Annotated in this window: 289 protein-coding genes, 2 tRNA genes and 1 other RNA gene; 139 read left to right on the top strand and 153 right to left on the bottom strand. The window is 30.2% G+C overall.

Features of this window, described 5'->3' with window-relative positions; genetic code table 11:
• Nucleotides 1-91: 91 nt before the first annotated feature.
• On the bottom strand, nt 92-1,597 hold the full coding sequence (hutH, locus tag CX675_RS07980; RefSeq protein ID WP_130734699.1) for a histidine ammonia-lyase: 1,506 nt from the start codon (nt 1,595-1,597) through the stop codon (nt 92-94).
• 386 nt (nt 1,598-1,983) lie between these two features.
• Here hutH and thrA point away from each other — a divergent pair, with 386 nt between their 5' ends.
• From thrA to CX675_RS07950, 6 genes are all read left to right on the top strand, one after another.
• Nucleotides 1,984-4,431, top strand: a complete 2,448-nt coding sequence (gene thrA, locus CX675_RS07975) for a bifunctional aspartate kinase/homoserine dehydrogenase I (protein WP_130734698.1) — start codon at nt 1,984-1,986, stop codon at nt 4,429-4,431.
• Between the two features lie 10 nt (nt 4,432-4,441).
• The gene (locus CX675_RS07970) at nt 4,442-5,359 is read left to right on the top strand and encodes a homoserine kinase (protein WP_130734697.1); all 918 of its coding nucleotides are present in this window, start codon (nt 4,442-4,444) and stop codon (nt 5,357-5,359) included.
• 25 nt (nt 5,360-5,384) lie between these two features.
• Nucleotides 5,385-6,671 (top strand): threonine synthase, encoded by a 1,287-nt coding sequence (gene thrC, locus CX675_RS07965; protein ID WP_130734696.1) that lies wholly within the window; start codon nt 5,385-5,387, stop codon nt 6,669-6,671.
• A 134-nt stretch (nt 6,672-6,805) separates the two neighbouring features.
• The gene (locus CX675_RS07960; protein WP_130734695.1) at nt 6,806-7,663 is read left to right on the top strand and encodes a L,D-transpeptidase; all 858 of its coding nucleotides are present in this window, start codon (nt 6,806-6,808) and stop codon (nt 7,661-7,663) included.
• Between the two features lie 123 nt (nt 7,664-7,786).
• Nucleotides 7,787-8,869 (top strand): glycine cleavage system aminomethyltransferase GcvT, encoded by a 1,083-nt coding sequence (gene gcvT / locus CX675_RS07955; RefSeq protein WP_130734709.1) that lies wholly within the window; start codon nt 7,787-7,789, stop codon nt 8,867-8,869.
• A 7-nt stretch (nt 8,870-8,876) separates the two neighbouring features.
• On the top strand, nt 8,877-10,928 hold the full coding sequence (locus CX675_RS07950; protein WP_130734694.1) for a S41 family peptidase: 2,052 nt from the start codon (nt 8,877-8,879) through the stop codon (nt 10,926-10,928).
• Between the two features lie 18 nt (nt 10,929-10,946).
• Here CX675_RS07950 and CX675_RS07945 read toward each other — a convergent pair whose 3' ends face one another.
• The gene (locus CX675_RS07945; RefSeq protein WP_130734693.1) at nt 10,947-11,339 is read right to left on the bottom strand and encodes a response regulator; all 393 of its coding nucleotides are present in this window, start codon (nt 11,337-11,339) and stop codon (nt 10,947-10,949) included.
• Entirely contained in the window at nt 11,336-14,176 is a 2,841-nt protein-coding gene (locus tag CX675_RS07940; protein WP_130734692.1) for a PAS domain S-box protein, read from the bottom strand. The genes CX675_RS07945 and CX675_RS07940 overlap by 4 nt, the downstream gene beginning before the upstream one ends.
• Before the next feature lie 200 nt (nt 14,177-14,376).
• On the opposite strand from CX675_RS07940, the gene CX675_RS07935 reads away from it, so the two are divergent.
• The 4 genes from CX675_RS07935 to CX675_RS07920 all read left to right on the top strand — a co-directional run bounded on the left by CX675_RS07935 (nt 14,377) and on the right by CX675_RS07920 (nt 17,554).
• Nucleotides 14,377-15,096, top strand: a complete 720-nt coding sequence (locus tag CX675_RS07935; protein WP_130734691.1) for a YebC/PmpR family DNA-binding transcriptional regulator — start codon at nt 14,377-14,379, stop codon at nt 15,094-15,096.
• A 135-nt stretch (nt 15,097-15,231) separates the two neighbouring features.
• Nucleotides 15,232-15,885, top strand: coding sequence for a TetR family transcriptional regulator C-terminal domain-containing protein (locus CX675_RS07930; protein WP_130734690.1), 654 nt, complete (start codon nt 15,232-15,234; stop codon nt 15,883-15,885).
• A gap of 42 nt (nt 15,886-15,927) precedes the next feature.
• A complete protein-coding gene (locus tag CX675_RS07925; RefSeq protein WP_130734689.1) occupies nt 15,928-17,238 on the top strand; it encodes an AarF/ABC1/UbiB kinase family protein in 1,311 nt (436 codons plus the stop codon).
• Between the two features lie 37 nt (nt 17,239-17,275).
• Nucleotides 17,276-17,554, top strand: a complete 279-nt coding sequence (locus CX675_RS07920; RefSeq protein WP_130734688.1) for a TIGR03643 family protein — start codon at nt 17,276-17,278, stop codon at nt 17,552-17,554.
• 9 nt (nt 17,555-17,563) lie between these two features.
• Here the strand turns inward: CX675_RS07920 and CX675_RS07915 are convergent, their stop codons facing one another.
• Nucleotides 17,564-18,136, bottom strand: coding sequence for a dual specificity protein phosphatase family protein (locus tag CX675_RS07915; RefSeq protein ID WP_130734687.1), 573 nt, complete (start codon nt 18,134-18,136; stop codon nt 17,564-17,566).
• A 24-nt stretch (nt 18,137-18,160) separates the two neighbouring features.
• Complete coding sequence (locus CX675_RS07910; protein WP_130734686.1) at nt 18,161-20,101, bottom strand: LTA synthase family protein; 1,941 nt, start codon at nt 20,099-20,101, stop codon at nt 18,161-18,163.
• 341 nt (nt 20,102-20,442) lie between these two features.
• Here CX675_RS07910 and CX675_RS07905 point away from each other — a divergent pair, with 341 nt between their 5' ends.
• The 7 genes from CX675_RS07905 to CX675_RS07875 all read left to right on the top strand — a co-directional run bounded on the left by CX675_RS07905 (nt 20,443) and on the right by CX675_RS07875 (nt 29,525).
• The gene (locus tag CX675_RS07905) at nt 20,443-22,218 is read left to right on the top strand and encodes a long-chain fatty acid--CoA ligase (RefSeq protein ID WP_130734685.1); all 1,776 of its coding nucleotides are present in this window, start codon (nt 20,443-20,445) and stop codon (nt 22,216-22,218) included.
• A 104-nt stretch (nt 22,219-22,322) separates the two neighbouring features.
• Nucleotides 22,323-23,090 carry a DUF4382 domain-containing protein gene (locus CX675_RS07900; RefSeq protein WP_130734684.1) on the top strand — a complete coding sequence of 256 codons (768 nt, stop codon included), beginning with the start codon at nt 22,323-22,325 and terminating at the stop codon, nt 23,088-23,090.
• 82 nt (nt 23,091-23,172) lie between these two features.
• Entirely contained in the window at nt 23,173-23,631 is a 459-nt protein-coding gene (locus CX675_RS07895; protein ID WP_130734683.1) for a MarR family winged helix-turn-helix transcriptional regulator, read from the top strand.
• Between the two features lie 8 nt (nt 23,632-23,639).
• Nucleotides 23,640-26,030 carry a 3-hydroxyacyl-CoA dehydrogenase/enoyl-CoA hydratase family protein gene (locus tag CX675_RS07890; RefSeq protein WP_130734682.1) on the top strand — a complete coding sequence of 797 codons (2,391 nt, stop codon included), beginning with the start codon at nt 23,640-23,642 and terminating at the stop codon, nt 26,028-26,030.
• 77 nt (nt 26,031-26,107) lie between these two features.
• Nucleotides 26,108-27,295, top strand: a complete 1,188-nt coding sequence (locus CX675_RS07885; RefSeq protein ID WP_130734681.1) for an acetyl-CoA C-acyltransferase — start codon at nt 26,108-26,110, stop codon at nt 27,293-27,295.
• A 42-nt stretch (nt 27,296-27,337) separates the two neighbouring features.
• The gene (locus CX675_RS07880) at nt 27,338-27,688 is read left to right on the top strand and encodes a four helix bundle protein (RefSeq protein WP_130734680.1); all 351 of its coding nucleotides are present in this window, start codon (nt 27,338-27,340) and stop codon (nt 27,686-27,688) included.
• Nucleotides 27,689-27,734: 46 nt separating this feature from the next.
• The gene (locus CX675_RS07875; RefSeq protein WP_130734679.1) at nt 27,735-29,525 is read left to right on the top strand and encodes an acyl-CoA dehydrogenase family protein; all 1,791 of its coding nucleotides are present in this window, start codon (nt 27,735-27,737) and stop codon (nt 29,523-29,525) included.
• Nucleotides 29,526-29,606: 81 nt separating this feature from the next.
• On the opposite strand, the gene CX675_RS07870 is transcribed toward CX675_RS07875, so the two are convergent.
• Nucleotides 29,607-30,836 carry a sodium:proton antiporter gene (locus CX675_RS07870; RefSeq protein ID WP_130734678.1) on the bottom strand — a complete coding sequence of 410 codons (1,230 nt, stop codon included), beginning with the start codon at nt 30,834-30,836 and terminating at the stop codon, nt 29,607-29,609.
• A gap of 91 nt (nt 30,837-30,927) precedes the next feature.
• Here CX675_RS07870 and CX675_RS07865 point away from each other — a divergent pair, with 91 nt between their 5' ends.
• Nucleotides 30,928-32,124: an LETM1-related biofilm-associated protein gene (locus tag CX675_RS07865; RefSeq protein WP_130734677.1), complete on the top strand. Its 1,197-nt coding sequence runs from the start codon at nt 30,928-30,930 to the stop codon at nt 32,122-32,124.
• A gap of 4 nt (nt 32,125-32,128) precedes the next feature.
• Here the strand turns inward: CX675_RS07865 and can are convergent, their stop codons facing one another.
• From can to CX675_RS07845, 4 genes are read right to left on the bottom strand one after another with little or no spacing between them, the layout of a single operon-like run.
• A complete protein-coding gene (gene can, locus CX675_RS07860) occupies nt 32,129-32,764 on the bottom strand; it encodes a carbonate dehydratase (protein ID WP_205728614.1) in 636 nt (211 codons plus the stop codon).
• Between the two features lie 18 nt (nt 32,765-32,782).
• Nucleotides 32,783-34,360, bottom strand: a complete 1,578-nt coding sequence (locus CX675_RS07855; RefSeq protein ID WP_130734675.1) for a SulP family inorganic anion transporter — start codon at nt 34,358-34,360, stop codon at nt 32,783-32,785.
• A gap of 32 nt (nt 34,361-34,392) precedes the next feature.
• Complete coding sequence (locus CX675_RS07850; protein ID WP_130734674.1) at nt 34,393-34,701, bottom strand: hypothetical protein; 309 nt, start codon at nt 34,699-34,701, stop codon at nt 34,393-34,395.
• A gap of 52 nt (nt 34,702-34,753) precedes the next feature.
• Nucleotides 34,754-35,227: a Dps family protein gene (locus CX675_RS07845; RefSeq protein ID WP_130734673.1), complete on the bottom strand. Its 474-nt coding sequence runs from the start codon at nt 35,225-35,227 to the stop codon at nt 34,754-34,756.
• 108 nt (nt 35,228-35,335) lie between these two features.
• On the opposite strand from CX675_RS07845, the gene CX675_RS07840 reads away from it, so the two are divergent.
• Entirely contained in the window at nt 35,336-36,277 is a 942-nt protein-coding gene (locus tag CX675_RS07840; protein ID WP_130734672.1) for a LysR substrate-binding domain-containing protein, read from the top strand.
• Between the two features lie 32 nt (nt 36,278-36,309).
• Here CX675_RS07840 and CX675_RS07835 read toward each other — a convergent pair whose 3' ends face one another.
• The 4 genes from CX675_RS07835 to CX675_RS07820 all read right to left on the bottom strand — a co-directional run bounded on the left by CX675_RS07835 (nt 36,310) and on the right by CX675_RS07820 (nt 38,311).
• Nucleotides 36,310-36,504 (bottom strand): hypothetical protein, encoded by a 195-nt coding sequence (locus CX675_RS07835; RefSeq protein WP_130734671.1) that lies wholly within the window; start codon nt 36,502-36,504, stop codon nt 36,310-36,312.
• A 158-nt stretch (nt 36,505-36,662) separates the two neighbouring features.
• Nucleotides 36,663-37,328, bottom strand: coding sequence for a tRNA (5-methylaminomethyl-2-thiouridine)(34)-methyltransferase MnmD (gene mnmD / locus CX675_RS07830; protein ID WP_130734670.1), 666 nt, complete (start codon nt 37,326-37,328; stop codon nt 36,663-36,665).
• Between the two features lie 51 nt (nt 37,329-37,379).
• Nucleotides 37,380-37,808: a hypothetical protein gene (locus tag CX675_RS07825; protein WP_130734669.1), complete on the bottom strand. Its 429-nt coding sequence runs from the start codon at nt 37,806-37,808 to the stop codon at nt 37,380-37,382.
• Nucleotides 37,808-38,311 carry a DUF4920 domain-containing protein gene (locus CX675_RS07820; protein ID WP_130734668.1) on the bottom strand — a complete coding sequence of 168 codons (504 nt, stop codon included), beginning with the start codon at nt 38,309-38,311 and terminating at the stop codon, nt 37,808-37,810. The genes CX675_RS07825 and CX675_RS07820 overlap by 1 nt, the downstream gene beginning before the upstream one ends.
• Before the next feature lie 193 nt (nt 38,312-38,504).
• Here CX675_RS07820 and CX675_RS07815 point away from each other — a divergent pair, with 193 nt between their 5' ends.
• The 22 genes from CX675_RS07815 (at nt 38,505) to CX675_RS07710 (ending at nt 59,907) form a co-directional block, all read left to right on the top strand.
• The gene (locus CX675_RS07815) at nt 38,505-39,572 is read left to right on the top strand and encodes a branched-chain amino acid aminotransferase (RefSeq protein ID WP_130734667.1); all 1,068 of its coding nucleotides are present in this window, start codon (nt 38,505-38,507) and stop codon (nt 39,570-39,572) included.
• Between the two features lie 830 nt (nt 39,573-40,402).
• Complete coding sequence (locus CX675_RS07810) at nt 40,403-41,683, top strand: AAA family ATPase (RefSeq protein ID WP_130734666.1); 1,281 nt, start codon at nt 40,403-40,405, stop codon at nt 41,681-41,683.
• Nucleotides 41,683-42,534: a DUF4435 domain-containing protein gene (locus CX675_RS07805; RefSeq protein WP_130734665.1), complete on the top strand. Its 852-nt coding sequence runs from the start codon at nt 41,683-41,685 to the stop codon at nt 42,532-42,534. Before CX675_RS07810 ends, CX675_RS07805 begins: the two co-directional genes overlap by 1 nt.
• A 68-nt stretch (nt 42,535-42,602) precedes the next feature.
• A complete protein-coding gene (locus CX675_RS07800; protein WP_130734664.1) occupies nt 42,603-44,303 on the top strand; it encodes a hypothetical protein in 1,701 nt (566 codons plus the stop codon).
• Nucleotides 44,304-44,547: 244 nt separating this feature from the next.
• Nucleotides 44,548-45,102, top strand: coding sequence for a DUF2199 domain-containing protein (locus tag CX675_RS07795; protein WP_130734663.1), 555 nt, complete (start codon nt 44,548-44,550; stop codon nt 45,100-45,102).
• Between the two features lie 13 nt (nt 45,103-45,115).
• Nucleotides 45,116-45,535, top strand: a complete 420-nt coding sequence (locus CX675_RS07790) for a cytochrome c (RefSeq protein WP_130734662.1) — start codon at nt 45,116-45,118, stop codon at nt 45,533-45,535.
• Nucleotides 45,536-45,788: 253 nt separating this feature from the next.
• Nucleotides 45,789-47,438 (top strand): DNA mismatch repair protein MutS, encoded by a 1,650-nt coding sequence (locus CX675_RS07785; protein WP_130734661.1) that lies wholly within the window; start codon nt 45,789-45,791, stop codon nt 47,436-47,438.
• A 118-nt stretch (nt 47,439-47,556) separates the two neighbouring features.
• A complete protein-coding gene (locus tag CX675_RS07780; protein ID WP_130734660.1) occupies nt 47,557-48,534 on the top strand; it encodes a hypothetical protein in 978 nt (325 codons plus the stop codon).
• A 209-nt stretch (nt 48,535-48,743) separates the two neighbouring features.
• Entirely contained in the window at nt 48,744-49,157 is a 414-nt protein-coding gene (locus CX675_RS07775; RefSeq protein WP_130734659.1) for a hypothetical protein, read from the top strand.
• A 67-nt stretch (nt 49,158-49,224) separates the two neighbouring features.
• Complete coding sequence (locus tag CX675_RS07770) at nt 49,225-49,782, top strand: HD domain-containing protein (RefSeq protein WP_130734658.1); 558 nt, start codon at nt 49,225-49,227, stop codon at nt 49,780-49,782.
• Between the two features lie 4 nt (nt 49,783-49,786).
• Nucleotides 49,787-50,530 carry a DUF2625 domain-containing protein gene (locus CX675_RS07765; RefSeq protein WP_130734657.1) on the top strand — a complete coding sequence of 248 codons (744 nt, stop codon included), beginning with the start codon at nt 49,787-49,789 and terminating at the stop codon, nt 50,528-50,530.
• Between the two features lie 40 nt (nt 50,531-50,570).
• Nucleotides 50,571-51,353, top strand: a complete 783-nt coding sequence (locus CX675_RS07760) for a hypothetical protein (RefSeq protein WP_130734656.1) — start codon at nt 50,571-50,573, stop codon at nt 51,351-51,353.
• Nucleotides 51,354-51,870: 517 nt separating this feature from the next.
• The gene (locus tag CX675_RS07755) at nt 51,871-52,275 is read left to right on the top strand and encodes a VOC family protein (RefSeq protein ID WP_130734655.1); all 405 of its coding nucleotides are present in this window, start codon (nt 51,871-51,873) and stop codon (nt 52,273-52,275) included.
• 140 nt (nt 52,276-52,415) lie between these two features.
• Nucleotides 52,416-53,456 carry an NAD(P)-dependent alcohol dehydrogenase gene (locus tag CX675_RS07750; RefSeq protein ID WP_130734654.1) on the top strand — a complete coding sequence of 347 codons (1,041 nt, stop codon included), beginning with the start codon at nt 52,416-52,418 and terminating at the stop codon, nt 53,454-53,456.
• A gap of 49 nt (nt 53,457-53,505) precedes the next feature.
• Nucleotides 53,506-54,411 (top strand): AraC family transcriptional regulator, encoded by a 906-nt coding sequence (locus CX675_RS07745; protein ID WP_130734653.1) that lies wholly within the window; start codon nt 53,506-53,508, stop codon nt 54,409-54,411.
• A 173-nt stretch (nt 54,412-54,584) separates the two neighbouring features.
• Nucleotides 54,585-55,835, top strand: coding sequence for a hypothetical protein (locus tag CX675_RS07740; RefSeq protein WP_130734652.1), 1,251 nt, complete (start codon nt 54,585-54,587; stop codon nt 55,833-55,835).
• Between the two features lie 26 nt (nt 55,836-55,861).
• Nucleotides 55,862-56,782 (top strand): hypothetical protein, encoded by a 921-nt coding sequence (locus CX675_RS07735; protein WP_130734651.1) that lies wholly within the window; start codon nt 55,862-55,864, stop codon nt 56,780-56,782.
• A 106-nt stretch (nt 56,783-56,888) separates the two neighbouring features.
• Nucleotides 56,889-57,956, top strand: coding sequence for a two-component regulator propeller domain-containing protein (locus CX675_RS07730; RefSeq protein ID WP_130734650.1), 1,068 nt, complete (start codon nt 56,889-56,891; stop codon nt 57,954-57,956).
• Nucleotides 57,943-58,191 (top strand): hypothetical protein, encoded by a 249-nt coding sequence (locus tag CX675_RS07725; RefSeq protein ID WP_130734649.1) that lies wholly within the window; start codon nt 57,943-57,945, stop codon nt 58,189-58,191. The genes CX675_RS07730 and CX675_RS07725 overlap by 14 nt, the downstream gene beginning before the upstream one ends.
• A gap of 22 nt (nt 58,192-58,213) precedes the next feature.
• Complete coding sequence (locus CX675_RS07720; RefSeq protein ID WP_130734648.1) at nt 58,214-58,510, top strand: hypothetical protein; 297 nt, start codon at nt 58,214-58,216, stop codon at nt 58,508-58,510.
• A complete protein-coding gene (locus CX675_RS07715; protein ID WP_130734647.1) occupies nt 58,507-59,067 on the top strand; it encodes a Crp/Fnr family transcriptional regulator in 561 nt (186 codons plus the stop codon). The genes CX675_RS07720 and CX675_RS07715 overlap by 4 nt, the downstream gene beginning before the upstream one ends.
• A gap of 78 nt (nt 59,068-59,145) precedes the next feature.
• The gene (locus CX675_RS07710) at nt 59,146-59,907 is read left to right on the top strand and encodes an SDR family oxidoreductase (RefSeq protein WP_130734646.1); all 762 of its coding nucleotides are present in this window, start codon (nt 59,146-59,148) and stop codon (nt 59,905-59,907) included.
• Between the two features lie 78 nt (nt 59,908-59,985).
• Here CX675_RS07710 and CX675_RS07705 read toward each other — a convergent pair whose 3' ends face one another.
• The gene (locus CX675_RS07705) at nt 59,986-60,369 is read right to left on the bottom strand and encodes a MazG nucleotide pyrophosphohydrolase domain-containing protein (protein WP_130734645.1); all 384 of its coding nucleotides are present in this window, start codon (nt 60,367-60,369) and stop codon (nt 59,986-59,988) included.
• A gap of 75 nt (nt 60,370-60,444) precedes the next feature.
• Between CX675_RS07705 and CX675_RS07700 the strand changes: the two genes are divergently transcribed.
• Both CX675_RS07700 and CX675_RS07695 read left to right on the top strand, forming a co-directional pair.
• Nucleotides 60,445-60,633, top strand: a complete 189-nt coding sequence (locus tag CX675_RS07700; protein WP_130734644.1) for a hypothetical protein — start codon at nt 60,445-60,447, stop codon at nt 60,631-60,633.
• A 37-nt stretch (nt 60,634-60,670) separates the two neighbouring features.
• A complete protein-coding gene (locus CX675_RS07695; RefSeq protein WP_130734643.1) occupies nt 60,671-61,753 on the top strand; it encodes a hypothetical protein in 1,083 nt (360 codons plus the stop codon).
• 195 nt (nt 61,754-61,948) lie between these two features.
• Here the strand turns inward: CX675_RS07695 and CX675_RS07690 are convergent, their stop codons facing one another.
• The 4 genes from CX675_RS07690 to CX675_RS07675 form a co-directional block, all read right to left on the bottom strand.
• Entirely contained in the window at nt 61,949-62,437 is a 489-nt protein-coding gene (locus CX675_RS07690) for a hypothetical protein (RefSeq protein ID WP_130734642.1), read from the bottom strand.
• 219 nt (nt 62,438-62,656) lie between these two features.
• Complete coding sequence (locus tag CX675_RS07685) at nt 62,657-63,283, bottom strand: response regulator transcription factor (RefSeq protein WP_130734641.1); 627 nt, start codon at nt 63,281-63,283, stop codon at nt 62,657-62,659.
• A gap of 15 nt (nt 63,284-63,298) precedes the next feature.
• Nucleotides 63,299-65,104 (bottom strand): 7TM diverse intracellular signaling domain-containing protein, encoded by a 1,806-nt coding sequence (locus CX675_RS07680; RefSeq protein ID WP_130734640.1) that lies wholly within the window; start codon nt 65,102-65,104, stop codon nt 63,299-63,301.
• An 8-nt stretch (nt 65,105-65,112) separates the two neighbouring features.
• Entirely contained in the window at nt 65,113-65,625 is a 513-nt protein-coding gene (locus tag CX675_RS07675; protein ID WP_130734639.1) for an NUDIX domain-containing protein, read from the bottom strand.
• Nucleotides 65,626-65,747: 122 nt separating this feature from the next.
• Here CX675_RS07675 and CX675_RS07670 point away from each other — a divergent pair, with 122 nt between their 5' ends.
• A complete protein-coding gene (locus CX675_RS07670; RefSeq protein ID WP_130734638.1) occupies nt 65,748-66,980 on the top strand; it encodes a glycosyltransferase in 1,233 nt (410 codons plus the stop codon).
• A gap of 74 nt (nt 66,981-67,054) precedes the next feature.
• Here the strand turns inward: CX675_RS07670 and CX675_RS07665 are convergent, their stop codons facing one another.
• Nucleotides 67,055-67,636 (bottom strand): tRNA-(ms[2]io[6]A)-hydroxylase, encoded by a 582-nt coding sequence (locus CX675_RS07665; protein ID WP_130734637.1) that lies wholly within the window; start codon nt 67,634-67,636, stop codon nt 67,055-67,057.
• Between the two features lie 179 nt (nt 67,637-67,815).
• Between CX675_RS07665 and CX675_RS07660 the strand changes: the two genes are divergently transcribed.
• Nucleotides 67,816-68,052, top strand: a complete 237-nt coding sequence (locus tag CX675_RS07660; protein WP_130734636.1) for a hypothetical protein — start codon at nt 67,816-67,818, stop codon at nt 68,050-68,052.
• Nucleotides 68,053-68,117: 65 nt separating this feature from the next.
• Here CX675_RS07660 and CX675_RS07655 read toward each other — a convergent pair whose 3' ends face one another.
• The 9 genes from CX675_RS07655 to CX675_RS07615 are packed head-to-tail and all read right to left on the bottom strand — an operon-like array spanning nt 68,118 to nt 76,447.
• Entirely contained in the window at nt 68,118-69,158 is a 1,041-nt protein-coding gene (locus CX675_RS07655; RefSeq protein WP_130734708.1) for an o-succinylbenzoate synthase, read from the bottom strand.
• A gap of 12 nt (nt 69,159-69,170) precedes the next feature.
• The gene (locus CX675_RS07650; protein ID WP_130734635.1) at nt 69,171-69,848 is read right to left on the bottom strand and encodes a metal-dependent hydrolase; all 678 of its coding nucleotides are present in this window, start codon (nt 69,846-69,848) and stop codon (nt 69,171-69,173) included.
• 28 nt (nt 69,849-69,876) lie between these two features.
• A complete protein-coding gene (locus CX675_RS07645; RefSeq protein ID WP_130734634.1) occupies nt 69,877-71,595 on the bottom strand; it encodes a T9SS type A sorting domain-containing protein in 1,719 nt (572 codons plus the stop codon).
• Nucleotides 71,596-71,619: 24 nt separating this feature from the next.
• Nucleotides 71,620-72,507: a 1,4-dihydroxy-2-naphthoate octaprenyltransferase gene (gene menA, locus CX675_RS07640; protein ID WP_370277629.1), complete on the bottom strand. Its 888-nt coding sequence runs from the start codon at nt 72,505-72,507 to the stop codon at nt 71,620-71,622.
• A gap of 8 nt (nt 72,508-72,515) precedes the next feature.
• Nucleotides 72,516-72,905, bottom strand: coding sequence for a hypothetical protein (locus CX675_RS07635; protein WP_130734632.1), 390 nt, complete (start codon nt 72,903-72,905; stop codon nt 72,516-72,518).
• A 13-nt stretch (nt 72,906-72,918) separates the two neighbouring features.
• A complete protein-coding gene (locus CX675_RS07630; RefSeq protein ID WP_130734631.1) occupies nt 72,919-74,421 on the bottom strand; it encodes a PH domain-containing protein in 1,503 nt (500 codons plus the stop codon).
• Nucleotides 74,408-75,040 carry a PH domain-containing protein gene (locus CX675_RS07625; protein ID WP_130734630.1) on the bottom strand — a complete coding sequence of 211 codons (633 nt, stop codon included), beginning with the start codon at nt 75,038-75,040 and terminating at the stop codon, nt 74,408-74,410. Before CX675_RS07625 ends, CX675_RS07630 begins: the two co-directional genes overlap by 14 nt.
• A gap of 3 nt (nt 75,041-75,043) precedes the next feature.
• Nucleotides 75,044-75,583 (bottom strand): murein L,D-transpeptidase family protein, encoded by a 540-nt coding sequence (locus CX675_RS07620; RefSeq protein WP_240723610.1) that lies wholly within the window; start codon nt 75,581-75,583, stop codon nt 75,044-75,046.
• Nucleotides 75,584-75,607: 24 nt separating this feature from the next.
• Nucleotides 75,608-76,447 (bottom strand): 1,4-dihydroxy-2-naphthoyl-CoA synthase, encoded by an 840-nt coding sequence (locus CX675_RS07615; protein WP_130734629.1) that lies wholly within the window; start codon nt 76,445-76,447, stop codon nt 75,608-75,610.
• Nucleotides 76,448-76,578: 131 nt separating this feature from the next.
• On the opposite strand from CX675_RS07615, the gene CX675_RS07610 reads away from it, so the two are divergent.
• Genes CX675_RS07610 through CX675_RS07595 form a run of 4 tightly spaced genes read left to right on the top strand, consistent with a single transcriptional unit; the run spans nt 76,579 to nt 79,748 of the window.
• Nucleotides 76,579-77,697 (top strand): C1 family peptidase, encoded by a 1,119-nt coding sequence (locus CX675_RS07610; protein ID WP_130734628.1) that lies wholly within the window; start codon nt 76,579-76,581, stop codon nt 77,695-77,697.
• 1 nt (nt 77,698) lies between these two features.
• On the top strand, nt 77,699-78,145 hold the full coding sequence (locus CX675_RS07605; protein ID WP_130734627.1) for a PH domain-containing protein: 447 nt from the start codon (nt 77,699-77,701) through the stop codon (nt 78,143-78,145).
• Nucleotides 78,135-79,304: a serine hydrolase gene (locus tag CX675_RS07600; protein ID WP_130734626.1), complete on the top strand. Its 1,170-nt coding sequence runs from the start codon at nt 78,135-78,137 to the stop codon at nt 79,302-79,304. The genes CX675_RS07605 and CX675_RS07600 overlap by 11 nt, the downstream gene beginning before the upstream one ends.
• Nucleotides 79,305-79,364: 60 nt before the next feature.
• Nucleotides 79,365-79,748 (top strand): VOC family protein, encoded by a 384-nt coding sequence (locus CX675_RS07595; protein ID WP_130734625.1) that lies wholly within the window; start codon nt 79,365-79,367, stop codon nt 79,746-79,748.
• A gap of 15 nt (nt 79,749-79,763) precedes the next feature.
• On the opposite strand, the gene ygiD is transcribed toward CX675_RS07595, so the two are convergent.
• From ygiD to CX675_RS07555, 8 genes are all read right to left on the bottom strand, one after another.
• Nucleotides 79,764-80,597 (bottom strand): 4,5-DOPA dioxygenase extradiol, encoded by an 834-nt coding sequence (gene ygiD / locus CX675_RS07590; RefSeq protein WP_130734706.1) that lies wholly within the window; start codon nt 80,595-80,597, stop codon nt 79,764-79,766.
• Between the two features lie 138 nt (nt 80,598-80,735).
• Nucleotides 80,736-82,172 carry a TolC family protein gene (locus CX675_RS07585; protein WP_130734624.1) on the bottom strand — a complete coding sequence of 479 codons (1,437 nt, stop codon included), beginning with the start codon at nt 82,170-82,172 and terminating at the stop codon, nt 80,736-80,738.
• Nucleotides 82,173-82,191: 19 nt separating this feature from the next.
• On the bottom strand, nt 82,192-85,392 hold the full coding sequence (locus CX675_RS07580) for an efflux RND transporter permease subunit (RefSeq protein WP_130734623.1): 3,201 nt from the start codon (nt 85,390-85,392) through the stop codon (nt 82,192-82,194).
• 25 nt (nt 85,393-85,417) lie between these two features.
• On the bottom strand, nt 85,418-86,500 hold the full coding sequence (locus tag CX675_RS07575) for an efflux RND transporter periplasmic adaptor subunit (RefSeq protein WP_130734622.1): 1,083 nt from the start codon (nt 86,498-86,500) through the stop codon (nt 85,418-85,420).
• A 151-nt stretch (nt 86,501-86,651) separates the two neighbouring features.
• Nucleotides 86,652-87,074, bottom strand: coding sequence for a hypothetical protein (locus CX675_RS07570; RefSeq protein WP_130734621.1), 423 nt, complete (start codon nt 87,072-87,074; stop codon nt 86,652-86,654).
• 71 nt (nt 87,075-87,145) lie between these two features.
• Entirely contained in the window at nt 87,146-88,114 is a 969-nt protein-coding gene (locus CX675_RS07565) for a YheT family hydrolase (RefSeq protein WP_130734620.1), read from the bottom strand.
• A 283-nt stretch (nt 88,115-88,397) separates the two neighbouring features.
• On the bottom strand, nt 88,398-89,234 hold the full coding sequence (locus CX675_RS07560) for a S1 RNA-binding domain-containing protein (RefSeq protein ID WP_130734619.1): 837 nt from the start codon (nt 89,232-89,234) through the stop codon (nt 88,398-88,400).
• Between the two features lie 48 nt (nt 89,235-89,282).
• Entirely contained in the window at nt 89,283-90,500 is a 1,218-nt protein-coding gene (locus CX675_RS07555) for a porin (RefSeq protein ID WP_130734618.1), read from the bottom strand.
• Between the two features lie 91 nt (nt 90,501-90,591).
• Between CX675_RS07555 and prmA the strand changes: the two genes are divergently transcribed.
• Both prmA and CX675_RS07545 read left to right on the top strand, forming a co-directional pair.
• Entirely contained in the window at nt 90,592-91,428 is an 837-nt protein-coding gene (gene prmA, locus CX675_RS07550; RefSeq protein WP_130734617.1) for a 50S ribosomal protein L11 methyltransferase, read from the top strand.
• Between the two features lie 31 nt (nt 91,429-91,459).
• A complete protein-coding gene (locus tag CX675_RS07545) occupies nt 91,460-91,735 on the top strand; it encodes an ATP-dependent Clp protease adaptor ClpS (protein WP_130734616.1) in 276 nt (91 codons plus the stop codon).
• Between the two features lie 52 nt (nt 91,736-91,787).
• Here CX675_RS07545 and CX675_RS07540 read toward each other — a convergent pair whose 3' ends face one another.
• The 3 genes from CX675_RS07540 to CX675_RS07530 all read right to left on the bottom strand — a co-directional run bounded on the left by CX675_RS07540 (nt 91,788) and on the right by CX675_RS07530 (nt 93,350).
• A complete protein-coding gene (locus CX675_RS07540; RefSeq protein ID WP_130734615.1) occupies nt 91,788-92,201 on the bottom strand; it encodes a lipocalin family protein in 414 nt (137 codons plus the stop codon).
• Between the two features lie 176 nt (nt 92,202-92,377).
• Nucleotides 92,378-92,791 carry a DUF6691 family protein gene (locus CX675_RS07535; protein WP_130734614.1) on the bottom strand — a complete coding sequence of 138 codons (414 nt, stop codon included), beginning with the start codon at nt 92,789-92,791 and terminating at the stop codon, nt 92,378-92,380.
• Between the two features lies 1 nt (nt 92,792).
• Nucleotides 92,793-93,350: a YeeE/YedE family protein gene (locus CX675_RS07530; RefSeq protein WP_130734613.1), complete on the bottom strand. Its 558-nt coding sequence runs from the start codon at nt 93,348-93,350 to the stop codon at nt 92,793-92,795.
• A gap of 90 nt (nt 93,351-93,440) precedes the next feature.
• Between CX675_RS07530 and CX675_RS07525 the strand changes: the two genes are divergently transcribed.
• The 4 genes from CX675_RS07525 to CX675_RS07510 all read left to right on the top strand — a co-directional run bounded on the left by CX675_RS07525 (nt 93,441) and on the right by CX675_RS07510 (nt 96,151).
• Nucleotides 93,441-93,923 carry a DUF4199 domain-containing protein gene (locus tag CX675_RS07525; protein ID WP_130734612.1) on the top strand — a complete coding sequence of 161 codons (483 nt, stop codon included), beginning with the start codon at nt 93,441-93,443 and terminating at the stop codon, nt 93,921-93,923.
• Between the two features lie 3 nt (nt 93,924-93,926).
• A complete protein-coding gene (locus CX675_RS07520) occupies nt 93,927-94,379 on the top strand; it encodes a 2-dehydro-3-deoxyphosphooctonate aldolase (protein WP_130734611.1) in 453 nt (150 codons plus the stop codon).
• A 92-nt stretch (nt 94,380-94,471) separates the two neighbouring features.
• Entirely contained in the window at nt 94,472-95,290 is an 819-nt protein-coding gene (gene kdsA / locus CX675_RS07515) for a 3-deoxy-8-phosphooctulonate synthase (RefSeq protein ID WP_130734610.1), read from the top strand.
• A 15-nt stretch (nt 95,291-95,305) separates the two neighbouring features.
• On the top strand, nt 95,306-96,151 hold the full coding sequence (locus tag CX675_RS07510) for a hypothetical protein (RefSeq protein WP_130734609.1): 846 nt from the start codon (nt 95,306-95,308) through the stop codon (nt 96,149-96,151).
• A gap of 45 nt (nt 96,152-96,196) precedes the next feature.
• On the opposite strand, the gene CX675_RS07505 is transcribed toward CX675_RS07510, so the two are convergent.
• Nucleotides 96,197-96,547 (bottom strand): DUF1801 domain-containing protein, encoded by a 351-nt coding sequence (locus tag CX675_RS07505; protein WP_130734608.1) that lies wholly within the window; start codon nt 96,545-96,547, stop codon nt 96,197-96,199.
• Nucleotides 96,547-97,923: a M20/M25/M40 family metallo-hydrolase gene (locus CX675_RS07500; RefSeq protein WP_130734607.1), complete on the bottom strand. Its 1,377-nt coding sequence runs from the start codon at nt 97,921-97,923 to the stop codon at nt 96,547-96,549. The genes CX675_RS07505 and CX675_RS07500 overlap by 1 nt, the downstream gene beginning before the upstream one ends.
• A 150-nt stretch (nt 97,924-98,073) precedes the next feature.
• Here CX675_RS07500 and CX675_RS07495 point away from each other — a divergent pair, with 150 nt between their 5' ends.
• The 8 genes from CX675_RS07495 to CX675_RS07460 are packed head-to-tail and all read left to right on the top strand — an operon-like array spanning nt 98,074 to nt 102,805.
• A complete protein-coding gene (locus CX675_RS07495) occupies nt 98,074-98,685 on the top strand; it encodes a hypothetical protein (protein WP_130734606.1) in 612 nt (203 codons plus the stop codon).
• Between the two features lie 11 nt (nt 98,686-98,696).
• Complete coding sequence (locus CX675_RS07490; protein ID WP_130734605.1) at nt 98,697-99,320, top strand: vancomycin high temperature exclusion protein; 624 nt, start codon at nt 98,697-98,699, stop codon at nt 99,318-99,320.
• 18 nt (nt 99,321-99,338) lie between these two features.
• Complete coding sequence (locus CX675_RS07485) at nt 99,339-99,635, top strand: transcriptional regulator (RefSeq protein WP_130734604.1); 297 nt, start codon at nt 99,339-99,341, stop codon at nt 99,633-99,635.
• 51 nt (nt 99,636-99,686) lie between these two features.
• Nucleotides 99,687-100,142 (top strand): hypothetical protein, encoded by a 456-nt coding sequence (locus CX675_RS07480; protein ID WP_130734603.1) that lies wholly within the window; start codon nt 99,687-99,689, stop codon nt 100,140-100,142.
• A gap of 1 nt (nt 100,143) precedes the next feature.
• On the top strand, nt 100,144-100,794 hold the full coding sequence (locus CX675_RS07475) for a DUF1361 domain-containing protein (protein WP_130734602.1): 651 nt from the start codon (nt 100,144-100,146) through the stop codon (nt 100,792-100,794).
• Nucleotides 100,784-101,083: a hypothetical protein gene (locus CX675_RS07470; RefSeq protein ID WP_130734601.1), complete on the top strand. Its 300-nt coding sequence runs from the start codon at nt 100,784-100,786 to the stop codon at nt 101,081-101,083. The genes CX675_RS07475 and CX675_RS07470 overlap by 11 nt, the downstream gene beginning before the upstream one ends.
• Before the next feature lie 33 nt (nt 101,084-101,116).
• Nucleotides 101,117-102,478 (top strand): cell envelope integrity protein CreD, encoded by a 1,362-nt coding sequence (gene creD / locus CX675_RS07465; protein ID WP_130734600.1) that lies wholly within the window; start codon nt 101,117-101,119, stop codon nt 102,476-102,478.
• A gap of 12 nt (nt 102,479-102,490) precedes the next feature.
• Entirely contained in the window at nt 102,491-102,805 is a 315-nt protein-coding gene (locus CX675_RS07460) for a hypothetical protein (RefSeq protein WP_130734599.1), read from the top strand.
• A gap of 59 nt (nt 102,806-102,864) precedes the next feature.
• On the opposite strand, the gene CX675_RS07455 is transcribed toward CX675_RS07460, so the two are convergent.
• Both CX675_RS07455 and CX675_RS07450 read right to left on the bottom strand, forming a co-directional pair.
• A complete protein-coding gene (locus CX675_RS07455) occupies nt 102,865-103,722 on the bottom strand; it encodes a neutral zinc metallopeptidase (RefSeq protein WP_130734598.1) in 858 nt (285 codons plus the stop codon).
• A 37-nt stretch (nt 103,723-103,759) separates the two neighbouring features.
• A complete protein-coding gene (locus CX675_RS07450; protein ID WP_130734597.1) occupies nt 103,760-104,557 on the bottom strand; it encodes a hypothetical protein in 798 nt (265 codons plus the stop codon).
• Nucleotides 104,558-104,706: 149 nt separating this feature from the next.
• Between CX675_RS07450 and CX675_RS07445 the strand changes: the two genes are divergently transcribed.
• The 3 genes from CX675_RS07445 to CX675_RS07435 all read left to right on the top strand — a co-directional run bounded on the left by CX675_RS07445 (nt 104,707) and on the right by CX675_RS07435 (nt 107,359).
• Entirely contained in the window at nt 104,707-105,222 is a 516-nt protein-coding gene (locus CX675_RS07445; RefSeq protein WP_240723609.1) for a hypothetical protein, read from the top strand.
• A 708-nt stretch (nt 105,223-105,930) separates the two neighbouring features.
• Nucleotides 105,931-106,737 carry a sensor histidine kinase gene (locus tag CX675_RS07440; RefSeq protein WP_130734596.1) on the top strand — a complete coding sequence of 269 codons (807 nt, stop codon included), beginning with the start codon at nt 105,931-105,933 and terminating at the stop codon, nt 106,735-106,737.
• Complete coding sequence (locus CX675_RS07435; RefSeq protein ID WP_130734595.1) at nt 106,706-107,359, top strand: response regulator transcription factor; 654 nt, start codon at nt 106,706-106,708, stop codon at nt 107,357-107,359. The genes CX675_RS07440 and CX675_RS07435 overlap by 32 nt, the downstream gene beginning before the upstream one ends.
• 5 nt (nt 107,360-107,364) lie before the next feature.
• On the opposite strand, the gene CX675_RS07430 is transcribed toward CX675_RS07435, so the two are convergent.
• The 10 genes from CX675_RS07430 to CX675_RS07385 form a co-directional block, all read right to left on the bottom strand.
• Nucleotides 107,365-107,823 carry a hypothetical protein gene (locus CX675_RS07430; protein ID WP_130734594.1) on the bottom strand — a complete coding sequence of 153 codons (459 nt, stop codon included), beginning with the start codon at nt 107,821-107,823 and terminating at the stop codon, nt 107,365-107,367.
• Between the two features lie 74 nt (nt 107,824-107,897).
• Nucleotides 107,898-110,873, bottom strand: a complete 2,976-nt coding sequence (secDF, locus tag CX675_RS07425) for a protein translocase subunit SecDF (RefSeq protein WP_130734593.1) — start codon at nt 110,871-110,873, stop codon at nt 107,898-107,900.
• 180 nt (nt 110,874-111,053) lie between these two features.
• Entirely contained in the window at nt 111,054-111,986 is a 933-nt protein-coding gene (gene mdh, locus CX675_RS07420) for a malate dehydrogenase (protein WP_130734592.1), read from the bottom strand.
• A gap of 25 nt (nt 111,987-112,011) precedes the next feature.
• Nucleotides 112,012-113,010 (bottom strand): DUF6588 family protein, encoded by a 999-nt coding sequence (locus tag CX675_RS07415; protein WP_130734591.1) that lies wholly within the window; start codon nt 113,008-113,010, stop codon nt 112,012-112,014.
• Complete coding sequence (gyrB, locus tag CX675_RS07410) at nt 113,011-114,951, bottom strand: DNA topoisomerase (ATP-hydrolyzing) subunit B (protein ID WP_130734590.1); 1,941 nt, start codon at nt 114,949-114,951, stop codon at nt 113,011-113,013.
• Nucleotides 114,952-115,241: 290 nt separating this feature from the next.
• Nucleotides 115,242-116,924: an asparagine synthase B gene (gene asnB / locus CX675_RS07405; protein WP_130734589.1), complete on the bottom strand. Its 1,683-nt coding sequence runs from the start codon at nt 116,922-116,924 to the stop codon at nt 115,242-115,244.
• A gap of 237 nt (nt 116,925-117,161) precedes the next feature.
• Nucleotides 117,162-117,611, bottom strand: coding sequence for a GreA/GreB family elongation factor (locus CX675_RS07400; RefSeq protein ID WP_130734588.1), 450 nt, complete (start codon nt 117,609-117,611; stop codon nt 117,162-117,164).
• A gap of 144 nt (nt 117,612-117,755) precedes the next feature.
• Nucleotides 117,756-118,577, bottom strand: a complete 822-nt coding sequence (locus CX675_RS07395) for a T9SS-dependent choice-of-anchor J family protein (RefSeq protein WP_130734587.1) — start codon at nt 118,575-118,577, stop codon at nt 117,756-117,758.
• Nucleotides 118,578-118,866: 289 nt separating this feature from the next.
• Complete coding sequence (locus tag CX675_RS07390) at nt 118,867-120,624, bottom strand: TonB-dependent receptor (protein ID WP_130734586.1); 1,758 nt, start codon at nt 120,622-120,624, stop codon at nt 118,867-118,869.
• Between the two features lie 61 nt (nt 120,625-120,685).
• Nucleotides 120,686-123,697: a tetratricopeptide repeat protein gene (locus CX675_RS07385; RefSeq protein WP_130734585.1), complete on the bottom strand. Its 3,012-nt coding sequence runs from the start codon at nt 123,695-123,697 to the stop codon at nt 120,686-120,688.
• A 189-nt stretch (nt 123,698-123,886) separates the two neighbouring features.
• Between CX675_RS07385 and CX675_RS07380 the strand changes: the two genes are divergently transcribed.
• Nucleotides 123,887-124,570 (top strand): cell division ATP-binding protein FtsE, encoded by a 684-nt coding sequence (locus CX675_RS07380; protein WP_130734584.1) that lies wholly within the window; start codon nt 123,887-123,889, stop codon nt 124,568-124,570.
• 2 nt (nt 124,571-124,572) lie between these two features.
• On the opposite strand, the gene CX675_RS07375 is transcribed toward CX675_RS07380, so the two are convergent.
• The gene (locus tag CX675_RS07375) at nt 124,573-125,388 is read right to left on the bottom strand and encodes a 2OG-Fe(II) oxygenase (RefSeq protein ID WP_130734583.1); all 816 of its coding nucleotides are present in this window, start codon (nt 125,386-125,388) and stop codon (nt 124,573-124,575) included.
• Between the two features lie 49 nt (nt 125,389-125,437).
• Between CX675_RS07375 and CX675_RS07370 the strand changes: the two genes are divergently transcribed.
• Nucleotides 125,438-126,316 carry a glycosyltransferase gene (locus CX675_RS07370; protein ID WP_130734582.1) on the top strand — a complete coding sequence of 293 codons (879 nt, stop codon included), beginning with the start codon at nt 125,438-125,440 and terminating at the stop codon, nt 126,314-126,316.
• Between the two features lie 5 nt (nt 126,317-126,321).
• The gene (locus tag CX675_RS07365) at nt 126,322-127,053 is read left to right on the top strand and encodes a bifunctional 2-polyprenyl-6-hydroxyphenol methylase/3-demethylubiquinol 3-O-methyltransferase UbiG (protein WP_130734581.1); all 732 of its coding nucleotides are present in this window, start codon (nt 126,322-126,324) and stop codon (nt 127,051-127,053) included.
• Here CX675_RS07365 and CX675_RS07360 read toward each other — a convergent pair.
• Both CX675_RS07360 and CX675_RS07355 read right to left on the bottom strand, forming a co-directional pair.
• Nucleotides 127,046-128,116: a glycosyltransferase gene (locus CX675_RS07360; protein WP_165395996.1), complete on the bottom strand. Its 1,071-nt coding sequence runs from the start codon at nt 128,114-128,116 to the stop codon at nt 127,046-127,048. The two genes, CX675_RS07365 and CX675_RS07360, sit on opposite strands and share 8 nt — an antisense overlap.
• A complete protein-coding gene (locus CX675_RS07355; RefSeq protein WP_130734579.1) occupies nt 128,113-129,207 on the bottom strand; it encodes a glycosyltransferase in 1,095 nt (364 codons plus the stop codon). Before CX675_RS07355 ends, CX675_RS07360 begins: the two co-directional genes overlap by 4 nt.
• Nucleotides 129,208-129,236: 29 nt before the next feature.
• On the opposite strand from CX675_RS07355, the gene CX675_RS07350 reads away from it, so the two are divergent.
• Complete coding sequence (locus tag CX675_RS07350; protein WP_130734578.1) at nt 129,237-130,130, top strand: glycosyltransferase family A protein; 894 nt, start codon at nt 129,237-129,239, stop codon at nt 130,128-130,130.
• Here CX675_RS07350 and CX675_RS07345 read toward each other — a convergent pair whose 3' ends face one another.
• The 5 genes from CX675_RS07345 to CX675_RS07325 form a co-directional block, all read right to left on the bottom strand.
• Complete coding sequence (locus tag CX675_RS07345) at nt 130,131-130,535, bottom strand: FdtA/QdtA family cupin domain-containing protein (protein WP_130734577.1); 405 nt, start codon at nt 130,533-130,535, stop codon at nt 130,131-130,133.
• A gap of 120 nt (nt 130,536-130,655) precedes the next feature.
• Nucleotides 130,656-131,378 (bottom strand): transferase, encoded by a 723-nt coding sequence (locus tag CX675_RS07340; RefSeq protein ID WP_130734576.1) that lies wholly within the window; start codon nt 131,376-131,378, stop codon nt 130,656-130,658.
• On the bottom strand, nt 131,375-132,823 hold the full coding sequence (locus CX675_RS07335; protein WP_130734575.1) for an oligosaccharide flippase family protein: 1,449 nt from the start codon (nt 132,821-132,823) through the stop codon (nt 131,375-131,377). The genes CX675_RS07340 and CX675_RS07335 overlap by 4 nt, the downstream gene beginning before the upstream one ends.
• 2 nt (nt 132,824-132,825) lie before the next feature.
• On the bottom strand, nt 132,826-133,929 hold the full coding sequence (locus CX675_RS07330; protein WP_130734574.1) for a DegT/DnrJ/EryC1/StrS aminotransferase family protein: 1,104 nt from the start codon (nt 133,927-133,929) through the stop codon (nt 132,826-132,828).
• Entirely contained in the window at nt 133,926-134,873 is a 948-nt protein-coding gene (locus tag CX675_RS07325) for a FemAB family protein (protein ID WP_130734573.1), read from the bottom strand. Before CX675_RS07325 ends, CX675_RS07330 begins: the two co-directional genes overlap by 4 nt.
• A 170-nt stretch (nt 134,874-135,043) precedes the next feature.
• Between CX675_RS07325 and CX675_RS07320 the strand changes: the two genes are divergently transcribed.
• Entirely contained in the window at nt 135,044-136,783 is a 1,740-nt protein-coding gene (locus CX675_RS07320; protein ID WP_240723608.1) for a gliding motility-associated C-terminal domain-containing protein, read from the top strand.
• On the opposite strand, the gene CX675_RS07315 is transcribed toward CX675_RS07320, so the two are convergent.
• The gene (locus tag CX675_RS07315) at nt 136,784-137,524 is read right to left on the bottom strand and encodes an RDD family protein (protein WP_130734572.1); all 741 of its coding nucleotides are present in this window, start codon (nt 137,522-137,524) and stop codon (nt 136,784-136,786) included.
• 20 nt (nt 137,525-137,544) lie between these two features.
• Here CX675_RS07315 and CX675_RS07310 point away from each other — a divergent pair, with 20 nt between their 5' ends.
• The 26 genes from CX675_RS07310 to CX675_RS07185 all read left to right on the top strand — a co-directional run bounded on the left by CX675_RS07310 (nt 137,545) and on the right by CX675_RS07185 (nt 169,419).
• Nucleotides 137,545-138,507: a stage II sporulation protein M gene (locus CX675_RS07310; protein WP_130734571.1), complete on the top strand. Its 963-nt coding sequence runs from the start codon at nt 137,545-137,547 to the stop codon at nt 138,505-138,507.
• 23 nt (nt 138,508-138,530) lie between these two features.
• Entirely contained in the window at nt 138,531-139,307 is a 777-nt protein-coding gene (locus CX675_RS07305) for a DUF4129 domain-containing protein (RefSeq protein ID WP_130734570.1), read from the top strand.
• The gene (locus CX675_RS07300) at nt 139,307-140,482 is read left to right on the top strand and encodes a DUF4350 domain-containing protein (protein ID WP_130734569.1); all 1,176 of its coding nucleotides are present in this window, start codon (nt 139,307-139,309) and stop codon (nt 140,480-140,482) included. Before CX675_RS07305 ends, CX675_RS07300 begins: the two co-directional genes overlap by 1 nt.
• A 137-nt stretch (nt 140,483-140,619) precedes the next feature.
• On the top strand, nt 140,620-141,648 hold the full coding sequence (locus CX675_RS07295) for an AAA family ATPase (protein ID WP_370277638.1): 1,029 nt from the start codon (nt 140,620-140,622) through the stop codon (nt 141,646-141,648).
• 39 nt (nt 141,649-141,687) lie between these two features.
• On the top strand, nt 141,688-143,022 hold the full coding sequence (locus CX675_RS07290) for a DUF58 domain-containing protein (protein ID WP_130734567.1): 1,335 nt from the start codon (nt 141,688-141,690) through the stop codon (nt 143,020-143,022).
• A gap of 275 nt (nt 143,023-143,297) precedes the next feature.
• Nucleotides 143,298-143,810 carry a hypothetical protein gene (locus CX675_RS07285; RefSeq protein WP_130734566.1) on the top strand — a complete coding sequence of 171 codons (513 nt, stop codon included), beginning with the start codon at nt 143,298-143,300 and terminating at the stop codon, nt 143,808-143,810.
• Nucleotides 143,811-144,362: 552 nt separating this feature from the next.
• Nucleotides 144,363-144,785: an RDD family protein gene (locus CX675_RS07280; protein ID WP_130734565.1), complete on the top strand. Its 423-nt coding sequence runs from the start codon at nt 144,363-144,365 to the stop codon at nt 144,783-144,785.
• A gap of 15 nt (nt 144,786-144,800) precedes the next feature.
• The gene (locus tag CX675_RS07275; RefSeq protein ID WP_130734564.1) at nt 144,801-145,301 is read left to right on the top strand and encodes a hypothetical protein; all 501 of its coding nucleotides are present in this window, start codon (nt 144,801-144,803) and stop codon (nt 145,299-145,301) included.
• 474 nt (nt 145,302-145,775) lie between these two features.
• Nucleotides 145,776-148,793: an amidohydrolase family protein gene (locus tag CX675_RS07270; protein WP_130734563.1), complete on the top strand. Its 3,018-nt coding sequence runs from the start codon at nt 145,776-145,778 to the stop codon at nt 148,791-148,793.
• 19 nt (nt 148,794-148,812) lie between these two features.
• Nucleotides 148,813-150,108, top strand: a complete 1,296-nt coding sequence (locus tag CX675_RS07265; RefSeq protein ID WP_130734562.1) for an amidohydrolase family protein — start codon at nt 148,813-148,815, stop codon at nt 150,106-150,108.
• 123 nt (nt 150,109-150,231) lie between these two features.
• Nucleotides 150,232-151,020 carry an RNA methyltransferase gene (locus tag CX675_RS07260; protein ID WP_130734561.1) on the top strand — a complete coding sequence of 263 codons (789 nt, stop codon included), beginning with the start codon at nt 150,232-150,234 and terminating at the stop codon, nt 151,018-151,020.
• A 141-nt stretch (nt 151,021-151,161) separates the two neighbouring features.
• Complete coding sequence (locus CX675_RS07255; RefSeq protein ID WP_130734560.1) at nt 151,162-153,381, top strand: bifunctional (p)ppGpp synthetase/guanosine-3',5'-bis(diphosphate) 3'-pyrophosphohydrolase; 2,220 nt, start codon at nt 151,162-151,164, stop codon at nt 153,379-153,381.
• Nucleotides 153,382-153,540: 159 nt separating this feature from the next.
• Nucleotides 153,541-153,987 (top strand): Fur family transcriptional regulator, encoded by a 447-nt coding sequence (locus CX675_RS07250; protein ID WP_130734559.1) that lies wholly within the window; start codon nt 153,541-153,543, stop codon nt 153,985-153,987.
• Nucleotides 153,988-154,032: 45 nt separating this feature from the next.
• Complete coding sequence (locus CX675_RS07245; RefSeq protein WP_130734558.1) at nt 154,033-155,304, top strand: adenylosuccinate synthase; 1,272 nt, start codon at nt 154,033-154,035, stop codon at nt 155,302-155,304.
• Nucleotides 155,305-155,494: 190 nt separating this feature from the next.
• On the top strand, nt 155,495-155,968 hold the full coding sequence (locus tag CX675_RS07240; protein ID WP_130734557.1) for a hypothetical protein: 474 nt from the start codon (nt 155,495-155,497) through the stop codon (nt 155,966-155,968).
• A gap of 72 nt (nt 155,969-156,040) precedes the next feature.
• Nucleotides 156,041-157,741 carry an OstA-like protein gene (locus tag CX675_RS07235; protein ID WP_130734556.1) on the top strand — a complete coding sequence of 567 codons (1,701 nt, stop codon included), beginning with the start codon at nt 156,041-156,043 and terminating at the stop codon, nt 157,739-157,741.
• Nucleotides 157,742-157,761: 20 nt separating this feature from the next.
• A complete protein-coding gene (locus CX675_RS07230) occupies nt 157,762-158,967 on the top strand; it encodes an aspartate aminotransferase family protein (RefSeq protein ID WP_130734555.1) in 1,206 nt (401 codons plus the stop codon).
• Between the two features lie 146 nt (nt 158,968-159,113).
• A complete protein-coding gene (locus tag CX675_RS07225) occupies nt 159,114-160,508 on the top strand; it encodes a tetratricopeptide repeat protein (protein WP_130734554.1) in 1,395 nt (464 codons plus the stop codon).
• Nucleotides 160,509-160,580: 72 nt separating this feature from the next.
• Nucleotides 160,581-161,549 carry a DUF368 domain-containing protein gene (locus tag CX675_RS07220; protein ID WP_130734553.1) on the top strand — a complete coding sequence of 323 codons (969 nt, stop codon included), beginning with the start codon at nt 160,581-160,583 and terminating at the stop codon, nt 161,547-161,549.
• 5 nt (nt 161,550-161,554) lie between these two features.
• The gene (locus CX675_RS07215) at nt 161,555-162,316 is read left to right on the top strand and encodes a shikimate dehydrogenase (RefSeq protein WP_130734552.1); all 762 of its coding nucleotides are present in this window, start codon (nt 161,555-161,557) and stop codon (nt 162,314-162,316) included.
• A 246-nt stretch (nt 162,317-162,562) separates the two neighbouring features.
• A complete protein-coding gene (locus CX675_RS07210; protein ID WP_130734703.1) occupies nt 162,563-164,452 on the top strand; it encodes a DUF349 domain-containing protein in 1,890 nt (629 codons plus the stop codon).
• A gap of 252 nt (nt 164,453-164,704) precedes the next feature.
• The gene (locus tag CX675_RS07205) at nt 164,705-165,085 is read left to right on the top strand and encodes a hypothetical protein (RefSeq protein ID WP_130734551.1); all 381 of its coding nucleotides are present in this window, start codon (nt 164,705-164,707) and stop codon (nt 165,083-165,085) included.
• Between the two features lie 221 nt (nt 165,086-165,306).
• Nucleotides 165,307-165,870, top strand: a complete 564-nt coding sequence (locus CX675_RS07200; RefSeq protein WP_130734550.1) for a GNAT family N-acetyltransferase — start codon at nt 165,307-165,309, stop codon at nt 165,868-165,870.
• A gap of 1 nt (nt 165,871) precedes the next feature.
• The gene (locus CX675_RS07195; RefSeq protein ID WP_130734549.1) at nt 165,872-167,014 is read left to right on the top strand and encodes an ATP-binding cassette domain-containing protein; all 1,143 of its coding nucleotides are present in this window, start codon (nt 165,872-165,874) and stop codon (nt 167,012-167,014) included.
• Nucleotides 167,015-167,027: 13 nt separating this feature from the next.
• Nucleotides 167,028-168,569 (top strand): hypothetical protein, encoded by a 1,542-nt coding sequence (locus CX675_RS07190; RefSeq protein WP_130734548.1) that lies wholly within the window; start codon nt 167,028-167,030, stop codon nt 168,567-168,569.
• Nucleotide 168,570: 1 nt separating this feature from the next.
• A complete protein-coding gene (locus CX675_RS07185; protein ID WP_130734547.1) occupies nt 168,571-169,419 on the top strand; it encodes an aldose 1-epimerase family protein in 849 nt (282 codons plus the stop codon).
• 40 nt (nt 169,420-169,459) lie between these two features.
• Here the strand turns inward: CX675_RS07185 and CX675_RS07180 are convergent, their stop codons facing one another.
• Nucleotides 169,460-169,741 carry a hypothetical protein gene (locus CX675_RS07180; protein WP_130734546.1) on the bottom strand — a complete coding sequence of 94 codons (282 nt, stop codon included), beginning with the start codon at nt 169,739-169,741 and terminating at the stop codon, nt 169,460-169,462.
• Between the two features lie 130 nt (nt 169,742-169,871).
• Nucleotides 169,872-171,392, bottom strand: coding sequence for a S8/S53 family peptidase (locus tag CX675_RS07175; RefSeq protein WP_130734545.1), 1,521 nt, complete (start codon nt 171,390-171,392; stop codon nt 169,872-169,874).
• Between the two features lie 169 nt (nt 171,393-171,561).
• Between CX675_RS07175 and smpB the strand changes: the two genes are divergently transcribed.
• Nucleotides 171,562-172,014, top strand: coding sequence for an SsrA-binding protein SmpB (smpB, locus tag CX675_RS07170; RefSeq protein WP_130734544.1), 453 nt, complete (start codon nt 171,562-171,564; stop codon nt 172,012-172,014).
• On the opposite strand, the gene CX675_RS07165 is transcribed toward smpB, so the two are convergent.
• Complete coding sequence (locus CX675_RS07165) at nt 172,011-172,652, bottom strand: protein-L-isoaspartate(D-aspartate) O-methyltransferase (RefSeq protein ID WP_130734543.1); 642 nt, start codon at nt 172,650-172,652, stop codon at nt 172,011-172,013. The two genes, smpB and CX675_RS07165, sit on opposite strands and share 4 nt — an antisense overlap.
• A gap of 132 nt (nt 172,653-172,784) precedes the next feature.
• On the opposite strand from CX675_RS07165, the gene CX675_RS07160 reads away from it, so the two are divergent.
• The 11 genes from CX675_RS07160 to CX675_RS07110 all read left to right on the top strand — a co-directional run bounded on the left by CX675_RS07160 (nt 172,785) and on the right by CX675_RS07110 (nt 182,374).
• Entirely contained in the window at nt 172,785-173,753 is a 969-nt protein-coding gene (locus CX675_RS07160) for a Gfo/Idh/MocA family protein (protein ID WP_130734542.1), read from the top strand.
• Between the two features lie 332 nt (nt 173,754-174,085).
• Complete coding sequence (locus tag CX675_RS07155; RefSeq protein WP_130734541.1) at nt 174,086-174,976, top strand: 3-hydroxyacyl-CoA dehydrogenase family protein; 891 nt, start codon at nt 174,086-174,088, stop codon at nt 174,974-174,976.
• A 64-nt stretch (nt 174,977-175,040) separates the two neighbouring features.
• A complete protein-coding gene (locus CX675_RS07150) occupies nt 175,041-176,267 on the top strand; it encodes a DUF1015 domain-containing protein (RefSeq protein WP_130734540.1) in 1,227 nt (408 codons plus the stop codon).
• A 72-nt stretch (nt 176,268-176,339) separates the two neighbouring features.
• Nucleotides 176,340-177,002 (top strand): YggS family pyridoxal phosphate-dependent enzyme, encoded by a 663-nt coding sequence (locus tag CX675_RS07145; protein WP_130734539.1) that lies wholly within the window; start codon nt 176,340-176,342, stop codon nt 177,000-177,002.
• Nucleotides 177,003-177,068: 66 nt separating this feature from the next.
• Nucleotides 177,069-177,437, top strand: a complete 369-nt coding sequence (locus CX675_RS07140) for a four helix bundle protein (protein WP_130734538.1) — start codon at nt 177,069-177,071, stop codon at nt 177,435-177,437.
• Nucleotides 177,438-177,534: 97 nt separating this feature from the next.
• Nucleotides 177,535-178,896 carry an exonuclease domain-containing protein gene (locus CX675_RS07135; protein ID WP_130734537.1) on the top strand — a complete coding sequence of 454 codons (1,362 nt, stop codon included), beginning with the start codon at nt 177,535-177,537 and terminating at the stop codon, nt 178,894-178,896.
• A 16-nt stretch (nt 178,897-178,912) separates the two neighbouring features.
• Nucleotides 178,913-179,749, top strand: a complete 837-nt coding sequence (locus tag CX675_RS07130; RefSeq protein ID WP_130734536.1) for an ion transporter — start codon at nt 178,913-178,915, stop codon at nt 179,747-179,749.
• A gap of 2 nt (nt 179,750-179,751) precedes the next feature.
• The gene (locus CX675_RS07125) at nt 179,752-180,213 is read left to right on the top strand and encodes an HAD family hydrolase (protein ID WP_130734535.1); all 462 of its coding nucleotides are present in this window, start codon (nt 179,752-179,754) and stop codon (nt 180,211-180,213) included.
• A gap of 4 nt (nt 180,214-180,217) precedes the next feature.
• A complete protein-coding gene (gene miaA / locus CX675_RS07120; protein ID WP_130734534.1) occupies nt 180,218-181,135 on the top strand; it encodes a tRNA (adenosine(37)-N6)-dimethylallyltransferase MiaA in 918 nt (305 codons plus the stop codon).
• A 1-nt stretch (nt 181,136) separates the two neighbouring features.
• On the top strand, nt 181,137-181,889 hold the full coding sequence (locus CX675_RS07115; RefSeq protein ID WP_130734533.1) for an acyl-[acyl-carrier-protein] thioesterase: 753 nt from the start codon (nt 181,137-181,139) through the stop codon (nt 181,887-181,889).
• Nucleotides 181,890-181,993: 104 nt separating this feature from the next.
• Complete coding sequence (locus CX675_RS07110; RefSeq protein WP_130734532.1) at nt 181,994-182,374, top strand: response regulator; 381 nt, start codon at nt 181,994-181,996, stop codon at nt 182,372-182,374.
• A gap of 71 nt (nt 182,375-182,445) precedes the next feature.
• Here the strand turns inward: CX675_RS07110 and CX675_RS07105 are convergent, their stop codons facing one another.
• The 5 genes from CX675_RS07105 to CX675_RS07085 all read right to left on the bottom strand — a co-directional run bounded on the left by CX675_RS07105 (nt 182,446) and on the right by CX675_RS07085 (nt 187,415).
• The gene (locus tag CX675_RS07105; RefSeq protein ID WP_130734531.1) at nt 182,446-183,144 is read right to left on the bottom strand and encodes a response regulator transcription factor; all 699 of its coding nucleotides are present in this window, start codon (nt 183,142-183,144) and stop codon (nt 182,446-182,448) included.
• 6 nt (nt 183,145-183,150) lie between these two features.
• Nucleotides 183,151-184,734, bottom strand: a complete 1,584-nt coding sequence (locus tag CX675_RS07100) for a sensor histidine kinase KdpD (protein ID WP_130734530.1) — start codon at nt 184,732-184,734, stop codon at nt 183,151-183,153.
• Between the two features lie 71 nt (nt 184,735-184,805).
• Nucleotides 184,806-185,393: a dephospho-CoA kinase gene (coaE, locus tag CX675_RS07095; protein WP_130734529.1), complete on the bottom strand. Its 588-nt coding sequence runs from the start codon at nt 185,391-185,393 to the stop codon at nt 184,806-184,808.
• Complete coding sequence (locus CX675_RS07090; protein ID WP_130734528.1) at nt 185,390-186,391, bottom strand: glycosyltransferase family 2 protein; 1,002 nt, start codon at nt 186,389-186,391, stop codon at nt 185,390-185,392. The genes coaE and CX675_RS07090 overlap by 4 nt, the downstream gene beginning before the upstream one ends.
• A 157-nt stretch (nt 186,392-186,548) precedes the next feature.
• Nucleotides 186,549-187,415, bottom strand: coding sequence for a T9SS type A sorting domain-containing protein (locus tag CX675_RS07085; protein WP_130734527.1), 867 nt, complete (start codon nt 187,413-187,415; stop codon nt 186,549-186,551).
• A gap of 219 nt (nt 187,416-187,634) precedes the next feature.
• On the opposite strand from CX675_RS07085, the gene CX675_RS07080 reads away from it, so the two are divergent.
• The 6 genes from CX675_RS07080 (at nt 187,635) to CX675_RS07055 (ending at nt 194,315) form a co-directional block, all read left to right on the top strand.
• A complete protein-coding gene (locus CX675_RS07080) occupies nt 187,635-188,033 on the top strand; it encodes a hypothetical protein (protein ID WP_130734526.1) in 399 nt (132 codons plus the stop codon).
• Between the two features lie 139 nt (nt 188,034-188,172).
• Complete coding sequence (locus CX675_RS07075; RefSeq protein ID WP_130734525.1) at nt 188,173-190,596, top strand: ATP-binding protein; 2,424 nt, start codon at nt 188,173-188,175, stop codon at nt 190,594-190,596.
• Nucleotides 190,577-190,939, top strand: a complete 363-nt coding sequence (locus CX675_RS07070) for a response regulator transcription factor (protein ID WP_130734524.1) — start codon at nt 190,577-190,579, stop codon at nt 190,937-190,939. Before CX675_RS07075 ends, CX675_RS07070 begins: the two co-directional genes overlap by 20 nt.
• 4 nt (nt 190,940-190,943) lie before the next feature.
• The gene (locus CX675_RS07065) at nt 190,944-192,158 is read left to right on the top strand and encodes a YaiO family outer membrane beta-barrel protein (protein ID WP_130734523.1); all 1,215 of its coding nucleotides are present in this window, start codon (nt 190,944-190,946) and stop codon (nt 192,156-192,158) included.
• Nucleotides 192,158-192,877, top strand: coding sequence for a hypothetical protein (locus CX675_RS07060; RefSeq protein WP_130734522.1), 720 nt, complete (start codon nt 192,158-192,160; stop codon nt 192,875-192,877). Before CX675_RS07065 ends, CX675_RS07060 begins: the two co-directional genes overlap by 1 nt.
• Before the next feature lie 7 nt (nt 192,878-192,884).
• Nucleotides 192,885-194,315, top strand: coding sequence for a glycosyltransferase (locus CX675_RS07055; protein WP_240723607.1), 1,431 nt, complete (start codon nt 192,885-192,887; stop codon nt 194,313-194,315).
• 27 nt (nt 194,316-194,342) lie between these two features.
• On the opposite strand, the gene glmM is transcribed toward CX675_RS07055, so the two are convergent.
• Nucleotides 194,343-195,743: a phosphoglucosamine mutase gene (gene glmM, locus CX675_RS07050; protein ID WP_130734521.1), complete on the bottom strand. Its 1,401-nt coding sequence runs from the start codon at nt 195,741-195,743 to the stop codon at nt 194,343-194,345.
• A gap of 124 nt (nt 195,744-195,867) precedes the next feature.
• Here glmM and CX675_RS07045 point away from each other — a divergent pair, with 124 nt between their 5' ends.
• Genes CX675_RS07045 through CX675_RS07035 form a run of 3 tightly spaced genes read left to right on the top strand, consistent with a single transcriptional unit; the run spans nt 195,868 to nt 199,372 of the window.
• Complete coding sequence (locus CX675_RS07045; protein ID WP_130734520.1) at nt 195,868-196,452, top strand: ACP phosphodiesterase; 585 nt, start codon at nt 195,868-195,870, stop codon at nt 196,450-196,452.
• Between the two features lie 48 nt (nt 196,453-196,500).
• Nucleotides 196,501-198,327: a chloride channel protein gene (locus CX675_RS07040; protein WP_130734519.1), complete on the top strand. Its 1,827-nt coding sequence runs from the start codon at nt 196,501-196,503 to the stop codon at nt 198,325-198,327.
• 52 nt (nt 198,328-198,379) lie between these two features.
• Nucleotides 198,380-199,372 carry a tetratricopeptide repeat protein gene (locus tag CX675_RS07035; protein WP_130734518.1) on the top strand — a complete coding sequence of 331 codons (993 nt, stop codon included), beginning with the start codon at nt 198,380-198,382 and terminating at the stop codon, nt 199,370-199,372.
• Nucleotides 199,373-199,422: 50 nt separating this feature from the next.
• Here CX675_RS07035 and CX675_RS07030 read toward each other — a convergent pair whose 3' ends face one another.
• The 6 genes from CX675_RS07030 to proS all read right to left on the bottom strand — a co-directional run bounded on the left by CX675_RS07030 (nt 199,423) and on the right by proS (nt 203,983).
• Nucleotides 199,423-199,854: a hypothetical protein gene (locus tag CX675_RS07030; RefSeq protein ID WP_130734517.1), complete on the bottom strand. Its 432-nt coding sequence runs from the start codon at nt 199,852-199,854 to the stop codon at nt 199,423-199,425.
• 53 nt (nt 199,855-199,907) lie between these two features.
• The gene (gene typA, locus CX675_RS07025) at nt 199,908-201,704 is read right to left on the bottom strand and encodes a translational GTPase TypA (RefSeq protein ID WP_130734516.1); all 1,797 of its coding nucleotides are present in this window, start codon (nt 201,702-201,704) and stop codon (nt 199,908-199,910) included.
• 151 nt (nt 201,705-201,855) lie between these two features.
• The gene (rpsT, locus tag CX675_RS07020; protein ID WP_130734515.1) at nt 201,856-202,107 is read right to left on the bottom strand and encodes a 30S ribosomal protein S20; all 252 of its coding nucleotides are present in this window, start codon (nt 202,105-202,107) and stop codon (nt 201,856-201,858) included.
• Between the two features lie 158 nt (nt 202,108-202,265).
• A tRNA-Glu gene (locus CX675_RS07015) sits at nt 202,266-202,337 on the bottom strand.
• A gap of 16 nt (nt 202,338-202,353) precedes the next feature.
• A tRNA-Glu gene (locus tag CX675_RS07010) sits at nt 202,354-202,425 on the bottom strand.
• A gap of 79 nt (nt 202,426-202,504) precedes the next feature.
• Nucleotides 202,505-203,983 (bottom strand): proline--tRNA ligase, encoded by a 1,479-nt coding sequence (gene proS, locus CX675_RS07005; RefSeq protein ID WP_130734514.1) that lies wholly within the window; start codon nt 203,981-203,983, stop codon nt 202,505-202,507.
• Nucleotides 203,984-204,081: 98 nt separating this feature from the next.
• On the opposite strand from proS, the gene CX675_RS07000 reads away from it, so the two are divergent.
• The 6 genes from CX675_RS07000 to CX675_RS06975 all read left to right on the top strand — a co-directional run bounded on the left by CX675_RS07000 (nt 204,082) and on the right by CX675_RS06975 (nt 210,044).
• Complete coding sequence (locus CX675_RS07000; protein ID WP_130734513.1) at nt 204,082-205,074, top strand: hypothetical protein; 993 nt, start codon at nt 204,082-204,084, stop codon at nt 205,072-205,074.
• Between the two features lie 157 nt (nt 205,075-205,231).
• Nucleotides 205,232-206,716: an OmpP1/FadL family transporter gene (locus CX675_RS06995; protein WP_130734512.1), complete on the top strand. Its 1,485-nt coding sequence runs from the start codon at nt 205,232-205,234 to the stop codon at nt 206,714-206,716.
• 241 nt (nt 206,717-206,957) lie between these two features.
• Nucleotides 206,958-208,268 carry a 30S ribosomal protein S12 methylthiotransferase RimO gene (gene rimO / locus CX675_RS06990; protein ID WP_130734511.1) on the top strand — a complete coding sequence of 437 codons (1,311 nt, stop codon included), beginning with the start codon at nt 206,958-206,960 and terminating at the stop codon, nt 208,266-208,268.
• A gap of 44 nt (nt 208,269-208,312) precedes the next feature.
• The gene (locus CX675_RS06985) at nt 208,313-208,546 is read left to right on the top strand and encodes a 4a-hydroxytetrahydrobiopterin dehydratase (RefSeq protein ID WP_130734510.1); all 234 of its coding nucleotides are present in this window, start codon (nt 208,313-208,315) and stop codon (nt 208,544-208,546) included.
• Between the two features lie 129 nt (nt 208,547-208,675).
• Nucleotides 208,676-209,665 carry a metal-dependent hydrolase gene (locus tag CX675_RS06980; RefSeq protein WP_130734509.1) on the top strand — a complete coding sequence of 330 codons (990 nt, stop codon included), beginning with the start codon at nt 208,676-208,678 and terminating at the stop codon, nt 209,663-209,665.
• 142 nt (nt 209,666-209,807) lie between these two features.
• Nucleotides 209,808-210,044 carry a YdcH family protein gene (locus tag CX675_RS06975; RefSeq protein WP_130734508.1) on the top strand — a complete coding sequence of 79 codons (237 nt, stop codon included), beginning with the start codon at nt 209,808-209,810 and terminating at the stop codon, nt 210,042-210,044.
• A 164-nt stretch (nt 210,045-210,208) separates the two neighbouring features.
• On the opposite strand, the gene CX675_RS06970 is transcribed toward CX675_RS06975, so the two are convergent.
• From CX675_RS06970 to CX675_RS06925, 10 genes are all read right to left on the bottom strand, one after another.
• Nucleotides 210,209-210,430: a PLD nuclease N-terminal domain-containing protein gene (locus CX675_RS06970; protein WP_130734507.1), complete on the bottom strand. Its 222-nt coding sequence runs from the start codon at nt 210,428-210,430 to the stop codon at nt 210,209-210,211.
• A gap of 526 nt (nt 210,431-210,956) precedes the next feature.
• The gene (locus CX675_RS06965) at nt 210,957-211,721 is read right to left on the bottom strand and encodes a hypothetical protein (RefSeq protein WP_130734506.1); all 765 of its coding nucleotides are present in this window, start codon (nt 211,719-211,721) and stop codon (nt 210,957-210,959) included.
• Nucleotides 211,722-211,838: 117 nt separating this feature from the next.
• Nucleotides 211,839-212,204 (bottom strand): DUF2200 domain-containing protein, encoded by a 366-nt coding sequence (locus CX675_RS06960; RefSeq protein WP_130734505.1) that lies wholly within the window; start codon nt 212,202-212,204, stop codon nt 211,839-211,841.
• Between the two features lie 107 nt (nt 212,205-212,311).
• Nucleotides 212,312-212,839 (bottom strand): redoxin domain-containing protein, encoded by a 528-nt coding sequence (locus CX675_RS06955; RefSeq protein WP_130734504.1) that lies wholly within the window; start codon nt 212,837-212,839, stop codon nt 212,312-212,314.
• A 3-nt stretch (nt 212,840-212,842) separates the two neighbouring features.
• A complete protein-coding gene (locus CX675_RS06950; RefSeq protein WP_130734503.1) occupies nt 212,843-213,325 on the bottom strand; it encodes a hypothetical protein in 483 nt (160 codons plus the stop codon).
• Between the two features lie 82 nt (nt 213,326-213,407).
• Nucleotides 213,408-214,262, bottom strand: a complete 855-nt coding sequence (locus tag CX675_RS06945; RefSeq protein ID WP_130734502.1) for a helix-turn-helix transcriptional regulator — start codon at nt 214,260-214,262, stop codon at nt 213,408-213,410.
• Between the two features lie 46 nt (nt 214,263-214,308).
• Complete coding sequence (locus CX675_RS06940) at nt 214,309-215,451, bottom strand: peptidoglycan endopeptidase (protein ID WP_130734501.1); 1,143 nt, start codon at nt 215,449-215,451, stop codon at nt 214,309-214,311.
• 57 nt (nt 215,452-215,508) lie between these two features.
• Entirely contained in the window at nt 215,509-216,465 is a 957-nt protein-coding gene (locus CX675_RS06935) for an aldo/keto reductase (RefSeq protein ID WP_130734500.1), read from the bottom strand.
• Nucleotides 216,466-216,527: 62 nt separating this feature from the next.
• The gene (locus CX675_RS06930; RefSeq protein ID WP_130734499.1) at nt 216,528-218,642 is read right to left on the bottom strand and encodes an ATP-binding protein; all 2,115 of its coding nucleotides are present in this window, start codon (nt 218,640-218,642) and stop codon (nt 216,528-216,530) included.
• A gap of 88 nt (nt 218,643-218,730) precedes the next feature.
• Nucleotides 218,731-220,965: a radical SAM protein gene (locus CX675_RS06925; RefSeq protein WP_130734498.1), complete on the bottom strand. Its 2,235-nt coding sequence runs from the start codon at nt 220,963-220,965 to the stop codon at nt 218,731-218,733.
• A 172-nt stretch (nt 220,966-221,137) separates the two neighbouring features.
• Here CX675_RS06925 and CX675_RS06920 point away from each other — a divergent pair, with 172 nt between their 5' ends.
• Nucleotides 221,138-225,247, top strand: a complete 4,110-nt coding sequence (locus CX675_RS06920) for a T9SS type B sorting domain-containing protein (protein WP_130734497.1) — start codon at nt 221,138-221,140, stop codon at nt 225,245-225,247.
• 37 nt (nt 225,248-225,284) lie between these two features.
• Here the strand turns inward: CX675_RS06920 and CX675_RS06915 are convergent, their stop codons facing one another.
• The 7 genes from CX675_RS06915 to CX675_RS06885 all read right to left on the bottom strand — a co-directional run bounded on the left by CX675_RS06915 (nt 225,285) and on the right by CX675_RS06885 (nt 231,249).
• A complete protein-coding gene (locus CX675_RS06915; RefSeq protein WP_165395995.1) occupies nt 225,285-225,671 on the bottom strand; it encodes a T9SS type A sorting domain-containing protein in 387 nt (128 codons plus the stop codon).
• 196 nt (nt 225,672-225,867) lie between these two features.
• A complete protein-coding gene (locus tag CX675_RS06910) occupies nt 225,868-226,770 on the bottom strand; it encodes a phytanoyl-CoA dioxygenase family protein (protein ID WP_130734495.1) in 903 nt (300 codons plus the stop codon).
• A gap of 62 nt (nt 226,771-226,832) precedes the next feature.
• On the bottom strand, nt 226,833-227,372 hold the full coding sequence (locus CX675_RS06905) for a lipopolysaccharide assembly protein LapB (protein WP_130734494.1): 540 nt from the start codon (nt 227,370-227,372) through the stop codon (nt 226,833-226,835).
• Between the two features lie 158 nt (nt 227,373-227,530).
• On the bottom strand, nt 227,531-228,265 hold the full coding sequence (prfH, locus tag CX675_RS06900) for a peptide chain release factor H (protein WP_130734493.1): 735 nt from the start codon (nt 228,263-228,265) through the stop codon (nt 227,531-227,533).
• Nucleotides 228,266-228,272: 7 nt separating this feature from the next.
• Nucleotides 228,273-228,818: a hypothetical protein gene (locus tag CX675_RS06895; protein WP_130734492.1), complete on the bottom strand. Its 546-nt coding sequence runs from the start codon at nt 228,816-228,818 to the stop codon at nt 228,273-228,275.
• 285 nt (nt 228,819-229,103) lie between these two features.
• Nucleotides 229,104-230,495 (bottom strand): RtcB family protein, encoded by a 1,392-nt coding sequence (locus CX675_RS06890; protein WP_130734491.1) that lies wholly within the window; start codon nt 230,493-230,495, stop codon nt 229,104-229,106.
• Entirely contained in the window at nt 230,485-231,249 is a 765-nt protein-coding gene (locus tag CX675_RS06885; protein WP_130734490.1) for a hypothetical protein, read from the bottom strand. The genes CX675_RS06890 and CX675_RS06885 overlap by 11 nt, the downstream gene beginning before the upstream one ends.
• 420 nt (nt 231,250-231,669) lie before the next feature.
• Here CX675_RS06885 and bshC point away from each other — a divergent pair, with 420 nt between their 5' ends.
• Nucleotides 231,670-233,259, top strand: a complete 1,590-nt coding sequence (gene bshC / locus CX675_RS06880; protein WP_130734489.1) for a bacillithiol biosynthesis cysteine-adding enzyme BshC — start codon at nt 231,670-231,672, stop codon at nt 233,257-233,259.
• A gap of 166 nt (nt 233,260-233,425) precedes the next feature.
• On the top strand, nt 233,426-234,277 hold the full coding sequence (locus CX675_RS06875; RefSeq protein ID WP_130734488.1) for a sulfurtransferase: 852 nt from the start codon (nt 233,426-233,428) through the stop codon (nt 234,275-234,277).
• A gap of 219 nt (nt 234,278-234,496) precedes the next feature.
• On the opposite strand, the gene CX675_RS06870 is transcribed toward CX675_RS06875, so the two are convergent.
• A complete protein-coding gene (locus tag CX675_RS06870; RefSeq protein ID WP_130734487.1) occupies nt 234,497-235,072 on the bottom strand; it encodes a DUF4494 domain-containing protein in 576 nt (191 codons plus the stop codon).
• Nucleotides 235,073-235,225: 153 nt separating this feature from the next.
• On the opposite strand from CX675_RS06870, the gene CX675_RS06865 reads away from it, so the two are divergent.
• The 3 genes from CX675_RS06865 (at nt 235,226) to CX675_RS06855 (ending at nt 236,897) form a co-directional block, all read left to right on the top strand.
• A complete protein-coding gene (locus CX675_RS06865) occupies nt 235,226-235,990 on the top strand; it encodes a hypothetical protein (RefSeq protein WP_165395994.1) in 765 nt (254 codons plus the stop codon).
• Between the two features lie 125 nt (nt 235,991-236,115).
• Nucleotides 236,116-236,415 (top strand): hypothetical protein, encoded by a 300-nt coding sequence (locus CX675_RS06860; RefSeq protein WP_130734485.1) that lies wholly within the window; start codon nt 236,116-236,118, stop codon nt 236,413-236,415.
• 62 nt (nt 236,416-236,477) lie between these two features.
• The gene (locus CX675_RS06855) at nt 236,478-236,897 is read left to right on the top strand and encodes a nucleoside-diphosphate kinase (protein WP_130734484.1); all 420 of its coding nucleotides are present in this window, start codon (nt 236,478-236,480) and stop codon (nt 236,895-236,897) included.
• Nucleotides 236,898-237,017: 120 nt separating this feature from the next.
• Here CX675_RS06855 and CX675_RS06850 read toward each other — a convergent pair whose 3' ends face one another.
• The 10 genes from CX675_RS06850 to CX675_RS06805 all read right to left on the bottom strand — a co-directional run bounded on the left by CX675_RS06850 (nt 237,018) and on the right by CX675_RS06805 (nt 253,841).
• Nucleotides 237,018-237,860, bottom strand: coding sequence for an endonuclease/exonuclease/phosphatase family protein (locus CX675_RS06850; protein WP_130734483.1), 843 nt, complete (start codon nt 237,858-237,860; stop codon nt 237,018-237,020).
• A complete protein-coding gene (locus CX675_RS06845; protein WP_130734482.1) occupies nt 237,861-239,684 on the bottom strand; it encodes a discoidin domain-containing protein in 1,824 nt (607 codons plus the stop codon). It abuts the gene before it with no gap.
• A 64-nt stretch (nt 239,685-239,748) separates the two neighbouring features.
• Entirely contained in the window at nt 239,749-242,055 is a 2,307-nt protein-coding gene (gene bglX / locus CX675_RS06840) for a beta-glucosidase BglX (RefSeq protein WP_130734481.1), read from the bottom strand.
• Between the two features lie 23 nt (nt 242,056-242,078).
• A complete protein-coding gene (locus CX675_RS06835; RefSeq protein WP_130734480.1) occupies nt 242,079-242,777 on the bottom strand; it encodes a dienelactone hydrolase family protein in 699 nt (232 codons plus the stop codon).
• Complete coding sequence (locus CX675_RS06830; protein WP_130734479.1) at nt 242,777-244,135, bottom strand: glucoamylase family protein; 1,359 nt, start codon at nt 244,133-244,135, stop codon at nt 242,777-242,779. Before CX675_RS06830 ends, CX675_RS06835 begins: the two co-directional genes overlap by 1 nt.
• A 50-nt stretch (nt 244,136-244,185) precedes the next feature.
• Nucleotides 244,186-245,010: a LamG domain-containing protein gene (locus CX675_RS06825; RefSeq protein ID WP_130734478.1), complete on the bottom strand. Its 825-nt coding sequence runs from the start codon at nt 245,008-245,010 to the stop codon at nt 244,186-244,188.
• Between the two features lie 35 nt (nt 245,011-245,045).
• The gene (locus CX675_RS06820; protein ID WP_130734477.1) at nt 245,046-246,527 is read right to left on the bottom strand and encodes a RagB/SusD family nutrient uptake outer membrane protein; all 1,482 of its coding nucleotides are present in this window, start codon (nt 246,525-246,527) and stop codon (nt 245,046-245,048) included.
• A gap of 10 nt (nt 246,528-246,537) precedes the next feature.
• The gene (locus tag CX675_RS06815; RefSeq protein ID WP_130734476.1) at nt 246,538-249,537 is read right to left on the bottom strand and encodes a TonB-dependent receptor; all 3,000 of its coding nucleotides are present in this window, start codon (nt 249,535-249,537) and stop codon (nt 246,538-246,540) included.
• 256 nt (nt 249,538-249,793) lie between these two features.
• The gene (locus tag CX675_RS06810; protein WP_130734475.1) at nt 249,794-252,541 is read right to left on the bottom strand and encodes a histidine kinase; all 2,748 of its coding nucleotides are present in this window, start codon (nt 252,539-252,541) and stop codon (nt 249,794-249,796) included.
• A 94-nt stretch (nt 252,542-252,635) separates the two neighbouring features.
• Nucleotides 252,636-253,841, bottom strand: a complete 1,206-nt coding sequence (locus tag CX675_RS06805; protein ID WP_130734474.1) for an NAD(P)-dependent oxidoreductase — start codon at nt 253,839-253,841, stop codon at nt 252,636-252,638.
• 183 nt (nt 253,842-254,024) lie between these two features.
• Between CX675_RS06805 and ssrA the strand changes: the two genes are divergently transcribed.
• Nucleotides 254,025-254,423, top strand: a transfer-messenger RNA (tmRNA) gene (gene ssrA, locus CX675_RS06800).
• A 62-nt stretch (nt 254,424-254,485) separates the two neighbouring features.
• On the opposite strand, the gene CX675_RS06795 is transcribed toward ssrA, so the two are convergent.
• The 19 genes from CX675_RS06795 to CX675_RS06705 all read right to left on the bottom strand — a co-directional run bounded on the left by CX675_RS06795 (nt 254,486) and on the right by CX675_RS06705 (nt 273,556).
• Entirely contained in the window at nt 254,486-257,572 is a 3,087-nt protein-coding gene (locus CX675_RS06795; RefSeq protein ID WP_130734473.1) for an SIR2 family protein, read from the bottom strand.
• A 20-nt stretch (nt 257,573-257,592) separates the two neighbouring features.
• Nucleotides 257,593-258,354 (bottom strand): hypothetical protein, encoded by a 762-nt coding sequence (locus CX675_RS06790; protein WP_130734472.1) that lies wholly within the window; start codon nt 258,352-258,354, stop codon nt 257,593-257,595.
• A 58-nt stretch (nt 258,355-258,412) separates the two neighbouring features.
• Nucleotides 258,413-259,474 (bottom strand): AAA family ATPase, encoded by a 1,062-nt coding sequence (locus CX675_RS06785; RefSeq protein ID WP_130734471.1) that lies wholly within the window; start codon nt 259,472-259,474, stop codon nt 258,413-258,415.
• Complete coding sequence (locus CX675_RS06780; protein WP_130734470.1) at nt 259,474-261,372, bottom strand: type IV secretory system conjugative DNA transfer family protein; 1,899 nt, start codon at nt 261,370-261,372, stop codon at nt 259,474-259,476. Before CX675_RS06780 ends, CX675_RS06785 begins: the two co-directional genes overlap by 1 nt.
• Nucleotide 261,373: 1 nt before the next feature.
• The gene (locus CX675_RS06775) at nt 261,374-261,691 is read right to left on the bottom strand and encodes a hypothetical protein (protein WP_165395992.1); all 318 of its coding nucleotides are present in this window, start codon (nt 261,689-261,691) and stop codon (nt 261,374-261,376) included.
• A complete protein-coding gene (locus CX675_RS06770; protein ID WP_130734469.1) occupies nt 261,688-262,719 on the bottom strand; it encodes a relaxase/mobilization nuclease domain-containing protein in 1,032 nt (343 codons plus the stop codon). The genes CX675_RS06775 and CX675_RS06770 overlap by 4 nt, the downstream gene beginning before the upstream one ends.
• Nucleotides 262,703-263,020 carry a hypothetical protein gene (locus CX675_RS06765; RefSeq protein ID WP_130734468.1) on the bottom strand — a complete coding sequence of 106 codons (318 nt, stop codon included), beginning with the start codon at nt 263,018-263,020 and terminating at the stop codon, nt 262,703-262,705. Before CX675_RS06765 ends, CX675_RS06770 begins: the two co-directional genes overlap by 17 nt.
• Before the next feature lie 113 nt (nt 263,021-263,133).
• Nucleotides 263,134-263,967, bottom strand: a complete 834-nt coding sequence (locus CX675_RS06760; RefSeq protein ID WP_130734467.1) for a toprim domain-containing protein — start codon at nt 263,965-263,967, stop codon at nt 263,134-263,136.
• A gap of 220 nt (nt 263,968-264,187) precedes the next feature.
• Nucleotides 264,188-265,378: a VapE domain-containing protein gene (locus tag CX675_RS06755; protein WP_130734466.1), complete on the bottom strand. Its 1,191-nt coding sequence runs from the start codon at nt 265,376-265,378 to the stop codon at nt 264,188-264,190.
• A gap of 106 nt (nt 265,379-265,484) precedes the next feature.
• A complete protein-coding gene (locus tag CX675_RS06750; RefSeq protein ID WP_130734465.1) occupies nt 265,485-265,673 on the bottom strand; it encodes a hypothetical protein in 189 nt (62 codons plus the stop codon).
• A gap of 36 nt (nt 265,674-265,709) precedes the next feature.
• The gene (locus tag CX675_RS06745; protein WP_130734464.1) at nt 265,710-265,982 is read right to left on the bottom strand and encodes a helix-turn-helix domain-containing protein; all 273 of its coding nucleotides are present in this window, start codon (nt 265,980-265,982) and stop codon (nt 265,710-265,712) included.
• Between the two features lie 98 nt (nt 265,983-266,080).
• Entirely contained in the window at nt 266,081-266,764 is a 684-nt protein-coding gene (locus CX675_RS06740) for a hypothetical protein (protein WP_165395991.1), read from the bottom strand.
• 4 nt (nt 266,765-266,768) lie between these two features.
• Nucleotides 266,769-268,022, bottom strand: coding sequence for a tyrosine-type recombinase/integrase (locus tag CX675_RS06735; protein ID WP_130734462.1), 1,254 nt, complete (start codon nt 268,020-268,022; stop codon nt 266,769-266,771).
• A gap of 304 nt (nt 268,023-268,326) precedes the next feature.
• The gene (locus CX675_RS06730; protein WP_130734461.1) at nt 268,327-270,087 is read right to left on the bottom strand and encodes a tetratricopeptide repeat protein; all 1,761 of its coding nucleotides are present in this window, start codon (nt 270,085-270,087) and stop codon (nt 268,327-268,329) included.
• A gap of 310 nt (nt 270,088-270,397) precedes the next feature.
• Complete coding sequence (locus CX675_RS06725) at nt 270,398-270,943, bottom strand: hypothetical protein (protein ID WP_130734460.1); 546 nt, start codon at nt 270,941-270,943, stop codon at nt 270,398-270,400.
• Nucleotides 270,944-270,974: 31 nt separating this feature from the next.
• Complete coding sequence (locus tag CX675_RS06720; protein ID WP_130734459.1) at nt 270,975-271,361, bottom strand: hypothetical protein; 387 nt, start codon at nt 271,359-271,361, stop codon at nt 270,975-270,977.
• Nucleotides 271,362-271,391: 30 nt separating this feature from the next.
• On the bottom strand, nt 271,392-271,994 hold the full coding sequence (locus tag CX675_RS06715) for a hypothetical protein (RefSeq protein WP_130734458.1): 603 nt from the start codon (nt 271,992-271,994) through the stop codon (nt 271,392-271,394).
• A 7-nt stretch (nt 271,995-272,001) separates the two neighbouring features.
• Nucleotides 272,002-272,685: a hypothetical protein gene (locus CX675_RS06710; protein WP_130734457.1), complete on the bottom strand. Its 684-nt coding sequence runs from the start codon at nt 272,683-272,685 to the stop codon at nt 272,002-272,004.
• 109 nt (nt 272,686-272,794) lie between these two features.
• Nucleotides 272,795-273,556, bottom strand: a complete 762-nt coding sequence (locus CX675_RS06705) for an N-acetylmuramoyl-L-alanine amidase (RefSeq protein ID WP_130734456.1) — start codon at nt 273,554-273,556, stop codon at nt 272,795-272,797.
• Nucleotides 273,557-274,201: 645 nt separating this feature from the next.
• Between CX675_RS06705 and CX675_RS06700 the strand changes: the two genes are divergently transcribed.
• Complete coding sequence (locus CX675_RS06700) at nt 274,202-274,948, top strand: DUF6261 family protein (protein WP_130734455.1); 747 nt, start codon at nt 274,202-274,204, stop codon at nt 274,946-274,948.
• A gap of 130 nt (nt 274,949-275,078) precedes the next feature.
• On the opposite strand, the gene CX675_RS06695 is transcribed toward CX675_RS06700, so the two are convergent.
• The 19 genes from CX675_RS06695 to CX675_RS06610 form a co-directional block, all read right to left on the bottom strand.
• On the bottom strand, nt 275,079-276,146 hold the full coding sequence (locus tag CX675_RS06695; RefSeq protein ID WP_130734454.1) for a DUF4157 domain-containing protein: 1,068 nt from the start codon (nt 276,144-276,146) through the stop codon (nt 275,079-275,081).
• 137 nt (nt 276,147-276,283) lie between these two features.
• Nucleotides 276,284-277,828: a DUF4157 domain-containing protein gene (locus CX675_RS19975; protein WP_205728613.1), complete on the bottom strand. Its 1,545-nt coding sequence runs from the start codon at nt 277,826-277,828 to the stop codon at nt 276,284-276,286.
• Between the two features lie 187 nt (nt 277,829-278,015).
• On the bottom strand, nt 278,016-279,437 hold the full coding sequence (locus tag CX675_RS06685) for an ATP-binding protein (RefSeq protein WP_130734453.1): 1,422 nt from the start codon (nt 279,435-279,437) through the stop codon (nt 278,016-278,018).
• A complete protein-coding gene (locus CX675_RS06680; protein WP_130734452.1) occupies nt 279,374-280,999 on the bottom strand; it encodes a contractile injection system tape measure protein in 1,626 nt (541 codons plus the stop codon). Before CX675_RS06680 ends, CX675_RS06685 begins: the two co-directional genes overlap by 64 nt.
• A gap of 6 nt (nt 281,000-281,005) precedes the next feature.
• The gene (locus CX675_RS06675) at nt 281,006-283,474 is read right to left on the bottom strand and encodes a hypothetical protein (protein ID WP_130734451.1); all 2,469 of its coding nucleotides are present in this window, start codon (nt 283,472-283,474) and stop codon (nt 281,006-281,008) included.
• A gap of 72 nt (nt 283,475-283,546) precedes the next feature.
• Nucleotides 283,547-284,611, bottom strand: a complete 1,065-nt coding sequence (locus CX675_RS06670; RefSeq protein ID WP_130734450.1) for a hypothetical protein — start codon at nt 284,609-284,611, stop codon at nt 283,547-283,549.
• 33 nt (nt 284,612-284,644) lie between these two features.
• Nucleotides 284,645-288,787: a baseplate J/gp47 family protein gene (locus CX675_RS06665; protein WP_130734449.1), complete on the bottom strand. Its 4,143-nt coding sequence runs from the start codon at nt 288,785-288,787 to the stop codon at nt 284,645-284,647.
• A 20-nt stretch (nt 288,788-288,807) separates the two neighbouring features.
• The gene (locus tag CX675_RS06660; RefSeq protein ID WP_130734448.1) at nt 288,808-289,230 is read right to left on the bottom strand and encodes a hypothetical protein; all 423 of its coding nucleotides are present in this window, start codon (nt 289,228-289,230) and stop codon (nt 288,808-288,810) included.
• Nucleotides 289,231-289,254: 24 nt separating this feature from the next.
• Complete coding sequence (locus CX675_RS06655; protein ID WP_130734447.1) at nt 289,255-289,671, bottom strand: GPW/gp25 family protein; 417 nt, start codon at nt 289,669-289,671, stop codon at nt 289,255-289,257.
• Between the two features lie 53 nt (nt 289,672-289,724).
• A complete protein-coding gene (vgrG, locus tag CX675_RS06650; RefSeq protein ID WP_130734446.1) occupies nt 289,725-291,398 on the bottom strand; it encodes a type VI secretion system tip protein VgrG in 1,674 nt (557 codons plus the stop codon).
• A 2-nt stretch (nt 291,399-291,400) separates the two neighbouring features.
• Entirely contained in the window at nt 291,401-292,123 is a 723-nt protein-coding gene (locus CX675_RS06645; RefSeq protein WP_130734445.1) for a hypothetical protein, read from the bottom strand.
• 1 nt (nt 292,124) lies between these two features.
• On the bottom strand, nt 292,125-292,292 hold the full coding sequence (locus tag CX675_RS19745; protein WP_165395990.1) for a DUF5908 family protein: 168 nt from the start codon (nt 292,290-292,292) through the stop codon (nt 292,125-292,127).
• Nucleotide 292,293: 1 nt separating this feature from the next.
• The gene (locus CX675_RS06640; RefSeq protein ID WP_130734444.1) at nt 292,294-292,782 is read right to left on the bottom strand and encodes a phage tail protein; all 489 of its coding nucleotides are present in this window, start codon (nt 292,780-292,782) and stop codon (nt 292,294-292,296) included.
• Between the two features lie 3 nt (nt 292,783-292,785).
• On the bottom strand, nt 292,786-293,235 hold the full coding sequence (locus tag CX675_RS06635; RefSeq protein WP_130734443.1) for a phage tail protein: 450 nt from the start codon (nt 293,233-293,235) through the stop codon (nt 292,786-292,788).
• Between the two features lie 56 nt (nt 293,236-293,291).
• Nucleotides 293,292-293,765 carry a phage tail protein gene (locus tag CX675_RS06630; protein ID WP_130734442.1) on the bottom strand — a complete coding sequence of 158 codons (474 nt, stop codon included), beginning with the start codon at nt 293,763-293,765 and terminating at the stop codon, nt 293,292-293,294.
• Nucleotides 293,766-293,807: 42 nt separating this feature from the next.
• On the bottom strand, nt 293,808-295,439 hold the full coding sequence (locus CX675_RS06625; RefSeq protein WP_130734441.1) for a phage tail sheath C-terminal domain-containing protein: 1,632 nt from the start codon (nt 295,437-295,439) through the stop codon (nt 293,808-293,810).
• An 86-nt stretch (nt 295,440-295,525) separates the two neighbouring features.
• Nucleotides 295,526-296,296, bottom strand: coding sequence for a hypothetical protein (locus CX675_RS06620; RefSeq protein WP_130734440.1), 771 nt, complete (start codon nt 296,294-296,296; stop codon nt 295,526-295,528).
• Entirely contained in the window at nt 296,293-296,877 is a 585-nt protein-coding gene (locus tag CX675_RS06615) for a DUF4255 domain-containing protein (RefSeq protein ID WP_130734439.1), read from the bottom strand. Before CX675_RS06615 ends, CX675_RS06620 begins: the two co-directional genes overlap by 4 nt.
• Nucleotides 296,878-296,985: 108 nt before the next feature.
• Nucleotides 296,986-298,686, bottom strand: coding sequence for an alpha/beta fold hydrolase (locus CX675_RS06610; RefSeq protein ID WP_165395989.1), 1,701 nt, complete (start codon nt 298,684-298,686; stop codon nt 296,986-296,988).
• Nucleotides 298,687-299,226: 540 nt separating this feature from the next.
• On the opposite strand from CX675_RS06610, the gene CX675_RS06605 reads away from it, so the two are divergent.
• Both CX675_RS06605 and CX675_RS06600 read left to right on the top strand, forming a co-directional pair.
• On the top strand, nt 299,227-301,083 hold the full coding sequence (locus tag CX675_RS06605) for a cytochrome-c peroxidase (RefSeq protein WP_130734437.1): 1,857 nt from the start codon (nt 299,227-299,229) through the stop codon (nt 301,081-301,083).
• A gap of 80 nt (nt 301,084-301,163) precedes the next feature.
• Nucleotides 301,164-303,077, top strand: coding sequence for a cytochrome-c peroxidase (locus CX675_RS06600; RefSeq protein WP_165395988.1), 1,914 nt, complete (start codon nt 301,164-301,166; stop codon nt 303,075-303,077).
• Between the two features lie 5 nt (nt 303,078-303,082).
• Here the strand turns inward: CX675_RS06600 and CX675_RS06595 are convergent, their stop codons facing one another.
• The 5 genes from CX675_RS06595 to CX675_RS06575 form a co-directional block, all read right to left on the bottom strand.
• Nucleotides 303,083-303,988 (bottom strand): leucine-rich repeat domain-containing protein, encoded by a 906-nt coding sequence (locus CX675_RS06595; protein ID WP_130734435.1) that lies wholly within the window; start codon nt 303,986-303,988, stop codon nt 303,083-303,085.
• Between the two features lie 129 nt (nt 303,989-304,117).
• Entirely contained in the window at nt 304,118-311,995 is a 7,878-nt protein-coding gene (locus CX675_RS06590) for a LamG-like jellyroll fold domain-containing protein (RefSeq protein ID WP_130734434.1), read from the bottom strand.
• 182 nt (nt 311,996-312,177) lie between these two features.
• Complete coding sequence (locus CX675_RS06585; RefSeq protein ID WP_130734433.1) at nt 312,178-313,632, bottom strand: hypothetical protein; 1,455 nt, start codon at nt 313,630-313,632, stop codon at nt 312,178-312,180.
• A gap of 247 nt (nt 313,633-313,879) precedes the next feature.
• The gene (locus CX675_RS06580; RefSeq protein WP_130734432.1) at nt 313,880-314,311 is read right to left on the bottom strand and encodes a DUF4252 domain-containing protein; all 432 of its coding nucleotides are present in this window, start codon (nt 314,309-314,311) and stop codon (nt 313,880-313,882) included.
• 118 nt (nt 314,312-314,429) lie between these two features.
• Nucleotides 314,430-316,415: an endonuclease gene (locus CX675_RS06575; RefSeq protein ID WP_130734431.1), complete on the bottom strand. Its 1,986-nt coding sequence runs from the start codon at nt 316,413-316,415 to the stop codon at nt 314,430-314,432.
• A gap of 291 nt (nt 316,416-316,706) precedes the next feature.
• Here CX675_RS06575 and CX675_RS06570 point away from each other — a divergent pair, with 291 nt between their 5' ends.
• Together CX675_RS06570 and CX675_RS06565 are read left to right on the top strand one after the other, a co-directional pair.
• Complete coding sequence (locus CX675_RS06570; protein ID WP_240723606.1) at nt 316,707-319,412, top strand: aminopeptidase; 2,706 nt, start codon at nt 316,707-316,709, stop codon at nt 319,410-319,412.
• Between the two features lie 177 nt (nt 319,413-319,589).
• Nucleotides 319,590-321,995, top strand: a complete 2,406-nt coding sequence (locus CX675_RS06565; protein WP_130734430.1) for a thiamine pyrophosphate-dependent enzyme — start codon at nt 319,590-319,592, stop codon at nt 321,993-321,995.
• A 52-nt stretch (nt 321,996-322,047) separates the two neighbouring features.
• Here the strand turns inward: CX675_RS06565 and CX675_RS06560 are convergent, their stop codons facing one another.
• On the bottom strand, nt 322,048-323,169 hold the full coding sequence (locus CX675_RS06560; protein ID WP_130734429.1) for a cysteine desulfurase family protein: 1,122 nt from the start codon (nt 323,167-323,169) through the stop codon (nt 322,048-322,050).
• Between the two features lie 344 nt (nt 323,170-323,513).
• Between CX675_RS06560 and CX675_RS06555 the strand changes: the two genes are divergently transcribed.
• Nucleotides 323,514-323,930 carry a hypothetical protein gene (locus CX675_RS06555; RefSeq protein ID WP_130734428.1) on the top strand — a complete coding sequence of 139 codons (417 nt, stop codon included), beginning with the start codon at nt 323,514-323,516 and terminating at the stop codon, nt 323,928-323,930.
• A gap of 310 nt (nt 323,931-324,240) precedes the next feature.
• Entirely contained in the window at nt 324,241-324,654 is a 414-nt protein-coding gene (locus tag CX675_RS06550) for a hypothetical protein (protein WP_130734427.1), read from the top strand.
• A 248-nt stretch (nt 324,655-324,902) separates the two neighbouring features.
• On the opposite strand, the gene CX675_RS06545 is transcribed toward CX675_RS06550, so the two are convergent.
• The gene (locus CX675_RS06545; RefSeq protein ID WP_130734700.1) at nt 324,903-326,165 is read right to left on the bottom strand and encodes a pyridoxal phosphate-dependent aminotransferase family protein; all 1,263 of its coding nucleotides are present in this window, start codon (nt 326,163-326,165) and stop codon (nt 324,903-324,905) included.
• Nucleotides 326,166-326,317: 152 nt separating this feature from the next.
• Between CX675_RS06545 and CX675_RS06540 the strand changes: the two genes are divergently transcribed.
• Nucleotides 326,318-327,421 (top strand): T9SS type A sorting domain-containing protein, encoded by a 1,104-nt coding sequence (locus CX675_RS06540; protein WP_130734426.1) that lies wholly within the window; start codon nt 326,318-326,320, stop codon nt 327,419-327,421.
• Nucleotides 327,422-327,483: 62 nt separating this feature from the next.
• On the opposite strand, the gene CX675_RS06535 is transcribed toward CX675_RS06540, so the two are convergent.
• Together CX675_RS06535 and CX675_RS06530 are read right to left on the bottom strand one after the other, a co-directional pair.
• Complete coding sequence (locus CX675_RS06535) at nt 327,484-328,971, bottom strand: aminotransferase class V-fold PLP-dependent enzyme (RefSeq protein WP_130734425.1); 1,488 nt, start codon at nt 328,969-328,971, stop codon at nt 327,484-327,486.
• A gap of 132 nt (nt 328,972-329,103) precedes the next feature.
• The coding region (locus CX675_RS06530; RefSeq protein WP_205728612.1) for a T9SS type A sorting domain-containing protein at nt 329,104-332,017 on the bottom strand (2,914 nt) is incomplete at its 5' end.

Raw genomic sequence — 332,017 nt, 5'->3', positions numbered from 1 at the left:
AAACCAGTGAAGCTAGCTTCACTGGTTTTAATTAATTTATTGTAAAACTTGTCAATCTATTTTAGGACGACTCATATTTATATTTTATGCTTTACATTACTTCCTCCTCTACCTGAAAACTTTGTAAAAAAGCAATAGTTTTTTCTATATCATAATGTAAAATTCTATCTTCACTTACAAAAGAAACTTCTTCTCTGTATGATTTTAAAAACATTTCTATAAAATTGCTTGATTTTAAAGGTCTTCTAAACTCTATTGCCTGAGATGCATTTAATAATTCAATTGCTAAAATACGCTCTAAATTTTCTAAAATACGTAATGTTTTTGTCGCTGCATTGGCTCCCATACTTACATGATCTTCCTGACCATTACTTGATACAATACTATCAATACTCGCTGGTGTTGCTAATTGTTTGTTTTGACTTACAATACTGGCTGCGGTGTATTGTGGAATCATAAACCCAGAATTTAAACCAGGATCACTTACTAAGAATGCTGGCAACTCTCTCAATCCAGAAATTAATTGATAGGTTCTTCTTTCTGATATGTTTCCAATTTCTGCCAAAGCAATTCCTAGAAAATCCAATGCTAGTGCTAAAGGTTGTCCATGAAAATTACCTCCTGAAATAATCATATCTTCACTCGCAAATATATTGGGATTATCAGTAACTGAATTAATTTCTGTACGAAAAACCCTTTTTACATAATCTAATGCATCTTTGCTCGCACCATGAACTTGAGGAATACACCTAAAAGAATAAGGATCTTGAACATGTTTCTTTTCTTGAGCAATAATTTCACTTCCATCTAATATTTCTCTAATACGTTCAGCTGTTTGCACTTGTCCTTTGTGTGGACGAACCAAATGAATTAAATCTGTAAAAGGCTCTATTCTACCATCAAAACCTTCCAAAGAAATAGCACCAATAAGATCGGCTAAATAAGACAACTTACACGATTTAATTAAAATATAAACCCCGTATGCACTCATAAATTGAGTTCCGTTTAACAAGGCTAACCCTTCTTTGGATTGCAATAATATTGAACTCCAATTCATTTTCTCCAAAACTTTATATGCTGGTTGTCTAAATCCATCATAATACACTTCTCCTTCGCCTATTAAAGGCAACGATAAATGAGCTAAAGGAGCTAAGTCTCCACTTGCTCCTAAAGAACCTTGGCTATAGATTACTGGTAATATATCGTGATTATAAAAATCTATTAAGCGTTCTACTGTTTCTAATTGCACTCCAGAATGACCATAACTTAAAGATTGTATTTTTAATAATAACATTATTTTTACAATCTCTTGAGGAACTTCTTCTCCTGTTCCACAAGCATGAGATTTTACTAAATTTTCTTGTAACTTAGATAAATTCTCATTTGAAATCTTAACATTACACAAAGAACCAAAACCAGTATTTATACCATAAATTGGATTTTCATTTGATTTTAATTTATCATCTAAATACATTCTGCATTTTACAATATTAGCTCTGGCTTCTTCAGACAATTCTAATTTCATGTCTTGTAAAACTATGTTTTCTATTTGATTAATTGAAAGTAAATCAGAACTTATATAATGTATTGTTTCCATTTTTCGATTTTAAAAGTTCAAAATTCTGCAAACAAATGTTAAAAAGCAACATTTTTAACTACTATTTTATTATCATATTGATAATCATTGGGTACCAAATTTATTAAAATCATTTTTTCAAGTTTTTTAAATAGACTAAAATAAAGTTTTCGCAAAAATGTGTCTTTCGTTTTTCAGCCCAAAAAATATATTCTATATTTGAACTATGTTACATAACAAAAACACATATTCAACTTCCTATTCAACTGGCATTTTTTCGGTTGGCATTTTTGTTATGACAACAATCATTACCCCGTTCGGGGTATAATCAATTACATATAATCCCATATTATATATTTTTCATTCGAAAAATAAAACTTTAAGTATTTCCATTTAAGTAAACAATCATGAATGTATTAAAATTTGGTGGTACATCTGTTGCCAATGACCAAAACATAAAAAAAGTAATTGAAATAATTTCTAAAAAAGCTCAAAAAGGCAAATTAGCAGTTGTAGTATCAGCATTTAGTGGCGTAACCGATCTATTACTTTTAGCTTCAAAAACAGCGGCTACAAAAGACCTTAATTATAAAAATATACAACAACAAATTCAAGAGAAACATTATGAAGTAGTTGAAAACCTCATCGAAGCAACTAAAAAACAAGAAGTAATTACATTGTTAAATACCGAATTTAATCAACTACAAACCTTATTAGATGGCTGTTTTTTATTAGGTGAATTAACTCCTAAAACATTAGACCGAATTTTAAGTTTTGGAGAATTATTATCTTCTCAAATTATTGCAGTTGCTGTTCAAAAGGAAATTCTTTTAACTGCATTTAAGGATAGCCGAGATATCATTAAAACAAATGCCAATTTTGGTAAAGCAACTGTAGATTTTAAAATTACAAATGAATTGATTTCAACTTTTTTTAAGTCTAAAGAAACAAATATTACTGTTTTTCCAGGATTTATTGCATCTTCAATTAATGGAAATACAACAACTCTAGGAAGAGGTGGTTCAGATTATACTGCAGCTTTACTAGCAGCAGCTTTACATGCCGCTACTTTAGAAATTTGGACTGATGTTAATGGAATGTATACCGCTAATCCAAAAATTGTAAAACAAGCACAACCTATAGCTACTATAACCTATCAGGAAGCTATGGAATTGTCTCATTTTGGAGCCAAAGTATTATATCCTCCAACTATCCAACCTGTTTTAGATTTAAACATTCCTATTTGGATTAAAAATACTTTTGAACCAGATGCTTTAGGTACCTATATTTCAAATCAATCCAAATCAAATGGAAATCCTATAAAAGGAATTTCCCATATAGAATCTATTGCGTTAATAACAGTAGAAGGGTCTGGCATGATAGGGGTTTCTGGCTCATCTAAACGCTTGTTTGAAACACTTTCTAATCATAATGTTAATGTTATTTTTATTACTCAAGCCTCTTCAGAACACTCCATTTGCATTGGTATACAAAATCAGGATGCACAATTAGCTAAACTAGCCATTGACACTACTTTTGAAATAGAAATTGCACAACATAAAATTGAGGCTTGTATCGTAGAAGAAGATTTATGTATTGTTGCTCTAGTAGGAGAAAACATGAAAAACCATCAAGGCTTAAGTGGTAAAATGTTTAGTACTTTAGGAAAAAACAATGTAAATATTCGCGCAATTGCACAAGGAGCTTCTGAAAGAAATATCTCAGTGGTTATCGCAAAAAAAGATGTTAGAAAAGCTTTAAACACCTTACACGAACGCTTCTTTGAAGACAATACGAAACAGTTGAATCTTTTCGTAATGGGTGTGGGTAATGTAGGTGAAAAATTTATCGATCAAATATACCAACAAAAGAAGTTTTTAAAAGAAAATTTAAAACTAAACGTTCGTGTTATCGCTTTGTCAAATTCTAGAAAGATGTATTTTGATTCGGAAGGAATTGCATTAAAAGAATGGAAAACGTGTTTAAATGAAGGTGAAAATGCTAACATTACTTCTTTTATTACTCAAGTAAAAGCACTAAATTATAGAAACAGTATTTTTGTTGATATTACGGCTAACAGTGAGGTAGCAACTATTTATGGCCAATTTTTGAAAGAAAATATTGCTGTGGTAACTTGTAATAAAATTGCCGCTTCCTCTGAATATGAAAATTATAAACTTTTAAAAAATTTATCGCGTAAATATAATGCTCCTTTTCTTTTTGAAACCAATGTAGGCGCAGGTTTACCAATAATTGACACCTTAAAACATCTCATTGCTTCTGGAGATAAAGTACATAAAATTCAAGCCGTTTTATCGGGAAGTTTAAACTTTATTTTTAATAATTTTAGTGAAAATTACTCCTTTCATGATGTAGTTAAAGAAGCTGGAGTACAAGGCTTTACAGAACCTGATCCTAAAATTGATTTAAGTGGAATTGACGTGGCTCGAAAAATCGTTATCTTGATTAGAGAAAGTGGATATAAAATGGAAATTGAGGATATTAAAAATAATTCTTTTCTTCCAGAAGAATGCATGAATACAACAACTAACGAGGCTTTCTTTGCTTCTTTAATTAAGTATAATGCTCATTTTGAAAATTTATTGGTACAAGCCAAAGAAAAAAACAGCCGACTTAAATTTGTCGCTTCATTTGAAAACGGAAAAGCTAGCGTAGGGTTAGAATTTATACCTGTTGAAAGCCCTTTTTATAATTTAGAAGGGAAAGATAATATTGTTCAATTTTATACCGATCGTTATGTAGACCAACCTCTTTTAATTAAGGGTGCTGGAGCTGGAGCAGCAGTAACCGCTTCTGGAATATTTGCAGATGTCATTCGAATTGGTAACGTTTAAAAATGGACTTATGGAAGTACGTATATTTTGCCCAGCAACTATAGCTAACTTAAATTGTGGGTTTGATGTAATGGGTTTGTGTTTGGAAAACATTGGTGATGAAATGATTTTTCGAAAAATTACTACAAAAGGGATACAAATTACGAATATAACAGGGGCTGATTTACCTTATGAAGTGTCTAAAAATGTTGCTGGTGTTGCAGCTTTAGCTGTAATTGAAAACAGAGATATTGATTTTGGTATAGCTATAGAAATTCACAAAAAAATAAAAGCAGGAAGCGGCATTGGAAGTTCGTCTGCCAGTGCAGCGGGAGCTGCTTTTGGTGTAAATGAATTAATTGGAAGACCTTTTTCTAAAAAAGAGTTGATACATTTTGCGATGAAAGGGGAAGCTTTAGCTAGTGGTAGCGAACATGCAGATAATGTAGCTCCTTGTTTACTAGGTGGTTTTACCCTTGTAAGAGGTTACAACCCTCTAGATGTAATTAAAATAACTAGTCCAGAGAAAATCTATGCGGTAGTTTTACATCCACACATAGAAGTAAAAACAGCTGATGCAAGAGCGGTTTTAGAGCCCACTATTCCGTTTCAAAAAGCAATTACACAATGGGGAAATTTAGGCGGTTTAATTGCGGGGTTATACACAGAAGATTATTCATTAATTGGACGTTCATTACAAGATGTAGTAGTCGAACCTTTTAGAAAACATTTAATTCCACATTTTGACAAAGTAAAAGAGATAGTTTTACAAGAAGGAGCTCTAGGTTGTGGTATTTCTGGTGCAGGCCCTTCTATTTTCGCAATATGTGAAGGCAAACAAATAGCCGAAACAGTCGCAGTTGCAATGAAAAACGAATACTCTAAAACGAAAATAACTTTTGATGTTTACCTCTCAAGAGTGAATGATAAAGGGGTTACACTATTATAAATCAAACAAGCAATATATATTTACCATGCAATACTATAGTCTAAATAATAAAAAACATTCTGTTTCATTTGAAGAAGCCGTAATTAACGGTTTAGCTCCTGACAGAGGTCTATATTTCCCTAATAACATTCCTAAATTAGACCCTTACTTTTTTGAAACCATTGAGAGTTTATCTAATGAAGAAATTGCTTTCCAAGTAATGCAACCTTACATTGGAAATGAAATTCCTGAAAATGAATTAAAAAAAATCATATCAGAAACCTTATTTTTTGATTTCCCATTAATAGAAGTAGAAAAAAACGTATTTTCCTTAGAATTATTTCATGGCCCCACCATGGCTTTTAAAGATGTAGGCGCCCGATTTATGTCACGTTGCTTAGGCTATTTCAATAAAGACAAGGATACTCAAAACACTGTTTTAGTAGCCACCTCTGGTGATACAGGAGGAGCCGTTGCGAGTGGTTTCTTAGGAGTAAAAGGAGTCAATGTAGTTATCCTCTACCCTTCCAAAAAAGTAAGCGATATTCAAGAAAGACAGCTTACTACATTAGGTCAAAATATAATAGCTTTAGAAGTTGATGGTGTTTTCGATGATTGTCAGGATATGGTAAAAAAGGCCTTTTTAGACAACGATTTAAAACATAAAAATTTAACCTCAGCTAATTCTATTAATATTGCACGTTGGTTACCCCAAATGTTTTACTTCTTTTTTGCTTATAAAGAATTAAAGAAATACAACAAACCTATTCTATCTTCTTGTCCAAGTGGCAATTTTGGAAATATTTGTGCAGGCATTTTAGCTAAAAAAATGGGATTACCTATTACTCATTTCATTGCCACAACGAATGCAAACGATACAGTTCCAAGATTCTTAGAAAATGGCATTTACGATCCCAAACCATCTGTTGCTACTATTTCAAATGCAATGGACGTGGGAAATCCTAGTAATTTTGTTAGAATCCAAGAAATGTATGCCAATGATCTAAAAGAATTTGAAAAAGATTTTTCATCCTATTCTTATTCAGATGAAGAAACAAAAAAAATAATGCAAACTATTTATTCTAGTTCAAATTATATAGCAGAACCACATGGAGCTGTAGGTTATTTAGGTTTAAAAAGAGAATTAGAGTTTCAGGAAGAAAGTGTTGGGTTCTTTTTAGAAACCGCACATCCAATCAAATTTTTAGACATTGTTGAGCCTGTTTTATCAATAAATTTAGAAGTACCTGAACAAATAAAAAGTGTATTAAACAAAGAAAAGCAAAGTACTAAAATTAAAACGTATCAAGAATTAAAAGACTATCTAATGTAATTTTTGAAATTCTGATAATTCTATAAATTTTACACAAAATAATATAAGAACCAAAGCCAGTATTTTTTTCAATTTTACAACATCAAAAAAAATTGCTTTCAAAACTATGAAAGTAAGTTGTAAACAAATAAATTATGAAACGAATTACTGGCTTAATACTACTAACATTCTTTTTATTATTATCCTGCAATAGAGAAAATAATGAACAACCCATGCTAAAAAGAGCATTACCAGAAAGAATTGAACCTAAAAATTTTACCTATTCTTATATTAGTTCAAAAGAAATACATTTTGACTCACTGTCTTCTAAAGAACAAGATATTATCTTAGCTGTAAATAGAATGGATAAAATACACCTTAAAAAAGCAGATTCGATTTTATTACCTACCGACTTATCTGGTGACTTGGAATTTTATATGCCTTATCCTTTCGAAGTAAAAGCTTTAGATTCCATAAAAAAAATCATCTTTTTTTCTTATCCAACAGAAACTTTTGCTACATATGAATATGGTATTTTAACCCATGTAGGGCCTACTAATATGGGTAAAGAAACAGCACTCACTCCTACTGGTTTATTTTTTACTAACTGGAAAGCAGAAGAAACTACTAGTACTGTAAATGACGAATGGTTATTAAAATGGAACTTCAATGTAGCAAATAATTTAGGTGTTGGTTTTCATCAATATGAATTACCAGGTTACCCAGCTTCTCATTCTTGCATGCGTTTGCTTGAAAAGGATGCCAAGATGCTTTATGATTTTGCAGACCAATGGGTTTTGGAAAATAACGATGTTGTAAAAATTAAAGGCACACCAGTTATCATATTTGGAAAGTATGATTTTAAAGCACAAAAACCTTGGTTAGCTTTGAAAAGTAATCCAAAATTACTTGCTTTCTCCGAAGAAGATATTGAAAAAGAAATTACACCCCATTTAAACGAAATTAAAAAAGAAGAAAAAATAAGAGATGAGTATAACGCCCAAAAAGGCTAAAAAGTTGCTAAAGAAAAAGAAAAATTAAGGTACTCATTTTTAAAATGTCTGATAAATAATATGTTTATCAGGCATTTTTATATCAAGTTATTTTAATTAATTTAGCACCACAAAATTTAAATGATGAAAAACACAGCTTTATCCCACATTCACGAAAATTTAGGAGCAAAAATGGTACCTTTTGCAGGATTTAATATGCCTGTACAATATGAAGGTGTAAATATTGAACACGAAACCGTTAGAAATGGTGTAGGCGTTTTTGATGTTTCTCACATGGGTGAATTCTTATTAACTGGTAAAAATGCACTAGCATTAATACAAAAAGTAACATCCAATGATGCATCAGTTCTAGAAATTGGAAGAGCACAATATTCTTGTTTACCAAATAATGAAGGTGGAATTGTAGATGATTTAATTGTATATAGAATCAAAGAAGAACAATACTTACTAGTAGTTAATGCATCAAATATAGAAAAAGATTGGGAATGGATTTCTGCTCATAATGATTTAGATGTAGAAATAAGAAATATTTCTGATGATTACTCTTTATTAGCAATTCAAGGTCCAAAAGCTGTTGAGGCAATGCAAGTATTAAGTTCAATTGATTTAGCTGCTATTAAATATTATCATTTTGAAGTAGCTGATTTTGCAGGTTTTGAACATGTTATCATTTCTGCAACAGGATATACAGGTTCTGGAGGTTTTGAAATTTATTGTAAAAACGACCAAGTGGAACAAATTTGGAACAAAGTATTTGAAGCAGGTGCATCCTTTGGTATAAAACCAATTGGTTTAGCCGCAAGAGATACCTTACGCTTAGAAATGGGATTCTGTTTATATGGTAACGACATCAATGATACCACTTCTCCATTAGAAGCTGGTTTAGGATGGATTACCAAATTTACTAAAGAGTTTACCAATTCCGAAAATCTAAAAAAACAAAAAGAAGAAGGCGTTACTCGCAAATTAGTTGCATTTGAAATGGTTGAAAGAGGTATTCCAAGACATGATTATGAAATTGCAGACGCTAGTGGAAATATTATAGGTGTTGTAACTTCTGGAACTCAGTCTCCATCTCTAGGTATCGCTATTGGTTTAGGTTATGTTCCTACAACTCTAACTACGGTTGACTCCGAAATTTTTATCCGTATTAGAAATAAAGATGTAAAAGCGAAAGTGGTAAAACTCCCTTTCTACAAGAAATAAATTATTGATGAAAATAACGTTATCTATTTTTCTGTTCTTTTTGAATTTTATTTTTTCTCAAAGTAGAACAGAAAATTGTGTAACAATTTTTAGAATTAATGCGCTCATACAAGACTATCATTATCAACCTAAACAGGTAAATGATAGTCTTTCTTTATATGTTTTTAATGCTATAATTGAAAAATTAGACAGAGAAAGAAATATTTTCTTGCAATCAGAATATGAAAGGTTATCAAAACACAAGTATAAAATTGATAATTATATTCTAAATCAAAACTGTTCCTTTCTAGGTGATTTTGAAACGTACTATAAAAAAGGATTAGAACGAAAACTAAAAGTGATTCAACTTTTAGAAAATGAAAATTTCTCTTTAAATACTAATGATACACTTTACTTTACTAAAAGCGAAAATAGTTTTTATAAAGATGAAAAAGGAATTAAACATATTTTAAAAAAACTCATTGTATATGAGAGTTTAAGAAATATAGCTTTAATTAGTAAAAATTCTGACTCTTTAAAAGATCATTTTAACGAACTTTCTGCTATTGAAAAAGCCAAAACTTTTGATACTTTTAAATGTAAAATTCAAAATCTTTTAAGAGATAAAACTTCTTTTCAAGAGGAAATAAAAAGTATCTTCTTTAGATCATTTTGTAATTATTTTGATCCCCATACAGATTACTTTTCTTACGATGACAAATCAAATTTTTTATCTAGTGTAAATGCAACAAATAGTTCTTTAGGCATCCTTTTCGATGCAAATGAGAATGATGAAGTTTTTGTTAGCGAAATTATTCCTGGAAGTGCTGCATCTGAAAATGAAAAAATTGAATCTGGTGACCAAGTCATTAAGATTAGGTATAAAGATGAAGAGCATACCGTGAGTTGTAGTTCAATAGAACAAATTTCAAACTTTATTGCATCTGATTACTACAATCAATTGGAAGTTACTTTTAGAAAAAAAAATGGAGAAATTTACAGTGCATTACTTGAGAAAAAAGTTATGAAATCATTAGAAAACACAACTTATAGCTATGTATTAAATACTGAAAACAACTATGGCTATATTAAAATACCAAGTTTTTACTCATCCGATTATGGTTCTAATAATTTATCTAATGACGTTGCTAAGGAAGTGATTAAATTAAAGCAAGATAACATTAAAGGACTTATTCTCGATTTACAATTTAATGGTGGTGGTAATGTAGATGAAGCTATAAAATTAGCGGGCATGTTTATCGACAGTGGTCCAATTGCTATAGCTGTTGACAATCAAAAAAATCAAACCGTTTTAAAAGATTATAATAGAGGCGTTCTTTTTAATGAGCCAATTATTATTTTAGTAAATGGTTTTTCGGCTTCAGCCAGCGAACTATTTGCTAATGCATTACAAGACTATAAGAGGGCTATTATACTGGGTAATTCTTCCTATGGCAAAGCTACTATGCAAAGTATTGTTCCTTTACAAGATTCAAACATAAATAAAGATTTTGTGAATCTAACCATTCAAAAATTTTATAGAATTACTGGAAAAAGCCATCAAGCAAAAGGTATAATTCCAGACATTGAAATTCCTAATTTATTTGAACAAATTGTTCCAAAAGAAAAAGAATTTAAAACGGTACTTCAAAATGATGAAATTGAAACCAAAGCTCGGTATAGACCCTATAATAACGATTTTAGTTTTGCTATACTTTCAAGTAAAAACAGAATAAAAAATAACACCTATTTTAATGAAATTATAGCTATAAATAAAGATATTGAAAACTATATCAATACCAAAAAAGAAAAAATAGTATTATTAAATTTTAATGGCGTAGTGAATGATGTGAACGAAACCAATTCTATTTTTAATAAAGTGAGCCTCTTATCAAAAGAGAAATTTAGTTTTTCTATCCATAAAAACAAGTATGATCTTGATAATTTTGTTGTGGATAGTTATTTTGATAAAATCTCAAAAAAACAAGAAGAAGAAATTCAATCTAGTGCTATTATAGCAGAAGCAATTACAATTTTAGATACCATAATTAAAGAAAAAAAATGGCAACAGAAGAAATAATAACTCTATTTTAAAAAGTTACATAGCAATCTGTAATAAATCTTCAAAAGTAATGGGTTTGGTTAAATATCCTTTTATATTCGGATTACTATCAAATTTCATTTTATCTTCATGAGCAATGGAAGAACTAGACATAAAAATCTTTATATTTTTTTCTTCTATTTTCTTTGTTAAAGTTTCTATTTCAGACATAAATTCCCAACCATCCATTAAAGGCATTTCTATATCTAAAAGAATAATATCTGGCAATCTGGTTTTTAAATCCAAATCATTTTTTAATGCAATAGAAGCTTCTTCCCCATTTGCAAAAGTTTTTACAGTATCAAATAAATTTGTTTTTGCTATTAACTTTTGAATGACAAACTTAAAAATAGAATCATCATCAATTATCCATATTGATTTTTTACTCATAAAATATAGACTTTAAATGTTGTTCCTACATTTGGTTCACTTTCAACTGTAATTTTTCCACCCATAGCTTCTACTTGATTTTTAGTAATAAATAGTCCTATACCTCTTGAATCACTGTTATTACTAAAAGTTTTGTACATCCCAAATATTTTATCTCTATTTTTTTCTAAATTGATACCCATACCATTATCAGAAATTTCTAGAACATGATATTCTTTCTCTTTATAATATTTTATAGTTATGATTGCTTTTCTTTCTTTATGACTATACCGTATTCCATTAGAAATTATATTATATAAAATACTCTCCATATACGCTGGATTGTAATCTATTTCAATTGCAGGAGATACTTCATTAATTATAGTTACTTCATTGTCTTTTATATTAGTTGATAATATCGTAAGCGTATCTTCTATGTAATTCACTAAATTAATTTTCTCAATAGATAAAGAAACATTAGTTTGAATGTTAACCACCTCATTCAAGTTTGTCATGGTTTCATTTAGAGAATCTGACACTGATTTTAACAATCCTAACATTTCTTCTCTTTCATTTTGATCGTTGGTAGTTTCTATCAAACCGATTAAAGAAGTTATATTACTCGCATGTGATCTTAAATTATGGGAAACAATATATGAAAAATTTAAAAGACGTTTATTTTGTTCTGAAACTAAATTAAAAGAATTATTTAAATCTTTCTCAATTTCTTTGGTTTTAGTGATATTAATCATAATTCCTCTTAAACTAACCGCCTTGTTTTTATGTGTTACCACATTAATAATATCTCTTAACCAAACTACAGAACCATCTTTAGTAATCATACGGTATTCAAAATCATGGTCTAAATTATTATTCGTTTTATCGGCACAAAGCGTAATTACATCTTCTCTATCTTCATGATAAATATGGTCTTTCCAGAAATTTTTGTCTGACAACCATTCTTCGGGTGTATATCCTAAGATGTTTTCAACTTTTTTACTGATAAAGGTAAATTCAAAAGTAGTTGCATCACATTCCCATACAATACCATCAATTGTATTTATTAAAGATTCTATGCGTTGCTGCGAACTTAAAATAATTTTTTCGTTTAACTTTCTGTCTGTAATATCTTCATTAGAAACTATTATTCTACTTAACGAGTCTTCGTAACCCCTAATTACATTCCATCTCAAATCAATATTTCGTAATTCTCCTTTGGCATTTTTAATTATAGTATCTAAAATGAATTGTCTCTTTCCTTGCGTTATAGCTATCAGTTGATTTTTAAAATCTTCAAATGCTCGCTTGTTAAACAAAGTAGTCTTGTTCTCCAAAAGTTCTTGCTTTGAATGGACTTTATATAAATTCAAACAGGCTTGGTTTACATTATTTAATCTAATAAAAGAATACGCTTCTTCTACTTTGTCTCTATTTTCTTCAAAAAAAGTATTTACATAATCATACTCTTTTCCAAGCAAATTAATTCTTTCGAGATAGAGTTTAACTTTTGAGAAATCTTCTTCTCTTAGTGGTAAAGGAGAATCGTCAAAAAGACTTTTAAAATGATTCTCACTCTTAGTTATCAATTCCTCCGTTTCTTTTTTTAATGTAATATCATCAACAATTGAAATTAAAGTAAACTCGTTGGAATTATTGCTTATCAATAAAGGAGCAACAGTTAGATTTACCCAAATGATTTTACCTTCTTTAGTATAATACCTTTTCTCCATGGAGTATTGTTGAATAACACCGCTTTTTATTTTCTTTAATAAACCTAAATCTCGATCTAAATCATCTGGATGTGTTATGGATTGAAAATTTCTAGTTTTCATTTCAGCTTCTGTATAGCCTAAAAGCCTACAAAATTCTTCATTAATTTCTATAAAATTACCTGTTGCTGTATCGATATTAGCAATTCCAATAGCCGCTTGTTCGAAAATGGTTTTAAACTTCATTTCGCTACTCACTAATTTATTAGCTTGTTCATGTACCAATTGTTGCAACTGTTCTGGTTTTTTTAGCAATAAAATAATAAAGAAGGTAAATGTTAAGGCTAATAGAAATCCTAAAAAAACATTAAATACGAATTTATTTAATAATGAACTTGCTTTTTTATCAATTACATATAAATTCCAATCGCCATCTGGTATAAAACTACTTACATAGTTGTCTTTTTTAAACTGTACCGTTTGAGGCAAAAAAAAGACTTCTTCAAAGGTAGTTGCATTTATTTTAGAAAGCTGAAAACTGAAATTTTTACTATTAATAGCATTGATACCTGAAGTTTCTAACAACCTATCCATTTTTATAATTACAGCTGAAAAACCCCAGAATTTATTCTTTAAATAAACAGGCAATCTCCCTACAATTCCTTGCCCACCTTGCTTCAACTCAAAGGGTCCAGCAAAATACATTTTTTGAGTTTGAATCGACTTTAATGCTTCTTCCTTTAACAATTTAGAATTCAAAATATCTAATCCAGTTGCTTCTTCATTTCCAGCTAAAGGATAAGTATATTTAATAACCCCATTGGGTACCATTTGAACGGCATTAATACTACTATTTGATTCTAGTAATTTTCTTCCAATAATATCAAAATCTTGAGGTATTCCTTCATTATCAATAGTTAATGCTAATGTAAGTGTTGTAGTATAACAATTTTTGAGCGTTTGATCAATATTTTGAGTAATCGCATTTAATGTAGTAGTCATTTCTACTCTCCTATTTTCTTTGTCTATTTTATATTGTTGAAAAGCAATATAAGTAAAGACTATAAACAGACTTATAAATACGATTAAACCAGAAGCTCTGGGCCTCTTAAAAAACCAATTGATTAAATTGTATATATTTTTTAGCATTCCATTTTGTTTTACATAGATTCTTCTAGTAATACCATAAAATTATTTAAAAAAAATGGATTATTTGCATTTTATCTTCCCTTTACCCCTTTTTAAAAAACTAAATTTATTTAATCATTTACAATTCAGCTTTATTCTTACACTAATTTTGATATTGATTGTAAAAAAATTATTTTTGTTGCGATTAAAACAATTTAGAAATGGGAAGAGCATTCGAATTTAGAAAAGCACGTAAAATGAAACGTTGGTCAGCAATGGCTAAAACGTTTACCAGAATTGGTAAAGATATTGTAATCGCAGTAAAAGAAGGTGGTCCAAATCCTGAATCTAACGCAAGATTAAGAGCCGTTATACAAAATGCTAAGGCTGCAAACATGCCAAAAGACAATGTAGAAAGGGCAATTAAAAAAGCATCTGATAAAGACACAGCAAATTATAAAGAAGTTTTGTTTGAAGGTTATGCTCCTCACGGTATAGCTATTCTTATTGAAACGGCTACAGATAACAATAACAGAACTGTAGCTAACATTAGAAGCTATTTTAATAAATGTAATGGAACAATGGGAACACAAGGTTCTGTAGAATTTATGTTTGATCATACTTGTAATTTTAGAATTCCAGCTGAAGGTCAAGATGTAGAAGAATTAGAATTAGAAATGATAGATTTTGGAGTAGAAGAAATCTTTGCAGATGAAGATGGTATTGTTATGTACGCTCCGTTTGAAAGTTTTGGTGCCATTCAAAAAGAATTAGAAAATAGAGGCTTAGAAATTTTATCTTCAGGGTTTGAACGTATTCCACAAGTTACAAAAGAACTGACACCAGAGCAAGTTGCTGATGTAGAAAAATTATTAGAAAAAATAGAAGAAGATGACGATGTAATGAATGTATATCACACCATGCAGGAAACAATGGAATAAAATATTTAAAAAAAATGACTCTGAGTTGAACTCAGAGTTTTTTTTATAATCGAGCTAAATTTTATACTTTGTTTAACTTAATTAAATCAATAATTAAACAAGAAATAAGTATCTTTGAAGTAAAATAATTTGGCTATGGCAAAGAAAACAAAACTCTCCTCAGATTATATCCTTACTGAATATTCTAACTATGTTGTAACGGAAGGCAAAAAACCTAACTCTATTTTTCATTTTTGCCAACATCTAAAAATTGAAGAAAAAGATTTTTATTCTTTTTTTACCAATTTTGAACAAATTGAAGCACATATTTTTACCTCACTTTTTGGAAATACTTTGCGTCTCTTGGAAAATAATGAAGACTATCAACATTATGATGCTAAAACAAAATTATTAAGTTTTTATTATACTTTTTTCGAACATTTAACCGCTAATAGAAGCTGTATCGTATATCTTTTACAAGAAGAAAAAAACCATTTAAAAAGCTTAAAGAAACTAAGTTTATTAAGAAGTGATTTTAAAAACTTTATTGCAACTTTGGGTATTGAACCTATAAAAATTCCACAAGAAACTATTGAAAAAATCCAACATAAAAGTATTGCTGAATTTGCTTGGGTACAATTCTTAATGACATTAAAGTTTTGGTTGGATGATAGCTCACCTACTTTTGAAAAAACAGATATTTTCATAGAAAAATCAGTACACGCGAGTTTCGATTTAATCGATTTAACTCCAGTAAAAAACATTATCGATTTCGGTAAATTTCTTTGGAAAGAAAAAATACAACTTTAAAATACTAAAAATGTAGGTGCAACCTAATTAAAACTTACCTATATGAAATCTCTAGATAGTATTCCTACTTCTAAAATACAACGCGCTTCTAAACTACTTCAAACGGGCGCTAAAGTAGGTGTAAATTATTTAAAATATTATGGTGATAAATTAACCAAAACAGAAGAAGAAGCTAAAGAAAACTTAAATCTTTCAAACGCTGAAGACATTTATGATGGATTAAAAGAAATGAAAGGAAGTGCTTTAAAAGTTGCCCAAATGTTGAGTATGGAAAAAAGCATTTTACCTAGTGCTTACGTTGAAAAATTTTCACTTTCACAATTCTCTGTTCCTCCTCTATCGGCACCACTAGTACTTAAAACATTCAAAAAATATTTTGGTAAAAACCCCAATGAAATTTTTGATTCTTTCAATTTAGAATCTATAAATGCCGCAAGTATTGGTCAGGTACATCAAGCCGAATTGAAAGGAAAAAAGTTAGCTGTAAAAATTCAATATCCTGGTATAGCATCTAGTATTTCTTCCGACTTAGCCTTGGTAAAACCCATAGCTATTAAAATGTTTAATATTAAGGGAAAAGATTCTGATAAATATTTTAAAGAAGTGGAACAAAAATTAATTGAAGAGACTGATTATATCAATGAAATAAAACAAAGTAAAGAAATTGCACAAGCTTGCCAGCATTTGCCCAATCTTTTATTTCCAGTATATTATGAAGACTATTCTTCTGAACGTATTATTACTATGGATTGGATGACCGGCAAACATTTATCTGAATTTACAGCCTCAAATACAAACCAAGAGGTCGCAAACAAAATAGGGCAATCATTGTGGGATTTTTATATGTACCAAATTCATGTTTTGAAAAAAGTACATGCTGATCCACATCCAGGAAATTTTTTAGTTTCTGAAAATGATAAGCTCATTGTGCTCGATTTTGGATGCATGAAAGAAATTCCTAATGATTTTTACATTCCCTATTTTGAATTAGCCAAAAAGAAAAACATTGATAATCCAATAATTTTTAAGGAAAAACTGTATGAGTTAGAAATTCTAAAGCCCGAAGATACCGCTTTTGAGATTGACTTTTTTACTAATTTATTTCACGAAATGTTAAGTTTATTTACGCAACCTTTTCACCAAAACACTTTTGATTTTTCTGACAAAACTTTTTTTGGAAAAATTGCCGATTTGGGAGAGCGATATTCTAAAAGTACCGAGCTAAGAAATATGAATGGCAACAGAGGCTCTAAACATTTTATATATATTAATAGAACCTTTTTTGGTTTATACCATTTAATGCATGATATTCAAGCCAATAATATTATTATTAACCATTTTAATACTTTTTAAAGGAAAACAAATCATAGTATAAGCAACAAATGATATTATGTCTATATCTCTTACCACAGAACAAATAGATCGCATAATTGAAATGGCTTGGGAAGATAGAACTCCTTTTGAAGCCATCCGTTTTCAGTTTGGTATCTCTGAAATGGAAACAAAAGAACTTATGCGAGACCAATTACAATATTCGAGTTATAAACTTTGGAGAAAAAGAGTGACAAACAGGAAAACCAAACATCAAAAATTACGCAATTTTTCTGAGGATCGTTTTAAATGTAAACAGCAAAGACAGATTAGTAATAATAAAATTTCTAAAAGATAAAAATGATATTTATTTCAAACTATCTTTTCTACTTATATAATTAAATAAATAGTCTCCTTTAGGTTTTCCTAAATCAAATGAACTAAATTTTGTTAGAAAACGAGTACTTTGTCTGGCTTCATTTGGATTCATTCCTTCATATTCTATTCTATAAATAGCAGAATACATTTCTGCTCTACCCACACCATGATAACAATGAATTAAAACTGGATAATTATCTGGGTTATCCATAATTTCAAAAAACATTTTTAAATTATGCTCTTTAGGAACTTGGTCTGAGCCATTGTTAAAATAATTGATCCCATCTAACTTAGCAATCGCTTCTTTTTCAGCAGTTAACTCTTCTGGAACTTCAGGATTATTAATATCGTCTCCTGTTCCTGGAAAACGTAAATCTACTACACTTTTAATATGGTATTTTTTAATATATTCTGGTAGTTCATCTGGTGGAATAACTCCACTTTTATATACTTTACCATCAGTAATTGTTTCAAAATTATGATTGATATTCATATCATAATAATATTTTCCACCAAAAATAGCGGCTACAACAATTACTACAATGATTATTTTCTTTTTCATATCTATTTTAGAAATCTATTTAAATTAAGGAATTGTGGTTAATTTTTTATCAATTATTTTATCAAAATAATCCTGAATAAAAGCTTTACATTGGATTTCCAAATTATTCATCTTTTCGTTTCTGTTTCCAATTAAGTTATGTTTTAACTTTCTATCTTCAATATCGTAAAAACCTATCGCTTTGGTTCCATCAAACAAACAAATATAATCATCTTTCATAAAATAATAATTGTTCGAATTATAATTAATCAGATAAGGTGCTATATCATTTTCTTTGGTTACCAAACTCCTACCCCAACTTCTAAATGGTTTATCGTATCCTATCATATCCATTACAGTTGGAAATATATCCATATGCTGCGCGATTTGATTGCTCTTTCCTACTAAATCGCTATTGGGCTTATAAATTAAAATAGGCACAGCTAATCGATTCATAATATCATCATAAAAATTTTCATAATAATGCACTTGATTACAATGGTCTGCGGTAATTATAAAAATAGTGTTGGCAAACCAAGGTTCTTTTTTAGCGGCTTCAAAAAATTGTTTAAATGCATAATCTGTATATCCTACACATTGATGCATTGGAATAGCTCCTTTTGGAAATTTTCCATCATACTTTTCAGGAATTACATAAGGTTCGTGAGAAGTAACCGTAAAAACCGTACTAAAAAAGGGAGTTTGTTTTTTACTAATAACTGTATTCATATATTGTAAAAAAGGTTCGTCCCAAATTCCCCAAGAACCATCAAAATCAGCATCATTATTATACTCTGTTTTACCATAATAATGGTCAAAACCTAAAATATTTCCATATCCTAAAAACCCCATAGAACCATTTGGTGCACCATGAAAAAAAGAAGTATCATATCCTTCATTTTTCAAACATGAAACCATAGATTCTATTTTCTGTCTTGCAAAAGCAGAAGAAGTAAAAGCATCTTTAAAAGAAGGTATACCAGAAATAATTGACGACATCCCATGTATCGATTTGTAACCATTCGCGTAGGCATTAGTATAAATCATACTGTGTTGTGCAAGGGAATCCAAAAAAGGAGTATAGCTTACATAATCTTTTATAGCAACTCCTTCGTTAAAAGCACCACAATACTCTCTTCCCATACTTTCTGTAATAATTAAAACAATATTTGGTTTTGAAGGAGCATTTGCAGAATAAAACTTAATGGGTTTAAAGTTCTTTTCTACTATTTCCTGTGGAATACTAAAGTTTTGTTTTTTAAATGACTTTACTCGTATTGTTCTTAAAAAAGTAAAAGGTGAATTAAGCACTAAATCAGCTTGTTGAATCTTATTTACATGTCTGTTTGCATCCACTAAATTTATAGGTCTTGTACTTTTTTTGAAATCTCCTCTAATACCACCAACACATAAAGTCGCCACTACTATAAGTCCAATTACAGATTTTATTATATACTGCAACCTAGAGCCTACTCTTTCAATATGATTAATTTTAACTTTTTTATATAGGAAAACCCAAAGAGCTGCCACAACTATAAAAAGTAAAAAAACATGCCAATACGTTATCAAGAATCTCAAAAACATACTTCCTTTTGATTCTTCATGTTTTATAATATCCCATGCTGCTAAAGTTAATCTAGAGAAGTTGTATTTATAATAAATAAAATCAATAAAATTTAAGGCATAAAAAGTTAAATTAGTAACAAAGTAAAACCAAAATAAAAATTTTTGATAACTCGCTCTCGTATTAATAAAAAGTGGTAAAATGGAAAGCAATATGAAAAGCCCATTAATATATAAAATGGCTGTGGTATCAAAAGCTATTCCATGGTAGGCTAATTTTAAAAATTCGAGAACACCATCTACTTCAACTACCTGAGCATTATAAAAATAAAACAAAACTCTAGCTATAAAATAAAAGAAATAAACGAGTAAAATGCGGTATAATAAGACTTTATATTCTCCTAATCTAAAAAATGATTTCATTAATTTCTGAATAATTTGGCTACAAAAATACAAATAACAATTAAGGAATACATCGATTTTAACGTTGCGTTAGATTTTACTTAAACTTTTTTAATATAAAATATCTATTATGTATTACTATTTAATCGTTTTTGATAAAAAAAAAGGATATAAAATTAAATTTTAGTCAGTTTTTAGATTTTTTTTCAATGAATTCTTTTTCTAAAAATGAATAAACAAATTACTATGCATGCATAATATATTAATTATCAAATAATTAATTAACATATTTAACATATTCATAAATAATTGGTTAATTAATAATAATTTTATAATTTGCATACTATTAAAAATGTAAATTTATGTCTACCGTTACCCGTTTGTTTGATTTTCCTTATCACCAATTGGAAAAATACAATTTATCTGATGCTTTAGTGACAAAATATGGAAATGACTGGATAAAAACCCCTACTAAAGAATACTTAGAAAAAGCAAATACAATTTCAAGAGCCTTACTGAGATTAGGGGTTCAAAAAAATGATAAAATTGCTATAATTTCTTCAAATAATAGAACCGAATGGCATATTTGTGATATAGGTGTTTTACAAATAGGTGCTCAAAATGTTCCTATTTACCCTACTATTTCATCAGAAGATTATGAATATATATTAAATCATTCTGGCTCTTCTTATTGTTTTGTTTCTGACCAAGAAGTTTTTGACAAATTAAATGCAATAAAAAACAATGTTCCTTCATTAAAAGAAATTTACGCTTTCAATGAGGTTTCTGGATGCAAAAATTGGACTGAATTATTAGATTTAGGAAAAGACGAATCAAATCAAGATGTAGTTGAAGATAGAAAAAACAGTGTCGTAACAACCGATTTGGCTACTATTATTTATACTTCTGGAACAACTGGTCGCCCAAAAGGTGTAATGCTTTCACATCAAAACATTGTGTCAGATGTTTTATTAAGTTCTCCTAGAGTACCACTAGATTCTGGAAATGTTGTTGCTTTAAGCTTCTTACCCATATGTCATATTTTTGAACGAATGCTTTTATATTTATATCAATATCATGGCATTTCAGTTTATTTTGCTGAAAGCATAGATAAAATGAGTGACAATTTAAAAGAAGTTAAACCGCATGTTATGACAGTTGTTCCTAGACTTCTTGAAAAAGTTTATGATAAAATTTATACAAAAGGTGCCGAACTAACTGGAATTAAAAAGAAATTATTTTTCTGGGCATTAGACTTAGGAATGGAATATCAACCTTATGGTCAAAATGGGTTTTGGTATGAATTCAAATTAAAAATAGCTCGAAAACTAATTTTTTCAAAATGGCAAGAAGGCTTAGGTGGTCGATTAGAATTATTAGTTTGTGGAAGTGCTGCGTTACAAACAAGACTATCAAAAGTTTTCTGTGCCGCAAATATACCAGTAATGGAAGGTTATGGATTAACAGAGACTTCTCCTGTAATTTCTGTAAATGACATGAGAAACCGAGGTTTTAAAATTGGAACAGTAGGTAAAGTTTTAGACGGTGTTGAAGTTAAAATAGCAGAAGACGGAGAAATTTTATGCAAAGGTCCAAATGTAATGATTGGCTATTATAAAGATAAAGAAAAAACAAAAGAAGTTTTAGAAAATGGCTATTTCCACACAGGAGATATCGGTGAAGTTGATCATGAAGGCTTCTTAAAAATTACTGATCGTAAAAAAGAAATGTTTAAAACTTCTGGTGGTAAATATGTAGCTCCTCAAATTTTAGAAAATGCCTTTAAACAATCTCGTTTTATTGAACAAATTATGGTTATTGGAGAAGGAGAAAAAATGCCGGCTGCTTTCATTCAACCTAATTTTGAATTTGTAAAAGATTGGGCAAACAGAAAAAACATCAACATTGGTTCGACTAATGAAGAAATAGTTACCAATGAAAATGTAATCCAACGATTCCAAGAAGAAATTGATCACGCTAATGAAAAATTTGGGAATTGGGAAAAAGTAAAACGTTTTGAATTAACTCCAGATGTATGGTCTACCGATAGCGGACACCTAACACCTACCATGAAGTTAAAAAGAAAGATTATCATTGAAAAATATAAAGATTTGTACCAAAAAATATATGGTAACTAAAAAACATAAGGTTACAATCATATAATTTTTTTAAAAAATAGTGTAAGAGCTAAATAAGTTGATTTACTGAACTTTGCCATATTAACACATAAAAACAATATGCAATGAAAAAGTTATTTCTATTATTAGCAACAACATCACTATTTTTAGTATCATGTAATGATGATGATTCAAACGCTGATGCACAATCTTACAGTTATAATGTAAGAATGACCGATGCACCAGCACCATATGATGCAGTTTATGTTGATGTTCAAGGTGTAGAAGTTATTGCTGCTGATGGAGCACGATTTACTCTAGATACAGAGTCACAAGTATACAACTTATTAGATTTATCTAATGGAGTAAATGTCGAAATTGCATCAGATGAAATTGAAACACCAAATGTAAGTCAGGTAAGATTGATTTTAGGTTCTGATAATTCAGTAGTGGTTGATGGACAAACCTATCCATTGAGTACACCAAGTGCACAACAATCTGGATTAAAAATTTTGGTTAACCAACAGTTGATAGCAAATGTTCAAAACACCTTATTAATCGATTTTGATGCGCATCAATCTATTGTGGAAGAAGGGAACGGAAGTTATTCTTTAAAACCAGTACTTAGAATGGTTGAATCAGATGTTCAAGGCATAATTACTGGTTCATTATCTATCACTGGATTGAATGCTACCATAACAGCAGAATCATCAACAGGAGTAGAATACACAACCGTTGCAAATGATAATGGTGCTTTTCAATTGTCAGGATTAAATGCCGGTACATATACCGTAACTATTACACCAGAATTACCTCTTTTGCCTGAAATAATTACCAATGTTCAAGTTGTAGCAGGAACTGAAACCGAACTAGGAGTAGTTACAATGGAATAGTTTAAAAAAATATATAAAAATAATTTAAAAAATACTATGCATGCATAGTATTTTTTTTTATATTTGCTAAAACGATTTCGGAATGCAAGATAAAACAATCGATTATATTCTAAGATATACATGGCAAGCAGTTGCAAGAATGTATAATGAAGAAGCATCAAAATACGGTGCCACAATGGCAACAGGATTTGCCTTGTTGAGCATCGATAAAGAAAAAGGAACACCATCAACTATGTTAGGTCCAAGAATGGGTATGGAAGCAACAAGCTTAACCCGTACTTTAAAATCAATGGAAGAAAAAGGACTTATAACCCGTAAAAAAAATCCAACTGATGGTAGAGGGGTTATTATAGAACTTACAAAAGAAGGTCAGGAAAAAAGAGAACTCTCCAAAAAAACCGTATTAAAATTTAACGAAACCATAAAAGAACATGTTTCTGAAGAGAAACTGATTCATTTTATGCAAGTGGCTGAAGTTATTAATGAATTAATAGCTGATAAAAAGATTTATTCAGAAGAAGAATTTGAAAACAAATTATAACCAAGTATATGAAACGTAATATTAAAAAAGTTGCTGTTATTGGTTCTGGTATTATGGGAAGCGGCATTGCTTGTCATTTTGCAAACATTGGTGTTGAAGTATTATTATTAGACATCGTTCCAAGAGAATTAACAGAAGCTGAACAGAAAAAAGGACTAACCTTAGAAAACAAAATTGTTAGAAATCGTTTAGTAAATGAACATCTAGCAAATGCTTTAAAATCGAAACCATCTCCTATTTATCATCCAAGTTTTGCCAATAGAATTACTACTGGTAACACCACAGATGATATGCCAAAAATAGCAGATGCTGACTGGGTAATTGAAGTTGTTGTTGAAAGACTAGACATTAAAAAATTAGTCTTTGAACAAGTAGAAAAATATAGAAAACCAGGTACCTTAATTACTTCAAACACTTCTGGTATTCCTATTCATTTTATGAGCGAAGGAAGAAGTGAAGATTTCCAAAAACACTTCTGTGGAACACACTTCTTTAACCCTGCACGTTACTTAAAATTATTCGAAATTATTCCTGGACCAAAAACATCACAAGAAGTATTGGATTTCTTAAATGGTTATGGTGAAAAATTCTTAGGAAAAACTTCAGTTGTTGCAAAGGACACTCCTGCTTTTATTGGTAACAGAATTGGAATTTTCGGAATCCAAAGTTTATTCCACCAAGTAAAAGAAATGGGATTAACTGTTGAAGAAGTAGATAAATTAACGGGACCTGTTATTGGTAGACCAAAATCTGCTACTTTCAGAACAGTAGATGTGGTTGGTTTAGATACTTTAGTACATGTCGCTAACGGTATTTATGAAAACTGTCCGAATGATGAATCTCATGAATTATTCAAACTACCGGCTTTCGTACAAACCATGATGGACAACAATTGGTTAGGAAGTAAAACAGGACAAGGTTTCTATAAAAAAGAAGGAAAAGACATTCTTACTTTAGATTTAGATACATTAGAATACAGACCTAATAAAAAAGCTTCTTTTGCTACTTTAGAATTAACTAAAACTATCGATAAACCAATTGATCGTTTTAAAGTATTAGTAAAAGGTAAAGATAAAGCGGGAGAATTTTACAGAAAGAATTTTTCAGCAATGTTCCAATATTGTTCTAACCGCGTTCCAGAAATTACAGAAGATTTCTACAAAATTGACGATGCCATGAAAGCAGGTTTTGGTTGGGAAAATGGTCCGTTTGAAATTTGGGATGCTATCGGTGTAGAAAAAGGTATCGAACTAATGAAAGCAGAAGGATATGAACCAGCAGCATGGGTTACCGAAATGATTGCTTCTGGAAACAATTCTTTTTATTCTGTAAAAGAAGGCGCTACTTATTACTATAATATTCAGTCTAAAAAAGTAGAAAAAATTCCTGGACAAGATGCTTTCATTATCTTAAATAACATTCGTGAAAGTAAAAAAATATGGAATAACAGCGACTCTATTATTACCGATTTAGGAGATGGAATTATCAACTTAGAATTTACTTCAAAGATGAATTCTATTGGTGCTGGTGTCCTTCAAGGAATTAATAAGGCGATTGATATTGCTGAAAAAGAATACAACGGATTAGTGATTGGTAACCAAGGAGCAAATTTCTCTGTTGGTGCAAATTTAGGAATGATTTTCATGATGGCTGTGGAGCAAGAATATGACGAATTGAATATGGCTATCAAAATGTTCCAAGACACCATGATGCGTTGTCGTTATTCTGCAATTCCTGTTATTGCTGCTCCTCATGGCATGACATTGGGTGGTGGTTGTGAATTAACCATGCACGCAGACCGCGCTGTTGCAGCTGCTGAAACGTATATTGGGTTAGTAGAATTTGGTGTAGGTGTCATCCCTGGTGGTGGTGGTTCTAAAGAAATGGCTTTAAGAGCTTCTGACTTATTCCGTAAAAATGATGTGGAATTAAACGTTTTACAAGAATATTTCTTAACTGTAGGTATGGCTAAAGTGGCTACTTCTGCTTATGAAGGATTTGACACAGGAGTTCTTCTTAAAGGAAGAGATATGGTTGTTGTAAACAAAGACCGCCAAATTGCTACTGCGAAACAAGTGGCTTTACAAATGGCAGAACAAGGGTATACTCAAGCACCTAGAAGAAAAGACATTAAAGTATTAGGGAAACAAGCTTTAGGTATGTTTTTAGTTGGTACAGACAGTATGGAAGCTGGAAAATATATCTCGGAACATGATAAAAAGATTGCCAATAAATTAGCTTACGTAATGGCTGGTGGTGATTTATCTGAACCAACTCTAGTAACGGAACAATATTTATTAGACCTAGAAAGAGAAGCTTTCCTATCCTTAACTGGTGAAAGAAAATCTTTAGAGAGAATTCAATACATGTTAACAAAAGGGAAACCTCTTAGAAATTAGAAACAAGAAAAAAGAAGCAAGAAAAAGAAACTCTCTTTTCTCTTTTCTTTTTCTTCTTTCCTCTAAAAATAAAAATTATGAAAACAGCATATATAGTAAAAGCATATAGAACTGCAGTAGGTAAAGCACCTAAAGGTGTTTTTCGTTTCAAAAGACCAGACGAACTGGCTGCTGAAACTATTGAACACATGATGAAAGAATTACCTAATTTCGACAAAACTCGTATCGACGATGTGATGGTAGGTAATGCTATGCCAGAAGCAGAACAAGGATTAAATGTAGGGCGCCTCATCTCTTTAATGGGATTAAAAGTAGAAGACGTTCCTGGTGTGACCGTAAATAGATATTGTGCCTCTGGAATTGAAACTATTGGTATGGCTACTGCCAAAATTCAAGCTGGAATGGCCGATTGTATTATTGCAGGTGGTGCAGAGAGTATGAGTTATATTCCAATGGGGGGTTATAAACCCACTCCAGATTATAAATTATCCAAAGAAGGTCATGAAGATTACTACTGGGGAATGGGATTAACCGCAGAAGCAGTGGCAAAACAATTTAATGTCTCTCGCGAAGATCAAGATGAATTTGCTTATCATTCTCATATGAAAGCTTTAAAAGCACAAGCAGAAGGACGATTTGATGACCAAATTGTTCCTATTACTGTAGAAGAAACTTTTGTAAATGAAAACGGAAAAAAAGAAACCCGCTCTTATGTAGTTACAAAAGACGAAGGACCTAGAGCAGGAACTTCAGTTGAAGCTTTAGCAAAATTAAGACCAGTATTTGCTGCAGACGGAAGTGTTACAGCAGGCAACTCATCTCAAATGAGTGATGGAGCAGCTTTTGTTTTAGTGATGAGCGAAGAAATGGTAAAAGAATTAAACTTAGAACCTATTGCTCGTTTAGTAAATTTTGCTTCCGCAGGTGTAGAACCAAGAATTATGGGTATCGGACCTGTAAAGGCAATTCCAAAAGCCTTAAAACAAGCAGGTTTAAAACAATCAGATATCGATTTAATTGAATTAAATGAAGCTTTCGCTTCACAATCTTTGGCAGTAATTCGCGAATTAGGTCTTAATCCAGATATTATTAATGTAAATGGTGGTGCCATTTCCTTAGGACATCCTCTAGGTTGTACAGGTGCGAAATTATCGGTTCAATTGTTTGACGAAATGCGCAAACGTGGTAATGCTAAATACGGAATGGTAACCATGTGTGTAGGAACCGGACAAGGTACTGCAGGAATTTATGAGTTTTTAAAATAATAGAACATAGAAAAAAGAGGCAAGAAGAAAGATAAAAAACTGATGAAGCATAACTTTAAAAATCTTAAAATATGGATTTTAGCAATGGACATTGCACATGATATTCATAATATAAGTTTAGATTTTCCAAATAATGAAGTTTATGGTTTAACCAGTCAAATGAAAAGGGCTTCGGTTTCAATACCGTCTAATATTGCTGAAGGATCAAATAGAGAAAATACTCATTTCAAACATTTCCTAAATATTAGTTTAGGCTCTTCTTTCGAATTACAAACTCAATTATTAATAGTATTACAAAACAATTATATAACTCAAGAAAAAACGACTGAAATAGAAAATAAGATTATTGAATTCCAAAAAATGACAACTGGTTTTATCAGTAAACTGGAATAATCTTTTTTCTTGTTTCTTTCTTCTTTTCTCTAAAAAAAATAAAAAAATGTCAGATATTATCAGAGGAGGTCAATTCCTAGTTAAAGAAACAAAATGTGAGGATATCTTCACACCTGAAGATTTTTCAGAAGAGCAAGTTATGATGCGTGATTCGGTTATCGAATTCGTAGACAAAGAACTTTGGCCAAATAAAGAGCGTTTTGAGAAAAAAGATTATGCACTTACTGAAGAAGTAATGCGTAAAGCGGGAGAATTAGGTTATTTAAGTGTTGCTGTTCCTGAAGCTTATGGAGGAATGGAAATGGGTTTTACCAATACCGTTTTAGTTTGTGACTATATCTCAGGTGCAACGGGATCTTTTTCAACTGCATTTGGTGCTCATACAGGAATTGGAACCATGCCAATTACCTTATATGGTACAGAAGAACAAAAATTAAAATATGTGCCAAAACTAGCTTCAGGAGAATGGTTTGGAGCTTACTGTTTAACGGAACCTGGTGCTGGTTCAGATGCAAACTCTGGAAAAACGAAAGCGGTTTTATCAGAAGACGGTACACATTATAAAATTACTGGTGGAAAAATGTGGATTTCAAATGCTGGTTTTTGTTCCGTATTTATCGTTTTTGCACGTATTGAAGATGATAAAAATATTACAGGTTTTATCGTTGAAAATGATCCTTCAAACGGAATCTCTTTAGGAGACGAAGAACACAAGTTAGGGATTCGCTCCTCTTCTACTCGTCAGGTTTTCTTTAACGAAACTAAAGTACCTGTAGAGAATATGTTAGCGGGTCGTGGTGAAGGTTTTAAAATTGCTATGAATGCATTAAACGTAGGACGTATTAAATTAGCCGCAGCTTGTTTAGAAGCACAAAGAAGAACTGTTTCTGGTGCTGTTAATTATGCTAATGAAAGAGTTCAGTTTAAAACGCCAATCGCTAGCTTTGGTGCTATCCAATCTAAATTAGCTGAAATGGCAACTAATGCATATGCTGGGGAAAGTGCTACATATAGAGCAGCTAACGATATTGAAAAAAGAATCAACATTAGAGTAAGTGAAGGAAATTCGCATCAAGAAGCCGAATTAAAAGGTGTGGAAGAATTTGCTATCGAATGCTCCATCTTAAAAGTAGCCGTTTCAGAAGATGTACAAAGCTGTACTGATGAAGGAATCCAAATTTTTGGAGGTATGGGATTCTCAGAAGATGCACCAATGGAAAGTGCCTGGAGAGACGCTCGTATTGCTCGTATCTATGAAGGTACTAATGAAATCAACAGAATGTTATCTGTAGGTATGCTTGTTAAGAAAGCAATGAAAGGTCATGTAGATTTATTAGGTCCTGCAATGGCTGTTGCTGAAGAATTAATGGGTATTCCATCTTTTGATGTACCTGATTATTCTGAATTATTTGCTGAAGAAAAAGAAATGATTGCTAAATTGAAAAAAGTATTCTTAATGGTAGCTGGTGCTGCTGTTCAAAAATACGGACCAGAATTAGAAACACACCAACAATTATTAATGGCAGCTTCAGATATTTTAATTGAAATCTATTTAGCCGAAAGTACTATCCTTAGAACTGAAAAATTAGCTAAAAAAGAAGGTGCCGACAAAGTACAAGAACAAATTGCAATGGCTCAATTATATTTATATCATGCAGTTGATATTGTTAACCAAAAAGGAAAAGAAGGTATTGTTTCTTTTGCTGAAGGTGACGAACAAAGAATGATGTTAATGGGGCTAAAGCGTTTTACAAAATATACCAACCTACCAAATGTAGTTGGTTTAAGAGAAAAAATTGCAGCAAAATTAATTAGCGAAAATAAATATTGCTACTAAAAACATCTGTAATTTTTTGGTTTAGTTTGTTTAAAAATCCACTTTTAAAAAGTGGATTTTTTTTATTTATGATTTTATTTTCTATAAAGGAACATCCATATCTTCAATGGTCAAATTTTCATCACCATTTTTATTTGATTTCTTGGTTTCTTCTTGCTTGTTAAATATCAACCCAAACATCATAATTAAAGCCGTTAATACAATCACTTGTATAATTAAAGCTTTATTAACTAAAGGTATCTTACTTTCGTCTGGAATACTAATAAATAATAGAATGGTAATTAATCCTCGAGGTGCAATATATAACAACGGCATAAACTTCACTTTAAATACTTTTAATTGTAAAGCTCTCACCAAATAGATTAATATAACAATCCCTATGGCTAATTCAAAAGTATGCGGATTTAAAATATCTTCGGTTTTCATCAAAAAGCCAAACAATAAAAAGAAAAGTGAACGCACTAAAAAAGCAGCTTCTATAATCAATTCTTTAAATTTTTTTACCTCTTTGTCTAAAGATCTTGGTTTTAAATATTGAATAGCTTTAAAACGCTCTAATTCATCAAAATTACCAATAAACAACCCAAATAACATGATAAAAATTAAAGCTGGTAAATGGTAAATTTCTGAAATAGCAAAAATTAAAATAATCAATAAAACGATAGGTGCAAATTTAATATGATGATCTATTCTACTTAATAAAAAAGCTAAAAATGCGGAAGCTATGAAAGAAATCAATAACATCAATAAGATTTGTAAGCCAAAATGACCTAATGTATCTAAATTAATAACCGAATTTAAAGCAATAAAATTAAAAAATAACACTCCTATAATATCGGAAAGACTACTTTCATAAATAGCAAACTCTTTATTGAAAGCATTTAAATGTCCTACACTAGAAATAGCAATAGCACTACTAATAATACATAATGGCGCAGCATTAATTAAGCCATCTTTATAACTTGAATCTAAGAAGTAATAAAAAAAATGTCCTATAACAAAGGCAGTAACAAATAAAGGAATAATAGCCGTGACCAAAGTTTTCCCCACAAAAGGAAGTTTCTTTTTATTTAATTCTAATTCTAATGAGCCTTCTAAAACTATCAATACTAATCCTAATGTTCCAAAAAATGGCAACAACGAATTTAAATCTGGAATTACAATATGAAAAACATCCGTTATTTGCTTCACAACCCACCCCAAAAGCAACAACAAAATAACCGAAGGTATTTTGGTTTTTGAAGAGCTAATTGTGAAAGCATAAGCTAATAGCAGTAAGACACAAATAGTAATAATTATAGCAAAATTCATACAAGAATATTTTTCTAGCAAGATATAAATACTTTGTAAATTTAACAGTATAGAAATAAGAAATTTTTAAATTTGTCTCAATATTTTTAAAATGATTAACCCTTCAATTAACGGTTGGATAGACAAGTTTTTTTTAGAAAATCAAAGTAATTTTAAGGATTACTCTGATTATGAATCTTTTTATACCGATTTAAGGAAATCGGGGTTCATTTATGGCCATCCCATAACTATCGTTTTAAAAAATTCTATTGACCTTTCTGGTCTTTCTTTGGATGAAATTACTAAAATAGCTTTTTTAAACACTTTATATACTGTCTTTTGTATAAAAACGAAAGAAACGGATACCCTTTTGTTTTTAAAAAGTGTAAATTCATTTTACAAATCCATTCAAAAAGAAAATTATAATTTCTTAACGAAATTGTTACCAAGTGCTAGCAAAAGTTCGCAATTAGAAAGCATTATTAATGATCGGATTCAAACCAATCAAAATGTGGTTACCAAAAGTTTTTCTCATATCGTAATCAATGCCATGCTTTTTCTAGATGTTTTAGGATACTATCAATATATTCATCAAGAAGATCATACGGAGAAATACTTGAAAGACTTTGAATCGAGTTGCATGAAAGTGGTTTCCTTAACATTCAAAATTAAAAACAACAAAACCAAGTACGATGAGTTGCTAATTAAGCTCTTTGAAAACTCGTTGCGTTATTCTAAATTACAAAACATTGATACCTTAACCATTGAAGAAATTAATTTTACTAAATTTCAAACACTAATCGAAAAATTATACATTTTAGATTTAGTAGAAATGGCTGTTTGGAGTGATACAAAATTAGACATAAAAGAGTTAAATTTTTTAGAAATAATCATAGAAAAACTTCAATTAAATATCCTTTTTTTAAATGAGAGTCTTTTTACTATTGAAGACTTTATAATGACGAATAAAGACGAAATATCATATTTTAATTTTTCTAACCCTGTGAAACATTTTTATGACCAAACTAACAAAACGGTCTCAAAACTCATAAATAGGAATAAAAAGAGATTAATTAAAGAAATTTCAGAAAGTAAAGAATTAATGGTACTTTTAGCCAAATCAACCACAAAAGAACTGGATAAAGATGAAAAAAAGAAAGTAAAAAAACAATTACTCGATATTTGTAAAACCATACCATCATTAACTATTTTTTTACTTCCTGGAGGTGGTATTTTATTACCTATCTTGGTAAAATACATCCCTCAATTATTGCCTTCTGCATTTAATGAAAATTTAGAAGAAGACTAAACGTTTAGAATTTCAATTGGTATACTTCATCTAAATCATCATTAGAGGTAATATTTACTCCTAAATCAGTAACATACCCAGAATTTAATCCATAAACCCATCCATGTAGAAATAATTTTTGACCGTTTCTCCAAGCTCCTTGTACAATAGATGTTTTTGCTAAGTCAAAAACTTGTTCTTTCACGTTTAATTCTACAAAACGATTAAATCTATCATTTTTATCTTCAATGCTGTCTAATTCTTGTTGATGAAAACGATACACGTCTTTGATGTGTCTAATCCAATTATCAATCACTCCTATTGAATCGTTGCCCATAGCCGCTTTTACACCTCCACAACCATAATGTCCACATACAATTACATGTTGCACTTTTAAAGCATTTACAGCATAATCCAAAACACTTAACATATTCATATCGCTATGTACTACCATATTAGCAATATTTCTGTGCACAAAAACTTCACCAGGTTCGGCTCCAATAATTTCATTGGCAGGCACACGACTATCTGAACAACCAATCCATAGTAAAGGTGGTTGTTGTCCTTCTGCTAAATTATTAAAAAAATCAGGGTTAATTTTTAATTTCTCTTCTACCCATTTTTTGTTGTTTTCGAGTATTTTTTTATAAAATTCTGCCATTTTTATTAAATTTATTTTTTATCTAGATTGTTTTTTTAATTTAAAAAATTCGATAAAACTACTTGGATTATCTACTATTCCCCGTTCAGATTTTAAATGTACAAAAATGTTTTTATTCTTGGCTTGCACCACAAAATCTTCCAAAATTTCTACAATATCATAATCCAAATAAGTGGTTTTTCGAATGTCTAATTCTAAGCGACAATTTTCAGGCAAATTAAATAATTCTCTTTGAATTGAAGCTTTATTTAAAAAAGTAATTTCTTCTGCGAAAGTCATTTCAATTACATTATCCGTTTCTGATTCCTTTTTGTTTAAAAACATAGAATTTTGATAACTCTTCACTAAAATAACGATCACCCCTATCATCAAACCCGTGAAAATACCAATTAATAAATTTGTAAAAACAATCATTACAACGGTGACGATAAAAGGAACAAACTGAGTCCAACCTAAATGAAACATTTTTTTAAATAAAGAAGGTTTTGCTAATTTAAAACCCACTAAAATTAAAACCGCTGCTAAAACCGACTTAGGAATGTGATTTAATAAATCTGGAATTGCCAAAACAGCTGCTAATAAAAGGATACCATGAAAGATTGCTGAAAATTTTGTCTTAGCATTCGACTGTACATTTGCCGAACTTCTAACAATTACTTGCGTAATAGGTAACCCTCCTATTAAACCAGAAATAATATTTCCAATACCTTGGGCAAACAGTTCTCTGTTTGGTGGAGTTATATTTTTTTCAGGATCTAATTTATCTGTGGCTTCAACACTTAATAACGTTTCTAAACTAGCTACTAAAGCTAGAGTAAAAGCAATGGTAAGAATATCTAATGTAAAAAACTGACTAAAATCTGGAAAGCGCAATATTGTATTAAATTCTGAAATGCTTTCTGGAACTGGAATTTGAACCAAATGTTTGCCTTGAATAGCAAAATTTTCTGTTTTACTGAATACTATTTGTAAAATAGTTCCAATTAAAACGGCTACTAAAGAACCTTGTATTATCTTAAAAAAAGTATGTTTTTTAGATAAAATAGTATCCCAAAATAAAATTAAAACTAGGCCTAACACGCCTATAATTAAAGAACCCAAGGTTATATTATCGATAACATGTACAATAGCTGAAAAAGTATTTTCGCCTGATTTTTCAATAAAACTATCAGCTCCTTCAGCTTCTGAATCGTACCCAAAAAAGTGAGGAATTTGTTTTAGAATAATAATGATACCAATACCTGTTAACATGCCTTTGATAACACTATTTGGAAAATAATAACCAATAACACCCATTTTTAAAAGTCCGAATAATAATTGAATTACTCCAGCTAAAACGACAGCAGACAAGAATAATTCAAAGTTCCCTAAAGAACCTATTGCACCAGCAACTATTGCTGCTAAACCGGCAGCAGGTCCACTCACTCCTATTCTGGAGCCACTAATAATTCCCACCACAATTCCTCCAATAATACCTGCAATTAAGCCTGATAAAGGAGGTGCATCACTAGCTAATGCGATACCTAAACATAAAGGTAAAGCCACAAAAAACACAACAATACTCGACGGAATATCGTTTTTTAAATATTTAAACATAGAATATAATTTTTAAAAAAATAGGATTATTACTAAACTTCTTTTTTTAAAAATAAATCGGGTGGTGGTATAAAAATAGAAGCGCTATAATTGCAAATTATAGCGTCATTCTGAAGTGTAAATTCTTGAAAAGTATATTCTAAATGAGGAAAAAAAAACTCGGATATGGTTTGACACACAATTTTTATTTCATCAAATTGAAAATCATAACCATTTTCTTCTTCTTCTGTCATATTATAAAACGAAGCTATATTAGCCTCTTTATTAAGCACACTAATAATTGTAGGTGCTGCTAAAAATGCTAAGAAAAATAATAAATTGATTTTACACAATAACTTCATATAACAAATATAAAGTGATTTTATGTATTCCAAACTATTTTTTTAACATTTCTTATTCTTCCATCCAAGCATGTAACATCCAAATTGTTTTTTCCTGTTCTTTAATGAAATCGCTCATCATCGCATTGGTTCCTTCATCATCGTTTTCTGATGCAAGATGTAAAATTACTCTTTCAATTTTCAGTAATTCTGTTAATCCGTCTATAATTAACTGAATGGCTTCTGTATCTTTTGAAATGTTCTTCCCTATTTTTAAACTGTTGTTTTCAAGATATTCAGCAAACGTATGCATTGGTCTACCTCCTAATGTTAATACGCGTTCAGCTAATAAATCTATCTTTAATTGGCTATCATTATACAATTCTTCAAACTTAACATGTAAATCGAAAAAACGTTTTCCTCTAATGTTCCAGTGTAATCCTCTTAAATTTTGATAATGAATTTGAAAATTGGATAAAAGGATATTTAATTTTTCAATGATGGCTTCCGATTCTACGATAGATAATCCTAATTTATTGATTTTCATGATACTATTTTTATTGTTATTTTCTACAACAAAATTATTTCAAAAAAAGATAGATTTAGTATAAATCAAATTGATAGTTTTTATATTTTTATCAAAAATATTTATATAATGACTATTACCCAACTATATTACGTTTTAGCCGTAGCCGAACATAAGAATTTTACTCTAGCAGCCGAAAAGTGTTATGTTACCCAACCTACCTTGAGCATGCAAATTCAAAAATTAGAAGACGAATTAGACGTTTTAATTTTTGATAGAAGTAAAAAACCAATACTGCTTACCGAAGTGGGCCAAAAAATTGTGAATCAGGCTAAAAATATAGTCAACGAAGCGGGACGAATTAAAGATATTGTAGACCAACAAAAAGGATATATTGGTGGCGAATTTAAAGTGGGTATTATTCCTACTATTATGCCTACACTCCTACCCATGTTTTTAACTAATTTTATTGCAAAATATCCTAAAGTGAATTTAGTTATTGAAGAAAACACCACAGAAGAAATTATCCAAAAACTTAAAAATGGACATTTAGACTGTGCTATAGCAGCAACACCTCTAGAAGAAGAAAACATTAAGGAAATTGTATTATACTACGAACCTTTTGTGGCTTATATTCCAGATACACATAAAAGTTTTGAGAAGAAAGAAATTGAAGTTAGTGATTTAGATTTAGACCGCATTCTTTTATTACAAGACGGACATTGTTTTAAAAACGGGATTTTAAACCTTTGTAAGAACAATTCGTTCTTAAGTGAAAACCATTTCCAAATTGAAAGTGGTAGTTTTGAAACCTTAATTAAATTAGCTGATGAAGGTCTTGGAACCACACTTTTACCTTATTTACATAGTTTGGATTTAAACGAAAAGAACAAGGTAAAGCTAAGACAGTTTAAAAATCCAAAACCTTCTAGAGAAGTAAGTTTAATTTATCCTAAAAACGAATTAAAAATACATATTATTAATGCTTTAAGAGATACAATATCTGGTGTCGTAAGAGGTGCTATCGCTTTTCATGATGTAGAAATTATCAGTCCGAAAGCACAGAAATAAAAAAAGGAGCTGTACAGCTCCTTTTTATTTTTTTAGTTTATATAGATTAAACATTGTTTTAATTCTGGTTTTTCTTCAGTAAACTTAAGTAACCAATCGCGAAGTTGATCAACTTCATAAGGCAATAAAATCTTAATTGCTTTTTCTAACTCTTTACAAAATAGTTTAGGATCAAAACTTACTCTTTCAAGTATAGCTTTAGAATAGGAAAACATTGATCTAGCCATTCTAATTCAAATTAATTTTTGTTAGACTTTAGTTTGTTTGTGAACGTAAGGTAAATATACTCTATTTTTTGAAATCATGGCGTTTCTAAGTGTAAAAATAATGCTAATATTATCCTAAAATTTTAAAAAAAGCAGATAAAACAGTAAAAATCAACAGCTTACACTTTAGTTGCACGAAGCATTTCTCTTTTACCTGGTGCACCAGGCAACTTTTCCTCTACAAAACCACACGCTTTCATGGCATTTTTAATACTGGTTCGGCAAGCATAAGTTACTAAAACACCTCCAGACTGTAAGGCATGATACATTTTTTGGAAGATGGCTTCAGACCATAATTCGGGTTGTACACGAAAACCAAAGGCATCAAAATAGATTAAATTGAACTTATTTTCATCCTCAATTTGATCAAAAAACTGTTCTCTTTTGGTAATCGAAAAATAATTGGATAACCTAATTTCTTGCTCCCATTCTGATTGATGCATGGTTAGAAACAATTCCTGCTTCTCTATAGCCTCTAATTGTTTGGTATAGTTTAGCTGTTCAATTTCGGATAAGGCTACTGGATAGGCTTCTATTCCTGTGTATTGAATGTGTTGTTGATATTGTTCGGCTTCGAGCAGGGTAATTAAAGCATTGAGACCTGTACCAAAACCAATCTCTAAAATAGCAACCTGTTTCTTATTTGAAAAAAGATCTAAACCCTGTTTTATAAAAACATGTTTGGCTTCCTGAATGGCTCCGTGTTTTGAATGATAACTTTCATTCCATTCGGGTAAGTGAATACTCGTTGAACCATCATTAGTAATAATAATTTCTCTTTTCATATAAGCGGTTTAAAAGAAAAGAGTTTAAGGTAGGCTTAAACTCTTTTCAATTTATTTAATATATAACTTTTTAATTCTAGGAATAGGTCCTAAACATTTTTGTTGATGACATGTGATACAGGCATCTACCGCAAGATTAAAATTATCTGCTCTATTCGACGCTGCATCTTCAAAGATTAATTTTTCAGCATCGATAAATTTTTGTGCTTGTTCATTAAAGAAATCATCTCTATCAGAAGCATCGGTTAATACTGCTGTGTGAATGTTTAAAAAATAATCTGGAAAAGGAGCAATGGAATCTCCTTTTATAATTTGTTGTTTCAATTTGTTGTTTTCTGCATAAAATTGTTCCATTAAACCGGCCATTTCTGAGAACTCATACATATCGAATTCTTCGCTACTTTCTTTATCAGGTGCCGTTTCTTTTTGGTTACAACTAAAAAATAAAGCGATTATTATAAGGAAATACCAGTTCTTCATTATTTAGCAATTAAAACACCATCGGCCATAAGCGAATAAGTAATTTTTGGCTCAGTAATACTATCGATAGCTTCTTGTGATTTCCCTGCATCTTTTGCATAATGCTGTAAATCTTCAACGCTTTCTACACTTACAAAAGCTTTTCCGTTTACTATTACCTCTTTATCTGTAGCGTTTTTTGGAACAAAGAAACCATAGTCTTTAAATTTTACAAAGGTTTCTTTATCATCAGCTAAACCTAAAGTCATCCAACATCCTTTTTTCTGACACACATTGTGAATGGTAGATTTGAATTTTACATCAATTGTATCTCCTTCTTTTAAGGCATCAAATTTTTGCATCATTTCATCAGATGTTAATGCTCCTTCTTCATTGATTGCCTCTCCAAAAGTAGCATATTTACTTTCAGTAGTGTTTTCAGCAACTGGAGTTTCTTCTTGTTTTTTATCTTGGCAACTTAGGAAAAAAGCTGAAATAACAGCCATTAGAATAATTTTTTTCATTGATCTCATGTTTTATTTAGTACAAAAATAAATTAATTGTTTAAAAATAATGCTTTTTTGTCGATAATCGCATTATTTATTTTCTTTACCAAGTTAAAAGAACAAATCTTTTTTTGTTAAATTTGCAATGAAAATCGGTGAGTGCATAAAACCATTGATTTTTTATTACTAAATCCGGATAAACAACTAAAAAATGGAAATTAAAACTTTAGCAGCTATCGATATACAATTAGCTTCTTCTTCTAAGATTAATGAAGTAGATTTTGAGAAATTAAGTTTTGGAAATGTTTTCACAGATCATATGTTGGTTTGTGATTATGAAAATGGAGAATGGAAGAAGCCTTCTATTGAGCCTTATGCTCCTTTTATGATAGATCCTTCTGCAAAAGTGTTCCATTATGGTCAGGCAATTTTTGAAGGGATGAAAGCTTATAAAGACGAGCAAGATGCGGTTTGGTTGTTTAGACCAGACCAAAACTATGAGCGTTTTAATAAAAGTGCGGTAAGAATGGCTATGCCAGAAGTACCAGAAGATGTTTTTATGGGCGGTTTAAAACAATTGCTAGAAATTGAAAAAGAATGGGTTAAGAAAGGCAAAGGTAATTCTTTATATATTAGACCTTTTATGATTGCTACAGGAAAAGGTGTGGTAGCAGCACCAGCTGTATACTATCGTTTTATGATTATTCTTTCTCCTGCAAAATCATATTATTCTGGTGAAGTAAAAGTATTAATTGCAGAGCATTTTAGTCGTGCTGCCAATGGTGGTATAGGTGCTGCAAAAGCAGCAGGAAACTATTCGGCACAGTTTTACCCAACGAAGTTAGCCAATGAAAAAGGATATCAGCAAATCATTTGGACAGATGATGCGACGCATACCAAATTAGAAGAAGCGGGAACGATGAATGTTTTCTTTAGAATTAACGATACCTTATATACTGCTCCAACGAGTGAGCGTATTTTAGATGGTGTAACGCGTAAGAGTTTGATTGATTTAGCGAAGCGAGAAAACATTGCTGTAGAAGTGCGACCAGTATTAGTAGATGAATTAGTAGCTGCGGCTAAGAATGGTACATTACAAGAAATTTTTGGTGCAGGAACGGCTGCAGTAGTCAACCCTATTGTAGGATTTGAATACCAAGGAACCTATTATGAGTTACCTAAAATAGAGCATTCTGTTGCTTTAGCATTGAAAGACAAATTGAATAACATTCAATATAAAATTGAAGAAGATACCTTTGGATGGACGGTTAAGATCTAAATAACCCATCCTTATTATACTCACAAACCCCGTGTATTCTAAAAGAAAAGAATGCGCGGGGTTTCTTATATGCGACTCCTACCCTGCTCTTTTAATAGTATGTTACCTGTAAAAAGGAATTTAAAACACTATCTGAGTAGTATAAAGTACTGTCTGAGTACTAAAAATGCAACCTGAGTAGTACACTAGACTGTCTGAGTACTAAAAAACACAATCTGAGTACTAAAAACACAACCTGAGTAGTACAAAATGCAATCTGAGTACTAAAAACACATCCTGAGTAGTACAAATTACAATCTGAGTAGTACAAAATGTAATCTGAGTACTAAAAACACATCCTGAGTAGTACAAATTATAATCTGAGTACCAAAAACACAATCTGAGTAGTACACTAGACTCTCTGAGTAGGTTATTAAACGATTTTTCGAGACGCTTATCGTTAGGGAATAGTGAACTGTTTTTTTAGGGTTTATTTTCTTATCTTGGTGTATCTTTTTGACTAAATAAGGGGTTGATTACGTATTTATACGTATGTTATGGAGTGAAAAATACGTATTTATACGTATTGTGAAACTGGATGGGATGGGTTAGATTTGAAGGGTTTAAAAAACTAATTAATTGACCTTACATTGGATTGAAATGGAAAAACTGAAAGAGAGTTTTGAAACTGAAATATCTAAATAAAATGTTTATTAGAATAACTAAAAACAATGAAAGTTGAAGTAATAAATTTAATTTTTGGATTTTTAATAGATTTTAATGTCCATAAGTAAAGTTTCGAATCATTGTGAGAAATCATAAATAAAGATAATTAAAAATTATAACAAAACATGAACTATATTGGTAAAGTCACAATTTTAAAATTTTGGGGAGAAAAAAAGGTTACAATTAAATTTCAACCCAAAGAAAACTTTTTGATTGGTGTAAATGGTTCAGGAAAAACAACTGTAATTAATTTGATTGCTGCAACAATTGAAGCAGACTTTACAACATTGGATAGAATCGATTTCGAGAAAATAAGCATAGATCTTATATCGACTGAAAATAAAAGGAATAAATCTAAAATTGTTGTACAAAAGCTAGAAAATGATAAAACACCATATCAAAATATTCTTTTTGAAATATATAAAGGAAAAGAAAAGTACTTTGAAATATATTTAGATGATCTAGAAGAAGATAGAATAATCAGAAAAAGAGCACAATATCAGAATTATTTCAAATTATATTCAAGTAATCCAAAAAAGGATTTACAACTTGAACTTAAAAAACTATTTAACACAAGTTGGTTATCTATACATCGTTATAGGCCAAATTTTAGACGTGCCGATGAAAAAAGTTTTGAATCATTGGTTGATCAAAAATTAGCTGAATTCTCTTCTAATTTATCTGGATATTTAAACGAGTTAAATAGAAAAGCTAAAGATGAAACGGATAGATTCCAAAAGTATATTTTTCTTTCTTTATTATCAGCAGAAAGTGAAAATCAATTAATTAACACCGTAAATAAAATAGACATTGATAAAGAAAAAAGATCTTTAGCAGCTGTATATTCATTATTTAAATTAGATCCATCTGAATATCAAGACAACCTTGAAAAATATGCCAATACATTTAAAATAGCATTAGATAATACAAAAAATGAAAAAATCAGTTTTACAGATGCAGAGTATTTAATTGGTATGAAACGTATTCATAATGTAATTCAAAAATGGCAAGAATTACTACATAAACAAGAAGTTATTTTCGAATCAAGGGATAATTTTATGACGGTAATTAATGACTTACTTCAAAGAAAGGAATTGTCTTTAAATATACGTAATGAATTACAAGTCGAAACACAAAGTGGTAAAATTTTTCCACTGTCAAACTTATCATCAGGTGAAAAACAATTACTGATAATTTTTGGAGAAACTTTATTACAAAAGTCAGAATCTCATATTTTTATTGCTGATGAGCCAGAACTTTCACTACATGTTGAATGGCAAGAAAAACTTGTTCAAGGTTTAAAAATTTTAAATCCTTATTCGCAAATGATTTTTGCAACTCATTCTCCTGATATTGTTGGAAAATATCAAAATTCAGTAATCAATATTGAAAATTGTATTTCTTAATGGCTTTTACAAGGACAGCTTCCGGTTTGAACAATCAACATTTATTTTATAATGTTGATTTTATAGTTTTTGTTGAAGGTGGTCAATCCTTTACAAAACAAGAAATAGACCAAGGACATTTCAATGAAATGTCTATTGATATTATTTTTTGGACAGCAATTTTTAATACCTATAAACCAGCAAAATATAAATTTAAAGCAGTAGGCTCAAAAAGTGCAGTTAAAAAAGTAGCCGAAGATATTATTAATAATAACCTAACAACTGTTTTTACCGCTATGGATCAAGAGTTTGATATGGTTTTAAGTAGTAATTTAATTCATCCAAACATTAAATATACTTATGGATATAGTTGGGAAAATGATATTTGGAATGAAGAAGTTATATGTGATATTATTTCTCGACTTTCAGCTATTAATACCCAAAAGGGAACCATTAGCCCTCATATAAATCGTTTCCTTAGAGATATAAAATTCTCTGTATATAGTGATGCTTATTTATTTTCTAAAGGATTATCATATTTTCCTAGGCCAGGACATATGAGACTTTTTTTAGTTAATCCTGCTCTTGCACCTGAGCTTAATAGATCTGAATTAACATTACTAAAAAACACATTACCTGTTTCAAAATCAACAATTTACTCATATGGATCAAAAAAATCTATTCAAGTTAGAAGAAATTGCTATGGACATTTGTTTGGGGATTACTGTAAGAACTTAGTCAAATTTCTGCTTAGGACTTTGTATAATTTAAATGGTATATCTGATGAAATAATTAGAAGGCTTGCACTAAGCAATTATATTGTTCATTTCAGTGATGAAATTAGAAATTATTATCAAACCTCTTTACAATAACATCTCACAAAAGAATGTTTGGAGCTCATTAGCCAAACCACAAACTGTTAGCTTTAATCTACCAAAAAATGACAAAATTAATACGACGACTAAATTATTCAACTTATTTCAATCAAAATGATACTATAGAAGATTTATTAGCACCGTTAGGAAAAATGGACTTATTGAGAGCTGTAAGTTATTTAATAAACAGAAATGAATCGGAAAAGAATGCGACTGAAACAATTAGTAATTGGTTTAATGATTTAACTCTTAAAACTCAATTAATACAAAAAACCAAGGATAACACTTCTATTCTTAATATATTTAGCAGTCTGAATTTATTAACCTACATTATAGAAAAAACAGATTCAAATCCAGAAAAAATAATTAGTCCAAATGATTTTGAAATAAGATTATTTAAAGCATATCTTTTATTAAATTCTGAACAAGATAAAATTGAAGAAGCAGGACAAAGAAACTTACCGATTGATGGTTCTGAAGAGAAATTAAGTGCTTCTTTACTAACACTTATGTATCACGATTATGATTTGCAAAATTATTCTCTTCAAGAAATTTTTTTAGTTCAACTTATAAAATCAATAGATTTTTTTCAATTTATTGAAAAAAATAATAAATTGAAAAATCATCTTTCTTTATTTCTTACAAACTATAATTGCAAAACTTGGAATGAATGGATAACTAATTTGTTAAATTTAATTATACCTATTCTCTCTCATAATAATGAAACCTATTCGGAATTTAAATTGGATAGAGATGAAGAGTTTAATATAAATACAACTTTTTTAAGTTTATTTACAATTCCTGTTGAATACAATGAATATCCTGATTTTATAAATTTAAGAAGTAATCCGATTTTAAAAATTAATGATGAAACTTTCATTATTGTAAATAAGTTATTTTTGGTAGAAAGGATTTTTAAAAGTTTAATTTTTGAATTTAGTTTAAAAATCAATAAACAAGTTAAAGAAGAATATCAATTAAAAGATTTTAGAGGAACCTACTGTGATTATTTTTCTGAACAAACCCTGCTATATAATGCCTTGTCTAATTGCTTTCCTAAAAATAATAAATGGATAAAAATTAAAGGAGAAGATTTCAAAAAAAATAAATATTCATCAGAACCTGATTACTATGTAAGATTCAAAAATAAATTACTAATTTTTGAAAGTAAGGATGTTATCTTAAAAGGAAATGAAAAACATTCTAGAGATTTTTCTATTCTCTCAAAATCTTTAAAAGAGAAATTTTTGAAAATTGAAAAAAACAATATTGTTAGTAATAAAGCAATCTTACAAATAATTGAAAATATTAAAAGATTTTTCGATAAATACTATAATAAAATTGATACTAGTTATAATAAAGATTTTTTAAATTTTTATCCCATATTAGTGGTATACGATAGGCAATTTGACACTCCAGAATTAAACAGATTAATTAATATATGGTTTAAAAATGAACTTGATAAAGTCTTTAATAAAAATGAACAATCTAAAATAAATGATTTAGCAATTATTAATATTGATACTCTAATTTTGTATCAAGAACATTTTAAAAAAAGAGGCGAATATGGATTAGAAATTATGATTAATAAATATTTCGAATTTATAAAACCAAGACTATGTAAAAATCAAGAAGAGTTAGAACAAAGATATTTACAAAGTTCTATTTCTTTTTCCATTTTTATTGCTAGAAAATTCAACAAAACAAATTTCAAAAAACCAGCTTCATTCGTTAATGATTATATAAAAAAACTAAATCTAAAATAAAGTCTATAGCAATTAGTAGTTAAATGGGATTTTATATTTGGTTCAATTTATACATGTTTTTGTATTTGGGAAATGGTATAATATATAATGGAAATGCTAGCTTCTTTAATTCCAAACTTTTACTTTTGATTTCTAAATATAAAACAGAACTAAGAAAAAACCTTTTATGGATTATTCTAAATTCAATTCGGTTTTTATACATTAGCGTTATGATCCTACTGGCAATAACTCAAACTATTTAATAATGTTCTGGAAAAGAAAGAAAAACAAGCCCTCTGATTTTATCTGTGTTACATGTGGAAAAATACATGCCGATTGGCCTGCTTTGACATTTACATCACCCGCAAATTATGATTGCCTTTCTGAGAGAGACAAATCTGAATTGGGAAAGTTAGAAACTGACTTTTGTGAGATACGTTATGAAAACCAAAAGGATCGTTTTATAAGAGTGACGCTGCATCAAAAAATTAAGGATGCTTGTGAGCATTTGCATTATGGTTTATGGGTTTCTTTAAGTGATAAAAATTACTTTGATTATCAAGAGAATTTTGAAAATGAAAAACATGAAACGGGATATTTTGGATGGTTGTGTAACAATATTCCTGAGTATGAGAACACGCAGTTAATTCCTTGTGATGTGTATACGAAATCGGGAAATAGAAGGCCTGAAATTTTTCCTCATCACGATTTTGACCATCCATTTGTTCGCGATTTTTACAATGGGATTTCAAAAAAAGACGCGGAAAAAAGAATATTTGATATGATGAAAAGGAGTGAAAATAATTGTAGTAATTACTAAACATCATTTTAAAATGAAAAAACCGATTTATACTATCCTCTTGTGTTCTCTTTTGTTATTGACTTTTTCGATTGCTTTATCTGGTTATGCTCTCTTTTTCCAAATTAAAAATGAAAATCCGAAATGTGGAACCGTTACTGTAGTACCTTTTTGTGGGACTCAAACAAAACCCTATACGGAGAATGCTGCAAAAGGAGAGGCTATTTTTTATTCAAATTGTGCTGCCTGTCATCATTTGCATAAAGCTATTACTGGTCCTGCTTTGCACCAAGTTGATTCTCTTACGCTTACAAAATGGTTGCTGTCTAAAAATAATAAGATAGATAGTACCAAAATTGCTTCTTGGGGAATGGAATATCATACTATTTTTTGGTCTAATCGTCTCAATTCTAACGATGTTAGTTGTCTCGCTGCTTATTTAAATTATAAATAATTAATCGTGAGATTCAATTAGGTTAGCCTTTTCAACCACACTTTATTAAAAAAGGAAAAGACATGGTGGCAGAAACTTTTTACATTTGGTTCGTCTGCTTAATAGTTTCTACTCTTAACACACTAATTACGGATCTTTTTTATCTTAGACGAGTGCAAGAATTGCAGTACACGTATTATGAATACTATTAAATTCATGAAACAAATAGAACTCATGTTGTAACATTTGGTTGTTATTTTACACTAATTCTTTGATGATAAAATACATACTATTTCAAATACAATACTTGTTTTCTCAAGTAAAATTCAATCGAAAAAGAGAAGCTACAAAAAGATTAAAAGAATCTTTTGGAAAAATAAAAGAAGATTCCTTTGATTTTGAAAACATTAAGAGCTACTTCCGAAAAAAAGAGAACACAAAAGCCTATCAAATCTTATCTGACAAGACATGTAATGATTTGGATTTTGATGAATTGTTTATGCTTCTAGACCGAACGAATTCAAAAGTTGGTCAACAATACCTTTACAATCACCTTAGAACGATACAGCTAGATGAAGAACAAACGAAACAAAACGAAGCGTTACTAACTGAATTTTCAGAAAATGAGGCATTCCGGATTTCAATTCAAAAAAAGATTGAAAAGCTAAAAAATAAAGATTCGTACTACATCTCTACGCTATTTCAAGAAGCACATATTCGTCCGCCAAAATGGTTCTTTATGGTAAAACTATTGTCGTTTACTAGTATTCTATCCTTACTTCTTTGCTTTTTTAATACCGCTTTTTTTCTCTTATTATTAGGTGTTTTCTGTGTTAATATTGTTATTCATTATTGGAACAAAAACAATTTAGTAGCCTATGTGAGTTCGATTCCACAACTTTTAAAAATGAATGCTGTTGCTTCTCATTTATTTGTTTATCCCTTATTAAAAAAGATAAATCCTGATTTACCGCAATCGATGAAAGTCATAAATGAGGTTAAAAACAGAATGTTCTTTTTTCAACTCGAAGCAAAACTTCAAGGAGAATTTGAAACCATCGCATGGTTTTTCTTTGAAATTTTTAAAACTCTTTTTTTACTGGAGCCTTTATTATTATTTGGTGTTTTAAAAAGATTAGATACTAAAAGAGAAGCTATAGAAAATGTTTTTCGATTTGTAGGACATATAGACATGTTGGTATCAATAGCTTCATTAAGAAAAGGACTGGATACCTACTGTTTACCCAATATTAGTAACGACAATACAATTGTTGCCAACGAAATACGTCATCCCTTACTTTTTGATTGTATTCCAAATGATATCACTATCACAGATAAGTCGATTCTTCTTACAGGTTCAAATATGTCTGGTAAAACAACATTCATTAGAACAGTGGGACTAAATATCATAACGGGGTTAACCATTAATACTTGTTTTGCAAAATCGATGCGTTTTCCTTTATTGAAGCTTTTTTCGGCTATTAGAATAAGTGATGATTTAATGAACGATAAAAGTTATTATTTTCAAGAAGTGTTAACTATTAAACAAATGCTTGATGAGAGTGTTAACGGAACTAAAAACTTATTTTTATTAGACGAACTATTTAAAGGAACTAATACAGTAGAACGCATTGCCGCTGGAAAATCTGTTTTATCGGCTTTGGCAAAAAACAATAATACTATTTTGGTTTCCACCCATGATATTGAATTAACCGATTTGCTGGTTAACGAATATGAATTGTATCATTTTAGTGAAACAGTAGAAGATAAAACGGTAGGTTTTGATTATAAGCTTAAGGAAGGTAAATTAAAAAACCGAAATGCAATTAAAATACTTGAAATTAATGAGTATCCAAAAGAAGTGGTACATGAAGCAATCCAAATTTCAAAAGAATGGGACCAAATCTATTTAAAAAACAAATAAATTAGCAACCACCTACTCCATTAATTATTTTTTTAATCATAGGTATCGCTTATCTTTGGAAGACATTATAAACCCTCTAAGATTAATTTAAAGAACAGAAAATTTGAACACTAAGAATATGAAAATCAAAATAACTTCTTTTTTATGCTTACTATTATCTCCGTTTGCATTTTGTCAAACCACCTTTATTGTTGCCGATTTCTCGGAAGATTATATGGGTAAAGTACACATTGCCGATACTTCAGAAGTGTTTAGTCCGGGTTGGGTGGCTATTATTGATAAACAAACCAAAAAAGAACTGATTAAAATAGATTCAGAAGAATTAACTTTCGATCTTGATAATGGTCTAGTAGAAGCGAATATAAAAGAACTACCTTATGGGAAACAAAGTTCTATTTTGTATGAAGATTATAATTTTGATGGCGTTAAAGATTTTGCTATTATGGACGGACAAAATAGTTGTTATCACGGACCTTCCTTCCAAATTTATTTAGCAACTGATAACGGATTTCTATTTAGTCCAGATTTTACACAACTTTCGCAGGAGTATTGTGGCATGTTTGCTATTGATCCTGCTACAAAAACAATTAGTACTATGACTAAAAGCGGTTGTTGTTGGCATCAGTTTTCTGAGTTTAAAGTAGCAAACAATGTTCCTTATCCTGTAAAAATAGTAGAAGAAGGTATGAGTGCTTCTGGAATGACTTGGGATTATATTGAGGAAAATTGGGTTGATGGAAAAATGGTTAAGTCTGAGTATCAAACTCTGGCTTTTGAAATCGAGGCAGATGATTTGATATTGGCTTTTGAATTTAAAAATAAAAAGAAAATGCAACTTTTTACAACAGAAGAACTCTTGTTTTATGTTTTTACAGACTCTGAAAAGGCTATAGAGTTATTTTATGAAGGCACTTTTAAGTATTCCAAAACTGAAAATAGTATTACTTTTTTTAACCATAATACAGAGTATGTTATTTATGATGATAAAATAATTGTAAAAACACCAAGCAAAACATTTGAAATGAAATCGGTAAGTAATACGAAAATAGGGTCATTATCAAAATTAAAAAAAATGTCACTTGAAAATGTGCATTAAAATATAGGTTCCAACCAACTGCTAAGTCTATCTTGTTTAGAACAATTAGGTTATTTCTAAAATAAATAACCTTGAAACAAAAAAGCTTTTAAATTGGTATTGAAATTTTATGCATAAGTAAATTTGCTGTATAAGATTGATTAACTCACAAAAAAATATATTATTTATTATTAAACCATACAAATAGATACCAAAAGAAAGAAAAAATAATGAATAGTTTTATTTTGAAAATAATGATTTGGTTCGTTTTCTTATTTAGTAAAGAAAAACTACCTACAAAATCTAAAATTAGTAATCCGAAAATGAGGTATGAAATTATGTCTGGAGCTTTTATTTGGGAAGATGAAGGATTATGGGAACTTAGAAATAGTAAATTAATACAGGCATTTAGATATGTTATTAATCATAGGATGAAGCTACTTGTGGGACCAGAAAATGACGTTGGATGTTTTCGCTCTTTAGATTTTGATAAACAAATTTATAAAATTGCGAAACGATTTTATCCCAATTGGATTGGCTTTGAAGAATCTAGATGCTCATTTAATCCTGAAATAGCCGATAAGATTATGAGAATTAAAAAAGTTGCTAAAGTAAAAATGGAAAGATTTTTTAATGAACATTAAAAGACTTTTTAATCTATTGCCTGTTATTAAAATAGTAATAAAACAGTAGCACCTCAACATAATAAATATGATAGAATTACAAACCCAATATCAAAAAGCGATGCGGTTTGCCGCTCAAAAACATGCAGACATAAACCAATTAGTTCCTGGTACAAACTTACCTTATGTGGTTCATTTGAGTAATGTGGCTATGGAAATTTTAATTACCGCTCAAAAGACAGCACATTTTGATTCTATATTTGCAGTTCAAGTGGCTTTACTTCATGATGTGTTAGAAGATACTGCAACAACATTTGATGAAATTGTTACAGAATTTGGAAAAGAAATAGCTGATGGCGTTTTAGCATTGACCAAAAACAAAACTATTCCAAAGGAAGAACAAATGGAAGATAGCCTCAATCGAATTAAAACATTACCAAAAGAAGTTTGGGCAGTGAAACTAGCAGACAGAATTACAAATTTACAAGTTCCTCCTAAACATTGGAGTCTTGAAAAAATTACAAACTATCAGAAACAAGCGGTTTTTATTCATGATTCTTTAAAAAGTGGCAATGCCTATTTGGAACACAGACTTTGGGAAAAAACAATAGCTTATTTAAAATATTGTACAAACGCTTCAGAATAAATTCATGAAAAGAATAATTGTACTACTATTAATTTTAATTATACAAAGCGTAATGGCACAACAAAATATGAAACCTGTATCTGAGTTACTAAACCTTACTGATTCAGGTTGGCCAATAGTTGAAGATTGGATTAACACAGCCAAAAATAAAGTTGAAATTCTAAATTTAGATTCAAATTCAGATAAGGATGCTTTATATCATACTCAAGTAACAACGCGTTCCCCTATGGGAGCTATAGTTTACAATTCTGGAGGATTAATTATAGACGATGGCTGGATTAGAATACTAGGTGCTGGAAATTCAAAATTAAATCGCTCTATCTCAAATTGGAATAAAGGTAAATCATTCTTAGAATATGGAGAACAGCCTTCTTTTCTTTTAATTGCAGATGATGCTATTGGTGGATTTTTTATTTTAAATGGCGGTGCCTTAGGAAACGACTTAGGGTATATTTATTATTTGGCTCCCGATAGTTTAGAGTATGAACCTTTAGAAATTACCTATTCAGAGTTTATTTTATTTTGTCTTAATAATGATTTAGACACATTTTACCAAGGATTTCGATGGAAAAATTGGAAAAATGAAGTTAAAAATCTAGGTTATGACAACATCTTTAGTTTTTTCCCTTATTTATGGACCCAAGAAGGAAAAGCAATTGAGAAAAGCACTAAAACAATACTTTTAATAGAAGAGCACTACTTATTGACTTTAGATTTGATTAAACAATTGAATAAAACAAACAAGTAATGCTATTTTTTGAAAGATTACTCAACATAAAAGTATACCAATGGAATTAGCTAAAGGAATCATTATACCAATTATTGCCGATTTTGTTTTAAGTCCAGACGTTTTATATAGTGATGCATTAACTGGCATTTATTTTCAAACTGAAGATGCGCAATACGGACGCATAACATTTGAAAAATTAGACGCCTTACAAATCTGTAGAGGTGAAATTTTGCCATATGCTGATAATTGGGAAACTGGACAAGAATATCCTTGGGTGTATCAAATTGAAAATTCAAAATGGCTAAAAGAACGTTTTAACTATGAACAAAAAAACTATGGTAATTCTTATGAATTTAATGGTAATGTAAATGAAATGCTAACCGATTTTTCTCATTATATTTTTAAATTTCATGATCAGTATGTAAGCGCTCTTGCAAAAGGATTTTGGTACGAAAAAGATAAAACAAGTCTATTTAAAAGAGAGTTTCAAATAGGACATCCTTTTTTAAACTTACCAAAAGAACCAATAGAAAGGTTTGTTTCGCACAATTTAACTTGCCAAGTACGAGTCAACCCAAAACCACAAGAACAGCTTATTTCTGATGCTAAATATTGCTCGCAAAAGTTGATTGAATTTGCATTAGAATTAGACGGAAGAGCATCAGTAAACCACACGTTAATTTTATTTTATAGAAATGGAAAACTGATTAGTAGTTTAAAAGGCTATTTTGGAGAAGAAATTGCAACATTTGATGGCATAGCAACATTGGAAGAAGCTAAACCATACCTAGAAAAATATATTGGAGAAGTCTATAACAGAAGAAAAGTAAAAGTAAAATAAATCTTCAAGAGCTTTTACTGGTTTTGATACTCAATAAAAAAAGTAAGGTTTGAAAGCAAAAGAAAATTTTATTTAATAAGGATATCTTCTAGGAAGGAGAAATAAATGTTATCTGTCCAAAATGTTTGGGAAAGGCAACATACTATGTTCAAAAAGTAATTAGAAATAGAAAATTGATCCAAATATTGAAAAAAAATTATTTGTAGCTTATATGGTATAAATAAAAAAATCTCTTTTTCACCTAAAGATTATTACTATTCAATTCCTGTGGGTAATAATTATCTTTATACTCAAACATTAGATAGTTTAAAAATGTTACTCTTCTATTATAAAGAAATTAAAAAGGTGTAAGGTTGATCCTGAGCAAGATTTTTCAAAAAAAATTATAAACATAGGCTAGAAATTGTAAAAAATAGAAAAAAGAATAGAATAAGAAGAAAAACAATACTTATACCTGACATACCGTTGTCACACTTCAATTTTACTTTTGTTTTATTATTAATTTAAAACAAAAGAAATGAGTACGTCAAATTTAGTATCCTTACGAATAATTACTGCCGACATGAAGCGCTTAGTCTCTTTTTTTGAAGAGATTACCGCAACAAAAGCAAACTGGGCAACAGAAGATTTTGCAGAAGTAAAATTAAAATCATTTACTCTGGCTATTGGCAGTTTACGAACATTAGCCTTTTTTGGAGAAGGTGTTGCTCAAGCGGCTACTAACAAAAGTTTGATTATAGAATTTCTTGTTGATAACGTAGATAAAGAATTTGAGAGAATTCAACAGCTAACTACCGAAATTGTTCAGCAACCTACCACTATGCCTTGGGGAAATCGTTCGTTATTGTTCCGTGATCCCGATGGAAATCTAATCAACTTTTTTACGCCTGTAAGTAAAGAAGCGCAAAAGAAATTTGCCTAAATTGTATTCCGAATCCTGCTAGATTAACCCCATCCAGATGCAATCTCTATTTTTTTTGGAAAAGAGAATCCGAGATTTGGAAAAATTTATTACCTCTTTCTTACTGAAATTTGTATCATAAACAATTTAAAATAAAAATTATGATTCCAGTAAAAGGATATGCAGCACAAAACGTAAATGAAAAACTAGCACCTTGGGATTTCGAAAGAAGGGAAGTTGGTAATCACGACGTACAAATTGAAATTTTATATTGTGGCGTTTGCCATACTGATATTCACAATCTTAAAAATGAATGGTTTCCTGGGATTTTCCCAATGGTACCTGGACATGAAATTGTTGGAAGAATTGTACAAATAGGTAACCATGCTAAAAAATTTAAGTTAGGCGATTGGGCTGGCGTTGGGACTTATATAGATTCTTGTAGAACCTGTGAAGAATGCAACAATGGACATGAAGTTTTTTGTACTGAAGGAGTACAAACTTATAACCACAAGGACAGAGAAGGCCAACCTACTTATGGTGGTTATTCCAATACTATTGTGGTAAATGAAGATTTTGTTTTTCATATTTCAGAAAAATTAGATTTACCTGCTGTTGCCCCATTACTTTGCGCAGGCGTTACAACATATTCACCATTGCGAAGATGGAAAGTGGGAAAAGGACATCGATTAGGAGTTATTGGTTTAGGAGGTTTAGGACATATGGCTGTTAAATTTGGTGTTGCATTAGGCGCTGAAGTAACTGTTTTTAGTACTTCACCAAACAAAGAAGAAGATGCAAAAAAATTAGGAGCACATCATTTTGTGGTTTCGAAAGAGGAAGCCCAAATGAAATCTGTTTTCCATTCTTTCGATTTTATCATAGATACGGTTTCCGCAAATCACGATATTAATCCTTATATTGGTATTTTAAGAACTAACGGAGTATATATTAATGTTGGGCTACCATCAAAACCTTGGGAAATTTCGTCCTTTTCAGTTGTTGTGGGTAATAAAGTGATTACTGGCTCTGGTCATGGTGGTTTAACCGAAGTTCAAGAAATGCTCGATTTTTGTGCGGAACATCAAATTGTTTCTGATATTGAGTTGATTGATATTAAAAACATCAATGAAGCGTTTGACCGATTAGAAAAAGGTGATGTTCGTTATCGTTTTGTAATTGACATGGCAACATTAAATTAAAAATCTGAAGAGAAGAGTTTTTACTTTTCTCTTTTCTAATTTTGTAATCATGAAAAAAGAGAATGATCCTATAAAAATAAAATCTATTTCTGATATGAATCTGATTTTGGGTTTACCCAAACCTAAACATCCTTTAATTACTGTTTTCCGGTTTGAAAATGCGCCCAAATATATCGGCAGTATGATAATTGGATTGTATTGTATTGCAATAAAAAAAGGAGTTGGAAAATTTAAATATGGGCAACGATATTACGACTACGATTCGGGAATTATGTCTTTTTTTTCACCAAATCAAGTTTTAACACATGAAGCAGGCGAAACCGATACCATTGATTGTGGTATAGCGCTCAATTTTCATCCTGATTTTTTGTCTGGTTATCCTTTAGCTAAAACTATCACAAAGTATGGTTTCTTTACCTATGAATTAAATGAAGCTTTGCACCTTTCAGAAGATGAAGAAAAGGTTATTGAACACATTTTACAAAATATTGAGCGTGAATATAAATCTAATATCGATCAATTTAGTCAGGATGTAATTATTGCCCAAATCGAATTACTTTTACAGTATAGTAACCGTTTTTATAATCGTCAATTTATCACACGAAAACCTGCCAATGACGATATTTTAATTCGTTTGGAGCATTTACTAACCGATTACTTTACTAATGAAGACCTCTCTGTTTTAGGAGTTCCTACAGTACAATTTGTTGCCCAACAATTACATGTTTCTTCAAATTATTTAAGTGATATGTTACGAAGCATTACGGGTCAAACAACACAACAACATATACATAATAAACTTATAGACAAAGCCAAAGAATTACTTAGTACTACAAATTTATCAGTCAGTGAAATTGCTTATCAATTAGGATTTGATTATCCTTCTTCCTTAACTAAATTATTCAAAAAGAAAACCGATATTTCTCCTTTGGAATTTAGACAATCATTTAATTGAAATGAAAAAATATTAATTTGTAAATCTAACCTACTTCTCTCCTCCTATATCGTGTAAAACCTAATAGACAATGTATTTCATTTCTCAAATTAAGGATTTACTTTTGTTTAAATACAAACAATGGTTTATATTTGAACTGTAGTCTGTGCCATGAATTACACGTTTAAAAAAACATGAAGAAAATACTTACCACCCTATTCACTCTAACCCTATTTATATTATTTGGACAATCTAAAAGCGACTATTTACAAAATCATCGTTTTGACTTACATGCAACGGAATTTGACTTTCCTGAAAAGAATTTCAAAATAGTAGGTTTTGGAGCCTATCACGGAAGTTCAAAAACCGAAAAAACAGAATATTTACTGCTAAAATCCTTAACAAGAAAAGGAATTATAAAATATTATTTGCCAGAAACAGATTTTAGTATTGCTCATTTTTTTAATCTCTATTTAAAAAAAGGAGATACATTGCTATTGAAAGATTTAGTAAAACATTACGGCATGCGAGTTCCGCAAGAAAAAAGCATTGAAACCTACCAAAAATGGAAAAACATTAAAAAACTAAACGATAATTTACCCAAAAACAAAAGATTTGCCGTTGTGGGCATTGATAAAATAGTGACCTATAAGTACACATCCAAGCATCTTTTAGAAAGTATTCAGTTTAAGGAAAACCAAGAAAAATCATTGCTAGACATTGTAGCAATGGTTCAAATAGACACCACAGACTTTTCTCCTGATTATGACAGTTATTCAAAAAGAATATTGAAAAGTTTTGTTTCTGATTATAAAAAAGATCCTTCAAAATTTGAAAATGATATCCATGATAAGTTTACTTTTGACCACATTATAACCAATCTAGAATTATCTTTTGATCCCTCTTCATATAGAGAAAAAATCATTTTTAACAATTACAACCATTTGGCTTCCTTCTACAAATTTAATAATAACCCTCAATTTTTAAGATTTGGTTTTGGTCATTTAGAAAAAAATCGGGAAGGTAATAATGTCTCCTTTTTTACGATGCTTATTGAAAATAAAATTTATAAAAAAGAACAAGTTCTTTCGGTTATTGGTTATTTAACTGAAAGTCGTGTACTCTGGGATTGTATTTACGATGACGACGGACATTATAAATCTTACACTACCGAAGGTGGGTTTGGAATTGGTGACTATGAAAAAGAATATTTTCGAGGAATAGATCATTTGAAAAAAAACAAAATATCCGATATTACACTATTCAAATTGAATGATAAAAACACCCCATTTAATGATGGTAATCCCGATTTAATTGAAATTATAATGACAGACGAAAAATCAAATGGAGATTTAGTGAAAGGAAAATCCACTACTGATTTTTTAGATTATTCGGTTTTGATTTCAAATTCTAAAGCCAATACACCTATTGAAGAAATGAAATGAGAAAGGGGTTTCAATAATAATACCAAATGAGAACATTACTATTCATTATAATCCATATACTAGTTTTTAGCTGTGCTGAGAAAACTAATTCTAATTTTTCTACCTATCAGCCAAAAATTAGTTCACCCAAAGATACTATAGAAAATAATATAAAACCAGATACACTTTTAGCTATTCTACAAGAAAATAGTCATTATATCGGCTATATAAAACCGTTTTATTTTTCTAATGAGCAGGAAGTTTATATTGAACTTTATTTTCTCAAAGACACTCTTAGCGTTGATGAATACGCAAAAATTGAAAAACTAGCAGATTCATTAATTTATGAAGATGATGATAATAGCAGACTAGGTTTCCCCAAAAAACTATCAAATTCTTATTTTGATCTTAGAGGACTTTCTAATCTTAAAGTATACGATGACAACCACCATTTTGTATGTAATGCAAATTTTATTCGAGTAGAGTATTTAAATCAAAATATTTCGCCTTGCTTTATTGCTGTTTATAAAACAGAAAAGAAAATAGATTCTGATCATTATTATTGCATCAGTAACATCAATACTACTTTTGAAAAGCTAAATTATGCTATTTTTAAAGATTCAGTCTTCACTCAAAAAATACGACAAGAACTTAGTTTAACTTTGCCTTATAATGCTTTTAATGAAGAAGGCACACACATTCGATTAAATAATAATACTACACTATCTATCGTAAATTCGAGTGATTATGCCTATATTGTCTTAAAGAAAGAGGGTACTTTTAAGGTACTTTACAAAAGTAAAGAAACAGAGAATATAACTGGTTTAACTATTTTACCTCTATCAAAAAATGAACTTCCTTATATCTTAGTTCGATGTATTGCACCAGAAAGCGATTTCATGTGGGAAGGATTGCTGTACTATGATGATAACAAATATACTTATGCCAACCGACAAAGAATGAAATAATTTGCTTAACTTGTATTCTTAATCTTCTTTATATTTGAATAGACTGGTGTAATTTCCTAGCACAGTTTTGCTAACCAAAAGATTACTATCTACTAAAAAAAAATAGATGAAAAAAATCTTCTTATTTGTACTCTTCCTCACTTTTCTTTTACAATCTTGTAACGGACAACATAAGAACGAAGCATTATCCAAAGAAATCTCAACAGAACCTACTCAAAAAGAAAATGGAATTACTCCAAATACTTCACCTTCCTTCTCTTTTATGGATAATAGTCCCATTAGCCAAGTAGTACGAACCCTTTTTCAAGATAGTCGAGGCAACCTTTGGTTTGGTACCGAAAATGGCGCTTTTTTATTGCGTAATAATGTTTTATTATCTATTACAGATATACAAAGTCGGTCTGGAAAAGGAGTAACCATTAAAGCAATTACAGAAACTAAAGATGGGACAATTTGGTTAGGGCATACAAATGGAATTAGTAGTGTAAAAGGAGAAACGGTAACTAATTATTATGAGTCGGATGGTTTACTAAGCAATGATGTTTGGTGTATTACCGCTGATCGTGAGGGCAAAATATGGATAGGCACAATTGCTGGTATATGTGTATTTGATGGAAAAAAATTTACCAATTTTGAATTACCCGAAGGAATAAAAGACACTACAGTAGGAATTTCTAGTACTAAAATGATTCACAAAATTATAGAAGATTATGAAGGTAAAATATGGATTGCCTCCAATGCTGGTCTTTTTTCTTATGCTAACAATCAATTCGTTCATGAATCTAAAAGATTAGGTATAACAACGCCTTTTGTTAATACACTTTTTGAAGATAGCAAGAAGAATTTATGGGTTTCAACCAAAGTAGGGTTATACTGTTTAAAAGAAGGCGTTGCCAAGTTAATTACTCATGAAAAAATTGAAATAAGAAAAGGTATAGGAAGTATAGCTGAAGACAAAGATGGATTGATTTGGATTGTCGTAAACCAACATTTTTTATATACTTATGATGGAAACGAACTAAAAGAATTTCAGCAAAAAGTAGAGCAGAAAAGACCAGTTCCTTTTGAAATTTACAAAGACCAAAAAGAAAGATTATGGTTGGTAGGATTTGGTGGTGCTTCTCGATTAGAAAATGGAGAATTTATTGATGTTACTAAAAATGGTCCTTGGTAAAAAACAACAATACAAAAAGAGTGCTTTAACCGATACATTTCATATTAAAGAATTATCCCAATCTGAAATTTTAAGAAACGATTCCATCATCAATACCATTACTTCTGAAAAAATTGCGGTTACCTTAATTAATGATTCGCTTTTTACGAATTATAGTTACAAAGACACTCTTTTTCATATAAATGAAAATCATATTTTAAGAAAAATGAATAGGGTATTATTTCTTAAATACTGAAACAAATGATAATACCTAGGCAGTGCAAAAACTATTCTTACAAAAAGGCCAGTTATATATCAATACCATCATTTCTGAAAGTGAAATAACACTATTGGAAACGTTAACCGAAAGTAAAAAAGATACTGTAAAACCATTTGTATTAAAACCAACCAAAAAGCAATTCAAAGAATTTGTAAAAAGAAATGGTTTTACTGAAGGAGACAGATGTGTATTTAAGAAAATAAACTTTATCTTTTACCAAAAAGAAGCCTGTAACGTTATTTTTTACCAAATGGTAAATGGCAACTCATACCAATTGTTAATTTTGCAAGAATGAAAGAATTAATAACTTATTTATTGCAGTTTGGAAATCTCAATCCACAACAAATTGAACTCATTTCAAGCAAGACAACGGAAATACAACTTCGTAAAGAAGAGTATCTCATAGAAGCAGGCAATGCCTTTAATGAGGTAGTTTACATTATTGAAGGTATTTTTCGTATTTATTATTACAACAAAAAGGGAGATGAAATTACGAAATATTTTATTGATGAAAATCATTTGTTTGCCAATCCTTATAAAAGCGAACCACTAACCGAATACATTCAAGCAATTACTGATTGCAAATTGCTTGTTTTTTCTCAAAAAGATTGGAACGAACTGTCAAATACCATTATAGGTTGGGACAAAATTGCGAATAAGATTTTTCAGAAAGGTTTAACCGAAAAATTAGACAGAAGGAGTTCGTTAGTTTCAGAAGATGCCACTACTCGTTATCTTACCTTTTTAGAGAAATTCCCAACTCTGGCAAATCGAGTGCCTCTTTCTCACATAGCTTCTTATTTAGGAATTACACAACAATCGTTAAGTAGAATACGAAAAAATATTCGATAAAATTGCTTTTTACCAAATGGTAAACTTTTTCATTTTTGGTTGATGCAACTTTGCAGTATCAATTTAAAATTATAAAAAATGAAAACAGCATTTATAACTGGAGCCAATAAAAGTATTGGTTTCGAAACAGCAAGACAGTTACTACAACTGGGGTATTATGTATATCTTGGAAGCAGAAATTTAGAAAACGGGCAACAAGCAGTAGCACAATTGCATGCAGAAGGATTAACTAATGTAACCCCTATTGCTATAGATGTAACAAATTATAATTCGGTACAAAACGCTCGAATGGCTATAGGGAAAAAAACAGCTGTTTTAGACGTGCTTATAAATAATGCAGGTATTAGCGGAGCTAAGTTTGATGTTGATGGAAATTTTATTCCTCAAACTGCCACAGATACTAGTGTAGCAGTATTTAAAGAAGTGTATGAAACCAATGTTTATGGTGTAATTAGAGTTACTCAAGCCTTCTTAGATCTTTTACAAAAGGCATCACAACCCCGAATTGTGATGGTTAGTTCCAGTCAAGGGTCTATTGCGCTACATAGTGATCCAACATATAAATATTACCACTTTAAAGGAGCCGTTTATTTATCTTCAAAATCGGCATTAAATATGTATACGGTTAATTTAGCTTATGAATTGCGTGATACTCATTTTAAAATAAATGCTGTAAGTCCTGGATTTACTAAAACAGATTTCAATAATCATCATGGCACAGGTACAGTAGAAGATGCTGGGAAACGCATTGTTAAATATGCAATTATAGATGATAAAGGGCCTACAGGTAAGTTTTTCTGTGAAGAGACCAATCCAGAAACGGGAGAAATTCCTTGGTAATAGAATGAAAATTTCAATACGTTTTAAAATGTAAAAAGCGGTTTCCAATGGAAACCGCTTTTTTATGTTTAAAAGGTTTTATTTTAAAATAGGCTCAAAATTAGGTTTAAAATAATTAGGTCCTTTCATTACTTTACCATCTTCACGATAAATTGGTTTGCCATCTTCCCCTAACTTACTCATATTGCTTCTTTGAATTTCATCAAAAACTTCTTCTATTTTATGTTGTAAGCCATGTTCTAAAATAGTTCCACATAAAATATACAACATATCTCCTAAAGCATCGGCTATTTCAACCATATCGTTATTTTGAACCGCTTCTAAATACTCTTCGTTTTCTTCTTTCATTAATTCAAATCGCAGTTGGTTTTTTTGTTCACCTAAATCTGCTTTCAATTCATTACTTACACCTAGACCGTATGTTTTATGAAATAAGGCTACTGCTTCTAATTGTTTTTTCATTATTCATGTATTTTATTCCTGTAAATGTATTCAAATGCCTATTTCATTTCATACTTTTGTAAAAAATTTATAATTATGTTTTCAACAGGTCAACAATATTTTGCCATATTCTTTGTTATTGCTTTTATTATAACTATGATTTATGTCTATCGAAAAGACTTAAAAGAGATGAAACAGCAATATAAAGGTACCTATTGGATTCTATTTGGTTTTCTGTTATTCATTGGCTTATTATTTTTTATAAAATTCTATTTAAAAGATTAATTTTATATATTTGGAGAACCACAAATTTTCCATAACAATGAGAATAGCAAAATATATTTTTCTCCTTTTATTATTACTTTTTATCGCTTTTATTGTTTTTGTTGCAACCCAACCAAATTCTTTTGATTATAAAAGTGAAAAAACAATAAACACTCCTAAAAATACGGTATTTCAATACATTAATAATTATAAAAATTGGAATAATTGGTATCCAGATCTAAATTCAAAAATAAAAATTTCTCTTTCTGAAATACCTTCGGGTGAAGGGGCTTTTATGCAATGGAACGAAACTAAAATCATGACGACCAATGTTTATCTTAATGACTCTATTTTTCAAGTAAAAGAAGAAGGAGATAAAAAATATGATTTATATTGGAAATTTGATGGTAATGGAGCTGAAACTAAAGTTACATGGGGTATTAAAGGAGATTTAAGCTTCAAAGAAAAATTAGTTGCCTTTTTTAGAGGTGGTAATGAATTTTTATATACTTCAAAATTAGAACAAGGGTTAGAAGATATTAATGATTATTTGGTTAACGAAATTACGAATTATAACATTCTTATTAATGGCGTAATAAACAATCATGCTAGTTATTATATTAAACAAAAAGATTCTAGTAGTACGGCTGATTTTCCTATTAAAACAAATAAAGCACTTCAGAATGTGCAAGACTTTGTAAAACAGAATGATATTGTAATTAATGGAGATGCTTTTATTCAATTTGCAGGTTGGAGCTTACAAGAACCACTTTATTTTGCTGCTTGTGTTCCTATTGAAGAAGAAATTTTAACAACACCTTTAAGTGATATTACGGGTCATTATCAAGAAGAATATAGTGCTTTAAAAATTACGCTAAAAGGAAGTTACTATCATAGAAAAGAGGCGTGGGAAAAAGGAATGAATTTTATAACTGAAAATGAAGAATATACGTTAGATAAAAATAATTTTATTTCAGAAATACGCAAAAAAGACCGTTCAAATACGACAAATCCATCAGAGTTTATCACCGAAATTTTAATTCCAGTGACCTATAAAAATGGTACTCCGAAAGCAGTTACAACAAAGCCTGTGGCAACACCTAAACCGATGATTGTTCCAAAAAAAGATACGGTTAATTAAAGATATTGTTACTGCAAATAAATCATGCCATTTGCTATTGCACAAATATTATAGTTGCACTATACTCTTTAAAAGAATTCCTAAATTCTACATAAAATGAAAAAGTAGTTAATCTATGTCTAGATTAACTACTTTTTTTACAACAAATTAAAAATTATATTAATTCTCTTTTGATGCTTTCATTTTTTTAATTTATCATCTTAGTTTTTCAATTTTAAACATACAATGTACATCGATACCTGTTTTAACTCTAGCTGCTTCAATAGTTTGCTTTCCTCTTTCTGTTTGTCGATCAATTCTACTAATCCATCTAAAATTATCAGCTTGTAGGGCAATAAAAAATTCCCCATTAGTATTAGAAAGTTGCATAACCTTAAATTGAGTAGTAATATCAGAAGAATCCATTTTGATGGCTTCAATTGGTTCTTCATCACTTCCTCTAGTTATCCTACTAAGCCAAGCTTTATTATCTGCCTTTAGAGAAATTTTTAAATCTTTATGGACGAGAACTTCAAATTTGCAATATATATCTACGCTATCTTTAGTAGCTTCAATCGCTTGTTTAACCCCTACATACTCCACTCTACTAAGATATTTACCATTGTCTGCTTTTAAAGTGATTATATCACCTGTTTCTAAGATGATGCTTTGATTATTTTCTGGAAGTTGAATAGAATTTTTCATGTTATAAATTATTTATTTGTTCTACCTACTCATATAGCTTTTCGGATTACGCTTCGTTTTTTTTGTAGTTTCTGAACTCTACTTTTTAATTCTTTAAGGAGTTAGATGGCCAAGCTAACCTTAGATTTAAAGACTTATTAATAAGAATTTGATACTTCAAAGAAATAAACTAAACAGCATAACTGAAATAGGTAGTCCTACTCATATTAATATACCAGCTTAAAGCAGGTGTTTATTGTTTATAGCAAATTTTAAAAGATTATTACTTCCTTTTAATCGCAATTTTTGAGAAATGTTATGGCGATGATTTTGAATTGTCTTTATACTTACAAAGAGATGAGTAGCTATTTCTTTGCTGGTTTTATTTTCTGAAATACCCTTTAAAACCAACAATTCTGTCTTAGTTAATGATTTTAATTCTTCCTTTTGATCTTCATTTTCATTGATGACTTCTAATTCAGAGATATATTTGTTTCCTTTTAATACCTCTTCTATAGCTATAACTAGTTCATCCACAACATCATCTTTTAATACATAGCCATCTATTCCATTTATTAATGCAGCACGCATAATATCTTGCTCTTTATGCATGGTTAAAAGTATGGTTAAAACCTTGGGGAACCATTTTTTTACTTCTGTAATTAAAGTAATTCCATTCATTTTTGGCATATCTAAATCTGAAATAACCAAATCAAATTTTTCTTTTATCGCCTTTGCAAGTGCTTCTTCAGGAAATGTAAATGAATGTATTATGAAATCTGGAAACGCATCCTGAATTACCTCAACTAAGCCTTTTAAAAAAATAGGATGATCATCTACTAATAGTACATTTAGTTTATCCATCATGGTTGTTATTTTGTTTTATTTATCTATTGGAATTAAAATAGTGACTTTTGTTCCTTTATTTTCTGAACTATCGATATTAAATTTCCCGTTGAGAATATTCGTTCGTTCTTTTATAGATGATAAACCATTCTTTGGATGCATATAATCTTTAAAATTAATATCAAATCCAATTCCATCATCTGCAACACTTATTAAAAGTATTTTATTTTCTTTACCAATGGTAATAGCTACATTTTGAGCTTTAGCATGTTTTATACTATTGTTCGTTAATTCTTGGAGTATTCTATAAATATTAATTTCTAACTCGTTTTGCACTAAATGATCAATCGGTTGAGGACAATCTAACTTAAAATTTATTTCTACCACTTCGTTTAACTTCCTAATCATACTTTCTATGGAAGCTGTTAACCCAATCGAATCGAGCATAGTAGGCCTTAAATTTTGTGAAATCGTTCTTATTTCATCTAACGTATCTGAAGTAATATGCATTAATTCTTTTAATTTTTCGCGATGCTTATCTTCAATATTATCTTTTCTCATTCGAATCATACTGTTTCTAATTACCAATAAATTTTGACCTATACTATCATGAAAATCTTTTGACAACCTTCTTCTTTCTTCTTCAATCGTATTTATTAAAGATTGAGAATACACTTGGGCGGATTCTTGAAGCGACTTACGCATGATTACTTGTTGTTTTATTAAAATTGAAAATCGCGTCCCTAAAGCAAAGGCTTGAATTAAAATTTGTGGTAAAATCACAAAATGTACCGAATGATTTGTCAGAAAATTAATGGATAGCAAACCCAAAAAAGTACATTGAGTAATTGTTCCAAATACATTGAGACTTATAACACTAACAAGCTGTATATAAAAATAATCTTTCTCTTTTTTTCTAATGCACAGAATGGAATAGAATAATAAAAGAACTTCAACAGTAGTTAGTACTAAATTGCTTTTTAAATACCAGTTGTATCCAATAGGATGCCAAAAAGACATTAATAATATGAACAAGAAAGCACAATTTATAAGTGCAAAATAAGTAGTAACTATTTTTTTATGTTGCCTTAAATTTAAAAATTCTACGATATAGTAGTTGGTAAAAATAAAACTTCCACAAAAAGCTATAGCTATTGATTGATTGTTCCAATACAATGAATTAGGAAAAAAATAGAGTTTAATGATGCCATCAAAATAAAAAAGTACTGCTAATGAAAACACATTAAAAAACATACTATAAATATAAATACGTTTCAAAGTGTTTAGAAACAAAACTAAATTTAACAAAAGAATTAAAAAAATTACACCATAAACGATACCGAGAATAATTAATTCATCTGGATTAGATTGTTCAGCCTCTTCAATTTTAGTAATTTGAAAAGGCAACATTAAAGGATGATCTCTCCCTATTATCTTAAAGTAAATAGTACAATTTTCATTTTCCGATAAAAAGAAATAAGTTGGATATCTATTTCTTGATTGAAAAGCTTCACCTAAGTAAGTTTTCTCAAAAGTATGTAATCCTTTTTTATAAACTTCAATAGAATCATTTATAATTGTATTGACTAAAATCTTATACCTAGCATACGGAATTACTTCTTTTAAATCTAATTTAATCCAATAATTAGACTTGGTAAACCCAAAATTTAACTTACTTTTATCTACTACAGAAATAAATTTTAAATGAATTATATCCTCAATAGCAAGAATATGCTTTGAATCCTCTAAATAAGAAACCTGAATTGATAAAGGTTCTTCTTTAGAAAAACCTAAAACTACAATAAATAATAAGCATATATAAGTAAGAGTAGTCTTCAACATTTAAGTAATCATTGACAATAAAATTCACCTATAACCTTACGAATTGACTTAAAACCAATTCTTTCTAAGTTAATCTCTTTTTTATTTAGCCAAATTAATTCCTGAATTTCATCTTTCGCTGTAACTGAAACTGTTTTTGAGACCAAAGGACATTCATAAAAAATATCCATCGTACGATAAGGCACATTTTTATATAAATAATCGTTTGGTGAAGTGGTAATATATCTTAAGTCTTGCGTTGAAACAGTTATTCCCAATTCTTCTTTAATTTCTCTACAAGCCGCTTCTTCAGCCGTTTCTTTAGGATCAATAAAACCTCCTGGTAAATCTAATTTTCCTTTATCTGGATCTACATTTCGAACCGTAAATAAAACCGCTTCTTCAAAAGTAAAAATAACTGCTACTGCAGCAGCAATATTATGATAATAAACAAAATCACAATCGTTACATTGAAATCTAAAATTGTTTTCAAAAGTAAAATGAGTGGATTTACAATTAGGGCAATACGTAAAAAATGACATGGAAATAAATTATAGTTTCAAAATTACGAATTATCAATTACGAATTACGGACCGCTAAATACAAATCACTAAAAAAAATCATTTCATTCTAAATTCTAAGTTCAAAATTTTAAATTTGCGTTATGCAAAAACACCTCGTTATCATAGGAACCGTTTGGCCTGAACCAAATTCAACCGCTGCTGGAAGTAGAATGCTGCAATTGATTGCTTTGTTTCAAAAAGAAGAATATCGAATTAGTTTTTTATCTTCTGCAAAACAATCTGAGTTTAGTTTTCCATTGGAATCACAACATATTGATACGCATTTTATTCAATTAAATCATGATAGTTTTGACAATTTAATTCAATCTCTTCAACCTTCCATCGTGCTTTTTGATCGTTTTATGATGGAAGAACAATATGGCTGGAGAGTAGCAGAACATTGCCCTAAAACAGTCCGAATTTTAGATACCGAAGATTTGCATTTTTTAAGAAAAGCAAGAGAAACTGCTTACAAACAAAATAGAGCATTAGTTTTTGATGATTATCTTTCGGATGTTTTTAAAAGAGAGTTAGCCTCCATATATCGTTGTGATTTGAGTTTGATTATTTCAGAATTCGAAATGGAATTACTAACTGAAACATTTCAAGTTAATACTTCTATTTTACATTACTTGCCTTTTTTGGTTAAACCAATTTCAGAAACATGGCTAAACCAATTGCCTAGTTTTTCAAATCGAAACCATTTTATAAGCATAGGCAACTTTTTACACGAACCAAATTGGCAAACAGTACTCCAACTAAAAAAATGCTGGAAATCGATTAAAAAAGCCCTTCCTGAAGCTGAATTACATATCTACGGTTCCTATATAACCGAAAAAGCAAAACAATTACATCAGGAGAAAGATGGTTTTTTAATAAAAGGGCGTGTCGATGAGGTGGCTACTGTTTTTAATCGTAGTAAAGTGCTATTAGCTCCTATACCTTATGGTGCTGGTTTAAAAGGAAAGTTATTAGAAAGTATGCAATGGGGTTTACCAAATGTTACTTCAAAAATAGGTGCTGAAGGTATGTCTGGCTCTCTGAATTGGAATGGATACATTACCTCTACAGAAGAGGAATTTGTTCAAAAAGCCATTACATTATACCAAAATGAAGAAGTTTGGCAACAAGCGCAATCAAACGGAATTACTATTATTAACACCCGTTTCGAAAAATCATTGTTTGAAACAGAATTTATAACCAAAATAAATGAGTTAATAGTCGATTTAAACAACCATAGGAATCAAAATTTTTTAGGTCAAGTCTTACAACATCAAAGCTTACAAAGCACAAAATATATGAGCAAGTGGATTGCGTTGAAGAATGGGAATTAGGAATTTGTTGTTGGTTGTTGGTTGTTGGTGAAAGCTAAGTTAAAAACTGTAAACTGAGAACCGTTAGCTGTAAACTACCCATGAATGGCTTCACCTGTTCCATAACTTGCTATTACTTTAGCTTCATGTTCTAACCATTCTTCCCAACGTTTTTTTACATCATATCCGTCTTCCGCTAAATCATTTGCAAATTGTAAAAAAGCAGTATAATGGTTGGCTTCGGATATCATCAATTCCCTATAAAAAGTAGCCAAATCTTGGTCTTTAATATTCTCAGACAACACTTTAAAACGCTCACAGCTTCTAGCTTCAATCATCGCCGCAAAGAGCATGCGTTCTACTATAATATGTTTCCGATTACCCGGTTTCATAAATTTAAACAAATCATTCACGTAGCTATCTTTTCTTTCACGACCTAAAACCCAGCCTCTTGCTTTAATAATTTCGTGTACTTGCTCAAAATGATCTAATTCTTCTTTAGCTATTTTAGTAAGTTCGGTAGTAATTTCAGTATATTCAGGAAGCATAGTAATTAACATAATTGCGTTGGATGCTGCTTTTTGTTCACACCAAGCATGATCAGTAAGAATTTCTTCTAAATTTCCTTCTGCAATATTAGCCCATCTTGGGTCTGTTGGTAATTTTAATCGAAACATGATATTCTATTTGGATTACAAAAATACATTATTCTAATTAATCTTTTAAATGAAATAAGACTACATAATTAAAACAAAATAAACAAAATGGAAATTATATAACAATCTAAAAAAATGCCATAAGAACTTTTTATAGAAACGCACTTAACTTGCACCTATGAATTTTAAAATAAATAATTATGAAAAAAGTAACAGTAATTATAGCTTCCTTAGTTATTTTAGCAAGTGTGAGTTGTAAAGAACAAAACGAAGAGCCACAAGTAGTGGAAAAGACCGAAACAGTTGTGATAGAAAAAGAAAAGCAACCCGAAGAAAATGACGGTACTTCATTAAGTATTAGTAGTGATGGTGTTGAATATTCTAATAAAGACGGAGAGAATAAAACAGAAGTTGATATCGACACTGAAAAAAAATAAATAAAATAGTATAAACTATTACAATGCGAAATAAATAAAAAGAGTTGGCAAATTGCCGACTCTTTTTATTTTAACCAAGGTACATCCCAAGATGTATTTATATTATAACTTATTTTTCCATTGTTAACCTCTAAAGGACAATCAAAATTATTCGTATATAAGCCTCCCGTTCCTAAACCTTGAGGCAATGAATTTTGCAATGTATAGGTAAATTGAGTAATTGCATTTAAACCAATATTACTTTCTAAAGCAGAAGTAATCCACCATTGTATCTTTAATTTTTCTGCAATATGAATCCATTCTAAAGTTCCTTTAAAACCACCTATTAAACTAGGTTTTAAAATGATGTATTGTGGTACAATTTTATGCAGTAATTTGAGTTTATTTTCTGCTCCAAAGACACCAATCAATTCTTCATCTAAAGCAATAGGCAAAGGGGTGTTTTTACATAGTTCTGCCATACTGTCAGTATTATTTTTTTTGATAGGTTGTTCAATGCTATGTAATTTATATTCAGAAAGTTGATTTAACTTACTTAAAGCTTCATTTAAAGTAAAAGCACCATTAGCATCTACTCTTATTTCTATGGTTTTTTCATCAAAATGTTGTCTAATAAACCCTAACAAACCCAATTCTTTTTGAAAATCTATAGCTCCAATTTTTAATTTGATACAACGAAAACCTTGTGCTAATTTTTCTTCAATTTGAGTTCTCATAAAACCCTCTTCCCCCATCCAAACCAAACCATTAATTTCTATACTTTGAGTACCTAAAGTAAATGCTGATGGAAACAAATCGAAAGGTGTTTTGGATGCTAAAGAAAGGAATGCCATTTCTACTCCAAATTGTATAGAAGGAAACTCAAGTAAAGCATCCCAAAGTTGCTCTTTGCCTAAGTGTATATTTTTACAAACCCATTGCAGTTTTTCTTCATAATCGGGTCTGTCATCTATTGAAAGTGTTCTGAGTATACCACACTCGCCTACTCCTATTTTATTGTTTTCCTTTAAAATAAGGAACCATGTCTCTTTTTCCGTTAAAACACCTCTAGACGTTCCGCTGGGTCTCTTAAAATTAAGAATATGCTTTTTATAAGAAGCTTGCATAGAATTAATCAATTATAGTTCTATTGATGCTCCAATTTCCAATAACATCAAATCTTTGTTTTTATCAAAAAACTTGCGTTTCGCTTCATCGTGGTTAATTTCGATATAACCAAAAGTATCAAAATGATAACCTAGTATTTTATCACATTGTACAAAATCGGAAGCTGTAATAGCATCATCAACATCCATGGTAAAATTACTTCCTATAGGTAAAATCGCTAAATCTAATGTCGTTCGTAAAGGAATTAATTTCATATCCATTGTTAATGCAGTATCTCCAGCAATGTAAATATTCTTTCTTTCTCCTTCAATTACAAATCCACCAGGTTGACCTCCATAAGTTCCATCAGGAAAAGAAGACGTGTGTATTGCGTTTACATATTTTACGGCACCAAATTCAAAATCCCAACTACCACCATGATTCATTGGGTGAAATGAATACCCTTTATTACCATAATATGAGGCAATTTCAAAATTAGAAACAATAACTGCATCTGTTCTTTTGGCTATTCTTTCTACATCGAGGGTATGATCTTGGTGCGCATGAGTAAGTAAAATATAATCTGCCTTAAGCGCATCGATATTAATGTGTGAAGCTTTTGGATTTCCTGAAATAAAAGGATCGATAAGTATTGAAACTTCGTTGACTTCAATTCCTAGACAAGCGTGACCATAAAATGTTATTTTCATTATTTATTTTTTAATCTTACAGCTTTATTTATTCTTTCAAAAATTTTGCTGTAATGCTATTATCATCTTTAAAGATAGTAATAAAATAAAATCCTGAAGACAACGAACTAATATTTATGTTTTTTTGCAACTCATTTTGCATCACTAATTGTCCGTTTATAGAAAAAATCTTATATTTTCCTTGTTCAAAAGTATCTGGAAAAGCAAGATGAATCGCATTGATTGATGGGTTAGGATAAATCATAAGTTCCGAATTAGATACTTCAAATTCTTCAGTACCTAATGTATTTTGATCAAATTTCATTACAAAACAATCTGTAATACCGTAAGAAGTTGTTGAGAAAGTATCTGTTGTTGTTCCAAAATCAAAAGAGCCTTGAAAAGAGCCAATTAAATGAACCGCTCCAGATGTATTATAATCTAAAGAAGTCATCTTAATATAGTCATTACCTCCAAAAGTTTTTAACCAATTTAAATCTCCATTTAAATCATATTTAGCTAGAAACACGTCTGAATTTGCTGTAGAATGAGAAGAAAACAAAGCCGTATTATTTCCACCACTAAAATCACAAGTACCCACAAATTTACCAGAAATTAAAATAGTATGATTCTCCGTTTCTATTATTTCCATACCTCTTCCAATAGCTTTCATTCCTTTAACCCAAACAAATTCTCCATTAGCATCTAATTTTAAAAGAAAAAATTCTCCTCCAAGTGTTGTTGTTAAAGTATTAACACCTGAACCTGAGTTAAAATCTGTTGTTCCCATAAAACCACCAGAGACATAAATTGCATTGCTAGTATCGACTAACAGGCTTGAAAATTCTAAATGACTTGTACTACCAAAGTTTTTTACCCAAACAAAATTACCATTAGAATCTAGTTTTAGAAGAAAACTAGCTATATAATTTGGTGTTTGCGGAGCAATAATAAATTCAGATAAACCAGGATCAAAATCGGTCGTATTTACAAAAATACCACCTGTATAAATATTTCCTTGTGCATCAATCTTTATTGCTGTAGGTCTTTGCGTGTAAGGTCCAGAACCAATTTGTTTGGCAAATAATAAGTTCCCTTCAGTATCATATTTTGCAATAAAAATGTCATAACTTTCACCAGTCCAAATAGGGTTTTGTGGGGTTAAAACTGTTCCGTCATGGAAAGTCATAGGATTATTAAAACAACCTGTAATATAACTATTACCCATAGCATCAACAGTAAATGCTTCTATTGTTTTTGTTCCTATTCCTTGTATTTGTCTTGCCCATAAAAATCCACCATCGGTATTTAACTTGGTTAAATAAATATTCATCTGAGCTGGTGGAGTTGTATTAGCACTCATATAATGTACGCCAGGGCCAAAGTCAAAATCTACAGTTCCAAAAAAACGTCCGGTAGCATAAAGATTGTTGTTATTATCAATTCCTAAACCAGTTGCATAACAATCTAAATAATTAGTGGTGTATTGTCCACTCCATACTATTTCTCCATCACCATCATATTTTACCATAAATGCTGAACGATGGGTATTACTCATAGTATGAACTCCTCCTCCAATATCAAAATTAGCCGTACCATAAAAGGCTCCTGTAAAATATACATTCCCTTCCGAATCACTCACTATTTCTGCCGAAACATCGGAATTTTGAGATCCAATATTACCTGCCCATTGCAATACAGGTTCAACTACTTGCCCAATGGACGATACTACAAAAAATAAAAATAGAAAAGTGTACTGTTTGGTCATAATTTTTTAATTAATTTAATTCCTTTAAAAATACATAATATTTAGTAAAAAAATTAAGCTAATTAGAAAAGTGCCCATGGCAACTATTTTTAGATGAGAATCAAGGAGAATTTGATTGGTTGTTCTTTTAACAAACAATAAATGTTTTATAAATAGTATACCACAAAACAATCCTGCTATTGGATAATCTTTTCTTACTACTTCAGAAACTGTAAACAATATCATTGGTAGAATAATCAAAAAATAGTGGTAGTATTTTGCTTTTTCAAAACCCATTTTAACTACTAAGGTTATTTTTCCTGCTCGTTTATCATTTTCAATATCTCTCATGTTATTTAGATTCAAAACTGCAACGCTTAGTAAGCCAATTGCAGTTGCTGGCAAAAATAATTGCCAATCTATTATTTTGGTAAACAAAAAATTAGAACCTATAACAGAAACTAATCCAAAAAAAATAAAAACAAATAAATCACCTAAGCCGTTATAGCCATAAGCATTACTCCCTATAGTATATTTTATAGCAGCAGTAATAGCAGCTATTCCTAATAGAATAAAAATCATACTTAGCACAAAGTTTTCTTTGCCAAAGGCTACATAAATAAGTAAAAGTGCTGCTATAAATGTTAGTATCGCTACAGTAATAACGGCTTTTTTCATTTGTTTCGCTGTAATAATTCCTGCAGCAACCATCCGTTTTTCACCAATTCTATTTTCATCAGTTCCTTTTACGCCATCTCCATAATCATTAGCATAATTAGATAATATTTGTAAACCTAACGTAGTTAAAAAAGCTAAAATTAGAATACTATAATTCATATATCCTTGATAATAAGCATAAGCACTACCTACAATTATACCTGAAAGAGATAAGGGTAATGTTCTTAAGCGAGCCGCTTGAATCCAATGTTTCATTTTTATGATTAGTTTTTAAATGCTATTAATAATATTATTGCTATTATAAGAGAGAAAGGAGCACCTATTTTTAAATATACTGGTCGTAATTTATGAGCGGCATTTCTCGAAAATTCATTATGCTTTTTTATGGGTACAAACATTAAAATTAATGCAGAAATTATTAAAAAATAGCCAACTATTTTAAACTGTATTGCATATTTAGTTAGTGTTGATGACAATACAAATGCCACTCCTACAAGTAATCTTATACTCAATTCTAAATAATTGATAAAATAAGTACTTCCCGCTTTGCTGATAATTTCTTTTGTTTTATATGGCTTAAAAAATAGCAAAAAACTTGCAAAAATTAGAAACAATGCAAAAAGAATGACAATATATTTTGAAAGTTGAATCATTATATTACTTTTATTACATCCAATTTTTAGTACTTACTTCCACTTGATATAACCACTTATTCACTTGCTCCTTTATTATGGTATAATTTGTAGTGGAAAACGAAATTCTACCTCCTGCAGTAAACAATACTACGGAACCAATATCAGTCCATTTTTGCCAAAAAAATTGATGGGTTTTAATTGCTTGAACCTTATATGGCATTATAATCTCCTGATCAATATCCCAAGCACCACTTTGTTTTATAATATAGTCATCTGATATAAATAAACGATAATTCTTAAAAGAAAAAAACAGTATAATTCCCATTAAAACAGTATAAATAACAGTTAAAACAAGGATTGTATTTATTGAGAATCTTTGGTTAAAAGAATTTATAAAAACACCTAAGCTTATTGGTATTATTATAAAAAACAATATGTTTATTAATAGTTTTCTGATATTTGGATACAAAACAATTTCATGATTAGGTAATTGATCTAATAAAAGTCTGATAATTTTTTCTTTTTCGTTTTTATTACAACCAGGAATTTTTGTTTTATCCTTAGCACTAGCTCTTTTTATATCGCTAGAAGCCTGAAAAATTTCAATTATATTTATGTTAAGTTTTTTCTGAAAAAAATTTTGGGTTAGTTTTATAATTTGAACTTTTTCCGGATTAATAATTGTATTCTTAATATTGAACAACCCATAAGTAAGTACAAAAGATTCTTGGTCTTTTTTAATTGTAAAATTGTAATATTTTACAACTGTTAATACAAGGTTTATTAGTAAAACCGCAGTAATAATAAAAATCAAAAATCCAAAAAACAAACTCATTACTGGAAGTTGTTCCAATTGATTCAAATTACTTTGCAGAACGTCTTCTCTTCCAATTTGTCTTAAATTCTCAGAAAGAGTTGAAAACAACAACACTAAATAAGCAAAACTTGCCAAATAATTAGCTGTAATACCTATTTTTAAAAGACTTGGTAAACCAATTGTGATAAAAGAAGGTGAAGTTTCAATATTGTTATTTCCAGACTTATCTTGAAAATTTTCTTTCGCACTAGTATCCAAAAGATTCTTCTTTAATTCAACAGCCATGTCATGAGAAATTGCTTTAATTGAAGCTTCTTTCTTATCGCTACCAGCTGTATCCAATTCTATTTTATGAACATTAAAAATTCTTTGAATGATACTTTGATCAATTGTAACTTTTTGAATTTTATGAAAAGGTATTGTGGTTTTCGTTTTATTAAAAATTCCATTTTCAATCACAAATTCTTTTAATTTATAATCTATGTAAAATTTAAAAAACCAATATCGTAAAAAAGCAATTACACTGATTAAGACAATAATTCCAAAAATACTGATATAAACTTGGAACGGTTCATAATTTTTATTCTTGAATAAGAAGACAATGATAATAGGCCAAAAAGCTCTTACCGATTTTTGTAAGGTATTAGCAAATAAAACAAATACACCAACTAGCGATTGTCTTTGAGGAACAGAAAAATCAAATTTAGTTAAAGACATCTGTATCACCGTTTAAATCAGATGAAACATCTGATTGATTTTCAATTTCTCTCAACTCATCGGCTGTAATTTCTTTTTGTTCTTCAGTAATTTCAATTATTTTTTCAGAAACACTTTCTTTTATTTTTTTAGCATCTTCTAATAAAAGCCCGTTAATTTTTAAATCACTCGAGCTTCCACCAGCTGTAAATAATTCGATAGATGCTAATCCAAACATTCTAGAAAGTAATCCTTGGTGTAAAGCCACATGTTGCACTCTATTATTTGTAACAATAACAGTAGTTTCACTAATTACTCCCGATTTAAAAATAACATCATGTTCGCGTAAAGCAAACCCTTTTTTACTAAAACTTATCCTTAAATATAGAAAACTTAGTAAAATAAAAAAACTCCATCCTATCATTACATAGCTTAACTTTCCTTCAAAAACACCACTATTAGAATTAAAAAAATACACCATCAATAAAGCACCTAATAATATGAGGAAGAATAAACTTCTTTGCAGTACCATTACAAAAAAATATTTTTTTTGTAAGGATTGTAATTCTGTGTCTTCAAATTTTAGTAAACTTGAAATAGTAATTGTTTTATTTGTAAAACCTTCCATTTTATTTTTCAATTTTTAAGGTAAAATTTCAATTTTTGTACCTATAGGAACATAATTATATAGTTCTTCAACTTCATCATTTGTAAGAGCAATACATCCTAATGTCCAATCAGTCCATCTGTGAAACTTTCCTATAAAACCCATTTTGTTTTTCAATCCGTGAATCTTTATATCACCTCCTACTGGTTTACCTATTTTTTTTGCTTTTTCAATATCCTTTTTATTAGGATATGAAATTCCTAAATTTTTATAATACCCACTATTAGGGTTTTTATCTTGTATAAAATAAATTCCTTCTGGAGTTTTTAAGTCACCTTCAAATTGTTTATCACCAATAGGATTTTTTCCCAAAGCAATAGAATAGGTTTTTACTATTTTTTCTTTAGAATATACGACTAACTTCCTTTTTGATTTATAAACAATTATCAAATCAATTTTTGCATTATCTGGCAATGCACTCCTAGGACAAAAGTAATAAAAAGACAAAACCAAAACAGCAACTAAAAAACTCCTTTTTAGCAACAGTGAAAAACCGCTTTTCTTTTTAACTTTCAAATCTTATCCTTTAAAAATTTTCTGTTATGGTAAGTATTTTTTTTCAAAATTTGGCTTACGCTTTTCCAAGAAAGCATCTCTTCCTTCTTTTGCTTCATCTGTCATATACGCTAATCGAGTAGCTTCGCCTGCAAAAACTTGTTGTCCTACCATGCCATCATCGGTTAAATTCATGGCAAATTTTAACATTTTAATAGATGTAGGTGATTTGGCTAATATTTCTTGAGCCCATTCATACGCTGTATCTTCTAATGCTTCATGAGGAATTACTGCATTTACCATTCCCATTTCAAAAGCTTCTTGAGCCGAATAATTTCTTCCTAAGAAAAAGATTTCTCTCGCTTTCTTCTGTCCGACCATTTTAGCTAAATAAGCCGAACCATAACCACCGTCGAAACTGGTTACATCTGCATCGGTTTGCTTAAAAATAGCATGCTCTTTACTCGCTAATGTTAAATCACACACAACATGTAAAGAATGTCCTCCACCAACAGCCCAACCAGGAACCACACAAATAACCGCTTTGGGCATAAAACGAATCATACGTTGTACTTCTAAAATATTCAATCGATGGTATCCATCTTCACCTACATAACCTTGATGACCGCGCGCTTTTTGGTCGCCACCACTACAAAATGACCAGATACCATCCTTTGAACTTGGTCCTTCAGCAGAAAGTAAAACCACTCCTATAGACGTATCTTCTTGAGCATCATAAAAAGCCTGAATTAATTCTTTTGTAGTTTTTGGACGAAAAGCATTACGCACATCTGGTCTATTAAACGCAATTCGAGCTACTCCATTACATTTTTTATAGGTAATATCTTCAAATTCTAAAGCAGTTTTCCAGTTTATTGTACTCATTGTTAATGTATTATTTTAATTATTATTTCAATTTTCAAGTTAAACTTTAATTTTTTGTCAAATTTTATATAATTTCAGGTAAAAATAATTCATTTTTTGCATTATATTGCACTAACTAAACAAATACTATAATGAAAAAACTATACTTAGGACTTCTGTTTGCTTCAGGAGTCTTATCGAGCGTTGCGCAAAATTATGAATTCCAAGAGGTTATCAATTTAGAATGCTTACCTGTTATTTCGCAAGATAAAACAGGAACTTGTTGGAGTTTTTCTACTTCTTCTTTTTTAGAATCTGAAATTATCCGATTAACGGGTAAAAAAATAGATTTATCAGAAATGTATCAAGTAAGGACTACCTATCCCAAAAAAGCATTTAACTACATAATGAGACAAGGTAAAGCGCAATTTAGCGAAGGCGGTTTAAGTCATGATGTTATCAATAGTATTGTGACCGACGGACTTGTTCCTGTGATGAGTTATAGTGGTTTATCGGAAGAAGAAAAAAATCATAACCATGCTGAATTAGTAGCTGTTTTGGAAGCTATGGCAAAAACATATGTAGAAAATCCGGGTAAACAATTATCATCAAAATGGAAAACAGCTATAAATGCTGTGCTTGATGTCTATTTAGGAACTATTCCTAATGAATTTACCTACGAAGGAAAGCAATATACTCCGCAAAGTTTTCTAGAAATGACAAAAATTAACCCTCACGATTATATTACTTTAACCTCTTTTACTCACGAAAAATACTATCTCCCATTTATTTTAAGTATTCCAGACAATTTTTCTAATGGTACTATGTATAATTTACCTTTAGAAGAATTTATTAATAGTATTGATTATGCTTTAGAAAAAGGATATACTTTAGCTTTAGATTGTGATGTTTCTGAAGCGACTTTCTCTGCTAAAAATGGTGTTGCTTTTATTCCAGAAAATAGTAACGACATGAAAAAAGGATTAACGGAAATAATTACTGAAAAGAAAATTACTCCAGAATATCGTCAGCAAGAATTTGAAAATTTTAATACCACTGACGATCATTTAATGCACATAGTAGGAAAAGTAAAAGATCAAAAAGGAACAATTTATTATAAAATTAAAAACTCTTGGGGAACCAATGAATCAAAAGTAGCTCATGGTGGTTTTGTATATATGAGTGCTTCTTATGTAAAGCTAAAAGCAATATCTGTATTACTACATAAAGACGGCATTGAAAAAAAGGTTAAAAAGAATTTAGGATTATAATATGATTTACAAATCATGCATTAGTAACGCTAATAAAGTTATCTTTGCTTTTGTATTTATAATCATCATTTTAGCTACAATTCCTATTTTTAACAGTAATGATTTAACATCGTTTATAATTGTAGTTTCTATAAATCTAGCTGCGTTATTCTTTTTAGCTTGGATTTTATTTGATACAGAATACAGAATAGACAAAACACATTTATATTGCAAATCTGGTCCGTTTCAGAAAAATATTGCCATTGAAAAAATTAATAAAATTGAATATCACAAAGGCATTATTGTTCCTGTAACTTTGAAACTAGCATTAAGCCATGAAGGATTAATAGTTACCTATAACTATTATGATGAAGTTTATATTTCTCCTGAAAGTGAAAATGAATTTATAGACATTTTATTACGCATCAATAGTAATATTAAAATAATCCCCAAAAAAGATGAATTATAGATTTCTTTTTTTTATTGTAATCGTTTTCTTTTCTTCCTGCAAAGAAAAGAACAAACTTATTATTGCAAAAAAAGACGACATACATAAAGATACATTATCTCTTCTCCATTTTAAGCCATTAGATCAAACATATGCTGAGCAAAAAACAAAAGAAATTGCCCATTTTTATAGCAGTAAAATTAATTTAGATGATTTTAGTGGTTCCTTTTTAGTGGCAAAAAATGGTCAAATCTTATTTGAGAAATATATAGGTTACTCTAATTATGAACAAAAAACAAAAATTACTGCTTCTTCTGCCATTCATTTAGCTTCCATAAGCAAAGTAATGACAGCCACACTTCTTTTAAGATTAATAGATGCCAAAAAAGTATCGTTAGAGACAAAAGTTTCTCATTTCTATCCTGAATTTCCTTATGATGAAATAACTCTTCAATCATTATTAACACATCGAAGCGGTCTACCCAATTATCTCTATTTTACAGATAATGATACTATTTGGGATAAAACCAAAACCATAAAGAATGAAGACATACTAAAAATAATTAATACTAAAAAAGTAGGGTTAGATTTTGAACCCAACTCAAAGTTTAGTTACAATAATACTAATTATGCTTTATTAGCTTTAATTATTGAAAAAGTTACCAAACTTTCATTTCCTAAAGCGATGAAAACATTACTTTTTGAGCCACTTGGTATGAAAGATACTTTTGTATTTGAAATTGAAAAACAGCAAGATACAGTCGGAAAGAATTATAAAAGTACTTGGGAAGCTATTCCTTTTAATTACCAAGATGGTGTATATGGAGACAAAAATATCTATTCTACACCTAGAGATATTTTAAAATTAGACTTAGCCACTTATTCTGATGATTTTTTAAGTAAAGACATTAAATTAAAAGCTTATAAAGGTTATAGTTACGAAAAAAAAGGGGTAAACAATTATGGTTTAGGTATACGTTTAAGAGAATGGGATGATGGTACCATTATGTTTTATCATAATGGATGGTGGCATGGAAATAAAACATCCTATATTACCTTAAAAAAAGACACAGTTACCATGATAGCTTTATCTAATAAATACACTAGTAAAGTATATCAAACCAAACGATTATCTAGCTTATTTGGTAACTATCCTTTTACCATAGAAGACGAGGAATAAGAAAAAATATTGCTTTTGTAATAAGAATCAGGTAGCTTTATAGGAACAAAATAAACAATTATGAATTCTTACAAACCAGAAAATTACAATTCCTTATCTCCATACATAATTGCAGATAATGCTCACCAACTTGTCGATTTATTACAGATCATTTTTAATGCCACTATTTTAAGACGTTTTGACAATGAAAATGGTACTATTGCACATATAGAATTACAAATTGATGATAGTATCCTAATGCTTAGTAACAGTACCGAAAATTATAAAGCAAACACCACTATGCTACATGTTTATGTTCCAAATGTGTTTGAAACCTTTCAGAAAGCAATTGAGAATGGTTGTCAAATTATTGAAACACCTAGTAATAAAGAAGGTGATCCAGACGTTAGAGGTTCATTTTATGATTTTGCGGGAAATTATTGGGCAATTGGTACTCAACAATAATTTTTTAAATATAATCTAACCAATTTTCACGGAAGTCATTGTTAAAGAACCACCTACCGCTTTATCGTTAAAAAAAGTAACATCGTCATTAGCTGTTTGTAACGCTAGAATATACAATAAAGGATAATAATGATCTGGTGTAGGTATAGCTAAATTAGCAGCTTTGTGCAATTTTTCATAAGCCACTAAATCCATATGATTTCCTGTACTAATTTTTTGTTTAAAAATGGTGTTCATTTCTAAAGCCCAATCATAACCATATTCTGGTTCATTTAATTTATTCCAAGCCACCATTCTTAGATTGTGCACCATATTACCACTACCTATAATCAATATTCCTTTTTTACGCAGCAACAATAATTGTTTTGCCAATTCGTAATGATATTTTGCTGGTTTATGATAATCGATGCTTAATTGTAAAACAGGGATGTCTGCATTTGGATACATATGCTTAACAACTGACCAAGTACCATGATCTAAACCCCATTCATGATCTAATGTTATCGCTGGATTTGTGACCAAATTTTGAATTTCATTGGCTAAACTTGGATCACCAGGTGCAGGATATTGTACATCAAATAACGCTTGTGGAAAACCTCCAAAATCATGAATCGTCTTAGGATTTAACATTGCTGTTACAGCAGTTCCTTTGGTTAACCAATGAGCCGAAACGACTACCACTGCTTTGGGTTTAGGTATTTCTTTTCCCATTTGTTGCCAACGTTTAGAAAATTCATTGTCTTCTATAGCATTCATAGGTGATCCATGACCTATAAATAAAATGGGCATTTTTTGATCCTCTTCCAATAAACCATTAGACCAATTATAAAACGAATTGATATTTGACATAATAAGACCTCCTGTAATTATTTTTATAAAATTAGCTCTTTTCACAATACAACATTTGTATATACAAATGTATGAAAATAAAAAATCCTGAACCATAATAGTTCAGGATTTAAAAAAAAATTAACATTTATTCTAAAACTAATTCCATCCTCCGCCTAATGCATGATAAATACTTACCATAGCGTTCATCTGTTGCATTTTAGCTTCTATTAAATCAAATTTAGATTCTAAGGCATCACGTTGTGTTAACAACACTTCCATATAATCTGCTCTTGCAGAACTGAACAAATCATTTGAAATAGTAACCGACTGATTTAAGGCGTCTACTTGTTTCGATTTCAATTCATAAATGCTCTTCATATTTTCAATTTTAGCTAATTGATTAGCTACTTCTACATAGGCATTTAAAATTGTTTTTTCATAATTATAAACCGCTTGAATTTGCTTTGCATTGGCCGTATTATAAGTAGCTCTAATGGCATTTCTATTAATTAAAGGAGCTACTAAATCTCCAGCAATAGAATACAGCATAGATTCTGGTGTGGTAAAAAGATACTTAGAATCAAAGGCTCTTAAACCTATTCCTGCTGAAATTCCTAAAGAAGGATAAAATCTCGCTTTCGCTACTTTAATATCGAGTTTAGCAGCTGCTAATTCAAGTTCTGCTTGTTTTACATCTGGTCTATTTTCTAACAATTGCGAAGGAATACCTGCATGTATTGTATTTGGCACAATATCAATAAAGGAATCGTTACTTCTTTCCACTTTTTGTGGAAAACGACCAACCAAAAAATTAATTCTATTTTCCGTTTCTATAATCTTTTGAGAAATTTCAAATTCCATTCCTTTCGTATCAAAAACTTGCGCTTCAAAACGTTTCACGGCTAATTCAGTAGCGCGAGCAGACTCTTTTTGTAATTTCACAATTTTAAGTGCATTTTCTTGAATTTGGATATTATTTTTTACTATAAGTAATTGGTTATCCAAAGCCAGCAATTCATAATATGAATTTGCAATTTCAGAAATTAAATTAGTTACCATAAAATTTTTACCTTCTACAGTAGCTAAGTAACTACTAATAGCCGATTTTTTTGCATTATGCAACTTATTCCAAATGTCAATTTCCCAAGTAGCATAAGCTCCTACCATATAGTCTTGCAAAGGTTCAGGAGTTTCTACACCAGGTTTAATCTCAGTATTTGCATCATTGGCACCCTGACTTGTATATCGACCTACTTTTTCAACACCTGCTCCACCTTTTAATCCGATAAAAGGAAGATATTCTCCTTTGCGTGCTCTAATTTCATTTTTGGAAATTTCGATTTCTTGCAAAGTAATATTCAGTTCCTGATTGTTTTCTAATGCGGTTTCAATCAAGCTATTTAAATGCGCATCTACAAAATAATCTTTCCATTTTACAGTAGCTGAATTTATAGTATCATGAGAACTAGTATAACCTTCAGGGAGATTAGTATTAGCCTCTTTCATTGCTAAATTAGTAGTATTACAACCTGCTAAACTTAGAACAATTAGAACTACAATTGTTGTGTATATATAAAACTTATTACGAAGCATATTTCTATTTTTTTTATTTTTATTCTTCTTCCTCTTCTTCTTCCTCTGGAAAACGATCTAACTGATGCACAAAATCTTCACTTAATGAGCTATCTTCTTCATCATCAATTAATTTTCTTCCACTTGCTAATGAGCCAAAAATAAAGTATAATCCTGGTACAATAATAACTCCGAAAATAGTCCCAAAAAGCATTCCTCCTAAGGCTGCAGAACCTAATGTTCTATTTCCAATTGCTCCAGCTCCAGAAGCTAACATTAATGGAATTAATCCTGCAATAAAAGCAAATGAGGTCATCAAGATTGGTCTAAAACGTACTTTCGCCCCTTCAATAGCTGCTTCTAATATAGTTAGTCCTTCATGATGTTTTTGTACTGCGAACTCAACGATTAACACGGCATTTTTACCCAGTAATCCAACAAGCATGATTAAACCAATTTGAGCATAAATATCGTTTTGAAGTCCCATTAGCTCTAATAAAAAGAAAGTACCAAAAACTCCCACAGGTAATGAGAATACAACCGATAATGGAATGATAAAACTTTCATATTGAGCAGATAATACAAAGTATACAAATACCAAAACAATCATAAAGATATATATTGATTCATTTCCTCTACTGGCTTCATCATAAGAAAGTCCTTCCCAAGCAATATCATAACCTTTTGGTAATGTTTCTTTAGCCACTTCTCTAACGGCATCAATGGCTTCTGCTGTTGTATATCCTTTAGCAGGTAACCCTTGAATTGCGGCTGAGTTATACATATTAAAACGTGTAATCTCATTTGGTCCTTGTGTCTTTTTCAATTTCATAAAAGCAGAATAAGGCACCATTTCACCATGATCATTTTTAATATATAAATTCAAGATATCCGATGGTAATCTTCTAAATTTAGGATCGGATTGAACATATACCTTAAAGAAACGTTCAAATCGGATAAACCCTTGTTCGTAAGTACTACCAATCAAAATATCTAAATTTTCCATTGCTTTACCAATTGAAACTCCTTTTTGCATGGCTAATTGGTTATCAATTTCTAATTCATATTGAGGATAGTTCGCCGCAAAGAATGAAAAAAGACCTGCTAACTCTTTACGCTTCTCTAAATTCTCCATGAATTTTTTATTAATTTCATCAAAATCTTTATAATCAACTGTTGTACTCTTATCTAGTAAACGCATTGAAAAACCTCCTGATGAACCAAATCCTGGAATTGCTGGTGGTTCAAAGAATTCAATTTTTGCTCCTAAGTTTTTTGATTTTTCTTCCAACTCTTCCATAATCTCAGTCACCTTATGCTCTCTTTCCGACCATGGTTTCAAGTTGATCAAACAAGTTCCTGCATTAGAACCACGACCTTCAGTCATAATTTCATAACCAGCTAATGAGGATACTGACTCTACTCCTTCTACATCTTCACATATTTTTTGAAGTCTTTGAGATACTTGGTTAGTAGTTTCTAACGTAGAACCAGGAGGTGTTTGAATAATGGCATAAATAGTTCCTTGATCTTCACTTGGAATAAATCCAGATGGAAGAATTTTATTAACAAAGAAAGTACCTGCACAAAATGCAATTAAAACAAAGAATGTTAACCATCTTCTACTAACAATCGATTTTAATAATCCAACATACTTACCAGTAAGTTTATCAAAAACACTATTAAATTTGTCTAATGATTTTGTTAGAATATTCTTTTTCTTTTCTTTACCATGATTATTTTTAAGCAACATCGCACACAAAACAGGTGTTAATGTTAATGCAATAATTGCAGAAATAACAATAGAACTGGCCATTGTGATTGAAAACTGACGATAGAACGTTCCAACTGGACCAGACATAAATGAAATAGGTACAAATACAGATACCATGACAGCTGTAATTGCAATAATAGCACCACTAATTTCACCTAATACTTTTTTAACTGCTAAATAAGGTGTTATATGGGGAAATTCTTCAAACTTAGCATGTACTGCCTCGACGACGACAATAGCATCATCCACCACAATACCAATGGCTAATACCAATGCAAAGAGTGTCACTAAATTTATGGTAATACCAAAAAACTGAATTACAAAAAAAGCACCAATCAAGGAAACTGGTACAGCTAAAATAGGAATTAAAGTAGAACGCCAATCGCCTAAGAAAATAAATACTACTAGTGCTACCAATATAAAAGCATCACGTAACGTATCAATTACTTGTTCGATAGAAGCATCTAAGAATTTAGATACGTCATAACTAATTTTATAATCAAGACCAGGAGGAAAAGTTTCTTTCATTTCCTCTAATTTTTCTTTTACTTGTTCTATTACATCATTCGCATTACTACCATAATTTTGTTTTAATACGATAGAAGCCGATGGATGACCATCTAAATTAGAATAAATATCGAAGAATTCACTTCCTAATTCTGCACGACCAATATCTTTAAGACGAATACTTTCTCCATCAGCATTCGCTCTAATAATAACGTTTTCATACTGTTCTGGTTCACTAAACCTTCCTTTATATGTTAACACATATTCTAATGATTGTGCCTGAATACCAGAACTTTGACCAATACGACCTGGACGACCTACGATACTTTGCTCAGCTAACGCATCCATTACTTCATCGGTAGAAACATTATACGCTCTCATACGATCTGGATTTAACCAAATACGCATAGCATAAGTTCTACTTCCTAAAATTTGTGATCTAGCAACTCCTTTAATTCTATTGATTTCAGGAAGCATTTTTACATTGGCATAATTGTACAGGAATTTTTCATCCATGTTTTTACCCGTTGCATATAAGTTAACATACATCAACATACTAGGCTGAATAGGTGTAATTACTACTCCTTCTCTTTGAACTAGTTCTGGCAATAATGGCATTACTTGATCGACCCTTGTTTTTACCCTAATTACGGCTTGGTTGGGATCGGTTCCTGGTTCGAAAATAATTCTTAAGGTAGCTTCACCAGCACTCGTTGCATCGGTAGCCATGTATCGCATTCCTTGAACTCCATTGATGGAGTTTTCCAGTGTAATTAATGTAGATTTTACTAATACATCTGCACTTGCTCCTGGATAAGCAATAAAAATATTTACAGTTGTAGGAGCAATATCGGGAAATTGCGAAGTAGGCAATTTTAAAATGGACAGTGACCCCATAAAAACAATAATAATCGAAATTACAATTGCAAAAACGGGTCTATGTATAAATTTACTAAACATGTTTTTCTCTTTTTAATTGATTCAATTATTCTGCATAAAGTTCTAAATGAGATAAAACAGTTTCAGGTTTTTCCAATTTGTATTCTATTTTTTCATTTTCTTTTACAAGACGTAATCCTTCTAAAAGGATTTTATCATCTTCCGTTAAGCCTTCTTTTACAATAAATAGATGTGGGATTTCTGCAGCTAATTTTATTTCTCTAGATTTAACCTCATTATTCTTATCAATCACATACACGTATTTTTTATCCAATACTTCAAAAGTTGCTTTTTGTGGAATCAACATAGCATCTTTGTAGGGTAAGGTAACATGAATATTTCCTGTTTCACCATGTCTTAAAAGACTTTTTGGATTTGGAAAAGTAGCTCTGAAAGAAATATTACCCGTTTCATTGTTAAAATCTGCTTCAATAGTTTCAACAACACCAGGATAATCAAAATATTTGTTATTAGCCATTAATAAATTAACCGTTGGCTTTACATCTCCTTTTTGTTCTGATTTAAAATCTAAATATTCCGCTTCAGGCACATTATAATAAACCCACATTTTACTGTTGTCAGATAGATTAGTTAATAAATCTCCTTCTTCTACTAAACTCCCTAAACGCACATGAAATTTATCTACGATACCATCAAATGGAGCTCTAATTTGTGTAAATTGTAAATGTACTTGAGCTAAAGCTAATTCAGCATTTGCTTTATCTAATTTGGCTTTAGCCATGGCTAATTCGTTTGGAGCTACAACATTACTATCTGCCAAACGTTTTGTGTTTTTGTATTCAATTTCAGCAAAACTTGCCTCAGCTCTTGCTTTTTCCATTTCTGCTTCATACAATTTTGGCATAATCTGAAACAATAACTGACCTTGTTTTACAAATTGACCTTCGTCAATAAAAATTTTCTGTAGGTATCCACGTTCTTGGGCTCTTAATTCAATGTGTCTACTAGATTGAATTTGAGACACATAATCTTTAGTAATTAATGTATCCTTTTTTATTGGGTTTGTAACCAAAAAATGGGTGTTTTCCTCTTTTTTTTCAACTTCTTTTTTGCAACTCGTGTTTAAAAACAAAGTGCAGATACTCATAAAAATGAGAACTTTTTTCATAATAATATATATTTAAATAAAATGAGTGTGATTAATGGAGCAGTATGAATAATAAAATAGTTTATTATTTTTTTAAAGTTCCTTTAAAATTATTAAGTGTAATAACTTAAAATGAGAAAAGCAGGATAAGAATTTCCCGCTGTTAGTTAAATCATATTCTAAAGACTCTGAATATGATAAATAATTTTTTTATTGAAATATGAGAAGTTACTTCTCTTGAAAAAAGTTTTTCCTTTTGTTCTATTAAAAGGATTTTTTGTTTTGATCTGTAAAGATATTTACTTAAAAAAGCAGTTGAATCTAATGTTTTCTTTGAAGATGATATTTCATCTTCTTCAATTTCAACATCAACTCCATGAATTTTATGAGCTTCAACATCTACTGTAGTATGAATATAATCGTAAAAAAATAGACTTTTAGTTAACTCATTTCCTGCTAATACTTCTTGAGAGTTAGTATTAGATATTAATGAAGATAAGGATTGGCAATCATTCGCGCTAGCAAATAATTGAACATAACCAACAAGTAAGGTTATTAAACTAAGCAAAAAATATTTCACCGTCTTTCTTATCATATAGGGGACAAATGTAAAGCATTTTTTGGTTTTAACAAATAATAGTATGTTTAATAATCTGTTAAAAAAAATTATTTTTGTGATAATTCTTCAATGAATACGAAAGCTCTTAATTCTGCATACGAATAAACTTCATTTTTAAAGGGAAAAGCACAATGTCCTCCATATTTTGGTGTTTCTAAATACACATAATTGCTCTTTTCAGCAAAGCTATTTGGGTAACAATCTTCTCCTAAAAAAGGGTCATCTAAAGCATTAATAATTAATACTGGTTTTTGAATATTAGTTAAACTACGTGCTGGTGAAACTTTAAAATAATAATCTTCTTTATCGATAAAGCCATGTAATGGAGCGGTAAAATGATCGTCTAGATAATCAAATCCATCGATATTTTTAATTTTGGACCAATCCATTAAATCGGGAAATTGTTTGGCTTTATACTTTAGTTTTTTGGTTAAATCAAACATAAAGTTTTTCATATAAACTTGATTGAATCCTTTTTTTAAAGATTCGGCACTTGATTTAATCTCAATTGGTACAGATACAGCAACACCTGCCATAACTCTATCACTAATATTTTTTACTCTTCCAAAATAATTTAGCGTTTGCGCTCCACCCATAGAATAACCTATTAAATATACTTTTTCAACTTTTGTTAAAGCAAATTGTATAACGGCATCTAGATCTTCTATTGTAGCATGATGATACAATCTTGGCAATCGATTCATACTACCACTACAACTTCTATTATTCCATGCAAAAACTGAAAATCCTTTGTTTAAAAAATAAGTAGCACAACTATTCATGTAAGTTCGTTGCGAATTTCCCTCTAATCCATGACATAAAATAATTGCCTTTGTATTGGTTTTTAAATGATAATCTACTGCCAAAAAATCGCCATCTTCTAACTCTAAAACTTCTCTTGTGTATTGAGGCGCTGGAAATTTTTTAAATTTTCCTGCATATATAGTAGCTATATGACTGTTTTTATACAAAAATGAAACATGATTATTATATGACGAAGTAGCTATTACTGGCATAATTAAAAGAAATCTATTTTATAATATTTCATGACAAAGGCAATTGACATGATGTTAAAATATAAGGATACCCAATAATATTTATTCCAATCATCTTTGTTCTTGATAACTTCTATGAGATTAAATATGGGCAACAGTAAAACCAAAAACCATAAAAAAACCCAAAAAGGCTCTATTACCGTATTGTAAACAATAACTGAACCGAAAGATTGTAACATGGCTAAAAGTACTCCAAAAAAAGTAAGTACACTAAGCAACAACAGTATTTTATTTTTCGTTGTCATTAAATTAAATAAATACCATCCTCTTTTATTTCTATTCTTTTTTGACGGTATAAATTACCTACTGCTTTCTTAAAAACTTTTTTACTCATTTTTAATACAGTACGAATATCTTCAGGGTTTGAATTATCATGTAAGCCTAAAAAACCTTTATTTGATTTTAATTCATCCAAAATAATTTGCGCAGAAGGCTCAATAGCTTCTACTCCTAACTTTCTTAAGGATACATCAATTTTTCCATCTGGTCTTACATTTTTAATGTATGCCTTCATTCTCATACCTGGTTTTACTTCTTCAAAAACTTCATTTTTGTAGGCCAACCCCCTATGCCTTTCATTTATAATTACATTAATACCTGCTTCCGTAATATGGGATACAATAACATCTACTTCTTCCCCATTTTCTAAGTTTACATCATCGTTATTTAGAAATTGTTGTGTTTTACTAGACCCCACTAACCTATTGGTTTTATCATCCATAAAACAATACACTAAATAACGTTTCCCCTCTTCCATGGGTCTGGCTTGCTCTTTAAAAGGTACAAACAAATCTTTTTCTAATCCCCAATTCATAAAAGCACCAAATTTATTGATGTAATTGACTTTTAAATGGGCAAATTCTTTCAATTTAATGTAAGGTTTCAAAGTAGTTGCTACCGGACGTTCTTCATGATCCAAATACACAAAAACAGTTAATTCATCACCTATATTAAATTCTCTCGGGACATATTTATTAGGTAATAAAACATCGTTTTGTTCATTTACACCATCTCCTAAAAAAAGACCAACTTTGGTACTTCTTAATATTTTTAAGGTATTGAATTGTCCTATCTGTAACATACGCTATCTAATTATCGTGCAAAGGTAGTTAAATGGAACGTAAAAAAATTAAATTCCTATTTCAATCTGAAAACGAGCATACCAATTTGATGTAGACGGTGCTAGATAATAGTCTAATTCACTATAGGTAAGTTCACCTTGTAATTTAAACGTATGCTCCCATAAATAGCGCGTTAAACCAATGCTATATTGTTTAGAATTTGGAGCCAAAGCTTGTATTTCATCGGCAACATGTTGCGTTGAAAATCTTCCTATTATTTCATAATTGGATGGAAAAACATAACTCATTTGGTAATCAAAACCTTCTCCTGCAAATACATAATTAAAATTGGTGACATCATCTGGGTCATAGGTAATCAAATCTTTTGCTTTTCGATTCATATAAGCACTCATAAAACTCCAGCCATTGTATTTTATTAAAGCATCAAAAAAAGTAGATTTTGTGGTTCTTGGTTGAAAAAGTTCTTTTCCTAATTGTCCTTGTGTTCTTACCGCTCTATTATTTTGTTGAAAAGCACCAGAAAGCATCACTTTTGGTTTTTCTTCCCGTAAAATATCTCCTTCAAAGTACATTCCATTCTTTTTAAACGTTCCAAAAGGAAAGAGCTCTACTTTACCAGTTAGTGCAACACCGTCATCAGAAGTTTTTGTCCAATTTCTTCCCTCTCCTGTCGATATTGCTGTCTTTATATTATATGAAAAAACGTCCTTATTTTCATTCAAATAATACGCTTGTACACCAAAATCTCTATCAATAGTAAACTTAGCATTATTAATTGTTCTGTCAGTTAGTTGTAACGCTCCAGAAGAGTTAACTCGTTGTCTATTTCCTGGTAATTTTGTCTGCCCAAATATGAAATTCCAATTTTTATTAGGTCTGTAAAAAACAGCAGCATCTCTAATAATATTAATATTTTCTCCATCTTCAATAACACCTACATCACCAGGGGCAAAAGAAAGCTGAATAACATATAAAAACTTTGGATCACCTACATATCCATCAAAACGCAAACGCAATCTTCTAATGTGCGCTTCATATCTGTTATCTTCATTTTCTTCATTAATATAAGTAACTCTATTTTGCATTCTAAAACGAATATTCAGCTGAAAAATACTATCGGGAGAAGTCACACCTAAGCCTTTTCCGTAACTATAATAAGGTAAGGCTGCTAATTTAATATCATTATTGTGAAGTGAATCTTTTTTAAATTGACCAAATGAATACTGGCAAATGGCAAGTACAAGTAGAATAATTATTTTTCTCATTAAATTGAAGTTGTGTTGTAATTGCCCGCAAAAATAAAATATTTTAAAGAAATTACACACCTAATATTTACCTTTGCAAAAAAAAAACACCATGTCAAACGTTTATATAGGATATCATTTTACTATTGAACCAAGAGAATTAGGTTCAGAAATTTTACTAGCAGAATTAGGAGAAACTGCATTTGAAAGTTTTGTTGAAACCGAAACTGGACTTTCAGCTTATGTTCAAAAAGACCTTTGGACAGAAAATATCCTTAATGATATTTATATTCTAGGAAATGATGAATTTAAAATAACCTATTCTTTTGAAGAAATTGAACAGGTGAACTGGAATGAAGAATGGGAAAAAAATTTTGAAGCTATAGATGTGGACGGTATTTGCCATGTAAGAGCACCTTTTCATGAGAAAACCAACGCAAAATACGATATCGTAATTGAGCCCAAAATGAGCTTTGGAACGGGTCACCATGAAACCACACACATGATGATTCAGCATCTATTAGAAACTGATCTTACAGATAAAAAAACATTGGATATGGGATGCGGAACAGCCATTTTAGCCATTTTAGCAGAAATTAAAGGTGCTACTCCTATTGATGCTATTGATATTGACAATTGGTGCTATTTAAATTCGATTGAAAATGCTGAAAGGAATCATTGCAAAAATATTACTGTTTATGAAGGAGATGCCACGCTTTTAGTAGGGAAAAAATATGATGTTATTATTGCCAATATTAATAGAAACATCTTATTAAATGATATGGAACAATATGTGGCTTGTTTAAACGAAAATGGGATTCTATTCTTAAGTGGTTTCTACACAGAAGATATTACTGTAATTGATACATCTTGTACAGAAAAAGGATTAACATATGTTAAAAAATTTGAAAGAAACAATTGGGTTGCTTTGAAATATGTAAAACAATAATTACTTTTACATTAAATTTAAAACACTAAAAATGAGTACGATAGAAAAAATTAAAGAAGAAGTTTTAGTTGAAGAATTAGTTAGTTTAAATAACGAAATAATATTATATAATGATGATGTAAACACGTTTGATCATGTTATTGAAACATTAATACGAGTTTGTAATCATGAAGCTTTACAAGCTGAACAATGTGCATTATTAGTACATTACAAAGGACAATGTGCTGTTAAAACTGGAAGTTTTGATGAATTAAAACCACAATGTTCTGCTCTTTTAGATGCTGGACTCAGTGCTGAAATACAATAAAAAAAATCCCGATTTACATCGGGATTTTTTATTTAAAATAATTAAGCTAAACTTATATTTTTTTATAAATATAAATTATTTCCTTTCCTTCCACAGTTGCTTTGATTTTAAGTGTTGTGGCATCTAAAAGTAGAATTTCTCCTTTTTCTTCACCTGCATATGGAAAATTAATAATTAGATTATTATCTACTTTCTTCCAAGTCCCACTATCTACAGACATTTCACAATTATCAGCCCCGTAATAAAACACATCATTTACTTTACCATCTTCGAAAAATTCAACATAATCATTACCACACTTTTCTAAATGTTCATAAGAGAAAAGTAATTCCGCCTTACTTACTTTCTTTCCTTCTTGATAATACTTCCATTTTCCAATAACGGTTACCTCTTTTGATGTAACCTCACTGAAAGATGCTAAACATAAACTTAATAGCAATACTGATGCAATAGTTAATTTTTTCATAATTAATAGTTTTATTTGTTAAGTTTATACTAAAGAAACAACAAAAAAACCAATTATAAAAATTTTATCATCAAAACAATTACGAATAATCATTTTGTTAAATGACTGTCTAAAAAATTAAATATTTCGTTTTTTTTAATAAAAAAAATAAAAATTCTATAATCTAAGATAGTTTACTAATGAGGTATTTTATCTTTAAAAATACCATAGATAAAGTTACCAATCAACGCGCCTAGTAAAACGATACCTATGGAAGCAACACCTGCTCCAATAAGCACAAAAATAGGACCCGGACAACAACCTACAATTCCCCATCCTACTCCAAACATAATTCCTCCAATAATATATCTAAACCTAGCTTTCTCCTTATCTAAAATTTCAATAGGTAATCCTTTGTAATCTTTAATTTCTTTCTTTTTAAAAAATCGTATTCCTACCACGCCTGTAACAATCGCTGTAAAAATGATACCATACATGTGAAAAGATTGAAATTGAAACATTTCATAAATTCGATACCAGGAAATGGCTTCAGATTTTGTTAAAACAATTCCGAAGATGAATCCAACTAATACAAATCGTAATAATTTCATTTTAAAAAATTAATGGTATTATAAAATAAGATGCTATTAAGCCTCCAATGAAAAAACCAATAACAGCAATTAAAGATGGTAACTGTAAATTACTTAATCCTGTAATGGCATGACCTGATGTACAACCTCCTGCATAAGGTGTTCCAAAACCAATTAAAAAACCACCTGCTAACAAAACTATAAATCCTTTAAATGAACACATTGTTTCTAAACTAAAAAGAGCATCAGGAACTATCTTACCATTAGGCAAATCGATATGTAATTGTTGTAATTGTGCTATTGTTTTTGGATTTAATTGTAAAATAGTAGCTCCATTTAAAAAATGGGTAGCAAAATAACCTCCTAAAATTGCCCCAAGAACAACCGCTAAATTCCACTTTTGGTCTCTCCAATCGAAGTTAAAATAATTGGATTTATCTTTTGCGCCTAAAATAGTACAGATTGTTCTAAGATTGGAAGACATTCCAAAAGTTTTCCCAAAGTATATCAATAACAACATGGTAATTCCAATTAAAAAACCAGAAATAGACCAATGCCAAGTACCATAAAGTAACTCCATATGACTAATTTTTTGCAAAGATAAAAAATAGCGTCATTTAATTCTAATTATAATATTTTATATTAATTTTGAATACAAATTAAACACAATATGTTACAAAATTTCAGAATTGAAATAAAATGGGCCGTAATTTACACCATTGCCTACACTTTATGGATGTACTTTGAAAAGAAAATGGGGTGGCACGACAGTAAAGTATTACTAGAGCCTTTATACAATTTATTATTCTTACCAATTAGTATTTTCCTTATTGGATTAGCGCTTTTTGATAAAAAAAGAAATCATTATAAAAACGAAATAGATTGGAAAAAAGGGTTTATTTCAGGAATAATTTTATCAGTTTTGATTACCGTTTTAAATCCTGTTGTTTTGTTTATTACCCATAATTATATTTCACCTGATTTTTTCACCAATGCTATTAATGCTTCCGTTGATGAAGGGCTACCATTAGAGAAAGCAACAGCGAGATACAATTTAAATACAGCTATTTCTAATAGCGTTTTTGATCGATTATCATTTGGAGTAGTAATTTCAGCTACTATTAGTTATTTTATAAGAACTAAAAACAATTAAAACATGAAATTAATAGTATCTATAATTCTTGTATTCCTTTTATTTTCTTGTACTAGTACAAAATCAACAATTAAAAATATAGACCCTACTGCAACAAGACCTAAAATTTTTAATAGTGCTTTCGTAATTACAGAATATGCCAAAGATACTCAGTATGGTTATGATCCTGATTATCCTATTAATTTAGGACCAATATCAGAAAATTTGGAAGAAGCCACTGTTAAACTATTTTTTAATGCATTGGAAGGTCCAAATCAAGAGAAGATATCCTATTTAAAAACAGATACCTGTTGTCCTTTTCCAACTGAAAATACAACTATGGGTGCAGGAACGCTCTCAATTTATGAAGTAACATTTGAAGGAAGTTCAAACAAAATATCATTGCACTTTAATATTTATGAAAAAGGACAAATTGTATGTCCTAAAGGGTTAAAAATAAAAAAGACAAAAGAATAATAAAAAAACTTAAGACTAACTTAACTAACCTTTTAAACTGTGATTTAAAAGGTTTTTATTTTTATCTTTGCACTCTTAAAAACAACTACATAATGAATTTAGATACTATTCCACAAATAAAAAACACAAATAGCGGTAATTTCTTCTTATTATCAGGACCTTGTGCCATTGAAGGTGAAGAAATGGCTATGAAAATTGCCGAAAAAATTGTAACAGTAACAGATGCTTTAAAAATTCCATACGTTTTTAAAGGTTCTTTTAAAAAAGCAAATCGTTCCAGAATTGATAGTTTTACAGGTATTGGTGACGAAAAAGCATTAAAAATACTAGCTAAAGTTTCAAAAGAATTTGGTATACCTACTATCACCGATATTCATACTAATGAAGATGCCACAATGGCTGCTGAATATGTTGATATTCTACAAATTCCTGCTTTTTTAGTCCGTCAAACCGATTTAGTAGTTGCTGCTGCAGAAACAGGAAAGACTGTTAACTTAAAAAAAGGGCAATTTATGAGTCCTGAAAGTATGAAACATGCGGTACAAAAGGTGTTGGATTGCCAAAATGAAAAAGTAATGGTAACCGACAGAGGTACTATGTTTGGTTATCAAGATATGATTGTAGATTTTAGAAGTATTCCAACAATGCAACAATATGCTACAACTGTACTAGATGTTACTCACTCTCTACAACAACCTAATCAAACTGTTGGGGTAACAGGAGGCCGCCCAGATATGATTGAAACCATTGCTAAAGCAGGAATTGCTGTAGGAGTAGATGGAATTTTTATAGAAACTCATTTTGATCCAGCAAATGCCAAAAGTGATGGCGCAAATATGCTTCATTTGGATTATTTTGAAGATTTAATGAAAAAATTAGTGGCTATCAGAAAAACTATAAATCAATTTTAATACTTATAAATCCAAATGAAACAATCATTTCTAATGGTTGTACTATCTTTTTGTGTTTTTTCACAGTACACCTTTTCGCAAGAAACAGTTGAAATGCCTGAAAAATACACCAGTCACAACAAAGGAAAATTCTTCATCTTTTGGGGTGGAAATAGAGAAAGCTTTTCGAAATCGGATATTCATTTTACTGGAAGTAATTACGACTTTACACTCTATGATGTAGAAGCACACGACAAGCCAAAAGGATGGCATGTTGATTATGTAAATCCTGGAAGAATGACTATTCCTCAAACTAATTTACGAATTGGTTATTTTATTAACGACCATTACAATATTTCAATTGGTGTTGATCATATGAAATATGTGATGGATCAAGACAAGAGAGTTCGTTATAGTGGTTATTATCCAAATCCTGGAAGCTATAATGAAAACCCAAATAACAATGAATTAACCTTAGACAGTAAATTTTTAGAATTTGAACATACCGATGGTTTAAATTACATACATACTGAATTTTCTAGAGTGGATGATCTTTCAAAGTATATTGGTATTACTAATACAGATAAATTTCAAATTAATGTTACAGAAGGTTTAGGTGCTGGTTTTTTATTTCCAAAAACAAATTCTACACTTTTAATGAAAGATAATAATGATGCATTTCACGTTGCTGGATACGGTATTTCAGCAAAAGCTGGATTGAATTTCACCTTTTTCAAACACTTTTTTATTCAAACTGAATTAAAAGGAGGTTTTATAAATATGAACGATATTAGAACCTCAAAAGATCCAGTAGATAAAGCATCTCAAAAATTCTGGTTCTTTCAACGTATTATTGCTCTTGGAGGTATCTTTAGAATATAGAATACAAATAAAAAATATAAAAAAAGCACTTTTCAAGTGCTTTTTTTATAGGTATAATGTTTTTGCTTCCTCTATTACAGCTTTTAAAACGGAATTATCAATGGTTTCTAAAGAAAAATACCGCAATGATTTTACCGTATTTCTTTTTTCATCAACTAAAAATTCCTGATTTAATTGCAACTGAAAACCTTTGGCAAACCCTACATCAACAAATTTTCTTTTATGATTGGGTGCCAAATAACAAAAAGGCTTCTTTTTATAATAAAAGTAAGGAATTCCCCATTTGAATAGTAATTCATAATCTGACAATTCTTGTTCCACTACTGCTATGATATGCAACAACATCTTCCGATAAGTTTCTGGTTGTCTAAAAATATATTCTTCAGCAGGTTTCATTATTCAATTCCGTATTGATCCATTAAATAAACTAAAGATGTCATTGCCGCAGCTCCAAGTTCCAATTCTCTTTTATTAACCGCATTAAAAGTATCATTAGCAGCATGATGATAATCAAAATAACGTTGGGAATCGGGTTGTAATCCTGCTTTAACGATATGTTTCGATTGTAAAGGTCCAATATCAACTCCGGTATGTCCTTCAACAAATAAATGAATTAAATACGGTTCAAATAGTGTTTTCCAACTTCTTATTTTAGCGAAATTAGTAGCATCAGCTTCAAGAGAAAATCCTCTTGGAGAAAAACCACCTGCATCGCTTTCTAAAGCAAAAATGTGATTTTCATTATTTTTTTTGGCTAATTCTGCATATTGCTTTCCTCCTCTATTCCCATTTTCTTCATTCATAAATAAAACCACTCTAATCGTATGTTTAGGTTTGTATTCTAATCTTTTAAAAATAGATAAAATTTCCATACTTTGTACCACTCCAGCACCATCATCATGAGAGCCATCACCAAGATCCCAAGAATCTAAATGACCACCTATTACCATAATTTCATCTGGATTTTCTGTTCCTTTAATTTCTCCAACTACATTATATGACAAGACATCTGGTAACATTTCACAAGATTGTTTAAAATAAAATTGAATGTCTGGATTCTTTTTTAGCGATTCACTTAATAAATTAGCACCATTTGTACTAATTGCTGCTGCTGGAATATACTTATCTTTAGGTAAATCTCCATAATTTGTATTACCTGTATGAGGAAAATCATCCAGTCTTAAATTCATTGATCGCACAATAACACCTACAGCACCTAATTTAGCCGCTTCACGAGCACCCGCAGAACGCTGATCTATACAACCTCCATAAGCTTGAAAAGTTTGAATATGAATGGGTGTCATTGGTCGATTAAAAAAAACAATTTTGCCTTTAACCTTTTCTGAACCTAAAGCAACCATTTCATCAATTCCCATAACTTCAATTATAGGTGCTTTTAATCCATTTTTCGGAGTAGCAATCGAACTTCCTAAAGCACAAATAGGAACTTCTACTTTTCTTCCTTTACTTTCAAAATAGGCTTTTTCCTTTTCACCTCTTATCCAATGCGGCACCATCACTTCTTGTAAAAAAACACGATCCAAACCTAATTGTTCTAATTCTGCTTTGGTATACAAAACGGCTTTTTCTGCTGAAGTAGAACCAGACAGTCGTGCCCCAATAGTATTGGATAAATATTCCAACCAATCATAACATTTTGATTTTGTTAAAGCTTCATCGTAAATAGTTCGTAACATTTTTTCATCATTAGATTGCGCATTTGAAGAACAAACCATAAAAAGACTAATGATAAAAACTAAAGAAAATCTCATTATAGAAATGAATTAAAATTTATAATGTATAAAAATATTACAATTATTTTACTTAACGGTTACTACTTTGCAAAATGAGATTTTTTTAACAAAAAAACTTTTGGTAAATACAAAATTATTATTTTACTTTGTATTTCAAAGTACTTTATAATGGAAGCAAGTAAATATTTAAAAGACATTCAAGATATTAAAGAAATAATGAGTAAATCTACTCAATTTATATCATTAAGTGGTTTATCTGGAATACTCGCAGGAATCTATGCTCTAGTTGGTGCAGCATATGTTAATTATTTAATCAATTCTCATTATGGGCGTTATATCACTTTGGAAAGTAAAACTTTTAAACTAATTCTTTTAACCGCTTTTATTGTACTCGTTCTTTCAGTTGGTACTGCTTATTTATTAACCGCTAAAAAAGCAAAAAAAGCTGGAGAAAAAATTTGGAATCCTACTTCGAGAAGAGTTTTAATTAATTTTTTAATTCCTTTAATCACAGGTGGAATTTTTGCTTTGCTTTTACTAAAAAACAAACATTATGGTTTAATTGCTCCTGTTACCTTATTATTTTATGGTTTAGCATGTTTAAATGCCAGTAAATATACTTTAAGAGATGTACGTTACTTAGGTATCACCCAGATTATTTTAGGATTAATTGCCGTTGAATTTTCAGGGTATGGTTTGTATTTTTGGGTAATTGGATTTGGTTTTTGTCATATTTTATATGGAAGTATGATGTATTATAAATATGATAGAAACATCTAATACAAAATAAAATGCGAAAGTTTTTATTTCCCATAAGCGTCTTCATTCTATTTTTTATTTGTGTTGCTCATACAAAAGTTAAAAATGAGGCAAAAAACAAAACATTTTCTGACGTAAATTTACTTCCGAATAATAAAGTTGGTGTAGTCTTAGGCACAGGGAAATATTTAAAAAATGGGACTTTGAATCATTATTTTAAGTACCGTATAGAAGCCACTGTAACTTTATATAAAGAATGCAAAATTGAATATATTTTAGTTAGCGGTGATAATAGCCGTTTTGATTATGATGAACCTACCGATTTTAAAAATGAATTGATTGCGCAAGGTATACCAGAAGATAGAATTGTTTTGGACTATGCCGGTTTTAGAACATTAGATTCCGTTATTAGAGCAAAAGAAGTTTTTGGATTAACCAATTTTACTCTAATTTCGCAAGAATTTCATAATGAACGAGCTTTATATATAGCCTCAAAAAACAACATGAATGTGATTGCATACAATGCAAAAGATGTCTCTAAAAAGTATGGTTTTAGAGTAAAAGCTAGAGAATACTTAGCGCGTACAAAAGTATTTATCGATATCCTTTTTAAAGTAAAACCAAAATTTTTAGGTCCAAAAATTGCAATCGAATAGTAATAAAAATCAATTATAGTGAAAAATATCATTCAAAATATTAACAAAGCCTTTGATCACCGAATTCGTTTGGGAATCATGTCGGTGTTAATGGTAAATGAAAATGCTGATTTTTCAACTTTAAAAGAATTATTAGGTGTTACCGATGGTAATTTAGCTAGTCATGCGAAAGCTTTGGAAAACGAAAACTATATCACTGTTGAAAAACACTTTATTGGCAGAAAACCCAATACAAAATATATCGCTACTAAAGAAGGTAAAAAAGCCTTTCAGGAGCACATTGAAGCATTAGAAAAATTAATCTCAAATAGTTAAACCTATTTTTTTATTTAACAACTTTGAAATTCAAAGTACTTTAAAAAATATATGAAAGATAAATTTATTGAAAAAATGTATGAACTTAGCAAAAAACCATATCAAAAATGGTTTAAAAAGAATCGTCCATGGAATACCACAAGTGACGAATTAATTGCTCATCCAAAAGCCTCATTAGGCTATGAATTAGGCAACTTCCTGTTGCGCTATAATTTTGAAATTCAAGAAAAACTAGAGGATCATGATGTAATTCATGTTTTAACAAACACAGGTGTTTCTGTGGTAGAAGAAATAGGTATGCAATATTTTCTGCTAGGTAATGGAAAAAAAAGCTTGTATCTATTTCTGGTAATCACTACCGGACTTCTCTTCTACCCGAAACAAATAAATTACTATTTGAATCAATACGAAAAAGGAAAGAAAGCCCATCGTTTTTATGATTTAGATTTTTATAAAATGCTTTCTATACCCGTTCACACCCTTCGAACCACTTTTAACATTAATTAATATGCAACTCCTAATTAAAATTTATCAAACGAATAAAAAAGCCAATAGTTTTCTACTTGCCTTATGTTGTTATTGTGCTTTTTTATTACTCTGTAGAGTGAAAGTAACTCAATCCGTTTTCTATTTTTTTCTAATTTGGAATGCTTTTTTAGCGGCTATTCCATATTTACTATTCTTATTTGTAAAACAAAGGATTGAACTTTTAGAAAATACAAAAACAAGAACTTTACTTTTTATAATTTGGCTCTTATTTTTACCCAATTCCTTTTATATCGTTACCGATTTTATCCATTTATCCAAAGGAAACCCTAATCTATTTTGGTTTGACCTAATTTTGCTATCATCATTTGCTGGTTTAGGTATTCTCTTTGGTTTAGCTGCTATAGAAGAATTTAAAACATGCTTTTCACTATTTTTTTCACAAAAAAAAATACAATATAGTATTCCAGTTATTTGTTTGTTGAGTGGTTTTGGCATCTACCTCGGACGGTTTTTACGATTTAATAGTTGGCACATACTTACCAATCCAATGCAACTATTTATTGATTCATGTACTTGTTTAATTTCCACACAAGCAGTCTTATTCTCTATGCTTTATGGTAGTTTCATTTATTTGATTTACATCCTTAAAAACAATTTTTATGGAAACTAATTTTCAATTTAGAGAATTACCTTTTTCAACACAATTGGCAATTCTATCATTTTCACTAGGAACCTTTATACTAATATTACATTGCGTTTTCCCAGAAGCGTTTGTAATTATGGTTATTGGCTTTGGCTATTTATTAATGGCAACACTAATCAATTTTATTACGCTATTACATGTTATTTATCTCTTCTCAAAAGAAAAAAACACGGAAGATCTTGTTATTAGAATCTTACTTCTTTTGTCAAATATCCCTATAGCTATTTTATACGCTTACATAGCCCTTCATAATTAAAAAAACTGTTTAAAATAATTAAAATTTCATCTTATGGAAAATCCAATCGAATTACACAAATCTAGCGTTACTCCTAAACCTTCATTTTTACAAAGCAATACCGCAAAAATGATAATGGTAGGCATGCTTACATTATTTCTATTAATTCCTCTTAATTTGGTACAAAATCTAATTACAGAACGTTCTGAACGTAAAAATGATGTGACTCAAGAAGTGACTGAAACATGGGGAGAAAATATTCATTTTTATGGGCCTATACTTAAAATTCCTTACAAAACCTATTCTGAAACAGCTATTGTTGACGAAAAAAGTAGGGAAACTATCATCCAAAAAAGAGCATCCATACAATATGCTTATTTCTTTCCGAACACTTTAGAAAATAAAACGGAAGTTACTAAAGTAGATGACATTAAAAGAGGAATTTACAATCCAATTGTTTTTAAAGCCAATATGCAGTTCAACGGAAATTTTGAAAATGCTGCTCTAGATAAATTAAGTATTAAAGCGGAAGATGTACTTTGGGATAAAGCATCTATACTAATCAAAACTACCAATTTGAAAAGCATAAAAAGTGATTTAAAAATTACCCTAAACAAAAAGAAGTTCAGTTTGGAATCTAAACCCGATGAAGACCACTACTTTGGCACATTGGAAACGGAAACTTTTACATATGTTCCCAATCAAATGATTACTTTTAATTTTGACATGAAATATAATGGTAGTGATAACATTCAATTTGTGCCTGTTGGAAAAACTACTACTACAAGCATTAATGCTAATTGGGATTCACCAAGTTTTATAGGTAGTTTTGCTGCGAATGATACTACAAAGCAAATTACTTCTAAAAACTTTCATGCTGATTGGAAAATATTACATATTAATCGTCCTTTTTCACAACAATATGATACTAAAATCCCAGAGTTAAACAATTATTCTTATGGTGTTAAATTGATTGAAACCGTTGATCAATACCAACAAAACGAACGTGCTTCAAAATATGGTTTCTTAGTTATTGGATTAACATTTTTAATATTTTTCCTAATACAAACCATTAGTAAAAAAAGTATTCATATTTTTCAATATACGATGATTGGATTAGCTTTAATTATGTTTTATACTTTATTAATATCGATAACTGAACACTCTAGTTTTACAATTGCCTATAGTATTGCTGCGAGTGCCGTTATCATCATGTTACTACTCTACTCTATTTCTGTTTTAAAAGAAAAGAAATTCCCATTGTTCATTGCAGCATCTTTAAGTGTTTTATATAGTTTTATTTTTGTGATAATACAATTAGAAAACTATGCCTTATTGGTAGGAAGTATTGGATTATTCTTAATTTTAGGAGCCGTAATGTATTTTTCTAGAAAGATTGATTGGCATAATAACTAAAAAGAAAATTCTATGCATACAATCTCCATTTCTAATGTGTTTAAATTTGCTATTGCAGGTGCAATAGTAGCCTTGATAATTATTTTACTATTAATCTTTAGTGTACCTAATCCAAACCCAACGTGGGGAAAAGTTTGGTTTGTCAGACCTTTAGTTGTTACTCCTTTTATAACTTCTATTGGAGGTGCTCTATTTTATTTAATCAATACAAAAAAGACAGCTTTCAAATTTATAAATCTAATGCTATTTCTTTTTAGCGTTTTTATCCTACTTTTCTTTCTTTGGATAGGTACAATATTAGGCTTAGACGGCACCTTGTGGAATTAAAAACAAAAACCCGAATTAGAATAAACTAGTTCGGGTTTTTATTTAATATCGATTTTATTTTACAACTCTTCTTCGAAAGTATTGTGTTGGCTAATATTACCAGAGTTATACCCTTTCATAAACCATTTCATTCGTTGTTCAGAAGTTCCGTGCGTAAAGGAATCGGGTACAACATGACCTTGCATCTTACTTTGAATAGCATCGTCTCCCACAGCATGTGCAGCACTTAATGCTTCTTCAATATCCCCTTCTTCTAAATACTTTTTATTATAATGTGCCCAAAGACCTGCATAAAAATCGGCTTGTAATTCTAAACAAACAGATAATTTATTGGCATCTGCTTTACTTTTTCCTTGTTGTGCTTGACGCACTTTTTGAGAAGTCCCTAACAAAGTTTGAACATGATGTCCTACTTCATGTGCTATAACATAGGCAATTGCAAAATCACCACCTTTTGCTCCAAAACGGGTACGCAATTCTTCAAAAAAACGAAGATCCATATACACTTTTTTATCTGCCGGACAATAAAAAGGTCCTGACGCAGCTGTAGCACCACCACAAGCCGTTTGAACGGCATCTGTAAATAAAACCATTTTAGGTTTTTCATAAATACCTAATTGATTATCATTAAAAATTTTTGTCCAAATATCTTCTGTATCAGCCAGCACAGTAGCTGCAAATTGTCCTAAAGCATCTTCTTCAGGAGTTAATTCTCTTTGAACTGTTTCTTGTTGTGAATTTGTTTGGTTCATTTGTTCCAAAACTGGAGCTAAGCTTTGCCCAGTTTCACCACCAAATAATTGCAATAAAAGAACAATAATACCTATTATTCCTCCTCCTGCAATAACTTTACCTCCAGAAGACATCCCCCTTCTGTCTTCCACATTATCACTTTGTCTTCTACCTTGCCATTTCATGTTGCTATACGTTTTATTTATTCAAAGTTAATAAAAATTATTCTTCGTTTCTACCTATCTCATCTAATACATTATACTCTTCAACTCCTACTATATTATCATAAATTGAAAAAATCATTGCTACATAAAGAGGCATCGTAAAAAAGACACCTATACAAAAACCAATTAACCCTAAAAAAGCTCCAATTACTGCAATAACTAATGCTAAGATAATATGAAAAGGTTTTTTAGCTGTTAATTTTATACTGTTTTGTATCGCATCTGTGTAATTTTGATTACCAAAAATAACTAAAGGAATAAATAAAATGGTAAATAAGGATACGAGTATTTGAATAAGAACACCTATTAAATTTAAAAAAATAGTAAAGCTAGAAAAAGGAAAAACTTTAATTGCCGAAATAAAGGTAGTAGATGTTAAGGCTATAATAACTGATCCAATAATTATATCTTTTAAATATTTACTCTTGTAATAATCAAAAACAACCCCTAATTTTAATTCTTGATTTCTTTTAGATAAAAAACATAATTTTAAAAAACCAGCATTTAAAGGCGCTATTAGGGCAGCAAAAAACACAGTCATAATTATATTTCCTATAATAAAACGGATTTCATGTTGCATAGCTTCCATCTTCATCGCCCATTCTGCAATATCACTAACTCCATATAACATGGCTACTAAAAATCCGTAAAATAAAATTCCAAAAATAGATACCAACAAAAAACCCAACCCACCAATAAGGAATATTTTCTTATAAATTTCAAAACAGTCTTCTATTAATTTACCCAAATCTAAGTTAAAACCATTCCTTATTTTTTCTCTAATAGTAGTATTCATATTACATTTTTTTGTAAAAATAATTGTTTTTATGAGAACAAGAAATGATATCCTAAAAATATATAGTATAAAAAAGGGGGATTTTCCCCTTGTACGATTTTGGCATTACAAATACATTTGCCTCATAAACTTAAATAAATAAAACAATTATGAAAAAATTTAACTATGGTCTATTAACTAGTTTATTTTTGATTTTTTTGTTTCAATCTTGCACAGAAGTGGAAGTTAAACACGATGAGCCAACACAGTTAATATCTAATGATGTAGCTAAAGAATTGAATCAAAATTACAATAGAACTAGACATGCATTAATATCACAAAGCATTAATAAAGAAGACGCAAATTCAACTTGGTATTCTATAAAAGAATTAGAAAATTACATCTATTATATTAAGAGAGAAGGCAAGAACAAAGGTTATGATGTTGATGGTATTCGTTTTTATTTAGGCGCCTATCCAAATACCTCTCAGTATAGTCATAAGGCTAATATGACTACCATTTTTTTAACACCAACAGGTAAAAAAGTAGATGTTCAAAAAGGAAGCGTATTAAACCTTCCAACTATGATGCAAACGGAAGAAGAAAATCCAGATGTAGATGAATTAAGTCCGATGAATTTTGGTACAATGGGACATCCTCCAAAAGCCATTTATCCATCAAATTAAAATATCAAATTACTTTATCAATAGAATTAAAGGTGTTTGCTTTTAATTCTATTGCTTTTTTTTTAAAATATCATCAAAAGAATTAATGTTAGAAAATTTAAGATATTTCCCATTTGTTTTCGCCTTAATTTCGGCTGTTATTGGTCTACTCAATTGGTCAAAACTACCCAATTATAAATCAAAATTATTTCTTTTTACAATAATTTTAGGGGCAATAACTGAAATTTTAGGTGTTTATTTTACGGATTGGACAGGTCTATTAAATTACTATGTTTTTAATATTTATATTATTATTCTTTTTTTCATATATTTTTTTATTATTGGAAAAATCTTAAAAAAATACAAAAATAAAATAATTTCATTTTTATTGATTTGCATTTATTTCATTGGTGTTATAATTAGTTATGTATGCCATCATGAGAAGTTTGGGACAACAATACTTTCAGAAATATATGCTTTTGCTGTTTTGTTTTTCATTATACTTTCATTATTATATTTAATCGAATTATTTAATTCTAGCAATATTTTAAATTATAAAAAGTCAATCTTTTTTTGGTTTATCTTAGGAAACTTATTGTTTCACGTGCCTTTTTTGCCTTTTATGCTATCTTTAGAATGGTTTTTGATTGAATATAAAATATCAATATATTGGGTAATCATATTCATTCTTAATTTAATAATGAATAGTTGTTTTATAATAGGCTTTATATGGACAGAGAAGAAATACAATTATTAGTCATTTCGTTAAGTATTGTATTTTTTACTTTACTTGTCATTTTATTTGTTTTATTTTTCTTTTTTCAGAAGAAAAAAACACAATTTTTGATTGATAAAATGGAATCTGAAATTCATTTTCAATCTGAACTTATCAAAACACGAGTAGAAATAAAAGACCAAACATTAACGGAAATAAGCAAAGAACTACATGACAATATTGGTCAAATTATTTCTGTTGCTATTATGCAATTAAATATGTATGCTCAAAAAGAAGAAACTGTTAGCAAAGCTGAACTTCTGGAAGTTAAAACGGTTATGGCAAAATCGTTAGACGAAATACGAATTTTATCAAGAATTATTAATAAAGATAATCTAATAAATACTAACTTTATTGAATCTATTGAAAATGATTTCAAAAGAATAGAAAAATTAAAAAATATAGACTGTAAATTGAACATTAATTGCGAATTCCCTAAAATAAATATAGAACATGAATTAATTTTATATCGTATTTTTCAGGAATCTATACATAATAGTCTCAAACATTCTTCGAGTAAAAAAATAGAAATGAACATTAATTGTAATGAAGACCTACTCACAATTAATTTAAAAGACTTTGGTATTGGTTTTGATTCTAATCAAAATCACAAAGGCTTAGGTTTAAATAATATCAAGTTTAGAGCAAAATTGATTGGCGCCAATTTGACTCTAAATTCAAATGAAAACGGAACTGAAATTTTCTTACAATACAACTTAAACAAACAAAATGAAGACAAAGAAAAAAGTAATAATAATTGATGATCATTTATTATTCTCTCAATCATTAAAATATCTAATTAATAGTTTTAATGATTTTATAGTAGTTGATAATTATGAAAATGGCAAAGATTTTATTGATAGTGTACAGGCTAACAAAATTGACACAGATGAGATTGAATTAGTCCTTTTGGATGTTAACATGCCTGTTTTAGATGGCCTTAAAACCATGGAGTGGATTAAGAGCAATAGAGAAGATTTAAAAGTGATTGCATTGTCTGTAAATGATGATGAAGAAACTATTATTAAAATGATTAAACATGGTGCTAAAGGGTATCTTTTAAAAGATACTTCTCCTCAAATATTTGAAGAAGCCTTAAAAACGGTTTCTGACAAAGGTTTTTTCTTTACAGAATTAGTTTCTGGACTTTTAGTAAATCGTTTGGATAATAATAATCAAAAACACGAATTAAAAGACAAGGAAATTGTGTTTATTAAACATGCATGCACAGAAAAAACATACAAAGAAATTGCAGATGAAATGTGCTTAAGCCCAAAAACCATTGATGGTTACAGAGAAAACTTATTTTGTAAATTAGAAATAAAAACCAGAATTGGGTTAGTTCTTTATGCCATAAAAAACAAAATTGTTTGTATTGAATAGAACTTTTACTTTGTAACTTGTATACCTACACCCAGTACATTTGGCAAATATGCTGCATTGAATTTATTGGTTATAATTACTAGATAAGTTCCTTTTTGAAAAAGAGTATTATTTTTAATGTTATAATATAAGTCACAAACATCTCCAGAACAATCTGCTATGTCTTCTCCTTTTTCATTTTTTATTTTTAAATTGATAGGCAGTATTTCAGTATGACCATCAGGGTAAGTAATACCTACTTGTAATGGTATAGCATCAAATTGAAAATCAAAAATATGACCAAAATGTAACGCTAAATTAGCATTTTCATCTTTTTCCAAAGTAAACGTAAACGATCTACTATCATTTGATTCCCAATGATTTTTTTCAAAATTAGAATCAAAATCTCTATAAATACGGTTTTTGTCACATGATTGAAAAATAATCATGAATAATACAGCAATTAAGTAATGCAATTTCATCATCTTTAATTTTTTTTAAATATAAAAAAAAGACCTGAATATTCAGGCCTTTTATATAATGAATAATTCTAATATTATTATTCCTCTTTTTTAAATTCAGCCATTTTTTTAGCTTCTTTCTTACTCATGGTATCATTCATTACTGGTGTAGCAACGAATAAAGAAGAATAAGTACCCACTAAAATACCCACTAAAATAGCAAATACGAAACCTCTAATCGTTTCACCACCAAAAATAAAGATAGCAATTAATACAACCAAAGTGGTAGCAGAAGTATTGATTGTTCTACTTAAAGTTGAATTTAAGGCTTTATTTACCAATGCTTTAAAATCAGAAGAAGAATTGTAATCCAAATACTCTCTCACACGGTCAAATACAATTACAGTATCATTTAATGAATAACCAATAACCGTTAAGATTGCAGCAATGAAAGCTTGGTCAATCTCCATATTGAAAGGCAATATCGTATAAAAGAAAGAGAAAATCCCTAATACAATAATTACGTCGTGTGCAACTGCTATTACAGCACCAAGTCCAAACTGCCATTTTCTAAATGAAATCATTAAATAAAGGAACACTACTAATAAAGATCCTAAAACCGCCCATAATGAATTGGTTTTAATATCTTTTGATATAGTACCCGATACTTTAGAAGAAGACATGATACCCACTTGTTTTCCTTCGTAAAGGTTCACAAAATTTTCTTTTGTTAAATTTGATGGTAAATATTTTTGTAAAGCTTCAAATAATTTTTGATTTACTTCTGCATCTACTCCTTCACCTTCTTCATCTACTTTATATTTTGTAGTAATCTTTAATTGCTTGTCATTACCATAGATTTTAGCTTCAGCACTTTCAAAAACGGCTACTAAATCTTTAGTAACTTCTGGTGCAGAAACTGATTTATCAAAACGAACTTGATATGTTCTACCTCCAACAAAATCAACACCATAATTAAGTCCTTTAGAAACTAATGAAAAGATACTTAAAGCAATTAGAATTCCTGAAACTGCATAAGCAATTTTACGTTTTCCTAAGAAATCAAAGTTTAAGTTTTTGAACCAATTTTTAGTTACTGATGTTGAAAATGCAATATTTTCATTTCTTGATAAACTCCAATCTAAGAATATTCTAGTAATGAATACAGCAGTAATTAAAGAAGTAAGAATACCAATTAATAAAGTTGTTGCAAAACCTTTAATTGGTCCTGTACCTAAAACGAATAAAATTAATGCCGTTATGAAAGTAGTAACGTTTGCATCTACAATAGATGACATAGCTCCTTTCCATGTGTATGAATAACTAACCGCTTCTTCTACAGTTTTACCAGCATCAAGTTCTTCTTTAGCTCTTTCATAAATGATTACATTCGCATCAACAGCCATACCAATAGTTAATACGATACCCGCAATACCTGGTAATGTTAATACAGCACCAAAACTAGCTAAAGCTCCAAAAATGAATAAAATGTTAACTAATAACGCAAGATTTGCATAGAAACCAGCTTTACCATAGTAAACAACCATCCATAATAATACTAAAGAGAAACCAATAATGAAAGACATGAAACCGCTATCAACAGCCTCTTGTCCTAAAGATGGTCCCACAACTTCAGATTGAACAATATCAGCAGCAGCTGGTAATTTACCTGCTCTCAATACGTTAGCTAAATCTTTTGTTTCAGTTACTGAAAAACTTCCTGAAATTTCAGAACGTCCACCTGAAATAGCTCCTTTACTTACCCCAGGAGCAGAATAAACAATATTATCTAATACAATAGCAATAGCATTTCCTTGTTGAGAAACTTTGCCTGTTAATTTTTCCCACTCTTTAGATCCAGCACCATTCATTTGCATTGAAACGGCAGGTTTTCCTAATTGATCAAAAGTATCTGTAGCATCTACAATAACACCTCCACTAATAGGAGCTTTACCGTCTTTCCCTGTTCTTTTTAAAGCATATAATTCTACAATCCCAGGTGTTTTTTCATTTTCTTTACCCCAAACAAATTTTACATTTGCAATAGCATTTGGTAAAGTTCGGACAACATCTTTTCTTCTTAAATAGTTACCAATTGTTTCAGTATCTGCTACTTTAGCATAACCTAAAACAGAATATCCAGGTTGTTGTGTAATTTGTATTTTATCAAATAAAGGATTTACCTGAACAGCAGTAGAATCTGCATTATCAGTTAATAAAGCATCTAAATCTGTTGCTGTTGAATCTTTAACAGTTGAATCTTTAGCAACTTCTTTAACTTCTTCTTTTACTATTTCCGTTTTTTTCAAAACTTCATTAGCGGAAATTAAATAATTTGCTACTTCATCAATTTTATAGGTTTCCCAAAATTCTAACTTAGCAGTTCCTTGTAATAATTTTTTAATACGATCTACATCTTTAGCTCCTGGTAATTCTACTAAAATTCTTCCAGAATTACCTAACATTTGAATGTTTGGTTGTGTTACACCAAATTGATCGATACGTTTTCTTAATACTTCAAAAGCACTTTCTACAGATTCAGCAACTTTTTTCTTAATGATAGGCTCTACTTGAGCATTTGTCATGTTTAACTCTATCTCTTTATCTAAATTTCTATTTCTAAAAATATCAACGTTAGATAATTGAAGTTTTGCTCTATTAGCTTCTGCAAAAAATGCATCTATATAATCCTGATTCCCTTGTTGGTTTTTCTTAGCTTCTTCTAAAACTTTTAAAAAGTCTCTATTCGAAGTTTCATTAGCTAAACCAAATAAAATATCTTTAACCGATATTTGAAGGATAACGTTAAGACCTCCTTCAAGGTCAAGACCTTTGTTAATTTGATTATTTCTTACCTCTTCATAAGTATTCCAAAGAAAAACTTTTTCTTTACTTTTTGCTAAAGAATCTAGATAAGATACTTCTTTTTGAGTTTGAATTTCTTGTGGAAACTGACTTGCATAACTCTTTGCATCTTTCTCAATTCCATTTGCTACGAATGTAAAAGATAATTGGTAAATACATACCAAAGCAAAGATAATTGCGAAAAATTTAATTAGTCCTTTATTCTGCATTACTACTAAAATTAATTATTCTATATTTTTATAAAAACGGACAAATATATAATTTACAATAGGATTAACCAATTTTATTTCTTAATAAAATTGGTTTTTATTAATAATTTCCTGTTGAAAACTACATATAAAAAAACTGCCAAATTAAAATGACAGTTTTAACACTTGATTCTGAATATCTTATAATACAGATTTTAAATCTGCATTCATATTTCTAACTGCATCTGCACTCTTCGCAAATAATACTTTTTCAGCGTCATTTAATTGAATATCTACAATTTCTTCCACACCATTCTTTCCGATAATACATGGTACACCTATGCAAATATCATTTTGTCCATATTCGCCTTCTAACATAACTGAACAAGGAATCATTCTTTTTTGGTCATTTAAAATGCTATCTACTAAATAAGCAACTGATGCACCAGGTGCATACCAAGCTGAAGTTCCTAATAAACCAGTTAATGTGGCACCACCAACCATTGTAGAAGCAGCTACTTTATCTAATTCTTCTTGTGATAAGAAATTAGATACTGGAGAACCATTATAAGAAGCTAATCTAGTTAAAGGAATCATGGTTGTGTCTCCATGACCACCTATTACCATCCCTTGTACATCGTTACCTGGTTTTTGTAAAGCTTGAGATAAGTAATATTTAAAACGAGAACTATCTAAAGCTCCACCCATACCGATTACTCTATTTTTAGGTAATCCAGTCGCTTTTAAAGTTAAATAAGTCATTGTATCCATAGGATTTGATACAACTACAATGATAGCGTTTGGAGAATGTGTTAAAACATTATCTGCAACAGATTTTACAATCCCTGCATTGATTCCGATTAATTCTTCACGCGTCATTCCTGGTTTTCTTGGAATACCAGAAGTAATTACTACTACATCACTACCCGCAGTCTTAGAATAGTCATTAGTACTTCCTGAAACTTTTGTATTAAAAACGGTAGTAGTAGCACATTGCATAATATCCATAGCTTTACCTTCAGCAAAACCTTCTTTAATATCTAATAATACTACTTCACTAGCAATTCCTCTGTACGAAATAACGTCTGCACAAGTCGCACCTACGTTACCCGCTCCAACTATTGTTACTTTCATTTTTTTGTTTTTGATTATTTATAAGTTAAAATTGATATTGTACTCCAAAGTTAAGATTCGCAAATTTACCAAAAGCAAATGAACTTTGCAATGCAAATTTGTTGATATGGTATATCCCTGTAATTTCAAAAATAGTATTTATTTTATCTTTTTCTATTCGTGTGAGCAATTCATTAATTATTTGTTGTACAGGAATGATTTCTTCAATACTTCCTTTAGGTCCGTTTACTAAATAATTAAAAGTACTATAATTAAGGATAAAGTTCCCGTTTAAATCTAAATTCTTAAATTCTTTAGAAAAAAGAAGATCCAAATGCCAAGTATCTACAATACCATTAATCCTATTAATTCCTAAATTTCCGTAAGCTGTATTTACATCAAGAAAATCAAAACTAACATCTGCATTAGAATAGATACCTGCAACTGCCAAATGAATTTTCTTGATTTCCCAATTTTTAAAATGTTGACTAAGGTTATATTTCAAACCAGCTCCATATACTTGATAATTTCCTTTTTTTAATTTAGTTTTTGGAGAATACCTACCTATAAATTCAAAACCATAAGGGAGCTCTACACTTGCTTGAAAATAAGGGTATATAATAGTCTCCTGATTGACTCCTTCTGGTGTTTTAAATCGTACGGTCTCTCCTCCTATTTCACCGATTAGAAAATGGGGATCATTATTTCCTAATGCAGTGGGGACTGTTGCTGTTGATGCTCCTTCAATTTCGAAAAATTGAAAATCAGAATTTTTGATTTGGAAATCACGATCTTTATTAGGAACAAAAAAAACATTGGTATGAATACCTAAAGTAACCTCCCATTTTTCTTTCTTTTTAGGAGATAATACCCAACCAGAAGAAGCCTGATAAACTGCAGCATCAGTCATAGGAATAATATACTTTTCTGAATAGAAAAGGGCATCTGTTAACAGATACCCTATTTTCTCTATATCATTAGAGTTTTGTGCTTTTATTTTCGAACAAAATAGTATTGTAATTAAAAAAACAAAAGGGTGCTTCATTTATACATCAATTTTGGCATAAACGGCATTCTTTTCGATGAATTCTCTACGTGGTGGCACCTCATCACCCATCAACATAGAGAAAATTCTATCCGCTTCAGATAAACTATCTATGGTTACCTGACGTAATGTTCTGAAGTCAGGATTTAAAGTGGTATCCCATAATTGTTCCGCGTTCATCTCTCCAAGACCTTTATAACGTTGTATATTAACACCTCCACCCATTTGTTGTGCTATTCTATCTCGTTGATCATCATTCCAAGCGTACTCTTTTTTATTTCCTTTTTTAACTAAATATAAAGGTGGCGCTGCGATATAAACGTGTCCTCCTTCAATTAATTCTTTCATAAATCTAAAGAAGAACGTTAAAATCAGAGTAGAAATGTGAGAACCATCCACGTCGGCATCACACATGATTACTACTTTATGATAGCGCAATTTTGTAAGGTTTAATGCTTTGCTATCTTCTTCTGTACCTACAGTAACTCCTAAAGCGGTAAAAATATTTCTAATTTCTTCATTTTCAAAAACCTTATGTTGCATTGCTTTTTCAACATTAAGAATTTTACCTCTCAATGGTAAAATAGCTTGAAACATCCTATCTCTACCTTGTTTAGCTGTTCCTCCAGCCGAATCTCCCTCGACAAGGAAAATTTCACATTTTGCTGGGTCTTGTTCAGAACAATCGGATAATTTACCTGGTAATCCTCCACCGCCCATAACGGTTTTACGTTGTACCATTTCTCTAGCTTTTTTAGCAGCATGACGCGCTTGAGCGGCTAAAATTACTTTCTGTACAATTATCTTAGCATCATTAGGATTTTCTTCCAAATAATTTTCTAACATTTCAGCTACAGCTTGCGAAACCGGTGAAACTACTTCTCTGTTACCTAATTTAGTTTTGGTTTGCCCTTCAAATTGAGGCTCTGCTACTTTAACAGATATAATTGCAGTTAATCCTTCACGGAAATCATCACCAGAAATTTCAAACTTTAATTTATCTAATAGTCCAGAAGAATCAGCATATTTTTTTAATGTTCTTGTTAACCCCATTCGGAACCCTTGTAAATGTGTTCCTCCTTCATGAGTATTAATATTATTTACATATGAAAATATATTTTCAGAATAACTATCATTGTAAATTAAGGCAACTTCAACTGGAATTTCTCCTTTTTCATTTTCCATTGAAATAACATGACCAATAATGGGCACACGATTACCATCTAAGAATTTAACAAATTCTTTTAACCCTTCTTTAGAATGAAATACTTCAGAAATAAAGTTACCGTCTTTATCTACATTTCTTTTGTCGGTAAGGGTAATTGAAATTCCTTTATTTAAGAAAGACAATTCACGCATACGAGCTGCTAATGTATCATAAGAATATTCTAATGTTTGAGTAAAAATAGTACCATCTGGTTTAAAAGTAACCATTGTACCTCTTTTTTCTGTAGTACCAATTTGTTTAACAGGATATAATGATTTTCCTCTTTCATATTCTTGTTCCCAAGTTTTTCCTTCTCTAAAAACGGTTGCTTTTAAATGATCAGATAAGGCATTCACACAGGAAACCCCAACACCGTGAAGTCCTCCAGATACTTTATAAGAGTCTTTATCAAATTTTCCACCTGCACCTATCTTAGTCATTACTACTTCTAAAGCAGAAATCCCTTCTTTTTTATGGATGTCAACAGGAATACCACGACCGTTATCTTCTACTGATATGGAATTATCTTCATTAATCGTTACAGATATTGTATCACAATATCCAGCTAAAGCTTCATCAATTGAGTTATCAACTACTTCATAAACTAAATGATGCAATCCTCTAACACCAGTATCTCCAATATACATGGAAGGACGCATCCTTACGTGCTCCATTCCTTCTAAAGCCTGAATACTGTCTGCTGAATAATTGGTTTTCTTATTTTCTTCACTCATATTTTAATTCTTAAAACTCATTATGTTTAACAGACAAATATAACCATATTCAAAAAAATTTAAGTCACAATCATTTGTTTTTCCCTAGAAGTTATTAACAAATGTTGAAAATTTCAATTTTAAGATGGTTTTAAGCTAAAAAAAACAAAAAAACGTCAACGAGTACCGTTGACGTTTTAAAAACAAACCATAACCAAGATATTTAAATCACATCTTAATTCTTAACTCCATCATTTTTCGATGCTTTTGGGAACACTTAAAAATGAACTCTATATTTAATACTCTGATTTTTAAACTTTAACCAATTTCACATAGGCATCGTCATGTACATTAGCAACTGCTCTGCCTGAAGGATCATTTAAGTTTTTAAAAGCTTCATCCCATTCTAAAGCAATTTTGGTACTACAAGCTACACTAGCCTCTTGTGGCACACTTAAAGCCGCTGCATCACTAGGAAAATGCTCTGCAAATATGGAACGATAATAATACTCCTCTTTTGAAGTTGGTGTTTGAATAGGGAACTTATATTTCGCATTTGCCAATTGTTCATCTGTAATTTCTTTGGCAACCAACTCTTTTAAAGTATCAATCCAACTATATCCAACTCCATCACTAAACTGTTCTTTTTGTCTCCAAGCTACACTTTCTGGTAGCATGTCTTCAAATGCTTTTCTCAACACCCATTTTTCCATACGTTCTCCATTAATCATTTTATCTTGTGGATTAATTCGCATGGCTACATCCATAAATTCTTTATCTAAAAATGGAACACGTCCTTCAATTCCCCATGCTGCTAAACTTTTGTTAGCTCGTAAACAGTCATACATATGTAATTTACTCAATTTACGAACGGTTTCTTCATGAAATTCTCTTGCATTAGGTGCTTTATGAAAATACAAATAACCACCAAACAATTCGTCAGAACCTTCACCCGATAAAACCATTTTAATTCCCATTGATTTAATCACACGTGCCATTAAATACATTGGAGTTGAAGCTCTAATGGTAGTTACATCATAGGTTTCAATATTATAGATTACATCGCGAATGGCATCTAAACCTTCTTGAATCGTAAATTTAATTTCATGATGAATGGTACCTAAATGATCCGCTACTTTTTGAGCCGCTTTTAAATCAGGTGAACCCTCTAAACCCACCGCAAAAGAATGCAATTGTGGATACCATGCATCTGCTTTATCTTCTGATTCAATCCTTTTTTGAGCATACTTTTTAGCAATAGCAGAAGTAATGGAAGAATCTAAACCTCCTGAAAGCAGAACTCCATAAGGTACATCACTCATTAATTGTCTTTTTACTGCAGCTTCTAAGGCTGTTTTTATAGCCTCAATACTCGTTGCATTCTCTTTTACAGCTTCATATTCTGTCCATTCTCTATGGTACCATTTTACAAATTCTCCGTCTTTACTTGACATATAATGTCCTGGAGGAAATAATTCAATTTTAGTACAATATCCTTCTAAAGCTTTTAATTCAGAAGCTACATAAAATGTTCCGTTTTGGTCCCAACCAATATATAAAGGAATAATTCCCATGTGATCACGAGCAATGAAATACTCATCTTTTTCCACGTCATAGATAGCAAACCCAAAAATCCCATTCATTTCATCTACAAAATGCACTCCTTTTTCTTTGTATAAAGCTAAAATTACTTCACAATCGCTTTCTGTTAAGAATTCATATTTACCTTCAAATTGCTTGCGTAATTCTCTGTGATTGTAGATTTCACCGTTAGCCGCTAAAACTAAACTTTTATCTTTTGTAAATAAAGGTTGCTTTCCAGAAGCTGGATCAACAATAGCCAAACGCTCATGCGCTAAAATAGCTTTATCATTACTATATATTCCACTCCAATCTGGACCTCTATGACGAATAATTTTTGACATTTCTAAAACTTGAGGTCTTAATACCTCAGCTTTTTGTTTTAAATCGAAAGCACATACAATTCCGCACATTTTATTTCTATTTTATAAAGTTGATACGTTTAAAAGTGTAATCTTAAACGTGATTATTATTTCATTGATGAAGCAAATTTGATATATTAACTATAAAATATAAACTATAAATAAATTATTAGTTATAATTTAAAACTTAAAATAGTAATATAATTACAAAAAAGAAGTCAAAAAGGTGTTTTTTATTGCAGTAAGTTACAATTTATAAAAAAACCACTCCTAGGAGTGGTTTCAAATTTATTCTATTTCTAAGATTCTATAAGTAGCAGTATTAAATTGAACTTCATCATTTACTTTCTTACCTATTAATTGTCTTCCTAAAGGAGATTGTGGAGATAGTGCAATTATTTCTTTCTCTTGAATTTTTATTTTTGGTAGTGCTTGACTGATAAAAAATGTTAGTGAATGCGTATACACCAAACTTCCTAAACTAACGACTACATTCTTTTTGGCAATATCAATACTATCTAAAATGGCTTTTTGCTCTAAAGCTTCTTTCACTTTCTGGTTTAATTTTTCTTGTTCCAAATGCATCATCGACAAAGCCGTTTCATGTTTATCTCCTGCAGAACCTTTGGCATCATTTTGAGCATCAATTGCTAAATCGGTAATTTGAGAACGAAGTACATTTATTTTCTCTTCAATTAATTGATTGTAATGAGAATAAATTTTTAGTTTTAGAGTCAAGATAAAAATAATATAATTTTCAAAAGTGAATATTTTAAAGAATTGTCAATTATAGCATTAAAATTAAAAATAATACAAGCCTAAAAAAGAGATTATATATTAAATACAGATTTTCATTTTAGTACTTCATTAGTTTTTAGAAACTTACTCTTTAATAAACTTTACTGTATCACCATTTTCAAATTCAATAAAATATATTCCCGCTTTCAGGTATTGTATATTAATTAACTGATTATTAGATATATTTCCACTACTTATTTTTGAACCAACAACATTATAAATTATATAATTTTCAGTTTCTTCTAAACCAGAAATAGTAATATTATCACTTGAAGGATTTGGATACAATTTCAAACTCCTTATTTCTTTATTAAATTCTTCATTACTCAAAGTTCCTATATTAATATTAATATTATCAATGTAAAGTAATTGACCATAACCACTAATATTAATAAAAGCAATTTTAACATCACTTGCATTATCGTATGCAGACAAATCAACTGTTTCAGTTCTCCACTGAGTTGGTGTTGGAATAAATTCTGTGGTTGTTTCATCTGGAGCAGTTGCTAAGTCAGAACATGATTTATCATACACTTGGGTGTAACTGGTATTATTATCAATTGACACTGCAACAACGAGCTGATCACAGTAATCAACATCGTATCTTGCATAAGCAACATCAAAACTAAGTATAGCCCCTTCATTAAAATTCATAAGAGGTGTAACAACCCAATCATAGTTTCCATTTTCATTACTAGTATAATTATCAAAATAAATAGAACCATTTCCTATACCAAAGCCACTTGCTGTTGAAGTGTATTGCCATTGCGTATCTGCATCAGAGTTATATATTGTAAGATTTGAAGGCATAACCCCAGATTCAAAGGATTCACTATAATTTTGCGCATTTAAGCAATTTAAATTAGTCAATAATGCTATTAAAAGCAGTAAGTAAAATTGTTTCATAAATAACCTTTTTATATGTTAAATTAGTTCAGCAATTTATTTATAAATTTTGTAAATGCAAACTAACTTCAAAATTTAACAAGAATTATTCACAATTATACTTCTCTATTTTATAAGATTTTGCAAAATTTCCTTAATTTTTGACCTTTGTTTAAAATTATTCTTTATAAAATATTGTTTATAAAACTTTTAGCTTATTATAGCAGATGCTTTTTTAGATTCACACTTCTAATACAATAAAAAAGCACACAAAATAAATTGTGTGCTTATGTTATTTTTTAATTACAAATTAAAAATCAAATTTATAATTTGCGCCTAACAATACTTGAACTCCTTGTACAGGATAGTTAGCCCAACGGTTGTATTGTTGGTTCGCTAAATTATTCCCTTTTAAAAAGGCTGTTAATCTATCGTTGTATTTATAACCAACATGTGCATTTAAATCGAAATAACTATCTAAAGTTACTTCTTGTAGTTGATATTCTGGTGGAAAAACAGCAGCCACACTTTGAATAGAAACTCTATCTTTTCTTTCTCCAACAAAGAAAATATTAGCACCAGCGTACCATTTGTCAGTAATATCAAAATCTAAGGTTGTTCCAATATTTAACTGTGGTAAATTCCATGCTTCCGCTTGGTTATCTGTGGTATAATTATTATAGGTTCCATTAATTCCAAAACTTACATGTTTTGAAAAATCGGCTTTTATTTCTCCAAAAATACTAGCTGTTTTTACATTATCATAAACCACTTCAAAAGAATTTCCATTGGTATACCCTTCTGTATTTGGGTTATCAAAAACATATTCATTACTTACAAATAAAGGCTTGTAATCTTCATTTTTAAAAGTACCTCTCACATTAAACGCTACTGCATTTGCTAATTTTCCTTTCAAACCAACATAAATATCATATTTGTTATCTGTTGGTCCTACTAATAAAGTAGGAGAAACAAACGGATTTTGATCTACAAATTCTGCATAGGAATTTTGGTTTAATCCTCCTTCTGCTCCTGCATAACCTACTAAAATATCACCTACAATTCTATAAGATGCTTTTACATTTGGGTATACGAAAATTTTTCCGTCACTTTCCCCATTAATTTTCCCAGTGGTATAAAATACACCCACACCCAGATTAACGGATAAATCATCTTGTTGGTATAAAATACTTGGTTTTGTTCCAAAAATAACATGACTATATTTGATTTCGTTTGTGCCTTGGAAATCCTTTTCAAAAGTACCGCCTACATAGTCTACAATAAAATTAGCTTTGATTTTTTGTTCCATGACATCAATATCAAAATTTGGTTTTACCAAAAAACGATTTTCGCCTGAACCAAAAGCATCAGAAAAACGCTTAAATTGTAAACTAGCTTCGTTTAAAAAGCTTTTATCCATACTTAGTTTCCCACTCAAGGAAATTGTATTATACGATTGTTGTGGATCAATAGCTCTAATCGCATCATCAGTAAATGTAATATTCTCTATTGGCAAACCATACCAATTGTAAATTTGATTTTTCAAACCTAAATCTACATTCCAACTCATGTCTCTTTCTCTAGAACCATAAGTAACATCTAAACTAGTATTATAATATTTATCATCTAATACGGCATCTTTTATTCCTCCTTGAGAAGATAGATGGCGTAACATTCCACCCACATAACTATTTCTACCAAAATTTTCAGTAATAAACAATTCGCCATTCGCAGTAGCATAAGTACCAAAACCTAGAGTTGCATAATTTCTGTAGATTTTTTCTCTTTCAGTTTTATCAACAGCGGCTGCTTTTCCTTTGGCAGGTGTAAAAGTTGAAGCTACTGGAAAAGAAAAGATATTATATTTAATTTCTTCTTTTTGCATGTTATCTTCATCTTCCAAAACAGGGGTTTCTTTTACCTTAAAGGCATCAGAGATAGTTGGTGTATAGGCTTTTACAATATTCACCACTTCCGAACCTATGTTTTCGTCTTTTACTTGAGAAAAGGAAGCATAGGAAAGGAATAAAGCTAGGGTTGTTGAAAAATATATTTTGATTTTGCTCATATTTTATATTTTTTAATTGTCTTTATTTGGTTACCCAAAAGAACACAATAATAGAAACGAATTAATTTGATATTGATGAATTTGTTTTAGACTCTTCTGCCTTGATTTTAGCTAATTCAGTTTTAGCTTCTTCAATAACATCTGGATAATCGGTAAAGTTTTTGATAACACTATCTAGAATATAAGTCGCTTGAAAGCTATCTTTTAAACCGTAAAAATTCTTAGCCATAATTACTAATCCTTTGGCACCGTAGTATTTATAACCAGAATAATCTTTAGCTATTTTTTGTACTACCGTATTAGACGCTTCAAAATTACCTTCCTTATTTTTAAAATAAGCATCATAGTATAAAGCTTCAGCAGCAAGTTCTCCTTTAGCAATTTTTAACAAATCGGCATAAGCTTGCTTCGCTTTTGTTTCATCTTTAGTTTTGATTGCTGATCGAGCTACAATAATTTGTGCATCACTTTTAATTCGGTTATCAATTTTATCATTTGCTAAAACACGTTCTGCATAGATAACAGCCTGACTATAATTTTCTTTTTCATAATAAGATTTCATCAAATTAGATTGTGCATACGTAATATTTTGAGGAAAATCGGCTTCAGATTCTAATCGTTTTAAAACAGGAATTGCTTTGTCATAATTAGTTGCTTTTAAATGTACCTGACATAAACGTGCTAAAGCTTGTTCCGTAAATTCGTTCCTTGGTTGATTAATTACATATTCATAATGTTTTACGGTATTACTTTCTAAACCATCGGCATAATACAACTGAGCTAAGTAAAAGTTTGCTTTTAGTGCATGTAACCCATTTGGAAATTTAGCTACATAATTACTAAAACCAGAAATTGCCTGCTTCACATTATTGGTTAAATATTGTTTTTCAGCAGATTCATACGTTGCATTATCTAAATCAGCATCTGAAACCTCAACAAAACTTAATGTTTTTACCCATTGTGAATACTCATCTACCCTACCGTTATCAATATAAATTAAACGAGCAGTTGAAACTGCTTGCAACGATTCTGGAGAATTTGGAAACTCGGCTGCCACTTTTTTGAATTTTACTAAAGCAGGCTCACTTTTGTTGTTATTATAATAAATTAATCCTTGTTTTAAAATAGATTTAGCTACATATGAGCTTGATTTATAATTCGCAATTAATTTATCGTAAGTTGCGATAGCTTTAGATTCATTTTCAATATTTACATACGTATTTCCTAGTTCATATAACGCATCGTCAGCATATTGCGAATTAGGATACGATTTTACAAATTTCTCTAAATCGTCTATTTTTTTATCATTTTTACCAACAAATCCATAACTAATTCCTTTTTGAAAAGCAGCATAATCGGCATTCACACTTTTCATTTCAATAGCTTTATTATAAGCTTCCATTGCAGGCCAATATTTTCCAGAAATAAAGTTACAATCTCCTAATCTCAAATAAGCGTCCGATTTTCTAACGTTATCATTTTTAACCTCTTCAATGAAATTGGTAAAATGATTTATGGCATTTTCATATTCTTTTAGTTTGAAATAAGCATACGCCAAATTATAATTTACATTCGTAATTTCTGGAGTAGATATTGCTTGATTATTATTTATAAATTGTTTGAAGCTTAACATCGCTTCATTGTATTGTTCCAAATTGTATTCGGTTTCAGCTTTCCAAAAAGTAGCGCGAGCAGTAAATTTGGCATCTTTATTTTCTGAAATTGATTTTTTGAATAAATCAAACGCTTGTTGGTAATTACTATCTGTATACAATTCTAGACCTCTGTAGAATAACACTTTTTGATAGGCTAATCTGTTTTCAGGGGTTTTGTTCTTTTCTAATAAACTTAATGCTTCTTTATAATTTTTAGAAGTGATATAAGAACTAATTAGTAGATTATTAATCTCTTGTTTATTAGGCGTATCTGGATATTTACTTAAATAAGCATTGAGTACTTCAGGAACAGACTGATACGGATTACCAATTTCATAACTTAATTTGGCATAATTTAAAAAAGCATCTTCTTGAATTTTAAGATCAAAATCCATTTCTGAAGCTGTTTTAAAGGCATTTAAAGCTTGTTGTTTTTTATTTGTTTTTAAATAACTTTCAGCCAAATGGTAATACGCATTTTGAGCAACAAAATCGTTCCCATTAATGATTTTATTAAATTGAGCAATTGCATTTTCATAATCTTTTTGCTGATAATAAGCATAACCTAATTGATAGTAATCGGTGTTGTTCCATTTACCTCGTTTTCCTCTATATTCAAGTAAATATGGAAGCGCTTTATCATATTGTTTTAAATTAAAGTAACTTTCTCCAATTATTTTAGATAATTCACTTTTCTCAATGGCATTTGATTTTGGCAATTGTTCTAAACCTAATTCTATTGCTTTTTGAAACTTACCTAATTTAAAATTCATATCGGCTTGAAAATAGCCCATTTTTTCCTTGTACTTGTCTTTGTCTTGTACTTGATCAAAATATTGATTGGCATTTTCATAATCGTCGGTTTCATAAGACATATACCCTAAATAGTACTTTGCCTGACTGCCATAAGTTTTGGAATTAATTACTTTATTGAAATACTTAGAAGCCTCCGAAGTGTTTTTTACTGTAAAATACACATATCCTTTTTGAAAATTATATTTTTCCTGATCTTCATAAGACATTGAACTTTCGTCTACTTTATCAAACCATTCTAAAGATTTTGAGTAGCTTCCTTGGTCAAAATAGTAATGTGCAACTTCTATATAAGCTTGATTTTGCTTTGTACTTGTAGGATAATCTTCAACAAATTTTTCAATTAAGTCATCAGCACCCATTTGATTTAAACGTATCGCACAATTAGCAATATAATAAGCACAATCGGCTTTAATTTCCTCGTTAGGAATTGTATTTTTTATTTTATCAAATAAAATTTGAGCCGACTGGTATTGTTTGTCTTTGTATAAAGCTACGGCTCGATTATACTCTTTTAAATCATGAGTGTAAATAGCAGATTGTTGTGCCCAAACATTTGGTATCACAAAAAATAGAAATAAAGAAATTTTTAAGATTTTTATCATTTCGATGGTTTTTTTCATAGACTTCAAAGATACTATTATCTAAAAGTATTAACGAAAGACATTAACATATTATTGTAAATAATTTATAAACAAATTTTTGTTGGAAACCCTATTTTTTCACTTAATTGACGATAAATTTTGATAGCGGTAACTAAGTTATTACATTTACATTTTTAAATACTCTTAACTATGTCACAAAGTATTCTTTCATTAAAAGATATCTCTATTTTTCAAGAAAAAAATCCGGTTTTAACCAATGTTAATTTAGAAGTCAAAAATGGTGAATTTATCTATTTAATAGGGAAAACAGGTTCGGGAAAAAGTAGTTTTTTAAAAACACTTTATGCCGATTTACCTTTAACAATGGGAGAAGGAAGCATCGTAGATTATAATTTAGGTGATTTAAAAGAAAAAGACATTCCATACTTAAGAAGAAAACTAGGAGTGGTTTTTCAAGATTTTAAATTACTTCCAGATCGTAATGTAAAAGAAAATCTATTATTTGTTTTAAAAGCAACAGGATGGACGATTGCTGAAGAAATGAATGTAAAAATAAATGAAGTTTTAGATAAGGTTGGTATGAAAAATTACCAATCAAAAATGCCACATCAACTTTCAGGTGGAGAACAACAAAGAATTGCTATTGCGAGAGCTTTATTAAATAATCCTGAATTAATTTTAGCCGATGAACCAACGGGGAACTTAGATCCACAAACTAGTGTAGAAGTAATGGATGTACTCCGAAAAATTAATAGTACTGGAAAAACCATTATTATGGCTACACATGACTATGCTTTATTGTTAAAATTTCCAGCAAAAACATTAAAATTTGAAGGAGGTCAGGTTTTTGAAGTGGTGCAAAGAACAGTGTAAAATTATTCTTTTTTATAATAGTGAGGGTTTTCTTTAATTCCTTTTTTGAAAATTTTTCTAATATTCATTCTTAAAAAACTATCTGCTTGTAGTAAAATATCAATTATCTTATTTTCTGGTCTACCTCTAAACGAAGTGACATGAAAAAAATCATCTTCTTTTAATGGAGTATCAGAGAAGTAATAATTAGAAATACATTTTCTTTCTACCTCTTTTACAATTGGTGATACCGAATGGAGTGAGTTATTATGAGTAGCCATAACGACTAAACGATTGCATTTACTTTCAATTGTGATAGGTTTTTTTTCTAATCCGTTTGGCCAAAGTTCTAAGTTACCACCGTTTTCAAATTCCCAATTAGGAGAAACATAATACAATAAATTAAATACCCGCCATCTTTCTCTTTCTTTATTATGAGAGTTGTCTAAATGTGGATTTAAAAATTGATTTTTTCGCATTAATGAAATTCCTCCAGCGTATAGTTTATCGTCTGGATATATCTCTTTTAAACCAACAATTTCGCTAATTATATCTACAACTTTTTCGTCCTGAAATGCATATAATACTTCTTCAAGGACTGATGCATACTTATCCATCTGAACACCAATATATTTGTTTTCTCTTATGCTCTTCTTTAAAACCATCTCCTCTACCTTAGGAAAATCGTTATATAATTGCGTTACTATTTCATCCGGTAATAATGCATCAAGAAAAAAATACCCAATTTCGCTTTTGGAATTAATATATTGTTTCTGTAAAAAATCTTTATTTTTAAATATATTTGCAAATATTATTTCAGCAAAATCTTTTCTTTTCATAAACCTTTGTTATTAAACAAATTTAGCAATTTTCAGTAAATAAAAAACTATGCTTTCCATTTTAATTCCTACATATAATTACAATGTTTATCCCTTGGTATTAGAATTAAAAAATCAAGCTGAAAGATTAGCCATTAGTTACGAAATAATTGTTCAAGATGACAATAGCACTACCTTTTTAGAAGAAAACACCTTAATTAACACATTAGGAAACTGCCTATTTGAAGTAAACAAAAAAAATCTTGGAAGGACATTCAATAGAAACATACTTGCTAAAAAATCAAAAAATGAGTTACTGTTATTTTTAGATGCTGATGTTTTCCCGAGCAATGCTACTTTTTTAGAAACTTACATTAACCTAAGTGCTACACATAATGAAACTATATTTGGAGGTTATGAATATGTAAAAAATAAGTATGATGTATCTACTGTTTTGCGTTATAAATATGGTATTGAAAGAGAAGAAAAAGCTGCCTCTATTCGTAATAAAAACCCATATTCTTATGTGTTTTCTGGAAATATGCTTATTCATAAAAGCGTTTTTTTTGAATGTAATTTTAATTTAGAAGAAAACTTATATGGCATGGATAATTATTTTGGATACCAATTATTTAGTCAAAAGAAACCCATTATACACATCGACAATACTATCATTCACAAAGGTTTAGAGACAAATGCTATTTTTTTTGAAAAATGTTTGAATAGTATTCAAAATAGAAAAAAACATTTGGCAAATAAAGAAGGTATAGATAAAGTAAACTCCCTTTTAAAATATTATATACTTATAAAAAAATTAAAACTAACCTCTATAGTTTCTTTTCTTTTTAAGGTTTTTAATAAAAATCTTAAAAAGAAAATAGTGAATGACAATCCTAATCTATTTTATCTTGACATTTATAGATTGGGCTATATCTGTTTTATAAAATAAAAAATATGTACAACAATTTCAAAAGATTGGTTCATTTGATGGTTCCAAAAAGAATGACTTTCAAGATTGAACCTTATTTAAGAGCGGTTTTTTCTATTACTAAAAGAGGTAAAAATCATTGCTGTACAATTTGTAATTTTGAATCTAATGAATGGATTATAATTGAAAATAAAGATTGCTTATGCGCAAGATGCGGAAGTTTATCAAGAGACAGGAGGTTATGGAATATAATTTCAACCCACTATTTAAAAGATAATATCAAAGTATTAGATTTTTCACCATCTAGGCCGCTTTACCGTGCTTGGAAAAAACAGAAAAATATCTTTTACTCTGCTACCGATTTATCTGGTGATTTTATAGCAGATACAAAATACGATATCACTAATATTGCTCAAAAAACGAATTCTTTTGATTTAATTTTATGCTATCATATTTTGGAACATATTATAGACGATAAAAAGGCTATGAATGAGTTATATCGTGTTTTAAATCCAAAAGGCACAATACTTATACAAACACCTTTTAAAGAAGGAGAAATTTATGAAGACTACACGATAACTTCCGAAAAAGAGCGATTAAAACATTTCGGGCAGGCTGATCATGTAAGAATCTATTCAGTAAATGGTTTAAAAGAAAGACTAGAAAACGTAGGGTTTAAGATTGAAATTTTGCAATTTAAAAAAGATGCTTTTTTGGGTTTTTCAGATCATGAAACAGTATTAATAGCCGTTAAATAGTTTGTAACAAATCCTTCCACTTTTTCATAATTACTGAACAATCATATTGCATTGAAGTTCTTTTGGCATGTATTCCTAATCGATCTCTTAACTCTCTATTTTCAATTAGTTGTATACAATTTTCAGCAAATTCTTCTTCATTTCTAGCAATCAAACAATAATTTGAATTTACTAAATCTGTTTTTAATTCAAAACTAACTATAGGTAAACCAAAAGACATGGCTTCCAAAATAACCATTGAAAAACTTTCATAAAAGGAAGGATGCACTAAAAAATCGGAAGTACTATATTGTCTTTCTAAATCATTCACTGGCATTAAAACTTTTACATTTTTTTTTAAATTCAAATCTTCAATTAAAGGATTCAAATTATATTTAGAATCGATTTCACCATATATTTCAAGATAATAATCTGGATGAAGAGCAATCACTTTTTTCCAAATTCTTAATAGTCTATCCCAACCTTTTTCAGGAACTATACGTCCTACTGCAATCACTTTTTTAAATGGTTTCAAATTTAAATTAGGAGCTATTATTTCTTTATTTAATACCACTGGATTAGGAATAACCACTTGCTTATCGTTTGAAATAGATTTGAATTTCAGATTAGAATTCAGTACAACAACCTTATCATATTTGTTTAAAAAATAGCCAATGCTTTTACTTGAAAATAGATCTTTATTCTTATTTCCCATGTATACAAAATTATGATTCGTGGCATGCATTTCGTAAATGCTTTTTATAGTACGAGAAATGAAGAGAGGAACAAACAATCCTTTAAAACCATTATCTGTAACAATAACAACATCGGGCTGATACTTTTTGATGTAGGAAATTATTTCTATAAAAAAAAATATGAATCTGATAATCTTATTTTTTTTTGGAACAAATTTAAATACGATTAAATTGGAGAAATGAAAAAATGTTTTTTGTGAAGCATCATTTGATGAAACGATATGCACTTTATGATTTAATTGTTCAGCAAAATAATTTGCTTTTAATGAAACAACTTTGGCCACACCTCCTGAATTTGTAATGCCTGTGCTTATGTACAAAATTTTCATATTCCTATTTTCATTACTTCTAACCATTGTTTTCCTATGGAATTTAAATCAAATTTTAGCACCGACTTTCTTGCATTTGCTTTACAATAATCATATAAACTTACGTCAGATAATAATCTTTTTATTGCATTAGCTAAAGCGGTTTTATTTTGATTCTCCACTAATAATCCATTATACTCTTGACTAATTATTTCATTAGGGCCTGAATAACAATCGTACGATATCACTGGTATTTCACAATACAAAGATTCTACTAAAACATTTGGAAAACCTTCAAATGCGCTACTCATAACTAAAAGTTTTGCCTTAGCCATATATTTATAAGGATTCTCTTGAAAACCAACAAAGAATACCTTATCATGAATTTGCAAATTTTGGGCTAATGCAATTAATTTTTGTTTCAATTTGCCTTCTCCACAAATCACTAATGGTAAACTAACATTACTTTGATGATAGGCTTCAAGAAGATGATCAAATTGTTTTACATTAGAATCCATTTGCCCAACAGCAAGAATAAAATTATCCTGAAACGCTTCCGTAATTTTTTTATTAGCTAATGTATCTATTATTTCGGTATTAACGGTATTATAAATAGTTTGAACATTATCAAATGCATATTGTTTTTCTATCGCATCTTTTATAAAATTGGAAACAGTAATAATAGCAAAACTTTTTTCATAAATTTTCTGTGCCCAAAACCTATTCAATGGGATATAATGATCCAATGCAGCACTATGTATGGTAAATATAGTTCTACTACTGTATAATAATTTTGCAATTAAAAATTCTTGAAACGGTTTATTTCTAAATCTAAAATCGATAATAAAATCATATTTTTCTTTAGTGAATATTTTTTTCAAAGCAATTAACCTAGAAATCCTATTAAAAATACCTGTTCCTACTTTTAATTTTTGGGTTGCAATTACTTTTCCTTTATACTCATATCCATATTGATCAATAACTGTTATAATATGAGTTTCAATACCTAGGTTATCCAAAAAAATAGATAAATTAGCCATTACGCGCTCGGCTCCTCCTACACCCAACCGATACCCTACTAAAGCAATTTTATACTTTTTTTGAAATTTCATTCCTAATATTTACATTTGAGAAAAAAATCATGTTAAATGATCCTTTGGTTACTGTAATTTGCACTTCTTACAACCATGCTCTTTATGTTGAAAGAAGTTTAAATTCTGTAATTAACCAAGATTACAAAAATATTGAATTAATAATTGTTGACAATGCAAGTCAGGACAATTCTGTTGCAGTCATTGAAAATTGGTTGCAAAAATACCCGTCTACTCTATTCCTAAAAAACACAATAAATATAGGTAATAATAAATCTTTCAATCAAGCTGTTGCACTTTCAAAAGGAAACTATTTAATTGATTTAGCAGCTGATGATGTACTTACAAAAGAAGGAATAACTAATCAAATTCATACTTTTTTAAATAATCCGAATGCAGGATTAGTTTTTGGTAATGCTAAAATAATTGATGAAGACGATCTTTTATTACATTATCATTTCCCAGTTAATACAAATTTAAAAGTAAAGGATACATCTATTTTTAATACTAATTATGAGAGTATTTTAAAAGGGGGTAATTGTATGTGTTCGGTAAGTGGCATGTATAAAAGAATGGTTTTTGAAGAACTAAATGGTTATGATGAAAATTTAGCTTACGAAGATTTAGATTATTGGTTACGTGTTGCTAGAAAACACAACCTTATTTATATCGATTTGCCTTTAGTAGAGAAAAGATTCTTAACAAATTCTCAGTTAAGCCATTTTTATAAAAAAAGTGTATATGAAAAAAGAATCAATTATAGTACGTTTATGATACTAAAAAAAGCTTTTGGTATGAATACTAAAACTAGTGAATACAACGCTTTGTTAAAAAGAATACATCATGAACTCATTCATAATTTTAAATTGAGAAATATTTCTTTAGTGTTTAAGCTAATAATTTTAAAGGTAAAGACGGAGTATAAAATTAGAGTAATGAATTAATTATTTAATTAATTCATTATTTAAACTTAAAAACACTTCAAAATCTCTTATATAATCTTCTTCTTCAAAGACATCTGAAGCAACAACCAAACAAACCGAACCAGAAGAAAAATTTTTTAATTCTCTCCAAATGCCATTTTTTATCAAAAGACCTTCATAAGGTTTATTTAAAGAGACCTTTTGTTCTGCTTTTCCATCATTTAAAATTACATCAAAACTTCCTGATAGCGCTACTAAAAACTCTTGTTGTTGAATATGAGAATGTCCTCCTCTCTCTGCTCCACTTGGCACATCGTAGAGATAATACACTCTCTTAATTTGAAAAGGAACCACATCTTTTTCAATAACTGACAAGTTTCCTCTTCTATCTTCTATCTTAGGAATTGAAATTATTTCTATTTTCATGAATCTTTATTATTTTTCAAAAGTACTTATTCTTAAATCATTTTCTGATACAAAAAACCATGTCTAGATAAAATATACTAGGAATATTTCTGATAACATATATTTAGGTTATATCAAAATTTAAATCTTTTTTAAATAGTTATCTAACAAATCTTTTTCACCTTCCCAATCTCTCGTAATATTTTCTTTTACTAATTGAGCTGGAACACCTCCAATTAAAATAGTATTTCCTAAAGAAGTATAGTCTTTATTACACAAACTATTTGAGGCAACTGTACAATAATCTGGTGTAATCGATTTGGATAAAAACGTAACTCTATTACTTATAAAATTATAGTTTCCAATTCTAATAGGTGCATGCATAGGGAACTTTTGGTGGGTTATAGTATCCATCATTTCATGAAAATTGGTATCAATAACTTGGCATTCAGAACCTAGTCTAGCATACCTTCCAAAAACAATTTCTTTGGTACAAATAATTTTTCCTTTGGAAGCAATGGAAGACATATCTCCCATTTGTAAAACACCTTCTTTTGTTACAAATACAAAATAATCTTTCCCAAATTGAACATGTCCTTCAAAAATAATAGTCCCTGCCAGCATTATTTCTGCAATGCCACTGGAAAGTGTATTCATTTCATAAGGCTTTCCAAAACCAATCATTCCGGTTTGTATGGGAGCATTAATACTTATTTTTCCCGATATATTTTGAAATTTTACGCTACCATAAAATAAAACTGGCATCTTTTTAGCAATAGCAAAAGGAAATTTTTTAAAGTTAAAATAAATGGATTTAACCCAATTTACCTTTAAGATTCTCTTTATTTTTGATATTACTTTCATTTCTTAAACAACTCTTTTAAAACTACTAATTTATTAATTTTATAAAATGTATAGCCAGCACTTAAAACAAATAAAATGGCAATCAAATATAAATGAATTTGAGAGGACAATCGCATAATAAAAAGCGCAACTAATAAAGTAAGGAATTGGCCGATAAATAAATAAATGTCTTTCTTTTCAAAAAAATGCATCTGATATCTTTTTTGGGCTATAAGATAAACTCCTGTTAAATGAAGAAAAAAATAAATTGCAATGGCTATTCCCATACCTTTAAATGCTCCTATTTGATACCCAAAGTATAGCATTAAAAAATACAAAATATTAAAGCCTAATGAAGTTTTCATAAAAACTTTGGAATCAGCTTTTGCAATAAACAAATAACCTATCGAAAAAGAAATGGCTTTAAAAAACATACCTATAACTGCCCATTGCAACAATTGATTAACTTCTAAAAACTCTTTAGAAAATAGAACTTGGATTATAAATTCTCCAAAGCCAATAAAAAAAATCACTACTGGAACTAATAATAAAGTGCTTACAATGGCTTGTTGCTTTACCGTAATGGCTACTTTACTACTATCCTTTTCTAAACTTACTAATCGAGGATAGTATTCCAAAGACATGGCATTAAAAAGAAAACCAACATAGGTATTTAAAATAATATTGGCCACATTAAAAAGACCTACATTTTCAATACCATCTTGCTTATTTATTAAGATTTGAAGCGTATAATTGACTAATAAAGGTAAAAAAGACATAATCATTAATAAGCTACCAAAATAAATAATTTCTTTTCCTTGCGATACGGCTTCTTTAAATGTTAAAAGAGCATTCAAGACCTTGATTTTTCTTACAAAAAACCAACATACCATCATGTTGACTAAAGCTGTAATTATGATAGCCGGAATGATAAAATCTTTTTTGAAAAAATAAAAAAAAGGGATGGTAAAAAGCAAACCAAAACCATTTGATAATAAATTTGATTTTGCTAATTTATTAAAGAGACTTTTACCTTGTAAAATAGCATTAAAAGCACTTGTAATTTGTTTGAAAAACACGGCTAACCCTAAAAAAACAATAAGGTACCAATAGTCATAAGTAAAATACAAGTATTTGCTAATAATTGGAGAAAATAAAATCGTAACAAGACATCCTAATATACCTGTTAAAAGAGATAGTTTTAAAACTATTTGTGCTTTAAAATTACTATTTTCTTGGCTTGCTATTGCTTTTACTGCGCTATTATCTATCGACAAACCTGAAATAGATTTAATTAAATCGACTATAGAATTTAACATTCCAAAAATACCATACCCTTCTGCTCCAATAAAAATGGATAACAGTTTGTGTTTAACAAATGAAAAGAAAAGATTTACAAATTGCATACTTCCAAAAACAGAAGTAGCAAATAGAATCCTCTTATATGTGCTCTTTTCCTCACTCACTATTAATACGCATTTAGAACATTAATAATTCTTTCTATCTCTTCTTCACTTAAAATTCCGTTTAAGGGAATACTCAATACTTCTTCATGTATTTTCTCTGTAATTGGAAATGAAAGCGCATGCCATTTCTGTAAAGCTTCTTGTTTATGTGGTGCAATAGGATAATGAATCATCGTTTGAATTCCATTAACTTTTAAATAATGTATTAATTCATCTCTGTTTTTGGCTCGAATCACAAATAAATGAAAAACATGATTGTTACTCTCATTCCAAAAAGGAAGCTGTATTTTTCCATTATGTATTTCTTTCAGATAACGTTTGGCTATATTTCTTCTCTTTTCATTTTCGTTTTCCAAATGGGGTAACTTTACATTTAAAAAAGCGGCCTGTAATTCATCTAATCTTGAATTGGTTCCTAAAATTTCATTTTCGTATTTAGTTTTCGAACCATAATTTCGCATAGAAAAAAGTACTTGGGCTAAATTCTCATCATTAGTAGTTATAGCACCCGCATCTCCTAAAGCTCCTAAATTTTTACCTGGATAAAAACTAAATCCTGCAGCATTTCCTAAGTTTCCAGCCTTTCTCTTATTCCAATTAGAAACAGCACCATGTGCTTGAGCCGCATCTTCAATAACTAATAATTTATATTGCTTTGCTATGGTATTAATCGCTTCCATATCTGCTAACTGTCCGTATAAATGAACCGCAAGAATAGCTTTAGTTTTAGCGGTAATTTTTTCATGAATTAAACGAGTATCTAAATTATATGTTTTGTAATCAGGCTCTACTAAAACAGGGATTAAATCAGCTTGAAGTATAGCCAAAATACTAGCAATATAAGTATTTGCAGGAACAATTATTTCATCACCTTTTTGTAATTTATCTAATTGAATATACCCTTTAAAAATTAGGGTTAAAGCATCTAATCCATTGCCTACACCTATACAATATTTCGTTCCACAATAGGATGAAAATTCTTTTTCAAATACTACAACCTCATCTCCTAAAATATACCATCCTTTATCAAGGAACTTATTCATTTTTTCTTGAAAAGCGATCTCATAAGGTTTATTTATTAAACGTAAATCTAAAAACTTTATCATATTGTAATACTATAAGTATCTTGAGTATATAAAAAACATCCTAACTCTTCTTTTTGATTTAATAACCCAGAATTAAAACCTAATTCGTTATTCTCAGTACAAGTTCCCATATCAAAAAACTGACATTGATCTTGGTACATTTCAATAATTTTAAAATACAAAAAATCTAAAGCTCTTAACTTTTCTCCTAAATCTGTTGTAGCTCCATACTGAGATTTTATTCCATGTTTCGTTTTAAACAGCGTAATTCCAGCAACAATTTCATTATTAAAATAAATATCATACTGAATTATTTTTTCTGGAAATTTTTTTGACAAATATGTTATTTCTGCTAAACTATGCACTGGTTCCGTGTTATATTTATCTCTTAATCTTGGAATTAAAACCTTATTCCAAAAACTAGAAAAATCCTTTCCAGAATGTATCTTAAAATCTAATTTTTCATTTTTCCTATAATGCTTAAGTTTACTTTTTGAAATCCTAAACTCTTTATGAAAAGGAAGACATAAATTTAATTCTCGTTTCACTAAAATTGCATCCATTTCATTTAAAAGAAATAGATACTCTTCCGATGGCAATGTTTGATAATAAGGATTGATGGGTTTATAATTAATTTTTTTTATTTTTTTTTGACTTAAGTAATCGGTAATGGAGAAAAATAAGGCTCTTACTTCTGTAAACTTTACATATTTTGGCAATACTAATCCGCCATAAGTTAACCCTTGATGAGAATAAATAGTATCTCCTACTTTATTTGCAGGCAATATGGCTTTAAGATTATTTCTTTCATCAAAAACAAGAAGAGAGTAATCTTCAAAACGGTCACTATGATATTCTATAAAATCTCTATGAAACAAAAATGTTGCATTCTTGGCTTGGTCAACAAATTCATTCCATTTAGAATAATAGTCAGTAGTATATTTTTTTACTTGATATGTTTTCAAATGTTTATATTAAAGCCGAAAATTACTAATTTTTTAATTCATGCCAGTTGAAATAGAAAGATTTTATTAAATTAATTAGTATCTTAGAACATATTTTAAGTATAATTTAAAGTGTGAGGCAAAAAAAATACTTCCTGGTTTACTTCATTTTCCTACTTTTCCCAATCTTTTTGAATGGACAAGATATTACGCTCTACACTCAAATTAATGGTCGGTATGATTTTACCTTTATTGGTAACACCATGAATACTGCCGAAAACAACTTAACTGCTGGGCTAGTCACTGGTACTTCTTCTTCCGCACAATTAAATCTATCTCCAGATGACACAGTAATTAAAGCTTTTTTATATTGGTCTGGAAGTGGTGATGGTGATTTTGAAGTAGATTTAAACGGTACAATTATGACACCTGAAAGAACATTTAGTCATAGTAGAATTTCTGGAGTGAATCAAACCTTTACCTATTTTAGTGCTTTTAAAGACATTACTTCTTTTATCCAAACCAATGGCAATGGAGATTATACTTTATCTGATTTAGACATATCTGCCTATGAAGTGTACCATAAACAAATTTCTACCAATTTTGCGGGTTGGGCCATACTAATCATTTATGAAAACAGTAATTTACCCTTAAATCAAATAAATGTATATGATGGTTTACAAGGGGTTCCAAGTAATTTAAGTATTGATTTAACTAATCTATATGTAATTGATAATAACAATGCAACGGCTGGTTTTATAGCATGGGAAGGTGATATCTCTTTAGCTACGGAAACATTTGCTATAAATGGAACTGTCATAAGCAATGCTTCTAATCCTATAAATAATGTTTTTAACGGAACAAACTCTATAACTGGCGCAACCGATTTATATAATATGGATTTAGATATTTATGATATAGAAAATTATATTCAAATAGGAAATACCAGTGCAAACATTACACTTTCATCTTATCAGGATTTTATTATGATTAATACCGTTGTAACTAAATTAAATAGTCAATTGCCAGATGCTACCATAACCATAGATGATTACCAATTAGCCTGCAACAATCGTAACATTCCAGTGAGTTTTACCGTATACAATGTTAATAGTACTGAGATTTTAGCTGCCAACACTCCTATTGCCTTTTATGCGGACGGAATTGTAGTGGGTTCCACACAAACGCAAAATCCAATTCCTATTGGTGGAAATGAATCTGGAAACACCATAATAACAATTCCAAATACAATTCCTTCCAATTTTATATTGACAGCTGTTGTTGATGATTTAGGAAATGGAACAGGTGTTGTTACGGAATTAGTAGAAACAAACAACAGCTACTCTACACAGATTGAATTATTTATTTCCCCTACTTATAATATATTACCACCATCAATAAGTTGTAATTTAGGGTTTACCAGAGGCATTTTTGATTTTTCAAATTATGAAGAAGAAGTAAAAACAAACCCTTTTCACTTGGTTACTTTTCATGAAACTTATGATGACGCATTAAATAATATAAATCCTATTTTGAATACTAGTTCTTATGAAGCAATAACAACTCCTAAAGAAATTTTTATACGGATAGAAAATGAAAATAATTGTGTTAGTATCACTTCATTTTTATTGCAAGTTGAAAATTGTCCACCAATAATTTATAATGCTATTTCACCTAATAATGACAACTTAAATGACACCTTTTTTATTGATGGTTTACGAGATATTTTTATCCATTTCCAATTAGAAATATATAATAGATGGGGTAAATTACTCTGGTTAGGAAATAATGACAAACCAGATTGGGATGGCTATGTAGCAGATGGAATTGGAACAAAAACTGCCCCAGACGGAACTTATTATTATATTTTATATTTAAATGACCCTAGCTATCCAGAACCTATAAATGGGTATTTATATCTTAGCAAATAATTACATGTTTTGAGTATAAAAATTATAATCTTTTAATAATGTCCTTATAAAATCTTCATCATTACCTGATTGATTTTTAATTTCAGTTACAGCTATAATCTTGTCTCTTAATTTAATTAAAGTATTATAATCTCTATTAATCAATGCCGCTTCAAATGTTTCTTTTATAATTCGAACATCATTATCTGAAAGTTTGATTACCAATGGATAAGTAGGCACATAATCATCATTTACTTCTTGCAAAATAGTATGATTAATATTTATATTATTTTTTAATGAAATTACTGCTGTACCAGCACCCATATCGCCTAAACGCTGATTTCTATTATTAAAAATGATTGTAAGAACGCCCACAATAGTAAAAGGAGGTAATACTTCTATGATACGAAACAACCATCGAATTAAATAATCTCCAAAACCAGCTTGATAACCATCTATTTTTATCACTTTCATCTTCATAATCTTTTTACCCACAGTTCTACCTTCCCAAATACTCTCTAAAATAAGTGTATAGAAAAAAACAGGTAAATAAAGTAATATATAAACAGCCATTGCAGACCAATCATCAATCGTGGTTAAAAATGATTCTAAACCACTCAAATCTACAATGTATCCTACAACAATACTATAAGCCATCATTACAAGTAAATCAAGAATTTGACCTAACAGTCTTTCTCCAACAGAAGCTGCTGTGAAATTAATTGTAACATTTTGTGTCGTATTTATCGTTAATTGTGACATATTTTATATTTTAGCACTTCATGAGAGAAGTTGCTTTTATTAAACAAAATAAAGAAAAATGGCTTGAATTTGAACAAGCTATTTTTGGTAAATCTAAAAAAAAACCTGACGAGTTAGCCAATTTATATATTCATTTGGTTAATGATTTAGCTTATGCTCAAACCTATTATCCTAAAAGTAAAACGGTAACTTATTTAAATTATTTAGCTTCGCAAACCTACCAAAAAATTTATAAAACAAAAAGAGAAGATACGAATCGTTTTCTATATTTTTTTAAAACTGAAGTACCTCTTTTAGTTTATGAATACAGAAGATATATTTTATATGGTTTTTTAATTTTTATCATTTTAACTTCAATAGGGATTGTCTCTGCAGTTAACGACGACACATTTGTAAGATTAATATTAGGTGACTCCTATGTAAATATGTCATTAGAAAACATTAAAGAAGGAAACCCTGTTGCTGTTTATAAATCGGGAAGTAATTGGGGGAGCTATATTAGTATTACTTGGAATAATTTGCGAGTAGGCGCATTATCATATTTCATGGGAATTTTTATAGGCTTTGGTACTTTTTATGTATTTATGAAAAACTGCATCATGCTTGGTGCTTTTCAAACTTTCTTCTATAAAGAAAATGTCTTTTGGGAAAGTGTGAGAGGTATCTGGATTCATGGTTCTATGGAAATTTTTGCCATGATTATTGAAGCTGCTGCTGGGTTTGCATTAGGTGCAAGTATTTTATTCCCCAAAACATTCTCTCGTTTCAACTCGTTTAAAATTGGCTTCAAGAATACCTTCAAAATCTTTTTAAGTACTATGCCTTTTACTATTATGGCAGGTTTTTTGGAAGGCTTTATTACAAGATATTCTGTAGACATGCCTCATTTTTTAAGTGTAGGAATAATTTTAACTACTTTAGGGATGATTAGTTTTTACTACTTAATTTATCCTTTTATAGTTTATAAAAAAGTAAAAAAATAATCTCGATTTAATAGTTTTTGAAAGTGAATAAAATAATAGCTTTGATTTTGATATTCTTTTCATCCTTTGGGTTTTCTCAATCCGATAGTATTGTTGCTCTTACTAATGAAGCTAAAATTGATTCTATAAGAAATCTAATGGATTCTGTATACTTTAACGAACCCATTGTTGTTACACCTAAGCATTTCGAGTCTAATTTTAGAGAAAAATACAACTCAAGCGATTTTAAATACGATACTGTTGTCGATTCTAAAAATGCAACAGCTTGGCAACGATTCTGGAAAGCTGTTGGTGATTTCTTTGGTCGTATATTCAATTTTAAAAATGGGGAGAAGGCTTTAACTGGTTTTGAAATTTTCATGAAAATAGCGGCTTTTTTCATCATAGCATTTGTAATCTATCTGCTTGTAAAACTACTTGTCGGTCAAGAAGGACAATGGTTATTCTCTAAAAATAAAAAGAAAATAATAGTATCAGAAATGGTAGAAGAAAATATACATACTATCAATTTTAATGATATTATTTCTAAATCAAAAGCAAATAAAGAATACCGAGTAACCATTCGTTACTATTATTTATGGTTATTAAAATCATTATCCGATAATGAAATTATAGAATGGGATATAGAAAAAACAAATTCAGATTATTTATATGAAATACAATCTCAAATAGTAAGAGATAATTTCAAATACCTTTCTTATATCTATGATTACATTTGGTATGGCGAGTTTGAAATCAATGAAAACGACTTTTTAAAAGCGGAAACCGTTTTTCAAAAAGCAATTGCAAATAAAAAATAATGCTAAAAAGTATTAAAATACCAATCATTATCTTGGTGCTTATTCTAATAGGAATAATCGTTTTAGAAGCTAATAAACCTAAGCCAGTGAACTGGTCTCCAAGTTATAGCGTGAAAGAGAAAATCCCTTTTGGATTATTTGTATTAGATAATGAATTAGATTCTCTGTTTAAATCCAAAAGCTTACACCGTTTTGGAGTAACTCCTTATGAATTTTTAGATGACAAATATTCTTACGAAGATAGCTCATATATTATAAAAGGTACTGTATTACACATCGATGGGGTATCTCATTTAGATGATGAATCAGCTCAAGAATTACTATATTTTGTATCACATGGAAATACAGCCTTTATAAGTGCAGACAATTTTCCTGTAAAACTTAAAGATTCTTTACATTTTGAATCTTCTTATACTAATATATATACCGATTCTCTATATTTATCTGTAGATAGAGGAAAAGAATTCAGCTACTTAAAAGGTTCTGATAATGTTTATTTTACCGATTTTGATTCCACTCAAACAACTATTTTGGGTTATCAAAGAAATAATATAAAAGACACTTTAGCCAATTTTATAAGAATCCCTCATGTAAACGGTTACTTCTATCTTCATACACAGCCTATTGCATTTACCAATTATTATCTATTAAACAAAAATTATCAATATGCAGAACAAATAGTATCGTATATAGACGATTCTAATATTTTTTGGCATAGAGAAGGAACTCGAGATCAGATTGAAAACGAAATGGATTATATCCATAGCCAACCTGGTCTAAATTGGGCATGGAAAATTGCCATCATTAGTCTTATCATTTTTATTTTATTTAATGCCAAACGAAAACAGCGTATTATCCCAATACTCGAGCCTTTAAATAATACAACCGTCGATTTTACAAAAACCATTGGTAATTTATATTATCAAGAAGGTAATCATCAAGACATTATTAACAAAAAAATAAAATTTTTCTTAGAAAAAATAAGAAATGAATATCTTATAGATACTTTCGATCTAAACGAAACATTTATCAATCGGTTACATCAAAAAACAGGAAAAAACAAATCAGATATTGAGACAATTGTAAACCTTATAAAAAAATATAGAAATCAAATAGAAAGTTCTGAAATTGACTTAATTAATTTTAATAAAGCTCTAGAAAAATTAAATTTATAACATTAAGAATAGCTTCAATTGAAATGAATCTATTCTACAAAACAAAGAATAAGAAATAAGAAAAACATATGGAAAATAATTTCGAAAACAACGAAAACCAAAATGAAAAGCAAGCTGAAAATCTTGCAAATCAGCCATTGGAACACACTTTTAACAACAATCCTACAACTCCTGATGCTCCAATTGAAAACGAAAATGTTAACTTTCAAACTCGTTTAGATTTATCACCTTTACAAGAAAGTGTAGAAAAAGTAAAAGCAGAAATAGCAAAAGTTATTGTAGGACAATCGAAAATGATTGATCAATTATTAGTCGCTATACTTTCCAATGGGCATGTTTTACTTGAAGGTGTTCCTGGTGTTGCCAAAACAATCACAGCTAAATTATTATCTAGAACTTTAAGTTTAGATTTTAGCCGTATTCAATTTACTCCAGATTTAATGCCTTCAGACATCATTGGTACTTCAGTTTTCGATCTATCAAAATCTACTTTCGAATTTAAAAAAGGTCCCGTTTTTTCAAACTTTGTATTAATAGACGAAATTAACCGTGCTCCAGCTAAAACACAAGCAGCGCTTTTTGAAGTAATGGAAGAACGTCAAATTACAGCAGATGGTACAACATATCCTCTAGACTTGCCATTCCTTGTTATTGCTACACAAAATCCTATTGAACAAGAAGGTACCTATCGCCTACCAGAGGCACAATTAGACCGTTTTTTATTTAAAATTAATATCGATTATCCAAACTTATCCGAAGAAGTTGCTATTCTTCAAAAAGAAAATAATTTACAAAACAACGACAAACTTGCGGCTATTGCTAAAGTTGTTCAAAAAAGTAATATTCTTCAATTCCAAAGCTTGGTAAAACAAATTTTAATCGAACCAAACTTGTTAGAATACATTGCTAAAATTGTATTAAATACCCGTCAAAATCAATTCCTTTATCTAGGTGCTTCGCCAAGAGCTTCTATTGCTATTTTAAATGCTGCCAAAGGTTTTGCTGCTCTTAAAAACCGTGATTTTGTTACTCCTGAAGATATTAAAGAAGCAGCCATTCCAGTTTTACAACACCGTGTTGTGGTAACTCCAGAACGCGAAATGGAAGGAGTGACCAGTACTGTTATTATCAAACAAATTATCGATTCAGTAGAAATTCCTAGATAAACGATTCCAATTAAAAACCAACAGTATTCCCAACATAGAATGAAACATTTTTTTAAACAACTTTACCTCAATAATTTTCTCTTTTATTGCCTAATGGGTATTATTACCTTATTTGTTGTTTCTTATTTTTTTCCAGTTATTTATAATGCTTGTTGGTATCTTTTATATGTGCTATTGGTCTTCTTAGCAATCGATATGCTATTGCTTTTTGGATTAGGCAACAAACTTGAAGCTACAAGAAATACTCCTGAAAAGTTATCAAACGGAGATGAAAACCCTATTCATATCAAAATAAAAAACAAATATACTTTCCCTGTAATTGTAAAAATTATTGACGAAATCCCTATTCAGTTTCAACAACGCAATTTTGAAGTTATTCGTAATATAAAGGCGAATACAAATGATGAATACCAATATTTTTTACGACCTACAGAGCGTGGTGAATATGTTTTTGGAAACGTAAATTGTTATGTTAGTTCTCCACTTCAACTCATTGCTAAGAGATATACTTTTGATAAAGATGAAATGGTACCTACTTACCCTTCTTATATCCAATTACGAAAATACGATTTAATGGCATTTTCCAATCAATTGTTCCAATACGGTTTAAAAAAAATCAGACGCATTGGGCATACTATGGAATTTGAACAAATTAAAGAATATGTGCAAGGAGACGATATTCGCACCATTAACTGGAAAGCGACTGCTAAGCGCAACCAAATAATGGTCAATCAATTTCAAGATGAAAAATCGCAAAATGTATATATGGTCATCGACAAAGGTCGGGTTATGAAAATGCCTTTTAATGGCTTAAGCTTATTAGATTATGCCATCAACGCTACCTTAGTTTTATCTAACGTAATTATCAAAAAACAAGACAAAGCAGGTATGTTTACCTTTTCTAAAAAAGTAGAAAACCGTGTCGTTGCAGAAAAAAGACAAAGCCAAATGCAAAACATTATGGAAAGTCTTTATAACATTAAAACCGACTTCTTTGAAAGCGATTACAGCCGATTATATGTAGACATTAAAAAACATATCAACCACCGTAGTTTGATTATGTTATATACTAATTTTGAAACCTTAGACGCGTTACATCGTCAACTACCTTATTTAAAAGGAATTGCTAAAAACCACTTACTTGTAATTGTCTTTTTTAATAATACCGAGCTCAACGAATTAATTGAGAAAAAAGCAGAAACCGTTCAGGAAATTTACGATAAAGTAATTGCCGAAAAATTTGCTTTCGAAAAAAGACTTATCGTTAACGAATTGAAAAAATACGGTATTTATTCGGTACTCACTCAACCCGAAGACCTTACTTTAGAAACGATTAATAAATACTTAGAGATTAAATCTCGAGGTATTTTATAAGCCTAAATCCCACAAACCTGTCATTCTGAACTTGTTTGAGAATCCATCATCCGTCAGTTCGAGTGTTTTTTATGCAATGAAATGAAATAAAAAATGTATCGAGAACCTACTCAAAAAAACGCCCCACTTACAATCGACTATCTGTAACCAAATATCGACTAACAATGTAAAAAAAGTTAAAAGCATAATAATTTATTAAATACAACCCTAAAAATTAAAAAAGGGAATACAATTTGTAACATTTAGAATCATAAGAAACATTAAAATAATAAAATATGAAAAAAATTCTTTTTACATTGTTTTGTTTAGGGATGTTATCAAATATAACAGCTCAGGAAAACAAATTTAAAATCCATTCTGCTGAAGTTGGATTTGGTGGATTTTATTTTAAGAAAAATCTTTCGGAAGGTGGAGGAGCAACATTTACTGCTAATTTAACAACCTCTTATCGTAAGAACCTGTTCTCTACTTCATTATTAACTGGTGCTGAAATAGGTATAGTAGGAAGTACAAATTATACTTTCAACGAAGTTAGTTTACAATATGGAAGAGAAATTAAATTAAAAGAATGGATTAAATTTGAATTATTTGCAGGACTGGGTTATTATGATCAAACTAGTGATGCTAGAGATGTACAAGATGGCACTACAATTTCTTACCCCTTAAAACTGAATACTAAATTTTATTTTAATAACCATTTTGGAATGGGGATTAACACAAATTACAGTATAAATAGTGTTAATAATAACTTTTCATCAAATCTAATTTTCCATTACCGATTCAATTAGACAACTTACCATATTACTCATTTTTAACTCCTTGCGTTATTCAACACGAGGAGTTCTTTTTTAATAAATATTTTCCAGTTCTTAGGTTATTCAAAAAAAGATTAATAAAAGATTGCAAAAACTAATAATTATTCTCCCTTTTTGCCTCAAACATTACAAACTAACAAAAACATCTTAATGCTACTCAAAACTATAAGACACCCTTATTTCCTTATTTATTAGCAGCATACATTTACACTACTTTTTGAAAAACTTCAAACCATGAATACCATAATGGAAAAAGATAATGCTCTGTCAGCCCAAATGTTTTTTATATAATGAAAAAAAAATGTAATATTACGTCAGTTCGAGTGTTTTTTATGTAATGAAATGAAAATACAACGCTCCGTCAGTTCGAGTGTTTTTTATGAAATGTAATGAAATAAAAAATGTATCGAGAACCTAAACAAGACAAAACCATCAAATAAGAAATACTTTTCGATATTGCACGAATTAAAACAAAGCATTAGATTTGGGAAGAATAAAAATAAAAACGGCTTTGCTAATTTAAAAATGACAACAGAAAATAATAATTACAATACAGAAATAAATTACGCTTCAGTAATCGATAGAATTAAATCAACAACCATAGATTCCATTATAATTATAGGTTTCATTTATTTATTAAGTGATATTCTTACCGATATGAATAACACTTCTGAAAACTTACGCATTATACTTTTCATAAGCATCCTAATGTACGAACCTATTTTTATTACCTTAAATGCTACTTTCGGAAATCACAGAAGCAACATTAGAGTTCGAAAAAATAAAGACACCACTAAAAAACTTAATTTTTTCCAATCGTTACTTCGTTTTGTTTTAAAATTTTCTTTAGGTTGGATTTCACTTATTTTCATTCTTCTAAACAAAAAAGGAAGAGCGCTCTACGACATTGTTAGTAGTAGTGTGGTAATAACTGTGGAAGAATCATAATCTAAAAATAATCAAATGGGTAAACTATTTTTATTTTTACTAGCAACCATCACTTCTAATTTGGTAAACGCACAAGAAAATACAATTGCATATCTTCTCGATTGGGAAACTGAAAATGCTATATATCAGTATATAGAATTTCGAAAAATAAATAAAGAGACTATTACTTTTGAATTTGAAAATCTAGATGCACAAAATATTAAAATACACCTTTCCCAAAAAACAACTAATGATATAAATTCAGACAGGAAACTATTCATAAACGATCGTTTATATCCTATTATCTTTAGTACAGATAATTGGTTTTATACCCAAACAGAAAATAATTTCCCACAAGTTTTAAAAGAAATTACAATGGATAAAACAATACAAGTTCCCATTCCAAATCTAGAAGAAAGAAAAAAGAATGCAACACAATATGGGTATTACAAAAAAGCTGTAATAAGAGATTGGAGCTTCTATTGGGTCGTCGATAAAAATGGAAAATTAATTGATACCAATGCAAAAGTGGAATAAAAAATAATAATTTAAACTAGAAAAAACAATACATAACGAAATCTAAAAAAATACAACTCACACTAACTAACTCCTAATCACTTTCAACCAAAAACCTAACAAAAAACCCTCATCTACAAGTAAACGAGGGTTAAATCCAAATAATAAACTATAAAACAACTATAAAAAACTATAAAAACTTAAAATACAATGTCATAAAAAAACCAACTATTTATTTTCTTTTTTAATTATAGTGTAAAGATAAACAGCTATTTATCCTTATTAGCATTTTTTAGACGAACTCAAAAGATTCTGTCGACCAATGGTCTATTTCTACCGATAAACAGATTAACTAAAAATCAAAGTTCTAAATTACACAAAGTTGTATGCTCCCTCAAACGTTAAAAAAAACAAAAAATAAAATCGCGATATTAGGCTTCAACCTAATTCTTGTTATATTTAGGGCATAAAACCAACCCTAATCAAAAATAACATATGAGAATTTGTACGTTCTTAGTTGTTTTACTTTGGTCTTTTATTGGAAATGCACAAGAGTATTTTCCCAAAAACGACGGGGTAAAACAATCCTTTAAAAATCATGTTGCCATTACTAATGCAACCATCTATGTGTCTGCTACTCAAAAACTAGACAAAGCAACACTCCTTTTTAAAGATGGAAAAATTATAGACGTAGGTACAGCCGTTAATGTACCCAAAAATGCTACTGTAATAGACGCAACAGACAAAGTCATCTACCCTTCTTTTATAGACATCTATAGCGAATTTGGTATAAATAAACCACAACCAGCACCGAGAAGAGGATTTGTAACGCAATACGATGCTTCAAGAGAAGGTTATTACTGGAATGACCACGTAAAACCAGAATTTAATGCTTACGAAAATTTAAAATATGATGATAAAGCAGCCGCTTCTCTTCGCGAAATTGGTTTCGGAACAGTAGTAAGCCACCATAACGATGGTATCATAGCTGGAACGGGGCTTTTATGGACTTTAAACGATACAGATAATAATGCAAAACGAATTTTAAATACTAAAGTATCTCAGCATTTCACCTTCAACAGAAGTAAATTTAGTAACCAAAGCTATCCCTCCTCTTTAATGGGAAGTATGGCTTTAATTCGTCAAGTATACCACGACGCAAAATGGTATGCAACTGGAAGTTCTAAAACCAAAGACTTATCTTTAGAAAGTTTTAATGCTAATAAAAACCTAATTCAAATTTTCGATGCAGGCGACATATTAAACAAACTTAGAGTTTATAAAATAGGTAAAGAATTTGGTGTAAATTATATTATCAAAGGAAACGGTGACGAATTCGAAAAAATTGAAGAAATAAAAAAAACAGGTGCCACCTATATTATTCCTTTAGACTTCCCAGAAGCTTATGACGTTTCAGATCCATATCTAGCCCAACAAGTGAGTTTAAGCGATATGAAATTTTGGAACCAAGCACCATTCAATTTAAAAATCTTAGCAGAAAACAATATTAATTTTGTATTGACTGCTAATGATAATAAAAAACCAAAAGACTTTTTGGAAAACCTTAGAAAAGCAGTTTTATATGGTTTACCAAAGGAAAAAGCCTTGGCAGCTTTAACAGAAACTCCTGCTAAAATCTTAAAACAATCAGATGCTTTAGGTGTATTGAAAAAAGGAGCTTTAGCCAACTTTATTATTGTTTCTGGAGATATTTTCGACGATAAAAGTACCATTCATGAAAACTGGGTACAAGGAAATAGAAATATCTTAGACAAAATGAATGTGGATGATATTCGTGGTACTTATGATTTGGTGTTTAACCAACAAACATTTGAGCTTGCTATCACAGGTGAATTAGACAAATTAGATGCAAAAGTTAACAAAGACAGTCTCAACTACGGAACAAAATTAACCTATAAAGAACCGTGGATTACATTAGTAATTAAAACAAAAGACACTACAAATACTTCTTTCTATCGCCTAACTGGTATTAAAAACAAAACTATTTTAGAAGGAAAAGCGGTATTGGAAAATGGGTCTGAAACCACTTGGGTAGCTAGTAAAAAAGAAACCACTGATAAAAAAGACGATAAAAACGATAAAAAAGACGATAAAAAAGTCCCAGAAATGGTTCCCATTACTTATCCAAATATCGCTTACGGTAATACAGTAAAACCAACACAAGAAACGATTTTGTTTAAAAATGCAACGGTTTGGACAGGTGAAAAAGAAGGTACTCTTACAGAAACCGATGTATTAATTCAAAACGGTAAGATTACTCAAATTGGTAAAAATCTTTCAGCTCCAAATGCAAAAATCGTAGATGCAACTGGTAAACATTTAACAGCGGGTATCATCGACGAACACTCGCATATTGCTATTTCTAGAGGTGTGAATGAGGGTGGCCAAAATTCCTCAGCTGAAGTAACGATTGAAGACGTAGTTAATTCAGATGATATTAACATCTATAGAAATCTTTCTGGAGGTGTTACTTCTGCTAATTTGTTACACGGTTCAGCCAACCCAATTGGTGGTCGTGCTGCATTTATCAAATTAAAATGGGGCTATACTCCAGACGAAATGTTAGTAAAAGACGCTCCTAAATACATCAAATTTGCTTTAGGTGAAAACGTAAAACAATCCAATTGGGGTAGCGGTCGTTTTCCACAAACTAGAATGGGCGTAGAACAAGTATATGAAGATTATTTTACTAGAGCTTTAGAATACAAAAAAGAATGGGCAGACTACAATGCAAACAAAGCAAAAAACAAAGTAGCGCCTCGTTTTGATATTGAAATGGAAGTTTTAGGACAAATCCTAGACAGAAAACGTTTCATTACCTGTCACTCTTATGTACAATCTGAAATTAATATGTTAATGAAATTAGCAGAACGTTTTAATTTCAAAATCCAAACGTTTACGCACATTTTAGAAGGTTACAAAGTGGCTGATAAAATGGCAGAACATGGTGTAGGTGGTTCTACTTTTGCAGATTGGTGGGGTTACAAATACGAAGTGAAAGATGCAATTCCTTACAATGCAGCCTTAATGAACGGTCAAGGTGTGGTGGTTTCTATTAATTCTGATGATGCTGAAATGTCGCGACGCTTAAACCAAGAAGCAGGAAAAGCAGTGAAATACGGGAATGTCTCAGAAGAAGAAGCTTGGAAATTTGTCACCTTAAATCCAGCAAAATTGTTACAAGTAGATGATAAAATAGGAAGTATTAAAGTAGGTAAAGATGCTGATGTAGTACTTTGGACTGCTAATCCACTATCTATTTATGCAAAAGCTGAAAAAACAGTAGTAGACGGAATCATTTTCTATGATTTGGAAAAAGAGAATATAACACTTGCCTCCATTCAAAAACAAAGAAGCGAATTAACAAACAGTCTTTTAGAAGCCAAAAACAAAGGTTTAAAAACCCAAGCTCCGAAGAAAAAAGATGTAGGGCACTATCATTGTGACACCTTAGGTGAAAACTGTGTCGTTTCTCATGCCAAATACCAATAATCTTAAACGCTGAAATCTTATGAAAAAATATATATTCCTATTCTTATTAAGTAGTTTGACTTTTGGTCAGCAAACACCTGCTCCAAAACAAACTAAAAGTATTTTAATTACTGGAGGAAAAGCACATTTAGGAAATGGAAAAGTAATTGAGAATAGTATCATTTCTATTAAAGAAGGGAAAATTGCTATGATTCAGGATGGAACTAATTTCAAACCTGAAAAACACGATATTACTATTGACGCTTCAAAAAAACATATTTATCCTGGTTTTATTGGCGCCAATGCAACACTGGGTCTTGTAGAAATTGATGCTGTTAAAGCTTCCGATGACGAAAGTGAAATGGGCGAAATGAATCCACACATTAGGAGTATCATTGCCTATAATACAGAATCTGGTTTAGTAGAAGCGGCAAGACCAAATGGTGTTCTATTAGCACAAATTGCGCCTAGAGGCGGACGTATTTCTGGAACCTCATCTGTAGTACAATTAGATGCTTGGAACTGGGAAGATGCTGTAATTAAAGAAAATGACGGCATTCATTTAAGTTGGCCAAGAAGTTTTTCAAGATCGGGTTGGTGGGCTGAACCAGGAGGGATTGAACCTAATAAAAATTATGAAAAACAAGTTACCGAAATTCAAGATTTTTATAACGATGCTAAAGCCTATTTTACAGCTAATTCTTCTGTAAGAGACATTCCATATGAAGCCATGAAAGGTTTAGATACAGGAGATAAAACACTTTTTGTTCATGTCGATGGTGAAAAAGAAATTGTTGATGCTGTTTTATTTAAAAAGAAAAACAACATTAAAAAATTGACATTAGTAGGTGGTTATTATGCTTTTAAAAACATTCCGCTATTAAAAGAAAATAATGTTTCGGTTTTATTACGTCGCGTACACGATTTACCGCTTCTTGAAGATGAAGATGTTAATTTACCTTACAAAAATGCCAAATTATTAGATGATGCAGGTGTTTTAGTTGGGCTACAAAATGCAGGCGATATGGAACGTATGCAAATTAGAAACTTACCATTTTATGCAGGAACATGTGTAGCATGGGGAATGAATAAAGAAAAAGCCTTACAATTAATCACTTCTAATACGGCTAAAATTTTAGGTATCGATACACAATATGGTACTCTAGAAGTGGGAAAAAGTGCCACTTTATTTATTTCTGAAGGTGATGCTTTAGACATTGCGTCAAATAATGTAACTACTGCTTTTATAGATGGTCGTAACATTAGCTTGCAAAGTCACCAAACTGAATTATATGATCGCTATAAGGAAAAGTTTGAATCTCAAACTAAACAATAAAATAATTACTTTACACATCAATACAATCTCACAATACAAATTATTGTGAGATTTTTTATTTTATGAGAACCTGTATAAAAAAAGAATATCTTTTGTAATTTTACAACAAATAGTCGCTTCTAGATGAAACAAATCACTTCCGTACAAAATCCATATATCAAATCATTAGTTCAATTACAAGAAAAAGCCAAAACCCGAAAACAAACTGGCACTTTTTTAATTGAAGGAAAAAGAGAAATTGAATTAGCCATTAAAGGAGGTTATGTCTTAAACACCTTACTTTTTTGCCCAGAAGTAATGCAAAATACAGATTATCAAAGTTTTGGCGATTCTAATATTGAAAGAATTGAAATTTCTAAAGAGGTATATCAAAAATTAGCCTATCGAGACACCACCGAAGGTATTTTGGCTGTTGCTCAAACCAAATCATTGTATTTGTCTGATTTAAAACTAAGTAAAAACCCGTTAATTTTAATAGCAGAATCGATTGAAAAACCAGGAAATATTGGCGCTTTACTACGAACCGCTGATGCCGCAAATATCGATGCTGTAATTATTGCAGATCCAAAAAGTGATTTATACAACCCTAATATTGTACGCTCAAGTGTGGGTTGCTTATTCACCAGACAAATTGCTACAGGAACTTCAAGTGAAATTATTGCTTTTTTAAAAGAGAATGGAATTGCTTTTTACAGTGCCACTTTACAAAATTCTAACGAATACCATAAAATTGATTACACCTCACCTACTGCCTTAGTCGTAGGAACAGAAGCAACTGGTTTAACCGATATTTGGAGAACTGAAAGTACTCAAAACATCATAATACCCATGCAAGGAGAAATTGATTCCATGAATGTTTCGGTAGCAGCTGCTATTTTACTTTTTGAAGCCAAAAGACAAAGAGGGTTTTAGATGAAGTGGTTGTTTTTTTGGTTGTTGGTTGTTGGTTAAAGGAATACTTTTAATTTTCAACTTTTCTAACTTCTGATTTCTAAATTAGCTATTGCACAATCCATAACTTTGTTATAACTTTAACTGTTATAAAGATGCCCTATGACCGAGATTGATTTAGAAGCAGAAAATAAAGCTATTGCGCAAGAATACAAAGAATTGTTACGCATTAGTTATCAAACACTTACTACAGAAGATAAAAAATTAATCAGAAAAGCTTTTGATGTAGCTGTAGATGCACACAAAGATCAAAGAAGAAAATCTGGAGAAGCCTATATTTTCCATCCTATTGCTGTGGCAAAAATTGTAGCATCTGAAATTGGTTTGGGAGCTACGTCAATTGCTGCTGCTTTAATGCATGATGTTGTTGAAGATACTGATATTACTGTAGATGATATTACCAAAATGTTTAATCCCAATATTGCCAGAATTGTAGAAGGATTAACTAAAATTGCTAAAGTAAAAACAGATCAAGATGTTTCTGTACAAGCAGAAAATTTCCGTAAAATGTTACTCACGCTTAATGATGACGTTAGAGTAATATTAATTAAAATTGCAGACCGTTTGCACAATATGCAAACTATGGACAGTATGGCAGAGTATAAACAAGCCAAAATCGCATCAGAAACCTTATACATTTATGCTCCTCTTGCTCACCGATTAGGATTATACAATATAAAAACCCAATTAGAAGATTTAGGCTTAAAATATACAGAACCAGATGTATATCAAGAAATTGTAAGTAAAATAAAAGAGACTAAACAAGAGCAAGATGCTTACATAAAAACAATTTCTGACGTACTTTCAAAATCCTTAGAAGAAGAGGGTATTAACTTCACCATTAAAGGACGACCAAAATCGATTTACTCCATTCGAAGAAAAATGAGAGTACAAGGAGTTACTTTTGATGAAGTATACGACAAATTTGCATTACGAATTATCTATAAATCTAATCCACACGATGAAAAATTCTTAGCGTGGAAAATCTATTCGGTAGTTACTGACCATTACAGACCTAGTCCAAGTCGTTTACGTGACTGGATTTCATCACCAAAATCGACAGGTTATGAAGCGCTTCACATCACTGTAATGGGACCCAAAGGACGATGGGTTGAAATCCAAGTGCGTAGTGAACGAATGGATGAAATTGCAGAAAAAGGATATGCGGCACATTATAAATATAAAGGTGTAGGTTCTGAAGAACATGGTTTAGAAATTTGGCTAAATCAATTAAAAGAAGCTTTAGAAAGTCAGGCTGCAAATGCGGTAGATTTTGTGGAGGATTTTAAACTCAATTTATATTCTAAAGAGATTTATGTTTTTACTCCTAAAGGCGATTTAAAATCATTACCAAAAGGAGCCACCACGCTCGATTTTGCTTTTAGTATTCATACAGATATTGGTTCTAAAACTAGAGGAACAAAAGTAAATGGAAAATTAGTTCCCTTAAATTACATTCTCAACAGTGGTGATCAAGTAGAGGTTATTACTTCTCCAAATCAAAAACCTACAGTACAATGGCTTGATTATGTAACCACTTCTAGAGCAAAAAATAAAATTAAAAACTCACTCAACGAGAACACTAAAAAAGTAGCCGAAGAAGGAAAAGAAATTTTAAACCGTAAGTTACGTCATTTAAAAATTACTTTAAATGAAACAACCATAAATGAGTTAGTAAACTATTTTAAACTACAAACTAGCCTCGATTTGTTTTATCGCGTAGGAATTGGCGCAATCGAAAATCAAAAATTAAAAGATTACGCTGCTCAAAAAAGCAACACACTAGTAAATTTCTTAAAAAAACCTTTTAATAGAGGAAACGTAACAAAACCAGAACAAATCGAAAAAAATGAAATTAGTAAAAAATATGACATGCTCGTTTTCGGTTTGGAACAAGAAAAATTAGATTATAAACTTTCTGCATGTTGCAACCCAATTCCTGGTGACGAAGTTTTTGGTTTTATTACTATAAGCGAAGGAATAAAAGTACACCGTAAAGATTGTCCGAATGCCATCAGCTTACAATCTAATTACGCTTATCGAATTATTCCTGCCAAATGGATAGATTCTAGTCAGGAAGAGTTTAGAGCCATGTTAAACATTACTGGAATGGATACATTAGGTTTAACCAATGAACTTACCAAAGTTATTTCTAACCAAATGCATGTAAACATAGAAAATATTGCTTTGAGTGGAAAAGCAGGTGTATTCAATGGAAAAATAACGGTTATAGTCCCTAATAACACCATCTTAAAACGACTAATCGATAATATTAAAAAAGTAGACGGAATAGACAAAGTGACACGTATTTATCAAAATTAGGATATTAATTACCCTTTTAGCTAACTAAGTTTATTCTATTTAGAATCATTTGGTTCATTTGTAAGAATTACTTATCAAACACTTTTGTTAAAAAAAAATAAGAACTACTAGGTACTAACCTTTAAGTTTACTTATCTTTGCATTTATTTAGTTAACCAAATGGAAAACAATAAAAATCAAGAAATTGTAAAAAACGTATTTACCAAATACCTTGAAGAAAAAGCGCATCGAAAAACACCAGAACGTTATGCAATTCTTCAGGAAATATACAATTCAAAAGAACATTTTGATATTGAATCTTTGTATATCAAAATGAAAAACAAAAACTACCGAGTAAGTAGAGCTACTCTTTACAACACTATAGAATTACTTTTAGAATGCGGTTTAGTTAGACGCCACCAATTTGGTCAAAACCAAGCACATTATGAAAAATCGTATTTTGATAAACAACACGATCATATTATCATGACCGATTCAGGAGAAGTAATTGAATTTTGTGACCCAAGGATACAGCAAATTAAACAAACTATGGAGGACATGTTTGGAATTGATATTCAAACCCATTCTCTTTATTTCTATGGTACAAAAAAAGAAAACAAGAATTAAAAATAACTGCTTAAATAGACTAAACGACAAACAACTAAGATTACAATGACCGTAGATTTATTATTAGGACTCCAATGGGGTGACGAAGGAAAAGGAAAAATCGTCGATGTATTAACTTCAAAATATGATATTATTGCTCGCTTTCAAGGTGGACCAAATGCAGGTCACACACTAGAATTTGATGGCATAAAACACGTTTTAAGAACCATTCCATCAGGAATTTTTCATAAAAACGCAATTAATATCATCGGAAATGGTGTTGTAATTGACCCAGTAGTTTTCCAAAAAGAATTAGAAGGTCTTGAAAAATTTAACATGGATGTAAAATCTAAATTATTTATTTCAAGAAAAGCACACCTTATTTTACCAACACATCGTCTTTTAGACGCAGCGTCCGAAGCTTCGAAAGGAAAAGCAAAAATTGGTTCAACTTTAAAAGGAATTGGACCAACTTACATGGACAAAACTGGAAGAAACGGTTTACGTGTAGGCGATATCGAATTAGAAGATTTCAAAACACGTTATAGAGCTTTAGCAGATAAGCATGAAGCAATGATAGCCTTCTATGATGTAGATTTACAATATGATTTAAAAGAAATGGAAGAAGAGTTTTTTGATGCTATTGCAGGATTAAAAAAACTAACTTTTATCGATAGTGAAGAATACTTAAACAAAGCGCTAAAAGAAGGAAAATCAATCTTAGCAGAAGGAGCACAAGGATCTTTATTAGACGTAGATTTTGGTACTTATCCATTTGTAACTTCATCTAATACGACTGCTGCTGGAGCTTGTACAGGCTTAGGAATAGCTCCAAACAAAGTTAAAGAAGTTTTTGGAATCTTTAAAGCTTACACCACTCGTGTAGGTAGTGGTCCATTCCCAACTGAACTTTTTGATGAAGCAGGACAAACAATGGCACGAGTAGGCAATGAATTTGGTGCAGTTACGGGACGCCCAAGAAGATGTGGTTGGTTAGATCTTGTAGCATTAAAATATGCAGTACAGGTAAATGGTGTAACACAATTATATATGATGAAAGGGGATGTTTTATCAGGTTTTGAAACCCTAGATATTTGTACCGCTTATAAATATAATGGAGAAGAAATTCAACATCTACCTTATAATATAGAGCCAGAAAATGTAGAACCCGTTTTCACAACTTTAAAAGGTTGGCAAGCCGATTTAACAGGTATGACAAATTATGAAGAGCTTCCAATAGAACTGAAAGAATATATCGAATTTATTGAAAAAGAATTAGAAGTTCCTATTTCTGTTATTTCTGTAGGCCCTGATAGAAAACAAACTATTATAAAATAACATTGAATTGCTTTCCTAAGGAAAGCAATTCAATTTTTAGATGTAACTGTAAAGAATATGAAAAGATTAATTCAAAAAATATTTTTTTTCTTTTTTTTTTGTAGCATTAACTTCTTGTAATGAAGATTATGATGACAATAGCAGAAATAACCTTTCTTTAAATCAAAATAGAGATTTAATTTTTCTAAAAGTGGACTACCAAACCAAGGCGTTTATGGGAGGCAATGCGTTTCAATTTAACAACATCCCTTTTACAAATTCAATCCCTCTTGAAGAAATCTATATTCAACCTGGAGACTTTGGAAGCTATACTTTAAAATATACTCCTACTGATGAAATTGTATTTCAAGGACCCATACACTGGTTAAGTTTCTCATACAATTACCCAGTTTCATTAACACCTAGTACCTTCGCTCTTTCTAATAATAGTGCACCCATCACTCTTTCAAATGCCGTTTTTTTTATCCCAACCCAGTATTATTTAGATAGTGAAAATATTAACACAAATTTTGATTATCAAGAAATTTGGGACACAGTAAAAAATTTAGAAATTACAAATCAATATGTAAACCAAGGAGCTAAAGTAGGATTTCTATTTTACACCCCTGGATTAGGATTTTTTCAACCAGAGACTGCTGCTTGGTTTGTTATTCTCTATAAATGATTTTTTATAAAAATATCTTAATAACAATCGCATTCTCTTCTTTTTACTTATTTTTGACCCAAAATAAATAGTTTGAAAAAAATTGCTTATCACATACTAAGTTTTTTACTTTTAGGAACTTTAGTTCAGGCACAAGTAAAAAAAACAGAACAGCCAAACAAAACAAACCCTCAAGATTCGGATAAAATTATTATAGAACATTCCGATTTTATCGACATGAATCAATATGAAATTCCTGGAGCCACTGTATTTACAGGCAATGTTCGTGTCATTCATAAAGGAACGAAAATCAATTGTAATAAAGCCTATTATTTTACAGATGAAAATTATGTAAAAGCATTTGGTAATGTAAAAATCAATCAAGGTGATTCTATTACAATGAATAGCCGTTATGCTGAGTATGATGGTAAAGACGAATTTGCATTTGCAACTGGTGATGTTAATTTAAGATCTCCAGAATCTACTTTAACTACCGATACAATTTTCTTCGACAAAAAGAAACAAATTGCCTTTTATAACAGTTATGGGACTATTATAAATAAAGAAAACACTTTAAAGAGTAAATCGGGCCGTTATTTTGTTAGTTCCAAAAAATATCAATTTACTTCTGCTGTTACTGTTACTAATCCAAAAGCTGTAATTAAAACAAATCATCTTGATTTTTATGAAAACTCAGGCCACGCTTATGTTTTTGGTCCATCTACCATTACCAGTAAAGATAATGTAATTTACACCGAAAACGGATTTTATGACACCAATAACGACATCGGTAAACTCCAAAAAAACAGCAAAATAACCTACGACAATAAAATAATTGAAGGTGACGATTTATATTATGATCAAAAAACTAATTTTTCAAGAGGTATCAATAATGTAAAAATTACAGATACTATCAATAATATGGTAGCCAAAGGTCATTATGCAGAAATGTATCGCAATCCAGAAACTAGAAAAGATTCTATTATTTTAACAAAAAGAGCCGTTGTAATAACCAAAGTAGAAAACGATTCTTTGTACATGCATGGTAAAAAAATTTTGGTAACTGGCCCTCCTGAAGACAGAGTAATCCGTGCATTTAATAATGTTCGTTTTTACAAAACTGATATGAGTGGAAAATGCGATTCGATACATTCTAATAACAAATCGGGACTAACTCAACTGATTGGCAATCCTGTTTTATGGAACAATGACAATCAAATGACTGGCGATGTAATGCATTTAATTGGCAACAATACCACCGAACAATTAGACTCTTTAAAAGTTATCAATAACGCCTTTATTGTTCAAAAAGACACCTTAAGCGAAAACGGATACAATCAAATTAAAGGACAACATTTATTTGGAAAATTTAGAGATAATAAACTAAGCGAAGTAGATGTAATTAAAAACACCGAAGTAATTTATTACATGTATAACGATGAAAACGAATTAGTAGGCATCGATAAAAAGAAATGTAGCAAATTAAATTTTATCTTTGAAAACAATCAAATTATTTCGCAAACAGCTTATAATGCCGTTGAAGCAAAAACCTATCCCGAAACTGAATTTCCAGAAAACGCAAGAAAACTAAGAGGTTTTATTTGGCGGGGAGATGAAAGAATTAAATCTAAAGAGGATATCTTCCCTGAAGAAGAGAATAAAATACATGAACAAATTCTAATAGAAAGTAAAAAGAAAGCATTAGAAGAAGACGTTCCAATGGAAGTATTGCCCGAAACTTTAGATTACGATAAAGAAAATCCAAAGCCTAAAGAAAAAAATAAAAAAGAGTAATTTATATTATTCCAACTAAAATGATTGACGATTTTTTTAAATACCAAGCTCAAACTTCTCCACATCCTTTAGCAATGGAGATTTCTCATGCAAAAGGAAGTTACATATTCGATACAAAAGGGAAAGCCTATTTAGATTTTGTAGCAGGCGTTTCTGCCAATACTTTAGGGCATCAACCCAAACGAGTAAATCAAGCTATAAAAGAACAATTGGATAAATATTCTCATGTAATGGTCTATGGAGAATATGCGCAAAAACCAGCTACAGAATTATGCAAACTCCTAGCTTCACTCCTACCCGAACCTTTAAATAAGACTTATTTGGTTAATTCAGGAACAGAAGCTATTGAAGGTGCCTTAAAATTAGCCAAACGAGTTACAGGAAGAAGTCAATTAATCTCATGTCATCATGCTTATCACGGAAATACCATGGGAAGTATGAGTGTAATGGGATTTGAGGAAAGAAAACAAATTTTTCGTCCATTGATCCCTGATGTTGATTTTATTACATTTAATAATGAAGAAGACATTGAAAAAATAACTACGAGAACCGCTGGTGTTTTACTTGAAACAATTCAAGGAGGAGCAGGTTTTATTCAACCAGAAAATGACTATTTAGTCAAGATAAGGAATCGTTGCAACGAAGTAGGTGCAGTTTTGATTTTAGACGAAATCCAACCTGGTTTTGGACGTACAGGTAAATTATTTGGTTTTGAAAATTACAATATGGTTCCAGATGTCGTTGTCATGGGAAAAGGAATGGCTAGCGGAATGCCTGTAGGTGCATTTACTGCTTCTTCAGAAATGATGGATTTGCTTAGCCATGATCCAAAATTAGGACACATTACCACTTTTGGAGGTCATCCTGTTATTGCAGCAGCTGCATTGGCAACCCTTCAAGAAATTACTGAAACAAATTTAATGGAAGAAGCACTAGAAAAAGAACAACTTTTCAGAACTTTGCTAGTTCATCCATTAATAAAAGAAATAAGAGGCAAAGGATTAATGCTCGCTGCCATGACAGAAAGTCCTGAAATAACCAACCAAGTCATACTAGAATGTCATAACAGAGGATTGGTTTTATTCTGGCTTTTGTTTGAAGGCAAGGCTATTCGCATTACTCCTCCATTAACTATATCAAAAGAAGAAATAAAAAAAGGATGTGGCATTATTCTTGAAGTACTTAATGAAGTACGACAATTGAAAATGGAAAATGCTGAAGAATAAAAAAAGAAAGAAGCCTATAATAAAACAATGATTTTTAAGCTTCAAAATTGTTAATTAAATTGTTTAAAACAATTCGTACTAAAATTAGAGAACCCCATAAAAAGTCTTATTTTTATTATAGGACATAACCCATAAAATTGATTGGTATGAGATTGAGTCATGAAGAAGAAGAAAACAACTTATCCCTATCTAAATTTGAATCAATGCTAAAAACAAACAAAGTGTTTTTCTTTGATTCAGAAGAGTTTGAAGATATTATTCTTCATTACATGGATACAGGTCGAATGAATTTAGCCAAAAAAGCATTAAAACTTGGACAAGAACAGCATCCTAAGTCTACAGGTCTTAGACTGGTTCAAGTTGAAATGTTAATTTATGAAGATCGATTGGACATTGCAGAAAAAATTCTTACCGATTTATTTGCAATTGAGCCAACTAACGAAGAAATCTACATTCAACAAGCGAATATCTTTTCAAAGAGAGATCAACACGAAAAAGCAATTGATTCTTTAAAAATTGCTTTAAAATTCACAGATGATTATGCCGATGTCTATTCTATGATTGGAATGGAATACTTGTTCATGGATGAATTAGAAAAAGCAAAAGATTATTTTATCAAATGTTTAGAAGAAGATCCTGAAGATTATTCTGCACTGTACAACATTATTTATTGTTTTGATTTTTTAGACCAAAACAACGAAGCCATCGCCTATTTAGAAAAATTTATAGACAGAAAACCATATAGTGAAGTAGCTTGGCATCAATTAGGAAGACAGTATTACACTTTAAAAAATTACGAAAAATCGGTTTGGGCATTTGATTATGCAACGCTTATCGACGAATCTTTTTTAGGTGCCTATTTGGAAAAAGCAAAAGGTCTTGAAAAACTAAAGAAATACCAAGAAGCCATAGATTGTTATACCATTACTATGGAATTGGACGATGCTACTTCTTTTGCCCTATTAAGGGTAGGTAAATGTCATGAAAAGTTAGGAAGAAAAGATTTAGCCTTAAAATTTTATTTAAGAACAGTTCATGAAGATCCGCTTTTAGACAAAGCTTGGATTGCTATTACCGATTTTTATATTCGTCAAAAAAACTTTCAAAAAGCCATTTATTATGCAAATAAAGCTTTAGGAATTGATGGTGATAACAGTTTGTACTGGAAACGATATGCCGCTATTAACCATGGGCTTCATTTCTATGAAGAAGCTGAACTTGGATATAGAAAAGCCTTTGAAAACGGAGATATTCATTTAGATACATTCGTACTTTGGTCACAAATGCTTCAAGAATTAGGAGAATATGAAAATGCTATTGAAATTCTATTGCAAGCCAGTGAAGTTTTTCCTGATGAATTTGAAATAGAATATCGTTTAGCTGGTTTATATCATTTAACTAAAGAAATTCAAAAAGGAAATTTTCATTTAAATAATGGTTTGCGTATTAATTTTAAAAATCATACTATAATTGAAGAACACTTCCCAAACATTTGGAAGAAAAAAACCGTTCAAAACATTATTGAAAAATATCGAAACTAAAAATAGTTTCTATAAATTTGCCATTCAGAATTTACACATTATTTTCTGAATGGCATTTTATTTTTTTAAGACATGAGAAAACTTTTTCCCGATTATCTGTTAATTACATTAAAAGGAATCGCTATGGGCGCAGCAGATGTTGTTCCTGGTGTTTCAGGTGGAACTATTGCTTTTATTTCTGGAATTTATCAAGAATTAATAGACAGCATTAATAAAATTAACCTTTCTACCTTAAAAAGTAGTAAAGAAAATGGGATAAAAGCTACTTGGGGTGCTATTAATGGTAATTTTTTAGTGGCACTCGTTTTAGGAATAGCTCTTAGCATACTTACATTTTCAAAAATTATTACTCATTTACTAAAAAACCATCCTATTCTCGTATGGTCTTTTTTCTTTGGTCTAGTATTAGCTAGTATTTTATTTATTTGGAAAGAAATTACAAATTGGTCTTGGAGAACGATACTCTCACTTATAATTGGCATTCTTATCTCCTACTATATTACAATTGCAAAACCAACAGAATCACCTGACAGCTACTGGTATCTTTTTTTATCTGGTTTTTTAGCTATTATTGCCATGATATTACCTGGTGTATCAGGAGCATTCATCCTTTTGTTAATGGGATCATATCAAACGGTAATTGGTACAATTAATCAATTTAGAGAAGGCATTTCTTCTATGAACTTTGAAATCATCGGTCAGGCTTTATTAAAACTAACCACTTTTGCTCTTGGAGCTATCATTGGTTTAAAACTTTTCTCAAAAGTATTAACATGGATGTTTTCAAATCATAAAAATACTACTTTAGCACTGCTCATTGGTTTTATGGTTGGTTCTTTAAATAAAATATGGCCTTGGAAAGAAGTTTTGGAAACAAGAATTAACAGTCATGGTGAAGCGATACCATTTATTGAAAAAAGTATTTTACCGCAACACTTTCAAGGCAATCCGCAAATTTTAACAGCTATAATTATGGTAGTTTGTGGATTTATGTTAATTTTCGGTTTAGAAAAGATAGCGAACCGATTAGGAAAAAATTAAGCTATATGTCAAAAAAGAAAAAAAACAAAAAACAAATTAAGTTTGGGCTCATTGGAAAAAACATTAGTTATTCCTTTTCCAAAAAGTATTTTACAGAAAAATTTAAGTTGCTTCATTTTGACAATTGTGAATATTTAAATTTCGATTTACAATCTATTAAAGAGTTTCCTAAGACATTATCAGAAACGAAAGGATTAAAAGGACTAAACGTAACTATTCCTTATAAAGAAGACATCATTCCCTATTTAGACAAGTTATCTAAAAATGCTAAAATCATTGGAGCTGTTAACACGATAACAATATCAAAAAAGAAAAAACTAAAAGGTCATAATACCGATTATTATGGTTTTAAAAAAGCATTAAAACCATTGATAACAGACACACATAAAAGAGCACTAATTTTAGGAACTGGTGGTGCAAGCAAAGCTATTGCTTTTGCTTTTAAAAAATTAAAAATTGAATACGATTTTGTATCTCGTACACCAAATGAATTTCAATTATCTTATGAGGAATTAAATAAAGAAATCTTTGAAGAGTATCAAATTATTGTAAATACAACACCAGTAGGCACTCACCCTAATATTGATGAAGCTCCTCCTCTGGATTATACTTTGTTTACCAAAGAACATATTGCTTTCGATTTAGTGTATAATCCTGAAGAAACTACCTTTTTAAGAAAGGCGAAAGCACAAGGAGCAAAAACTAAGAATGGTTATGAAATGCTAATTTTTCAAGCTGAAAAAGCTTGGAGTATTTGGAATGGCTAATTTTTTAGCTCTATTAAATAAAAAGCAACATCTTCAGAGTATCTTTTCTTCTTAGGTTTAAATTATAAAAGACAAGTAGTCCATAAGATAAACTCTGCATTATCATTAGATCTTTATCAAATTGCAATAAAACAGTTAACAAACAGAATCATACACACGATTACATATAAAAATACGGCTTTTTCTTTGAATTTTGCATAGCCTTTAGTATCTTCGGTCGCAATTAGTAACCTTAAGCATGTAATGATGTTAGAAGAAAAGAATGATAACCTGCAAAACGCAGACGGACAAAAGGAGCAAGAGTCTCAAGAAAATGTAATTACAATCAACAAATCGGCTTTAGAAGAGATTGATAATTCCAATGCAGAAGAGAACGAAGACGACTCTATTCAGGATAAACACATTATCCCAATGTTAGACTATGATTCTCTTACAATGGAAGAACTAACCACTGAATTGGACAAGTTAGTGCACAACCATAAAGTAATGGCTATTAAAGATCATGTAGAAGAAATCAGAAAGTCGTTTATGAATCAATACCATCATTTAATTGATGAAAAAAGGGATGAATTTAATGAATCAAATACTGACGAAACAGCTACTTTTGAATATCATTTCCCATTAAAAAATAAATTTGATGCTGTATATGATGATTATAAAACGAATAGAAATAATCATTACAATCAACTACAAAAAAACCTAAAAAATAATCTTAGCGTTAGAAACGAAATTATAGAAGAGTTAAAAAATCTTGTCGATGGTACAGATGAGACGCTGTCTATTGCTGATATGTTTAAAAAATTAAACGATATTAGAGAACAATGGAAAAATGCAGGTGCCATTCCTCGAGATAAATATAATATTGTATGGAATAATTTCCATTTCCATATTGAACGTTTCTACGATTTAATTCATCTAGACAAAGAAGCTCGCGATCAAGATTTTAAAAACAATCTAGAACAAAAACAAGCTATTATTGAACGTGCAAAAGCATTATTAGATGAAGCCGATATCTTAAAAGCATTTCGTGAACTGCAATTATTACACCGTGTTTGGAAAGAAGAAATTGGCCCAGTTGACAGAGAGCACAGAGAAGCAATATGGAATGAATTTAGCGAAATTACGAAACAAATACATGATAGACGAGAAGCTTTTTTTGGACAAGCCAAAGAAAGAGAAGTAGAAAATTTAGCAAAGAAAAAAGAAATTATTGCTGAAATTGTAGCTTTAGGAAATGAAGATATTCATTCACACAACGGGTGGCAATCTCAAATAAAAAAGATGGAAGCTTTACGTGAGAGTTTCTTTAAAGCAGGAAAAGTTCCCGCAGAAGTTACGGAAGATACTTGGGCAGCATTTAAAACTGCTGTAAGAAGTTTCAACGTGAATAAAAATGCTTTTTATAAAGAAATTAAGCATGAGCAACAAGAAAACTTATCAAAAAAATTAGCTTTAGTAGAAAAAGCAGAAGCATTAAAAGATAACGAAGATTTCAAAACCACCACTCCAATCATGAAACAAATTCAAGAAGATTGGAAAAAAATAGGTCATGTACCTCGCAAATACTCTGACAAAATTTGGAAAGACTTTAAAGATGCATGCAATTATTATTTTGATAGAATGCACGCTGTAAGAAATGCAGAGAACGAAGACGAAGTGAAAGCATTTGAAAGTAAAAAAGACTATTTGGAAAACTTAAAATCTTTTGAACTTACAGGAAATCATAAAACTGACTTAGAGGCTATCAAAAGCCATATTGAAGCTTGGAAAACACTAGGACGAGTACCATTCAACAGAAGACATATTGAAGGTAAATTCAACAAAATTTTAGATGCCTTATTTGAAAAATTAAGTTTATCTAAAAAAGATACTGAAATGATGAAGTTTAATGCAAAACTTGATCAATGGGTAGAAAATGAAGACAGTCGTTCTCTTGAAAAAGAACAATTCTTTATCAGAAAAAAAATAGATGAAGTTCAAAATGAAATTTTCCAATTAGAAAATAACATTCAATTTATTAGTTCTAGTTCTAAAGGAGAAAATCCTTTTATCAAAGAAGTTCAAAAAAACATTGAAAAGCATAAAGAAGAACTAAGAATTTGGAAAGAAAAACTAAATAAACTTAGAGACATTTAAAAACATATAATACATTTTATAAAACTCCCATTATTTTCATAATGGGAGTTTTTTTATGGTAAAATCATAAAACTAGAAGCCATTTTTGTAAAAGTACGTATAAATACGTAGTAAAAAAGGCAAAAAATACGTATAAATACGTATTGACAAAGATGGCTCATTCTTATAAATTTGGTTAAGAAGGTTATTACTATTTTTCTAAAGTAATTATTTTATTGCTAATTAACCAATAACCAATAAAAATGAGACACTATGGGGAATTTAAAAATTAACATCCTGAACGATGAAGGAAAAATGACAGGTTTTCTAATTGATAGAGAAATTTTGAGTGGATTATATATAACTTTCGATTTCTCTAAAGTGGAACAAAATTATGAGCGTTTCAATATCAACTATAAAAATCCAAAAGAAAATCAAATGAACAGCGTTACTCATAACATGGACGAAATTACAATCGTGAGTACCCAGTTAGACGCTGATAATCATGTTCAATTTCTTATTGAAGAAAATTTATCTTTAAAAAAATTAAGAAGAGTTCCTGAAAACATTATCCCTCTCGAATTTAAAAAAATGATTCGAAATGCCTACAAGAAATATTGTGAGAACAATTTTCTAACTAGTGTGGCCTCTTAAATTGTATTTCTCTCTCCAAATAATTTATTTTGAAAAAGTCATTTAGAATTTATTTTCTAAGTGACTTTTTGCTTCATTATTCTTTAATTATTTGTAATATTGTTAGTACAGATTTTTTCTAAAAAACGAAACTATTTATCATCAATCAAAAGATTTTTTTAGATTTTAATTTGATAGTTGAAAAAATCATAATATAAAACTATATCATAATTTTAAAGAATATGTTAGAACTAAACTTTTCTCCTTTTCCTGTTTTAGAATCGGAACGATTACACTTTAGAGCACTTCGAGAAAGTGATGCCAATGAAATTTTTGCCTTACGCAGTAATCCAGAATTAATGCAATACATTCCTAGACCATTAGTTACCAATATGGAGGAAGCTTTAGAACACATCAAAATGATACAAGATAAAATAGATGCAAATGAAGGCATCAATTGGGCAGTTACAGAGAAAGGCAAAGACAAACTCATTTCACTCATTGGATTTTATAGAACACAACATGAAAATTATCGTACTGAAATAGGTTATATGCTTTTACCTGAATATCAAAACAAAGGCTATATTACCGAAGCAATACAAACACTTTTGGATTATGCATTTGACAAAATGGGAGTTCATTCTGTAGAAGCTATTATCGATCCACGAAACATTGCTTCTGGAAAAGTGTTAGAAAAAAATGGTTTTAGAAAAGAAGCACACTTTGTTGAAAATTGTTTTCATAATGGTGTATTTTTAGACAGTGTACATTATGGCTTATTAAAACAACACCACATAAAAAAATAACATGACAGCATTCGAAAAACAATATAATGAAGTTAAAGAACTTTTACAATTTGATGATTTTAATGCAGTTGTTAAAAGAATAATTGATTTTACTTTAGACACAGAATCGATTCCATTTTATAAGAACACCACTGCTTTATTAGATTGGTTAGATACCAATGAAAATAATACAGCTGAAAAAAAACAAAAACTTAAAACAATATTACAAGAATTATATTCATTTTTAAGTAATAAAAACAGCTCTGAACATCAAACAATTATAACTGTTGATAATCTTAAAAAAAAGTATAACTCTAATTTTTCGCTTGGGCCAATTCAGTTAGAAATTAAAACAGGAGAAATTATTGGTTTAGTAGGAGAAAACGGCAACGGAAAAACAACACTTTTAAGAAGTTTGTGCGGTGAACTTGCTCCCACAGAAGGAAAAATACATTATCATTTTGAATATGATGATATATATGACTTACGAACAAAACTAGTTTATATCCCGCAAAGAACTAAAACTTGGCGAGGTTCAATGTATGAAAATCTTGAATTTACAGCAAGTTGTTATGGTTATTTACCTGAAGAAAATAACCTTATCATCGATCTAATTATTACTCGTTTAGGTTTAAGAAAATTCAGAAATCATAACTGGAGTGGCCTATCTTCTGGATATAAAATGCGATTTGAATTAGCCAGAATGTTACTTAGAAAACCTAAAATTCTTTTAATTGACGAGCCTTTGGCAAATTTAGATATTTTGGCACAACAAACCATTTTAGATGATTTTAGAAATATTGCCAACTCCCCTTTTAGACCCATTGCTATTGTTTTAAGTTCGCAACAATTGTATGAAGTAGAAAAAACCTCTAATCAAGTGGTGTTTCTAAAACAAGGCGTTCAGAAAAATTTAAATTCAGAAAACAATGCGATTAAAAATTGCATTATAGAGTTTGAAAGTACCATAAACATAAGCGATTTAAAGGTTACTTTTTCTAGTTTAAGCATCATTTCATTGCAACAAAATGGAGGAACATATATTGCTACTTTCCCAGAACACATTTCGATGAATGATTTTATGAAAACACTTATTAATCATAATATTTCCATTTCTTATATGCGAAATATATCGAATTCAACACGTCGTTTCTTTGTTCATTAATACTTAAAAACTCATGTTAAAAAACATACAAAAACAACTTTTATTAAAATATCCTTTGCTTTGGAATACCAAATTTATTCCTATGCTTAGTATTGGAGTAATATTTCATTTACTTTATTTCACTTTAGGCTACATAGACGGAACTATCGATTTTTCAAATCAAAATAATATAACAATAGAAACTTTTAGTATTTTATTTGGTATATTGTTTTGCATTGTAACTATTATTCTTTGGCTCGTTTTTTATTTTAAAAATAATGCATTAAAATCATTTTATAAAAAATCGAAAGAAGCTGTTTTTTACGAATGGCTTCAAATTTTTATCATTTGCTTACTATTAACTTCTTTCTATTTACCTTTCCATTTTGGAAAACAACTCCATCAAAAAAGTTATTTCTCTTTAGAAGAAACTAAAAACAGATGTCGCATGATCAGTAATGCCGATTTTTTTATAGATGGAAGTTTTAGAGGGACTGAAATAGATTCTTTAGCCTCTGGTCTTATTGACAGCTTAGGCAACAAAGTGAAAATATACGATGAAGACAACGATTATTATAGAAGAGAAGACATAGTTTATTTTGAATTCATTCAATTCAAAGACAAAAAATATGATAAATACTCATTATTAAATAGAAATATTTTTCCTTTTACTATAAATACAACCAAAGAAGATTCAATTCAAAGGATTATGGTTCAAAATTGGCTACATACTAATGATAAATTAGCTGTTAAAAACCTGATGAGTAACTATTTAAAAATGGTAAACGAACATCATTTAAAAACGAATCTAACTTTAGAAAAATGGTTCGAAGTTACTTACAACAATCCAGATTTTAAAAAGTTTCTTTACATTAAGCCTTATTGGGAAGAATATAATGAATACGAACCTTATAATGAATATGAAGAGCTAGACCTCCAACCTTATAACAGGTATGACAATTCAAAATATTCTAAATTTTATGTTCAACAAAATGTATTAAAAGAAAAATATGATATCATTTCTGATGCTCATACTAATCCTTACTTTATAAATGAAATGCTATTAACATTTTTATATATCGCATTAGGTTTATCTATTTTAATTTTTTCATTTAGAGTAGCATCTGGTAAAAGTTGGTTAATAGCCTTAGTTATCTTTGGAATATTAAATATTATAGCAGGTTTTGGATCTATAACAATTGGTTATTTTTATCGTTACTCTATAAAAGAAGAAGTAGTTTATATTATTATATGTCTCTTCTTTATTTTATTCTTTTTAGTTTATTATTTTACAAGAACACATATTTATAAGAAAAAAAAATATACCGAAATAGCATTAATTCTTGTCTTATGGTCTTATACTTTTATTATACCTTTTATTTATCTCTGTATTTTAGGCTACTTTAAAAAAAAATATGAGTTAAATGAATTTAATGAAAGAGTAAGACCTCTATTGTATTATACATTAAAAGATAATTTTGAACTTATGTTACTTTTAAATTTTATTATTTCAGTATTAACTTTATTTATCTTTTCGTATTCTATCAGAAAATGGAAAGGATTATCAGAAGAATAATATGATTGTAACAATTAAAAATAAAACCATTTCGGCATCAATAGCAACAAAAGGTGCCGAATTATTGACACTTTCCAAAGATGAAAAAAATTACATTTGGGAAGTAGACACACTCTATTGGAATAAAACATCTCCTGTTTTGTTTCCTATTGTAGGTAGATTAAAAAACGATTCTTATACATATAATAATAAAGTATACACCCTTTCTAGACATGGTTTTGCCAGAGACAACACCTTTTCAATTGTACACCAAAAAGAGGACGAAGTTGTTTTTTCTTTTACACATAATGAAGAAACCTTAAAAAGATATCCCTTTCAATTTGAATTACAAATTGGTTATTTAGTAACTGATATTGGTTTAAAAGTAAATTATAAAGTTTATAATAGTAATCCTTTTGATTTACCTTTTTCTATTGGAGCACACCCTGCTTTTGCCTTACCCTATCCTATTGAAGAGTATGATTTACAATTTAATATAGAAGAAAATTTAGAAAGTCATGTTTTGGAAAATGATGTTTTTTCTGGAAAAACCAAAACAATTCCTTCTGAGAAAGGCAATATTTCGCTTCATTATGAATTATTTAAAGAAGATGCTTTAGTTTTTAAAAACATCAAATCATCTGAAGTGACGCTTTTACATCAAAAAAAAACGGTCTTAAAAATGAATTATAAAGAATTTCCTTACTTAGGTATTTGGACTAAAGAAAATGCTCCTTTCCTTTGTATTGAACCTTGGTATGGTCATGCAGATACTATAAATACCAATGGCAATTTAATAACTAAAGCAGGAATTCAACTCATAAAACCAAATTCTAAGTTTGAATGTTCCTTCGTTATAGAATTATATTAACTAAAAAGAGCTGTTTTAAAAAACAGCTCTTTTCATTTAATCAAATTATTTTGTGAATTCGGTTTAAAGGGATAACAACTCCTTGCTTCAAAATAATCCGATTATCTGTAACTCCCCAAATCGTTGTCTCGGTCATTTTTAAACTGGTATCATCTTCAAAATAAATCTTCATTTTTAGATGTTCCAAATTACCTAAGGCCAATGCCCTTTCGAGGTCGCTTTTACGTTGCACAACCTCCTCTTTTTCTTGTAATACTTCCGTATTAGGAAAATGCAATGAATTAATAAATTCTTTGTCAATTTGCTGGCATTCTATAGTCATATTGAGAAAATGTTTGGGGTTAATAGAATTAAATGTACAAAAAAAAACAATTCAAATTGAAAAGAAATAAAAAAAGACCGCATTTAATAAATTAAAAACGGTCTTTTCAGAATTAATAATTGTATGAAATTTATTGTACTGCTAAAGAAGCATTTACGTTTCCATAGCCATATTCCGAACTCTTATTTGGATACAAAGAAGATGATTGTTTCATTTTGTTTAGTACTTGGTCTTTATTCCAACTTGGGTTTTTAGACCAAACTAAAGCAGCTATTCCAGCTGTTGTTGCCGTAGCCACAGAAGAACCTCCCACATAATCAGATTGGTTCTCATAATAGCTTAATACTGGTGCTGTGTTTCCAGAAGCAGAACGTTCCATTACTACTGTAAAATCAATTTCATTTCCTGAATGACAATTAGAACATTTATTATAACCAGAACCTTCTTTAATACCTGTAACAGCTACTGTTTCACTCATCCAAGCTGGAAAAATTACTCCTACAAAATTAGTGAAACTGGTTGATGTACCTCCAGCACAAAAAATTAATTTCCCTCTATTGTTAGCATATCTAACACCATCTTCAATTCTACCTACTGAAAAAATGTGCCCCATAGACATTGAAATAACTTTAACAGCAGTATTATTTCCTAATCCTACAAATGCATTTTGAACTCCTTTTTGTTCATGATAACCTTCCAACACTACATTAGCAGCTGCTCTATACGAAATTAAATTAGCATTATAAGCCACACCTACAGGCAATCCTTTGTTGTTTCTAGGAGCTGTTGCTGTTGCGGTCATACTGGTTCCATGACCACATTGATCATTTGGCCCATCAGTCGAAGTAGACCAAGGCCAAATAGAATCTACATAAGTACCATATTTCTGAACACTTCTACCGTTTGAATCTCCATTGTTAAAATTACTACCTAATAAAGATTGATTTGGTGAAACACCAGAATCTATGACTCCAATAGTAATTCCAGAACCTGTACTTTTACTCCATGCATTTGGTATATTATGCTTATAAAAACTCCAAGGCACTTTAGCATTTGGGCTAATTGAAGTATAATCTGCCGAACTTAAAGTTTGTGCATCAAAACCACAACCAGACGAACCTGAGCTTGAACTTTTCATCGTTCCATTTTCTGCTTCATATTGAAAAAAACGATAATCTCCTGGTTCAATATATCTAATATTACTATTCTTTCTTAAAGCATATAACGTCTTTTGATCTTTAACAATAACATCAATAATATTTAGAACTGGGTCGCTATAAATCAAGGTTTTTTCAACTGGATTAGATTCATTATCAGCAATAATTTTCAACAATTGTTTCTCAATATCAGAAGATTTTGATGTGCCCAATTTCTCAAAGTCATTTTCAGAATTGCCATAACCAATAGTAATTACATTTTGACCGTGTTGAGAAGCACTCCATAACATTTGTAACGAAGCATCTTTCCAATAAAACTTCCCATTTTGTTGTAAAGAATTTTTTATAACATCATTTATTTGATAGGTAGTTAATAGTTCTTGGTTAAAGTTTTCCACCTCTTCTACTCTTTCACTTTCAATAGTATCTTCTGTACAAGATACAGATAAACCAAGGAATGCCAGAAAGCATAACTTGAATACAGTTTTTTTCATATTTGTTTGTTTAATGTTTGAAATACGAATTTATAAATTTTTTATGTAAAAAAATACCAAAATAATAATTTTAAATATTTTTTTTTAAATATTACACACTTAAATATCCAAAACAATATTTTTTATAAAAATTTCAAATTCTAATATTTTAAATTACATTTGCAATCCAATGCAAAAAACGATTAACATACTCAATAAAAGAGCCAAATTCGATTACGAAATTATCGATAGATATACGGCAGGTATTGTTCTAACTGGTACCGAAATAAAATCTATTCGTTTAGGAAAAGCTTCTATTGCAGAAAGTTTTTGTGAATTTCATAATAACGAACTTTTTGTAATTAACTCTACCATAGAAGAATATCTTTTTGGCACACATTATAACCACAGAGCCAAAAGTGAACGCAAACTATTACTGAATAGAAAAGAATTAAAGAAATTACAAAAAGATAGCGATAATAAAGGGTTAACCATTATCCCTTTACGTTTATTTACAAATGAAAAAGGCTTGGCTAAGTTGGACATTGCTCTATGTCGTGGTAAGAAAAACTATGACAAAAGAGAAACAATGAAAGAAAGAGATACCAAAAGAGATTTAGATCGTATTAAAAAATCATATTAATTTTTATCTTCTAAAAGAGGTACAAAACGAAATTCACCAAACTCGTGTTTTTCAAATTGGGATTCATTTTTTCTGACTAACATGGTCATAATTTGATGTTCTTCTCCTAAGGGAATAACTAATTTACCACCTATTTTTAATTGTGCCATCAAAGCAGGAGGAATAAATGGTGCACCCGCTGTCACAATAATACTATCAAAAGGGGCATATTGATGCAATCCTTTATAACCATCTCCAAAAGAAATATGCTTTGGTCGTATCCCTAATTTTGGCAACAATAACGACGTTATTTTAAAAAGCTCATTTTGCCTTTCTATGGTATACACTTTAGCCCCCATAGTACACAAAACTGCCGTTTGATAACCACTTCCAGTTCCAATTTCTAAAATTTTATGTTCTTTCTTAACCTCTAATAATTGACTTTGAAACGCAACAGTATAAGGTTGAGAAATAGTTTGTCCTGCTGCTATAGGAAATGCTTTATCTTGATACGCAAAATCTTCAAAACTTGAATTTAAAAAGAGGTGACGAGGAATTTTTTTTATAGCATCTAACACATTTTTATCTGTAATTCCTTTTTGCTCTAATAATCTAGCAAGTTGATTTCTAAGTCCTTGATGTTTGGGTGTATCTTTCAATGTATAGGCTGTTAGTTTTTGGTAAAAATAGCAGTAAAAAAGACAAAAAACAAGCCATAAACTTCAAAAAAAATCCAAGTTGCATCCTAAAAACTTCAAACAAATATGTATTTTTGTTGAAAATACTTTATTATGTTGAAAGTTGGCGTTCTAGGTGCGGGTCACTTAGGAAAAATACATTTACGTTTATTACATCAATCCTCAAAATATGAACTAGTTGGCTTTTATGATCCATTTGAAGAAAATGCTAAAAAAGTAGCTGCTGAATTTGGTTATAAAAAGTTTGACTCTATTGAAAGCCTAATCAACGCTGTAGATGTTGTAGATATTGTTACCCCTACCCTTTCCCACTATGATTGTGCAGTAGTAGCTATAGAATCTGGTAAACATGTTTTCCTAGAAAAACCAATTTCAAATACTATAGAAGAAGCCGAAAAAATTATGGCTTTAGCCCAAAAACACAATGTCAAAGGACAGGTAGGACATGTAGAACGATTTAATCCAGCATTTAAAGCTGTAAAAGATAAAATACAACATCCGATGTTTATTGAAACACATCGATTAGCAGAATTTAATCCAAGAGGAACTGATGTTCCTGTGGTTTTAGACTTAATGATTCATGATATAGACGCTATTTTAAGTGTGGTACAATCCAAAGTAAAATCGGTCAACGCAAGTGGTGTAGCTGTTATTTCTGATTCGCCTGACATTGCCAATGCCAGAATTGAATTTGAAAATGGTTGTGTAGCCAATGTGACTTCCAGTAGAATTTCAATGAAGAATATGCGAAAATCTCGATTTTTTCAAAAAGACGCTTACATTTCTGTAGACTATTTGGAGAAAATATGTGAAGTAGTTAAAATGAAAGATGCACCAGAAGTACCAGGTGATTTTGATATGATTTTACAAAATGCGGAAGGGATAAAAAAACAAATCTATTTTGATAATCCTAAAGTAAATGCTAACAATGCCATTTTAGAAGAATTAGAGACTTTTGCAGATGCAATTAACAATAATACAACGCCAATTGTAACCTTAGCAGATGGTACAGAAGCTTTACGTGTAGCTTACATGATTATTGAATCCATGGAGAACAAATAATGAATACAATAAAAAATAAAGCACTTATTAGTATTTTAAATCTCATTATTTATGTTCTAATTATTACTTTATTTTCATTAGATAATTTTGTTACAGATGTGATTTTTTCAATTGGCTTAATTACTATAGTAGTTAGTACTTTACTTTTTTTATTAAAAGTAAATTTGGATAAATTTAAAATTTTTATTTGGATGAATTTATTTCTTTTTCTACTTCTATATTCCTATTTTTTTTATGTTGAATGCATCACATCATTTAGAAATAACTTTAGTACTATTATATACCATTTAATATTTTTTCAATAAATAACTATCAAAACTCAATTAGTAAAAATGAAACAAATAGCAGTAATAGGTGCAGGAACTATGGGCAACGGAATTGCTCATACTTTTGCACAATCTGGATTTACAGTAAAATTAATCGATATCTCAGAAGCCGCAATAGAAAGAGGCATGACTACAATCGCTAAAAACTTAGATAGAATGGTTGCCAAAGGTAGCATTTCTGAAGACGATAAAATAAAAACGATAAGCAATATTATTACGTATACAGACACTAAAGATGGTGTTGTGGGTTGTGATTTAGTGGTAGAAGCTGCCACAGAAAATGTAGATTTAAAATTAAAAATCTTCAAACAGTTAAGTGATATTTGTGATCATAATGTGATTTTAGCAACCAATACTTCTTCTATCTCTATTACACAAATTGCAGCACAAGTAGTACATCCCGAACGTGTTATTGGAATGCACTTTATGAACCCTGTACCAATCATGAAATTAGTTGAAATTATCAGAGGATACAATACCTCAGATGAAGTGACCAAAATTATCATGGATTTATCAGAAAAACTAGGCAAAACACCAACAGAAGTGAATGATTACCCTGGTTTTGTTGCCAATCGTATCTTAATGCCAATGATTAATGAAGCTATCGAAACTTTATACAATGGTGTTGCTGGTGTAGCAGAAATTGATACCGTAATGAAATTGGGAATGGCACATCCAATGGGTCCTCTACAATTAGCCGATTTCATAGGGTTAGATGTTTGTCTTTCTATTTTAAATGTTATGTATGATGGCTTTAAAAACCCAAAATATGCACCATGTCCATTATTAGTAAATATGGTTATGGCAGGTAAATTAGGTATAAAATCGGGTGAAGGCTTCTACGATTATGCTGAAGTTAAAAAAGCAGAAAAAGTTTCAAAACAATTTAGTAAATAAAGTGAATGGTGATTAGTGACTATTGAAAAACTAGTTACTAATCACTAATTACTAATCACTCAAAATGTCAAAAATAATTCCTTTTAAAGCGGTACGACCTGCTCCAGATAAAATAGGATTGGTTACTTGCAGAAATTATGACGATTATAGTCCGGCCGAGTTAGCGGCTTGGCTTAATTTCAATCCGTATTCGTTTTTGCATGTTATCAATCCTGCTTATGCGCATTCGCAAAAAATTAGTTGGGACAAACGCTTTAAAGGAGTAGCTCTGAAATATAAAGATTTCAAAAACGAAGGCATCTTTATTCAAGAAGAAAAAGCTGTTTTTTATGTGTATGAAATTCAGACAAAAAGTCAAACATTTACAGGTATAATTGCAGGAACTTCTGTTGAAGATTATCAAAAAGATGTAATCAAAAAACACGAAGACACCTTACAATATCGTGTAGAATTATTTAAAGATTATTTACATCAAACACAATTTAACACTGAACCTGTTTTAATAACCTATCCAGATAGTACTGAAATTAATACATGGTTATTGTTAAAAAAGCAAAGCGAACCCATTTATGCTTTTACTACAACAACTAAAGAAAAGCATACACTTTGGAAAATAGATACACAAAGTGATATCGATTGGTTACAAGAACATTTTGAAAACATTCCTAATTTGTATATTGCAGATGGGCATCATCGTTCAGCTTCAGCAGAAATGCTATATGAACAAGATAAAAAAACAGGGCAAGTAAATTTAGAGTATTTTATGAGCTTTTTAATTGCCGAAAGCAATGTAAAGATTTATGAATTTAATCGTATTATTCGAGATTTAAATGAGCATTCTAAAGAAGATTTTTTAATTTTATTAGAGGAACATTTCATTGTAAAATCTAAAGAACAAGAACTTTGGAAACCTGAAAATAAATTTGAGTTTGGTATGTATTTGGACGGCAATTTTTATGCATTATTTTATAAACATCCCCTACAAGAAAATACAGAAATTTCGATTTTGAATACTTTAGATGCTCAAATTTTATACAATACGGTTTTACACCCTATTTTAGGAATTGGAGATTTGCGTAATGATGAACGAATAGAGTATATTCCTGGAAAGCAATCCATTACAACTATTAAACAAGTGATTGATGAAGGGGATTTTGAAGTAGGATTTATGCTCTACCCTTCTGATATTTCAGAAATAAAAACATTGGCAAATCATAATTTAATTATGCCCCCAAAAAGCACTTATATCGAACCAAAATTTAGAAGTGGTTTGATTGTGTATGAATTATGATTATAATTGATATGAATAGAGGAACATAAATTTAAGAAATTTATCAAATCTGTACTTAAAAAACAAAAACAAATGACCATAGCAACTAATCTTAACAACATAAAAAAAACGATTCCTCAACAAGTGACACTTGTGGCGGTTTCCAAAACCAAACCTGTTTCAGATTTGATGGAAGCTTACCAAGCTGGCCAACGTATTTTTGGTGAAAACAAAATTCAAGAAATGACTGAAAAATATGAGCAAATGCCAAAAGATATTGAATGGCATATGATTGGCCATGTTCAAACCAATAAAGTGAAATATATGGCTCCTTTTGTGAGTTTGATTCATGGTGTTGATAGCTTAAAACTACTACAAGAAATTAACAAACAAGCGGCAAAAAACAATCGCGTTATTCCCTGTTTATTACAAATGCATATAGCGGAAGAAGAAACGAAGTTCGGACTAGATGAAAAGGAATTAGATGAGATGCTAAAACAAGTTCAGCATGACAAGTATGAGAACATAAAAATTGTAGGTTTAATGGGAATGGCAACTTTTACAGAAAATCAAAAACAAATAAGAAAAGAATTTCAGCATTTAAAGTCACTATTTGATACGTATAAAAATGTAGCTACAAAAAATTGTAACATAAAAACACTTTCAATGGGAATGTCTGGTGATTATGAATTGGCCATTTCGTGTGGAAGCACTATGGTTAGAATAGGAAGTAGTATATTTGGAAATCGAAATTGATTCAATGTCAATTGCAATTACAAAAATCAATAAATTATAAATTCAAAAGACCAAGAATATAGAAATATGGAAGAAAATACTATTTTTAGTGAGAAAATATTCAATTTTGAAGACAGACTTGTTCGTTTTGCTGGAAAATGTATTTTATTTACAAGAAATTTAAATAAATCTTATGAAAATGAATATTATAAAAATCAGTTAATTAGATCTTCTGGAAGTTCATCTTTAAATTTTGGTGAAGCACAAGGAACAATAAGTGATAAAGATTTTATTTTTAAAGTAGGTTTAGTTGTGAAAGAGCTAAAAGAATCTAGAAACTCATTAAAAATATTAAATTACATACATGAAGGAGATAAAAAAACTAGAAGCTTATTGCTAACTAAAATAGAAGAATTAATTGCAATTGCTTCAAAAATGATACTAAATAAAAAATAATTTTTCAATAGCAATTACAATATCAATTTCAAAATTCAATTTTTAACCATTGTTTTTTTAATTGGTATTGACATTGAGATTGGCATTGAGATTGAAAATGTACGCAATACTCGACATAGAAACTACTGGTGGGCAATACAACGAAGAAGGTATTACTGAAATAGCCATTTACAAATATGATGGACATGAAGTAATTGACCAATTTATCAGCTTAGTTAACCCTGAAAAACCCATTCAACCTTTTGTAGTAAAATTAACAGGTATAAATAATGCTATGTTACGTTCTGCTCCTAAATTTTATGAAGTAGCCAAACGTATTATAGAAATTACAGAAGGGTGTATTATTGTGGCACATAACGCTTCATTTGATTACCGAATTTTAAGTACCGAATTTAGAAGACTAGGTTATACCTTTAAAAAACCAACTTTATGTACAGTAGAATTAGCTAAAAAACTTATTCCTGAACAACCTTCCTATAGTTTAGGGAAATTAGTACGCTCGTTAGGAATACCTATTGCAGACAGACATAGAGCTAGCGGAGATGCTATGGCTACCGTAAAATTATTCAAGCTATTATTATCCAAAGATTCTGGAAAAGAAATCGTTACAAATTTTGTAAAGACGGAAATAAAAGCAGGTTTATCACCAAAACTACTAGACATCGTTGATGCAGTACCTTCTAAAACCGGAATTTATTATATCCATAATGAAAAAGGTAATCTCATTTACATTGGTAAAAGTAAAAATATAAAGAAAAGAGTTAACCAACATTTTACGGGAACTTCGCAAAAAAGTAAAAAGATACAACGCGACGTTTACACCGTAACTTATGAAGAAACTGGAAGTGAATTGATTGCACTTTTAAAAGAAAGTGAAGAAATAAAAATCAACAAACCTATTTATAACAGAGCATTGCGAAGAACCCTGTTCAGTTGGGCTTTATATGCTGAAAAAAATGAAAAGGGGTATCTTAAACTTACCGTTCAAAAAGCAGACGGACGTAAAAAAGAGATTACTTCTTTTACTACATTACAAGAAGGCAAAAACGCTTTGTTTAAAATTACAGAGAAATATCATCTTTGTCAAAAAATTAATGGGTTATATGACACTAAAAAAAGTTGTTTTCAATATGATATTAAGCAATGTTATGGTGCTTGTATTAACAAAGAAACTCCAGAAGTATACAACAAAAGAGTAAACCAGTTTATCGACGAAAACACCTTTGCAAAGAACAATATGGTCATTATAGATAAAGGCAGATCACATGATGAAAGAAGTGCTATTGTCATTGAAAATGGCATTTTAAAAGGGTACTGTTTTTATGATTTAAATTATCAGGTAACTAATTTAGATATTTTGCAAAAAATTATCATTCCAATGCAGAATAATCGCGATTCTAAAAATATCATTCAAGGTTATTTAAGAAAACACAAAGTAATGAAAGTGATTCCTTTTTAATTTTTAAATTTGTATCATGAGTAAAGAAAGAAGTGCTTTTCAACAATTTAGAAAGAAAACATATATTGTCATTTATGGTACCAATACTTTAGCCGGTAAAGCTTTTGATCTTATTTTATTAGGTGTCATTTTGCTCAGTATTTTATTAACCATGATGGAAACGGTACAAAGCTTTGAAACCAAATACCATAACCTGAGGATAACTTTAGAATGGGGAATTACGATTTTTTTTACCATAGAGTATTTTTTACGCATCATATCTATTAACAAACCATTAAAATACATTTTTAGCTTTTACGGAATTATCGATCTTATCGCTACTTTACCGATGTATTTGGCTCAAGTTTTTGTGGGTTCAGGAGTGTTGTCTATTGTACGTTCACTTCGTTTATTACGACTTTTTAAAGTATTAAATCATCCTCAATTTACGGGGCAATCTCAGCAGTTAAAAGATGCGTTATTAGCCAGTAAAGGTAAAATTTTGGTGTTCATTTATTTTGTTTTAATTAGTACAGTACTTATCGGTTCTATCATGTATGTTGTAGAAGGTAGAGAAAATGGCTTTACTAGCATACCTACTAGTATTTATTGGACGATAGTAACCTTAACAACTGTAGGCTATGGTGATATTTCACCAGTAACGCCATTAGGACAATTTTTAGCTTCCTTAGTCATGATTTTAGGTTATGGTGTTATTGCTGTTCCTACTGGAATTGTTTCGGCTGAATTAGCCAAAGCAGATCAGAAATTGGCACTCGTTGACAAAAACCCTTGTGCTGATTGCGGTGCGGAAGGGCATCAAGAGAATGCTAAATTTTGTTATCAATGTGGCAATAATTTATTAGATGATTAATAATGAATATCAGTTTTGATTTAGACAATACTTTAATTCCCTACTCAGACGAATTTAAGACGGAGAAAAGAAATTGGTTAGCCAAATACATTGGTATTGAAAAAATAAGAAAAGGAACTCCTAATTTAATCCATTCTCTACAAGACCAAGGACATAAAGTTCATATTTATACCTCATCTTATCGAAAAAAAATTAAAATTAGAATGACTTTTAAGTATTATGGAATAAAGATTGGAAAAGTGGTTAACGAATTTGAAAACAGATGTAAACTAAATCAATTAGGAATTACAAGCTCAAAATATCCTCCAGCATTTGATTTTAATGTTCATGTCGATGATTCTGAAGGCGTAAGAATAGAAAGCGAAAAATTTAATTTTAAAGCTATAATTATCGAAACAAACGATACTAATTGGGATAAAACAATAAAAAACAAGATTAAAAATTTAGAACAACTAAACATCTAGAACTTTGAACTACCTCATTACGATCATAGGTCCTACTGCCATTGGAAAAACAGCATTGAGTATTCAATTGGCGCACTATTTTAATTGTGAAATTCTTTCTTGTGATAGCCGTCAGTTTTTTAAAGAAATGAGAATTGGTACAGCTGTTCCCAATACAGAAGAACTAGCTGCCGCAACACATCACTTTATACAAAATAAAACAATTCATGAAGCCTATTCTGTAGGAGATTTTGAAGAAGAAGCCTTAGCTAAATTAGATACTCTTTTTCAAAAGAATTCCGTCCAAATAATGGTAGGTGGTTCTGGTTTGTATGTAGATGCTGTTTTAAAAGGATTTGATTCTTTTCCAGATATTGAAGCTTCCGTTCGCAACCAAATTAATACGAGGTATGATATCGAAGGGATTTCGTATTTACAAGAACAATTACAAACTTTAGATCCAAATTACTATCAAGCAATACTGACAGATAATCCGCAAACCTTACAAAATCCACAAAGAATGAAACGTTTTATAGAAGTATGTCTTGGAAGTGGAAAACCCTATTCGAGTTTTATTGGTAAACGAAAAAATACGAGAAACTTTATACCTATTATCATTGGTTTAGAAGCCGAAAGAACCATCATGTATGAGCGAATCAATACACGTGTCGATTTGATGCTACAAGAAGGTTTATTAAATGAAGTACAGCAATTGGCACCTTATAAAAGCTTAAATGCGTTACAAACTGTTGGCTATCGTGAATTATTTGATTGTTTAGAAGGGAAAACAACATTAGATTTTGCTGTTGAAGAAATCAAAAAAAATACGCGTCGTTTTGCCAAAAGACAAATTACTTGGTTTAAACGAACTGAAAATGCCAAATGGTTTGATTATAAAACCAATATTCAAGAAATTATTAATTACATAAAATTACAATTATAAAATGCCTATTTCAAGCAATTTTACCTCTATATTTGAACAACAACAAGAAATCACATTTTTACATTGTTACCCTAATGGGTATTTAAAATATACAGACTTATGTAATTTACTCCAATTAACCGCTGGTTTTCATGCTGATTTAGGCGGAATTAGTTTTACAGATATGCAAGCCTTTCATCAGGCATGGGTAATGAGTAGAATGCGTTTGGAAATAAAAAAACTTCCTCAATGGCGAGATGTAGTTACTATTAAAACTTGGGTAAAAACCTTAGAAAATTCACGCTCTGTTCGTTGTTTAGAAATGTATCTGAATGAGGAAAAAATTGTAGGTTGTGAAACCTTTTGGGCAGTAATTAATACACAAACTAGAAGACCTGAAGTCCTAGCGTTGCCACATGAGCATTTTCAAAAATTTGATATAGAAGCTACCCTTTCTTCTACCAAAAAGGTTACTATTAATGCAGATACTCCGATTATTGGAAAAAGAAAAGTTGTTGTGTCAGATTTAGATGTGGTAAACCATGTTAATAATGTAAAATATATGGAATGGTGTCTAGATTTAGAAGATCCTAAAAGATTATTAAACCAAGAAATAGAAAGTCTAGATATTAATTTCATTAAAGAATTAAACTTAGATGATGTGGCAGTAATTCAAAAAGAAAGCCACACAAATCATTCTGTTTATAGTATTTCAAAAGAGGATAAAAATGCTTATGCTTTAGAAATTACTTGGCGCAAAAAAAATAAATGTTAATAATTATGTTTAAAATATAGTAGTTAACGGTAATTTAATACAAATTTTATGTTAATTTTATATTAATATAAACCAAAACTAAATAAAACCTTAACCAAGACTATATGATAAAAAAAATACTCTTAATAGATGACGATCAAGTAACCAATTTCTTAAATAGAAAATTAATTGAACAAAGCAATACACCTATAGAAGTTAAAACGGTTAGTAGTGTTATGGATGCCATTGTTTTTCTTAGAGAAAATAAATCAAATTGGATTCCAGATGTAATTTTTATAGACATTTTTATGCCAATTAAAAGTGGATGGGATTTTTTAGAAGAATTTCAGCAAGAATTTGAAAGTCAAGCCACTACAATTAAATTATACATGTTGTCCTCTTCTAGAGAAGACGAAGATATTACAAAAGCGAAAGATCATTTTTTGGTCAAAGATTACATTACTAAACCCTTAACCTCTAATATATTAGGAGATATTTTAAGTTAAAATAGATTAAAATGAAAAAGCTTCGAGGTCTTCGAAGCTTTTTTATAGTATTTTTTTAAATAAAAGCTACTTTATTTTTTTACCACTAATCTAAATCCTTCACCGTGAATGTTTAGAATTTCAACATTTTCATCACGTTTCATGTATTTTCTTAATTTAGCAATATACACGTCCATACTTCTAGAAGTGAAATAATTATCATCTCTCCATATTTTCGTTAAAGCTAATTCACGTGGCATTAAATCATTTTCATGAAGCGCAAGCATTTTTAAAAGCTCACATTCTTTTGGAGATAATTTAATTGGTTCTTCTCCTTGATAAGACAAGAAGCGTAATTTAGAGTTTAAATGGAATTTTCCAATTTCAAATTCAAACTTAGTATTATCTGGTTTTACTTCAGAGGCTTTTCTTTGGATAATCGCTTTAATTTTCATCAATAAAACTTCAGAATCAAATGGCTTATTTAAATAATCATCTGCTCCTACTTTATATCCTTTTAAAACATCTTCTTTTAATGTTTTTGCCGTTAAAAAAATGATAGGTACTTCCTGATTTTTCTCACGAATTTCTCTAGCTAAAGTATAACCATCTTTGTATGGCATCATTACATCTAATATACATAAGTCGTATATATCCTTCTTAAACTTTTCAAAACCTTCCATACCATTTTTAGCTAAGGTTACATCAAAATCATTTATGATTAAATAATCTTTCAGTATCGCACCAAAATTGGGATCATCTTCAACTAATAAAATTTTTCTTGTTTCCATATTTCTTTAATTTATTAAGGGCATTTTTAAAATAAACACACTTCCTTTTCCTTTTTCACTTTCCACAAAAATCTGTCCATTATGATCATCTACAATTTGTTTTACATAAGCTAACCCTAAACCATGACCTTTTACATTATGTAAATCTCCAGTATGTTCTCTGTAAAATTTCTCAAAAACTCTCTTCTGAGCTACTTTACTCATTCCAGATCCTTGATCTTTTATTTTTATTACTATATAATCTTTTATATTTTCAACATATATATCTATAACTGGTGGACCAGGAGAATATTTTACTGCATTATCTAATATGTTAACCAATACATTTGTAAAATGAACTTCATTTAACAATATAGTAGCGCGTTTAGCATCTATATGTTTTGTAATCTGTCCTTCTCTATCTTCAACAATTAATCCAATATGTTCAACGGCATCATCTATAATTCCTAAAACATCGGTAGGTTCTTTAGATATATCTAATTCTTTCTTTTCTAATTTTGAAATACGCAATACATTTTCCACTTGAGCATGCATTCGTTTATTTTCATCTTTAATCATTTGAAGGTAACGTTGCACTTTATCCTTATCATCAATAATTTTTGGATTTTTAATAGCATCTAAAGCTAAATTTATAGTAGCAATAGGTGTTTTAAACTCATGTGTCATATTGTTAATAAAATCTGTCTTTATTTCAGAAATTTGCTTTTGCGTAATTAACTGATTTAAAGCACTTGAAAATGTTAATACAATAATTAAAGTAAATAAAATAGACAACAAGGTAATTCCTAAAATGGAAGAAAAAAAGAATTTGCTTTTTTGAGGAAATGTAACCAATAATTGATACTGACTCATTCCTTCATTATCTTGAAAAATAGGAATTCCATAAGTAGATTTTTTATCATATTTAAAACGATCTGAACGAATTTTTGTAGCTAACCCATTACTGTAAACTGCATATTCATAAGGTGTTCTAATTTGATACTTTTGCAACTCATTAGTTAAATATTTATCTAAATCATCTCTACTTATCCTATCCTGAATAGGTCTTTGAGAAACAATATCTCTAAAAAACAATTGATAATTTGCTTTATCTAAAGAAGATAAACTACCCGATTTTTCAATAGTAATATCTGGTTTTCTGTTCATCTCTACTGAACTATTATCTAAAGCAGTTCCTGCGTAAATTTCAGTTTTTCTGTTAGTTAAAATGTTACCAACTTTAATTGTATCTGCGTTTTTATCAAAGAACGAACCATTAATTCCATAATCTTGAGAAACTAACGAACTTGTATAAATAATAGTTTCATTGGTTTTCTTATTTCGCTCCATAAAGAAAAACTCTTTGAGCGTTTTTGTTTCTGGTTCTTTACCAATACTATCTCTAATTTTATAGTATTGCCTGTAAAAAGAAATATACTCCTTTTCATTAATCATTTCTGCCACACGACCTATAACTTGCTGAACGTGAAGCTTAAACTCTTCTTCGCTCTTTTTCAAAGAAGTATTTATCCAGTATAATTGTACTAAAATTATCCCAATGAGCGACACACTCATTAAGAAAACCAATAGTCGAAACCTTTTCTTATTCATCAATACAAAATTAGTATTTTAACATTTAGCCTATGAAAACATTAACCAAAGATTAACATTAATGTCATTTTTTACGATATATTTAAAAAATTAAGAATTTCATCAACCTTCTTAAATGTGTCGTTTAATTTAACATTTGTTACAACAAAATCGCTTTTCTTTAACTTTTCTTCATCCGAAAGCTGATTTTTCATTCTTTTTATAATTTCTTCTTTACTAATTGCATCTCTTTTTATGATGCGTTGTATTTTGACATCTTCTGGTGCGGTAACCAAAATAACTTTATCACAAGCTTTCTCTCCTCCCGTTTCAAAAAGAATAGCCACTTCCTTTACTACAAAAGAAGCGTCTTTATATTTTGCAAGCCAATTATCAAAATGTTCTTTTACTTTTGGATGTACTATACCATTTAATTTTTTTAATAAATCTGGATTTTGAAAAACGATAGTCCCTATTTTTTTTCTATCTAATTGCCCATTTTCTAGAATCACATTTTCTTCAAATAAACTTTGGATTTCATGAATTACTTTATCATTAGACATAATTATTTTTGCTTCATCATCAGCTATATAAACTGGCACACCTTTAGAAGCAATATACTTTGCAACGGTAGATTTTCCACTACCTATTCCGCCTGTTAATCCAATTATTCTTGTCATGTTTTTTTAAAAAAAAGTTCTGGATGTGCTATTTCTGGCTCCTTCTTCAATAAAAATATATTTGTATATGCTTTTACAAATCCTAAACCGTATCCATAAAACTGAATAGCTGTTGCTATTATAGAATAGAACGCAATTATTGTATTTTTATTTTGTAGTAATGAACTTACAAAAATTATTCCAAAGTAAGCCAAAAAGGTAAAAAACAAATAGGGCATTGCAAAGCAGAACAAAATGACACTGAATAAAAACCCAAATAAAAACAAAGAAGGAAACCAAAAGGTCATTTTGGCATATTTTGGATACCAATGATTTAAAATAGGTCTAGCTTTACCAAATTTATTTACTTGTATATAAAACTTTCTCCAATCAATTCTGCGTTTATGATAAACATAAGCCGCTTTGATTAGTCTTGTTTTAAAACCTAAATTCCAAAGTCGAATAGAAAGATCCGGATCTTCTCCAGGATGAATATTACCAAAGCCATGAGAAGCTTGAAAAGCTTTTTGAGAAAGTCCCATATTAAAACTTCTAGGCTGAAATTTATCCACTTTTTCACTTCCTCCTCTTATCCCTCCTGTGGTTAGAAAGGAAGTCATTGAAAAATTAATGGCTTTCTGAATAACTGAAAAAGATTCCAAAGCTTTATCGGGGCCACCAAAACAATCAACAAAATCTAGTTCCAATGCGCTTGAAACTGTTTTTAAATAGTCTTTTGGTAAAATACAATCTGAGTCTAAAATAATAAAATAGTCTCCTTTTGCTTTTTGCATACCAAAATTTCTAGAATCTCCAGGACCAGAATTATTTTTAAAATAATAAGAAATAGTTATTTTCTCACTATACTTATCTATAATTGAGTTGCACATAATGGTTGAACCATCTTCTATTACAACTACCTCATACTCATCTTCATAATCTAATTGGGCAATACTGTGAAGCAATTCATCAATTTCATCAGGTCTGTTATATACAGGTATTATAAAAGAAAAAAGCATCTTTGTTATTTTTAACAAAGATACTCTTTATAAAATTCAAGAATACATCTATTTTATTTTTTTGTTCAAAAAATGAACACTAACTCATTCATAGAAATATTCCAGAAACATGAAAAAAAAAATTCTTTATCTCTTTATGAAACAGAATTCATACCAATTAATTCGCAACGGTAATCGTTCTGTTTACAATGTTTTTATCTGTTTTTATAGTTACAAAATACACTCCTGGTTTTAACGTATTTGTATGAATTGCAACACTTTCTTTTTGATTTGATTTTAAATTTCCAGCATACACTTCGTTTACCAATTGTCCATTCAAATTGTACATTGTTACAGTAACAGAAGTATCATAATTAAAAGAAAGATCAAGAGTAGCATCATGTACCATAGGATTAGGATATACTGAAACTGCTACTGATTTTTCTGTATAGATATCATCAGGACAAAGTAAATAACCATTATTTGAGTTTCCTCCATCATAATTTTCGTTAATCGCTGTAGCAGCAGCATTTAATTCACTAAAAGAATAGCCTGTAATACAACCTCCTATAGCACTATTAGCTAATTCTAGAAAATCATAAACAGACATACCTTCAAAAGAACCTTCTGCTATTATTAAATTTGCAAAGTATTGGTAATTAAAACCAAAATCTTCATCATACTCATCAAAACCAACAGCTAAAGTAACTCCTACTAATTGAGCTGCTAGTACATTTCTGTAAGTTCTTCCAGGATCTATCATAGTGCCTTCTTCTAAAGCTCTTGGTGTAGAACCTGAAGGCAAGAAATCTTGAACCGCTTCTGAAGACGTAAGCAATAATACGTTGTCTCCACAACCTATTGTTAAACCGTTTGGAAAAGCTAAATCAAATAAAGTATCTCTGTAACAACCTGGATTTTGTCCATGACATTTTGAACCCCATCCGCCAATGGTAAAAGTTGTAAAACCATCGCAATCTTGTGCCGACAAATTTGTAAAACTAAATAATGTAATTGCAATAATTAAGAATAGTCTTGTTCTCATAAAAAATTGTTTTTGTTTGTTTTGTTTTTTGGCTTACTTAAAAGCCTTTTTCGTTTAGATGTCTTATTAAAACAGTTGAAAAAAAGAAAACCCTACCCTGTTTTTCTCTTTTTTTAAAAAAACATTTATTTCTCTAAAAAAGCGTAAATAAGGCACAATATCTAGTCATCCATATTAGTTATTTAATATATTTGCGTTCATTAATTAACAAAAAACAGTATGAAAACCTCCCCATTAAAAACAAAAAAACTATTAGCCATTTTTGCTTTACTACTTTTATTTTCTGTTCCGCAAGATCTATTTTCACAAGGACCTCCTCCATGGGCACCTGCACATGGATACAGAGCGAAAACGAAACATATTTATTTTCCTGATCAAAATTTTTATTACGACATTGAGAAAGGTGTCTATTTGTATCTCAATAATGGCAATTGGTCTGTTTCTGTTTCAGTACCATCCATTTTTGGTAGTATCAATTTAAATACAGCTCGTAAAGTAGAATTAGAAATTGGTGGACACACTCCTTACCAATATAATGAGAAACATATTATTGCCTATAAAAAACCTAAAAAGGAGAAAAACAAAAGTAAAGGAAAAGCAAAAGGCAAAAAACATTAAGAAAAAGCACTGCATTGCAGTGCTTTTTTTACCTATAACACATTTTTTTACAATCCATTTTAAAAAGAATATCTTCAAAAAATCAAATTGTTAATCCTAAAAAAATGATTATATTTATTTCACTTAGTAGTATTGCTATATGAACAAAGAAGAAAAAGAGATAAAACGCTTAAAATCATTACTCTCATACAACGTAATAGATACGTTAAGGGAAAAAGAATTTGACAAATTAGCGCAATTAGCATCTATTATTTGCGAAACTCCAATAGCCTTAATATCTCTAATTGATGATAAAAGACAATGGTTTAAAGCCAAAATAGGTATTGACGCAGAAGAAATGCCAAAGGAGGTTACCTTTTGTCAATATACCATAGAAAAGGATGAACTATGGGAAGTAGAAGATACAACTAAAAATGAATTACTTAAAAACAATCCAAATGTTACTCCAGAAGATGGGATACGCTATTACGCGGGTATACCGCTTCAATGTAGCTTAGGGTATAATATTGGCACCTTGTGTGTTGCTGATTTAAAGCCTAAAAAAATCTCTGAGAAAGAAAAAATTGCTTTGCAAATCATCTCCGAACAAGTCATGATTTTATTAGAAGCAAAAAAAAGAAATGATAAACTTATTTCTGAATTACAGGAATTAGTAAAAGAAAAAGAGATTGAATCTCAAAAAATAATTGAAAAAAATTCTGAAGAAATAAAGATGTTTTACGATTCCATTTCTAACACAAATGGCATTATAGAAATTGACACTAATGGAAAAATTGTAAAGACAAATAAGCTAATTTCAGTAATTTTAGAACTAACATCAAATCATTTAATTCATAAAAACATTTCCGATTTCTTTGATATCGAAATTAATTCCGAAAATTTATCTCATTTAATAGAACAAAAGAATCATTTGTTCCAATTTAAAAACAATGTTGATCTGACGCGATGGATTCAGACTAACTTTATCAAAATTGAAAATATTGAAGGTAAAATTGAAAAAATAATTTTAGTTTGTCAGGATGTAACTAATAGAATTCAAGGGCAGAAAGATCTAGAAAATGCAAAGAATGTTTCTGATTATTTAAACAAACAAAAAGACCAATTTATTGCAACAGTAAGTCATGAAATTAGAACCCCTATTAATGCTATTTTAGGCTTTACAGATGTTTTAATTGAGATAGAAGAAAACAATTCAAAAATGGATTTTTTAAATTCCATTAAAGTTGCTAGTCTTGGTTTATTACATATTATTAATGATATTCTGGATATTTCCAAAATTGAAGCGGGTATGCTTCAAATAGATGAAACTCCTTTTCAATTAAGAGAAATTGTTTCCAATGTTTTTACCACGTTGAAATTAAAAGCGAGTGAAAAAAATTTAAAATTCTTATATTCTATTGATTCTGATGTTGAAAATGATTTATTAGGTGACAAAAACAGGTTAAATCAAATTTTAATCAATATTGTAGGAAATGCCGTTAAATTTACTGAAAAAGGAAAAGTTGAACTACGTATTAGTTTACTTAAAAAAGAAAAAAATCTTTCTTATTTAGAATTTGCAGTAAGTGATACTGGAATTGGTATTAATGAAAAGAAAATAGAAGCTATTTTTGATCGTTTCTCTCAGGCGGAAGTTTCTACTGCTAGAAAGTTTGAGGGAACAGGTTTAGGTTTAAGTATTTCCAAAGAATTAATAGAAATGCAAAATGGCACTATTGAAGTTGTTAGTGAAGAAAATAAAGGCACTACTTTTACATTTATTATTCCATATAAGATAAGCGATGAAAAAACAAACCTTTTAAACACAACCACTAAAACAGCAATTACAGAAGCTATTTCTAAGCATATTCTTCTATGTGAAGACAATGAACTGAATCAAAAATTGATTACAACCATTTTTGAAAAAACCAATCATACTCTAACTATTGCAAACAATGGCTTAGAAGCCTTAGACCTTCTCAAAGAAAAGAGCTACGATATCATTTTGATGGACTTACAAATGCCTCTAATGGATGGTTATGAAACCACAGCAATGATTCGAAAAGAATTAAAACTTAATACACCAATTATTGCTTTGACGGCTAATTCTCTTATTTATGAGAAAGAACGGTGCATTAATATTGGTATGAACGATTATTTGTCTAAACCATTTTCAAAAAAAGAATTATTTGAATTGCTTTCAATTTACTTTTATCAAGACAAAAAAGACAAAAAAAAGAATCCTTTAATCTCATTAAACTCTTTAAAAGAATACATTGGAAATGACACTGAGCAATTACAAATATTGATTCAATCGTTTGAAGAACAACTCAATAACTTTGAAATTTCTTTACAAAAAGCAACCATAAAAAAAGATTATGATTCTATAAGAAAAAGTGCACATAAAATAAAGACTTCTTTTGGAATGTTTAGTATCTATGCAAAGGAATTAGAAACTATTGAAAACACTTCAGATTTAGATTTTGAATCCAATGCAATTAAGGTTTTAAATCCTATCCGAAAACAAATAAAACAAATAATTGAAGAATTAAAAACGATCAAAAATGAAATTGGTACTTATTGAAGATGAAGATATCTTAAGAAAGTCATTAGCTTTTTTTTTAAAATCAAATGATTACCAAGTCCATGAATTTGATAATGGACTAGAAGGTATGCATTTTATCAATGAAAATCATAACGACATCAATTTAATAATTACCGACTTAAACCTACCTTTTACTAGCGGAAAACAAATTGTATTTGAAGTAAAAAAAAAGTATGACATTCCTGTTATCGTTTTAACAGCATCGAGTGTAGAACAAACCGAAATGGAAATTTTAGAATTAGGTGCCGATGATTTCATAGTAAAACCTTTTAGTCCTTCCGTATTATTGCAAAGAATGAAACGTATCATTAAAAAAGTGTAAAAGAATGAGTCTTATTATGAAATGGTGGCTTTTAGTATTCTTTATATTTATGACACCTTCTCTTTTTAGTCAAGAAGAAGCTCTAAATAAAATTAATAACTTAATAGAACAGAAAAACTGGACAGAAAGTATTACTGCGCTTCAAAATTTAGAAAAAGAATATCCAAAATCTAGTGATATTAAATTTAAATTAGCACAAGTATATTTTTGGAATAATGAGAAAAATAAAGCTTTTGATAAAGTTTCTGAAATTCCAGAAATAGAAACTAATGAAGAAATACTTCGCTTAAAAATTCAGATTCAACAAGAACGAAAACAATATAATGAAGTAATTGAACTTTGTAATTTTGGTATATCAAAATATGAGAATACTGAATTTTATTATATGCAAAAAACCATTGCGTATACCGAATTGAATGAAGCCGATTTAGCGCTAAACAGTGTCTCTCAAATTAAAATAACGGATGAAAACAGAGCTACTATTTCCTATTTAAAAAGTGAAATTACACGTAAAAAGAAAAATTTCATTACCCTAGGTTATTTACAAACAAATACCTTACATAACGATTTCCCAATATGGTATTTAACGAGTTTAGAATATGGTCATAAATTAAATAAACATACCATAATAGGTCGTGTAAATTATTCGTTTTTATCTAATTTAGAGGCACTACAATATGAAATCGATTGGTACCCAAAACTTTCCAAAAAAAAGTATGCTTTATTGAATTTTGGAATTTCAAATGATGTTTTATTTCCAAACTATAAGGTAAGTGCAGAAATTTTTCATGAAGACAAGCAATTTACCGTTTCTTTAGGTGGTAAAAAATTATTTTTTGACACCTATAATAACGTTACTATTACAACAGGACACATTGGTTATACTATAGATACTTACAAAATTATGTATCGAAGTTTTTATATTCTCCATGATCATACCAAAGGAACCTTTTCACATTATGTAGGATTAAGAAAAAAGTTTGATGAAAAAGATACTTATATTCAATTAGAATTAATGCATGGAAGCGCTCCTTATTTTTATTATACAAATAACAATTTTTCTAAAGTATCAAATTACAGAATAGGTTTGGTTTCACGATTTAAAATTACAGAAACTTTTGCTTTTTCACCCAACATTCAATTTGAAAGAGAAGAAGTTTCACCAGATTATTTCCGAGATAAAATTCATTTTCAAGCTAACATAACCTATCATTTTTAATGCGAATACTCTTTATACAATCTATTCTTGATCAGGAAACTGAACTTAGGGTTTTACTCGCTCTAATTGCTCTTTTTGGTGTAGGTTCTGTATTTACATTACTGATTACTTTAATTAAAAGGCAATTAAAAATAAATATGGTTTTGTTAAAAAAAGAATATGAAGCTCAAATAGAAAACGCTGTTTTAAATTTTGTTTTTAACAATAATGAAGAAACTATTGCCGATTTCATACAAAATCCAAATGCTAAAAAGATACTATTTCAAAAATTAGCCATAAAATATTGTATCGTGTTGCATCAAAACTATTCTGGTACCATACAAGATAAAGTACTAGATTTTTTAACTCGAACTCATCTTATTGAATATTCTCGGAAAAAATTGCATGCCACATTTTGGAAACATAAAATAGAGGCCATTAGAGATTTATCCACATTGAAAGACAGAAATTCTATAGCTTTAATACAAGAAGCACTTACCAATTTAAACCAAAAAATTGCTATAGAAGCTATTATTGCTCTGATTAAATTTAATGGTATTGCTGCTGTAACTCATTTAAAAAAATTTAATATCATTATAGATGAATGGTCACAAGCATTAATTCTTTCAGTTATAAAAAACAACAAAGTTCCTTATGACAATCAAATAGAAGTACTTCGTAATTCAAAAAACAAATCGCTACAAGTTTTAGCAACTCGAATTATTAAATTTTATAATTAGTCTTTACATGACAGAAATTAGTTGGTTAAATACAGACATTGCCTTTTTTAATACCTTTATTTTAGCTTTTGCTTTTACAGTGATGCTATCGTATTTAATCTTGGCTGTAATTTCTGCTTATTCTTTAAAGCAATATTTAAAGAAAAACCGTTTAGTACCTTATAAGTCTTTATTAGCTTTTAATGATGCTCCGAAAATATCAATCATTGCACCAGCTTATAATGAAGGACGAACAATTAAAGAGAACATCCTCTCATTACTTTCTATCCAATATAACAATTTTGACGTAATTGTTGTTAATGATGGTAGCAAAGACAATTCTATGGAAGTATTATTGACTTCATTTGATTTAGAAGAATGTAAAGATCCTTATATAGAAAAAATTAAGACTAAAAACGTTCGCAAAATATATGTTTCTAAAAACCCTACCTATTCCAAATTAATTATTATTGATAAAGAAAATGGTGGTAAAGCAGATGCATTAAACACAGGAATCAATTTTTCTAAAAATCCGTACGTCATGTGTATCGATGTGGATTGCATTATTGAAAAAGATGTTTTACTAAAACTTTCAAAACCATTTTTAGAAACTGGAAAAGAAAGAATTATTGCTACAGGTGGAGTGGTTAGAATTGCTAATTCCTGTGAAATTAAAGCAGGCAAATTAATTAAAGTTCATGTTCCAGATAATCTCTTAGCAAGAATACAAGTTTTAGAATATTTAAGAGCCTTTATATTAGGAAGAATGGCTTGGGAAAAACTAGATGGCCTGCTTTTAATTAGCGGAGCTTTTGGCATGTTTGATAAAGAAATTGTATTAAAAGTAAACGGTTATAATACCAAAACGGTAGGTGAAGATATGGAATTAGTGGTTCGCATGCGTCGCTACATGGTAGAAAACAAGCTACCTTATACTGTTAAATTTATCCCCGATCCACTATGTTGGACAGAAGCACCTGAATCATACGAAATTTTAGGGAAACAAAGAAGTCGATGGACAAGAGGTACCATGGAAACACTTTGGATACATCGTCGTATGTTTTTAAATCCAAAATATAAGATTTTGGGATTAGTAAGTTACCCCTATTGGCTATTATATGAGTATCTAGCACCTATTATAGAACTTACGGGTTTATTAATCACTCTTTTAATGGCGTTTTTAGGTATTATCAGTTGGAGCTTTTTTGCTCTATTAGTCTTGTTTGTCTATGTTTTTGCTTTGTTTTTTTCTTTTTTAGCAATTTATTCAGAAGAGGCTACATTTAAAAAATACGAATCTATAAAAGATATTTTCAAACTAGTTTGGGCAGCCATTTTAGAACCTTTTATCTTTCATCCTTTCTTAATTTATGCTGCATTAAAAGGGAACTGGCAAAAAATTAAAGGAAGTCATTCTTGGGGAGAAATGACCCGTAAAGGTTTTGATAAAAAGCCGTAATTGCTTACGGCTTTTATAATGAATGAATTAAATTCCAGCTATTTCTTTTATTTCTGATACAAATCGCTCAGCTAAAACGTCTGCTTCATTTTGAGAAAGTGCTTCTGTATAAATACGAATAATGGGTTCGGTATTTGATTTTCTCAAATGAACCCATTCAGTAGGAAAATCTATTTTTACGCCATCAATGGTAGAAATATCTTCATTTTTATATTTCTCAGTCATCGATTTCAATAGCAAATCGACATTTATTTGAGGTGTTAATTCAATTTTATTTTTACTCATAAAATAGTGTGGTAAACTTGCTCTTAAATCTGCAACAGAAATATTTTGTTGTGCTAAATGAGTTAAAAATAAAGCAATACCTACTAAACTATCTCTTCCATAATGACTTTCTGGGTAAATAATACCTCCATTTCCTTCTCCACCGATGATAGCGTTCGTTTCTTTCATTAATGTTACTACATTTACTTCACCAACAGCGCTAGCTTGATATTGCCCTCCATGTTTTTCTGTAATATCGCGTAAGGCTCTTGAAGAAGACATATTAGAAACCGTATTTCCTTTGGTTTTACTTAAAACATAATCTGCTACTGCTACTAAAGTATACTCTTCTCCAAACATTTCACCATCATTGGATATAAAAGCCAATCGATCTACATCTGGATCAACAACAATCCCAAAATCTGCTTTTTCTTCCACAACCAATTTACAAATATCTCCTAAATGCTCTTTTAAAGGTTCTGGATTATGAGGAAAATATCCGTTTGGCTCACAATATAGTTTTACAACTTCCACTCCCATTTGTTCTAATAAATTAGGAATAACAATGCCTCCAGACGAATTCACACCATCTACCACAACTTTAAATTGTTTCTCTTTTACAGATTCAACATCTACTAAAGGTAAGGCTAAAACTTCGTCAATATGAATATCCATATAAGAAGAATTCTCAATTACTTCACCTAAATGATCTACTTCAGAAAAATCAAAAGCTTCTTCTTCAGCGATATTTAAAATGGTTGCACCATCTTCTCCATTTAAAAATTCACCTTTTTTATTTAATAGCTTTAAAGCATTCCATTGTTTTGGATTATGGGATGCTGTTAAAATAATACCTCCATCCGCATTTTCCAAAGGCACTGCAATTTCAACTGTAGGAGTGGTAGACAATCCTAAATCGATGACATCTATTCCTAAACCTACTAATGTATTCTGTACTAAATTATGAATCATTGGTCCCGAAATCCTTGCATCTCTTCCTATAACAACTTTTAATTTCCTATCCTTTAAAATTGAACTGTTATTTTGTTTTAAAAATGTACCGTAAGCCGAGGCAAATTTAACGGCATCAACTGGTGTAAGATTATCTCCTACTTTACCTCCAATAGTGCCACGAATTCCTGAGATTGATTTTATTAAGGTCATATTATTTTTTAGTATTAATAACGCAAAGATAAGAGAGTTCATCTTGAAAAAAAAACTTAACAAATTTTACTATATTTACGAATAATATTAAATTTAATTTAAAGTTATACCCCATATCTTGCCCATGAACTTTTTAGCACACATATACCTTTCAGGAGATAATGATTTTATAAAAATCGGGAATTTTATGGCCGACAGTATTAAAGGTGACAATTACAATAAATATCAAGAGCATATAAAAAAGGGCATTTTGTTACATCGGGCTATCGATTCATTTACAGATTTACATCCTGTTTTTAGAAAAAGTAAACACCGTCTACATGATCGATATGGGCATTATTCTGGAGTTATTATGGATATTTTTTACGATCATTTTTTGGCAAAAAACTGGTTAAATTATAGCAAAATACCTTTAGAGAAATATGTTTTTGATTTTTACCAATTATTAGAACAGCATTTTGATATTCTTACTGTACGCATTCAGAAAATGTTTCCTTCTATGGTTAGAGAAAATTGGTTATTAAGTTATGCCAGTATTGATGGAATAGCTAAAATTTTATATCAGATGGATTACAGAACAAAGTTCAATTCCAAAATGCAATATGCTGTAGAAGAGTTACAATTATTTTATGAAGATTTTGAAATAGAATTTACTCTTTTTTTTAAAGATATTCAGAAAATGGCTATAGAAAAAATGGAGAATGATTAGCGTATTTTTTATTTATACCCTAACTTCGCATAAATTTTAAATTTTCTAATGTCTGTTCAGAAAAAAAAATCAATTCTTCAATTATTAGGCAGAAGCTTCAAAAAATTAGAACGATTAGTTTTTATTCTAAAATCGCTATTAACTCCAAGACAATTTATTTATTTTTCATGTGTTTTGGTAGGAATTTCCTCTGCATTAGCTGTAATCATATTAAAAGCATTTGCCCACTTAGTTTATAATTTTGCTCAATATCTCAACAACTTATTGCATTTACCATATAGTAATAGTATTTTACCAATTATAGGGATACTTGTTACAGTGGTTATTGTAAAAAAACTATTAGATGGATCAATTCAAAAAGGGACATCTCACATTATGTATGCCGTTGCAAAAAAAGGAGGTATAATGCCGGTAAAACAAATGTATTCTCAAATTTTAACTAGTTCGTTTACGGTAGGACTTGGAGGAAGCGCTGGTTTAGAATCTCCTATTACCATAACAGGTGCTGCTTTTGGAAGTAATTATGCTCAAAACTATCGATTAACATATAAAGATCGATCCTTACTTTTAGCTTGTGGTGTAGCATCAGGAATTGCTGCAGCTTTTAATGCACCAATAGCGGGTGTGCTATTTGCTATAGAGGTTGTTTTAGCAGAAATTAGTATAACAGCCTTTATTCCAATTATGATTAGTGCAGCGACAGGTGCTCTTGTTTCAACAATCATTTTAAATGAAGACATTCTTCTGGTTTTTAAGCAAGGAGAAGACTTTGATTATCATAATATTCCACAATATATTATTTTAGGACTTTTGTCTGGGTTTATGTCGATATATTATTCTCGAATTTTTAGAAAAGTAGAACACCACTTTTCAAATTTAAAAATGGGACAATATCGAAGAGCATTATATGGCGCTGCAATATTAGCTGGATTAATCTTTTTATTTCCTTCTTTATTTGGTGAAGGATATGAGAGTATTAAAACCTTGGCGAATGCAAATCCAGGAAAAATACTAGAAAATACTTTATTGAGTGATTTTAAATCAAACCAATGGATACTCTTATTCTTTGTAGGTATCACGATGATGATTAAAGTATATGCAACAGGTTTAACACTAGGTTCCGGTGGTAATGGAGGTAATTTTGCACCTTCCCTATTTGTGGGTTCTTACTTAGGTTTTTTTATTGCTCAATTATCTAACTTATTAGGAATTACAAAACACTTATCAGTTAGTAATTTTACATTAGTTGGTATGGCTGGTGTTTTAAGTGGTTTATTTCATGCACCACTAACTGCCATTTTCTTAATAGCAGAAATAACCAGTGGTTATAACCTTATGGTACCTTTAATGATTGTTTCTTCTGTTAGCTTTGCTATTTCCAAACGATTTGAACCTTATTCTTTTGACATTAAACACTTGGCAGATAAAGGAGAAGTTTTTACCAATGATAAAGACAAAAACATACTTACTTCATTACATATTTCAAGTTTTATTTTAACCAATTATAAAGCAATTCCTGAATCCAACTCTTTGGAGAATTTGGTTGAAATTATTAAATATTCAGACGATACTGTTTTTCCTGTGTTAAATGAAAAGAAAGAATTATTAGGATTGATAAATTTGGATGATCACAAGATAAGAACTATAATTTTTTCGGCTTTCAAAGTGAAATACACTTCCACTCATGAAATTATGCAGGCACCAAAAGAGATTATACGACATAATGAAAATATTGAATGTGTTTTAGATAAATTTGAAAAAACAGACACTTCCCTCTTACCTGTGTTTAAAAATGGTGTTTTTATTGGCTTCATTAATAAGACCATGATTCTTGAAAAATACAGAAGTCAATTAAAAGAAATGGTAATCGAATAATTTTTTTATTTCATATTTAAATGATATTTTTATTTTCTTAACCCAAAGTATCATGAAAAATAAATTTCTTCTAATTGCTGTATTCTGTGTTTTGCAGTCTTTATTTTCCCAAGAAAAAGAAAAGAAAAACACTTTTAAATTCGATAAAAATGGCTTTTTAAAAGAATTAGCTGAAAATGCCTGTCAATGTATTGATTCCATAAGTACTGCAAACAAAATAACCGATTCTATCGCTTCAGAGATAAATGTTTGTATTGACAAACAAGTTACAGCTTATCAATTAGGAGTACAAATTTTAAATTTAGAAATAGACACAGAAACGATTACCGATAGTACAAAAACAAAACAAAAAGATTTAGATATAGTTATTGCTTCCAATCCTGATTCAGAACAATATAAAGAAGCTTATTATGATTTAGAGCGCTATTTAGTGAATAATTGTGTTGCTTTGAAAAGTAAAATTGCGGTTAATGACAAATTAAATAATAAATCGTTATCAAATAATCCCTTAGCAATAGAATATTATAATAATGGTTTAGATGCCTATGATGCTGAAGATTACGAAAAAGCGATTAGTTTCTATAAAAAAGCTGTAACCGTTGACCCGAATTTTGCTTTTGCATATGACAATATGGGAGTTTGTTATAGAAAATTAAATCAATTTGATAATGCTATTAAAGCTTATGAAAAATCTTTAAAGATAGATCCAAATGGATTAATGCCTTTACAAAATATTGCCATAGCGTATTCCTATAAAAAAGAATACAAAAAAGCACTTAAAGCCTATGAAAGACTAAGAGATATTCAACAGGATAATCCAGAAGTTTTTTATGGTATTGGATTAATCTATTTTCAAAACCTAAATGATTTTGAAAAAGCTCTAGACAATATGTGTAAAGCATATGTAATATACATTCAGCAAAAATCGCCCTATCGTTCTGATGCAGAAAAAATAATACAAATGTTATATACCGAATTTAAAAACAAGAATAATTTAGACACCTTCAATACCATACTTGAAAAAAACAATATTAATCAAAATTAAAAAAGCCCTCTTAGAGGGCTTTTTTGATCTATTTAATTTACAACAGTAGCTTAGAATTTCCAATCAAATTCATCTTGATTTGTAAATACTGCTCCTATTTCAATTTTAAAAACTTGATCATAATCCACATTTACAAAAAGCCAAGAATCTTCAAAGAAATAATTTTCAGTTCCGTCAACAATTTCAGTTTCGAAATCTTTCAGCTTGTTACTGTGAAGTAATTCTTTCACTGTATTCCAAGATTTACCTATAATCTTTGCATCAAATAGTTCTAAATTTTCATTGGTAGAAGTAATATATCCTAAGCGCAACTCTTCCTCATCATAAAAAGTTAAACGCATTTTAGAATCATTGTAAACATATACAATATTATCTTCTTCATCGATGTATTGTTTGTTTGGTTTTCCATAAATAGACTCCACATCATTTTGTTTCATCCCAAACAACAATTGATCAATACCATATTTTAATTTTACTTTCATAATAGTTGTATTATATAAAAAAACTGCCTTTTTCAAGGCAGTTTATAATTTATTTACATTTTAAAACGTTTTCTGTCGTTCTCATTTAAATAAATCTTACGTAAACGTAACGATTTAGGAGTAACTTCAACATACTCATCTTTTTGTATGTATTCTAATGCTTCTTCTAAAGAGAATTTTATTGCAGGAATAATTCTTGCTTTATCATCTGCACCAGAAGAACGAACGTTTGTTAATTTTTTAGTCTTAGTTACATTAACCACCATATCATCACCACGAGAGTTTTCACCAATAACCTGACCTTCGTAGATATCTTCATTAGGGTCAACGAAAAATTTACCACGTTCTTGTAATTTATCAATCGAATAAGGAATTGCTTTTCCATTCTCCATAGAAATTAAAGAACCACTTAAACGTCCTGGTATTTCACCTTTATAAGGTTGATATTCAATAAATCGGTGCGCCATAATAGCTTCACCAGCAGTAGCGGTTAACAATTGATTACGTAAACCAATAATTCCACGAGAAGGAATATTAAATTTAATAATCATTCGCTCTCCTTTTGGTTCCATACTCAACATTTCACCTTTACGAATGGTCACAAATTCTACAGCTCTACCCGATAAATTTTCTGGTAAATCGATAGTTAATTCTTCAATTGGTTCACATTTTACACCATCTATTTCTTTAATAATTACTTGAGGCTGTCCAATTTGTAACTCATATCCTTCTCTTCTCATCGTTTCAATTAAAACCGATAAGTGAAGTACACCACGACCAAAAACCAAGAATTTATCAGCACTATCCGTTTCTTGTACACGCAATGCTAAATTTTTCTCTAATTCTTTTGTTAAACGATCTTTAATATGACGAGACGTTACAAATTTACCTTCTTTACCAAAGAAAGGTGAATCGTTTATGGTAAACAACATACTCATTGTTGGCTCATCGATTGCAATAGTTTCTAATGCTTCAGGATTTTCAAAATCAGCAACAGTATCACCAATTTCAAATCCTTCTAAACCAACTAAAGCACAAATATCTCCAGCGACAACTTCTGTAACTTTTTTACGACCTAACCCTTCAAAAGTATGTAACTCTTTAATTTTTGTTTTTATAATTTTCCCGTCTCTTTTTACCAAAGAAACATTCATTCCTTCTTTTAAAACGCCTCTTTGCAAACGTCCAATAGCAATACGTCCAGTAAAACTTGAAAAGTCTAAAGATGTAATCAACATTTGAGGTGTTCCTTCTGAAACTTTAGGCGCAGGAACATTTTCTAAAACCATATCTAATAAAGGTTCAATGTTTTCTGTTTGATTTTTCCAATCATCAGACATCCAGTTGTTTTTAGCAGAACCATATACCGTTGGGAAGTCTAATTGCCACTCTTCGGCTCCTAATTCAAACATTAAGTCAAAAACTTTTTCATGAACTTCTTCAGGTGTACAGTTTTCTTTATCAACTTTGTTAATTACCACACATGGTTTCAGTCCTAAACTGATTGCTTTTTGTAATACAAATCGTGTTTGAGGCATAGGTCCTTCAAATGCATCCACTAATAAGCAAACACCATCAGCCATATTAAGTACACGTTCCACTTCTCCACCAAAATCAGCGTGACCTGGTGTATCAATAATATTAATTTTAGTTCCTTTATAAATTACAGATACATTTTTAGATGTAATTGTAATACCTCTCTCACGCTCTAAATCGTTATTATCAAGGATTAAATCACCTGTATTTTCGTTTTCACGAAATAATTGACAGTGATACATAATTTTATCAACCAATGTAGTCTTACCATGGTCAACGTGTGCAATAATTGCGATGTTTCTAATAGACGTCATTTAACTATTTTTTTGAAGGTGCAAAATTAAGGTATTTTTTTGGATAAAACACTACATATGAAATAAGTAAATTACAAATAACATAAATATAATATAAAAAAAAGCTCTCAAATTGAGAGCTTTCTGTTATTTTTTAATTATAATTATTAAATTATAATGATGCTACATGCTTCGTTAATTTAGATTTTAAATTAGAAGCTTTATTACTATGAATAATATTTTTCTTAGCTAATTTGTCAATCATTGAAATTACTGAAGATAATTTAGCTGAAGCTTCTGCTTTATCTGTAGCCAAACGAATAGCTTTGATTGCATTACGAGTAGTTTTGTGTTGGTATCTATTTAATACTCTTTTTTTCTCGTTACTTCTAATTCTCTTTAAAGCAGATTTATGATTTGCCATTTTGTTCTTTTTTTAATTGTAATAATTGTTATAAACTACTAGTTAAAAAAGAAAAACCTCCCACAATTACATTCAATAATCACTTTGGTTTTAACTAATAAAATAAGACTTTGAGACACTAAAGTTTTATTTTATAAAACTATTTCACAACTAATTTGTAGCCCGTAGGGGAATCGAACCCCTCTTACCAGGATGAAAACCTGGCGTCCTAACCGATAGACGAACGGGCCATTGAGCTTAATTTTGTAGTCCGTACGGGAATCGAACCCGTGTTACCAGGATGAAAACCTGGCGTCCTAACCCCTAGACGAACGGACCATTATTTCTCGAATGCGGATGCAAAACTACAACTTTTTTTTATTCCTGCAAGTAACTTTCGAAAAATTTTTATTTTTTTTTAATATGCTTTTGCAAAAAGCACCCTTCCTTTAGACTGAAGCCCTGTAAATACGCACTTTCCAGCCTCTTCTACTCGATCTAAAGGAATACAACGAATTGTTGCTTTAGTAAGGTCTTTTATCTTTTCTTCTGTCTCAGGTGTTCCATCCCAATGTGCGGAAACAAACCCTCCTTTATTTTCTAAAATATCTTTAAACTCATCAAATGTATTTACTTCGGTTGTATGAAGCGTTCTATAATCAATAGCACGTGAAAACAAATCTCTCTGAATGGTTTCTAATAAGTTTTGAAGATAGACCTCAATTCCTTCTTTACCTACCACCTCTTTTGTTAAAGTATCCCTTCTAGCTACTTCATAAGTTCCATTTTCTAAGTCTTTTGGACCAATCGCTAAACGAACTGGCACTCCTTTCAATTCCCATTCTGCAAATTTAAATCCTGGTTTATGTGTATCTCTGTTATCAAACTTAACTGAAATATTTAGTTTTCGCAATGCTTTTACCAACTCATTCACTTCTTGGGAAATAACCTCAAACTGTTCCTCAGTTTTATATATTGGCACAATAACTACTTGAATAGGTGCTAAATTTGGAGGCAGAACTAAACCATTATCATCTGAATGCGTCATGACTAAAGCCCCCATTAATCGGGTTGAAACTCCCCACGATGTCCCCCAAACATGTTCTTGTTTTCCTTCTTTACTTGTAAATTTTACATCAAAAGCTTTTGCAAAATTTTGTCCTAAAAAATGAGATGTACCAGCCTGCAATGCTTTTCCATCTTGCATTAATGCCTCAATACAGTAAGTTTCTTCTGCTCCTGCAAATCGTTCTGATTCTGTTTTCAATCCTTTTACCACAGGGATTGCCATGAAATTCTGTACAAAATCAGCATACACATTCATCATTCTTTCAGACTCTTCAATAGCTTCTGTTCGAGTTGCATGAGCTGTATGTCCTTCTTGCCATAAAAATTCTGCCGTTCTTAAAAACAAGCGAGTTCTCATTTCCCAACGAACCACATTTGCCCATTGGTTAATTAAAAGAGGTAAATCTCTATAAGATTGCACCCATCCTTTATAAGTACTCCAAATAATAGCTTCACTCGTAGGTCTTACAATAAGCTCTTCTTCTAATTTTGCTTCTGGATCAACAATCAATTTTCCCTTGTTCTCTGGATCATTAGTTAATCGATAATGAGTTACAATAGCACATTCTTTAGCAAATCCTTCTGCATTTTTTTCTTCCGCCTCAAACATACTTTTCGGGACAAAAAGAGGAAAATAGGCATTAGTATGTCCTGTTTCTTTAAACATTCTATCTAATTCTCCTTGCATTTTTTCCCAAATTGCATATCCATATGGTTTAATAACCATACATCCTCTAACTCCTGAATTCTCGGCCAAATCAGCTTTAACTACTAATTCGTTATACCATTTTGAATAATCTTCTGCTCTTGTTGTTAAGTTTTTACTCATTATCTAGGTTTTGGCATAAATTTTGTTTATATTTATTTTAACTAAAAGTTACGCAAAACTAACTATTTTTGTGAAGTCCAACAATAAAAAAAAACGTTATGAAAGTTTATCTACCATTTTTAAGAAAATTTCACTTGTTTTCTCTTACAGGAATTCTAAGTGTAATATTAGTTTCTTGTGGTTCTTACCAAAACTCATCGTATTATGATAATGATGGCGTTTATGGTTCAGACCAAAGATACGAAGCTAATGTTGACAATAAATATTCTGAACAAAACATTGAAAAATCGAACAAGTATTCAGAACAGTTTAGAAACATGCAAGATGACTACACCTATTTTACAGATGTAGAAGATTATTCGTCAGAAAACAACGATACTGTTGTAACTGTATACAGAAATTATGATACCAATTCTCAATATGCTGGTTGGGGAAGTAATTCTAGCAATGTAACTATTAATTATTATGACAATTGGGGTTGGAACAATTGGTATTCTCCATATTGGGGAATTGGTTGGAACAATTGGTACGGCTCAAATTGGGGATGGGGCTATCCCTATTATGGTGCTTCTTGGGGTTGGAATTCTTGGTACGGACCTAGTTGGGGCTGGGGCTGGAATTCTTGGTATGGACCTGGATGGGGCGGTTATTATTCTCCATACTATTCAGGCTATTATGGATATTACGGTTACAATGGCTACTATAATAGAGGAGGAAGAAATGTAGTTTACAACTCTGGGAGAAGAGGTGGTTCTAGCTATTATAGTTCTAATGGTAACCGATACAGCAACAATTATAGCGGCGCAAGGAGAAGCAGTACATCTACGAGAAATTTTAATGGAACTAGAAATTCTGGAACTAGAAACACTTATTCTAGTACAAGAAATTCTTCAAGCACAAGAAATTCCTATTCTACACCAAGAAATAGCTCTACAAGATCTAACAATTACTCAACACCGAGAAGTTCATCATCAACTCGCTCGTCAGGTAGTTATAGCCCATCAAGAAGCTCAGGTGGCTCTTATGGTGGTGGAAGATCATCTGGAGGTGGTGGCGGTCGCTCTAGTGGTGGAAGAGGTGGAAGAGGATAATATTTACTTATCAAGTTAAAAATAAATAAATCTAAAAAAACAGAATCAAATTGCTATGAATTTATCATTTGTAATTACACAACTGTAAAAGTTAAGAATCCTTTTGTGTATTACTAATGAGAATTACATGTGTGAATTCTAAAAAAAATCAACACATATGAAAAAGTTTTATATACTAGCCTTACTCTCTTCTTTTTATTTTGGAATGAGTCAAGAAACAACTGTTGAAGACGCCTTGCGTTACTCAACAGACAATTTAACTGGAACGGCCCGTTTTAGAGCAATGAGCGGTGCTTTCGGTTCTTTAGGAGGTGATTTATCTGCAATTAATATTAATCCTGCTGGTTCGGCTATTTTTAATCATAATATGGCTTCCATAACAGCCAGTAGCTTTAACACCAATAATAATTCTAATTATTTTGGTACAAGAACATCCGAAAATTACAGCACACTAGATTTAAATCAATTAGGAGCTGTTTTTGTTTTCGTAGATAACAATAATACAGGTAACGATTGGAAAAAATTTGCCGTTGCTTTAAACTATGAAAACACAAATAATTTTGATAATCGTTTATTTTCTGCTGGAACTAATCCAAGTAACACCATTGGGAATTACTTTTTAAATTTCGCTCAAGGAATTCCTGTTAGTGTATTAGATAATTATACCTATTCTGAATTAAGCTTTGCTGAACAACAAGCTTATTTAGGCTACAACACCTATCTTTTTGATCCAGACTCTCCAGACACCTATACCAGTAACATTCCACCGGGTAATTTTTATCAGGAAAATTATATGGTAAGTACTGGTTATAATGGAAAACTAACTGTTAATTTTGCCACTTCTTACAAAGACAAATTATATTTAGGGATCAACCTTAATGCTCATTTTACAGATTATGTAAGAAATTCAACCGTTTTTGAAAGAAACAACAACGATCCAAATATTGGAGTAGAGCAAATTAGATTTAGCAATGATTTATACACTTATGGTGGTGGTTTCTCTTTCAATTTAGGGGCTATTTACCAACCAGTTGATAATTTTAGACTAGGTTTTGCTTATGAATCTCCTACTTGGTATCGTTTAAATGATGAGTTATCGCAAAGAATAAGAGCCGTTTCAAATGATGGACCCGACGTGTATGTAGACTATTATGACCCAAATGTGTTGAATGTCTATCCAACTTACAAATTACAAACTGCACAAAAAATTACTGGTAGTGCGTCCTATATTTTTAACAAGCAAGGTTTAATCAGTATTGATGCTTCTTTTAAAGATTATAGTATTACTAAATTTTCGCCAAGTAATGATCCTGCCTATATCGGCATTAATTCTTTTATGGCCGATAATTTAAAAACGGCATTAGAATTGCGTATTGGTGGCGAATATAGAATCAAGCAATTTAGCTTAAGAGCAGGTTACAGATTTGATGAAAGTCCGTATAAAGTAGATTATGCACTAGGTGACTTAACAGGTTATTCTGGAGGTGTTGGCTTTAATTTCGGAGAAAGCAAATTAGATTTAGCCTATTCACATAGTGATAGAAATTACAATCAAAGTTTTGTTTCTTCAGGTATGAATGATACTGCAAGAATCAGAACCAGACAAAATAATGTTACCCTTACCTACTCTATTAATTTTTAATGATGCAATTACGGTAAGTATTTATTCGAAATCCTTCTTAACGGAAGGATTTTTTTTGCTCAAATGTTTTATCTTGTCTTGATAAAACTATTCTCGCTTTTAAAGGCACATATCTAACATATAACATCTTTAAAGTTTGAAAAGCAGAAACAAACTTTTTAAAAAACTCACAAGCCTAATGCTTCTAATAAATAATTTTACGTAATTTTGCGCCCTAAATCTTCGATTGAAATTTAAGCATATGAGAACCAAATCGTTAAAGAAAAATAAAATCAATGTAATTACACTAGGATGCTCTAAAAATGTGTATGATAGTGAAGTTTTAATGGGACAACTAAAAGCTAATGGCAAAGAAGTTACTCATGAAGCAACAAAAGATGAAGGCAACATTATTGTGATTAACACCTGCGGTTTTATTGATAATGCAAAAGAGGAATCGGTAAATACGATTTTAGAATATGCTGACAAAAAAGAGCAAGGATTAGTAGACAAAGTATTTGTTACTGGCTGTTTATCTGAACGATACAGACCCGATTTAGAAAAAGAAATTCCTAATGTAGACCAGTTTTTTGGAACTACTGAACTGCCACTACTTTTAAAAGCCTTAGGTGCCGATTACAAGCACGAATTAATTGGAGAACGTTTAACAACTACACCAAAAAATTATGCTTATTTAAAAATATCGGAAGGCTGTGATAGACCTTGTAGTTTTTGTGCCATTCCTTTGATGAGAGGAAAGCACGTTTCAACTCCTATTGAAAAATTAGTTATTGAATCTGAAAAATTGGCTAAAAACGGAGTAAAAGAATTAATTTTAATCGCTCAAGATTTAACCTATTACGGACTTGACATCTACAAAAAAAGAAATCTTGCCGAATTATTAGAAGCTTTAGTGAAAGTTGAAGGTATCGAATGGATTCGTTTACATTATGCTTTTCCTACTGGTTTTCCAATGGAAGTATTAGACTTAATGAAACGCGAACCTAAGATTTGTAATTATATTGACATTCCATTACAACATATTTCGGATAGCGTTTTAAAATCGATGCGAAGAGGAACTACCTATGAAAAGACAACTAATTTATTAAAAGATTTTAGAAAAGCAGTTCCAGAAATGGCTATTCGTACTACATTAATTGTAGGTTATCCTGGAGAAACGGAAGAAGATTTTCAAATTTTAAAAAATTGGGTAACTGAAATGCGTTTTGAACGTTTAGGCTGTTTTGCTTATTCTCACGAAGAAAATACCCATGCCTATAGTTTGGTTGATGATGTTCCAGATGAAATTAAGCAACAACGTGCTACAGAAATTATGGATATACAAGCTCAAATTTCTTGGGAATTAAATCAGGAAAAAATTGGTAACGTTTTCAAATGTGTTATCGATAGAAAAGAAGGAGAATACTTTATTGGTAGAACCGAATTTGACAGTCCAGATGTGGATAATGAAGTATTAGTTGAAGCTTCTAAGCATTATTTAAAAACTGGTGATTTTGTACAATTAAAAATCACAGACGCTACTGAATTTGATTTATACGCAGAGCCTGTTTAAAAATTACATTTGTTTTTTTTGTATCTTTAGGTAAAAACAAAAACATGTGGAAAGAAATTGATAATAGTTTACAGCGAAGCTTTGAATTTCAAAATTTTATAGAAGCTTTTGCTTTTATGACTAAAGTGGCTTTTTTAGCAGAAAAAATGAATCATCATCCCGAATGGAAAAATGTGTACAACAAAGTTGAGATTACACTTACCACTCATGATGCTGGCAACACTGTTACAGAAAAAGACCGAAAATTAGCAGAACAGATTAATCAATTAGTAGCTTAAAACCTACTGTCTTTTATTATTTCAAACTACTTGAATTTTAACTTTAATTTGTCAATGACTAACTAGGGTAAATTAAGGTATTGCCTTACATTTGTGAAATTGAAAAAGTATAATTACTAACTCTCGATTATGGATTCATTATCACAAATTGTTTTAGGAGCAGCAACATTTGCATTGGTAAAAGATAAAGAAATTGGTAAAAAAGCTTTACTATATGGAGCCATTTTAGGCACTATTCCAGATTTAGATGTCCTACTGAATTCTTTTTTCGACCCTATTCAGCAATTAGCCATACATAGAGCTTTTTCACATTCTATTTTTTTCTCATTACTATTAAGTTTACTCTTTGCTAAATGGTTTTCACATAAATATAAAACTCCCTATCTCTCTTGGTTTTGGGCCAGTTTTTTAGCCTTATTTACGCATCCATTACTAGATATTTGTACCACTTATGGCACACGTATTTTATACCCTTTAAGTACCTCTTTTTATAGTTTGGATAATGTATTTGTTATCGATCCATTGTACACGATTTGGTTATTAATAGGTTGTATTATATTGCTTTTTATGAAGAATCAAAATTCTAAAAGAGCTTTAGTTATAAAAGGGTCTTTAGCTTTATCAACTGCTTATTTAGTATTTGGTTTAGTAACCAATTTGTATGTTCGTCACCATTTTAAGAAGGAATTAGAAAGACAACAGATTGCATATACCCAATTAAAAATTGTGCCTACTCCTTTTAATACGATACTTTGGCAAGGAATTGTTAAAACTACAGAAGGGTTTTATTTTGCCGATTATAGTTTGTTTGATTCTAAAAAAACACTTTCTTTTCATTACGAAAAAAACAATGTTTCCTTTTTAGAAAGCAAACAAAAAATAGAAGCTTTAGCGCCTTTTTTTAACTTTACGGAAGGCTATGCTTTAGCTCGTGAAGAAGGCGGAAAAATGATGATTTATGGAACAAAATTTGGTCCAATAGCGATTAAGAATGGGCAAGCAGAATTCTTTTTCCCTGTAATTTTTAATGAGGATGGAAGCTATACTTTGGTGCAAAAACAACCTGACAATTATAGCGAATTATTAGAAAAACTATTCCTTAGACTGAAAGGGAACTAACGTTTTTATATTATAATACATTCATTTTATTTCCCCTTTTAGAATACATTACTACCATTTATTATTTTATTTCTGAATGATATTTATCATGTGATAGCTACTTATTTACTTCTATTTTTGAATAGAAATAAAAGCATTTCCTATGATAGTAAAACACCAATTAATTATTGATTTTCCAGAATTTGAAAACAAAATACATCAATTAAAAATTGAGGATGCCCATTTTAAAAAGCTTTTTGAAGAATATGATGCAGTGGATCATCAAATTTACCGTATTGAAACTGATGCTGAACCAGCTTCTGATGATGTATTAAACAGTTTACGCATGGAACGCGTACACAAAAAAGATGAAATTTATTCTTACTTACATAAGAACTAATTTGCTGTTATAACTAACTTTTAAAAAAAATCCTATTATTTAAATGTATAATAGGATTTTTATTACTTGTGTTTTTAAGGTTTTAGGCTGCGTGCCAGTTTTTAATATCTTAATTCAAGGTGTTTTTTGAAGTTAAAACTACCCTAATTTTTAAAAAAATACAACTAAAAGCCTTGTCTTATTTTTTGTTTTCTACCAATAGTAAAATATAAAAGGGCGCCAAAAAAGTTACTCAACAACACAACAAGTACCCAGATTACTTTATTATTGCCTTTAAATTCGTTACTTAAAATATCAACCAATGCAATAACAGTAAGTAAAATTGTTATTAAAAAAACTCCTAATAGCATTAACTGCCAAATACCAACCATTCCTAATTGCACCATTTTATTTCATTTTAGAAGGATCATTTTTTATGCTCCCAAATTTTCGGCAAAGGTAATTTATTTTATTTTAGATTGATTTGTTGAATTTGCTTTTTTTAATAATTTATTAAGAAAAAAAAACTTTTTGTTTTCATTGCAAGTATAATGATTCGTTTTCTTAGTTGTTTCTTGAGAATCTTAAATTAGCATGGCTTATTCTTAAACTTGTAAGTTATATTTCTAATACATCATGTTCTTATTTTAATTTGAACATCTATTATTCTAAATTGTCATATCATTATCTTTATCTGCCTTTTCATTATTCTAAAATAGCGCATCCTAATTTTTTCTTGTGAAGCATTAATTCTAAATCGTTTAGAAAGATTCTTATTTGTAGTTACTATTTTTTTAAAATACCATGTTCTATTTTTCTCCATATGTTTTATACTCTTATTTCGGCTTTTCAAATTTTATTTTTAGATACATAAAAATAAAACGTACTACTATCGTAGTACGTTTTTGAATCTATTTTTTTGAAATGAAAAGCTTACTTTCTGGGTTTGGTAAACATGATTCCTTTTACCTGTGCAAATTGTGGGCTTGATGCTCCATAAACAGATTTAATGTATTGCTTTATATCTTTAGCTGTTTCCACGAGACTTTCATTAGCATTATATAATATTTCATTTCTAGCTATTCTTGCATTACTTATAGTTGTATATGCAGCTACTACAGTAGTATTTTTAAGTTGTAAATCTACTATTTTAGCTTGTATTGACGCTACTTGTAAATCGGTTTCATTTGGAGTATAACTAGTTTCTGTTTCTAAAATTGATTTTAAACCAGCTAAATGTTGTATTAACTGATCGTAAGACTGCTGACTCGATGAGATTGTTTTGGGAGCTGGGTTTTCAAGGTTATTTTCTATCTGCGATGTTCCTGCTTTTTTTCCCTGCATTTTTCGATTAAAACTCTTTGCATTTCCAATTGTTTCGTTTGTAGCATTTGTAGTTTGCAAAGCATTTAATAATCGTGTTGCGTATATTCTTAATCCACTAAACGCATTGATGCGCTCATTCACAGCATTATTATAAGCTGTATTTTTTGCAATAACATCTAGCAATTGGGTTTCTGCTGCAATTTTCAGAGCGTTTAATTGTGGTAGTTTGAGACTTTCTTTGGATGGATTGTAGGCTGTGCCATAAGCGGTTACGAATGTAATTAATTCTTGGAAATTGGCTACATTTTTAGCATGACCTGTTTCTATAACAGATATTTTCCTTTTTGAAGTGTTCTCACTTACTGTGTTCATAGATAAAATGTTTATTTGTTATTTAATCCTCATATTTAATCAAATTACATTCCATATTTTGTTATGATTATGTTAATTTTTTTAAATAAAACCCAATTAATAACAATAACCATTTTTTTAAACTTGTCGGAGAATTTTTTCCATTTTTCTCCCTTTGGCTAGTTCATCTACTACTTTATCTAGATAACGGACTTGTTGTGTTAACGGTGTTGTAATTTCTTCGATACGATAACCACAAATAACACCCGTAATTAAGTGAGCATTTGCATTGATTTTTGCGTCTTGAAAAAAAGTTTCAAAAGTTTCTTTAGCTGCAATACGGTTATCTATGTCTTGCTTTGAAAAACCAGTTAACCAAGTTACCACTTCGTATAGTTCGGAAAGAGTTCTTCCCTTTTTTTCAATTTTGGTAATATAATGTGGCCAAACAGAAGCTAGCGTTAATTTGGCCATTTTTTGATCGTGTTCTGGTGTGGTATTCATGATAACATCATTTAATTTGATTACAACGTATACTATTTACTTTAAGTATTGTTTAGATAACGAAACGGAAAGACATTCGTAAGATAAAACTACTCTTTTCAAATAAGTTATACAACATTATTTAAGATTTGTTCTATGGGTAAATGATCGCCATAGTGCTTACCGTAATATGCCATTACTAGAATGCCTTCTGGATTAATTAAAAATTCTGCAGGTAACAAATTAGAATCGGCATCGATTGTTATTTTTTTATATTTCCCTTTTAATGCTTTGTAGATTAAAACAGGATGGAATAGCAATTTTAAAGCAGCAAGATGAGAAGAACGTGTTACTTGATATTGTTTAAAGATGCCTTTTTTAGGATCAGCTATTAATGGGAATGGAGCTGTTTCTGTTGCTACATATTGCAACATATTTTGAATTGTAGAAGGCCAAATACTAATAATTTCAATATTCTTTTCTTGAAAATGCTTATAATTAGTAATTAATTCTCTGGTGCGCAAAACGCAAAACGGACAAGCGGCAAACCTATGGAAAGAAAGATAGGTCCATTGGCCACTTTTTAATTCGATTTGTTGCGCGTTTATGATTGCTTTAGCACTAAATTTTGGTGCTTTATCTCCTTTTTGTAGCATGCTTTATTTGTTTTTTAGAGTGAGTGTTTTGAATATATAATATTGCACGACGATTAATAAGGGTACATACACTACCACTGTAAAGTAGTTCACACCAAGAGGTAAAAGATAAACTTTTGTGTACATAGCAAGTGCTAATGCTAATGCCATATCAATACAACTAACAATGCAAAATAAAGTTATGAAGAAAGTGGTAAAACGACTTTTCTTTTTAATGATTAATAGTGTGATTAGAGCTAGTATCGCGGCTAAAAAATCGCCATGTGCAACCACTTCTTTTACCATTGTTGGAAAATTTTCGGACACTTGACCTGGCATATATAAAGAAAGTGGTAAATACCGAAACGCATTAATAAACAACAAAAAAAGAAGTATCTTATATTTAGGATAACTTACCATTTTGGGTTCGAGATACCATTTTCCTAACCATAAAAAAACCACACAACTAAAAGTACATTGAATAGCTAAAACGAATAAAGGATTCATAAGAGTTTTGTTTAAATTAACAAAACAAATGTAGCTTCCTAGGTTTTGAAATTCTAGGACAAAAAGTTCAAAAATAGTGATTTTAAGGTCGGTTTTCTATTTGATGTAAGCTTCTGTAGTAGGAAGGAGACATTTGGTAAAATTGATGAAATATTCTAGCAAAATAAGAACTGTCTTCATATCCTAACTGAAAACTAATTTCGGCAATAGAAAAATGAGATACGACGAGTAATTCTGCGGCTTTTTCCATTCTTTTTTCACGAATATACTGAGCAGGAGGAAGCTGAAAATGCAATTTAAATTCCCTTTTAAAAGTAGACATACTCATTCCTGCCAAAGCAGCCATTTCTTGTAGACTACAATTGGTAAACAAATGAGTTTGAACTAAGGTTGCAAGAGTTACTTTCCTAGGTGAAAATAAATGGTCAAATAATCCTTTAATGGTTTCTTTTTCATCCGTTTCAAGCAAGAGAAGGATTAATTCTTTGAGTTTTAAGTGTAGTAATTCGGCACTAACTACTTGTTGATTTTCGAAATAGAATTCGATACTTTGAATAAACTGAGTAATGAGATTTTTTTCAGGAATCTTCTTTGCAAAATAGGGTCTTTCAGCAACTTTTATAAACTCGGGAATTTCGTTTTTATAAATTTCTTTAAGGACTTCGGGGAAAAGATGAATGACATAGACTTCCGAAATATCAAGATTAGCATTATTAATAATTTCGGCAAAATAAGTTCCGCATTTCAATAAAACGCTTTCTTTGGTCTCGATATATACTTGCTCTGTAGGTGTAATAAGGGTGCTTCTACCCTCTTTAAAATAAAGGAAACAAGCCTCATTTTGAAAAACTGGACTTTGACGTAAAGAACCTTTAATTTGTAGTTTTTCAATTACTGTTTTGTCTTGTAAACGAAAATATTGGTGAGATAGAATCATGATTACAAGCTTGTTTTAATTTATCTAAGAAAGTAATTTCAAAAAATTATTCAAGTACTCTATTCACTTGCACAATTCTAGAAGCAAAGTACGGTTCTTTACTAGAGGAAATCATTACTCCTGAAGAAGTAGAAGCGTGAATAAACTTAATTTCATCTTCGTTAACTTCAGTAATTAAGCCCACATGAGAAATGCGCTTTTTTCTACCTGTAGCAAAGAAAATTAAGTCTCCCTTTTGAGATTCTTTCATTTTTATTTTTTCACCATATTTTGCTTGGTCTGAAGACGTTCTTGGTAAATTTAAATCAATTTCTTTAAACGTAGTACACATTAATCCAGAGCAATCGAAACCGTTTGAGGTTGTCCCTCCATATTTGTATCTGATACCAATATATTGTGAAGCTTTATCCACTAATAAATCGGCTTTTGAAGTAAATTCTTTAGACATTTTATTTACTATGTCTTCTTCATCATAGGAAAGTTCGGTATTTGAAGTAACTTCCGTTTCTTTTTCTACATCCTTTTTGATAATCAAGTCATACCCTACTGGAAAATCGGATGGCAGATTTGGATTTAACGTTTCTAATTCATGAATACTGATACCATATAATTTAGCAATACCATATTTGGTTTCTTTGCGTTTGATTTTATGTAAAATAGTAAAAGTAGAATCTTTCTTGATTTCTAAGGGGATACTTTCTTCTTTAACAGATTCTTCTACTTGATTAGCATCTACTATAACCAATACTTGTTTTGGACTTTGGTCACTATTTACTGGTTCTTCTTTTCGTATTTTTAAAACGACACCTTCTTTTAGTCTTTTAGGTTTTATTTTTGGATTTAAAGCTTCTAAATCGGGTATAGATAGGTTGTATTTTTTTGAAATACTATAAAACGATTCCCCTTTGGTAACTGTATGAGAATCGGGTATACTCGCCAGGTTTTCTTTTTCAATAGCTACTGTCTCATCAGCATTGTTTGAAGGCACTTTTACCTTAGCATTAACCTGAAGTGTTTTGCCTTTAAGTTTGGGGTTTAATTGATAAATGGTTTCAACAGAAGTTTTGTATTTTCTGGCAATAGCATAAATAGTTTCACCAGAAACCACTTTATGCTCTTGCATATTTTGACCAAAAGCCAAAGTACTACATAATACTAAAAGTAAAGATACTAATTTTAATTTCTTCATTATTTACAGCCTTCTACACTAAAATTCGAATAATTGTAAAACGAATATAAACGTAATTTATTTTAAAATATTTTCTATCTGAGTTAATTCTTCGTTTGAAAATGCTAATTTATCTAAACTTCCTAAACTATCCAACAATTGATTTACAGAACTTGCACCTACTAACACCGTAGTTATAATCTCTTTTTTAAGTAGCCACGCAATAGCCATTTGTGCTAAAGTTTGCCCTCTTTCTAAAGCTAAATTATTGAGAGCATTAATTTTTTGAATTTTATCTTCAGTAATTTCAGAAGATTGCAAGTAACCGTTTGGATTGGCCGCTCTTGAATTTTCTGGAATACCTTTTAAATACTTTGTAGTTAACAAACCTTGTGCCAAAGGAGAAAAAGCTACACATCCTAATCCGTTAGTATCTAAAACATTTAACAAACCATTTTCTACCCAACGATCTAATAGAGAGTATTTTGCCTGATGTACTATACAAGGTGTTCCTAATTCTTTTAATACAGCTATTGCTTTTTCTGTTTCTGCTGCACTGTAATTACTAATTCCAGCATACATTGCCTTACCAGAACGAACGGCATAATCTAAAGCAGACATCGTTTCCTCAATAGGAGTGTTTGGGTCTGGACGATGCGAATAAAATATATCAACGTACTCTACGTTCATCCGTTTCAAGCTTTGATTAAGACTTGAAATTAAATATTTTCTGGAACCCCATTCTCCGTAAGGTCCTTCCCACATTTTAAAACCTGCTTTGGTTGTAATTACTAATTCATCTCTTAAAAATCCTTGAAAATTGTTTTGAATAATTTTACCAAAGTTTTCTTCTGCTGAACCAGGAACTGGTCCATAATTATTTGCTAAATCAAAATGAGTAATTCCTTTATCGAAAGCGGTTACGGCTATTTTTTGAGCATTTTCAAAAGAATCAACTGAACCGAAATTATGCCATAAGCCAAGAGAAATTTGTGGCAGTAATAAGCCACTTTTTCCACATCTATTGTATTTCATTGAAAGGTTTTTTACAAATTTATAAATCAAATTGTAAAAAGAAACATTAATTTTCTATTCTTTTACTTTCTTTTCTTTATATATTTTCTAATTAACAAGTATAATTTGTCTCTATCGATAGGTTTAGAAATAAAGTCATCAAAACCCGTATTGTTAATTTTTTCAATTTCTTCTGGAAAAGAATATGAAGTTTGAGCAACTATTGGGATTTTATTGGCAAATATTCTAATCTTTTCGTAGGCTTCGTAACCATCAATTATAGGCATTTTAATATCCATTAGAATAAGTTTGATGTCTTTATTCTCTTTTGCAATTTGAATAGCTTCTTCTCCATTTTTAGCTCGAACAACTTTAAAATTGAGTAGTTTTAATAATTTTTCAATTAGTAAATAATTGATATTATCATCTTCCGCTACCAGAATAAGTTCGCCATCACCTAGTTCAATTTTATCCAAAATAATTTCGGTTTCAACCGTTGTTGCAGTATCAAAAACTAAAGGAATTGTAAAAGAAAAAGTAGAACCTAAACCTACTTCTGATTTTAAATTTATAGTTCCATCGAGCATTTCAATATATGCTTTTGAAATAGCTAAGCCTAGTCCTAAACCTTTGTTGTCTTGATCTGAAACAAAATCCACTTTATTGAATCTAGAAAAAATTTGTTCTTGTAACTCATCTGGGATTCCTTTTCCTGAATCTTTTACAGAAAAAAGAATACGACTATTAGACAAATCAAAAGTATAATCTAGAACGATAAAACCTTCTTCTGTAAACTTAATCGCATTGGTAAGCAAATTGGTAATAATTTGATTGAGTTTAACCACATCAGTTATTACATTTCTTTTGATATCTTTTTTAGGAGCAATTAATTTAAAGTCAATATTTTTATGAGTAGGCAATGTTACTTTGATAGCCTCAAAGGTAGCCTGAATCATATTTTTTAAATCGATACTACTGTATTTTGGTTCAATTAAATCGGAATCAATTTTAGACATTTCAACTAAATCATCTATAATATCGATTAAATTTTTACCACTTTTTTGAATGATTTTTAAATATTCTTCTTTTTCAGTTTCCTTCAAATCTTTCTTTAATAATAAATCAGAAAATCCCATAATTGCATTCATAGGAGTTCTAATTTCATGTGATAGATTCATTAAAAAAGCAGATTTCAATTTATCACTCTCTTCGGCCTTTTTCTTGGTTCTTTCTAACTGTATTTTTTGATTAAAATTTTGTTCAAATAATTTACCAATATATCGAAACTCTCCACGTATTCGCTTTAAAGAATCTATAGCGGTCATATTTCCTTTTTCTAGTACTTCTTTAATTAAACGAATGGGTCTTTGTGCCCAACGTTTAGCATAATACAAGAAAATTAGAATCGATATACAAAATGCAATGAGTATAATGTATAAAATTTTACGCGTGTTAGAGAAGTCTACTTTGGCCTCTCTTTGAAAAAGAACCGCAGCTATTTTTTCTCCTTTAATATTTTTTAAATCTTTGACAAAATAGATGCTCTTATCCGCTATTTTTTTCTCAGAATTATAAAATTCTGCTGTAGCACTACTAACATTTTGAATATTCAAAAAATATCTCTTATCTAATAATTTAGCTATAAAAAAGTATCCTTGCGGACTTGTCTTATTTTTAAAAGGATCAATAGATGAGTGAATGGTAGCCCCATAAACAGCTACTATTCCTTCAGGAATTTTAGTATAAAATTTAATTAGTTTATCGTTTTTTAATTTTGGAAAAACCTCAGCAGGAATAAAACTTTTCGTATTTATCTTAGTTGTAGAAGCTTTACAAATAAATTCTTCTTCCATGGTATAAATATCGATATAATCTACTTTATAAGAATCGATTAAGTAAACTACCGAATTATCAAACCATTCTATGTTTTTGTTCTGTACAAAATTAACTAAATCATCCCAATAGGTAATTTCATTAATTAAAGAAGTATAGGATTCCGAATTTAGATCGATTAGTCCATTAATTTCTCTTTCTAAACCGACACAAGATGTTTTGTAAAATTCTTTTTCTTGCTTTTGATTAAAATAAAATAATGCCGCAAATAAGAGTACAAATCCAATAGAAACAACAAGTAATAAAAAAACTACTTTGGAATAGGTGGTTACTCTGAGGTTCTTTCTAGCAGTGGCAAACGACATATGTTTTATTTAATTCAATAAACTTAGTTAAAAAATTAAATATTACAAAAATAAATAGATAAATTATCACTAATTTCCAGTAAGTTACTTATAAAACTAACAAACCGTTATCCTTTACCAACTGCATTGATTTTGAATACCAAAATAACTCAAAATCATCAAAGTAAGTTTCAAAATCCTGTTTCATTTGACCTAATGTTCTTATTTGTTTATTCTGAAGTGTTCCGCTTTCTAAAAAACGACATAACCATGTTCCTTTTTCTGGTTCCAAAACAATAGAAAAGGTATTAATTTTATCGTGAAAAGTCAGTTGGAGCATTTCCCAAGATTTTCCTTTTTTAGTTTTAATTAATTTTTCTTGCATTGGTTTACCTCCAAGCCAAACTACTTTTGCATTTGTTTTTATGGTAAATACCGTTTCTTTTTCTAAACAAGTTGCAATAAAATCGGGGTGAATTTTTGTTTTTGGAATTTTAAAATCAAACCAATCTTGCAGTTCATAATCAAAGCAAACACCGTGCATGTAATTGAACAAAGCTTTTTTTAAGCCAAAACTAAATTTGTCGTGATTAATACCTGTTTTATCTTTAAAAGCAATGTCGTTGTTTGCGAATGTAATTTGCTTCGCCAATTCGCTAAAGCTCGTGCCATTTTGTTGTGGAATAACTCCAAAGGCATCTGGGTCGAGCCCAACAGGACTATGAGCCGTCATGGCAAATTGATGCCAAAAACCAGATTGAATCGTTCCTAATTCGAAAAGTTGACGCACCATTTCCAAACTATCAATGGTTTCTTGTATCGTTTGGGTAGGATATCCATACATTAAATAGGCGTGCACCATAATTCCGTTTATGGTAAAATTTCTGGTTACTTGAGCTACTTGTTCCACAGTAACTCCTTTTTTAATTAACTCCAAAAGTCGGTCTGAAGCCACTTCTAATCCTCCAGAAACCGCTATACAACCTGAAGATTTTAATAAATAACATAAATCGGCGGTAAAACTTTTTTCAAAACGAATATTAGTCCACCATGTTACTACTAAATTCCTTCTTAAGATTTCAAGTGCCACTTCCCGCATTAATGCAGGAGGTGCGGCTTCATCCACAAAATGAAAACCGGTTTCGCCAGTTTGTTCAATAAGCGTTTCCATTCGGTCTACCAAAAGCTTAGCGGCTATAGGTTCATATACTTTAATATAATCTAACGAGATATCGCAGAAGGTACATTTTCCCCAATAACAGCCATGAGCCATGGTTAATTTATTCCATCGACCATCGCTCCATAAGCTATGCATTGGATTAGCAATTTCAATAACTGAAATATATTGATCTAAAACTAAATCTGAATAATCAGGAGTTCCTATTTCGTTTTGTTTATATTCTTTTCGAAAGGTATTATTCTTGTAAACTACTTCCTCATTTTCCAAAAGGAAGGTGCGTTTGAATTCGTACTCGTTTTCGTTAGAGTTGATAAAATTACATAACAGTTCTACTGGTAATTCGCCATCATCTAATGTAATAAAATCAAAAAACTCAAAAACGCGTTTGTCTTTTAAATCTCTTAGTTCTGTGTTTGGGAAACCTCCACCCATTGCAATTTTAATAGCAGGATTATTTTCTTTAATCCATTGTGCGCATCGAAAAGCACTATACAAATTACCTGGAAAAGGAACAGAAAATAAGACTAGTTTTGGCTCTACTGTTACTACTCTTTCGTTTAAAAGTTTTAAAGTTATAGTATCAATGTAAGTAAGTTCATTTTGTAATTCGTTGTATAATTCATCAAAAGAATTGGCACTTCTACCTAATCGTTCTGCATAGCGACTAAAACCGAAATTAGCATCAACACATTCCACTATAAAATCTGAGATATCTTCTAAATAAAGCGTAGCCAAATGTTTGGCTTTATCTTGCATTCCCATAGCTCCAAAAGCCCAAGTAAAACCCTCTTCATCTTCGTTAAAAGCATTAAAACGAGAAGCTTCTGGTAAGAAATTACCACTGCAAATTTGCCTTGCTAAAGAAGCATTTTTTCCTTGTAAAAAAGCAATTGCAGCCTTAATAGTTTTACAATATTCATGTTGGAGTGTAAAAATACGTTGGGCATTCTCTGACCAGTTTTTTTTAGATTGCTTGGAAGCGTATTGAAAAATATTGGTCAATCCAGATTTAGAAAATAATTCTAAAATCACTTCTATTCCTAAATCCATTTGGAAAGAAGAAATACTTTTGGTATTCAAAAAACCTTTTAAATAAGCTGTTGCCGGATACGGTGTATTCAGTTGAGTAAAAGGTGGCGTAATAAGTAATAAATCTGATTTCATAGAATAATATCGGTACAAAATTACTCTATCTCTTTCAGATTATAATGCATTAGGTTCATTTTTATGTTATTTGCTTTTAACACAACTTCATAAATTTTATAATTAAATTGTAATCTAAAATGATTTCTAAGAATTTATACTGTATTTTTGCCAATCATTTTGGATCCAAATTATGAAGCAATTTTACCTATTCATTTTTTTAGTTTATTCGTTACACTCTTTTTCACAAAAACAAACTTCAGCAATAGGTTTTATTGAAAACAAAGGGCAAATTGTCGATCAAAAAGGAAAAGAAAATTCTCAAGTAAAATATCTATTAAATACCAATGGATTAAATGTTCAATTAAGAGAAAATGGCTTTTCATATGATGTTTATGAAACAGAACGCATATCATTAACAAAAAAAGATAAAGAATTTAATGGTTCTAACTCTAGTTTTGATAGGGGAATAAAAAATCCTGATTACTCTTTAAAGTATAATTTTCACAGAATTGATATTGACTTTTTGAATTCGAATAAAAACGTTGCTCTCGTTTCTGAAGATAAATCTGCTGATTATGACAATTACTACAATGTGGCTCATGCTCCAAATGGGATAACCCAAGTACATAAATACCAAAAAATTACCTATCAAAACATTTACACTAATATTGATGTTGTTTTTTTTATTCCAAAAGATAGTACAAAAGTAGTAGAGTATAATTTCATTGTAAAACCTGGAGGAAAAGTTTCCGATATTCAATTACAATTTAAGGGCGGAAAAACCGAATTATTTGACACAAAAATTAGAATGTATCTTCGTTTTGGACAAATGGAAGAAACACTGCCTTTGAGTTGGATTGAAGATAAAAACGCTAAAAAAGAGATCGCATTACATTATAAAAAAATTAAGAAGAATGTTTTTGGTTTTGATGGTGACGTAAATCATTCTAATAAAATGATTGTTATTGACCCTGTTCCCATTAGGCTTTGGGGAACTTATTATGGGATTGGACAATTTGATAATAATGGTTACTCTTTAACATCTGACAATTATAATAATGTATATTACTGTGGTTCAACAAGAAACAATACCAATATTGCAACAAACGGAGCTTACCAAACTACATTAGATGGTCTTTTTGATGGATTTATCGCCAAGTTTGACAGCAATGGTCTCAGATTATGGGGAACATATTATGGTGGGAGCGAAAGGGATGGTGTTTATTTGATCGATGCAAAAGACAACTACTTCGTTATTGCAGGTTCAACTCAAAGTCCAAGTAATATTGCAACAAATGGCACTCACAGCAATACTTACAATCCAGGTAATGGATCATCACATCAAAGAAACGATTGTTTTATCGCAAAATTCAATTTAGATGGAACAAGAATATGGGGTACTTATTTTGGTGGAGAAGCAAAAGACGACTTTTTAAGCATTTCTATCGACAATAATAACAATATAATTTTAACGGGGAGCACTTATAGTCTAATTGGAATTGCAACATCAGGAATTTTTAAAGAAACAAGAACACAGCCTGTAAACTTTAACACTACGGGAGAAGGTTTTATAGCAAAATTTAATAGTAATGGTAATAGGTTATGGGCATCCTATTATGGTCTTTGTGAAATACGAGCAGTAGGAACAGATAGTACTGGTAATATCTATTTTTCTGGTGATATCAGTATTTCTCCTGACCCAAATGAAAATTACATCTCTACTCCTGGAACACATCAGCCAATAGCTAGTTATAATATGCAGACTGGGGTTGGATTTTATGATTCTTTTTTAGTAAAATTCACTCCAAATGGTCAAAGAATTTGGGGAACTTATTTTGGAGGATATAGAGCAGAATATAATCATGGTTTAAAAGTTGATTTAGAAGATAACGTTTACATTTCAGGATATACAAGAAGTGATGAATTGATTTCAACAACGAACTGTCACCAATATACAAAAGGTGGAATTAATGATGATGCAGATTCATATTTAGCAAAATTTAATCCAAATGGCTTTGTAATATGGAGTACCTATTATGGAGGAGAAGAATTGGAACATTGGGGAAGCTATAAAATTGATGTCGATTTAAGTAATAATGTTTTTTTATCTGGATCCACATGGAGTACTAACAATATTTCTACAGCAAATGCCTACAATGTTTCAAATAATGGTTTTGCAGATATTTTTATTGTAAAATTTAATTCGTCAGGTAACAGAATCTGGGGAACCTATTTTGGAGGAAATGGTGTTGATTACAATTCATCATTATGTCTGGATCAAAATGGAGGTATATACATTCATGGTACTTCAAATAGTGCTAATGGGATAATAACTAATGGATCTCATCAACAATTTTCAAATTTTAGCCAACCCAATTTCATAGCTAAATTCCTAGATTGTCAATCAAATACGGTTGCAAATTCTAACTCACCCATTTGTATTGGTGAAAACTTAGAGCTGACAGCTTCCGGAGGAACAAATTATTCATGGACAGGTCCAAATGGCTTTACCTCAACTGAACAAAACCCAATTATCCCAAATGCAACTATTGCAAACAGCGGTCAATATTCTTGTGCTATTACTGGCTCAACGACAGGATGTGATGATACAATAACTATTGATGTTAGAGTTGGTGATAGTGAAGCTCCAATTCCTACTCTTCAAAATTTACCTACTGTAACAGGAGATTGTAATACTATCATAACTATTCCTACTGCCACTGATAATTGTGCAGGAACAATTACTGCTACTACTACTGATCCACTTAGTTACTCCAATCCAGGAAATTATACTATTACATGGCTTTATGATGATGGCAATGGAAATACTAGTTTGCAAACTCAAAACATAGTTATTACATCTGTATCATTACCCGTAGCCGATTTAGCACAACAATTCTGTTCACAAGACAACGCCACAATTGCTAGTATTCTAATTACGGGACAAAACATCACTTGGTACAATGCAGCATCAAATGGTACCGTTTTACCCGCTTCAACTGTTTTACAAGATGGTGTAACGTATTATGCTACCCAAACTGTAAACGGTTGTGAAAGTGAGACCATTCCTATAACTGTTACCATTCAAAATACAGTAGCGCCAACTGGAAATAACAATCAAAGTTTCTGCAGTACAGCGAATGCCACTTTAAATGAAATTGTTCTTGCTGGAACTGCTATCACTTGGTATGATAGCTTAAATGGAAATGTAATTTTACCTAATAACACACTGTTAACAGATGGAACTACCTATTATGCTACTCAAACTGTGAACGGTTGTGAAAGTACTTTAAGGCTTGCAGTAACAATTAGTTTAATCAACACCTTAAATGCTACTGATTATTCGCAATCTTTGTGTGATGATTTAAATAATGGATTTGAAATTTTAAATCTTACAACTTACAATTCAAATTTAATTACCTCAACTGGAAATACATTTAGTTATTACAATTCGTTGAGTGGAGCAGAAAATGAAATTACTTCTGATGAAATCACGAATCCAACGAATTATAATTTAACTGTTGGGAATCATGTCATTTATGTTAGAATTGATTCTCCCAATACTTGCCATCAGGTGGTTGAACTGGAACTTACCTTATATAGTAAGCCTTTCCTAGCTATCAATGATATTATGCCTATTTGTGAAGGCAGTTACATTACTATTTTTGCTGGAAATGGATATGATAATTACCAATGGTCAACAGGTGAAATGACTCCTTCTATTACTGTTTTTCAACCTGGAAATTATTCAGTAAATGTTTCAGAAAATCATGGTACACTGGTATGTTCCACTACCAAAAACTTTACTGTAGTTAATTCGAATATTGGAACTATTTCTCAAATTATTTCATCTGATTGGACAGATAATCAAAATACAATTAGCGTTTTATTACAATCAAATAGTGATGGTAATTATGAATATTCTTTGGATGGTATTACTTACCAAGACAGTCCTATTTTCACTGGTTTACCAAATGGTGAATATACGGTTTATGTGAATGACAAAAATGGATGTGGTGAGGTGACAGAAACTATGTACTTATTAATGTATCCAAAGTTTTTTACACCAAATGGTGATGGTTACAATGACTATTGGAAAATTAAATTCTCTGAAAACGAGCCACATCTAAGAGTTCAAATTTTTGATCGTTATGGAAAATTCATAAAAGAATTAGGAGCAAATTCGCAAGGTTGGGATGGTACTTATTTAGGTAATCTATTACCATCATCTGATTATTGGTTTACAGTAAAACGTCAAAATGGAAAAGTATATAAAGGTCATTTTACCTTAAAGAGATAAAAAAAGCGATACAATGTATCGCTTTTTTTATCTTGTATTATTTATTTTCAACTATTAACCTTCTTTTTTCGCCATTAATAGTCAGTATATAAATTCCAGATTCTAAGAAATCAATAGGGATTATTTCTACTTCTGCTTTCGCTTTTATTTGTACTTTTGTATTTCCTTTGTTATCTAAAATGAGAATTTCATCATCTATTTTTACTCCTTGAAGCGTTACTAAATCACTAGCTGGATTTGGATACATTTTAATTTCACCAAGTGATGCAACTTTCTCTTTAGCTTTTTCTCCATTATCTTGATTCTTTTCAGAAACAATAGTTTTCATTTCAAATTTTTTCTCATCAAGAGAAACCGACTGCTGGGCCATAACAAAAGATGACGAAGCAATAGCCAATAAAAGGCTTACTTTAATTTTTTTCATAATCATTTTTTTTATAGTTTTTTATAGTCTTTTTGTTTGCGATTGCAAAAATATCTTTTTATGATAACGAAACAACGCTACCGTTTATTTTTTTATTAAGAAAATTTGTTAATAAGTTTAACTTTTCTTTAATAAATCATCAAAAAATAGGTTTCTATAACGTTTATAAATAATATGTTTAGTAAAATGAAAAAAATTAAATCCATTCGTCAGCTTGCTTGTAATCTTCAGGAAAATAAGTTAAATATTGTACCAGTCTTGGTTTATCACCTCTGTTAGGTGTAGCGCAATGAGGTAATGCCTGATGCCAAATAATAAAATCACCAACATTACCAGTAATAGGCTTTGGTTGTAAGGTTTCTACAGCAACCATACGAGGGTTATCATGAGGGTGTAATGATTGCATCCAATTTTCAATTTTATTATGAAAACCGGGAACACAATGAAAAGCGCCATCATTTTCCTTACAATCAGACAAATACAACAATCCTTGCAAACGAAACGGAATAGGTTGTTTTAAGCTCACATCCCAGTGTAAATTGCTTCCTAAGAAATTATACTTTTCTGTAATGGGTGGATTAAAACTAACTTTATCTATTGTTTTATAAATTTTGTCAGTACCGTATAGCTGTTCGTATGCCTTTTTAATTTTTAATGAAGCTCTGTTTTTTTCCAAGATAGGATGGTCAAAAAAATGCACCATCAATCCTTTTTGTGTCTCGTGAAAAGTATACCATGTAAGACTATCATTAGGATCTTTTTGTAGAAAATTCCAAATTGCCTGCTGCGTTTCTAAGCAATCTTCCACAGAAATAGCATTCCTGATAATTACATAACCATTGTTTTCCCAAAATTGCAAATCTTGCTCTGATAATACATTCTCATGATACGTTTCTGAGTCAAGGGTTTTACTTTTTGCTTTCACCCAATGCTCAAATGCTTCTAAATCTGGTCTTTCCCCATACAAAAACTGTAAAGTGAGTTCCATACTTATTCCTAAACGATACAAATACCCCGTTTCTTCGTCCCAAGTTGTCGTTTGATTGGGTTCATTTTGCAAGGTTCTTCTCCAAAAATTTGAAATTATAATCTCATCCATTTTACAATTGTTATTCTCAAAAATACTTGATTTTCTTTTCGTAAACAAAAAAAGGATGCCTTTTAGCATCCTTTCTTCTTTTTGTCTTTTTTAGATTTCTTACCTTTTTTCTTTTTAGGTTTTAGAAGTGCTAGTTTCTCATTGATTCTTTTCTTAGTTTCTTCCAAATAATACGTATATTCATTTGAAACGACTAGTAACTGCAACTCTTTCAAGATTTTTTTGGCTGCTTTAAACTCTTTTTTTATTTCTAAAAACTGAATTTTCTTCATCAAAATCTCAACTTTATTGATTCCTTTTACGGTTAAAGCAAAGTCAATCAACGTAGCGGCTTCCTCAAGATCTTCATTCCACAATAAGGTTTGAATGTAAAAAGGATACACTTCAATCGCATTAATATTTATACCTAAGGCTTGTTCATAATAATTTTTCGCTTCCTCATAATGAAACAATTGCTCTGCTTGTATTCTCGCATACAAACATAAAGCGGTTGTATTCTTATCGTCATAAGATAAGGCATAATCTAAAGACGCTATGGTTTCTTCCAAACAATACGGATAATTATCCATCGCTTGAAACAAATATTTATCTATTGATTTCATATCTAGTAATTAGTTTTTAGTAATTAGTGGTTAGTAACATATACTCTTTCCTCTTTCCTCTGTCTTGGGCGTGCCCTTTCAGGTCAGGCTTTGCGCTACAAGTCCTCATTCGTTCCTCATTGTGGGCTTTTCGCTGCAATCCTTCACGCAAAAACTTGCTATTCATCATAATTTTGTCGTTTCCATTTCAAACGCTCTTTTTTATAACTTTTATCTTCTTTCTGCTTCTTAAAATCAGAACCTTCAAAAACCCGAACAGGATTACCGCGTTCTATTTGCATTTGATTGGACCAAGTATGTTGCTCCTGATTTTTAAATTGGTTCCAATTATTTTCTTCAATCTTTTGTTTTAAGCGTTCCGTAGCTAGCTTCTTATTTTGATGTTGTGATCTCGAATCCATAGCAACTACAGCAATACCTGTAGGAATGTGTGTCGCTCTAATGGCAGAACTCACTTTATTTACATGTTGGCCACCAGCACCAGAACTTCTCATAGCTTGATATTGCACGTCTTTTTCATGAAATGCAGTATCTTTTGATTGTTCAATTTCAAAAATACCTACAAACCAATTCTTACGTTGGTGGAACTTTCGAAACGTACTCTTACCAATCCATTGAATGGTGCCTACCCAAGAATCAACAAAAGTGCTTGCATTTTTACCTTCAAGGTGTATAATAGCCGTTTCAACCGTTCCGTTTTCCTGACCAGCTTCTCGTTGCACAACAGTTGCTTTTAGCTGTTTTTCATAAGCTTCTTCCAACACTTTTTTTACAACCTGAGCTACTACCCAAGTACATTCTGCTGGACCTCTTCCTGAGGTGATTTGTATTAGCCTCACCTCAATCCTCTCCAACGGAGAGGAAGAAAATGATTTCTTTTTATTATTGTTCATAATTTTACTATTTCGGTATTTCAGAGAGTTCTTTTCTTCCTATTGGATTGATTCCTTTCTCTAAAAATTCCTTTGCTTTAATTACCGCCCAACATTTATCGCTGGAATGTATATTAGAATAAAAACGCAACAACATTTCTGGAGATACCACTGTAAAACCATTGCATATTTCCGTTTGTAAATCAGTTCTTTCAAAAAAATCAATTGTAATTCGAAATGCTTTTTCATTACCTATTGCGATTATTTTTTCATATCGTCTAAAGTTTTCTGCACTATACAAATGATCATATCTTGTCCAAACTTTTTCAAAACTATTTTCTAATAACACTTCCATCACTTTTGCTACATTTTTAGGATGTACAAAAATGTCGATATCTTTGTGATCGTGAGCGTGTTTATACTCTATATGATTGGGTATGCTCATAAAATGCCAGGCCCAACCTCCTGAGAGAACGATGTACTCTTTTAAAAGATGCAAGATTTTTAAACTTTCATCGATTCTATTTTGATTCCATAGCTCACCATATCTGTTTTTATTATGTGGTGCTCCCATACTTATTATTTATTATAAACATGTCACTATTAAAACATGCTTGATTTAAAAATTCATTCCTTGTAAGAATCTTCTCGATACTTTTTTGTTTCGTTTCACTACACATAAACACTCGAACTGACGAGTAACTAGAATTAACTACTTAATCTCTCTTTCCAAAAATTCGATTGGTTTTCTGTTTAGCCCCGATTGTAGGAAGTAGCTCCCGATACAATCGGGACTACTTCGAAAAGCGGGAAAATGGTGAGCAAAAAATGCCCAAACCACTCGCTCCTACAAAAAATATTAGCGATCCATTCGTACTATTTTAGGGGTAAATGTACCTAAAACCTCCACTAATTCCGATTGTAAAGCCATTACTTTATGAATGTCTTTATACGCCATTGGAGCTTCGTCTACATTGCCTCCTATTAATTTTACATCCTTTGCAGCCAACTCTTTTTTTATCTGACTTTGCGTAAAATTTGCTTTGCATTTGGCCCTTGAAAACAATCGTCCGGCTCCGTGAGAAGCAGAATCTAAACTGGCTTCATTTCCTTTTCCCATAACGATAAATCCGGGTGCAGTCATAGATCCAGGAATAATGCCTAGAACTCCTTTTTGCGCTGGAGTTGCTCCTTTTCGATGCACGATGCATTCGTTACCATCAACTGTTTCTTTCCAAGCAAAATTGTGATGATTTTCTATCGTAACCACTACTCGTTTTCCTAATGCTTTGGCTATTCTTCTGTGAATATCATCGTGACACGCTTTGGCATAATTACCTGCTAAATTCATCGCCAACCAATATTCCTGACCATCATGTGTATTCAAATCGAGCCAAGCTAAATGCTGCACATTTTTAGGTAACGGACATTGTTTGGTTGCCAAATACGTGTAATGCTTCGCAATATTAGCTCCCAAACCTCTTGAACCACTATGTGATAATACCGCTAAGTATTCTTTAGGTTCTAATTTCCATTCGGGTAAGGGTTGCTCTAATTTTACAATACCAAATTCCACAAAATGATTCCCTCCACCAGATGTACCCAATTGTTTATACGCTTTATCTTTTAACTTTTTCAGTAAAGGAATCGTATCAAACTCGTTGCGATAAAACACCTCATGATCTGCTTTTATTTTGTGTGTTTCATACATACCAAATTGGGTATGGTCTTTTAAAATTGCTTCCAGTTGATGGTCTTTTCCTTTTAAAAAGGAAGCTGGTAAATCAAAAATAGACAAACTCATTCTACAACCGATATCGACACCTACTCCATAAGGAATCACAGCATTTTCTGTTGCCAAAACGCCTCCAATTGGCAAACCATAACCGGAATGTGCATCGGGCATTAAAGCCCCTTTAACTGCTACGGGTAATTTTAATGCATCGTACAATTGAAATTTCGCTTGTTCATCGATTTCGTTTTCTCCAAAAATGGAAAAAGGAGCTCTTGTGTTTTTTAATTGGTTGAATTTCACTTGAACTGGATTTACCAATCCTTCTGCTACTTTTCCCCAAGTACCGTGCATTTTAAACTTTTCTGGATGCAACAAAACCTCTTTGGCTTCATTTAAAATACTTTCCTTTTTTTCTCTTTTTCTGTATCTATTAATTTGCCCTAAAGCAATATTGATGGCGTTATTCTTTGGAAAGCCTAATTTGATTAAGTCTTTTCCTGATAATTTATTTCCCATAATCTATTCTTTTTTCGTCTACATAATCTTCGTAAAATTCCTGTAAACTTTTATTTTTATTTGGGTCACCATATTTTGGTTTTTCATCTTCATTATAATATCCTTTATAATGACCTCTCCCACTCTTTAATCTATTTATTTTATTGCGTAAATGATAGTTAGTAATTCGATTGTTGATCCATTGCAATTCACTTTCCAAAACTTCATCGATTGCTTTTCTATGCGTGATGATATTTGGTCGTACTCGCAAAACATATCTCCAAGATTCATTGAATTTGTAGTAGTGAAGAAACCTTTTAAATACTTCACTCCACTCTACAACAAATGTAAAATAGATCTTCTCTTTTTCTGTAAGACCAAATTTTTTACAATTCCAATGAAGTGGACAAACACGATACAATTCTTGATGTTCTTCGACAATAATTTTCTTACCTTTCTTTCTCACTTTTCTTGAAAATGATTTTGCATTGGAATATTTGTATGTATTAATTTTCGTTAGCAAATTCTGAAAAAAATCAGCATTTGGTGATCGTAATACATCTTCTCTCAATACAAAAAAACGCACCCAACCTTGTTGGTATGGCATTTCCAGTGGAACTAATGGCAAATCTCTTTTATCCTTAAACAACTTTTGTTCTCTAGCATAAATAGAAATCAATTGTTTATCAAAATCTTTTTTTACTAATCTTTTCTTACGTCTTGCACTTTTAAAACGACTAGCAAAAGCATAATCGTTTTCAGTGAAATTTCCCATTTGAAAAAATTCATTTAAAAAATTATAGCGCAATGGCTAACACCGCATTATCAAAATGATAATGTAAAAGTTCTTGTATTTCGGGAATTTTTGAAGGGTCTAGAATTAAAAAAGCCCGAATCTAAATAGCTTCGGGCTTTTTCATATTTTTAATTCTGATTTTACGAATGAAATAAGCCACGAAGAAAAGCAGCACCAGTCTCTACTGATGGGTTGCTTTGAAAGTATAAATTGAATAATGTCATTTTTTCTTCGTTTTTAATGTTATTTTTTCTGGGACAAATTTTTGTAATTATTTTTCACATTTCCAAATTTATTTTAAAAAAAATATTTTTTTGTAGTAGAAAAACTATATTAAGTGAATGTTAAAGCGTTTAACAACTTGTTTTAATTTCTCTATTTTTACAAAAAATTTAACCTATGCCAACCGACTGTATCAGCTACCAAAATTCAGGATATTTTTCAGATTTAATGATCGATTATTTAAATGAAAAAGACGCATTGAGGCCGCTGTACCATCGCTTTCCAAAGTTGGAAAACTTTAAAGACCAACTTATTGAAAAACAAAATAGTTTTACTTTAGAAAATAGAAAAATTTTAGTTTCAGCTTTAGAAAAACAATATACAAATTTTGAAGTTTCTGAGTTTACTTTAAAAAACATTCAGCTTTTAAAAAATACGACTACTTTTACCATTACAACCGGTCATCAATTGAATTTATTTACAGGTCCGTTGTATTTTTTGTATAAAATTATTTCTACTATTAATTTATGTAAAGAATTACAAAAAAAATATCCAGAAAATAATTTTGTCCCTATTTATTGGATGGCAACTGAGGATCATGATTTTGAAGAAATCAATTATTTTAACCTAAATGGTAAGAAAATCCAATGGAAAAAAGACAGCTTTGGACCTGTTGGTCGTTTATCAACGGAAGGTTTAGAGGTTGTTTTTGAGGAATTTTCAGCACTAATTGGGATTAGTGAACATGCCAATTACTTGAAAAAAGTGTTTCAAAAAGCCTATTTAGAACATTCCAATTTAGCTGATGCAACTCGTTTTTTGGCAAACGAATTGTTTAAAGAAGAAGGTTTGGTAATTATTGATGGTGATGATAAAAACCTGAAACAACTCTTCGTTCCGTATGCAAAAGAAGAATTGTTGCATCAAACCTCAAGTACAGAAGTTTTACAAACAAATGAGGCATTGCGTGACTATAAAATTCAGGTAAATCCTAGAGAGATTAACTTGTTTTACATTGAAGATCATTTGAGAGAACGCATTGTTTTTGAAAACGGCCAATACAGTGTTTTGAATACTAAAATGACTTTTTCGGAAAAAGAAATACTTACCGAATTAGAAAATCATCCAGAAAAATTTAGTCCGAATGTTATTTTAAGACCTTTGTATCAAGAAGTTATTTTACCTAATCTGTGCTACATTGGTGGTGGAGGCGAATTGGCGTATTGGTTACAATTACAATCTAATTTTAAGGCAAATAAAGTTCCTTTTCCTATTCTTTTGTTACGCAATTCGGTGCTTTTGACAACCGAGAAACAAGCCCAAAAAGCAGATAAACTGGATTTAAATTGGTCGGATTTATTTCAAAAACAGCAGGTACTTCTAACAGATAAAACCAAACAATTATCGCAATTTACGATTGATTTTTCAGCGCAAAAAGAACATCTGAAACAACAATTTGTTGGGTTAAAAGAAATGGCAAAACAAACAGACAAATCCTTTATTGGTGCTGTAGAAGCACAAGAAAAAAAGCAATTGAAAGGATTAGACAATTTAGAAAAACGCTTATTAAAAGCTGAAAAGCGTGTTTTAGTAGATCAATTAGAACGCATTACACTGTTACAAAATGAATTATTTCCTAGTCAAAGTTTACAAGAACGAAAAGTAAATTTTGCTGTTTTTTACGAAGCTTTTGGTCCTAAATTAATTGAAACACTTTTGGAAGAGTTGCAACCATTGGAACAGGAGTTTACTGTGGTGGTTTTGTAAGGATTTATTTTAGACTTTATACTGTTAAGAAGATGATTGAATCTAAAATTATAATTGGAAGTAAAGGAGTCAGTATAGAAAATCTCTACGTTTTATATCAGTTGAAAGTATACACTTGTAAACTTTTATCTTAAATTTACATGAATACTACAAGTAATAATTTCAAATGAAACAAGAACTCTCATCATTAATTTCTGCAACCGAACTTCTCGCTTTACTAGAAACTAAAAATCTAATACTCATCGATGCTAGTAATGGCAAAGAGGCTTTTAACAACTACTTAGAAAGTCATTTACTAGGCGCTTTATTTGTCGATTTGAATACGCAATTGGCAACTATTAAAGAAGATGTTGCTGAAGGTGGTCGTCATCCCTTACCTACTTTGGAGCAATTTTCAAAAGTTGTTGGTGCATTAAGTATTACTCCACAAAGTCATGTGGTTGTGTATGATGATAAAAGCGGAGCGAATGCTGCTGCACGTTTTTGGTGGATGTTAAAAGCAGTTGGTCATGAAAAAATTCAGGTTTTAAATGGTGGAAAAAGTACTGCTGAAGCTATTGGATTTCCATTAGCAAAAGGCTTTGAAAAGGCAGAAAAAGTGGGACTTTATCCTGTATCGAATTGGCAGTTACCACAAGTTACATTGAATAAAGTAGAAAAAGCGACCACAAATCCTGATGTAATTATAATTGACGTTAGAGAAACGGCTCGCTACAAAGGTCATGTAGAACCTTTAGATTTAGTTGCAGGTCATATTCCGAATGCTGTGAATGTTCCTTTTTCGACTAATTTGGATGAAAACGGTTTGTTTTTGTCTCCTTCCCTATTGAAAGAAAAATACCAAGCTATTTTAGGAAATATTCCTGTTGAAAATCGGATTGTACATTGTGGTTCTGGAGTTACCGCTTGTCATACACTATTAGCTATTGCAAGTGCTGGTTTACCGATACCTAGTTTGTATGTAGGCTCTTGGAGTGAATGGTCTAGAAATGGAAAAGAAATAGTGACTGAGGAATAAGTTTTGTTTGTAGTATTTACTTTCTATTAACAACAAACAAAACTTATATTGAAACTACATTAGGCTGTCCCAAAAGTACAATCTTGTCAAGCAGAACTTGTTTCAGCTTCTATAAATTATTTGATTTTCAACTATTAGATTCCGAAATCGAAAATTCAACGAAGTTAAATAAATTCAAAATGACAAATCAAGACTTTTTAGACAATCTCTTTCATGTTGTTATTCTTCTGTAATAGTATCTTCTTCAATTACAAATTCGTCTACTGTTTCTTCAAAATCCAACGGATCTTCCATCTCTTGTATTTCTAATTTTGAAGCTTTTACAGCGTTAAATTTTTCTAAGGCTTCCAAATTCCCTTCTTCTCCACTAAAATAAGGAAAAACGTCCATGATTGGAGATTCTGCAATAGCTGGAATGGTATAATCGCCCATGGTATTTTGCATGGCATGAAGCGTATTATCATAGGCTTCTTTTACATCATTAGCTTGTACCAATAAATAGATATTCGTTTTACGTTCTTTTCCGCTTTCTTCGTCATAAGCCACCAAAGCCACTTTGGATTTGAACCATCGATCGGCTTTTTCAAACGGATGAATTTCAGAATAATTGGCAAATTTTATATTGGTAATCTTAAATTCTTCGCTCACATAGGCTGCCATTTCTTCATTGATTCTTCTTTCGGCTTCAGTATAGGAAATCGCATCGACCAAATAAGGTTCGGTTACTACTTTCTGTACGCCGTTTTCATCTATTTTTCTATACTTTACTTTACATTCATACCAAGTTGCACTCATATTCTTTATTTTTTAAGGAGGCCAAAGATACTTTTTAATCAAAAAATAGCTTGTTAATTTTAAAAATAGATATTCACAATTTTAATAATCTTTGTATCAAAACCACTATTTTTAATCTATTTTTGTAAGGTAACCAAATATAAATAATTGATAATGAGAATAGCTTTTTTGACTCTTTTCTTTTTATATAATTCAATTAGTTTTAGTCAGAATATAAAAGAAATGAAACCTAAGTTAGGTTCTCTGATTGAAAAAAGTCCTGCTGGTGAATTAGCCTTTGAAAAAAGCATTGAAGATTGTAATACTCTTTTTGAAAAAATAAATCAAAAGAAAAAAGAAAGTTTTACACCTGAAGAGAAAAAACAATATGAAGATTGTTTAGAAGACAGAGAAGGATATTGGGATGTTTTAGGAGTAGGTTGTAGCTGGTATTGTGGTGGTGGTTTAGATACAATCTCTGCTTCGTCTGCCTTAAAAACAAATAAAGAGATTAACTATATTCCTAAAAACATTCATGATTTAAATTATAAAACAGCATGGATAGAAGGTGTTCCTGGCTATGGAATAGGTGAAACAATTACTTATCATTTTCCTCCTGAAAATCCAAGAATTACTGAAATTATAATTGTAAATGGTTATGTTAAATCAGATAAAAGTTGGAGAGAGAATTCGAGAGTTAAGAAGTTAAAAATGTATTTAAATGATATTCCCTTTGCATTACTTCATTTAGAAGACTCGAAAAATGAACAATCATTTTACTTTGATCCTCTTGGAAATAGCGATAGAAACGATTTCAATTCTTTACAAAAACAACCTTGGTGGACAATTACATTTGAAATTGTAGAAGTTTACAAAGGTGAAAAATATGATGATACCGCAATCACAGAAATTTATTTTGATGGCATCGATGTACATTAACATTAATATTTAATTTATAGATGTTTTCATTCTTTAAAAATAAAAATAAGCACGTAATTCCTGAATTCGAATTTATAAATACATTTTCTGAAAAAGACTTTTATTTTGTTCGAACAAAACAATGGATGTGGATTACAAAAGAAGAAATCGCTTTGGTTCATAAAAACGAAAAGGGTTCTATTAAAACAACGACAATGGACTTTTGGTTCCAAGAAATGTTTTTAGATGCAGATGGTGAAAAGACTATTTCTGAGTATTTATTGCTTCTTATAAAACAATTCCAAGACAGCAAAATGCAAATCCCTGATGATTTAGATCAATTTATGATTGAAATTCTTTTGAGTTTAAAAAATGATTTAAATGCAATTGAATTTACTCACATGCCAAATCAACTAAAAGAAGAATTCAAAAATCCTATCGAATAGTTTTTAAACTACAAACAAAAAGACTACTTTTGCACCAAATTTAAAAAAACAGAAGAAACGTTATGGCAACGAATAGAACTTTTACAATGATTAAACCAGATGCTGTTGAAAACGGACATATTGGTGGTATTTTAAACATGATTACTGAAGGTGGTTTCAGAATTGTAGCAATGAAATTAACGCAATTAACTGTTGCTGATGCTCAACAATTTTATGCAGTACATAGTGAAAGACCATTTTTTGGTGAATTAGTTGAATTCATGACAAGAGGTCCTATCGTAGCGGCTATTTTAGAAAAAGAAAATGCAGTAGAAGATTTCAGAACATTAATTGGAGCTACAAATCCAGCGGATGCAGCTGAAGGAACTATTCGTAAAAAATATGCTACTTCAATTGGTGAAAATGCAGTTCACGGTTCAGATTCTGATGAAAATGCAGCTATTGAAGGTGCTTTCCATTTTGCTGGAAGAGAGCAATTTTAATTGAAAATATATTAGCATTCAAAAATTATATTGAACTGTAACTAACAGTTTAACAAAAAAGTCAGTGTAAATTGATACACTGACTTTTTTTATCACTTTAATTCTTTTTCATTATCCTATTTATTTTTTACTTTCAAATGCTACTAACACTGGCAAATGATCACTTGGGTATTTAAAATCATAAAAATCATCAATTATGGCTATTTTTTTTACTTGTAACTTACTTTCTTTCGTACAAAAAACATAATCAATTCTATTTTTAATTTCTTCTTGAAAATGAAAAGCATTCCACGTTCCTTTAGGTCCGTATGGTTTTTTTACTGTTTTTTCATAAGTATCCCACAAATTTTCTTTTAAAATAGCAATCGTTTTTTCTTCTTTAGGAGCATTAAAATCTCCCGTTAAAATAAAAGGAATTGCTTTTTGTTGATGTAACTCATTGGTAAGAGTAACTATCATTTCAGCTGATTTTTCCCTAGCTTCTAAACCTTGATGATCAAAATGCGTATTGGCTATCCAATATTGTTTCTTGTCCTTTTTGTCTTTAAACCTTCCATAAGTTACAATACGATGGCAAGCTGCATCCCAGCCTTTCGACATTTTTTCTGGTGTTTCAGATAACCAAAGCGTTTGTTGTTCTTCAAGGGTAAAACGTGTTTCCTTATATAAAATACAAGAATATTCTGCCCATTCTCCTTCTTCTCTTGGCAAACCGATTACCTTATACGCTGGTAAGTGTGCAACAATATAATCGAGTTGAAATTTTTGAACTTCCTGTAAACCGATAAAATCGGCTTCATAATAATCTAATAGAGCCACTAGTTTTTCTTTTCTCATTTCCCAATTATTTTCTCCATCTTGGGCAGAACCCAAACGAATATTATAACTCATTACATTCATTTCAGTTTGCGCCATGATACAGTGGCTTACTAGAGTTACAAAAAGCGTTACAAAAAATTTCATTTATTCTACTTTTATAATTTCAGTTCTTTCACTTATTCCATTTGCATTGAAGGCTTCAATTTGGAAATAATAGGTATCTGTTCTGTCCATTCCTGTAAAGAAATAGTCGTTTTTCCCATAAACCATAATGCTTCCATAGAGTTTCTCAGGACTTTTACCAAAATAAATAACATAACCATCGGCTTCATTATTTTGTTGCCAACGAATCCAAGAACTTCTTCTTTCTCCAAATTTATTTTTATCTGCTCGTAGTACCATAAAATTTTCCACTCTTTTTGGTGTTTCTCCTTTTCCTTTACCAAAAACCCGAAAACCACTTAAAGCAAATTTTCCAGTAGGCATCTTTATATTTTCTAATTTAAGGTAACGTGCTTTAGTAGGTTGTACCAATTCTACATAATCATGAGGAACATCGGTTTTATTATTGCTTTTATCTACAATTACATGCCATTTTTTTCCATCTGTAGAACCATAAATTTTATATTGATGAAATACTCCTAGACTTTTTCCAGTAAAAGTAGCGTCTTGATCGGCATAATTAATTTGAATAGCGTTTATGGTTGCTATTCCCCCTAAATCGGTTTGAAACCATTCTCCTTTATCTCCAGTTTTAGCACTCCAATATGTTTTCATGTCTTCATCAACCGCAAAATTAGGTTGGTAACCACCCAAAGTAGAAGATACTTGAACGGGTTTATTGTAATTTAATAACATCCAACCACTAAATAATCCTTTGGTAAAATCTTTTCCTTGAGCAAATTCTGGTAAAAAAGTAGGATAATCACCATAAGCCGTATTGCAATACATGACATCGTCTTTATCAAAACCAGAAGGCCATATTCCAATACGTCGTTCAAAATTATTTTTTTGTCCTAAAATAATAGTTGAAACATGCCACCAATTACCAAAATTATCTTCATAAGTAGCACCATGTCCAGCACCACGGGCAAATCCTCCTGGTTTATACGATAAAGGATTATGTTTTTGATATGAAAAACCTTGTAAAGGATTAGTACTTACATAAACACCATCGGCATAACCACTAAACTCGGTAGCTGGCGCACCATACTGCAAATAATATTTGTTTTTATACTTAGTTACCCAAGCACCTTCCATAAAAGGTTGTAAAAAAGTATTATCGTTATACTCTCCAAAACGTTCCCATCCATGGTCTTCTGGATGTAAGGAAATCATTGGTTTTACGAATCCTTCCGATTGTAATGTCTTCGTATTAATTTCTGTTCCCAAAAGGGGAAACTCATTACTTGATCCCCAATATAAATACAATTTATCCTTCTCTTCATCATATAAAAAACCAGGATCCCAAGCACCGACTTTAAAATCTTCTACTGCAATTTCCCATTCATTCGCCATAGGGTTTTTACTCTTCCACAAAGCAAAATTAGGTCCATGAGTGGAACCAATAACATACATTTCATCTTTCATTACAAAAACTGCAGGAGCGCAAAGTTCGTCATATACCTTATGCTTTTCATCTAATTTATGATCTGGAGCAAAGCCGTTATCTTTCAAAGAAGGAAACTCATTTTCAGGTTTTAAAAATTTTTTTTCTATAAAATTCCATTGTAACATATCGTTACTCCACCAATAGCCCCATTGATTGGTTGAAAATAAAAAATAGTTGCCTTTAAAACTTACAATTACTGGGTCTGCAGTAGCTCTGTGCTTTCCTTGTTTGTAAAAATTAGGTATGGGTGTGTAACCGTAATCTACATTTATAGGGTTACAATACGTTTTTTGTTGTGAATAACCATTTGTTACGAATACAAAGAAAAGTACCGTACTTAAAAATTTGTTTATCATGATATAAATTTAAAAAAAATACCCTCAAAATATGTGTTTGAGGGTATTAGAAAAATAAAAACAGTTAATTAACTAACTCAAACAACATTTTGTTTTTGGTATCGGAATTGGTTCCAATAAAAACCTCGAATTGTCCTGGTTCTGCTACATAATTCAAATCGAAGTCATAAAACTTTAAATCTTCTTCTGTAATTGTAAAAGTTACTTTCTTAGTTTCTCCTTTTTTAAGAAATATTTTTTGGAAACCTTTTAATTCTTTTACTGGTCTAGTAGTAGATCCTACTAAATCTCTAATATATAATTGCACTACTTCTTTACCATCATAATTACCTGTATTACTAACATTTACAGTAGCTTCAATGCTTTTTTCTTTAGTTAATTTAGTATTTGAAATAGTTATTGAAGAATAGTCAAAACTGGTATAACTTAGCCCATAACCAAACGGATATAAAGGCGTATTGGCTACATCTAAATAATTTGATTTAAATTTTTCAAATTCTCCTTTTTCAGTTTTTTCAGGGCTTAAAGGTCTTCCCGTATTTTTATGATTATAATAAATAGGTACTTGACCTAAATTTCTAGGAAAAGTCATAGATAACTTTCCAGAAGGATTAACCTCTCCATATAAAACTTCTGTTATAGCAGGACCAGCCTCAGTACCTGGAAACCAAACGTTCAAAATAGCAGTTGCTACATCCGATTCTTCAGTAATAGCTAAAGGTCTTCCTGTAAATAATACGAGAACAATAGGCTTATTTAATTTTTTTAATTCCTTTAATAAATCTTTTTGCGCTTGTGGTATAGTAATATCGGAACGACTACTGCATTCACCGCTCATTTCAGCAGCTTCTCCAATAGCAAATAAAATAACATCTGCTTTTTTAGCTATAGCTAATGCTTCTTGATGTAATTCTTGATCTGAACGGTCATCACGCTGAATTGCTTTTCCAAAAACCCCCACTCTTTTTTCGAATTCTAAATCATAATCTAGATTACAACCTTTTGCATATAGTAAATTAGCTCCTAATTTTTCTGAAAGTGTAGTTTTTAAAGCAATTGCATTTTCAAATTTAGTTGCTACACTCCATGTTCCTGGCATATTTTCTTTAGCATCAGCCAAAGGCCCCACTAAAGCCACTTTTTGATTCGCTTGTAAAGGTAAAACTTGGTTCTCATTTTTTAACAAAACAAATGATTCGGTAGCTACTTGTTGTGCAAACGCTCTATGCTCTTGGGTGAAAATCTCTGTTTTGGCTCTATTTTCATCACAATATTTATACGGGTTTTCAAATAATCCTAAATCATATTTTGCTTTTAGAATACGTTTTACCGCCGCATCTAATTGAGCCATACTAACTTTTCCATCTTCAACTGATTTTTTAAGTGTCTTTAAAAAACCTTCTCCCACCATATCCATATCTGTACCTGCATTAATAGCTAAAGCCGAAACTGTAGCTAAATCACCCATACCATGATCTGTCATTTCGTTTACACCTGTATAATCAGTAACTACAAAACCATCGAAATTCCATTGATTACGTAAAACCTCTGTCATTAACCATTTATTACCCGTTGCAGGAACACCATCAATTTCGTTAAAAGAGGCCATTACAGAACCAACACCTACTTCTACAGCAGCTTGATACGGTTTAAAATAATAATTATACATACTAGTACGACTCATATCCACAGTATTATAATCTCTTCCTGCTTCTGGAGCTCCATATAAAGCAAAATGCTTTACACAAGACAAAATAGTATAAGGACTTGCTAAATCATCACCTTGATAACCTTTTACCATAGCTTTAGCAATTTCACTACCTAAATAAGGATCTTCTCCACCACCTTCTGCTACTCTACCCCATCTAGGGTCTCTAGATAAATCGACCATTGGAGAAAAAGTCCAACAAATACCGTCAGCGCTTGCTTCTTTTGCTGCTGTTTGAGCCATTTTTTGAGTTAGCTCCATGTTCCATGTACAAGAACTTCCTAATGGAATAGGAAAAGTAGTTTCGTAGCCATGAATCACATCCATTCCAAAAAGTAATGGAATTTTTAAACGACTTTTTTCAACTGCAACACGTTGAACATCTCTTATTTTTGCAACTGATTTGATATTAAACAAACCACCTACTAAACCTTCTTCAATTTTTTTTCCAATATCTGAATTGGTTGCTTGACCAGTAGTAAAATCTCCTGCACTTGGTAAATTTAATTGTCCTATTTTTTCTTCTAGAGTCATTTTTGCTAGCAATTCTGCTATAAATTGTTCTCTAGTATCTTTGTTTTTTGTAGTATTTACTTCTTGTTTCTGAGAACAACTCAAAAACAAATTTAAAGTTATAATAGGTATAAAGTATGTTAACTTCATTTTTTTATTCTTTTTTTATGGTATTAATTGGGCATTTTTTGTTGAAACATCCATTCATAAATGGCTTCATTGTCGTATACTCTTGTCCAACTATCATGGTTGGCGTCATCAAAAATGGTTAATTCGATATCGGTACTACAATTTTTCAATTTTTTATAAATATCTATAGAATAGCGAACGTCTACGACATCGTCTACTAAGCCATGAAAAATGCGTGTTGGAATATTTTTTATTTTACAATTTTCAAGCATTGGTACACGATCTACAAAACCTGCTATAGGCACTAAAGCAGCAAACATTTCTGGGTGAGCAAAAGCTAAATTCCATGCTCCCCAAGCTCCCATACTTAATCCTGTTAAATAGATTCTATTGCTATCAATATTTTTATTTTGTTTAATAACATCTTGTATTAGTTGATATAAAGATTCTGATTCCCAGTATACGTCTTTTGGACACTGCGGTGCTAAAACGTAAGCGTCTATATCATGAGTTTTAAGATACTTAAATGGTCCATGTACCTTTACTAGTTCTATATCCGTTCCTTTTTCACCAGATCCGTGTAAAAAAATGAGTAACGGTTTTTTGGTTTCTCCTTCTGGTTTATGCAAAGCGTACTGATATTGATATTTAACTTGTATACTTGTTTTAAAGGTTTTATGCGTAGTTTGAGCCAAAATAAGTTGACAAAAAACAAAACATAATAAAAAAATTATTTTTTTCATTAGAAACCGTGTTGTGTGGATGAAAATCCTAAAGTTTGTAATCCGCTTTGTATTTCTGGAGCTTGCATGAATAAATTCCATAAAAGTCCTGTTCTATGATTTTCAATCATAGGAGCAATTGTTCCTTGATCGATAGCTAAGTATCTTTGGGTTACCCAATTAAATTTAGGAGAAAAAGCATCATATGGTCCTGCAAAACCAACATATTGATTTTTCTTTTCTTCATACAGAAAACGAAGAAAACGCATAGCAGCATCTGGTTTATATGGAAATGAAGACAGAGCAGCGGTTGGTGAGATAACACCTTTGTCATTATTTGGTTGGTGAGCAGAATATCCTGTGGATCCATCTGAGTTTCTGGTATAACTTGCCGTTAAACCCCAACATTTTTCACTGTAACCAGTCCATCCAATAGGATTATTTACACAATAGGTATACATAATATCAGTATGATTTTTAGTTAAATCCCAATAATTAGCATATTGATCTGTTAGCCCTCTTGGATCCAAACCTAAATAAGAATAATGTGCCCAAAACATTGGCCCGACATTACCTGTAGCTCCGTTATGATTAAAAACCAAAGGAATATTATATTTTGAGCCAGCAGTAACTATGTCACCACTTCTAGCCCATCCTTGTTCATAAACTTCAGGAGTAATGGCGTGTGTAGGAGAAGCAACAGCCATAATGTAAGTAATTAAACACTCATCATACCCTTGAATTTTATGATTCAGTTGCCATTCATAATTTGGAGACCAATGCCAATATAAAGCATTTTCTCCTTTGGTATACCAATTCCATTCTACACCTTTCCATAAATCATCTGCCTTTTGAGCTAAAGCTTGTTCTGTTGTGTTTCCATTCTTAAAATACTCTCTTACCGCAAGTAAACCTTGACATAAAAAAGCAGTTTCCACTAAATCACCTCCATTATCTACAGTTCCAAAAGGAATTACTTCACCAGTAGTTCCATTTAACCAATGGGGCCAAGCACCGTGAAATCTATCTGCAGTTTCAAGAAAATGTAATGCAGTAGTTAGTCTAGAAACAGCTTCTGTACGAGAAACAAAACCTCTCTCTACACCTACTAAAATTGTCATTAAACCAAAACCTGAACCACCAGTAGTAACAATATTAGCTTCAAAATTTGGATTCTCAACCAAATAACGTTCACGAGCTAATTTTGAATTAGGGTTTGCCCAATCCCAAAAATATTTGAATGCATCTTGCTGCACTTGAGTCATTAATTCTTCATCGGTATAGGATTGATTTTCCGTTTGCGTAGTAGAAGACGAATTATCGGTACAACTTGCCGAAGTAAATAAAGTAAAAATAAATATAAGAGGTAATAATTTCATGATTTTAAAAACAACCAGATTATTAAAAAATAATCTGGGTTGTTATATTTTTATTGATTAGTAGAATAAAGTTCTTGTATTTGAGAAGCAGATAAAGCGACAGCGTATAATCTAAATTGATCTAGACTTCCAGACCATGATTTCATCCAACCTTCAGAAGGATTACCTGAACCTCCAATTCTAAAACCGTTTATTTTTGAAGTATTAAATACAACTGGTCCATGATTATTCCATATTTTTGTAGATTTAGCATCACCATCAATATATAAAGTCATTCCAGAAGTGTTTTCATCATATACAAAAGCTATATGGTGCCAATTAGAATCATAAAGCATGTCTAAAGTAGCGTCATTCACCCATTCAAACCAATGATCCCCTGGTTGCTCATCCACAAAAAATTTAATTGTAGGTGTGGTTGCAGTACCTTCAAAAAGAGCAAACATACTTGCTTTAGCCCAATTATCACTTGTTAAACTAAAAGCAAACTCTGTAACATCTGAATCATCATTCTTTGACCAATAAGCTACAGTGAAGCTCGCCGCTTTTTCAGCAAAATCATTGGCATTTAAATATCTTAAATACGCTTCCGCTGAACCACCTTGATATGCGGCACTTGAAACACCTTCTGTTTGAGTGATTGAGTTATCTGGTGTAAAACAAGGATAACCAGATAAATCGTCAGCAAATTTATATCTGATAGTTTCAGCATTTTTATCAAAAGGAACAAAAAATCTTAAATCTCCATCAGGAATGTTAGCAACATTTTGTGGGTAATCTCCTAAAATTGGTTCATCCATATCTTGACAACCTATTAATAAAAGAATACTCATTAGCAAAAAGCTTATTTTACTACTATTTTGGAATATTTTTTTCATACGATTACAAATTAATTTTTAACAATAATTTCTTATTAATAATTTGGATTTTGAACCAAAACTCCTCCCGATTGATCTATGGCATATTGAGGAATAGGATACCATGCATTTCTAGATTGATAACCTAATGGTCCTAATACCGAGATAGCATCTCCCCAACGTACTAAATCATAAAAACGTTCTCCTTCCAAAGCAAATTCAACTCTTCTCTCTTGTTTAATTGCTGCTCTAACAGAAACTTGGTCAGTTGTTACGATATCAGGCAAAATAGAGTTATTTCCATTTCTAGCCCTAGCCCTTACTTGATTAATGTAATCTACCGCTGCAGAAGATTGTCCTTGTTCATTTAAAGCTTCTGCATACATTAATAAAACATCAGCATAACGTAATACTTTTATATTTGCCCAATGGTTTTTATTTTGCGAATATTCTACTCTTTCACTTTTTAAAGTATAGGCTTTTTTATTCCAATAGGGTTGAGCTAATCCTGTAGGAACTACCAAAGCTGGAGTACTAATACCATCTGATTGTCCTTCAAATAAGATAGAAGCTTCTCTTCTAGGATCTCCAGTTTCGAAAGCATCTATCATAGCTTGCGTTGGTACATTAAACCCCCAACCTAAGTCCCATGAACCTGAGCCACGTACTCCTTGAGATTCCCAATAGTTATTAGAGTAATTAACTCCGGCTAAACGTAAAAACTGTATTTCAAAAATTGATTCTGGTGAATTATCACCTTCTTGCAAGAAAAGAGTTGCAAATTCAGGATACAAACTGTAGCCATAAGACATTACTTCTGATAATTCTGTTGCAGCTGCTGACCAATTTTGTTGATAAAGATATAATTTACCCAATAATGTTTGTACGAATCCCTTGGTTGCTCTTCCAGGATAACTAGCCCAAGTCATTGGTAAATAATCTTTTGCGAAGGTTAAATCTTCTATTATTTGCGCATCTACTTCTGCCACAGATGATTTAGGTGCAATTTCATCTTCTGGTATTAGTATTTTATTTAAAACAATTGGAATTTCTCCAAAATCTCTTCTTAATTCAAAATAAGCAAAGGCTCTTATGGCCAAAGCTTCAGATTTATTAATCATTGTTCCTTCATCCGTTAAACCTGACTCTTCAATAGCAGTTACTAAATCATTACAAGCATATATTAATCTATAATGTCCTTGCCAATTGGCTCTTGTTATACCGCCTTCTGCAGCGTCATAGTTATAAGAGTCAAATATACTTCCTAAATTTGAAGCATCTGAGGCAGTACTACCTTTGGCTGCATCGTCAGAGCGTATACTTTGAAACCATACTTTTGAAAAATCAGAAATTCCACCTTCTGTCCTTAATTTACCATATAAACCAAAAGCAGCTTCTTCAAAACCACCAGCCCCCAAATCTCCTTCAGCTGCCACTCCAAGTGGTTTTTTATCTAAAAATTCATCATCACAGGAAACTACTCCAAGTGCTACTATAGATGTGATTACAAATAATTTAATACTATTTATTTTTTTCATAACAATTTTTTTAGAATGTAACATTTATGCCTAGCGTAGTAATAGCTGGTACTGGATATGATCCACTATCAACTCCAAACCTTGTAGGTCCACCTCCAAATTCTGGTGAAAACCCAGAGTTATTTTTCCAAGTAACTAAGTTTTGTGCATTGATAAACATTTTTAATGTCTTGATACTCATCTTACTTAAAAAATTTGAACTAAAGCTATATCCTAATTGGATATTACGTAATCTTAAATAACTTCCATCTTCGACCATATATGATGAGTTTAATCTGTTATAACCCGAACCATCATTTACTCTTGGTTCCCAATTAGAAGTTCCAGGACCTGTCCATGCTCCTAATCTATCTGTTCTGTAGTTGAATTGAGCAAATGATGAGCCGTTACCCCAAGATCTAAAAACTTCATTACCATATACTCCTTGAAAGTCTAATCCTAAATTCCATTTATTATAATTTACACTAGCTGAAAACCCATAGGTAAAGTCTGGTGTTGGATTACCTATATTTGTTCTATCATCTGGTGTTATAACTCCATCTCCATTTACATCTCTATATTTAAAATCACCAGGTCCATAAGTACCACCTACATTACTAGTTGGAGATAAAAGAACATCAGCATCATTTTGGTAAACTCCTTCCACTTCATAACCATAAAAATAACTGATAGGTTGACCTGCATAAGTTCTAGTTGGATCTGAATAGTAATCAAAACCATCTTCATACAGACTTACCACTTTATTTTTTATGGTTGTTAAATTTGCTGAAATTGTGTAATCAAATCCGTCTCTAACAGTATTTTTCCATGAAGCAATGAATTCGAAACCATGATTATTTACTTCTCCCACATTTCCATAAAATTTATCAGTTCCATCAATAAATGCCAATAATCCTTTGGTAGTTTTATCATAATAATTCGCTTCAAAAGTTAATTTATTCTCAAATGCACCAACTTCAATACCAATTTCTTTTGATAAAACGGTTTCCCATTTTAAATCAGGATTTGTTCTAAAAGCCAATATGTATGCTGGAACTAAGTCTTCTCCAAAAACAGCACTTTGACCAGGTACATACAAAGGATATGTTGGGTAATGTAAGGAAGTAAATTGGTTTCCTTGTTCCCCCATAGATCCTTTAACTTTCAAATAATTTACATATTTGTTTTCAAAGAAACTTTCTTTTGAAATCTCCCAAGCAGCTCCTACGGCCCAAAAGTTTTGCGATTTTCTAACTTCAGAAGATTCATCATTTCTGAAAGAAGCATTTAACATATATTTCCCATCATAATTATACAATACACGTCCTAAATATGACATTGTAGCTCTTTCCCATTGATCTGAATTCGAAAATCTTGTTTCAGGATCTCCATAAGGAAAAACATTTAAATACCACCATCTTGGATCGTTTGGAATTTGATTTGTATCAATTCCATCTTCGTTGTAACTAGGGGCATATTGTGAAACCGTACCACTCATAGCAGAATAATATTCTTCGTATCTTGTATTTCCTACAAGAAGAGTTACATCGTGTTTCCCAAATTCTTTTTCGTAAGTTAAAGTATAGTCTTGCTGTAGATTTTGCTTATAATTATTAAATTGATTTACTTGAGTTAAGACATTACCAGAATATGAGGTCAAATTATCAGTTTCTGCAGCATAGACATCAAAAACTGGTAAATAGCCTCTTCCTTTAAAGAAATCTAAACTTGCCATGTAAGCACCTCTAAATTTAAAGTTCTTAAGAAAGGTTAATTCAGCAAACACATTACCTACGATACGTGTGTCTCTATTTAATTGTGTGCCATTTTTACCTTCCACTTCCAATAATGCATTTCCTAATTGAGCTGCTCCCATGTCTGTTGGAAGTTGGTTATAAACTCCTAAATCATAGTTATAAGGAGTCGCCAATGGTGTGGTATTTAAAGCCGTATTAAATCCACCTAATCTAGGTAAACGAGTATCTAGAAAATTAGCACTAATACCCATTTTCAAATAATCAGTTACTTTTAGTTCATCGTTTATATTAGCCGTAAATTTTTTATATAATTCATTTTTAATTAGTCCTTCTTCGTTAGAATAACCAAATCCCGCGTAAAATGAGTTGGCTTCAGAAGCATTCGAAAAAGAAAGATTATGATTATAAAATAAAGCATTCTCATTTGCTATTTCATCTACCCAATCTGTATCTGCATTGTATAAATTGTAGTATGGATAAGGAGGGGCGCCTTGATTTGCTCTTTGCATATCATATAAATACTTAAATTCCTGAGCATTAGTCATATCTGGTTTACCAGTAATATTTTTAAAACCAATAGAAGAGTTGTAAGAAATTTGTGTTTCTCCATTTTTTGCTCTTTTAGTAGTTACTACAATAACTCCATTAGCACCACGAGCACCAAAAACAGATAAAGAAGAAGGATCTTTTAAAACTTCAATAGATTTGATATCATTTGCATTAACATAATCCATTGTTTCTGAAAAGATACCATCAATAACATAAAGCGGTTTAGATTGATACAAGCTAATGGTTCCACGAATACGTACATCTGGTTCAACTCCAGGCTGCCCAGAATTAACAACAGTAAGTCCGGCTACCTTTCCTTGTAATGAATTTAAGACATTATTATTCGGTTTATCTGCAACTTCCTCTCCTTTGATACTCACAATAGAACCTGTAAGGTCTCTTTTTTTAGCAGTTCCATAACCTATCATAACCACGGTTTCTAATTCGGTTACACTTTGCAACAGAGTGACATTCATATTTTGAGAAGCCACTACTATTAAATCTTCCATACCTATCATAGAAAATTTAATCTCTTCACCAATATTTCCTTGGATTGTAAAGCCTCCATCAAAATCTGAAATTGCAAATTTATTCGATTTTAAAGTTTGAATGTTTACACCTGGTAAAGCATTTCCAAACTCATCAACAATAGTTCCTTTAATTTCTTGTGCATAAGAAATCATTGAAAAAATTATTGAGATTAATAAAAAATAAATTTTTCTCATTTTTAAATATTAATTTTTTGTTAAGGTTGATTTACCAAATGTACAGCTACAACGTTGTAATAACTAGTGTTTTAAACACTACAATACTACATCAAAAAGACATAAAAAAAACATAAACAATTAAAAAACAAATAGTTAAATTAATTAATTAAAATTCAAAATACATCATGTAAAGTAACCCGTGATGTATAAATGATGTATTTTAAAAAGTCATTTTTTTGATTAAAAAAATACACTATTCGTAAAAAAAAATACTTTATAATATGTTATTCATAAACACATTTAAGTTTATTGAAGAATCTAAACCTAACTTTTTACGCAATCTATACCTATGTAATTCTACTCCTCTATAACCTATATTCATTAATGGAGCAATCTCTTTGGAAGATAAATTCATCTTTAGATAAATGCATAATTTTATGTCTTTTGAAGTAAGGTTTTGATATTCATGTGCTATTTTCTTCACAAAATCTTCATTACTTTTTAATAGATTATCTTCAAATGACTTCCATTCATTTTTATTAATACTATTAATTTTTATAGCCTTATTAATTTTGGACTTTAAAGTACCCGAAGAAGTTTCAGAGTCTAATATTTTTTGAATACTATCGATTAATTCCGTTTGTTTTACTATGGAAAGAGATTTTCCTGCTAGTTCATTCGCTTTACTCTTTACTTGGTTTTCTAGAATATGTTTTTCATATTCTTGTATTTTTAATTTATTTTCTGCTTGAATTTCTAGCTTAATAATTTCATTTTTATGACGTAACTCTTCTTCTTTTAATTTTATCTTCTGTTTATATTTCATTTTATTCCAGGCATAGTACAAGAACAAAGCAAAAACTATAAATAATATATAGACTAATTTCATCCAAATAGATAAATACCATGGGTCTAAAACTGAAAAATTTAATCGTTTCATTTCTGAATATACTCCTTTGTCTACAGTAAAAATTTTAACTATATGATTCCCACTTGATAAATTTTTCAATTCGATAATTCCTTTGCCAACTGGCAACATTTCTTCATCATCTATACTATAGTAAAGAACGGCTTTTTTACTTCCAAAAAATTCAGAAATAACATATAGAGATAAAGGTTCTTTATAAGGTATTGATTCTTCATTTAGAATAAGTTTATTTTGAGAATCATAAGCTTCAATTATACTATTTTGCTTTTGATAATTATAATTCAAAGAATCTATCTGAAGAAAACCATCATCCATGTTAACCAAATATTTTCCATCAATTTGAAAAACTTTAGTTTCATTGTTTATCAATTTTCCTTTATAATATTGAACTGGAACTGGCATCCAACTAAAAGTGTCTTTATATTGATTAATAATATATAATGTACCCTCTTTGTTAACCATAAATGAATTATCATTAATAGGAATAATTTCTTGTATATTTTTAAAATTAGTATTAAATATATGATGTGGCACTAATTTATCATTTACTTTATCTAAAAAGTACCAAGTATCATTTATGTAAAACAATTCTGTTCCTTTATATTCAAATAAAGTAACACCATAATCGTTCTTAATCCCATTTTTTTCTGTTAGATTAGTTATCCTTTTGAAGGAGTTATTTTCTAACTCTAATTTATATAAACCTCTGTAGCCATCTGTAAAAAGAATAATAGAAGCTGTTAATTGAATAAAATCTTTAATTGGCTTCATCTTCTCATTTAACTTTTGAGAATGTGAAAAGTTTGTGCCTTCTATTTTATATAAACCAATATAATTGGATTGAATATAGCCATTTGAAAAATTATCTGGCTTTAATTTCCATCCTCCTACTAACTCATTAATTTTTGAATATTCTCCAGACTTCGAATAGTGAAAAGTACCTTCATTATGTCCAATAATATATTCGTTTTTTAAAGAAGTTATATTCCAAACCTGACCTTGAGAATTTGGAATTAATGCTAATTGATTATCAACTGCTTTAAAAACACCGTGATTTGTTCCTAATAAATATCCTGAATTAAATTTAGCAATGCTGTATACCGTTCCTAATTGCCCCGTATTATCCAAAAAAATTTGATATGGAGAATTTTGAACAACATGCGAAATACCATTATCAAGACCTAACCAATAATTTTTCTCTTTGTCAATAAAAATACTCAATACCGAATTATTACGTAGTGAATTTGACCGATTAATATTATAATAGTTCTTTTCTTTTAAATCAATAACATACAACCCATTAAAAGCCGTTCCAATAAGCATTCTATTTTCAAAAACAGTAGCTGAAATTATAATTTGTGTCTTTAATTTTTCATTAATTTCGTGCTTCCAAATCGCTAAATCCTTGCCCTTTTCTTTTATAAAAACACCACTCTTTTGAGTAAAAACATAATAATCCGTATTATTTTTTTCAATACCATAGATAATATTATTTTCAATTAAATTATAGGTGTTATCTTTATGAAAATGAGTACCATCAAACTGATAAATTCCTTTTCTAACTGTAGCTGCATAAATTTGGTTATCTACAACAAAACAATAGGAAATTTGAGCAGGAAAAGATATATTTTGAATATTTTTTTGATCATAAATAAACAATTCGTTAAACGTTTGAAAATATATTTTTGAATCAACTTCAAAAATTTTCCAGACTTCTTCACTTTTTGAATTGTTCTCAAAAAAATTATTGGGTTCAGAAAGAGACGTATACTCCATTTTTCCTTGAATTCTTTCCCAATATCCAAATTCATTATATGAACCTGTAAATATCCTTTTTCCAAATGAAAAAACCGATCGAATAATTGATTTATTGGGCAAGGTATATTTTTCCCATTTTACACCATCAAAACGGAGTAAAAAACTATTATTCGCATAATACATCGCATTATCTTCTCCTTGTGTTAAACTCCAAATTTGATTGTCTCCAGCATAATCTTGCTTTGAATAATTTTCTACAAAAGGTAATGTTTCCTGACTTCTACATGTGAATGAATAAATCAGCATAAAAAAGATAAGCAAATTAGTATTTCTCATTTGATAATTTTCTAATCAAATATAATACAAGTTCTTTTAAATGAAAAAAACCCTAAATTACTTTAGGGTTTTTTCTTATATTTTTTTATGATATTTATTCTTTATCATCTACAAAATCTTGAAGATAAGCAAAACGAGGTGTTAATTTACCTTTTTCGGTAACTTTGGCTCTAGCCAAAACACCGTTTGCATCGTTATTATAAAAAGAGGGAATGACATGTTTTAAAAACATTTCACCAAAACCTTCACTGGCGTCTTTAGGTAATTCACAAGGAAGATTGTCAACGGCCATTACCCAAATAGCTGCTGGATGACTTAAAGGTACTTCTTTGTGTTCTTTTGCTAAATAACCATAAACGGGATCGGCAATAGTACTTGGTCGTAAAGTACAAGCCACTGGTCCATCAATATCACAAGAAATATCGGCTACAACTTTTATACTACATTTATGCGATTGCAACATTTCTTTAGATAAAATAACTGGTGCATTATTCCCATGAAAATGGCCTGCGATAAACATATCAGAGACATCAGCAAATTTTTCAAAATCAGACTCATATTCTGTTGGATTATTATAAAAATCATACTTATCCAAGGTTTGTCCATCTTTTCTTTTATTATAATCCAAAACGTCTATCATTGTATAAACTGGTTCTGTATATTTTTTGGTAAGATAGTTTTCAACCGAAACCTGTTTTATCTTCATGGCATCTAACATTTCTTTGGCTCCATGTGCAACTTTTCCGCTACCTGTTAACACTATTTTAATGTATGGCAAAGGATGTTTTCTTAAGCGTTGAATTAATGCTTTTTGATCCGGTAAGGTTTCAGCTTTAGCCAAATTAAATAAATCGAATTTAATTCCGAAAGCCCTAATCCCATTATAAGCTCCTACAATTCCTGCATATCTTCCAAAACCAATAAGGCGTGCGTTTTTCTCATCTACAATTGTTTCATGATCATACAATGTAATATTTTTATCTAAAATAGCTTTAAGTAATTTTCTATTATAAGGCTGTTTCTTAATTGTATGGGAAAAGAAAAAATAATCTTTATTAGGAATTAAACTATTAATAGGTACTTCTTTAACTCCAAATAAAACATCACAATCAGATACATCCTCTGTCACTTCAAAGTCTTTTTCTTGGTATAAATTATCAGGAAAAATTCGAATATCTGAAGATTCTATTTTTATTATTGCTTCAGGAAATTGATTTTTAAAATTAACTAATTCATCTGGTGAAAAAACCACACGTCTATCAGGTGGATTTTTACGTTCCTTTATTATTCCGAATTTCATTTGTTATTTTTACATTAAGTTTTAATCAACAATGTTACAAATATAACTTTATAGATTTCTAAAAACAACTTTTTTTTAATCGAAAAAATAATGTAATTTTGGCACACTTTTAGAAGTCCTAATAAACGGGATGAAATAAAATGGGTAAAATACATTTTATATTTCTAAATTATAATTTCATTTGGGGTCGACTGGTTTTGACAGCGAGTGGAATTGAAAAGTAAGCATGCCGAGCATTGTACTTTTGGCTCGTAAATAATAATCGTACAACCTTATAAACGGCGAAAATAATTACGCTTTAGCTGCTTAATCCGAAGTTTAGTACGATTTGCCTAGTTCCAACAAGGTTGGAAAGCTAGATTCACCTCAACATCCTTGGTTTATGGAGTTTGATTTAGGTGGACCGTAAAAGTAAACCTAGGAAAGGTAAAGCTTTAAATCCTTTCTGACACTGATAAAGCTAAGCAAAAAGTGGTTGTTTTTGGCCTTGCTTTTTGTCGAAAATTTAAGCAGAAACTAAGCATGTAGAAAGCTCTTCGATTGCTTGTTTGGACGAGAGTTCGATTCTCTCCGACTCCACAAAAAACCCTGTAAAGTATTTATTTTACAGGGTTTTTTATTTTTAGTTGACAGTTTAGTTGATGCTATTTAAGATATTTAAAATATATTTTAGATATTTCTTCATCATAATTATCCTTTAAACTTTGTTCTATAATTATATGAAGGGGTTTTATCTTTTTTAATTCATCATAAATTAATTCATATTTTATCAATTTTAACCACTCTACTTTAAAAAGTGATAAGTCTGATTTTTCCCTATAGACAAAGAAATTCATATAATCTTTCAGGTTTTGCAATTTTTTTAGTCTTACATCCGATGATTTGATTTTCATCTGATATAAAAATAATATTGCAAAATAATTATTATAATTATTCCATTTTACTTTATTATATTCATAAGTGTAATCATTATTAATTTGTTGAACTTTATTTAAAAAAATTATATAATCATCAAAGAAAAGATTGTAATCTATCATTTTGACTTCACTTGCAACTCTATAAATCTCATCATTAAAATTATTGTTTAATTTCTCAATAAGTAAAGTTTGTAATTTTTCTTTAATTTCCAAATTTGACATCCTCCAAAGCATCACAATTAAATCATATCTTGGATTGTAATATAGAAAATCAGATTTAAGTTTTAAAACATAATCAATATCTTCTAATAAAATGATATTATTAATATTAACAATATCTGATATTGTTTCTATAGTATTATACATTTCATATTTTCTAATATGGTTATGTGATAATTTTAATAATTTCATACAGTTTTCTTTATTAAAGAAAGATGGATTATCTTCAATAAAGTAATTTAAATATTTAACCCCATCTCCATAAATAAAATCTTCATTCTCTAAAAAAGTTAATAGATTATTTATAAAATTATCAACTCTTCTTTTAGGTATTTCAATACTTGATAATAAAAAGATCATATTATTAAATGTGGTTTTCATTTTCATTTCAAATGAATCCTTATTTAACTGATTTAATATATTTATATGGGAGTTATCAAAAAGTTTGATATTAGTTGAGAAAGAATTGAAAAAATTTTCATAATTATCTAAAATAGTATCTATATCCTTTTCGTCAAATTCTAATTTTTTAACATCATATTTTTCAAATATCTTAATTAAGAATTTTAAATCCCCATAACTAACACAAATTCTAAAAAATTCAGTTGTAAATTTATCTAACCGACCTTGATACTCATTACTTGTTGAATAACTCATTACTAATGCCTCAATACCTTTTTTAATAACTTTTTTAAAGTTAGAATATTCATCACTTATAATGTTATTTGCTGTATAAAAATTAAGTAGTTTATGTAATTGGATATATACTAATTGAGGATAATAAGAACCAAATACAGATGTGTTTTTACGCTTATCTTTGTAATTTAAATATATATATTCAATTTTTTCAAATAGATCATCAATATGATTTTGAACTTGATTTAAAATTGAATCATCTCTAATAATCTTCAATAGTTCATATTCTTCATTACTCTTATAAGGAATCTGGGATATTAACTTATCTGTATCAATGTCAGATATTATTTCTTTAATTTTATCATTTTCTTCTTCATTAACACCATCTTCATTCATACTAATTAGACCATTTAAAGATTTCATGTTATTTTTAGCAATATAATAAGTTATATATTTACCTGTTTCCCATGCCTTAGAGGCAATCTCTTGAAACATATTAAATGAAGTCCTATAATTACCAATCTTATAGTTTAAGTATGCATTTTCAATATCATCACTTATATCAGTTGTTTCATTTATTAAATAACTATTTATTTCTCTAATTGAATCATAGAATTGGAATCTTTTAAATTTACATTTTGAACACTGACATTTACTATCATAAATTAGTAAAATATCCTTTGATTCTTTAGAAAATCCTTTGTAACCTAATGAATCTCTATTTGAATTTTCTTTTGTTACCTCAAAAATTAAGCTATTGTTTAATTTAGTTATTATAGTTTGCAATTTTTTCTCTATAATCTTTCTTTCATAATCAGAAATAATTTTATTTGATAAATATTTAATTTGATTATCTTCTATTACTATTCTATTATAAAAAAAATCTACTAATTCTTTATTATATAATATCAATGTTGTATCCTGAACAAGCTGTATGTTTTTTTTAGTTGACTTAAACGGATAAAGTTTTGCAATAAAATTTTGAGGTAGTGATTTTAATTCAGAAAATCTGTTGAATGAATCATATATTTTATCAATAATATTTTCTTCATTAATAATTATTTTAAATTCATCATAAAACTTAATAAATCTTAAAAAATTGTATAACAACTGTCCTTTTTCACTCAATGTTTTTGGCTTTTGATAATATTTCTCTTTAAGTATATTATTTCCTTTTAAAAATTCTAAGATGTAATTGGTTTTGTTACCATCAGATGTAATTATCTCTGATTCAAAATAATCAAGTACGTTTACACCTTTATTCTTTAAATATAATTTTTGAGAACTATGAATATGATTATCTATAGATAATAAGTATGCATTTTGAAAATTATTTCCTAAAATATTCCTAACATTTTGTATTATTTGTTTTAGATTATTATCATTATAGCTGTAACCTATAAATAATACTACCTTGGTTGCAAAAATCGATTTAATAAATGCTTCAATCAATGGATGATTAAATGAATAATTTAAATAATCATCTTCTTTTAATACAAAATTACTATTATCTAAATCTCCGTGAATCTTCACTAAAAGCTTTGTATTGTAAGAATAAGGTAAGTCTTTGTCTTCTTTCACAACAGAATAAGGTAAAGATTTTTTATTAATTACTTGCTCCAACAAATCTTCAAAATTTGTTGTTAAAATATGTTCTGGGTTTAATTCTAAAATTTCTTCATGAATCTCATTATGTTTTAATTTTTTATGCCTTAAAATAGTTCTTATTTTTTCTACATACTCTTTTTCTTGTCTTTCATTATAATATATTTGAGGTATTTTAAGGAAATCATTTTCATTTTCAGGTAAATCTAATTCGTTTTTTATTTCATCAATTAATTTCCACCAACTTGGAGCTCCTGCATCAATTGAGATTCCAGCTCCAGCAAAAATTACCAATCTCTTTGTATTAATCGCATTTTTAATGACTTTAATATCTGCTAAAAATTTATTTATCATAACGTAAATTTTATATCTCTTTACTTAATATACTCTATTTCAACAACATCCTCTATTTTAACAATTCTTGTTGTCCTTTTAGACTCATTATAAAAAAATAAAAAGTCTTTAGTTTTACCTACTAAGATATTAGGTTTAGATATTGACTGTTTACTTTCATTGTTTAAAAAACATTTTACTTGAGTAGGATTATGTAGAACTTTTTCAACATCTATTATATTCTTACAATAAAGCACTATAAATAAACTCAAGACAATCAATATGAAATTAATAACTTGTTGTTCAATGTTTATTTCAATCAAATCAAAAATTAAATAGAAAGTCTGGCACAACATAAGAACTAAATAAATAACAGCATATTCAGAATGTGAATAAATAAAGAAAATTAAAGCAATTACACTTAAAAAAACAGATAGAATTAATGCTCTAATTAAATTTCCTCTGTTCTTAAATAAACTATCCAAATTAAATGATGTATTAATATCTTCAAGTGCAGCAAACCTATGTTTTATAAAATCAACTATCATCACAAATAAAATTAGAAAAATATGATATAAGATTGCAAAGAAGATTAATTTTAGAACAAATGGTAACTCACCTAGAAACATTATTAATACTTCTTCAATTGATAAATAATTTTGTATTTCAACTGAAAAATTATTGTAGTACCAATATTGTTTTAAAAAACCTAAAAACAATATTATTGAGCTTATTATTACAGAAGATTCGATTACTATTTCTCTAAATGTTTTCTTTTTATTCTCAATGTTATCCACTTTCATAAAATAATTCTTTTATATCTTTTATAAAGATACATTCAAAAAATTAAATCAAATATTTTTAATTAAAAATATTCTTACTAATTATTTTATCAAACAGTATTTTAAAATCATGTTTAATTATTTTTTTAGACTTTATTGATAAAATATCCTTTCTAATATTTGAATTCAAATAATATGGATATGCTTCTTCTAATGCTAATTGATGAAACCTTTTAAAATTAGGGCTATACTCAAAAATTTTATTAAAGAAAAAACCTAAAAATTGTATTTTTTTATTATGCTTAACTTTTATAGAATTAATTACTGGAATTAACTGATTTAGCCCTTCAATACTATATTCTTCGGGTTCAATTGGAGATATCACATAATCTGTTGTTTTCAAAGCAATTTTGATCAAATCGGTTTTCATACTTATTACCCTAGATGGACAATCAATTAATATAAAATCGAAATCTAGTCTATTTAAACTTTTCAATCTTTCTTGTAAACATGAAATAGAATATTTTTTATTTTCTAATTCTCTACTTCCTGCCAAAATGAAAAGGTTTTGATTTTTTTGAGTTAAAACAAAATCTTCTAAATTACCACTAAGAAAATCTTTAACTGTATATTCAAAATCTTTTGAAATCCCACAGCCAATAGTTAAATTCCTATTTGTATCAAAATCTATTAATAAAGTTTTATACCCTTTGTTTGAGAATGAACATCCTAGATGCAATGTGGTGGTTGTCTTCCCAACACCTCCTTTTTGATTTATTATGGAAATGATTTTTGTCTTTTTTAAAGCTACTGCATTAGTAGAACTTGTTTTTTTACTTTTATATGGATACCAAACTAAAGGAATTTCAAATGAAAATAAATTACCTTTATTATGCTTAATATTATATCTAGGTTTTAGGACATTAATTAAGTACCTTTCTGTAAGAATCATGTCCTCAGGAGAAACACATATTGTATATTCAATACTCTGCACATCAGCTACCCATTCCTTTTTAAATTCTTTCAAATTGGCTTTCAGAAAATGTTGATGTTCGATTCTCCTTATCAATTTAGTTGTAAGACCAATATATAGGTCTTTTTTATCCTTATCTAAAAATCTATATACAAAGTAACCATCCATTAGCCTATTATTTCTTTACATTCATTAACTATTCTGATATAATTTTCTTTCATAATATCATTATTTATCGGTAGCTTTTGATTTACATAAGTACCTTTAATTTCATTTCTTAAGAATTGGGTTTTAAGAAATTCTCTTGGCGTTCCTTCTGCAATTATTCCATAAAATTCGCCTTGGGATAAATTTACTAAATCCGAAATTTTAACTCTGTTTCTTTCTTGAATATTTTCACTAGTTCCTTGATTAGTATTACTTCCTAAATGTATAACTTTTCCACTTGTCCCAGTTCCCTCACTTTTTGAAACAAAAACTTTATCCGTTTTACTAAATAGGTTTTGTACCATTTCTGCAGTTTTACCATTAGTAATTCTTCCAAAAAATTGATTCCCTAAATTAGAAATTATCACTTGCGCTTTTTCTTCTCCATATTTATCTGAAAGTTGTGCATAATCTTGAACTCCAAAAATAGTTGCGATTTTGTTACTTCTAGCTGTTGCAGGAATTTGCTCAATATTGGGGATAAAGATTGTTGGAGCCTCGTCCAAAAGTATAACAGATTTCACTTGGTTTGGTTGGTTCATCTGTCTTAGAGCAACTGTTATTATCAAAGAAATTGCAGGAGTATAAGTAGTTGGTAAAGTACTATCGTTTCCTAAACATAAAAAAGTTGGATTTTCTTTATTATTTAAATGTAAATCAACATCGTTACTAGAAAGAATCCAAAAAAGGTCATGAGAGTTTAGAGTTGACAAAGCATTTTGTAACGTAGATAACATTCCTGCAACAGTTCTTTCCGCACCACGCTCGATACTTTCTCTTAAACTGGCTACCATTCCACCAGCTTCATAATCTTGACTTATTTTAGCAATTAAACTATCTGCAGAATTATGCAATATTAAAGAAATAGCATGTGGAAGCGTACAATATTGCGGATGTTCATTTCTTAAAAACCATATAACACCGGCTAAAATCATTTTGGCATTACTAGACCAATAATCCGGTTTTTTAATACTTTCAGGCAATAAATTATTTATTACTACTTGCGAATACTCTAATACGATTGCACTCTTGACTAAATATTTTGGATCTATTGGATTTACCCTTTCACTAAATAAAGGTTGCTTAAAATCGATATTTACCACCTTTACAGAAGTGTTTTCATAACTTATGTAAATCTTCTCTGTTAATTCAGGGCTTTTAAAGTCATATAAAATCCCTGTGAATCCCTTTTGTCCTATTTGTTGAATAATTGGCTCAAACACACTTGCAGACTTACCTGAACCTGCTCCACCCTGAATATAAATACCGCGATAAGGATTTTCTAATAAAATAGTTCCGCTTTTGGTTTGAAACACAAAATTTTCTGTAATTTCTTTTTCGGACTTTTTAATTTTTTCAAACTGCTCTTTTTTGGACTTTTTATTTCTTCTTTTAAATTTTATTAAATAGGATGCAAATAATAGCGGAACTATTAAAAAAATAATAGCTATAAGTTGTTTGTAATCTTTTAAATTCTTCTGCAGTAGTGAAAAAATAAAAACTAAAGGAATTATTATAATGGTATTATTTATAATTGTTCCAAGAATAACACCAGGAAACTTTTTTCTTTTTGAAAAATAATATGATATGTAAATTATTGCTAGTATAAAAATCGTCATAGACAGACTAACTAATAAGCTTTGTTTTTCATAGGGTTTTGAAAAGAAGTATAAGAAATTATTGTAAATATTTGGAATGTAATTTTCTTTTATAGTTCTTAATTTAAACTCATATTTATCAATGAATATACTTGAAAAACCAAATCCAATTATATGTATTTCAATTACGACAACTGCAAAAACAGAAACATAAATAAATATAGCCTTTATAATTTTAAAGATGATGCCTAATTCTCCCATTTTATAAGGTTTTAAAAATTAATACTATCTGAAAAACAATAGTAATTATAAGAAGTAAATATGTTGTAATTCTGTGTATTCTATTCTCTTTGAATTGCTGTTTTTGTAAATCTTTAATCTGAGTTTTCTGTTTGTCAAATAGCATATTCCAATGGTTTATGACCTCTTCTAATCTTTCGGTCTTGATGGACATATTTTCTGCTTTTTCAATTGTTTTACCAAAATCATTCACAAAATCTACTTGTTTGGTAATCAATTTTTCAAGTTTACCAACTTCTTCACTTATTATTTCTGCAATAATTTCCGCATTTTTACTCATCGTTCATTATCTTTATTAATATTCCTGTTATTTTCATTATCAATCTCTTTTGGTCGCTCTTCGTTCCAATATTTTTGATGTTCAACTACATAATGAGGTTGAATTACATCTTCTTCAAATTTTCTATAATCCAAATACTCTTTTTTGGTTAATTTTTCTTTACCTAAAATCATTTTAGCATCTTTATTCTTTATAAGATTATTAGATTCTCGAGCAATTGTTTTCTTTATGTCAATTGCTAAATTTTGCTTGTTTTGAGACGTTTTTAAAGTTTTATTTAGTTGGTTATCTAAATCATTTTTCAACCCGTTTTTAATTAAATTGCCTACTGACATTGAACGATTTACTTCACTCATTTTAAAGTTATTGTTCGTCCTTAAATCAGTAACTCTAAATCCTTGGATTTGTCCTTGCCTATTAATTGTTGGTTTAACTTCTAATCCTTGTAAATTCATTTGTTTTATATAATTATCAAAGCTTTTCGGTTTTTGCATCATAACAGATTGATGCTTTCTAAAAATTTCATTTTTTAGTTCTTTAAGATTAAGTTTCTCTCTATTGATATTTTGGATCATCTTTTCTCGAGCAGAAATCAAACCTTTATCTTTAGCAATTTCATGTGCTTTTTGTTGAGTTCTTTTTCCAATAAATGAATCATTATAAGCCTTACCTTTATCATTAATACGATTTACATATAAATGAATGTGAGCGTGGTCTCTATCTTTGTGAACGTATGCAATGTGCTGATATTCCTTTAAGTTCATTTTATCTAAATAATTTTGAGTAATCTCTCTAAACTCATCATTAGTTAGTTTTCTTCCGTCTTCGGGTTCTGGACTCAATACAACTGAAATAGTATTTAACTTTGTATTGCTATTCAAGTTTTGATAAACTTTAAACTGATTTTCGATTTCTAATCCAGTATTTCCGATTACATTGTGTCTTAATATTTCTTCTGCATGCAATTTATCTTTTGCATAATCAACCGCATTTGAAGTATGAGCAATGCTTTTAGCCTTCCCTACCATCACTAAAAATTTTCAAAATTTTATCTGTTTCATTTACTGTCTTCATAACCTGATTTGCAAACAAAGAATCTTTATCTTTTAGAAGATTATTAATCTTTATAAAACTGTTTCTGATGTAATGTAAATTTTCAAAAGCTTTTAATTCTTCTTCAGTAAAAACAGATTTATTTTTTCGTTCCAAGGCTACCATTCTGCAAAAGCTAGCAGTATTCATTTTTCTGTTTTTTGCTTTCTTTTCAATTACTTTCTTTTCAATATTTGTGACTCTAAACATTAAAACTTTTGTTCTCTTTTGAATCATTGATTTTTTGTTTTTGATATAGTACTTTTCTTTTGCGACCATCGGGAGAAAAAGCAAGATAAGTTTGTAGCGCTAGCGGAAAACACATCTTGAAATTACTAAGATTGTGAATATCACTTTGCGGTAATAAATTCATTTAAATCTTTGTGATTTTTATATTTTATCCTACCATCAATAACATTTTTAAATTGATTTTTTAATAATTCAGTTGCTTTGTCTCCTTGCAAATCATTATCAAGAAATAGTTCTATTTTTTCATAATTAAATAATAAGTGTAGACTCTTTTCAAGCATTGAAATTGAGTTAAGAATCATGTAATCTGAATTACAATTTTGTATTTGTTTAAAACTCAAATAATCAAAAAAACCTTCAAAAACTCTTAGTACTTTTGATCCATTAAAAACCGTAGTTATATCTTTTATTCCTAGGCAAATTTTTGCATATTTAGACCTCACTTCAAAACCTCCACTATCGTTTCTAAATCCTAATGCAAAATATTTTTTATCCTTTATCGAATAATGAATTTCCTTCAAGCAATTTTCATTTTCATATTTTAAAATTCCTCTATCTTTTAAATATTGGATTAATGCAATATGCTGTATAGGCTTAATTTTTTCAATATGATCAACATGTTCCTCATCTTCTTCAGGAGCTTTAAAAATTTGCTTTTGAAAAGAAAAGAAAATATCAAAATCTTTTAAATAAGTTAAAGCTTCACTAATACTACATCCTGATTTCTTTATTACAAAATCGAGCGTATTACCTCCAAAACCACTTGAATGACAATACCATTTATTTATTTTTTGATTAACTTTAAAAGATGCTGTTTTCTCCGTCGTAAATGGACTTAAATACCATATATCATCGCCACTAGTTTTTTGTGGTTTGATTCCCATTCTATATAACACTTGTTCTATTGGAATTGTCTTTGCTTTTTTTGCATTCATATTTTTATTTTTTTTTAGAATTTCACTTACCATCTTACCTAATTCAACAATAATAGGAGTTAGCAAGTTTCAAAAGAGTTACCTATACTCTCCCTACTTACCTATTCTTTTAGGTAACATAGGTAACTATAGGTAAGAGTAAATTATATACTTACCTAAATAGACAACAACATAAAGCAAGGCTGTTTTTTTAAAAAAAGGTAAGTAGGTAAGTATGTTTTTAATTTTCTATATTATAATTGAAAGGAGAGTCTTTAAATTTAGGTTTTGCTAGATAGCCGTAAACTTGCCGTTTGCTATTTTTTAATCTAGTAAACTTAAAGCCTGCCAAAGCTCTTCCAATTTTTTCCCTATTCATCTTTAACCCTAATGGATAAAGCTCTTTTACAATATCCGTAGCGGTTCTAAAATCTGATTGTAATTCCGATTTTTCATAATAGGTAACCACCATTTCTTGTTCAATTGATAGTGAAGTATATCTTTCATTTCTAATTTCATTTTCTTCGATATCTTTTAATGTAAGTTCAGGGTTATAATTTTTCTTTTCATAAGCAAGAAAATAAGCTTGACTCCAAACATCATCAATATCGATTTCCTTAGAATAATTGAAATCAATTCTACCTTTAACATCAAAAACAATCCAACGAACATTTCCAGTTTCATCAGTTAAAAAATCAGTAAGATTACTAGAACCAACAAATGAACAGATTCTATTTAGCAACTGTGATTTTCTCTCATAAGGTAATCGTTCATTTACTGTAGTTTTAGAAAAAAAAGCTTTCAATGAATTAATATCGCTTTTTCCTAATAAACTCAATTCATCAAGATTTATAACTAAATTTGTACATAATTTAATCCTTGAATCCTTATCAATTCCAATATCTTCACTTATGAAACCTGATAGTTTTGGAGGGATAAAAGAACGTAAGTAAGTTGATTTACCACAATGCTGGTCTCCATTAGCTAAAACGATACAATGCTTATTGATTTTATCCTTTTCTAAAGCACAAAGTACAGCTCTTACAAACCACTTTTCTAAATGATAACAAAAAGCATCATTATCATTAGTATTTACATAACTAGCGAGCTTCTTAATGAAGTCTGTTTTTTCATCCCACTTTTTTAAGTTCTTGAAGTACTCTTCGACTGGGTTATAATATCGAATCCAATCTGATTTTATTAAAATTTCTAATTTAGAAACTGGAATATCAATTCCTGTTTTAATTAATTCTATTAATAATGAATTTAGATTTAATGTACTCCAGTTTTCTTTATTTCTAAGGGTAATTTCATAGTCTAAAGCAATTGAATTAAATCGTAATGAATATTTTGAATCTATATATTCTAAAGCTTTATCGTATATAGTATTAGACGGTTTATTACTCTTATATAACACGTTGTTTTCATCCATAAATATTTGATTATTATGGAAATACTAGCTATATTTGCTAGCACTTCAATAAGAATTAATTAAGCGTAAATAACTTTGTAGAGGATTTTACGCTTATTTTTTTTGACTAATCTTCTGTAAGTACTTTTGCGATTCCATATAGATATAAGCCAATTGCAAAGCCTCCAAAAATTGAACCGATTAGGGACAATGTTGGAATTGCTTTTCTATTATTTAAAAACCAAATTTCAATACAACATATAATAATTAGCACAATTGTTAAAGCAACTAATCTTTGTGTTCGATTATTTCTCATAATATAAATTTTATTAGTTATTAAGATATAGTGGAGTTATCGCTTGTATTTAAGCGATTTTACTTCATTTAAAGAATCGAATAGTTCATTATGAGGAATAAGGATTCTTCGTCCAATACGTTTGGATTTTAAATTTCCTCTTAAAATATGATTAGAAACTGTCTGCTTGTCGACTTTGAGTAGTCCTGCAGCTTCTTGTAAAGTATAAACTTTGTTAGAATAATCTTCTTTAGGTTTTTGAAGAATTTCATATACCAGAACTTTAATATCAGAAAGCTCTTTTGTAATCTTTTCAAATGGATTTTCCATAATTGCATTGATTTAAAATTTCAATGCAAATCTATATTCGGTTATACTTTACAAAACTTTATATAAAGTCTATGTAAAGTAAATAATATATAAACTCGTTATTTTAAAGTATAATATTTATTCTTAATATCTTCAAATCTCTCATAATAAGGTGAAAGATTATAAACTTCCTTAACCTCTTTTATTTTAGCATTATTATCTTTCCAGATATATAAATTATTTGTCATTTGACTATAATAACTTGCTGTAGGCATTTCAACTCCAAAAACATTAGGTATTTCTTTCAATAATTTTGAATTACTTACTTTATTTTTAAAAATAAATTTCTGAATAAATGAAAATAAAATTATAAAATCATTACTATCAGATAAATTCATTTCTTCAATAACTTTTATGATTAAGTCTTTCGTTTTTTTGTCAAATAATCCTTCTTCAATAAAATTATTTTGATTTAAGATATCTTCTTTTAAAACAATATCACTCTCTTTTCTTTTTACTTCTGATGTCTTTTGCAACATCTTATTTGCTCTTTTAAAAGTATTTATCAATACTGTAATGTAAATAAAACCTAATATTAAAAATCCTAAAACTATTCCAAATGATAAACGTCTAAAGAAACCATTTGTTTTCAGGAAAGCTTCTTCATAAAAGTACAATGAGAATGAAAAAAGTAATATTATCGCTAGAATAATACAGCCAACAATGAAAGTCCATTCATTTTCAACTCTCTTAAAAGTTATTAAACTAATTAACTTGTTTTGCAGTTTAGAATAAAATTTCATCAATTTATACTATTTTCATTTTAAGTTCGACATTAAATACCTGGTCCATTGCTTCTTTCTTTTCAGGCTCACTAACTTGATAATATTGATTTAAGGTTTTCATATCGCTATGACCAGTTATAGAAGCAATTAACTTATCACTTTTTCCTTGTCTTTTCATCATAGTGATGAAAGTTCTCCTAGCTGTATGTGTAGAAATTCTTTCATAAAAAAGCATATCTTGTTTTATATTTTCTTTGCCTTTTGTTGTTATTTTTTGAACTTCATTATTATAGTCCATTACTTTGAAAACTTCCTTTATATATTCGTTTTGCTTTTGATTAGCTATCAAAGGGAGTTTAAAATCATATTTCTTTAGAATAAACCTTGAGATACTTGTTAAAGGAATTTCTCTCGCTTCTTTTGTTTCGTCTTTTTCTTCTTTTAAGATAATAAAATCGTCAGTGATATTACTTTTACTAATTAGTGATAACTCACCAAATCGCATTCCTGTAACGCAAGCAAAACAAAAAACATCTCTTACTTTTTCAAGTCTGCTACTTTCAAATTCAAATTGCATCAAATTATTTAAATCTTCAATTGTAAGAGCTATTTGATTAGTTATAACTCTATCAACTTTCTTGAATTCTTGGAACTGATCATTATATGTATATTTATTCTTTCTTGCCCAAAACATAAAAGTTTTGAATAATCCCAAATTTCTAGCATATGTATTATTAATATGATTTAAATCATCCATACAATAAGAAGTAAATTCAGAATGAAAATTAGCATCTATTTTACTGAAAGTAAGCACATAATTTTTAGCTTTCTCAAAATTCTTTAGGATGTTTTTTATATTTTGATATCTTTTAATAGTTGATGCCGACCATACTTTCATCTTGATTTTTTCAGAAGTAAATTCATCGTAAGCATCAAAAAAAATATTTTTACCCGAAGGAGATTTTTTAAACTCCTCGTCAAATACTTTTTTTATAATTTTTGAAGTAAAGGGTTCGTTAATCCTTTTATATAAGCTTTCAGTCTCGAGAAACAAATCTGAATATCTGTTTAATTGTAATTTGATGCTTTGAGCGAATTTATCTTTATTCTTACCAATAGTAAAAGGGGTTCTATTATCAAAATCCCAATGGTTAGGATTTATTTTTTCACCAGTCGAATAAACAAACTTTCTGTTTTCATTTTTGAAATAACTTGAAAATAAGATTAATGTTTCGTTTTCAGATTTAGGCTCTTTTAAATTAAAAGTATATTTCATTTAGTTGACAGTTCAGTTGACAATATAGTTATATTTTGATATAATTTAATAACAAAAACAAATATAACATTTCTAGTTATACTGGGGTAAATTACCATTAAATACTTATAAACACAATATTATAAAAAAAACATAACAATTCTCTCCGACTCCACAAAAAACCCTGTAAAGTATTCATTTTACAGGGTTTGCTATTTTTAGTTGACATTTACTCAAAAAAAATGATCCTATCGGTTACCAAAAAAATAATGCTTTACATTATTTTTTGTTGAAATACTCCTTATCTCAACCTAAAAAAATTTTATCAATTATTCGATTCAGATTCTAGATCAAGTAAATAATTAGTGATATCTTGTTTGGCATCTAAGCCCAGTTTTTGACGTAAACGATACCGAGCTGTTTTTGCGCTTTCGGGAGATATTCCTAAAATACTGGCAGTTTCTTTAGTATTAAGATTTAGGCGAATTAATGAGCATAATTTAAGATCATTTACCGTTAAAGAAGTATGATGTGATTTTAAATTGGTATAAAATCCTTGATGTACATCATCAAAAAATCTACTGAAATCTTCCCAATCTCTATCTATACTTAAATTCTTTTCTATGATTTTTTTTAAATCGGATAGTAATTTATCCTTATTTATAACCGACGATTCCTTAAGCTTATTAATGGTTAGCTGCAATTCTTGTACCACTTCATTCTTTTTTATAAAATTTAAAGCGTAAGAAGTAAGCTCTCTATTCTTGAAATCTAACTGCTGTCTTAATTCTTGTCGTTTTAACTCAGAATTCTCCAATTCTTTTTGGGTAAGGGCTTGTTCCGATTCTAAATACGCTTGATTTTTTAAAGCTAATTGCCTATTCTTCTCTAAACGCTGTTGCGACATCGAATAAATGAAATAACCAGCAACAGATAAAATTACAAGTCCTATAATTAATAAAAGGTTTATAATTTTACTCGCTTTTTCCTTTGCCTCCAGTTTAGAAAACTCATGATCCTTCTTTTCTAATGCATTCTCAAATTCTATATAGGCAATTTGTTTTGATTTTTCTAACCTAAAAAGCGAATCTTTTAGGAACTCATACTTTTCATAAAAAGCTAAAGCTTCATAAGGTTTATGTTGTAGTTTCTTCAGTTCTTTTAACTCTTCATAAGCTAATAATTCAAATTGCTTTAAATTATTTTCTTGTGCCAATAATAGTCCTTTCTCAACCGATTGAGTTGCTTCATCAATCTTATTCCGCCATCTTAAGATTTTTCCAAAAAGGATAAGATTATTTGTTAAACCATGAGTATCATTCACTTCTTTACCTAATTCCATCGACTTTTTAATGTGGTAAGAAGCTAATTCAATTTCATTTTTATTAAGGTACAAAATACCTAATTTATTATGTACTTCAGCAATACCATAAGTAAAATTACTTGCAATATGCATTTGCAAAGCATCAGTTAAGTATTTTAATGCCTCTTCATTTTTATGCTCTTCAATAAACATGGTTCCAATTTTGGTAAATGTGGTCGCAATTCTTCCTTTTAGTTCTAAAGCAGTAAATTCATCAATAGCTAACTCATAATAATGTAACGCTTTTTTATAATTTTTAAGATCTGCATAAACCATCCCCAAATTAAGACGAGTATTGGCAATCCCTTCTTTATCATTATCTGATTTGTAAAGCTCATGCGATTGCTTTAAATAGAGTAAGGCTTTATTCTGAAAACCTTGAGACCAATAGGCAACACCTATAATACGATTAGCCTTTGCAAGCCCATGATTGTAAGATAATTGCTCAGATAATTGCAACGCTTTTTGTCCATAATGAATGGATTTATTCGCATCTATAATCCAATATTTATAGCCAATAGCATTAAGAAGATTAATTTGTATTGTATCCTTTTTGGTATGATTTTTTAATTGGATGAGCAAACTATCTAAAGGTTTCTCTTGATGCAATTTTGATGCAGCTACGCCATTTAAAGTAAATAGAATAATAACAAGATAGCAGCTAAATTTTGTTCGGACTAAATATCTTTCTGATTGGAATACAAGAAAATGGAAAAAATTCATGAAATGCTATCTTTATGTTTGTTTACTTTTATAATTGCCTTGCCTAATTACAAATTTAAGTTGAATTAGTATAAAAAGTAAAAAAAACATAAAAAGGAAACTATTCTTTTAAACGTTTTATAAAATTTTTAATTACATCATTATTTTTTTTATAAATTACATCAATTATAAACTTAATTTTATCATATTAACAACTATCTCATAAGACTTACTAAATCAGTAACAGAATACATAAAAATACTCTGTACTTCTAATGAAAAAAGAAACCATTTAGGAACAAAATCACACAATAATGTTCTTTGCACAATAGTTACAACGTAATTCCCACTAAAACCCCTACTCCCAATCCTGCTATACCGAAAAGTACTTTTTCAAAAACTGTTTTCCTTCTTTCGCGTTTGGCCGTTTTTTCCACAAGTTCTAAACTTTGGGTGGCACTTTCAAGACTTTTCACAGTATAATCTAATGCTTTTTGGGTATTTTGTAGTGTCTTTTGGGTTTTTTCATACACTATTTGATCTAAACTATCGGTTTGGGTAAAATTAATTTCCAATCTACGTTCTAAATCCATGTTTTTCCGAAGTGTTTCGGTATACTTTTCAATGAGATCTTTGGTCATTTTATTTTGGTCAATTGTACTTTGGTATACATTTTTAATAGCTAAAAAAGATTTTTTGTTCACCAAATAAACATCAGATGTTCTAAAGACATACATACTATCCTTTTGTACCATAAAAGGTTCTCCAACTCGATTGGCATAAGATTCTGGAATTTCGATTAATTTCGCGGCATTTCTATCTTGTCCAAAAACAAGGGTTGTAGTTATTAAAAGGAACGCAATTACTATTTTTTTCATGATTTATTTTTTAAAGTGGTAGAACAATCATTTATCGATGTAATCCAAAAAGACCTTCTAATAGTAGTCGATCTTTGTCCAATTTCTCATTAGTACGAGCAATAGAATCTTTAATGTTTTGCAAATCCTCCCAATCTTTAGCATTATTTCTTTGAAAAGTAAGTAGCAATGAATCTCGGGTGTGAATGAGGAAGTCTTTTTGTACTTTCATTTGCTGAAATTCGTGCTTTGTTCTTTCCAGTTGTTCTTGGGTAACCATAATAGAATCTGTTGCAAGTTGCAGTTCCTTTTTTGCTTTTTTTAATTCCGCAGTTATTATTTGCCAATTCGAATTAGAGGTAAACATAAAATAACCAATAATAATTAAAAACAACAGGGTAATACTTTGAAGGACAGTGTTAATTGAAATGTTTTTCATCTATTTTTTTTTAATCATCTTATTTGTGTATCAAGCAGTTTCATCTGCTACTTCTTCTTCCTCCTTTATCTTGTATTTTTCTTTATACAAAATGATTAGGTTGCAAAAAGAGATAATAAACCCAGCCGAAAATAAGTAGCATAGAAATAACAATAACATGAGCTGTACTCTATTTGTCATAATGCTTTTCTTAGTCCATGCTCTTTCTGAATCGCCAAGCAAAATCAACATCCGTTCATTTCTATCGGGTAAAAATCCATGGGTTTCTTTAAACCGTTCAAACGGATTGTTTTCTAGCAGTACATTTCCTATTACAATGTCTTTTTCTACATAGGGTAAGGTTTTGGCTTCTCTAGAAAAATAATAGGTCATGAAACTCGCTATAAAAAGCAGAAAAAAAAGTATAGACATGCGTTTCCATATTTTTATAACTTTGTTTTTTAACGAAAATAAAATGATAAAGCCTGCCATTACGGTAGCGATAAACACACCAAATTCCATCAAAAAGGAAGTATTTTCATCTGAAGAATACCAAGACGGTAAAGGAATAACCAAAGCACCAGTTACCGAAACAATCCAAGTACTTAGCAATGTAATTTCTTTCCAAACGCCTTTTAACTTAGAAACAATCATACAAACATTATTTAGGTATTTTTAAAACTAATTTTTGTGGCTCTCCCGAACCATCACTCATAATAAGATGGAGTTCTGCTGTACCAATGCGTCCGTCTTTTTCCAACCAAAATAAATAATAGCCTGGCACCACATCTAAAGACGCATTTTGCGTGGGTCTGTTAAATCGAAATCGCTTAATGTCTAATTCTTGTTCGTAAGATAATTTTCCAAAAACGAAAAATCCTTCGTCTTCATTAGAATCTACCGTCACTTTTATTCTGGTATTAGCATCGCTTGTAGGGCTGCTATAAATAGACTTTAACTTGGCATCATAATCTAAATAGACGGCATGTAAAATAAATTCTTTATTATCGATATTATTAAAATTTTCATATAATCTCGACAACGCATTTTGGGCTTCTTTTAAGGTTGCCATATAACTTTCGGTTAGCTTGTATTTTTTATGGCAGTTTTCTAGTGCTGGAAATAATTCTTTACTCTTTTCTTCTAGTTTACGAAAAGAAATAGAAAGACTATCCTCTGTTTTTGGGGATATTTTTTCTGCTAATTGATGTATGGTTTGTTGTGTGCTAGACAATAGTTCTTCCAGCTCATTATTGGTTGGTTTATAAGTTGGTTTATAACTAGAACAACTAGCTATAAAAACTAAAATACAAAACGAGAGTAACAATGGGTGTGTCTTTTTCATATATGAAGATTTTATTTTTTATGGGTCATATATGGTATCGCTTTCATGCCTGTTTGCTAACACAAAATAGTAATAGCGATGTCATATTTGTAGATTTATTGAATTAAAATTATATGGCTATTTTTTCCCAATCGAAGGCAGGTCCAATATCCCATTTACCAGAGGATCTATAATTAACATGCGAGACGATGCCTTTAAAATTGACTAACTCCTTTTCTTTTCCTGTTATATATCTTTTGTCTTCTGGTAAAAAGTTACTTGGAATGTTATATTCTGCCGTAAGGTAACGAAGTAACAGTTGCATACTATCGTATTGTTTTGGTGTAAACTTAGCATAATAAAGTTCGCCTCTAAAAGGAGTGTCTAATTGCGTATAATATTGCGTTTCTTCTAAATCACAATACACATCTGTATCGCTATACACTGTAACTAATTTATTGCCGATTCTTTTTAAGTAACCAATGTTTGACAATTCTATAGCAATAGATCGTTGGCTACCCGAAGTATTGCCTCCTATAGCTCCAGAACCTAAGTGGTAAGACCAATAAGCAGAAGACCACAAATTAAGTATGGTACCATCTCTCGCAATAATAAACGGAGTGGAAACACGATTATTGGGTTTTGACAAAGCGGCTACATCACCCTTTAAATAACCCGCTGTATAGTGCAATACAATTTGTGTTTTGGTGCTTTTTTCCTGATAATAAAACGACTTGTCTCCATTTATAGGTCTACACTGTAAGTAAGGCATGGATTGGTTACTTCCTTTTATAGGTATGTTCTTTTTAGTTAAAACAAATTGCTTTCCGTCGGAATCTTTTCCTGTTTCAAAAAAAGTTTTCTCATGATTGGGAATACTACTGGCTTTCATGTTTTTGTTTGCTTTACAAAGGATTAATGATACGATTGAAATGTATTCAAATGTACTTAGATGCCTTGGGAAGGACTGTTACAAAAACGTCAAATGAGAGGAATTTTACGACATTGGTGATACAAAATAGAAAATGAAAGTTTACCGTACATTTGTGACCCGTAAATGATTTTTCTATCTGTTTTCTTACCCATACTCTTTTTTATCTAGCTAGATTTTGGAAATTTGAATAGAAATGTATTCCGTTCTAATTGGATTTTGGAAATCTGAATAGAAACGCATTCCGTTCTAATTGGATTTTGGAAATCTGAATAGAAATGCATTCCGTTCTAACTAGATTTTGAAAATCTGAATAAAAATGCATTCCGTTCTAATTGGATTTTGAAAATCTGAATAAAAATGCATTCCGTTCTAACTAGATTTTGGAAATCTGAATAGAAATGCATTCCGTTCTAACTAGATTTTGAAAATCTGAATAAAAATGCATTCCGTTCTAATTGGATTTTGGAAATCTGAATAGAAATGCATTCCGTTCTAACTAGATTTTGGAAATCAGCTTATAATTTGTAAAATTTTTACCTCCTTTTTTCAATGCTGAGAAAAAAATAAATAATTTTAGTATTCAAATTAAACAAACAAATAGTCATGAAAAAATTACAAACAGTAAACTTAGGAAGATTGACAAATCTTGAGTTTGGACAACATGTAAAGAGCGTTAAAGAAGGGATTACAACCTTAAATGTGGTGAGCGATGCTGGTTTTACCAATTATCTAACCCAATTAGAAACCAGTATTGATACCTATGACAAAGCGCTAATACAGATTAGGAAAAGCGATGAAACTGAAAAAATTGCCAAAGCAGACGAAGCACGAGATACTGCTATTTCAGCTCTAATTCGCTATTTAAAGGTATTTGAATTAGCCGAAAACGAAGAAGAAGTACTTGCTTATAAAAGTTTAAATACTTTAATTAAAACCTACAAGAACTTACAAAATTGGAATTTTGAAGAAGAAAGTAACGGCATCGACAATTTGGTAACCGATTTAAACAATGCTAAGTATTTGCCGAGTGTAAACTTGCTTCATCTAAACAGTTATGTTACGAGGGTAGCCACTCGCAATGACGAATTTAAAATGCTTTTTGCTGGACGAACTATGAATGAAGCTTCAAAAGAAGTTTTTGATGTAAAAAAATTAAGAAGCGATGTAAGAACCCTCTACACCGATATGGTTACTTATGTATTTGCTATGGCAAAAAGCAAAGATACCGATGAGTTTAACCAAGCATTAAATGTACTTAATACCGTAAGGAAATACTATGCCGATTTACTAGCCAGAAGAAACACGACCTCAAACAACACTCCTGTAGATCCTATCCCACTTATGCAATAATAGTAGAGGCTGTCTAGAAAGACAGCCTTTTTTATGGAATGATTTAATTGCTGCTTTTTACTTCTTACAAATATAACCTATACTTGTAAAAAAGCCAATTTCTAAGATTATAGTTATCTAATGTAGCTTACTAATCCTCATATCCAAATTGCCTACGAATAAAATCTATAGCTCCACCAACAGTTCGGGCTGCTACAGTAATAAACCCCCTAGTTCTGGTGGATCCCATAATTGCTTTTTGAAGTGCAAACTCAAATTCTTCTTCAGTTATATCATCTCTACCAGGAAACTCCCTTTGAATAGCCCTCACTATTAATTCATCAATATCAGTGTGTCCTTCTCTAAGAAAAGCAGACAATTTTTTACCTAAAATAGTCAAACTTTCTCTTGTATCATCTTGTCTTTCATTTCTAATCCCATGAGCTTGCTCAAGGGTATCTAGGGCTTGTTCCACATTCAAAGCAGCATTTTCAGTTTGACCATGTATACCACCAGCCAATAAATGTTCTGCCGTTCTATCGGCGGGTTGAATATATCTTTTATAACGTTGATATAAATCGTGGATTATTTGTCCTATAACAATTAATAATCCAATAAGAGCAGCATATGCAAGAACATTAAAAAAACGTTGAATAGTTCCATTATTATTTACATCTACTGTTTGTAACTGAGTTGTTTTATTATAAAAATCTACTTTTGTTTGTAATGCTCTATTTCCCATTACATCCGCTTCCCTTTCCAAACCAAAATCATTATTAATTGCTACTTTACTTTTAAATTGCATCATTGGTTGTACACGCCCTTGTTTTTGTTGTACCACATGCCAAGCCTCATGTGGCAAGTGTTTTTCCTGCCCAGGTGCTACATGAATATCTGTACCTTGTGCATAAGCATACGCTTGTAATTGTGCTGGTTTGCTAGAGTTATAATGTACTTTTACATCATCCATACTATAACCAGATAAATTTTCAATACCTGATTTTAAGTTGTCTGGCAACCCTGTTTTGTTGGCTTTTCGTTGTATTGGATTTGTAGTATTCTCTGTAGAAACACTCATGGAGTCTTGTAACTTACGTTGAATGGTAGTAGACTCACGGTTGTCTGCTAATTGTGCCGTACCACCATTACTCAGTTCTTGCTGGACTTTTTGTATAGGAGCGGTTTCTTTTTCTTGGTTTTTATCGGTTTGTGTTTTCATAGTTTGTAAAACAAAATTCTTTATATTTTAAAAACTCTTCAGGGAAGTTTATTACTATTTGTGACTTTGTACTATTTTCTTTATTCTTATTTTCATAATGTTACTGCTACGAAGTCAGGAGACTTAGTAGAGCGGATTTAATAATCAAGTTCTTCTTTTAATTCAGTGTCTAATATTTCAAAATTTTCGTCTCTCAAGAAGAATAATTTTACAGCTTTTTTTATTGCTTTTTTCCTACCAAAATCTGTAACCTTTCCATTCTTGTCTCTTCTTTCTTTCAGTTTTTCCCATTGTTTATTAAATTCATCTAAATTTCCAATTTTTTTCAATGTTATTTTACCATACTCTCTTCCTTCCATCTTAACAAGTGTTGTTTCTGTTTTTAAAAATTCATAATCGTTTTCCATATATACTCCACTAGGTAATTTAGATATATCTCTTGGCTGGATTAATTCTCCATCAAAGTAAAATTCACCCCCTAAATTTGCGCTATGTTTACTGGCTAAAATTACAATTGTTTCTGCTCCAATTAATTTTTCTCCTGCCTTTGGTTTCATAAGTTTTTTTGCTTCTGAGCCCATAGAATACACAACTGTAGATCGGGTATTTGTTAAATCATTTTTTGTTGTTTTATAAGGTGTATAATATCCAAACTGTGGACCAGGCACAGGGTCAAATAATGATGAGAATATCTCTACATTTTTAAAATTTTCTTTTCTTAGATTTTCTGTAACATATCCTGCGGCAACAGCTCCTCTGCTATGCCCCCATATATGTATCTCACATTTTCCGTATGAAGCTAATTTTCCTTCTATTTTATTCTTTATAAATTCGGTCATAAACTGGTTAAGTTTTGCTATGCTATTTTTCCCTTCATCTTTCATACCTTTTGGTTTTCCATCATTAGTTGTACTTGGGCCTCCAGGTCCTGCTATATCAAACTCCTCAACAGTTGTCTTATCATCTGGTACTTCCGGATTCTGTTTTTTGGTTGCAGCTACTTCTAAATTTTCAACTTGATTATTTGTATAATTGTCAAATTCTGTTCTAGTTATATAATCATAGCTTGAACCCGCGAAATTTAGCCTTAAAACATACTTTTCATTTTCCTTTCTTTGTACAATAGAATTACTATTCTTTTCCTTTATTAAAGTTAGGTCTTGATTATTCTTAGCCTGCATTTGTATTGCTTTAGCTCCCATCACATCTGCTTCTTTTTCCAAGCCAAGATCATCATTAATATTTACTTTACTTTTTAACTGCCTTGTAGGCTGTACACGTCCTTGTTTTTGTTGTACCACATGCCAAGCCTCATGTGGCAAGTGTTTTTCCTGCCCAGGTGCTACATGAATATCTGTACCTTGGGCATAAGCATGAGCTTGCAATTGAGCCGGTTTACTAGAATTGTAATGCACTTTTACATCATCCATATTATAACCAGAGAGGTTTTCAATACCCGATTTTAAATTGTCTGGCAACCCCGTTTTGTTAGCTTTCTTCTGTATAGGAGTTGTGTTATTTTCAACAGCATGCATATGGATTCCTTCTAGAAGTTTTCGCTGATAAACCGTAGTTTCACGATTGTCTGCCAATTGTGCTGTACCGCCATCGCTAGCTTCTTGTTGCACTCTTTGCGCAGGAGTGTTTTCTTTTTCTTGGGTTATATTGGTTTGTGATTTCATAACTTTTGTTTTTTTATTATATTGGGTTTCGATACAATTTTTCTCCATTAGCATTCCAAAAAATCACTCAACCTGACGAACGTTTTACTTTTTTTGCGTCACATCGAGTGTTTTTTGTGCAGCGATAGTGGAACAAAAAATGTATCGAGATGCTTTTATAACAACTACTCAAATTCACCGTTTTTTATCAATTTAAAATAATCCCTTCTTTCTGTAATTCTTGCTGTATGGCAGTTTCTAGCTCTCTTAAAGATATGGTTTGCTGTTGTAGGGTTACGGCTCTTAAGGTGGCTTTTCGTACGACATTAACCATCACACCACCAGCTAAAGCATATTTTTCGGCAATGTTTCTTAAATCTATGGTTGGATCTAAGGGCAGTTTAGCAGAAAACGATTGTTGCCATAGTGTAAAGCGTTCCTCTGCGCTAGGTATTCTAAATTCTACCATCGATTGAAAACGACGCGTAAAAGCTTCATCGATATTTTCTTTCAGGTTAGAGGCCAAAATAACTACACCAGGAAAATCTTCTATACGTTGTAACAAATAACCTATTTCTTGGTTTCCGTAACGATCATTTGCACTAGATACTTGTGTGCGTTTTCCAAAAAGAGAATCGGCTTCATCAAAAAACAAAATCCAGTTGTGCTTTTCGGCTTGATCAAATACTTTTGCTAAATTTTTTTCGGTTTCTCCAATGTATTTAGAAACCACCATACTGAGGTCTAATTTATAAACTGGTCGGTTTGTACTTTTTCCAAGGAGAGCTGCCGTCATGGTTTTACCTGTTCCGGGTGGCCCATAAAACAGACTTTTGTATCCTGGCTTTAGGAGTTTGCTTAATCCTAAGTCCTGCATTAATACATCTTCATATGTTACCCAGTGTTGAATTTCTTGCAGACTATCTGCTGTTTTTTTACTCACTACAATATCGTTCCATTCCATACTTGTGGTAATAAGCTGTGCAGGAAAATCTTCGCTGTAGGAAGGATGATACGATTCACCACTTATGAGAGGTTCTACATATTCATTGGCTACTAGCCAAATACCGCTCAATCTAGGCATACCTTTTTTCTGTACACTCCCTTTAATTACCTGGCTGCTAGTTAAAATATGCGTTGGATTAAAAATATAATGGTATTGCAAACGTTTTCCTAAATCGTCTCCAGCCAAAATAAACAGAGCCGTTTCTGCTGTAGGAACTAAACCAGAATGTCCTTCTAAAAAAAGCCCTCCAAACTCGCTATACCTGCGGTCATAATTGGTGTTTTTGGTCATTAGAATATCTAACAATGCAGGTTTTATATGCGGAACCAAAGCTAATATGAGCACTAACCGTTCTGCGGGATTTAGCTTGTTTTTCTGCAAGAATTCGGCATAAAAACCGGCTTCATTGGTTAGGTTTGGAACAGGCAATTCTTCTATTGATTGATATGGAACTTCCTGATGAAAATGAAGTGCTAACCGAGTTTCTATAACTAAATTTAGCCAATCTAATTCTCGGGTTACTACTCTTGCATTTTGTTCGATTATTGTATTTAAAGCAACTACATCCATTCTACTACTATAATTTGGTTCATCCATGGTAATTTTACAGTGCCAAAACCCCATGGTATTTTTTCTAAGGTGATATCATATGTTTCTTTTTTGACTTGTAACAGCCAGTGACCGTCTCTACTGCGTAGCAATCCTTCTCTTTGCAAGTAAGAGGTGCGAAATCCGGCTATGGATAAGTTTTTCCAATGCGGTCCTCGCTGCATTACAGCTTGTAATAAACCATCGATTATAACCTTCTCTTCTTTTTTTAAAGGTTCTAAGGCAACAGTTTCTGAAAGTGGTATACCACAGAGTACTTTATTTAAAGGTAATGTTCCTTCGAACAGAGATGCTTCGTTATCATCAACTATATAATGCAAGAGACAAGCTGCTTTTGCTTTTGCAGTATCATCCTTAAATTCTTTATGATTTAGTAACTCTACATTTTCAAAAAACCGTTGCAAGAAAGGCCATAAAAGAACTAATCCTGCGTTTTGTACCGTTATAAAGTCGGTGTCTTCAAAAGTTGATTGCAATTGGTCTATAGCCATAGGCTTAGTATAAGGCTGAGCCTTTTGAATTGTTTTTTGTATGCGTTGAACATGTTCTGCAATAGGTTTTAAAAGTACTTTAGTATCAATTATTGAGTTTTTCTTGTTTTTCTCAACATCTAGACGTTTCAATACTTTTTCAAAATTCTTTAACAAATCGGAAGATACTTGTAAAAAAGAAGGGCTTTGTATAAATACATCTAGTTGCTTAAAAAAGGATTGCCAAGCGGTATCCTTACGATATTGTTTTTGCTGTTTGGTGATTAATAACTGAATTTGATTTCTTTTTTTGTTTTGATTCGCTGTATTATCTTTCGTTGCATAAATACCTAAAGTTAAAAGTGTTTGTGTTACGCTTACTTTTTGTAAAATTTCATGATTTTTGACTTCCGTTATCTGTTGAAAAATGGCTTTCCCAAAATTGGTTTCTACAGTAATATCATTCCATTTTATTTTATTTTCTTCTAACTTTTGTTTGACTTCTTTTAAGCCTTCATTTTTTAACTTGACTAAGTTTTGTATAGTAATATTGCTCAATAATTGAAGGCATTCCAAAATTTGATTTGATGTGCAGTTGTATAAAAACCGTTCTAGATATAATGAGTTGAAACGTAGTTGAGATAGTATTTTTATAAAAGTAGGTTCCTGTGTTTGAATGAGTATGTTTACTTGCTCCTGTAAAAACGTTTTGCTAGTTGCTGAAACCCACCAAGGTAAAAGTCCTGTCTTTAGGAAATAGCTCATTACACGTAAAGGTGTTTGCTGTGCTTCGATTTTCTTTTCTAAAATTACTTCTGTAATAGTTTGTGATGCTTCAACTTCTTCAAATACTTGTTGGAATTTTTCTTCAAATACAGTTGTCAAATCTTTCATTTCTAGCACGCCTAAATCAATGGTTAGGGTATCTATCTGAACTGATTTTTGGTGCGCATCTCCATAAGTCCTGCTCAATATCTTATCGATTATTGGAATCCATTGTTCTCTATATAAAAGACTTAGCTTTTGTTGTTCCTCAAATACATTAGCTGTTATAGGCAGTTGTATTTCTAAAATCTGCTTATTAATAATATGTTTTTGATGGTTCATAAAAAGCTATTTTGAGTTGTTAATACGTCCTAAAAAGGCATGGAAGTTTTTGTCAAAATCTTGCATTTCTTTGACATCAAACCACTTAATATATGTAGTAATGTGAGCAGGTGTTTCTTCTCTTACCGTTTGTTCTACAAATTTTCTAAATGAAGTATTTTGATATCTTTCCATCCATTTTGGGAAGAAAAAAGTTAACTGTAGAGAATAAGGATCATTTGGTACTTTTATTGGCATCCATCTTCCAATACTTTGTTCTTCGCTAAAAGGCACTCCTATTTCAAAACCATTTTCAGTTAAAGCAAGTACTTGGTGAATACCATTATAATGTTGAGTTTGGGTTATTTCTATAAAATCACCTACTCTCAGATTATTTTTACCGACCTCGCAAAACGTTCTATCTGATGAGGAGCTAACTTGTATAAAAGCACCTATATTTTCGGTTTTTATAAAATAGCGTATGTCTTTCTTTCGTTGCCAAAAACCAGTAGTAGAGGCTTCCTGAAAAGGAGCTTCTATTTCAAAATAGTGCTCTCCAGCATTAATGATAGTATAATTTCCTTTATACATTTCACTAGCTGTAATTTGAATTTCTTCACCAGCTTTTAGCATATGATTGATGGCCATACAGCGTGTTAATGCATTGTTATTTTCTACGATTTCAAAAGCAGTAATTTCTTGCAAAGTATAGGATACATTAAGAAGAAATGGATAGGCTTTACGTGGTCGTAATAGAACATGTTCTACCATATGAAATCCTTCGGTAGCGCCATCACCAATATTTCTACGGGTATATTCTTCTATTCCTAATTTTCGTGCAATGCGTTTTTCTAAACCTGAAATATTATTATTTTGCCAATAGGTTTTAGTATAATCATATCCTGTAGCTCTATTAGCACTTAAAATAGGATATTCTTTTAAGAAAGTAGCTTTATCTTTGAGTAGCTTTTTAGCTGCTACATGTGCATCATCAGAAACATCTTGCAACAACATACCGTATCCAGTAAATTTTTCACCAAAACGTGCTAGTAAATGATTTAGAAACTTATTTTTACGTTTTAAACCTTCGGTTGAATCGGTTGTCATTTCTTTAAGATAGTCTTCATAGCTTTCTTTGCTTACTAAAACCTCTTCTATGCCTGCTACACTGTCTAGTAACGATTGGTTGAAATAGGTGCGGGTATCTTGATTGTCAAAACTCATTAGTTTTTTAAAATTAGCCAACTGTGAGAAGTTATTAGCTAAGAGTTGTTCAAATAAGACTAAATAAGCTTTTAGTTGTTTGGCATGTGCTTTTCTACTTTCTGTTGCTCCATCAGGCAACCCAATTGTACCTATACCATAGTTTGAAGGAAATTGATTTTGAATTGAAAAATAGTTTTCTAAGTGTTGTTCTTTTGTTTCTTCTGTAATAATATCACGTTCCTTTAGGGGTAATTTTTTAGAAAATCCTTCTTTTTGTTTTTCGTTATATAAGGTTTTAACAAGTGTTTTATCTATATTCACCGTTAGTCCTTGAGCAGTAAAAGATAATTTTTCTAAAGTACCTTCAACATCAAGTTTAGGTACTTTTTTTGCATCTAGCGGTAAAATCCAGGTTTTAACTAGATTAGATCCTGTAGCTAGAGCTAATTCGTCAATCGCTAAAACTTCTACCTCATCCATGATTTCACGTATAATATCTGAGGTTTGTATTTCTTTTTTTCTCTCGTGTTTAAGTAATTCTGCTTCCTCTATAAATCCATGATCAAGTGCGGGACCATCAAAGATTTCTTCTGTTTTCTTTCCTCTTTTCAACAACTCCTGTAAAGTATAGAAAGGAATTCGCGGAGACAAATTTGTTGCTACTCTATGTAATATAGCGACAACCAATTTATTAATATCATCTACAGTATCAGCAATTTCAATAGCTCCTTCTAGTCTAATTTGTTGTGTTTCTAGAATTTTTACCTCCTCAAAATCTTCGCATATTGAACGACTTGCTTGTAATCTATCTTTTACATTAGTTAGTAATTGAGTACCAGAAATCTCAAACAAATCGTCTATTTCAACAAAAACATTATATACTCCTTTAGGAACAAACGTTTCTTGTATTTCATTATTGGTTCCATTTTGTATTACTTTTTCTACCCAAGCATTCTTTACCCCTTCAATATCCATTACTGTTTTTCGCCAATCTAATAAAGTAACTGGTTTAGTGGATAATATAGTTGCTGCACTATACAAGTTTGAATACGAACTATTCGTATTACTGCCTAGTAACTCTTTAATATCATAATCCATTCGATATGCCAAATCAGTGATAGCATAGCATACTTGTTCTAGTATTGTAATACCTGGATCGTGGATATTATGGTCAGTCCATGTGTTTCCTCCTAATTGTTGAATTAATTTTATTCCTTCTTCACGAAGGAATTCATAACTCAAAGCCGAGTTTTTTGGTACTTCTTTGGATATAGTTACTAAGTCTGTCATCTTATCGTATATTTTAAGTTTAATCTAAAAAGAGTATTATCCTTTTGATTGTAAGCTGTTTTTTATTTTGTATTAGAGTTTAATAATGTAAGCTAAGACATAATAAGGGGGTCTGTTTTCATGAGGTTGATCACCTCCAGTTGGGTTTGTTTTAAAAGAATGGCTGTGTATACCTGCACTAGCTGTATCTCTAGTTAAAGCACCATAATAAGCATTCGAACTTCCTGTTCCTGATCCATCTCCTTTTTTTGTTGCACCAGTAAAACTGTGTTTATGATCTCCTGAATTATTAGTAGTTCCTGAATGACTGTGAGCAGGAATTTGCTCTGAGGTAAGCACTATATTATTAGCCCCTCCTGTTTTTCCTATTTCATTATAGTCTGCTGTATTTTTATCAAATCCAACTATAAATCTTCCTGATAAATCTGGAGTATTATTAGTTCCATCACATATTGCCCATCCATCAGGAGCTACTTTTCCAGACCACATAGAGATTAATCCTTTTGGAAGTCGGGTATCAATATATGTTTTTACTGCTTTTTGTGTAGGTACTTTTTTATCACTTGCTGTTGTATTCCCTAAATCTGGTTGGATTGCAACTTCCTGAATATTTGTAGCAGAAAAATTTCCATCAACATGTAACGCCCCTTTTATTGAAACACCGTTTTGTTGCGTGACTTCTAAAATTTTAGTATGTTCATTAGTGGTATCAACTACTGCCAATAGAGAAGCTTCATTATTTCCTTTTATAGTTAGCTTTGCAGTTGGCTCTATAGTTCCAATTCCAACATTACCAGTAATCGATTTGATAAACAAACGACTTTTTCCAAGACTATCTTTAATATTCAATCCAGGTTGGTTCGTGTTAGGATCTTTTGGGTCAACTCTTGGATTAAGATTAAACGACCAATCAGGGATGTCTTCACTAAAGTTTCGATACAAGCCCAAAATATCCTGAGTTCCTACATCTTCACCTTGTGCTTCAAGAGCTAATGGATTCCCTTGCAGTTTGACTATTCCATCTTCAACCTGATTAATACCTGCCTCAATGAAATCTGCAAATTGTTCTTCTGTAGGCTTAGCATTAGCTTTAAAATAGTTTTTCAGTTCTGTGCGGTTTTTTTTATCTTTTTCCATGTGTTTATTATTTTATATTTTTTTACGATTTTGTTATACCTTTTTGTTAACAGTATTGGCTACCTCAAAATCCAGTTGTATTTGCATGTAATTAATGCCTTCAAAACTTTCTTCGTCATAGCCTTTTTCATCTACTATATCTATAGAATGATTGGCTGCAGAAACCATCACCATATCTGGACGAGAAGGTATTACGATAGGTTTACCATCATTACTATTTCTAACATCTGTAAAGTTGATACCGTCTTCACTTTGAAATAATTTTAAATTGGCTACATAATCTATATAAGGTCGTTCTGCAATAAAATTGATGAGTACACTAGCATGGAGATTACCGCCAATATTTATATCACTATCGTGATCGTAAGCCCAAGGAGACAAAAACCGTTTTATTTCTTCTATCAATTTATCTTTATAAAATGCTGGATCATATTCTGGATAAAACTTTACAGTACATCTAGTTAACACCTGTAAGTAAAAAGGATTAATAACTTCTATTTCTGCATGAATAGGGGCGTGATTATTCAAAAAGTTATGAATTTGAAATAACGTATTTGAGGCTACTTTTGGTGCAAAAGGATTAAAAGGAAGTCTCCCTTTAATATCAGGTATAACAATAACATCTACCTTTCCTAATTGCTCTTTAGATGGAATGCATTTTGCTTTATAAATTTGAGGAAATTCATTCAATACCATATGTTCATAATCCCACATCGTAAGCGCTCTATTTTTATGACGAAGTCTTTCACTAATACGCTCATAGATAATATTACCTTGTTCCATTGGTTTTCCTTTGCTAGAAGTGAAAGGTTGACTAATACTTGTAATTTCAGGAATAGGATTTAAAGATTCGGTAATTGTATGTGCCAACAGCGGTTTTTCAAAATGAGATGGAGCGATTACTGCACTAGAAAACGTTGCGCTAATTACTTGACTTTTAATAGTGATTGTATCAGATACTCCAGTAATTCCATTTGAAGCACTTATTTTAAGCCAATGTAAATCTTCTGGCATCAATGTACCACCTGTTGTGGCATCTTTTGGAATATTAATTTTAACAACTCCTGTATTAACCAATCCATTAGTACCATCTGTTAAGATTGCAGCTGTTTTGAGAGCGATCCATTCATTGTTTCTCAAATAACTCCATTGTAATTTTGGTTTTTCTACATCTGGATTAGCACTTCCTTCCGCCATTTGAAATAAGATTGATATTATTTGCGGGACTTTTAGATTTTCTATACCTACATAAAGAGTACCCTCATCATCATATTTTGGTAATAAACTAGGTTGTAGTGCTAGATCCAATGGATTAAAACCAAAAGGATGAACATGGTAAAGCCTATCATGATCATTTTTTGTAGTGGTTTGTTCAACTAAAATATCGGTATAAGCAACATAGCTAATCTGCATTTTTTTAAGCTTAGGTTGAAAAGGTGTTTCAATTTTTAAACTTTTTATTTCTGGTTTAACAGAGAAAGCTTGTCTCGTAAACAATGTATTATAAACTGTGTGCTGAAAGTCTAGTGGATTGAGTTCTAATCTAAAATAACGATCCCAGTTGAGTACTTCTTCTTCATCTATTATAGCATTGGTCCTTGACTTATAATTATAGTTTGGAGTGTTCTTTTCTATTTTTGATGCTATATTAGTTACATTAATTTTACCTTTATCTGAAAATAACGCTATAGTTTCTATGGGTACCTCAGCATTTTTGTCATGAAAAAAAAGATTCGCTTTAAAGTCGGTATTCTCTTTTATGATATAGTCGTTAACTGGAAGTGTTGGATTATCTTTATCAATTATCCAATAATTTTTGTAATATTCTTTAAAAGATTCTGGTTGTTTTACCCATTGTAAATCCAAATGCAACTGATCTAATTTTTTTAAGCAAATTTCTTCATTTGCTAAGTAAAAACTATCACCAATTTCGGGTTGAAATCCAAAAGGTTCAAATGGTTTTTTTAAATCAATAGTATACTGATCATTTTGTAAAGTGATATTGTTAATATTTTCAACATCTACACGAATGTGTGTTTTTTTCAATCCTAGATTGGCTAGTTCTTTATAATAGCTTTTATACTTATTCTGTTCTAAGGGTTCTTCTAAAAAGTGATTTAATAGCACTACCATTGAAGGGTGTTCAGATTGTATAAAGGAAGGTGCTTTGTTTTTTTCAAAGGGTACAACAGGAAAGTCTTCTTCTAGGAGTTCAATTTCTATTTTTAGTGCATTTAAGTACACTTGATTAGCTTTATATTTTTGGGATACACCTAAATGGTCTGTAAGATCACCCACTTTAATTACCTTTACTTCAGTTTCAGAAATAAATTCTTTTATTTCATAAATAACGTTGGCATCGCTTACTATATAGTTACCTACATCTTCCAGAATAAAATGCTTTCCTGTTTTTATTTTAATAATTGAGTTTTCAACTACTATATTGAAAATACCTTCAGATTCTAATCCTAAATAATTTCCTAACTTAAAAGATACTTTTTTAGGTGTAAACCATTTATTGCTGGTTGTGAGTTGTACTTCAAAAGGATTCTTTTTATTTAAAATGGCTTCTAAACTTTCTATATCTGTATTTTGTAGTCCTAAATCTAACACTACTGATAATGTTCTTTTACCTTCTTTTACGAGCAAAGTAGGAGAACTAATAGCAAAACCTATTGATGCAGTTTGTAGTGCTTGGACGGTTTTAGTTTGTGTTCTATTACCAAATGTCTTGAAACGCTTACTTTCTTCTTCCTCTCCATATTCACTAAAAGTAAAAGCAGTAGCATCAGATGTTGCATAAATATCAGAAAAAAATTCTATGCTAGGTGCCGCTAAACTTATAGATTGTACTTGACGATCTGCAAATTCTAAAAGACGGTATACTTTATTCCAATCCGCAGCTGAAGCGTTTTGATCTTTACTTATTTTAACAATACTATCAAAATTTTCTGGATTAAGTTTAAGATGCTCCTCTATATATTCTGTAGCTAAATCTGCATTCTGATCTACAGCATGTAAATCTTCATAAAGCGTATCAAAAGAAACTTTATGTCCTTTGTATAAAGGCAAATTATCTCCTGGTTCAGGATTTCCATATACTTTTTTTAACATTGTATCAAACCCTTGTTCTTCATGAATCGCTTTTAATTCCTGTTGCCTTGTGTATTTAACTTTTTCTTTGTAAGCCTCTTCTAGAAGAATGTATACCTCCTGCCAATCTACCAACAAACCTTCTTTTTCTTCTTTATTTTTAAGAACAATTGCATTAAAATCTGCAATCGAAAGAAACAATTGTTCAGTTACATAAGAAATTGATTTAACTTCATTATTCTGTACTGAATTAATTAGTGCATCAAGATTGTTTACATCTTCTGGCAATTCGGGAAGTGGATTTCCAGGATTTGGATGCCCTAATGCAAATTCCAACATATTGGTAAATCCTAAATCGTGAGTAGTTTTACTATTTAAATGTGCTTCTTTTATGGTAAGAAATTCTTTTTCTACAAAAACATTTTTTAATTCTGCAATTTTGGCTTGACTGATAACAGTATCTTCATTAGTGGTATAGTGCAACTCATTCCCCTCTTCATCTTCTCCTGCCAACAATACCGTTCCTTTTTTTACTTCTAAAGTAGCACTATTTTCTACTAATTCTAGTAAAACATGCACTACATCTGGAATTGCCTCTTTAGGTGTAAAACCTAAACGCTCTTTAAAATAAAAGTCGAGATGCTTTTGTGTTAATCCATTAATCTGAGATTTTACATGGTTTAACAACTTCAAAAAAGTCATAAATAATACTAGATGAGGTTTTGATAACTTTTCCTTTTTTTCCTGATCCTTTAGAAATAAATCTGGATTTTCTACATAGCTTGCTAATTGGGTAGCCCATTGTTCACGTAATTTTTTTCTTTGGCTACCCGCTTCTGGTTCTTTATTATAAGCTATTGGATCATCAATTAAAAAAGACTCCCAAGTTTCTCCAAGTAACACTTCGTTATTAGTATTAAAAAAATGAAGTTCTTTGGCTAAACGTTGTGCTTCAGCAACTAACTGTTCCATACCACGATCTTCTATTAGTATGTAGTTTGGTTGAATGGCGTCTGTTTTACGATCTTGCTGACTGGTTCCATCCCTAAAAAGGAGGTTTTGAGATTTTAAACTATTCATCATCTTTTCTGAAACTATATTTATTAAGTGGCCTTTATTTTAGTACTATTTGTTATAAATTCTCCTTTAACCATATACAATGGTAAAGGATCAGGGGCATTTGTAGGTGGTGGTTGTTTTGCTGGGGTTTCTACTTCAAAAATGGCTGTAAATAGCTTCCCTTTCAAAATAAGACTTTTGGCACCACTTTTGGCTTTTTTAGTTAATTGTTCAGGACTTAAACTTTGTATTTTTAATTTTCCAGAACCTGGCATTATATAGGGAGACACAGTATAAGAACAGGATATCTCTACTTTCTTTTCATCACCTTCTACACAAACTTTCTTCCCATTAATAGTTGTTTCTCCAGTAGCTTTGATAACAGTTATTGGTAAAGGAGGCAATAACATAATAGGTCCTGAACTTGAGAAAACAACATGATCACCATTCTTAATTATTTGGTCCATTATTTATTCGTTTTAATTCGCTTATTAAAGAGTAAAAGCGTTCGCTGAAGCTTCATTAACGTAAAAAGGATAAACCAAATTGAAACGATTATTTGTAGTACGCACAATATAATCTATTCCTATATGTACTACTCCATTTTCTAAATCCACTTCCTTGATAGTTACTTCATTTACCTTTATTCTTGGTTCATAAAGAAGTAATGATCTTGACACTATATTACTAATATCGTTCACAAAGCGTTGATCTACTTCTTCAAACAAGAAACGGTTAAGATCACACCCAAATTCTGAGTGCATTACTCGTTCATTTACTGAAGTAGACAATAGAATTTGAAGGCTTTGCTTGATATCATCTTCTCCTGAAACCATTGCTACTTCTGTTCCTCCAGATGCAAATGCAGGAGGAAAAGCCCAACCACTTCCTAAAAATTTATTTTCCATACTCTAATAATTGTTAATTCTAGCTGTATCTTGTGTTTGTTTTTTATTCTTTTTTATAATAAATCGACTTTCTTACCTTTAATTTTAATAGTCCCTTTTGCTTCAATATTAAAATTACCCGCTGTTTTAATTTGGCAGTCTTTTATACTTGTAATCGTTATTCCGTTTTTATTTAGCTCAATTTTATTTCCGTGAGCATCTTCTAAGTTGATTTGTTTTTGATTGTGATCTATACAAATTTTATTTTCATTTGTATTGTCTTTATCTGCTGTAGAGAGCGTTATTTTTTCTTTTTCTTCGTCAAAAAACAATTGGTAATTCGATTTGGTAAAAATTCCGCTGTGCTTATTGTTATTGGTAATCGCACTAGGTAATTTGTTTTTAGTTTTACTATACATTGAACCAATTATAATTGCCTGTCTTGGATCGTCATTTAAAAACCCTACTATTACTTCATCTCCTATTGCTGGAGGAAAAAACATTCCATGATTAGCACCAGCATCAAGAGAAGTATACTTGGCATATACTTCTGAGGAAACACCACTCTGATAAAAAGCAGGAATATTTAACAATACAAAAAAATGATGATCTAGATCTTCTTTGTACCCTTTTACAATTCCTACCTGTAACCCATTTACTCCTGGAAGTAAACCTGCAGCTTGTGTGGCAATCACATCTTTATTTGAGCTAAACCAAGTTGCTTCCATACCAATTTGTAGATAAGTACACCAACCTTCAATTTTATCATATACTTGACGTACACCAGATATAATATGTTTCCCACTAAAATGACTTACTCTTAGTAGTTCTATAGTTTGTCCAACCTTTATATTTCCTTTGCCTTCTATTTTGATAGCGCCTTGTATTAAAGATAGTCTCGATTTCATTATTTGTGCATTGGACCAGGACTGGAGTTCTGTAGGATCTAATGATACTGGATGAACAAGTTCGGATGATTCTGTTTCAATTGCAGCAGTTATTTGAGACATTTTATCATTAGTACCTCCTAATTTATATTCTTTTCCTTTTAGTGGTTTTGTTAATGCTTGTTTCTTTATATCCCATCCTACAGCTGTTACATTTTTATTTTGATCCTGTCCATTGAATTTTAAATCGAAATCATACAGATTCATACCAAACTCTAAGGTTAAAACGGGCTTTTGGATTTTGGGTTGAAAAACTTCTATTTCACCATCATTAGCAACGACTAATTGTCCGTTGGCTTCTGCTCTAGACAACATAAAGTCCCAATCTGTAACATAATATTGTATCATTTGCGCGTGCCTAGATACTGTATTTTCAATTCTTCCTGCCTTTAATTTATGTTTTTCAACTAAGTTTTTTATAATTTCTTTATCCGTTTTGTTTTTATAAACATTGCTATTTCTTAAAGCTGTCATTTTTAAAGAGGTATCGAAAAGTTCGATTGTTAAAATTGACCTGCTAGCAGAGCGTTCTAATTCTTGATTAACAACAATACCTTCAAAAACTTTCTCCTCTGTATCTAATTCTCCTTCTTTTTTTAAAAAAATTTCCATTTTAGATCCAGGCAAAAAAGCATTATTATCTAATGTTTTGAATTCTTGTTTCGCAACACTCCCATCATATAACTTAACTTCTGCAATAGGAATTTTATTGAATTCCTTACTTGTATCTATAGAAATAAGTCTATAAGTACCTAGTTGTAATATGCGTCCTCCGCTTTTTATCGTTTCTGTTATAGCCATATTTACTTTTCTATTGGAGGAAAATAAATTTCTTGTCCTGGTTTAAGATTTCTAAAATCTTTTAAATTATTAACACGTGCCACCTGCATATAGTAATTGGGTGAACCATAAATATTTTCACACATAAGTGGCAATTGATCTCCATCTTTTACTATTCTATAATGTGTTAAATCTGGTGACTCTAATTCTCCATCTATAACTTGTGCAACTGGCAAATCATCTTCGATAAAAGATACTGATAACTCAGCTCTTAATGGATTACCATTTCTATCAAACAAAGTGTAATTAATATCCAAAGATGTAAGTCTGCATCGATAATTTAAAGTTTTACCCCAACTAATGGTAAGATGTGGTGTTTCATGGGTTGAACCATTTCTTCTTACAATAAATTTTAAAAAATCATCAATCCTGTCTGATACGGTTTTATGGTTATTAAAAATTTTATTTATCCCTATTACATGTGCATTTTCACTTACTTGGGTGTCATCGAAAATAAGTTTCATACTTATTGATGTTGGTTCACTATTTAAATAATCTACTGAACCTTGACTTGAAACATGTAATGGTGCATTAAGGTATTTGTTATTATATTTTTTTTGTACAGATTCTGGATTGAACATAACCTCAAACACTTTTTTAGTCCTTTCTTCTCTTGTGGCAGTCTCATAAGAATAAATTCTCAGCTTTTGAAGTTTAAATGGATTTAATTTTGCAACTATTGACATACTATCTACGATTTTTCTTTTTCAATATCTTTAACACCTGATCTACACATTCTTGGATCACAATTTCATTATTACTAGCACTAGAATACCCTTGACTGTTTTCTGCTCCTGATGGCGCCTTGCTAGAAACAATAGCTTTGATTATTATTTCTTTAATTTCTACAGCCATTTTATAATCTTAAAATTTGAAACCTAGTATAAGCTAATTCCATGGTATCTACAGCTACCGAGTTAGACTGAGCATCTAAATCTGACACAGACCATTTTGCAGGATAGGCTTTTTTGAAAAGCCATCCTCCAATAGGCACACCACTCTCATTAAACATTGTAATTAATACATCTGATGGATAGAACTTATAAAATGAAAATGCGGCATTAAACTCTAAATTTAATGGAGAAGGTATTTCACTAGCTATAAATCCGCGTTCTAGTACTAAATTGTTATAACTCATTCTACCAGGCACACGATGCGAATGTAAATTTTCCCCACCTTCATTAATAGTTTCTAAGTGTACTTCTGTACTAATACCACTAACTCTTTGAAACCTTAAATCTATTGGATTTGGCATGATACCTCCTGTTAAGAAAAACACACCAAACCTATGTGATAATGTAGGTTCTCTGTCTGCAAAATTTATTGCTTTTAATATGTCTGACATATCCTAATCTTTATTATATTTTATCCTTAAATCGTGAGCAATTAAATCTAAACTTTCTATCGCTACATCATTAGTACTTGCTCCAAATGAAGGTGCGTCTAGTTTTAGGGGAAGTGCTCGTGACACTTCCCAACTTACAACTGCAATACCTGTTTCATCGCACAGTTCTATTCTAATGTCTTTTTTTATACCAGACATCATCCAATCATATAAATAGCTTCGCTGTCTAACAACTCCTCTTTTCAAACTAACATTAATTGGTTTCTGCTGTGCACGAATCAAATGATTCCCCACAAGCCAACTAAATCCATGTTTGTATACTACATGCTCTCGTTCAATTTCTAATCCTGAAATTTCTGAAAAAGACATTACCTCACTACCATTAATGATTACCTGATAGTTATATACTGGTAATGGATAACTATCTATAATTGTTTTTTTATCTAGTGCCATTAAAAGTCATTTTTATATCATTTAGAAATTTATCTAGTAAAGTCTAACAACTTGAACTAAACTTCTTCCATAGTTACTCGATAGGCCATTAAATCCATGGACTCAATCCCAACATCGTTTGAATTAGCATCAAAAGAAGGTGCTGTAAGTTTTGTAGGGAAGGCATCAATTACTTTCCAGCTTACAACAGTAGCTCCTGTTTCATCTAACAAATGCACTACAATATCTTTTTTCTCAACTTGATTGAGTTGAATAGCATTGATCCAATTATAAAAAACTGGAATACTTTTTCCTTTTACTAATCCTTTTTTCATAGAAATAGTAACAGGTTGAATTTGCCCAGGCATGTACATAATATTAGGACCTACTTTTCCTCCCGAAGCGTAACTCTCTTTATAAGTGAACGTTTCGAAAGATAATTCTAGCCCAGAAACCTCTGAAAAGCTAATAGATTCTCCGTTTATATCTACTCTATAATTATAAATAGGAAGTGGATAATCGGTTTTAATTTGTTCTTTTGTTAAAGCCATGATTTATTTTTTTATATTATTATTTTACTAGTGACTGTTAGGTTATGCTTCTTGTAATTTATGTGAGAATTTTAATAAAATAAATTCCGCAGGACGTACCGCTGCTAACCCTATTTCTACTATCATTTTCCCTTCAAGAATGTCTTGTTGCGTCATAGTTTTACCTAACCCTATGTTTACAAAATAAGCTTGACTTTCAACAGAACCTGCTAATCCACCTTGTTGCCAAACACCATAAAGAAAACTTTCAATCATAGCTTTTACTTTTAACCAAGTAATAGCATCATTAGATTCAAAAACAGCAAATTGAGCCGCTTTTTTTGTAGATTCTTCAATCATATTGAACAATCTACGTACAGAAACATAGCGCCATTCATTATCATTTCCTGCCAATGTTCTTGCTCCCCAAATCATGGTCCCTTTACCAACAAAACTACGTATGGCATTAATAGATTTACCAGATGTAGTATCTACATTAAGTCTTTCTTGATCTTTTGAAGTTATTTTTTCTACAGGTCCAACAACTCCATTTAAGCTTATATTTGCTGGTGCTTTCCACACCCCTCTTTCACGATCTGTAGTTGCATAAGCACCCGCAACTGCAACACTTGGAGGTAAAATGATTCGTTGCTTCGTTAATTCACTAATAATTTTACTGTATAGTGCTGTTCCCTTTTTACTATCTAATTTGAAAGTTTCGCCATTACCTGTGACACTTAATGAGATTGTTTCGGTAGACTTTACAATAGCATTTTCTGTAATTAATAGTAGGTCAAAATTACCTTTATCTGAAAAATTACTCCATGATTCAAGTATTTCTTCTACTGACTTTCCTTCTCCTACATTCGAAATAGTTAAAAGATTTGTACTCGATATTGAAAAATCGGAAGTTGTTCCCGTTTTGTTAATTCTAAATTTTGGATTATCAGTTACTGGCCCTTTATATATAATAGTAATCGTATTATCATAATCAAACTTAAGACTACTTTCTGTGGAAGAAGACAAAGTAGATACAGTAACATCAGTATCTTTATAAACATAATTAAGAGAAGTTTGCAAATAAGGAGTGTAAGCAGCCCCGTATTTTAAGTTATTAGTTCCAATTCCGTTTCTAAAATTTTCAATTACATCTCCTTCATTTTTCTGAACATCTAAAATGCAAAACCTGTCTTTTAAATCTGCACATTGCTTTAAAGCTTCTTGACAAACTTCATAATAATCAGCTTCTTGTAAATTAGTTGCTTCACCTAACATAATTAAAGTAGGTTCGTCTTCTTTACATAATGTTTCAAGACCGTTTAAAAAATCTATTTTGCTGTAGGTATCTAAATAACTTCCTATAGATACTACATAACAATCGCCTCCTCCGTTTTTAAAATAAAGTTCTAAAGCATAGTATAGCTTATTTTGTAACGATTCAACCTTAATATCTGTTATGATATCATCACTAGCAACCGTTACATCAAAGGATACCGATTTAGGTCCTCCAAAAAACTCTTTGTACTCTAACAAAGTTGAAATTCTAATCGCTTTATTAGTTAAAGATTTTCCTTCTTTTGTTGCTTTTTCAGTATAGCCAATGAAAGCTGGAACGGCTGTTGACACTTCGGCTATTGATTGTGGTAAGAGAGGGATTTCCTCTGTATACACATCGGGTGTAAAAAAATTAGACATATTTATTAATGTTTATTAAATGTTTACAATTTTATTTTTAAAGACTTTTTATTATTTGAAACTCCTTTTAAAGTATTCATAGCCTACTAAATTTGAATAATCTGAATACCATTATCTTGTACAGCTGGGTTTGGTAAATGATTAATGAGTATCAATCCATTTTGTTTTAGATTTATATTCTTTATAGGTGTTTTACTGTAGGGAATGTTATGATTGGATTCAAAAACTATTATTTGAGTCTCTTTAAAATTCAACCTTAGAGATTGGACTATTTTATCTGAAAAATCTTCCTTAATTTCTAGTTGAATAAATTTGAGTTGCTCCTCTCTTGATGTAATAGTCAAATCAGTTGCTTCAGATTGGGAAACAAAATAGTATTTCCATTTGATTGCTTTTGATTGAAAAATAACTTTATACATAAGAGGAGAGCCGTTTAATTGAGAGATAATTTCTTCTCCCTTTATTTCCACTCTCGCTAAGGCAGGAAAATTTTGATAATATCCTTTTTGACGGGTTTCTAACTTTGTTAATTCTAAATCGCCTTTACTTAATTCTTCATTAGAAAATAGTAACATGTTGCCCATTTCAACCATAGAAGTGTCTGTAAACTCTCTAACAGTATGTGATGTTGGAAAAATAGTAAAAACAAATACAGAATCCTTTAACACAGCATCAGTAAGAACTGATTCATTAACTACTTTTAAAATCATTATTCCGTTAGCTGTTTTTTTTATGATAAAACGTCGACTACTTAAGAGCAGCGCTGTTTCAGCATCTGGCAAAATAATGAGATCCGAGACGTTATCAGAAAAATAAGGATGTACAATTTCTATTTGAAAACAAACACTATATCTCATATTACTGTTTTTTCTTTTATATTTATTTGCAAATTATGTATCTGATCTCCAGCAGCCTCAATAGTACTATCATCTAGGAATGATAATAGACGTACTCTGTATAAAACAGAAGGTAAGTAAGAGGTATTTAAAGAATGCCACACTTGATTTTGCTCTTCAAGAGGAAGAGTGACAAGTTCAATAGTCAATTTTTCTATATTTTCATCAGAAAGTTCTGGGGTATTTTGTTGTGTAAAAACCCTGTTTGCTTGAAAAAACTTAATCACATAAGAAAGAAATTTAAGAGATTGAGAATAATCGTTAAATTTTGAGACAAATAAAACTAAAAGTTCTATTCTTATTTCTGGATTTACTTGCGTACGTATCCCATTTTGAATCTTTCCCGAATAGATATCTGCATTTCTAAACTTTCGGTCTTCTGAAATGTTAATCAAAAATGGAGTTACTGAATCATTAATAAAAGTAACAGGATCATTATTATTAGCGACAATAAACTTAATTAGATTGCTTTCTGCTTCAGTTTTTAATCCAAAATATTCGTTAAGCTTATCTTTTAAGATGCCAAGAGTGGTATGAATCATTGCGTTTGAATTATATTAAAATGAATACCTTATATCAAGTATTACAAGATCAAAATTAGAGGTAAATTCTACGATCTACTGTAATAATTCCGCATAATCCTATTACATTTACGACATCATGAACTGAAGGCTTTCTAATTTATTTTCAAACTTTTGCAATACAGAAGTAGGACAAATACCATATTCTTTTTTGAAACATTTGGAAAAATAAGAAGGACTAGTAAATCCAAATTGAAAAGCTATTTCTGAAACTGTGTAATTATAAGTCATTAAAGCTTCTTTCGCTTTTTTTAGACGAATAGAAGTGATGAGTTGATTAGGTGATTTATTAGTGGTTTCTTTAATCTTTCGTTGCAATTGTCGTTGCCCTAATCTCATTTCTCTACTGAGCATTTCTACACCAAAACCATCATTCTCTAAATGTTTATCTATAATCTGTAAAGCATCTTCTAAGAATGAATCATACTGACAAAAAACATAAGGTTTAGTAATTTCATTTTGAGTTTTTAATTTCGGTTTTTTTGTTACATCGAATAATTTACATAAATCATTGGACTTGTAATTAAGTATAGATGTATCTTGCTTGAAATTGAACCCAGATCCTGATAGTAAATGTTTAACTGTTTGGGTCACTAGAATTTGATTCGGATTTAATTGAGAAAGTATAGATGTAACCATATGCTTATCCTTTTCGTCTATACAATTATCGATTTCTTTACAACCTTCTTTTACATAAACTCCCATAGCTACTGATATTTCCATATCTTGTAAAGTCTTCAGTAAATCGATACTACATTGAACGGCTTTACCTGAAACTTCGAAAACCACAGCAAAGCAGTTCTTATCTTTATGAATAACTGCTCCTCCATAATTGGCTACAAATTCTGTAATCAGATCAAATTTGAAGTTTACTTTTAAAGAAGATACAATTTGTCCAAATAAGACCGTTAAAAGTCCTTTTTTAGTAGTCTTTTCTGGGGGCAGACTTCCAATAAAACCTCTCATTTCTTCCAAAACTTCTTGGGTATTTCCAACCCAAAAAAGGTGATCAGCTCCATCAAACTCAACAAACTTCGAACCGCTAATATGTTGAGCTATAAATTTTCCTTCCTCAATTTTCACATCAATATCATGAGTGCGTTGCATTAATAAAGTAGGCACTTTTATATATTCTAGAATATCAATAATATCAACCTCTGTATTCATTTTAGTAAGTTTCATTGCTGCTGTAGGGCTTGCTCCAGATCTAAAGTAGCTAGCCAACCAATCCATAAACTCCTTATCATTAGCCTTAGAAGGTACTAATGTTTCCAATTGCATTTCTCCACCACACCAACTGTTTTCAATCATGTCATACAACTTTTGTCGTTCTTCAGTAGATGGTGCCCAAGGATAATTAGAATCGCGCATGCGCTTAGCAAATATTCCAAAAGTAATTAAGGAGATAGTCCGATTTGGATAAGTTGCAGCAAACAAAGCCGATACAGAGCCGCCTTCAGAATGACCAAATAAAACTGCTTTTTGAGAACCAACAGTATCCATAACAGCTCTAATATCGTCCATGCGTTCATCTAAAGTAGAAAAGTCAACAACTCGATCGGAAAGCCCAGTACCACGCTTGTCAAACAAAATAACTCTTGCTATTTTTCCTAGTTCCTCTAAAAAATGAACCAATTCTGGACAAGCCCACATTAAATCGATATTTGAAACCCATCCTGGGATATAAACCAGGTCAATCGGTCCTGAACCAAAAACTTGATAAGCAATATTAATTTCTCCACTTTTAGTATACTTCGTTTCAGGCTTCATAATTTTTATTTTTAATTGTTTGTTTGCTGTTTTTTTATAAAAAATAAGGCAAGAAATCCGTCTTTGAAGACGTGTTTTTTCATTATTTTTCATGTAATACTATTGAATGGTAAAAATAAAATAGTAAGAAATAGCCTCAAGATAAAGTATGTATACATTAAGTAAACGATATGAGAAATGTTGTTAAAAAAGGTAGACAAAAGGTAAACAATAAAAAATAAACATCTGAAAAACAAATAATTATAAAATTCATCTTACCTATCTAGAATAAAAACCTAGTGAAGGATGGAATGTAAAACTGAATATAAACGAAGGTAGATTTTTTGGAAGATAGCATATAAACGATTTAATGCAACAAAAAGCCTGTAAAAAATACAGGCTCTTATTATAACTAGTTAAAGCACTATATCTCCTAAGATTTCTTATGTTAAAATTTTATATGTTTCAATTTCAATAAATAATATAAATTTTTAGTAATACTATAATAACATACAGTTAGTTTTCGATCTTTAGTTTTGTATATACTTTTAAAAAAAACATTTGAAATCTAGTTATAGTTTAAAACTTATTTTCACTTTTTTTTCTATCCTCTTCTTACTAAACTCGTTTAGATATCAAGAAGAGCAATCTGAATATCTAATAATTTCTAAAAGATTTGAAATATATTTAGATTCATGTCAAGATGCCATAACTAATTTAGAAGCAATTGCATTAGGATACAAGAATAATAACGATAGTATTGAATCTTTACAGCTTCATTTTACAAAAACTCGATTAGCATATAAAAAAATAGAATTTATTTTAGCATACTATTACAGTGATTTTATAAAATCGAAGATTAATGGAGCTCCTCTTTTACATGTTGAAAAAACTGGAACAACTCATAATGTTATAAATCCAGAAGGGTTACAAATTTTAGACGAACTTATCTTTTCTAATGAAGCTAACACATCAAAAAAAGAAATTGCTTATCTAACTACCAAACTTAAAAACAATTTTTCGTTGTTATACAATAGAATAAAAGCGACTTCAAAGATATCTACAATTCAACCTTTAATGATGAAATTAGAATTGATACGAATTGCATCATTAGGAATAACAGGTTTTGACACACCAGGATCTCAAAATGGAATTAATGAGTCGAAAGTTGTTTTAGAAGCAATGAAGTTGTTTTTAATAGATAAAAAAGAGTACAAACAAAACAATACTCTTCCCTTATTTGAAAATGCAATTTCTTTTTTGAACCAAACACATACATTTGAGAATTTTGATAGATTTACTTTTATTAAAGAATTTCTCAATCCATTATACCAAGAATTAGAATTGCTAAAACAATATAACAACAATGAGGATGTACAAATCATAAAAGCAACTTCCGCTTGGAACCCTAAAAGTACTTCTCTCTTTTCTAATGATTTTTTAAATCCATATTTTTTTACTGAAATTAAAGATGAAGAAGATAATACGGCTATACGATCTTTAGGTAAAGATTTATTTTATGATACTATTTTAAGCAATAATGGTAGTTTAAGTTGTGTATCTTGTCATGACCCAAAAAAAGCATTTACAGATGGTCATAAAAAATCATTAAGTGCTATTCAAGGAAAAACAGTTGTAAGAAATTCACCAACATTATTGAATGCAGTATATTCGGATCGGTTTTTTTACGATTTACGCGCTTTTACTTTAGAACAACAAATTGAACATGTGATCTTCAGTTCCGATGAATTTAATACTTCATACAATAGTATTTTAGAAAGACTTAACGCTAAAAAAGAATATCAAATAAAAAGTAAAAAAGCATTCGGAAAAACATTATTAAATAGAGAAAACTTTAGAAAAGCATTGGCTTCTTATGTTTTATCTTTACATTCTTTTAATAGTCCTTTCGATAAATACATTAAATTAGAAAATACTTCTGTTCCATCAGAAATTAAAGAAGGATTTAATTTATTTATGGGAAAAGCCAATTGTGCAACTTGTCATTTTGCACCCACTTTTTCGGGATTGGTTCCTCCATTTTATAACGAAAGTGAAAGTGAAATTTTAGGCGTTTTGGAAAATCCTAATGCAGTATATAAAACTATTGATTCTGATCTGGGTAGAATGGGTAATACGGTGTCTTATGAAAATGTTTGGATTTATGAAAAGTCTTTTAAAACTCCAACCCTAAGAAACATTGAATTTACAGCCCCTTATTTCCATAATGGTGCCTATAAAACACTAGAAGAAGTCATAGAATTTTATAATGAAGGTGGTGGAGAAGGCTTAGGTTATACTGTTAAAAATCAAACTTTATCTCCTGAAAAATTATACCTTTCAAAATATGAAAAAAAAGCACTAATTGCTTTTTTAAAATCTTTATCAGATAGCATAAGTAATAAAGACAAAACATAAATTAAAATACAAACATGTCCTTTTTTAAAATTACAATATTTTTCATCCTGTTTATTTTATTTGTTTTACCTCATACAGATATGTTGGATTTTAATAACAAACAAGATTATATTTTGATTCAAAATCAAAAAGAAATAATTATCCAAAATGTAACAGCATTACAAAATGAAATTACTCTACTACACAAAAATGGATTAGAATTTAAAGAAGATAGTATCAATTTAAAAACGCTCCAATTACAACTTACTAAAACCCGTAAAGCATACAAAAAGATAGAATTTATTTTGGAATATTATTATCCGGAACATGTTAAAGAATACATAAATGGTCCTCCTTTTAAACATAGCAACCCAAATCCAATAGATGAAAAATTTAAAGTAAAAAGTTATTATAACACTTCCGTAAAAGAATATACTGAAAAAATTCCATTAGATTATAGAGATAAAGATCATTTTAGAGGAAAACCTGAAATTGTAGAACCTGTAGGACTTCAAGTTTTAGACGAAATCATATTCTCAGAAAAAGTGAATACTCAAAAGGAATTAATTAATCAACTTACTTTTAGATTACAAAATGATTTTAGTGCATTACAAAAAGCTATTAATGAACGAAAATATTTTTATGATTACGAAATTCTTGAAGCTATTAGATTAGAATTAATTCGCATCTTTTCATTAGGAATAACTGGCTTTGACACACCTGGTTCTATGCAGGCAATAATAGAAGCCCATACATCATTAAATGCTTTAAAGGAAATAGTTTTATTTTATATTAAACAAACAAGGAACTCTAACTACCAATCTACCATTATTCTTTTTGAAAAAGCCATTCAGTTTTTAGAAAAAAATAATAATTTCAATCAATTGAATCGTTTACATTTTTTAACAGCATATATTAATCCATTGTATAAAGACATTTTAATGCTGCAAAACGAATTAGGTATTTTATCAACCTCTGAAAAATATAAACAAATTCCTTCTTGGAATGCTAAGAGTGAAAATATTTTTGCATCTAATTTTTTAAATCCATACTATTACACTTTGTTAAAAGAAGATGATGATAATGATTCATTGCGATTATTAGGAAAAAAAATCTTCTATGATATCAATTTTAGTAATTCTGGAAAAATTAGTTGTGCCAGTTGTCATAATCCAAAACTAGCTTTTACTGATGGTTTACCAAAATCGTTAAGTAATACCCAAGGTAAAACTGTTTCCAGAAATTCTCCTACTTTAATAAACGCCGTTTTTTCTGATCGTTTTTTCTATGATTTAAGAGCCTTTGATTTAGAAGAACAAGCTGAACATGTTATTGAAAACCATCTAGAATTCAATACAAATTATACTGAAATACTCGCAAAAATTAATCTCGACACTACATATACAACCTATTTTCAATCTCTCATAAAAACTAAAGACAAAACGATAACTCGTTCTCATTTTGCTACTGCTTTGTCATCTTATGTAATTTCGCTACGTTCTTTTAATAGTGAGTTTGATCAGTATATCATTGGTAAAACAAAAAATATCAAAGAAGAAGTTAAAAGAGGTTTTAATCTTTTCATGGGAAAAGCCAATTGTGCAACTTGTCATTTTCCACCCACTTTTAGTGGACTTGTTCCGCCTCTTTATAGAGAAAATGAAAGTGAAGTATTAGGTGTTTTTACTGCATCAAGAAATGGAGAAATTGATCCTGATTTAGGCAGATTTAAAAATAATCACTATACTGATAAATTTGATATTTATAGAAATGCTTTTAAAACCACAAGTGTTAGAAACACAAAATTAACAGCTCCCTATTTTCATAATGGAGCTTATAAAACTTTAGAAGAAGTTATTGATTTTTATAATGAAGGTGGTGCTTCTGGAATGGGATTATCGTATGAATTACCTAATCAAACTTTACCTTCTGAAAAATTACACTTAAACAAAAGAGAAATCAAAGATATAATTGCTTTTCTCAATGCGCTGACCGACAATCCTTTTTCAGAATAGGTTTTTTAATTATAAACATGACAATTGGGTAATGCTTCTTTTATTTTTTGTATTTCAGTTGTTGCAAATTGATTCCCAGTTAAAATAAGTGTTTTCAAATTACTTAATTTTTCTATTCCTTCGGGTAAAAATTTAAAATTATTGTTAGATAGTATCAATAATTCTATTTTTTTTAAATGTGTAATTTGATCTGGTAGTATTTCTAAGTTATTATTATTTAAAATTAATACTTTTAAATTATAAAGGAATTCAATTTGATTAGGAATCTTTTTTAATTGGTTGAATTCTAAATTTAATTCTTCTAAATTAGACAGAGACAACCAAGTCTCTTCGAATTCATTAATTTGATTATAACCTAAATTTAAGGTTTTCAAATGGGTTAGGCTTGAAATAGCATCTGGTAAAAAACTCAATTGATTATGAGCTAATTCTAAAACTTCTAAACGATTACATTTCCCAATAGATTCAGGAACAATTGTAATGCTATTAACTGAACAATGCAAAAATTGAATATTTTTTAGTTTTTCAATGGTATAGGGTATCCTATTAATTTCATTATTTGATATATCTAACCGGATTATATTTTTTAAGGTTCCAATTTCATCTGGAATATATTTTAATGCATTTTGTTTTAAATTAAGTACTTCGAGTCTTTTTAATAACAGAATTGAAGAATTCCATCTTTCTAAATTATTATTCATTAAATTAAGGAACTTTAATTCGGTTAGGTATTTTAATTCATCAGGAATATAAAATAAATTTTTATCTCTTAAATTTAATTGGGTTACGTTTTTACCTAATAACGCTTTCTCTAAATTGTCATAAACTATTTCTTCTAACGGATTTGCATTTTGAGCATAAAAAAACAAAGTGTTTATAAACAATAAAAGTACAACTATAAACTTATACATGAATTTATTTAAAATTTAAAACAGTCATTCAAAATAGACCTCTATATTACTTTTTAGTTTAATCTAATCATTAATTAAAGAGGATTGATAGTGTAGTATCAATCCCCTTTAATTATATTAATTTATAGTTTATTTTTTAAATAAAACTTTAAATTCTTCCTTATGATCACCGACTTCAACTTGAAGAATGACCATTTGATTTTTATCTATTATTTTTTCTAAATTTAGTTTTAATTGCTTATCTGCATTAGATTGCAACTGATTTAATTGAAGCAATTCTCTTCCTAATAAATCAATTATTTTAATATTAACAGCCATTGAAGCATAACTATCTGGTAAATTAATCGTTACAAATCCATGAGTAGGGTTAGGATATAAATTAATTCCTGACTCATGTACAACCAGTTCATTACTTAATGGATGAATTCCTAAATTATCTTCGAGAGAAAAAACTATTGAACTAGAAGCATTAAAGACTATATTATTACCTTTTGCATCTGGTTGTGAAGCATTATTCACACTTGGATGTTGAACAGAAAAGAAACCATATTTAAAATCAGGTGTAAAAGTTAAACCTGTTGGCTCAGATCCAGCTGGCATTGAAGCAAATAATAAAACGTTTGGGTTACTTTGTGAATGATCTGGACGTACTACCCAAATGTAATTATTCCCACCATCTTCACACACCCAAAGATTTCCTTTATCATCAAATACTAAGTTATCATTTCCGTCTCCCCATGGTTCAGAAACTGTGCCTGTATTAGTAACAATATCATAAGATTTTCCTCCCACAAAAGTTTCAAATTCAGAAATTGTAGTTCCATTATCTTTAAAACGATATACCCTATCTTTTCCTTTTGCTGCAAAATAAATTTTACCATCTAACGGACTAATATCACAATCTTCAACGCCATTAAAATTTGTACCTCCTAAAGAAGCGGCTACAGTACTTAAATTATTTCTATCTGTTTGTGTACTATTCGGCACTTGTACCCATTGCGCAGTTGAAGAACTAGGGTCATTTCCAGATAATGGTAAGTCTAATTTTAAAACATACACCGTTCCAGAAGACAAGTTACCTGGTGTATTCATAACATATTTATATACACAATGAGTTCCTCCATCTTCTCCATAATAGGCTGTAGTTCCATCAGAAGAAATGACTACATTTTCATGATTCATTCTTCCCATTGCCCATAATTTTTCTTGACCATTACCATAATCTTTAACTAAAGCTGTTACAGGGTCTATTTCAACTAACCAACCTTCATCTTGATATCCATCTCCATTTACATCACCAGAATTTGTAGACTCTTCAGCAGTAACTACCGTTCCCCATGGTGTTATTCCTCCTGAACAGTTTCTATTTGTTGTAACTAAAGCATTATTATAAAAATCAACTGGTTTACTATCATCAATTTCCCATAATTTATTAGTTGTATTCAAATGCAAATCAATCATAGAAACACCTCCCGGAGTGTTTTCATGATTAACAGATAAATGTCCTATTTCGCTACTTCCATTTGTGGCAATATAGGCCGTAAAATCGTTATTTCCTGGAACATTTCCTGTTCCAGAAATGTAAGCATCACCTTGCTTAAAAATTAATTGAAAATCATGGGCTTCAGATATAATTAATCGGTTTGTTTGAGCTGTAGGCTGAATAGATGTAAAACATCCTATATGTGAAGCTGAACAATCTACATTCCAATCAGGAACATTTTTAATATACATATCAAAACGTAAGTCGGAACTAGTAATAGATTGTTGATGTACCTCAACTGCAATTCGATTAATTCCATTTGAGAAAACAGTTTTAGGAACACTTGTTATGAAATAAATATTTTCATTAATTCCATCAATCGTAGTACTTGCAGTTGTTAAATAATCTACTCCTGTTGTGGGCATATTATTTCTAAATACTTCTACACCGTTTACATAAACAATTGCGCCATCATCTCTTCTTAATCCAAATTCTACAAAATTTGTAAGATTATTTAAATCTACCATTATGTCTTTTGAAAAATAAGAGGTTATGTATTTGTTACTTGCATTTGGGCCATAAGAAATAGTTGTATTAACTGTATCTCCATATCCAAGTGGGGCAAAGCCTCTTGACCATGATAGATTATTATAATTAACCATATTCCAGTTTGTAGCATCTAAACTTGTACCTTGATCAAAATAATACCATTCCTGATCTTTTTCTAACGGAAAATCGGTTACTTCAATTGCAGGTAACTGAAAATTTACTTCCATGTCAAATCGTAAATCAGAACTATTCAAAGAAGCTTGATGAAGCTCAACGGCTATTACGTTTTCTCCATCTTGCAGTAAATTTGAGATTGTAATTTCATTCCATACTTCTTCATCTGTGCCTCCAATGGCCGTTGAAGCAAGTGTATTATAATTAATTAAACCTTGTGGCATATTCATTCTGAAAGCTTCATTTCCATTAACATATACAACCACACCATCATCTTTTAATACTTTAAATAATAAATTTCCATATTGTGCCGCGTTATCTACATTAAAAATATGCCTTAAATAATAAGTTGGGTATTTATTATTTGTATCAGAACCAAAATTGAGTGTAGTGCTTTCGATTCCGTCTCCATATCCTAAAATTGCATTACCAAAAGCCCAGTTACTATCATCATAGGCATTATCTTTCCAATCGGACCCTAAATCTATTCCATTATCATTGTATTTCCAAAGTCCATTGGAAGCAATTGGGAAAGTTCCTGTTGGGTACTCATTAATATTTTTCCATGCTAAATATACTGGTGTTTCATCAAACGGTATAGTGCCAAAAGAAACGATATTATTTACTTTAGTTCCAGTAGATAAAATCTCCACGTTAATCGCTGGATCTCCAATTAATAAGTAGTATTCATTTGCAATAAGATTAGACTGATTTAAATTTCCAAAAATTTTGGTTAAATCGACTTTTATATTTCCAGAAGAGATAAACAAAGGGTCAATTTTAAAACGACTATTTAAATATAATGTATCAGTAGTTGTAGAGCCTAAAATTGGTAAAATATCATTCCCAATTTCTCTACCAATTACCAAGTTACTATTCTTATCAGTTATAGTTGTAGCGGCATACATTCCGTTTTTCGTATCGTTCATTACGCTCCAATTGCCTCTTACAAAATTTCTAAATGTTGTTTCCATATCTCTTACTGGAGTTGTAGCTGGAATAATTGCTGCATTAGTATAAGAAACGGTTACATTGTTTAAACCAAAATTTTGTAAATTACCATTATCTGCTTGATTAAAAGTATAATTATATGCTAAATTTTGCATTGAAGATGATATTGTTAAATACATATCATTTTGAATTTCTGCTTGAGATTTTGCAAAAGTCCATATTCTAAATTCATCTATAGAAGCATTAATAGGCGCATTATTTGCAATGTTTTTACCAAATGCTAAATCGTTACTACATGGATAAAAAGTGGTTACAGGTAAACTATCTACGAGTTCTCCATTAATATAAAATTTAAATTCTCCATTAGGTACAAAAGTTACTGCAACATGATTCCATTCTCCTAGACTCCAAACATGAGAAGAATTTAATGTATTCCAACCTCCTGATGGTCCTTTTCCCGTAATGGTTTGCAAGGTTTGATTACCCAGAAATTCCATTTCCCATCCATATTCTCCTCCACCAAAATTAGTAAATCCAACCAATTTAGTATTTGCTCCAGCTGTAGTATTTAATTTACCCCAAAGTTCAATAGTAAATGCTCCAGAAAGAGCTGTATTGACACCGTCTTTAGGAATATAAACTTGATGTTCATTTTTAAGTTCAAGCACTCCTCCCTGTGCAATTATTGCAGCGTTAGTATCTACTTCATAGGCTATGTAATAATTTCCAGGGGTTAAAGATACATTATCAAATGTTACTTTACCTTGTACGGCTGTTGCATTATATCCTACTGTTTCATAACTACTTTGAGGATCTCCTTTGATTAACAAATAATTAGCTACAATAGCATCTATCATTTGAACGTTATCAAATACATATGACAAATCGACTGTAATTGTAGTAGTAGTAATATTTAATGGATTAATATACCATCCACCAGCTATATAATGTGTTTCTTCACTAGTATTTGGCAGTTCTAAAATACTAGTATCAATATTTCTTCCGAAAACTACATTCTGAGTAAAATTAGTAATATTCTGTCCTACATATATTCCACTGTAAGGTTCGTTTATATAACTCCAACTAGCAGAAACTGTATCATTGAAATCAGGTGTAATGTTAGCTACAGGACTTGTGGAGTCTATTATAGAAGCATTCGTATAAGTTACTACAGCTACATTTGTACCATCATTGTTTAATGTACCATTATCCTCTTGATCAAATGTGTAATAAAAACGTAAATTAGGATTATTAGAGTCTAAAATTCTATGCATATCTTCTACAATTTCGTTTTGAGTTCTTTCCAAATCCCATATACGAAATTCATCTGCTATGTAAAGTACTTGACCTCCATAATTAATACTTTTACCGAAAGCAAAATCCCATGTATTATTTGGAGCATAACCTACAAAACTTGCACTTTGTTTTAATTCTCCATTGAGATATATTTTTACTTCACCACCTGGTAATGCTGTAACCGCAATATGATTCCATTCTCCCATTTGTAGTGCTTCTCCTGTATTCACTTTAGTCCAAGCATTAGTATTCGTTCCGTAAACCGCACTTAATGTGTTATTTGATTCTAATTCAAGTGTAAATCCTGTTGTATTATTGCTTATTCTTCCATGATTAGATAGAATTGTTTTATCGGAAGGATCATCTGGAATATTTATCCACATTTCAAAGGTATGGGCACCCCCCATAATAATTTCAACAGGAGTATAATGAATGCGAACATCGTGTCCATTTGCCAAAACAAAAGCTCCTCCTCTACCAGGCACAAAGTTTTCTTCTTTCCATCCTAAATAATATACTGCTTCTTCTAAATTAACGTTGTAGAATGTTATGTTTGTTCCATCAAAAGAACCATTATTTACGATTGAAAAAACATTAGTTACTTGATCTTTTTTGATTAGATAATATTGTCCTGCTACATTTGCAATAGAATCTGCATGTGTCGTTAAACATTCCTGTAAATTTATTTTTAATGTAGCAAAAGGGCTATTTAATGGATCTATTTTCCATCCTCCATTAGCATAATACATGTCTGTCATTCCAGGAATAACTTCCAATGAACTATCCGCTTTTTTACCTATTATTATATTACTATTATATGTTGTTATAGCATTTGGAAAAGATAAACCATGATTGTTAACAACATTATTCTTACTCCATTTTCCACTTACTTCATCTTGATATACTAATTCAATATTTCCAATAGGAGAAGTTGCTGTAATTAATGTTGCCCCATCTAAAGGAATATCATAACTTATACTTCCCTTACTAATAATATTGGTATCTATTTGTGTTAACGGGTCAAAATCATAGTATAGTGCTAAATCTGTTTCATTTCCAATTAATGAATAATGTCTATGTGCATTTATTTCTGTTTGAGACAAAGCACGTTGCCAAATATGTAATTCATCTATTTCTCCTTGTACAGGACTGTTATAGTAGGGGCTGTAACCTAAGCCTAATCCCCAAGAATTTGAAATATAGCCTGTATATGTTCCAGTTCCTATTAAATTCCCATTTTGATAATACTGAATGGTTCCATTTGCATTTGAAACTACTAAGGCAATATGATTCCATTCTCCAATATTCCATGATTCCCCTTGTTCAGTAATTGCATTCCATCCTGAACTATTAGTTCCAAAAACAACATTTAGCTTATTGCTATCAGGAAATTCAAAAGATAGCCCAGTAGAATTGCCGTTTACTCTCCCATTACTTGATAAAATTTTATAATTTGTACTTGGGTCACTATTTAATTTCCCCCAAAATTCAATAGTAAAATCTCCTGTTAAAACTGGATTTATTATATTTCCAGGAATAACCATTTGGCTTGCATTCATTTTTAAAACCCCACCTCTATTTGTCTGAATATCGGCTTCTTGAAGGATATGTTCATCAGAAATTAATCTTCCATATAACGCAATATCATCTAGACGACCGATAAATTGTTTGTTTTCAAAATTATTACCTATAGTTATATTGGCTCCTGATAAAATGGGAGATACTACATTTGTCCAACTTTGGATAAGAAAACCATTGTAATAAAGCATTAATTTTCTTTTTACATTGTCATATTTCCAAGTTATATAGGACCACGAATTAGGTAATAAACTATAATTACTTTCACGAATAGTATTGGTAGCATGGTCAGTATAAGTTAAATTTCCTTGTGATGATATACCAAAAGAAATTCCTGAACCATTTTGCCCATTAGACAATATTGTAGCTCCATTTGATGAAATTAGTGCTGGATTTACCCAAAATGCCAAACTAAAAGCACGATTTTGGAAATGTAAGGCACTGTTCGCAGGTATTTCAAAAGAAGTAGTTGCATCTAATAGCAAGGCTTCATTTGGGATACCATTTCTATCTTCGGCATAATTATAATTGGAGGCATTTGCAACATGTGCATAAGTCGATACATCTACAATTGAATTCTGAAAAAGCAATCCTAATTTATAAGCATCAGTATTCAGACTAGTTAACATATCTTCATGAATAATTTCTTCAAAATAAGGTTGACCATCTGCTCCTACATATTCTATTTTCATTCTTCTATCATCAACATCACCAAATACATTTATTCTTAAATAAGTCTGTTTCACCCCTTGCACGATAGTATTACTATTATATTGAATAGTGTAATTCCCACTCCCCACATCTGAATTTATATTTCCAGATAATATATCATATAATGGATATTTTGTATCACTATCTCTTATCATAAAACGTTGTTCATGAATATCTGCGCTTAAAGAAAGTACACCATTTATATTATTATTTTGAATAAAATCTAACAATTCGGTAGCTTGAGTACTTACACTAAAATTTCTACCTCCCACGGGTGTAAAAGTAGGTGTTCCATTTATAATGATTTTAAAAGTAGCTGTCGAATTTAAAAGTGCTTGTTTTAACCAATCTAATTGTTCAGGTCCAAAATGTTGTGTAGTACCATCTCTAAAACTACGATTGTCTGTTAAGAAATATTCTACATCTTTATATTTATAAGATGAAAACAAGCCTTGTCCTTCACTGGTACTATTATATTGAGGATTTGGCCACCAATCCATAAAAATTTCACGCATTTCAGCAATAGTGGGCATATTTTTATCAAATTCATTGGGTCCTAAATCATGATTATCTGTAATAGCTAATTGTGGCATTGCCATGGTTAAATTATCATGAAAACCTCTAAAAAACATATAACGTTCAAAAGCCATATCTTTATTTGCCCAATCATCTATTCCATCAGGGCATTGACCCATAGCATGTTGTAATCCTAATAAATAGACCGCATCACCTAACCATATCATCATATCACTTTCTTCACTAGCCATTACATTAAACATTTCTGGGTCTCCATTAATATGAAATTGTGATTCTGGTAAATCTATACAACGACTTGTATCATAAATTCTTCCACATCCACCAGACAAAAATTCAAAATCATCTATAATCTGATTTTCATTTTTAATTGTAGCTGTTCTTGAAGAAGTTATACCATTGATTAATAATTTAGCAGAATAAGTTTCATTAACTGTTAATCCTGTAAATTCATAAGATCTTAAACTATATCCTAATCTATCATCTGAATTATAAACTTGTCCAGTTAATTCTAAATTAGGAGTTGTTGTACCTGTTAAAGAAAGAGATAATACATTTCCAGATCCAGTATTATTTTTTGTAAGTATCCAAACTCTTACAGAATTATTATATATAGGGCTAAACATTGGTCCGTAAACCAAAGAGTCTCCAGGTATCACTGTTTGAGAATGGGATAAAAAACTCAAAAACAGCGAAACCAATAAGGTTAATAAAAATAATTTTTTAGTCATGATTTCTAGTTTGTTATATAATTTAATTAACAAAAATAAATCATAACCTTACATCTAAGATAACTAAAAAGTTATGTTTAAATTACTTCAACTTTATTAAAAGCTTTCCAAAAAGTTAAGAAAACATTTCTTTAAAATTTCCCTCAAGAGGTTGAGATTATTCAAGACAAAACAATATAATTTTAAAGCAGAATTTGCTTTAATCCATCGGCTACACTAATCCATAAAAAATTATAAAATGATTTTTCTTGATTTCTTTTTACCTCAACGGTTACCGTTTTTAATTCTTTATCAGAATCGTTTTTAACCAACAAGTTTCCTAGTGCAGACAAAAATTTATTCTTTTTATAAGGTTTGTCATTTCTATATAACACTACATTTAAATCGTTGTATTCCAAAGCAAAATCACCTTTATTTTCAATATCATTCCCTTTGAAGTTAAAAAATACTTTATCTAGATTTCCTTTAACAACTACATTCAAATAAGGTTTTGTAAAATAAGCCAGTTTTTCTGCATTGAAATGTATAATTTTTCCTTTAATTTCAAATCCTTCCATACTATCTAATACATTAAATTTCCAATCCACTTTTAAAGGAGTTTCTTTCATGAAATTACAATGAATTGCAATTTTCGTATCCTCTGTTTCGGTTTTATGCCAAGCACTCGAAAGAGAAGTAACGTGCATTTTAAAATGGTCAAAAATTAGTTTTCCTGGTCCTTCTTCAAATGTTTTCTCTTCTTCGTAGACAATTTTTGATTGTTTCAATAGTATATTTTTAATTTGCAAATCAAAAGGCAATTCTCGTAATAATTTAGTATATAATTTTTTCTTAGACAAATCATCTTTAGGCATTTTACCTCGATATATATTTGCATCTAAGCGATGTAAAGCAAGCGTGTCACATGTAAAATAAAAAACATCTTCAGCATTAAAACCCCAATCAATAGTGTTCATCTTTAATTCCTCTACTGCTACTGTAAATAAATCTTTTTCTTTGGGTATTTTTTGAACAAATGTTTTCCTGTCGTATACAGGTTTAAGTTGTAAATTCTGTAATTGAAAAGATGTTTTAGTTGTCTTTAGTTCATTCGCTTTTAAAGTATAAAACACATTAGGTCTATAAAAAAGACTATCACAACTAATACTATAATTTTTATATAAAAGCGGAATTTTTTGCTGCAAAGAAGCTTCACTAATAACAATTCCTTCTAGGTGTATATTTAAATTATGAAAGGAGGCTAAAATGGCATTATTTCCCTGATTGATTACCTTCACATTTCCATTGGTTAAGAAAATAGTAGAAACTACAATTATTTTATCAAAAGGTTTAATAACTTTACTTTGTATGCTTTTAGGATTAGAAAGTACAACATTATTATTTTTATACAAAACAATATCAGGTTTCCGAATTCTTAATTTTTCTGCTTTTATTTTACTACCAAATAAAATGCTACTAATACTAAAATCGGTAATTTCAATAGTAGCTACCGATGCATAAATTCCTATTTTTTTATCCTCATTTTCTTTTTTGGGGCAAACCACAATATCTGAAACTTGTATAGAAGAATTCCAAAGCGATAAATCGACATTTTTACAAGTTACATGATAATCAGAATTACTTTCTTGATTAATCAATTGGGGGATTTTTTTTTCTAACCAAAGGCTAACACCAAAGTTTAATATCCCAATGAAAATTAAGAGTATGATAAAAATGAGTCCTATTTTTTTTAGTCGGTGCATGATTGTAAATGGCTTCTATACTACTAAAATAGACATTTTTAAGGAGCTTAAAGTATTTTTCTAGAACTAAAAGCTTATTTTTATTTCATAAAAAAGCCTGTAAATAAACATTACAGGCTCTTAACTAATTCATTATCAAATTTTAACTCAGAGAAAAAAGAATTAACACACTGTCATTTTTCTCAGAACCTTCTACAAAAATCATTAATTCTTGTAATTCATCTTTATGATTGGTTTTCATTAAAAAGCTAGCTTCTTTACCTTTATCAGAAAATTTCATCAATTGTTCTAAACTTTTATTCTTTTGATACTTCTTTGCAACACTTTTCATATCTTTTCTAAGAGATTCATTAGAAGTAGAAAAAACTTTTATAAATTCTACTTTACTTAAAAAATCTATAATTTTATTTTCTTCTTTGTCTTTTCCTTTTTTACTGATTTCTATATCTGAAAACAAATCTTTATTAATCACAAAAGAAGACACTTCTTTATTATTTTCAAACTTGCTAAAAGATTGAGAAAAAATAAAACTGGTACCACATAAGAATACTAAAACACAAAATAAATTTTTCATAATGCTACATTTTTATAGTTATTGACACATAGAAGACGAATCATAATTTAATTTGTAACAAAAAAGCGACTAAAAAAGTCGCTTTACTATTTTATAATATAATAATGCTTCTTAATTCTTAATTAACTATAATTTTTTTATACACTGAAGCGGTTTCATTTGACACTTTCACTAAATAAATGCCTGTTGGCAAATGAATTGGTAAACGAGACTCATTTTCAAATTGATGCTGTAGTACTACTTGTCCTGATAAATTTGAAATTACTACTGTAGCCTTTCCTACAATACTGGAAAATAGCAAATAATCTGTAGCTGGATTTGGATATACTTTAACTAAATTCTCTTGAAAACTTTCGTTGGATAAAGCAAAAGACCAAGGTTGTCCATAATTTGCACCAAAAATATAGTCTGCTAATAACGGATAATCTATAAAAGGATTTCTATTGAATTGCCAAGTATAAATATAATTGTTTCGATTCATTTCAAAATCATCAGCAGGATCTTGAGTATTCCAAGTTAATAGTGTGGCTAAATCTCCCATTTGTCCAACTACATTATCTGCAGGATTACCATTCACTAAGGTAAGTCCGTTATAACGAACAGCCATATAAAACAAAGCTCTGGCAACATCACCATGCCAACTACCCTGACTTCCTGATGGTCCATTATAATCTACACCATAATCTCTATTACTTCGAGTTGAATTTTCAGCTCCATCTTCGGCTCTAATATGGTGCGCATCTCCATGTCCTGCCACAATATCGTCTGCATTGGTAGGCAACCATACATTTATTCCATCAGCCGTTGAAGAAGTTCCTCCTGAAAAACCGCCTCGAGATTGAGGAAAAATATGCTCCCTGTTCCAAACACCAATATTACTAGAACCTGTTTGATAATCTAAAATTGCTTTCGGACTTTCAACATACATTTGCCAAACTTGATTCGAGTTTAATGGGTTTTTATCAGATTCTTTTAAAATATATTCTATATCGCCATAATTATGAGCATGTACTACATTTGGATCAGCAATAATATCTTGTAAAGCCTGCTTTAATGCTGCTCCAGAAAGTCCTTCTAAGCTATCATAATAACCTGCTGGAGTTGTAGGAGTAACTATGCCATAAGTAGGGTTTAATGGTGTTCCATAAGTTTGTACTACATAATCATTATCATATACTCTAATAATTACATTGTTATTTGCAGAAGCATAACCAAAAGGAAGTGATTGTATCTGAATTAACATTTCTTCATCCCCTTCATCTGATGTATCATCATAAATAGGAATCGTTCTTTGTGCAGTAGTTTCACCAACTGGTATTGATACCGTTAAATTTACAGAACCATAATCACTAACCATAAAGTTTCCATTTACCAAAGTGTAATTAAAAACTAATTGTTCGTTTTGAACTGGTGTATCTGTAGAAAAAGTGATCACAAAACTTTCCCCTTCAATATAAGACGTTTCAGGAGTGGAAATAGTAACATAATTTATAACTACACCTGTTCCATCATTATTAGCACCTGGAGTAGCTACTTTTACTTCGTATGTACCATCATTTTTTCTTTGTACTGATTCAGAATCTTTTAAACCATTAGCATTTTCATTGGTACAATAGGTAATCCCCAAAATAGACATCATATTGGTAGGCTGATTAGTATTGTTTGAATAAGCAACAGCATCTATTAAATTAGTAGCAGAAGCAGGAGTTCCAGGTTGAACTGAATATTGAAAATCGGAAGCATCACCAAGGTATAAAGCCACAACATCTGGTCCATTTTGAACCAAATTATTTGCAAAAATACCCATTGGAGCTGGATTAACAGAACTATTTCCAAAATGTGCAATTCCATTAATATCAGTAGTGTAACCGTCTAAATCAAAAGCATAATAACAAGAAGTTCCAGAATAGGGAGACAAACTTCCCCCATTAAAAAAAACTAAAACATAACCATCCAAGGGAAAATTAGGAGAATCCGACTTTAATTCCACAAATTCTAATTGGTCAGAACTAGGTGTATCGGCATCGATTTCATTAATCACAATTTGGGCAGAACAAACAGAAACCAAAAAAAGAGCGATTAAAAGGTGTAATTTTTGAGGCATACTTTTTCTTTTTTTTACAAATGTAGGCATTAAGATTAACTTACTTAATCATAAACATTTGATTTTATTAACATTAAGCCTTTTTTGCAAAATTCTAAGCAGATTTTAAGGGTAAAACCTACAAAATGACGCAACTTTTTATTAAAATTGTAATCTTTTAATAAAAATACTTTGAAGATTAGGGGTTTACTATTATTACTTCTCTGCTCGTGTCTCTGTTTTTCTCAACATAATTCTAAAATTAGTGTTCGAGTAAACCAAGAAGACAAAACTCTTTCTGTTCAACAAGAATTGACCTATATAAATTCTAGCAACACTACGCTTCAAGAAATTGTTTTAAACGACTGGAATAATGCTTTTTCTAGTAAAAACTCACCATTGGCTAAACGCTTTTCGGATGAATATATTAGAGCATTTCATTTAGCTAAAGAAGAAGATCGAGGGTATACTGAAATTATAAGTATTAAAGAAAGTAATTTTTCAAATATAGCTTGGAAAAGACCTCAAGACCATGTCGATCTTTTAGAACTTAATTTAAATACTCCTTTATTACCTAGCGAAAGTATAACGCTTTTTTTGTCTTATAAAGTAAAAATTCCTAATGACCGTTTTACAAAATATGGTTTTACCAATGAAGGTAAGTTCTATTTAAAAAATTGGTTTCTGTCTCCTGCTCGATTTGAAGACAAAAAGTTTGTAAGCTATAGCAATGAAAATTTAGACGATATTTCTAATGCACCAACCAATTACAATTTAGAAATAGAAATTCCTAAAAATAATGCCATTGCTTCCGATTTATTTTTAGAGGCTAATACCGTTGTTTCTAATCCTAATTTTGACACCTATACTTTTCATGGAGAAAACAGAACCGATTTTACCTTATGCATTACCCCTAAAAAAGAGTTTACACATTACAAAAATGAATTAGGAGAAGTAGTTACCAATTTGGAAACCAAAATAGAAGATATTAACAAAGCAATTATTATAGATAAAATCACTCATTTTGTTGCGGAAAAAACGGGAAACTCTTCTTTTAAAAAAATATTGGTATCCAAAGAAGATTATAATCGTCAACCTTTCTATGGTTTAAATCAATTGCCTTCTTTTTTAAGCCCTTTTTCAGATGAGTTTATGTTTGAATTGATGTTTTTGAAAACCTATACAAATAATTATCTCAAAGAAAATCTACAATTAAATCCTAGAAAAAATCAATGGATTGCAGATGGTATTCAGGTTTTCATTATGATGCAATATATTGATACTTATCATCCTGAAATAAAAATGACAGGAAATTTGTCTAAAATTAAACTTTTAAAATCTTATCATTTCATTAATCTAGATTTCAATCAACAGTATAATTATTTGTACATGTTAATGGCTAGAAAAAACCTCGACCAACCGTTAACTGAGTACAAAAACAATTTAATTAAATTTAACGAGCAAATTGCAAATAAATACAAAGCAGGATTAAGTTTAAACTATTTAAATTCCTATTTAGGTAAAGAAATTGTAGCTAATACCATCAAAGAATTTTTAGCCTTAAATGAAACCAACCAAACCAATGCAACCGATTTTAAAATGCTTTTAGAAAGCAAAACAGATAAAAATTTAGATTGGTTTTTTACAACACTTGTAGATAGTAGAGAAATTATTGACTATAAAATATCTAAAATTAAAAAACAGAAAGATAGTGTTTATGTTACTATTAAAAACAAGACTAAAACTAATGTTCCCATTTCGTTATACCAACTTAAAAATGACAGCATTATAAATAAGCAATGGCTAGAAAACATTAAAACAGATACTACTTTTGTTTTACCAAGAAATGAGGCAACAAAACTAGTTTTAAATTACCAAAACGAAGTCCCAGAATATAGTTTAAGAAACAATTGGAAATCGTTAAAAGGATTTTTCTTTAATCATAGGCCCTTAAAATTGAATTTCTATAAAGATTTAGAAGAACCTAATTACAACCAACTCTTTTACATGCCAGAATTTGAGTTTAATCTATATGATGGTATCGCCTTCGGTGTTCGTTTTAATAACAAATCTATATTAAACAAACCATTTAATTTTAGTGTTGCACCATTTTATTCTACCAATACTGGAAAAATAATTGGTAATTTTTCTGCAATTGTAGACGATTATGTTAGAGATGATAGTAAGTTATACCGTATTATTTATGGATTAAGCGGAAACCAATCACATTATGCTCCTAATACAAAATATACAAGAATAATACCTTCTGTGCAATTTATTTTTAGAGATCGAAACTTAAGAACTAACAAAACAGAATACATACAAATTAAAGAGATATTTATAGACAGAGAAGGAACTAAAAATTTAGCTATAAACACCGAAGCTTCACGATTTTCTGTATTTAGCGCTTCCTATGGAAATTTCCAATCCGAGATTACAAAAGTTTTTAATCTATCCAATCAAGTACAAATTTCAAATTCATTTGGAAATGTAACAACAGTAATTAATTATCGAAAATTATTTGAAAATAATAGACAAATAAGTCTTAGACTTTTTGCAGGAAAATTTATCTATTCAAACAAAGAGAACAATTTATATAGCTTTGGATTAGACAAACCCGTTGATCTTACATTTCAAACTAATTTATTAGGTAGAAGTGAATCTACAGGTCTTTTTAGTCAGCAATTTGTCTATTCAGAAGGAGGCTTTAAATCGAAATTAGACACTCGTTATGCAAACAATTGGATGACTACCATAAATGGATCGGTAAATATTTGGAATTGGATACAAGTTTATGGTGATGTTGGGTTACTTAAAAATCATTTTCAACCTACTCAATTTCTCTACGATTCAGGAATACATTTAAACTTAGTGCCTGACTATTTTGAATTGTTTTTACCAGTTCAGTCTTCTAATGGTTTTGAATTAAATGATAAAAACTATCATGAAAAAATTCGATTTCTAATTACTATTAGTCCTAAAACACTTGTTTCATTATTTACCAGAAAATGGTTTTAATAACATTTTTTTGATTTTTTAAACATTTTTCAATAAAACAGCATTAAAACACCTAATAAATACAATATTTATATTAATTTGAATATATTAGTAATAATTATTAATATTTAAAGACCCCTCCTATTGCTTTTTCCCTAGTATTTGACTATATTTGTGGCAACATCAAAATTAATACTTATGAGTAATTCTGTCACAAAAGAAACTTTATCTTTCCAAGATTTTAAAACTGAAGTACTTAAAGACTATAAGACTGCTGTAATCAGTAGAGAATGTAGTTTGTTAGGGAGACGTGAGGTTCTTACTGGAAAAGCTAAGTTTGGTATTTTTGGAGACGGCAAAGAAGTACCTCAACTTGCTATGGCTAAAGCTTTTAAAAATGGAGACTTTAGATCTGGTTATTACCGTGATCAAACCTTCATGATGGCCATTAATGAACTTACTATTGAGCAATTTTTTGCTGGTCTGTATGGTCATACCGATATTGATTTTGATCCAATGAGTGCTGGAAGACAAATGGGAGGACATTTCGCTACACATAGTTTAGATAAAAATGGGAATTGGAAAAATCTTACCCAGCAAAAAAATTCTAGTGCAGACATCTCTCCTACTGCTGGGCAAATGCCACGTTTATTAGGATTAGCACAAGCATCAAAAATATTCAGAAATGTAAAAGAACTTGAAAACCATACTAATTTTTCTATTTCAGGAAATGAAATAGCTTGGGGAACCATCGGAAATGCATCTACCTCTGAAGGCTTATTTTTTGAAACAATAAATGCTGCTGGGGTTTTACAAGTACCAATGGTAATGAGTGTGTGGGATGATGAATATGGAATTTCAGTTCACGCTAAATACCAAACTACTAAAGAAAATATTTCTGAAATCTTAAAAGGTTTTCAAAGAGATGAAGAAAACAAAGGATACGAAATTATTCGTGTTAAAGGTTGGGACTATCCAGCACTAGTAGATGTATATGAAAAAGCAGCTAAAATAGCTAGAGAAGAACACATACCCGTTTTAATACACGTGGATGAATTAACACAACCTCAAGGTCATTCAACTTCTGGTAGTCATGAAAGATACAAAAGTCGAGAACGCTTAGATTGGGAAAAGGAATTTGACTGTATCGAACAAATGAAACTTTGGATGATTAGCAATAATATTGCTACCGAAGAAGAAATAGACGAAATTAATTCAACGTGTAAAAAAGCAGTTTTAGAAGGAAAAAAAGCAGCTTGGGCAGCTTACAACAATCCTATTAAAAATGAATTACAAGAATTAGTAATCCTATTACAAGATATTGCAAAAACGAGCGCTAATAAAGTTTTTATAGAAAAACATGCTAATGATTTAGCTTCTATAAAAGAACCTATCAGGAAAGATATTTTAACAACAGCTAGAAAAGTACTTCGTTTGATTATTAAAGAAGAAGGAAAATCTATTTTAGCCAATTGGATTACAACATATTCTAAAAAAATACAACCAAAATTCAGTTCGCATTTATATTCTGAATCTGAAAAAAATGTATTTAATGTAAAAGAAGTTTTACCTGCTTATGATGAAACTAGTGAAGATATTGATGCACGTTTGATTTTAAGAGATAATTTTGATTATTTATTTTCCAAATATCCGGAAACACTTATTTTCGGTGAAGATACTGGAAACATTGGTGATGTTAATCAAGGCTTAGAAGGCATGCAAGAAAAATATGGTGAATTACGAGTTGCCGATACTGGAATTCGTGAAGCTACCATTCTTGGTCAAGGTATTGGTTTAGCCATGCGAGGATTACGCCCTATTGCAGAAATTCAATATTTAGATTATTTATTGTATGCTATTCAAATCATGAGTGATGATTTAGCCACTTTACAATACAGAACGCATGGAAAACAAAAAGCACCTTTAATCATTAGAACACGTGGTCATCGCTTAGAAGGTATTTGGCATGCAGGATCACCAATGGGAATGATTATCAATGCTGTCAGAGGAATTCATGTTTTAGTACCTAGAAACATGACTAAAGCGGCTGGTTTCTATAATACACTTCTAGAAACAGATGAACCTGCTTTATTAATAGAATGTTTGAATGGGTATCGTTTAAAAGAGAAAAAACCAACCAACATCGGTGAGTTTAAAACGCCTATTGGAGTAGTTGAAACAATTAAAGAAGGAAAAGACCTTACTGTTGTTTCTTATGGTTCTACACTACGATTAGTAGAACAAGCGGCAAAAGAGCTACTTGAAGCAGGCATTGACATCGAAATTATTGACATACAGTCTTTACTTCCTTTTGATATTAATCAAGATATTGTAAAAAGCTTAGCCAAAACAAATCGCTTATTAGTAATTGATGAAGATGTACCAGGAGGTGCAAGTGCCTATATTCTTCAAGAAATAATTGAAAAGCAAAAAGGTTTCTTCCATTTAGATAGTGAGCCACAAACCTTAACAGCACAAGCTCACCGACCAGCATACGGTACTGATGGAGACTATTTTTCAAAACCAAGCGCTGAAGATATATATGAAAAGGTATACAAAATTATGTCGGAAGCTTACCCTTCAAAATATCCAGATTTATTCTAATATTAATATAAAAGAAACACAAAAAGGAGATTCACCGAATCTCCTTTTATTTTTATATCGTTTGTAAAACTTCCACCAAATAGTCAATTTCCTCTTTTGTATTCCAATGACTAAACGAAATTCTAATATTGGGTTTTAATTGTTCTTCAGGTGATAAAAATGCAGCTAAAACATGAGATGGTTTATTACTTCCACTTTGGCAAGCACTACCTCTTGATACAGCTATTCCTTTCATATCTAAAGAAAAAAGTAACATGGCTGTTTTATTGGGGTCTAATGGCAACACCACGTTCATCATATTATAAAAAGTATTCAAACCAATGATTTTACTATCTGGAAAAGCTTTTTTCAAACTTTCTGTACAATATTTTTTTAAACTTTCAATATAAGCTCGTTCTTCGTTTAGATTGATGTAAGCCAATTCTAATGCTTTAGCCATGCCAGAGACTTGATGGACCGCTTCTGTTCCTGCTCTAAAACCTTTTTCCTGTTCACCACCATATAATAACGGTTGTAGAATAGTATTCTTTTTTATATAAGCAAAACCAATCCCTTTTGGACCATGAAATTTATGTGCCGTACCTACTATAAAATCAGCTCCTAACAAATTCACATCTAAGGGCATTTTTCCTATTGACTGTACTGCGTCACAATGAAAATAAGCTTTTTTTTCTTGACATATTTTACTTACTTGATCAATAGGAAGAATTTCTCCTGTCTCATTATTCACATGCATTAAAGACACTATGGTTTTCTCATCATCTTCTAAAAAACCATTCAAAAAAGCGATATCTAAATTTCCATCTTCTAAAATAGGCAAATAAGAGACCTTTACATTATACTCTTTCTCCAAAACTAAAACCGTATGCAACGTTGCATGATGTTCTATTTTAGAGGTAATTATATGTTTTACCCCTAAATCCTTAACTGCACTTCTTAAAATCCAATTGGTAGCTTCAGTTGCACTAGAAGTAAAAATTATTTCTGAAGCCAAAGCATACAAGTGTTTTGCAATTATTTTTCTAGAAGATTCTAAAATATTTTTAGCATTTCTACCAAAACTATGTGTAGAAGAAGGATTTCCAAAATTTTCAATCAAAACGGATGTCATTTCATGAATCACTTCTTCTCTTAAAGCTGTTGTAGCAGCATTATCAAAATACACTTTTTTCATAACAAAAATCTTGTTACAAAGATAATACAAACTATAAAAATAACCGTCTTATATAGTTTTATAAACTATTTTATAAAATCATATAAAAATCTTTTAACATATTGTTTTATGTTAATTTTAACATTGTATTAACACAAAAACAACCTTTTGTCGATATAAACAAACATACATTGAAAGTTTAACAAAATCGGCAAATAACTTGTAAACTTTTTTTATTTCCTAATTATATATTTACATAAGTATTTTATAATAAGATCATTAAGACCAATAATATAGATTTTTTTAAGATGCTAAAGGTCGCATAAACGTTCAAGACCATAAGGAACAAAAAATAACCCAAAACTATGAAAAACTTTACTTTATCATTTTTATTAGCAATTGGATTTTGCTTGGCAGGTTTCTCTCAATGTAATGATGGAACGATTACTGGTTATTTTACCGTTATTTTAGGACAACCTACAACTTTTACAGCTTCACCTAATGCACAATGTGATAACTGTTATGATTGGGACATCAATAATCATTGCACTTCTACAGAAAACCAAACTATTGGAACATTAAAAATTGTAGGATCAGATACAAACAAAACACTAACTATCGAACCCACTGCAGTAGGTACTTTCTCCATTCATTTATCGTATATGGATGAAAAAGGATATCACACTGCTTCTTTTATGGGAAATGTAGTAAGTCCTACAGAAATTGTTTCAAATCATACTCAGGTTACCACATTAGTAAAAGAGAAAAAGAAATTAAAATAAACATAACAAAACAACTATAAATAAATTTTCTTGTTAACGACTTCTATTTTTAATAGAAGTCGTTTTTTTATTATTTTTCCATAAGCCCCAAAAACACTAACACTAACAAGGTTATAAACAACCATTTGTCGATAAAAAAACACCTTTAATCTGTATTTTAACAAAATAATTGTTAAAAATTTAAAAATATATTACTACTTTTATAAAAACACAAACATAATTTATTTAAAAGTAAACATTCTATTACATTTTTAAATAAGGGTCGTAATAATGTTCAAGACCAAAATGGAACAAATAAAGCCTCATAAACATGAAAAGATTCACTTTAACTTTGGTTTTTGCAATGATGTTTTGCTTATTCGGATTTTCTCAATCTAACAACGGAACCATTTCAGGTTATTTTACTGTTATTTTAGGGCAACCTACCACATTTACATTAAGCAACTTTCAAGAATCTGAAAGCTATAAATGGGATGTTAATACAAACTTAACTAATAGTAAGAATAAAAAAGGTTTAGGAGAATTAAAGATTATTGGTAATAACAACGAAAAATTCTTAATTGTAGAACCTACCGAATTGGGTATTTTTTCTATAGAAATCGTTTATACAGATAAAAAAGGATATCACACCGCGAGTTTTATCGGCAATATAGTAAGCCCTACTATAACTCAACAGGAAGAAAGTATAACTGCTTTAGATGTGTCTAAAAAACAAAAACAATAGGTTTCTATTTTAACAACTATAAAGAATACATATACCAAAACAAGAAACCTAAAAAACCATAAATAATAATTAGTAAAATTTCTAGCCGATATTCTTCAAATTTTCTTTTCATAGTTATAGCATTTCTTACAAATGTAAACAAGTTATTGAAAAATAACAATATGAGTTTCTGAAATACACATTTAAGTTTTTAAAAATAAAAAAACCACTTGTAAACAAGTGGTTTTTATTTTATTAGCTTTTAAAAATTATTTTTCCATATCAACAACATTAGCTTCAGCTATTTTCTTATAAGTTCCGTTATTCAATTTTTCACGGATTGCTTCAAACGCCGCTAATGTTTCTTCAATATCTTGTATAGTATGAGATGCAGTAGGTATCATTCTTAGTAAAATAATCCCTTTAGGAATTACTGGATATACAACAATTGAAAGGAAAATACCATAGTTTTCACGTAAATCATTAACCATAATCATGGCTTCAGGTATAGATCCTTCTAAATATACAGGAGTTACACAAGTATTTGTGTCACCTATATTAAAACCTCTGTCTTTTAATCCATTTTGTAATGCATTTACATTCTCCCATAACTTATCTTTCAGTTCTGGCATTGTTTTTAACATTTGCAAACGTTTTAAAGCACCAACAGTTTGAATCATTGGTAATGATTTGGCAAACATTTGCGAACGTAAATTATATTTCAAATAATCGATAATATCTTTATCACCTGCTAAGAAAGCGCCAATACTAGCCATTGATTTTGCAAAAGTAGAAAAATAAACGTCAATCCCATCTTGACATCCTTGCTCCTCACCAGCTCCAGCTCCAGTTTTACCTAATGTTCCAAAACCATGTGCATCATCAACTAATAATCTAAAATTATATTTTTCTTTCATAGCAACAATTTCTTTTAATTTACCTTGTTGTCCACGCATTCCAAATACTCCTTCAGTTATAAATAAGATACCTCCGCCTGTTTCTAAAGCCATTTTAGTAGCACGCTGAAGGTTTTTCTCCATGCTTTCTAAATCATTATGCTTATACGTAAAACGCTTCCCCATATGTAAACGCACTCCGTCAATAATACAAGCATGAGCATCAACATCATATACAATGATATCATTTTTTGTTACCAAAGCGTCTATGGCAGACATAATTCCTTGGTATCCAAAGTTTAATAAATAAGCTGCCTCTTTTTGAACAAAAGTTGCTAATTCTCTTTCTAATTCTTCATGAATATCAGTATGACCACTCATCATCCTTGCTCCCATTGGATAAGCCGCTCCATATTGTAAAGCTGCTTCAGCATCCGTTTTTCTAACTTCAGGATGATTTGCTAAACCTAAATAATCGTTTATACTCCAATTTAAAATCTCTTTTCCATGAAATTTCATTCTCGGTCCTAACTCTCCTTCTAATTTAGGAAAAACATAATATCCTTCAGCCTGAGAAGCCCATTTTCCTAAAGGTCCTTTATTATTTTGAATTCTTTCAAATAAATCTTTTACCATAATATTTTTCATTTTGAAAACTCCGCAAAAATAAGAATTAAAATGAGTTTTTACATTAAATTATTCAAGGAATATTAAAAAAACAATGAACTCAAATATTTTTATAATTATATTTATAGTATTTTTCAACAAACAACTATAAAACAAACAAAATGAACATTTTAAAAACTACACTCGCCTTGTTATTGTTATTATTACATAGTAACAACAACTACTCGCAAGCTCCTTATGGTTCTGCCGGGCAACAAACAGCTGTTTATTTAAACTCTTCAAACGGAATTCCTTTTGGGTATTATGAATACTTACCCCAAAACTTTACTCCTACATCAGGTACTTCCTATCCTGTACTTATTTTTTATCACGGTATCGGTGAAAAAGGAAATGGAACAACAGAACTTTACAAAGTATTAGCAAATGGAACTCCAAAACAAATCCAACAGGGAATGCATTTTCCAGCAATTGTTATTTCACCACAAAAAGGTAGCGGCTGGTTCTCTGGTGCTGATTTTTTAACATTGTATAATTATTTATTACTCAATTATCCAATTGATACTAACAGAGTATACATTACGGGCTTAAGTGCTGGCGGTGGTGGCGTTTGGCAGGCGTTAAATAGCCATCATGATAAAATAGCTGCAGCTGTACCAATTTGCGGTGCTGGCAGTATTTCAAATCCTGCTCTATTCTTACAGAACACCAATATTTGGATACATCATAATTTTGGTGACACAACGGTTCAAAAAACACAATCCATAAACAATGCTAATCGTATTGCTAACAATTCTGAAACGGTTATGGATGTTTACCCATATGGAGCAAATAATACAGCTGCTACAACCGATTTCACAATGCAATTTGATACCAATACACAAACTTGGACTGGAAATTCGGGTGTAGCAGAACCCATTGACAGACTTTGTTTTACTCTTTATAAAGCAAATGGACATAACGCTTGGAGTACTACTTATAATAATCCTTCAGTATACGATTGGATGTTTTCAAAAACATTAAATATCGCATTATCAAATCCTACATTTGAAAATCATAATATGACTGTCTATCCAAATCCAACAAAAGATATTATCCGTTTTTCAAAAAATATTATATCAGAAGCAATTAATATTTATGATATAAGTGGTAAAAAAATATCTTCAGGATTTAGTATTCAAGCTAATACTATAGACATTTCTAGTTTTGAAAATGGAATATATTTTTTAAAGTTGAAAAATCAAACTTTTAAAATAGTCAAAAATTAACATAAAATAATAAAGCCGATTTATAAAAATCGGCTTTATTATTTTATAACTAAAAAACAAAATTAATTAAACCATTTGGTTACCATTTCCTTTTCAATATTTACGGCATTTTTATGAATAAATTCATTACTTTTTGCATTGTATAGATAATCATTTTTCCATTCTAAATGGTTTTCCGCTAATGCAGTAATGCTTTTGCATACATATTCAATTTCTTCAGTAGTAGTAGTTGGATGAATAGACATTCTTATCCACCCTGGTTTCTTTTCTAAATCTCCAGCAGATATTTGACAAACAATAGAATTTGAGGTTTCTTGATCTACATGCAATAAATAATGTCCATAAGTACCTGCACAACTGCATCCTCCTCTTGTTTGAATACCAAATTTATCATTCAATATTTTCACTCCTAAATTATAGTGCAAATCATTAATATAAAATGAAATAACACCCAACCTTTCTTTATGTTGAGGCGCTAAAATATTAATATTACTAATATTACCCAGCGATTGAAAAACATATTCTGTTAATTCGTGTTCTCTATTTAAAATATTAGTAATACCCATTTCCTGTTTTAATTGAATAGACAATGCAGCTTTAATTACTTGTAAAAAACCAGGAGTTCCTCCATCTTCTCTTTCTTCTATATTTTCAATATATTGGTGATCTCCCCATGGATTTGTCCATCTCACTGTTCCTCCACCAGGACAATCTGGAACATTGTTTTTATATAAATTCTTATTAAAAACCATTACACCACAAGTTCCTGGACCTCCTAAAAATTTATGTGGAGAAAAAAATATAGCATCTAAATAAGATTCTTTATCATTATCTGGATGCATATCGATTTCTACATATGGGCCAGAACAAGCAAAATCAACAAAACAAACTCCATTATTTTGATGCATTAACTTTGCTACAGCATGATAAGGCGTCTTTATACCCGTTACATTTGAACATGATGTAATCGAAGCAATTTTAAAACTCCTTTCTTTATATTGCTCTAATAACACTTTTAAGTTGTCTAAACAAAATAATCCTTCTTCATCAGCTGGCACTACAATAACATCTGCAATTGTTTCCAACCATGATGTTTGATTAGAATGGTGTTCCATATGGGAAATAAAAACGATAGGCTTTAATTCTTTAGGGAAACTAGTATATTCTTTTAAATTCTCAGAAATTCTTAACCCTAGTATTCTTTGAAGTTTATTTACAACCCCTGTCATTCCAGTACCATCGGTAATTAGTATATCGTTTTGGGATGCATTTACATGATTTTTAATAATTGTTCTAGCTTTATGGTAAGCCATAGTCATTGCTGTACCTGAAATTGTAGTTTCTGTATGTGTGTTTGCTACAAAAGGTCCAAAATCGTTCATCAATTTTTCTTCTATTGGGCGATACAAACGTCCACTTGCAGTCCAATCGGTATAAACTATTTTTTGTTCTCCATAGGGTGACAAAAACGATTGATTTACACCAATAATATTATCTCTAAACTTTTTAAAATATAACTCTAAAGCTGTCATAGATTGAGTACCTATCATAAAACATTATTTTCATACAAAGATACATCTTTTCTATTATTCTATGAATTTACTTTTTTTTAAGAAAGAAGATAAAATAAAAAGCTCCGAATTAAAACAATTCGAAGCTTTTCAAAATTAATTATTAATATCCTATTCTTTAATTACTTTAATCACATGTACAGTACCTTCAATAGTTATATTAACTACATAAGCACCTGCATTTAATTGAGACATGTTAATTGATGTAGAAGCCGCTTCCACTTTTCTAGACAACACTTCCTGACCAAGCATATTATAAATTGCTACAGAATTAATGTTTGATGAATATTCTAAATTAAGTATATCTTTTACTGGATTTGGATAAGCCACAAAATTAGTTAAATCAAATGCAGAAGTACTTAATAAATCATTTACTTGAATTCCAAAAGAACCTGAAGTTGCTGAACCCCATCTATCTACTTGAACATAATATGTGTTACCTGGTGTTAAACCTGTTAGAGATAAATATGAACTGTAATCTACAGTTGTTCCACCATCTTGATCACAATCTACTTCCGCTGGTAAAGTAGATAAATCTGAACACGTGATTCCATTTCCATCATAAACAGCAATTTCAGTATCACCATCTGATAAAGTTCCACCTGAAAAATCGGTTGTTACTTCAACTGTACCACCTGCTGGAGCCACAAAACTAAACCAAACAGAACCATCTATACCATTGTTAAAGCAAGAGCCTACTGGCTCATTTGTTTGCGCAGTAGCACCTTCCAATGTATAAGCAGTTCCAGTTGTAGCTGCTCCTAATGTTAATGGAATTGCATTACATAAATCATCATTTACTGGAGGACAAACTGCATATGTGAAAGTCCCTAAAGACAAATTACAAATAGCATCTGTACCATGCAATAATGTTAAAGTAGCTGAAGAACCATAAGCAAATGGACCTACTTGTGTAATTCCCACTCCTGTAACTGTCCAAGATGACACACCATCTGTAATTGAAGGTGAACCACTTCCTAAATCAGTAACTTCAACATCAAGACTGAATTGTCCATTTGCACAATCGTGAACAGCTGTTATTTCACCAACTGCTGGAGGTGTACAACTTGCAGCAACAATATTTATTGTAAAATCCAGAGTAACACCATAAGTACCACTATAACATGGGTTAACAGTTGGCATAAAATCAGCGGTAACAATTCTCATTCTATGTGCACCTAGAGGAGCTGTACCCGACATTACAAAAGAGGCATTATAAGTTGTCGGATTTGTTGCAGAAGATTCTCCTGAAAACACTATTTCACCAGCATCATCAAAATCAAAATCATCATTAAAATCTATTAAAATATATGTATTATATGTATAACCTGTTGCAAAAGTAATTTGTACATTATTAGAAATTCCTTGAGACATATCTACCGAAGTTGCAGTATGATCATAGTATGTGACATCTGGAGTAGGGAAACTTGTGCTAACTACATCCACATTAGTTATACCTAAATCATCATTACTTGTTGGAACTGAAGTACAATAACAACCATTTGCATTTGTTGTAAATGTAGTTTCAACACATCCAGTTGCATCTCCAATGGCATTATATGGTGTAATTGTAAAGTAATAAGTAGTGTTAATTGTTCCCGTGAAAGTATACGTTAAAGCGCTTCCTAAATCAACATTATCTAGAACATCATTTCCACCTGGAGTAGTTCCTAATGTAATTCTATATCCATCTGCTCCAGAAACAGCATCCCAAGATAAGTTGTTTGCAAAATTTCCGCATGATGCATCAGGGGTTCCTACTACATTTGAAGCACATGAAGGAGCTGTAGATGGAATCTCTTCCCATTTAACGTCATCTATTAAAACACTGTATAACATTGTACCTGTTCTCAAAGCAAACACTACTGAACCACTTGGCATTCCAGTTGGTACTGTAATAAAGTTTTGAGGAACAGAAGTACTATTTGTTACAATAGAAGATATTGAGACAAATGTATTTGCATCATCTGGATTAGTTAAATATCCTAATTCTAATGTTTCTCCAGCTGTAAAATTAGCTCTCACTTTCATATTCATTCTATGCGTACCAGCATCAGCATTACTAACAGGTATCATTTTTACCACTGGTCTTGAACTAGAACTACTACTGTACATATATAAATTTCTATTACCTGTTATTCCAGTACTAGTTTGAGGATAAGCAGAACCTGAAGAACCTACTTTAGCCCAACAAGCTGGAAATATTGCAGCGGTTGTTGCCTCAAAATCTTCTGTAAATTCAGTTACACTAGAACATAATGTTGTAAAATTCACTGGACCAAACCAAGTACTTTGACTAGACGCACTACAATAAGTTCTCACATATACTTCATAGGCCGTGTTAGGTGTTAATCCTGTTATTTCTCCTTCTATTGGCTGATAGTCTACTGGAGTTCCTGAACCTGTTGGGGTACCAGTTCCTGCTGGTTGCACCACATATTCCCAATCAAATACAACTCCACTACCTGTCCAATCAATATCCACAGATGTATCAGTAATATTGTAAGCGATTAAATTTGTAGGAGCCAAACATGCGGGAGCTTCATCAAAAGAAATATCATCTAAAGAAATATCGCCATTGGTTCCATTACCACGTACCGCTCTAAATCGAGCTTGTATATCACCACTGAAAGCAGATAAACTTACAACTCTTTGCATCCATGGTGCAGCCTGAGTAGTTTGCTGTTGTCCAGTAATAACATCAACATCATTAACCCAAGATATCCCATCAAAAATATCAACATGTAATTCACCAATATTAGCACCAAACATATGATAATAAAATTGTAATGAAGGATCAGATAACCCAGAGATATTAATCATTGGTGTATAAAGTTGAGCAATCGACCCTGTACTACCACTTGAAGCTTCTACATAAAAGTATTTTACACCACTATTAGCTCCCGTTGGACCTGTAGTTGGTGAAGAAGGTGTTCCTCCTGCCCCATCAACATTCCATCTAAAAGAGCCAGTTGTATTTGTTGGCATTGTTGACCAACAATCAGCGATTACTGCACTTGTTGTT

Origin of the sequence: Flavobacterium sp. J27, from assembly GCF_004303025.1 — a bacterium.
Classification (GTDB): domain Bacteria; phylum Bacteroidota; class Bacteroidia; order Flavobacteriales; family Flavobacteriaceae; genus Flavobacterium.
This window is presented reverse-complemented; position numbering and strand designations above follow the sequence as displayed.

What these genes read in the sequence shown, in the direction of transcription:
- hutH (WP_130734699.1), bottom strand. Translation starts at nt 1,597, where the DNA reads ATGGAAACAATACATTATATAAGTTCTGATTTACTTTCAATTAATCAA.
- thrA (WP_130734698.1), top strand. Translation starts at nt 1,984, where the DNA reads ATGAATGTATTAAAATTTGGTGGTACATCTGTTGCCAATGACCAAAAC.
- CX675_RS07970 (WP_130734697.1), top strand. Translation starts at nt 4,442, where the DNA reads ATGGAAGTACGTATATTTTGCCCAGCAACTATAGCTAACTTAAATTGT.
- thrC (WP_130734696.1), top strand. Translation starts at nt 5,385, where the DNA reads ATGCAATACTATAGTCTAAATAATAAAAAACATTCTGTTTCATTTGAA.
- CX675_RS07960 (WP_130734695.1), top strand. Translation starts at nt 6,806, where the DNA reads ATGAAACGAATTACTGGCTTAATACTACTAACATTCTTTTTATTATTA.
- gcvT (WP_130734709.1), top strand. Translation starts at nt 7,787, where the DNA reads ATGAAAAACACAGCTTTATCCCACATTCACGAAAATTTAGGAGCAAAA.
- CX675_RS07950 (WP_130734694.1), top strand. Translation starts at nt 8,877, where the DNA reads ATGAAAATAACGTTATCTATTTTTCTGTTCTTTTTGAATTTTATTTTT.
- CX675_RS07945 (WP_130734693.1), bottom strand. Translation starts at nt 11,339, where the DNA reads ATGAGTAAAAAATCAATATGGATAATTGATGATGATTCTATTTTTAAG.
- CX675_RS07940 (WP_130734692.1), bottom strand. Translation starts at nt 14,176, where the DNA reads ATGCTAAAAAATATATACAATTTAATCAATTGGTTTTTTAAGAGGCCC.
- CX675_RS07935 (WP_130734691.1), top strand. Translation starts at nt 14,377, where the DNA reads ATGGGAAGAGCATTCGAATTTAGAAAAGCACGTAAAATGAAACGTTGG.
- CX675_RS07930 (WP_130734690.1), top strand. Translation starts at nt 15,232, where the DNA reads ATGGCAAAGAAAACAAAACTCTCCTCAGATTATATCCTTACTGAATAT.
- CX675_RS07925 (WP_130734689.1), top strand. Translation starts at nt 15,928, where the DNA reads ATGAAATCTCTAGATAGTATTCCTACTTCTAAAATACAACGCGCTTCT.
- CX675_RS07920 (WP_130734688.1), top strand. Translation starts at nt 17,276, where the DNA reads ATGTCTATATCTCTTACCACAGAACAAATAGATCGCATAATTGAAATG.
- CX675_RS07915 (WP_130734687.1), bottom strand. Translation starts at nt 18,136, where the DNA reads ATGAAAAAGAAAATAATCATTGTAGTAATTGTTGTAGCCGCTATTTTT.
- CX675_RS07910 (WP_130734686.1), bottom strand. Translation starts at nt 20,101, where the DNA reads ATGAAATCATTTTTTAGATTAGGAGAATATAAAGTCTTATTATACCGC.
- CX675_RS07905 (WP_130734685.1), top strand. Translation starts at nt 20,443, where the DNA reads ATGTCTACCGTTACCCGTTTGTTTGATTTTCCTTATCACCAATTGGAA.
- CX675_RS07900 (WP_130734684.1), top strand. Translation starts at nt 22,323, where the DNA reads ATGAAAAAGTTATTTCTATTATTAGCAACAACATCACTATTTTTAGTA.
- CX675_RS07895 (WP_130734683.1), top strand. Translation starts at nt 23,173, where the DNA reads ATGCAAGATAAAACAATCGATTATATTCTAAGATATACATGGCAAGCA.
- CX675_RS07890 (WP_130734682.1), top strand. Translation starts at nt 23,640, where the DNA reads ATGAAACGTAATATTAAAAAAGTTGCTGTTATTGGTTCTGGTATTATG.
- CX675_RS07885 (WP_130734681.1), top strand. Translation starts at nt 26,108, where the DNA reads ATGAAAACAGCATATATAGTAAAAGCATATAGAACTGCAGTAGGTAAA.
- CX675_RS07880 (WP_130734680.1), top strand. Translation starts at nt 27,338, where the DNA reads ATGAAGCATAACTTTAAAAATCTTAAAATATGGATTTTAGCAATGGAC.
- CX675_RS07875 (WP_130734679.1), top strand. Translation starts at nt 27,735, where the DNA reads ATGTCAGATATTATCAGAGGAGGTCAATTCCTAGTTAAAGAAACAAAA.
- CX675_RS07870 (WP_130734678.1), bottom strand. Translation starts at nt 30,836, where the DNA reads ATGAATTTTGCTATAATTATTACTATTTGTGTCTTACTGCTATTAGCT.
- CX675_RS07865 (WP_130734677.1), top strand. Translation starts at nt 30,928, where the DNA reads ATGATTAACCCTTCAATTAACGGTTGGATAGACAAGTTTTTTTTAGAA.
- can (WP_205728614.1), bottom strand. Translation starts at nt 32,764, where the DNA reads ATGGCAGAATTTTATAAAAAAATACTCGAAAACAACAAAAAATGGGTA.
- CX675_RS07855 (WP_130734675.1), bottom strand. Translation starts at nt 34,360, where the DNA reads ATGTTTAAATATTTAAAAAACGATATTCCGTCGAGTATTGTTGTGTTT.
- CX675_RS07850 (WP_130734674.1), bottom strand. Translation starts at nt 34,701, where the DNA reads ATGAAGTTATTGTGTAAAATCAATTTATTATTTTTCTTAGCATTTTTA.
- CX675_RS07845 (WP_130734673.1), bottom strand. Translation starts at nt 35,227, where the DNA reads ATGAAAATCAATAAATTAGGATTATCTATCGTAGAATCGGAAGCCATC.
- CX675_RS07840 (WP_130734672.1), top strand. Translation starts at nt 35,336, where the DNA reads ATGACTATTACCCAACTATATTACGTTTTAGCCGTAGCCGAACATAAG.
- CX675_RS07835 (WP_130734671.1), bottom strand. Translation starts at nt 36,504, where the DNA reads ATGGCTAGATCAATGTTTTCCTATTCTAAAGCTATACTTGAAAGAGTA.
- mnmD (WP_130734670.1), bottom strand. Translation starts at nt 37,328, where the DNA reads ATGAAAAGAGAAATTATTATTACTAATGATGGTTCAACGAGTATTCAC.
- CX675_RS07825 (WP_130734669.1), bottom strand. Translation starts at nt 37,808, where the DNA reads ATGAAGAACTGGTATTTCCTTATAATAATCGCTTTATTTTTTAGTTGT.
- CX675_RS07820 (WP_130734668.1), bottom strand. Translation starts at nt 38,311, where the DNA reads ATGAAAAAAATTATTCTAATGGCTGTTATTTCAGCTTTTTTCCTAAGT.
- CX675_RS07815 (WP_130734667.1), top strand. Translation starts at nt 38,505, where the DNA reads ATGGAAATTAAAACTTTAGCAGCTATCGATATACAATTAGCTTCTTCT.
- CX675_RS07810 (WP_130734666.1), top strand. Translation starts at nt 40,403, where the DNA reads ATGAACTATATTGGTAAAGTCACAATTTTAAAATTTTGGGGAGAAAAA.
- CX675_RS07805 (WP_130734665.1), top strand. Translation starts at nt 41,683, where the DNA reads ATGGCTTTTACAAGGACAGCTTCCGGTTTGAACAATCAACATTTATTT.
- CX675_RS07800 (WP_130734664.1), top strand. Translation starts at nt 42,603, where the DNA reads ATGACAAAATTAATACGACGACTAAATTATTCAACTTATTTCAATCAA.
- CX675_RS07795 (WP_130734663.1), top strand. Translation starts at nt 44,548, where the DNA reads ATGTTCTGGAAAAGAAAGAAAAACAAGCCCTCTGATTTTATCTGTGTT.
- CX675_RS07790 (WP_130734662.1), top strand. Translation starts at nt 45,116, where the DNA reads ATGAAAAAACCGATTTATACTATCCTCTTGTGTTCTCTTTTGTTATTG.
- CX675_RS07785 (WP_130734661.1), top strand. Translation starts at nt 45,789, where the DNA reads ATGATAAAATACATACTATTTCAAATACAATACTTGTTTTCTCAAGTA.
- CX675_RS07780 (WP_130734660.1), top strand. Translation starts at nt 47,557, where the DNA reads ATGAAAATCAAAATAACTTCTTTTTTATGCTTACTATTATCTCCGTTT.
- CX675_RS07775 (WP_130734659.1), top strand. Translation starts at nt 48,744, where the DNA reads ATGAATAGTTTTATTTTGAAAATAATGATTTGGTTCGTTTTCTTATTT.
- CX675_RS07770 (WP_130734658.1), top strand. Translation starts at nt 49,225, where the DNA reads ATGATAGAATTACAAACCCAATATCAAAAAGCGATGCGGTTTGCCGCT.
- CX675_RS07765 (WP_130734657.1), top strand. Translation starts at nt 49,787, where the DNA reads ATGAAAAGAATAATTGTACTACTATTAATTTTAATTATACAAAGCGTA.
- CX675_RS07760 (WP_130734656.1), top strand. Translation starts at nt 50,571, where the DNA reads ATGGAATTAGCTAAAGGAATCATTATACCAATTATTGCCGATTTTGTT.
- CX675_RS07755 (WP_130734655.1), top strand. Translation starts at nt 51,871, where the DNA reads ATGAGTACGTCAAATTTAGTATCCTTACGAATAATTACTGCCGACATG.
- CX675_RS07750 (WP_130734654.1), top strand. Translation starts at nt 52,416, where the DNA reads ATGATTCCAGTAAAAGGATATGCAGCACAAAACGTAAATGAAAAACTA.
- CX675_RS07745 (WP_130734653.1), top strand. Translation starts at nt 53,506, where the DNA reads ATGAAAAAAGAGAATGATCCTATAAAAATAAAATCTATTTCTGATATG.
- CX675_RS07740 (WP_130734652.1), top strand. Translation starts at nt 54,585, where the DNA reads ATGAAGAAAATACTTACCACCCTATTCACTCTAACCCTATTTATATTA.
- CX675_RS07735 (WP_130734651.1), top strand. Translation starts at nt 55,862, where the DNA reads ATGAGAACATTACTATTCATTATAATCCATATACTAGTTTTTAGCTGT.
- CX675_RS07730 (WP_130734650.1), top strand. Translation starts at nt 56,889, where the DNA reads ATGAAAAAAATCTTCTTATTTGTACTCTTCCTCACTTTTCTTTTACAA.
- CX675_RS07725 (WP_130734649.1), top strand. Translation starts at nt 57,943, where the DNA reads ATGGTCCTTGGTAAAAAACAACAATACAAAAAGAGTGCTTTAACCGAT.
- CX675_RS07715 (WP_130734647.1), top strand. Translation starts at nt 58,507, where the DNA reads ATGAAAGAATTAATAACTTATTTATTGCAGTTTGGAAATCTCAATCCA.
- CX675_RS07710 (WP_130734646.1), top strand. Translation starts at nt 59,146, where the DNA reads ATGAAAACAGCATTTATAACTGGAGCCAATAAAAGTATTGGTTTCGAA.
- CX675_RS07705 (WP_130734645.1), bottom strand. Translation starts at nt 60,369, where the DNA reads ATGAAAAAACAATTAGAAGCAGTAGCCTTATTTCATAAAACATACGGT.
- CX675_RS07700 (WP_130734644.1), top strand. Translation starts at nt 60,445, where the DNA reads ATGTTTTCAACAGGTCAACAATATTTTGCCATATTCTTTGTTATTGCT.
- CX675_RS07695 (WP_130734643.1), top strand. Translation starts at nt 60,671, where the DNA reads ATGAGAATAGCAAAATATATTTTTCTCCTTTTATTATTACTTTTTATC.
- CX675_RS07690 (WP_130734642.1), bottom strand. Translation starts at nt 62,437, where the DNA reads ATGAAAAATTCTATTCAACTTCCAGAAAATAATCAAAGCATCATCTTA.
- CX675_RS07685 (WP_130734641.1), bottom strand. Translation starts at nt 63,283, where the DNA reads ATGATGGATAAACTAAATGTACTATTAGTAGATGATCATCCTATTTTT.
- CX675_RS07680 (WP_130734640.1), bottom strand. Translation starts at nt 65,104, where the DNA reads ATGTTGAAGACTACTCTTACTTATATATGCTTATTATTTATTGTAGTT.
- CX675_RS07675 (WP_130734639.1), bottom strand. Translation starts at nt 65,625, where the DNA reads ATGTCATTTTTTACGTATTGCCCTAATTGTAAATCCACTCATTTTACT.
- CX675_RS07670 (WP_130734638.1), top strand. Translation starts at nt 65,748, where the DNA reads ATGCAAAAACACCTCGTTATCATAGGAACCGTTTGGCCTGAACCAAAT.
- CX675_RS07665 (WP_130734637.1), bottom strand. Translation starts at nt 67,636, where the DNA reads ATGTTTCGATTAAAATTACCAACAGACCCAAGATGGGCTAATATTGCA.
- CX675_RS07660 (WP_130734636.1), top strand. Translation starts at nt 67,816, where the DNA reads ATGAAAAAAGTAACAGTAATTATAGCTTCCTTAGTTATTTTAGCAAGT.
- CX675_RS07655 (WP_130734708.1), bottom strand. Translation starts at nt 69,158, where the DNA reads ATGCAAGCTTCTTATAAAAAGCATATTCTTAATTTTAAGAGACCCAGC.
- CX675_RS07650 (WP_130734635.1), bottom strand. Translation starts at nt 69,848, where the DNA reads ATGAAAATAACATTTTATGGTCACGCTTGTCTAGGAATTGAAGTCAAC.
- CX675_RS07645 (WP_130734634.1), bottom strand. Translation starts at nt 71,595, where the DNA reads ATGACCAAACAGTACACTTTTCTATTTTTATTTTTTGTAGTATCGTCC.
- menA (WP_370277629.1), bottom strand. Translation starts at nt 72,507, where the DNA reads ATGAAACATTGGATTCAAGCGGCTCGCTTAAGAACATTACCCTTATCT.
- CX675_RS07635 (WP_130734632.1), bottom strand. Translation starts at nt 72,905, where the DNA reads ATGATTCAACTTTCAAAATATATTGTCATTCTTTTTGCATTGTTTCTA.
- CX675_RS07630 (WP_130734631.1), bottom strand. Translation starts at nt 74,421, where the DNA reads ATGTCTTTAACTAAATTTGATTTTTCTGTTCCTCAAAGACAATCGCTA.
- CX675_RS07615 (WP_130734629.1), bottom strand. Translation starts at nt 76,447, where the DNA reads ATGAGTACAATAAACTGGAAAACTGCTTTAGAATTTGAAGATATTACC.
- CX675_RS07610 (WP_130734628.1), top strand. Translation starts at nt 76,579, where the DNA reads ATGAAAAAACTATACTTAGGACTTCTGTTTGCTTCAGGAGTCTTATCG.
- CX675_RS07605 (WP_130734627.1), top strand. Translation starts at nt 77,699, where the DNA reads ATGATTTACAAATCATGCATTAGTAACGCTAATAAAGTTATCTTTGCT.
- CX675_RS07600 (WP_130734626.1), top strand. Translation starts at nt 78,135, where the DNA reads ATGAATTATAGATTTCTTTTTTTTATTGTAATCGTTTTCTTTTCTTCC.
- CX675_RS07595 (WP_130734625.1), top strand. Translation starts at nt 79,365, where the DNA reads ATGAATTCTTACAAACCAGAAAATTACAATTCCTTATCTCCATACATA.
- ygiD (WP_130734706.1), bottom strand. Translation starts at nt 80,597, where the DNA reads ATGTCAAATATCAATTCGTTTTATAATTGGTCTAATGGTTTATTGGAA.
- CX675_RS07585 (WP_130734624.1), bottom strand. Translation starts at nt 82,172, where the DNA reads ATGCTTCGTAATAAGTTTTATATATACACAACAATTGTAGTTCTAATT.
- CX675_RS07580 (WP_130734623.1), bottom strand. Translation starts at nt 85,392, where the DNA reads ATGTTTAGTAAATTTATACATAGACCCGTTTTTGCAATTGTAATTTCG.
- CX675_RS07575 (WP_130734622.1), bottom strand. Translation starts at nt 86,500, where the DNA reads ATGAAAAAAGTTCTCATTTTTATGAGTATCTGCACTTTGTTTTTAAAC.
- CX675_RS07570 (WP_130734621.1), bottom strand. Translation starts at nt 87,074, where the DNA reads ATGATAAGAAAGACGGTGAAATATTTTTTGCTTAGTTTAATAACCTTA.
- CX675_RS07565 (WP_130734620.1), bottom strand. Translation starts at nt 88,114, where the DNA reads ATGCCAGTAATAGCTACTTCGTCATATAATAATCATGTTTCATTTTTG.
- CX675_RS07560 (WP_130734619.1), bottom strand. Translation starts at nt 89,234, where the DNA reads ATGTTACAGATAGGACAATTCAATACCTTAAAAATATTAAGAAGTACC.
- CX675_RS07555 (WP_130734618.1), bottom strand. Translation starts at nt 90,500, where the DNA reads ATGAGAAAAATAATTATTCTACTTGTACTTGCCATTTGCCAGTATTCA.
- prmA (WP_130734617.1), top strand. Translation starts at nt 90,592, where the DNA reads ATGTCAAACGTTTATATAGGATATCATTTTACTATTGAACCAAGAGAA.
- CX675_RS07545 (WP_130734616.1), top strand. Translation starts at nt 91,460, where the DNA reads ATGAGTACGATAGAAAAAATTAAAGAAGAAGTTTTAGTTGAAGAATTA.
- CX675_RS07540 (WP_130734615.1), bottom strand. Translation starts at nt 92,201, where the DNA reads ATGAAAAAATTAACTATTGCATCAGTATTGCTATTAAGTTTATGTTTA.
- CX675_RS07535 (WP_130734614.1), bottom strand. Translation starts at nt 92,791, where the DNA reads ATGAAATTATTACGATTTGTATTAGTTGGATTCATCTTCGGAATTGTT.
- CX675_RS07530 (WP_130734613.1), bottom strand. Translation starts at nt 93,350, where the DNA reads ATGGAGTTACTTTATGGTACTTGGCATTGGTCTATTTCTGGTTTTTTA.
- CX675_RS07525 (WP_130734612.1), top strand. Translation starts at nt 93,441, where the DNA reads ATGTTACAAAATTTCAGAATTGAAATAAAATGGGCCGTAATTTACACC.
- CX675_RS07520 (WP_130734611.1), top strand. Translation starts at nt 93,927, where the DNA reads ATGAAATTAATAGTATCTATAATTCTTGTATTCCTTTTATTTTCTTGT.
- kdsA (WP_130734610.1), top strand. Translation starts at nt 94,472, where the DNA reads ATGAATTTAGATACTATTCCACAAATAAAAAACACAAATAGCGGTAAT.
- CX675_RS07510 (WP_130734609.1), top strand. Translation starts at nt 95,306, where the DNA reads ATGAAACAATCATTTCTAATGGTTGTACTATCTTTTTGTGTTTTTTCA.
- CX675_RS07505 (WP_130734608.1), bottom strand. Translation starts at nt 96,547, where the DNA reads ATGAAACCTGCTGAAGAATATATTTTTAGACAACCAGAAACTTATCGG.
- CX675_RS07500 (WP_130734607.1), bottom strand. Translation starts at nt 97,923, where the DNA reads ATGAGATTTTCTTTAGTTTTTATCATTAGTCTTTTTATGGTTTGTTCT.
- CX675_RS07495 (WP_130734606.1), top strand. Translation starts at nt 98,074, where the DNA reads ATGGAAGCAAGTAAATATTTAAAAGACATTCAAGATATTAAAGAAATA.
- CX675_RS07490 (WP_130734605.1), top strand. Translation starts at nt 98,697, where the DNA reads ATGCGAAAGTTTTTATTTCCCATAAGCGTCTTCATTCTATTTTTTATT.
- CX675_RS07480 (WP_130734603.1), top strand. Translation starts at nt 99,687, where the DNA reads ATGAAAGATAAATTTATTGAAAAAATGTATGAACTTAGCAAAAAACCA.
- CX675_RS07475 (WP_130734602.1), top strand. Translation starts at nt 100,144, where the DNA reads ATGCAACTCCTAATTAAAATTTATCAAACGAATAAAAAAGCCAATAGT.
- CX675_RS07470 (WP_130734601.1), top strand. Translation starts at nt 100,784, where the DNA reads ATGGAAACTAATTTTCAATTTAGAGAATTACCTTTTTCAACACAATTG.
- creD (WP_130734600.1), top strand. Translation starts at nt 101,117, where the DNA reads ATGGAAAATCCAATCGAATTACACAAATCTAGCGTTACTCCTAAACCT.
- CX675_RS07460 (WP_130734599.1), top strand. Translation starts at nt 102,491, where the DNA reads ATGCATACAATCTCCATTTCTAATGTGTTTAAATTTGCTATTGCAGGT.
- CX675_RS07455 (WP_130734598.1), bottom strand. Translation starts at nt 103,722, where the DNA reads ATGAAATGGCAAGGTAGAAGACAAAGTGATAATGTGGAAGACAGAAGG.
- CX675_RS07450 (WP_130734597.1), bottom strand. Translation starts at nt 104,557, where the DNA reads ATGAATACTACTATTAGAGAAAAAATAAGGAATGGTTTTAACTTAGAT.
- CX675_RS07445 (WP_240723609.1), top strand. Translation starts at nt 104,707, where the DNA reads ATGAAAAAATTTAACTATGGTCTATTAACTAGTTTATTTTTGATTTTT.
- CX675_RS07440 (WP_130734596.1), top strand. Translation starts at nt 105,931, where the DNA reads ATGGACAGAGAAGAAATACAATTATTAGTCATTTCGTTAAGTATTGTA.
- CX675_RS07435 (WP_130734595.1), top strand. Translation starts at nt 106,706, where the DNA reads ATGAAGACAAAGAAAAAAGTAATAATAATTGATGATCATTTATTATTC.
- CX675_RS07430 (WP_130734594.1), bottom strand. Translation starts at nt 107,823, where the DNA reads ATGATGAAATTGCATTACTTAATTGCTGTATTATTCATGATTATTTTT.
- secDF (WP_130734593.1), bottom strand. Translation starts at nt 110,873, where the DNA reads ATGCAGAATAAAGGACTAATTAAATTTTTCGCAATTATCTTTGCTTTG.
- mdh (WP_130734592.1), bottom strand. Translation starts at nt 111,986, where the DNA reads ATGAAAGTAACAATAGTTGGAGCGGGTAACGTAGGTGCGACTTGTGCA.
- CX675_RS07415 (WP_130734591.1), bottom strand. Translation starts at nt 113,010, where the DNA reads ATGAAGCACCCTTTTGTTTTTTTAATTACAATACTATTTTGTTCGAAA.
- gyrB (WP_130734590.1), bottom strand. Translation starts at nt 114,951, where the DNA reads ATGAGTGAAGAAAATAAGAAAACCAATTATTCAGCAGACAGTATTCAG.
- asnB (WP_130734589.1), bottom strand. Translation starts at nt 116,924, where the DNA reads ATGTGCGGAATTGTATGTGCTTTCGATTTAAAACAAAAAGCTGAGGTA.
- CX675_RS07395 (WP_130734587.1), bottom strand. Translation starts at nt 118,577, where the DNA reads ATGAAACAATTTTACTTACTGCTTTTAATAGCATTATTGACTAATTTA.
- CX675_RS07390 (WP_130734586.1), bottom strand. Translation starts at nt 120,624, where the DNA reads ATGAGCAAAATCAAAATATATTTTTCAACAACCCTAGCTTTATTCCTT.
- CX675_RS07385 (WP_130734585.1), bottom strand. Translation starts at nt 123,697, where the DNA reads ATGATAAAAATCTTAAAAATTTCTTTATTTCTATTTTTTGTGATACCA.
- CX675_RS07380 (WP_130734584.1), top strand. Translation starts at nt 123,887, where the DNA reads ATGTCACAAAGTATTCTTTCATTAAAAGATATCTCTATTTTTCAAGAA.
- CX675_RS07375 (WP_130734583.1), bottom strand. Translation starts at nt 125,388, where the DNA reads ATGAAAAGAAAAGATTTTGCTGAAATAATATTTGCAAATATATTTAAA.
- CX675_RS07370 (WP_130734582.1), top strand. Translation starts at nt 125,438, where the DNA reads ATGCTTTCCATTTTAATTCCTACATATAATTACAATGTTTATCCCTTG.
- CX675_RS07365 (WP_130734581.1), top strand. Translation starts at nt 126,322, where the DNA reads ATGTACAACAATTTCAAAAGATTGGTTCATTTGATGGTTCCAAAAAGA.
- CX675_RS07360 (WP_165395996.1), bottom strand. Translation starts at nt 128,116, where the DNA reads ATGAAAATTTTGTACATAAGCACAGGCATTACAAATTCAGGAGGTGTG.
- CX675_RS07355 (WP_130734579.1), bottom strand. Translation starts at nt 129,207, where the DNA reads ATGAAATTTCAAAAAAAGTATAAAATTGCTTTAGTAGGGTATCGGTTG.
- CX675_RS07350 (WP_130734578.1), top strand. Translation starts at nt 129,237, where the DNA reads ATGTTAAATGATCCTTTGGTTACTGTAATTTGCACTTCTTACAACCAT.
- CX675_RS07345 (WP_130734577.1), bottom strand. Translation starts at nt 130,535, where the DNA reads ATGAAAATAGAAATAATTTCAATTCCTAAGATAGAAGATAGAAGAGGA.
- CX675_RS07340 (WP_130734576.1), bottom strand. Translation starts at nt 131,378, where the DNA reads ATGAAAGTAATATCAAAAATAAAGAGAATCTTAAAGGTAAATTGGGTT.
- CX675_RS07330 (WP_130734574.1), bottom strand. Translation starts at nt 133,929, where the DNA reads ATGATAAAGTTTTTAGATTTACGTTTAATAAATAAACCTTATGAGATC.
- CX675_RS07315 (WP_130734572.1), bottom strand. Translation starts at nt 137,524, where the DNA reads ATGTCACAATTAACGATAAATACGACACAAAATGTTACAATTAATTTC.
- CX675_RS07310 (WP_130734571.1), top strand. Translation starts at nt 137,545, where the DNA reads ATGAGAGAAGTTGCTTTTATTAAACAAAATAAAGAAAAATGGCTTGAA.
- CX675_RS07300 (WP_130734569.1), top strand. Translation starts at nt 139,307, where the DNA reads ATGCTAAAAAGTATTAAAATACCAATCATTATCTTGGTGCTTATTCTA.
- CX675_RS07290 (WP_130734567.1), top strand. Translation starts at nt 141,688, where the DNA reads ATGAAACATTTTTTTAAACAACTTTACCTCAATAATTTTCTCTTTTAT.
- CX675_RS07285 (WP_130734566.1), top strand. Translation starts at nt 143,298, where the DNA reads ATGAAAAAAATTCTTTTTACATTGTTTTGTTTAGGGATGTTATCAAAT.
- CX675_RS07280 (WP_130734565.1), top strand. Translation starts at nt 144,363, where the DNA reads ATGACAACAGAAAATAATAATTACAATACAGAAATAAATTACGCTTCA.
- CX675_RS07275 (WP_130734564.1), top strand. Translation starts at nt 144,801, where the DNA reads ATGGGTAAACTATTTTTATTTTTACTAGCAACCATCACTTCTAATTTG.
- CX675_RS07270 (WP_130734563.1), top strand. Translation starts at nt 145,776, where the DNA reads ATGAGAATTTGTACGTTCTTAGTTGTTTTACTTTGGTCTTTTATTGGA.
- CX675_RS07265 (WP_130734562.1), top strand. Translation starts at nt 148,813, where the DNA reads ATGAAAAAATATATATTCCTATTCTTATTAAGTAGTTTGACTTTTGGT.
- CX675_RS07260 (WP_130734561.1), top strand. Translation starts at nt 150,232, where the DNA reads ATGAAACAAATCACTTCCGTACAAAATCCATATATCAAATCATTAGTT.
- CX675_RS07255 (WP_130734560.1), top strand. Translation starts at nt 151,162, where the DNA reads ATGACCGAGATTGATTTAGAAGCAGAAAATAAAGCTATTGCGCAAGAA.
- CX675_RS07250 (WP_130734559.1), top strand. Translation starts at nt 153,541, where the DNA reads ATGGAAAACAATAAAAATCAAGAAATTGTAAAAAACGTATTTACCAAA.
- CX675_RS07245 (WP_130734558.1), top strand. Translation starts at nt 154,033, where the DNA reads ATGACCGTAGATTTATTATTAGGACTCCAATGGGGTGACGAAGGAAAA.
- CX675_RS07230 (WP_130734555.1), top strand. Translation starts at nt 157,762, where the DNA reads ATGATTGACGATTTTTTTAAATACCAAGCTCAAACTTCTCCACATCCT.
- CX675_RS07225 (WP_130734554.1), top strand. Translation starts at nt 159,114, where the DNA reads ATGAGATTGAGTCATGAAGAAGAAGAAAACAACTTATCCCTATCTAAA.
- CX675_RS07220 (WP_130734553.1), top strand. Translation starts at nt 160,581, where the DNA reads ATGAGAAAACTTTTTCCCGATTATCTGTTAATTACATTAAAAGGAATC.
- CX675_RS07215 (WP_130734552.1), top strand. Translation starts at nt 161,555, where the DNA reads ATGTCAAAAAAGAAAAAAAACAAAAAACAAATTAAGTTTGGGCTCATT.
- CX675_RS07210 (WP_130734703.1), top strand. Translation starts at nt 162,563, where the DNA reads ATGTTAGAAGAAAAGAATGATAACCTGCAAAACGCAGACGGACAAAAG.
- CX675_RS07205 (WP_130734551.1), top strand. Translation starts at nt 164,705, where the DNA reads ATGGGGAATTTAAAAATTAACATCCTGAACGATGAAGGAAAAATGACA.
- CX675_RS07200 (WP_130734550.1), top strand. Translation starts at nt 165,307, where the DNA reads ATGTTAGAACTAAACTTTTCTCCTTTTCCTGTTTTAGAATCGGAACGA.
- CX675_RS07195 (WP_130734549.1), top strand. Translation starts at nt 165,872, where the DNA reads ATGACAGCATTCGAAAAACAATATAATGAAGTTAAAGAACTTTTACAA.
- CX675_RS07190 (WP_130734548.1), top strand. Translation starts at nt 167,028, where the DNA reads ATGTTAAAAAACATACAAAAACAACTTTTATTAAAATATCCTTTGCTT.
- CX675_RS07185 (WP_130734547.1), top strand. Translation starts at nt 168,571, where the DNA reads ATGATTGTAACAATTAAAAATAAAACCATTTCGGCATCAATAGCAACA.
- CX675_RS07180 (WP_130734546.1), bottom strand. Translation starts at nt 169,741, where the DNA reads ATGACTATAGAATGCCAGCAAATTGACAAAGAATTTATTAATTCATTG.
- CX675_RS07175 (WP_130734545.1), bottom strand. Translation starts at nt 171,392, where the DNA reads ATGAAAAAAACTGTATTCAAGTTATGCTTTCTGGCATTCCTTGGTTTA.
- smpB (WP_130734544.1), top strand. Translation starts at nt 171,562, where the DNA reads ATGCAAAAAACGATTAACATACTCAATAAAAGAGCCAAATTCGATTAC.
- CX675_RS07160 (WP_130734542.1), top strand. Translation starts at nt 172,785, where the DNA reads ATGTTGAAAGTTGGCGTTCTAGGTGCGGGTCACTTAGGAAAAATACAT.
- CX675_RS07155 (WP_130734541.1), top strand. Translation starts at nt 174,086, where the DNA reads ATGAAACAAATAGCAGTAATAGGTGCAGGAACTATGGGCAACGGAATT.
- CX675_RS07150 (WP_130734540.1), top strand. Translation starts at nt 175,041, where the DNA reads ATGTCAAAAATAATTCCTTTTAAAGCGGTACGACCTGCTCCAGATAAA.
- CX675_RS07145 (WP_130734539.1), top strand. Translation starts at nt 176,340, where the DNA reads ATGACCATAGCAACTAATCTTAACAACATAAAAAAAACGATTCCTCAA.
- CX675_RS07140 (WP_130734538.1), top strand. Translation starts at nt 177,069, where the DNA reads ATGGAAGAAAATACTATTTTTAGTGAGAAAATATTCAATTTTGAAGAC.
- CX675_RS07135 (WP_130734537.1), top strand. Translation starts at nt 177,535, where the DNA reads ATGTACGCAATACTCGACATAGAAACTACTGGTGGGCAATACAACGAA.
- CX675_RS07130 (WP_130734536.1), top strand. Translation starts at nt 178,913, where the DNA reads ATGAGTAAAGAAAGAAGTGCTTTTCAACAATTTAGAAAGAAAACATAT.
- CX675_RS07125 (WP_130734535.1), top strand. Translation starts at nt 179,752, where the DNA reads ATGAATATCAGTTTTGATTTAGACAATACTTTAATTCCCTACTCAGAC.
- CX675_RS07115 (WP_130734533.1), top strand. Translation starts at nt 181,137, where the DNA reads ATGCCTATTTCAAGCAATTTTACCTCTATATTTGAACAACAACAAGAA.
- CX675_RS07110 (WP_130734532.1), top strand. Translation starts at nt 181,994, where the DNA reads ATGATAAAAAAAATACTCTTAATAGATGACGATCAAGTAACCAATTTC.
- CX675_RS07105 (WP_130734531.1), bottom strand. Translation starts at nt 183,144, where the DNA reads ATGGAAACAAGAAAAATTTTATTAGTTGAAGATGATCCCAATTTTGGT.
- CX675_RS07100 (WP_130734530.1), bottom strand. Translation starts at nt 184,734, where the DNA reads ATGAATAAGAAAAGGTTTCGACTATTGGTTTTCTTAATGAGTGTGTCG.
- coaE (WP_130734529.1), bottom strand. Translation starts at nt 185,393, where the DNA reads ATGACAAGAATAATTGGATTAACAGGCGGAATAGGTAGTGGAAAATCT.
- CX675_RS07090 (WP_130734528.1), bottom strand. Translation starts at nt 186,391, where the DNA reads ATGCTTTTTTCTTTTATAATACCTGTATATAACAGACCTGATGAAATT.
- CX675_RS07085 (WP_130734527.1), bottom strand. Translation starts at nt 187,415, where the DNA reads ATGAGAACAAGACTATTCTTAATTATTGCAATTACATTATTTAGTTTT.
- CX675_RS07080 (WP_130734526.1), top strand. Translation starts at nt 187,635, where the DNA reads ATGAAAACCTCCCCATTAAAAACAAAAAAACTATTAGCCATTTTTGCT.
- CX675_RS07075 (WP_130734525.1), top strand. Translation starts at nt 188,173, where the DNA reads ATGAACAAAGAAGAAAAAGAGATAAAACGCTTAAAATCATTACTCTCA.
- CX675_RS07070 (WP_130734524.1), top strand. Translation starts at nt 190,577, where the DNA reads ATGAAATTGGTACTTATTGAAGATGAAGATATCTTAAGAAAGTCATTA.
- CX675_RS07065 (WP_130734523.1), top strand. Translation starts at nt 190,944, where the DNA reads ATGAGTCTTATTATGAAATGGTGGCTTTTAGTATTCTTTATATTTATG.
- CX675_RS07060 (WP_130734522.1), top strand. Translation starts at nt 192,158, where the DNA reads ATGCGAATACTCTTTATACAATCTATTCTTGATCAGGAAACTGAACTT.
- CX675_RS07055 (WP_240723607.1), top strand. Translation starts at nt 192,885, where the DNA reads ATGACAGAAATTAGTTGGTTAAATACAGACATTGCCTTTTTTAATACC.
- glmM (WP_130734521.1), bottom strand. Translation starts at nt 195,743, where the DNA reads ATGACCTTAATAAAATCAATCTCAGGAATTCGTGGCACTATTGGAGGT.
- CX675_RS07045 (WP_130734520.1), top strand. Translation starts at nt 195,868, where the DNA reads ATGAACTTTTTAGCACACATATACCTTTCAGGAGATAATGATTTTATA.
- CX675_RS07040 (WP_130734519.1), top strand. Translation starts at nt 196,501, where the DNA reads ATGTCTGTTCAGAAAAAAAAATCAATTCTTCAATTATTAGGCAGAAGC.
- CX675_RS07035 (WP_130734518.1), top strand. Translation starts at nt 198,380, where the DNA reads ATGAAAAATAAATTTCTTCTAATTGCTGTATTCTGTGTTTTGCAGTCT.
- CX675_RS07030 (WP_130734517.1), bottom strand. Translation starts at nt 199,854, where the DNA reads ATGAAAGTAAAATTAAAATATGGTATTGATCAATTGTTGTTTGGGATG.
- typA (WP_130734516.1), bottom strand. Translation starts at nt 201,704, where the DNA reads ATGACGTCTATTAGAAACATCGCAATTATTGCACACGTTGACCATGGT.
- rpsT (WP_130734515.1), bottom strand. Translation starts at nt 202,107, where the DNA reads ATGGCAAATCATAAATCTGCTTTAAAGAGAATTAGAAGTAACGAGAAA.
- proS (WP_130734514.1), bottom strand. Translation starts at nt 203,983, where the DNA reads ATGAGTAAAAACTTAACAACAAGAGCAGAAGATTATTCAAAATGGTAT.
- CX675_RS07000 (WP_130734513.1), top strand. Translation starts at nt 204,082, where the DNA reads ATGAAAGTTTATCTACCATTTTTAAGAAAATTTCACTTGTTTTCTCTT.
- CX675_RS06995 (WP_130734512.1), top strand. Translation starts at nt 205,232, where the DNA reads ATGAAAAAGTTTTATATACTAGCCTTACTCTCTTCTTTTTATTTTGGA.
- rimO (WP_130734511.1), top strand. Translation starts at nt 206,958, where the DNA reads ATGAGAACCAAATCGTTAAAGAAAAATAAAATCAATGTAATTACACTA.
- CX675_RS06985 (WP_130734510.1), top strand. Translation starts at nt 208,313, where the DNA reads ATGTGGAAAGAAATTGATAATAGTTTACAGCGAAGCTTTGAATTTCAA.
- CX675_RS06980 (WP_130734509.1), top strand. Translation starts at nt 208,676, where the DNA reads ATGGATTCATTATCACAAATTGTTTTAGGAGCAGCAACATTTGCATTG.
- CX675_RS06975 (WP_130734508.1), top strand. Translation starts at nt 209,808, where the DNA reads ATGATAGTAAAACACCAATTAATTATTGATTTTCCAGAATTTGAAAAC.
- CX675_RS06970 (WP_130734507.1), bottom strand. Translation starts at nt 210,430, where the DNA reads ATGGTGCAATTAGGAATGGTTGGTATTTGGCAGTTAATGCTATTAGGA.
- CX675_RS06965 (WP_130734506.1), bottom strand. Translation starts at nt 211,721, where the DNA reads ATGAACACAGTAAGTGAGAACACTTCAAAAAGGAAAATATCTGTTATA.
- CX675_RS06960 (WP_130734505.1), bottom strand. Translation starts at nt 212,204, where the DNA reads ATGAATACCACACCAGAACACGATCAAAAAATGGCCAAATTAACGCTA.
- CX675_RS06955 (WP_130734504.1), bottom strand. Translation starts at nt 212,839, where the DNA reads ATGCTACAAAAAGGAGATAAAGCACCAAAATTTAGTGCTAAAGCAATC.
- CX675_RS06950 (WP_130734503.1), bottom strand. Translation starts at nt 213,325, where the DNA reads ATGAATCCTTTATTCGTTTTAGCTATTCAATGTACTTTTAGTTGTGTG.
- CX675_RS06945 (WP_130734502.1), bottom strand. Translation starts at nt 214,262, where the DNA reads ATGATTCTATCTCACCAATATTTTCGTTTACAAGACAAAACAGTAATT.
- CX675_RS06940 (WP_130734501.1), bottom strand. Translation starts at nt 215,451, where the DNA reads ATGAAGAAATTAAAATTAGTATCTTTACTTTTAGTATTATGTAGTACT.
- CX675_RS06935 (WP_130734500.1), bottom strand. Translation starts at nt 216,465, where the DNA reads ATGAAATACAATAGATGTGGAAAAAGTGGCTTATTACTGCCACAAATT.
- CX675_RS06930 (WP_130734499.1), bottom strand. Translation starts at nt 218,642, where the DNA reads ATGTCGTTTGCCACTGCTAGAAAGAACCTCAGAGTAACCACCTATTCC.
- CX675_RS06925 (WP_130734498.1), bottom strand. Translation starts at nt 220,965, where the DNA reads ATGAAATCAGATTTATTACTTATTACGCCACCTTTTACTCAACTGAAT.
- CX675_RS06920 (WP_130734497.1), top strand. Translation starts at nt 221,138, where the DNA reads ATGAAGCAATTTTACCTATTCATTTTTTTAGTTTATTCGTTACACTCT.
- CX675_RS06915 (WP_165395995.1), bottom strand. Translation starts at nt 225,671, where the DNA reads ATGAAAAAAATTAAAGTAAGCCTTTTATTGGCTATTGCTTCGTCATCT.
- CX675_RS06910 (WP_130734495.1), bottom strand. Translation starts at nt 226,770, where the DNA reads ATGGATGAGATTATAATTTCAAATTTTTGGAGAAGAACCTTGCAAAAT.
- CX675_RS06905 (WP_130734494.1), bottom strand. Translation starts at nt 227,372, where the DNA reads ATGAAATCAATAGATAAATATTTGTTTCAAGCGATGGATAATTATCCG.
- prfH (WP_130734493.1), bottom strand. Translation starts at nt 228,265, where the DNA reads ATGAACAATAATAAAAAGAAATCATTTTCTTCCTCTCCGTTGGAGAGG.
- CX675_RS06895 (WP_130734492.1), bottom strand. Translation starts at nt 228,818, where the DNA reads ATGGGAGCACCACATAATAAAAACAGATATGGTGAGCTATGGAATCAA.
- CX675_RS06890 (WP_130734491.1), bottom strand. Translation starts at nt 230,495, where the DNA reads ATGGGAAATAAATTATCAGGAAAAGACTTAATCAAATTAGGCTTTCCA.
- CX675_RS06885 (WP_130734490.1), bottom strand. Translation starts at nt 231,249, where the DNA reads ATGGGAAATTTCACTGAAAACGATTATGCTTTTGCTAGTCGTTTTAAA.
- bshC (WP_130734489.1), top strand. Translation starts at nt 231,670, where the DNA reads ATGCCAACCGACTGTATCAGCTACCAAAATTCAGGATATTTTTCAGAT.
- CX675_RS06875 (WP_130734488.1), top strand. Translation starts at nt 233,426, where the DNA reads ATGAAACAAGAACTCTCATCATTAATTTCTGCAACCGAACTTCTCGCT.
- CX675_RS06870 (WP_130734487.1), bottom strand. Translation starts at nt 235,072, where the DNA reads ATGAGTGCAACTTGGTATGAATGTAAAGTAAAGTATAGAAAAATAGAT.
- CX675_RS06865 (WP_165395994.1), top strand. Translation starts at nt 235,226, where the DNA reads ATGAGAATAGCTTTTTTGACTCTTTTCTTTTTATATAATTCAATTAGT.
- CX675_RS06860 (WP_130734485.1), top strand. Translation starts at nt 236,116, where the DNA reads ATGTGGATTACAAAAGAAGAAATCGCTTTGGTTCATAAAAACGAAAAG.
- CX675_RS06855 (WP_130734484.1), top strand. Translation starts at nt 236,478, where the DNA reads ATGGCAACGAATAGAACTTTTACAATGATTAAACCAGATGCTGTTGAA.
- CX675_RS06850 (WP_130734483.1), bottom strand. Translation starts at nt 237,860, where the DNA reads ATGAAATTTTTTGTAACGCTTTTTGTAACTCTAGTAAGCCACTGTATC.
- CX675_RS06845 (WP_130734482.1), bottom strand. Translation starts at nt 239,684, where the DNA reads ATGATAAACAAATTTTTAAGTACGGTACTTTTCTTTGTATTCGTAACA.
- bglX (WP_130734481.1), bottom strand. Translation starts at nt 242,055, where the DNA reads ATGAAGTTAACATACTTTATACCTATTATAACTTTAAATTTGTTTTTG.
- CX675_RS06835 (WP_130734480.1), bottom strand. Translation starts at nt 242,777, where the DNA reads ATGAAAAAAATAATTTTTTTATTATGTTTTGTTTTTTGTCAACTTATT.
- CX675_RS06830 (WP_130734479.1), bottom strand. Translation starts at nt 244,135, where the DNA reads ATGAAATTATTACCTCTTATATTTATTTTTACTTTATTTACTTCGGCA.
- CX675_RS06825 (WP_130734478.1), bottom strand. Translation starts at nt 245,010, where the DNA reads ATGAAAAAAATATTCCAAAATAGTAGTAAAATAAGCTTTTTGCTAATG.
- CX675_RS06820 (WP_130734477.1), bottom strand. Translation starts at nt 246,527, where the DNA reads ATGAAAAAAATAAATAGTATTAAATTATTTGTAATCACATCTATAGTA.
- CX675_RS06815 (WP_130734476.1), bottom strand. Translation starts at nt 249,537, where the DNA reads ATGAGAAAAATTTATTTTTTATTAATCTCAATAATTTTTTCAATGATT.
- CX675_RS06810 (WP_130734475.1), bottom strand. Translation starts at nt 252,541, where the DNA reads ATGAGAAATACTAATTTGCTTATCTTTTTTATGCTGATTTATTCATTC.
- CX675_RS06805 (WP_130734474.1), bottom strand. Translation starts at nt 253,841, where the DNA reads ATGAAATTCGGAATAATAAAGGAACGTAAAAATCCACCTGATAGACGT.
- CX675_RS06795 (WP_130734473.1), bottom strand. Translation starts at nt 257,572, where the DNA reads ATGATAAATAAATTTTTAGCAGATATTAAAGTCATTAAAAATGCGATT.
- CX675_RS06790 (WP_130734472.1), bottom strand. Translation starts at nt 258,354, where the DNA reads ATGAAAGTGGATAACATTGAGAATAAAAAGAAAACATTTAGAGAAATA.
- CX675_RS06785 (WP_130734471.1), bottom strand. Translation starts at nt 259,474, where the DNA reads ATGGATGGTTACTTTGTATATAGATTTTTAGATAAGGATAAAAAAGAC.
- CX675_RS06780 (WP_130734470.1), bottom strand. Translation starts at nt 261,372, where the DNA reads ATGGGAGAATTAGGCATCATCTTTAAAATTATAAAGGCTATATTTATT.
- CX675_RS06775 (WP_165395992.1), bottom strand. Translation starts at nt 261,691, where the DNA reads ATGAGTAAAAATGCGGAAATTATTGCAGAAATAATAAGTGAAGAAGTT.
- CX675_RS06770 (WP_130734469.1), bottom strand. Translation starts at nt 262,719, where the DNA reads ATGGTAGGGAAGGCTAAAAGCATTGCTCATACTTCAAATGCGGTTGAT.
- CX675_RS06765 (WP_130734468.1), bottom strand. Translation starts at nt 263,020, where the DNA reads ATGATTCAAAAGAGAACAAAAGTTTTAATGTTTAGAGTCACAAATATT.
- CX675_RS06760 (WP_130734467.1), bottom strand. Translation starts at nt 263,967, where the DNA reads ATGAATGCAAAAAAAGCAAAGACAATTCCAATAGAACAAGTGTTATAT.
- CX675_RS06755 (WP_130734466.1), bottom strand. Translation starts at nt 265,378, where the DNA reads ATGGATGAAAACAACGTGTTATATAAGAGTAATAAACCGTCTAATACT.
- CX675_RS06750 (WP_130734465.1), bottom strand. Translation starts at nt 265,673, where the DNA reads ATGAGAAATAATCGAACACAAAGATTAGTTGCTTTAACAATTGTGCTA.
- CX675_RS06745 (WP_130734464.1), bottom strand. Translation starts at nt 265,982, where the DNA reads ATGGAAAATCCATTTGAAAAGATTACAAAAGAGCTTTCTGATATTAAA.
- CX675_RS06740 (WP_165395991.1), bottom strand. Translation starts at nt 266,764, where the DNA reads ATGAAATTTTATTCTAAACTGCAAAACAAGTTAATTAGTTTAATAACT.
- CX675_RS06735 (WP_130734462.1), bottom strand. Translation starts at nt 268,022, where the DNA reads ATGAAATATACTTTTAATTTAAAAGAGCCTAAATCTGAAAACGAAACA.
- CX675_RS06730 (WP_130734461.1), bottom strand. Translation starts at nt 270,087, where the DNA reads ATGAATTTTTTCCATTTTCTTGTATTCCAATCAGAAAGATATTTAGTC.
- CX675_RS06725 (WP_130734460.1), bottom strand. Translation starts at nt 270,943, where the DNA reads ATGAAAAAAATAGTAATTGCGTTCCTTTTAATAACTACAACCCTTGTT.
- CX675_RS06720 (WP_130734459.1), bottom strand. Translation starts at nt 271,361, where the DNA reads ATGAAAAACATTTCAATTAACACTGTCCTTCAAAGTATTACCCTGTTG.
- CX675_RS06715 (WP_130734458.1), bottom strand. Translation starts at nt 271,994, where the DNA reads ATGATTGTTTCTAAGTTAAAAGGCGTTTGGAAAGAAATTACATTGCTA.
- CX675_RS06710 (WP_130734457.1), bottom strand. Translation starts at nt 272,685, where the DNA reads ATGAAAAAGACACACCCATTGTTACTCTCGTTTTGTATTTTAGTTTTT.
- CX675_RS06705 (WP_130734456.1), bottom strand. Translation starts at nt 273,556, where the DNA reads ATGAAAGCCAGTAGTATTCCCAATCATGAGAAAACTTTTTTTGAAACA.
- CX675_RS06700 (WP_130734455.1), top strand. Translation starts at nt 274,202, where the DNA reads ATGAAAAAATTACAAACAGTAAACTTAGGAAGATTGACAAATCTTGAG.
- CX675_RS06695 (WP_130734454.1), bottom strand. Translation starts at nt 276,146, where the DNA reads ATGAAAACACAAACCGATAAAAACCAAGAAAAAGAAACCGCTCCTATA.
- CX675_RS19975 (WP_205728613.1), bottom strand. Translation starts at nt 277,828, where the DNA reads ATGAAATCACAAACCAATATAACCCAAGAAAAAGAAAACACTCCTGCG.
- CX675_RS06685 (WP_130734453.1), bottom strand. Translation starts at nt 279,437, where the DNA reads ATGGGGTTTTGGCACTGTAAAATTACCATGGATGAACCAAATTATAGT.
- CX675_RS06680 (WP_130734452.1), bottom strand. Translation starts at nt 280,999, where the DNA reads ATGAACCATCAAAAACATATTATTAATAAGCAGATTTTAGAAATACAA.
- CX675_RS06675 (WP_130734451.1), bottom strand. Translation starts at nt 283,474, where the DNA reads ATGACAGACTTAGTAACTATATCCAAAGAAGTACCAAAAAACTCGGCT.
- CX675_RS06670 (WP_130734450.1), bottom strand. Translation starts at nt 284,611, where the DNA reads ATGGAAAAAGATAAAAAAAACCGCACAGAACTGAAAAACTATTTTAAA.
- CX675_RS06665 (WP_130734449.1), bottom strand. Translation starts at nt 288,787, where the DNA reads ATGATGAATAGTTTAAAATCTCAAAACCTCCTTTTTAGGGATGGAACC.
- CX675_RS06660 (WP_130734448.1), bottom strand. Translation starts at nt 289,230, where the DNA reads ATGGACCAAATAATTAAGAATGGTGATCATGTTGTTTTCTCAAGTTCA.
- CX675_RS06655 (WP_130734447.1), bottom strand. Translation starts at nt 289,671, where the DNA reads ATGGAAAATAAATTTTTAGGAAGTGGTTGGGCTTTTCCTCCTGCATTT.
- vgrG (WP_130734446.1), bottom strand. Translation starts at nt 291,398, where the DNA reads ATGGCTATAACAGAAACGATAAAAAGCGGAGGACGCATATTACAACTA.
- CX675_RS06645 (WP_130734445.1), bottom strand. Translation starts at nt 292,123, where the DNA reads ATGTCAATAGTTGCAAAATTAAATCCATTTAAACTTCAAAAGCTGAGA.
- CX675_RS19745 (WP_165395990.1), bottom strand. Translation starts at nt 292,292, where the DNA reads ATGGCTGTAGAAATTAAAGAAATAATAATCAAAGCTATTGTTTCTAGC.
- CX675_RS06640 (WP_130734444.1), bottom strand. Translation starts at nt 292,782, where the DNA reads ATGTCAGACATATTAAAAGCAATAAATTTTGCAGACAGAGAACCTACA.
- CX675_RS06635 (WP_130734443.1), bottom strand. Translation starts at nt 293,235, where the DNA reads ATGGCACTAGATAAAAAAACAATTATAGATAGTTATCCATTACCAGTA.
- CX675_RS06630 (WP_130734442.1), bottom strand. Translation starts at nt 293,765, where the DNA reads ATGGCTTTAACAAAAGAACAAATTAAAACCGATTATCCACTTCCTATT.
- CX675_RS06625 (WP_130734441.1), bottom strand. Translation starts at nt 295,439, where the DNA reads ATGTCTAATTTTTTTACACCCGATGTGTATACAGAGGAAATCCCTCTC.
- CX675_RS06620 (WP_130734440.1), bottom strand. Translation starts at nt 296,296, where the DNA reads ATGAGATATAGTGTTTGTTTTCAAATAGAAATTGTACATCCTTATTTT.
- CX675_RS06615 (WP_130734439.1), bottom strand. Translation starts at nt 296,877, where the DNA reads ATGATTCATACCACTCTTGGCATCTTAAAAGATAAGCTTAACGAATAT.
- CX675_RS06610 (WP_165395989.1), bottom strand. Translation starts at nt 298,686, where the DNA reads ATGAAGCCTGAAACGAAGTATACTAAAAGTGGAGAAATTAATATTGCT.
- CX675_RS06600 (WP_165395988.1), top strand. Translation starts at nt 301,164, where the DNA reads ATGTTGGATTTTAATAACAAACAAGATTATATTTTGATTCAAAATCAA.
- CX675_RS06595 (WP_130734435.1), bottom strand. Translation starts at nt 303,988, where the DNA reads ATGTATAAGTTTATAGTTGTACTTTTATTGTTTATAAACACTTTGTTT.
- CX675_RS06590 (WP_130734434.1), bottom strand. Translation starts at nt 311,995, where the DNA reads ATGACTAAAAAATTATTTTTATTAACCTTATTGGTTTCGCTGTTTTTG.
- CX675_RS06580 (WP_130734432.1), bottom strand. Translation starts at nt 314,311, where the DNA reads ATGAAAAATTTATTTTGTGTTTTAGTATTCTTATGTGGTACCAGTTTT.
- CX675_RS06575 (WP_130734431.1), bottom strand. Translation starts at nt 316,415, where the DNA reads ATGCCTCAAAAATTACACCTTTTAATCGCTCTTTTTTTGGTTTCTGTT.
- CX675_RS06565 (WP_130734430.1), top strand. Translation starts at nt 319,590, where the DNA reads ATGAGTAATTCTGTCACAAAAGAAACTTTATCTTTCCAAGATTTTAAA.
- CX675_RS06560 (WP_130734429.1), bottom strand. Translation starts at nt 323,169, where the DNA reads ATGAAAAAAGTGTATTTTGATAATGCTGCTACAACAGCTTTAAGAGAA.
- CX675_RS06555 (WP_130734428.1), top strand. Translation starts at nt 323,514, where the DNA reads ATGAAAAACTTTACTTTATCATTTTTATTAGCAATTGGATTTTGCTTG.
- CX675_RS06550 (WP_130734427.1), top strand. Translation starts at nt 324,241, where the DNA reads ATGAAAAGATTCACTTTAACTTTGGTTTTTGCAATGATGTTTTGCTTA.
- CX675_RS06545 (WP_130734700.1), bottom strand. Translation starts at nt 326,165, where the DNA reads ATGGTAAAAGATTTATTTGAAAGAATTCAAAATAATAAAGGACCTTTA.
- CX675_RS06540 (WP_130734426.1), top strand. Translation starts at nt 326,318, where the DNA reads ATGAACATTTTAAAAACTACACTCGCCTTGTTATTGTTATTATTACAT.
- CX675_RS06535 (WP_130734425.1), bottom strand. Translation starts at nt 328,971, where the DNA reads ATGATAGGTACTCAATCTATGACAGCTTTAGAGTTATATTTTAAAAAG.